Source organism: Pseudalkalibacillus hwajinpoensis (assembly GCF_015234585.1).
Lineage (GTDB): Bacteria > Bacillota > Bacilli > Bacillales > Guptibacillaceae > Guptibacillus > Guptibacillus hwajinpoensis_B.
Window position 1 is genome coordinate 115,344 of sequence record NZ_JADFCM010000008.1, and the last position, 459,218, is coordinate 574,561.

Consider the following 459,218-nt stretch of genomic DNA (forward strand, 5'->3'; position numbering starts at 1 on the left):
TATGCAAGTCCAGAACTTCTTTCCCAGTGGGACGATCTAGAGGGATATTCCTTTATCTCAACGGAACAATTGAATGATGTTTATGATAAAGACGATGTTTATGTTGTAGATATTCGAAAAGAAAATGAATGGAACGCAGGCCATATTCCTGGTGCTAATCATCACATGCTTGGCTATTTAGAAGATCAGGCGAATGACATTCCAGAAGATAAAACAATCGTCGTTCACTGTCAGTCTGGCACTCGTTCAGCAATCGGAACAAGCTTACTACAATCACTCGGTTTCAAGGACATTTTAAACTATAGCGGTGGCTTTGCTGCATGGGAAAAAGATGGAGATAAAATCGAAAAATAATCAAAAAAAAGCGTAAAGCAGACACTGCTTTACGCTTTTTTCTTATGCACTCATTTCAGTTTCTAACGTAGCCGGCTTAGGCTTCATTAGCATTAATCCGATTCCTCCAGCACTAAGGACTGCTGCAACGAGGAACGGTGCGTGAGCTGATACTCCTTGACCAATCAAACCGGAAAGAACAGGAGCAATGGCAGCACCGAGCCAGCGGAGGAAGTTGTATCCTCCTGACGTAATGCTTCTTTCATATGGAGAAACCTCCATAACGTAGCTTGTAAATAACGCGTTATTTAGTCCAGAAGCAAGACCTGAGACGATCACGACAGTAATCAGAAGAGGTGTTGATGGAACAACAAATAATAGTGCTAGTAAGATAGCAAAAATCAATAAGCTATACGGAAGAATCTTCTTAGGTAGAAACTTCTTCTCAAGCTGGTGACTTAATATGGCTGATCCATAGGCGAGCATTAATCCCCAGCCAAAGAAGACAAATCCAATTTGAATCGCATTAAGTCCGATAATTAGTGGCGTATAAGCCAGAACTACAAAAAATCCATAGTAATAAAGCATTGCTGCAAGAGCGGAAGTTAGGAATGGCTTGTATGAGAAAAGCCCTTTTAACTCACTCATTCCCACAGGTTTGCGTTTTTGTTTGCCATTTGGTTCAAACACAAAGAATAGAACAAGGCAGAATGCAGCTAGAATTAAGATGGACGTTGCAAAGAAAGGGAATCTCCATGAATAACCACCAAGAACACCACCTACAAGTGGTCCGCCCGCCATTCCAAGTCCAATAGCTGCCTCATAGTAGCCAACGGCTTTTTGCGGGTCTTTAGATAAAGCGATTAAAAGCGTCATAGCTGTCGCGAAGAACATAGAATTACCAAATCCCCAACCTGCTCTAAAAATAGATAGGCTTGCGATTCCATTTGAAAGAGCGCAAAGCAGTGCAAAGACCGTAACGATGAATAAACCAAATACCATCATGCGCTTATCACCAAATCGACTTGCAAAAATACCGGCTGGAATCATCATAATCGCCATTGTCAAAATGTAAGCAGTAAACAGCATTTCAACCTGCCAGTGGTTCGCGCCAATTTGCTCTGCGATCGTTGGAAGAATCGGATCGACAATCCCGATACCCATAAACGCAAGGAAGGTGGCGGCGATCGTTATCCATCTTGCTTTCGTGAATTTCTTTTCATTCATTAAACTTAACCTCCTATAAAAATCGTTCAAAAAGAACAACGGTTGTTATTTATACAACAAGTGTCGTAAAATATTGTAACAGAGTCATGAAATTGAGCAATAATCAAGTTTTCGAGAAACGTTGTCTAAACGACGTGTTGTTAAATTTTGTTGAGAAAAAGTTTAATTTGGAGGAGATTTCTTATGAAAGAGAAAGAAGACCCACGTGTTACCCGAACACGAAAGCTCTTACAGGATGCGTTTATCCACCTAATGGCAGTAAAAGAATATGAGAAAATTACAATTGCTGATATTACTAAAGAAGCGACTGTTAATCGCGCTACTTTTTATTTGCATTATCAGGATAAAGAAGAGTTACTACTTCAAACGGTTGATGAAATGCTGAGGCAGCTTTTTGGCGAGGCGCTGACGATCCCACCTGGTAATTTACCAATTGATGATTTGCAACGATATATTGCAGAGCACATTTTCTCAAGCATTGCCGAATATGATAAGTTTTTTCACGTCATGTTAATCAAAAAAGGAATGCCGAACTTTCTTGATCATATGCGTAGCTTTTTCTTTGATTTCTATGACAATCGAATTGCGAAAGGAAGGTTCGATCCTTTGCCGTTACCAAGTGAAGTCATCGCAAGCTATATCGCTTCTGCGTATACAGGAATGATTTCCTGGTGGCTTGAAAATGACATGCCCTACACACCAAAGGAGATGGCTGAGCAAATGATTCAGTTGAATCAGAAGGGACCAACTGGGATTTTGAAGATGCATGTGAGGAAGCGAGAGTAGGCAATAAAATCACGATGTTACGAAAATAAATGAAATGACTTGCGAAAATATAATGTACTTTCGTAGGAGGGTTCATATCTTATTAACGCTAGATTCTTTGATATAAAAGTAATTAATGGCCTTGTTTTTTAGTACTTACAGAGGAATTGTGAGCTATTGATAAAAATGATGTAGAAAGCAAAATGGGGTATAAAAATGTAATGGAAAAGGGAAGATAGGATTCCGGTGTTTTGAGAATAGCTGATAACTCGGATGTATTTGCCTCCTACGTATGGGAAAGGGACCTTCAAAGGAGGTCCCTTTCGAATGGATATCTAAAGAATGAATAAGAAACTTGCCGATAGAGCAATGGTTACGACGATCGGACCTAATTGGATTTTTAGTAAAAGTCCTGGTGTTATGGAGTGATTTTCTAGTGGATTTTTTACTGGTGTAGCTAAAAAATCAGCAAGTCGATTACTTTTTTTGTGTTTATAGGGAATAGGAGGAACATCGACAGTGTACTGGTCGAGCTGTTCACGGAGTTCTTCAGGTAGGTCGTGCTTATAGTGTGATTTCATCATTTTGCCCCTCCAATAAATCTCTTAAGTGTTTGATCGCTGTAGATAATCTTGATTTAACGGTTCCAACGGGGATATCTAGAACGTTGGCGGTTTCTTCTTGAGTCATATCGTGATAATAGATGAGAAGGATAACCGACCGATGTTTTTCCGAAAGTTCCTTAATAGCCCACTGAATTGTCATCTTCTCAACAGTATCACTAGAGAAACTTTCTTCTCCCTTGACTAGAAAGGGAAGGAGTGATTGCCACTTTTTTCTCCGTTTAATTTTATTGATCATCAGCTGATAACCGATTTTAAATAGATACGTTTTAAGCGATGCTCTTGAGACGTCATAGCGGTTCTGGTATTTATGGAATTTAACGAATGTATCCTGCACAATGTCGATACTAAACTGCTCATCCCGCGTATAGCGATAGATAAATCGATAAAGCGGATCTTTGTACATAAGATAAATAGTCTCAAATGTCATAGATACGGCTGCTTCGAAGGAATAATCGCCACTTTCCTTAAAACTCATTCGGCCAGCGCTCTTTTATCCCTTTATAGGTGTAAGCCAGTCGAAAAATAAACCAGAGAAACGTGATAAGTGGAAAAACAAACGTTTGATGTAGAAAGAACTGAACAAATGGATTTTCGATATTCTCACCTTTAATTAGAAAAACAAATAGCCCAGTAATGCATAGGAATGAGTAAATGGACGACGCAATCATGACATAATCCCAACGTGACCAGTAGAAATAAAGATTTGTTTTTTGAAAGTCGATTCTCCCATTCGTTTTGTGAACATGTTTTTGAAGCGTTGCAATTAAGACGGCAAAAATGGTCCCGAGAACTCCTGCCATCACTAACCCCATGATCCAACCGATTGCCATGTAATTCACACCTTTCATTTCTATATTTTCACATATTTATACAAATATAGGAGTGATAAAGTTCATTTTCATGATGAGATTTTTTATACTGGGTAAACTATAGGCTAAGTGAAATACGAAGGCGGGTAAAAAAATGATTAGAAAAAAATGTTGCGTGGGTCTACTTTTTGCGTTGCTTCTATTTATGAATAACGCATATTCTGTTCAAGCTGAGCAAGAAACCAATTTAAATGAGGTTACCTATCTCAAATCAGAAACGAAAAAGGACGCTGCCATTGAAAAAGTGTTTGCTAAAGAGTTCGGTCTTAAGAAGGGGACAGACTCCATTCGTTATTACTACAATAAAATAGACTTAAACGATGATCAGATACCTGAAACGTTTGTCTATTTAGTTGGTCCAATGGTATGTGGGACTGGGGGATGCAGTGGACTCTTGTTAGAAGAAAAGGATGGAGATTATATCGTGAAATCTCGTTTTTCTTTAGTCAGAATCCCAGTCCTCATTCAAAATGAAACAACGAACGGATGGAAGAACATTGTGATGTATGTGGAGGGTGGAGGAGTAGAGCCTGGCTATCACCAGCTGAAATTTGACGGAGAAAACTATCCTTCCAATCCATCTGTTCAACCGATCTTGGAAGAGGATAAGATAAAAGGGATAAGGATCATAAACGATGAAGTTGCTGAAGATACTGGCATTGTATTTTAAAGAGAAGTAGAGGACAAATAAGATAATTTGTCCTCTACTCTTTTTTTATGTGTTAAGAGGTTCAGGATGCAGCTCGTATTGCTTGTGAGCATCCTTAAGAGCAGCAGCAAGAGCATTTACCGGCTTTTCCAAGATAGCCCTCTTTTAACTGATGGAGAGGGTCTGTAATACCATCTTTTAAACTGAATCCTTTGAGTAATTGTTTAACGAACTGTTTGCTATGGTCTGTTGCGAGTTTGCAAGATGCGTCGACGATTACGCCATACTTTTTATCAACTTCAAGAGTGAGTGTTAGGGTGTCTGAAATATTGTTAGCGGCCATGCCAGTTGGGAGTTTTGAGTGGCCGGCAACGAAAAGGGTGTTCATGAATCAAATCATCTCCTTTCATTTGGTAACGTTTTCAATAGTGTAGCATAACAAGACTTGTTATCGAGTGGTAGAATAGTAGAAAATGGGATTTAGAATGGAGTGGATAGGAATGGATCTCAATCTAAAAGGAAAATCAGTCGTCGTAACAGCTGCAAGCAAAGGACTTGGAAGAGCTTCGGCCCTTGCATTTGCGAAAGAAGGTGCTCATGTCATTTTATCAAGCAGAAGTGATGATGAACTTAAAAAGGCATGCGAAGAAATCATCTTAGAGACAGGGAATGAGCACGTTACTTGGATCGTTTGCGATATGACAAAAGCGGATGATATTAATCGATTGATGAAGTTTGCTGCGGAAACGAATGGTACAGTCGATGTGTTAATTAATAATGCGGGCGGTCCTCCAGCTGGAGGATTTGAGGATTTTAGTGATGATGATTGGCAAAATGCGTTTGAACTGAATCTATTAAGTTTTGTTCGAACGTCAAGAGCAGCCATTCCATATATGAAAGAAAATAGATGGGGAAGGATTTTGAACATTGCTTCATCCTCCATTAAACAATCACTAGATAACTTGATCCTCTCGAACACATTTCGAGCAGGAATTGTGGGACTAGCTAAAAGTCTTTCCCAGGAGTACGCAGAGCATAATATTCTTGTCAATACCGTAGGCCCAGGACGTATTGCTACGGATCGTGTGGAGCAACTTGATCAAATCAAGGCACATCAGTTAGGCATTAATGCTGCTGAATTAAAGAGTCAGGCGGAGCTATCAATCCCAATGAAACGATATGGGGAGCCTGATGAATTTGCGAAAACAGTTGTTTTTCTTGCTTCAGGAGCAAATACGTATATGACAGGCCAATCGCTCGTTGTAGACGGCGGACTTGTAAAAGCACTTTAAACGGAAGAAGAACGCATCCATTTGGTGCGTTCTTTTTTCTTTGTGAATCTGCGCTAATCATTTTTCTTTTAGGAAGAAACCGATATAATAGAAGAAGATGAAGAATTACTAATTCTGGTATTGCTAAACCCTTTGGTTTTAATGTAATTGGCGGTACAGGGGAGGGTTAAATAATGGTAGAAGCAAAAGAGCGCATTCTTGAAGCGACAGATATTCATAAAGCGACTGAAATGATCAGTGTCGCAACGAATAAGCCGGTCATTATTGAAAACAAAAACTTTGAACTCATTTCATATAGCACGGCATCGGAGAGCTTTGATCAAACGCAGCAAAAGACGATTCTCTATAAGAAATGTCCAGTGTTTATTATTGATCGTTTGAAAAAAGAAGGGATCGTTCAGCAGCTTGAGAACAACGAAGCTCCGATCCGGATTGCTCCAATTGAGGAAATTGGTTTTTATCAACGTATTGTTGTGAAAGCCATTTATGAAGAGCGGACAATGGGATATCTTTGGGTGCAAGAAACGAATAGTCCTCTGACGGAAGAAGAGGTTGCTTTTCTTACTGAAATCACACCTCACATTGGAAAGCTTATTCATGATTCTTATCAAAAAGGGAAAGAACATGAAGGGAAGCAGGAGAAATTGCTTTGGAACGTACTCCTTCATGAATATGAAAGTGAAAATCAAATGAGGCGTAAAGCCCAGGTGGCGAGCTTGCCATTACCTGAGCGTTTTTCCGTACTCGTCATGTCAATTGCTGAGCCTACTCAGGAGCCTTTGTTAAATGAAGTTCTCGAGCTTTTATCCCGTTTTAAGAGGCATAAAATTCAAGTTCTGAAAACTGAGCTTCAAATCGTTGCTGTTATTTCAGGTGATAAAAATAGAAAAGGCTCAGCTTTTGAAAATAGCCGAGAGCTTATAGAGTATGTAAAAAGTGCGTTAACTCATGAAGAATTTTATTCTTTCTTGATTGGGATTGGGAAAGAATATACGGAGCTCATTGAGATGAGGAAGAGCTTCTTGGAAGCATTAGAAGTGATTGAGACAGCTGACTTCATTGGTCCAAGGCCAGATGTCATGCCACGTGAGTTCTCAAAGCTTGGCGTCTACCGATATCTTGCCGCCCTATATGAGAAAAACAATACGGAGCATTATTTTAATCAGAATTTGCTTAACTTGATGGAAAAGGATTCGGTTAGTCATTCCAGTTTGTTAAAGACGCTAGAAGTGTATTTATCGAACAACGGTAAGGGGAAAAGCACCGCGGCTGAGCTATTTATCCACCCAAACACGCTGAACTATCGCATGAAGCAGATTCAGGACTTAACGGATATTGATTTTGATGATTTTAATATGAAAAGTCACATATATATCGAGTTGTTGTTGCTAAACAACATACCGTCTTACTATAATCGGTACCTTTCTGCAGTAGAGGAACAGAAAAGTACTGCGAAGTAGCCTATTTGAGTGGGCTGGGAGCTTGTTTATTGACCAAACTGGGAAGCTGCACATTGTGCAGCTTCTTTTCTGTTGTTTGGGACTGGAAAGTGTGGCGCAATAGCTGGTTTTCGTGGGAGAGAGTGGTTTATTGGCCAAAATGGAGATATATTGTCCAAAATCAGAATATATTGGCTAAAATCCAGATATATTGTCCAAATCCGAAATATATTGGCCAAACCGGAAATTCCGATCACTAAACGGGGGCTCCGCTTTTCACGGCTCCAGTGCCTGTCGCCCCTAACCGCCCACTTTCGCTTTTCCCGAGATCCAGCTACGACTCGCAGAAACTGCGATATTTCACTCTTTCACCAGAACACAAAAAGCGTGTTCTAGTTCAAGAGTTCCAATATCTCCGTTTCTAAACGCTCGTCTCCGCTTTTCCCTAGATCCAGCTGCAGTGGGCAGGGGCTCGATCGCTTCACCCCACAAAATGAACACAAAGACCGTGTTCTTTTTGAGGGGCTCCAGCGCTTGTCGCCCATAAACGCCCACTTTCGCTTTTCCTGAGATCTAGCTGCGCGGGCCAAATCCTCCGGCTGTTTCACCCAATCGAATGAGACAAAAAGCGTCTCACTCTCATGGGCTCCAACATCCTGCGGATTTAAACGGGCCCGCTCCGCTTTTCCTATTGTGTTTAAACCACAAAATCTCAGCAAACTATTGTGTCCTGACCACGTTGCCAGATGGGGGTTAAAATCGATATAATTTTCACAAGAAAACAAAAACTTTCTTTGGAGTAAGCTTGATGAATGATTGGAGATATAGGGTGAAAAGGAGCGTGGTAGAGTTGGAAGCCATCAACAAGAGTTTTTTCCTTTTTCTCGCTAGTAGGCCCTCGCTTGATCGGCTCGCCAAACGATGGGGTAGTAAGTTTGGGGCGGATAAGATTGTTGGGGGTGAGACTTTTGAGCATGCGGTGCCTCTTATTCAGAATTTGAATAGTCAGGGGCTTCGGGTAACGGTGGATCATCTTGGGGAGTTTGTTTCTTCTGAAATAGAAGCGAAGGAGCGGACTCAGGAGTGCATCAATACCATTCGCATGATTAGTGCTCATCAACTAAATTCTCAGATGTCTTTGAAAGTCACTTCACTTGGTCTTGATATTAGCCATGATCTTGTATGGCGTAACATGATTGAGATTATGGAAGAAGCGGTGAAGCATGATGTATTCGTCACGATCGATATGGAAGATTCGACACGAACGGAGGCAACGCTTCAGCTTTATAAGGACCTGAAGAGAAAGTACGACAATATTGGAACGGTTGTTCAGTCTTATTTATACCGATCCGATCAAGATTTAGATGATTTAAATGAAGTAAAGCCGAATTTACGTCTTGTGAAAGGGGCGTATAAGGAAGCCGCGAAGGTTGCTTTTCCAGCGAAATCAGATGTGGATCATAACTTGAAGCAGCTGATAAAGAAACATTTATTGAATGGGAATTTTACAGCCATCGCTAGTCACGATGATGCCATCATTAACTTTACGAAAGAATTCGTGAAAGAGCATGATATTCCGAAAGATCAATTTGAGTTTCAAATGCTTTACGGCATGCGAAGCCAGAGTCAGCTAGATCTTCTAGCTGAAGGTTATGCGGTAAGAGTATACCTACCTTATGGGAACGATTGGTATGGGTATTTTATGCGGCGGTTGGCGGAACGACCTGCGAACATCGCCTTTGCTTTCAATGGAATCTTTAAAAAATAAACTTCTTATATTTGAAAGGGGAATTTACTCATGGTAGTACCATACAAACACGAACCGTTTACTGATTTTACTGTTAAGGAAAACAAAAAGGCTTTTGAAGAGGCTCTTAAACTAGTAAAAGAAGAACTTGGTAAAGATCATGATCTTCTCATCAATGGTGAGCGTGTTAGCACGGAAGATAAAATTGTTTCCATTAACCCTGCGAACAAGGAACAAATCGTTGGTCGCGTATCAAAGGCAACGAAAGAGCATGCGGAACGCGCGATTCAAGCTGCAGATGAAGCATTTGAAGGTTGGAGAAAATGGTCCGCTCGCTCTCGTGCTGAGCTTCTATTCCGCGCAGCTGCGATTGTCCGACGCCGCAAGCATGAATTCTCTGCTTACCTGGTGTATGAAGCAGGTAAACCGTGGAAAGAAGCGGATGCTGATACTGCAGAGGCAATCGACTTCATGGAATACTATGCTCGTCAAATGATCGAGCTAGGTGAAGGGAAAGCGATTGAAAGCCGTCCTGGAGAGCAAAACCGTTACGTTTATACGCCAAGCGGAGTTGCCCTTGTTATCCCTCCATGGAATTTTGCGTTTGCGATTATGGCAGGGACAGCAGTAGCGCCACTTGTTACAGGAAACACAGTACTTCTTAAGCCGGCAAGTGCAACACCGGTTGTTGCAGCGAAGTTTGTTGAAGTGCTTGAAGAAGCTGGGCTTCCTAAAGGTGTATTGAACTTTGTGCCAGGTAGCGGAGCTGAAGTAGGGGACTATCTCGTTGATCACCCGAAAACATCGATCATTACCTTCACTGGTTCTCGTGAAGTTGGTACGCGAATTTATGAGCGCGCGGCGAAAGTACAGCCAGGTCAACAACACTTGAAGCGAGTGATCGTTGAGATGGGTGGTAAAGATACGATCGTTGTGGATAAGGATGCTGATCTTGAACTTGCTGCACAGGCAATCGTTGTCTCAGCATTTGGCTTCTCAGGTCAGAAATGTTCTGCAGGCTCCCGTGCGGTCATTTTGAAAGAGGTATATGATCAGGTTCGTGATCGCGTTGTTGAACTAACAAATGAGCTTACACTAGGTGAAACGACAGGTCCAGATGTGTACATGGGACCAGTCATTGATCAGGCATCATTTGATAAAATCATGAGCTATATTGAAATTGGGAAGGAAGAAGGGCGCCTCGTTGCTGGTGGAGAAGGCGATGATTCGAAAGGGTTCTTCATCAAGCCAACTGTATTTGCAGACCTTGCTCCGAAATCACGCATGCAGCAGGAAGAAATTTTCGGACCGGTTGTTTGCTTAACGAAAGCAGATAACTTCGATGAAGCGATTGAAATTGCGAATAATACGGAGTACGGCTTAACTGGTGCTGTGATCACGAATAATCGTGCACACATTGAGCAAGCGAAAATGGATTTCCATGTAGGTAACCTATACTTTAACCGTAATTGTACGGGCGCGATTGTTGGGTACCACCCATTTGGAGGATTCAAAATGTCCGGTACAGATTCAAAAGCAGGTGGACCGGATTACCTTGGACTTCACATGCAGGCAAAAACTGTCTCAGAAATGTATTAATTAGTAAACACCATTAGTTTAAAAAGGCTGTTCCCCCTAGCAGAGGGGAACAGCCTTTGTTTGGTTATAGCTAGTACGTGAAACGTGGGTGAAAAAGGGAGTGTATCTATTTGAAGATTATGGCTGCCATTGTCTTCACGATCGGTATTATCCTTGTTCTATCCTTCTTGGTTAGAACTAAAAGGCAAGAGCTTAACAGCATGAGAAAAGTATGGACTAGACGCAATAGCGATTGGGATTTTACTCCTTACGTTCATCGTCGTGTTGAGCATGTGAGGAAAAAGAGAAGCTCAGTTCTCTTCTTGATGGTAAGGGAGAATGAGCCTGGCTTTTGTACCTTTTCCTATTTCTGAATCAATGGATATTTCTCCATTATGAGCTTCCATAATATCAAAGCAAATCGATAGTCCAATCCCAAGCCCGCTTCTTTTCGTACTAAAGAAAGGGGTGCCAAGCTGTTTCACTTCTTCTTCGCTCATTCCTTTGCCATCATCTTCAATGGAGATAACCGCATTTTCCTCGTTTTTTGTTAAATGAACCGAGATTTCCCCGCCTTCAGGCATAGCTTCGATCGCATTCTTGATAAAATTAATAAGCACTTGTTTGATTTGTGAGGAATCCATACAAACCGTAATATTCTCAGTGTTCGCATCGAATTCAAGTTGGACATTATGTAAGTGAGCATTGCTTTTCATTAATTCAACCGTCTCAAATACAAGTGGATTTAACTCGTTGAGCGTTCGCTTGCTGATCGTCGGTTTGCCCATCATAACAAATTGATTCACAAGATTTTTCATGCGTTCGAGTTCAGCTCTAATGATACTAATGTAATTGGCTTGTTCCTCATCTACATCTAAAAGTTGTGTGAAGCCAATGATTGATGTAAGTGGGTTGCGGATTTCATGAGCAAAGCCAGCACCTAGTTTTCCGATTGCAGAAAGCTTCTCAGATTGAATGACCTGTTCTTGTAGTTGATAATAAGAAGTCATATCTCGGAATTGAGCGAAAGCTCCGCTTAGCTGTTGGTTGTGATCGTAAAGAGGCAAAATATCGAGTAAGCATTTACGTTCATCGTTTTTAAAAAAAGTGATTTCGATATCTTCGATGCCCTTTTTTTTCGAAAGCACATGATCGAAAAACGGTTTAAGAGTAGGGATCTCGGTAATTGGATAGCCAATCATTTTGGTTTTGTTAAGTCCCGTTAGTTTTTCAGCGCTTCGATTGAATTCTTTTATTTGTCCATCTTGATCTGAAATGACAATCCCGATTGGAGTGGCACGCATAAGCATCTGATTATAGAGATGGAGCTGTTCGTTTTGCTTGTTAACCTGGATCTCCCGTTCAATCGTATCTATAGAAGATGAAAGCAAGCCTAGATGTAATTGAGACGCATATTTCTTAGTTGTCATGAGGGAGATCGTACCGATAATTTCCCCATTATGATAAGCGTATGGTGCTGAGTAGCAAGCCACATCTTCAAAGCAATAGTGATAATGATCATCCCCAATGAGATGAATCGGTTCTTGGTATTTTAAGGCAAGTGTAATGGCGTTCGTACCAGCCGTTGCTTCATCAAACTTAACGCCATTTTGAATGCCGAGTGACGCTGTCATTTGTTCGAAGGATTCATCGCCATATGAATCTAATACATAGCCCTCGTGATCAGTTGTAACCACGACGGTTGGAGTGTCAGATAAAAAGCTAAGGAGCTTTTTCATGAATTTTTGTATGATGGAGAGGGAACATGAGTAATTTTGTAAACGAAGCGCTAACTCTTCTTCTGAAAGTAAAACGTGAAGAACAGGAATTGAGTTTGGATCCAATTGATAGACATGTTCGCATGTGTTTTTAGAATATTGGATTTGAATTTCACGTTGCGTCATGAGGCATCCTCTTTTCCTGGAGTAGTGATGTTTTTATGTAAAAAATTTTTATATTACATTTAATAGAATCATTTTTTTATAGATTATCATACTTTGGTCCCTGCTGGTTAGTTTTTACCATTAGTAATACATGATTCTACTTGATTTTGTCGAAGGAAATTGTAATCGCATTCGTAGATACTTTATAATGAAGCCATTTAGATGGGAGGGTAAATCGTGCTTGATTATATAGAAGAAATCGAAGTTAGAAAAGAGAAGCATCATACGGGGAAGGGACTATTGTATTGGGTAATCCAAAAGTGATGATCGAGATGACAATAGCGCTTGATTTGTATTTTTAACATTTATTGCATTGTGAAGGAGGTTAGCGGAAATGAAAACAATTCTCTTATTTATTTTAGCTGGGCTTGCAGAGATTGGAGGAGGTTATTTAATCTGGCTTTGGCTGCGAGAAGGGTACTCGAGCGTATTTGGACTAGCTGGTGGAATCTCTTTAGCTCTTTATGGTGTGATTGCGACTATGCAAGTATATCCTGAATTCGGTCGCGTGTATGCGGCGTATGGTGGTGTGTTTATAGTGATGTCCGTCCTTTGGGGATGGGGAATTGATAAGGAAGTCCCTGATAGCTATGATTTAATTGGAGCGTTCATTTGCTTAGTGGGTGTAACGGTGATGCTCTTACCGCGGAACTAAAGGGATTTCATTTAGGAGTTTTCATCAAGATATAATAAAAAGCCCGTTTTCATGGAACGGACGAATGAGGTTGAGATATAACCAATGAGTGAATCGTTGTTGTGATTTTAAGGGAAATGAACGCATTTTACATGGTGGAAATTGATAAAAACTTGACCCTCTTTTGCCGTCATTAACGTGATCTGGTTTTCCTGAATACTTATTAATTTCCCTATTTTGTTTTGATTTTCGTATATATCGAATATGACTATTTGATTGGTTACTTTTTTTAGCTGCTCTTCTAATGTCCGGGATAAGGAGAGTCCAATCGGTACAACGGGGAATTCTGAATGCGTTAATTGATATGGTCTTTCGTTACCTTGATAAGGGATCAGCCACTTTAGATGTTTCATGGATATATACATCGTTTTGTGAATAGGACTTTGGAACACAAAGTAATCGTTCATAATACTAGTGATGTATCCATGAAGAGAGTGATGGCCAGTAACATAAATCTCTGTAAACATTCCTTTTGATTCCTGTAGTGCTTTACGAAGCGAAATCGAATTTAAAGTTTCAGGTTCTTCAAATAGCGACTCTTTTGGAAGTGAAATTTTTTCATCTTCTTTCGTACACACATCATAATGCTGAACATGATATTGGGAGACATAGATGAAGTCTTTGCCGTTATATAAGACAAGAATGTCATTTCCTGAGTCGATTAGCACACCGATAATGTCTTTTGTTCCGTTCATTTTTAATCGAATGGTTTCGTTCGTTAAATCTGATGAATTTCTCACTATTGACCTCCTTTCATATGAGAAAAACAGCTGTGGCATATTAACAAGTGATTCTGATAGAACGATCATATCTACATAAAAAAATAAGTGTGAGGAGGAAGATGACTGTGCAAATAACTATGAATTTAAAGGCGAGTCATTTCCTCATCACATGAACTAACTTGTGAAATGCGTAAGGAGAGATATAGGCGATCATGGCTCTCTTTTCCTCTCAAGAATACGAGTTAAGCCTCGACGATTTTTTCAGGAACTTCCTTAATCACCGTTTCGATAGTACTGAAGCTTTTAATATGGAAAAGTGTAATGCGAACAAGTTCAGCTTTCACTAATAGAAGAATATGGTCGCTTGCTAGATTGATGAGAATACCTTCAACATGCTCTGGACCACCACGATTAATCTTTACCCATTTATAGTGAAGCGCCCCTAATACTTCTGTGATAGAGCTTCCTTGGATTGGATCAAGAAACATACTGCCAATAATTTCCGGCACAGTGGTTGTATCTAAAGAAACCGATTTAACATGGTCAAGGTTGTAATAAATCATTTCTTTCTCTGTTTGTAGCATAAAGTGGTCCGTTGCAACATGAAAGAGAATTCCTACTTTTGCTTCAGGGCCTTTTAGATTAACTTTAACTTGCTTACCTAACAATGGCGCGATCGTATCGCTATTTAAATGTGCCATTATATATCCTAACCTTTCATAAGCATTCGCTTTTTATTTTTTTGAAACAGGCTGCCAGTAGCTAGAAAAAAGGTTTTCTCTTCGGCTTTCTCCTCGGTTTTCTTTTTGATTGTCCTCTTGATTGTTGCTAGACTCTTCTTGTTGAGTCATTTTAACGACCTTACTAACGCTTTTTACATGAAACAGTGCAATGTGTACCAATTCTGCTTCCTTACCTACGATGATGTGATCATCGTTCACTTCAAGTAAAACACCTTCTACTTTCTCTGGGCCACCGCGATTAACTTGAACAGAACTAAAGACTAATTCATCAAGAACTTCTTGAAAACTTTCTCCACTTTCAAATTCAAGAACAGGTTCTTCGATTGGTACAATAACTTCTACTTCCTCTTTCGTGTTAATCGTGACGCTTTTGATGTGAGTGCCCTGGTAATAGATAACAGTATTTTTTTGTCCAAGCAAAGTTAAGAAATCCTGTTTAAGCTCAAGAAGTTTTCCTTCCTGACTTTCAGGTCCTCCACGGTTGATTCGAACATTCTTGCCGATATAGCTCTCGAGTTGTGAAAAGTTCATTTGCACATTCATGCATCCTTTCTTCCTTTTTATATAAACGCTTGTAATGGCATAGTATGTATCTCGGAGGGACAAAGATCAGTATATTTGTCTATCATTTGGAAAATGTGTGTTTGTCCACCGTGAGATTAGCCTAATCATTGGGGAATTTAGGAGCAGGGTTTTTACTAGTTAAACAGAATAGGAGAACGAGAGTGATTTTAATTAAGTGGGGGAAAAGAATGAAAACAAATGAGTATAACAGTAAAGTTTGGGATAAAAAGGTTGAAGATCAAGTCGTTTATACAAAGCCAGTCACTCAAGAAATGATCAAAGAAAGTAAAGCAGGGAATTGGCGTATCACTGTTACGACAGAGAAAGCTGTTCCACGTCATTGGTTTCCAGCTAATCTGAAGGGCTTGCGCATTCTCTGCTTAGCATCTGGTGGGGGGCAACAAGGTCCTATTCTTGCAGCCGCAGGGGCGGAAGTGACTGTTGTTGATCTTTCTGAGAAACAGCTAGAACAGGACAGATTCGTAGCTGAAAGGGATAACTTACAGTTAACTGTTGCCAGAGGAGACATGTCGGATTTATTCTTTTTAGAAAATGAGTCATTTGATATGATTGTCCATCCTGTTTCAAATGTATTTGTTGAAAATGTATTACCGGTCTGGAAGGAGGCGTCAAGAGTATTGAAGGAAGGGGGGACACTTATTTCAGGGTTTACGAATCCGCTATTGTATCTTTTTGATGATGAGCAAGAGGATAAAGGAATTCTCGATGTAAAGAATCGCATTCCATACTCTCCCCTCGAATTGTTAACGAAAGACGAACTTCAGAAATACAAAGAGAGTAACTTGGCCCTAGAGTTCGGTCATACGCTAGAAGATCAAATTCAGGGACAAATTGATGCGGGATTTGTCATTAACGGTTTTTATGAAGATGATTTTGGAGGGAGTCGCCTAATCGATCAATATATTAAGACCTTTATAGCAACAAAGGCGATAAAAAATGCAGGTTGAACTAGTCACTTATTTATAAAGGAGATACTGAAAATGGAATATAGCGGTTCGCGGGTTTATGATGATCACGATTTTTTTGAGAACTATATGGCTAGACGACATAGGGAAGAAAGCCCGAATAAAGTCATCGAGTATCCTGCTCTTATGACATTACTAGGCGATGTTCGGGAGAAGACCATTCTTGATCTTGGTTGTGGAGATGCTTCGCTCGGAGAAGAATTACTAAAGCAGCAGTGCGAGCGATATGTCGGGATTGATGGTTCACAAAATATGTGTCACCAAGCAGAATTGAAGTTAAAGGGAACGAAAGGGAGCGTTGTCCAGTCAAATCTAGAGTCGTATGGTTATCCATCACACACTTTCGATTGTGTCGTTTCACAATTAGTTCTTCATTACATAGAAGACCTTGATCACATTGTTAAGAAAGTATACGACACGTTAAAGCCAGGTGGAGAATTTGTTTTTAGCGTATTGCATCCGGTTATGACCGCTTCTTTCAAAAGTATGACAGGTAAAAAAACCGATTGGATTGTAGATGATTATTTCCAGACGGGGAGAAGAATAGAGCCCTGGATTGGAGAGAGCGTTGTGAAATATCACCGTACGATTGAGGAGTATTTCTTACTTCTGCAGCGAGCTGGTTTTACGATTCAAGGTCTTAGAGAGGGAACGCCGCAACGAGAAAACTTTCAACATCAGGATGAGTATGAACGAAGACAGCGCATTCCGCTATTTCTTCTTCTTTCTTGCACAAAAAAGTAGTGCACAGCAAGGACGTTGTGAATGATGGGAGTGCTACCCCATCATCCATCAATCGCCATAGGATAGGAGTTTGAAAATGATACGAGTAGACGTTGTTTATTCTCTTCTTTACAATGAGCAAGAAGATAAAGTGTTAATGGTTCAGAATATAAAGCATGATAACTGGTCTTTACCTGGAGGGTCAGTTGAAGAAGGAGAAACCCTTTCACAGGCTGCCATTCGAGAGGCGAAAGAAGAGACGGGTTTGACGATAGACGTTGGCGATATTTTGAGTGTAAACGAAGGATTTATGACTAACAGCAATCACCACGCTCATTTCTTTACGTTTAGAGGCAAAATAACCGGTGGGCACTTATCCATTCAAGACACTGAAACTATCGCGGATGCGAAATGGATGAGTGTAGATGAAGCAAATGAGTATATGCCTTTTTATAAGGGCGGGATTAAGAGTTTACTTCAAGCTTCAGCTCCATACGTTTTTCAAGGTTGATCGATCAAAATACAAACAGCGGTAAGAAACTCTCTTACCGCTGTTTGTATTTTAGTCATTTATTCGACAATCCCGAAATTGATAGAATTACTTACAAGAGTTAAATAGAAAAGAAATACGTTCTTCCGTTCCTTGATCTAGTGTTTTTACGATGATTTCATTGTTTTCAACTTCCTTATCCCCAACGAGAATCACTTTTTCTATTCCTCTTTTACTTGCGCGTTCGATCGATTTACCAATCCGTTTCTCACTCATATCCACCTCGATCCGACATCCTAATTTTCTATAAGCAGAGGCGACGATCATGGCTTCGCGTTTAGCATCAATGGGGATAATGACATATTCAGGCTTTTCATTTGTCACAAGTGAAGTACCATTCTGTTTCAATGCGGTTAAAATTACATCTAGGCCGAATGAAATCCCAACGGTTGAAAAAGGCTCTTCACTACCGAGTAAACCTCCGATCGCACTATCGTAGCGACCACCGCTTCCAATGCTGGATGTAATGGATTGGTTACTTAAGAAAATCTCATAAATCGTCCCCGTATAAATATCGAGCCCTCTTGCAAGGAAAGGATTGAACTCACATTTTTGAACGAGGTTGAGTCCATCCAGGTAGGAAGTCAGTTCTTTAAGTTCATTTAACCCCTCCCGTACAGTTGAATTCGCAGATGCGAACTGTTCAAAATAATAGAGGTCTTGATTAATCCATTCTTTTGCATAGCGCTCAACGCTATTAATGGCTTCAGAGGAGATATCTTTTTGGAAGAGCTCTTGCTTAACGCCTTCCATCCCGATTTTCTCGAGCTTATCCATCGTGAGAATCACATCATCTAAGCGAGGTGTAGGAATAGAGATCGACTCTAGCATACCTGCAAGCAGTTTACGGTTGTTATACTGAATCGTCACATCAAGTTCGAGTTGATTGAAAAGATCGAGAGCCATCTCCATTAATTCTGCTTCAGCCATTTGTGAACTCACGCCGGTTATATCCACATCGCACTGAGTGAATTCTCTAAACCGCCCTGGTTTAACGGGTCCATCTCGAAACACCTTTCCGATTTCATAACGCTTGAAGGGCATTGGTAAAGCTGGATTCATCGCAACAACTTTGGCGAATGGGATGGTTAAATCGTATCGAAGTGCGAGATCTCTATCTCCACGATCAGAGAGGGAGTACATTTCTTCTAAAATTTCATCGCCACCTGCATACTTTGAAGCCATCAATTTCCGATCGTTAAGGATCGGTGTTTCAAGTGGAGAACAGTTGTATTGAATAAATGTGTCTTCTATTGTTCTTCTTACTTTGCGCCGTATGATTTCATCTTCAGGTAAATAATCCATCGTTCCTTTGACATTCTGATCTTTCAGCTTTTTCATAGTCCTCATCCTTTCGTTTTTGAATACAAAAAACCGCATGAACTGGAGAAATGTTCTTCTCAATTCATACGGTTACGAGTAATAGCCTTCCTATTCGCGATCATTTTGCAATCGGATAGCAAGGCTAGCTGTGATGATGAAGTTGTACGATGAATAATTGTCTCATATCGCTCACCTCTTATTTCAAAATATGGTAGCACATGAAAACTATTTCAGCAATCTTTCTTTTTTTCTGAAGATTTGATAGGATAATATTTCCTGTAGAAAGGTGGGGAATTGCTTGAGAAGTCTTACGGAAGAGGAAGTCATATCGCATATTCCTGAACTATCGAATGTTACGTTAAGAAAGATTACAAAGGGGTATTCTTTTGATTTAAAATATGTAACAAAGTGGAATGGAAAGAACGTATTGCTTCGATTATATGAGGTGGATTTACGTGAGCGGGTTCAAGAGAAAGTTGAGAAGATGAAGGCTTTTAAGAAGCTAGGAGTCCGCTGTCAGGAAGTTTATGCGTTCGGTGAAGTTCCTGAAGAGAACTTCTGCTATACGATTTTTTCTTTTCTTGAGGGGGAAGATGGCGAAGCTGCTTTAGCGAACTTAACAATGGAAGAACAGTATGCTGCTGGTTATGAAGCAGGATTAGATCTCGATTATATCCATCAACTTCGAATCGAAGCATCAATGCCGGAACATATGGCCTTTATTCAAGAAAAATTTGAGAAAGCGGTAGAACGGTATTCTAGACTTGATATACAAATTCCATTTGGTAGAAAGATCATTGACTATGTAAGGAACAATATCCACCTTATCGGTGAAAGCAGGCTCGTCTTTGCTCATCATGATTTTCATGCAGGGAATTCGATTATCTATAAGAATAAATATGCTGGGGTGATTGATTTTAATCGATGCGGTATAAATACCGCCTATTCCGAATTTGATAAGCTAGAATTATTCTCAAGTCGTTTAAGTATTCCTTTCTCAAAAGGGGTTATTCATGGTTACTTCAAAGGTCATGTTCCTGAAATGTTTTGGAAAATCCGATCGGTTCATATGGCTCAGCTTCTGATCTACCATATGAATTGGGCAACAGATTCCTTTCCAGAAGATCTTCCTCAAGCGAAAGAGGCCATTCAGTATGTATGGGAGATGTATGAAGGCTTCGATCGGACAATTCCGAAGTGGTATGAAGAAAGCCAGGCCTAGGGCCTGACTTTCTTCAGTTACATCGCTTCTTTTATTCCTTTCTTTACTAACCACCAGTTTGCAGGATAGCTTGTCGCAAATCCAAGAATCATCGCAATTTGCATCATAAACCAGTAGACAGCTGAGTCGGGTTTTGGTGGCTCGGTAAATAAAACAAAATGAACGATGGCCATCCAACCAAACATGCCAACTTCAAAAGCGATCAAAGAAAGCGTGTCGGCTTTCGCAGCTTCTTTAATCGCATCCCACGCACCATTCTCTTTGTTCATCGGGTAAATGGCATAGAATTGAAATAGAATACCAAACCCATATGCAAGAATGAACTCGACAAGATAATGAGTATAGAGAATGGAACCAAGCAGAGCAAAACCTGTTAAGGCAACGATCGGCACGCCTACTGCATCACCAAGTGTACAACCGGCAGAGCAGTGACTTGTGGACATAAACACCTTGGCAGACTTTCCGCGCTTGTCTTCATAATCCAAATTCTTCGCTTTCAAACGTCCCCATTTAAAATAGGCCCAGATAGCGAAAGGTCCAAGAAACCATCCGTTTATCGGCCAGACCACATTCATGATTTTCATCATTTGAGGATGACGAATGATGTCAATGAGAATGACGATGGAAGAAAGAAGTCCAATTGATAGTGCAAGAATGGATATAAGCTGTAAAGTAGTCAAATCATCTCACCTCGAAAATAAGTATGTATATATCCGTTACCCTCTGGGGGTATAGGATAAACGAATGATTCGGAAGATCCATGATTATAAAAAGAAACGCCCTCTTTGAAAGAGAGCGAGTTCAATAGGTTATTCGTGTTCGATTTCAGCTACAATTTTTCCTGTAACATGACGTTCTGAAAGCTCAACCAATGCTTGGGGGATTTCTTCAAGCGATATCGTCTTCTTGATCATTGGATCGACATAACCACCTAACAATAGGTTGATCATCTCATCACCCATCATGGCAAGATCTGCTTGCTCAGCTGTATTAGATGATTGATAGACACCACCAAGAGCGATTTGATGGAAGGAAAGTGGACGAGCAAAGGAGACGCCCTGCGCAAAGTCAGGTGCACCTGCAATATAAGCCATTTGTCCGTTAAACGTAAGTGTGTCTAGCGATTTGGTTGCATTATCACTACTTACCGTGTCTAGTACAGCGTGAACACCAATTCCATTTGTTATTTCAACCGTTTGGTCCACAAAATCCTCTTCTTTATAATCAATGGCATAATCAGCCCCAAGCTTTTTCACAAAATCATGATTGTGGCGAGAAGCTGTTGTAATCACTGTTAATCCCATGTATTTGGCCATCTGAATAGCGTAGCCTCCTACGCCGCCAGCGCCAGCGTGGATGAGTATGGTTTGACCTCGGTGAATATGAAGTTTGCGGAATAACGCCTGATAGGCTGTATAACCGGCTGTTGGGATCGCAGCCGCATGAACGAATGAGATCGACTCAGGAAGTTGAGATATGGTATGAGCTTGTGCAATCGCATATTGTGCGAACGTTCCTTTTCTCATCAGGTCACCGTGATAAACGACTCGATCGCCGGCTTTCCATTCGGTTACCTCATCACCGACTTGTTCAATAATACCAGCACCATCAAGTCCAAGAATGTGCGGGTATTCCCAGTTCGGGTTTCCGTTTGTTGCTGTCTTATAGTCAACTGGGTTCAAGCCCGCAGCGTGGATTTTTACAAGAACTTCTCCTTTTCCAGGTGAAGGGGTATCGATTTCTTCAACACTCATTGAATCCCATTGTCCTTTAGCTTTTAGTAAAAGAGCTTTCATTATGAAAATCCTCCTTAAAATAAGTTGAGAATATGAATATGTTTCACTTGGGGAACTTTTAGTAAACCTTTTCTCCCGTTTTCCCATTATAAAGTTCATGAATTTTTTTGGTAAGTAGGCACTTTTTAGTAACTATTTGAAACAATAAGGCGCCGTGAATCGTAGAATAATTAGAGAGTTTAATGGAGGAGGGGACAAATTGACGTTAATCGGTTGGATTTTCTGGGGTTTGATCGCTTCGATTCTAACGATTGGTTTTATCATCCAAAAAAAATATGGAATGAAAGCACCTGAAGAAACAAATCATCAGCTTTCTAGTTCAGAACACGTTAAAAGTCAGACGAGTCCCTAAATACATAATGGAAGCTAAAGGGTGAGTAGAATGCAGGAATGGTTTGGAGCAGCTGCTGTATGTATCAATGACCAGGGAGATTTACTAATGATTCGTAATGAATCTGACGAATGGGCGGTTCCTTCTGGTGAGATCGAGAAGGGAGAAACGCCTGAGATGTGCTGTGTTCGTGAAGTGATGGAAGAGACGGGGTATCAAGTAGCCATTGAGAAACCTTTGTTCGTTAAAGATCAGGATGTGAATGGAATGAATGTGACGACCTATTATTACGAAGTAAATGTGGTAGGTGGTATGCTTTCTCTTGACGATTCTGAAGAAGATGTGAAGGAAATTGAATGGAAAACGATTGATGAAGTAGAAGAAATTCCACATGCCTATCCTGAGGACGCAGCATATTTAACGAATTATTTATACGAAAAGACTCCTTAAGCTAAGGAGTCTTTTCTCTGTTTCATTCATTATTTGACTACAAGTACAGGACAGCTTGCCTTTTGGATGACTTGATGACTTACACTGCCGATAACCATTTCTTGAAGAACATTAAGTCCTCTTGTGCCCATGACAACAAGATCACTTCTCGTTTCATTTGCATGATCAATAAGAGTGGTGGAAGGGGATCCATGTAGAATAGTCACGTCATAAGAAACGTTAGCTTCTTCAGCAATTGCTTCTGTGGAGCTTAGTTTCTCTCTTCTCTCCATATCAAGACCGGGGGAATCGGCATGACGTAATGCATCGTGCTTAGATGTTTCACCATCAATGACATAAACGATTTCAACATGTCCACCTGTTAAGTTGGCTAATTCAAAAGCCTTTTCAGCTGCTTTTACTGAATCTGTGGATCCATCCGATGCGAGTAAAATCTGTTGATACATTATCACAAAACCTCCAGAGTAATTGACTTGTTACTAGGTTCTATAATTCCTTACCCTGTATAGAAGTGTGTCAATCAAACATAAAAGACGAATTGATTGTCAGAGAAAGCGGTCATAAAGGATAATGGTTGAAGATTAAAAAAGGATGTGGACACGGTGAAACGGATGATCACGATGGTGACCATTTTGCTTGTTATGGATCTTGTAACAAAACGATGGATTGACTCGATCTTAAACTTGAATGAACAAATTGACGTGATCAATGGATTTTTAACTCTTCAGCTTTACTACAATACAAGAGCTACAAGAGGATTGTTAGAAGGATACACAGGTTTATTAATTTTTCTACAAGCGAGTATCGTACTGCTCCTTATTTATGGATACATACGTGCCACCCCAAAACGCTTTGCTGTGCAGCTAGCTTTTGGCTTACTTATTAGTGGTGGACTTGGAAACTTGATTGATCGTATTCAATATGGTTATGTGATTGATTTTATGAAAGTGAGCGAAGGGATTTTTAATCTTGCTGATACGGAGATCAGATATGGATTTATCTTAATCCTCGTTCTTTATTTTATGAAAAAATTTACGATTCAAGGGTTTGACGATCAGGAGAAATAGCCAAATAAAAAGCGAGAGAGGATAATCCTCTCTCGCTTTTGTTTCACTTACTCTAAAGGGACAATTTATTATTTTGCTTCTTGAAGGATTTGCTCAAGTTGAAAAGCTCGAACTTTTCTAGGGAGAAAGCTTCTAATTTCGTCCTCGTGGAAGCCTACTTGAAGTCGTTTTGTATCAAGTAAAATCGGGCGTTTTAAAATGCCAGGATTTTCTTTAATCAAGCTGTATAGTTCCTGAAGTGTAAGCTCATCAACCTCTTTATCAAGCGCATCAAAGGCTTTTGAACGCTTTGAGATGATTTCTTCGGTTCCTTTTTCAGTCATACGAATTATAGCTTTAATCTCATCTTCGGTGAGCGGCTTTGCGAACATGTTGCGCTGTTCATAAGGAAGGTTATGCTCTTCCAGCCACGCTTTTGCCTTTCTGCACGAAGTACAGCTTGGTGATGTGTAAAGTGTAATCATATGTTTGACCTCCAAATGGATTTTACATGGTTCATCTCCATGTTAAGTATACTAAAAAAAGTCGCTGCCTGACTGTAAGCTATGTTACACATTTTCGACGATTATCTATGTGTTAAACTCCTCTTAGTGAAAGTTATTCGATCTAAATAACAGGAATTTCTTCTAAATGATTAATAATAATAGCCAGCTTTTACTAAGGTATACCCGCTAACGAGAGCAGGCAAACTAGGTAAGAAGTGAAGTTTTATTGGAGGATGCTCATGGATGATAAAAAGAAGTGGGATTTGATTTCACTTGCTTCAATTCCACTTGTGATGACGCTAGGGAACTCAATGCTTATTCCAGTCTTGCCTATAATTGAAAAGAAGCTCAGCATCACATCCTTTAAGGTTTCGATGATCATTACGGTTTATTCTATTGCAGCCATTTTATTAATTCCAATTGCCGGTTATTTGTCCGATCGATACGGAAGAAAAAAAGTGATCATCCCGAGTTTGTTTATCGCTGGGATTGGAGGGCTCGTCACAGGATGGGCATCATGGTCTCTAGAAAATCCATACGTTATGATTCTTATAGGAAGGGTACTTCAAGGGATCGGATCTTCTGGAGCAGCCCCGGTTGTTCTTCCTCTCGTAGGAGATTTATTCAAAAATGATAAAGATGTAAGTGCTGGATTAGGCTTAATTGAAACATCAAATACAGTCGGGAAGGTGCTGAGTCCCATTCTTGGAGCACTTCTGGCATCCTTTCTCTGGTACTTACCCTTCTTGTCCATACCTGTTTTCTCACTTATTTCAATATTACTTGTCGTATTCCTTGTTAAGTCACCAGAAAAAAAAGAGGAGCCACAAACTTTTTCCTGTTTTTTGTCATGCTTAAAAAACATTTTTCGAAAAGATGGAAAGTGGCTAACGGCGATTTTTGCAATTGGCGGCGTGATTATGTTTGTTCTGTTTGGCATTCTATTCTATCTTGCCGGGTTTTTGGAAAATGAATTTCAAATTGTAGGTGTTAAAAAAGGAGGGGTTATTGCTATTCCGCTTGTTGCTCTTTCTTTAACCTCCTATGTGACGGGAAAACGTATCGGTGAGAATAAGAAAACGATGAAATGGTGCATTTTCATTGGTTTATTTATTCTGGCAGCAGCGACACTAAGCGTCTCATTTACGGAACGACTCTGGTTGATGTTACTGATCTTATTTGTGGGTGGAGTAGGAATTGGAATGTCTCTTCCTTGTCTTGATGCCCTCATCACAGAAGGGGTAAAAAAAGAAGAACGTGGAACAATTACATCTCTTTATAGCTCGACTCGCTTCCTTGGCGTAGCGGCTGGTCCACCAATTTATGCATTACTCATGAAGCAGTCTCATGAAGTTGTTTTCTATGCTTCAGCAGGTGTAACAGTAATTGCGATCCTTCTTTGCTTTGTTTCCATTAAGCCTGAAACCAATACAGATGTTTAGAGTGGTGAAATATAGGGTAAATATATAACCCTCCCACGATAAGCAAAAAATAAGGAATAAATGGAAAAATAGAAAGAGGGAATGAATAATGTCATTAGAATTAATACTACAGTTTTTAATGTTAAGTATAGGCTTTATAGCGGTAGCGGCACTATTTCTCAACGTTGATAAAAAGCGTACACAAAAGCGTTTAGAATTAGAACTTGCTGAATATGAACAATCGCATCAAGTATCAAAATACGAGAAGAACAAATAAGATGGAGACTCTGAAACGAGTTTTCATCTTTTTTTGTATCTTGCTTAATGGAAAGATAGAAAGTTACCGGGTATTTGAATTCTTAGAAGTTTGATAATTACGGATAGTGGTATGAAAAGGTTAGATAACCAATTTAGCAACGGTACAATAGAACGCAAAGGAGATTATTCGTTATGACACATAAAACAGATCACTATTTTGCTAAAAATTATGAACAGTCACGTGAGACATTTCGCAATCATCTTGATAAAATCCAAAAGAAATGGCCTTCCGCAACCTTATCAACAAAGTCAATTGGGAAAGAAGAAGATAATACAATCGATATGATTTACTCTGAAGCCCTTACATCAAACGATCGTGTTTTATTCTTCACTTCAGGCGAGCACGGGATAGAAGGCTATGCTGGAGCAGCGGTTATCCATATGTTTGTAGAAGAATATCTTGATCAAATCGATCCTTCAACGACAGGGATTTGCCTGATTCATGCCCTTAATCCGTGGGGTATGCGGCATTTTCGACGGGTTACAGAAAATAATGTTGATCTAAACAGAAATTACTTTTATGACGAAAATTCAATTCGTAGAGACGTGAATAAAAATTATGCTAAGGAAAGCGACTTATTTCTTCCAAATGGTAAAATCACTGATTTGCAAGCAGAGAAGCACAAGCTATATGCACAGTTGATTAAAGGGCTAGCAAAGGAAGGATACGCAGGATTAAAAAAAGCAAAGGGAATGGGCCAATTTGAATTTGAGCGCGGTGTCTATTACGGAGGTTCAACAGCTGAAGAATCAGCTCTTTTCTTAAAGGATATACAAGAAAAGTTGTTAGGAACTTATCCTGGTGTTGTCCACATGGATTGGCATACAGCTCTTGGACCAACAAATGAAATAACAATGGTGATCTCAGAGAATGATGGAAGAGACGTGAAGGAGTTACAAGAAGCGTACAATCTTAACAACGTCGAAAAGTATACTCCTGAAAAAGTTAAAGGGGATTCTACGAATCATTTCTACAAATTAAAAGAAGAAGCTTACCCAGAAACATATCTTCTATCGGCTTTGTTTGAGTTCGGAACGTTTGGAACAGATAAACAGGCTGAAATTCGCGAATTTATGACGATTATTTTGGAAAATCATTTGTATTTTGAAGGGGCAGAATCAGTTGATGATATTCAATGGATTCTAGGAGAATTCGAAGCGATGTTTTACCCGGATGATTCCGAATGGAGAGAATCAGTTGTCAATGAGGCACGCCATGGAATAGAGGGAGTTTTAAAGAAAGAAGAAATTCTAAGTTAGAAATAAAAGGAGGGAGCGAATGATTCGCTCCCTCCTTTTTGTTATTACCCAATTGAACTTCGCACTTCATTCACTTGACCATCAATTGAAAGAGGCCGGTCTTCTCTTTGTTCAATCTTAATATTTGTGATAACACGATCTGTACCTTTTCCTAGAGCACTTGTATGAATGTCTCTTGCTAATTCAAAGAGTTCATCGACGTTTCCTTCAAAGACAGTAGAGGTTGGTCCAATATGGTAAGTGAATCCTTCTTTCTCAGCTAACTTTACAGCTTCTGTTACAAAATGATTCATGCTCGTTTGACTTGTTCCTACAGGTGTAACACTGATTTCTAATAGTGCCATACTTAATCCTCTCCTTCTCTTGTAGTCATAGTAGTCTATTGACGGATTTTCTCTAATCCAAACGTTAATAGAAGGATACGATGTAAAAGAATTAATGAAACTTCCTTTATTTTCAAAAAAACGAAACGAAAGAGACACCTCATTCGTATAAATAGAAAAGAGCTCGGGAGGAATGCTGCATGATGAACTTTTTTCTTATGTTGGTAGTTTTTGTTGCCTCTTTAACTGGATTCAATTGGTTAATGGGCTATCGGAAAAATTATATCCAGATTGATCTAGATGAACGCTATATTGACTACAATGAATACGTAAGGGCACTTAAGAATGAGTTGAGTGGGCAAGGAAAAGAGGTCGAGTATTTAGGGAATCGTAAATTCAAGATCGATGGAAAGAGATATGTGTTTATTGAACGCAATGTCACCATGGGGGGAGTTCCACTTCAGCGCACTATCTTAAAGCCGGTTCTTAAATCATAACAAGCACCTCAATTGCTATAATAAGTTGAAGCTACTATGCTTATCCTATTCTTAAATAAGCATTGGAGGTAGTAAACTTATGGAACAAATTGCGGTTACGGCGATTTTAAAGTCTAAAACAGGTGAAGAAGAGAATGTCTTAAGTGTCCTTCAAGAAGTTCGGAGAGATTCAAGGAATGAAGAAGGGAATATTCAATATGACGTTCATCAATCTATAGAAGATACAACGTTTGTGATCTATGAAGTGTGGGAAAATCAACAGGCGATTGAAACGCACATTAGCTCAGAGCATTATGAGAAGTATCGCAAGGATATCGGTGACCTTATTAATAGCCGAGAAGTTTATAAAATGAAGAAACTTTAAAGTATCCTCCTTTTCATTTCCGCGGAAATAACTGAGATATCGCGTATATAGTTGGTTTTTCGTAGGAATAATGACGAAAATCGCTGAATGAGCCATAATAATAGCATTAGAAAAGCACCTCGGATCCCGAATCCGAGGTGCTTTTCTAATAAATTAACGTCCTTCTTTTGCAAAACGTGCGATACGTTCTTCAATTTCATCACGTACTCGCTGGAAGAAAGCCCATTTCTCTTCTTCTGTGCCTTCTGCTTTAGCTGGGTCATCAAATCCCCAATGTTCACGCTTTACATGCGCTGGTGTTCTCGGGCATTTATCATTCGCATCACCACAAAGCGTAACTACAAGATCCGCATTGTTTAGAAGATCCATATCAATCATGTCGGATGTTTGTGATGAAATGTCGATCCCTGACTCTTTCATTGCTTTAACAGCATTAGGGTTGAGACCATGGGCTTCAATCCCCGCAGAATAAACATCGTATTCATCACCTAAGTGTTTTTTACCGAATCCTTCAGCCATTTGGCTTCTGCATGAATTACCTGTACATAAGAAATAAATTGATTTTTTGTTAGACATATATTGTTCTCCTTTTTAAATTAATATTTAGATGATTAGTAGCCAGAAATAAAGGCCTAGTAACGTAATGAGTAGAGTTGGTACTGTTAAAATAACACCAATTTTAAAGTAGTATCCCCACGATATTTTGACACCCTTTTGGGAGAGAACGTGAAGCCATAATAGTGTTGCAAGTGACCCAATTGGCGTAATCTTTGGACCTAAATCAGATCCAATAATATTCGCGTAAATAAGGGCTTCGCGCATTGTACCGGTCGTTGATGTTGCTTCAATCGCTAGTGCATCAATCATAACAGTTGGCATGTTATTCATAATTGAGGACAGGATTGCAGCGATGAAGCCCATCGAGACGGTTCCTACGAGCAAACCTTGATCTGCTACTGATTGGATGACATTTGCAAGAATATCTGTTAGTCCCTGGTTACGAAGGCCATAAACGACCACATACATTCCTATTGAGAAGAAAACAATCGCCCATGGGGCCCCTTTGATGACGTTCATCGTTTCAACCGCTTTACTGCGTCTACCCATTAGTAGAAAGAAGATCGCGACGATTCCTGCGATAATCGATACGGGAACTCCGATAAATTCACTGGCGAAATAACCGACAAGGAGAATCGCAAGGACAAACCAGGAGAGCCTAAACATTCTGCTGTCTTTAATCGCTTCATGTGGAACGCGAAGCTGGTTAACATCATAATTTCCAGGAATATCTTTTCGGAAGAACAGATAAAGGACAAGTATACTTGCGCCTAAGGAAAATAAGTTCGGAACAATCATACGTGATGCGTACTCAACAAATCCGATATCAAAGAAGTCAGCGGAAACGATATTCACAAGGTTACTCACAACAAGTGGAAGTGAGGTTGTATCGGCAATAAATCCACTTGCCATAATGAATGGGAAAATCATCTTTTCCTTAAAGTTTAAGTTACGTACCATCGCAAGAACAATTGGCGTGAGAATAAGGGCAGCTCCGTCATTTGCAAATAAAGCGGCAACGACAGCTCCGAGTAACGAGACGTAAATGAACATGCGAAGTCCGTTTCCTTTGGCGATTCGTGCCATGTGAAGCGCCGCCCATTCAAAGAATCCAATCTCATCAAGAATAAGAGAGATTAGAATGATGGCAATAAAAGCAAAGGTAGCATTCCATACAATCCCTGTTACGGTGATAACATCTTGAAAATCTACAACACCGACTAATAAAGCAAGCAATGCGCCTCCACAAGCAGACCAGCCAATACCCAGGTTCTTAGGTTGCCAAATAACGAGTACTAAAGTAAGGATGAAAATAAGAATAGCGAGTGTGACTGTCAATCTAATACCTCCATTAATCGCAACATATGCGTAGTCCTTTTTGTTCTAGCTCATACAGTTTATCCTTTTGTTCAGGAATGAAGGTTAAAATACTCTGAATCACTATAAAGGCTTCATGATCTGCATTTAATGAATAGAATACCCACTGGCCCTTTTTGCGTTCTTTCACTAAACCAGAGTCTCTCAATTTTCTTAGGTGCTGACTGATAGAAGGTTGGCTCATTTGCAATACTTCTACAAACTCACAGACGCAGCATTCACCATCTTTTAAAAGGCCAACTATCGTTAAGCGCGTTTTATCACCAAGTAATTTAAGGACAGAAGCAGCCTGATCGATTTCAATCATTGTGTTCTCCATTTCTTCACCTCCACAAATCATTATATAAGCATATACTTATATAATCAAGCGCATTTAAAAAAGTTACGAAGTTTAGAAAACGGAGGAAGAGCTTGTGGTAATCGTTGCTTCCAAATCCTTGTTCGATTAGCATTCTTTATCATAGCCAACTGTCTTGTGTTGAACGATAAGGTTAGAAAAGTCTCCATAAAACTAAACGAATGCCCATCCATTCAAAAGGAAGCTGCATAGTATGAAGTAATCCAAGATGGAAAGGAGGTCATACTCCATGGGATACGGTTACGGCAGTGGGTTTGCTCTAATTGTAGTGCTGTTTATTCTCCTTATCATCGTAGGTGCAGCTTTTGTTGGAGGAGGCTACTAATTCTCGGAACATAAGCTGTATTCAACAGGGAATTTCTGTTGAAGAAGCACGGGTTGAATAATAAATGCGCAAGAAGGCTGATTAACTTTAAATCAGCCTTTTCTTGTATAGAAAGATTGAACAAGCTCATTTAATCAGTTGTCTTTTTCGGGAGAATGGATTTTGGGTATAGCTTGTTACCTAGTGAACCGTAGGTCTCACTCGTTCTCGGATCAATTAAATTTGTCTGTTCATGATAAACACGAGGCGTATGCCAGAGAGTGATGAGGGCTCTTGTCATTGGCATCTCGTGGTATCGATCTGGCCACATTGTTTTAATCTTCTCTTTCACAAGTGGATAATATTTCGGATTCATCCCAGGAAACAGATGATGTTCTGTGTGATACGAGAAGTTGAAATGAAGAATGTCCACTATTTTTGGTACTGTAACGGTGAGACTGTTCGCAAGCGGATCATTAATAGGTGTTAATGGATTTAATCTGTGATTTGTTGAAATATATGCCATTACAATGAAGTTTGCGATAAGAAGTGGAATGAAATAAGCAAATATCCAATTTCTTATCCCGATCACGAAGATAAGGCTGATCCATGTTACCCAGGGCAAAATCATTTGTAGAAAAACGTCACGTTGCTTGTTGGGCGCAAATTCTTTTACATAAGTAAAAAACATTTTAATCGAATGGGCGGTAAATTGAACAGTTAATGAAATAAAGGCAAAGAACGAACGGATAAATAACGGGAGTCCGTAAATCCATTTGAACATTTTCATTCTCGAAATACGTTCAAGGGTCGGCCATGCATCTGGATCATTAGTATCATGCTGAGTATGTACGTGGTGATTTAGGTTGTGCCATTTTCTCCAAAGTTTTGGGCCAGTACTTAATGGCCAGAACGCAATTGCGCCTAGAATATCCCGGAGCAAGGCATTTCTTACAACGGTTCCATGTAGAATTTCATGGCCAAGAAAACCAAGTCCGGCAAAGCAAGCGCCAATAATAAATGAAAGGACAAGTGATATGAGGGTAGGTAAGGGGTTGGATGCAATGATCAAGAAACAAGTCAATGTGATGACGAGATATGTAAATCCCCCGAAGAGTCGAACTGGAACAGGCTTAAATGCTTCAGGTGGAAGGTGTTTCTTAATCCGAGCAGCATACCAGCTGAATGAGTGTAGATCGTTCATCATGATCTCCTTTCGAAAAGCGAGAATGCTTTAGAGTAAATGTTATTTAAGTGAAGAAATAAGCATATAAGTCAATCATGTACCTGATTCAGAAGAAATATTCAAATGAAAATCAGGAAATGTATTGATTTCAAATAAGGGTCACGGTAGAATAAGAAAAAATAACCAGGCAATGAAGAAGAAGAGTAGTCTCGAGCCGTACTTTAGAGAGCTGGTGGTAGGTGGAAACCAGTGTGCGCAACAGATGAATGGGCTTCTGAGCTACCGAACTGAACAGTAAAGTAGGATTCGGCGGAACGTCTTACCGATACAAGAGACACCTTATTGAAATAGGTTTCATTCTGTAAGGGTAAGCGCGTTTACGCTTGTAAACGAACAAAGGTGGCACCACGGGTCTCTCGTCCTTTTTAGAGGATGAGAGGCTTTTTGTGTTGTCTAAAATGATGGAGGGCCATATGAAAAAGACGATCTTAACAGGTATTAAGCCGACTGGAAGAGTTCATTTAGGAAATTACATTGGAGCGATTAAACCAGCTTTAAAACAAGCGAAGAATGAGGACCTTGACCCTGTTTATTTTGTCGCAGATTACCACGGATTGACGAAAATACGAAATCAGCAGCAGATGGAAGAATTATCGTATGGGATTGCAGCTACGTGGCTTGCACTCGGACTTGATCCAACAAAGGTGATTCTTTATCGTCAATCGGATGTACCAGAAATCTTTGAATTATCGTGGATTTTGGCTTGTTTTAGCCCTAAAGGATTAATGAATCGGGCGCATGCCTACAAAGCAATTGTGGAGAAAAATCGTGAGGGAAATCGAGAGGAGGATGAAGGGGTGAATATGGGGGTATTCACTTATCCCATTTTAATGGCGTCTGATATTCTTATGTTTCAAACCGATTTCGTCCCTGTAGGGAAGGACCAGATTCAGCATGTGGAAATCGCAAGGGATATAGCCGCTGCTTTTAATTTTCAATTTGGAGAAACGTTCACGTTGCCAGACTATATTGTCGATAAAAACACGTCCGTACTTCCTGGACTTGACGGAAGAAAAATGAGTAAAAGCTATCACAATACGATTCCATTGTTTGAAGAGCCGGATCAGCTTAAAAAGTTAATTAATCGCATTACAACGGATTCATCTGACCCATCAGAACCAAAGGATCCGGATACATCAACGGTATTTGCACTTTATAAAGAATTTGCTAGTGATGCCGAAACGATTGAAATGAGAAAAAAATTCAAAGAAGGGATCGGATGGGGGGAAGCGAAAAAAGAACTTTTTCATGTTATGGATGATTTCTTAGCTGAACCTCGAGAGAAGTACCATTACTATATGGTTCATAGAGATGAGCTTAATCAAATTCTTGAAGAGGGCGCTAGGAAAGCAAGAGCTAAAGCGGAGCCGTTTTTGAAAGATGTGAAAAGCAAGCTAGGCATTCGACGATAGTATGCTAAAAACCTTAACGTATTGTTCTCATATGCCGATAAAGGTCATATATAAATTTTTTATGATAACTTCGGAGGCAAAACACTATGATTGAAATGTCAGGAGAATATAATTGGTGGATCGTCTTACTATCGGTAGTGATCGCCGTCTTCGCTTCATATAGTGCGCTAGATCTCGCAGGTAGAGTTTCCTATTCGAAAGGGATTCGCAAGTGGGTATGGGTCATAGGTGGGGCAGGCGCAATGGGAATTGGAATATGGTCGATGCATTTTATCGGCATGCTTGCTTTTTCAATGTCGATGCCAATGACCTATGATGTTCCACTCGTTGCTCTGTCTATTTGCGCGTCCTTCCTTGGATCTTTTATTGCTCTTGTCGCAGTTGGAGGAAAGGAACTAACGATTAAAAGGTTAGGTGTTGGAACGGTCTTTATGTCTGGAGCTATTATTGCTATGCATTATATAGGTATGGAAGCAATGGAGAACGTCACTATCGTTTACAATCCATGGCTACTCATTCTTTCAACCCTTATCGCAATAGGTGCTTCATTTACAGCGTTAAAATTAGCTTTTACCCTTTCTAGACCAAAAAAATATCGTCACTTAATTTTACTAAAGTTAGGCAGCGCAAGTATTATGGGAATTGCCATTGCAGGGATGCATTATGTTGGACTAGAAGCCGCGACCTTCTATATGGCCATGGCGCATCATCAACCCCTTCTAGAGGGGCTAGATACATCCGCTCTTTCCATTGCTATTGCCGTAGGTACGTTGTGCGTTCAAACGATCTTAATTTTTGGTGTTGTGACTGAACGAAAATTGATTAAACAGTCAATTGAGATGAAGGGGAATGACTATCGTTTACGGTCACTGCTGACATATAGCATTGATGCGATCCTCACTTTGACAGTAGATGGGAAAATTCGTTCGCTCAATCCTGCAGGTGAAAAACTATTTCGGGTAAAAAAAGATGAATTAAGCCATGTAAATCCAATGGATTTTTTCGAAATTGAAGAATTAGAGAGAGTGAGTCACTATTTTCTTTCGGTGCATGAAACGAGGCAGGCTGTCAGTTTCAATACAAAGGTCTTTACGTTTGACGGAGAAGTTAACGATTTAAATGTGACGTTTGTTCCCATTTATTTAAATGATCGTCTTGATCGAATCTACGCCATTACAAAAGATATAACGAAGCAAAGAAAAGCAGAGCAAAAAACACATCAGATGGCATATTTTGATGCCTTAACGTCATTACCAAATCGTCGTTCATTTGTTGAATACCTAGAGAACTGCCTTAGGAAAGTAGATGGACCAGCAGATCTTGCTGTTATGATGCTGGATCTTGATCGTTTTAAAGTTATTAATGATGCTCTTGGTCATAATGCAGGTGATCTTTTTCTTTGTGCAGTATCCGAGCGTCTGCAAAAATGCGTGGACCCATATGGTTTTCTCGCGCGCCTTGGAGGGGATGAATTCGTAATTGTACTCGATGGATTTAAACATATCTATCCTGATGAGCTTGCAAATCAGATTATTGAAGCATTTGAAAAGCCGTTTCAGGTTAGCTCTCACGAACTGTCCACTTCGGCAAGTATCGGCATAGCAGCTTCACCTGGGGACGGCACAAACGTTGAATCATTGATGAAGCATGCCGATATTGCGATGTATTCCGCAAAAGGCCGGAATCGCAAGAAATACCAATTCTATTCAACATCCATGGGACAAAAAAGTGAATTGAGATTAATAGAAGAAAGTTCGCTTCGAACAGGTCTGATCAACAAGGAATTCATTTTACATTATCAACCCCAGGTGAAATGTACGGATGGTTCACTTTCAGGTGTCGAAGCTCTCGTTCGCTGGAAATCTGGAAATGGAGAACTACGATTTCCGGGCGAATTCATCTCACTGGCGGAAGAGACGGGACTTATCGTCGAACTTGGTCGTCAAGTGCTTGATATGGCTTGTGAACAGGCGAAGAAATGGTGTGAGAGCGGTTATCCGCTTCGTGTTTCAGTTAATCTTTCTGCCAAGCAATTTCAAAGTGATGAACTAATTACCACGATTAAAGAAACGCTACACAAGTATTCTCTCGATCCAGCGTTGTTAGAGCTTGAAGTAACAGAGAGTATGACAATGGAAAACTCCACGCGCTCGTCGTGGATGATCACATCCCTTCGCGACCTTGGAGTGAGTATCTCAATAGATGATTTTGGCACAGGTCATAGTTCGTTAAGCTATCTTAAAGATTTTTCGATCAATCAAGTAAAAATCGATAAGTCCTTTATTGATGAGCTAACGCAAAATGTGAAGTCTGACCAGATTACGAGTGCGATTATTGCTATGAGCAAGCAATTAAAACTGCACGTCATTGCAGAAGGTGTAGAAACGATTGAACAAGCTGATTTTCTATCCGCAAAAGGCTGTGATAGTATTCAGGGCTATTACTACAGCAAGCCGGTTCCACCTCAACTAATTGAAGATACCTATTTGAACTTGGCACCATCACCAGCTTAATCGATTTAACGAACAGGAAGTTTATCAACAAGTGGATAAACTTCTTTTTATTTTAGCTTTTACTGTGGATTCTCGATTTTTGGCTCAGGCGATTGGCATGAATACTGGAGATATGGGCTTTATAATAATGAGGAGTCATCCGAAAATGTTCAGAATGTTTACAGCATGATTTTACAATGATTGAAGAAGTTTCTTATTCAAGGAAATCAACATAAAAACAAAGACTGCCAATTGGCAGTCTTTGTTTTTATGTTTTGATTAAACTATATCCGATCCAGTGCAAAGCCTGTTGAAGATTTGATTTTACAACAATTTGGTCAAAGTCACTTGAAGCTTGAACCGCTTTTATAGCGAGATCTGGCCGAATCCCTGTTACGATCATTTGGACACCGACGAGCTTAAGAGAGTCTCCTATTTTAAGAAGATTCGTCGCACTTTGGCTGTGAATCTTAACTAGACCTGATAAATCGAAAATGAGGTAATCAAGGTTGTTCTTTGCACTCTCAGCGAGAGCGCGTTCCATTAATCGCTCTGTCCGAACTTCATTAACGTCTCCGATGATCGGAAGAATGGCTACTTCGTCGGAAATGGGAACGATGGGCACAGAAAGTGATTCGATTTCCGTATTCGCTCTTTCTAATTCAAGGACATTTCCAAGAAGGTTGGCCATCGCTTTAAATAAATCAACGTGATCTTGGGTGTAGTGAAATGGTTTAAGATCAAGACCACATAAAGTACCGTAGTTATCTCCGTTTCTATAATAAATGGGCACCCCAATTAATGAGCCACCACCGAGATCTTTGGTTACTTCCATATCTTTGGTTGAATCATGAGTTGCTAAATCATCAATAATAAGGGGTTCACGACCGCCTTTCACGATGAATTGTCAGTAGGAATCTCGATATAAGGTTTCAAAACCTGACTCCAGAATAATTTCATCACGGTTGAATGAGGAAATAATGTCAACATCAGTCTTATCGTTTTTGGCTACAAAAAATGTATTTACGCCAACGAATTTACTCATAACCTCTAAGACATCTTGAGATGCATCTTCTATTGAAGTATAGGTAGGGATATTAGAATGAATCATTTCATACACCTCTTTTCTCATTCATCTAAAAAATCTTATATATCTATACTAACTTAACATGAAGCTGATAGATAGAAAAAATACTATGAAATATGATTGTAAGTTGAAAGATTACATTCGATAGAGGTGAAAGAATAGAAGATATGAAATAAATTTTCATTCATTTCACAATTTCTGGATTAGATTTTGATGATTAGGGTATCAGTAAAATTGGGACATGGAAATTGCAGAAAAAACACGACATCTAAGTAGATGGAAACAAAATGCGTATTGTCTTATTCTCCTATTAAATGGTTTTATCAATAAAGGTAAAGCGTTTAGTTTTCTAGAAGGATAGGGACTTTTACATAGTAAATATTAGTACGAGAGGTGAGTTAATGAAAAATGCTACACTAGTTTTTTGGTATAGTCTTATTGTCTGTTTGCTCGTTGTTTTATGGGGAGCTATTTGGCCGGAGCATTTACAGGAAGTAACATCTACGGCAACCACATACATATCTAGTCGATTTGGGTGGTACTATCTGCTAATTATTGTGGCTATTCTAATCTTCTGTATTTATTTGATTTTCTCTAGATTTAAAGATATTAAGCTCGGTGGAAAAGACGACAAGCCAGAATTCAGCCTGCCAACGTGGTTTGCTATGTTGTTTAGCGCTGGAATGGGAATGGGGATGGTGTTTTGGACAACTGCAGAACCAATTTCTCACGCCTTCAAAAGCAGCCCGAGTGGTGAATTAGGAACAGAAAGAGCCATTGAGGAATCTCTACAGTTTTCTTTTTTTCACTGGGGTGTACACGCATGGGCTGTCTACGCGCTCGTTGCTCTCGTGCTAGCATATTTTAAGTTTCATAAAGGATATCCTGGATTAATTAGCGCTACGCTAACCCCTTTGTTTGGAGAAAAGAGGATGCAGGGGACGCTTGGGTACATGATCGATACTCTTGCTGTTGTCGCTACAGTGGTAGGAGTTGCAGCTACCCTAGGCTTCGGGTCTGCACAAATTAATCAGGGTCTTAAATTTTTATTTAACACACCAGCAAACTTCTCTGTACAGCTGCTGATTCTTGTTATTTCAACAGCGTTGTTTATTGCCTCCGCATGGTCAGGATTAAAAAGAGGGATTAAGTATTTAAGTAACATTAATATGCTTCTAGGATTTGCCCTTATGATTCTCCTCCTAATTGTAGGACCAACGCTTTACATTATGAACATGTTTACGGGTTCTTTAGGCGGTTATATCTCAAACTTTTTTGATATGAGTTTCCACATTGAGCCGATTAACAATGATCAACGCTTATGGGTCGATAGCTGGACGATTTTCTACTGGGCCTGGTGGATTTCTTGGTCTCCATTTGTTGGGATTTTTATTGCGAGAATTTCAAGAGGTCGAACAATAAAAGAGTTTATGCTTGGGGTTTTATTTGTTCCATCTATTGTCTGTTTCATTTTCTTTGCGGTGTTTGGTGTCTCGGCACTAGATCTTCAGCAGAGTGGAATTGCAACGATTTCGGATTATTCGATTGAGACAGCCACATTTGCGGTTTTACAAGAGTATCCTCTTGGGACCTTGATGTCCTTTATCACGATTTTCGTCATCGCTATCTTCTTCATTACATCAGCAGATTCAGCAACGTTTGTGTTAGGTATGCTGAGTACGACGGGGTCATTAAACCCATCTGCGATGATTAAGATTGTCTGGGGCTTAACGCTTTCCGGTATGGCTGCCATTATTGTGTACTTCGGTGGAACGCAAGGACTACAAAATATGCTGATTCTTGCGGCATTGCCATTTTCAATCGTTGTCCTCCTTATGGGGTATTCCTTCTTTAAAGCAGCAAGCAAGGAAGTATTATCAAAGAGAAAACGAGAAAAGATGCAGCAAAAAGCAGTGTAATTTGTTGAAGAGCTGTGTACCTGATGAATGGTACACAGCTTTTTTTGCAGGAATAAAGCTATTGGATCGGGAATTAATGATCACAGTAAGTCTTATCGTTCGTATGGAAAGGAAGAGACAACGTGAAGCAAATTATAGCCATGGGAGGCGGTGGGTTTTCGATGGAACAGGATAACCCACTCTTAGATACATACATTCTTAATCAAGCAAAGTGTACGAAACCTAAGATATGTTTTATACCAACCGCAAGCGGTGATGCGGAAGGATACATAGCGAAATTCTATGCCTTCTTTGAAAATCAGCTCTGTATTCCTTCTCATTTGTCTCTATTTAAGCCGCGTGAAAATATTGAAAAGTTTCTATTAAATCAAGACATAATATACGTTGGTGGTGGAAATACCAAGAACCTAATGGTGCTCTGGAAAGAATGGGGCTTAGATCATATATTGAAGAAAGCCTGGAAGAAAGGCATCATTTTAGCTGGAATTAGTGCAGGGGCAATCTGTTGGTTTGAAGAAGGACTCACGGATTCGTATGGAGATAAGCTCGAGTCACTGAAGTGTCTTGGGTTTCTAAAGGGGAGTTGCTGTCCCCACTTTGATGGAGAAGAAGAACGAAAACCTGCCTATCATCAAATGATTGATAATGCGCAAATGCAACCAGGAATCGCCCTTGATGATGGAGTAGCCGCTCATTTTTTTGACCAATCGCTTAAAGTAGCTATTAGTTCAAGAAAAGAAGCGAGTGCATATAAGGTTAATAAAAATGAGTCCATTGAAGAAAAGATTGAAACCCTCTACCTTGGTGCAGATCGGTCATGATGAGAAAAGGCGATTGTACTTAGAAAAGCCGCATCTCACGGATAGAGGTGCGGCTTTTCTGGATTGTTTACAGGCTGGAGGTTAACGCTCCAACATTCCTAGTGACTTTAATGCCCCTTCTAGGTTCTGCTCGATAGTCAGAGATTGCAAATCAAGTCCTAGTGATACTACACCTATAGCAACATCAGAACTTACACCTGTCACAATAATTTCAACACCCATCACTTCGAGAGAATCAACGATTTTAAAGAGATGCTGGGTCATCATCGTATCAAGTGTGGCTACGCCTGATAAATCAAGAATCAGCGAGCGGATTTTCTTCGCACTTGATTCCATTAACGTGCGTTCAAGAATGAGATTCGCGCGTTGTTCATCAATTTCACCAATGATCGGGCAAATGGCTACGTTAGAGGAGATTTTAATGATTGGGACAGTTAGTGCATCATCTTGAATATACTGTTTCTGAAGGCTACGAGTTTTTTTATCAAGGTAGCTTTCGGTAAAAAGGTTAATCGAATGATCGATCAAGGGATCTATTAATTTCGATATAGTAATAACATCAGACACTGTCAAAGAAAATGTATGTTGGTGATCTTCCATGTAAGTCAGTAAGGACTTTTTCATTGCTGTCATGCTCATTAAAATTGTATCTAAATAAGCAGGGAAGTTTTCTTCCTCTTCAAATCTTTGGAGATCTTCAGATGGATAAGAAATTTCTCCTGCTTCAATGGACTCACCTAGAGAAACTAGAATGCGTTCAGTGAAAGTATAAGAGTTGCCTGGTAGGCTCCGTAATTGAGTGTTCATATCAATTAAATGTCTAGTGTTGGCTGTGATATCATCTATGTTTTGTAATATAGATTGTCCTAAGCGATGGATAGAGTGAGAATATTGTTCGGACATAGAAACTCCCTTCTAGCAATACGGTATACTTGTGGTAAAATAAATTTATTATATGCTTATCTTACTACAATGCACTGTTTTGTGAAGAAGTATATTACTATATACCTGGAGGTGCAGGGTTAAGTTGAACAGGTCTGTAGAAGATATGAAAACGACGCTTGATGTTGTCTGTGGGAAGTGGAAAGCTGTTTTGCTGCTAGAATTAGTGGAGAAGCCTCTTCGGTTTAGCGAGATCAAAAAGGTGATTCCGCGCATACCTCATCAAACGCTTATTAAACATTTGAAAGAACTTGAAGTGGATGGGTTAGTGAATCGTGAGGAATCAGATGATATCCCACCCAAAGTTGAATACTCATTGACGTCTTATGGCTATGAACTTGAACCACTGCTTCACGAGATGGAGAAGTGGGGAAAGACCCATCGCACTCGTTCAGAAGAAACGATTGCAAACTAAAAAGGAGTGTGCAGATGCACGCTCCTTTTTTTTGTATCTTATGGCTTATCTTGATTCTCTTAATGGAATATCCGGATTTTTATCCTGGAACCATCTTAGCGCAAAGTCATTTTGGAATAGAAGAACAGGGCGTTTTAGCTGATCATAGACAAGCATATTACGAACGCTATCTACTTTATCTTCCGGGTTATCCGTTTCAATCCAACGTGCATGCTGGTGAGGCATTGTATCGAACTGAATATCAACATTGTACTCACCTTTCATGCGGTATTCAAAAATCTCAAATTGGAGACGACCGACAACGCCAATAACAATTTCATCCCAGTGAGCGGTACGATAAACTTGAATTGCACCTTCTTCAGAAAGCTGTTGCACACCTTTGTAGAAGTGTTTTTGCTTCATCGCTTTTTGGGCACGTACTTTCGCAAAGTGCTCAGGTGGGAAGGTTGGTAGAGCTCCGAACGAATAAACGTTTTTAGAGCCTACGAGCGTGTCGCCAATTTGATATGTTCCTGAATCATAAAGACCGACAATATCTCCAGGGTACGCTTTTTCAACATTACCTCGGGAGGAGGCAAAGAAAAGCTGACCTTGAGAGAGTTTCAAACTTTTACCTGTGCGCTCAAGCCATGCTTCCATCCCTTTTTCAAAAGTACCCGATACGATTCGTAAAAACGCAACGCGGTCACGGTGAGCAGGGTTCATGTTCGCCTGGATTTTAAAGATAAAGCCTGAGAACGTTTCTTCATCTGGCTTCACTTCGCCTTCAGAACTCTCACGAGGAGCTGGGGAAGGAGCAAGTTCAAGAAAGTGATTTAAGAAAGTTGGAACGCCGAAGCTTGAAATCGCACTTCCGAAAAATACTGGTGTCTGCTTCCCTGATTGCAATGCTTCTTCACTATAAGTTGCACCTGCTTCATCAAGTAGCAAGACGTCTTCTTGAAGTTGATTCACAAGATCTTCGCCAGCTTTTTCTTTAAGGACGGGATCATCTAAATCTGAGATTTGGATCGCCTGTTTATTGTCGCCTTCTGTATCGTAGAATTCAACGGCTTTCTGATGACGATCGTAAACGCCCTGGAACGATTGACCAATACCGATTGGCCAGTTCATAGGGTAAGACTCGATGCCAAGAACTTCTTCAATTTCTTCAAGTAGTTCTAAAGGTTCACGGCCCTGACGATCCATTTTGTTAATGAACGTGAAGATGGGGATACCATGCTCACTAACAACTTTAAAAAGCTTCTTTGTTTGAGACTCAACACCTTTTGCAGCATCAATAATCATTACAACGCTGTCTACGGCTAGGAGCGTACGATACGTATCTTCACTGAAATCTTCGTGTCCTGGTGTATCCAGAATGTTAATCGTATGTCCCTTATAGTTAAAGTTCATCACACTCGATGTAACAGATATACCACGCTGTTTCTCGATTTCCATCCAATCTGATGTCGCGTACTTGGATGATTTTCTTGATTTAACTGTTCCTGTTGAACGGATCTGGCCGCCAAGGAACAAAAGTTTTTCAGTCAAAGTCGTTTTACCAGCATCAGGGTGAGAGATGATCGCAAAGGTCCGTCTCTTCTTTATTTCTTCTTGTAATTCTTTATGGTTACTCATTATGTCAATTAGTCCTTTCAATATCACTTCTTATGTAATATAACATATTCTTACGGTTGTTCCTATTGCATGAAGGGTACGAAAATAGTGAGAAAGGATTCGGTGAAAATAGATCGAAATGAATAGCGAAAGGGGAATGAGCGATATGAGTGGATTTGAAGATTATTTAGATGATTTTCTATCAAGCTGGCGGAAGTCTTCGTTAGATGAAATAAAGTATAAAATAAGCGATACTTATCAGGCGAGAGAAATCTCAAGTCAATCTGAGCTATATGATTTTGGGTATGAGGAATCGATTCAAGGCTGGGATCAAGCGTTTTCGGCTTTTCAAAAAAACGGAACGAAATGGGTACTAAAGAAGCTCGCTGTTACACCGGTTCGAAGAAATGAAATGCTTGCAATTATTTTTGCTTCTATTGAGGTAGATGGCAAACAAAGTGAAACTGGGAGTGTCTTTTTTGATACTTTTCGAAAAGGGGTACAAGGGAATTGGAAGCTTGTGAGAAGTTACATTGAAGCTGGGGTTCCGATTGAACACATCACAGCGTTTCAGACGGAAGAAAAATAGTTAATACATTTGAAGCTCCTGATAAACGGATCCGTTTATCAGGATTTTTTTGTGCAGAGAGCTTGTTATGACTCATTAGGCACTTCAAGGTACCTATATTACAGTAAAGTGCGTACTTACATATCGGCTTGGAAGACTGCATAATCAGTTGTACAGCCGAGAGAGAAGACGTCTTTCTGCTTGGCACTTAAAAAATTTCAAGGAGGAATTCGCTTTATGAGTTCTCAAACACATACAATGTCACATTCGAAAGAAAAATCCAGTGGTACTCTTGCCCTTTTAGCGCTCGCGATTAGTGCATTTGGAATTGGAACAACCGAATTTGTTCCTGTTGGCCTTCTTTCTTCTATTGCAGATGACCTATCGATTTCGATTACACTTGCTGGCCTATTGATTTCAGGTTACGCCATCGGAGTAGCAATTGGTGCTCCGGTTCTAACTGCTTTAACGGGAAAAATGAATCGGAAGACGCTCCTCATGTCATTAATGGTCGTTTTTATCATTGGTAACCTTGTAGCTGGAATATCCACATCATTCGGTTTACTACTCGTTGCCCGATTTATTACAGCATTTTCACACGGGATTTTCTTCTCAATCGGATCAACGATTGCGGCAGACCTTGTTCCAGAAAATAAGCGAGCAAGTGCGATTGCCTTTATGTTTACAGGATTAACTGTCGCGACCGTAACCGGGGTTCCGCTTGGAACATTTATTGGACAAGCCTTTGGTTGGAGAGCAACGTTCCTTGGTGTCGCCCTACTTGGTGTGATTGGGATTATCGCAAGTGCGATTCTCGTGCCAAAAGATTTGAAAGAATCACCGCCAGCGAAATTTAGTGAACAGGTGAAGATCTTAACGAATGGAAAATTACTCTTAGCATTTGCGATTACAGCACTAGGTTACGGTGGTACGTTCGTTGCCTTTACGTATTTAGCCCCACTTCTTGAAGATGTTACAGGACTTAGCGTGAAATTTGTTAGTGTGATTTTGCTCGTTTATGGTGTTGCCGTAGCGATTGGAAATGTCATTGGTGGGAAAGCGTCGGATAAGAACCCATTAAAAGCACTGTTTTGGATGTTCGTAATGCAAGCAATCATTCTCTTAATTATGACGTTAGCCCTTCCATTTAAAGTGGCCGGCATCATTTCGATTTTCTTCATGGGTTTGTTTGCCTTTATGAATGTTCCTGGTTTGCAAGTACTTGTAGTGAATCTTGCTGAAAAATATATGCCATCTGCCGTTAACGTGGCATCTGCACTTAATATCGCTGCGTTTAACGTTGGAATAGCGATTGGCTCATTTGTTGGAGGCGTCATCGTTGATTCCATTGGTCTGATTCACACGCCTTGGATTGGAGCAATTATGGTTGTCGGAGCGGTTGCGCTTACAGGATGGCTACGAGCTATGGAGAGAAAAGCATAGGAGGATGATGTAGAAAGTTCTTTAGTGTTCAAACCTATCTATTTAGCGTCTAAAAAATTTAAGTCGATCTTCATCCAATTTCCGCATTTCGTATTACATTAGTTTGTTAGTGAAGGAACAATTGAATGATTGCTGAACAAAGCGATTCCTACCACGAATATAGTGGTAGGGATCGTTTATTCATTCATATTGACTTAAGCCTTTTTTAAACGCAGCAAGATGATTTTTTGAGGCATCACCAAGCCTTGTCATTACGGTTTGGACATCCTGCGGCAGGTCTGATAGATCCGCTAATTTCTCATACATGGCTATGTTGTCCACTTCTCCTTGAACGCCAGCTTCGAACGCTTCTTTTAACGTTTTGGGAGTGGTTGTATACTGGCTAGCATTATTTTCGGGCACGGTTATGTTATACCTTGTAAATAAGGGGAGAAGAGCTGTAATGTGCCTTTGCTCGGCAATTTTAATTTGAGAGAAAGGTCTTATGTCACCGAATTCTTTGATGATGGCATCATATCTTGCCTGTGCTAGGTACTCATCCTGAATCGCATACGTTAAGGCTTCCTTCAATGTAATGGAAGTGTCTTGTAGTGCTCCTTTTGCTCCGTAGTCTTCTGGAAGTGCTTCTGCTTTAGCATTAAGAAAACTTAAGTTGAAGAAAATGAAGCTAATGATCGCAATAATCGCTACTTTTTTCAATTTGCACACCTTGCCTTTTTGTTGATTAACTTTCCTATAAAGGAAGAGTTTTATGTAATTTTTAGTTGGTAAAGTCATTTTGTTTGATTTCCCTTTATGAACAGCTTATGATCATAACTGTAAAGTATGAAATTACAGTAGGAGGAACAGTCATGAGCAAACGTATATTAATGGTTGTCACAACCGCGGATACAATGAATGAAGGTCATAAAACAGGTCTCTGGTTATCAGAGTTTGGGGAAGCGTATATCGAATTTGAAAAGCTTGGCTATCAAATCACAGTAGCTAGTCCTTTAGGAGGAAAGGCACCTGTTGATGATCGCAGTCTTGAAGGTGGAGAAACGCCTCAAGAAATTCTCGATACTGCCAAATACCTTGAAGATACAGTGAAGCTAGAGAAAATCGTTGGGGCGTCTACTTTTGATGCGATCTTTATGCCGGGTGGGCACGGAACAATGTTTGACCTTCCAGAAAACGATAAGCTTCAGCACTTGATTCGTGAGTTCTATGAATCAAACAAAATTGTTGCTTCCGTCTGCCATGGTCCCGCTGGACTCGTTGGCGTAACTCTTTCAGATGGTACGCCGCTTGTTTCAGGTAAAACGATTACGGCGTTTACAGACGATGAAGAAAGAGAAACAACGCTTGATCAATTCATGCCTTTTTTACTGGAAACTCGTCTTCGCGAACTTGGTGCTAATTTTGTTACAGAAGATAACTGGTCAGATCACATGCAAGTAGACGGTAATTTAATTACTGGTCAAAATCCGCAATCAACCACTAGCGTTGCGAAAGAAGTAGTCGAGAAACTTAGCTAATGATTAAGATCCCTAGAAGATAGATAATATAAACGAAAAGGACTCCGAATTTAGGAGTCCTTTTCGTTTATATTTTTTTACTCTTTATCTTTGTCTTTTTTCTTACCGAAAACCTTTTTAGTAGCTCCTTTAAATACATTAGAGGCCGTATCAACAGATTTACCAACGACTTTGTTTCCTGTTTTACTCACATTCTTAACAAAGTCTGTTGAAGCGTCAGCAGCTTTTCCTACAAGACCGCCTTCTCCGCTAACTGACTTGACAATATCGTTCGCTGTGTCAGCGGATTTATTCACAAGATCACTTGCGGTTTTTGATGTCTTCTTCACAATATTATCTTCTTTCGTTGAATTTCTCTCAGACATCTCAATCCCCTCCTTCGCGAATTTTGATACAACACTATGCTATGAACGGAATGGTATAAATATGATTTTCAAGTAAAACGTCATTTGAATTTGAAATTTTCCCCATCTAACTGCGAAGAGAGAAGGTATTCGATAGGAAGAAGTGGAAGGATTATTGAACGACCATATCTAGAAGGAAGTGAAAGGATAGATGAATCATCAGTTGGATGTACGAGCTTTATTAAAGGGCATTGCCATATGGGAAGTAGTATTGTTTCTTCCAGCTATTTTGTTGTTTTCTTATCTGCCTGATGAACGACTGATCGACATCTTTATTAACGTATTTATTTTCTTTTGTTGTACAATTGGTCTCTTTGCGATATCAAGGTATGTTCAGCGGTTTGTGAAGAGAGGATAATAAATTACTAAAAAGAAGGATGCGCATCGTGCACATCCTTCTTTTTAGTAGTCTATTCGATTTTTATGCTTTTCCCAGCTTTGAAATGGTTCGTTCTTCTCATCCATTTCAATATGGTGAAACGGAATGGTTCTTTGTTCAGGCTTTTTCTCAATTTCGTTATAGATCACGGCATCATCAAACCCAGCGTCGGCTGCTTCATTTCTAGATGCAGCAAAATATACGCGGTCTTTGCGAGACCAGTAGATCGCTCCAAGGCACATCGGGCAGGGCTCGCAGCTTGCGTAAACGACACAGCCTTCAAGCTGATGCGTCCCGAGTTTTTGACATGCGTTTCGAATCGCAACGACTTCTGCATGGGCAGTAGGATCATGATCCGTTGTCACTTGATTGAAACCTTCGCCTATAACAACGCCATCTTTGACGACGATTGCACCAAATGGCCCACCGTCATGTTCAGTTACGCTTTTAGATGCTAGCTGGATCGCTTGTGTTAACCAATCTTTCTCTGTCATTTCATCACACTCCTGTACACTAATAATTAGACATATTCCACAGCATTCCCTATCTGATCAAATAAATTTCCTTACAGGAGATTGGAATGTTAAGGCGAAGTGTTTTCTTAACGACTAAAGAGCGAGGGGGAGGGGGTTTGGATTATTGTTATAATAAAATAAGGGGGAAATGAGAATGGAGCTATTAATCCTTGGTGGAACACGTTTTATTGGAAAATATGTAACAGAGAGAGCTTTAGAGAATGGACATACGGTTACGCTATTTAATAGAGGGACTAATAAGCAGCAATTTTCAGAGGTTGAAACGATTATCGGAGATCGTGATGGAGATTTATCCAGTCTAGCGGGAAGAAAGTGGGACGCCGTAATTGATACGTCAGGGTTTATTCCGAGAACAGTGAATAAATCGACGAAGCTATTACAGGATAGGGTTAACCATTATACATATATATCGAGTGTTTCAGCTTATCAAGATTTCGGAGAAAAGCCATGTACAGAAAGTTCGCCTCTTCAGGCAATCTCAGATACGGAAGCGGAACGTATCACGGCAGGAACAGCTGGACCGATTTACAACGAGCATTATGGTGCACTAAAAGCGAAGTGTGAAGCTGTTGCAGAAAAGAATTTGAGTGGCCGGGTTCTTCATATTCGACCTGGACTCGTCGTAGGGCCGTATGATTATTCAGATCGCTTTACTTACTGGGTTAAGCGAATTCACGAGGGTGGTGAAGTTCTAGCGCCAGGAAACTCTGAGCGTCCGGTACAATTCATAGATGTGCGAGACCTTGCTGATTGGGTATTGCGAATGACGGAACAAAGGGTCGCGGGCGCGTACAATGTGACCGGGAGAGAAAGAATGAATACAATGGGGGAAGTGCTTGCGTCATGTAAAAAGGTGAGCGGAAGTAATGTGGTTTTTCGTTGGGTAAACGAAGAGTTTCTTCTTGAAAATGAAATAGCGCCGTGGACTGAATTACCGCTCTGGCTTCCTGAATCAATGAGCGCAGCTGAGACGAATATTGATCGGGCGCTTCGTGAGGGACTGAGCCTTCGTCCTCTTGAAGAAACGATTCACGATGTTTTAAACTGGCTACCCATTCGAAATGATGAGAACCCATTCAAAGCTGGACTTACAAGAGAGAAGGAGAAAGCCCTTTTACGTATGGCAGAATCACGATGAGTTTTCCCCTCCGAAAATGAGGCGATCTTAACCGAGTGAGTGAAAAGGACAGAGCCTGGCGGCGATCCGTCAGGTTTTTGTTGTTATGCTAGAATAATCTATTGTATGTAGTTGAACGATGTGAGGGAAGAATACTCGGTTTCATCAACGAAACAGAAGGAGGTCAAGATGATATCATTTCTTCTTACTTTAAAGAGGATGTTGTCAGCATTATGGAAAGCGATAAAGGATAAAGAATTTCAAGTTCTTTTCTTTCTTACAACGATTACACTCGTCTCAGGAACAATTTTCTATCACACTGTCGAAAGTTGGTCCGTGTTAGATTCGCTTTACTTTAGTGTTGTCACGCTAACAACTGTAGGATTTGGGGATTTTAGTCCACAAACCGATTTCGGGAAGATTTTCACGATCATTTATTTGTTCACAGGAGTTGGTCTTATTCTTGGATTTATTAATAAGCTTGCTTTACATATGGGGAGAAGTAAAAGAAAACAAGATTAATATGTAGTGATGACAAAGGGAGGGCTCAACTGGAAATGAAGTTGGGCTTTTTTTATTATTCATTAGGACGCACTCAATGCGGAGTTTGATTCCTTGCGTTATAACGAATACAAGCATATAATACAAACCGTAACGTTTACGATTTATAAAAAGCACGCTGTCGGTATAGGTTGTGGATAAGTACCCTATGCACGGTGCCAAAACGAATAGCATAAATTAGAATAGATGAAGGGATGAATTAAGTTGGCTAAGAAATCGAAAATAGTAAAAGAACAAAAGCGCCAGGAGCTCGTCATGAAGTATGCTGAGCTACGAAATGAATTGAAGGCAAAAGGAGATTTTGAAGCGTTACGAAAGCTCCCACGTGATTCATCACCAACACGCTTGAATAATCGGTGTGAAGTAACTGGTCGTCCTAAAGGGTATTTAAGGAAATTTAAAATGTCTAGAATAGCGTTTCGTGAATATGCTCATAAGGGGCAGATTCCTGGGGTGAAGAAGTCAAGCTGGTAAAAGGGTAGGGGAAGATATGGAGTGCAATGAACATTTGTTGAAGATGCTCGTTCGTGATATCGTGGCGAAGCTTCCTGAGAAGGAGAAAGCCCTCTATCAGTTCATCGATGAACTGGAAGTAAGATTAATACAATCAGCGGCTACACCGGATCAATACCTTAACCTTCTGAAAAAGTATTCCCCATATCATGAAGCAGCGAATCAGTTTGGTATCTCAGCTTATAAGGCGAGAACAATGATGCATCGGATTGAATGGAAGATTGCCGCAAGATTGGATGAAAAGCTTCAGCGTATGAAATGGTTGGAGCAACCTTCGAGTGGAAAAAGAGTCATAAAAGGTTATCTCACGTTCTAAATGAAGATAGGCAGCTCGCAATCGAGCCGCCTATCTTTTTCATTAGGAACTACAGTGATTTGAAGTAGGTACAAACCGTTTCAATTCCTTTTGTGAAATTATCAATGTGAAAATGTTCATTTGGAGCATGCAAGTTTTCTGATGGTAAGCCGAAGCCCATAAGGACGACGGGTGCTTCGAGAACGCGAGCGAATACTTCTACGATTGGAATTGATCCACCTTCTTTAGGGAATAGAGCGCGTTCGCCGTATACTTTTTCATAAGCATCTGCCGCTTTTTGAATCATCGGATCATTTGAATCAAGCGAGACTGGGCGTGCTTGAATAAATTGATTAACGGTCATCGTCGTGCCTGCAGGTTGATGCTCGAGTAGGTGTTTTTCGATTAATTCATAGATGTGCTGTGGATCCTGCTTCCCAACGAGACGACAGCTAATTTTACCAGTTGCTTCTGATGGAACAATCGTCTTAATTCCATCACCCTGGTAGCCACCTGAAATGCCGTTCAATTCGAGCGTCGGACGAATGCCTGTCCGTTCCTTGAAGGAGAATCCTTTCTCACCAAATAAGGAAGTTAGTCCGAGCTCTTGCTTCATCGCTTCATCATCAGATGGAATACAAGCAATCTCTTCTCTTAATTCTTCTGTTAGTTCTGGTACCCCTTCGTAAAATCCTTCAACAGCAATGGATCCATCTTCGCTATGAAGACTATCGAGTAGCCGAACAAGGGAATGAACCGCGTTTGGAACGCCGCCACCATAAACTCCTGAATGCAAATCAGTATTCGCTGTTTTCACCTTCACCTCCATCGCAAGAGCGCCGCGTAGAGACGTACAAATGGCAGGTAATCCTTCTTTAATAAAAGAAGTATCTGAAATCACAACCGCGTCAGCAGCGAGCTTATCAGTGTTTTCTTCAATAAAAGGTCCAAGATGTGGACTTGCGATTTCTTCCTCACCTTCTATACAGAACTTCACATTGACGGGTAGCTTGCCATCTTCTTGCATCAACAGTTCCATCGCTTTGATATGAATAAACAGCTGCCCTTTGTCATCCGTTGCACCGCGGGCATAGATCTTATTATCACGAATAACGGGTTCAAATGGCGGTGTTTCCCAAAGTTCGAGTGGGTCAGCAGGCTGTACATCATAATGGCCATAGATAAGGATTGTCGGTTGATCTTCCGCATAAAGCCAGTCGGCGTAAACGATTGGATGGCCGTCTGTTTCGATGACTTCAATGTTTTCCATGCCAGCTTTTTCTAAAGAATTTGCGACCCACTTAGCCCCTTTTTGAACGTCTGACTCATGGGTGGGAACGGCTGAAATACTTTGGATTTTTAGAAATTCTTCTAGCTCGTTAAGAAACGCATTTTTATGTTGTTCGATGGTTTTTTGCATATAGGTTTTCCTCCTCTATTATGTTGTCCTTATTATAGTCGAGTGTGCCTGATTTGCACATTAGGGCGTATTATAACGGTGGATAAAAAAGGTAAAATGATAACATTGGCTTGAATATAAGATTAAGAATATTACATTCACATTAATCAGCTGTCATAATAGATGAGTCTAAATACCCCTATGTGGAATCGATTCCTGATACGAAAGAACTATTTATTTTCGGTTTGGAAGCCTTTTCAATATACGATTGCAAACCGCTTTCTTTTCTGAGGGATTAGGGTTTACGTATCAAAAGTTGTGTATGAAATGTGACTTTTCGAGCTTATTGACGGGTTCACATATTTTCCATACAGTTATGGCGAACGAAACATTTTACTAAATTTTAAGGAGTGTGGCAGATGGGGAACGTGAAAAAGTCTTCTGTTTTTAAGGGGATTGCACTATCGACAATTATGCTAGTAAGTGGATTTGCAGGTACGCCATTAACAACGAATGCAGCTGAAAATGAAGCTGAAACAGCTGTATGGTCACGTCAAGATGCGCAGGATTATGACTTATCAAAAGATAACACTGCACCTAACATTGACAATGTAGATGAAGTCGCTCCAGACTATTGGGTTTGGGATACATGGCCGCTACGTAACCGTGATGGATCAATTGCTCAGGTAAACGGTTACCAGGTTGTTTTTGCACTTACAGCATCTAGAGAATATACATGGTGTGGCCGACATGACGAAGCTCAAATTCGCTACTTCTACTCGAAGAACGGGAAAGATTGGAAAATGGGCGGACTTGCTTACGATGCAGAAGACGCACTAGGGGCTCGTCAATGGGCAGGATCTGCCATGATGGATGACGATGGGAAGGTACACCTTTTCTATACAGCAACTGGACGTAAAGGCGAAGAACAAACAACATTTGAACAGCGTCTTGCGAAAACAACGTTTGATATCGAAGCAGATAAGAAATCAAAATCTGTTGAACTAAGCAACTTTGGCGAGCACGAAATTCTTGCTGAAGCAGACGGCGAGTATTATGAAACGCAAGAACAAAAAACAGGAAATATCATTTATTCATTCCGTGACCCATGGTTCTTCCAGGACCCTAAGACAGGGAAAGAATACTTAATCTTTGAAGGTAATACTGCTGGAGACGACAAGTCACTTGATCCAGAAAACATTGGCGATGCTGATTTCCGTTCTTCTCACGATGTACCAGCCGGCGCTGAAGATTACAACGGGAACGTTGGGATTGCTGAAGCGCAGAATGAAGATCTAACAGACTTTGAATTGCTTCCACCACTACTTGAAGCAAACGGTGTTAACCAGCAGCTTGAACGTCCTCACCTTCTTGTTAAAGGCGGAGACTACTACCTCTTCACAATCACACATAAATTTACGTTTGCTCCTGGATTAACTGGTCCTGATGGTCTTTATGGCTTTACGAATGATTCTCTTCGAGGAGACTACGAGCCGCTTAACGGTAACGGTCTTGTTGTAGCAAACCCTGAAGATGATCCTTTCATGACATACTCTCATGCAGTTATGCCGAATGGTACAGTTATTAGCTTTGTTAATGAGTATCGTGATGAAAATGGTGAGCTTCAATATGGCGGTACATTTGCACCAACGCTTAAACTTTCGATCCATGGTAACGAAACAAAAGTAAACGGCGCACTTAAGCCAGGGCAAATCATGCCATCACACTAAAACTGGGGAACCAGACTAAAGGAGACTTACAAACATGAATAAGTTTTCAAAAACAGTAGCGACTTCCGTACTCGGATTCGCTACCCTGTTTTCAAGCTTTGCTCCGGCAACAGGCTTTGCGGCTGAGAGCGAAACGTCGAACTGGACAAGAGAAGATGCAGCAAAGATTGTGCAAAACAAGGATAATACAGCACCTGAAATTAATACAAAAGATCTTGAGCAAATTGCGCCAGATTATCATATCTGGGATACGTGGCCTCTTCGAAAAAAGGATGGCTCCATCGCAACTGTGAACGGATATAAAGTGATCTTCTCACTGACAGCACCAAGTGATGTATTGCCTGGTAAGCGTCATGATATCGCTGAAATCCGCTATTTCGTTTCAAAGAACGGTAAGGACTGGGAGCTTGGTGGAACTGTTTTCAATGAAGAACAGGCACTAGGTTCACGTCAATGGGCAGGATCTGCCATGATTGAAGACGGCGAAATCAATTTCTTCTATACGGCAACTGGACGTAAAGGCGAAGAGCAATTGACTTATGAACAGCGTCTTGTAAAAGCTTCTGCTGATGTGGATGCATCGAAAAAAGGAGTCGAATTTACAAACTGGTCTGATCATGAAGTTATTCTTGAGCCAGATGGTGAGTACTACCAAACAATGGAACAAAGTAAGCAGGGCGACATCGCTTATGCATTCCGTGATCCATGGTTCTTCGAAGATCCTAAAACAGGCGAAGATTACATTTTGTTTGAAGGGAATTCCGGAGGCACGCCTGCTGAACGCTCAATTGAACAAGAACACATCGGTTCTGAAGACTTCGCTACTGTAGACGAAGTACCAGAAGTATCAAAGCTCTTTAACGGTAGCATTGGGATCGCAAAAGCAGAGAACAATGACTACACTGAGTTTGAAATCATGCCTCCGTTGATGGAAGCGAACAGCCTAAATCAGGAACTTGAGCGTCCGCATATCGTGACAAAAGGGAATAAATATTACCTTTTCACTGATACGCACAAGAACAAATTCGCTCCTGGAACGAATGGTCCAGATGGTCTCTATGGCTTCGTATCAAACTCCCTAACAGCAGACTATGAACCTCTTAACGGTAGTGGTCTTGTTGTAGCGAATCCAGAGAATGAACCATATCAAACATATTCATGGATGGTTATGCCGAATGGCACAGTAGTTAGCTTTGCGAACTTCTATGACCTAAATGGTTTAACGATCGATGAACTTGGAGCGCAATCAGAGCAGTACCAATTTGACCACTTTGGTGGCACACTAGCACCATCTCTTAAACTTTCCATTCATAATGATGAAACGAAGATTGTGAAAGAAATGGATGCTGGCGTATTTAAATAATCTTTTATGGTAACTGTCGGGGGACACACTTCGGCAGTTACTTTTTTATTCAGAGATACCTTATTCGTAAACACGATGGACAGGAGAGCTTGATACGATGAGAAAATGGTTGCTAGCTGTCGGAGCTATTTTAGTAATCGGCATGATTATACTCATGATGAACTTGAATGAAAACAATGAATCTTCTAAACAAGATGAAGTAAAAGATGCGGGGATCCTAGAAGACTACAATCAATCGTATCGACCCCAATTTCACTATACGCCGATGCAAAACTGGATGAATGATCCAAATGGAATGGTCTTTTTTGAAGGGCAATACCATTTATTTTATCAACATAATCCTTCTGGAAATGAATTTGGCAACATGGGCTGGGGCCATGCGGTTAGTAGCGATTTGTATCATTGGGAAGAGAAGCCAATGGCGCTAGAGGCGGATGATCAGGGAATGATTTTCTCAGGTGGTGCTGTCTATGACGAGAATAATACGAGCGGTCTTTTTGAAGAAGGAAAAGGGGGTCTCGTAGCGTTCTATACGATCGCTGGAGAAGAACAAACCCAGGCGCTTGCTTATAGTGAAGATGGTGGCGATACATGGAAAAAGTACGGTGGTAACCCTATACTTCCAAATCCAGGAATCAAAGATTTTCGAGATCCAAAAGTGATCTGGCACGAGGAGTCTGAAAAGTGGATTATGCTTCTCGCTGCTGGAGATAAAGTTATCTTTTACGGTTCGGATAATTTGATCGATTGGCAGCAGCTTAGTGAATTTGGTGTCGATCAGGGAGCGCAGGGTGGCGTTTGGGAAACGCCAGAGCTATTTAAACTACCTGTCGATGGCGATTCGTCGAATGAAAAATGGGTGCTACAGGTGGATATGAATCCAGGCAGCATCGCCGGCGGATCCGGTGGACAGTATTTTATCGGTAATTTTGATGGAGAGACGTTCACGAGAGAAGGTGCAAAAGAAGACATTAACTGGGTCGATTATGGAACTGATTTCTATGCGGCTCAAGCCTTCAGCAATCATGAAGGCAATCCGATTTGGATGGCGTGGATGAGCAATTGGATGTATGCGTCTGATTTGCCAACGGATCCGTGGAAAGGGGCGATGTCACTCCCTCGTGAAGTTTCATTGAAAGATGTGAATGGTGAAAAGCGCCTTATTCAAGAGCCAGCGGGTGACGTTGAATCAAACCGTTCTGAGAAACTAGTGGATTTATCTAATGAGGAAATTGAAGGAAGGCTTCCTCTCGATCATTTTGAAGCAGATACGTTTGAGGTGATCGCTGAATTTGATTTAGACACGTCAGGTGAATTCGGCTTCCGCGTTCGAAAGGGAGAAGAAGAGGAAACGATTGTAGGTTACGACTCCAAGAATAATCTCGCGTTTGTTGATCGGCAAAATAGTGGCGATACAGAATTTCATGAACAGTTTCCTGGTGTGTATCGAGCTCCGCTCGAACCAACGGAAGATGGCAAAGTGAAGCTCCATCTGTTTGTCGATCGCTCCTCAGTCGAGTTGTTTGCGAATGATGGAAAGCGAGTAATGACAAATCGGATCTTCCCATCTGAGGATAGTGATGGTTTTGAGATCTATGCGATGAATGGCAAAGTGACACTTGATTCTTTAGAAGTGTATAAGCTTGATTCTTCATGGAAAACGGGCGGGAAATAGTAAAGGTTACATGTTGAGAGCGGTCATCTGTGATAAAGATGACCGCTTTTTCGTATCGGAGACTTCTTGTTGAGAGGTGAATCTCGTTATTTCCGCGAATTCTGGAATATATCCGCAATATTTTATTTTATTCCGCGAAAAACGTGATTTTTCCACGATATTCTTAATAATTCCGCGAAATGCTCGATAATCGAAAATAAATAGGTCCTTAGAAGTGGTTTCCTTTTCCTGGATTGGGGTACAAATAGCTATCTTGTAAATAATGGGGGATGTATGGAAATGGAAACATCATTTTCAAATTCAGAACAGCAAAAGTTTGTCAGTACTCTTCAGTCATTCAAGGAAAACCGTCAGAATCCCGTTGTGTTAGAAGAACTATTATCAGACGCTGCCGTTCTCATTGACCAGAATAATCTCGAATCCCTTTATCAACTCGCTAGTGACTATGATAAGGCGGGCATTTTTGAAGGTGGACCATGGGAAGAACCTCGTAAATTACAACCGCCTCTTGTAGGGGGATCTTTTAAAATAGACGGAAACTATTCGATCTTTGAAGTACTAAGTGAGCTTCGTATGCTTGCGATTGCGAAAGAGGAATATACTCATCCAGATGTTACGAGCGAACAGGCTCGCACTTTTCTAAACAAAGTCATGGCGCTAAATCTTCAAATGATTTTCCCAGCTGAGACGGAGGAAGCAAGAATCAATCAAGGTCAAGAACAAAAGAGGGGCATGATCCTTTTTCAATTTTTAGCAGAAAAGATGTCGCTCGGCTCGCTGTCGGCTACGTTTGTGGATGAAATAGATCGACTAACCGCGCAGCGCCCGATCATGGTAAAGCGCATTAAAGAAATGATCGGTTATGCTGAAAATCTCTTGTCTTCAGAGGACTTAAGCACAGAAGGACGCGCGAGCATTCAGCGCTATCTCGATAGCGTGCATGCTCCGACGGAACTGAGTCAATCCTATTCGGACTTCATGGACTATCGCGATCAATTCAATGCGTTATCTGAAATGGAGAAAGAGTTAGAGGCGGAACGGTTCGCTGATGTCATGCGTGATACAGGTCTTGTTTCTCCCGTTCACGCACAACTTGCTCGTACCCTTGCAGAGGAGGATGCTTCTCATCTACTCGTCCTTACGCTTGGACTGACTGAAAAAGGTGAAGCTAATTTAAATGAGCATTTTTCTTTAGTAAAAGAGCTCATTTTACTAGCCATCTATCCTGTCACAGCTCAGTCCCTTTATGGACTTGCTCGCATGCTTGAGCGTGGGGTTTTATCTTCTCCTCCGGTGATCCCAGGACTTGAAAGGATCATTGAAATCGATATGCTACCAGAAGTAGAAAAGGATTTAATGGCTTCACGGAATCATCCTGAGGATGTGACGCCCGTAGGGATATTACTTTCAGGGCTATTGAGTGTGCTCGGGCAACCGCTCGGCATTGGACAGGGGATGAATCCTACCTGTCAATCTGCGCGAGGAATCAGCCTTTGGTCACAGCACGACCCTGGATTCCTTCTAGAACTTGTTGCAAGAGCGTGTCGGGATGGTGAAGTTGATATTTCGTTTGAAGGGGCTGAAATTAATTCTTCTCTCATCTTAGGAGGTCTAGCTCCGGATCTTCACAAAGAGCTTGATGCCGTTTCCCTTATCCTCGTTCCGCATCTTGATCGCATTTACGATGAAATGATGAAGCGCAGTGCCCTTCGTGGGGAAGATGGTCATAAATTTGTGAATCCAGAATTTTACGGTCAGTGGATATCCAAGGAGTTTTCTTCTGTTATCAATCCAGTTACTGGTGCCGTGTCAGATTATGAGCAGTTTGCAAGGCTTTTTTACGCGACGCATCATCCAGACTACAACGCAGGCCACCAGCTCATTTATCCAAACCCGGTCGGAATTTTCGTTACGACGGCTAATGCAGACTTACTCGGATTGCATGCCATTTCGATTCAACGTATTGCTGCGGATTCATCCGGACAAATGAGAGTTTATTTCTATAATCCGAACAATGATAGCGGTCAAGATTGGGGGCAGGGCATTAAGTCAACGGTTCGGAATCACGGCGAAGAGGAAGGGGAAGCGAGCCTTCCATTTGATCAATTCCTTTCACGTGTTTATGCCTATCACTATAACCCAAACGAGATGGGCGATTTAGCGTTCGTTCCAGATGAATTGATTGATCGGGTGACAACACTCGCAAAAGAAAGCTGGGGACAGAAATACCAGTGGGCAGATTTAACGAATCCGTTTTTAATTTAAAGAGTTGATGGGTTCCCTTCGTCTACATAGAAGGTGGACCCTTTTCTTATTAAGGGGTAGAGTAGAGAGAATAGATGATTCACTAATTAGGAGGTACATAGAATGGAAGCAAAACTAGTTATTGATGCACGCGCGATACTTGGAGAAGGTCCTTGCTGGGATGATCAAAGCCAGCTTCTCTATTGGGTTGATATTGAAGGAAAGAAAGTTCACGCCTACAATCCAATGACAGCAGGTAATATTGAGACGCAACAGGAGCAAATGGTTGGCACAATTGCTCCGCGAGAATCAGGCGGACTTGTGATGGCGATGGCCGGTGGTTTTTATGCGATGAACCTTTCTACGGAGAGCGTGGAAGCAATCACCGATCCGGAAAGTCATCTACCAGATAACCGATTTAATGATGGGAAGTGTGATCCTGCTGGCCGGTTTTGGGCAGGTACGATGCACTTAGAAGGGTTAAAAGGAGAGGGAGCGCTTTATTGTCTTGATGAAAACCTTGAAGTGACGAAGAAAATTGATCATGTAAGTACATCAAATGGTTTGGCATGGTCGCCTGATACGCGCTACATGTACTTTATTGATACCCCAACGAAAAAAGTTGTCCGCTATGATTATGATTTTTCTACAGGTGATATTCGTAATCCCGTTGAGGTGATCACCATTCCAGACGGAGAAGGGATGCCGGATGGGATGACGAGCGATGAAGAAGGGAATCTATGGATTGCCCACTGGGGTGGGTCCAAGGTAACGAGATGGAATCCTGATACGGGTGAGCGACTGCTAGAAGTAAGCGTCCCTGCACTGAACGTAACATCATGTGTATTTGGTGGAAAAGAGCGGAATGAGCTCTACATTACTACCGCTAGAACAAATACGAGTGAAGAAGAGCTAAAGCAGTTTCCGTATGCAGGGGGAGTGTTTCGAGTGAAAACAAATGTGATAGGCAGTCGAACCTACTCATTTAAAGGTTAGTCCTTTTCCCTTCCTTCTTGTTTAAAAGTCTTCTATAATAGTAGGAAAATAATAGAAAATGAATAAAAAAAGAAGGGGAGGCTGAGTGTGAAACTAAAATCACTCATCGCAATGGGGCTTTTTTTATTGCTACTTGCGGGTTGTTCGGATCAACCATCGGCGGTTGATGCGTTCGATACATATGTTAAGGACTGGAATAAACAAGAATTTAGCAGCATGTATAAGAAGTTATCACCTGCTACGCAAAAGGAAATATCAGAAGAAGACTTTGTTGATCGCTACAAATCTATTTATGGCGATGTAGAAGTCGAGGATTTGAAAGTTACTTTTAAGAAACCGGAAGAAGAGCCTGAGCCAAATGATGAAGGGGAAGTGACGTTTCCTTTTTCAGTGTCGATGCAGACACTAGCTGGCGAAGTCTCGTTTGATAACGAAGCAACGCTAGTCCTGACTGAAGGAGAAGACGCTGAATCTTACGGTGTGAACTGGAGTCCTTCGTTTATTTTTAAAGAATTGAAAGAAGGCGATGAGGTTGCCATACGTTCTTCAGTTCCGGTTCGTGGTGAATTGACCGATCGGAATGGGGAAGGCTTAGCGATCAATGGTACGGTTAAGCAAATTGGCGTTGTGCCGCAAGCCATCGAATCTGATCAAGAGAAGATAGTGAATGAGCTTAGTGATGCGTTGAAGGTGAGCGTAGCGGATATTGAGAAAGAGCTTAATCAGGGCTGGGTGCAGTCTGATCCAACACAGTTCGTTCCGCTAAAAAGCGTGATGGAATCAGAGGAAGAGTTACTTGCTGACGCAAGTGAGATTACAGGCGTTCAGATAAACAATACGACTGAAAGAATCTATCCTTTTGGTGAAAGCGCCGCCCACTTAACAGGTTACATTCGACAGATGCAAAAGGAAGATCTCGAGAAGTATGCAGGAAAAGGGTATTCCAGCTATGAAAGCATTGGAAAGGCTGGCCTCGAGCAAGTTTATGAAGAACAGCTCCACGGTCAAACAGGCTGGTCAATTGAAGTGAAGGGCGCTGATCCTGAGAAAGTCATCGCCAATAAGGAAAAGGTTGATGGCGAAAACATCCAGGTAACGATCGATGCCTCTATTCAAAAGAAGTTGTTTGAAGAGCTAGGAAAAGATCCTGGTACTGCGGTGGCGCTTCATCCAACAACGGGTGAAACGCTAGCTTTAACAAGCTCCCCTTCTTATAACCCAAATGATTTTACAATTGGATTCGATGAAGGCGAGTATGCGAAGTTAGCTGATAATAAGGATCTTCCTTTTTCAGCGAAGTTTAACAAAACGTATTCACCAGGCTCGACGATTAAGCCACTTACTGCTTCAATCGCACTACGGGATGGGGATTTAGATCCGAATGCAGTTGAGAAAATTGATGGTTTGAAGTGGCAGCCAGACTCAAGCTGGGGTGGATATAAAGTGACGCGCGTGAAGCCTGCAGATCCGGAAGTAAACCTTGCAGAAGCGCTTATGCATTCGGACAATATTTATTTTGCACGTAAAGCGCTGAATCTTGGCGCAGATAAGTTCCAGAAAGGATTGGAGTCGTTCCAGGTTGGTCAGGAAGTTGAGTTTCCTTTCCCAACTGAAAACTCATCGATCTCAAACGGTGGGCTCGGTGATAATGACATTCTTTTAGCTGACTCTGCCTATGGACAGGGGGAGCTTCAGATTTCCCCTTATCAGTTAGCGATGACCTATACGACGTTTGCGAATGATGGCGTGATGCTGAAACCGACGCTTCGAACGGGAGAAGATGAGTCAGCGGAGGAGTATGAAGTGATTTCCCCTGAAATCGCCTCGATTGTGAGCGATGATCTTGAGAAGGTGGTTTCTGATCCTGAAGGTACCGCTTATGATCCAGTGGTTAAAGGCATTTCGCTCGCTGGTAAGACAGGAACGGCTGAGTTAAAAGCAGCAGGCGAAGAAGAAGGCCCAGAAAATGGACTGTTTGTCGCGTATAATACGGACAAGAAGGACTTACTTGTCGCGATGATGGTCGAAGGTGCCTCAAGTCACGATATTACAGGTAAAGTGAAGGACGTTTTCGCTGAAATGCAGTGATGTTGGGTGGACTTGGGATGGCTGATCGCCGTTTATTGGCCAAATTCCTGATATATTGGCTAAACTGAGATTTTATTGGCCAAAATGCAAATATATTGTCCAAAATCCACTTTTATTGGCCAAACACACTAAAGCCTCGATTCTCACACAGAATCGAGGCTTTTTTTCTGGAAAAGTAAGGAATCTTAAGAGGAATTCTCGGCACTCCTATGGAAAATAATAAAGATAAGCTAGATTCAATTGAAAGGAGGGTGTCGAACGGTGCAGCATAACGATCTTTGTATGATTGATCGAATAGAAGGATTCACGCCTGAGGTTAGTAGATTGGTTTCGATGATGAATTACGCCAGACATACGACGGAAGAGACGATAAAAGGATTAACTACCGAACAGCTCGATTTTCACCTTGATGAAAAGAGCAATTCAATCGGCATGCTGCTACAGCACATGGCTTCGGTTGAAAAGGCGTTTCAAATTATGACGTTTCAAGAGCGAGAGTTAAATGACGAGGAATGGGAGGAACTTGGGACAGGGATTGAACTTGGAGAAAAGGCAAGATCAGTCATTCGCGGGCGCGATCTGGATGATTATTGGAGTGAGCTCAGTTTTGTGCGTGCTAATACGCTGGATCACCTGCGGAAGAAGGACGACAAATGGCTCCAAAAAGTCACCCCGTTTGGTTGGGATGAAAAGGCCAACCATTATTTCAAATGGTTTCACGTGATGGAAGATGAAATTAGTCATCGCGGGCAAATACTCTTAATTAAAAAAAGAATAAAGAGTTAGAGGTGAAACAAAGTGCATAATGGAACACTGATGACAATACGAGACAAAGCATTATATGTAGAAGTGCATGGTTCAAAAAATAACCCGCCTCTTCTTTATCTACACGGAGGGCCAGGAGAGAGCTGCTTTGATTTCTCTTATCATCAGACGGATCGACTGAAAGAGAATTTCAGAGTGATTGCGATTGATCAGCGTGGCGTTTGCCGTTCAGAAGCGGTGAATAATGGTGAAGAATTTGGCTTGATGGACTTAATCGAAGACTGCGAAGCGATCAGGAAACAGTTTGAATTAGAATCGTGGTCAGTGCTCGGTCATTCGTTTGGTGGCTATCTTGGTGTACTCTACGCCAGTCTTTATCCTGAATCAATTGATCATTTACTGCTCGAATGTCCGACGTTTGATTTTACGTTAACATCGAGAAGCTTGTTGAAAAAAACGAGTGTGCTCTTAGACAAATATGGGGAGCATCAGAAAGCAACAGAGAGCTTAGAAATTGCCAAGGATTCTGATCTTAAGAATCGAGAGCTAGCAGAGCTTTATGGAACATACAGTGATTATCTTGAAGAGAACCGAATGGAAATATACATTTACAATACAAACGAGCCTACAGACTATAGCTATTATAGTGAGGCGAAATGGGATGAGCTTTACGATAAATCAGAAGTGCACTATAACTTGTTAAGAGAAGAAGGAAAGATCTTTCATTCACTCATTCCACATCTCTCAAAGCTTACGATGCCAACTCTCTTATTAACAGGAGAGCATGATCCTGTGACATCCGAAGAACAGATCGACGCTTTCAAGAAGTATGTCGAAAATGGGGCAATCTATCATTTTGCAAACAGCGGCCATACCCCCCATGATGAAGAAGCCGATCACTTTGCACACGTTATAACCCAATACATAGGTGATAAAAGAGGAGAATAGACACATGTTTACATATCAAATTAATGACGATCTTTACCTAAGGATGTATACGATAGACGATGCAGAAGCGCTTTATCATTTAATCGATGAATCAAGAGATTACTTGAAAGAATGGTTAGCATGGGTTGATTACAATACGGATATTGAGGCTTCCAGAGAGTTTATTCAAAGTACGTTAAAAGGCGTGAGTGAAACAGGAGGATATCCGAAAACGCTTGGCATGTTTTATAAAGGTGAGCTTGCTGGTACGGTTGGGTTTAATGAAGTGAATCGAACACATAAGTACGCGACGATTGGATACTGGCTGAGCGAAAAGTTTCAGAAGAAAGGTATCGTAACGGAGGCGTGTCGTGGAATGATTAATCTAGGATTTAACGAAATCGGGCTCAACCGGATAGAGATTCGTGCTGCCTCAGGAAATAAGAAAAGCCAGGCGGTCCCAGAACGACTAGGTTTTACGAAAGAAGCGGTGGTCCGGGAGGCGGAGCTCGTTAATGGACAGTTCTATGATCACATTGTGTACGGAATGCTAGCGAGAGAGTGGTTAACAAAAGAAAAAGAAGCATAAAAAAACTCCAGGGGAGAGAATCCTCTGGAGGAATTAAGGTAGATCAATTTTCCTCATTAAATACTCTAGTTCTTCCATTGTGCATTCATAGAGCTGTTTATCTTTTAATTTATAAATTCCACGGTCTAATAGACGTTGAATGAAGGACTGTTTTTGTTTAGGGTCTTGCTCGGATGATATGAGATGTGACATGTTTCATTCCTCCTGTTAAGTATATCCAGGTAATATGTTCCACTTTGGGTCCAAGCTCAAACCTTAAAGAGCACATTTCTAAAAAAGGATAAAGCGCTTTCGTGACGAATGCTAGATGATAACGATTAGGAGGGATACGATATGGCGAAATATGACGTACTACTAGGGGCAGAGCCTTTTTACTTTGAAGGGAATCACATCGGTGTGCTTGTTCTCCACGGTTTTACAGGTTCGACCCAAAGCATGCGTTATCTTGGAGAGCAATTGGCTTCAGAAGGGTATACGGTTTGTGGGCCGAGATTGAAAGGTCACGGTACTCACTATGAAGACATGGAGCAGAGTACATATGGAGAATGGATCCAGTCTGTTGAAGAAGGCTATCAATGGTTAAACGAACGATGTGAGGAAATCTTTATTACAGGCCTGTCGATGGGCGGCACGCTAACGCTTTATTTAGCTGAAAAACATCCTGAAGTGAAAGGGATCATGCCGATTAATGCTGCGATTGATTTACCAGGTCTTGAACAAATGAGAGGAAAAACAGAGCCGCGTTTCCTTGATGCAATTGGATCAGATATTAAAGCGGAATGTGTCGATGAGCTCGCATACGAGAAAACGCCTACGAAGTCGATTCAAGAAATTCTTGCTTTAACAGAGATTGCACGAAAAGGCCTTGAAAAAATATCGGTGCCGGCCTTAATTTTTAAATCACTAGAAGATCATGTCGTGCCGCCAGAGAATTCGACGATGATTTATAATGAAATAGCTTCATCGAATAAAGAAGTAATCGAACTAAAAGATAGCTATCACGTAGCGACGCTCGATCATGATAAAGAGCTAATTGCAGAGAAGTGTAAAGCATTTGTGAAAGCTCTTCTATAAAGGAGGTTTTAAGATGGAAGTCAGACAGCTAACAGCGGATGACGCTGAAGCTTATTGGGAACTTCGGTTAGAAGCGTTAAAGAAAAATCCAGAAGCATTTGCCTCAAGCTATGAAGAGGCGATTCAAAAAGATGATCCGATTAAAAGTACAGCGAGAAACATGGAATCAGGTGCCACTTTTGGCGCTTTTGATCAAGAAACATTAATTGGTGTCATCACTTTTGTCAGAGGCAGCGGCATCAAGGTTCGTCATAAAGCTGATTTATTTGCTGTTTACGTGACGCCAGAATATCGTGGCAAAGGGGCAGGGAGAGCTCTTTTATCCTGCGTGATGGATTATGCGAAAAGTCAGGATGCTCTCATTAAGTTAAGCGTTTCAGTTGTATCTACGAATGAACGGGCGAAGCATCTGTACAAAAGCTATGGCTTTAAAACCGTTTACATTGAAGAGAAGGCCCTTTATGTTCAGGGAAGGTTTCTAAACGAAGAACATATGGTGCAATACTTTTAAAGACTAGCAGACGTCAAGATGACGTCTGCTTTGTTGTGAAATCTTCATTATAAAGAGCAACGCTGTAAGGAAAGAGCTCAGCTGTCATAATCCCATTTCGAACAGCGGGATCACTTTTCATAAGCGCTTCAGCCTCTTTTTCAGAAGAAACCTGAATGACGACAATTCCAAAAGAAGAAGGGTCGTTGTTTAACGTTCTGCCAGCCATAATGAGCTTATTATTCTTCAGCAGCTGCTGAAGGGCATGGAAGTGCTCTGATACGATGCTGTTCTCTTTGTCAGTCCAGTTCTTTTCTTCCAATAGCTCGGGGATTAGCGTTAGCTTGTATAGAAATTGTTTCATTTGTAACCTCCATAAGTTGTTTACCAAATGCATAAAGCTCTTGTGATCTATAGGTTACTATCTATTAGCTAGATTCTCTACAAAAGACAGAAATCCTCTATTTTGCTTAAAGGAGGCACTTGTCTTTGCAAGAAATAGTAACAGATCTGATGGCGCGACTAGCTTAATTATTAGTACTGTTCTAATGTCTTTTTGAAATGAAATCAGACCTTCTTGACTGTTCTAAAGCATGTCCGAGTATTTAAACAGGATAAAGCAGGTCAGCGAGCATTTAGCCGTGTAACTAAATAGATCAAATAAGTCGTTACCAAAAAGGTAGCGGCCTTTTTGGTAGTTCGAACCCCATCATTCCTTCGTTTCTGGTGTCTCAACGTTATGTTGTATATAATGAAACCTGAAACGAATGAGCTATTTTACGATAAGGCATCCATAGATTTACGACGTTTGAAGGGAGGAGCCAAATGGATGAATTACTTTATCTAGGTGTTTTCCTCATCTACACCATTGCTATTCTTATCTTTGGGAAACACGGTTTCGATAAAACCGATGAGCTGAAGGGTTATTTTCTAGCGGGAAGAAATCTGCCTTTGTTTCCGAGTATTGCGTCCTTCTGTGCGACATGGTTTAGTGCAGCATCGCTTCTTGGTCTCCCTGGCTTGATTTATGAAGGGGGAATGGCCGTTATTTGGACAACGGCAATCGCCTGGTTACTTGGATTAATCGGATTGTTTTTTATTTCAACAAAACTCTATACATATAACGTTGTAACGGTTCCAGAGTTTTTCTTAGTACGCTATGATTCAAAGCTACTGCAAATTTGGGTTGGGATTATTCTTAGTGTTAGTTATCTCTTATACGTAGTCATCCAAATCCGAGGCTTCGGTATTGTGGTTAGTCAAATGCTTGAAGTGCCTTATACGGTAAGTGTGTTTTTGATCTATATTTTCGTTCTCTACACGACGTTTGGAGGGCTTCACTCTGTTGCACGCACGGATATTTTTCATTTCTGTTTAATCCTGTTTGGAACGATGCTAGGAGCTCTATTTATTGTGAGCGAAATAGGAGGGCTATCTGAATTTATGACGGGCCTATCAGCCATTGCGGATCGAAGCGATGATTCTTATTTGGCTCTGTTTCCTGAAGGAGGCTTATCGTTCTGGGCGTTAGTTAGTGCGTTCTTATCACTCGGAATTGGCGTTGCGGCAAATCCTCAATATGCTGTGCGGATTCTTTCGTCTCGATCGAAAGAAGTGGCGTTAAAGATGGTTATCACGAGTACGGTCTTTTTAGTTCTTATCTATTTTTCTATTTTTGTAATAGGTATAGGCTCAAGAGTATTGGATCCTAACGTTTCGTTTAGTAGCACAGATGAAATTTATCCTTTTATTATTACGTATTTACTCCAAACGCCTCTGAAGGGGATTCTGCTTATTAGCGTTGTCGCTGCTGCTATTTCTACGGCTAATTCTCAGCTCCTTATAATGGCGACGAGCTTTGTGTATGATATCACGCTTCCGATCCGCAAGAAAAAAGCGATTGATCTAAAGGTGATTTCATGGACGCGCTGGATGATTTTTATATTCGCGACGTTTTCTCTTATTATCGCCTTCACGCCGCCAGAGGGAATCGTACCATTTAGCGGACATATATGGGGGATCATTGCCGTTTCGCTGTTTTTCCCTTTATACGGGGGGCTGTACACGAAAGTGGCGAAACGAAATGCCCTTCGTTCATCTTTCGGAGGCTTAATCACCTATCTTATTGCCTTTCTTCTTATTCCGCAGGAGGTTCAGTCAACTTATCATCCCGTTCTCCCGTCCCTTGCGATAGCAGGACTTTTCTTCTTTTGGAAAGGGGGTAGATCTTCCTAATGCGTCATTCCATTGAACGGAAAATATTAGTCCCTTTCTTAATTATCGTTCTGCTACCGATCTTTATCATTGGTGCTGTATCGATGTGGTCGAGCTATCAGTCTGAGAAACAATTAAAACAGGCAACAGCTCAAGAACAGTTGATTAGTCTTAATCGCTATGCGGATAAGCTGGATGAACGTGTTCAGAACGGAAGTATGAGTGAAGAAGATGCGAAGTCATTGATCAAAATCATGATAAATGAAACGAAAGGTTTGTATATAGAAGAAGAGGATGGAACCCTATCTTCAGAGGGGGAAGTCGTTCAACCGAATGAAATAGATTGGTACAATGGAGAAGCTAACTCCAATTTATGGACAGAAAACACCGTGCTAACAGAGCAGCTAGAGCAGTGGAACTGGACACTTTATCATCCGCTGACATTCTCTTTCTATTCCGGATCACTCCCGAATATTCAAAAATATACGCTGTTAATTAGCATTTTTACAGGTGTGATTGCCGTTCAGTTTACGATTCTTCTTTCTTATCATCTTTCAAAACCAATCAAAAACCTTGCTGCTTTTTGCAAAAGGATTGCTCTTGGTGAGAGAGAGGACGATCTTCATATGAAAGAGAATCGTAAAGATGAAATTGGTGTGCTTTCCACCTCTTTAAAAGAAATGGTGCAAACACTTGATGAAAGAAATGTCCAAATTGAGAAAATAAAGAAGTTGAATGAAACGATTTTGGATAGTGTTCACGTTGGCATCGTTCTTGTAATAGAAGGAGCTAGCTCTGTTTACAATGAGGCGGCTCAGACGATGATGAAGGAAGACCCTCTTTTAAGAGAGCGGTTTGAGAAATTAACGATTCACGAAACGAAAAAAAGAAGTGAAGAAATCTGGAATCATAAACGTCATGAAGAGAAAGTGTTCTATGCGGTGAGTTATAAAGTCTTAAACACCACAGAAAAGCAGCGATCCATTATTACATTTGAAGACATTACACATAGAAGAAAATTAGAGCAGCGCGTGGAGCGAATGTCTCGTCTTGCTTCATTAGGTGAAATGGCATCCGGAATTGCTCATGAAATTCGGAATCCACTAGCTGGCATTAAAACGACGACAGAGCTATTAACACGAAGACTTAAGTTGTCAGAAGATCAGCTTGCGTTGACAGAGAACATGATGTTGGACATTGATCGTGTGAATAAAATCATCACGAATATTCTCCAATTCTCAAGGCCAATGGACACGAATCCTTCTGTCATTCATGTAGACGATACGTTTCATTCACTTGTCTTGCTTATGAAGACAGTGGCGAGTGAAAAGAATGTCACGCTAGATATTGAACGAAACGAAGATGAAATCATCGTAGACCGCGATCATCTTCGTCAAATCCTATTGAATTTAATTCTAAATGGTATCAACGCTATGCCTGATGGCGGCAAACTGACGCTTTCAAGTTACAAGAGCGGAGCGAATGTAACGATGACGGTGTCAGATAATGGCGTAGGTATGGAGGATTCTGTAATGGAGAAGATCTTTGATCCATTCTTTACAACACGTTCTGAAGGAACAGGGCTTGGTTTGTCGATCGTCCATCAGCTAGTCGTTCAGAATAACGGGGAAATGGATGTAAGAAGTACCCTTGGAAAAGGCACGACGTTCTTTATCACATTTCCAACGAGGAAGGGGGAGGTTTAGATGGCTGTGAAAGTAGGGATTATTGACGACGAAACAACGCTTCGTCTTACACTCCAGATGTTTCTTGAAGATGAAGGTTATGAAGTGCGAGTTGCCTCAACGCTTGAAGAAGGCTGGACGCTAGTGGATGAATTTAGTCCTCAAGTGCTGCTATTAGATATTCGCTTACCAGATGGGAACGGTCTTGATACTCTGCACAAGTGGAAAGATCATTACCCTGAAATGGCTGTGATGATGCTTACGGCGTATGGTGATGCAAAAACGGCCGTTCGTGCGATCAAGGAAGGGGCTTTTGATTATTTAACAAAGCCTTTTGAACTCGAAGAACTGAAAATCACCCTGGAAAAATGGATGAAGCAGCACCATCTTGAAAAAGAAGTAGAGCGATATAGAGAAGAGGAGAGAAGAACCAAACTCGTTCGAATGATCGGCGAAAGTGAACAAATGAACGAGTTGAAAGACAAAATTTCTCTTATTGCAGAGAGCAATGATACGACTGTGCTCGTAAGAGGAGAGACGGGGACAGGGAAGGAGCTTGTGGCGAGAAGCATCCATCAACAAAGCCATCGTCATGAAGGACCTTTTGTTGCGGTGAACTGTGCGAGTATACCTTCAGATCTCATTGAAATGGAACTGTTTGGTCGTGAAAAAAATAGTGCACCTAATCAATCTCAACCGAAGATCGGGTTAATGGAATGGGCAGATGGTGGAACTCTATTTCTTGATGAAATCGGTGATTTATCACTCGATATTCAGGTAAAGCTTCTGCGCTTTTTAGAAGATAAGAAGATTAAGCGAATTGGCAGTGTGCACGATATTGAAATGGACGTTCGTGTCATTGCTGCAACGAATCGTTCTCTTGAAAAGATGATACAGGAGAAGGAGTTCAGGTCCGATCTTTATTATCGATTGAACGTCGTACCGGTGAAGCTACCACCCTTACGTGAACGTGAGAATGATATTGTCATGCTAACAGATTATTTCCTAAATGAATTTTGTCAGCAAATGAGGAAAGAAACGCCAATGCTTCGAGCAGATGCGAAAAAGCGACTGTTGAACTATGATTGGCCAGGTAATGTCAGAGAGCTCAAAAATACGATCGAGCGCATTGCCATTTTACATCGAGAAGATGAGCTTGCCGCTCATCATTTTGATTTCTTAAATCCAGTTGAAGGACAAGTAGAAGGGTCGAAATCAATTGAAGAGGTTGTTTTCGATCGGGATTTTTCATTAGAAGATCATATTGAATCTATCGAAAAGAAATATATCGAGAAAGCGATTCAAGACGCGAAGTGGAATATTACGCAGGCCAGTAAGCTACTAGGCATCAGTCGATATGCCCTGCAGCGTCGAATTGATAAATACGATATAACATGAGCGAAATCGCCCGATATGGGCGGTTTTTTTGTGCGGAATCTTATAAAATTATCTGAAAATTACGTGATATCGTAGAGATAAGAGAAAAAACGCATCGATTCATGCAACGGATGAATCATATAAAAAAGGGGGAATTTGATGGCTTCGAAAAATAAAGCACCATTATCGATAGAGAATCGTCCAACGAAAAGCAAATGGGGCGTCATTCTTGGCGCTGCCTTCTTAATGGGCTCATCAGCTATTGGACCAGGTTTTCTAACCCAGACGGCTGTCTTTACCGAACAACTTCTAGCAAGCTTTGGGTTTGTTATTCTAATGTCCATTATTTTAGACATTGGTGTACAAGCTAATATTTGGCGAATCATTGCAGTATCTAAGAAAAAAGGTCAGGACATCGCCAACATGGTTGTCCCTGGACTTGGCTATTTTCTTGCGTTCGCCGTAGCGCTTGGTGGACTTGCCTTTAATATTGGGAACGTCGGTGGTGCCGGACTCGGGATGAATGTTCTCTTTGGCATTGATCCTCGTATCGGTGCAGCGATTACAGGCGTGATTACGATTGGAATTTTCCTTTCGAAGGAAGCTGGCGTGGCGATGGATAAAATCGCGCGAATTCTCGGTGGAATTATGATTTTACTTACATTGTACGTAGCGTTCCAAAGTAATCCACCAGTCGGAGATGCGATTACGCATACATTTGCGCCAGATAAAATTGATGTGTTTGCGATTATTACATTAGTCGGTGGAACAGTTGGGGGATACATTACGTTTGCAGGGGGACATCGTCTGCTTGATGCGGGGATTTCAGGTAAAGAAAACCTCCACCAGGTAACGAAAAGCTCTGTTTCAGGAATTTTAATTGCGTCGATCATGCGTGTCTTTTTATTCCTTGCGGTGTTAGGTGTTGTTTCAACAGGATTTAAATTAGATCCTGCGAATCCTCCAGCTTCTGTTTTCCAACAAGCAGCCGGGGCGATTGGTTATAAAATGTTTGGTGTTGTTCTTTGGGCAGCAGGAATTACGTCAGTCGTTGGTGCGGCGTATACATCTGTTTCGTTCCTAAGAACGCTATCGAAGAAAGTGGATCGTCATCATTCAGGAGTAACGATTGGATTTATTGCCGTATCGACGATCATTTTCACTTTCATCGGAAAGCCGGTTCTGTTACTGATCCTTGCTGGAGCATTTAACGGATTGATTTTACCGGTTGCTCTTGGGACGCTCCTTGTAGCTGCTTATAAGAAATCAATCGTAGGGGATTACAAGCATCCGCTATGGCTAACGATCTTTGGTGGGTTTGTCTTCCTTATTACCGCTTATTTAGCCATCGTTACACTTATTGATAAAGTGCCACAGCTTTTTTCTTAATTGTTAGGAGGAACATGTGTGAAACTTGATTATTATCCGCTTGGTGATACGGGCATTCAGCTTGTATTTGGTACCGAGATATCAGAAGAAACGAATCAGAAAATAAGAATGTTTGCAGACGAACTTGCAAAGCACCCTATTAATGGAGTCGAAGAATGGGTGCCAGCTTATACAACGTTAACGATTTATTATCTTCCAAGCAAAATTTCTTACAGTACACTGAAAGAAAAGCTTGAAGACATGAACGAACAACAACATGGAAGAGAAGCAGAATCTGCTTCTCTTGTTTATATCATCCCAACCTATTATGGGGATGAAGTAGGATCCGATTTGGAGTTTGTAGCGGAGCATAACGGATTAAGTAAAGAAGAAGTGATCTCAATTCACGCAGATAAAGATTACCTTATTTACATGATGGGCTTTGTTCCTGGATTCCCTTATCTAGGAGGAATGTCTGAAGAAATCGCAACGCCAAGACGTGAAAACCCACGTGCTGAAATAGAACCTGGATCTGTTGGGATTGCTGGAGCTCAAACGGGCGTTTATCCGCTAGAGTCACCTGGTGGCTGGCAGCTTATTGGACAAACGCCTGTTAAGCTATATGACCCGACAAGTGAGGATCCGATTTTATTAGAATCAGGTCATTACTTACGTTTTGTTTCTGTTAGTAAAACAGAGTTTCTAGAAATTAAAGAAGCAATTAAGCGTGGAGACTATGTCGTTGAAACCGAAGAGAAGAAGGTGGGATATCATGAAGTCAGTTGATTTAAATAGTGATTTAGGAGAAAGCTTTGGGGCGTACAAAATCGGTAATGATGAGAATGTTCTTCCTTTTATTTCATCAGCCAATATCGCGTGCGGTTATCATGCGGGGGATCATAACGTCATGATGAAAACAGTTGAGTTAGCCAAGTCTCTTGGGGTTTCTATTGGTGCACATCCGGGATTTCCTGACCTCGGAGGGTTTGGCAGGCGAGATATGAACATGTCACCTGATGAGGTATATAATCTCGTCGCATATCAAGTCGGTGCCATTCAGGGTGTTGCGAATGTCCATCAAGCCACTGTTTATCACGTGAAGCCTCACGGTGCGCTTTATAATAAAGCATCGAAAGATTCTGCTATTGCCAAAGCGATTGCAAACGCTATCTATGCTGTTAACCCTGATCTCGTTTTATACGGATTGGCAGGAAGCGAATTAGTGAAGGCAGGAAAAGCATGCGGGTTAACCGTAGCGGAAGAAGTTTTCGCTGATCGCACGTACCAGCAAGATGGTACGCTGACTCCAAGAACGGAGCCGAATGCGATGATTCATGATGCGGACGAAGCTGTGGAACGAGTCATTCGCATGATAACGGAAGGGAAAGTAACCGCCGTCAATGGCAGCGATATTAGCATTCAAGCTGATACGATTTGCGTGCACGGAGATGAGCCTGAGGCGCTGCTTTTTGTTCAAAAATTGAGAGAACGTATCGAGGAAAATGGAATAGAGATCAAGCGTGTTGGAGTGAATGCCAGTGTCTAACTCACTATTTAAAGTAAAAAAATCAGGTCTTTTATCCACCATTCAGGACGAGGGGAGAAAAGGGTATCAGCAGTATGGCATTGTTGTATCAGGAGCCATGGATTCTTTTTCAATGAATATCGCTAATTTTCTTGTTGGTAACAAAGGGAATGAAGCGGTTCTTGAAGTAACGGTTATGGGCCCTGTTTTAGAAGTGTTAAATCATGCTGTTATAGCGATCTGTGGCGGTAACCTTTCCCCAAAAGTGAACGGTGAAAAGGTTCAAATGTGGAAGAGCTTCGAAGTAAAAGAAGGGGATCGGCTAGAATTTGGGCAGCCGCTTTCAGGAGCAAGGTCATATATCAGCGTCGCAGGCGGCTACGATGTTCCATTCGTTATGGGCAGTAAATCAACTTATTTAAAAGCAGGGATTGGCGGTATTGAAGGACGAGCTCTTGAAAAAGGTGACGTGCTTTATCGTGCAGAAGAATTCAAAGGAGTTAGCGGACGTGCCCTTCACCCTGAAGAAATTCCTGACTATCATAAAGAGCTCGATATACGCGTCGTCATGGGCCCTCATGCTTTTACTGAAAAAGGGACCGATACCTTTCTATCTACTCCTTATGAAGTGACGCCGCAATCAGATCGAATGGGCTTTCGCTTGAAAGGTGAGAAAATCGAGCACGCGGGCTCGGCCGATATTATTTCTGAAGCGATTCCGCTTGGCGGGATTCAAGTGCCTGCTAGTGGCGATCCGATCATTCTTATGTCAGATCGCCAGACAACCGGCGGTTATACACGAATCGCCACTGTTATCTCAAGTGACATTCCATATCTCGCTCAAGCGATGCCAGGTAGTACGATTCGTTTTCGTGAAGTAACTGTAGAAGAAGCGCAAGAAGCTTATGAAGAGAATGATCGTTTTATCCGTACGTTAGGTAAAGTGTCTAATCCCCGTCGATAAAGGAGAATACAACATGTTAAGTTCAAAAGAAATTATTGAAATGATTAAATATGTGGATGGTTCAACTGTAGATGAGGTTCATTATGAACATGATAGCTTCGTAGTAAAAGTGAAAAACCAGAATCCTTACGGAGATGGCCAAGTTAAAAGAGAAGAGCAGGAGTCTGCTAATGTCACACCAACGGCCGTAGAGGAGCGCGGGCAGGGTAATGTTATCCCGAGTCAAGACGAGGAAGAGATCTCAGAAAGCACTCATACCGTTACGTCACCAATGGTTGGGATGTTCTACTCCTCACCTTCACCTGATGATCCCGCCTTTATCCAAGTAGGGGATGCTGTTCAGGAAGAAACCGTTGTTTGTGTACTAGAAGCGATGAAGATGTTCAATGATGTGCAAGCAGATGTGAATGGAGAAATCATCGAAATTCTTGTCGAGAATGGTGACCTTGTTGAATTTGGTCAACCGCTATTCTTAGTAAAGCCAGAATAGGAGGGATCAGATGGGTATTCATAAAGTACTAATTGCAAATCGAGGCGAGATCGCCGTTCGCATTATTCGCGCCTGCCACGAGCTAAACCTTACTGCTGTAGCGGTATATTCAGAAGCGGATCGGGACGCGCTTCATGTTCAACTAGCAGATGAGAGCTACTGTATTGGACCAACAGCTTCAAGTGAAAGCTACTTAAATGTTGGGAATATCATGACTGTTGCTATAAATAGTGGTGTAGATGCCATTCATCCGGGATACGGTTTTCTTGCAGAAAATGCAAGTTTTGCAGAGATCTGCGAAGACTGTGACATTGCGTTTATTGGTCCTAGTAAAGAGGCCATTAATCGCATGGGAACGAAGGATGTTGCGCGAGCGACGATGGAAGAAGCGGGCGTTCCAGTAGTCCCGGGTTCAGACGGCATTATTGAAACGAAAGAAGAAGCGCTTGAGCTTGCGAGTGAAATGGGATATCCCATTATTATTAAAGCAACTGCAGGCGGTGGCGGCAAAGGAATTCGAGTCGTACACGAGGAAGAAGAACTGATTAAAGCGATCAACATGACACAGCAGGAAGCAGAGAAAGCATTTGGTAATCCAGGAGTCTATATTGAAAAGTTTATAGAGGATTTTCGCCATATCGAAATCCAAATTATTGCGGATCTCTACGGAAACGTCATTCATCTAGGTGAGCGAGACTGCTCGATTCAAAGACGTATGCAGAAGCTCGTTGAAGAAACACCTTCACCTGCTTTAGATCAATCAATTCGTGAAGCAATGGGAGAAGCGGCTGTTCGGGCAGCTAAAGCTGTGAATTACGCTGGGGCAGGAACAGTCGAGTTTATTTATGACCATAATGGAAACTACTATTTCATGGAGATGAATACTAGAATCCAGGTGGAGCATCCCGTAACAGAAATGGTCACCGGGGTTGATTTGATTAAAGAACAAATCAGAGTGGCCGATGGAGAAAGACTTTCCCTCACACAGGATGAAGTGATTTTGAAGGGATGGTCAATTGAATGCCGCATCAATGCAGAAGATCCTGAGAACGGATTTATGCCATCACCTGGGAAAGTAGAAACGTATTTACCTCCAGGCGGTTTTGGCGTGAGAGTTGATTCAGCCGTTTATCCAGGCTACGTGATTCCTCCGTTTTATGACTCGATGGTAGCGAAACTTATTACATACGGCGCTACTCGTGAGGAAGCGATGCAGCGTATGAAGCGGGCACTCAGTGAATTTATGATCAAAGGTGTGAAAACAACGATTCCCTTTCATCAAAAATTACTAAGGCATGAGAAGTTCGTTGAAGGTGATTTTAATACAAAGTTTCTTGAGATCTATAAAGAGCTATAAAGGAGATGACGTGTTGGAACCCTGTACACAGCGACATCAGTATCGTGAAAATCTAGATAGTGAAACGACATCAGGTAAATGTGATGGCTACTTACAGGCAAATATGATTACGCTTCCGGCTGAGTATGCGTTCGAGTTTCTTCTATTTTGTCAGCGCAATCCAAAGCCTTGCCCTGTCGTGGATGTACTTGAAGCAGGTCAAGTTACACCTCGTATTGCTGATGCCGACATTCGAACAGATCTGCCCAAGTATCGCATTTATAAAAATGGCGAGCTAGAAAGGGAAGTACTTGATTTAAAAGACGTCTGGCAAGATAATTTCGTTACGTTTCTGCTTGGATGCAGCTTTACATTCGAGCGAGCGCTCGTTGAAAAAGGGATCAGCTTGTTGCACCAGGAAATGAACCGCGTTGTTCCGATGTATCAAACGACGATTCCTTGTGAAGACGCGGGTCGCTTTAATGGGGAGATGGTTGTAAGCATGAGAGCGATTAACAAAGAAGAGCTCGATGAAACGATACGCATCACATCGAAGTTTCCGCTGGCGCACGGAGCGCCGATTCATGTGGGCCATCCATCAGAAATAGGCATTGAAAACATAGAGAATCCTGATTACGGGGAATTTACCCCTTTTGATGAAGAAGAGCGAATCCCAGTTTTCTGGGCGTGTGGCGTTACACCTCAATATGTTGGGTTAAACGTGAAGCCTGAGATGATGATCACGCATGCGCCAGGACACATGCTGATTACGGATCAAAAAGAATAGCAGCCAGTATTTTGATGAAAGAAGTTCGATTCGTTAGCGCAGTTAGTAAGCTGTGCTAGCGATTGAACTTTTTTTGATTGTCTTCGTTATGAGAGAGTAGGTCATTTAGATCATATGATAAAATAAAAGAGATCAATTGAACGTTTCGCCAAAAGTGGGAGGGGTGTAAATCATGACAATTGTTAGCTTCTTACTTATTGGTTGGATCTTAAGCTGGTTTAAATTTGAGGAGCTGTTTATTCAAGCTTTTCAAGAGCTTTTTAATAAAACGATTACGAAAGCAAGCTACTACTTTATTTTTTTCTGTATCGGTTTGATCGGAGATATTGTGCTTCTATTGAATGGAACTTTTTTTGAAATGATGTAGCTATAAATAAAGGTGGAGAGCACGAAATGGTTAGAAGATCAATTGGGGACGTAGCTGGGTTATACAATCTATTATTAGCACTCGGAGCCATTTCGACAGGCGTTTATATGTTAGGTGGCATGGGCTTTTTTTCTAGTTATCCACCGGAATGGCAGGGGATTCTTCCTTTTTAAAATTGAGGAGTGCTCGCCCTTATTACGATCGTATTGTTTGGGTTTGGCAATGTTACGGCATTGATAACCAGCTTTACCAGGAAGCATAGTAAATCCTATCAATTCTCTCTTCTAAGAGTCATCTAAATGACATTAGGTTCTTTTGTCTTCGCTTTTCAAAAGAATAAATCTTAGTGAAAAGTCACTTCCAAAATAGGAATGGCTTTTTTATTTTATAACATTACGAATGACAAAATGACGTAAAAGTGAAAAAATGGAAAACGGAGGTGTTAACTATAATGACGAAAGCTAACCGGCTATCTGTTGCGATGTTTTGTCTCATATTGATCAGTATAGGAACAGTGATGATCTTTATTTATTGGCGAGATGGATACGCGTATTCAAGCGAAATGGTGCTCGGGTGTTTAGGTGTCTTTTTTCTCTCTATTTTGTACTTTGTAGTTTTAACTATTTGGAAAATGAGACTGCTAAACAAGTACGAATTAAAAGAGAGGACGGGCACATTTCTCAAATGGTTTGCGGGTCTAAGCGTCATGAATCTGTTGTTCTCTTATTTTACTGCATCGGATATAACCGGATATGAATTTTTCACCTCATTTGGACTAGCGGTGGGCATCGCATTTAGTGATGTGATGTTTCTCAAAAAGAAATCTTATTAGATAAACATTGAAATTCATTTGAAAAAGGAGGATACATAATGAATGTTGCACTTCGATTGGTTAATAAAGATGATCTTCCGTTGATTCAAAAATACGTCTCCTCTGAAGCCGTTTCTAGGATGACAAACGTTCCTGATCCCTACCCACCTAATGGCGCAGAAAAGTGGTTTGCGATCGTATCAGAAGAACATAAAGCAGGAAAGCACTTCCCATTCGCCATCGTCGTTGATGGTAATTTCGCTGGAAGTATTTCAGTCAGACGTGAAAGGGAGGGCGTCGGTGCGATCGATTATTGGGTAGCACCACCTTTTTGGAAGCGGAGCATTGGTACAAAAGCAGCTGAGCGTGCAATTGAGTTTGGGAAAAAGGAACTTGGCTTCACGATGTTTGAAACGGTTTGTCTTGTTGAAAACAGAGGATCCGCTCGAGTGCTTGAAAAGGTAGGGTTTCAGGAAGGGAAGGAATTTCAAATTCGAATTGGAGAAAAGCATGAGGGGAAAATGGCGAGGACGTACGATTTGAATTCATTATGGTCTAGTATATAAATAGAGACAGTCTGATAATATTATCAATTTTAGTAGGCTATGGAAGAAATCCTTAAATATAGGTCAAGGAACTCCTAGAGGAGTTCTTTTTTTTGCAATTTTCTTGGTTGTAAATAAAGATAAACAAACGAACAATCCGACTAATAACTTAATAGCAGCAATTGGTGATAAATTATATAATTATAATTTGTTACCAATTCCTAGATGTTACTAACGATCAAAGTATGAACGTTTTTAAATCACGACGTTGTACATAAACTGTCCGACAATTTGGGATGAAAGCGTAATCATTGAAAGTGTGTTGGGTGCTACAATAAATATTGAAAGGGGGGCTACAGTTGTCAAATAGTGATAGAAGCAAGCTAATATTGGAGGAATTAATTAGTAATCCGAGGATCACTAGTATGGCTTTAGAGAAGAAATATAACTTAACTCGTAGACAACTTGGTTACAGCGTTAACAAAGTGAATGAATGGCTGTTGACTAAGAACCTTCCAGTAATCGAGCGAACAAGACAGGGGCACTTCATCATTGATCAAGAGGTTTTTACGACTCTTACCGGTGATGAGAAAGAACCTTCCATAACAACCGCAGTTCTACCAGAGAAGCAACGAGTGTATCTCATTATATTGATGCTGTTAAGTTACGAGGAAGAGCTTTCACTGAATCATTTTACAAGCGAACTAGCGGTAAGTAAGAATACGGTTTTAAGTGATATGAAGCAGGTTCAATCTTTTCTAGATGACTATCATTTGATTATTCGATATTCCAGGAAAAGCGGTTACGTGTTGGAAGGGAAAGAGTTTCAAATTCGTAAGCTACTCATTAATGTTACTTATATGTTGCTTCAATATCATGGGGGAAGGGTGATTTTGAAGAACTTAGCTAAGATTGAAGAAAGTGAAGTCGATGAGTTTATGAAACGAATTGAGAAGATTGAGACTACATTGAACTTGAAATTCACGGATGAAAAGATTGGTACGATGCCATATGTTTTCATTTTGATTCTAAAACGAATTCAACATGGTCGGATACTTCAATCATTTTCAATTAAATATGAAAATTTATCTAACACAAAGGAATATCAGGCTACTGAAGAAATATTCCGTCATTCCAATGTTGAAATACCAGTGGAAGAAAGATTGTTTTGTACTCTGCACTTATTAACATCGAATGTATACTGGTCAGAATATCTAACCGAAGCTGATACGATTCCTGACTTAGTACCTGCAATCGATACGATGCTCGAGCTTTTTGAGAAGAGTACTTGCATTTATTTTCAAAACAAGGAGCAATTGCTAAATAACTTATTACAGCATATTAAACCAGCCTATTACCGCATCAAATACCACCTTACTGACACCATTGAGATTCATAACTCTTTGAGTAAAGAATTCAAGGAGTTACATCATTTGATAAAACGGTGTATTGGGCCACTCGAAAAACTAATTGGTAGTAAAGCTCCTGAGAATGAAACTGCGTATATCACAATGTTAATTGGCGGATGGATGAGAAGACAGGGCGATAGCATTGAGAAGAAAATAAAAGCAATTGTCGTATGTCCACAAGGTGTCTCAGTATCAGGACTCATGTTTAATGAGTTAAGAGAGTTATTTCCGGAATTTGTATTTCTTGATTCCTTATCAGTGCGAGGGTTTCAAGAGTACGATCTAGAGTACGATATTGTCTTCTCCCCGACATTTCTTGAAACTGAAAAAAAGTTGTTTGTTTCAAAAGCTTTTCTTGGTCGGGATGAGCAATATCGTTTACGAAAGCAAGTCATGTTAGAACTATATGGTTACATTCCAAACGATATAAACGTTAACCATCTTATCGATATTATTAGAAATCATACGGTGATAAAGAATGAAGAAGAGCTTACCCGAGATCTACAATCGTATATCAATCGTGAGGAAGAATCCTCAGTGAAACACACTGTGAAAAAGCTGGATAGTCATTTACATGAGCTCATTCTCCCCGAGTATATTACGAAGAGAAAATCAGTTGGTTCATGGGAAGAAGCGATTCGAATTAGCTCAGAGCCATTGATTCGGAAAGGTCATATTGAACCTAAATATGTAGAGGCGATGCTTCATCGGACAAGTGAGGATCCATATATCGTTATTGGCTCAAACGTTGCGATCCCCCATGCAGCTCCTGATGAAGGCGTGAACGAAGTTGGAATGAGCTTATTGAAATTAGAAAATGGAGTAGCTTTTACTTCGGAATACAAAATCAACCTAATTATTGTTATCGCAGCGGTAGATAAGCAGAAACATATTCATGCGTTGATGCAACTTATGAAGCTTGCTGGTTCTGAAGTTGATCGAAATCGAGTGATTCACTCTGATTCAGTTGAAGAGATTCATGAAATAATCAAAAGCTATTCTAAAGAACAGAACGTTGTAACTGAAAAAGTTAATGAGGTGAAAAGATGAGTGAGTTATTTTTTGATGAATCTGTCATTCTTCTGGATCTAGAATGTTCAGTAAAAGAAGAAGTACTAACCACAATGGGCCAGAATCTGGTGAACAAAAATCTCGTGAAGGAAAGCTTTATTGATGCCATTATCGCAAGAGAAATTGAATTTGCTACTGGATTACCAACAGCTGGTATATCAGTTGCGATTCCCCATACAGACGTCCATCACGTTAATCGAAAGACGATTAGTATGGGTGTGTTGAATGAAACAGTAGATTTTGGAGTGATGGGGGATGACAGTGAAACCACTCCTGTGAAATTAGTATTCATGCTTGCAATGGATGAAACTCATTCACAACTTTCATTATTGCAACAGTTAATGCAGGTATTTCAGAGTGAAGAAACGTTACAGTATCTGGTGACAGAGAAGGATAAGACAACAATTAAACAGATAATTAAAAAGAAAATAATATTTGATTCCCTTGAAGGAGATGAGAAAGAATGAAAAAGAAACAAGTATTAGTAGCATGTGGAGCAGGTATTGCGACATCAACAATCGTGAATGGAGCTATTGAAGAAATGGCCAAAGAACATCAGCTAAAAGTGGATCTTATTCAGATCAAAATCACTGAAGTGGGTAGTTACGTAGACACGGCAGATTTGCTTGTCACAACGGCTATGACGAAAAAAGAATATTCGTTCCCAGTCATCAATGCTCGTTCTTTTCTAACTGGAATCGGAACGGATGACACGAAACAGAAAATTCTTGAAGAGCTAAAAAAATAATCAGAAACAAATAGAGTTTGTTACTTAGGATCATTAATTTCTATTTGAAAGGGAGATGAGAAAGAATGAAAAAGAAACAAGTATTAGTAGCATGTGGAGCAGGTATTGCGACATCAACAATCGTGAATGGAGCTATTGAAGAAATGGCAAAAGAACATCAACTTAAATTAGACCTCGTTCAAATCAAAATCACCGAAGTGGGTGGTTACGCTGACACGGCAGATTTGCTTGTGACAACGGCCATGACGAAGAAAGAATATCCGTTTCCAGTCATTAATGCCCGTTCATTCCTAACAGGAATCGGGACGGATGATACGAAGAAGAAAATACTTGAAGAGCTGAAGAGGTAGAGTGGAAGTGCAATGAATTCACTTCATTTATTAGAAGATAAGTAGATTAATTTCATAATGTTGGGAGGCAAAGTTGATGGAAGGATTCGTCAATATCGTACAAGGCTTTTTAGATTTAGGTGCAACCGTTATCTTGCCAGTAGCTATCTTCTTACTGGGTTTATTATTCGGCCAGAAACCGGGTAAAGCGTTTCGGTCAGGCTTAACGATCGGTGTAGCTTTTGTTGGGATCTTTTTAGTAGTTGATTTGCTTGTGAATAATTTGGGACCTGCAGCGCAGGGGATGGTAGATCGATTAGGGGTCGAACTAAATGTGATTGATGTCGGTTGGCCAGCGTCCTCATCTATTGCCTGGGCATCAGGTGTTGCGGCATTCATTATCCCGCTCGGTTTACTAGTGAACGTGATTATGCTAGTGACGAAAACAACTAAGACGATGAATGTGGATATTTGGAACTTCTGGCACTATACCTTCATGGCTGCAATGGTATACGCCATCTCAGGTAGCATCATTCAAAGTCTAATCGCTGCAGTGATATTCCAGGTTATCGCACTTAAAGTTGCGGACTGGACAGCACCAATGGTAAGCGAATTCTTTGAACTACCAGGAGTGTCTATCGCCACAGGAAGTACGATTTCTTATGCACCAGGTATCTTTTTAGTAAAATTATTACAAAGAACCCCAGTCGTGAAAAATTGGAATGCAGATCCGGATACGATCCAAAAACGCTTTGGTATTTTCGGAGAGTCAATCTTTATTGGACTTTTTCTAGGTGCCGTCATTGGTATTCTAGCAGGCTATAGCGTTGGTGATGTAATTGAAATCGGTATGGCAATGGCAGCCGTTATGGTCTTGATGCCTCGTATGGTAAAGATCTTAATGGAAGGGCTAATGCCAGTCTCGGAATCTGCAAGAGAATGGTTATCGAAACGGTTTGGTGATAGAGAAATACATATCGGTCTTGATGCAGCAGTAGCGCTGGGACATCCGGCAGTTATTTCGACAGCTCTTATTCTTGTACCGGTTACCGTTGCTTTAGCAGTTATTCTCCCTGGTAATGCGCTATTACCTTTTGGTGACTTAGCTACGATTCCGTTCGTAGTGGCATTTATTGTCGGTGCTGCAAGAGGGAATATCGTTCATTCCGTTATCGTAGGTACGATTATGATCGGAATTTCGCTCTATATAGCAACAGACGTCGCTCCGATGTTTACCCAAATGGCAATCAATGCTGATTTCAATATGCCTGAAGGTTCAACCAAAATTTCTAGCATCGATCAGGGTGGTAACTTAGTCAACTGGCTTATCTATAAAGTGTTTAGCTTGTTTAATTAATTCTATGATCTCGAATTATAATGCTAGATTGACCAGGAGGAATGTATATGAAGGCTTTAGTGAAAACAGCACCTGGATTTGGGAATTTAGACATTCAAGAAAAAGAAGAACCCGCTGTAGCGAAAGATTTAGTGAAAATTGAAGTGAAATACGCTGGAATCTGTGGATCAGATATTCACACTTATGAAGGGCATTATAAGGTTCGGTTCCCTGTTACACTTGGACATGAGTTTTCTGGAGAAGTGATTGAAGTAGGACCAAATGTTACAGAATTCAACGTTGGAGATCGAGTTACTTCCGAAACTACTTTTTATATTTGTGGTGAATGTGAGTATTGTAAGTCTGGTGATTATAACTTATGCAATTATCGTAAGGGGTTGGGAACCCAGCAAGATGGTGGGTTTGCTAACTATTTAATTGCACACAAAGATAGTGTCCATATTCTCCCTGATAATGTTGATTATAGGTCAGCAGCTATGACCGAACCCCTCGCATGTACGCATCATGCTGTAACAAAAACGAATATCATAAATGGGGATATAGTCGTTGTAATGGGGCCAGGACCGATTGGTTTGTTTACGGCCCAGGTGGCAAAAAGTAGAGGAGCAATCGTATTAATTACGGGCCTTACGAACGACAAAGTCCGTTTGGAGAAAGCGAAAGAACTAGGCATCGATTATGTAGTGAATATCCAAGAAGACAACATTCGAGAACTGGTTAATAGCCTTACAGATGGGTACGGTGCAGATGTCGTATTTGAATGTTCCGGAGCTGTTCCAGCAGCCAAACAGGGGTTAGATCTTTTGAGGAAGAAGGGACAATATGCACAAGTTGGTATTTTCGCTAACCCTGAAGTTCAATTTGATCTTGAAAAAATCATTCAAAAGGAAATTCGCGTGATCGGAAGTAGAAGCCAGAATTCAGCTGACTGGGAGCCGTCTCTAGAGTTAATTAATAACGGAAGCGTCAAAGCGAACTCTTTAGTCACACACGAATTTGATATTACTCAATGGGAAGAAGCTTATAAAGTGATTAAAAGTGGAGAAGCAATTAAAGTGTTATTGACTCCAGTCGGCTAATCATACAGAGTCAATAAACTGAAATTTTAGTTTATTGAGCGCAGGCTCATCAAGAAATGAGGGATAGGAATGACGGAAGCACTATTGGACTTTATGCTCGGACCATTTAGTATTGTCGGAGATTTCTACTTTGAACATCAAGTGACTTTTAATACAGTCATTGTTTGTGTGGCTTTCTATAAATTAAGCAGGCGAAGATCAGGAAATGAATCAGCATAAACGATTGATTAATAATAAATAAAAATAGAGAGAAGGATAAAGATGAAATCTCTCAACTTGTATAAAGAGCAAGATATTCGATTTGAAAACCTGTCTGAACCGATCATCGAGAATGAAGAAGACGTTATTATTAAGGTGAAAGCAGTTGGTATATGTGGCTCGGACATTTCCAGGTATAGGAAACTAGGGCCGTATGTACCTGGTATGACTTTTGGTCATGAGTTTGCAGGAGAAGTTTCGAAGGTTGGCTCGGAGGTTAGTCACGTTCAAGTAGGTGATCGAGTTGTCGGGTGTCCGACATTCTATTGCGGAGAATGTGAAAACTGCCAAAAAGGTGATCTAGCTCGTTGTGCTAAATTAACCGTGATTGGTGCACGTCACCCTGGTGCTTATGCAGAGTTTGTAAAATTACCTAAATCGCATATTATGCCTCTACCGAATAACGTTGATTACGATACTGCTGCACTTGTCGAGCCATCTTCCGTCGTAGCTCATGGTTTCTATCGTACGAGTATCAAGCCTGGTGCTGATGTCGCTGTTATGGGATGCGGAAGTATTGGATTACTAGCTGTTCAATGGGCAAAAATCTTCGGCGCAAAAAAAGTCTATGCAATTGACATCGACATGGCTAAGCTTAAAATTGCAAAAGAATTAGGCGCAGATGTCATTATTAATTCATTGGAAAAGCCTGCTCATGAACAGCTTATGGCATACACGAATGGTATTGGTGTCGATTTAGCTATAGAATCAGCAGGTTCTCCAGTTACCTCTTCTCAGGTATTTGCATTACCAAAAAAAGGTGGAGAAGTTGTGTTCATGGGTATTCCATATGCAGATATCAAAATAGAGCGTTTTTATTTTGAAAAGATAGTTCGAAATGAATTAAGGGTGCTAGGGTCTTGGAATGCTATATCTTCCCCATTCCCAGGCGAAGAATGGCATTCTTCAATTCACTATATGAGTACGGGTGAAATTAATGTAAAACCAATGATTTCACACAGGTTAGCTCTTGAAGATGGACCAGAAACCTTTGATAACATTATTAACAGAAAAGGCTCCTATGTGAAGGTTCTCTTTTATCCTGACAAGGAAAGAAAATAATGAAGTCTATTTTCTAAAATAAAATGGATGACGATTACCTCGAATGGGTAGAGGTAATTGTCATCCATTTTTAATTTCGAACAATGCAATATGCAATGCTGAGTTATTTCAGATATTTTTAATGATTGGTATGTGGTTATCGATCATTCCATAAATCCTGGGGTACTCATGTGTTTCAATTTTCTTTTTGCACTTCAAAACTGAGCGGCTTCCTGTGAATTTTATTCTTCTCCTTCTGTAGAGTACTCTGCCAGCACTATAGCGATTTCGTCTTCGATGTCCTTGATGTCATCTTCTTCAACAAATTGATTCAGTAAAATGGAAAAGACGAGACCGTTGCCTTGTTCCACATATCCTGAAAGGGAAGAGACGCCGGTTAATGATCCGGTTTTGGCATGGACGATTTGTTCTGCAGCTGTGTCTCTCATGCGATATCGTAGCGTACCGCCCTCAGATCGGTCTGAATCGCCTGCAATTGGAAGAGAACGATAAAAGGTGTCAAACCAGCTTTCGTTTTGGATGTTGAATAGAAATTTGGAAAGTTGATTTGGTTTAACTAATGTAACGTGAGAGATACCTGAACCGTCTCGCAGACGCATATCGTCGGTGTGAAGGCCTTGCTTTTGAAGAAAGTCTGTCACTACTTCCAATCCAGCTTCCCAACTGCCTTCATCTTTCTTCACTTTCCCCATCTCTTTCACTAATATTTCAGCATGACCATTATTACTTAGCTTCATAAATGGAATAAGAAGCTCCGATAATGCCATGGATTTCTTTTCAATGAGAAGAGTCGCATCTTCAGGTGTTTTGCTTTGTTGGATGCCACCCTTGAATTTAATTCCAGCTTCTTTTAGTGATTGGTTCATTAAGCTCAGCGCATATTGCGGGGGATCCCATACCGCAATCCATTCACGCTTACGTGAGGCATCTTCAGAAATTTCACCTTCTACTAAAATTGTATTCGATCCATGTTCTCGTGAAATAGTTAATTCGGCATCCTTGTCCGCTTTGACTGTTATGGCACGGTTTTCAACTGTTAGGACATCTGAAGAAGGTGAAAGTTGAACATCGGCTTGATCGCCAGGTTGTTTTCCTGGATAAACTTCAATAATGATCGTACCCGCGTCGTAATCTTCGTTTGGTGAAGCTGTTAACGCTGAAACTTTGGCTCCATAATAGTTGTCTTCATCCGACCACACCATGTCCTGTGAGAGAGCTTCTTCGTCATACCAGCTGTTATCGCCAATGAGATCGCCCTGTATCTTATGTACACCTTTTTCTTTTAAAGAGTGTGCAAGTTCATCAAAGTCTTCTTTAAGAAGGGTAGGGTCTCCTTTTCCTTTTAGATAAATGTTTCCTTTAAGGTTATTTTTTTTGAGTTCTCCATCAGTGAGCAGTTCAGTGCTAAACCGGTAGTCTGGACCAAGTGTTTCAAGTGCAGCTCCGGCGGTGAATAATTTCATATTAGAGGCAGGAGTGAGCCGGGTTTCGCCATAGTTCTCATAGATTAACTCACCTGTACTAGCCGCTCGGACGCTTATCCCTGCGATTGCGCCATCTAGAAGTTTATTTGATAGGATCTCATTTAACTGTGTTGAGAGAGTACTGTTTGTTTTGTCTGCACTTGCATCTTGATGAGAAGTGAGAGGGGGGAAGATAAGGAGGAATAGCAGCGATATGATTAAGCAACTTTTCAGTGTTTGTTTCAATTCATCATCTCCTCGTTGTTTAGTATGATCAAATATGGTTTCAACTAAAATACATTGTAGAAGGAACTCTACTTAATTTTGTTCACCTCCGTTTAATTAACTGAATGGTCGTTTCAATTTAAACCTTTCGTGTAACGCATTCAAATCCCCTTTCACTTCAATAAAGTTGAATCTTTTTACACATGCCTATCTGAGAAAAATAGTGAAATAAGCCTATAATCATTAAGACATAAAAAAGCAGCTGCATATTAGCAGCTGCATCCACTTTATTAATATACTTTATCCCCATTAAAAATGGAGTTCTTCACTACAACATAATCTACCGTACGAATCGATTCAAGCTTGTCTCCGCCTGAATAAGAAATGGCCGATTGAAGATCCTGCTCCATCTCTGTTAGCGTGTCTTGAAGATCTCCTTTATGCTCAACGAACATTTTCTTACCTTCAACGTTTTTCTTCTCACCTTTTTGGAATTCAGAGGCAGAACCGAAGTATTCTTTGTACAGCTTACCATCTCGTTCGAACGTTTCACCAGGTGATTCTTCGTGTCCTGCAAAGAGAGAACCGATCATCACCATCGAAGCGCCAAAACGAACGGATTTAGCGATATCGCCATGCGTCCGAATACCGCCATCTGCAATAATAGGTTTACTCGCTGCCTTGGCACACCAGCGTAGAGCGGCGAGCTGCCAGCCACCAGTACCAAAGCCGGTTTTAATCTTCGTAATGCACACCTTACCAGGTCCGATGCCGACTTTCGTAGCGTCAGCGCCTGCGTGCTCTAGCTCTCTGACAGCTTCAGGCGTGCCAACATTACCAGCAATCACAAAGCTTTCTGGCAGATGTTTCTTAATATGACCGATCATTTCAATGACCGCATTTGAATGCCCGTGGGCAATATCGATCGTAATATAGTCAGGTGCTAGGCCTTGCTCTTTAAGCTGTTCAATAAACGTGTATTCTTCCTCTTTGACGCCGACGCTAATAGATGTGATGAGCTCACGAGCGTTCATGTCTCGAATAAAAGAGATACGCTTTTCCGGTTCAAAACGGTGCATCACATAGAAATATCCTTTTTCAGCCAGAGTAACGGCAATTGTTTCATCAATAATCGTCTGCATGTTTGCAGGTACGACTGGCAATTTAAATGTATGCTTGCCAAGCTTAACGGAAGTATCACATTCTGATCGACTGTTTACAACACACTTAGCGGGAATTAGTTGAATATCTTCATAATCGAATACGTTTTCCATGAGATTCACTCCTAAAAACGAATAATACGTTTTAATTTAATTTAAATGTTCGTCCATTTGATAATTTACAGGAATTCATTGTAATTGTCAAAGATTTTCTTGAAATCCTTTACATATGAGGAGGGAAAGAAAGGGATTCGAACAACGAATATGGAAAAGTAGAAGAGGAATCAAAAGAAATATGTCTAGTGGAACAGTATAGTCATAAGCGTTTGCTAGAAAGAGTGAGCATAAAAGGGAGTTGGTCTTATGATTCGAGTTGGCAGTATTTTTATACCCGTAACGGATCTTGAAAAATCAGTAAAATGGTATGAAAAGCATCTAGGTATTCATAAAATTCAAGAGTGGGGAGGAGGATTGGCTGAAGGTGTCGGCTTCTATTTTCCAAATGATTCGACTCAGCTTGCGTTAGTACAAGTGGAGAACGTTCAGCCAACTGAATTTCATGTCAAAGCAGAACGTCGGAATAGCTATTTCAATTTTCTTGTTGATGATATTGAAGCTTTTTATGAGCAGCTCAATAAGAGCGGTGTTAAAACGAATGAGCTAGAACAATTTGGAGGCATGACATGTTTTGATTTCTTTGACCTCGATGATAATCCTTTTAGCGTGGTTAGTGAAGTGGTAGATTCTCCGTTTCATGCTGATCAAGTCAAAAAAATGCAGGGTATAAAACGATGAAGGAAAATGAAAAAAGTTGCCCTGAGTGTGGCGAAAAAGAAACACGAATAGGAGAATTTACTGGCTACGGCTCATTATTTAAGAAAAAAGGATTTGCAAAAAGTTCCCCAGTTGATGCTTCTTTCTGTGTTAATTGCGGTACGATCCTTTCTCTTAAGGTGAGGAACCCAAAGAAGTTTATTTAGTAAAGCTTTTAAGGAGGAGTAAAGATGGCGACTGATTTGTGGATGAACCTTCCTGTGCAAAATGTAGAAAAGTCGAAAGCTTTTTTTACACAGATCGGATTTGCGGCTAAGACCATAGGAGACGGCGTTCAAGTAGCGATCGGTGCTCAAGGGACGAAGGTTATGCTGTTTCCTTCTTCAAAGTTTGAAACGTTTACCCATCACAGAGTAGCGGATTCTATGAAAGCGACGGAAGTGCTTTTCTCAATCGGGGCGGAAGATCGAGAAGAAGTAGATGCAATGATAAAGAATGTGGAAAAGGCAGGGGGAGCCATCTATGCCAAACCCGGCTTAACAGATGGATGGCTCTATGGAGCGGGGTTTATTGATTTAGATGGTCATCGATGGAATGTGTTGTATATGGACATGGAGAAAATGCCGTAATCAAATGTGCGGGCTTTAAAGGTAACTCTCATCACAGTAGAGTTACCTTTTTAGTTAATTATTGAAACTTCCAAGTAGTTTCCATCGTAAATAAAGTAGGATAAAAGAATAACAGTAAGGAGAATAAGATGTACTTTAAACAGACGAAATGGTTGTCGATCATACTCGTTATGCTGTTAGTGACTGGATGCTCCAGTGGAAATGCGTCGTCGGATGAACAGAGTGTGAAAACGATTGGTGGAATCGATCAGGTTGAATTGCTGAAATTTAGCGGGACATATGTTGGGGACAATTCAGCTGTTCTAGCCATTCTAGCTCAACTTCCGGGAAGCGGAACAGTTAATAAAGTTGATTTATCGGGTCAGAAGATAAGTGTTACGTATGACGAGGAGCGAGCAAGTTCTGAATTAGACTTCTATTCTACCTGGTTTGATGGAGCGAACAGCGCTCAGAGGATTTTCCATTATAACGCGATTTACTTAACGATCTTAGTGCCGAACGCCAAAGAATATGAATTTCGAGTGCAAGATGAGAGCTTCCGTATAACGAGAGATGAAATGGTAGCCACATTAACGAGCAAATTTGGTGAATTTCCAAGCGAGGAGCAGCTTATGGAGGAAACATTCGCCGAGGAATATGTGAAAAAGCATGAAGAAGAATTAGAGAAAATGGCAAATCACTATGAGGACTATTTTAATTGATTAGAGAGGTAAAAGTAGGTGTTAAATAAATGAAGAAAGTTCGTTACATCTTGGTCCTTCCGTTAGCATTTATCTTATTGATAATTGGATTGGCGTCTTATAATAACAACCGAGCTATGGATATGGCGGTTGAAGGATGTAAAGAAGTAGGAGGAAAAGTCAATTTAGAAAAAGATCTATTGGGCATAAATTGGCGTTTTTCTTGTGAGAAATAAAAGAAAGAAGGGAGAAGAGATCATGCCAACTTGTCAGACTTGTGGTTATACATGGAATTGGAAGGAAGCAATGAGATTAATCTATCGCGCAAAGGCCAGCTGTCCAAACTGTGACGCAAACCAATATCTATCTGCAAAATCGAGAAAACGATCGAGTTATACATCAATGCTAGTCGTTATTCCTCTTGCGATTACTTCAATTTATAGGCTTTCTATATGGTTCTATTTGAGTTTTTCATTTGCTCTACTAGTACTCATTCTTCTTCTTTCTCCTTTGTATTACCAGTTAAGTAACGAAGAAGAACCACTTTGGTGAATGAGAGGAAGTCAATTGGATTTTCATCAGTTGATGATGCTGCTCACGAGGATAGGTGGAATGTAGTAGGTATAGAAAGGGCATTTAAGAGAGGGTACATATATTAATCAATAGAGGATTAGTAGGTTGTTGTAGTCTTCAAGATAAGGGCAGGATTATGGAAGACTCAGTTTCGAGATGAATTTAAAAAAACACTCTATAATGAAAGCTTTCTTCCTCTCAAAGCTTGTTGGTTTACTAGGGTTTAAGACGCTTGCTCCAGTACCTTTTTAGTAAATGACATAAAGTAGTTTAGTATTAGACCACTTAAGCAGACGATTAATAAAGTTCCTACGCCAATTGGTCCTTTAAAAATCATGGCCATTATTAAAAATATTAGGTAAATGAATGATCTGGAAAAGAATATATTTGTTCTGGTTAATTCTTGTATGATTAAAGTTAACCGGTCTACCGGGATCGGTGCAAAATTTGTGTGTAGATAGATTGCAGTACCTAATCCAATAACAACTAAGCCGATTCCAAAGTAAGCAGCTTTGCTGAACCATAGTTCAGGTGTGTGCAAAATTTCTAATAAAAAGAGCCACATATCGATACTCACCCCCGTTATAAATGCTGTTAACAATCCCAAAACTTCTGGTTTTTGTCTTTTTAAAAGTGAATTACACCCTATTAATATCAAAGCAATGATTATTTCCCAAGTACCTACCGTAAAACCCAAATGGATAGACAGTCCTACCAAAAGTGCGTCAAAGGGGGAAGTCCCAAGGTCAGATTGTATTGTGAAAGAAATGCCGAGGGTTAAAAGCAAGATTCCTAATACATAAAAGAAAAATTTCACATTAATCTACCTCTTCGTTGATATTTTTTGTTGCAAATACATCAAAATTAAGTTAGGTTAAGTATATAGTGTTAAATATTGCATATGCAACAAAAAATATTTCATGAGAGGTTAAATATGAAGGAAATACTACGTGAAATTGGAATGATAGCGAGGGCGTTAGATTCAATAAGTAATATAGAATTCAAAGAATATGACCTAACGAGAGGGCAGTATTTATATCTTGTGCGAATCTGTGAAAGTCCGGGAATCATTCAAGAGAAGGTAGCTGAGCTGATAAAAGTAGATCGTACCACAGCAGCTCGTTCTATTAAGAAACTTGAAATGAATGGCTTTATCGTGAAGAAAGAAGACGAACATAACAAAAAAATAAAAAAACTCTTTCCAACAGAGAAAGGGAAAAGGGTTTTTCCTTTTATAAAAAGAGAAAATGATCATTCCAATGCAGTTGCTTTAGAAGGTTTATCCGAAGAAGAAATAGAAAACTTTTTTGATCTTCTTAAAAAAGTAAGAAGAAATATAGAAAAAGATTGGGAATTAGTAAAAAAAGGAAACAAGAGAAGTTATAGATTGTAGAGAGGAGCGAAAGGTTTTTTTATGAAAATAAATATGACAAGATGTACATTGGAAGATTCACGAAAACTTCAAGAAATTGGTTATGAAACATTTAAGGAGACGTTTGAGGATCAGAATTCTACAGAAAATATGAAGGCTTATTTGGAAGTGGCTTTTAACATAAAGCAAGTAGAAAATGAGTTATCCAACCCTTCAACGCATTTCTTTTTTGTTTCTTTTAATGATGAGGTCGCTGGATATTTAAAGGTTAATACGGGGGATGCCCAGTCTGAAGAAATGGATGATGATTCCCTGGAGATCGAACGGATTTATATTATTAATAAATTTCAAAAGCTTGGCCTTGGTAAATACTTGTTCAATAAAGCTATGGATATTGCTTTGAAACAGAATAAAAAGAAAATCTGGCTGGGCGTGTGGGAAAAAAATGAAAATGCCATTTCTTTCTATAAGAAATTGGGTTTTGTTCAAATGGGAGCGCACTCTTTTTATATGGGGGACGAAGAACAAACGGACTTAATAATGGTTAAAAAAACGCCAATAATTAAGTAAAGAGGTGAATGAGGATGTATATCCCAAAGCATTTTAAAGTGACAGACTTCGTTGAAATCATAGACTTTATTCAGAGGAACTCTTTTGGAACGATCGTAACGACAGACGAAGGAAAACCTATAGCTACTCACTTACCTTTGGAGTTGCATAAACAAGGGGATGATGACTACTATCTCACAGGACATTTCGCTTATGCGAATCCACAATGGAAAACTTTCGGGGATGATCCTGTGCTTGTTATGTATCAAGGCCCACATGCTTATATTTCATCCTCGTGGTACAAGTCTGAAAATGTGCCCACATGGAATTATCAAGCTGTCCATGTATATGGAACGGCTAGTCTGATGAGTGAACAAGAATTGCAGGAAGACCTGAAGTCTCTATTGCAAAAGTATGAACAACACCGTGAAAATGGAGCGTTATGGGAGAACTTCTCTCCAAAAACCAAAAACCAAACTAAAGGTATTGTTGGATTTAAAGTAAAAGTCCAAGAAGTTCAAGCCGCCTATAAATTGAGTCAAAATCGAAGTGAAGAAGATTATGACAATATTATTGATAAACTAAATATGGAGAAAGACTTAAACTCTCAACAATTAGCTGAAGTGATGAACGATAGAAAAACGAAGTGATCAATTCTCTAGATAGCCTTTATTAAAGATATTTATATCTTGAATTCGAGTCTTCCACAATCTCGGAGCGAAAGTTGAGGAAGGTGTCTTTGCAGCTATTTCATTATTTAAGAGCAACCCAGGAATAAAGGGAGGTTATTATTGAAAATGGAAGTTGCAAATAAGAAGAAAAACCAAAAAATAGCTGCTCTAATACTACTGGTAATAGTAATAGTTTTGTCCCCATTTTTGCATGATCATTTTAATCCGTTAACTTTATTAATAACTACAATTATTATATATGCTATTGTCATGTTCATTGTTGGACTGTTATCAAAAGAAGAACAGTCTTAACCTTAAGACAGAAGGATCGTTATTTACCATCTTTCAGTATCTCGGAGCTATTGCTGCAAAATGCTATAGCTTGTTAAACAAAAGGAGTAAGGTGGGACAACAACATGATTAAGCGCGGGGGAGAGAAAATATGAAAGAATTAGGGACGCTATACTTTTTCTGTGGAAAAATGGGCGCAGGAAAAACAACTAAATCAAAACAATTGGCGCTCGATAAACATGCGGTACTATTGTCTGAAGATGAATGGCTTTCATCTCTTTATCCCAATCAGATTGTATCGTTTGAGGACTATCTAAAATTCTCGGCATTACTCAAGCCGTTGGTGAAAAAGCATGTCCAAAACATATTAAGTGTTGGTTCAGATGTGGTGATGGATTTTCCAGCAAACACTCAGAAACAGCGGAAGTGGTTTTTAGATTTGGCGTCAGAGGTACAGGCAAGTCATCAACTAATTTTCCTTAATGTAAATAACGAACAATGCTTAAGTCAAATTGCACAAAGGCGTAACGAAGAGCCCGAAAGAGCAGCTTTTGATACAGAAGAAGGGTTTATCCATGTTACTAAATTTTTTGAAGCGCCAGAAGCAAGTGAGGGTTTGAATATCTTAGAATTTAGTGGAAAAGAATATTAAGGAATTTAACGCAGCGTTATAAGGAACAGAAAAAAATCGTTTGCAACGGGATAATGGATGCGATAGTTTAAAATCTACTCCTATCTATCTTGAAAGTAAGTCTACCGCATACTAAGGGGAATTGAGTCTATGGATTTAAGAAAGGAGAAACTTTTGTTTTTGAAGAAATTCTTGTTAGAGTAGTTCAGATTAGAATTGAATTCATCGTATTATAGGTAATAAATTCTGGATATGAAGAAGATGAAGGAGTTCTTATGGAAGTCCCAAATTGGTATTTAGAAACTAATCACGATGAGTTGAATGGATAAGCATTAAAACGGTATGGAACATTCTCGGAGTTTATCTGTAATAAGGTGGCTCCTTTTCGAGGATTGAAGATTAAGTTATATAGTTTCATTTGAAATAATGGGTATAAGAATTTTGAACAAGATAACGGAATAACAGAGTTTCGTTCAAAGACATTGAGGGGGATTTATTCTTGGAGGGAGAACAAAAACAGAAAACTGGAAAGTGGATACTTCTAACAATAAGTTGGATTTCAGCATTTTTACCTTATCTATTCAGTCCGTTAGTATTTGGTCCCTTTGCTTTTTTTCTTGGCTTGGTGCTAAAAAGAGATTACGAAGTTGGTAATCAAGGTAAGATCATTATGATTTTGGGAGTAATAAATACAATCCTAGGATTCATGTTTACCTATTGGGTAATAAATGTATTAAATAGTATCTGAGTGATCAAATTTCCTATCGTATTCAAGTATCTCGAAGGATGTTCTTAAGAAGTAGAAGGACACTTTTTTGTGAAATAAGTGTTCAAAATAAAGATTACTGCTGAAAAATAAGGTATATTATATTGTTGAATAGATTCTCTTGTAAAAGAAGAAAAGTGGTGAACAAAGTGGGAAGATATCAATTGGATCACAAAAGTAAGGTAGCTGTGACAAAGTTTCATGAGAAACAGCCGACTGCTAAATTTGATAAAAAGAAGCATCTTGAAAAAATGCGTGCGGAGTATTTAAAAAAGAAGCAAAAACAGACAGATAAATAATGTTATGGAAAACATAGGGAGATTAAATTCTTACTATGTTTTTCTTATGAAAAGTTTTCTTTCGAACTCTTTTGCAATCGAGTGCAATTCTGATATAACAAATCAACGTTACGTTGAAGAATGATCTTCACTAATCGTTGCTATTTAAAGGAATTTGGTTAAGTAAGTACGAAGGATTTTAAGGAGTACACTGGGATATTAAATAACGGGGTGAAAGAAATGGTAAGAAGAAGACGTTTAGCCTTCCTGAAATAGGTATTTGTTTTAATGATTTTAGGAAGGCTATCTTAAAAATAGGAGTGTAATCATAATGAAGCAAAATAAATATGATGATCAAAATTTCTTTAATGCGTATGAAAAAATGCCTCGTTCAGTTAAAGGACTTGAAGGGGCTGGAGAATGGCATATATTAGAAAAGCTTTTACCGGAAATGAGAAATAGTAATGTACTGGATTTGGGATGCGGTTTTGGATGGCATTGCCTTTACGCTCGTGAACAAGGAGCAAGTTCGGTTACTGGAGTGGATCTATCTGATAAAATGCTTCGAAAAGCCCGTGAAATGACGGATGATCCTTTCATTACTTATATTAAAATGCCGATAGAAGATATTCATTTCCAAGACTCGCAATTTAATGTGGTGATTAGTTCATTGGCGTTGCACTATATTAAGTCATTCAAATCAATCAGTAAAAAGGTATATGACTGTTTAAAGCCTGAAGGCTCTTTCGTTTTTTCAGTTGAACATCCTATATTCACTTCTCGTGATGAACAAGATTGGTATTACAATAAACAGGGTAAACGTCTGCATTGGCCAGTCGACAACTATCAAGTAGAAGGAGTTCGTGAAACAACATTCTTAACTGAAAATGTAACGAAATACCATCGTACGATTTCCTCATATATAAATGACTTAATTGACACTGGATTTATTATAAGAGCAGTTAATGAATCCGTTCCTTCAAATGAAATGCTGAAAAGCGTTCCTGAAATGAAAGATGAGACCCGAAGACCCATGTTTTTATTAATCTCAGCCGAAAAAACAATCAAGTAATTCGATTTCCTCATTAAGGAGAATTTATTTTTCATAATAGGGGGAATTCAACATTAATAGATTTTGTCCTCTGTTTCGTTATTTCGCAGCTTTAATTGAATGAAAAAAAGGGGAACTCCATTCTCATTGGAGTTCCCCTTTTACAATTTAACGGTTTAAGCATGCGTGCCAAGCAAAGCATCGTTTGCTGAAACATAGTCATAGCCAAGATCACTTGCCACGGCTTCGTAAGTAATCGCTCCGTTTGCTACGTTCAATCCTTTTTCTAGTGCAGGATTGTTTTGGATCGCAGCCGTTACGCCTTTATTAGCGATTTGGATCGCGTATGGAATCGTTACGTTTGTTAGTGCGATTGTTGATGTTCTTGGAACTGCGCCAGGCATGTTCGCTACGGCATAATGAACCACACCGTGCATTTCGTAAGTTGGGTTATCATGCGTTGTAATGTGATCAACTGTTTCAATGATTCCGCCCTGGTCAATCGCAACATCGACAAGAACAGATCCAGGTGCCATGCTTTTCACCATTTCTTCTGTTACAAGCTTCGGAGCTTTTGCTCCTGGAATGAGTACGGCTCCAACTACAAGATCCGCTTCTTTAACAGCTTGTGCGATGTTTAGTGGGTTAGACATTAGCGTATTAATCGCATTTCCGAAAATATCATCAAGCTGACGAAGGCGCTCAGCGCTTAAGTCAAGAATCGTCACATCTGCGCCAAGACCCATCGCGATTTTCGCTGCGTTTGTACCTACAACGCCACCGCCGATAATGGTAACCTTGCCACGCTTCACTCCTGGAACGCCGCCAAGCAAAATGCCTTTTCCGCCTTTAGGCTTTTCGAGAATTTGTGCACCGATTTGAGAAGCCATGCGCCCTGCCACTTCACTCATTGGTGTAAGAAGTGGCAATGTTCCACGATCGACAACTGTTTCGTACGCGATCGCTGTTACGCCGCTATCTTTAAGAGCTTTTGTTAGTTCAGGCTCAGCTGCTAAATGTAGATAAGTGAAGAGAATGAGTCCTTCACGGAAATAAGTATATTCAGAAGAAAGTGGTTCTTTTACTTTCATCACCATTTCTTGATTCCAAACAACGGCTACATCTGTCGCAATTGTGGCGCCTGCTTCGCGATAGTCGATATCCTCGAAACCGCTTCCAATTCCTGCCTCAGTTTCAACTGTTACGTGATGACCAGCCTTTGTTAGTGCGATGACACCTGCTGGAGTAATCGCTACGCGATTTTCATTGTTTTTAATTTCCTTTGGAATACCAATATACATCATTTCATCCCCTTAGCCTTAATTAATGATCAATTACCTACGATTATAGACGCCATATATGGATTTCACATTGTGTAAATAAAAGAAAATAAAAGGGGGTGTTTGTGTAATTACACAAACACCCTATGATTTCATTTGTTCTATTTTTAAATCGAGATAGAGCGTGACTTTTTGATTAGCGTCTTTTAAATCAAGATTTGCCACATCAGTGATGCGTTTTAACCGATAGTTTAACGTATTTGTATGAACGTGGAGAACGTGAGCCGCGGCCTTCACGTTGCTATCGTGCTGCAAATACACTTCTAACGTTTCTAGTAGCTGAGTGTGATTAATCGCATCGTACTGCTTGAGCTTCTCAATATAACTGTTTTGATAATGCTTGCGCTCTTTATAGAGAAGATCAATAAACTGATAGATCCCAAGGTTTTGATAGCTATAAATCGACATTACTTCACGCTTGAATCGTTCTTTAATGGATAACACATGAAGTGCTTCACGATAGCTGTCTTTAATGGAAAGAGGACTTTGGTAGAGCGTACCAGCCCCGCCTTTTAGTGTATCGACACCAAGGCGATTACTAATTTTCTCAACAAACACCTGTACAAATTCTGATAGCTGCTCTGCCGTGTTTTTTTGATCTGTTGGTCGAACGAGCAGAATGAGCTGATTCTGATCCAGCGTACTATAAATTAATTCGATTTGGTGAGAAGCCTGAATGTAATAGTTCATATGGCGTTCAAGCGATTGTTGAATTTCATCATTAAACTCAAAGACAACGATTGCCATTTCACCCTTTAGCTTAATTTGGTAGGTGGAGGCTTGATCCAGTATATTTGCTTCTTTTGTATAATGTCCCGTAAGCAGTTTCCAGAAAAACTCGCGATGGCCTTCCTCTGAATGTCGCTTCTTTATTTCAAGTTTGAGAATTTGATTTTTAACGACCTTAGCCGCTTTTTTTAGAAGCGCTAATTCTTCTTGCTCTACTTCCCAATTAAGCTGAGCCCAAATAAAGCCGAGAAGTTCTTCGTTTTTTCGAACCGATATCGCCACTCTTTGTCCGAGCCCAACTTCTGGGATCGCCGGAATAATAACCGGATCATCACTCTCAAATAGCTGAGGGATAATGCCTTTTTTCCATAGACTTTTGATCACATCTTCTGGAACTTTTCGTTTCATGATGGTGGCAATACGAGCAGGGTCCACATTTTCATCGTGTGAACTATACGCTAGAATGCGATGATCTGAATCTTCAATCGTGACGGGGCAGCCAAGGTTTTCTCGAATGCAGTCAGCTAAATCTTCTAACGAACGGAATGGCCCCTGAAAAGGGTTATGACGTTCTTGATCGGTATGCAATTCTACCACTCCTTTCTTATAACTCGTAAACGATGTCCTTACATTCATTACTTCTGATTAGAGTATACAAGAAAATGAACACCTTTGTGGGATTTCACAAAGAGAAGTTAAGAAATTGTTAGGATTCACAAAGGAAAGTGGAATCGTATCATAGGTGAGGTGAGAAAAAATGAGGAAAATAAGAACCTATCAACCTATAAGTTCATCATTATTAATCTTTTAAAATAAATAGTATGACATAATTAAATTAATGTGTTATTCTAATAATCGAATCTAGTAGGGAGGCGTTGGATAAATGGTGGAGCAAAGTGCGATTCGATGGTTTCATGAAATAAGAAAAGAGGATATTGCTCTTGTCGGTGGTAAGGGAGCAAATCTTGGAGAGCTTACGCAGAGCGGTGTACACGTACCGCCTGGTTTTTGTGTAACAGCTGAAGCGTATGCCACGTTTATCTCTGAACGAGAACTTGATCAGTCGATTCTTCAAAAAATGAAGACGCTTGATTATGAAAATAACGATCAGCTTAATGAGGTGAGTGCTGAGATAAGGGAATGGATTCTACAGACAGATATGCTTGAATCTCTTGAAGTAGAGATCCGAAATGCCTATGCAGCGTTTAGTGAGGATCTTAACGTCACGGATCCGTTCGTTGCCGTTCGAAGCTCGGCGACGGCTGAAGATCTTCCGGAAGCTTCTTTTGCAGGTCAGCAAGATACATATCTTGAGATTTCCGGAATCACAGAGCTTCTTTATCACATTAAGAAGTGCTGGGCGTCGCTCTGGACATCACGAGCCATTTACTATCGCGAAAAACAGCAGTTCAACCATTTCGATGTCTCTCTTTGTGCGGTCGTACAACTGATGGTGAATAGTGAAAAATCAGGCGTTATTTTTACAGCGAATCCAATTACAGGTGAACGCGAACAGATGATGATTAATGCGAGCTGGGGACTTGGTGAAGCGGTTGTATCAGGGATGGTTTCACCAGACGAATACATTGTCGATAAGAGAACGTTCAAATTAATCGAAAAGCACGTAGCCGAAAAGAAAGTGCTTGTCGTAAAGAAAGCCAACGCAATCGGAACGGATACGGTTGCGGTGAAAGAATATTTAAGTGAGGAACATGTGAACCAACAATGCTTAACGCAAGCTGAAATCGCGCAACTTTCTCGTGACGCTGTTCGAATTGAAGAACTTTATCAAACACCTCAGGATATTGAGTGGGGCCTTGATTGCCAAACAAATGAACTTTACATTCTGCAAGCTCGTCCAATAACAACACTAAAAGAGGAGGAAACAAAAGTGGTTGAAAAGGTAGAAACGCCAAAGAAGATGCTTGTTCGAGGATTAGCTGCCTCTCCTGGGTCTGCTAGTGGAAAAGTCCGCAAGATCAAAGATATTAGTGAAGTTTCTCTTGTACAAGAAGGCGATATTCTAGTGACCATTATGACAAATCCGGATATGATTCCTGCTATGAAAAAAGCGGCAGCGCTCGTTACGGATGAAGGCGGGCGTACGTGTCACGCGGCTATTGTTTCACGTGAGTTTGGGATTCCTTGTATTGTTGGATCTTCGATTGCGACAGATGTGTTAATGGATGGAATGGAAGTAACGGTTGATGCGACGCGTGGAGTAGTATATGAAGGACTTCTAAAAGAAACTGAACAAGTGAAAAAGAAAGAACCGGCCAATGAAGTGACGAACAGCACTGAAGGATTCAATGAAGCACTTCTTCATCAGCTTGCACCGATTACAGGAACAAAAGTTTATATGAATCTTGGAGAGCCAGATCTGATCAACAAATACAAACATCTGCCGTTTGACGGCATTGGCTTAATGCGAACGGAATTTATTTTTTCAAATATCGGTATTCACCCGATGCATTTGCTAAAAACCGGACAGGAAGAGATGTTTATTGAAAAAATGTCCGAAGGAATAACAAAGGTGGCCCAGGATATCTATCCAAAGCCAATGGTTGTTCGCTTGAGTGACTTCCGCTCAAATGAATTTCGTGGACTCATTGGTGGAGATGAAGTAGAGCCAGTTGAAGCGAATCCGATGATCGGCTGGCGCGGCGTCTCACGCTATATTTCCCCACAGTACGAAGAAGGCTTTCGTCTAGAATGTCGAGCGATTAAAAAAGTTCGTGATGAGTACGGCTTAATTAACGTTTGGACAATGCTTCCATTCGTTCGGACAACGTGGGAAGTTGAGAAAGTGAAGAAAATCATGGCAGAAGAAGGGTTGATTCAAAATCAGGAATTCAAAATTTGGATTATGGCGGAAGTGCCGTCTGTCATTTTTGAAGCGGAGGAATTCGCGCAGCTTGTGGATGGCTTCAGCATTGGAAGCAATGATTTAACACAGCTTATTCTAGGATCTGACCGTGATTCTGGTATTTTAAACAGCATGGGCTACTTTGATGAGCGCAACCCTTCTGTAAAACGAGCGATTAAACAGCTGATTCACGGGGCGCATAAGTATGGCAAAACCGTCTCGATTTGTGGACAGGGGCCGTCGACTTACCCTGAATTCACTGAGTTCCTCATTAAAGAAGGAATTGATAGCGTGAGCATTAATCCAGACACGGTGGCAGCGACTAGAAGGTCGGTTGCGTCTGTGGAGCAGCGAATGATTTTAAATAAAATAAGAGGCTTGTAAATAAGCATTTACAAGGTGTAGCCGTACTGGTATTATATAACAAAATCAAGTGCGATGATGAGAAGAGTAGATGATGCGACCTTACACAGAGAGCTCCGGTAGCTGAAAAGGAGTGAAGGTAACATGATTGAACCAAACCTCTGAGCTGTACATCGGAACCGAACGTGGGGATGGTGTAACGGGAGCTCCCGTTAACGAGCTATGGTATAAGCAGCTTCTGCCGTACCTGATAAGAGTCATGTGGCGACACATGACTGAACCGGGGTGGCACCGCGATAAGCAATCTCGCCCCCGGGACTATACGTCCTGGGGGTGAGGTTTTTTTATTGGTTAAAAACTTATCGCGATCGGAGCTGATGTAAATGAAGAAAGGGAAACGAAACAAAAAGAGTCAAATCATCTTCCTTGCCAGTACGGGTATGGCGAATATTGGGGAATGGGTCTATCACATTGCTATTAATTTAATGATCTTTAATCAAACTGGATCAGCTCTTGCGGTAACAGGTCTTTATTTACTAAAACCGCTCGCAACGCTTCTCACAAACGGATGGTCAGGTAGCATCGTTGACCGGGTAAATAAACGAAAGTTCATGACCTCGTTGCTCTTGTTTCAAGCGATGATTCTTTCGATACTACCTTTAGTTACTTCGCTGTGGTGGGTTTACTGTCTCGTTCTAGTTGTGAATATGGGGCATGCCCTGTACCATCCGGCATCAATTATTTACATGACAAAGCTTGTTCCTATTCATGAAAGAAAACAATTCAATTCATTTCGAAGTTTAATGGATTCAGGCGCTTTTGTCATAGGGCCTGCGATTGCTGGATTTCTTTTTATCATTAGTACACCTGTGACAGCAATTTATGTTAATGCGATTGCTTTGATGCTCGCTGGATTTCTGATTCTTTTATTACCAAACCTTGAGTCATTCAAAGCAAAAGAAACCACAACTTTTACATTCAAGCAATTAAGAGAAGACTGGCGAATTGTTTATGAGTTTAGTAAAAAGTTTCGTTCCGTCGTTATCATTTACTTTCTGTTTAGTGCCGTTATCGTGATGACCGCGGGTGTGGATTCTCTTGAAGCAGCGTTTTCGAAAGACGTGCTGAATTTATCGAACACCGAGTATGGGTTTCTCGTTAGTATTGCTGGAGGGGGCATACTGGTAGGTGCCGTTATGAATACGTTCCTTGTAAAAAGGCTTTCTACATCGATGTTGATGGGAGCAGGATCTCTTTTATTAGCTTTAGGTTATGTGGTATTTGCGACTTCTTCTGGTATGACAATGGCGGCAGTTGGCTGCTTTATTCTCTCGTTCTCACTCGCATTTGCAAATACAGGCTTTCTTACGTTTTATCAAGAGCATATTCCTGTTGAGGTGATGGGACGAATTGTGAGTTTGTTTGGGGTTGCGGAGGCCATTGTCATTATCATTGTGACGGTCGCATGTGGAGCTATGGCAGAGTTTGTTTCCATTCGCTTTAGTGTTACTGCGGGTGTTCTGGTGATGGTAGTAATTGCGATCGTAGTTTTTGTGCATTTACTCATTCCGATGAAAGCCTGGAAAACCCCCAGACTGAAAAGTGCGCGTTGAACCAAACGATGGTTCAATGCGCTACAAGGGAAACTTTCTAAATCTTAAAATGCTGATTCTCGAGTAGGAGCACTTTTTCCGTCGTTTGGAGAGCTTGTTTTTTCGTATGCACAACGAGATCATAAATGAGCGGACTGCACTTTTTAGTCCCTTTGATGAGAAGCGGTACTCCGAGAGTATCGATGCCAAGCCCTCGAGAAAGACCGCCCCCAATTGACATAACAAACGGTACGGTTGGTGACGTGTTTGAGAGGATAATCTGATCGTCTACTTGAAAATGGTCAAATAGCATTAAAGTCATATCATATAAAGCGGGCACAATCAGTTTCGACGATTTTTTACCGATTGTATAAACTTTATGGCCATCTGAATCCCGTCCGTGGAAAAGGAGACGTCCGGCGTCCTTTTTCGTTAATTTGTTAAAAAAGGGCACGGCAAGAACTTCTTCACTCGTTAAAGGAAGAGAAGAGGGCTTTAAAAGATGTAAATGAAACGCTGCAGCTATTGATGTGGTGTGTGTTCCACCGTAGTCATGATAAATGTAAATCATATGCTCATCCCTGTAATTGAATTTACTAACAAGTATTACCTGATTAACGGGAAACAATCCTGTAATCCACCTTTCAATTATAAAAACCGCTCAGTCAAATGACTGAACGGTTGAATGAAAAATGTTCGTTTAAGCATTAACAGACTTAGGCTGATTCCGGTTGTTCGTAACCGGAGCTTCATTCGATTGCTTGTATTCTTGTTGAGGCGCGTTCTTTTTCACAAAAAACGAAAGCACAAGCGCCACAATCGTGAGAGCAAGAATGACGAGAAATGCGATATTTACGCCATAAATATCTGGCCTTGAGATCGATGGCTGCTGCTGAGCCGTTTGAGCGGTCGTTGTCATGACCGTCACTAGGATCGCCGTTCCGACTGAAGCCGCAATCTGTCGCATTGTATTATTCATGGCAGCCCCGTGTGGAATAAGGTGTTTCGGCATTTGATTCAATCCAGCCGTTGTGACCGGCATCATGACCATCGATAAACCAAACATACGAATCGCATACATCACCGTTAAGAACGTAATGGTAGTCGATGTGTCGAGAAATGAGAAGCCGAGCGTTGCGCCAGTTACTATTGTTAAACCAACAATTGCAAGGAGACGCGCACCGATTTTATCAAAAATCCGTCCTGTAATCGGAGACATAAACGCTGTAATAACGGCCCCAGGAAGTAGGACAAGTCCGGACTCAAATGCGGTAAAGTCTCTCATGTTTTGCATATATAGTGGGATCAACGTTTCTGAGCCGATTAACCCAAGAAACATCATCATCCCGATGATGGTCGTAATGGTGAAAATCTTATCTTTAAACACTCGAAACTCGAGCATCGGCTGTGAAAGACGTAGCTGTCTTAATATGAAAATCGTCAGCGTGACGACACCAACGATAAGAACAACAATCGTTCTCATGCTGCCCCAGCCTATGTTCCCTGCACTCGTGAACGCATAAAGCAATCCGCCGAAGCCGATCGATGAAAGAATAATGGAGATCGGATCGACTTTTGGAAACGTGAGCTCTGTCACATTTTTCATAACGAAATAGGCAACGGCAATAATCATAATCGCGAGCGGCAGCATTGACCAAAAGAGTATGCGCCATGAATAGGCAGCTGTAATCCAACCGGATAACGCGGGACCGATGGCGGGTGCGAATGAAATCACGAGCCCGATGTAACCCATTGCAGCGCCTCGCTTGTTCACTGGAAAAATCATCAGAAAGACGGTTTGCATAAGCGGCATCATGACCCCAGCGCCGGCGGATTGAATGACACGCCCAATTAACAACACGCCAAAGTTCGGCGCGAATCCGCCAATCACCGTTCCCACTGAGAAAATACTCATCGCGGAAATAAAAAGCTGTCTCGTTGTAAATCGTTCAAGAAGAAAAGCACTGATCGGTATCATGATTCCATTCACAAGCATAAAGACTGTCGTCAGCCATTGTGCTGTATTCGCGGTAATGTTCATTTCCTCCATGATCGGTGGAATCGCCGTAATCATAAGAGTTTGGTTTAAAATTGTAATAAACGCTCCAGCTAGCAGAAGCGTCGCAATTAACACTTTATTATAAGGTTTGGTGCTCACGATAGGACTCCTCTCGCAATTTTTTATCATTTTCATTAGTAGTAGTTAAGTAGTTTTCCCCTCAATCAATTATCAAATTATACTCTCATCATCGTCTCGTTACAAACGTCTTGATTGTAAAAATTTCATTAAGGTGGAGAGGTATTTGTTCCATATAATGGTATAATTAGGTGTAATGATTCTAGTTAGCAAATAAACTTGGATTTTGGCCAATATATTTCAATTTTGGCTAATAAAACCGCAATCTGGCCAATAAATCTTGAATTTAGCCAATAAAACTCCCGTGGGCAAGCTCTCGTATATTTTTTGGAGGTTCCCCCTCTCCGATCTAGAAGTCTACAGGGGTGGCTTGTGTTTACGGAAGAGAGGTGCGGACCACTTTCCAGGATTTCGAGCCCGTTGAAATTAAGAGATCGGATCTTTCTAGCAGAACTTTTAGCGTAGAGGGTCTGTGAGTAGCGTTAATTAGAATGCGAGACTAAATTCAAACTAATTGAGGTGAGCACAATGAGGAAAGTAGAAGTTCAGGAGTTTAATGAGATATGGCGTGAGCTCTTTTTGTTAGAAGCTCAGAAGCTTGAACGCGTATATGGCGATAATATGATTGAGGTTCATCATATTGGAAGCACCGCGGTTGAAGGGTTGAAAGCGAAGCCTGTGATCGATATCATGCCAGTTGTGAAAGATCTTAGTCTAGTGGATCAAAAAAATGAGTACATGAAAGAACTTGGATATGAAGCACTTGGTGAAAATGGACTGACTGGCCGCCGTTTCTTTCGAAAGGGTGGAGATCAGCGCTCTCATCATGTTCATCTATATGAATTAGGAAATCAGGACATTGATCGTCACCTGGCATTTCGAGACTACTTAATGGAACATCGGAGTGATCGCTTGCAATACGGACAGACAAAGGCTGAGCTTGCGATGCGATATCCTGAGGATATGGAAGCTTATATCGATGGAAAGGATTCACTTGTAAAAGAAATAGAAGAGAAAGCGCTCGATTGGTATGCATCAAAATAAGATAGGTTACTGAAAGAAAGAGAGAAAGCGAGCTATAAAATTGGCTGCTATTCTCTCTTTTTTATGTTTATTTATTTCTAATGAAAAGACATAAATAGGTTGCGCGACACAGTGATAATGATTATCATTATAAATTAGATGCGTATGGTAATAGAATTTAGCCAAATCTAGTAAAGGGAAGAGTGAGATGAAGAAAAGATACTTAATTAGTTTATTTATTTTATTATCCTTTATATCCCTGTTTATTGGGGTCAAAAGCATGTCACCACTCGAGGTATTTAATTTCACGGAGGAGCAGAGTCAGGTGTTCTGGATTAGTCGAGTTCCGCGTCTCGTTAGTATTATTATTGCCGGAGCCAGTATGAGTATTTGTGGACTTATTATGCAGCAGCTTAGTCGTAATAAGTTTGTCTCTCCAACAACGGCGGGTACGATGGATGCTGCTAGACTTGGGATTCTCGTTTCCCTTATCTTATTTTCCTCCGCTAGCTTAATGCAAAAAATGATGATTTCGTTTCTGTTCGCTTTAGCGGGTACGTTCCTTTTTATGAAGGTGCTCGATCGAGTGAAATATAAGGATGCGATCTTCATTCCACTAGTAGGGTTGATGTTTGGGAATGTCCTGGGGTCAATTACTACGTTTTTCGCGTATAAGTATGATTTAATGCAGAGCATCGGTTCATGGCTGCAGGGGGATTTCTCAGTCGTATTAAAAGGACAGTATGAACTATTATACATAAGCGTTCCAGGACTTATCATCGCCTACATTTACGCCAATCGATTTACGATTGCTGGAATGGGTGAAGACTTCTCAGTTAATCTTGGCTTAAAGTATAAACAGATTGTTAACATCGGACTCGTTATCGTTGCTTTGGTGACAACCGTTGTCATGTTAACAGTAGGAGCCATTCCATTTCTCGGTTTGATTATCCCTAATATCGTCTCGATCATGATGGGGGATAATCTGAAAGCGAATCTGTTTCCAACTGCCATGATGGGCGCAGTATTTGTGTTAATCTGTGATATTCTTGGGCGATTGATTATCTATCCTTATGAAATATCGATTGGTTTGATGGTTGGCGTCATCGGAAGTATTCTATTTATTTACTTGTTGTTAAGGAGAAGAGCTTATGTCTAAACGTATGAAAAACAGTCTCCTTTTTGTGCTAAGTTTGCTGCTCATTAGCGCGTTTCTATTGATCGACCTGGGAGGAAATGTAGGCTATATTTTGCCGAGGCGTGCAATCAAGATTGTGGCTATTATTGTAACAGGAAGTGCCATTGCATTCTCTACGGTTATCTTTCAGACAATTACAAATAACCGAATTCTAACACCTAGCATTATTGGGCTTGATTCTCTCTATATGCTCATTCAAACCGTCATTGTCTTCTTGTTTGGATCAATGAACATTTTAATCTTAAATAAAAATATTAATTTTCTTTTGTCAGTTGTCTTAATGATGGTGTTCGCAAGTCTATTATTTAAGCTGCTATTTCGAAAAGAAGGTCAGAATATCTACTTCCTGCTTTTAATTGGGTTAATCTTCGGTACACTATTTGGAAGTCTCTCATCGTTCATGGAAATGTTGATCGATCCGAATGAATTTCAGGTTGTACAGGATCGAATGTTTGCGAGCTTCAATAATGTGAACACAGATGTCTTACTTGTATCGATTGCTGCTTTCGTCATTGTATTGGTTTATGCCTGGAAATACATAAAGTACTTGGATGTGCTATCACTAGGGCGTGATCACGCTGTGAATCTAGGCGTTAATTATGATCACATCGTGAAACGATTGTTAATTGTCATTTCGATTCTCGTCTCGATTTCGACCGCACTAGTTGGCCCAATTACGTTTCTCGGACTACTCGTAGTCAATGTGGCACATGAGTTTCTTAAGACGTATCGACATAGCTATCTCATATCAGGATCAATTTTTATGAGCGTGATTGCTTTAGTCGGAGGACAGCTTATCGTCGAACGCGTTTTTACGTTCTCAACATCGATCAGCGTCATTATTAATTTTATTGGCGGTGTGTACTTTATTTATCTTCTACTGAAGGAGAGGAAATCATGATTGAAATCAAAAATGTCTCAAAATCATATGGTAAGAAAAAAGTTGTTCAAAACGTCTCACTCACTGTTCAAAAAGGGACGATCACTTCCTTTATCGGTCCAAACGGAGCAGGAAAAAGTACGCTAATCTCAATGGTGAGTCGCTTGCTTTCGTGTGATGAAGGAGAAGTTTACATCGATGGGAGTGACGTTACAAAAACGAAAAGCAATGAGCTTGCAAAGAAAATCTCGATATTGAAACAATCTAATGAGCTAAACGTTCGGTTAAAAGTACGTGAATTGGTTTCATTCGGTCGTTTTCCTTATTCCCAGGGACGATTAACGAAAGAGGACTGGGCGTATGTAGATGAAGCGATTCGCTATATGGAGTTGGAAGAAATCCAAGATCAATTTATTGATCATTTAAGCGGTGGTCAGAAGCAGCGGGCTTTTATTGCCATGGTTATTGCACAGAATACGGAATACATCATTCTTGATGAACCGTTAAATAATCTTGATATGAAGCATTCTGTTCAAATTATGAAGGTATTAAGACGCCTGGCTGATGAATTGGGGAAAACCGTCTTAATCGTAATTCACGATATTAACTTCGCATCGGTTTACTCAGACCAAATCGTTGCACTTAAAAATGGATCGCTAATAAGAGAAGGGCGAACCGAAGAGATGATTACGACAGAAGTACTGCAAGAAATTTATGATATGCATATTCCTATTGAACAATATGGTGATCACCGTATTGGAATTTATTTCTCATAAAATTCAAAATTCATATTGACAAATGATACTGATAATCATTATCATTAAGTTAAATGATTCTGGTCATTCTTTTTTATTGTAAATAATTGAGAATTGATATCAATTCTATCTACACTTCAAAAAAGGGATAAGGGGAGAAGAATAATGAGGAAATGGATTTTGGTTTTAGCTCTATCAGCTCTAGCACTAATCGTATCTGCATGCGGTACGAATAATTCGGAAGCAACAGAAGTAAATGCAGAAGCGAAGGGATCATCAGAAACAGAAGAAGTAACCGTGAAGCACGACCTTGGAGAAACAACGGTTCAAAAAAATCCTGAGAATGTTGTTGTCTTTGATTTTGGTACACTAGATACTCTCGATAAACTGGGTGTAGAGGTAGCGGGTGTTCCGCAAGCTAATATTCCATCTTACCTTTCAAAATATGAAGCAGATACATACGAAAACGCTGGCGGTTTGAAGGAACCAGATTTTGAACAAATCGCAGAAATGAACCCCGGGTTAATTATCATTTCAGGCAGACAGTCGGATGCCTATGAAGAATTAAGTAAGATTGCACCAACGATTTATATGGGAGTCGATACAACAGACTATATCCCTTCATTCAAAAAGAATGTCACAACGCTTGGTGAGATTTTTGGGAAAGAAGCAGAAGCGGAAGAAGAATTAGCGAAAATTGATGAAGAAATTTCATCTGTTCAGGATCTTACATCTTCTTTAGATGAAAAAGGATTAATTACACTCGTGACTGGTGGTAAGGTAAGTGCTTACGGAGCTGGGTCAAGGTTTGGACTCATTCACGATGTGTTAGGGTTACCTGAAGCGGATGCAAATCTTGAAGCATCGACGCATGGACAAAGTATTTCATTCGAATACATTGCAGAAAAGAACCCTGGGTATCTTTTCGTTGTTGATCGTGACGCTGTTGTAGATGGTGGCGAAACGTCTGCAAAGGAAGTAATTGAAAATGAACTTGTGAAAAATACAGATGCTTATAAGAATGATCACATCGTTTATTTAGATCCGAACTACTGGTATTTATCTGGTGGCGGACTGGAGTCAGTGACAGAAATGGTTAGCGAGATTAAAAAAGGAATCGAGTAACATGAAAGCCCCCTTCGAACGTTCGAAGGGGGTTTTTTGATTAAGGCTGATACACCTTACCATCCGCATCAATGTAAACCGTATGAAGAATTGTCCGCTCAAATGAAGCTCCTTTTTTAGTATGACCGTTCACATCAAGCGTGATGTGATAAACGCCTTCACCAGCATTTTTAATAGGAAAGGACTTTTGAGCACTCAATTTTTCCTGAGACACTTTCTTTTGTTTCGTTTTTCTATTTTTACTATATTGAATCACAATATCTCCTTCGATTGAATCTTTCACTACGTTGTTTTCGTCGATATTCAGCTTCACTTCTTTTGCAGAGCTCTTCAGTTGGAGCTCTTGATTTAGTTCGCTTTCATAAGCAACTTGCATTACGTAACTTTCTTTCTTTGATTGCTTTACTTTTAGTTTCCATTTGCCTGCTTTAGGGAGATCTATTTTCAACTGATGATGAAACGCTCCTTCAAACATCTCCTCATCTTGAGAGGTGGCTGTCACCGGATACGTTTTCTGATCGGGCCCTTGAAGGGTGATCACCGAATCCTCGTTTTGACTCATCCAATCGAGTGAAATGCTTTTCGTATCTTCTTCTACATCAAACTTTTCCACTTGCGTTCCTTTAAATTCACCACCTCGAATGAGGACATTAGCTTCATCAGAAGCTGCCGTTTCATTGATAGAAGTAAGCGGGGCAAAGGCAGGGATCGACTGTGTTAAGTAAGGTTCAAATAAGTTAAACGTAGCGCCTCCAGTTCGAATGGATGAGTGATCCCAATTCCCAATGCGAATCTCATTTCCATAGGGAAGTCTCGAACTGTTCACCGTAACGGCGCCATCATTTGAGCCATATTGTCGTAAATACAAACCGCCCCAGTAGAGCGCGCCACCGAAATTCCCCCAACTAGTTCCTCCAAACGTGTAGTATGGTGTGGATGAAATGTTCGGTGTTGAATCGGTAACGGAGCGGAAATAGCTCATATAGCCTGTCTGAAGCGAATAAGTGGCGTCATTTCGATTTCCGATAATCGCAGCTAACCACCCCGCCCAGCTGCTGTGGGCAAGATCAGCTAGCTGTGAACCTTTGTGTGGGGTGGAGAGCGTAATGACTTTATCAACATATTGCTGCGCATTTGCATGAACGATGGCAGCCTGTGCATCAACCCCGCCTTTGCTGTGGGTAACAAGAATCACTTTCTTCCCAAAGTATGTGTTGATCTCTGCTAGTTTGTTAGCAAGCAGCTGTCCGTTGTCCCACATGTTTTTCGTAGGGTATAAATCAATGAAAGCCGTTTGGTAGTTCTTGTTGTATGTAAGTTCATCCATATCGTTTTGATCAATCCAGGTGTTCGACGAGCTGTTTAAGCCGTGGACAAATACGAGTGGAAGAGAGCCGGGCTTGACGGTCGTGGGTTCATCGCCAATGTACCATTCGCCGGGTGTACCAGTTGCATCACCTTTTCCGATAATGCCGGCTTGTGCGTCCTGAGCGAAAGGGGGGGCGAGCAAGAAGATCATCACCAATAGTGACACCAACCATTTCTTCATAAAACCCTCCTATTTGAAATGAGTCTTATACTTCTTCAACTATAAGAATATTCAGTTTATTAAACAAGGAGCGTTTTCACTAACTTTCTTAGTTGGATTATAGGTCAATAGTACGGCAATCGCTGTTCATTCGACGGGTTTCTAGAAAGTTCTTCTAAGCGTTTCCTCTCTCATTGAAAAGCTGTGTCAAAGGTACTATTACAACGTTCCACAAAAAACGATCCAGACTTATAAATGTCTGAACCGTCAATTCTTAGTTTCTATTCGTTTTCTTCTTCAAGACCATTCTTTTCTATAATCGCATCAGAAAGGCGGAGTTGCTCTGGTACCTTTTCGATTTGATCATCACATTTATCAAGCGATACTTTCTCTTCCGTAGAAACGTCATAGCACGTTCCATTTCCGGCATCTTCTGTTAAATCAGCTTCGTAATAATAATTACGATAGCGGAAAGACCCATCTCGAAATGCAGTGAGGTTTGGTTGATCATCCAGAAGAGAATTCCCCATCATATACGGCATTTCCATATTTAACATGTCAGCGATTGTTGGGGCGATATCGATTTGCCCGCCGTTTTCTTTGATCACCTGGCCACTACCTTCATTTGGTTTCTTAATGAAGAGGGGTACTTGACGATCGAGTTCAAAAGCATCTACGGCGCTTTCAACATTGGCTTCCTTTCTCATCTCGCTGCCTTCGTTCGTCAGTCCGCTATCATGGTCACCATAGAAGATCACGAGGGAGTCTTCCCACATCCCTTTCTGCTTTAACTCGTCAACCATTAGCCCAACGGCCTGATCGACATAATAAACAGTTTGATAGTACCGTTTTAACATCGGATCATCATATCCCGATAAATCCAGATCCCTTTCTTCTTCCGGAATTTCATATGGCGTGTGGCTCGTTAATGCCACCATGAACGCAAAGTAAGGTTCTTTTAACGTTTCCATATGTTCAATAGAGGTCGTGAGAAAGTTTTTATCATTTAAAGCCATGCCGATTTTTTTCTGATTAGGGTAATCTTTGTTGCTAAAGAAATGATTGAAGCCAATGTTCTCATACACTTTGTCGCGATTCCAAAATCCTTTGTCATACGCATGCATGGCTGCTGTGTCATAGCCATTCTCTTTCAGTAGCTCCGGTAATGATCCAAATTCATTTTCCGGAAAACGTGTATAAACGGATCCCGATTTCAAGGGGTAGAGGGACGTATTTGTTATAAATTCAGCATCAGATGTCCTTCCTTCATGTGTTTGATGATAAAACGAAGAGAAGTACAACGTTTCTTCTTTTAACTCGTTTAAGTTGGGGGTCAGTTCCTTCCCGTTGATTTTCTGCTCAATCAGAGAACCTTGAAAGGATTCTAGTTGAATCATAATGATATTCGGTTTTATAGGAGAACCATCCGCGTTTTCAGAATTATTTTCTGCAAGCTTTTTTTGTTGTTTCACGGTTAAGTTCTTTTCAGAGTCAAGGGCTCCCATCACACCTCTCCAAAGATCAACACCGTGGTAGCCCCAGAAACCAAGCTTGTAGTAGTCTCGCATATCTGAAACAGATTGGTTTGGCGACTGATCTTCTTTAACAGCGCTAAAAATTAACGGTGTCGCAAACAGAACGACTCCGATTAGAAATGTGGTACTTGCCATCGTTCTTCGTTTTTTCTTCGTTACTTCAAACGTTTTCGTTCTCGTGAAAAAGAGTATCAAAAGAAAGATCATAACATCAGCGAAAAGGAAAAAGTCTTGGAAGCGAATGAGCGCCATAAATCCACCGCCAACATCGCTCATTTGAAGCATTTGTGAAAAGAGGGAGACGGAAAGCATATCTTCAAAATAGCGGTAATACCAGAGATCTGAGATTAGAAGAAGACTATGTAAAAATAAAAGCGTGAGCCAAATCCACCGTCGTTTCTTCCATTGAATCAGAAGTGTCCAGCTAGATAAAAGCAGCATGCCGGCAAGATTCATAAGGAGAAATTCCAATGGAAAAGCTGTATTTGTAAAGTAGCTAAATAGCATAAATTTTAGAACGGCGAGAAGTAAATAGAGAGCATAACCGAAAAATATCATGGGATCCTCCTAACGTCTGTCTTCAGTGTCGACTATTCTTTACCCAAAAATGCATGAGGAGGAACGTTAGAATGTGCTATATGTGTGTTTTTTCCAATGAGTGTAAGGAGCACGCGTCTTTTAAGGAGATTAGGAATCTGTAAATAAAGAGTTGAATGGTCCGATCTTGTTTACTCTCTGGCTCATACTGGGAATACCTTTCAAAAAGGAGTGGTATCGATGGCATTTGACTATGATCTTGATTTTGACAATATTAATTTTCGAGAACAGCCTGAAAAATATCGTGTTGGTCGAGGTGAGCAGGGGGTTCTAATGGTAGAGCCTTATAAAAGTGAAATCCTCCCACACTGGCGCTTTAAAACGCCTGATATTGCGAAGGAGTCTTCTGAAAAAATCTATCAAATGTTTCGAGACTATCAGGAAAATGATGATTTCGTAGGAATGGATATGGCCCGCAAGTTCATTCAAATGGGTTATACAAGAGCTCGTCGCTATGCGAATTACAAAGGCGGTAAGAAATACGACAGTGACGGTGACGTGAACGAGCGAGATATTGATGAGGAAAAAGCCGAATCTGCGAGGATTTTTGAAGAGAAGTGGAAGATTGTCCGTACGGATGAAGCTTATTTAGAGAAGAAGAAGGAACATCAGAAGAAGTACGGGTAATTCACGCGTCTGCAGCGGTTTCGCGGAATTATTTTAAATATCGCGGACAAACCGGTGTAATTCGCGGAATTAATGTGAAAAGCGCGGAATAAAGTTGATTTTCGCGGAAATCTCCACTAATAGGGGGCTTTATTATTGTGTATCGAATTAAAACAACGAAGAACTCTTGTTGATAGGAGTTCTTTTTTTTATAATGAAGGATCAACTGTGCTTCAGTAAGTTATTCTTCACTTGCGAAAGCATCCTTGCAAGTTGCTTCGTTTCCGTTTCATTTAAATCTTCAGTGAGCTGATTTTCTAATTCATCTCTTACATGATATAGCTGTTGTTGTTTTTCTTTCCCTAGTTCTGTAAGACAGATAATTTTAGAACGAGCGTCTCCATCTAGTGATTCTCTAGTAACCAACCCTTTTTGTATTAAAATATCGATTAGCTTAGATAGAGAGGAGGCTTTTATTCCAAGGTTTTTTTGAATGTGTGACTGGTTTACTCGATCTTCTTCATAGAGAACAAACATAACATTCATATGTGAGATGCTAAGATCTTCTTTCAGTAATCGTTCGTTTTGAAGCTGCTTTACTAAATGAGATATTTGCTGGACTTGATACCCGATGTCGTCAATATGAGATTTATGCATAAGCGTTTACCTCCTAAACTAATTGTATTTTAGCATAGTGATAAGAAGAATATCGATCACAGTTTAATTAGTTTCCTAACTAATTAAACTGTGTTATGCTCTTCTTTGTAATAAAGGAGGATGAAAGATGAACAAATTATCCAGAGCGGGTGTCTTTTCATTAATGCTTGCTGCTAGCTTAACAATCATGGTAGGAAGTGCTATTACACCGGCACTTATTCAAATATCAGAGCATTATGGAGTAGAGGATATGGCGACATGGCTGACAACCTTGCCTGCACTTGGCGTTGTGTTATTCGCTCCAATTGCTGGCCGATTGATTGATCGGGTCGGATCTTATATCGCTTTATTTAGTGGCTTAATACTGTATGGAGCGATTGGAGTTTCAGCTATTTGGCTTTCAGGAACAATTCCTATTTTTGCTGATCGTATCTTGCTAGGTGGAGCGACGGCGATCGTTATGTCATCCTCGACAGGCCTATTGGCCGAATTTTTTGTGGGTGAAGAGCGGTTGAAGATGATTGCTCTTCAGGGAATGTCCATTGAAGCAGGCGGTATAATTTTTCTAAGTATTGGAGGAGTACTTGGTGGATTAGGATGGCAGTGGCCTTTTATGATTTATTTAATCGCATGGGTTGCCCTATTGTTTCTCATCATTTTCGTACCTTTTCGAAAATCGAGCAATTTGGAAGAAGAGCAAGAGTCGAATACAGCCAATGCTACATCTATTTTGTCCGTCTTACTTGCGGCATTATTAGCAATGACGATGTTTTTTATCGCTTTTATCACCTTACCATTCTATCTAGCAGAAAACTTCGGGTTGGGATCTGCCAGTACAGGTTATTTTTTAGCAATGATTTCTTTAGTAGCTGTCATTTCAGCGAGCGTTATGCCTAAAATGGTGAAACGGTTTTCTGATTACCAAACGCTTCTTGCCGGTTTTTCTTTGTTTACAATTGGCTTTATCATCTTGACTGTAGGACAAAGTTTATTTGCATTGGCAATCCTCGCCGGAATCGTGATAGGTTTTGGTTTCGGATTTACCATTCCTTTGGCGAACCATATGGTTGTTGAAAAAAGTAATGTAAGTAATCGAGGGAAGAACCTTGCTTATTTCTCTTCTTTTACGTTCTTAGGACAATTTCTTTCTTCTTTCGTTGAAGGAATTTCAAGTAATTTAGTGGTTATTTACCTGATTGCTGTGATATTTGGATTATTGATTATTATATTTTATAGTCTATGGCTTAAAAGAAACAAAAAGCGTCAAATACTGCAAGTTCAATAAACTTTCAGCAATATAAAAGCCACATCCTCAGGATGTGGCTTTTGTCGTTATCGTCTTAACTTCTGAAGCAAATGAAGAATCTCAATATATAACCATACGAGCGTAACCATGAGCCCGAATGCGCCATACCACTCAAGGTGTTTTGGTGCACCGCGGTTTGCGCCGTTTTCGATAAAGTCAAAATCAAGGACAAGGTTAAGCGCTGCGATGGCAACAATGAATAGACTAATGCCTATCCCCACGACGCCGTTCGAGTGTAAGTAAGGAACGTTGGCGTTCAAGAAGAGATTCAGCCCAAGGTCAATAATATATACAACAAAGATCGCAAGCGTTGCGGATACGATCATTAATCGGAAGTTCTTTGTTACCTTAATAATTCGAGCAGCATATAAGAAGAGCAGAACGCCCATAACGGAAAAGGTAAGAGCGGCGGCTTGAATAACGATTCCGGGATATCGGGCTTCTAGAATTGCGGATAAACCACCAATCGCAAATCCTTCAAGCGTGGCGTAGATTGGACCTGTAATCGGTGCAGCACGATGAAAGAATGCTGTAATCAGTGCAAAGATCAGTCCACCGATCGCACCAATGACCATCATCGTATACACATCTTCTCCCTGAGCATAGCGGTACCAGGTATAGATGGATGAACCGAGTAAAAAGAGGAATAAGAAGAACGTCTTTGCTACCGTTCCTCCAATTGTCATCGCTTCACCTTGATCACGTGTTTTGTTAAAGGTATTATTTTTTAAAACGGGATTTCCGCTTCGCATCATGTATACTTCATCCTTTTCGTAAGAGTAGATTCATTATAATAGATATGTTCCCAATTTTAATTCTAATCTAACTTACGATTAAAGAGCTGAGAAAGTTTCAGGTAGTATTTTCCTCATGAGAATGTGAGGGATGCCATCTTCCATAAAAACATCTGACTTTGTTTCATAACCAAGCTTATGATAAAACCCCTCTGCTTGTACCTGCCCATGTAGCTTTACATTCGTAATGCTTTTCTTTATGGCAAGCTCTTCAAGCTTATGTACGATTAAATTACCGATCCCAAGCTTGCGGTGTGACTTTAAAATACAAATTCGTTCAAATTTACCTTCCCCGTCAACAATACGCCATCTAGCCGTGCCCACTGCTTTGTCCGCATCCAAAACGAGAATATGCTCTGCTGTATCGAGAGAATCAAATTCGTCATATTCCTCGTCTTCAGGCGTGCCTTGTTCTTCGATAAAAACTTCTTTTCGTATCTTAAAGGCTTCCTTTAATGCTTCTTCTGTTTCTATTCTTACTGCAATCATTCTTTAATAGCCTCCTAATTCCAACCTATTGTATAGATTGAGTATAATCATTTTCTATAATATCTGTAAACGAAGACGTTTTGTTGATTTCTCGATTTTTTGCTCAAAACGATCGATGATTTGAACTGGGTAGATCAAACTCATAATAATAAGTATAAATCTAATCAAATTCGTGCATTCCTTATATGAGGAGTGAGCGAAAATGCTATTTAACATTGTTGCTGCGTTTGTAATTCCATGGATCGCTGGAATCTATCTTGTGAAAAAAGATTTTACGCTTTTTCTTCTGATTGCCCCTTTTGCTGCCTTTGTAGCGATTATTTTTGATGTGGTAGGAATACATTTTGATTTCTGGCGTATTGACCCTGAATATGAAATGGAAACCATCTCAGCGATGCCGATGTATTTTGGTATTTATCCGATTCTAGCAGGATTTTTGTTTATGTCTATTAAACGAACTTCATTTCATCCTTTTGTTATTATCCTATGCTTTTCTTTGATCACAACAATCATTGAAGGGATTGGGGTGTGGATTGACCTTGTACACTATTCTAATGGATGGACGATCTACTGGACATATGTTTCATACTTGCTTATCTCGTATGCTATGGATACTTTTTAGTATTAAAAAGGCACGTGCCGATATAATGAAATCAAAAGCCCTTCCTACAAAATAGGAGGGGCTTTTGATTTAAGCTAGAGGTTATAACAATTAGAGCTGAACTTTAAGTTCTTCTAGTCCGCGTAATAAGAACATATTGCGCCATTTTGCATCCTCAGGAGCTCCTGCTAATTGAATCGAAGGGAAAGCAGAAAGTAATTTTTGATAGGCAATCTTTCCTTCTAACCTTGCTAGTGGAGCACCAAGGCAGAAGTGAATGCCATAGCCAAATGCGATGTGAGGATTTGGTTTACGAGTAATATCAAACTTATTCGGATTGTCGAACTTCTTCTCATCTCGATTAGCAGATGAGATGGAGGCGAGGATCATATCTCCTTTTGTTAATTGAACACCTTTGAATTCAAAATCTTCTTCTGCCCAGCGAGCGGTCGAGAAGTCGACGGGGCTATAAAAACGAAGCGCTTCTTCGATCGCACTTTCTGTTAACGAAAAGTCACTTTGCAACAGTTCAAGCTGATCTGGATGTTCGAAGAGAGCGAGCATACCGTTGCCAATTAAGTTAACAGTCGTTTCATGCCCGGCAATAATGAGTAGAAAAACCATTGAATAGAGCTCATCCGAACTTAACTTTTCTCCATCTTCTTCATGTTTAATAAGGTTTGAAATCAAGTCATCTTGTGGATCAGCTTTTCTTTTGTTAAAGAGAGTTGTGAGGTAATCGGTAAACTCCTGTACATCTTTCATGAATTCGCCTTCCATATTGTCGGAAGCGGAGACGATGGAGTTGGACCATTTTCTGAACTTATCTCGATCTTCTGTTGGTACACCAAGCAATTCAGAGATGACGATAATTGGTAGAGGAAAAGCAAAATCATCAATTAGGTCTACGACATCATTCTTTTGCTTCATTTCTTCAATTAATTGATCAGCAATGGCTTCTATACGCGGAGCTAGTTGTTTAATCGCTTTAGGGTTAAAACCAGGCTGAACAAGTTTTCGTAACCGCGTGTGATCTGGTGGATCAACATCTAGCATCATATGATGAAAAATCTTCGTTTCCATTGGCTCGTCTTCCATACGAGCGCTTTTTGAGAAGAGTTTTGATTGGTCTTTAATAAAGGAAGGACGTTTTAGCAGCTCAAGCACATCATCATAAGAGGTGACGATCCACGTATTGTTACCATTGGAGTTTCCAATGGACGTAATCGGCTCGCTTTGGCGCAAATTTTCGTAGAAAGCATATGCACCTTTTTTAAAGTTGGATTGATAGACAGATTCAACGGATTGCATACAATGTTCCTCCTTTATTGTTTTAAACCATTAGACTGACTGGTCAGTCAATATGGCTAGTATAGATGAAAAACTAAGAATTCTCAATAAACAGTAAGAAGTGTCACACGATCCTCAGATTTCATAGAGAAGCCGTTTTCATTATGGCGAATTAGGAACAAGTAGAACCAGGAACTTGTTGAGGGATAAAACGAGTCTTACACTTTAACTATATTGTGAAATGCTGAACATTAGATTGGAGTTGAGAGATTTGGAAAAAGAAACGATTGATATGATCTGTCGCAGTGCGGTTTCTAAGCGCGATTTACAATCAGACAGAATGGCTCATTATGTCGTTCGTGCTATGTTAGCAGGAGTCTACATCGGTTTTGCTTTGGTACTAAGTTTTACGGTAGGTCAATTTTTCTATGAAGTACATTCGCCTATGACATATGTGATGACCGCTTTATTTTTTGGAATAGCCTTCATTCTCATTGTTTATGGTGGAGGTGAATTGTTTACATCGAATACGATGTATATGACAATTGGGACGATGAAAAAAGTGACGACGTGGAGAGAAACCATTCTCGTTTGGATGACGTGCTATGGAGGAAACTTTCTTGGTATTCTGCTTTTTACGACGCTTCTATACTTTAGTGGAGTATTTCAATCGATTGGTGAGGACCATCTGTTATTAACGATAGCTGAAAAGAAAATGACATTACCGACTTCCTATCTCTTCTTTAGGGCGATTTTTGCAAACTGGCTTGTTTGTCTTGCTGTATGGATTCCTATGCGTGTGAAGGAAGATATGGCCAAAATTATTCTTATGATGCTTCTTGTTTTCACATTTTTTATTTCAGGCTATGAGCACAGTATTGCGAATCTAGCTGTATTTCTCATTTCACTTACTTCTCCTCATTCTGAGGTTATTAATATGGGTGGATTTATTCATAATCTCATCCCTGTAACGATTGGGAATATCGTAGGTGGAGGATTTTTTGTAGGAATGCTCTTTTTCTTTCTAAACGAACCTATAAAAAGGAAAGAAATCCAAAGAAATCCAATAATCGTTTCGGCTACGAAAGTTTCTAATCAAAAATTGTAAAAATTCAGTTTTTCTTATTGGAACAAAGGCGTAAGAGTGATAGGTTAAAGTATAAGGGAGTGATGCTCCTCTCTTCTCTCATCCAAGAGAGGAAGTGGCCGAAGCTCGATGAGTCAACAGCTATTAAGCAAGTATACAAAGATTATGTATCAAGCAATGGTAGCCATTCAATTCATTAGGCAGCATCAGAAAAAGACATGTGACATAAGACAAATCTCCATATTAACCGGCTTTTCAGAAGAGGCCATATTGGAGGCGATGGAGTTTGGGGATTATGATCAGCAAAATCGGCACGAGGAAGCTCTTTAACAAACGATCAGGATGAGGAAGAGAATGAGCGTCCTCCTATTATGGGAATGAATGTTTTTTACATCACAGTATAAGATAAGGATAAAAAGAGTTGCAATCAGGATTTGATTGTAACTTTTTTACTGCCATAGAGGTGAGTTATATGACAGCTCAAGTTCTTTCTACGAATCGACTGATCTTAAGAAAAATGAGAGAGAAAGATGTTGATTACCTATTAGAGATTTTTTCTGATAAGGAAGCAATGAGGTACTATCCTGCATGTAAAAGTAGAGAAGACACGAAGAAATGGGTGGAATGGACGCTGCATCATTACAAAGTATATGGCTTTGGCATGTGGATCGTTGAAGAGAAAAGAAGTGGCTGTTTTCTTGGGCAATGTGGGCTTGTACTTCAAAAAATGGACGGTTGTGTTGAAGTAGAGATCGGCTATCTTTTTGCTAGAAGGTATTGGGGAAGTGGTTATGCAACGGAAGCCGCGTTGGCTTGTAAGAAATATGGTTTTGAAGAAATAGGTCTTTCGAAGCTAATTTCATTAATTGATCCTGAGAACAAAGCTTCTATTAAAGTGGCAAAACGAATTGGGATGTCCTATGAGAAAACGATTCGTAAATGGGATAAAAAGCTTGATTTGTTTTCCTGTATTCCGAAAGTGGAAGAAATGTGAGTTAGCTTTAACAAAGAAAACGCTCGATTATCAATAGAAATGAATAAGATTACTCATCTTTAAAGAGGAATTAGACGGAAAGATAAAGAATATTTACTATGACAACCTTACTATTTATTAGAAAAGTGGTGGCAATGACGATGATACTTACTGCAAAGAGCTTCCTACTCAATTTACTACTCGTTTTTGCACCGTTAAGTATTATTCAGATTCTTTATCTATTGAAGCAGACTTCCTTTTTGAAACGATCATCAGGTTGGTTACTCGCGATCTTCCCTCTTCTTTCCGTTATTCTCTGTATGATGTATCCCATTGTGATTAATGAAAATTTCATTTTAGATTTTAGAAGGATCCCGTTTATTCTTGGGGCTTTATACGGTGGGAAATGGGTATCGCTTATTTACTTGGTCGTCTTATTAAGCTATCGTTTTATGCTTGGAGGAAGTGGTTTCTACCCTACATTGCTTTCATTTTCACTCGTTGCCATTTTCACTTCTTTAGTATCAACACACTTTCTTAAACTGGACCTTAAATGGAAGTTAGCAGTTGCTGCTGGGTTAGATGCCTGTCTGGGGAGTGTATCTACAGTCCTATCACTCGTTTTCTTTGATTCGCAAATAAGCTTAGAAACATGGATTTTATTCAATTCTATTAGCTTAACGGGTGTCGTCCTAGCCACGCTCATTTATGAAGTATTTATTAACCAGTTTAAGTTGCTTCACTCAGTGATGGAGAGCCAGAAGCTAGAGGTGGCGAGTCACCTTGCTGCAAGCATCTCACACGAAGTGCGCAACCCCTTAACCGTTAGTCGCGGTTTTCTTCAATTGATCAACAGTGATTTAGAAGATAAGAAAACGAAGGGGTACATGGAGCTTGCTATTCATGAGCTTGATCGAGCAACAGAAATTATTAATGATTATTTAACCTTCGCCAAACCTTTTCCAGAAAAGGTTGAGAAAATAAATGTAAAAAGTGAACTTGAACAAAGCCTTAGCGTCATTCAGCCTCTTGCTACAATGTCGGATGTGACCATCAACTCAAACATTGATATATCCCCCACTTATATTCAATCAGAAAAGCGTAAATTTCAGCAGTGTCTGTTAAACATCTTAAAAAATGCCATTGAAGCGATGCCAGATGGAGGCGAATTAACTGTTGATGCTTTACATAAAGGTTTTGAATTAAAAGTTAGTATTTCAGACACCGGCATTGGTATGTCAGAAGAGCAGATAGTAAGAATGGGCGAGCCTTTTTTCACTACAAAAGAAAAAGGGACAGGGTTAGGTATGATGGTCTCACATAGCATTATGAAGGCCATGAATGGGGAGATCATTTATGAAAGCTCCCCTAATAAAGGGACAACCGTGATCCTTCTTTTTAAAATAGAAAATGAAGGGTCATAAGTGATGTGTATTCATTTTTTTGGTGGCAAATAGGAAGGTTTTGTTAATGAACAAGAAGGCGCTGGAATCGATGGAGCATAGTGGCTAAGATGGGCTAGGAAATAACAGCTTTCAGGAAAATGATGTTCAAGAAATCGTAATGTCGTATTGTTTAGAACTTCATCGATTTTAAAGAGAGACATCACTTCTTCGACAAGAGCGTTTAAATCTTGAATCGAATGTGCGACTTCATTTGCAAATCGTTGCTGAGCTCGAAAGCCAGATGGTGTAAATCGAAGAAAACCCCGCATGGCTCTGTTTTTTGAGATATACACACGAAATTGGTTTTGAATATTTTGGGCTTTCGTGATGAATTCGACTTCAATCGGATCGAGAATATCAATTAATAGCGAGGCGTGGCCAACTTGATCAGTTAACCATAAGTCCATTAAGTCGAGAAGAGAAAGAGGGGGCGGCACCTTTCCTTCGATGTAGAAAGTAAGCTGACGCAAATATTCTTCATTCTCATCTAGCGTTCCATTAAAGTAAGATGGACTTAGGTTGATGTTGATTTCGTTCCGAATTCTAAGGCGTTGTATCGTGCCTTCGAAATTGAAATAGGCCCTTGCCAGGTGATAAGCTTTACGTGAAAAGGAAATCATAGCGTCAGAGCTTGCGGGTTCATCACGCTTAAGAGGTGTGAGTTGCGCGCGAAGCTCGTCGAAGGCCATAGCAAACTGATTCGCTTCATTCACAAATTTATGTTCCGACGGTGATAAGTAATCACGTACAAAGATCGCGTGATCAGCAAGAATTTCAATCCAGAAATGATGTTCCTGCCATGGAGTAAGTGGTGTCTGAACCAAGTGAGGTGCCTCCTTTGGGCGCAGTCTTTTAGTTAAAAGTATGAAGCTTAGAGCAGGTTATACCAATGAAAGCTCTTTCTGATACATCCTTTAACGAATGATTTTGTTGTAATTGAAACTAATTTGCTTTGAATACGTAAAGAATAAAGAATAGTAAGAAACAAAATGAATGGAGAGTGCCTTATGAAGAAAATCTACAAATCAACGACGAATAAAAAATTAGCGGGTGTTTTAGGCGGATTAAGTGAGGTTATGAATATAGACGCAAATATATTAAGGATTGCATACATCGCACTAACGCTCTTAACATCTGGAATCTTTGTGCTCGTTTACTTTGGGGCTGCTCTTATGCTTCCTTCAGATCAGGAGGTTAAGTTTAAGGATTGAGAAGACGGTTGCATACGTTGGTATGTTATTGGAGGTTTAAATGAAGAAAAACGGTTTTTATTATATCGTGGGAATGATTAGTTCTTTCTTGATATTCTGTTCTGGACTCTTTTCCTTGTTTGGATGGATCGACTTATCCTCAAACTTCCTTTCTGCGATTTTTGCAGTGATGGGATTCCTAGGGGTTCTTACAAATAGCATGCAGCTGAAGATGGCTTTGAAAGAAAGTTATACAAATCACCACTAAGGTGAATTGGTTTTGTAACAACGATCATATTTCCTTCACTGAGTAAGATAAGAAAAAGGGCTTAGCGATTATGCTAAGCCCTTTTTTTAGTTGAAGATTGTATGCGAAATGAACATAATGAAGGGAATGAATGAAAACTAATGTTGGTTCATTTTAATCCATCACGTTACGTTGACGATTAGGAGGGAATGGAGGATGGATCATAAGTTTACAATTGGCCAGATGTCAAAACTCCATGATATTCCTGTGAAAACACTTAGGTATTACGATGAAATTGGGCTTTTCAAGCCATTTGAAGTCGATGATCAAACAGGTTATCGCTATTATTGTTTAGAACAATTTAAAAAATTGGACATGATTTGGTATTTGAAAAAGATGGGCATACCGTTAAAAGAAATAAAGAAAAAAGTAGAGCATAGCACCGTAGAGGAATTTATTGAAATTCTATCTGAATATGAACGAATTAATGATGAGAAAATCAATGAATTAGTAAAGATGCAGAAGCATTTGAAAACGAAGATATTGGATTTAAAGCAATCGAGAGATATTCTCTTCATTGGTGAACCGCAAATTCGTACACTCCCTCACCGCTATTTATTAGCCATTCAGGGTCAGTTCCATACGCTAGATGATATTGAAAGCGTGCTACGCGGTTTAAAAAAGGAGATTGATCACGTTACTCCGATCATGGTTGGGAAAGTAGGGTTTATTCTATCAGTCGAGCATATGAAAACACGAGAAACGATGGAGTATGACGGATTGTTTATTTTAATTGAAGATGATAGTGAAATTGATCATCAAAAGATTATGACACTTGAAGAGGGGGAGTATGCGAGTGTTTATATGAGAGAAGGGAGAGAGAAAGATAATGCTTATTATCAAACCCTATTGAGCTTCGTATCTGAACAGGGTTATGAGCCAGATGGACCTTTTTTCATTCGACAAATTGTTGATTCGTTTATCTCACATAAAGAGGATGAACGTTTGCGAGAGATTCAAATAAAAGTAAAAGCTGTAGGGGAGAAGAAGTCCTTCCCAAAATAGAAGACACCTTCTGTTTTTTTCTTTAGTCCACCTATCTTTAATATAAATGTTCGGAAAATATAGCTTGTATAACTAATGGTATTAGTTATATTTAAACTAATCATATTAGTTAACGGGGAGGATAAGAAATGAGAATAATAAAGGAACAAACCGTCTATCAGCTTTCGTTCATGGCCAATTGGTTTCCTGTTAATTGTTATTTTGTTGAAGAAGAGGAGAGTTTAACGTTAATCGATGCAGCCCTTTCTTTTAGTAAAAACGCTATCCTAAAGGCGGCCGCTCAAATTGGGAAGCCGATCAACCGAATCATTATTACACATGCACATACGGATCATATGGGAGCACTTGATGGGTTAAAGGCAAGTCTTCCTCATGCGGAAATTCTTCTTCCTCAAAGAGAGTTGAAATTGTTAAATGGTGATTCATCACTCGAGGCTGGCGAAGGAGATCTTCCAGTAAAGGGCGGCGTACCTAGAAACAGTAAGACGCAGCCAGATGTTCTTCTTAAAGAAGGAGATATGGTTGGCTCACTGATCGCGATTGAGGCTCCTGGACACACGCCTGGCATGATGGCTTTTATAGATAAACGAAATCAAATACTAATAGCCTCAGATGCGCTCCAAACAAAGGGCGGCGTAGCGGTAGCTGGTGATTTACGCTGGCGGTTTCCATTTCCTACTCTGGCTACGTGGGACAAGGAACGTGCGATTGCCACAGTGGAAAAGCTAGCTTCGTTTAACCCATCCGTTATTGGGGTGGGACATGGAGATTTTCTATATGAACCAGAAGCGCTGAAAAGAGCTATCCTTCAAGCAAAAAAGCGGGTGGAGGGATAAGTGAAAATCACAAAGGATATCGTGATTAAAGAAGCACTCGATATTGCAGAGCGAGAAAATGTTTCAAAGGTAACGATGGCAACCATTGCCCGTAATCTATCGATAAAACCCCCTTCTCTTTATAATCATTTCGATGGCTTAGATGACATCAAAAACGCCATGGCTGTTTCGGCGTTGAACCAGTTTTTCAATTGGTTGTCAGAGAAGACAGAAAACCAGACGGATGGGAGAGAAACAATTCTAGCCTTAACAGAGGCGTACATAACCTTTGCACTTCAGCACCCAGGTTTGTATGAAGCTACTTTAATGGCGGCGAATCCTCTTCAGTCTGATGTCCAAGAAGCCGGAGAAGCGATTGTCACCTTAACGATGAAGGCGTTTGAGCCATATCACTTGTCAGAAGTGGAAAGAATCCATATCGTCCGAGGGCTTCGTAGCTTTTTACATGGAATGGTTGATTTGTATCATAAAGGCGGCTTTCAGCTACCTATTTCTTTGGAAGAGTCTTACCGGATGATTGTTGAGACCTATTTGAGTGGAGTAGTAAATCGAAGAACATTAGAAGGAGAAACCATACTAAAAAGGAGAAGACCGTAAGACGGCTTTCTCCTTTTTAGTATGATTTAATTGTTTTAAGAAGGTGTTGCTTCAGCTGAAATAGCCTGTGCCAGGTTTGAAGTGATGCGAATTTCACCGAAATCAATGCCTAGTTGAACGGCTGTTTGAGCAATTTCTGGACGAATGCCAGATAGTGTAGCAGTAACACCAATTAATTTAAGACCTGTAATCAGCTGGAATATTTGTTGAGCTACCCGTGTATCGACGAGATACACGCCAGATAAATCAATGAAAAGATGATCGACTCGTTTACTTGTACACCCTTCAAGCGTGTTCTCGAAGATCGCCGATGCTCGATCTGAGTCAATGTCACCGACTAGCGGCAGGAGAGCTTTTCCGTTAGGGAGGTCAATCAATGGCGAGCTTAGTTCATTAATCGTTTGCTGTTGTTCTTCAATACGGGCGTTCAAATGATTTGATTTTTCTTCAACGACGCGGGTCATGAGCACATCAATGGCTTCAATCACAGCATACTTCCAGATATCAATACTTTTCTGTGAGACAAGATCTTCTGTTTCTTTTGTATACATGTCAATGAAGTCCATATATTGCTCGCGTACGCGCAGAAATTCCCTCATGATCAGGGGAGTCGGAGTGTTCAAATGTTCAGGATCACGTCCAATTTCTCGTACCCAGTCTTCGAATTCCTCAAAGAATTCGTCTTTCTTCATAATGAAGATTTTGCACAAATGTAGGTGGAATTCAAGATTCTGAGCTTTAAGTCCTTTGATGACTTCTGGATCAGTAGAAGAATAAACACCAGTTCCACTTTTATCAAGTGATGCATACCAATCTTCTGTTAATTGTTCTGCTTTATTTAATAAAAATTGATAAAGTTCTTTGTTTCTTTGCATGAATAAGTGCTCCTCTCGATCCTTGATAATTATTTAATTTATTTCAGCGATAAAATCGTTGTGCTCACTCTATCTCTAATAAAATACGATAACTCCTTCTCTGTATTTATTATACCAAGCTTTCACATAATCAACGAATAGATTTACTTAAGTTGCATTAACAAAGTTTTTAAGCGACTCACAAATAGTAGAACATAAAAGGAGGCCTTTTGTTTAAGGCTCCGTTTTTGTTTGGTAGTTGTTATGGAATTATGAGATTCTAGAGCAATGAGTATTGGTAAGCTTGAGGCAAAGTTTGGTTATGGCAATGGAAAGGTGTTTTTCTTTATGAAGGATTTGCGGTGAGGCCCAAATCTGAGTGAAAAGCTTAGTGATTATTTCTTCGTGATCAGATCGAGGAGTGTCACTGTTGGACAGGATGCGAGAGACGTGGTGAATATATGTATCATACAATTCATTCAAGGAACTTCTGTCTTTGGCAATTAGTTTTTGAATGAGTTGAGTTTGGTTCTGCATGTTTTATCTCCCTATAATAGTAGTCATAATTTTGTAATTCCACTATACCAATTATTTCAAACTCTAAATTCTTGAATTCGAGATATATAATGTGCAATTTGTGTTTAATAGAGAGTTAATTTTGCGGAATTTTCTTGAAATGACTGATAACTATTTGATATAGTGAATGCGGAGATGTATGGAAAGGGGATCATGAACATGTGTGGACAAATCCTGTAATGGTTTAGATTTATTGATAATCCTATTTAAGTAGGGATAGGTATGTCAATGGAACCTATACAGGGGACACCGCGTTCATGATTGATAAATGATCAGGACAGGGCCTTAGGCTGCTGTCCTTTTTCGAATCATCTCCTTTCACATTGGTCAGGTGTTCCTCATAAGGAGGAAATTAAATGAATAACCAAAGGAATCGCATTGCCATTGTTACAGGCGTTAGCCGTCCGAACGGGATTGGTGCTAGCATATGTCGTGAGCTTGCTAGGAAGGGCCATGATATTTTCTTTACTCATTATTTGAAGTATGACGTTAGCACAGGTTATAAGGATGCTACCGAGACGTTCCCAGTCATATTCAAAAAAGAGCTGCAGGAAATGGGTGTCATAGCTGAAGAAATGGAACTGGATTTAAGTGAGCCTAATGCATCAGAGAACCTTTTAGCACAAGTGATGAAAATGACCGGAGAGCTTGTGATTCTAGTAAACAATGCGACGCACTGTGTAGAAGTCGATCATGATGCATTATCAGCGGAAATCATTGATCAGCACTGTGCTGTTAACGTAAGAGGAACGTGCATGCTGTCTGTTACTTTTGCGAAGCAGTTAAAGAAGCAACAAGCGGAAGGCAGAATCATCAACTTTGTTTCTGGACAGGACAAAAGCCCACAGCCTGGCAATCTTGCATATATTACGACAAAAGGAGCAATCTCAGCGTTCACGGCATCACTATCAACTGAGCTTGCGCCTTACAACATTACAGTGAATGCCATTGATCCTGGACCAACTGATTCAGGGTGGATGGATGATGAACTCCAAACTTTTCTAAAGCCGAAGTTTCCGACGGGACGTATCGGCACGCCTGATGATGCGGCGAGACTTGTTGGTTTTCTAGCGAGTCATGAAGCAAGGTGGATTACAGGACAAATTATTCATTCAGATGGCGGCTTTCGAGACTAACGTTTTTGAAATCATCAAAAAGCGTGCTGACAACAAGTCAGCACGCTTTTTATTAGAACAAAACATAGGAAACAACGACATATAATAACGCCATCACGAGTGAAGGAGCAGCATAGCGCCACTGACTTCGGAGTGTTTGTGGACGTAGAAGCAAGTACATAATCACGATCGTCATTAACAAACCAAGTCCTGCAATGAAGATATGAGACAGATCAACTGCAGCTAGAATCGGTCCTTTTCGATAGAGAACATCAGTCAGGGCTAATAGCTGAATGTTAAAGAGATTGCTTCCAAGAATCGATCCAATCGCCATATTGTAGTTTGCTAGTTTGAAAGCAGCAAGCACCGTGACAAGCTCTGGTAAAGAGGTTGAAGCAGCAATGAGAAAGCTACCGACAAAGCTTGCATTCATACCCGTTGCCTCAGCTAGTCTGTCTCCCGCAATGGATAAAATACTTCCTGATACGAATACAATGAGTGCTGCGACGATAAAGCCAATGACGGCAGTGCGAAGAGAGTAATCTTTTGTAGGTACATCTTCCTGCTCCCCATCGTCGCTTGAAATGTATTTCATTGATAAGACATATAATAAAACAATGACAACCATTTCAATCCCGACACCAAATATGGAAATCGTTCCTGGAATTAACAGAGAGACGATTAAAATGACGAGGAAAAGGAGACCGACGAGGGCAGATGGGACATTTGCCTTCGTGTTTACCTTCTGAAACAATCTTCGTCGTCTATAAATTAAGTCCACTACTGCTAAAATTAAAAGGTTAAAAACGTTACTTCCAAGCATGTTACCGACTGCGATATCAGGATTATCGATATACACAGCTGTTAAACTCGTTGTTAATTCTGGAAGTGATGTGGCTCCCGCAATTAAGAATGTCCCTACAACAGCTCCACTTAATGAAGATTTCTTACTAATAACATCACCGAACTGATTCAGGTAAATAGCGGCACCGACAACTACGGCAGCTGCAAGAAGAAAGATAAGAATGATCATGTGTAACTCCTCTCCGCCAGCGCATACGAAAAAACCCTGGCACAACAAAATTGTACCAAGGTCTTGCGTACTAAAAAGCTTAGCCCGATGAACCAGGTATCGTAATACCGTATTGATGATTAATCAGCCGTTACCGGTCGCTACTCCCCTTGTTACTTTAACTATAGCTCGGTTTAAATTTAAAGTCAACGAGAAGGATTGAACATTGTGTGAGTTTAAGAGAAAAAGAAGGGAGGCAGTTTGGGATGAATCTAAATTTGTTAGTGATTGGCATTTTACTTCTAATTGTTTCTTATTTGGTAGGCGTATTGAAACAAACGTGGTTATTGGCTGGATTTAATGAAAAAGCGATTCGTGATAAAGCTAGGTTAGGAAGGGTGGTAGGCGGAGTTTTTTTACTTCCTTTAGGGATGGTATTCATTGTTCATAGTTTCATTGCTTATCCGTGTGATCAATGGGTTCTTGTCTTTACTATGATCCTTTTGTTACTGAGCGTTTCTCTGTATATCAATCAGAAATTATTTGAGGAATAGCGGTTAATAGAGGATAGAACTTCTCTCTTCTCTAATAAAATGATTGAAACTTCTTTCTCACCTCAGTCGTAAAAGAAGAAAGCGTTTTATTGAGAGAGGAGGTAGAGAGATGATCGAAGTAATCGTAACGATTATTTTCTCAATCGTCTTTTTAATAGGGATCTATATACAAGTAACGAGAAGAAAACAGATGGGTTTAACAGGCTTTAAATCAGCTATTTCCCCGATTTGTTTCTTGATCAGTGCTGCGCTCAATCCTTTAGGATACTGGTTTGGTTTCCTCGGGTTATATAGTTTACTAGGATCGATGCTTTTTCTATTAATAGGAGCTTACTTTGTAAAAGAGATGCAGGTGCCAAAAGCACATGAAAGAGGGGAGAACGTATGAAGGAAATATGCTAATGATAACGCTCTTGACGTGACTCACGATGATTAGTTTGTTATCCATATACTACATAAACAAATCACCAGCAGGTATTTCGAAGGAAGTGATCATGTCTATGGTTGTTGGAGTGATGTTCATGCTAGGAAATAGCATAAGGATAGGCCGTAATGGGGAGGAAAGAGAATGAAAATCATAAGAGTTCTCTTGTTGAGTGTTATGATTATTGCTGCTAGTAGTATCGCATGGTTAGGGTTTTCTGGTGGGAACGAAAACCTGTTTCGCTTAGTCATCAGCATCACTGTATTCGCATCACTTTGTTTCTTTTATATAGAAGAAACAAAGAAAAAGCAGCGAAGAGTGACGCTGATTTTCATTGGACTTAGCTTTTTTTCAGTAGTGGTTGGAATTGTTCAATTAATGAATAGCTAACAAGCGTATTAGGTCAGGAGCGTCGCTGTTGGACTCTTTTGTTGTCTACTTCACCATCAGATCGATAAATTGTTGCAGCGGTGGTGAAATCCATTTTCGTTCTTTGTATACAATTTGCGTGTAGAGAGTGATGTTATTCGAATGAAATGGAAGCACGGCAACATGCCCATTTTGAATTTCTCGCTCAACCGCTATTCTTGGTAGAAGCGCAATACCGAGTTGATCCGCGACACATTGCTTAATGGCTTCAAGACTACTAAAGGAAATGATCGATTTCGCTTGTACGTTGGCTTCTTTTAGCCACTTTTCTAGAAGAACTCGATAGGCGCAGCCTTCTTCGGTCAGAATGAGCGTTTCCTCCTCTAATTTCTTTAAATCCAATACACCAAGTTTCGTGAAATGATGTTGGGGAGGGGCAATCATGACCATTTCTTCCTGACGTATGGGGATCGTTGTTAGATCAGGATGATGTTGTAATTGGTCTAACAAAATAGTGATGTCGTACGTGCCATCTACTGTGCCGCCAATTAAGTTTTGACACTGACCAGATTCAAGTCGGATGCGTAATTCAGGATGCTTTTCTTTGAGCGTTTTAATATAAGGTGTAATATAATACGCTGCAAGTGTTTCGCCAGTTCCAATGCGAATGGTCCCTTTTAAATTGGCATCAGTTCGAAGGTGAGCTTTTGCTTCATCTGCAAGCTTTATAATTTCCTTCACGTAATCATAAAGCTGTTCTCCTGATGACGTTAACCTCATTTTCCTTCCAACACGCTCAAACAGTTTCACGTGATAATAGTCTTCAAGCTTCTTGATTTGAGTCGTTACACTCGACTGAGCATAACCTAGTTCTTCTGCTGTTTGTGTGTAGCTTCCTGATCGAACGACTTCATTAAAAGTATAAAAGTAATTTAAATCCATCAGACCCTCCATTAATAATTTCGATAGTTAGTATCAATTATTATAGATAACGTTGATGTTTGTTGCAATGATATACTTCTAAGGAATAGACGCTTCACTGTAAAAGGAGAGTGTAGTATGAAGATTATGGCACTATTAGGGAGTACTCGTGAAAATGGAAACTCAGAGTACCTGACAAAAAGAATGCTTGAAGGTACGGACCATACGATAGTTTCTCTTGCAGATAAACATATAAATTCGATTGTCGATGAGAGACATTCAGAAGGAGGGTTCTCACCAGTAGAGGATGACTATGACGAGTTACTTGAACTACTGTTAGCCCATGATGTTCTCGTTTTCTCAACACCTCTATATTGGTATGGAATGAGCGGTCCAATGAAGAATTTCTTTGATCGCTGGTCGCAATATTTACGTGATGAACAATTAAATTTAAAAGAAGAGCTAGCAAAGAAAAAAGCTTATGTGATCGTTACGGGCGGAAGCAGTGCGAAAATTAAAGGACTTCCTCTTATTCAGCAATTTAGCTATATCTTTGAGTTCGTGAACATGGAGTTCGTCGATTACGTCATCGGTAGCGGTGTGAAGCCGGGGGAAGTAAAGGAAGATCAGTTAGCACTGGATAAGATAGCGAAGTGGAGAAGTGAGTTTCAGATTTGATGTATTGAGAGTATGGAAAAGGACGAGATCAATGAGATCTCGTCCTTTTCAGTGCCTTCTATTGTCCGTTTTGAAACTGCTGATCGAGTTCCCTTAATTTATCGTAGGACTCTACTAGGTCATCAGGAACCAATTTCCGCCCAAAATCCCAGGCATTTCGTTCGATTTCAGCAAGAAACTTTTGCTGCTCCTCTTCTTCCTCGTACATTAAAATCCTAAGATCGTGTCTATGCTTCTTGAAATCCAAGTAGTAACCGATCTCATGGTATAGAAGAATTTTTGCGATGTTTTCTTCGGTTTCTTTCAGTTTGAAGTTTACTTTGGCTTGATAGCCGTTCAATTGTAAATAGTTAAACTTAATTGTATTCGTCGATACGTTATAGCTCATAGGAGCGTTTAATTCGTTATTAAATTCATAGTTGATTGGTAATTGGTGAAATGCCAATGTGTCTTTAACCAATTCTTCAATATCCCATATATATAGCATGTTTTTAATCACTACCTTTTTGTAAAGCTTTTCTCATTAATGACTTATTTTAAACCATCCACCGCAATACTACCACTATTTTTTTTAGTTGAAACAGTGTGGATTAAAAAAAGAGACATTTCAACTGAAATGCCCCTTTGTAACGTTATAGAAAGACAAAGTAAAGAATGAACAAAGCACCGAGTGTATACATGATCGGATGCACCTGCTTCCATTCTTTTTTAGCGATCATCGCAAATGGATAAAGAATGAAACCGAGGGCGATCCCTGTTGCCACGCTAAACGTGAGTGGCATCATAATAATCGTTACAAAAGCAGGGATCACTACTTCTAATCTGCTCCAATCAATCTGCTTCACTTCTGTTGCCATAAGCGCACCAACGATAATTAAGGCTGGGGCTGTTACTTCAGGTGTTATCACGCCAAGAATGGGTGAGAAGAAGAGAGCAATGAAGAAGCAAATGGAAATAACGACAGATGTGAATCCAGTTCGGCCACCAACGGCAACGCCAGCGGATGATTCTACGAATGAGGCAGTCGTTGATGTACCGAAGATCGCTCCAACAACTCCAGATGTAGAATCAGCAAGTAGCGCTCGGCCTGCATTCGGAATTTCATTGTTTTTCATAAGTCCGGCCTGACTTGCTACGGCAATAAGAGCACCCGCCGTGTCGAAGAAAGCAACGAATAAGAATGTGAAAATAACAGCTAGAATTTCAGGCGAGAAAATATCTCCTAAATGTTGAAAGACAACCCCAAAAGTTGGTTCAAGGCTTGGCACCTGTCCAACAATCGAGCCTGGTACTTGCACAAGACCAATGATCATTCCAATAATCGTGGTTATGACAATACCATAGAAGATGCCACCTCGAATGCCGCGTATCAACATCATTAAAGTAATAACAAAGCCAAAAGCAGCTAATGCCGTCGTTGGATTTGTAAGCTGTCCGATCGAAATAAACGTTTCTTCGTTTCCAACGACGATTCCTGCATTTTTAAGTCCAACAAAAGCGATAAAGAAACCAATTCCTGCAGCAATGGCGTGCTTTAAGTCTTTTGGTATGACGTTAATAATTTTCTCTCGTATTTTAAGTAAGCTAAGAATCATAAAGATAATACCGGCTATAAAGACGCCTGTGAGTGCAATTTCCCAATCAATTCCCATCCCAATAACAACGGAGAAGGTGAAGAAAGAGTTTAATCCCATACTTGGGGCAATGCCGACAGGGAAGTTTGCGAGTAGGCCAATAAGTAAGGACCCAACGATTGCAGATAGAGCAGTTGCTGTGAAGAGTGCGCCTTTATCAATGCCTGCTTCACTTAGGATTATGGGGTTAACAACTAATATATATGCCATGGAAAGAAACGTTGTAACCCCAGCTAACGTTTCTTTTCGGTAATTCGTTTCCCGTTCAGCGAACTGGAAGAAGTTTTTCATGATGGACCCTCCTGATCAATAAAAAAAACTCTGGCCAGCAACCAGAGTCAAATCACAAGGAATATGAATGTATTCATAATTCCTTGTAGACAAGCCATTTTCGGTAGCTGGTAGAAACGTTCAGGCCGTATTCCTGAACTTATACAAGGTTTATTTAGATGAAATTTATAACGAGAATCATAACAATGAAAAAAAGGAGGGTCAATCATTTTAACGAATGTTCCAGTATTCAATGTTTTCACACTTGTATTACAAATGTGTTAATGATTAGCAAAATGTTAAAAATTATGTAATTTGTAAGAATATGAATCAGACAAGGTTTTTTTGTGGTAATGTAATAAAAAGACAAATTATAAGGGAGAGCGCTATGTTGCTACAAAGCCTTGAAGATGAAATTCATACGCTGCGAATGGTGCTTTATGATCTAGGACAAGAAGCTGACGATTACTCAAGCGGGAAAATACTTCTCTTAAGTAAACGATTAGATGAGAAAATAGTGAAGTATCAAAAGCTGAAAAAATACACACGCAACCATTAAGCTTACATCATATAACAAAAAAACAAGCTACCTCTCGATGAGGTAGCTTGTTTTTTGTTTACTTATTACTTATTCATGTAGCGGTCCACTTCCCACTGACTTACGTTAAGGGAGTATTCGATCCACTCTTTTTGTTTCTCTTCAATATATACTTTTGAAGTATGATCTCCTAATGCTTCCATAACTACTTTATCTTCACGAAGTGACTTGATTGCTTCTTTCAAGTTAGTTGGAAGTGTTGGAACGTCATCTGTGCTTACTTCATACAGGTTACGCGTTTCTGGTGCGCCAGCATCAAGATCATGACGAATACCTTCAAGTCCAGCGTGGATAACAGCAGCTAGCGTTAGGTAAGGGTTAGCTGTTGGATCTGGGTTACGAATTTCAAAACGAGTACCCATGCCACGAGTTGTTGGTACGCGAATCATACAGCTTCGGTTAGAGTGAGACCATGCCACACTTACTGGTGCTTCATAACCAGGAACGAGACGCTTGTATGAGTTAATGTTCGGGTTAGTAATGGCAGCAAGTCCATTTGCATGTGAAAGAATACCAGCCATAAATTGCTTCATTGTTTTAGAAATGCCCTCTGGATCGTTCTCATCATAAAATGCGCTTTCGCCTTCAGTAAAGAGGGAAAGGTGACAATGCATACCAGAACCGTTCTCACCTGCGATTGGCTTAGGCATGAAAGTAGCGTGATAATCGTGACTTGTCGCAACGTCTTTTACAACGTTTTTGAAGGTCTGGATGTTATCAGCTGCTTTAATGACGCTATCGAAACGGAAGTTGATTTCATGCTGTCCCTGAGCTACTTCGTGGTGGGAAGCTTCCATTTCAAAACCGAATTTCTTAAGTGTACGAACGATGTCACGACGTACCTGGTCACCTTTATCTTTTGGTGAAGCATCGAAATAACCTGCGCGGTCATTCATCTTACGAATTGGATAACCGTCTTTATCTAGCTTGAAAAGGAAGAATTCTGGTTCAGGGCCAACGTTTACTGTATAACCCATATCTTCAGCTTCCTTCATCGCTCTTTTCAAAATGTAGCGTGGATCCCCTTCGAAAGGTTCGCCGTCTGGCGTATGAATATCACAGATAAAGCGAGCGATACAATCCTGATCAACAGCGTCCGGTAGGACTTTGAATGTTTCAAGGTCAGGGAAGAGATACATATCACTTTCCTGAATATCAGAAAAACCTGCAATGGAAGAGCTGTCAAACATTGCTTCATTATTCATAACGCTTTCCAATTCTTCAATTGGAAGTTCAACGTTTTTTGTTTCACCAAGCATGTCCGTAAATTCAAGACGAATAAATTCGACTTTCTTTTCTTTTGCTTCCTTCATGATGTCCTGTTGAATACTATTCTTTGTTAGTGTCATGGATTAAATAACCTCACCTTTAATTTTTTTGTTAGTGTCCATTCTAATGATATTTACAGATAATTGTGTTTTTATGTAAGGATTCCTAACATAAAAGTTAAAACACAACAATTTATTTGAATATGTCAGTAATAATAACCTTAGATAAGAGGGGATAAACCACTTTTTTTCTCACTAAATTTTCATAAAGAACTAGAAAGCGCATACAAAACCTTCTATGTAGCTATTTTGAAGCAATAAAATTGTTTGTTGATATCTAGACACCTGTAATGAGAAGTGTTATCATTCTAAATGATAATGAATCTCAATATCACCAAAAAGGGAGAGGTACATATAATGAAAGCTACAAAAAAGAGGGTTACTTTTATCTTGATGCTTGCGCTCGTTCTTATATTAGCAGCGTGTGGGAACGAGAATGAGAAAAGCGAATCAAGTGAAGGTGAGAAAACAAATGAGATGAAAACTTTTACTTTGCCTGACGGGCAAGAGTTCGATATTCCGGCTAATCCTGAACGAATTGTTGCAACCGATTACGTTGGCTACTTCCTGGCGCTTGGGATTACTCCAATAGGAGCTCCAGATCAATTTGTTCTTGATAATCCTTATTTTACAGAAGAACAAATTGCGGATATTGAAGATATTGGTACGCCGCCATCTGTTGAGAAAGTAACGTCGCTTGATCCGGATTTGATCGTTGTGACGGACCAAGAACAATACGATCTCCTATCTAAAATTGCCCCAACTGTCCTAGTTCCATTCGGAGCTTATGAGTCACTAGATGAAGAAGTAACGGCTATGGGAGAAATCGCTGGTAAAGAAGATGCAGCGAAAGAGTGGATTGAACAGTTTGATGAAAAGGCAGCCGCAGCGCGTGAAGAACTAGACGGGGTGATTGGGGAAGACGAGACGGTTGGCATATACGAAGTACAAACAAAAGATTTCTATGTCTTTGGAGATAACTTTGGTCGTGGTGGTCAGGTCATCTACGATGCTCTTGAGTTAAAAGCACCTGAGAAGATTCAGAAAGAAGTGATTGAAGGAGACAACTGGAAACAGATTTCGCTAGAAGTATTGCCTGAATATGCAGCCGATCACATGTTTTATACCGAGTATGCCGCTGAGGATAATCAAGATGTACTAAAGGAAACGAAGGAAAGTGCTCTCTGGCAGAACCTTGATGCTGTGAAGAATGGTCACCTTTATGAAATGAACTTTGAAGAAATGTATTACTATGATCCAATTGCAGTAGAAGGTCAGCTAGATCAAATCGTGAAAACATTCAAAGAAAACAATGAATAATGAAGAAATCCTGGTGCCTGGCACCGGGGTTCTTTACTACATAAAGCAAGGAGTTATCACATGTCAAAGAAAGTTGAGCCGACGGCAAATAAAATAGAAGATCAGCTAGCTGTTCAATCTCGACCTGTCACGGCAATGCTTATTCTAGTTGCCGGAAGTGCGGCCCTCATTCTGAGTCTTGGACTATCAATCGCGCTTGGAGCAGCAGATATAAAGTTAATGACAGTCTGGCAGGCGATTTTTCAATTTGATCCAACCTCAACAGAACATTCGATCATTCGCGAATTTCGAATGCCGCGTTCAGTTGCTGACATATTAATTGGAGCAAGTTTTGCTGTTGCTGGCGCCATCATGCAAGGGGTAACGCGAAATCCTCTTGCTGACTCAGGGTTACTAGGTTTAAATGCAGGAGCAACATTGATGATTGCGCTTAGCTTTGCCTTTTTTCCGGGTTTATCTTATAACAATTTGATGCTGTTTTCCTTTATTGGTGCTGGTATTGGGGCTGGACTAGTGTTTGGTATCGGTTCCTTATCAAGAAATGGTCTCTCGCCTGTCCGGCTTGTGCTTGCAGGGGCTGCTGTGAGTGCTCTCTTTACTGCAGTGAGTGAAGGAGTCGCTATTCATTTTCAGCTATCCCAGGATCTTGCCTTCTGGTTTGCCGGAGGAACGGCTGGTTTGAAGTGGCCACAAATTCAGATTCTATTGCCGTGGATCATTGTAGCTCTCATTGTAGCGCTATTTCTTTCCAAATCGATTTCGTTACTTAGTCTTGGAGAAGATGTTGCTGTAGGTCTTGGTCAGCGTACAAAATTAATAAAAGCTCTAGCAGCAATTGTTGTACTAGTGTTAGCAGGTGCTGCCGTGTCAGCTGTAGGTCCAATAGGGTTCGTAGGACTAGTAATACCACATATAGCAAGGTTTCTTGTTGGTGTTGATTATCGCTGGATTGTCCCATGCTCAGCCGTTCTTGGAGGACTTTTGATGATTGTTGCCGATATGGGAGCAAGAATGGTTAATGCACCATATGAAACGCCAATCGGAGCGATATTTGCTCTTATCGGTGTTCCTTTCTTCCTCTTTGTAGCGAGACGCGAAGGGAGGGAACTATAGTGGATTTAGATTCTTTATTTGACGTCCAGCGGAAACGTAATCGGCGTCGGTATTTCATTATGGCGATTTTTCTTATATTGATCGTTATCACCTTTTTAATTAGCTTGAATACTGGATTAACGAAATTAAGTCCTCTTGAAGTATTGAACACGTTAGTTGGAAATGGAACAGAGCAACAATCGTTGATTCTATTTGAATTTCGCTTACCCAGAATTGTGATTGCTGTTCTCGTCGGTGCTGGTCTTGCCATTTCAGGCTGTATCCTTCAAGGAATCTCTCGTAATGCCCTTGCAGATCCGGGGATCCTTGGAATCAATAGCGGAGCAGCCTTAATGGTCGTGATTTTCATTTCTTTCTTCCCAAAAACAACGGATGCACCCATTCTACTCATGCCGTTTCTTGCATTAATTGGTGGATGTGCAACGGCCATCATCATTTATGCCCTTTCTTATAGTAAAAGAGAAGGGTTGATGCCCCAGCGGTTAATTCTAAATGGAATTGCCATCGCCGCGGGTATTGGTGCCCTTATTACAATCTTAACGCTGCGAATGGATCCATTCGATTACCAATTCATTGCCATTTGGCTTGCCGGTAAGATCTGGGGAACGACGTGGGTTCATGTTCTGACGTTACTGCCGTGGATTATCATTTTATTTACGTTCATATTCTATAAAGCGAGGACGCTAGATGGATTAACTTTTGGTGAGAAGCTTGCGACCGGAATGGGTGTGAAAGTAGAGAAAGAGCGTTTCTTGCTCCTAGGTGCTTCTGTTGCACTTGCATCTGCTTGCGTCTCAGTTAGTGGCGGAATTGGTTTCGTTGGTCTTGTTGGCCCACATCTTGCTCGACAATTAGTCGGAAATGATCACCGATTCCTATTGCCGTTGTCGGCTCTTGCTGGTGGACTTGTTCTTTTAGTAGCTGATACGATTGGTCGAACGATTCTCGCACCATCTGAAATTCATGCCGGTATTATGGTTGCGATTATAGGAGCTCCATACTTTTTATATTTACTTGCTAGAGCAAAAGCTTAGGAGGCGAACGATGTGAAGAATGAAATATATGACGTGACGATCATTGGCGGAGGGCCTATTGGCTTATTTACAGCTTTTTATAGCGGTATGCGCGAGCTTAAGACGAAAGTCATTGAATACCTTCCGCAAGTTGGTGGGAAAGTGACCTACTTCTATCCAGAGAAAATTCTACGAGACATTGGAGCGATTCCTGGCGTCTCCGGAGCTGATTTGATTAAGCAGCTTGAAGAACAGGCGAGCACATTTGATCCAACAATGGTGTTTGGGGAACGAGTAGACGATCTTGAGCGAGAAGAGGACGGAACCTATATTTTAACGAGTCATAATGGAGAAAAGCATTACACTCGGACCGTTATTTTAGCTATTGGACATGGGACGCTTGGGGTGAAAAAGCTTCCAGTTGATGGCGCAGAGCATTTTGAAGGGAAGAACCTTTATTATGCAGTGGATCGTGTGGAAAGCTTCAGAGGTAAGCACGTTCTGATTTCTGGAGGAGGCGATTCGGCGATCGATTGGGCGAATCGGCTTGAACCAATTGCAGATAAAGTAACGATCGTTCATCGCAGAGAGGCTTTTACTGGTCATGAAAGTAGTATTACAGAGATGAATAATTCGGAAACGCACATCAAATGTTCGTGCTATGTATCTGACGTGATTGGTAAGGAGCGTATTGATAAGGTTGTTCTTACTCATGTCGACACAGGTGAAAAAGAAGTAGTTGAAATCGATGCCCTCCTTGTTAATCATGGATTTAATCTCGACTTAGGCGGCATCCAAAACTGGGGAATGACGATGAACGAAGGAAAAGTCGTTACGGATGCAAAAATGGAAACGAGTATACCAGGTGTTTTCGCAGTAGGGGATATCGTCACATATCCCCATCGTTTAACGCTCATAGCAGGTGGTCTTGCGGAAGGACCTAAAGCGTTAAATAGTGCAAAAGCCTTTCTTGATCCTGAGGCAGAAGCCATGGCGATGTATTCTACGCATCATAAGGATTTTGTAGAAGTATAAGCGAAAGGAGTGAGTGTGGTGATTCAAACAGAAGATCTTAAGATCGGTTATCAGGAAAACATCATTGTAGATCAGCTGAATTTATCCATACCTGAAGGAGAGATTACGGCTCTTGTTGGAGCGAATGGATCAGGAAAGTCGACCATTCTCAAAACGCTATCTCGATTAATGAAGCCAAAAAGTGGAACGGTTTACCTTGATGGACGTGCTATTCATGAGCAGAAAACGCGGGACCTTGCGAAGGAGTTAGCGATCCTTCCTCAAAACCCCACGGCTCCAGAAGGGCTAACAGTTCTAGAACTTGTCACATACGGGCGCTTTCCACATCAGAAAGGACTAAAAGCTCTTACGTTAGAAGATAAAGAAAAAATTGCCTGGGCGATTGAAATGACTGGAATTGGAGAGTTTGCCAACCGCCCGATTGACCAGCTTTCTGGTGGCCAGCGCCAGCGCGCCTGGATTGCGATGGCGCTCGCTCAGGATACGAAAATTCTTTTTCTAGATGAGCCAACCACTTTTCTTGATATGGCCCATCAGCTTGAAGTGCTTGAACTTCTTCAAAAGTTAAATATTCAAGAAAACCGGACGATAGTCATGGTCGTTCATGATCTAAATCATGCCAGCCGCTACGCTGGTCATATGGTGGCGATCAAAAAAGGGAAAGTGAAGAAAACGGGCACTCCGCTTGAAGTGATGAAATCTGATGTATTAGAAGATGTGTTTGGTGTTCGAAGTGATATCATTTACGATCCTCGTTCTGGCCAGCCGCTATGTTTGCCTTATGGATTATGTAACGAACTAAGTTATGCTGCTGTGAATGAATGAGCCTGTCCTATTATGGGGCAGGTTTTTTTGATGAGAGACGGAAGGTTTTTCTGATAAGAAGGATCAGTTTCTTGTCTGGCGAATGCCTATAGTCATGGAGTTGGGCTGGGGAATACTTTTGTTTCATTATCCATTATTTTTATTCACCGGAGGGATATTCTTGATTAAAGAAATGAAAACGAAGGAACAGTGGCTTGATGCCTATCAGATTATGAAGGAGCTTAGGTCGCATTTGGATGAGAAAGAGTATCTCGCTTTAGTGGAAGAAGCTCAACGTAAGGATATGTACCGACTTTTTGCTCTTTATGATGGAAATGAAATCGTCGCGGTGACGGGATTCAAGCCGATGATTACACTTTACTACGGACGATTCGTTTGGGTATGTGATCTTGTCACTAGTGAACAACACCGTTCGAAAGGGCACGGTGAAAAGCTGCTATCTTTTGTTGAAGAGTGGGCAATTGAAAATGGATATGGGGCGGTGGCTCTTTCTTCAGGCGTTGCTAAAAAGGAGGCTCATCGCTTTTATCAAGAAAAGATGGCGTATGATCAGGTAAGCTATGTGTTTAAAAAGGTATTGAAGTCGTAAAGTCAGATCTTAGTAGATTTGTTTCACCGAATGCTATACTTGGTTAGAAGACAAATGAAGGATGTGGCGAAGGCGTGAGAAGACTAGGAAAAACAAATTATGAGATTTCTCCGATCGGTCTCGGAACGTGGCAATTTAGTCAAGGGAGCGGCTTAATTGGAAGCTACTTCTCTACGATTTCAGAAGCCGATATGGACGCGATTGTGAAGATGAGCTTAGACGGCGGGATTAACTGGTTCGATACAGCGGAAGCTTACGGAAAGGGAAAGTCAGAAGAAGCCCTGGCTGGAGCGTTAAATCGTCTTGGAATAAAAGAAGAAGAAGCGCTAATTGCGACAAAGTGGTGGCCGCTCTTGCGTACAGCAGGATCGATTACAGGAACAATTCAAAAACGAAAAGACGCATTAAAGGGGCGGCGTATTGACCTTCATCAAGTGCATCAACCGTTTTCCTTTTCTTCGCCAGAAAAGGAGATGAAACAAATGGCCTCGCTCGTTAAAGAGGGTCATATTGGCGCTGTTGGTGTCAGTAACTTTAATCGCGATAAAATGGATCGTGCAATTCAAGAGTTGAACCGTCACGGGGCAAGCCTTACTTCCAACCAAATGAAGTATAGCTTACTCGATAGAAGAATTGAAACGAACGGTGTACTCGATCTTGCGAAGCAAAACGGTGTGACGATCATTGCCTATTCTCCACTTGAACAGGGAATCTTAACTGGAAAGTTCCATGATAATCCCGACTTAGCGGCAAACCTTTCAGGACCGAGAAAGCATATGTCCCAGTTTAAACCACAGGGATTAGCTAGAACGCTGCCACTTATTAATGTGTTAAAAGAGATTGGGAATGCTTATGGAATTGGAGCAGGCCAGGTGGCGTTAAACTGGCTCGTTCATTTCCATGGGGACACGGTTGTAGCGATCCCAGGCGCTTCGAAATTAAAGCATGCAGAAGATAATGTGAAAGTGCTAGGATTTAAGCTTACACAAGATGAGATGAAGAAAATTGATGAAGAGTCAAGAAAAGTTGCGAAGATGTAAAAGGAATATGTAAAAGCCGCACTCAAAGTTGGGTGCGGCTTTTAGTCGATTAAATTTTTTCGACTAATTCAAATCCGATATAATCCAGAGCGGATTCAAGATTTTGCACGGTTTTAAAACGAGGAAGCTGTTCATTCGCTACTTCTTGTTGGGCGATTGAAGGTGTAACTCCTGTAATGATTGTTTCAATTCCCATCAGTTGTATAGATTGAAAGAGATCGCCAAGAATTGTTGGGAAATACCCATCTACAATTTTTAAGCCTGATAAATCAACGATAAAATAATCAATTTGGTTACTTGCCCCATATTGAAGGACTTGTTTAATAATGTTCTCCGCTCTTCTCTCATCAATCACCCCTTGCAAGGTTAATATAGAGATTCCTTTTGTGATTGGAACAATAGGTACGCTTAAGAAATCCATATTATACTTCGTTTGATCAAGTTCAATCATGTACGAAAGAATTTCAGCCATTGATTTTAAATAAGTAATATCCTCTTCATTGAATACCTTCTCTTCTTTATCCATCACGCAAAGCGTGCCAAAAATCTTTCCGTTCGTATCTGTTAGTGAAACACCGAGAAATCCTTTTACCTTTAGTTGTGAAGTTACTTCTAGCTGTCTCGTGAATTCATCATGTGCTAAGTTAGCTGTATGCATGACGCTTTTTTCATTATTAATAATCAACCGACAGTATGTACCACTATACTCCACAGCGTATCCTTCAGGAATGATTTCTTCCTTTTCATTGTAAGAGCTTACAACGGTCATTGCATTGTTACCGCGTTTGGTTACATAAGCGGTATTTACGTTTAAACGGTCACTTATCAATTTAAATAATCGTTTGGATGCGGTTTTAAGTGAATAAAACTCTGTAGAGTCTAAATTGTATTCATTCTGCATGGAAAGTTACTCTCCTTATAACGATTATCTGAGTCGTCGAGTGTCCCTTACATTCTATAATAGAGGTGGGGAGAGGATCAAATTGTTGGAACTTTTCAGTAATCAAAACGTATGACTAGTAACGAAGGGAGAGAGTGTATATGAAAGAGCGACCTCGAATAAAAATTGAAAAGTCATTTGTTCAGAAGGGGTTTGATGTTGCAGCCATTACCTTTCTTCTTCTAAGTATTGTCTACATTTCACTCGAGTGGGGTAGCATACCGAATCAAGTTCCAATCCATTTTAATGCTTCTGGTATAGCGGATAATTGGGGACCAAAGGGTACTATTATTTTGTTGCCAACGATGGGAGCTTTTCTCTGGGGAGGTCTCACGATCCTTGAGCGCTTTCCTCATAAGTACAATTACATTGTGAAAATTACAGATGGCAATGCAGCTCTACAATACAGAAGTGCAGTTGTGCTCATGCGCTTTTTGAAAAATACGATTGCGCTATTCTTTTCCTATGTGACGGTAGAAAGTGTACAAATGGCAAAGGGGATCGAGGAAGGTTTGTCTGGATGGGTGATGCCTCTCTTTCTTACGATGATTTTTGGTGCGATTATTCTCTATATTGTGCATTCTATTAAGTGGAGATAGAGAATAAAAGGAAATACTTCGAATGATGAACAGTAAAGCGCATACAGGGGAAAATCGTGAACAATTTGATGATTTTTCATTAGAATTCCAAAAAAAATCTGCAGAAATTGAGCTTCCGTGTATGGTATAGTGGAGGAGAAGTTTAAACTAAATACATATGTAAATGTTTCATACACAGTTGTATTGTGAATGGACCATTCGTGGGATAAACGAAAGATAAAGGAGCTACGCTATGCTACGCCATGAAGAAGATGTGAAAGTGTTCGCTTTGAACTCAAATCCGGAGTTGGCTCAAGAAATTGTAGAGACACTTGGGGTTAAAGTTGGAAATTGTTCCGTCAAACGCTTTAGTGACGGTGAAATCCACATGAACGTTGAGGAAAGCATCCGTGGTTGCGATACATACCTTGTACAATCCATCGCAGGCTCAGGAAACGATTATTTGATGGAGCTCTTAATTATGATTGATGCATTAAAACGAGCATCAGCCAAAACCATTAATGTTGTGCTACCGTATTATGGATATGCAAGACAGGATCGAAAGACAGGACCTAGACAGCCGATCACAGCAAAATTGATTGCGAACATGCTAGAACGTTCGGGCGCAACGCGCGTGTTAACCATTGATTTGCATGCCAATCAAATTGAAGGATTTTTCAATATCCCAGTTGACCAAGTTTCTGGTATTCCGATCCTTGCTGAATATTTTGAGAACAAGAATTTAGAAAATGTTGTTGTTGTGGCACCAGACAATAGCAGTGCGCTTCGTGCACGTAAATTAGGGTCAATGCTAGATGCGCCAATCGCTTTGATTGATCGCCGTTCTTATGACACGGGAGAACCATCCACTGTGAATGTTATTGGTGATGTTCAAGGGAAAACAGCGATTATTATTGATGATATGATTGATACTGGTAGAAACGTTACGTTTACTTCACGTATCCTTGAAGAAAACGGTGTGAAGGACGTCTACGCGACATTTACCCACGCTGTTCTTTCTGGTCACGCAACGGAAGAAATTGCTGAATCGAACATTAAAGAAGTGGTTGTAACGAATACCATCTCTCTTCCAGATTCAGAAGATCTTGATAAAATTAAAGTCCTATCGATTGCTCCGCTACTTGCTGAAGCGATTCGAATCGTTCAGGAAAAGCTTTCGATTAGTCAAATACGCTAACATGATGAAGGGAACTGATGACTCAGTTCTCTTTTTTTATGGAAATGTTAATGAATGTTGTTGATTTTGGTCATCAGAGAGCTGAAAGGTGAGTGAAACTATAATTTCACTCGAATGAGCCAAAATCGAGGGATCAACAATATAAGCTAACATAGCTATTTTGTTGCGGCACTTCGAATTAGGGGTAACTCAGGATTGGGAGTCACTCCCGTCATCGACTTGTATTAAACTTGCCTGAATGATGTAACGATCTGGTGCGGAGCCGAGATAATCAAACGGATAGCACGTGGTGAGTGTGAGAGTGGGGGAATTCTTATCCACAATAACGCTACGATCATGCTCGTCTGTAATCCATGTTTTGCGGATTTGATATTCATATGTTGTATCGTCTAATGTGAGGTAAAGACGATCACCTTTTTTTAGTTGATCAAGGCCATCAAAAACGGTATCGCGGTGTCCTGCAAGTGCAGTGTGGCCTGCTTGACTTGGTAAAGTTGTGAAATCTGTGTTATACATACCAACTCCCTGTTTCAACGTTTGTTCATCGGTTCCCCAATAGATCGGGTAGAGATATCCTAATTGAGGGATTGTTAATTCACCGATTTTTTCCCCTGTTTTCGCATGAAATGCTTCACTTGATGGAGTAGCATCACTTGTCTGAATCACTTCTCGATTAACTGTCTTTTGATAATCAGTTTTCTCCCAATTCCTTGAAATGGCCTGGGCTTTTTCAGGTTGAAAGGTTGCGACACTCTTCTGACTCCACCATTCATATCCGCTCCAGCCGGTTACAATCATGCCGATTAAAATGAGTAGAATACTGAGCTTCTTTACCAACAGTAATCACCTTCTTTAGAAATCGAGATAGGCGTTCGCCTATCTCGATGGGATGGTATGTGTATTAAGAGTGGACGCGTCTTTTTAAAAGTAGAAGAGAGCCGAATGCTGCGATGGCAAGGCCAAGCAACATATAAACAGGATAGCTAGTCGCTGTATCGGCCATTTCAGCGCCTTCGCTGTCAGCTGCTTCTGAGCTTTCTTCGCTTGTCATCTCTTCATCGGAAGATTCGCCGCCTGATGTAGCTTCTTCATCAGATGAAGTAGAGCCGCTATAGGAATGAGTTTCACAAGCTTCACCATCATTGTCACGGTCAAGGTCGCTTGGGTCCGCATCAGGGTCGTTGCTTTCATAATAATTTTGCGCTTCTTCTTGAGAAGAGAAATCATCGCAATTCTTATCATCAGCCGCATACCCTACGTTCGTAAATCCAAATACCAATAAGAAAGTTGCTAACAAAGAAACGAGCTTTTTCATGTTCTTCCTCCCCGGATTAAGTATTTTTTTGCCATCCCTTGTTATATGGTAACAGCTTCCAGTTGTTAGGTCATGTAATATGTCAGAATAAATAGAATAAAGAGAATATTTTACTATGGTTAGAAAATGAGTTTCAGTAAAGAGGGAATACCTGGGAAATTTAATTCTTCCAGTGATTAAGTGATCTATGCTGATATTTTTTCCGTTAGCTTTGTATAAAGAGAAACTTCTCTAGGCAGGGAAGTTAGGTGGAAAAGGAGATGGATCGAGTGAAGAGACTATCACTTACTATAGGGCTTGCCAGTTTGTTAGCGCTAGGCGCATGTTCAGGAACGGGGGATGATGCCACCAATTCTGGTGAAGAGGTGAGCGATTCTAGTATGAACAGTGAAGAGACTGGTAGTATGTCGAAGAATGAGGAGGCTGAATCTTCAGAAGAAGAACAAATGAATGAGTCTTCCTTTAAGGTTATGATCTCTGAAGAGAAGACAGATGAGCACGAAGGTCATGGTGCACACGTTAGCATCTCTCTTGAGAATGATGAGATGAATCCAGGTGTTCTGAAGACAACAATTACTGAAGAGGAAGAGCTCCTTACAGAAGCTAATGTGCGTTTTGAATACTGGAAAGAAGGAGAGGAAAAGCATACCTACACAGAAACAGAAGAGAACGGTGAAGGTATGTATGAAGGAATGATAGAAATCTCCGAGCCAGGAACGTACAAGCTGAAAGTTCATGTTGAGAAGGGGGAAGAGCTTCATACACATAAACCTTATGTGCTTGAAGTCACGGAGAAATAAGCGTGAAAAGGAAAAGGCGCAGTGGAGTAAATCCACTGCGCTTTTTTCGACATTTATTGAGTTTATTCGGGCGGTGACAGGCACCATTATCCCTTCAATACTTGATCTATAGCGTAAGCAACGCCGTGCTCGGTGTAATCTTTTGTGACCCAGTTTGCGGCTTCTTTGACGCGGTCTTGAGCGTTACCCATTGCGACTCCAAAGCCAGCTTCGCGGATCATCGCAATGTCATTCATGCTATCGCCAACGGCCATGACGTTCTCCATGGAAAGGTCAAGCCAGTCGCAAACTTTCATGAGTGCTGCAGCTTTATTAACGCCAGATGGATTGATTTCAAGGTTTGTTGGGCTTGAATTCGTCACTTCAAACGCCTCATTCGCTGTTACTTCATCTGTAATGATTTTGCGAATATCATCGTCTTTAATATCAAAGCCGAATTTCAACCATGTGTAGTCATTGATTTCTCGGTCAAACGGCTTTTGCGTATTAAAGACGCCTTCTGTTGTAGATGACCAGAAATACACATCATGCTTTACTTTTAGTTCCCACAAACGTTCAACAAGTTCATAATCCAGGTGAGAGCTATCAACTAGGTTTAGTTCTTTATCAAAAATCTGTCCGCCGTTTACTGTAACTAAGTAAGCGGAGTGTCCAAGTTGTTCTGCGATATCACGGCAGAAAGGCAGTGAGCGTCCCGTGCTTAACACGACGTGAATGCCTTTCTCTTTCGCGCGCTGAACAGCCGCTTCATTTTCTTCTGACACGTCTCCGTCATGATTGACAAGAGTGCCGTCCATATCTAATGCAATTAGTTTGATTTCTTTTTCCATCTCTACCACTCCTATTTTTCGCTTCTTCTATTCTAATACAAATTCAATAGAATCTGTAGTAATCTTACTCTATCCAAAACCTTCAAGTGATTTTCAATGAAAAATTAGTCAAGAGTTTTAGGATAAGGTAGAGGTTTCAAGTATTTAACACTAACAGAGGCTATAGCTAAACTAAAACATTAACCTTATTAAAAAATCTTTGTATAAATTTCATGTGGAATTCCCTTGCATATTTTTATGGTACATCATAGTTCAATACAAAAAATACTAGTTTTCTGAACTGAAGCAACAACAATATAAGTTACTATAGCCTAAAAATATAAAATGAATTCTCCAAAACAATAAAGGAGTAACTATTAAGATTTAACTGAAGTATTCTTTTTGAATAATTTCCCAGTAGAATCACCCTCCACCAGAGTTGCAGGTAACAATGTTTCCTCGTAGGGTTCACTTTTATTCTCTGTTCTCCAAAATAATCTTTCGACCGCTTTTCGTCCAAATAGTCGAAGGTCAATATCCATAGAAGTAATTCTTGGTGTTGAAAGGCGGGAAAGCTGTCCGTTATCGAAACTACAAACGGAAGCATCTTCAGGTATGTGTACGCCATTTCTTTGTAGACCAGAGTTAACAAGGTATCCGAGGCCGTCATTCACACAAAACCACGCAGTAGGTTGGACAGGTACTTGGCTTATAAAACTGTTTATGACAGCTTCTTCTTCAAGAGCATCTTTAAACATAAATTCCTCTCGAGGTTGCACTCCGTAGTCCCTCAAAGCTAATAAATATCCCTCAAGACGTTCCTGATAACTGGGTGAAAAGCCTATGTTTCCAACGTAAGCGATATCCCTATGTCCAAGTTCTAACAAATGTTGAACCGCAGTGTAAGCTCCGAATCGATTGTTTGTCAAAATGGCATCAGCTTGTATTTTGGGATGGTGGTGGTCAATTAGTACTGTCGGAATCCCCGTGGCTAGTACTTTATTAATATAAGCACTATTTAAATGTGAAAGGATAATTATACCATCCACTGATTTTTCTTCAATAAAAGAAGGTAATTTCAATTTCTCATTAGCCTGCTTGTTTATAGATTGAAGCAAAAGGTTTTTATTCCGTTTTTGGACTTCTTCCTCTACTGAAAGAAATATATCTCCAAAAAAGCTTTTCATCGAGAAAGCAAAATCAGATGCGATCAAGCCGATATTACCGGTTCTATGGTGGTCAATTTGCCTGAATGTTGTTTTAGGAGTATATCGGTAGCCAAGTTCATCAGCTACTTTCAAAACTTGCTTTCTGGTTTCTTCACTGACTCCAGGTTTTCCGGTCAGCGCTTGCGAGACAGAGTTTTTTGTAATGGTTAATCGATCGGCAATGTCTTGCATCGTGACTCTTTTTCCCATTATCCATGCAACCTTTCCGTTATAGAATACTTATTTATTTTGTAACGTTACAAAATAAATATACATCATCTGTACAATTTAAGCAAAAAGTATAATGTTGTAAAGGTTTACAGAGTGTTTAAATAGTTTGATTTTTAAGTTGACATCCAATAGAAAGGATGTATAATAAGTTGTAACGTTAATTACAAAGTGGAATTACAATGAATTACAAAAAGTTATCCTAGCTTTGATTTCTATCTTCTCGCTTCTTTAATCATACAATAATTTGAGGTGAGGCGCTTCCTATTTAGGCTGGAAGTCATTTTTTAACAATTTATGAAAGGGTTTTCAAGGTTTAGGGATGATAACTTAATCCAAGCAAATTGAAGAAGATAATTACTCGGGGGAGACTAAAAAATATGAATGTAAAGCGCTTTAAAGAAAATCCACTGATAACACCAGAGGATGTTAAACCATTTCACGACAACCACGAAGTTATCGGGGTGTTTAATGCAGGAGTGGCAGAGTTTGATGGTGAAACACTACTGTTACTTCGCGTAGCAGAACAGCCAATCAGCGAGCATCCGGAAGTAGTAAAAGCTCCGGTCATTGATTTTACAAACGGTACAGGTAAATTAAGAATTGTTGATCTTGACAAAAGTAACCCTATTTATGATTTCTCGGATCCTAGATCCATTAATTTTATTTCTGACGGTCGTGGAGCATATCTTACGTCATTATCGTATATCCGCCTTGCTCGGAGCAAAGATGGTCGCCATTTCACAGTTGATGACACTCCATTCATATACCCTGGAACAGAGAGAGAAGCGTGGGGAGTGGAAGATCCAAGGGTGACACATATTGGTGAGACGTACTATATCCAATATAGTGCGGTTTCGCCTGAAGGGATCGGCGTAGGATTAATTTCTACTAAAAACTTTTCAACCTATGAGCGTCATGGACTGATTCTCCATCCTGAAAACAAAGATGTTGCTATTTTCCCTGAGAAAATAAATGGAAAGTACTATACATTACATCGCCCCGTACCTAAGGGGATTGGCCGTCCGGAAATTTGGATAGCAGAGTCGGACAACCTTCTTTATTGGGGCAATCACCAGTATCTTCTCGGCTTAAGTGAAGATGGTTGGGATAATGGGCGAATTGGTGGAGGGGCAGTTCCTTTTAAAACGGAGAAAGGCTGGCTTGAAATTTATCATGCTGCGGATCAAAACAATCGTTATTGTCTCGGAGCTGTCCTCCTTGATCTTGAGAATCCAGCAAGAATATTAGCGAAGACGGAAGTGCCAATTCTGGAACCTGAAGCTGAGTATGAAACAAGTGGATTTTTCGGTAACGTGGTCTTTACTTGTGGAGTAACGTTACGAGGAGATAATGTAAGAGTTTATTATGGAGCTTCCGATACATCGGTGGCTGCAGCAGACCTAAGCCTGGAAGAGATCTTATCAAAATTAACCTATCTGTGAGTTGATGAGGAAGGAGAGCTAACTTGTACACTGTAAAATCATTAGTAGATTCTTATCAAAAAAGTAAGAAGGTAGAAGGGGCAAAGAAATTAACCTTTACTGGTGTTGGCGATCGAGATGTTTATAACATAACTGCTCCTTTTGAAAATAATGGTCAAATGGTGATCGCTGGTCGAGTGGAAGCGAGGGACACTGAACATTCGGAGGTCGTCTTTTTTACTGAAGTGGAACAAGTTTGGACCCCGATTAAAGGATCAAAATCATTTGAGCTTCAAGATCCATTTATTACACATATTGATGATTTACTGGTATTCGGTGGAGTAGAAACCTTTCCTCACCCCGAAAATGAAGACGCTCTCTCATGGAGAACTGCCTTTTACAAAGGCGTTGATTTAAATAGTCTGGAACATTTTACGGTTGGTCCTGATGGAATGAAGGATATCCGGTTGCTTCAATTAGAGGATGGTAGAATTGGAGTGTTTACACGTCCTCAAGGTGATAGAGGTGGGCGTGGCAAGATTGGGTTCACCATAATTAATCATCTTGATGAGCTTCAGGCTGAACTAATTGAAGCTGCACCATTAATTCAAGATCATTTTGCTGAGGATGAGTGGGGAGGAGCAAACGAAATTCATCTTCTTACAAATGGAGACATTGGTGTCCTTGGTCACATTGCATGTTTTGATCAAGAAGGCAATCGACATTATTATCCTATGACATTTCTTTATGAACCTGAAACAAATGAGATTAAGAACATGGAAATCATAGCGACTCGCGATGATTTTCCTGAAGGTCCTGCTAAGAGACCAGATCTCCAGGATATTTTGTTTAGCGGTGGTTTACTTCGTTTTGAAAATGGACAGGCAGACCTTTATGTTGGTGTTAGTGATGCAGAAGCCCATAAGGTAATTCTTCCTGATCCATTTGCAAAATATGAGAGAACAGGTATGACCAAATAAAAGGGGGAAAATAGAATGAAGAAATACTCGATGCGTTTTATCATGATGATGATAATTGTTGCAATAGTAGCATCAGGATGTCAATCAGGTAGTAGTGGTGGAGAAGAAAGCAGCGAGGGAACGGTGTCTTTTAACTTCTGGTCAGCTCCTAACCCATCCCAACAAGCATTCTGGACTGAAATGGCCGATAAGTATATGGAAGAAAATGATGGTGTGAAGATTGAAGTAACGCCTATGCCTGAAAGTCCATCATCTGAAGCTGGTATTCAATCAGCGATTGCAGCTGGAAATGCACCGGCAATTTCTGAAAATATCTCCCGAGGTTTTGCCGCTCAATTAGCAGCAAGTAGTGCTATTGTTCCTTTAAATGAATTCGATGGATATGATGAATTAATTCAAAAACGTGAAATGAAAGAGACGATTTCCACATGGAAATTCTCAGATGATAACCAATATGTGTTACCAATCTACTCTAATGCGATGTTGTTTGGTTGGAGAATTGATGTTCTTAATGAACTCGGATTTGATGAAGCTCCAAAAACGTATAGTGAAGTTATTGAAATCGGTAAGAAACTGAAAGAACAAGATTCTGAGAAGTTTTTGTGGGCAAGAGCTGATTTAGTGAAACCAACGTGGTGGGCAAGATGGTTTGACTTCTTCATGTTATATAACGCGGCATCCGAAGGCAATAAATTTGTAGACGGAAGCGAGTTTATTGCAGATGATGAAGCAGGCGTTGAAACGCTTGGATTCTTAGATAATCTTAGTAAAAATGATTTGCTGTTAACACGTGAAGCAACTGATCCATTTGAAACAGGACAGGCTTTAATGATGGATATTGGACCTTGGACTTTCCCCTATTGGGCAGATAAGTTCCCTGAAATGAAGATGGGCGAAACATTTGAGCTATCGATGCCTCCGGTACCAGACGGTGTTGATCCAGCAAATGCAAAAACATTCGCAGATACAAAAGGAATTTCGATCTATGCATCTGCTACAAAAGAACAGCAGCAAGCTGCATTCGATTTCGTGAATTGGGTGTATAGTGATGCAGAAAATGACATGAAATGGTTTGAAGAAACAAACCTTCCACCTGCACGTGATGACTTATCAACAAATGAAACATTTACATCTTACTTTGAGGAAAATCCTCAATTGATTAAATATGCTGAAAATATCCCGAATGCAGTACCGCCTATTGATAATGAGAAGACAGTTGAAGTTCAAGAGTTAATCGGTAAAGAAGCAGTTAATCCTGTTATTAAAGGAGAGACAGACCCGAAAGAAGCATGGAATAATATGAAAGAGGCTATCAACGGGGTGTTGAAGTAACATGAATAAAAGTAATGCGAGGTTGGGGTGGCTGTTTGCGAGCCCCTACCTCATCTACTCGCTGATCTTCTTTCTGTTTCCGTTAATATGGGCGACGTATCTTGCATTCACGAACTGGAATTTGATTGCACCGGATTATGAGTTTGTTGGTATACAGAATTTCATTCAAGCATTTTTTAGTGAAAGTGTCAGAGCGGCATTCTTTGTCACATATAAATTTTTAGGAATGTTTGTTCCAATTGTTGTAGCAGGGGCGCTGTTTCTTGCGGTTATGATCCATTCTTTACCTAAATTCAAAGGGTTGTTCTCGGTTGCTTTCTTTCTGCCTTATCTTGCATCCGGGGTGGCATCAGCTATTGTCGTAAACGGTATCTTGTCTTATAACAGTCCTTTTAATATTTGGCTAAGAGGCACGTTTGGTCTTGATATAGACTGGTTGGGTTCTTCAATCCTTGCTCCACTCATTATTGCTTTAATGATGGCATGGAAATTTGCGGGTTATTACGCTCTCCTTTTCGTAGCTGGATTGGAAAGTATTCCGAAAGAAATCTATGAAGCTGCTGAAATTGATGGAGCAGTCGGATGGAAGCGTTTCTGGAAAATTACCCTACCGATGTTGTATCCATCTTTTTATACCGTTACGATTCTTGCGGTTGGATTAATGTTCGGTATTTTCACAGAACCGTATGTCTTAACAGGTGGTGGACCAGATTTAGCCACGCATACCTGGCAACTTGAAATCTATAGTCAGGCATTCGAACGTTTAAATGCAGGATTTGGTACTGCTATTGCAGTAATTAACTCAGTTGTAACGTTTGGATCGATCTTAATATTTCGAAAAATTCTAGAGAAATGGGGTGCCAAACATGGTTGGGAATAAACCGTTCAAAACGACAATGCTCTATATTCTTGCTTCGTTTGTTCTAATTGTGATGGTATCTCCTTATCTCTATATGGTGCTCGGTTCATTATCACCATGGGATCAGGTGGATCGAAGGATCATACCGACCGAATTCACTTTGAGATCGTATGAGTGGCTCTTCTTCGGTGGAGAAGGGGTACTCGCAAGACCGTGGCTCAGAGCCCTTTTTAACAGTCTCTTTGTAACGTTATCGTCAACGATTTTAATGATGACAACTGCTATTTTGGTAGGTTACTCACTAGCAAAATTAAAATTTAAAGGCAATCGCTTAATTAATAATGTTATTTTATTTCAGATGTTCTATCCAGCTGTTATTTTGTTAATTCCCCTCTTTTTAATCATAAGGTACTTAGGTTTGTATGATACTTACTGGGCAATGATTCTGCCTAAAGCAGTGAATTTGTGGGCGATATTCATGTATACGAATTTCTTTCGTAGCTTACCAGATGAACTACTTGAAGCGGCAAAAATTGACGGTGCAAGTCAGCTAAAAATCGTCTGGAAAGTCGTTCTACCAATGTCGAAGTCCATTACAACAATCATTTTCTTGTTCCTATTCATGGAAAGATGGGTTGAGTTATTATGGGACATGCTTGTGGTGAATAGCGAAAACATGCTGACGCTAAACGTCTTATTAGCTCAGATGTTCGGTCCTTATGGAGGCTATCCAGGACCTATGTATGCAGCATCTGTGTTATTAACACTTCCGATATTGATTTTATTTATTATCTTTAGTAAGAACTTTAAAGACGGTATGCAGTTTGTGTTGAAGTAAAAACTTAAGTCCCTGATTGGGGGCTTAAGTTTTTTTAGATCGCATCTAATAAATACTTGAGGTGATTGCTCTAATTCATAAAATTATTATGGAATTAAAAACTAATTTCCCAAAACAAGTTTTATCGTTTCTTTTTCGAGGAACTGAAAAAGTGGACTGTTCGTATCACCAATTTGGTGAAGCAGCTGCCTCATTAGCTGAGGAATCATAAAAAACCAAAGAGGTGAAAGAAATGAATCCGGAACAAATTGGATTCGCGTTGTTGTATATCGGTGTTTTTCTTCTAATAGGGAAGATCATTCGTTTGAAAGTAAAGGTCTTACAGAACTTATTTCTACCTTCCTCCATTATCGGTGGATTTGTCGCATTGCTTCTCGGGCCACAAGTGCTAGGGAAAATTATGCTGAACTTCGTTTCTGAAGATCATTTTCTCGCAAATGGAATTATGACAGGAACCATTATAGAAGTATGGTCAGCATTACCAGGTTTAATGATTAATGTTGTCTTTGCATCACTATTTCTTGGAGCAACAATGCCAAAGCTCCGCGATATTTGGACATTCGGTGGTCCACAGCTAGCATTCGGTTGGGCGATTGGCTGGGGGCAATATGTGATCGGTTTACTTGTCGCCATTCTAATCTTAACCCCATTCTTCGATATACCGGCAATGGCTGGGGCGCTGATTGAAGTAGCGTTCGAAGGTGGTCACGGTACGGCTGCAGGTATGGCAAGTACATTTGAAGAGCTCGGATTTGAGGAAGCATTTGACCTCGCTATCGGTCTAGCGACGGTAGGTGTGCTTTCAGGTGTTATCTTCGGTATTATACTGATTAACTGGGCCGTTCGAAGAGGTAAAACAAAAGTAATCAAAGACGTGAATGGCTTCTCTGATCTTCGTAAGCAGGGCATTATGGAATATCAAAATCGTGAACCAGCGGGTAAAATGACGACTCGTCCTGAATCAATTGAACCTCTATCGTTTCACTTATCGATTGTGATGCTTGCGATTCTGATCGGTTGGTTAATTCTTCAGGGGTTAATTGGTCTAGAAAGTATTACGATTACAAACTGGACAGGCTCAAGCTTCATGAAGTATATTCCGCTATTCCCGATCGCGATGTTCGGTGGTATTATTCTTCAAGTCTTTTTCAATAAGAAAGATAAATATAATCTTGTCGATCGCCGTATGATTAATCGTATTCAAGGTCTTGCGCTTGATGTGTTAATCATCACAGCCATCGCAACAGTTTCCCTTGATGTCATCGGAGAGTATCTCGTGCCATTCTTAATTTTGGCTGTAGCAGGAATTGCCTGGAACTTATTTGGCTTCCTTACACTTGCTCCAAAAATCATTCCAGACTACTGGTTTGAACGAGGGATCGGTGATTTTGGTCAATCAATGGGTGTTACAGCAACAGGATTGCTACTGATGCGAATTGTTGACCCTGATAATGAATCTCCAGCATTTGAAGCATTTGGTTACAAGCAACTCGTCTATGAGCCGTTCCTTGGCGGTGGACTAGTAACGGCGCTATCTGTACCATTCATCGTTCAATTTGGTGCGGTAGCTGGCCTGATTTTCTCGATCATTATGGTGATCGTAGGAATCGTTTCAGGTATTTTCTATTTTGGTAAAGGAAAGCATATTAAGAATAAATAAAAGCGCTGTTGAGAAAGACCATCTCTGTTCGAAGGAGATGGTCTTTAGTTTGTGTAAAAATGAAAAAACGAATAAAATGATAGAAAATCGGTTAGGGAGGTGGAGAATATGGAGGAGTTAACGCAGGCCGTTTGTGAAAAACGCATTTATACGGAGGAAGCCAATACACATGAGCATATGTATGGTCAATTTTTATTTCCGTTAAAAGGGTTGCTATCAATGGAAACAGATAACGGTATGTTAGAGCTTGATAGGAACCATGCATTCTATTTAGCCCCATCTCGTCGTCATACTTTTTCCTCCTCTTCCTGCAACGAATGTCTTACATTGGATATCCCGAGTCATTATTTCTCTGGTTCCCTCACAAGCTTAGAGGAACAGTATATTGATTTAAATGAACAATGGAAATCAATCCGATATTTGCTTTTAGAAGAGGCGTATCAAGATCGTTCTTCAGTGGCTTTAACTCAATTAGTACGATTCATTGGCACAAAGCTAAAGAAGAAACGGTATGCTTCTGTTCAATACATTCATGATCACTATGCTTCAAAAGTGGACCTAGAACTCTTAGCGAAAATCGAGCATTATCATCCATCGTACTATTCAGCCTGGTTTAAGAAGGTAACAGGTAAAAAAGTAAGCACTTATATCCATCATGTTCGCTTAGAAGAATCCAAACGCTTATTGCTGGAAACGAGCTGTTCGATTACCAACATTAGCCAAGAGGTCGGTTATGAATACCCTTCCTCCTTTACCCGTTTATTCGTGCAATATACGGGATGCTCTCCTCAGCACTATCGAAAGATCATGAAATTGGATAAAAAGGAGCTTCATTCTTGATAAGCATCTCTGAGAAATCTCCCTTATGATAAACATATGGACTTCAGATTCAGAGGGGGAAGAGGATGCAACATAGAAAATCTGTCGTATTGATTATTGTAGGTGCTATGTTATGGGGAACAACTGGTACGGCGCAATCTTTTGCGCCGCTTGCAAGTCCGATTGCGATTGGAGCGATTCGTCTTGCATTTGGCGGATTAACCCTATTAGTGCTTTTATTCGTTCAAAGAAAACTGTTGATAAGCAGTAAATCGATTCCGTACATTATCGCCGCATCTATCGCTATGGCCGCTTACCAACCACTTTTTTTCTCGGCTGTTTTACAGACAGGTGTGGCGATTGGAACAGTGGTAGCGATTGGGAGTGCGCCGGTTTTCTCAGGGATACTAGAATGGCTCATACAAAGGCAAATTCCGGGGAAAAAGTGGTGGCTCTCCACCGCCCTTTCTATTCTCGGCTGTGCTTTATTAGTCTCCAATGGAGATAGTATACGTGTAGATCTCATTGGGATCGTTATGGCGCTTGGTGCTGGACTATCTTTTGCTGTTTATACATTAATTAGTAAAAGGTTGGTTAGAACGTATTTACCTGATACTATTGTTGCAGTTGTTTTTACACTAAGCGCTCTCATGCTGTCGCCACTTCTCTTTTTCTATGATCTGTCGTGGCTTCTAGAGATAAACGGTCTATTAGTTGCCCTCCATTTGGGTATCTTAGCGACCGGGTTAGCTTATCTATTGTATGCAAGAGGATTAGTAGGAGTATCGTCTGCTACAGCTGTAACGCTCTCATTAACAGAGCCCTTAACCGCCTCACTACTCGGCGTTTTAATTGTAGGAGAGGTACTTTCCCTTATGTCTTGGATCGGAATCGGGTTACTATTTAGTGGGTTAACGATCTTATCGCTTCCTTCGAAAAAGCGGCATCGGGGCTCTCTATCTCTATGAGAGCGAATATAAATTTCCATTCATTTTCTCGGTGTAAAACCTTACTATTGAAAGAGCTTTAGAAAAGAAAGTTGATGTTGAAAAAAATCCAACTTGAGAGTCTCAAAAATGAGAGGCTCTTTTTTTGTGAATAATTTCTTGATCAATTAGAAATTTATACCTATTCCCTGTATAATTAACAGAATATATCGAATTCTCAACATGTCATTTAAACTCTCACAAAGGAGGCATCAATCCATATGGCCACTTCCCATAATCGCCTTCAACCAAAAACCATAACCCCGCCTTCGCTCCAAGATATTTGGATCGCCAAGAAGCGCATTGCATCATTTATTAAAACAACTCCTCTTGTTCAATCAGAAAGACTTTCAAGTGTAAGTGATACAGCGGCTTATCTTAAATTAGAAAACCTTCAGGAAACAGGTTCGTTTAAATTACGAGGAGCAGCCAATAAGATTCTGAGTTTGTCAGAGGAAGAACGGAAGAAAGGTGTTACGACGTTCTCTACCGGTAATCACGGATTAGCGGTTGCTTATGTAGCAAGGCAGCTTGGAGTGAAAGCACATATTTGCATCTCGAATCGCGTTCCTATAAATAAAGTAAAGAAGCTTAGTGAGATGGGAGCGGAAGTTAGGCAGGCTGGTCAAAATCAAGATGATGCTGAGGCGTTTAGCTATGAACTGCGTGACCGGGAAGGGATGACGGTCATTAAACCATTCGATGATCCTGAAGTCATCGCCGGGCAGGGAACGATTGCACTTGAACTACTTGAAGCGCTTCCGAACCTCGATACGTGTGTAATCCCTTTGTCAGGAGGAGGCCTTCTATCAGGAATTGCACTCGGATTGAAAGCGACTAATCCGAACATTCAGGTGATCGGGGTTTCAATGAAGCGTGCAGCTGTGATGTACGAAAGCATTCGCGCGAATCGTCCAGTTATTATGCCTGAAGAAACAACGCTAGCCGATAGTTTACTAGGCGGGATAGGAGCGGATAATCGATACACGTTCATGATGGTGAGGAATTATGTGGATGATATCGTGTTGCTTTCAGAAGAAGAGATTGCGCGTGGCATGTCCTTTTTATTCCGACACCATCAGATTGGAGTTGAAGGAGCTGCAGCAACAGCTGTTTCAGTCCTTTTACATAAAAAAACGAGAAAGATAGGGTTGAGAACAGCGGCGCTTGTAAGCGGGAGTAATGTGGATGTTGACCGTTTGCTTGAGATCATTTCCACACATAAGGGTGATGAAATTGGCTGTTAATCTTAGTGAAATTACATCGTTAGCAATGCTTGCGGATGCAAGAGTCCTTTCTGGCAAGGCTCATCTTGAACAGAAACAAGTCGAGTGGGTCTCAGTGATTGAGACACCTGTTGAAAATTTTGTGCGTCAGCATGAGTTTGTTCTTTCCACTGGCGTGGGACTTGGCAACGATTCAGATGCTTTGCTTCGTTTTGTCCAGGATGTTTATGAATCAGGCGCGTCAGCCCTTGCCCTTGCAACAGGTCGACATTTATACGATATTCCAAAGCGAGTGATTTCCTTCGCAGAACAGAGGGATTTTGTCCTTATTGAAATGACCTGGGAAATTCGGTTTTCCGATGTTATTCATTCTTGTATGGAGAAAATTAATCACTATCAGCAGGAAGAGCTGAAGCGATCAGAAGAGGTACAGCAACGTCTCTTAGAAATGGTTCTTCAAGGCGGAAGCTGCTCAGATATAGCTCGTTATGTTCATAAACATCTTGGTTCTCCTGTCCTGATCACTGACCTTTTAGGAAGAGTGAAAGGCAAAGCAGGGTGTACCACTGAACATGTTACTCATTGGCAACGCCACTGTGAGTGTCATGTGACCGTTGTTCATGATGGAAATCTTCATCCTCTTCATAAAAAAATGGAGAAAATCGTCATTGGCGATACTCCTGGGCTGTTGATGAGAATTCAGTCTGCAGGTAAGGAACAGGGTCAAATGGTGATATTTTCCGTCAATCATCCGAACAATTTGGATACGAATCTTCTTGAGCATGCCACGACTGCTGCAGCCCTTTCTTTTCTAAAAGATAGCGCGATCGAAGAGACAGAAATGCGATTAAAGGATGATTTTATTCTTAGTTTAGCAAATGGAGAATTTGTATCAAAAGAGCGTCTTCTTTCGAGAGGGAAGCTTCTCGGATATAACCTCACGCTCCCTTATGTTTGTGTTGTAGGAGAGCTGGATAATCTGGAGGAGCTGTTCAGAAAGAATAAAGAAGGATTTGCTTCGTATCAACACTGGTTTGAAAGCATGATCTATTATGTGAGCGAGGAAATTCTTGTTGCTGGAGAAACGATTCAGAAGAGAATTCTTACCACCGTTCAAGAATCGAAGCTACTTATCTTTCTAGAAACGACTCCTGGAACGAATGAACTTGTGAATCAATACCTCGACTTATTGGAGAGGAGGTTGAGTCGATTGCTTCCTGGAGTCTTGCTGACGTGGGGGATCGGGCAGCATGGTGATGGCGTAATTGTTTTCGAAGAGAGCTACAGTAAAGCATGCGTAGCACTAGAGCTTGGAAGAAAACAAAAAGGCGCGGGTAGTCGAATTGATTATGAAGATACGAAAATCAATCGGTTGTTGCAACGTCTCTCGTACGATAAGGATGTGCAGGAGGTTACGATGTCAACGATCACCCCGCTCGTTGATTACGATGAGAAGCGGAAGATGGATCTTATCGGTACGTTCACTGCCTATCATTTAAATAATGGGAACGTAAGTCAAACCGCTCGAAAGCTCAATCTTCATAGGCAGTCTCTTCTGTATCGACTACGAAAAATTGAATCGTTGACAAGGCTATCTTTAATGAATCCTGATGACGTGTTTTTACTTGATTTAAGCATCAAAATTTGGTCGGTTGGGTTAAGAGATTCCGACGTTTTAAAGGAGGGACGCTTTTGACTTCCACCGAATTAAGTCATGATCACTTGAAGCTGAATGAATTAAGCTATATCAAGATAAATGCGTTTCTGCTTCTAGCTATTATTCCGCTATCAATCATTGGCTACTTTCTAGCGGTATCGGACGAAACGTTGTTTTTTGTTTACGAGTGGTCCCTTGTTGTCCTACTTTCTTGTACTTTCCTATTGTCGATTGTTACTGCTTTCGTTTACAAGAGCTCATTAATATGGCTATCACTCTCTTTTTTAGCTTTCATTTTTCAGTTTGCAGTGTTCTGTCTGTTTCTAGGCCCTTACACATTTTATCCGCTGTTCTTTGCTTACTATGCAGTGGCTACTATTTCGATTATTGTTTCGATCATCACTTTTAAAAAAGGTCTACCTTATAGGTTTATTACGGTGATTTTCATGGTTGTAACGGTCATTATGACATTTTATATGATGCTATTGCACAGTCTATGGGGGGTGAACTGGATTTAGGAGCTGTCTTATTTGAACATACTTTAAACTTAATGGAGGCGAATGAGTGATGGCGACTGCCAAAGGCAAGTTACTTCAGGAGTTTAACGAAGCATTTATACGAGGGAATAAGGAAATTGTTTTAAATAGTGTGACTGAAGATATTAAGTGGAGTATGGTAGGCGAAGATGAAATTATTGGAAAAGATGAATTCGAGAAAGCGTTTCAGGAGATGCCTCGAGAAGGAAAGACTGAGTTGACCATTAAGACGATCATTACGCATGGCATAACTGCAGCAGTTGAAGGAACAATTCATACAACGAATGACTTAGAAGAGAAGAAAGTCTATGATTTCTGTGAAACCTATCGATTTAATAAGTTCAAGGATGGAAGAATTAAAGAAATAACAACTTATATCATTGAAGTAAAATCGTAATGTTCAGAAGGTGGTACCCGGGCGGAGGTACTGCCTTTTTTGTTTACAAGAGAACTCTCATGATTAAAATTGTCTAAACCGAAAAGGTAAACTTCATACAATTTAGCGGATGTCTTAAAAACCTCCTGTTAGGTATGATGAATGTAATTAATTAACTAAATATTCAGAAATAAAGCGGTGGGAGGGGGAATGATCTCGATGCAATCATTTGAGATGAGTGAATTTCAGGAGCGGATTCAGCGCACGAAGAGACGGATGGAAGCGGAAGGGCTTGAAGTGTTGTTGATCACTGATCCAGCAAATATGAATTATCTCTCTGGTTATGACGGTTGGTCCTTCTATGTTGATCAAATGGTCGTTGTCATCATTGATGAAGAGCATCCGCTCTGGATCGGCAGAAAAATGGATGCGAATGGTGCGAAAGCGACGACGTGGCTCTATCGTGAGAACATTATTTCCTATACGGATGACTATGTTCATTCAGACGTCAAGCATCCAATGGATTTTGTAGCAGATATCTTAAGGCAAATTGGTCAGGGTAATCGCGTCATTGGTGTGGAGATGGGGGCTTATTATTTCTCAGCTCTCGCGTTCGAACATTTAAAAAAGGGGCTGCCGAATGCGGTTTGGAAAAATGCGACGCTGCTCGTCAATCATGTGAGGATGATCAAGTCAGATCAGGAAATTGCGTACATTCGCAATGCGGCAAGACTTGTTGAAGGTGGCATGACAAAGGCGATTCAGTCCATTGCAGAAGGGGTTCGAGAATGTGATGTGGTTGGTGATATATATCAAAGTTTGATTCGTGGTACGCCTGAGTTCGGCGGTGATTATCCTGCCATTGTGCCCATGCTCCCTTCTGGTGAAAACACATGTACACCGCATCTAACTTGGACCGATAAAAAGTACCGAGATAAAGATCTCGTTATTATTGAGCTGGCAGGCTGTTATAAACGATACCACTGTCCAATGGCTCGAACGGTATCGATCGGTCCTCAGGAGGATCGAGTGAATGACATCGCAAGTGTTGTCGTTGAAGGCTTGAATGAAGCTCTTGCATTTGCGAAGCCAGGCGTCACGTGCGAGGAAGTGGAGGAAGTTTGGCGCAGAACGATTGCGAAGTACGGTGTTATCAAGGATTCTCGGATTGGTTATTCCATGGGGCTGAATTATCCTCCAGATTGGGGTGAACATACGGCGAGCATCAGGCAGGGGGATCGAACAGTATTGAAGCCGAATATGGCTTTTCATATGATTCCAGGAATCTGGTATGACGATTTTGGTATTGAAATTAGTGAGTCTTTTTACGTCACTAATTCAGGCATTGAGGTGCTGGCAAACATGCCGCGAAAACTAATTACCGCAACAAATCTTTTTGCGATGGATAATGATGCGGTGTAGGAGTGATGTGATGATTCTTTTAACAGAGGAAGAGATTCGAAAGCATGTTGTTCTGAATGCGGAGACCATTCAAGTAGTGGAGGATGCGTTCACGAGTTTTGCTACAAAGCGAGTAGAGATGCCTCCGATTATGCGGATCGATATTCCTTCTTACAACGGAGAAGTTGATGTGAAATCAGCTTATGTGGAAGGACTAGATTATTTCGCGATCAAAGTATCAACGGGTTTTTTCGATAATTACAAACGAGGATTACCTAGTGGAAATGGTCTCATGATGCTTTTTCACTCACAAACAGGAAAGCCTGAGGCGCTCCTTCTCGATAATGGTTATTTAACGGATATTCGAACTGCAGCAGCAGGGGCAGTGGCGGCGAAGCATCTTTCAAGAGAAGACGCACGAACGGCAGGAGTTATTGGATCAGGAAGTCAGGCGCGCTATCAGCTTGAGGCGATTTCGCGCGTACGTCAAATTGAAAGAGTACTAGTGTATGGGCGGAAGGAAGATAACGTTGCGCGCTATATGAAAGACATGGAGGCTGGGCTTGGGATAAAGGTTGAGGCAGCGAGCGCGGAAGACGTTGTACGGAATAGCGATATTGTTGTGACAACCACCCCTGCGACAACCCCGATTATCAAAGAGGAATGGCTGCACAGCGGCCTTCATATTACCGCGATGGGATCAGATGCCCAAGTGAAGCAGGAGCTTGAAGCGGGAGTTCTAGAAAGAGCGGACCTTCTTGTATGTGATGTGAAAAATCAATCTCGTAAACTAGGAGAAATTCACCATGCGGTTGATCAGGAACAAATGATGAAGAAGGCAGTGGAAATTGGTGAGATTACGGCGGGGCGTATGAAAGGCAGAGTGACTAACGAGCAAGTAACGGTATGCGATTTAACTGGAACGGGTGTCCAGGACACAGCGATCGCTCTGTATACGTACAACTTGCTTAAGGAAAAGAAAGCATGGGCATCCATTCACTAGTTAGAAAAAGGAGATGACGAAGATGAAGAAAACAAACAATGGAACAAAAGCGGTATGGGCAGGGGAAAAGGATTATCTTGTACATGGGGCCACTCAGGTTCCGGTCGTTCTTAGTGTAGCTTATGGGTATGACGATATGGACGAATGGTATGAAGTGGCGGTTGGAAACAAGAAGGGACATATTTACGGACGAAATACGAATCCAACTGTTCAGGCTTTTGAAGACAAAGTGAAAGCTCTTGAAGGGGCTGAGTCAGCTACTAGCTTCTCGACGGGAATGGCCGCTATCAGCAATACACTCTCGACTTTTCTTTTGCCTGGCGACCGTATTGTATCCATTAAGGATACTTATGGAGGTACGAATAAAATCTTCACCGAGTTTTTGCCAAGGTTAAACATCGAAGTGGTGTTATGTGAAACAGGAGATCACGAGATGATTGAGGAGGAAGTGGCAAAGGGATGTAAGATTCTCTATCTCGAGACACCAACAAATCCAACGGTAAAAATTACGGACATCAAGCGCATGGCGAAAGCAGGTCACGATGTTGGTGCACTTGTCGTTGTAGATAATACGTTCGCTACGCCAATTAATCAAAATCCGCTGGAGCTCGGTGTTGACCTCGTTCTTCATAGTGCAACGAAGTTTCTCGGTGGCCACGCCGATGCACTTGGGGGCGTCATTTGTGGAAGAAAAGAACTGATCGAGAAAATCTACCACTACCGAGAAATCAATGGAGCGACAATGGATCCGATGGCCGCGTATCTCCTTTTAAGAGGTATGAAAACATTGCATCTAAGGGTGAAGAAACAGTGTGAAAACGCAATGAAGGTTGCGAGATATCTCCAAACTCAGGAGCTTGTAGAAGCTGTTTTTTACCCGGGGCTTGAAACGCACCCAGGCCATGAGATTGCAAAGAAACAGATGAAGGATTTCGGAGGAATGTTCAGCTTCTCTGTGAAAGGCGGGGTTGAAACGATGCGTCAGTTACTTCCGAAACTAAAATATGCCAACCGAGCGGCGAATCTCGGGGCGGTGGAAACGACAGTAGGACCTTCTCGTACAACGAGCCATGTTGAATGTACGCCAGAAGAGCGGGCACTCATGGGTATTCCAGAAGGTCTCGTCAGATATTCAGCGGGAATTGAGGATGTTGAGGATTTGATTGCTGATCTTGAACAGGCGTTCCAATCCGTATCCAGCGAGGCGAAGGTGTAGACAGAAGGCAAAGGAGGGACGGTCATGGCGCCGAAGCATACGGAAATGGAGCGAGCGGAGGCGATGAAGGAGGAGTTAGTTAGATTCCGGCGAACGCTTCATGCGCATCCTGAACTGAGCTTTCAAGAGAGGCAAACGGCTGAATTCGTTGCTACGACTTTACGAGAAATAGGTGTGCCTCATATTCACGCGTGTGGGGGGCATGGAGTGGTTGGAACAATTAGTGGAGGAACAGGCCCAACCATTGCCATTAGAGCGGACATAGATGCCCTCCCCATTCAAGAATCAGGTACTCACAACTATCGGTCGAAGTACGATGGCGTGATGCACGCCTGTGGTCATGATGCCCACACGGCGATGCTACTTGGCGTTGCAAAGCTGCTTGTTGAGGATCTGCGTAATGGAATTCTTCAAGGTACGGTGAAGCTCATTTTCCAACCTGCTGAAGAAGCAACGGATGAGAGCGGCCTTTCAGGTGCTTCTTATATGATTTTGGATGGGGTGTTAGACGACGTGGAAGCAGCTGTTGCCCTTCATGTATGTCCATGGCAGCCGGTAGGTGTTATTCAAGTAAATGATGGAGAAAGCATGGCGAATGTCGATATATTTGAAGGAGTGATAACTGGCTCAGGAGGTCATGGGGGATATCCGCATATGGGATCGGATCCGATCTGGATATTATCTTCTGTGCTTCCAGCGCTCTATAGCATTGTGAATCGTCGCATTTCGCCCCTTGAGACAGCAGTGGCAAGCATTGGTGAGATTCACGCTGGCAGTGCTAGCAACGTTATTCCAGATGAAGTTAGGATAGTTGGAACATTTCGGTCTTATTCTTCAGAAGCGAGAGAGAAATTAACCATAGAGCTTGAAAAAGCATTTAAGATAGCGGAGGCACTTGATGGGACATATGAGTTTCATGTTGAGCATGGCGAGCCGGCTCTCAGAAATTCACCGCGCGTGAATCGCATCATTGAAAAGGTTGCGACTGAGTTAGATCCAGAAATGGAAATTGCGCGCGGACCATTTGGCCTGGGCGGTGAAGATTTTGCCTATATGGCAGAGCGAGTGCCGGCAGCGATGTTTTTCCTTGGTAGTGCAATAAGAGACGGGATTAGTAGAGAGCTTCATACACCTATATTTGATATTGATGAACGATGTCTTCCGATTGGAACAGCGATTCTAACGAAAACAGCGCACGAAATGCTTCAAACAATCTAAACGGAGGTGTCACAAGTGGCGCATCGCATCGCCTTCATAGGCTTTGGGGGAGTTGGTCAGGGACTCGCCGACATTATTCAAAATCAAGGTAATGAACTTGTTGAAAAAGAAGGGCTGGAGCTTAAAGTAGTCGCCATCTCGGATATGATGAAAGGTTCTCTTTAGCATCCAGAAGGTCTTGATCTCAAATTAGTTAAGGAAACGTTGAATTCCACAGGATTGCTTCAGTCTTATCCTAACGAACCTGGACTTATTAGAGGGCTTGATAGTATGCAAACGATCAAGCAGTCAAATGCGGATACGATTGTCGAAGTAACGTTTACGGATGTGAGGACAGGGCAGCCTGCGATTGATCACTGTAAGGCAGCATTTCAAGCAAGAAAAAATGTCGTTACAACAAATAAAGGACCTATTGCACTAGCGTATCGAGAACTGAGTCAGCTTGCGAAGAACAACGGAGTGTTTTTTGGATTTGAAGGAACCGTTATGAGTGGAACTCCAGCTCTCCGAATGCCCCTTACGACGCTCGCTGGAAATGATATTTCCGAGATAAGAGGGATATTTAACGGGACATCCAATTATATGTTAACTCGAATGGAAGAAGGTTTATCGTTTCAAGATGCATTAAAAGAAGCGCAGAATCTTGGATTCGCTGAAGCTGATCCAACGAACGATATTGAAGGATATGACGTTAGATATAAGACTGTTATTCTAGCAAATTATGTGATGGGCGCATCTTTGGCAGTGGAGGAGGTAGCCTGCAAAGGTATAAGTCATTTAACGAATCAGGATATCGTGGATGCAAAGCGAGACGGGGAACGGTGGAAGCTGTTAGGAACGCTAAAGAAAGGAAAGAATGGCGTCACTGCAACCGTAGGACCAGAACGGCTACCGCTTACTGATCCTCTTGCTACGATTAGTGGTGCAACGAACGCGATTACGTATGAATGCAGTCTTGCTGGGCCGATTACTTTATCAGGGGCAGGAGCTGGAATTAAAGAAACGGGCTTCTCGCTATTAATCGATTTAATTCACTTTCATCGGGAGAAAAAAGCGGTCACTACCTAATGGGAAGGATGGATGTGAGGATGACGACGCAAACGGCTGTTCAGGGCATGTATCTTGCAGGGAAATGGACGACGAGAGAGGCAAAGATTGAAGTGTTGGATCCGCATGATCAATCTCTTATTTGCAGTGTTCCTTCTGCATCTGCTGAAGATATGCATCATGCCATTAACGAAGCGAAAATAGGAATGAAAATCGCTGCTGAGCTTCCAGTTCATAAGCGAATGACGATCCTTCACAGAGCTGCTGAGTATGTTGATGAGAATCGAACACGTTTTGCTAGAACCATTGCAATGGAAGGTAGTAAAACGATCAGAGAAGCAAGAGGAGAGGTTCAGCGTTGTATTGAAACGTTGAGATTATCAGCTGAAGAGGCAAGGCGAATTAACGGGGAAACGATCCCATTTGATCAGCGTCCCGGCAGTGAAGATCGACTTGGTTACTATTTTCGCTTTCCCGTTGGCATTATCGGAGCCATCACGCCGTTTAATGATCCTCTAAATCTTGTGGCGCATAAGATCGGACCAGCTATTGCAGCGGGCAATGCGATCATCGTGAAACCTGCTACAGTGACTCCGCTTAGCGCGCTTCTTCTAGCGGAAGCATTCGACAATGCTGATCTTCCACACGGAGTACTCTCTGTCATTACCGGAAGAGGGAGTGAGATTGGAAACGTGCTTGTGACACATCCTGACGTTCGTATGATTTCATTTACCGGTGGCCTAGAAACAGGTGAACAGATTACACACCAAGCAGGTTTAAAGAAAATCAGCATGGAGCTAGGCTCGAATTCCCCGGTAATCGTATTGAATGATGCGGACCTCGAACATGCTGTAAAGGCAACCGTATCAGGCTCGTTTTCGGCAGCTGGGCAAAATTGCATCGGCGTTCAACGCGTGTATATTCAAGAAGGAATCTATGACGTTTTTGAAGAACTGTTTGTTAAAGAGACGGTGGCTCTGTCTGTTGGTGATAAAATGCTTGAAACGACTGACATGGGGCCGATGATTAATGAAAAAGAAGCGATAAGAGTGGAAGCGTGGGTAGGTGAGGCACTGGAGCAAGGGGCGAATCTCCTTACTGGCGGTGTGAGAGAGGGGGCTTATTATACACCAACTGTCCTTACGCACGTTCCTCAGGATTGTATGATTGCCAAGCAGGAAATTTTCGGACCTGCTGTTCTTCTTTACCCTGTCAGTGATTTGGATGAAGCCATTGATCTAGCAAATGGTGTGAACTATGGATTACACGGGGGGATTTTTACTGAAAATCTCGAAAAAGCCTTTGAAGCCATAACCCGACTGCAAGTAGGTGGGCTAATGATTAATGATAGCTCAGATTATCGAATTGATGGAATGCCCTTCGGTGGGATTAAAGGTTCAGGAATCGGGCGAGAAGGTGTGAAGAGCTCCATTCTTGAAATGACAGAGCCACGAGTCGTTAGTTTTAAGCTGAAACATCGAATGAAAGCTTAAGTAACTTCAGTCAGGGAAGGGGGGATCCTTCTCTGACGGTTTAGAAAATTTTCTGTGCTTAATGGGCAGTTCCCCACTAATTGACCGACTTCATTTCAAGTGATTTTGGAAGCGGGGTACTACCCTTTAAGGATAGAATACGAAGAATGATACAGACCACACGTCCATTTAATGAAGGGGAGAAGCATATGAGTTCGAATTACAGAAATCCAGTTTTCTGGGTATCCGCGCTCGTCATTACACTGGTTGTCGTTTGGGGAGCTGCTGCTCCAGCTGGATTTGCGAAAATTGCAGGTTCGGTTTTTAATTTTACGACGAATGCATTTGGCTGGTTGTACTTAATCGCGGTCATGTTCTTCGTCGTATTTTGTTTATACTTAGCTCTAAGTAAGTATGGGAAAGTTCGTCTTGGTAAAGAAGACGAACGTCCAAAATATGCCTATTTCACTTGGATCGGCATGCTCTTTAGCGCTGGATTTGGCGTTGGACTTGTTTTCTGGGGAGTGGCAGAACCGATGACTCATTTCGGTACCCCTCCAACTGGTCTGGGAGTTGAAGGCGGGACAGAAGAGGCTGCTCGGACAGCGATGCGCTATTCTTTCTTTCATTGGGGCATTCATCAATGGTCGGTTTTTACCGTTGTTGGTCTTGTGATGGCATACTTTCAATATAAAAAAGATCGCGGAGCACTTATAAGCTCAACGATCACTGTGAAAACGCCGAAGAAAAAGGCGAGCTGGAAAACAATCGTGAATACGCTTGCTGTTATTGCGACCGTTATGGGTGTTGCGACATCTCTTGGGATGGGAATTCTGCAAATTAACGGCGGTTTAAATTATATGTATGACCTGCCGCAGAATGCAGGTGTTCAACTGATCATAACCGGCATTCTTCTTGTGCTCTATCTCTTTTCATCGACAACAGGACTTGATAGAGGGATTAAATACTTAAGCAACCTGAACCTGGGGCTTGCTCTGGCACTCATGCTATTTGTACTTATACTTGGACCAACCGTCTTTATTTTTGAGAGCTTTACCGTTGCGATTGGTGATTACATCCAAAACTTTGTTGAGATGAGTTTCTATATGACACCTTACCAGGGTGGATCATGGGTCAAAGATTGGACCATATTCTACTGGGCATGGGTGATCGCATGGTCGCCTTTTATCGGTTCCTTTGTTGCGCGAATCTCAAGAGGTAGAACCATTCGCGAGTTAATTTTCGGAGTGCTGATCGTACCTCCATTTATCGCGATGGTTTGGATCGCTGTTTTCGGAGGAGCTGCCTTGAACATGGATCTATTCGGCGGTACGGCTATTACCGCTGCTGTTAGTAACGATGTCACGAGTGCGCTATTCGTTACGCTAGAACAGTTTCCGTTAACAACCGTTTTGTCAGGTCTTTCGATTTTCTTAATCGCTGTCTTTTTGGTTACATCTGCTGACTCGGCAACCTTCGTATTAGGGATGATGACATCGAAAGGAAGCATGAACCCGTCGATGGCGTCGAAGATCGTCTGGGGAACACTTATTGCTGCTATATCTGTCGTGCTCATTATTAGCAGTGGTCTTCAAGGGCTCCAAACCGCTTCACTCATCTCAGCTCTACCATTTACCTTTATCATGATTCTAATGTGTAGAGCGCTATTTATTTCCCTTAGAAGGGACCATAAGGAAAAGGTAAAGGAAAAGGAACGCTCTCTGATCGAAACGACTTCTGCACAAATTGCTGCTTCCAAGCAGGAAGACGATCATTAAGACTTCCTAAGCTCTAGTCTAGTAAAATAGTACAAAATTCGACCTCTTTTATTAGAATCTTCTAAACTATTGTTTAAATATCGTAAAAATCGGTTAAACTGTAATTAATCGCATAGAAAACGTTAACACGTTTCTATAAATATGAATGGAGGATTGGATGATGGAGAATCGAAACGTCTACCAAAATCAGATTTCGGAAAAGAGACAGGAAATGGTCGAACAGCTCATCGCACACATCAATGCTTCCAGTATCGAACAAAAACAAGACATTCTAAAGAAAGAAATTGACCAGGCCCTTGATTCTCGTGACCGTAAGTCATTCATGCAGCTAACCGATCGCCTTAATTCACTCACATAATGAAAAAGTTGGTATATATTCCAAACCGCTCGCTTATAATCTAGTATTCAAACACTCTGGAGGAGATGTAGATGCTAGATTTGGCAGCGGTTTTTTATGTTGTGATGGACTGGATGACCGAAAACAAAGGGTACAAACTTCAATCAGTCTTTCTCTTCGGTGGGCTTGGTCTATCTTTTGTAACTTATTTCTTATGGTACTTAAAAAAGGGATACAAAACGGTATGAAGTAGGAAGATGAAATGATCTGATAGGGAACTTAACAGCTTATTTCCGCGGAAACATCACTTAATTACGTGAAAAATAAAAAGACACCCCGCAGGGCATCTTTAAAAAGGAATCCTTATCTCCTTACTATTCGTGATCGTTTCTTTCTGGTCATCGAATACGTTGCTCGTGTGGATGGTAATCGATTCGAGATTCTCAACGTCAGTTTCGTTCAATACGAAACCGAGCTGACCGATCCGTTCTTCACCCGGAGCAAAATCTCCGTAAAGACTCTCCAAGTAAAAATCATCATCGTATCCTTTTTTCTCTCCATCACTCGTTTCAAGTAAGGAAACAGGGGCGAAGTTAACCGTTTCATCCGATGTGTTTTTCACATTGACCCGAACCTTCACATAGTTGAATTTCTCTTCATCCGTAGAATATCCGTGGAAAAAATCAATCAAGTCAGGGGAGGGCTCGTATTTCATTACTTTAACATCTGAAATGGTTAACTCAACATCACCAATTTCTGTTTTCTCGTTATAATCAGAAACAGCTTTTAACTTAATGGAACCGTCTGCATCCTGGAATGTTTGACCAACTTCTGTTAGCGAGCTGTCGTCAGGCGCCTGAGGGCTGTCGATTACACTAGTATTCTCTTCTTGTTCACTTTTCGTTTCAGGCTTTTCGGTAGTTGTAGAATTCTCTGTTTGTGATTCCGCACCCTTATCAGCATTGTTCGCTGCACACCCTCCGAGAAAAAGGGAGGCTGATAAAAGCGCAACAAGTACATAATTCACTTGAACCAAACTCCTTCATCAGTAAGAAAAGTCCCGCTGCATTTAAAGCAACGGGAGTTTCTTCCTTATTTGTCTTTCTTGTGGTGATCGTTGTCATGGTCACGATCGTCATCTTTCTCGTGATCGCCTTTCTGTTTGGCATTTAGAAGATCCATCACCAATTGCCCTGTTTCATTATTGTCGTGAAGACCTGCGAACTTTTCAGATTGTGGACCGTAAGCATAGACGTTCACGTCAACACCAGTGTGTCCGCCAGTTGTCCAGCCAGTACCTGAACGGAGATCAAAGATTTTTTCAATGGCATTGTCAATTTCCACAACGTCATTCGTTTCAGTGGCTTTTTTGACAGAAGCGATTTCTTCAGATGTTAAGTCAAGATCGATGTTTTCAGTAAGTGTTTTCTCAACATCAGAGCCATCAGCGATCTGTGCTGCCATGTAGTCAGGCGTCTTTTTCGCTGCTTTCAGTGGGGCAGGATCCCATTTGTATTCACCGTCACGTCCCATTGCGAAGCCACCAGTAGAGTGGTCAGCCGTTGTAACGACGAGCGTATGCTTGTCCTTTTTCGCAAATTCAATCGCTGCTGCGTAAGCTTTCTCGAAGTCTTCCATTTCACTCATCGCTGCCACAGCGTCGTTATCATGACCAGCCCAGTCAATTTGACTACCTTCTACCATAAGGAAGAAGCCATCCTTATCTTCACTTAAGCGGTTAAGCGCGGCATCTGTCATTTCTTCAAGAGATGGTGTATCTTCTGTACGGTCGATTGCTTTATCCATTCCTTTTGGAGCGAAAAGGCCAAGGATTTGTTTGTTCTTATCTTTCTTAAGCTCATCCTTCGATGTTACATAGCTGTAGCCATCTTCCTGGAATTCTTCTGTTAGGTTGCGATCTGAGCGCTCGAAGTAAGAGGTTCCTCCTCCAAGTAGTACATCTACTTTATGCTCACCGTTAATCATCTCATCATAGTAATCGTCAGCGATGTCGTTGTAGTTGTTGCGATCTTCATCATGCGCACCAAACGATGCTGGCGTTGCATGGTTAATTTGAGAAGTAGAGACAAGACCAGTTGCTTTCTTATTTTCCTTAGCTTCTTCTAGAACCGTCTTTACTTCATTTTTGTCCACGTCAACGGAAATCGCGCCGTTATAAGTTTTCACCCCTGCAGCCATGGCCGTTCCTGCTGCAGCAGAGTCCGTGACGCTTTCTTCAGGATCCCATGAATACGTTTCTTGAGCGCCTACTAGATACTCATCAAAAGCTGTTTTTTCCATATAAGGTGTTGTTTTATCATCCATAAATGAGCGGTAAGCCGTTGTATAGCTCGGCCCCATACCGTCACCGATTAAGAAAATGACATTCTCGATTTCATTCTTATTTTTTTTGCTGTTATCGGATTTAGCTTCTGTATCTGTAGACACACCAGCATATCCTGCAACGGCTAATGATGAAATCACAGCGAATGGAATGAGTTTCTTTTTAACATTTTTAGTAAACATGTGTAGGTTCCCCCCGAATCATTTTTTCTCACAGCCCATAGTCTACGTGATAGATTTGAAGTGAATGTTAATAGATTGTAAGGATGCTATTAAGAAAATCGGGATTAAATAACTAGTCGTAATAAGATAGTGACCTGCGAATGACCGAATAAACTTGCGGTTTCGAGACTATTTTCACAGAACTAGTTATTTGAAGAGTACTTAGGAGTTAAGCGAATAAAGTAGTCAAGGACGGTTTCAAACTGTTAGAATTATCTTAATAATGAAACAGTTGGAGGAATGCTAAATGGATTTACTTATGAACGATTCTGTTATTTATGATTTTAATAAGTCTCATAAGCCAGTAAAAGTTGTTCCATCAGGCGCGACGATAGAAATTGTGACGTATGACTGTTTTGAAAATCAGCTTCAAACCGAAGAAGATGAGATTACCGGGATTGATTGGAACCGAGTGAATCCAGCGACTGGGCCAATCTATGTGAATGAAGCAAAACCTGGAGATGTGTTAAAGGTGACGATTGAAAAGCTCGAGATTGGAGATCAGGGTGTTATGGTCGTTGGACCGGAGCTTGGTATTATGGGGCACCGTTTGAAAGAGATGGAGTCTAAGATTATTCCTATTCAAGATGGCGTAGCCCACTTCAATGGCCTTATGATTCCGCTCAATCCGATGATCGGAGTGATTGGAGTTGCGCCTGAAGGAGAAGGCATTTCTTGCGGCACCCCTGGGGCTCACGGTGGAAACATGGATAACAAGATGGTAACAGAAGGAGCCGTGCTGTATTTCCCAGTATTTGCGGAAGGAGCACTGTTTGGATTAGGTGATTTCCACGCGGCAATGGGGGACGGAGAAGTCAGTGTATCGGGCATTGAAGTGCCTGGAAGAGCGACCGTTAAGCTTGAAGTGTTAGAGGGAGAGCCACTGGTTCAACCAATGTTAGAGAACAAAGAGGTTGTTACACAGATTGCGTCTGCCGACACATTGGATGATGCCGTGAAGCTTGCGACAGAGCTAATGGTTGAGAGGGTTTCTGAAAAAACAGGCATGTCCATTGGGGAAGCGACGATGCTGATGAGTGCTGTTGGTCAGGTGGAAGTCTGTCAGGTTGTGGATCCATTAATGACAGCTAGGTTCGCTGTACCGAAATGGCTAGAGAAGCAGCTTGGCGTGCGCTTGATTTGATTCGACAGCGTTCGGGCGGATTCGGGTGGTGCCTGTCACTCGTAATGTCACGTAAAACAAAGCTTACGATCTTGTCTCTCATTGGCGCTCTTGTGCTTTTCTTCGCTATCATCACATGGTTTTACCCTTATTCTTCTCTTAGTTTGCATCGATCAATCTCCTACAGCCCGGATCCTTATCTTGTAGAAGATTATACAGAGAAAATGAATGGATTAAGCAAGAAGTATGCTGAAGGTTCAGGGGATGATCCTACAATGGATCGACTTCAATATATTTTGCAGATGTACGACCAAGAATGGCTTATGAGTGAGAAGGCGGTCATCATGACGAAAGAGGGTCTTGATAATGTAGCTTTTGATGTCAAGGAAGCGAGAAATGTATTAATCGATTTGTCTTTTGAAGAGACGTATTCCGCCGATGTTAAGAAACAATTGCGCCTTTCTATTGAGAACTGTCTTGCGATTGAAGAAAGTGTAGAAGAGCTAAAGAATGCGAATTTTTTAACTCGAGATTTAGCGCAAATTCAATACGGTAACCTTCATGGTACGTTTGATAGTAGCTTGAGGACACTGGAAACGATGTATGCTAGGTATGAAAGGGAAATAGAAGAAAGCGAATAAACAAAAGCAATGCTTATGCAGCATTGCGTTTGTTTGATTCATTTCCATTGAAACGATGCACGGACAGCGTTAAACTAAATCTAATTACATAATGTGACACATTTCGGCGTAAGGCGGGCGGTGCCTGTCACCTGCCGAACAAAATAGGAGGAATACGATGGTACGTTTTGGTGTGGTTGGGACGAATAAGATTACGGATAATTTTCTCGCGGGGGCAAATGAGCTTAGCGAATTTAAGCTAACGGCGGTTTACTCTAGAACAGAAGAGAAGGCGCAGGCGTTTGCTGAGAAGCATGGGGCAGAAGCGACGTTTACGAGTCTCGAGGAGATGGCTAACAGCGATGTGATCGACGCGGTCTATATCGCGAGTCCGAATTCGCTTCATGCAGAGCAGTCGGTTATTTTCATGAATGCTGGGAAGCACGTGCTTTGTGAGAAGCCGATGGCGTCAAATAAGCGCGAGGTTACACAGATGGTTGAGGCTGCTTCTCGGAATGGGGTTCTTCTTATGGAAGCAATGAAGTCAACTGTTATGCCAAACATGCAAATGGTGCGAGAGAACCTGCATAAGATCGGACAGGTACGTCGCTTTGTTGCAAATTACGGTCAGTATTCATCTCGCTATGATGCTTATAAAGAAGGAACGGTGTTAAATGCCTTTAACCCGAAATTCTCCAATGGTTCACTGATGGATATCGGTGTATATGGTGTGTACCCCGTTGTCTCAATGTTAGGAATGCCACAGTCGATTAAAGCAGAAGGCGTTATGCTTGAGTCTGGCGTTGATGGAGAAGGTAGTATTTTGCTTAGATATGAAGACAAAGAAGCGGTGATCATGTACTCCAAAATCACAGATTCTCATCTTCCGTCCGAAATTCAAGGAGAGAATGGTAGCATTCTAATCGATAAAATAGGTTCACCGCTTGATGTGAAAATCCACTATCGAGATGGATCAATTGAAGATCTCTCACAGACCCAGTCTCATACGATGATGTATGAAGCGAAGGAGTTCATTGAGCTCATTCAGTCTGGGCAACTGGAGTCTTCGATTAATTCACACGAAAATTCTCTTCGGTCAGTGGAAGTCATGGATGAGGCACGTAAGCAAATCGGAGTCGTCTTTCCGGCTGATCAACGTTAAAAGAATCAGATCTTTAAATTCCTAGCCTGGCATGAGCGTATTCCGCCTAATGCCAGGCTTTTTTTTATCAAGCAATGCTAGGTAGTACGGTGGTTTTTGTGATTGTGTTAAAAAAATTAGTAAGCCTTTTCATCCAGCCCGTTTGAACTAGTTTCAAAAGGGTACGATATTAATAGACTAGAAAATAATGGAGGGATGAAATTGGCTAGTAAATATGGAGAAGTTGTTCAAGAATCATTAAATGCACTACTCGAAGATGAATCGTTTTTACCAAATTTCAAGGATGAAGATCGTGAGAATGCGTTCAAGTCGCTTGAATCGATTCTCTCTACACCGAACCAAATTCAAAAATCATTTCTTCGCGTTCCTCTTGAGAACGGCAAGATTTTACGAATTCCCGCTTTCCGAGTACAGCATAATAATGCCGTCGGCCCGTATAAAGGTGGTATTCGATTCCATGAAACAGTTGAAGAGGATGAAGTGATTAACCTTGCAACGCTGATGACGCTTAAGAATGCGCTTCACGATGTGCCATTTGGTGGAGGAAAAGGCGGCGTTGTGATTAATCCTCGTGAGTTCTCGGAAAAAGAATTACATACGATTTCGAAAACGTACGTTCAAAATTTTTGCGATATATTAGGTCCGGATAAAGATATTCCTGCACCAGATGTGGGAACAGGTGAACGAGAAATGGACTGGATGATGGGCGAATACAAAAGCATACATCAAGGACGTCCTTATCGCGGAAGCTTTACAGGAAAAAGTCAGGTGAACGGTGGATCGCTTGGTCGAAGAGAAGCGACAGGAAAAGGGGTTTACTATACGCTTCGTTACATGCTTCATAATTTTGTGAAGGAGAATGAAGAGTGGTTTAAGAAAAATGATAACCGTTTTGCGAAGACGGCGCTTGAGCATTCGAAACGCCCGCTCACAATTGGGATTCAAGGGTTTGGTAACGTAGGTTCCGTAGCGGCATTGGAATCCTACAGCTGTAACTATTTAGATACTAAAGTTGTAGCGGTAAGTGATCGCAACGTTACACTTTATAATGAAGACGGACTTGATGTGAAGGCTCTTATTGAATTCACTTCGAATCATGACGGTGATTTGCCGACAACGGATGAAGCACTAAGTCAACATAATATTAAAGCAGACATTCAGGATCGCGAGGATGTGCTTTATCTTGACACAGATATTCTCATTTTGGCTGCACTTGAAGATCAGATTCACGATGACAACGTCGATAAAGTGAAAGCGCGCATGATTGTTGAAGGAGCGAATGGCCCGATTACCCTTGGCGCCGACCGAAAGCTTAGTGAAGATGGTGTGCTCGTTATTCCAGATATCCTGGCGAATGCCGGCGGTGTTATCGTATCGTATTTTGAATGGCTACAAGGAAGAGAAACACAGTTCTACAGTGAAGAAGAAGTATTCTCGCTTCTTTTTAAGAAAATGAAGGAAACGATGGACGAAATTTATCCGCAGTTTTTCAGTGACCCTTTTGCCCTTAGACAGAATTGTTATATTCACACCGTGATGAAGCTTTCGAATATTCTTTATCGTCATGGGAAGCTCTATTAATTTAGGAAGAGAGCCCTCTGTTATTTTCGACGGAGGGCTTTTTTCATTTTTTGATGCCTTCATTCGCGAGTAGATTGTGTCTTCCTTCTCACAAAAAAATACGAGATGAAAATAATCGCCATTATCCCAATGCTAATAAATAGCCCTATCCGTTCACTTTCTTGAAATGCAGCCCCAGCTATGACGATGAAGATGAGAACAACGCCGAGAATGGAGGTGAAGGGCGCTCCAATCATTTTAAAGTATCTTTTCTTCGTTGGTGTTTCAATGTAATGGCGGCGGTTTTTGATTTGGGAAGAGAGGATGACCACCCAGTTTAGAATCAACATAATCCCTGCTGCTGTTGTTAAGTATTCATACACTTTATCGGGTAACACGTAAGATACGAAAATCATGATGCCGAGTGCGATAGCATTCAAGGCCAATGCCCGTGTGGCGACGCCCTTTTTCGTGTGTTGATCAAGTAATTTAGGAGCATCTCCAGCGTGACTAAGAGAGACAAGCACCTTCGTAATGGAAAATAAGGCTCCAACCATAGTGGAAAAAGCTGCGGTGATTAAAATGATCGTAAATATCGATCCGATAAAAGGAATTTGAAACTGCGAAAGGGCGGTGACAAATGGGCTTTCCTCTTCGCTAATCACCGTCCATGAAACCATATAGAGAATAAAGAAAATCGATAACAAATAAAGAACGGTCAGAATCACAACGGTAGCGAGTCCTGCTTTGGGTGTTTCATCTTTATGTTTAAGCTCACTCGACATTAACCCTACGACCGCAATCCCTCCAAAAGAGAAGAGAACGAAGATCATCGCAGACCATGTACCCATTAAGCCGTTTGGAAAAAGGGAGATCATCTTCACTGTCTCGGTTTGAACAGAGGACGCTGGCGCAACTACATCAAATAAAAACAGTAAGCTAAAGCCAATAAATCCGATGAGTGTGGCTAACTTCACAACGGCAAACAACGATTCTAGCGTGCTGAAATTGTTCACCCCTAAGAGATTAATCCCTATGCCAAGTGCTGTATAGAGGATCATCAATAGCCAGAGCGGTGCAGACGGGAACCAATACTGGGTGAAAAGCCCTAGCGCTGTAATTTCACTCGCCATAATGAGCAAGCCTGACACCCAGTACATCCACCCGCTCATAAAACCCATTGAATGACCGAAAGCCATTTGAGCATACTTTCTAAAAGAACCCGTCTCATTGTCATGAACAGACATCTCAGCGAGTGCGCTAAAAACGAGGAAGGCGATAATCCCGGCAATTAAGTAATCGATAAGAACAGAAGGACCTGCTCGTTCAATGGATAGACCGGTACCAAGAAAAAAACCAGCTCCGATAATGGAACCTATTCCAATAAGCGTTAATTGCCACCAGTGAAGCTGGTGATCATCGCCTTTGTTCGCTTTCTTTTCCTGAGCACGCTGAACCGTTTGCTGAACAATATGTTCATTTCTCATACGGACTACCTACTTTCTCAATCAAATGAATCACCCTATTACTACTATCTTGAGAAAGAAACTGATAAAATATCCAACAAGACATAATGTGACAAATATCGGGTGGTGACAGGCACCATCTTCTACTGAATGGAGGAAATAAATTAATGAAAGCAGTTCAAGTAATGGGGTACGGTGATGTGGATCAATTAGAGGTGGTGGAGCAAGCGATACCTGAGCCAAAAGCGGATGAGGTGCTCATTAAGGTAAAAGCATGCGCCATCAATAACACGGAAATTTGGATGAGAGAAGGAGCTTATGGAACTGGTAAGAAATCTGGCTGGCGTCCAGAAGGAGTTCAGTTTCCAAGAACGCCGGGGTCTGATATTACGGGGACGGTTGTAAAAGCCGGCAATGAGCATAACGAGAAGATGATCGGAAAAGATGTTGTGCTGTTTCCATTTACCTCTAGTGGAGAAGAGGGATTGGAGCATATTTCTGAAGATATGTCATTCGTTGGTTCTGAATACGACGGTGGCTATGCCGAATACGTCGTTTGGCCAGCGGAATTATGCTTTGATATGCCCCTTCCTAACTTTACAGAAAGCGCGGTTTTCTCTGTAAGTGGAATGACGGCCTGGCACATGGTTGAACAAATTCAAGCCAAGCCAGGTGAAACGATCATGGTAACTGGGGCGAACGGTGGCGTTGGATCGCTCAATGTTCAAATCGCTTCTCGCGTATTCGGAGCTAAGGTGATTGCGATCGTTGGCGACCTTGCCCTAGAAAATCAGCTGAAAGAACTCGGTGCCACTCATGTTCTTTCTTATAAATCCGATCAGCTCGCTGAAGAAATCATCGAAGCAAACGGTGGTCCGATTGATTCGGTATTAGACGTAGTAGGAGATGCTCTATTCGCAACGTCGCTTCAAGTATTAAAGAAAGGCGGCAAGTTTTGTACATCAGGATCAGCTGGTGGCCAGAAGACAGAACTTGATTTTAGAACGATGTATTTAAAGCACATTACTCTTTACGGCTCTGTTCTTGGAACGAGAGACGAATTCAAACGCATGCTTGAAGCGATAGCGGAAGGTAAAATCAAACCCGTTATTGATCGAACTTTTCCGTTAGAAAAGGCGAGAGATGCGCAGGTATATTTTAAAAAGGCGGGTAAATTAGGGAAGATTGTTCTACTTCCAGAAGAATAGAGCGCTTGAAACACCTATTTCCTATTTGGAAATCGGTGTTTTCTTGAATTGAAGGGAAACGCTTTGTATGAGCACACCAATTTCAGGAAAATACAGGAATGTTCACCTTAGTCATCGAATAAATACAGTATAAAATCATAGAGGTGATGGTGTGAAAAAAAGGGGTTTCTTAAAACTTTACTCGATGCTTTGTCTCGTTACTGTCTTTGGGTATTCGTACTGGGCTACCTCCTGGACGGCAAGTCAATTATCGACTCTGTCAGATTGGAAAAGCCATCTCATTTTCACGCCAGGCACAGTCGTCGCTTCGAAAGATATTTATGAAATTGACATGTTTCTCTACGCTTTTAAAGTGGCTCCACTCATGACTGGGGTTTGTCTGCTGTCGTTCTGTTTGATCGTCGGCCTACTAGTTTACTTTGTGAAAAAGCAGCTTTCTTATGTGCAGAGAAAGAATATAGCGAGTTCATAACTGATGAATAGGAAAAAGCATGCCTGCGATGGGCATGCTTTTTGATTCGCTGAGTTCTCTAAACCCATCCCATTCCTCTTACTAATTGAGCAACAGCAAATGTAACGCCTAGCGCAATAACGGTTGGAATGATGAAGGCAACAAACGTCCATTTGTAGCTTTTTGTTTCTTTATAAATGTTAATCAACGTTGTGCCACATGGATAGTGAAGCAAGGAAAATAACATCATGTTAAGAGCCGTTAACCAAGTCCAGCCCTGATCAAGAAAAATGTTCTTTAAGTCAGCCAGATTATCAACCTCAAGCATCGATCCAGTCGATAAGTATCCCATTAGCAAGATCGGCAGAACGACTTCATTCGCAGGCAATCCGAGAATGAAGGCAAGCAGTATATAACCGTCTAACCCGAGTGATTGAGCGAACGGGTCGAGGAAGTTCACTCCGTACATAAAGATGCTCGTGTCCCCGATATAGATGTTCGCAAACACCCAAGTGAGCACTCCAGCAGGTGCGGCGATTTTGATTGCTCTCATAAGAACCGCGTACGATTTATTAAGAGAAGAGCGTACAACTGTATCGAAAAATTTCGGTCTCCGGTAAGGCGGGAGTTCTAATGTATAGTGCGTCGGTACGCCTTTTAGCATTGTTTTAGAAAGTACCCATGACACAACAAACGTAACGAAAATACCAAAAATGACGATACCAACAATAACGCCAGATGAGACGAGTGTTTGCATTCCTCCGGTAAATCCAGCTGCCATAAACAGCGAGGCAAGCACGATGAGGGTTCCCCAGCGACCGTTACACGGTACGAAGTTGTTCGTTAGTATTGCAAGCATCCGTTCACGCGGGGATTCGATGATGCGTGTGGATAAGACGGCAGCTGCATTACATCCGAATCCCATAGCCATTGTGAGAGACTGCTTGCCGTGCGCGCCAACCTTTTTAAACAACCGATCCATATTGAACGCGACGCGAGGTAAATACCCGTAGCTTTCCAGTAAAGCAAACGTTGGAAAAAAGATCGCCATTGGCGGCAGCATGACACTAATCACCCAGGTCGTTCCGCGATAAAGCCCGAGAACGAGTACGCCATGGAGCCAGTCTGGTGAGTTCAATGCAGTGAAGGCCATTGAAATATAATCTTCTAACCATGTAAAGAAGCTTGCAAGCATAGAAGAGGGGACGTTTGCCCCGGCGATGGTGAGATAGAAAATAAGCCCAAGCATGGCGAGCATGATGGGGAATCCCCAAATCGGCGAGGTGAATACAGCGTCCAGTCGCTCTGTTTTCTTATCTTCTTTGCTTTTCGTGAAGCGAACTGTTTTCTGACAGATTTGTTGACTCGTTTGATATAAACTTTGGACAACCTCGTCTCGTAGAGAGGAAGTTGACAGGTCGTTTGCTTGATCTAGAAGTTCTCTAAATGATTGGCGCTCGTTTTCCCCACTGTGTTCCACGTTAAGTCCTCCTCTTGCTGCATTCTCTTTTGTATTTCATCAAGTAACGATGTATCTCCATCAAGCAGTCTTAAGGTGATCCATCTTGTAGGAAACCGATCTCCGACAAGCTTTTTTACATTCGGCTCAAGCTGTGTGATTTTTGCTTCGGTTTCCTCGTTGTATTGAATCGAAAAAGGGGAGGTGCTAATTTCTCCCTGAATCATACGGTCAATCGTATCTAGGAGAGCAGGGAATCCAGTTTTATTTCGTGCGGATATCTTAAGAACTGGAACTCCAAGCTGTCTCATTAACCGCTGTTCATCTATTTCAATACCACGCTTTTTGGCTTCATCAATTAAATTGATACACACAATAACGTTTGAAGTCATCTCCATCACCTGTAGCGCAAGGTTCAGATTACGTTCTAAGGATGTCGCATCAAGCACAACTAGCGTAACGTCAGGTTTTTCGAAAACGATATAGTTACGTGCGACTTCTTCATCGGTTGAATTCGAATACAGTGAGTACGTTCCGGGTAAGTCGATCAGCCGAAACAAGCTTTTTTTGTAGTGAACGGCGCCTTCCGCCAAGCTGACTGTTTTACCGGCCCAGTTGCCAGTGTGCTGTTTCAAACCTGTCAGGGCGTTAAATAAGGTGCTTTTACCTGTGTTTGGATTACCAGCGAGCGCAATCCGATACGTATTATTCATAGTCATCTTGAATCAGCTCCCCAGTAATTTTTGTGCTTTCTTCTTTTCGGAGTGCAATAGTTGTATGGCTAACGCGAAAAGCAATTGGGTCTCCAAGTGGGCTTTTCTTTAGAACATCAACGACAGCTCCAGGAACAAAGCCTAAATCAAGAAGTCTTCTTCTCATGACCCCATCAATGGCTACCTCTTTAATTCGGATGCGATCTCCTTTTTTACCGTCATATAAGTTCATTAGTTGTCCTCCGTTTACTCTTTTAACCCTCGTCTACTATTTTTCCCTCGGGCAAACTTTGTATCCTCATCGTATGTAACAACAGGGGCATATGTCAATGGTTATTAATAAAGAAAGCGAGAATGTTTCGATATTTTTTACTTTTATGAATTTCATTGAATAGGAGATAAAAGTGATAAATAGCGTTTTACATTGAAAATTAACGGGTAACATCATTCGAGTGAATGCGGGTGGTGACAGGCACGCGCAAGTCGACTTATGTCGATTTAGATTTGCCTGGATTGGACATAGTAAAACAGACAGAAGATTTTTGAGGAGGCAAATCAGCTATGATTAGTATTCTTGTAGGGCTCGCTCTTTTGATGCTCTTAGCTTACCTCGGATGGTCGATTATTTGGATCGCCCCGTTGGTATCAGGTATTGTAGCAATTTTGAGCGGTATGAACATTCTCGAAGCCTACACTGGAACATACATGCAGGGCTTCGTTGATTTTGCAAAAGCTTATTTCCCGATTTTCTTATTTGGTGCCATTTTCGGGAAATTAATGGAGGACACAGGAGCAGCACAGTCTGTTGCTTATAAAATTTCAAACTTGATTGGTGAGAAACGTGCGATTCTCGGTATGCTTATCTCAGCAGCGATTCTTACATACGGAGGCGTAAGTCTTTTCGTTGTTGTATTCGCCGTTTACCCACTAGCCGTAGCGATGTTCCGTCAGGCAAACGTCTCACGTAAATTACTTCCATCTACATTCGTTCTTGGGGCATTTACGTTTACGATGACAGCACTGCCAGGAACGCCGCAGATTCAAAACATTATCCCAATTAATACGTTCAAAACGTCTACAATGGCCGCGCCTATTCTTGGGATTGTAGCTGGCTTAATTATGGCAGTTGGCGGTTATTTCTATCTGAAGTTCCGCGAGAAACAACTCACGAAAAATGGTGAGGAATTTACAGAGCCTAAGGGCTCGAACGAAGTGAAAAGCATTAACGAAGATGAGCTTCCAAACTGGATTCTTTCTGTTATTCCGTTAATTGCTGTAGTTGTAACATTAAACGCTTTTGAAAACTTAAGTATTCTCGTTGCGCTTGGTATCGGAATTCTACTCATCATGCTCTTTAATATTAAAAATTACAAGCAATTTATAAAAGCGATCAACGGAGGCGCATCTGGTTCCGTTATGGCGACGATTAATACAAGTGCTGCTGTTGGTTTCGGCTCTGTCGTGACAGCATCACCTGGGTTTGAAGCAGTGAAAGATCTCATTTTCGCTATCCCACTTAGTCCATATTTCTCAGAGGCCTTTGCAGTACAGCTCCTGGCCATGATTACTGGATCAGCTTCTGGTGGTATGGGTATCGCACTTGAAGCTCTCGGACCAGAATATTACGATATTGCGATTAATAACAATCTTAGCCTAGAAGCTTTCCACCGGATCACGGCAGTAGCTTCAGGAGCGTCGATTCTCCCACATAACGGCGCACTGTTAACATTGTTCACTGTTACAGGACTAACGCATAAAGACTCTTACAAAGACGTATTTGTCGTTGGGTTGATCATCCCGATGATAGCGACCATTGCGATTATCTTCCTTGCAATGATGGGTGTTAACTAATTGTCTCAAATGTAAAAAGTAAAAACCCCCGGTTCTCCTTATCAAAAAAGGAGACCGGGGGTTTTTACTTTTATTGCGCTGTATATCCGCCATCAATAACAGCTGCTTGACCTGTAATGCTCTTCGCTTTTTCACTCACTAGAAAAATCGAATAGTCGGCTACTTCTTGAACTTGAATTAACCGCTTCTGAGGGACGAGTGGATAAATAACCTGCTCAAGAGCTTTCTCTTTCTCGATATTCCGGGTTTTAGCAAGATCCTCAAGCTGATTCTGAACGAGTGGTGTATCAACGTACCCAGGACAGATCGCATTAACAGTAATCCCATAATCAGCGCCTTCAAGGGCTGCAACCTTCGTTAACCCAATCACGCCGTGCTTCGCGCTGTTGTAGCCAGCTTTACCGGCAAAACCAATTAGCCCATTAATCGAAGCCATATTTAGAATGCGGCCATATCCCTGTTCCTTCATAATAGGGAAGGCATGCTTGATACCGTAAAAAGGTCCTTTGAGCATAATGTCAAGAATTAAGCTATATTTCTCACTAGGGAATTCTTCGATAGGGGCAACATGCTGGATGCCAGCATTGTTCACGAGAATATCGATGCGACCAAACTTCTTAACTGTTTCATCAATCGCATTCTTCACATCTTCTTCCTTCGCAACGTTAGCTACGACACCTTCAACGGTAAACCCTTGGGACGTTAAACTCTCTACGGATTCTTTAAGCGTATCCTCGTTAATATCATTTAACATCACTTTCGCTCCGGCCTTCGCAAACTCTGTTGCAATCTCTAGTCCAATACCCTGACCAGAACCAGTAATTAACGCACATTTACCTTCAAGCATAGACATATCCTCCTTAAGTATCATAGCTCTTAGGATACCCAAATTCACAGAAGATATTTCGACTTTATTCGAGCTAAAGCGGGCGGTGACAGGCACCAAAAACCCAAAAAAGCGCACTATCCTAAGATAGTGCGCCTTCTCAATTCTTCTCTTATTTAATGATGTTCTGATCTCTCGCCATTTCTCTGGCTACTTTAGGAGCGAGCCAGATCATCGGCAGGAGAATGAGGGAGACCGGAACAGCTGTGACAACAATGAAGTTCTGTAGCTGCGTAATACCGCTGTCTCCAGTAATGAGTAGGATTACGGCAACAGTTCCCATTAGAATAGCCCAGAATACGCGAAGCCATCTTTGTGGATCGCCTTCGCCTGTAACGGCCATCGCAATTGTATAAGACATGGAATCACTTGTTGTTACAACGAAAAGAATCGTTAGAATCAAGAACAGTGGTGAAACAATGCTTGCGAGCGGGAATTGTTCTGTAATGGCAAACATCGCGGCTGGATTACCAGCTGCATTTAATGCTTCTGAAATGGAACCTGGGTTAGAAATTTCAAAGAAAATCCCTGATCCGCCAAGTACCGTGAACCAGAATGTTGAAATAACTGGTGCAAAAATAGAAACGGCAATAATAATATCGCGAATCGTACGTCCTCTTGAAATACGACTCACAAGAATCGCCATCATCGGACCGTATCCGATAAACCAGCCCCAGAAGAAGACTGTCCAGAATGAAAGCCAGCCTGTATCAGCACGGAATGTGCTCATTGTGACAAATTGATCGACATAAACACCAAATCCAGAGATAAAGTGGTTAAAGATAAAGCCACCAGGTCCGAAGATGACGATAAACACCATTAATCCAATAGCCAGTCGAACGTTAAAGCTACTTAAATATTGAATTCCTTTGTAAAGTCCAGTTACGGCTGAGATCGTGGAAACCACGACAACCGCTAAAATAATCGAGAACTGCGTGCTGAACTGATTTGGAATTCCGAAGATTTCTTGCAATCCATAGCTTGCTTGTAATCCCAAGAATCCAATTGGTCCAATCGTTCCTGCTGCAACTGCGATAACAGAAAACGCATCAATAAGCGTTCCAAACCAGCTGTGGCGAAGTTTTTCACCAAAAATAGGATAAAGAAGCGTACGTGGCTTCATCGGCATGCCTTTATGGTAGTGACCATACATCATAACAACAGCACTGATCGTTCCAAGGATTGCCCATGCGAGAAAGCCCCAATGCATGAAGCTTTGTGCAAGTGCTGTATCAATCGCGCCCTGTGTACCTGCTTCAATGCCTTTCCCATCTTGAGAAGGGGGAACAGTTAAGAAATGATACATCGGCTCAGCCGCTGCCCAGAACACACCGCCACCCGCAAGTAGCGTCGCCATAATAATGGATAACCATTTATAGAGGCTTAGTTCAGGCTTGTCCATACCGCCAAGTTTTATCTTTCCATATTTTGAGAAAGCCAATCCAATACCTACGAAGAACGTCGCTAGCATTAATACTTGCCAAAACCCTCCGAAAAATCTCGCAGACCAGGCAAAGCTTGAGCTAACAATGTTTTCTACCAATGAAATATCAAAAAGTGCAAGAATAACGAAGAGAATTAACACTCCACCGCTTATTCCAAAGACGGGCCAATCAATACGCCCAGTTTCTTTATTGTTCATAGAAGACTCCTTTAATCGCTTTTTAAACACAATTACTTACTCTATCACTACCGTTAGTATGGTGTAAAGAGAGAAGTTTTAATCTGATTAGTTACTTTATTAATGTAAGATTAATTTTCAGGTAATCGATTCCATTAACCCCCTTTTTTGTAAAATAAAATCGAATTCAGTCGAAATTGTGTTTTCAATTCATAAATACCCCATGGAAATAAAATAAAACCGGAAAGAAACAGCTATTTCTTCCGGTTTTACAACTCCTATTTTCAATTATTTAGACCAGTGTCCATCCTTCAATCTGTATCCGTAATTTTTCATCTTAAAATAATAGACACCGAGCACCATCACAAAGCTAAAGAAAAAGTTAATGAGCGTTATAATCAGAGCAGTGATGAGGCTATCATCATAGCGAACATAATTTCCGACGAAAAAAAGAATAAAGAGAGGAATGCCGACAAACCATGGGTGTTTCTTCATATTGAATTTGCGATCAGTTGGTGTAAGAAAGTTTTCGTCGGATTGTTTAATGAATCGCCTTGATATGTAAGCGATAAGAATCAGTAGAGCGAGAGCAATGGGGAAACCAATGTTAAAACCAAAATAATAAAAGGCAAGAAAGCCGCCACCGAAAAGAATACCAAACAGTGAGAACATAACGAGAAACTCTTTAAAAGGTGATAACACTTTTTTCTTCGTCATTTTCAGCCCTCCAAGTAGGTTATTTTATGATCGTCAGTTACGTAACCATCTCCAAAGAAATAAGCAGACGTTGAAAGTTAGAATACCGAGAAAAAGGGAGATGTTTTTTGAGGAGAAAATCGGTTCATTGTTTAAAACAGTCAAGATGGGAATGAAGAGCATCCCAATTAACAGCAATTCTAAAACTTTACGCCAAGAGGATTGCATCGTATATCATCCTTTTATATGTAAATAAATACCTTTTAAAACGAGGAAGTAAACCAATTTTGCCCATATAAAAACCGCCCCTCTATTGAGTGGCGGTTTATCGATTATTAAAAAGCGACATAAAAAGGATGCTGCGCTTCATTTAAACAGTATTCAATTCGCTGTCTAAAGTTTTTCCACGTTACCATTTCGAGCGCTGTAGGAATGGTAAAGAAGCCAACTTCAAGACTTTCGGGTGTTGTTGTGAGTTCCCCGCCAACAAACCTGGCTAAGAACATATTATTTGAGATCGAGGACTTTACATTTTGGAACACACCACAGAATTTAACGACTTCAATATCTGCGCCGGATTCTTCCTTCGCTTCACGTACAGCCGCATCGATCAAGGATTCCCCTTCTTCAACCTGACCTCCAGGCATCTCCCAACCTCTACGCGGGCCTTTGATTAAAAGCATTTCATTATCTTCATTTAAAATAACGGAAGCTGCGGACACGATGTGTTTTGGCGGGTGATACGAATAAGGTTCAGCTGTTGAAGTTAGCATTTCCTCTCGGCTATCGAGGTAAAGTTCTCCTAATTCGGCTCTTCGTTCTTGTGCTTTTGTATGTAAAGAGCTTTGTCTAATGCTACGTTCGATACCCTCATATTGCTCGATGCTATCATACTGCCATGTGGCTGTAATTTCATTTTCGCTTTCATTAACCCATCGACCAATGAGCTTTGCACCGTGCTTTAATTGATTAGGGTAGAGGTAAGTATGAAAAAACTCATTGAACTCGTTAAGCTTTTCGGGTTGTATCGCATACGTTTTTCTTCTGTAAATCAATGGAATAACCCCTCGTTTCATATAAAATAGATAATGTCATTATTTTACTGTTCACTATATTATTTCAATTAGTAGCTATTTTCGCAATATTAATAGAGGTTTCTTACTCCGCTCCGTAGTAGTAATGAAGATGTATAGCGATATCGAATGTAAGTGGAGGTTTATATATATGTATTAAGTGAAAGTTGATTCGTTTTCTTAAGAAGCCTAAAAGCTGTGAAAAAGAAACTTTCCATCATTACAATACGTACTTGTAGCTGGATAGAAGAAAGTAGTCTCTATGATCTTGAGAGGAGGGAGTTTGGCGAATGATTGATGTGATAAGCGTAAGTAAACAATACGGTCCCATTCAGGCGCTAGATGACATTAGTTTTAGCATTAAGGAAGGAACGTGTTTTGGTCTTGTTGGTCCCAATGGAGCTGGGAAATCGACGTTAATGAAAATACTTTCGGGAATTTTAATGCAGTTTGATGGAGAAATGGCGGTGAATGACCATTATGTATCGAAAGATCGGCAGGCGATCAAGAAGCAAATCGGCTACGTGCCACAGGAAATTTGTTTAGAAGAAACCCTCACAGCAAGAGAAAACCTAAGTTTGTTCGGTCATCTTTATGGGTTAAAAGGGAGAAATCTTCAGGTTCGGATCGAAGAGGTGCTTGATCAGATCGGTTTGAAAGATCGGGGAAAAGATAAGGTGCTTACTTATTCTGGTGGAATGAAGCGCCGATTGAACATTGGATGTGCTTTGCTTCATAAACCGTCCATTGTGATTATGGATGAACCGACAGTTGGTATTGATCCTCAATCGAGAAATTCGATTTTTTCGATTATCCATCATCTAAAGTTAGAAGGAAGCACGATTATCTATTCGAGTCATTATATGGAAGAGGTGGAACAGCTGTGTGATAGCATCGGCTTAATCGATAAAGGTAAGCTGATGGAGTACGGTGAAATGGGTGAATTGCTTGAGCGATATGGCAAGCCTTCGCTATACATTTCTGGAGAAGGTATATCAGAAGAACTATTATCTCCTTTCGGTAGCCCTGAAAGAAAAGGAAATGGATACTTATTAACTTCAGAGAATCCACTTGCTACGCTTGAACAAGTCATTGGGCGTTTTCGAGAAGAGGGGATGGAGCCTCGAAGATTGGAATTATATCAACCGAGATTAGAAGATCTTTTCTTTCATTTAACAGGAACTCAGCTACGTGATGCCTAAACGAAAGGAGGAATGCTCATGTGGGCTATTGTTAGAACTGAACTAAAGAAGACGGTACATGATAAAGGGTTATGGTTTTGGACGTTCATCTTGCCGATTGTGTTTATTGTGGCGTTTGTCGGGATTTTCTCTGAAATGGGGAACTATAAAGAAGTGGTTACGCAAATTATCCCAGGATATACGATCATGTTTGCTTTTTATATTATGATATCGATGGTGATCACTTTTGTAAAAGATAGGGAGAGGGGCATGGTTGCTCGAATCGCGAGTACGCCGATTTCGATCATCCATTATTTTATTGGAAAATGGATACCGTTCGTTATCATCGTTTTGATTCAGATTACGGTATTGTTCGGATTTGGAATTCTTGTGTATGATCTTTCATTAGGAGATCCGATCGCCATCATCATTTTATCTCTTGCCCTTTCCTTCATCGTCACGTGTTGGGGAATGGCGATGGCCGTTCTTGTGAAAACGGAAAACATGGGTATTGCTCTCACGCAAATCATTGCACTCGGCGGAGCTTTGCTCGGTGGACTGTGGATGCCCGTTGAAACGATGCCAGAATTTATGCAGAACATCAGTAAAGGGTTTCCCCAATACTGGGCGCTTGATGGGTATAAGGAAATTATTCTTCAGAACGGTGGCGTAAGCGATGTTTGGTTTAATCTGCTTATCCTTTTTCTAGCTGGCGCAGTAGGTGGAGCGATTGCTTTCTCGGCCTATCCACGGTTTTTGAAAAATTCTCGAAGCTAACATAAAGCTATGGCGGGCGATTTTCGTTCTGTCGTAGCTTTTTCCTTATGTCTTTGAATGAATTCTAAACATACTTCGTGTAAACTCTAGTTAAAACGCTGAAGGAGAGAGTGAAATGCCAGATTTGAACGGTGAAGTCATCTTAATTACAGGCGGTAATCGCGGGCAAGGAAAAGCCATTGCCGAGCATCTTGCTATATTAGGAGCACGTGTCGTCATTGGAGCTCGACAGTATGAAAGCGCAAAGGATGTAGCTAGTTCTATAGGAAATAGCGCCTACCCTGTGCAATTAGATGTTACGAAGCAAGCGGATTGGGAAGTAGTGATGGATGAGATTGGTGAGGAATTTGGGCGCTTAGACTCGCTCGTTAATAATGCCGGTATATTAAAAAGAAAACCATTTATTAAGTTAACGATCGACGATTATCAGGAAATGGTTAACGTAAACCAGTTCGGCGTATTCCTTGGCATGCAGTCTGTCGTTCCTTTCATGGAAAAACAGCAGAAAGGTTCAATCATAAATAACGTTTCAATATCAGCTTTTGCTCCGATTGGGCAATCTACTGCCTATGCGGCCACGAAAGCTGCTGTTGTCGCCATGTCGAAAGCAGCGGCGATTGAGTTAGGACCAAAAGGGATTCGTGTTAATATGATCCATCCCGGAGGCGTTGAGACAGAAATGGCTACGCAAGGGGAAGGGGTTCCAGATTTTTATCAGTCCATTCCACTTGGTCGGATTGGCCAGCCGGTGGAAATTGCCAGAGCCGTCGCATTTCTTGCTTCGAACGAGAGCTCCTATTGTACGGGAACCGAAATGGTAATCGATGGGGGAATGACGCTTGGTTCGGCTGATGTATAAGGTTTTGCAGAGAGGGTTCTGATCCCTCTCTTTTTTAATGAATTTCACAGGCAATTGTCTGCAAATCCGTCGTAACATCGTCATATAGAGCGATTTTTTTTGAGATTCTTTTTAAATATTTTTGTTGCAGCTTCACTTCTTCTGCAACTTTTTGCTGATGATCGTGAAGAAGCTTTCTTCTTTCTTCTATCGTTTCCTCCCCTTGATGATAGAGATTTACATACCATTTAATTTCAGCGATAGACATATTCGTTGAGCGAAGAGCTAGGATAAAGTGAATCCATTCAAGGTTTTGATCATTGTATCTTCTTACACCTTTCTGATTTCGTTCAATAAAAGGTAAGATTTTTTCTTTTTCATAGTAGCGAAGGGCTGATGCGGTAATTCCGGTTATCGATGTTATTTCCTTCATAGAGTAGTGATTATCCATTAGAACCTCCTGTCTCGAGTCAAATCATTTGTGTTAAACCGCACTTTAACCTATAGAGTGTGAAATATCAATTGAACTGATTGATGAATATAATGTATGGAGGTTCTACCAATGGCAAAAGAGAAAGTTGTTATCATTACTGGAGCATCCAGTGGAATTGGTGAAGAAACGGCGAAGCTACTATCTGGAAAAGGTGCAAAGCTTGTTCTAGCTGCTCGTCGTGAAGAACGTTTGAAAGAACTTAAGCAACAAATTGAAGCGAGCGGTGGTGAAGCCATCTATCAGGTTACAGACGTTACGTCTTCTGAAGAGATGGAGTCATTAGCCAAATATGCGTATGATACATTTGGTAAGATTGATGTTATTGTGAATAACGCTGGTTTAATGCCACTCTCTCTCCTACACAAGAAAAAGTATGATGAGTGGGACAAAATGATCGATGTAAACATCAAGGGTGTACTTTACGGTATTGGGGCAGTTCTTCCTTATATGAGAGAGAAAAAGGAAGGGCATGTTATTAACATTTCATCAGTGGCCGGTCATGAGATTTCCCCAGGTAGCTCTGTATACAGTGCAACGAAATTTGCTGTAAGAGCCATTACGGAAGGGCTTAGAATGGAAGAGTCCGTTGGAAATAACATTCGAGCAACGATTATTTCTCCAGGGGCGGTCAGCACTGAGCTAACTGAAACGATCACAGATGATGATGTGAAGTCCTCGATCGATGCAGTATATAGCGGTGCGATTAAAGCAGACAGCATTGCACGTACGATTGTGTTTGCAATTGAAGAGCCTGCTGAAGTAGCGATCAATGAAATCCTAGTTCGTCCTACTAATCAAGAGTGGTAAGGAAAAAAGGAGAAGCTGAGTGTGGCTTCTCCTTTTTCCTTGCATTTTTTTAACCTGTGCCGTTACAATGGATAATTGAGACTGAAATAAGATGTTTGGTCTTTTAAAGCACGACTTTTACAACAAACTCATAAATAACTCATAAATAACTCATAAATAACTCATCTAGGTGATGTGGTGCGCAACTTGTATGTTCATACTCATACGCAAATCACCAGGTAGAGCAATTTGTAATACTGACAACCAAACTCAAAGAGAAACAAATATATATGTAAGGTAGCAATGATCTGGACAATTAGCATCAGACATAAGCCGAAAAGGAGAGTGAATCCTTTTCGGCTTTTTTTATGCCTTAAAAGCGAAGAGAGCGTCAGTTTTATGGAAGTCATTTTTGAGCCAACATCATGTAAAAGCGTATTAGCAAGATTACTAAAATTGGCTAACATAGCCCGAAAAAAATGGAGGTTATACATGTTTACGTTAAGCGACATCCCGATGTTTTTTGTGAATTTCTTTATTATTTTGCCAATCGTTACATTGGTCCACGAAGCTGGTCACGTACTAGTAGCGAGAATCTTTGGGGGGAGAATTAAATTTTGTATCGGAACTGGTAAGAAATTATTTGATATAGGGCCTCTAGAGGTTAGGAAGAAATATTTTATGGAAGGCTGGTGTCAATACGATAAGTTAACTTACAACCAAACATGGGCACACGTGGCCATTTATCTTGGTGGTAGCCTCTTTAACGTTATACTCATACTGATGATTAATTATCTCATTCTCATAGAAGTGCTACCGAAAGCTCTCGTATTTAGACAGTTTGTTTACTTTTCTTTTTATTTTGTCTTTTTCTCTTTAATGCCTTATAAAAACGACGATGGAAAACCAAGTGATGGCATGGCGATCTACGATGTTATTCGCTACGGAAAAGCAGAAGACCCAATTGATTAATTGATGGGGTATTGACAGCGTTCGACAAGAAGCGGGAGGTGACAGGCACCCGCTCTCCGCTGCCAGCTACTTCTCTTCATAGAACGTAATCCGGTTTAAGAAAGGATCGGTGACGGTCATTTCGATTGTTTTCCAGGGAGTGTGTTTCATGCCAGGGTTGGCATAGGCGTATTCTTTCTGAGTAAGGGTGTGATGATAGTCTTCGACGTTGTTTAATTTCACCCTTATTGAACTTCCAGGAGAAGCATCTCCATGATGTTCTGTGAGATGAATAAGAGCGTCATGAAAGGAAACCTGAATGTATTCGGGCATATTATCTTCGTATCGATGCCTCCAATCAACGTTGAAGCCGAGGAAATCTCGATAAAAGTCAGTGGCCTTTTCAGTATCAAAGATTCGGAAAATCGGTGTAATCATAAGTAGAAAGAACCTGCCTTTCTTCGTAGTTTACAACATATTCCATTATCTAAATAAGATTATCCACTAAAGTAACTGAGTGGGATGTCTAACCTTATTCTTATCATATAACGAATGAGGAACTTTAAAAAGGGGATGTCAAAAAAAGGGTGAAGAAGTTATGAAAGCCTACGTGTTCGGAAATCTTGGAATTTCTAACGAAAAGATAGTGATGGGCGCATAAGTAAAGAGCCCGGCTGAGTGTATACACCGGACTCTGAAATGTCGCTATTACCCTACTGCTTCTTCTTTTTTAGATTCTTCATCTTCTTCCTCATCTTCGATCCAAGCATCTGCATCCTTGATGCCAAGCTTAGTTGGGTTGAAGACTGGGTTTTTGCCTTGCTTGCGCTGATTTTCGTAGTCTTTCAATACTTTGAATGCAATCTTACCTAGTAACCCGATTGCAATTAAGTTAATGACTGTCATCAGGGCCATGAATAAATCGGCCATTTTCCAAACGAGACTTAAGCTAGAGACGGAACCAATAAGCACAAATGCCATCGTTGCGAGACGGAAAATAAATAGCGCAGGCTTGCTTTCTTTAATAAACTCAATGTTAGTTTCACCATAGTAGTAAGAGCCGATGATTGAGCTGAAAGCAAATAGAAAGATAGCTACTGAAATAAAGATGCCTGACCAGCCGCCAACGTGGCTATTTAGTGAGTTCTGAAGCAATTCAATACCCGTTACATCACCTGTCTGGAATACAGGGGCAAGTAAGATGATAAACGCTGTTGACGAACAAACTAAGATTGTATCGACAAATACACCTAATGATTGAATCAAACCTTGTTTAGCCGGGTGTGAAGTCGTTGAAGTAGCTGCAGCGTTCGGGGCACTACCCATACCAGCTTCGTTCGAGAATAATCCACGTTTAACACCGTTCATAATTGCTGCACCAATGGCCCCACCTAATGCTTGTTCAAATCCGAATGCACTCTTAACAATTAAAGCAATAACAGACGGTAATTCAGCTACATTCATAATGAGAACTATCATCGCAATAACAATGTAAAGAATCGCCATAACAGGAACAATCACACTAGATAAATTCGCAATGCGGTGAACGCCGCCGAAGATCACAAGACCCGTAATCGCTGTAATGATTAATCCGATCACAAGACGATTTACACCAAAGGCATTCTCAAATGCTAATGAAATCGTGTTACTTTGTACTGAATTGAAGATTAATCCGAAAGTAATCGCGATTAGAACGGCAAAGATAATGCCAAGCCATCTTGCTTTAATGCCCTTTTCGATATAGTAAGCAGGTCCACCGCGAAATGCGTTTTTCCCTTTCACTTTATAAACCTGAGCGAGTGTGCTTTCAATAAAGGCAGTCGCACCACCTAGAAGTGCCACAATCCACATCCAGAAAACAGCACCAGGACCACCGAGCGTAATGGCCACTGCCACACCTGCTAAGTTACCTGTTCCAATACGCGTTGCTGCACCGACGCAAAATGACTTAAAAGGGGAGATGTTTTTGGACTCATCTTTGTAATCAGGTTTTTCACCTAATACGCGGAACATTTCTCCAAAAAATCGAAATTGAACAAATCGGGAAGCAACCGTAAAATAAATTCCGATTCCTAGTAATCCTGCAATTAATACATAACTCCATAGAATGTTATTTGAAAAATCAATAATACCGGATAGAAATTCAGCCATAGTTGTGTCGCTCCTCTAGTTGTTAGTTATTTTCTGAAAATTCAAATCTATTTTAATTATACAGTAAATCGACAAATTATCAATAAATTCCGACAAATTACAACATTTATACAATATGTAGTAATAGTTACCAGTAACTTGGCTTGAAGGCGACGTTTCATTATTAATTAAGTTTTTTAAAAGTACACAAAAAACCCGTTAAGAAGCCACCTGACTCATTTCTGGTGGTTCTTAACGGGTGATTCAATAGAATTACTCATTCATGTTCACTTCATAAGCTGCCCGCAGGCCAGATTCAATAGCGCCTTCCATCCAACCGTGAAAAGAGGAGGTGTGCTCTCCGGCAAAATGAAGCTTCCCCTCAGGCTGCTTAATAATGTCACCGAGGTTGTTTTCTTGTCCGGGTGTAAAAAGAGTAAAGCACCCAGCTGAGTAAGGATTTCGACTCCAATTAAAAGGAACGACTTTGATGAATTCTGTATACACTTCATCGCCGTATATTTTGGCTAGGTCTTTTAGCAAAATGCGCGTCAGTTCTTCATGCGGTAAACTTCCCCAGAGAACAGCATCTTCTCCCCAGGAATAGCTTGCTAATAAGACAGCAGGTCCTTTTGAACCAATCCCTTCACTCGGCACATAACTAAATCTTGTCGGTAAATCCGTTATAGCATTCCCAACGTTATTTTTCTCCCAAAAGCGATGACGAAACTCAATTCCAATTTTCACAGCAGGAACATTGATGAGTTCACGAATGGCCTGCCATTTTTTAAAGGACACGGAGTTGTAGGGAGCAATGTCAATAAATTGCAGAACAGAAAAAGGAACGGTAACAATAGCAAGGTCGCCTTTCACCTGGTACCGTTCATTTGTTTCTGGGTTGAGTGTTGTAACAGTAACGCCGCGCTTTGATTGTTTGATCTTGATTACTTTTTGATTAAGGTAGATTTGATTTTGCAACTCGTTGGCGAATGAGAGAGGGAGGCGATCATTCCCACCATCAATTTGAAAGAACTGAATTTCTTTACTGAAAATCGGATAGATGATGTCCGTTAGAATATCTGTGAAAGAAAACTCTGGAAAGCCTTCAATCCCAAGCATCACACCAATGTAACGAATGGCGTTAAGTGATAATGGCTTACCTAGTGGATTGTACTGCAGAAATTCACCCATTGAATATTCTCCGTATTCAGCTACGAGCTTCTCTTGCTCTTCAGGCGTACTTTGTTTATAAAGGTCGATGAAGGGCTTTGTTGCTTCAAGAAACAGATCTGTAGCTGTCTTTCCTTTCTCGCTTTCTTCCACAGGAAACCTGAGGATATCGGGATTCTTTTCGTATTCAGCTCGCGTCGTTAACACGTTGTTCGTGAAAATTAAATCTTCTGGTGTGGCATTTAGAAACGGATGTGTTGGGAGGTGGAAATGTCTGATGTATTCCTGTGCAAGAGCATGGTTATCTGGAATTCTCATTGCACCGGCGTCCATATACTGACCCGGTGAAAAGGGTTTTCTTAATGTATAAACTCTCCCGCCGATGCGATCATTCCCTTCTAAAATAGTCACATGATGGCCGTTCCGCTGTAGCAACGAACCTGCGACTAATCCGGACAGTCCAGCACCAATTATGATGACGTGCTTAGGACTGCTTTTTCCCGGTAGACCATGTTGAATAAGAGACAGCAAGTCTTCTGGATAGCGTAATGAAGAGAACGGTTGATCCATATTTTAGCCGAGCCTCCTCTTGAAAGCTATGAAGCCCTCTAATATTTTCCTTTCTTAATGTATGTGATAGAAAAATAGGTTATGAAAAATAGCGCATTCGTTGAAAGAATTAGGTGGATTGCGGCAAGACTGATCACTAAGAAGCACCGTTTCCTGGGCGCTTACATAGACTACGGAATAGAGCGTTAAGGGTTATTTGAAGGAGGAACGGAATTATGAGGAAAGATCATTCGAAGCCTCGCACCTCTCTTTTTACAAAACGGTGTAAAAAGCCGAATTTTCTTATATTAATGGTGGATGAGCAACGATATCCCTCAATCTATGAAAATGAGGATATAAAGAAGTGGAGCAAGGAAAATCTGTTGGTGCAAGAGTTGCTGCGAGAAAATGGATTCGAATTTAAAAATCACTACGCTGGAAGTACGGCTTGTTCACCAAGTAGAACGACATTATATACAGGACAGTATCCTTCTCTTCACGGAGTCACGCAAACGAGTGGTGCAGCAAAGACGCCGTTTGATCCAGATATGTTTTGGCTCGACCCCAATACTGTTCCTACAATGGGAGACTATTTGCGAAAAGCGGGATACCGTACGTACTGGAAAGGGAAATGGCACGCTTCTGAAGCGGATATTATTATTCCAGGGACAAACAATGCCCTACCAAGCTATACTTCTACGGGCGTGCCTGATAAAGAAAATGTTCAAGAGTACCTTAAAGCAAGTCGGTTAAATGGATTTGGCTTTAACGGATGGATTGGACCTGAACCACATGGTGCGAATCCTCGTAATTCCGGTTCATCAGCTGCCATCGGGGTCAGTGGACGAGACGTAGTGTATGCTGCTGAAGTGGTGGACTTAATTCATTGCCTTGAAAAGGAGGAGAAAGAAGAAACTCCCCCGTGGATGATCATGAGTTCGTTCATTAATCCACATGATATTGCTCTGTATGGCGTGATCGCTGAGCAACTTCCTCTTTATAATTTTGAAATCGATCCCTCTGTTCCGTTCATTCCTAAAGCTCCTACTTCTTTAGAGTCTCTTCACACAAAACCTCGTGCACAAAGTAGCTATCGCGACGTGTATCCTAAAGCCTTACAGCCTTTGATCGATACGCCTTTTTATAGAAAGCTCTATTATTCCCTACAGAAACAGGCAGATAACGAGATGATGAAAGTTTTTCAAGCGTTGAAAAAATCGATATTCTATGAAGATACGATTGTTCTTTTCCTTTCAGATCACGGCGATCTCCTTGGCGCGCACGGAGAACTTTATCAAAAATGGTATAACATGTATGAGGAATCGATTCATGTTCCACTGATTATTCACAGTCCGTCTCTTTTTTCAGGTAAAGAGAGCACAACGATGCTAACGAGTCACGTGGATGTTTTGCCAACTATGTTAGGGCTTGCTGGAATCGATGAGGAAGAGGTTCAAGAGATGTTAAGTCTTGATCATACAGAAGTTCATCCTCTTGTTGGAAGAGACCTCACCCCATTATTGTCAGGTAGAAAGCGATTTTATCGTGCTAATGAACCACTATACTTTATGACGGATGATGACGTGACGAGGGGTCCGAATCAAGTGACCGTAACGGGTGAGCCTTATGAGTCCGTTATTCAACCGAATCATATTGAAGCCGTTATTACTACGCTTCCTACTGGAAGCGATAAAAAGAAAGAAATCTGGAAATATGGACGGTATTATGATAATCCGCAGTTTTGGAGTAACCCTGGAGTCTCGGACGTTACGGTCACTCAATCCGATCCTGTTCCACCAAATGCGGATGAACAGTTTTCGGAGTGCATTACGACTACGAAAACAACCCCAGTGCCAGATGAATTCGAATTATATAACTTGACTGTCGACCCGCTAGAGGAGAAAAACCTCGCTCACCCTGACTTTGAAACACCGGAATCAAAAGAAGTACAGAAAATCTTAAATCTCGTACTAGAAGAACAATGCCGCCAAAAACGCCTCTCCCCTTCGAGTGGAGCAGTACCGGGGATGCCGCCATGTGAGTTTACGTAAGTGAGAGATTAATGATATTAATTGCTAGCGGATAGCTAAAGCTCTCCAGAAGAAAACGATCAAGAACGTCGAAAGAGGAAGCGAAAAGCGCTTCCTCTTTCGACGTTTAGTGACAAATACCGGGTGGTGACAGGCACCCTGATAGTGGGTCTAAATACCTATCTTTGTGCCTCTGGTTTTTAGTGTTTCCAGAGATTATTTAACAGATAAAGAGACTAAATAACTATTTTTATTGCATATAATGGCGTTTAAATAATGCTTAGGACACGCACCAAAAAGTTCCATAAGCACCTCTGGGTAATAATTTTATCGCTTTAAATTTCATTCCAACTGGATCTATACTGTGACAGTAAACAAAACAGCAAGAAAGGTGTGAACACAAATGAACAAGATTCTATTGATTAATGGACATGAGTATTTTCCAAAATCAAAAGGTGAGCTAAACAAAGCGATTTTTGATGAGTGGAACGAAGTGCTCTCATCAGAATACGAAGTGAAAACAACAATCGTAGATGATGAATACGATGTCGAGCAAGAAATTGAGAAATGGCAGTGGGCGGATGTGGTCATCATGCAAACGCCGATTTACTGGTTCAGTATTCCGGGAAATTTCAAGAAATACATCGACCGTGTCTATATGGATAAAATTTTCTTCATCGGCTCAGATCGCTATGGTCAGGGCGGCATGTTTACTGATAAGAAGTACATGTTCTCTCTTACATGGAACGCACCTGAAGCAGCATTCGGAAATGAACAGAGCTTCTTTGAAGGACGAGACCTTGATCAAGCGATTGATCACCTTCACAAGATGAATCAATACATTGGTATGCGTCCGCTACCTACTTACTCCATTCATAATGTGATGAAGGAAACGAATATGGCGCACTATAAAACGAAACTACACGATCATTATCGAGAAGTGTTTGGAAAGTAAACCACTCTTTCTACACCGGGATGGTTTAAAATTCATTTTTCGGGAAAACCAATAAAGGACATTTGAAAGGAGCATGTAACATGACTGTACAAACAAAAACATTAAATAACAATATTGAAATGCCTGAACTAGGTTACGGCGTATTCCGCGTTGAACAAGGCCAAGAATTAGTGGAAGCTGTGAAAACAGCGATTAAGAAAGGCTATCGTAGCATCGATACTGCAGCAATCTACGGGAACGAGGAAAGTGTTGGTCAGGGTGTCAATGAAGCGATTAAAGAAGGTCTTGTCACAAGAGAAGAGCTTTTCATTACTTCAAAAGTATGGAACGATGGCCTCACTTACGATGAAACAATTGAAGCGTATGAAACAAGCCTATCTAAGCTAGGACTTGACTACCTCGATCTTTACTTGATTCATTGGCCAGGTGATAACAAATATCAAGAGCCGTGGAAAGCACTTGAAACACTTTATAAAGAAAAGCGCGTACGTGCGATTGGTGTTAGTAACTTCCATGTGAATCATCTTGAAGATCTTCGTAAAAACTTCGAGATTACACCAGTGATTAACCAAATTGAATTCCACCCTCGTCTGACACAATTAGAAGTTAGAACGTATTGCGAAGAGCACAACATTCAAGTGGAAGCATGGTCTCCACTAATGGCTGGTGAGTTGTTAAATAATGAAACAATCTCTGGCATTGCTGAGAAGTACAATAAATCAGTAGCGCAAGTAATCCTTCGCTGGGATCTTCAACATAACGTGATTACAATTCCAAAATCAATGAACGAGAAGCGCATCGAAGCGAACATCGATCTCTTTGATTTTGAACTCACTTCAGAGGAAATGAAGCAGCTTGATGCATTGAATGACAATGCTCGTAGCGGCCCACACCCTGATGAATTTGATTTTAAAATGTAATAGCGATGATAAAAGAAGGACCGCATTTTTGATGCGGTCCTTTTGTTTGGACGTATTCACAGATTCCTAATAGCATCTTTTAACGAAGCCGGTCCCATTGTGGGGTCGGCTTTTTCTCGTTCTTGAAAATTTTATTTCCCCCCAATGTCCCTTTTTCCACTTTCCAAACGATATATAAGGTGAAAGGAGGTGATCGACATGGCAACTTCATCCCTCATGGATACGCAGCTTCGCATGGTTCTTGAAGTAGGCGTTGATGAAAACGGCAAATCCATTTTCCGCAGCAAGAACTTCAACAACGTGAAAACATCCGCTACGCCTGATGCGCTTTTTGCAGTCGCATTAGCACTAGCACCGCTTCAACAGCACAATTTGTTCGCAGTTGAGCGCAATGATTCATCTGATCTTCAATCGTAAGCAGTCACCAATAAAGGTAAGAAAGGAGGGAATCCCAAATGGCTAAAACACTAGAACTTCAATTCAACACGCGTGACAACAAACCGTTTTCCATCACTCTAAGTGATCCAGTCGAGCCCGTAAATCCTGCTGCAATCGCAGCGGCGATGGATACGCTCATTACGCAGAACTGTTTTACAACGAGCGGAGGCGATCTTGTTTCGAAAAAAGGAGCCCGCATTGTTGAACGTAACGAGAACGACATTATCATCGGTTAAGTAGTGAAGAGGAAGGGCAATTGTCCTTCCTTTTTAGTAACTCTATTAAACGAACGAGGAGGGGGAAGGAATGGAGTCCTGGATGTCTCTCATTAGCGATGTTGGCTTCCCGGTTGTGGTGACGCTTTATTTGCTGCACCGCATTGAACAGAAGCTCGATACGCTGAACGATACGATTCTGCAGCTGCCAGATCACTTAAACGCTCGAAGTTCGAATCAACATACAGGGTGATTGATTGCACAGGAGAGAAGGTGAATGCCTCTCTCCCATTTTTCCTATTACATAATGACACTATCCAACTTCATACAGAACAGCGGCTTCCCATTCTCTTTTTAAAATCCAGGGATGGTGAGGTTTCTTCAAGTGCGCCGCTGATCAGAACGTGGAACGCCTACCACACGTTTAAAAACAAAACTTGTCAGGTGAGCTGAAGCCGATGCAGAAAATTCAGCGTTCTCAAAAATACACAGTTCCCGGTTTCTGTGGTGAGAAGCTATGGCGAGAACGGCCTTTAACGGTTCGGGTAGGTAACCAGGCGTACTACGGTACGGTAGCAGCGCGCAGATGACGCACATTGGGCTGGTTTAATGTGTAGAAAGCGCGCTGTTGAAGAAATTCAAGCGTTCAAATCGGGTGATACGGTGGAAACCTCAGAAGGTCTCAGTATACTTCAGTAGAAAAGAGCGGCTACTTTTACAGCGCTGATGCTTCTTGTCGGCGCTGTAAAGGTAGTCATTCTCTGTCCAATGTTTCCTATCTGATCTAGTGCCTTCAGCGGTTGAGGAGCATAAAAGATATGAAAGATAAATAGAGAAGAAAGATGATAGGGAAGCAGGGGGAAGCGGATCAGAGTTTGACGTTAGGTTTGATAAAACGATAAGCATCACCACACTCTCAACAGTTCGACATAATAGAACAAGAATCGGGTGGTGACAGGCACTATTTAACCATCTACCAACTATCGAGACGAAATATCTATTTATTATTGAGGAAAGTCATATTATTAAAAACCGCGCCATTATAGTCTTTTACCTTAATAAGTAAACCTGTTAAATGTCTACATACAATTTATAAAGGTTGAATTGTAAATGAAAGGGATTAAATTGTTAAAGAGAAGTGAAAAAAAACCATCCATTTAGCCTAGACATATTTTGGTAGATTTCTATCATTTGACCCCCGCGAATGTAGGAACCCATGTGCTAGATTAGGAGATGTGTTAAAAATACTTCTCAGGGGGAACACGTATGAAACGTAAAGGACTTGTAGCATTGACGCTTGCATTATCAATCGCTATCGTACCAGGATTCGGGGAGACAAGTGCAAAAACAGCAGAGCTAGATTCACAGGGATCAGAGGTTACGATCGGTCATGAACTTCCCAAAGCCAAAACAAAAGGGAAAGAGAAGTTTGATCGTCCAGCTGAAGTGGAGAGTTCTTCAGTAGCGGATGTTTTGGATGAAAAAGGTAAGAAAATCGGAGAAAAGAAAATCAAGAAAAATGCGGATAAGAAAGCAGACAAACTAGCAGACAAACAAAACAAAAAGAATGCTAAAAAACAGGTTAATGAAGAAGGCGAATTGTGTATTCTATTATGCGGTAACGGAGGATCAACTGGTGGTTCAGGCGGAACGACAACGCCAACTGCAACTGATGCTAGCGTAGTGACCGTATTGATTGCTGCGGATGAAGAGTATCGTGCTGCACATAGCGACTGGCAAACGCTCACGCAAAACATTGTTGAGAACGCGGATAATGGGTTTACACGTGATCATAACATTGATTTTGAGATCAAAGCTCTTGGTGAGTGGACTTCTGAAGGGGCAAATGCATCTGAAATTCTTCAGGACATGGACAAGGACTGGAATGGAAATGGATACGACTTTGTAGTGGGCTTCACGAGAGATGCTAATTTCAACTCAGGCGGTATTGCTTATGTTTATCCGAACTCACCTTATGGTAGTGCAGTATCAGTTAACCTCGATCAGGGCGCAACGAATACATGGCACGCGGCTCAGCACGAATTCTCTCATAACTATGGACTAAGTCACGATGCTCAAGGCAGTGGGATTAAATGCATTATGAACTATGACTATTCTTATAGTGTTGATTATTGGGACGAAGATCATGATAATTTAATAGAAGCACATAAAGGTTGGTATGGAAATTAATACATATCAGTAGCAATAGGTGAGAGCGCTCAAACGATTCGTTTGAGCGCTCTTTTCATTTAAAAGGCGTAGATTAGCCGAATTATCAGGTGGTGACAGGCACTATTTAAGAAACTGATCCACCTTCTTACGTAACTCTTCTGCGATTTCTTTGTTTGTGCTGTAATAAAATGTATTCCGCTTATCCCTAATGTGAATATTCAACAATCCAGCCCCTCTTAAAATGGAAAGATGATGATGGATATTCCCTTTTGCCATGCCAAATTCCGAAACGATATTGGTGAAAGTAGAAGGTTCGTGAGATAAAAACTTCAAGATCTTTAGTCGTTTTTCATCCCCTAGCGCTTTGGTGAAACGAAGAACTTCAGTTAGTTCATCTTTCGCATCTTTAATAGGATAGGTGATGTATAGCGTATCTTTCAAATGATCGATAAACGAAATAGGTTGAAGGTGAATGGCGGGAATCAAACAAACGCTCTTCACGCTAGTCGTTTCAATGATGAAATGACTCGCTTCTAAAACAACATCCTCTTGTGATTGATTCTTAAGCTTATCGTTTTTCTCTTCTGCGTCACGATTTAATCGGCCAGAAAGATCGGGATCCATGTGTTGAAAATATTGCTCATTCCAGGCTTTTAACAACGTGAGTGATTGATCTCTTTGTGATGATAGATCAGCAGGAAGTGTTCGATCAACGTCTAATAAAGGAGCGATTCGTTCAAAAAGCTCACCGCCAGATAGATTCCCTAACCATTCAAAGAAGAGGTCGATTTTGTCTTTGTATGGTGATTGTTCAATCAATAAAACTAATAAGTCTTCGAAGTACATGTTCTCTTTTGAAGCAATCAAAGAATGTAACTCAGGGGAAATGGACAATTCAATATCCTTAGGCCACTTTGCGCCAAGATCTAAATATTTCATTAACGTTTGTCTTTTATATAACGAAATGCTTAATAAGAGTTCATAAACAGGTGAAGAAAGCGTTCTAACTTGCAGTGTCATAGGTGCCCCTCCATATTTCTCTTTTTTTCATATCTTACCATACGGTGTTCTTAATTAGAATGATCAAAATATTAATCATCTATTCATTGACTTAATATATTAGTTCAATTAGTATTGAACTAATTAAGTTATTGGGAGGTTTTTACAATGAGGTTTGCTGATCTACAAAATCGGGTGATTGAACTTGTTGAAAGTAAAGAAAATGAAGATGCTTTGCGTGTTATGCAAGAAGCGAAAGAAAAGTTTCCTCATAAAAGAGATCGGTTGGGTCATTGGAAAGCGAATATTTATGTAATGGAAGGGAAGTACGAAGAAGGTGTTGCTGAACTAAAAGAAGTTCTCAAACATGGACTGTGGTGGAACCCAGAAATTCTAACATCTGATCCAGAGTTGAGCCCCTTGCAAGCCTACCCAGAATTTAAGTCTATCGTAAGTCAATGTCATTCGATCTTTGAAAACACAAAAGCATCTGCACATGCGGAGTTAACCATTCAGGGGCATTCTGAAGCGGATACGGTCATTTTCCCTTTGCACTGGAAAGGCTCTAATGCGAAAGACTTTTCGGAGCAGTGGTCTGATGAGAAACTCGTCACCAAGTACTTGATGGGATTTCCTCAATCTTCTCAACTTTTCAGCTACCAATGTTATTCATGGGATGATGAAGCGGTTGCTTATAATGATGTAAAAAAGACGTATTATGAATTTACTAAACGGGTTGATGTGTCAGATAAAAAACGAATACTAGCCGGTGCATCTCAAGGAGGAAGTATCGCAACTCAAATGAGCTTAAGTAATGATATGGAAGAATTTAATTTATTTATTGCTGTTGCACCAGCTTTCGATCTCCATTCACTAAAAGAAATCTTGCAAAATCAGCTGAACCCTCATGCAAGAGGCTGCATCATTACAGGAGATCAAGATCCTTTCTATGAAAATGCATTGGAAGCTGCTCAACTTTTTGAAGCTTATCAGATCCCTTGCAAACTAATTGTAAATGAAGGCATCGGGCATGAATGGCCGAATGAATTTCCAAATGTGTTAGAAGAGGCGATTTGTTTTGTAACGAGGCAATAAGGACGTTGCTCAAAAATGACTTAAACAATTATTGTTTATATGGAAAATGAAACCAAATGAAAATGAGATCGTACAAGTAGTATAGAAAGTCATTGATCATCGAAAAAGGAGTGGGGGAAATGGAGTCTAGAAAACATCTATTATCGGAACCTTATTGGATGATAAATACACTGGGTCTCATGCTTTTTATACTTGTAGGTATGCTCTTAATTTTGAATGACAATCTCATTGCTTTCACGATCGTAGCAGTTTGCTATGGATTTGCTATGTTTATCGGTAACTCGTTGTATCGCTCATATCGAAAGCGAAAGCAAAATAATGCTTAAATGATTTTACGAGACTCATAGTGAAATTTCCATGAGCAGCTAGACAAGCCAGGGACAGGCATGGAATGAATTCTCTACTCTCACAAAAAGGTGTTTGTTACGTAATGAAAAAAAGCTGGATCATTTCCACTACGATCACCATCTCACTCATTTTTCTCTTAATGATTTCAACATCTGAAAATATTCTAGAAGAATTAAAGATCGGGCTAGATTTACAGGGCGGATTTGAGATCCTTTATGAAGTACAGGATCCTTACGAAGAAAAAAACATAGCAGAAGAAGAGCTTGTAAAACAAACAGCTGCTCTGATCAGTGATCGGATTGATTTGCTAGGTATTAGTGAACCGGTCATTACGATGGAAGATGAGGATCGTATTCGCATACAGGTTCCTGGCGTGAAGGATCAGGAGGAAGCGCGCGAGTTTATTTCCATTGGCGGGAATATTACGTTTCGGGATACGGATAACAATTTTGTCATTTCGTCCACTGATTTCAAATCTGTCGGAATAGAACATCCTTCTCAGGACCTTGCCCCCGTCGTCACCATCGAGTTCGGCGACTCCATTGATATGAGAAACGTGACTAAGACTTATGAAGATCAAAGTCTCGCTTTATGGCTTGATTACGTTGACGGAGATGCGTATATAAAAGAGAGAGCAAAGGAAGATTCAAAGATTCTTTTCGAAGGACATATAGATGAGACCTGGACAAAAAATTCCGGGATGGCGATTTCAGGTAAATTCACCCAAAAAGAAGCAGAACTCCTTTCCAAAGCGCTTAGCACTGGAGATCTCCCTGCTCCTTTGGAAGAGATTTCTTCCCAATCTGTTAGTGGTCAGCTTGGTGAACAGGCGTTGAAAAATACGATGATAGCGGGAATCATAGCTATGACGCTTATCTTTTTATTTATGATTTGGCGCTATCGTTGGCTAGGCTTGCTCTCGATAGTTTGTATGATCAGCTATCTTTATCTAGCTATAGGGATTTTCGTTTTTCTTGAAGGTGTTCTAACATTAACAGGACTTGCCGCTTTCATTCTTGGTCTTGGTATGGCAATAGATGCGACGATCATTACGTTTGAACGTTTAAAAGAAATAGAGGATCGTCGTTTGTCATTTGAAGAGCGAGTGATGCAAGCATCGAATCGAACGTTTCTTACGATTGCGGATGCGCATCTTACAACATTAATTGCTGCGGCAGGACTTTTTGTATTCGGCGTAGGCAGTGTGAAAGGTTTTGCGACGATGCTATTGATTAGCATAGTTGCTGGATTTCTAACATGCTATGCGCTATTGCGACTTCTGTTGTATATGATCGGGGAGACAAAGCTCGTGGAATGGAATCAGGAAAGAAAGTCTTAAATGAAGAAGTGCTGTACAATGTTGAAAAATAGTCTTATGTTGTAAAGGAAAGCTTCCTATTTTTGCACGTTACAAAGCAAGCTCACCAAGAGGTTGATGTGCTTGCCATGTGACGTGTCTTTTTGTTACTTAGCAGACTCTTCCTTCTGCTCCTTATCATCGTCCTCCTCATCATCTTCAACTTGAATAATATCGCCACTCATCCCGTCAATCTCAACTTCCTTCTCGCCGGTATCGGTTTTGATTTCGAACTCATAAACGATCTTCCCGTCCTCTTTCTCGACTTCTTTCTCAATCACGTCTCCGGAAACCTCTTCCAATGCGATCTTTTCAGCTTCAGCTTCAGAAATTTTAGCTTCCTCAATTAGTTTGCTTTCGTTATTGCCCGAGGCTAGCACATTCTCTATACCGTCTGATCCTTGATAGAGAAGAGCTCCTCCAGCTATGCCTAATGCGGTTCCGCCGATAATAAGTGTTTTTTTCATATTCATTAGTTATCCTCCTTGAACTGTTTTTTCTACAATTCTTATGATACGGATCGAATCTAATAAAAAAAGGACAGCAGCATGAGAAGTGGATGAGCTTTTTCTCATGAAATTCTCATTTTCTATTTAATGTTTCTTACGTTAAGGGTAGTTACAATAGAGGAAGATGAAATAAGGGGTGAGGAGAAATGGAGAAAGAATCAATTCTTCTTGTAGAAGATGAAATAAATGTTATTCAGTTCATGAAGTTAGAGCTTGAGCATGAAGGGTACGACGTGACAACGGCGCGTGATGGAGAGGAAGCGATGGCTCGATTTCAAGAAAAAGAATGGAGCGTCATTTTATTAGATTGGATGATTCCGAAGCTTGATGGCCTTGAAGTATGTAGGCGGATACGTAAAACGAGTTCCGTTCCGATTATTATCCTTACTGCCAGAGATTATGTTGGGGATAAAATTCTCGGTCTTGATCGTGGGGCGGATGATTACATTACAAAGCCTTTTGAAATTGAAGAATTGCTTGCGCGCATTCGTGCTGTATTACGACGCGCTCAGTCTCAAAGTAAGCAACAGGATGAAGATAAGTTAACGATTGCGAATCTTGAAGTGAATGTAAAAAGTCGGCGCGTCGTACGGGAAAACAATGAAATTGAACTCACTCAGCGAGAGTTTGATTTGCTTGTTTTTCTCATGAAACATGAAGGCGAGGCGCTCAGTCGCGAGTGGCTTCTCTCAGCGGTTTGGGGCTACGACTTTGTGGGAGAAACGAATGTGGTCGACGTCTACATTCGCTATCTTCGCAACAAGTTAGATCGAGACTACGAACCAATGCTTATTCATACGGTAAGAGGTATTGGCTACATCCTTCGCTCTTCATAAGCGTTCAATTGGAGGGAATCGCATGAAGAAACAACGAAACCAATCGCTGCTTCATCAATTTACCTCATGGTACGTGTGGCAGTTTATTATCGCCCTCATCCTAATCGGCATTGTTGTCCTTGGGGCCATCGGCTTTTTCTTGATAGATCGAACACAGGATGATGTTGGAGCGATGGAAGAAAAATTGCTGATGATTGTACGGGAAGATGATGTTCAGGAGTCACTTGATGAAGTATTGTATCCGGATCATGCCGATTATTATGTTGAAATCCGTGAAGACGCGAAAATTCTCGCGCAATCGAGAGGAGACGACGAAACACTAGATATAAGTGATGAAGTAAACCTGCCGTTGTTTGATCAGTTTATATGGAACAAAGAGGAAGGGTTATTCTATCGAAGCGATGTATCTTTTACCGATGGCAACATTCATCTGAAAGTCCATATGGAAGATGAGTTTGAATTCATTCAGCTTATTTTCTTTATTCTTCTTTTCACGGGGATAATAAGCATTATAATTGGCTCCATTTTGATTTATCAATTTACAAAAAAGAAGCTGCGCCCCCTTCTAAACATGACGGATGAAGTGAGTAAAATAGACGGTTCTTCAGATCTGCAGAAGCGGATTCTTGAACCTTCGAATCCTAAAGAGTTGAAGGAACTTGCCGGTACGTTCAATCAGCTACTTCAGGAGCTAGAAGAACAGTTTGAACGAGAGAAAAGCTTTGTTTCCAATGCTTCACATGAATTAAGAACCCCACTAACCGCATTTCGTGGTCATTTGAATTTAATTAAAAGGTGGGGGAAAGACGATCCAACTGTTTTGGAAAAGTCGATTCAAGCGTTAGATGATGAAAGTAACCGAATGAAGCATATTTTAGAACAAATGCTCACGATCGCTCGTAATGAACATTTAGAAAGTAGGATGGAGAACGTCAATCTTACTCATATCGTTGAGCGTGTGATCAGTCAATTCGAAGGAAATAAGGAAATCCCTCTTATCGGAAATCTTGAAAAGAATGTCGCTGTGTTAGGAGATGCTGAGCAGCTTCGGCAAATTGCGGTTATTTTAGTTGAAAACGCCATGAGGTATACGGAGGTAGGGACGATCACGGTTGACTTAACACATGATGATGGTGCTGTACTAAGCGTTTCCGATACTGGTATCGGCATTCCAAAAGAGGAACAGTCGAAAATCTTTTCACGATTCTATCGCGTTGACAAAAACCGCTCACGTGAAACGGGAGGAACCGGACTAGGTCTTTCCATCGCAAAGGAGTTAGTGGAGAACCATCAAGGTAAGCTCCATGTGAAAAGTGAAGTCGATGTGGGAAGTACGTTTACAGTCTTATTGCCTCTGAAAAAAGTTTCTGCTAGCATCGCGGAATGAATCCTCTTAGGAGGGTTCTTTGTTATAGATTCCCAATAAATAGAATCCCGCTAAAAATACGATGATTCCATTGAGTTTGATCGGAATTATCGCAATGATACTGTTAATCGAATTAGTGTATTCCCTTTTTTCAATTAGTGAAGTATTTCTGTATGCGATTGCGATTGTGTTTCTATTCATTGTGATAGGTGACATAAGGAAATTTTCTTCAAAAGGAAAAGGATCACAGTTTCCACTAAAGTATATTTTGATCGGCATAGCCTTTTTACTAGTAAGCTTTCTCTCTTGATCTTGAGAGGAAGCTTTATTTCTATTTTTATAGTGAAAACAAGATGAGATATTGCCCAACATGTAACTCCATAATTAGTTCAAATGTCATGTAAATTTCTATGATTTGAGAGCAAACTCACTAAAAAAGTATAGGTTTAGTTCACCGTTGAAAAGGAATAAAGAGTAGAAGATAGAAGCAATAGTTTGAGACGGTCGAGTGACGGACAGAAGTCACTTTAAGATAACAGGAGGAAATGCAATGAACGTACTAAAAGAGCAATATGATTTAGTTAAACACACGCGTAAAGTTTTGTTTCATTTCTGTGAGCAAATCGATCAGGATGATTACTTAAAAGAAGTAGATGGATACGGATGGGGTTCGATTCGTAATTTACACGTTCATAGCGCAGAGTGCTATGAAAGCTGGTTAGGTCGCTTTGCTTTGGAAATGCAAGAGCCAGTCGTAGAAGTGGGTGATGTAACGGATGTAAATGAAATGAGAACCGTGTTTGAACGTGTTGATCAGCTCGTCTATCGTTTTCTAGAAGAATATGACGAGCGGTATGATGAGAAAATAAGTCGCAAGGTATCGTGGCAAGAAGAGGAAGAAGAGTTGTCTCCGCTATGGTTAATGACGCATACGATTACGCATGAATTTCATCACAAAGGGCAGATCGTAACACTTGCGCGAGCTCTAGGTTATGAACCGACGGACACCGATCTCTTAACGCCATCCGACATCAACCGCTATTTGGACTATCCTGAACAAGGATGATTTCATAATAATAATAGGAGCGACGACTCGTAAAGGGCTACAGCCATTATGAGTCGTCGTTTTTTATTTTTCTCAATAAAAATTACCTTAATAATGGAAAACGAGGGGATCAAAATCATTGAATGAATGGTAAAATTAAGGAGGAGATCGAGGAGGGATGTTGTGAAATTCATGTTAGCCGGCTTTTTAAGTTTATTCGGAATGGTTTTACTTGGATTATCCTTTGAGAGTTTTGGAGAAGTGGGGAATACGTTATTTAAATTTCCATCATAAGTGTAGTGGCTAGTGTTCGTATTGCGATGCGTAATAAAAAGCTATTTCAAACTACTAAAGAGGCGGTTTTTATATGGGGGATATCCTATTTCAATTAGTTGCATTTCTTTTAATGTTTGGCGTTCTGGGTGGGATTGTCTTCATCGTTGTGAGTTTCAGAAAGAGAAACTCAAAGCTTGATCGATTAGAAACTAAAGTTGATCGGCTGCTTAAGAAAGAGAAATCACCGTCTGATAGATGAAAGGAGAGAAGCAAGGTTTTGGCAAAAGCGATAGAGGGTTTGTTTCTGTTTTCTATCACGTTGTTACTGATCTATGATTATTTTCCAGATATGAGTTTACAAGAAACCTTTCCTTCATCCATTCTACTCCTGCTTATGTTTGGGACTGTTGTTGCATCGTTTCTTTTCAAACGCTTGAGAGAATATACAGTAAAAGAGTTATTTCGGTCTCAGCTGTTTATGATCGTCTATTTGCTGTTCCTGCTAGCTGTTTTGAAATTAGCCGGGGGTGAATCAACTTTAGGCATTTCATTAAGTAATCTCGGGGTCCAGGTTATCGTCATCATGTCACTTCTTCAATTAGTCGTTCTGTGGAAAAAGTTGAAGAAGGAAAGAGAATTTCAGTGAGCCGAATTGCTCAATTAAAAGGATTTTCAATGCTGTTGGTGTTATATAGTGTGGTGTGTCTCATTTTATGTCCGATCCTATTCTTTAACGGCATGTTTCTAATGAATGATGGAGTGGTTTTTAGTAAAGGTGTGGAAAGTAGCCTGCTGGTAAAACTTTATCTTTTATTAATGCTACCGAACGCTTTGATTCTGTTCCTAATTCATAAAAGCTACTCGAAGTCACAGAAAATCCGAGTCATGAATCTGGTCTTCTTCGCAGTCGTAACCTTAGCGTTCGGCTATTTTTCATTAAACTTTCCGTTTGATTACATTCAGCAGTTTGATTAATAAGCGATCAGTATGAAAAAGATCAATAGGAGGACATCGATGAAAAGAGTTCAGATCATCATTGCGATTCCTTCCTGCTTTTTATTGTTATTCTCCCTTCTAACCAGCTATAAAGCGGGATTAATCATCGCGATGGCTGGTCTTTTTGTTGGGCTTATACTAAGGCAAGTTCGCCTGTGGAAATATCGAGCGATTCTCGACCATCCGAGTCGACGGTATAGTAGCGAGGAGAGCTTCGGTGATTCAGAAGAATAGAGCGTTCAGTTGGAGGTTTGAACATGAGTCAAGTGCAAGGAGTGATGTTAGGGCTTGTCATCGGCATTGCGTTAGCGATTGGGTTTGCTCTTGGACAAGAGTGGACGGATAACACGGTTATCAGTATCGTCATCGCTTTAATCGCTGGACTCCTCGCTCGAGTAGTGGGGAAGAATTTGATCAAGAAAATGAAATGAGAAGACTTGAATTGAAAGGAGATGGAAATGAAGGAAAATCACAAGGGGAAGAAACTGCGCAAGATATTAATGGGACTCATTTATGCCGCTCTTTTCATTGGAGCTATTCAATTTTTGTTTGATTCCGATCCATTTAATGATTATATAGGCTGGGGTTTTTTAATAACGTTTTGGTTTATTCGATTGCTTCTTACTGGATTAAAAAATATAGCGGATGGGCGAAAAAATCTTGCGATGTTTAATATCGGTTTGTCTATTATTGCTGGTATCGCCGTCGCTGCCACATGGGTAACTTATTTCTTCGGTATTTAGACTATAGCAACTATTGTCTAATCCATTTTTACTCTTTTTGATTTGGATTCGCTTACAAAAGTTTACACTTTTTCCTTCCGTGGTATTTCATTAAAACAGCATAAAAAACTCACTTAATGAAGAGAGAAGGAGAGAGATCACGTGAATAATCAAAACGGTCAACCAAAACAAACGCAGCCGGAACAGCCTGGTATTGAATCTGAAATGACGCCAATGCCGGATCAACCCCATGATTACATAGGCAGTCACAAATTGGACCAAAAAGTAGCGCTCATTACTGGCGGTGATAGTGGAATCGGTCGCGCGGTTGCGATTGCTTATGCGAAAGAAGGCGCGAATGTTGCGATTAACTATCTTGAGAAAGAACAGAGCGATGCCAATGAGACGAAGAAGTTTGTTGAGAAGGAAGGCGTCAAATGTCTGTTGATTCCGGGGGATGTCTCGGAAGAAAAAGAATGCAAGGATTTAATCGACAAGACGCTCGATCACTTTGGTAAGCTTGATATTCTCGTCAATAACGCGGCGATTCAGTATCCAACGGAAAGCATTGAAGACATTTCCTATGAGCAGTGGGATCAAACGTTTAAAACAAATGTCTATTCTGTGTTTAACATGACGAAGTACGCAGTGCCGCATTTACAAAAAGGAAGCTCGATTATTAACACGACTTCCATTAATCCTTATACAGGAAATAAGGTGTTAATTGACTATACGTCAACAAAAGGTGCGATCGTGGCGTTTACACGCAGTATGGCTGCTAACCTTGTAGACAAAGGCATCCGTGTGAATATGGTGGCACCAGGGCCGATCTGGACACCGCTCATTCCATCTACATTTGACGAAGATTCCGTTGCAGAATTCGGAACGGATAATCCGATGGGACGCCCAGGTCAGCCGTCTGAACTGTTCGGTCCATACGTTTTACTAGCATCTGATGACGGTTCTTACATGACAGGCCAGTGCATTCACGTAAACGGTGGGGACTATATGTCTTCCTAATGCGTTTAGACGGCCCGGCGTTAGGCCGGAAGCTCCGTTTATTGGCCAAAAATGAAATATATTGGCCAAACTGAGATTATATTGGCCAAATTCAAGATATATTGGCTAAAATCACAATTTATTGGCCAAACCGCCTTAACCAAGAAAAGCCGCACACTCATGGATCAGCATTCATGAGCGTGCGGCTTTTTTTAGGCGAAGAAAAGATTGTATTCGGTCAGTTAAAACTCTATAATTGATAATGGATCTCAATTGTGGAGAGTGTCATTGATTCGATCATGTTATAGGGAGGTTTTTCTTTGCTCAAACGCTTCTTTTCTTATTACCGGCCATACAAATGGCTATTTATCCTTGATTTCGTATCCGCCATCATCGTCGGAGTGTTGGAGCTTGCTTTTCCACTTGCGGTGAACCAGGTAATCGATCGGTTACTTCCTGAGGGGAATTGGGGCATTATTCTTCTCGCGTGTGCAGGGTTGCTCCTCATTTACTTAATAAATACAGGCCTGCATTTTATCGTCACCTATTGGGGACATAAGCTCGGGATCAACATTGAAACAGATATGCGTCAGAAGCTGTTTACGCATATGCAAAAGCTATCATTTGGTTACTATGATAATAGTAAAACCGGTCACAGCATTTCAAGACTTACAAAAGATCTCGAAGAAATTGGCGAGGTAGCGCATCATGGCCCAGAGGACGTCTTTGTGGCGGTGATGACGCTGCTTGGTTCATTTGGATTGATGCTGATGATTAACTGGAAGCTTGCCGTTCTTTCCTTTATCGTTATTCCACTTCTTATTATTCTCGCCATCTACTTTAATAAAAAGATGACGAAAACATTCAGACGCATGTTTCAGGATGTTGCTGAAATTAATTCCCGTGTAGAAGATAGCATCGGAGGGATTCGCGTCGTTCAGGCGTTTGCAAATGAACACCATGAACAGGAGAAGTTCCGTCAAAACAATGAGAGCTATCGCTCAACTAAGCTTCAATCGTATAAAATTATGGCGCAAAACGTCATGTCGAACTATTTGTTAATGAGAGTCGTTACGCTATTTACGCTGCTGTTCGGTACCTTTTTCGTTATTTCTGGAGAGCTCACGTATGGTGAGTTCGTTGCGTTTATTTTATTATCAAATATTCTCATCGGACCGATCCAGAAAATTAATGCCGTTATTGAAAGCTATCCGAAAGGGATTGCCGGATTTAAGCGTTATACCGAAATCATTGATACTGATCCTGACATACAGGATTCGGAAGATGCGATTGAAATGGCGCTTAGCGGAGAAATTCGCTATCAAGATGTCTCGTTTGGCTACGAGGGTTACGCGCCTGTATTAAATAAAATCAACTTATCTATACAGCCAGGTGAGACGGTTGCGTTTGTTGGCCCGTCTGGAGCTGGCAAAACAACGCTTTGTAGTTTGCTGCCTCGCTTTTATGAAATTCAGAGTGGTGCGATAACGATTAATGGGATCGATGTGAGAGAATTGAAGTTATCCTCTCTTAGAAGTCAAATTGGGATCGTGCAGCAGGATGTGTTCCTGTTCTCAGGAACGTTTCGCGAGAACATCGCTTATGGGAATCTTTTAGCGGGAGATGAAGAAATTCTTGAAGCAGCGCGGAAAGCAAAGCTAGATGATTTTATTTATAGTCAGCCAGACGGATTGGATACGGTGATTGGTGAAAGAGGTGTGAAGCTTTCTGGTGGTCAGAAACAGAGGCTTGCGATCGCGCGCATGTTCTTGAAAAATCCACCGATTCTTATTTTAGATGAAGCGACTTCTGCCCTCGACACCGAAACGGAAGTAGCGATTCAAAAGTCACTGGAAGAACTAACGGAAGGGCGCACGACGCTTGTGATTGCCCACCGTCTTGCAACAATTAAGAATGCTGATCGAATTATGGTTGTGACGAAGGATGGGATTGCCGAGCAAGGAAACCATGCGGAGCTTATCGAATCCAGCGGTATATACAGCCGTCTGCATAAAGCCCAGTTTGGGTGATGAATGAAACGATTCCTATGGTACGTAGGGATCGTTTTTCTTTTCCAAATCGGGGTCTTATCAATTGTAATGAAAATGCTCGTTTGCTAAAATCTATTGGACTACTAACTGATGCATTGTGCAAGAAAGGTGTTAACATTCATGCTTCATAACCCAACAGGAAAAGAACGGTTTGGTCTCGCGTTACTGCTTGGGATGCTCGGCATTATGGGTCCATTAAATATTGATATGTACCTTCCGAGTTTTCCAGGAATAGCGAGTGATTTAAATGCGAGCGCATCGCTCGTACAGCTTAGTTTAACCACCTGTCTCATTGGACTAGCAGTTGGACAAATTGTGATTGGCCCATATAGTGATGGACAGGGTAGACGTAAGCCATTATTGATATTTATTTTCTTATTTGCCTTATTTTCAATTCTTTGTGCGGTCGCACCTAACATTATTACGCTTGTGATTGCTCGTTTCCTTCAGGGCTTTACAGCTTCAGCGGGTGTTGTGCTCTCACGTGCCGTCGTTCGTGATGTTTTTAGCGGGAGAGAATTAACAAAATTCTTCGCGCTTCTTATGGTTATCAATGCGACAGCGCCAATGATCGCGCCCATTGCGGGAGGGGCGATTTTATTATTGCCGTTTGCGACTTGGAACACGATCTTCTATTTCCTTGGAATTCTTGGACTCATTATCGTGACGGTTATCGGTTTCCGACTACCAGAGACGTTACCGCCTGAGAAACGGCTGCCAAGCACGGTGAAGCAATCAGTGCGAACGATGGGAAGCCTGCTTAAGGACCGCTCCTTTATCGGATATGCGTTAACGATTGGCTTTGTCCACGGCGGTAGCTTTGCTTATGTATCTGGGACTCCATTCGTTTATCAAGGTATTTATAACGTTTCACCTCAAGCCTTCAGTATTCTGTTTGGAATTAACGGACTTGCGATTATTTCTGGTAGCTTCATGATTGGCAGGTTAAGTGCTTATTTTCATGAAAGAAGTCTTCTTCGTACGGCGGTTATTACAGCCGTCACCGCTACATCGTTTCTTCTTCTCATGACGATTATTGAAGGGCCACTCGCAACGCTAGTCATCCCGATCTTTATCTACATGACGGCTATGGGAATGGTACTTACAAGTACATTCACGCTTGCGATGGAAAAGCAGGGCCATCGCGCCGGAAGTGCAAGTGCGGTATTAGGCATGCTGCCGCTGTTATTCGGCTCAATGGTGTCGCCGCTTGTTGGAATTAATGAATCAACTGCGGTTCCAATGGGAGCGATATTGTTTACAACGTCTTCCATTGGTGCAATTCTCTTTTTTACACTTACGAAAAAAAATCAAGTTCAAGCGACTTCCTAATGGGAGTCGTTTTTTTGACATTCTATTGTAAGGATTATATAGTGTATAAAGTGGATAATTATTATCCACTTTAAAAGGGGTGTTTCTATGCAAATGAAAACAGGTGTGGAGCAGGGCGTTTATGCCATCCTCATGCTGACATTTCTACCGGAGAAAGCAGTTCTACCTGGAGAGGTGATTAGCTCTCAACTTGGTGGGTCTCCAACTTACTTTCAGAAAATATTAAGGCATCTCGTTAATGCGGACTTGATTGCATCAGTGCCAGGTAAAAAGGGTGGTTTCAAGCTTAAACAAAAAGCGAGTGATATTCGAATCTATGATGTTTACCTTGCGATCGAAGGAAAGCAATCGCTGTATTCGTCGACGGGACTTTTTCAAGACTTGCTTAACATAGAGGAAAAAGAAGTCGATCTGCTATCGAATTTAATGGATGAAGCAGAAGGCTCCTGGCAGTCTATTTTAAAAAGGGAAACGATTGGGTCGCTTCATGAGGAAATCATGAAAAAGTGTCCCCCTGAAAGTCTTGAACAATTACGAGCTTCGATTTACGAGAAAATGGTTTTATAAACAAGGAGGAGCAATAATGGAAAATCTAAATAAATACTTTGATCTTTTTGATCAATCGAGAACGAGTGACAAAGCAATGGAAGAATTAAACGGGCTTTTCTCAAACGATATGGTGTTCGTGTTAAATGGTCAAAAAAAAGAAAGGATTGAAAATTGGAAGCTCTTTATGGAGCACGTGTTTAGAAATAATCGTGATATTAAACACATGTATGAGGGATGGAAAAAGGTAGAGGGAAGCGATTTGTATGAAACTCCATGGGCTGTTTGTGGCAAGCTCTCCACAGGAAAGGTTTACACTCAGACCGGGAAAGACATCGCGAAATTAAATGAAAACGGGCAGATCACGTATTTAGAGAATGTTCCCGATCAAAAAGATATGTTTCAATCTTATAAAGAGTTATAAAAGTGGAATATACGTGTGACGTGGATTTGGTCATATCTTGTCTAGTAGTAAGTGGAAGCAACCGTCCTTACACGTTATATTTATTCCAAACGCATCGTTCACTAAAAAAGAGGTAAACCAGAGGGCTATTATCACCTCTCTGAATTTACCTCTTTTTTGTTCATTTTAGTAGGGAGAGGAGTCTCCTCTTGTTCGGAATTCGTGTCTTCATCCTTAGAAGCATTCGCTGTCTTGTATCGCTGCTGCTGTCGGTATCCGTATGTTGAGGAAAGAACCACTTCTTCATCTTCAAGGGCGGACCCAAGTGCGCCGATAATAATCGAGATGCTCGTAGCTGTCCACGTAATGTAGAAATAATTATCGTATCCAACGGAACCTGATAATTGCGATTCTAGCAGTCCCATCGGAATAAACGCTATGACCGCTACGGCGAACATAAAAAATAGTATAATATAATAGAAACTAACCGTCACAAGAAGCGTCAGGATCGTTGCTATATTATAGAGGTTTCGAAGATATTTCGCTCGATCCTGTCTTGGTTTTTCCCATAGATTATGAGCTAGGACAAGCCATCCGACCATTAAGCACGAGGAGACAATCATAAGCATAAACATTCTCCATAGACCGTAACTGTTACTTAACTGCCAGAGTGTAGGAAACACGAGAGCATAGGACCCAGTCGCAAAAGCAAAAATAATCACCTTTTTAAAAGCGGGAAAGATCGCCCACGGGCGATTTGCTCTTACCATTCCAGTTAAGATGCGAATGGCCCCACTTAACCGCGACTTTACGATATATCTTACATCAATAGATGTTTCTTCTCCAGGCCTTACCCGCTTGATAGGAGAAAAGCGTTCGAATCCCCCCTTTTTAAAGAGTCTTTTCGACCCTTTTTCCTTTAAGTAGTCGTATTCATCGTTCTCTTTCGTTTGTAATCGTCTCTGCGCTTTTTCTCGATCTTCCTCTGGGCTACCATAGTACATTTCGTTTATTAATTGAAGAATGGATTGCCTTATTCTTTTTACCATAGGGGTCGATCCAAGTCCTGGCAGACTGATGATGGCTACTTTTTTATTTGTAGAAGCTTCTGCCAAAATCGGTTTTCTATCTTGAAAGAATGGTAAGTCTGTTAAACAAACGATGTAGTCCCAATTTTCTTCTTCTTTTCTTTTATAACCTGCTTCTAGAACTTCTTCGGGTTTTTCAGTGACTCCTGTGAGAGGATCAACGGTTGAATCCACATGCCATTCACACTCATCTTCTACATAATAGCGAAGGAGATTAGGCAATTCGCTACTAAATTTTTTACTTAACTTCTCTGGATATCCAGGTGGGGTAACTAATCCAACCGACATCTTAGCTTGACTCACTTTTTCTTCCTCCCACTCCAATTTTATGTAAGTATCTAGAAGAATGAATTCCCTATTTTATCAGAGTAAAACTGTTTCTTATCTGAAGGTCGTAAGTTTAACATTCATCATTGAAATGGTTCCTTATATTTGAAATGATAGAAGGGAATAAATGGAATGAGGAGTGTGCTTGTGAGTAGTACCGTCGATTCAATTGTTACACTAAGCCTGATATACGGCTTTCCTATGATTGCGGTCATAATCAGGTATAAGAAGATGAATGCGAAAGAAAAAAGAGAAGTTCGCGAAAGCTTTGGCACACTAGAGTTTATGTGCACGGTTGGTTTTCTCATAATTGGAGCGTTTCTATTATCAGTTGGCAATGTTTTTGATTTTTTTATTGCAAAAGTAGTGGGGCTAGTCTTTATTGTCCCTGGTGCGATCTTAATGACGATTAGCGTTTGGAAAAGAAGTAAAATGCGAAGTATCATCTTCCTTCTTTTCTTTAGTGTGATGATCTTTCTAGGAACGTGGTTTTAAAGTATTTGAAGCGAGAAACAATAAATAGTGGTGCTTAATTTGGAAATTTGCTTTTACATACGTTGGGCCATCTCCTACAGCTGGAGACGGCCCTTTATTTTATTCACAAACAACCTCTACCCGGCCATACTCATCCACCCAGAGACCAATGACCCAAACTGGAAATCCCCATGATTTAATAACTTGGGTGGAAGCAGCGATATCTGTAAAGTGTTGGCGCTTGCTTACGGGATTGGCAGCACAGTCGAAATGACCAACGACCGCAATAACCTGAGAAGCATGAGCGGTGAGTGAAATGAGCGTGTTTTTTCTTATGCGCTCGATTTCACATCGTGGACCATGGGACAATACGCGATCCATACCTGGCTCTGTAATAAGATCAACGTAATCAAGACAATATTGTGCTTTTAGCCACTGTGTGACAGGAATTTGTGTTCGTCCATCTATGCAGTTTAATGCCGTTCCGAATCGTTTCTCCATATTACACCTGTCTATCATGCGCAATCATTTCATTGCCACATTGTATTTTTTAAAGGGCGGTGGAAAGTGCTCTGGCTGTGGTGAAAGCCATAACCAGGATGGTAAGTTGTTTGCCCGTGATGGTAACCATAGCCCGGATAATAAGTTCCGTGCCCGTGATGATAGCCGTAGCCGGGATTGTAACTGCCATGGCCATGATGATACCCGTAACCAGGATAGTAGCTTCCATGTCCGTGGTGATAATATGGTCGATACACGATCGTTTCCCCCTTAATTAGTTGTACGATAGTGTATGAGAACAAGGATATTATCGTATAGGCATTGGACCGTAAGTGCCTGTGACATATGCTAAAATGGAACTAGAAAACGAGTGGATAAGATGGAAGCGTCCATCACGCTATTTATTTATGAAGGATCGGGATAACATGGATATTCAACTAAACAAAAATCGAATCAAAGAAATGTGTGGGGATCTCTCTTTCAAGAAAGGGGAGGCTTATTACCGTTCAAATAAAGTATCCTTTCAATGCAATCAAAATGATCGGTGTGAGGCCACGGTTCATGGAACGGAAGATTTTTTCGTATCGGTAATCAAGGATCAAAATGGACAGCTTCAAACGGAATGCAGCTGCCCTTCCCTTGCAACTTTCCAAAAAGATTGTCAGCACATTGCGGCTGTCCTCATTGCGATCCAACAGTTTCAGCAAGCACAAGAGGAAAACAAGGCTGATAATAGAGAGCTTACAGAAGACTTCATGACGCTATTTACGAAGGACGGTTCAAAAAAGAGCGGCCATCAACGCTATTTTGAAAAAAGAACGGTGCTTGATGCGGTATTTACATGTAAACCTGTTTCGCTAAACGATCAGGCTATGCTTGGGATAGAAGTAGCGATTGAACAAACAAAAGTGCCTCGCATTCGCGACTTTCTTTCTCATGTGAAAGAGGGGAAGCCTAGTGAAATTTCCGCGAACTTTACTTATGATACAAATCTTCACTGTTTTTCAATTGAAGCAGATGCGATTCTTCATCACCTTATTCGAGTCGCTAGTGATGAGGAGGCCTTTCTAGAATCAGCGCCATACACATCCACCGATCACACGTCGAGAGACACCTTGATCATCTCGCCATCTTCGTGGCTCAGTCTGATCACTTTGTTAACAAAGGCGCCTAACGTTAAACTCCAACATAACGGTCATTCCTTTGAGCGTCTCAACGTGATCGACGGCTCACCACCGATCCGGTTTATCGTAGATGAGTCGGATGCGGACAGTTGCCAAGTCACGATTAAAGGACTCGAACGCATGACCATTTTGAATGCGTATCAATCGATGATCTATCATGGAACGGTCTTTCAATTAGAAGAGAGAGATTTTCATCGAATCGTTGAATTGAAGCAGATGCTCCCGTCACCCGGGACAAATTATATTCCCATTCCTTACACACAGATTGATCATTTTCTTGAAAAAGTTGTACCTGATTTGAAACGAATGGGAAATGTAGAACTTTCGAGAGCCTTCCGTGAAAAATTTATGAGAACACCGTTAAAGGCTAGACTTTACTTAGATCGCATTAGAAATCGTCTGCTAGCGGGGCTTGAATTTCAGTATGAAGAAGTAGTGATTCAGCCGTTAGAGAATCGCGATGTGCCGGGTTCAACCATCATTCGAGATGTTGAGAAGGAAGAAGAAATTCTTGCGATGATGGAAGAGAGCGGATTTTCCAAAACGGACGGTGGCTATTTGATGCAAAATGAAGAGCTTGAGTATGAATTTCTCTACCATACCGTTCCAAAGCTTCAATCGCTGCTTCAGTTATATGCGACGACTGCTGTTCGGAATCGTCTCGTTCGCAAAAAAACATATCCTAAAATCAACGTAAAGGTGAAGAAGCGAGAACGAACAAACTGGTTAGAATTTAAATTTGAAATGGACGGCATATCTGACAATCAAATTCGAGAAATCCTAGCTGCATTAGAAGAAAAGCGGAAATACTATCGTCTTCGAAGTGGATCGCTCTTATCGCTTGAAACGAAGGAAATGGAAGACATTCATCATTTCTTAACGACCGTTCCTCCTCAAGAACAACTGGAGCCATATTTTTCCTTGCCCGTTACGAAAGGCGCAAATTTGATGGATGCGATTGAGCAGAAGAACATTTTTCAAGCAGACCAGTCGTTTCGTGAATTTCTCGATTCCATGCGGCATCCGAGTCGAATGGAATTTGAAGTATCGCCCGAATTAGAAGGGATTTTACGTGATTATCAAATTCAAGGATATGAATGGATGAAAACACTTGCGAGCTATGGATTTGGCGGCGTACTCGCAGATGATATGGGACTCGGAAAAACGCTGCAGAGCATCACCTTTATCGTATCTGAGCTTGCAGCCATTCGTGAACAGAAAAAGCCTGTTCTTATCGTCTGTCCATCATCCCTTACGTATAACTGGTACAATGAAATGAAAAAATTTGCCCCAGAGCTTCAAACGCTGATCATTGATGGCAATCAATCAACACGTGAAAAGCTTCAGCAAACGGTCGAAGGAATGGATGTTATCATCACGTCTTATCCGTTACTTCGTCGCGATGTGAAATGGTATGAAACGAAATCCTTCCACACCGTCTTTTTTGATGAAGCACAGGCTTTCAAAAACCCTTCAACTCAAACCGCACGGGCGGTAAAGAAAATCAACGCCGATCATCGCTTTGGACTCACGGGTACGCCTGTTGAAAATGCGATTGAAGAGCTCTGGTCGATTTATCACGTTGTTTTCCCTGAGCTTTTCAAGGGGATAAAAGCTTACGGGAACTTAACGAAAAAAACGATCGCGAGAAGAGTGCGGCCGTTCTTACTTCGAAGAATGAAAGAGGATGTTTTAGCAGAGCTTCCGGATAAACTCGAATCTCTAGAGTTAACAGATTTATTACCAGAGCAAAAGAAGCTATACGCCGCTTTCCTTGCGAAGTTAAAAACCGATACGCTCAAACACCTTGATCGAGATACGATTAGTAAGAATCGCATCAAAATTTTAGCTGGGTTAACAAGACTGCGCCAAATTTGTTGTCACCCCGCATTGTTCGTTGATGGGTATAAGGGGAGCTCAGCTAAATTCGAGCAGCTGCTTCAAATTGTCGAAGAATCAAGGCGTTCTGGTCGGAGAATATTAATTTTCTCTCAGTTTACGAAAATGCTTCAAATCATTGGGAGGGAGCTAGCCGCTCGTGGACAAAACTTTTTCTATCTTGATGGGGAGACGCCATCTATGGAAAGAGTGGAGAAGTGCAATCGGTTTAACAATGGCGAACGAGATGTCTTCTTGATTTCGTTAAAAGCAGGTGGAACAGGACTGAACTTAACTGGAGCGGATACGGTTGTGCTTTACGATCTTTGGTGGAATCCAGCCGTTGAAGAGCAAGCGGCAGATCGTACACACCGTATTGGTCAAGATAAAGTTGTCAACGTAATGAAGCTAGTAGCCCGCGGCACGATAGAAGAAAAAATGAACGACCTTCAGGAGAAAAAACGCGAGCTCATCGGGGAAATCATTGATTCAGACGAAAAGGCGAACACAAACTTAACGGAAGAAGATATACGAGAAATATTGATGGAGGGATAAATGGAATAAAAACAAAATAATAAACCCCTGCGCACAGCGCGGGGATTTTTTTAGATGGGAATTTATATCTTCCAATTTAGCCTTCACTTATTTTGATTATCCAGGTTTTAGGTTGGCCGACAGAGGGAAGAAAGACGTAAATGCAAGATGGAGGTAAGGGACATGAGCGAAGTAGCGATCAAACAAAACTTACAATGTAACACTGAATATACGGATCTAAAAAAGGTGTTGGTGGTAAAGCCCTCCTTTATGAAAATAACGGAAATTATAAATGAAACACAAAAGCATTATGAAAGAAGCAACATTAACATTCCTAAGGCACTAAAGCAGCACAGTGAATTTGTTGACGTTCTTAAAGAACATTCTGTTGATGTTCATGAATTAGAGGCTAATCCCGAGCTTCCTGAGCAAGTCTTTACGCGAGACATTGGGTTTACGATTGGTCAAGAGCTATTCGTCGCTTCAATGAGTGAACAAGTTCGTCAGCAAGAAACCAATACACTAAAAACATGGCTGAAGGAAAGCTCAATTACTTATCAAGAAGGATTGCCGCTCTCAATGGAAGGGGGCGATGTCGTTATTGATGGCTCGACCGTTTACGTTGGGGAAAGTGGACGAACGTCTAACTTAGCCATTCAAGAACTACAAAAGCGCCTACCTGATTATCAAATTGAACCATTAACGTTAACCGATGATATTCTTCATCTAGATTGTGTGTTCAACATCATTAGTGAAAAGGTTGCGCTCGTCTATCCGCACGCTTTTACTAGTGAGGATTTAAAGAAGTTAAATGCTCGTTTTCATTTGATTTACGTGTCAAAAGAAGAACAGTTTTATATGGGCCCAAATGTTCTTTCGATCGGTCAAGGTAAAGTCGTTAGCCTCTCGCAAAACAAACGTTTAAATCGAGTATTGGAGTCTAAAGGCTTTACCGTACTACCTGTAGACTTCTCTGAAATCATTAAATCAGGAGGTTCGTTTCGGTGCTGTACTCTTCCACTTAAACGAGGTTAAGTCACATAACAGGCTTCGTTTTTAAAGTGAAGTTTTTATTCAAAGGAGAGAAACCTATGCTAAAGACAGAAAGTCGCTTCTTGTTAACAAAGGAAGATATTGAGAATCGTAAAGATCTTCCTGAATGGCTGTTAACTGAATACAAGACGTTCAGTGAGTTAGTCACAGATCCAACATTTCCTTGTTTTTTCGGTAGAACAGCTCAACTTAAAGGGGAGCTGCGCTATTCCTACATTGAACACGATGATTGGGCCAACTTGCCTGACGCGGTGGAAAGCTTTCTTAGCTTATTTCGTGAACCTACGAAAATAAGACATGGATTATTTATTTTTGTAGAGCCGGAAAGGGAAGAAAAGTCGATTGACTACTATCGTTCTTACTTCTGGGACATTCTACAGTATCTACATAACCAGGATCGTATTCCATGGCCAAGTGAAGCACCAAAGGATCCAGAGCACTTTTTATGGGATTTTCACTTCGCGGGAGAGCCGATCTTTACTTTTGGAAACGCACCTGCCTATAAACAACGCAAAACGCGTAACCTTGGCAACAGCCTGATCTTAGGATTTCAGCCTAGAACGATTTTTCAAGGATTGGAAGGAACCGAAAAAGGCGGCATCATGTCGCGTGACAAAGTGCGTGCGCGTGTAGAGAAATGGGATAACCTTCCGAAGCATCCGGATATTAGCCACTTCGGAGATCCTAACCATAATGAATGGAAACAGTCGTTTATCGGGGATGACATAGAGCCAATCGTCGGAAAATGCCCTTTCCTTCATAAAAATAGTTAAGTTGAATGCTAGATGAATATGAAATAAGTAACCTTAACGACACATGAGCCGGCTCATGTGTCGTTTTATTAATAACCTATCATTCTTTTGGAATCCCACGTGGAATAATATGTTAAAATGGTACAAATCAAACGGCTTTAAGAAAAGAGACGTTAGTAATGTAAGGGTTACCAAAGTAAGAACTGAATATAAAGCTCCTGGAAATGGATTGACTATTTTGCGGATTCATTTGGGAGGTACTCAGATGAAGGGTCAAAAGAAAGAGAAGAAGAGTTTCTTTAAAATTCAGAATGAGTATAGACGAAAAATAAGGAAGAAACAGGAAGAACCTTCACCGGTAGCGGAAATGAAAAGCATCATATTAATTTTATTTGCTTTGCTTTTCATGAAATTTTTATATTTATGGATGTAAGCAGAGTAACGAATCATTGCATTAAGATATGAATAGGTGTTCGATTGAATACGAAAATATGGATTTAATCAATGTTCTTTAAAAGAATGTATTCCTGAAATCATACGTACATCGTCATAGAATGGGGGGGCAATTATTGAATTCTTTAAAAATACCACAGTTAGAAACGGAACGCTTGATTCTACGAAAAATCACCGAGGGTGATCTTCAAACTATTTATCAATACGGCTCCAATCCCAATGTATCACAGCATGTAAGCTGGGAAACGCACCAGTCTATAGAGGATACGAAAGGATTCGTTCGAATGATCCTTGACGGTTATCGTCAAAAAAACAAAGCACTATGGGGCATGGAGCTAAAAATTTCTGGTCAGCTTGTCGGTACGATCGATTTTGTAAACATTGAGAGTAAACATCGAAAAGCAGAAATAGGCTATGTACTTGCTGAAGATTGCTGGGGGAAAGGGTATATGACTGAAGCGGCTAAGCAAATCATAGCATATGGATTTAATGAATTAGATTTAGAGCGAATTCAGGCAAGATGTTTTGTCGCGAACGAAGGATCGGCTAGAGTGATGGAAAAGGCGGGCATGACGTTTGAAGGCATTATGAGAAAAGCGATGTTTGCGAAGGGGAAGTTTCATGACTTAAAGATGTATTCGATTCTTTCGGATGAATGGAAAGCTACGCTATAAAAAATCAATGTGAAGGGGCTGCTTTCCATTGAATACTTTTACGATTGTATGCTTAGTTAGTTTACTAGCGGTTTATCTGTGGATTAGCGAGTATTATTTGAAAAGGAATTTAGGTATTAAAAGCAAATGGAGCTGGATGTTTGCGGAGGGTCGTTACAAGATTTCCATGATTATTGATATCGTTTTAGTCGTGGCATTTATTAGTAGTTTTTTAAGTCTTAATATCGATGCTAACAGTGAAAACAAGCCGGTTATGATGAAAATCAGTCCGGTTTTTGCATTGTTTTTCCTCCAACATTTGAATCAAGGGATCGAGGAACGACTGAGAAATTTTAATGATAAAGCTTATTATCATCAATTTCTAAGCTCTTTCATGATTGGACTTTCTTTTCTCATCTTTCTCATTGGACATTCATGATAATTTAGACAGGAGAAGTTCTCTGGAAATATTAAAATCTATCGAAAGAGTGGTCAATAGAATGAGATACTTATGGGTCGTGTTGTTAGCCATGCTGGTCGTCTCGTGTTCAAATTCATCTTCAGGGCATTTACCTGATGGGATTTTAGCCGGAACGAGCGAAAATTGGAATGTTCAATACGATTTCCGTGAGGAGAAAGGGAAAGAGTTGAGAGGAATCACGCTAGAATATATTGGCGATGGTGAAAAGCCTTCTACGAATGTTACATATGCTTTCAGTGGGGAAACAGCTTACGATATTGATTGGCAGAAAACCGGAGAAGTAGAAATGAATAACTCTACGATCGAGATTGAAGATACATTAGGCTGCGTCTACCCGTGTGATGAGCTTCAGCTCGATAAGGGAATCCATACAGTCATCGAGTGGGACGGTCAAACGGAAAAGTTCGTTTTAAAAGGGAACAAGTAACGCCATTATAGAGACATGAAAAAAGGTTGAGGATTATACTCAGCCTTTTTGTTTACGGAAAAGCGAAACGATTCTAAGGTGAACTTCGTATAGTTAGTAAGGGAATACGGAACTTCTTTGTGAGAGGGAGAGGATGATAACAATCGAACTAAGAACAGGATCGCTAAAAGGATGTGAGAGTTGAATGGGGATGGGAGGTTTGTCGATTGCGTTAGTGGCGTTTCTATTCACCGTACTTGGCGCTTTAGTCGTCTTTTCTTTAATCAAATGGATTGTGAAAAAATAGTTGGCTCCATTCATGGTCTTAGAGAATTCAGTGAAACGTATGGAGTAACGCTTAGTGAGAAGCCGATCGGAAAGAAGCATTAACTGTATTGAGGTGATCTCTTGAAACGAATCTTCATTTTTTTCTTTGAAATTGCTGTGTTTGTTTTAATCCTCTGGTCAAATATTCAAGAAGGTATTAAGTTCGATGATTTTACTGGCGTCTTTGTAAATGTAGTTGGCATTGTAGGATTATTTGTTTGTGTAGGTGGGGTTGTGAATGAGCTATGGAAAATAAGAACGAGTGAATGAAAGGATTCCTTCATTAATTTGTTAGTGCAATCATACATATCCAAACCATGTTTCAACTCTATCAAAAGGGGCGAATGGAATGATGTTTAGAACGTTAACACGCTTAGGGAAAGCCAATTTTGCAGCAGGTGTTTTCTTTATCATCGCTGGGGTTATTTTGTTAGCAATAAAGCTAATTGAAGGCAATGCGAAAGAGGATCAATCGATGATCGTAGCCTCCATATCTCTAGGACTAGCGTTGTTTTTCTTATCACTTCTTTCTAGAAAGAAGCAACAGGAATAAACCGATAAGAGAGGGCTAGAGAAAAGTTGAAAATATTTATGAGTTCTATGTTCATGTGTTGTTACTTTAAGATTTGAGGGTGATGTAGTGGAAACATTTTTCCCGAAGGTAATTATAATGATGACGGTTGCTGGATTTGCACTTTATTTCATAAATAAAGCTTTGAGAAAATGGCTTAAGGTTGAAAAGAAACCGATCTTCTCCTATAACCATGTGAATGAACTACATAAGAAATGAGATTGGGGCATTCGGATTAGTTTTATCGTTTTACTGATCCTTAGTTTTGTCGTTCATATTTATCGAGGTTTTCATGATCCTATTTGGTACCTTCAAACACATATTCTTTTGTTTGTTTTTATTATTGCGTCGGAAGCTGTTCGAGTCATTATGGAGAAGAAGTATGCAGCTAATAAAAATGATTATATTTTCACATCGATTCAATTGGCGCTCATCATTATCTTCTTAACATCAATGTTTTCAACAAACTTTTTTGGGTTGTTCACTGCTTAGTATTAGTCGTTTTTTGAAGTGAATAAAAACTAAAAATAGTAGCTGATCAAAGGACTTAGAGTTAAGTCACGAAGGGAGAACACGATGATTCAATTTGAAAAACCGGATGTTGAACAATTCTTTCGAACGTTTGGAATTCAGACATTTGCCGTTAGTCCAGACGAAGAACAGTTGGTGTTCAGTACGAATTTAAATGGAACGTACAATTTGTGGGCTTTGGATCTTCCACACACGTTTCCTTATCCTTTGTCATTTCAGAATCAAAGCTGTCAGGAACTCATTTATGACAAAAGTGGGGCGTATGTTATCGCCGTTATGGATAAAGATGGCGATGAGAATGGACAGATTTATGCTGTTTCCGCTAAAGGCGGACAGGTGAAAACGCTAAGAGAAGCAGAAGGCTTTAGTCATCACATGCCAATCCTATCAAATGATGGGAAGCAGTTATTTTATACTTCGAATAAAGAAGATCAAACGTTCATGAAAAGCTATGCTTACAACCTTGAAACAACTCTGGAGGAGACGATTCTCCATGGAGAAAAAGCGATTACGTTATTGATGGTCAAAAGTCCTGAGGAAAGCAGTTTTCTTTATGGAAGATTCTTTGGAAATACCTATTCACTTCCTTACGTGAAGGTTGGAGAGGAACAGATCTTAGTAACACCTGATCGAAGCCCAGAGCATACATTTGCTGGGGCTGTGTACACTTCGGAAACGGAAATATACCTGCTCACGAACTATCGAGAGGACTTTTCATATCTTGCGAAGTTCGATCTTACAACGAGAGAATTCCAAAAGGTCGTACAGCTTGAAAATGAAGATTTCTCGGATATCCAGTACTGTAGTAAGGATCATCGTCTTTACCTCGTTAGTCAAAAAGGTGTAGTAGATGCTTTCTATGAATATGATCTTCGTGCTGGTGAACTTGAAAAGATTGATGCCCCTGTGAGCATCATCGAAAAAGTGGTTATTGGCGGAAATGGTGGCGTTTATCTTTTAGGGTGTTCGGCAACAATTCCCTTCAATATTTATCAAAAGTCGAATCAGGGCTGGTCACGGTTAACAAACTATAGCGTTCCAGGCGTAGCTAGGGAAGAAATGGTTGAGCCTGAAACGATTACTTATCCTTCTTACGATGGTCTTCAAATAGAAGCTTTGCTTTTCCAGGCAAGGGAAGAAAACGACAATGGACATACGATACTGTGGCCGCATGGAGGTCCACAAGTTGCTGAACGGGCTTCGTTTCGTTCACTCTTTCAATTTTTGCTACATCGTGGCTATAGTATTTTTGCTCCAAACTTTAGAGGCTCATCAGGTTATGGCCTTTCTTTTAAAAGATTAGTAGAAGGCGATTGGGGGTATGGTCCACGCCTCGATAACATTCATGGACTAGAGTGGTTGATTGAGCAAGGCTATGCTGATCGAGAGAAAATCATGCTGATGGGCGGTAGCTATGGAGGGTATATGGCGCTTCTTCTTCATGGCAGGTATCCAGACTATTTTAAAGCGGTAGTGGATATCTTTGGTCCAAGTCATTTATTTAGTTTTGTCGATTCGGTGCCTGAGCATTGGAAGCCTGCGACGAAGCAACTTATTGGAGATCCAGTGAAGGACAAAGCGAAATTAACAGAGGACTCCCCGCACACCTATGTAGAGAAGATGACAAAACCAATGCTGGTGATTCAGGGCGGACAGGATCCTCGCGTGGTGAAAGAAGAATCTGATCTAATTGTAAAAGCTCTGAAAGTAAGAGGAAGAGATGTTGATTATCTTGTGTTAGAAGATGAAGGGCATGGCTTTTCCAAGAAAGAAAACGAAATGGTTGTCTATCGAAAAGTGCTCGCTTTTCTGGATCAATATAGTTGAAGGAAATGATAATGTATTGAATCTTTCACCTTAAGAACTTTCTTATAGAATGGAGTGAACTATTGAAAAGTAAAACAGCTTTTTTAGAAAGCATACAAAGAAAAATCGTTGCTGGCTCGTTCACAATCGTCCTTTTATCTTGTATGAATCTTATCATCTCGTCAGTATTTATAGACTATTCACTCAGGGGTGGGCTCGCAGAGTTTCAATATGATGCTTCGTATATTTACATTATTCTTTTCTATGGTGTAATTTTTTATGGAGTACCGGTTTCACTATTAAGTGACTCGTTGGCTAGATCGATTTCAACTACTATCGATCGAAAAGAAGGGTACATATCGACTATACTGCACATACTAGCTGGCAGCTTAGTAGGATTCGTTAGTTTAATTCCTGCTGTAACGTTTTTGGTGATTGATCGAATATTAGTGAGGAAACCAATTATTCATTTCCGTTTTGGTGCATTAATGTTCACGTCGTTATGTGTGATGACGTATTTCATCGACCTTAGCATTTTCGATGTGTTAGGAATTAGCTGAAGATCTAGAATTATAGAAAAAACTTAGTGTTTTATGAAGTAAGGGGGATGGCATATGACGAAACGTTTATTACTCTTCCTTCTGATTGCATTACTAACTGCATGCAGTGGGGAGTTGAACGGTGAGGAAGCGCCTAAACCAAAAGTGGAAGTGTGGAATCTTGATAAACAAGCGAAAACTGAAATAGCGCACAGCGCAAAAACGGTGTGCTGGAATGATTGTGTCATGGTAACAAAAGCTAATAATGAATCACAGAAAAACCCTGAAATTGTCGATATCGGCAAGCAATCCCTAGGCATCACTTTTGATGAGATGGAGCCAGCGCCATCTACGATCAATCTTATAAATGAAACGACGGGCGAACATATTAAATTGGATTCAAATAATATTACCATTAGTCCATCGACTAATGGTGAAACAGTCTATCGTCTTCATTTCTACTGGAATGGGAAAGGCGGTAAATCTTTAGGAGAATCAACTTATCGGTTTGGTGTAAAAACGAGTAATGATTACCAGGTGAAGTAAAGGTTGGCTAGTAAAAGAAATAAGGTTTTGCACCAAATAAATGCGATTAAGCAAAGGGGAAGAGAATGTCTATGGTATCAGCATGCTTAGGCTGTCAATTGGCAAACAAAATCGAACCGGTACATGTCGTATACGAAGATGATGATGTTTGTTGCTTTTTAGATATTGAGCCGTTTAATGAGGGTCATACGTTAATTGTACCTAAGAAACACGTTTTAGATGTAGAAGAGTTAGATATAAAAACAGCCAATGCGATTATGGTTGCTTCTATGAAAATTTCCCGAGCAATCAAAGCACTTTACGCGCCAGATGGAATCACTGTTTGCCAAAATGGCGGGACTTTCAACGATTTGAGTCATTACCATATGCATGTGATCCCGAGATATGATGGACAAGCTTTCTATCATGAAGAAGAGAGCGAGAATGGTAAGGAAAAAGCTAACTTAGGAGTCACGAAAGAGAAGTTAATGAAACAAATGGAAATGATGTCGTAAAGTGAAAAGTTGGTTTTTCATTAGAAGAACTTAAATGGCACTCCTGTGAGATGATTGAATTTTATTGTTTGTTTTGAAATAATTGGAATTGTATATTAATGAAAAATTTTGTTCAAACCATTGCTACGGATAGGAGGGAAATTCCTGAAAACAGAAAGATGTTATCTCTGCTTATTTTCGGAGAGGGATTATGAGTCTGTTAAAAAGCTTTATGAGAATGAGCATGTGCGAAAATACTTAGGTGGAACGGTGGAGGAAGAGGCGTTTAAGCATCACTTCACACATATGCTTCACGCAAAGAAAGGCCGCTACTGGGCGATCTTTCTAAATGAAAGTCATGCGTTTATCGGTTTTGTTTTTCTTGATTCTTATCATGATTGTGCTCGTACAGAGATTGGATATCAGTTACTACCACAGTACTGGCGGAACGGTTATGCGAGCGAGGTCGTTACTCGTGTGATCGAGCATGGATTTAGTGAATGGCAGCTACAAGAAATCGTCGCTGAGACGCAAACGCGAAATATGGCGTCATGTAAGCTTTTGCGAAAAGTGGGTATGACGTGTGAAGGTCAATTGAAGCGATTTGGTGAAGAACAATCGATGTTTAGACTCTTCAATCCCACCGCGAGCTAGATACATAGTTTGAAATCACCGCAATAGAGGAGCTTACGAAATGAAATGGAATAGAAAAATGGTTACACTGAGCGTGTTCGCTTGTCTGTTGTTGGCTGCGTGTGGAAATAATTCAGCTGGTGAGCAAGCCGAGTCGAATGGCTCGAATGAAATGACTAGTAGTTCGAGTGAAGAGTCCGACGCTTCGATGAATGAAGAAGTAAGCACCGAAACGAGCGATGAAGCTTCTGTGGATGAAGAAGGCGAAGCAACATCTGATGATCCGAGTGACGAGGGTACAGAAGAGAATACGAATGATCATACAGAAGGTGATTCTGAGGAGGAGTCTTCTGAATCGAGCGAGGTCGCTATAACGTCTGGTTCTTCGGCTGTCGATTATTTGAAGCGTGAATTAGAAGCTGATGAAACACAAAACATTGATTTTGAAGATATCGTTTTTAGAGAGATGGGACCGATTCAAACAGATGATGGTGGATCTTATTATACTGTGCAACTTACTTCCAAATCCCTTAAGGAAAAGGGTGGTTCTGGAACGGTAGGGTTGTACAAAGTGTATGAAGATGGAACGTATGAATTGAACTGATCAGTCGTTTGATTTCTAACACGATGAAATTTCTAAGGAAGAGCTTTTCCGGGACGAGGAGAAGCTCTTGTTTTATAATCACAAGCGTTTGTACGGAGGAGGATGAACAGTTAGTGAATCGAAATATTCTCATATGGGATCTCATTTGCTACGTTGTATTTCCAATTGGCATTTGGCACCTGTCTCGAGACATCATTGGTGACTACTATGCTATGCTTATATCAACCATCCCTGGGTTGATATATAGTATCATCCGCTTTATTCTACTGAAGAAAATAAACTTTTTTGGGATTTTTCTCATTGTGACGTTAGCAACGAGTACGTTAGTTGACGTTCTTTCCGGGTCTGCCATTCAAATGCTTTGGAATCGTGTCATCTATTCTTATGCGATGGCACTGATTATGGTTGGAAGTATTGTGATCAATCGGCCGATCTATTTATTGTTTACAGTCGATATTATGGAGCTCCAGGGCAGGAGCCGTCGCATTCTAAAACAGGAGTTTTACCAGAAGAAAATCTTAATGATATTTAAGCTCATCACTTTTGGTTTTGTGTGTAAGAACATCATCGTAGCGTCGATCAATGTTTGGTTGATCTTACAATATGGCGTGGATTCTTTTGATAAAGGCATTCTCTTGAAACAAATAGTCGGTTGGGGGATTACGCTTATTTCGGTCTACGGGTTTTTCCATATTGCCAAATTACTACAATACAAAAGCAACAAAGAAATGGAACAAACGTTATAGCTAAATTGTATGAGAGAAGGCTTCGTAACAGAGGGATAAGAAGAGAGAGGCGGCTAAAAAGTGTACTGGTTTATAGCACTATTTGATGAGAAGACAGAACAGCAGGTGAAAGACATATGGAATGACCTAAGCGAGAAGTCCATTTCTTTCTATGCAGATGAAGTGAAAGATGGTAGGCCACATATTACATTAGGAAGCTATGAAAGCTTAGATAAAAAGAAGTTCATAGACGAAGTGGATGCCTATTATAATGAAAAAGTAGGGATTGAGATTACATTTAATACAATCGGATCTTTCCTGGATTATGGGGCAATCTTTCTAACGCCTACGGTGACGCAAGAATTGCTTACGTTTCATTCGGATCATTATCAAAACCTTGGCGAATTCAATGAAACAGCTAACTCTTTATATTTACCTGGGAAGTGGATTCCTCACTGTACGTTAGCTAATGATCTTTCGCATGCAGATTTAGCGAAGGTCTATCACTATTGTATTGAACGGAATGATACGATCTATAGCAGAATTGAAGAAGTGGCACTGATCGAATTGGTTGAAGAAGATGAGGACGGAATGAACGCGCCGATTATTTACTCCAAAAGGTTAAAATGATGAACTTCTATGAAAATCATAAGAAAAAGCAGGTCACACTAAAAGGATGTGAACCTGCTTTTTTTTATGTGTTTTCTTGTCCGCTTATTTCATTACCTTGCTCTTTGGAAACCAGAAAAGGAACGAGCATTGGAATAATTAACACAAGCACGAGCAAGCGAATGACCTGCATGGCAGCGACGATGCTGGCATCTAAGTCAAGAGATGCTGCAACAGAAGACATTTGCGGTGCGCCAGCTGGAACGATCGCGAGTAGACTTGTGATGAAATCGAGCGGCGTCATGAGATAGAACACAAACGTTACGACAAATGTTAAGAAAAAGAATGAGAGAAGAATCCAAACGCTTGTCCACCCGATTTCTTTGATTTCCTTTAAAGCTCTGCGATCAAATCGCACTCCGATGATGACGCCTAGCATCGCCATTCCCATACCTACTAGGAGATTCGGCATGGTTGGAAGCTGTTGGATAAACGTGTGAAAGAGAAATCCAATAATAATCGCGTATAGAAAAGGGGCGATCGGAATGCGCCATTTCTTTGCGAGGAAAAGGGTGATTCCAATTAACAAAAGGTAGAAAAGAATAGCAAGTCCCATCGGCATATTCACTTGAGAAGTGGCTTTCATCGCAGCACCCTGTACTTCATCTGTTGATAGAAAGGAAGACATAAAACCAGCAACGAGCGGGATAGTTGAGACGAGCATCATGATGCGAACCGTTTGAAAGGCAGCAACCATACCTAAATTCGCATTGTATTCGCGACTCAGAGCCATCATGACCGACGCACCGGCTGGTAAACAGCAGAATAGCGCTGTTTTTGAATCAAGATTTGAATAGTTTTTTAGAATTTTTCCTAGGACCCAGCTTGCGATTAATAAGATGATCATTGAGACGGCTAGAGGGAGGAGGTAACTTGCGACCTCCTGAAACATTTTTGCTTTAATACTTAGACTGATGCTGACACCGATCACGGCTAACGAGAGGTCAAACAATAGATTCGGGTAAGCTATATCATCAATCATAAGACGATAGAAGGCTCCAACAAGCATTGCACCTAATAACCATCCGGCTGGCATGTTGAGAAGATCAAAGAGATACCCAACGGTAAAAGCTATGAAGAGTAGTAGTCCTTTTTTCATTCAAACAGCACCTTCAAAAAACAATATCGTTGTATGTCGAGAAGACCACATCGTAACAGTCTTTCTCTTGAAATGAGAACAGTGATTTTCAATAGTGTAGCATATCTCCACTATCATATTCATGCGATACGGTTCGCTTGAAATATTCACAAAATGTTCACTTACGAGCGCGAATTGAAATGACTATACTTGTCACTATGCTAGAAAGAAAGGATGAGTTGTTTGCCAGAAACGAAAAAAGAAGGTTTTTATTTTGGGTTAATGATGTGTTTTGGAATGGTATGTGTGATGACATTCTATAACTTATCTACGAATGGATTACTGGGAGAAATGACTCTTATAGAATTGCTTATGAGTCTACTGCTTGGCTATATTATCGCTTTGTTATTTGAAATTATTGTGGTAGGTCCCATTGCGAAGAAAATTACGTTTCGTTTGCCTTTTAACAAATCTCATAAATGGAAGGTTATTTTAATTCTTTCAACTTGTATGGTTATCGGTATGGTATTCTTTATGTCATTTTACGGATTAATAATGTCATATGCTAATATTGGATCTATGGATCATTCCTTCCTAAGAGAGTATGTTTCGTTATTTATTAAGAATGTCATTGTAGCCTTCCCGTTACAGATCCTTATTATGGGGCCACTCGTTCGGTGGTTGTTCGTGAAGTATGTAAAAACGAATAAACCAATGAGTGCTAAAGCACAGTAATGAAACAAGTAGCGGTGAATTTGGTTTATTGAAGAAGTGAACAGATGGTAAAGAAAAAAGGATGCCCTGCTGAAGGGCATCCTTTTTTAGTTGGTTAGTTGAATCGTTAGATGGAGAAATTTAAAATTCTTCATAAGTAGCTGGATCTTGATCATTCAATCGTCCATTTGGTTTCGTTAATTCAGCCATCATCGCCATTTCTGTTTCATTTAAAGAAAAGTCAAAAATAGAGAGGTTTTCAAGCTGACGTTCTGGAGAAGAAGATTTAGGAATCGGGATGGATCCTAATTGATAATGCCAGCGTAAAATCACCTGAGAGACTGATTTGTTATGTTGATTTGCAATTTGACTGATCGTTTCATTTTCTAAAATGTCAGTCACTCGAGCTAGCGGGCTCCAGGATTGTGTTTTGATGTTGTTTTGTTGATGAAATCTTCTCTGATCTTCCTGGTTGAAGAAGGGGTGTAGTTCGATTTGATTGATGCTTGGCTTTACGCCGGTTTCCTTCTCCAATTGCTCTAGATGCTCCGGAAGGAAATTACATACGCCGATCGAGCGAATGAGTCCCCATTTCTTAGCGTCAATTAGAGCTTGCCATGCTTCTGGATAAAGACCTTGTTTAGGGTTCGGCCAGTGAATGAGGTACAAATCATAATAATCCAGGTTAGCTCTATATAACGACTCTTGAATGGCCGTAACAGCTTTCTTATATTCTTGATAGCGACCTGGTAATTTAGAAGTGACGCGCAGTTCATTTCTAGGAACTGTACTTCGACGAATGGCTTCGCCCACGGTTCCTTCGTTTTCGTAATTGTAAGCCGTATCGATGAGACGGTAGCCAACATCAATCGCACTATTAATTGCAGTTGCGCCTTCATTTCCATTTAGCAAGTAAGTACCGAAACCGATAGCGGGTAGTGTAAGACCATCATTCAACGTTAGTTCTGGGATTGATTCCTTCAACAAAGATCATTCCTTTCAAAAATATTCAACTTTTTTATCTCACTTTAAATCTACCACTTCCTAAAAAATGCAAACATATGTAAGCGTATTAACAGTAATTTTTTTTGTGAAGGGAGATGAGATCGATTGAAAGACATCAAAATAAGCTTATTGGCCAGAAGAGACCAGATAAGCTTTTTCTATATAGCGTCATGAAAGGCGACTTTATTAAGTGAAATTGGCGATTTGTTCATAACACTCTGTACGTGTTTGGGGAGGAGTGATTCCTCTTCGCATGATTTCGCTTGTTAACATTTCAATAAAAGCTTCATCTAATTGAAGAGTATACGCATCACAAAAAGCGATTAGTAAATCCTTAGTTGATAAGAGTCGCAATCTATCCGACCTCCCAGTTCTATTTGGTTTTGTTTAAACGGTTATGGAAAAGCGCTGCTTAATTTTGACGTTTGGCGTAATCAAAATAATGAAGCAGAATCTTTTTCCCTTTTAACCGTTTTTCCAAATAAGAGATAAACAAGGAGGTGGTGGATGGCTCATAGAAGTTATTCCGATGAGCATTAATTTCATGAATGGCTGATTGTTCAGAACGTTTTGGACGATAAGCTCGATCAGACGTCATCGCAATGAAGCTATCGATGACTCGAAGGATCGAAACAGATCGAGGAATTTGCTCATCATGTAATTGGTAAGGATAGCCAGTACCATCGCTATTCTCATGATGATTTAGTATAAGAGACGGCTCAATATCAATCTCTGGAAAATCATTAAGTAGCTCTATTCCAAACTCTGGATGCTGCTCGACATACTCTTTCTCATAAAGGGTTAGTGGGCTCTTTTTTTGAAGGATTTCTGTTGGGACAAGCAGTTTACCGATATCATGTAGCAAAACAGACTCAAGAAAGGGTCGTTTCAACAATGATCGGAAATTGTAATGCAAACAGAAATCAATGAAGTAGCTCGTAGTTTGCACCGAATGGACGAAGCTATGAGGGTCGTGACGCCTTAGCAGTTCCATCATTCGTAGTGTCTGTAATGAAAATAAATTAGCGTGCCCGTACAATGTACACTTTTCCATGTTCATTCTCCTTTTTAAGGAGCCGGTTGCACTACTTGCTCCCTATCACTCAAGTGCCCAGGCTAGAATGATAGTTCATCGCATTCTCTTTTTTTGTGGTTCTCTTACTGAGGTATCTTGACATGAGGATATACTTATATAATAAATACCATAAAAAGGTGATTTTGTTAACTGTTTTCTTTGATTTTTCAGTTTTTTTATTTGAAACGCCAATGGAAGGAGATTGGAAAATGAAATCTGACGTACTAATTGTCGGCGCAGGTCCTACGGGTCTTGTATTAGCACTCCACCTGGCGAAATATGGAGTTTCATTTCGGATCATCGAGAAAAATGAGGGACCCGGAGAAGCATCGCGTGCGCTAGTTGTGCACGCTAGAACCCTAGAATTCTATGACCAAATGGGCTTCGCAGAAGAAGTCATTCACCAGGGGATCAAAGTAAAGTCTATCCAATTTCGAGAAGGAACGAAGGCAAAAGCGAACATTCATTTTCGGGATCTTGGAAAAGGATTAAGTCCTTTCCCATTTGCCCTAAGTTATCCGCAAGATGATCACGAGCAGCTGCTAATTAACAAATTAGCCGACGAAGGCGTTGAGGTAGAATGGCAGACAGAGTTGGTTTCATTTATGGATGAAGGGGATCATGTTCAAGCCGTTATTAAAAAAGATAATAAGGAAGAACGGAGTGAGTTTTCATATATATGCGGGTGTGATGGGGCACATAGTCCTGTTCGAAGAGGGCTTGCTTTTGATTTTCCGGGTGGAACGTATGAGGAACTGTTTTTTGTGGCAGATGTTAAAGCTAACACTGGACAGATATCTGAAAGTAGTCTAAATGTGTATTTAGATTCTGACACCTTTTACCTGTTCATGCCAGTTAGAAGCACGGGGATGGAACGGATTATCGGTATTGTTCCTCGCGAATTGACCGATCAAAGCTCAGTTGCGTTCAAGGATTTCGAGGCGCTTATCGAGCAGAGAACAGGCTTAACGATTCAGAATGTGAACTGGTTCCAAACGTACAAAGTCCATCATCGCGTTAGCAGTCATTTTAGAAAAGGACGTGCTTTTATTGCCGGAGATGCTGGGCACATTCATAGCCCTGCTGGCGGACAGGGCATGAATACCGGTATCGGGGATGCGGTGAACTTAGCGTGGAAGCTAGCCGCAGTGCTGTTTCGGAAAGCGGACGAAGCCATTCTTGATACATTTGAAGAGGAGCGCATTGACTTTGCGAGAAAGCTAATCGATACAACAGATCGAGCATTTACTTCTATTATAGGCGACCACATGACGAGCAAACTACTGAGGAAAATCGTCATACCGAACGTGGCTCCATTTACGCTTCGTTCCTTTTCGATCGCTCGAAAAGCAGCTTTTAGAAGGCTTTCTCAAATCAACATTCATTATCGCAACAGCCAACTTAGTGTTGGTACAGCGGGGAAAGTTCATGGTGGAGATCGGCTACCATGGATCCAAACAAAGTCATGCAATAATTATGATGCGCTTAAGTCAATGAATTGGCAGCTTCACGTATATGGTCAGGCAAATGAAGCCGTTAAGGATTTTGCTAGGGTATCTGGATATTCTCTATATGAGTTTAGCTTTGAAAAAGCAATGACGAAAAAAGGATTGCAGGAAAATGCGCTGTACTTGATCCGTCCGGATGGTTATGTTGCATTAGCTGAAGTAGAGCAGAACGTGAATAAATTGAAAGAGTATATGTCAAAGTTTAATATTTCAACATTATATTAGGAAGGAATAGAAGTTCCGATCATCTCCACCAATAGGGAAAAGAATAAGATACCTACTTAACATTGGAATGATATATTGATTGAAGCATTCTATAAGGTAATCTCCAATTGAATATCACGCGTTTCTCGTTGGTAGATCTCATGATATATTTCTTCAGCTATCACGCAGCCCATCCTCTTATAAAATTCTTGGGTTTCAACGGATGGGTGTGCGCCAATATAAAGTTTGTCTACTCCTAACTGCTTTGCAACTTCTTGCGCTTTAATGAATAGTTTGCGACCGATTCCCATTCCTCGAAATGGTAAAGAGACATGAATGTAGGAAAGTTCGCGATAGGCTGTAAGTTCTCCAAATGTCTCAGCCTCAATAACGACAAATCCAATCACGTTCATATCTTGCTCGGCTACTATGACGCTACCACCACGAGCAATGGTAGATTTGAAGTGGTTTACAATTTCGCGTTTTCTCTCTATTGACCAATCGTCTACAAATCGATCTTCCTTTTCTATGAAGTCGTTTGATTCCACCATCCATACATTAGTGGTTACCTGCCTACGTTCGAAAGAATCAAGCATATGTTCGTGAAGATCACTTAAATGTAATTTTTTCACCTTGTACATGGCCTTCCTCTCTTCTTTTAAATTCGAGTACGTAGATTACATGTTTTGTAGTTCATTAACCGTGATGAATTGGTAGCCTTTGTTAGTTAATGATTTTAAAATCCCTTCAATTGTTTTCAATTCTTCTCCCGAATCATCATACATGGGGTGTAAAAGGATGATGGAACCTGATTTTACGTGTTCATTTACATAGTTCACTTTATCCTGAGTATTCGTATAGTATGTATCTGGTTCTAAATCCCATGTAATGGTTTCTATATCATTTTGATTTAAATAATAGGGTAGTCCAATGAGCTTCTTTCCATTTGGTGGCCTGAAGTCGATTTCTTTTTTAAAACCTACTTCAAGAATGAGCTGATTCGTTCGTTCAATTTCTTCCTTCATAAAAGCCTTTTTTTTAAATACCATTGGTTTGTGAGAGTAACTGTGATTTCCTAAATCGTGTCCAGCTTCAACGATCATTTTGCCTATTTCCTTATTTTTCTTAAGTTCTTTTCCAATGACATAGAAGGTTGCTTTAGCATGATATTGATCTAGAAGAGGGAGAATATCTTCTACATTTTGGGTAGGACCATCGTCAAAAGTTAAAGCGACCACTTTTTGGTCTGTTTCTACACGATTGGTTAATCCTCCAAACAATTGATATTCTCTTGAATTCATTAGTTTATAAGACCCATATAAACCAAGGATAATCATCAATACTGCAAGAGAAATCCATTTCTTTTTCAACAACTATCCCTCCTATTTTACTGATAGTTAAGTAGAAAGCTTGACTGGATTCGGATATTTTGAACTTGTATAGATGCCAATCATTCAAATGCAATTATATGTGGTGCTAACAATAGGTTGTAAGGAAACCCTTTTCTTTAAATATGTATTATTATAACATCGTTAAGATTAGAGCCTACCCGTGCATTCCCTGCTATTACATGTTTATTTTCCATTAAGGAGCCGGTTGCACTATTGCCTCGGTAGCATTCAAATGACCAGTCTAAAAATAGGCGTTTGTGACATTCATTTGACGTTGTGAACCTAAATTTCCTTATATAATGAATACTATAAAAAGAGAGATTTGTTACCTTTTTTCGGACGTTTTTAACCAATTGTTCAAGGTGTTTCACAATAAAAAAATAGAGGGAAAGAGATAAAATCATATCATACAAAATCCCCGGTTTACATACTCATATGCAACGTTATTCTTTCGCTCGGTTGGTGATTAGGTTTGCAGGGAGTACTCCAACAGCAATCTTAGGCTCGGTCTATTTTAGCGCTTGCGTTTTTAGCTATTACTTAAAAGATGAAGCTAAATATGGTCTCTAAACACCATTTCAAAATAGCAGATCCAGAGGTTGAAGAATTATCATCTCACTCTATAATTTCGATTCGTTATTGAACTGATAATTAAGAGGACGCACGGAATACCAAATACAAAGAAATAACTTGCTATGGAATGATAGCTAGATAGTGTTTCCATTGTGTAAGGGTTATGAGGGAGAAGTGAAATACCTAGCGTAAGCAGTGTCGTTATGATAACTGGCCACATTGCTTTTTTTCGCTTTGTAAGAATTTTCATTCCTTCAGAAGAGATATACAAGTAAGATCCAAAGGATGTTAAGACAGAAACAGTCCAGATTGAAAGAAACAGTAAATCAACTCGATCGACAACAAGGAAAGAAATCCCCTTTAACATATATACCGTTGGATCATGAATCGTTTTAAGCTGATTTGGGCTGAAATAAACGTAGGTAGCAAAAGTAATAAGGCAATAGAAGGTTGTAACGGCTATATTAGATAGCGTTAGGCTTATCAAGGCAGCCTTTCCTTTGGTTTGTAGATAGGGAAAGACAAATAGTGCCATTTCAAATCCAATCATAGAAAAGAATCCCTCTGGAGTTGCTTTTATGATTGGACTTACTCCATGCTCACCAATGGGCAGGATGTAACGAATATCTGAATACCTCAATGAGATCAGTACCATGATAATAAGAGGAACAACGAGCACTGTTACGAATTGATTGAATCGACCTAGCACTTTTATCCTTCCAAGAACAAGATATGCTCCTGAAATAGACATAAGTAAAAGAACTACGAAAGAAGGTGTCCTAGGAAGAATCCACATATTGATGGTCACCTGAAATAGCTGAAGAACCAGGATAGCGGTTAAACCGGCAAAAAGAATATAACCGATTGAAATAAGCGTTCCCATCAATCGACCGACGATTTTAGGGGCATATTCATAAAGTGTTAACTCTGAAAACCTCATGCTTAAAAAGTAAAGAACGAAGATTACGCCTTGAAAACCTAATCCAGCAAGTATTATTGCAATCCATCCATCTTTTCCTGCTGTAGAATGTAGTGTAGCTGGTAAAGAAAGAATTCCTACGCCTACTTGAGTCTGGAAAATGATAAAAAATAGTTGAACTATATTAATTTGCTTACTTGTTTTCATTTCAATTCCATCTCCGTTCGTCTCAGACCTTATTGCTATCTCAACCATTAATAAATGGGAGAACCGGTGAAATTTAATATCTCACCTTAATAAGGTAAAGCGATTAAAATTATTGTGAAAAATGGATTAGATTTGTGGAGAGAGGGAGGTCAAGAAGTAGATTTTAGCTTATGAAGATTGTAACGATAGTAGCCTATTTATTTATCTAATTATCCTCTCATTTGAAGGGGACTTTTTACTCCTTGGGAAGGCGAGAGCTTGTGTAAAATCAAAAGAGAGCCTCATGTGATTTTAACAACTGAGTAATTACAATTAAATGGACTTCCAACTGAAAAAGTAAATAATAGAAGGAAACGTATTGGCGAATAAATTACGTTTAGTATCCAACGAAATTATGGTTGGTAAGTCGAAAATACTCCTCAGAATTAATATCAGGACGAGCTGTTTTCAGTACGATATTGTCATGCCACATTAAAGGGATAAACCACATCTTGATAGAGAATGATCAAATATCGTTTATAAGAAGACAGCAAAATAAATTTCTAAATAAGACTCCATTCAACACCTAATTTAGTCTTCGTTGGATGGGAGCTCTACACTTTTTGTTGACATCATGATAAAAATATTGGTGATTAGCTTTGCTACATAAGTAACGAATAAGTAAGCTGCTAATAAAACGAACCAATTCGTGTATAGTTCAAAGAGATCGAGCCAAATTAAAATCGGCTTAAAAATAAACGTAAATCCTAATGCAGAGAGCGTGCCATATAACCAGTAATTTTTCTTATGTGATAAGCACCATTGATAAAGCAAAATGAAATATACCGGGACAAGAGCTCCATCGATACTAATGCTTGCTGGTAATTGCGGAATCGCAATGTAAGGATAATCCCACCAGGATTTACGAACACCTAATGCATCCACATAAGCAGCTATGACGTGAATGGAATATCCAAAAAATCCGAGCAGAAAAATTTTGCGCCGATCGATTCGAAAATAAAGGAGAACAAGCGGTAACAAAATAAAAGCTAAAATAAGCCAGAACTGCCAGGTTGTATAGTCAGAATAACTTTGCCAGTAACTATTCGCTTTCTCTTCAAGTTCTCTTAGTAACGATACAAGTTGATCAAATTGCTGTTTTCGATCCATTATGAACACCACCTTTATGGAGTAGTATTCATCGCACTAATGGTTGTTATTACGTTTTTTAGAAATTTTTTATGGAAAGCTCTGTACGGTGAACGTGGTGATTTCTCATTCTTTTATGTGAAAAATCTTTAATGCATAAGGAGTTTGAGGTTTGATAGCGAAATGATTTAGAAGTGGAATTTCATTTTTATAAGGAGAGTGATCGAATGGCTCAAACGGCGAAGCACGTGTTTGTGAATTTACCGGTCAAGGATCTCGATAAATCCATCGCATTTTTCTCTGAAATTGGCTTTGAATTTAACCCACAGTTTACAGATGAGAACGCGACGTGCATGGTGATCAATGAAAATACTTTTGTCATGTTACTTGTGGAGGAATTCTTCAAGACATTCACGAAGAAGAACGTTACGAACGCCAGAGAATCAACGGAAGTCATTATGGCACTTTCTGCAGAAAGTAATGATGAGGTGGATGAAATGGTGAACCGTGCGCTTGCAGCTGGAGGTAAAGCTTCGAATGATCCCATCGATCATGGATTCATGTATGCCTGGAGTTTTCAAGACATTGATGGCCACTTGTGGGAAGTGATGCATATGGATGAAAGTGCAATTGAACAGGGGTAATAGCTTCATAAACCAAAACACCTCATCCGTTAGGGGATGAGGTGTTTCACTTTGCTTTCGCTTATTCAGCTACAACAAATTCAAAGTTACCTTCGAATTTCACGTCTTTACCAAGCAAGAACCCGCCTGTTTCCATCGCTGCATTATACGTCATGCCGTAAGCTTCACGGTTCACTTTACCTGAAACGTCAAAACCAGCTACAGTGCTACCATCAAGTGGACTTTTGGATTTGCCGTTGTATTCCACAGTGAACGTTTCTTCTTTTGTTACTCCCTTAATTGTAAAGTCTCCAGTAACTTCATACTCTCCATCATCTTTCTTTGCAATAGACTTACTTTGGAATACCATATTTGGGTATTGATCCGCTTCAAAGAAATCGCCAGAGCGAAGATGACCGTCACGATCTTCATTACCTGTATCGATTGATTTCACAGGGATTGTTACTTTAATGTTCGCAGAAGTAAGGTTATCAAGATCGCCATTAAAATCGACGTCAAAGTCAGTGAATTCACCCTTTGCTTTTGAAACCATCATATGTTTGATTTGAAAATCTAAACTGCTGTGAACCTTATCTAGTGTAAATGTAGCCATTGAAAAATTCCTCCTCAGGATTGGTGCTTTTTAGTATAGATTAAAGATAACGCAAATTTATCTCGAAGTCAAGATACTTTAAGTTAAGACATTGTAAATATTCTTTCAATATTTCGTGCAACTTTTTATCTATGTGAAAAAGGTAAAGCCTCCTGCGAAAGACTCGTTTTCGTCACTTACCGGTAGGGAATTGGAAGGAATTTGGATTTGTCGGGTTTACTGAATGGAAACTGGTGTCATGATGGTAAGTATAAAGGGAGAAAAGGAGCTGTTTCGATGAAAAGATGGACGATTCTTTTACTAATGATGAGTGTACTACTTGTGTTAGCTGCCTGTGGAGGAGGTAACGAAGAAGGAACGACTGAAAACGAACCGGAAACGACCACGGAAAATACTAGTGAAAGCGAGCAGGAGCAAATGGAGACGATCACCGTTACTATGAAGAATCAGGACGATGAAGAGATTGGGACAGCCGAGCTGATGGAGCATGACGGCGCAACGATGATTAGTCTTGATGTTAGTGATTTGCCAGCAGGAGAGCACGGTTTTCATATTCATGAAACTGGATCATGTGAAGCACCAGATTTCAAATCTGCTGGCGGTCATTATAATCCCGGTGACAAGGATCATGGTATGGAATCCGATAATGGACCACACGCAGGAGATATGGAGAATATCGAAGTTTCCGAAGATGGAACGCTTCAAACCGACATTATGAATGACAAAGTAACGCTCAAAACGGGAGAAGAAAACTCGCTGCTAAAAGAAGGCGGAACAGCCATCGTTATTCATGCTGGCGCAGATGATATGGAATCACAGCCGTCTGGAGATGCCGGAGATCGTATTGCTTGCGGTGTGATAGGTGAATAAGGGAGAAAAGATGAAAAGGATTCTACGGTTTAGAGCCGTGGATCCTTTTTTTATGTCCTTCAAGCTATGGAAAACAGCGGGCATGTAGGGGGAGGGCGTTTGTGAACCGCCCTTATTTTTCGTTTAGCCAATATAAATGAAATTTGGACAATAAAATCGAGTTTTAGCCAATAAATCGTGGTTTTGGACAATAAAATCATATTTTAGCCAATATCCAGCGATAAGCATCGCAAAAACCACTGATTCCATAGTGGTGGGAATGCTACTTTATTAAAATGAGAGATTTTCATACATGAAAATTAAAAATTTGCAGAAAATTCAGGGTTAGTACTTTGGAATTAGGGTATTAAGATAGAGTTAACTCGAAAATATTTTTTTACTTACTAAAAGAAAGCTGACTTGAAATTTCCCCCTACGTATAAACTAATGTTAGTCAATATGAGGGGAAGAGAGTGTTGATCAAAGAGGGGTAAGTTCGTTCGCAGTTTGGTAATTTGTACCTAATTTGATACAATGATGAAATTGAATGAAAAAGGAGGTTATCGTATTGGACAAGTGGATGAAATTTCTCGAGGTAAACGCTCCTCGTATTTTTGATTTAGCGATTGAGCACGCGATACTCGTTGGATTAGCGATCATTGTGGCGCTGATTATTGGCGTTCCTTTAGGCATTTACTTAACAACAAATGATTATCTAGCTGAGACGATTCTACAAATTGCTTCAGTTATGCTTACGATTCCGAGTATTGCTTTATTCGGTATTATGATTCCCGTCTTCTCGATCGTCAATCAGGGAATTGGTTTTGTTCCAGCTTTCGTAGCACTGGTTCTGTATTCGCAGCTCCCCATTATACGAAATACATATACCGCCATTCGTAATGTAAACCCTGAAATGCGAGATGCGGCTAAGGGATTAGGGATGAAAACGAGTCAGCGTCTTCTTCGCGTCGAAATCCCGAATGCTTTCCCAATTATAATGGCGGGTATTCGTACAGCCGTTGTGCTTAATATCGGAATCGGTGTCATCGCTGCTTATATTGGTGCAGGAGGACTCGGTGTTCTTATTACTCAGGGCATTTCACGTGGGGACAATTATTTAATTATTAGTGGCTCAATTGCCGTTGCCATCCTTGCTATGATCGCAGATGGTATCTTGTTATGGATCCAAAAACGCTATACACCCAAAAGCATTGCGAACTAAGGAGTGAGGTGAAGAAATGATTACATTTGATCAAACAACCAAAACATTTGAAGGCGGCGTAACAGCTGTGAATGGTGTAGACTTCACCGTTGAAAAAGGACAAATTGTCGTTTTATTAGGACCGTCAGGCTGTGGGAAAACAACCCTGCTTCGAATGGTGAACCGTTTGGAATCGATTTCAGATGGAAAGATCACCATTGATGGGGAAGATTCGATGTCTTTGGATCAAATTGCTCTACGAAGAAAAATTGGGTACGTCATTCAGAGCAATGGTCTATTTCCGAATATGACAATAGAAGAAAACGTGATGATTGTTCCTGACCTTTTAGGTTGGAAGAAGAAAGAGAAGCGTAATCGTTTTAATAAATTGATGGAAATGATCGGCTTAAGCGGTGAGAAATTCGGCAAGCGTTATCCGCATGAGCTTTCTGGAGGACAGCAGCAGCGTATCGGCGTTATTCGGGCATTGGCAGCCGATCCGCCCGTTATGCTAATGGATGAACCGTTTGGGGCACTCGATCCGATTATTCGTGAGAAAATCCAAGATGAGTTTCTTCAAATTCAACGTGAGGTAAAGAAAACCATTCTTTTCGTTAGTCATGACATTGACGAAGCGATTAAAATGGCAGACAAAATCGTTCTATTACGCGGTGGGGAAGTAATGCAATATGATACGCCATCTGAAATGCTTGTTCGTCCTAAGAATGAATTTGTTCGGGAATTTTTCGGAAAGGACCGTGCAATCAAGAGCTTAAGTCTTCATACCATTCAAGACATTCAAGAAATCATTGGGCTTGTTAATGAAGATGAAACGATTGAGGACACCATTACGATTAATGTGCACCACGATTTGCGTAATACGCTATCCATGCTTCTAAATCAGGAGGCGGATCAAGTCATTGTAATTGATGATGACGGTAACAAACTTGGCGCCATTACGATTGATCTCGTTCAAAAGTATCTCCATTTTGAAATTAAGGCAAAGCCTACCCTGGTGCAGAAGGGGTGATAAGATGAATAAGAAAAAAGTTATGAGCCGTATTGTAAGCTTTCTCGTCTACGGAATAGTGGCCGTGTTCTTTATTTGGGCCATCAGCAACAGCTATTTTGACTATATTTTCAGTCAATCCAGTACGTTTCTTCACTTATTGAAGCAGCATATGCAGCTTGTACTTGTTTCTTCTTTCTTAGCGGTCATCGTGGCACTGCCTGTTGGTATTCTTGTCACGCGTAAAAGCTTTCGAAGAGCAGAGTGGGTCGTTTCAAATACAGTCAACCTTGGTCAAACGATTCCAAGTCTTGCTGTTCTTGCTTTGATGATTAGTATTCTAGGTATTGGATTTAACACGGCTGTATTTGCCCTGTTTATTTACTCGCTACTACCGATGTATCGAAATACGGTTGCGGGAATTGATTCCATCGATGAGAATTTAATCGATGCAGCAAGAGGGATGGGTATGAAGCCTATCCAAATTCTTTTTCGAATTGAATTACCGAACGCATCCTATTCGATTCTTGCAGGTATTCGAACGGCCGTCGTATTAAATATCGGAACGGCTGCGCTTGCTTATGTTGTCGGAGGTGGCGGTCTAGGGGTATGGATTTTTACCGGCATTCAGCTATTTGATAACGGTTATTTAATCTCCGGCGCCATTCCAGTAACTTTATTGGCAATCTTTGTAGACTATCTACTTCGATTACTTGAACGAAAGATCGTACCAAAAGGGTCTAGACCACCACAAGAAACGTAACGATAGGAGGTGTTTGTATGAAAAGAAAACTATTTCGTATTATCGGAATCATTTCCATCCTTTCCATGCTAGCCTCGTGCTCAAGCGTAGGGATTGGTGGGAAACAGATTTCGGTTGGTGGTAAGAACTTTACAGAGCAATACCTACTTTCAGAAATGACCGCTTTTCTTCTAAAGGAGGAAGGCTTTGACGTGAAGCAAATGAACAATCTGGGGAGTACCGTTGTTCGTAAAGCGCTCGAAAACAGCCAGGTTGATATGATGTGGGAATATACAGGAACGGCACTCATTACATATATGGGCGAAGAGCCGATTGCCGATCCAGTGGAAGCATTTGAGAAGGTCAAAGAGTTAGATGCCAAAAAAAATGATATCCATTGGATGAATATGTCTAATGTCAACAACACCTATGCACTCGCCATGAAGAAAGAGCAGGCGGAAGAATTAGGGATTGAATCGATTAGTGATTTAGCGAAGTATGTGAATGAAAACCCAGGAGAGCTCACGATGGCCTCAGATGCAGAGTTTGCGAATCGACCTGATGGACTGCCTGGCGTGGAGAAAACATACGGATTTGAATTTGATTCCAGTCAAATTAAACTGATGGATCTTGGTTTAACACAAAGGTCTTTAGACAATGGGCAGGTCGATGTCTCGGTTGCATTTGAAACAGATGCCACCATTGTCGAGTATGACCTTGTTACCCTGAAGGATGATAAAACTTTCTTCCCGCCATATAGAGCGGCGGTTAGTATCAATGAGGATGTATTCGAAAAGTATCCAGAAGTGGAAGAAATCACAGCGCGTTTAGGTGAAAAACTAAACAGTGATATTATGCGTGAGTTGAATTATAAAGTCGATATTGAAGGAAACAGCGTCTCCGTTGTTGCTCATGATTGGTTAGTAGAGAATGGTTTGCTAGATGAATAATAGTAATAAAAGCTCATCCTGAAGAAAGAATCGGGATGAGCTTTTTTATGTATGATGGAGTATACGTACGATTATCGGCGAAATCGTGAGTTATATTGGAATTATTAGAATAATACGACTTTGTAGTAAAAAGTATGGAATGTGAGCGGGTTTGCATAAATTTGGTTTTAGGTAATAAAAGAGTGGGAAATTCCTCCAAACAGATCATTAAGGTTTTACTTAAGGAGGATTCAAATGCATTTATTTAATATAGGCTATGTGATCATAGCAGCCGTTTTGTGGGGGATTTCCGGAGGGTTAGCAGGAATATTAATGGATAAAGGTTGGGATCCGCTGGTGATCTCATTCTATAGAGGATCAATAGGATTTGTTGGTATTTTTGTATGGCTACTACTTCATCGAAAAGGAAATAAAATGAAGTATTCAACGAAGACGATGATGTGGTCAGTATTAGCCGGTTTAGCGGTCGCTGGGAATTTCAGTTTTTACTTTCTTAGTATTTCGGAATCTGGTGTAGCGGTAGCGTCAACTTTGATGTACACGGCACCACTGTTCGTGCTGTTTAGTTCATTTCTTTTTCGAATAGAGACCGTTACCCCATTTAAGGTTATTGCAATGGTTATTGTGATGGGGGGAATCAGCTTATTAACAAACGTTTATGAAACGGGACTTGGCAGTTTAAATATTCTTGGAATCACAAGCGGACTATTATCAGGTCTTTCCTACGCTCTGTTTATTTTTGGTTTTAAGAACGCTTCTAAAGAGGGAAGCCCCCCTTTTGTTCTTAGTATGGCTTTTGCGACATTTACCATTGTAATGTTTCTATTTATTGACCATAAGGAAGCGCTCGATGCCTTGTTTTCAGAGGATCTGATTTGGTTTATCACTCTCGGGATCATCGGCGCAGGTATTTCTTTTTACTTATATATAGAAGGTTTGAAGAAAACGTCAGCATCCGTTGCGGCGATCATCGCGATGGTCGAACCGGTCACGGCTTCTCTATTTGGATTAGTCATTTTGGGAGAGGTCTTGACTTTAACGCAAAGTATAGGACTCGTTATCATTCTCATCACGATTACACTATTAAGTCGAAAACAAAAGAATTAATAAACGATCAGTGGGAGTAATTTGGATAAACGAGATCATATTACTAAAAATGGCCGGCACATCAATCGAATGTGCCGGCCACTTTCTCTATATTATATACTTATGAAAATAGGTGTAGTGATGTGTCATCACCTTAACTACTCCTTACTTCGTATTCGTAAACCCCCCATCAATACGAATCACTTCACCATTGATATACTGTGCTTTTGAAGTTAAGAGGAACGTTACGAGCTCAGCTACTTCTTCAGGCGTACCGAGACGCTTCTGAGGAATGCCGGCTTCAGCATTTTCTTTCATTTTAGGATTAGCTTCATAGAAGTCCTTCACCATCGGAGTTGCCGTTGGTCCAGGAGCAATTGCGTTTGCACGTAATCCGTCCTTCGCATATTCAGCTACGATACTTTTTGTTAGGCCAATAATACCGTGCTTTGTGGCCGAATACGTAACGACAGAATCTTGACCAATGACACCGGCACTTGAAGCGGTGTTCACAATAGAACCTCCGCCATTCTTAATCATCACATCCGCTACGTAACGGACACCGTATAAGGCGCCCATCAAGTTAATGTCTACGATTTTTTCTATTTCTTCTACTTTCGTATTTAAGTAATATTCACCACTACCGGAGATGCCGGCGTTATTAAAGAAATAATCAATTGAACCAAAGGTTTCAACAGTTTTGTCGACGTAATTCTTTACTTCATCTGCTTTAGATACATCGGCTTTTATGAAAAGCGCATCAACACCCGCTTTTTTCGCTAGGTCGACCGTTTCATTACCGCCTTCTTCGTTAATGTCTACGGCAACGATATTAATCCCTTCATCTGCTAAACGAACAGCAGCTGCTTGTCCTAATCCACTTCCTGCACCTGTAATAACTGCGACTTTACTCATGCATAAAACCTCCTGATTAGTTGATTGAAGAAGATATCTTGTTGCTATAGTACTAGTATAGACCTTTCATTTTTGAAAATAAAAGAAAGCGACTTGAGCGAAACATATTGTCTGCTACCTCGATACGTACGGATTTCCAGTCACCCAGAATCTCCACGGATAGTCACGAGCTTCTCCTGAATTATCAATTCCGATTCGTTTTCCTTCAGAAATATGTTCCGGCGTATAGCCACTTTGAATATACAGAGGAGGACGTACTAAGGCATGACCATAATCACCTGGATCAATCCCAAGCGCTTTAGTTAATTTGCCAGGACCATCCGTCCATTCCTTTTGTTTACGTCCAGGTCTTCGCTGCTCCATTAAGTCTAATCCTTTCAGAGGTTCAACGGCGCGAACGAGAATAGCTTCAGGGACATCGGGCTCAGCACTGACCACATTGAATAAACAGTGCGTGTGCATCACGTACGTATAAGCATTCCCTGCAGGCCCGAACATCACTTCAGTACGTTTCGTTCGTTTGTTGTTGAAGCTATGAGCGGCTTGATCCTGTGCGCCCAAATATGCTTCTGTTTCCACAATATAACCGGAGGCAACTCCTTCATTCGTTTCCTTCACTAACTCGCAGCCGAGGAGAGCCTTCGCTAGTTCTAATGTCGGTTTTTGGTAGAATTCTCTAGGTAAAATAGACATGTTGGTTTCCTTTCGTAAGTCGTTATAGTTGAAAGATGTTCTTTCTCTCTTGTAAGCTCTACACATTAGTTTTCCACAAGCCTACGTTGACTAAACGAGGAGCGGGGTATGGTTCGAATTGATTCATGAAGAAGCATAGAAGCTTTTGGTTAACATACAAATTGTGAAACATTCAACATACTTATGAATTAAATGCTAGATTATAAAAGGAAGTGAAGATCATGGATTTATTTAAAAACACTGGGAAAGTATCCATCGTAACAGGTGGCGGTAGCGGAATCGGTCGCCTTATGGCAGAAACGCTAGCGGAGAGCGGATCAAAAGTCGTTTTGCTTGGACGTTCACTAGATAAGGTTGAAAAAGCAGCAGCGGAAATCGCTGATCAAACTGGCGCAGTAGTTAAAGCCTATTCATGCGATGTGACAAGTAAGCAGGACATTGAGAAAGTAACAGCAGCAATCAATGAAGAGTACGGTCAAATCGATATCCTTGTGAACAATGCAGGAACGAATGCACCTGGCACGATCGAAAATCTCGACGAAGATGGCTGGGACAAAGTGATGGATACAAATGTGAAATCTGTCTTCTTTATGAGTCAGGCAGTTGTGCCATATATGAAGAAACAGGAATATGGTCGCATCATCAATACCGCTTCCGTTGCAGGAGATGTAAGTCTCTTCTTCAGCTCCGTTTATGGGACAAGTAAAGCAGGTGTCATTCACTTAACGAAGCAATTAGCTAACGAATTAGCTGAAAACAACATTACGGTGAATGCGATCAGTCCATGGATGTTTAAGACGGATTTCATTAAAGATTCCTTAGACGATCCTGAATTTGAAGAGATGATTAATAAGAGAACGCCAATGAAACGAATTGGGGAGTTGGATGAACTGAAAACATCCGTCCTTTACTTCGCTTCTAAAGGATCAAGCTACATTACCGGCCAAAATATTTTCGTTGATGGCGGCGTCACAAATTACGGATTGTAAAAAGAAAACGGATTTCCTCATGAGTGAGGGAATCCGTTTTTTTAATGAATTCGTCCATTGTACTCCAACAGAGTTCAAATAGCTGTCGAGCGATTAATCGATCGTCGCCCACATTTCTTCTGGGTTTAGTTCGTAAATGTTATTCTCGCGGTACATAAAATGATTGATAATAAACTCTCGGCGAATGGTTGCGAAGTCGGGGTGGAACTTTTTGATATACTCATTCATTTCTTTCTCAGGGTACTTTTTCCCTCGTTCTAATCCGTTGATTAAGTGCTTAAGAATAATGATTTTTTTCTTTCGTTGAGAAGGGAGGTGCTTGAGCGTACCATCTGGTGCTAAGAAATTATTGATAACAGCTTGTGTTTTCACAGAATCGTCCTCCTTATCGTAGTTAGGCTTGTAAAGCATAGTCGGCAGGGCTTCTGAGTAAGAGCGGAATTTCTTCTCATCTATGTAGTAATAGATGGTATTTTTATCCTTACGTTGATAAACAATGCCCGTGTCCCTTAATTTCGTCATATGATGCGTGATCGTAGGAGCTTTTAACCCAAGTTTGCCAGCGATGGCTTGGCCGTGGAGAGGACCTTTAGCGAGCAACGAAAGAATGCGAATCCGAGTTGGATCCCCGAGTGTTTTATGGAAATTAACTAATCGGTTTAACTGCAATATACGACCCACCTTCCTATAAGTTAGATTAGTATCTAATTAGATACTAATCTAACTAGAGTTGTTCGTCAACCAATGAACCGTTCACATATTGCCTGAACTGGTTTCCAATTCGTTACATAGAAACCTCTATATTGTCTTATCTGAAATAATACTGAAATAATTATTATTGAAATGTATTGTGTATAATTTGTTGCGAGTTAAAAGAAAAAACCTCTTATAGAAGCTTGGAAACCAATCTTGTAGTACGAAATGAGTGCCAAATATACTCAATTATAATAAGTGATCAGACGATAGAAGGTTGGATTTTCATGTGATTTCTATAAAAAGAATATTTTTCCAATCATTAAATGTTCTAGATCAAGCTTATCACTTAAAGCTCTAGAAAGTTATTGGGAAATGTTATGGCAACATAGTGAGTATATGGGCGTATCGTCTTACGGATTTCCCAATACAACCTCCAGAAATTCTATGATAGGCTACTAGTGTATTCAAAATTCAAAACATTCCGAGAAGGGGAGGAGATTTTTTGAAAAAGGGAATCGCCGTCGCACTTGCGACAGGTCTTGCATTTGGGGGCGCATTACCAACTGCATCAGCCGCATCGCCAGAGGATTTGAATGTGGATCAGAAGCAAGCACTTGAAAAGATGGAGATTGTTAAGGAAAGCTGGGAAAAGGAACGGAAGGTGCCATCGTTCTTATCTGGTAAACTATCAGAACAAAAGGTAGCGAATGAAGGAGATGTAAAGCAATATCTACAGGAAAATGAAGCCATATTTCAGGTGAATGAGAGTGATCTTAAGCTGATCGATCAATCGAAAGATAAGCTAGGCATGACTCATTACACATATGTTCAAACGGTAAATGGTGTACCACTTGATGGAGCGACATTCATCGTACATACAGACAAGGATGGGGAAGTTGCAGCCGTGAACGGCAATTTGCATCCAGACGCTGTAAAGAAATTTGAAGGAAGTAAGAATGCGAAGGTATCTGAAGAAGAAGCGGTTAACACAGCATGGAACCATGTTGATGTACAACCTGAAACAAGTCTTCGTGATAATAAAAACATGACGGGTCAGGGAGAAAAAGTTGTTTATAAGGACGGCGATCGCTACGTTCTTGCTTATAAAGTGCAGCTGAACTTTATTGATCCTTATCCTGCGAACTGGCAAATCTATGTGGATGCTCGCGATGGTTCCGTTGTAGAAGCGTATAATGCACTAGCTGACGGCGCCGAGACAGGAACAGGAACGGGCGTATTGGGTGATCAGAAAACGCTAAATACGGTATCACAAAATGGTAGCTACCTTCTTCGTGACGTGACAAAAGGTGGCCTCATTGAGACGTATAGTGCCAATAATGGATCAAGCCTTCCTGGCGCGATCGTAACAGATGATGACAATCAGTTTAATTCTTCAGATCAAGCGGCAGCTGTTGATGCGCATTACAATGCAGGCGTGGTTTATGATTATTATGAGTCGACACATAATCGCGATAGCTTTGATGATAACGGTGCAACGATTCGTTCGACAGTTCACTATGGCTCAAACTATAACAATGCTTTCTGGGACGGAACGCAAATGGTTTATGGTGACGGCGATGGGACCACTTTTGCTCCATTATCAGCAGCGCTAGATGTGGTTGGTCATGAAATTACGCACGCAGTAACAGAACGTACGGCGGGACTACAGTATCGTAATCAATCAGGAGCACTGAACGAATCAATGTCAGATGTGTTCGGGTATTTCATCGAGCCTGAAGATTATCTTATGGGGGAAGATGTCTATACGCCTGGTACACCAGGAGATGCGCTAAGAAGTCTATCGAATCCAGAAGCATACAACCAGCCATCTCATATGGATGACTACGTTCAAACGTCTCAAGATAATGGCGGCGTTCATACGAATAGCGGTATTCCAAACAAAGCAGCTTATTTCACCATCGAAAGCATTGGGGGTAGCAAAGCAGAGCAAATTTATTACCGTGCTCTCACCACATACCTCACTCCAACGAGTGACTTTAGTGACGCAAGATCGGCTCTTCTACAATCGGCAGATGATTTATACGGCGCCGGATCTACTACGTACAATAGTGTCGCGTCAGCCTGGGATCAAGTTGGCGTTACGGAATAAAGATTAACGCAAAAAAAGGGCTCATGGCGAGCTCTTTTTTTGCGTGTAAGTGATCGTTATTTCATAATCAACTGCGTTTCAGCTTGTAGGTAACGATCAAATGAATCGGGTGTTTGATAAGGATCCCCGTTCACCAACTGATTGATATCAATGCTGAATTCATACGGAAATAAGCGTACGCTCCAGTTCTCATCGTGATGAATTTGATGACTATAACCTCCATTAACGTGTAAGGCATATGTATTTAGTTCCTCAGTTTCTTGAATCACACCACTGAGCGTTTGATAGATGCTACGAACCTTGTATTCGTCCCAATCATTTTTTAAGTTTTGACTTAGAACAACTCGTTCCGCTGGAGAAACATAAAAGGAATCTGCCTCTTCCGCCGGGGTGTTCGTATACTCGTAATCCATCGTTTGGGTCTCCCCGGTCTCAATGTTCTCCGCAACCACCAGCTGCTTTCCGATTAACGAGTTTGCTTCTATGTAATAATCACCCCCAAGCTCAGGTAAAGCGAAGCTGATCACATCATGTAATCGCTTCTTGGGCACTATCTTCCATTCCATCACAACATTTACGCGGTATTTTCCGTTTCCTAGCGCATGTACGTGTGTGGTCAATAGCTTATGTGAGGTCTCAGCGCTGTTCCATGTGCTTTTACTAGTTTGAGTGGAAAATAGAAGGGAGTTTGTTTTCTCTCTATATTCTCTAGCAATGGATTGCCGGTTGTCTTCCGGTGAATTTTTCGTTTTTTCAAGGGAGGATTCTTTGTTCACATTAGCGGCAAGCGTGTCTTCTATAGGAAAGAAGACGAATAAACATACTAAAAACAGGGATAGTAACTTCTTCAAACAATCAACCTTTCATTTATTTCTTCATTAAGCTTAAAGGAAAATAAGAGAGGGTTCCAGGTCTAATCGAAAATATTTGTGCAATAGTGCTTTTGTTAATTGCCCCGAACGAAAATCAATAAATTGGTGAAAGATGGTATTGTTTAGGTTGAGGGTTTTTATGATTAATATGGCAAACAGGAGGGGCGCATTTGAGGTGTTTTATCGTGATTCCAATGATCTTGTTAGGTAGTTTTTTGATAGGATTAAGAGTAAACGACTTAGGCAATATCGGTAATTTCCTCATGAATCTTGTAGGGTTTGGCTTCGTGGGGTTAGGAGTTTTAATAAGCAGACGTAAGGGGGAAAAGCTAGTTTATAAATGATAGAAGTACGTATGAAGAGGAGGTGGATGAGATATTAAAAAGAATTAGGATCGGTTTAGCGGTCGTAACGTTTTCTATAATTGTATATGCGAGTATAACGGAGGATTATACGGCAATACCTTATATGATGCTGTTTCTAGGCAGTATTATGTTGGTTATGGGGATAGAATATTGTAAAAAAGGGGCTACGCCCTACTTAGGTTATTTCTTTTTCGTTGCCGCACTCTTTAATTTTTATGTATCTATCAAGAGTTATCTAATAGGTTAATGGTTTTAAGCGCTTTCCGAAAGTGGAGACACGGGAGCAATTTGATCTTTCTTGCTAGTACGGTGACTTATATTAATAATAAGAAGGAGACTAAAACATGCAATATGAAGCGAAAACACCAGGGGGATATTTTGAAATGCTAGAGGATGATTGGAGAAAGGAAAAGCTCCTAGCAGTACGACAGTACATAATTGAAAATGCTCCAGAGCTCGAAGAAGGCATTCAATATAAAATGCTTAGCTATAAAGGGAAGTCGAGCGTGTTGTTTAATCTTAATGCTCAAAAATCCTATGTAAGCCTTTATGTAGGAGCTATTAAGAAAATCGATCGAGCAAGTGAATTGTTGAATGGTTTGGATTGCGGAAAGGGATGTATCCGGATTAAAAAGTCAATTGATTTACAGGAAAGCGGTGTGGAGGAATTTGTGAAAGAAGCGATTAATCAATGGCGAGCTGGTGAGGATCTTTCTTGTTAGAGGGTGGGGATAAGGGTTAGCCTGTGATAAGGTGTGAAACTTTCATTAAATCGATTCGTAAGTAGTAGTAGAACAAAAATGGATGTTGGTTAGCGAGAAAGGAGTTTATTTTGGGGAAACTACTTTTACTATTTGTTGTAGGGTTTATAGGACTATCTCTACGCTATTTGTTTCTAGGAAAATTCGAGATGGATCAGCTCTTGTTGCTAATGGGTTTTCCGGTGGCGGCTATATTGATTCTATTTGTGATGAAGTGGCAGCATAAGAAGGATCTTGCTTTTCAGCCAGAAGCGGATGACGGACGTATGGTGACACGCTTAGGAGATCGAGTCTCAGCAGCGCCGAAGCGAGTGTTTGACGGACAGGAACTTGTTGGAGAATACAAGCGATTTTATCATAAGCTGTGGAAGCGAGTTGTCGCAGATATTATGGACAGCCCAGGAAGATGGTTTCTTAATCTAGCGTTTTCGTCAGAAGATGGTCATCACATCATTCTAAAAGGTAAAAATGAAAATCGCCTTCGCGGAACAAATGAATGGCTGATCTTCTCTAATAACGATGAAGTAGGCAGCATTCAAATGGACTACTCAGTCAAAAATGTCGCCAAGTTAAAGGAAAGTCTCTATCTTAACTATTATGATCACACCTATCAATATCAGTCATTTGGGATTGGGTCTAAAACAGTGATTCGTAGAGATGACCATAAGATTGGTGAAGGGAAAAGGATTGAATTAGGAAATTCGATTTATAAATTAGAAATGAAAGATACATATGGCGAAGAAGCACATGTTTTATTTATGGGCTATATTCTATTTAACTATCATTTTAGTCAGTGAGCTAGCTTTAATATTGCTTTGGTGGTGAAGCTTGTGAACAATCATTTAGGATTGCTTTTTTATACTGCGATAGGATCTGTTGGCATGGCGTTTGTAGGATTAGGAATAATCAAGCTAGCCATCGTTTACGATGATCAACAAGGCTTCTGGATCGGTTTTTTAGGACTTTTGGGCTGTGCAATATACTTTAGACATTTAGAAAGCCAGGTTGGTATTCATAAGAAATATCGCTGGCTAGGAAACAGTTTGTTTATTATTGTTTTCGGTGTGCTATCGGTATGGTTGTATTTATAGCTGTTTGAAATGAGGAATGGGGGAATGTTGACGTGACGGAGATTGTCCTTATAGGCTTGTTAGCAGCTGTATTTTATCTCGTTTTTCGAGTAAGTACTCAAATGAGTAGTCTTAGCGGGCGAATGAAAAGTATGCACAATCAATTAAATCGAATGGCGCAGCATATGGATTTGCCTGAACATCCGATTAACGATGAATTACGAGAGCTCATGAAAGAAGGAAAAACGGTAGAAGCCGTGAAAAAGGCACGAGAAGAATTTGGGTTATCGCTGTTGGAGGCGAAGGAGTATGTGGACGGGATTTGAAATAAATTTTGGTTGTATTTTTATAGGCTAGTTTATCAAGGAATCCAGAAAAGGTGTCAAAAGTATTTGACACCTTTTCTGGATTTTATTAACATATAAGGTGTAAAAGGAATTTGACAGGATAGATAGAAGGGATAGAGCTCAAAGTTGAAGAACAGCATTAAGATTTTAAGAGAAGGTAAGGGGATTTCACAAGGGAAGTTGGCGGAATTGTGTCAAGTTAGCAGACAGACGATCAACGCTATTGAAAACAATAAGTATGATCCAAGTTTAGAATTGGCATTTGCTATTGCTTTAGCTCTAGAGACGAAAGTAGACTCACTCTTTAACTATCAAAAAACGCTAAAGAAAAGGGGATAAATACAATGGATATCATTCTTGTTCTGATTATGGGATGTATTATGTCAGTGATCATTGTTTCAACGAAAAGAGTATCAGGTGATGATACTGGCTTTTCAAAGGAAGATGAACGTCAAAAGAAAATATTAAGAGATGCCGCAATGTCGAGTTGGCAAGTTATTATGCTATATGCCTTGATTCGATTAACGAACTTGTTGCCATTTTTGGACGGTTTCACAGATCCTACGAAATTCCAATCTATTGCTTTCTTTTCGAATGGGGGAGATATCCTTCTAATTGCTGCCGTTGGATATGGTATGGGAGCGGTAACTTCGTATTTTCGTTATTCCTAAGTGATAAATCTAGATTGCTTTTAAAAGAAATAGAAAAAGGCATTCCTATATACAGTATTAAATGGAGTTGCTCACTTTTTAGAAATTAATTTTCTTTAAGATATAGTCGTTAATATTATATGAAAGCGAGAATGATTTTTTATGAGCTTATTTTTTGAAAAACGGAAGCCTTACAAAAGTGATATAGCCTTTATCTTACTAATGTTTTTGAATGTTATCGTCATGAGTCTAGATTATTTTGGGAACATTAGCTTTCCCTGGCTATACATGGTCATGATGGTATTAACCATTGCTCTGTTGATATTTGCTCTGGTTGAGAGAAAAAAGAGACGGGAATAAAGGTTCAGGTCAGAGAATTTGAAAGAATGGGTTGAAAAACCCCGTAACACGTTTATCTAGTTACGGGGTTTTATATGTTTATATCCTAAAGAAATGCAATGTTAGGAATTTAACTTACTTTAACGTCTTCAAAATCCGATCGATCAACGCCATCGTACGAATGTTATCTTTTCCATCTGAGCGGGGCGTCTCATTTGTTGTACAGCATGAGACGAAGTGCTGCATTTCACCGACAAAGCCGCGGAGATAGAGATCTCTCATAGAGCCTGACATTGTTGAGGCGGAAGGGCTGTAAACGAAATCGGATTCAGCCGGTGCTTTCCATGGAAGTTCGTTAAAGGATTGAGATTTGTGCACGGTTAAGGTGTGGACCTCATCGGCTGAGGCAAATCCGTGATCAAACGTAACCGTCAGTTTTTCGCTTTCTCTAGACCAGGCTGTCATCCCAGTGAAAGAAAGGGTTCCAACTGTTCCGCTTTCGAATTGAAGGCTAATGCTTTGATTGATGTGTGAATTCGAGCTGTTTTTAAATCCATTCACAGCTATTGTTTCTCCAAATAGATAGCGAACTAAATCAACGATGTGAATGGCAGCAAACTTTAGGAATTCTTCATCGTTCTGGCAAAATGGTGTTGTATCAACGGCGAATCGTGCTTCGAATGAACGAACAGATCCTAGTTCTTCACTTGTAATAAGCGAGTGAAGCTGCTCATAAATCGGGGCATAGCGCTTCATAAAGCCAACCATAAGCTTTACGCCAGCTTTCTCTGCAGCATCTGCCGCTAGTTCTGACTCTTCCGTTGTCATGCCGAGTGGCTTTTCGACATACACATTTTTACCGGCTTGGATACAGTCCATAACAAGGGCTGCCTGGTCTGTTGGCTGTGCGACAACGACAACGCCGTCACATGACTCCTGTTCTAGCATTTTCTTGTAATTATCATACGGTGTTCCAGTGCTTCCAAAACGAAGGAGTGTTTGCTCTGAGCGTTCTAAGTTTCGTGTAGCGACAGCCGTAATCGTTGCACCTGTTTCGACAAGAGCGGGATAAATGTTCGTCGTTGCATGAAAGCCTGCGCCAATCACGCAAATAGATGGATTCGTCATATGTAGGCTCCTTTTATGTAAGCTATTATCGGAATAAGAATACCATTTTGAGGTGGATAAATCCAAAGAGGGGGGGCAGGTCCGTACCTGACCCCTCTCTTATTTTTTGACCACTACATAAGGTCGCATCATTTCATAATCCTCATGCTCGAGAATATGACAGTGCCATACAAACAAGCCTGCATAAGGTACGAACTTCATGATGATCCGAGTGATTTCTTTTGGGTTTGCTCGCACGGTATCTTTCCATCCCTGCTCATTAGCTTCTGGTTTTATGCGTGGGCCGGTTGGTACGATTTTACCTTCTTTTTCATATAAATCTCGATCAAAGGGCTGGCGATCAAGGATTTGAAAGCGAACGAGATGCAAGTGGATGGGGTGCGTTGCATTTGATAAATTGACGAAGCTCCAGATTTCAACATCGCCTAATCTAGGCATTTCACTGATTGGATCTGACCAGAGCTGGTTGTTTAATAGGTGAATGGATCGTTTATATTGATCAGGCCTCATGTTGAGGAGAAGGTTGCGTTGATTGTTTGCTTGTTGTTCGTATATGATCTCGTACCGAGACAATGTCTGAGGAACGACGCTTTGATCTGGAAGAGAGAGCTTCTTCTTCACACGGAACTGCATGATTACGCCCGTTGTTTTGGGATTCGGACTTTTCCCCTGTGGATAAGGGGAGGCGGCATCGTTCATTAAGGTAAGGGTTTCACCTGCCGAGCGACTGAAATCAATGACGACGTCGACACGCTCAGCGGGAGCGATCAAAACGCGGGTGACAGGCACCGGCTTTCTGAGCAGCCCCTGATCTGTGCCGATTTGAACGAATGGGAGCTGGTTGGATAGGGAGAAGCGGTAGAATCTTGCGTTTGATCCATTTAGGATTCTGAATCTGTATTTCCTCGGCTCGACTTCCAGATAAGGCCATACCATCCCGTTAACAAGATTGGCTTTCCCGAAGAAATCAGGAATGACTGATGGCGTAACGCCTTCGACAGGAGGATCTGGTTCAGCTGGATAGTACAAGGAACCATCTCGATGAAAAGAACGATCCTGAAGAAGAAGTGGGATATCAAACTCACCTTCCGGTAGCCTGAGGGATCGCTCTTCTTCGTCATGAACAATATACATCCCAGCGAGACCTGCATAGATATTCAACCGTGTAATTCCCATCGCATGATCGTGATACCAGAGGGACGTAGCTGCTTGATGATTTGGATATTCATAAATGGGATCGGTGAAATAGGGCCCTCCCTGTTGAAATCCTCGAGTGAACCACGCCTCAGGATAACCATCGCTCGTAGCAGGTGTCACTCCACCGTGAAGATGCACAACCGTACGAACGTCGGGAACGTTTATACCAGCCCCATGAACGGTATGATCAATTGGGAGAAAATGCTTTTCAGGTAGCTCGTTTTTCCAAAGAACACGAATCGGGTGATTTCGGTGAACTTGAAACGTAGGTCCAGGGTATTGCCCGTTATATCCCCAAACGCGTGTAGGTGGCAAATCGTGGTGAAGCTTCTGGAAACTTTCTTTCATCGTCACTTCATAATAGGGAATCCCGTGATTTATCTTAACGGGTTGGATGATTGGCATGATAGGGAGGTGATCTACGAATTTTTCGAGCAACTGGGTCACTCCTTCCGAAACGATGCATTTGTTCATCATATGTTAATGACAGAGGATCTTTCATTTCTTTTTCTATTATGGAAGCTCAGGATCTTTTGAGATTTAAAAAAAGAAGAACCCCTACGTCTCGAAGAAACGGAGGGGTTCAAATAAGTTATAGATCTGCTCCTAGCGGAAGATCTACATAAGGTTCGTACCGCTTGCTGCTAGGCTTTAATTCATAAATTCGAATGGATTCTACTTTGAAGGTAGGATAGGGCGTGAGTTCCTGTTTTGCTAAAAGCTCCATATCCTTTAACTCAGATTTCGATATACCGTGCTGTTCTTTGCCGAGAGTTAAATGCCCAACGTAGTCATCAAATTCAAAATAGTGCTTGATGAGCTCTTCGGGTGGAGAAATCGCTTTTACAATGGCTTCATGGAGCGGAAATAATTGATCGGAAGTGACACTTAGATAGAGGATATTGTCTCCGAAGTAGTGAGGTTCTGCTACTGTTAGCGTGAACGGATGGATTTTTTTGCATACGTTCTCCACTTTCTCGATCCATTTCTTGTCAGGGGATAGTCCGCCCTGCGCTTTCAGAGTAATATGTGGTTCTACTCCTAGGAACTTGATCCATTTTCGTTGGAAATATTCAACTTTGGCAATATAGGCGGGTGGTGGTGTGATACCAATAAAGTATTGATTTGGCATGGGATTCAGTCCTTTTTGCGAATTTCCTTTTATTGTATTTTATCACGAAGCATGCTTAGGCGGGGGGTGCTTTTGTTAGATAGAGAAAAGACTTATGGCGTGTTAGGATATAGAATTTGTCCATAAACAAGCGTCTTCCTATCCGTAAAAGGGAAGACGCTTGTTTTGTTTAGTGATTTTTTATGAGTGACGCTTTTGGTTCATATTCAATCAGCTTATGCTAGTCGAAGACCCACGTAGATAAAGTAAGCGATTACAGTGATGTTGAAAAGTGTAAGCAGCAATCCGATCGTAGCCCATCCTTTTTTCTCATCACTAGTTCGATATACAACGAATGCCATTAATATGGAGAGCGCACACCCAACTAAAATAAAAATCATGATATATAGAGCGGCAGATTCGCCGGAGCTAGAAGATACCGGATCAATCAAAAACATGGCAAGCGTTGTAAGTGCGCTGATAAAGATGAAGAAAACCGTTCTCCAGGTTGTCATTTTAGAGCGATATGTCGTAAACATGTCGTACTCCTTTCTAGCCTGTTAAGTAGCTTACCCTCCATTATAGTGGAGTTAAAAGGAGATCACAAACCGCCTTTGAGTGACGATTAGGTGGAGTGGGGCAGTTCGACAATGTTCGAGCGAAAACGGGTGGTGACAGGCACCATCACTATGGTACGGTTTAGATAGGAGGTGAAACATGGAAAACTTGATTTGGTTGTTATATTACGGTCTCATCCTAATAGTTCTCATTATTATTTTTCGGAAGGCGGCTGACTCTGAACACTATTTGTTCTTAAAGCTGATCGGCTATACGTTTCTTGGAGGTTTTTCGTTGCAACTCAATGATTGGCGGCTTCCACTTGGATTCCTTATATCCTTCTTGTTTTTCACTAAAACTAAAGTAAATGTGAAGGCTAAGAAGCGGGCTGTTTATGTAGGTCTATTTATCTTCTTAACCTCATCAATTGCTCCTTGGGTTCAAACGTTCTTGTATGAACAACCTCAGGAGGTCGCTCTTCTTAATACTAATTTCTATAGTGGCAGTTTAGCGGAAGAATGGAAGAACATACATAGTAAGCTCGGAGATGAAAATGATTCTTCAAAAGTAATCGATTTTAACATGGAAATCAGTGATGAAGGAACAATGAACGATTTCATTATGGTTGTAGAAGAGAACGCTTCTCCCGAGAAGGTTCACTACAATATTGAACTTGCAGCTAATGATGAGGAATTTATAGTAGAACGAACGAAGGTTGGAAGTGAGGGAGTGCATTTTGCGGATCAAACGCTGACGAAAGCGGATTTTTTCTTGAAACAAATCGACCTTATAAAGAAGCCTATGCTTAAAGAAAAGGATGTGGATGCTTACTTTTTAAGTGCGGGCGGTCAACGAACAAATCACCCTCAGACGGATGACGAATCCTACAGAATTGATACTGCTGGTAAGGAAAAGGTAGAAAGTAGTGAATTACCAGCTGATGCGCTTGTGGTTGATGTTTGTGATGCGGATTGCGATTATCATGAGTACTTTCTTTTTGATCTCTTAGAGAAAAAGCCGCAAATCACGGAAGCCAATGTCCTGGATATCGCTCAACAAAACTCTACTGAAGTAGAAAATTGGTTAGAGAGTCATACGGGGGGTAACATTGGCTATGAGAAAGATGGAAAATACATTCTAAAGAAGAACGGCGAAGAGATGGCCGTTACTGAAGAGGAATACATAAGTGCACTTGAAGACATACCTCATACGAACATCGATCAAAATGATAATATGTGGGAAGTAACAGTGGAGAATCCATATGGAGAATCTCCCCATGAGATGAAATTTTCTTTGAATGAAAAAAGTAGAATGGTAGAGTTGTTTTGGGCTAGATAATGGCTCACAAAAGGATGGCTTAATAAACAAACAGGCACAATCCAACTAAAAGGTTGGAAGTGCCTGTTTTTTGAAAATAGCGATTTATTATCATATACTAAGCACGTTTTTTTCTTCACTTAACCTCACTATATTTCCACTATTCAACCCATATTACCACGCTGCTCATGGTAAAATCGCACGGCTTCTTTCAGCTTTTCATTTTCCTCTTTCAACTGATGGATTTCCTTTTTTTGCTCTTTAACACGTTCGCGATAGATCCTCATCCCAAAGCATAGCATGATAAATGCGAAATAGAGTACAAAATCAAATGTGCTCATACCAGTAGCATACATGCACTCACCTCTTTTCATTGTGATAGAGAGATTCGTCCTGTTAGGTCTGTTGTAGAGAGTAAAGGTATAGTATTTTGTTGAGTAAGTGTATAGGGAAAGGGGTAAATGCGCAACATTCACTTTTTTCTATTAATTATGTTAGGAAACCTCCTGATTTACAAGGAAGAACTATATGCTCTTTTTTATATGAGAGATTATCTTCCGAATCCCACTCCTTTTTTACTAACTTTCACCTGTTTTCTACCCCAAATTTCAAAAAAATGTTTACTAATATAATAAAAAGGATATTCCATCTACTACAATCATACGAGAAAAATTTTTTCTTGGGGTAGAGGAGGAGACAAAATGCAGTCACTATGGTTTACATTGCTTACGTGTATAGCATTCATGGTGCTTGTTGGATACATAGCTTATCGCAAAACAAGAGGAACAACGAATGGGTCAGAAGGTTATTTTCTGGCAGGAAGAGGATTAAGTGGTGGGTTTATAGCAGGATCGCTTTTGCTAACGAACCTTTCTGCTGAGCAGCTAGTTGGATTAAACGGCCAGGCGTTTCGGACGAATCTATCGAACATGGCCTGGGAAGTAACGGCAGGTGTAGCGGTTGTTCTCATGGGACTTTATTTGCTACCAAAATATTTGAACATGTCGATTACAACCCTTCCTGAATTTCTTAGTAAACGGTTTGATGAAGGGGTGCGTCGCTATACTGTCGTTTTATTTATGGTTGGGTACGTACTCGTCACGATTCCTTCGATGCTCTACTCTGGGGCTCTAGCCGTTCTGAAATTGTTTGATGTACCATCGATTTTAGGCATTACATACACCCAGTCGATCTGGGTTGTGATTTGGGGGATCGGCCTTATCGGTGCGGTATATGCGATCTTCGGCGGGTTAAAAGCCGTTGCCGTTTCCGATACGATCAATGGAGTCGGTCTACTCATTATCGGAGCGCTCGTTCCGATTCTCGGACTTATCGCACTCGGAGATGGCGCTTTTCTAAACGGTGTAAAAACCATCACAACGACAAATCCCGAAAAACTGAACGCGATTGGCGGAGCGGATGATTCGGTTCCATTCGGTACAATTTTCACCGGTCTGATTATCGCCAACATGTTTTACTGGGCAACAAATCAATACGTAATTCAGCGCACGCTCGGTGCACAGAGTTTAAAGGAAGGACAGAAAGGTGTTATTTTTTCCGGATTCTTTAAGCTTCTCATTCCGATTTTCATGATGATTCCAGGCGTTATCGCTTTTCATCTTTATGAAGGGAACCTTAAGTCCGTTGACCTTGCGTATCCTACGCTCGTAACGAACGTGCTACCACCTTACTTGTCTGGCTTTTTCTTAGCTGTATTGCTTGGGGCCGTCTTAAGTTCGTACAACTCCCTTTTGAATAGTGCTTCAACGATGTTTGCTCTTGATATTTATAAGCCTGCGTTTAAAAAGGATGCCTCAGACGAACAGCTGATTAAATCAAGTAAGTGGTTCGGCTCCATTATTGCACTCGTTACGTTTTTCGTGTCACCAATGTTGATGTATGCACCAAATGGATTGTGGGACTTGATTCGCAAATTCACCGGCTTTTTCAATATTCCTATTGTGGCTGTTGTATTGATCGGAATTATCTCGAAGAAGGTGCCGGCATTAGCGGCGAAGGTAGCAATCGTTTTCCATGTGGTCGCCTACTACATGATGGTGTGGGGAACAGAACAGCTCTTTGGCCTACCGCTCGACATTCACTTTATTCATATTTACGGTATTCTATTTGTCGCTGAAGTGGCGATCATGTTTGGTATTGCTTACGTTAAGCCACAGAAAAAAGCTTATGTTTTCCCGAAGGCTTCAAAGGTCAATATGACGCCGTGGAAATACAGCGTGCCGGCTGGTATTTTATTAATCGCAAGCATTTGCGAAACGTACATCCTTTTCTCACCAATTGGTGTAGCCTATGCAGATGGCATGATTTCGCCTTCATTCCTACCAGCGACCGGAGCTCTTTCGGTTGTGACGCTTATCGCATTCGCTACTGCAACGAAGAGCTGGGAGCGTAAGTACGGTCATGCTGTTCGACGAGCGAAGGAAGCTGTGAAAGAAACAGGAAAAGAAGTAGGGGGCCAAAAGCAAAGTCCTCAGATGAACTACTTTTCTGAAAAAGATTTTTAATAAATGATGTCCATTGAATGAAACAGGAGCCCGCTTCATCTTAAGTGATGAAGCAGGCTCCTTTTAATTTTCTTATATGGAAACATGACTAGAGACTGTTTTCCTTTCTTTAAACATATTCTGAAGGTTGGTGAAGAATTCTACTTTAGAAGTGCTTCTTTAACTGGTGCATGAAAAGATATGCTAATTGTAGCTGGTCTTAGAAATTTGATAGACCTGTTTTATGGTGAAATAAGGATTTGGCAAGGAGGGGATGTTCAGTTTTAGGGCAGTTTTATGGAAGACTTGAATTCGAGATAATACCAAAAATTTGTGTGAAACACTTGAATTAAAAGGTATTGCCTATAAATGTATAGAATGTGATATATTCCATTAATTTCAAAGGGGATGTCTACAATTAAAACAAAAAAAGCAATTAAAGTTGTTATTGGCGCAGGGGAACACTCGAATAATCCTGATTGGATTCAAACTCAAGAAGCAGAATTAGATTTATTAAATGAAGACCATTGGAAAAGCAGATTTAAAGTGAATTCAATAGAGGCTATTTTAGCGGAACACGTATGGGAGCATTTAACATACGAAGAAGGAAAGGCAGCCGCATTAAATTGTTTTAACTATCTAAAACCAAGTGGTTACATTCGTTGCGCCGTTCCAGATGGTTATTTTCCTGATAAAGATTACCAACAGGTAGTTCAAGTAGGAGGACCTGGTCCAAGTGATCATCCAGCAGCGACTCATAAAATTGTACATAATTATAAAACGTTAAAATCAATGTTTGAAGAGGCTGGATATAAAGTTAACTTACTAGAATATTGTAATGAAAACGGAGAGTTTATTTATAATGATTGGGATGAGAAAGAAGGGTTCATCTATCGCTCAAAGAGGTTTGATCATCGCAATGCAGAAGGAGAATTAGGTTTTGTTTCTGTCATAGTTGATGCTATCAAACCTTAATATTCTAATTTTCTTATTCAATGTAACGGAGCGTTTGTTCAATAAAGACGGTCGCTCATATTTAAAGTAGGATAAAAAGAGGCATAATTTATATTGTTGTCTCTTTTTGTTTTTACATTTTTCACCTCAGTGTTATATTAAAATAAGAACAAGTGTTTGTGTTCATTAATACATATGTTGCAAGGAGGAGAACATGGAGAAGATAAGTTATCCAAAAGTATGGAATTTAGATAACGTTTTTTATGGGGGCAGTAAATCAGGTCAATTTATAGATCATATCAAGGAATTAGAGGAGCTTATACATGAGCTAGAAGGTAATGTTGAATCTTTTACTTCTTTAATTCTTACTAATGAAATTAGTAATATTGTAGATTTAGTGGGAAACGTGGGAAAGATTCGCTTGCACATTACACAGGCTAACTCGTTTATCACGTGTCTTCTGGCACAAAATCCAAAGGATCAAGATGCTGCGAGTCTAAGAGGAAAAGTTGCTCAAAAAGAGTCGCGTTTCGAAAAAATATTATCGGAAATAAAGAAGACATTATCAAATACTGATGAAGATGTATGGAGAGATATACTAGAAAATAAAGAGTTAGAAGACTATAGATTTATCCTCAACGAATGGCGAGAAAACGCAAATTCGAATTTGTCAGAAGAGGAGTTAAGTTTAATTTCTGACTTAATGGTTGATGGATACCATGCTTGGGGCCATTTTTATAGAAATTTAGTAAGTAGTATTAGCGTAAAGATAAGGGTTGATGGAAAAGAAGAAGATCTATCAGTTGGACAAGCCCTTAACTTGCGGTCACATCCTGAGGAAGAAGTGCGTAAGGAAGCTCATAATGCACTAGAATCAATATGGAAAGAGAAAGAAGAACTTTTTGCGAAAGTCATAAATCACATTGCTGGCTTTCGTATACAAATACATAACAAATATGGAATAAACAATGTTCTGGAAAATCCTTTGAAGAAGAACAGAATGAAAGAAGAAACGCTAAATACGATGTGGTCAGTAATTAGTTCATATAAACAACCTTTCTCGAAGTACCTGGAGCGAAAAGCTGAAATGATGGGCAATTCTAGTATGAAGGCTTATAACTTTTGGGCTCCTATTACAAAGAATGATCACGAAATGAACTACGATGAAGCTACGACGTTCATTACGGAGCATTTTAGTCAGTTCGGAAATGAATTAGAAAGTTTTGTTAAAGAAGCTTTTAATGAAGGTTGGATAGAAGCTGAAAATCGTCCGAATAAGTCTGCTGTTCCGTTTTGTGCTAGTTTTCCAGTTACAGGTGAATCAAGAGTTTTTATGACATATAGCGGTACCTTTATAGATGTACTAACACTTGTTCATGAACTGGGGCATGGTTTTCATAATTATGCCATGAACGCTGTTGAGGGTATAAATAAGCAATATCCATTGAGTATTGCTGAAACAGCTTCAACCTTCTCAGAAATGATTATTTTTGATGCCTCAATGAAAAAAGCAAAAACTAAAAAAGAAAAAATATTTATACTAGATGAGAAATTGAAACGTAGTGTTATGAACTTCATGAATATACATTCGAGGTTCTTATTTGAGCAGAGATTTTATGAGGAACGTAAAAGTGGTATCGTTTCACCCAAACGTTTAAATCAATTAATGGAACAATCAATAAATGAAGCGTACGAGGGTTCTTTAGATCAACCTTCAATCTATTCCTGGGTTTGGACACCTCACTACTATATTACGCAATCCCCGTTCTACAATTTCCCTTATACTTTTGGCTATTTATTTGCTTTAGGAATTTATGCGAAGGCAAAAGAGAAGGGAAAAGGATTTGAAAAAGATTATTTGAAATTACTCCGTGATTCAGGAAGTATGAATGTGGAAGATTTAGTTATGAAACATTTAGGAGAAGACATTACTTCTAAGGAATTCTGGGAAGCAGGAATGGAAGTATGTTTGAAGGATGTGGAAGAGTTTTTAGAATTAACTTCGGGTTAAACTGAGGGAATCTTATATAATGTGAACTACCTTGATTGGAATATCTCAATATCAAGTATTCAACAATCTCGGAGCGTTTGCTTAATAAAAAGTAAGCGCTACATGTCATTTAACAGCGGGTTAGTAGAAAGGATCCTTACATATTAATAACCAATTGTTGATGAAGAGAGTAAAAAAGAAGAACAATAAAAATGAAATTCTGACCGTGTATAACCATTCAATAGTGATAAATTATACTTGTAGGGTGATTAGTCGATGATAGGAATAAGCATAGCAACGAAGTGGGAGTACGAAGCAACATTGGAATACTTCGGAATAAAAGATAACGAACGTTTCAGTTATCCATATGGGGAGTATTTCATGAGAACAAGGAATGATACCGAACTTGTTTTTTATAGTACCGGTGTAAGAAAAGTAAATGGTGTTGGTGGTAATCAGTATATGATTTCTAAATTTAATTTAACTAAAGTAATCGTTGCTGGAACATGTGCAGGAATAGATGATCAGTTTCGTCATTTAGATATTTTTGTACCCGACAAAGCCGTTCAATATGATTGCACGGTAAAAGAAATTGAGCCTTTTATTAAACAATCCTTCATCGTTCATATTGATCTATCAAAATATGGAGATGATTTTTATAAAGGAACAATTGGCACCGCTGATAAAGCAGTCGTTATGTGGAAGGACTATTTAGAACTGAAGAAAAACGAAATAACCATAGCGGATACCGAAGCGGGAGCAATTGCTTATATTTGTAAGAAGAATGATGTTGAATGCATTATTGTTAAAGGAATATCTGATTTTCCAACGGATGAAAGAAACGCTAATAAATTCGAATCGAACATTGAACAAATGAATGTTTATTTAGAAAATACCCCGAAAGTTATGAACAAAATATTTGGCGAATATTTAAATAGATTTATATAAAATATGAAGCTTAATAGAAAGGTTATGGTTGTTGATAGAACGAAATACCACCAATCCTTCCACATAGATGTTTTTTGCAATAAACATTTACTTGCTTTTGAAAAAAGCATTTATTCTCTCTTTAAGATAGAAGATTTATTTTATATGTTACATTGTTTCGATTTGTAGAAACCATATTAACACCTCATATTAGTATGTATGGGCATTTTGTAGAGTTTTAGAAAGACTATTAATTGCCCCTTTGCTGTTTAAAATCAAAACGATATTGAAATTAGAAGAGCATTTAAATGTAGAATAAGGATAAAAGTTTCTTGCAGTAAACCGGTGCTTTTGATTAATACTAAGGAAGTGTAATACTCAGGTTTTGCTATATTAGATTGTTATCAATTAAAATGATTGAATTTTCTTTCGCTAAAGGGGGAATTAGTATTTACTACCTAAAGAAGGATCTATTTCTCATTTTTTCTGCCATCTTTTTTTTTCTAGGTATAATTCTATTTTCTTTTAAATTGTTTACATGGGGATTATTAACCCTCATATTCTTACTCATTCTCTATTTTAAAAATAACAAATACCGTCTAACGATATCTTTGTTTATGTTTTTCTTAATAGGTCTATTGATGTTTCAAACTGGAAGCGCCTTTATCAATGAAATAAACATTACAGTAGAAACCAAAATCTTGATAAACAGAAGTTTACTCACTTTGATACTGATAGGTATTGTTTTTTCACTGGTCTTATTCAAAGGTGAAATTTCTATCTTTGGAAAAATGCCAGATTGGCAAAAACGTATTATACTGCCTTTCCATACGATGAAATTATCGTATTTTTTACTTTTTGGTCTAATGGGTTCCTGCATGATCCTTATACCATTATTTATCAATCAAGATATGGGCTACATAAAATCAGTTTTAGTTTTCGGATTATTGTTTGCTATAATTAACGCTACACTTGAAGAGTTAATTTGGAGAGGTATTATGTTATCAAGCCTACAAAGAGATGTTTCCACCTTTTATGCTGTCTTAATAACCAGTGTAGGGTTTGGCCTACTGCACATATCTATTGGCATTTCTCTTTTTATAAGTTTGCTTTTTTCCTTAGGTGGTCTTTTCTATGCGATCGTAGTTTTAAAGACTAGGAGTATATATCCATCTATAGCTTTTCATATCGTTATTAACTTGGGAATGGTTTTTAACGGTTGGATAATTTGAACCTTTTCCATTATCTCGGAGCTTAACCGTTACTAGGATAAGCTTCTATTTTACTAAAATTAAGATTGAGTTAGTTATCAAAATTTGAAAGTATTGGTATTAAGTTGTTAGGCAGGATAACTGAAGAAAAGAATTTTAGGAGCTGAGATACTTGCCTTTACTATTTTTATTACTAGCTATACTAGCATTGGGCTCATATGGAATTGTGATTTCTCCTATACTATTTCTATTGGCTATAGCTAGCTCTATTTATTATTCTAAGAAGGGAAAATATATTTTCGCTTCAGTCGTTACCTTTATTATTAGTGCATTCATTTTAATGACAATGTCAGTTATGGCACTCATTTTTATGTTTGATTAGTATAGTCAATATAGAATGGTTTTGTATATGAAGTTCTTCTGAAGTCATGATGAGTGAGCATGATCGGATTTGTGATAGAGGCTCTCAATACATTCGCCTCCCTTTCTGTCATTACATAGAAAAACGAAATGAAAAAGAGCCATTCGTGACTGAATGACTTCTTATATAAGACTGGATTAACTTTTGAATTCAAAACTCTCCGGTGGTATGGCATTTTTTATCGTTGAAGTATGCAGCTTCTTTTTCTTTCTTTTCAATTTGAGAGGCTTAGGAGAGGTTAAGTCATATACGATACAGTTCACTGCTAGAATGGTTAATGCAAAGGCGGTAACGGGCGCAAGAATCATCCATGGAAAAGAAGAGGCGTACTGGAAATTTTGAGCGATCAGCCCTGCCCACTCATTCGACATCGAAAATGAGTCCGTGAAGGCTTTTCCAGTTTCCATATCATACTCAATGATTCTGACGTCTGTGCCGCCTATGAATACTTTCAAAAGACCAAGATGAGCAAAGACAACAAGGACCTGTCCGACTTGTTGAACGAAAAGGAGTAGTAACTTAGGATTCAGGAAAGGTGCTAGATGGTTTTTGAAAATATGAAATTTACTTCCGCCCATTGTCCTAGCGCTTTCTATGAATTCCTTTTTAGATATGAGATCGAGTTCATTTTGAATGTAAAGGGAAAGTACTGGTACACTGATGAAAATAAGCACGAGCATAGGGAAGACGACTTTCGTTACGGTATCATAGCTCCAGCTGAAGGTTAACACAACGGGAGCGATCAATATGTAGGTAAAAATCGTAACCGGCGCATAGTGAAGCGCATCTGCAAGCCCGGCTAACAGTTTTCGAAAAGCACTCGGTAACCTAAACAAAAGATATCCGCCTATGAAAGAGAATAGCATTCGTCCGAAGGCAACGATGATGGATAGTCCAATGGTATACTTGGCCCCCTCGAGGAGCATGAGTACGAAGTTATTTCCATCGAGATCACTCCCTAATGGAAACTGTAGGGAGGGCGGGAAAGGTGCTAAGGCAATGGCATTACGATTCTCATCATACAATACTTTTTCAGGTGGAGCCGGATCTGCAAACGTGGTGTATACGAAACTTCCTATAAGGAGGAATAAGATAAAGAGAGTGCCTCCTATTAACAACGGACGTTGGATTAATTGTTTCTTCATATATTCTTCCCACCAATATTGAAGTAGTGTTCTAGCGTAACTTTTCCTGTTGTGAACATGATAAAAGAAGGGATAAATACCATAAACAGCCCCATGGTTAGTATTTCAGGATTCAGTACCCCATTCTCAAAAATAAAGGTCATAAACCCATTAATATTAAAGATAATCTCCAACATTAATAAGTTAGCGATTGCAAAAAGAAAGACGCCCTTAAAATGGTTAAATAAAGTTAATATTGAGTTCCTAAAAACGTGTAACACTAAAATTCTTGATCGCTTTAATCCCTTTCCTCGTGCTAGTTCTACGTAAAGAAGCTTCTCCTCTTCTTCAAAGGACAACAATAAATACTTATATATGTATATACCAGGCAGTAGTGATAGGACGAGGACCGGAAGAACGATCGCGTTTTCATCGAAACCGCTGGAAATGTTAAAAAGAAGAAAGTTGGTTTTTTTATAGACCCAAATAATGCCTAATTGTGCAACTAAAATCACGAAAATGTCCGGCAATGATTCAATAATAAAAAGAAAAGCCTTAGGAAGAGTTCTTTTATGAACCGGAAGTAACATTGTAAGGAATGTAAGAAGGATTCCTAAGATAAGAGCTAGGACGATAGAAATAAATAGGTAAAACATAGAAGTAAGGTAAACTTCCATGAATTCCGGGAATAAAGGTAACTCTCTCCCCCGAACGTAGTACTCAATGGTATTGCCTGTTAGGATGACGTTTAAGAGATGAAGCATGTGATGAACGTATGCATCAAAATTAAGTACGATTGTGTCATATAAAAACGAAGTATTATTTAACGAATTGTTATCAATCATTTTGAGCACGTTTAGTTGCGATTTCATATTAAAAAACAAGTAAGGAAGTGAGCCAATTAGTAGGATGCCTATTGAAGTTAATAGAAATTGGAATGCAATCTGCAAGGTAAGTGACTTCTTCATCACGGCCCTCCTTTTACAATTGAGAAATCTTTGTTTTGCTAGAAGCAACAGTTTGTTTTGGAACTATGCTTAATAAGTTCTCTAACTCATTCATATCCCCCTGTGCAGCGATATTTCCTTCATGATCGATTATGAAAATTGTAGGCACTTTTTTAATGTAATAGTTTTTAAAGAGTTCAGCCGAGCTTACATAATATGTATTCGGAATAGAAGGCACGGATCCCTTTTCTCTTCTATCATGAGTAATGACGAATATGTTTGTTTGGTAGGTGTCAGCTAGAAAGGGGACTTGACTTAATAAAGTCGAACAAGTACCACACGTCGTGCTGCTAAAGATCATAATTAAATGTCTATTATTAAAATCAGCAAGCGAAATTTGTTGATTCTCTTCATCTTTCACCCGAAACAGTGGAGCTTTCTCCCCAACTTGTAACGTCTTTTCTTCTATAGTTGCGCCAACATTTCTAAATCGATTTAAAAACTGCGTAATTTGTTTTAAAAAGTACAGTAATATCGCAAATTGCATCAAAAGAAATAACCATAAGCCAATATGTGAAAGAAGCCCCCAATTCACTTCCATTTTATATCTCTCCTCTGTGTAATAACCGATTAAAATGGTGATTTATCTTTTTAACCTCTACTAGGACAAAGAACGTCGCGATTATGCCAAAAAAACAAAATGAAGCAATTAAGTAAAGTGGTGGATAGACTTCATTCAATGATGAAGTGGATGCATAATAATCAAGAATGCCAACTTTTGTTGAACTAAAGAACAACATTACGGCCACCATGATAATGGATAGGTTTCTGAAAATAAGCTTCCATGAGATTGGCTTTTCGCCAACAATCCCTCCACAGCCACATGAAAGTGATGTGCGACCTCTCCTTAGATTGATTAGAATCGCAAGCGTATAGAGAACGATTAATCCAGTAAAGAAGATCAAACTGACCTTGTAAAAGAGGCCAACTAATAGCAAGAGACCAACCATCATTTCAGCGATAGCATCGAATTTCGCTACTGGTTTCGCGTACCGATCAGGTATAAGCTGATAGTTTTGTATGCTTTGTTCATGGTTAGTGAGATCTCGCATTTTGGTATAAGCAGAGGTTACCGGAATAATCGCTATCCCTAACCTAAGAAAAAGTAAGAGTATTTCCATAAGCATTCCTCCGAATTAGGCATACCATTGAGCTTGGCTTGTAAACATTTCATAATAATTTTTCCTACGTGCAAGTAATTCTTCATGATTCCCGACTTCAACCAATTCGCCATCTTTCATAACCAATATGCGATCAGCTAATCGAGCTGCGGCCATACGGTGCGAAATATAAATAGTCGTTTTATCTTGAGTGAGTTCTTTGAATTGATTAAAGATGTTTAGTTCTGTTAAAGGATCGAGTGAAGCAGTAGGTTCATCAAGGATAATGATATTGGCTTTACTAAACAGGGCTCTAGATAGGGCAAGCTTTTGCCACTGTCCACCAGATAAATCTTCACCATCACCTAAGAGCTTCCCTAATCGGGTATCAAATTGATTTGGAAACTGCTGGACCGTGTCGAGAAGGCCAGACTGTTTGGTTACTTTTCTCATTAAAACCGTATCTTCCATATTTTCAACATCACCAAGAGTAATATTATGCTTTATGGAAAAGGGAAGCTGCATAAAGTCTTGAAAAATTCCCGTCATACTTTTCTTTAGCGTAATAGGATCAAAATAGTTAATGTTAATGCCATCTACAAGGATTTCTCCATGACTTACAGGGTATAGTCCAAGGAGACATTTCACGAGGGTGGTTTTTCCGGATCCATTATCCCCTACAATGGCGATTTTTTCCCCGGGAGCAATTGAAAAAGAGATGTTATTTATGACCGTTTTTTTACTTTCCGGATAATGATAGCTTACATTATGAATCGTAATGCCTTTTTTAAGCTTTTCGGGAAAACTATGTATACGTTCATTGTTTTCAAAAGCAAATTCCTCATCTTTGAAATCTAAAAACTCAAACAGGTCTTCGATATAGAGGTTTTCTTCATAAATTTTAGCGAGATAAGAAGCCATCATATTTAAGGAAGCCTGCGCTCCTTTAATCGCTTGTCCAATGGAAACGAATTCACCTACTCCTAAATTCTTTTTCTTTAGTAACCAAATCACAATGGCTGCCGAAAGACTATACAAAAGGGCTGTAAAAAGATCGAGCACCATTTGTACTTTCTTTTCTTTTTTTAGAAGTGCAAGAACTTCATTGCTATTACTTAAAAATAACTTTCCCCATCTTTCCAAGAAAAAGGGCCCTAAATGAAAAAGCCTTACTTCTTTAGCTGATTGTCGATTTTGAAGAAGGAAGTTGAAGTAATTGGATTCTCTCGCTTTTTGTGTTTGATGCTTTAATAAGAAGAACTTCTCGTTGCCAAAGCGCGATTGCAATAATAATATAGGCACTGCAGAAATTGCGCTTAAGATCGCTAATCCCCAATGGAATGACAGCAAGAAGGATAAATAAGATAGTAAGCTTATGGAGAACTGTCCCAAGTCTAGAATGTTCTTTACAGGGGACATTAGCTTATTACCATAGTTTCCACTAATACGTTCCTGGTGGTTATAAAATTCAGGTATTTCATAATAGCTAAGTGGTACTGAAGCTGCTTTTTCTGACACAAGTTTTCCAACACTGTAATCTAATTTCACTTCAATTTGTTCATCAAAAATATCGGATATATGCTTGAGTGTAGAGGAGAGACCTACTAGAAATAATTCTAGGGTGAGAAATAAAAACGCACGCTGATAATTAGGTTCGTCAGCACTAATAATGAGTACAACTGCATTTACTAATTCTTTAGTTACCCACAGAGTAGCTAGGGGGAAAAGACCAGTCACCATTCTAATGAAGATAGAAGCTAAAAACCACAGTGGACTAATATTCCAAACGAATTGAAAACTCTTTCTTAAATAATGAATATTCATATCTTTACCGCCAAATTAGTTTAAGACCAGGAAGAATCCTGGTCTATGTATTTTCTTCATTAGCAAGAACAAGAATTATAGATCGTTTTACACTTTTGTCCAGTCACACTGTCATAATAAGATGTTTGCCATATGCGATTTCCGTTAGAATCACAAGTAGATCCACAAGAAGAGCGACTAACTTTAGAGTCACAAGGGTAACCCGCAGGTTTTACTCCAAATAGTTTATTCAACATTTCCTTCACCTCCCTTCAATATGAAGTTGTATTGATGAAATACCCCTCTATACCACCCATGCTCTCCTAACACCGTTCCATTTTGGTCAACTAATAGCAGAGTGGGAAAGTCATGTATTTCAAATTTGGTTATTGTCTCTTGCTTAACCTGAAGCTGTGTTACGTCATTTTGATAAAGGCTGTACTTTTCGCTGGGCGCATTCCCTTCAGCTTGGTTTTCGATTGATATGATAGTGAATATGGGAAGGTGATAAGACTGGTTTTCAAGAATAAGCTCTTCTAGCTCTGTTAAACAAAAGCTACACGTTTGATTAACAATGATGACAATTGAAAATGGGGAGGAGAGCAAATGAGCGTCAACTAATATATTTCCAACGTTTTTGCCTATGATCGGATGTTTTATAATCATTTCTTTTTGTTGGTCATCAGAAGGAAGAAAGTTAAGCTCAGTATTTAATTGCTTTTTCAGTTTTAGAAATACGAGAAACATACTGATCCAGATTGCGGGTGCTAATATATACAAATTTGTGTGCTCCTCTAAATAACATTCCTCTGTTTTGCTTTTATTTAAAATTATCACAATTTTAGAAAATATTGTATTGGGAAATATGGACAAGAATAGTGACTTTAAATCGGTTTTTTTCACTGTTGTTTCCTAATATTCATTAAATGAGTTTTTTTACTAGATCCCATTTCCAATATCAAAACGTGTTTCTATCAAAGTGGAATGTGTATTTTACCTGGCATAACGAAACAAACGATGAAATTCTCACTGATGAGTAGGAATGAGCTCCTCTTATCAAGAAAGTAGTGTAAAGAGACAAGTCCATTTCAAACACATCGCAGATTTCAGCTCTTGCTTCACACATATGGAAGTTAAGTAAAGGAGAGATATGGTGGAACAGTTTGCGGTTTTTCGTACACCTCAAACGATTCTCTATGGAAGAGATTCGTTTAAACAAATTGGCACAGAAGCAGCTCGTCACGGGCAGAAAGCCCTTATTGTTAGTGATGAGGTGATGATGAATCTCGGTTATGTCACGGATTGTCAGGATTATTTGAAGCAGGTGGGAGTGGAAAGTGAGATCTACACGGGTGTTGCGTCTGAACCAACGGACGATTATGTGTCTGAAGCGCTTGTGCTTTTTCGAAATACGAACTGTGAGATCGTTATTTCATTAGGTGGGGGAAGTTGTATCGATACGGCGAAAGCCATCGCCGTTCTTGCGACGAATGGAGGATACATAGGTGACTATCGCGCGAACAGAACGATGGCAGAGAAGGCGCCGATTCCGCATCTCGCTATTCCAACAACAGCGGGAACTGGCTCAGAAGCAACGGACGTGACCGTTATTACGAATACAACGACATATGTGAAAATGATGATCAAACAGCCCGCCTTCATGCCGGCAGCTGCGATTGTGGATCCGTATCTCTCGCGCTCATCGCCACAGCATGTCACCGCGGCAACAGGAATTGACGCCCTCAGTCATGCGGTGGGAGCGTACCTCTCAAAGCGAGCTCATCCGATGACAGACACGCTTGCTTTATCTGCGATTGGACACATTATCGGTCATATTAAAAGCGCTTACAATGATGGAGGGAATCTAGATGCACGAGAAGCGATGAGTTTAGGTGCTCTTCAGGCGGGTATGGCTTTTACAAATTCTTCCGTCTGTCTTGTACACGGCATGTCGCGTCCGATCGGTGCTCTTTTTCACGTGCCGCATGGATATTCAAACGCGATGCTGCTTCCAGCTGTACTTGAATACAGCAAGGACTTCTGCATCGAGCGACTCGCTGATCTCGGAAGACTGTTTCAGACAGAAGAAAGCGAGGCACTCTCAAATGAAGAAGCAGCAAATGTAGCGGTTTCTTCTATCAAAAGTCTTTGTGCCTCATTAAATATCCCGAACTTAAAATCCTGGGGAATTGATGAGACAGCGTTCAAGCAGGTTATTAGCAAAATGGCAGCAGACGCATTAGACAGCGGGAGCCCAGCGCATCATCCTCGCTTGCCTACACAGGCGGAATTAGAAGAACTTTATGTGATTTGCTATGACTACGAATTTATAAGTGAAGAAAAGATTCGCTAACACAAGTGGAAGGGGAATGAAAACATGGCTACGACGGCAACGAACGTGCTACAAAACTATATAAATGGTAAATGGGTCGATGCGAATACCGATCAATTTCAAGCTGTACCAAACCCGGCAACAGGGGAGGAGCTCGCTCAGGTTCCGATTTCAACGAAAGCAGATCTTGATGAAGCAGTGAAAGTAGCAAAGGCTACCTTCAAAACCTGGAGTAAAACGCCTGTTCCGAAACGCGCGCGCATTCTATTTAAATACCAGCAGCTGCTCGTCGACAATTGGGACGAGCTTGCGAGATTGCTAACAAATGAGAATGGTAAAAGTTTTAAAGAAGCACAGGGTGAAGTGCAGCGCGGGATCGAATGCGTTGAGTTTGCAGCCGGTGCGCCATCGTTAATGATGGGCAAGCACCTTCCGGATATCGCTACGAATCTTGAATCAGGCATGTATCGCTATCCTGTTGGTGTTGTTGGCGGCATCACGCCATTTAACTTCCCGATGATGGTGCCGTGCTGGATGTTTCCACTTGCAATCGCGATGGGGAATACGTTCGTCCTTAAACCATCTGAGCGAACGCCGCTACTCGCAAACCGCTTAGCAGAGCTATTTAAAGAAGCAGGCTTACCGGATGGCGTCCTGAATATTGTTCACGGAGCACATGACGTTGTGAATGGGCTTCTAGAGCACAAAGATGTGCCTGCGATTTCCTTCGTCGGTTCACAGCCAGTCGCCGAATATGTCTACAAAACAGGAGCTGCGAATGGTAAACGCGTTCAGGCACTTGCCGGTGCGAAAAACCATTCCATCGTAATGGCTGACGCTGATCTTGACGCTGCGGTTAAAGAAATCATCGCTGCTTCCTACGGTTCTGCGGGCGAACGATGCATGGCATGCTCCGTTGTTGTGGCGGTAGATGATGTTGTGGAACCACTGCTTCAAAAGTTAAACGAAAAAGCCGATGAAATAAAAATCGGAAACGGCCTTGATGAAGACGTATTCTTAGGACCGGTTATCCGTAAAGAACATAAAGAAAGAACGGAAAGCTATATCCGTAAAGGTCAGGAGGAAGGTGCTACGCTCGTTCGCGACGGCCGAAACGACGAAGCATACAACGATGAAGGCTACTTTATCGGACCAACGATTTTTGATCACGTAAACTCCTCTATGCAAATCTGGAAGGACGAGATCTTTGCGCCAGTGCTATCAATTGTGCGAGTGAAAAATCTAGAAGAAGCGATCGAGCTCACGAATGAATCTGATTTCGGAAACGGGGCTTGCCTATTTACGAAGGACGGAAGCAACGTTCGGTATTTCAGAGAAAACATCGAAGTTGGCATGCTGGGCGTAAATATCGGCGTACCAGCCCCGATGGCGTTCTTCCCGTTCTCAGGTTGGAAAAATTCCTTCTATGGCGATCTTCATGCGAACGGATCAGACGGAGTGGAATTCTATACGAGAAGAAAGATGTTAACGGCCAGGTGGTAAGGCAACAAGAATTAAACTAACACAAAAGGTGTAGAGAGGAGAACCTCTCTACACCTTTTGTATTATGGAAAGAAGGAATAATGTGGTAAAGGTGAAACATTTGATACGTTTCATTCGTATAACGAATGAAGATAACAAAAGGGATAAATGTTCAAGGAGTGCGCTATGCAAACACTATTTCATTCAGTTAAGAATTTGTTTCTAGACTTATTTGCCATGGGAAAGGGATTAGTCTATGGCTTTCTATTGGTTGGATTGCTCACTTTCATTGGTGGAGCGCTACTATACGGCTTTTTGTTCTTACGTCATTTGTTTGTTTAATTTTCTTGGATATTAACTTAATGAGAAGAAGGGGGAGATATGTGTGAAAAAGGTCATTATAAGGTCAGTGATTGCATCGCTTGTGATCGGTATACTCGTATGGGCTGCAAGTGTATTCATTTCTTTTTCATTTAGTGAATGGAGCTTCTTTATTGCTCTAGGGCTAACCATTGTGCTTTACTTCTTTAACAGTAGCGGAGGATTTTTATCAAAAGGGGCCACTGCTGAGGCAAGCGAGGCAGGGTGGAAAGTTCAAGAAGATAATGAATTGAAAGTAAATGTAGGTGCCGTTTTTTACGGTTCAGTGCTATTTACGATTTTTAGTCTTGTTTTAACCATTACGACATATTATTAAGGGGATTTTAGTTAAGAGGAGCTCTTATAGAATACAGACTTGCAGCTCCGATCGAAACAAATATATGATTGTGTAGCCTATTCAAACACTAATCACATCAGGGGGGATGAAAAATTGGGTATATTCTTTTATCTTACGATCGTCGTTGGTTTATCGCTCATCTATTATGGCTATGTTAAGAAAACAGAAAAAGATATAAAGATGAAAGAGCTAGAGCTTGAAGCTAAGAAGATTGAGTTGGAAATAAAGAAGTTAGAACATCATAAGGACAGCACGGAATGAAAAGAAAAGTAATCGCTTTAGTTTTAAGCGATTATTTTTTATGAGGAGTAATAGGATGGCAGCGGATGTGTGGTTCATTTCGTTATCTTCTATTGAAGCCAGATGAAGCTAAGTGAGACAGAAACTGCGGTAGGAAAGAGGGTTTGGATGGGAAAGTTTATGAAAAGATTGGCTATATGTATAGCCTTAATACTTATCGTTGGTTGCTCTAGTGAAAGGGATGAAACTCCTTCCCAATCTTCTATGAAAGTTGAGTTAGGTGGACAAAGTTTCAAAATCATTCCTCTATACGAAGAAGTTCTTGATTATACTAACGAGGCTATGGAGAATACCGAACTGAATACGAGCGGGGAGTATTATAGTAAAGTGACACAGCCTTTTCTAGAATCTGCTTCTCATGAAGGAGCGAGCTTAACTGGTGGACTGGATTATTCTACTTATTTCTCCCCTACGACAAGTGTTCAGACTTTAAATGAACAGACAGGTAAGCTACTAAAGAAGCAAGAAGAAGTTAATAAAGCAATCAAAGCATCACTTACTAAGTCGGGGGAAAGTCTTGAAGCCGAAAATAAAACTATTTATGTTATGCCGGTAAACCCAGACTACCAAAACATTCAAAACGAGATGAAGGGAGTTAGTGCGATTACTGTAAGTAAAGATGTTATCGTTCTCTTCTTATCACCTACATATGACAAAGAAATGCTAGAATACGCCGTTGCGCACGAATACCATCACACCGTTTTTCTAGAGAATCCAAATAGATCGGGAGGAATGAATCTGTTAAACGGGTTTGTTTTTGAGGGAAGAGCTGATTCCTTCGCATCTCAATTATACCCTGAGGCGAGCCCGCCCTGGTCAGAACCGCTATCGACTGAAGAAGAAAAGAGAGTGCTAGAGGAACTTAGAGAAAAGAGCGATTCCACAAATGTGGAGTTATATAACACATTCCAAAACGGTGACTGGAAAAAAGATATACCAAAGTGGTCCAATTATAAACTGGGTTTTAAAATAGTCGAAAGTTATCTACGTCATCATCCAGAAGCTTCTATGAAAGAATGGACGATGATGGATGAAAGGGAAATAGTGCGAGGAAGCGACTATAGTGAACTTGTTAGTGATTAAAATGATTGAAAAAGTAGCTGCTCGATCATGGAAGAGCACTCGCTTCTGAATTTAAGCTAGAGATTAGGGAGATGAAAGCCTAACTAATCGATTAGAAGAAAGATGGAGGCACAAAGATGAAACGATTTATCACTTTACTAGGAGTATTTCTGCTTCTAGCAGCATGTACAAATGAAGGCAGCAATGAAGGGAAGCAGGAGGAGAAAGGTTCTACTCAAGAGACTTCTGCAAGTTCCTTACACATTAAGCCTGCCAAACTATCAAAACGTGAGCAAAGCATCGTGAATCAAATGGGAGTCGATTTCAAAACCTTTTATACGGTGGACGGGACCGTAGGGGAAGGAGAAGCGCTCGTGACTTCGATCGTTGTATATAATGATGGAGAAGATGGAAAAGAAGAGTTTGTTACCTGGGGTGGAAATTATGAACAAGAGCGTTTCAATAAAGCTCTTCACTCATTCCAACTTCAAATGGAAGAAAAAGTAGCTTACTTTACAATGGGATCACCGGATGGATACAGCAAAGGATCGACCAATATGCCTAAAGAGCTGGGCGCATTTATCTTTGAACAGATAGAAGAAGAAGTCACGATTACTAAAGGAGAAACGGTGTATTTGGCATACTTAATTGGCTCGAGTGAGAACCAAATGTCGTCAGTGAACCATAGCGGTGTCATCACTTTACCTGAATCGGTAAAAACGGCGGAATATGCGATTGTGGCTCAATTGGAATGGAAAGACAATTTGGATAAAAAAGAGTAATTGGACCAAAAGTCGTAAAGGAGTATGACATGATTACTAGAATATAGATACGTGAAGGATACATAAGAACAGATTTCATAACCGGATGTCCTTCTCAAATCTTGCTGAAATTAGGAGGGAATTATGGGACGTGTTGTTCATTTTGAAATTCATGTAGATGACATGGAACGGGCTAAGAAGTTCTACGGGAACGTATTTGATTGGAAGTTTGAAGACTGGAGTGAATATGCCGGCATGCCTTATTTTGGCGTAGTGACTGGTGATGCAAAAGAACCAGGAATCGATGGAGCGTTAATGAAACGGCAAGGTCCACCTCCTGAAGGTAACGCTGCAATCAATGGGTATGCCTGTACAATGGGCGTGGAAGATTTGGATGCTACTGAATCGAAAGTTCTTGCTAATGGTGGCAAAACAGCGATGGCCAAATACGCTTTGCCTGGAATGGCGTGGCAGGCTTATTACTTTGACACGGAAGGAAATATCTTTGGTCTTCATCAACCGGATGAGAATGCAAGATAGTTTAATAGAGTAAAGTTGGAAGAGCCCTCATTAGAAGGGTTCTTTTTTCAATGTTTGTTGATGAAGAGTTTTGAAAGGGTGAAATAGTGAAGCTTGGACGATTTATTTTTGGACTGTTTAAAAAAGTTTTCCATATTTATCAAAATAAAAGATTGAGTTATCCAAATGAATTTGAAATAATTGGTGTTGGGTAATTGGCGGATAATTGCGAATTATTGATTTCTAGTAAACGATTAAGTAGCATTTTCGAGATGAAAGAGAGGAGGTGACGGTACTTAGTCCGTGAAAGGTCTTCAAGGTGAGATAGGTGACCAAGGTAATATGGCTTTTCCTATTAGTTAAGTGCTCTTAATACTTGAGGGTACGATTGGGTCATTATGAATAGTTTAGGTATAGGGATAATTGTTTGTGGAATAATTGGCTACTTAGTGAGAAATGACTTATTTTAGAGGGGAATGGAGACGATGTTTTTATCGTATTTATTAGTGTTTCTTTTAGCGGCGATTCCGTTATTTGAACTTGTTGCTGTTATCCCACTAGCGATCATCGGTGGGCTGTCGCCAGTACTAACAGGCATACTTGCTTTTTTAGGAAATGCTTTGACAGTGGTTTTGTTAATTGTATTTGTAGATAAATTTAAAGTATGGAGGAAGAAACGAAAACAAAAGCGTATGAAAGATGTGGTTCAGGAGGAGGGCGAGACGACAGAAGCACATGTCGAGGAAATGCAAGAGTCGAAGAAGGAGAAACGTGCACGCGTTCTTTTTGATAAGTATGGTTTGCCAGGCTTAACGATCATCGGTCCCTTTTTCGTCGGGTCGCATATTTCAGCGTTTATGGGGATGAGCTTCGGTTCGAAAAGAAAGCTGGTCACTAGCTGGATGATGACGAGTTTAGTTCTTTGGACTGTGATTATGGCAGTAGCTTCAAGCTATGGAGTTGGTTTTTTTGTATCTGACGTGGAAGATGATGGTGTTTTAGTTCGTCTATTCACTAACTAGCATGATCATGTGAAAATACCTTTAACTTTATCGTTATGTGTTGTAAAGTAAATATGAACTGGAAAATTGTAGCTAGGGTTCCGCTATCGAGATAGGCTAGTGACCGAGGGCTACATCTTTTACATAAGTAAAAGGCACCTATTGACATAAAAGGTCCGAGGGGAAAGGTTCAGCGTATTTGTACTGCGCTGAAATCTTTCTCTTCGGGCCTTTTTTATTATTTAAAGGAGGTATTCTTTATGTCGTCAATCGATGAACTAAAAGCTGGTGTTGCTGTGATTATTCTAAATGAAGAAAACGAGGTTTTATTACAGAAAAGAACCGATGTGGGGCAATGGGGGATCCCTTCTGGTCATATTGAAATAGGTGAGACAGTCTCTGAAGCAGCCATCAGAGAAGTGAAAGAAGAAACAAATTTAGATATAACGATTACCAGGATCATCGGTGTTTACTCTGATCCTACTTCACAGGTTTTTCATTATCCAAATGGGAAAGTTGTTCATTTTATTACAACATGCTTCCTTGCTGAAGTGACAGGTGGAGAACTTCGATGCAACTCTGCCGAATCACTTGATGTTCAATTTTTTGGGCAGTCACGCTTACCACAGAACTTATTAACCATGCACCCTCGATGGTTGAAGGATGCACTTGAAAAAAGAGATCTGGCCTTTATTCGTTAAATGAGGATGCTTGAGCAAGGGAAGGGGAGTCGGAGTAATATAGAAGTTACTTTGTGATGTGTGGTTACTAAAAGAACTGTTAAGAAGTTTATCAATCATAAGATAAGCTTCTTATTTATTGAATGGAACGTTGAGTTATTCTACCTATTTTGAAATAATTGGTTCTAAAGATTAGAAAAATTTAAATCAAAAAAGAAATAAGATGAAGGTTGGAAGGAAAGGAAATGCCGTTATATCTTTCTGTGCGTCGGCATTTGTCAGCTGTTCTGATTACAAGCTAAGTAGCCTTAGCTTTTGACAAAGTGGGATGGAAGGAGGGAAAAGCGTGAAAAATAAACAAGCTTTGATCTGGGTAATAATAGCGATTTTATTAGTATTGGTTTGGGTTTTCTTGAGGTAGTACATAGATGAGTGGAATGATGTAACGATAGAATATGTCTCAATTTCAACTTTTCGTAGATAAGCTGTAAGAAGAAATGAGAAAGAACAAAGGGGTTCATATGAATAAAACTATTAAAATCCTTATCATTATTTTTTCAAGTCTACTTTCTCTCCTTCTACTGCTTTTATTAGCTGGGGTCATCTTATTACATAATGTGATTGAAGAAAATTCAGGTGAACCTGTTACTTATTTTCAAGCAGTGAAATTTGGCCTTAGTTTGAACTTTGATGGGAAGCTAGAGAGAAAAGCAAAGCATTCTAAAGAAATGAAAGTCTATGAAAACATGTCTATCTATGTTGATGATCAAGATATTGAGCTATTTCCTTTAATTATAGATACGTTGCATTGGGTTAAGGGTAGAAATGCAGACATATTGGGCGATATTGATGGAAAAGACGTAGATCTTCTCTTCTTTCATAATAAAAAGGATTTCGAAAGTATTTCTGATTTAAATCACGTATCTGGTTTTTATGATCAATATGGGTTATTCATCGCTGTTAGGATCGATGATAAGAAAGGAATATTGGATGGTAAGGAAACACCACTCTATTTTTTTCAGAAAAGGATATTACACGAATATACGCATTATGCGTTAGATCAAAAAGTGGCTGATACGCCTTTGGGATTGGATAAATATCCTCTATGGTTTCAGGAAGGAATTGCTGAGTATATATCAAATGATCAAACTACTATAGAAGTAAGTGACTTTAAGCTTTTGACTTATGATCAGCTTAGAAGTCATGAACAATGGGCAGCTGCTAGAGAGCAAAAAGAGACGGATGTCTACGATCAAAGTTATTTCACGATCAAATTTCTTATAGATGAGCAAGGTGAAGAAGTGATTGAAGAAATTATCGATTCAACGAATGATTCAGGTGATTTTAAAGAAAGTTTTGCTGATGTAACTGGGCTAGATTATGATCGTTTATATGAAAAACTGGAAATAAAGTTAGGGAAGGAAAAGGATAGAATAGGAAGCTTTCAATGAAGGAGTGAAAGCATACTAAGTAAATACCTTAAGTATGTTTCTTATACCTTGATACCAATAGTCTTCTTTTGTTGATTAAATAAGCCCTACAAAAAGGTTTGATTAAAATAAATTTGATACTTGAGTTAATGAGAATAATCTGAAATAATGGATGATAGTGTGGAAATTAATTGTAAATTTAGGGAATTTTTATGGGGAGAAGATTAGCGGAGGCTTTAGTAGAGGCACTTAGATGATCGTGATGTTGATTGAATAAGATGATTTCATTTTTTATTACTAATCGTTAGACAAGATAATAAATAAAAGGAATGATCGAATGAAGAAACAGGTAAAGCTATTTTATTGTCATATGTCCTTATTATTGTTTATTCTATTACTTGCAGGATGTTCAGATAATACGAATGCTAAATTAAATGCAAATGCTGGTGAGAATGACGTAACTTTATCAACGGAAGAAACGACTGAAGTGGAAGAGGATAATCAAGTAAACGAAGCTTCATCTTCATCAACATCAGAAGACACTTCCCAGGAAGATGCTAAAGAATCCTCTTCTGAAGAATCAAAAAGCGGTGAGTCAAATCCTGCAGATGAAAGCGAAGAAAATCATGCGTTAGATGATTACTCCTCCAAGGAAATTGAATACGCTCGAGTCTGGTCACAGCTAGGACCGAATCAAGAAATAGATGAATTAAATGTTCAACTTATATCAGCTGGTTCCCCTCTTAATCCTGATGACGAGAACAGTCTCACTTATCCAGAAGATGTTGTTCAATTACGTGGTTCTCGTATCGTCGATGGCATCGTTACGTATAGTGGTAACGGAAATGGCACGATTAATGTATATAACGTTCCTATGCGCTGGTATGGTGGCTTTCCTCCTCCTGAAGATATAGATAAAGAAGAAATTCAAAAGGAAATGGAAGATATTATTACCAATACAAAGCTTGTAAACGTTGATACAGGTAATAATGAAGAAATCATAGAGATCATCAACAAAATGAATAGTCAATAATCTGAGTGTGACGTTGCTGAAGCGGATTTGCGTTAATCAGTGTTTCGTTTTAGAAGGCATAATGTGCCCACATTATGTTGGATATGAAAATAAGATTAAGACAATTATCTATCCCCAACAGGTTAAAATTTGAAGACAATTGAAGTCATGATGCCATAATCGTTATAAAGTATGGTAAGTTAGCTAGTGGAGTTAGCACAAATATTTCTTTCGCAATATTTCTTTTTTTATATTTTCTTTTTGCAAAATATAGTAAACTATTACATGAATTACTATACTATCGTACTAATTTAATAGCGTTATATACATGTTGATTAATGAACTTGTAGGAATGAAAATCTTTATATTTTATATTTTGAGCACTATTATTTGGCCCATTCCTTAGAATCCATATATAGCACGCTGTTTATATGTATTTCTGGTTCTCCAACATTAATTTAGGAAGGGAAGCGTTTAAATCGCCAATCAAATGCTATAATCGTGCAGATCTTCTTGATCTGATCGATGAAAAAAAATCTCTTTTATCCTTAAAGGTGTTAGCTCATGGCTTTACACATAAACAGACATTAATGGCTAGCCAGGAGCTTGATCGACTACTTAATCGTTACCAATTTGGAGAGTATAAAGAAAGTCAGCCAACATACTCAAATTAAATACAAACTGTTATTTTAGGAAAGCAAAAGCTAGCCGCTATGAATGTGTAATATGTAAATTTGAGATAGATTAGTTTTGTTCATGATTGTTAAGCGAACAAAGCATAATTCTATCTCATTTTTTTTAGGGAGATTATTTATAAGCGTCTACTTTAAATGGAAGAGGTGGTAACAATGTTAAACGAATGGGGTGTGTCTGTTTTAGTTGGATTTAGTCTATTTTTAATTATTGGCTGGTTTACTGGAGATAAAGAGTATGGAAGTGGTTCAAAAACCAATGATGAACGCTCTCGATTCATTAAACAAAAAGCGATTGTAGGAAGTTGGATTTTCTTACTAACCGTCTTTGTGATAAATGTGGTCTTAAGTTTTTTCGACTTAAGAACAGGACCTCTAGAAAACGCTCCATTTAATCATCCAGAGTTAGTCTATTTACTTCTTTTGGTGGGTAGCTATTTTGTATGTTATTGGATGTATAGTAAGCGAATTAGTGGGAAACGAGAGTAATAGAGATCGAGGGGGGTCACGAAAGTTGATTAACTTCTATCAAAAGGTGGAGCGAGATTGTCTATGAACAACGAAAACGAAAATCAGCCATTCAATGATGCTATAGCTCATAAACAAAACATTGAAGGTTATCCAAAAACAAGAGGTGGAAAATTGCCCTTACCTATTAAGGTAATCGGATATTTTCTGTTTGGGAGTTTGATTATTATGCTATTGATTGGATTGGTTGGGAATTTTCTATTCGATTAAAAGAGGTGTAGCATTTCTGTTATAAAAGTTCCATAAGAAGATATTAAGTGGCAGGTATAATCTTAGGGGAGGAGATTTGATTATGTGGATAGCTGAGACAATAGCACCTCTTGTCTTAATGGGCATAATAATTGTCTTTGTGATTGAAAGCCTAAAGTATAAATCTAATAAAGGCAATCTGGGGAAGAAAGATTCAAAATCTGCTCAACTTTTATTAGATAGTCTCATCCCAATCGGAATGCTTTTGGGGGCTGGTATTGGTGTAGTGGTTAGTATGTATTTCTCGTTCTCATTACTATCTTCCGTTAATTTAGGTGCGGCACTAGGTTATTTAGTTGGATATTTTGTTTATGAAATTTATAGCAAGGAAGGAAATAAATATCCATAAGGAGCTAATAATATCTTGCGGAGGTGGATTCGTAAGGGTTATTTCAAGTAGGGATAGTCTCAGATTCTCTCTCTTACCTATGTATCTTATTTCGGTTAAACTTTTCATCGCATTACATGTGAAAAAATGATATATCAACATAAAAGACCCACAAAATGAAAGATGGTTTTGTGGATCTTTTTTCAATCTATGAAAATGTGAAATGAATAAATTAGAATTTAACTTACAACTTTCCGGACAGCCGTTAATGTAGCATCCATGTCTTTCTTCGTACTCCCATTATTCGTTACAAATCGAATCACGTTCGGACCAAACGCACCCGCTAAAACGCCGTGTTCTTTTAAAAGGTGGATAAAGTCTTCTGTCGCTTTCTTCGTATTCGTAATATCAATTAAGAGTATGTTTGTATCCACTTGATTGACAAGGTTAACCCCTTCAATATTCTGAAGACCATCAGCAAGATACTTCGCGTTCTCGTGATCCATCTCAAGATGCTTCACGTTTTCTTCGAGAGCAATAATGCCCGGTGCAGCGAGAACACCTGCTTGTCTTAAACCGCCGCCAAGGCGCTTACGCCATTTTCGAGCTTTCTCGATAAATTCAGAAGTACCGGCAATCATGGAACCAACTGGTGCGCCGAGCCCTTTTGATAAGCAAAACTGAACAGAATCCGTATACTTCGCAAATTCTGTTACGGGAATTTGAGCTGCTACAGAAGCATTGAATAATCGTGCCCCATCTAAGTGAACAGGGATCTGATGTTTCCTTGATAGTTGATAGATTTGCTCCATATTCTCAAGGGGAACAATCGCGCCGCCTGCTTTGTTGTGGGTGTTTTCGATGCAGATGAGTCCTGTTTCCGGCTGATGAATATCGTCGCCTCGGATAGCCGCTTCAACATCGCCTGGATTCATCGCACCGCGGTTCCCATCGATCGTCTTAATTTGTACACCAGCAAAGGCGGATAGTGCTGCCGCTTCATATAGGAATAAGTGCGCCTGAGATTCCATGATCACTTCTTGACCAGGCTGACAGTGGACTAAGCCAGCAATTTGATTTCCTTGCGTGCCGCTCGTAACAAATAAAGCCGCTTCTTTTCCTAGCATTTCTGCAGCGATTTGTTCGAGTCGGTTAACCGTAGGATCCTCTCCATACACATCATCGCCTACTTCAGCTTCGTACATCGCTTTTCTCATTTGTTCATTTGGTTTCGTTACCGTATCACTGCGCAAATCGATCACGATTCGTCCTCCCCGTCTTCAGTAAGTAATAGTCTACTAGTATCCATCAAAAGTATACGGTTATTTCATAAGTGAATCAACTTCGTAACGGGGAGGCTTTATGATCCTGTTATCTCGACGCAAGGTGGCGATCGATGATTTCTAATGCTTCATTAGGTCCGCCACAGGCTTGAAAGCTCTCTTTGATCTTTCGGATGCCTAGCTGATAGTTCACGTTATGAACGACCTGATTCACTGCATGCTGTAGCGATTCGATTGTTACGTTCGGTGGGAAAATAGGATATCCGGCCTGTAGTTCTGCGAGGCGTGCAGCGACCAAAGGCTGGTCCTTATCATGAGGGAGCACGACCATCGGAACTTCAAAGTAAATCGCTTCATTAGTGCTGTTCATTCCTCCGTGGGTAAGGAACACGTTCGTATGCTGCAACACATCTAGCTGAGGAACATATTTTCGAATAATGAAGTGATCGGGAGCTTCTTTTAGTTTAGTGAAATCAGCACTTGATCCTGCTGAAATAACAACTTTCCCTGGAAAATCTGTAAAGGCGTCGATGCACATATTAAAGAAGCTCTCAACATGATCGAGCACTGTGCCCATGGAAATAAAAAGAACCTGCTCGTTTTCAAGCTGGTCAATTGGGAAGTCAGTCGCGTCTTTTCGTTCCGGGAAGCTAGGACCAATAAAATGATACCCTTCACCAAATTCACTTAAATGAGGTTGGAAATACTCGCTTGAATAAACCATCGTTTGCTCACCTTGATTTTGCATGAACTGCAACATGGTCTTAGGAGCGACGCCAAATTCTTGCTTCATCGTAGCTAATAAAGCTCTCCCTTTTTCATCAAGATCAAATGACACCGAAGCATCTGGATGAAGAGGGAGGTTTTTCTTGTATTCTTCGGGTATTAAAAAGGATGCAGAAGAAGAGAAGCCTGGCACTTGTAAATAGTCTTTTACTATTTCTCCCGGTCCAAAAGCATCGTAATAAACAAAATCGATCGAAATTTCTTGCGCTAACTCTTTTGTAAGCGCAAGGATATCCAAAGATGTGTCCATAAGGAAATGGGAAAAGTTATTGATACCTTCTGAACTAGCATGATTGATGTCTAAACCATCTAATCGATCCTTATGAAGAATCACATTGGCTCCGACGCCTTCTAGGCGATCTTTGAATTTTTCAGTTGAAATATAATAGACGCTGTCTCCCCGATCGGCAAAAGCTTGCGCGATGCCTAAGCTCGGGTTCACATGTCCTTCTGCTGGAATGTTAAGCATTAGAATGTTTGCCATAAGTCGTCACCTCTTAAGTCTTTTTATCGTTACATAATAAAGGATAATTGTTTTCCTGTAAGGATGAAACCAAATTCCTTTGGTTGCTCTCTTCCATATTCGAACGAATTTAAAACGTCATTCCACCCATATCCTCCCAAAGTAATAGCATCAAAAATAACCTTAGGTAATCCTACCTAAGGTTTCGTTAAGGGAACCCATTACAAAGGTCTGTCTCGTTTATCTTCGCCTGCGACGTTTGCGTGATAAAGGGGGCGGCGGTCCGATAACGACAGGACTTTTCCCTTCAATTGGATCTAGCGCTTTTTCCATTGTTTTCGGGTCTATGTGATACGCTTCTTCATAAACCTTCAGAGGGGTTTTCGTCAGCATGCTAGAGCCATTTTGCGTTTGGAAGCGGTCGTTGTTAAAAAATAGTAACAGCAAGGTCTCGTCCGAATCTGCCTTAATCCAGTGCCAGTAGCCCATTGGAATAAAGACCGTTTCGCCAGCTTTTCGTAGCTGATACGTTAATAATTGATCATTGTTCGGGTTGAGGATGCCGACGGTTGCGGATCCAGAAGCGAGGTATACCAACTCCCATGAGTTTGTATGCCAGTGCGGCTCGCGTACAGATCCTTTCGACATTCTTAATTCGGCAAGTGAGCCGCCAATCATCGCTGGCATTTGCGCTGAGGTTAAGAGATAGATAAGGTTTTCCGGATCTTTTTTAACGCAACATTATCTTTTATATCATAAAAAAGGTTCGGATTTCCTTTTCGACCTACTAAGTTTCGGTTATCCGTAATATAGCCTGATACTGGAGTTGTCATATATTCTCCTCATTTCTGTTTCAATTCTCTACTATTCTATGAAAAAGGATAAGCCCGGTGTAGGTGCCAGTCCACTGGCTATGAAATAGGGCGGAGAAGCGCCTATAAATGCACTCGACCAGGCACAACACGGCCCCTATTCGCAATAGATTAAAGCGAAGGGGGCAGATCGTTGTGAGCGATCACTATCTAGGTATTATCCTTCCCAAATCAACGTATGAGGCGATGCCTGAATTACAGGGTGGCACGCGCAGCATGTTTATGATTTGGGAGAAGTCAGCAAGAGAACTTGGCATGATCCCTTGTTATTTTCGATTCTTTGATCAAAAGCCAGGCGTCGCGACGGTGAAAGCCTATGTGTATGAACAGGAAACGTTTGTCGTGAAAGAAGTTCCAGCGCCGAAAGTCATTTATACACGCGTGCTCGATTACTTGCCAGCTTACCGTTCGCATATCAAATCTTTAATGAAGGAGGGCCGCGTCGTTTACAATGTGCCGAATTATGATGTGGAGAAGCATAAAGTTCACGAAGTCCTGATCAAGCATGACAATCTTCGAGACCACTTGCCTGAGACGGAGCTCTTTACGATCAACAACTTAAATAAAATGGCTGCACGCTACAAGCAATTCATTCTCAAGAAAAGCTATGGCGAATTCGGCATTGGCGCGATGAAAGTCGAGCGGATTAAGAAAGGATGGCTCCTCTCTTATAAAACAAAGGAAGGCGAGCTCAAACAAGTTGATTTCAAAAAGACGCTGCCTGCGGTACTCGTTAACCGACTCCGTACGCACACGTACATGATTCAGGAGATGATTCCGCTAGCTGATTTTAACGGTCATCCGTTTGATTTGCGCGTCGCTGTTCAAAAGAATCGAAATGGAGACTGGCAGGTGTCGGGCGTCATGTGCAAGGTGGCGAATGGGGGAGACTTTCTAACGAATGGAGCACAAGGGGGAACGACGTACACGTTTGAAGCTGTGGCGCCTCATTCCCATCCAAGAATTTCGTACGAAACGCTCCTACAAAGCATTGAACAGCTAGGACTTCAAACCGCCCGCGTACTCGATCACCATTTTCCGAAGCTAGCCGATCTTGGATTCGATATTGGCATCACAAAAGCGGGTAAGCCTTATTTTATTGAATGTAACTTTATCTCAGACTATGTGAGCGGATTGTTTGAGGATGGAGAGCTTCTTCATGATAAGTGGGAAGCGGTCTTCAGAACGCCGATTGAGTATGGGAGATATTTGATGGATCGGATTTGAGTCGCGCAGTAATCATAACGGGTCCTGTTATCTATCACGAATAATGAATATGTACTAGAACAGAGGGAGGAATTGTACATCGATTCTTCCCTCTTTGTTTGTAGAAGTGGAGTTTAACGAAAACGGAATGTTGAAATTAATAGGAGTGAGACGGTGTAATAAGTAAAAAAAGAACTGAAATCATATGCCTAGTTTGCTCGTTATGAATAGTTCGATTAAGAGGACATACGATATCTCTAAGACAACTTCTTTGCGAAGGTGGGATTTAAAATGAAAAAAACAATGATAGTTCTGCTTCTACTAGGGAGTGTTTTTTCCGTTTTCTATTTCTTTGCTATAGAGAATAATAATGATATGCCGGTGGGTGCCAGGAGCACTCCATCAACGGATCTTGAACTAATGGATGTCACAAAGAAAATAAAGGAAACTAATTTTACTAGTAAGGTTGTAAATGAGTTAGAGAATCAAGGTTACCAAGCAGAGGGAAAAATACATTACTCAATATACGACGCAAAGAAAAAAGATCTTATAATTGTCATTTCAAATAGTGAATATAAAGGGGAAAAGACGGAACAAGAAATAAACGCAATCATTGATAAGCTTTCAAAATCAAGTGAGCTAGGTTCATTTCATGTCATCTTTCAAAAAGAAGAAAAAGCTGTAGATTAACCTTTCAAGCATAGCCGATTCAGCCCCATTTTATGAAAGAGACGAGGAGCTTATCTGTCATAAGATAGGCTCCTTTTATAATGAAAGAAGGAAGTAGGTTATTGATGCCAATTTAAACTAATTGGTATCAATAACTTGAACAAGGTAATTAAAGAGGAGTAACATGTTATTTGCTGATAATGATTAAATGGGAAATACAATGGTACAATCACTAGGAGTTACGAATAGATTCATAGATCCAGAAACTTTATAAACCGTTAGAGACGAAAATATTGTCGTTAAGAGTGAAGTGAGAGATCAGGTGTAAAAGAATACGCCGTTTAAATTCAAAAATAGAAGATTTATAACGAAAGAAGGAGAGTCAAAATGCTAACGAACCCAAAAGCTATTTTCTTAGATATGGATGGTACGATCTTGAATCACTATAACAAGGTGAGTGAATATACGAAGCAAGTGATTGATGAGTTACGAGAGAAAGGCATATACGTTTTTATCGCAACAGGCAGAGCTGCGGATGAAATTAATGAGCTTGTCCCTGAAGGATTTCAAGTAGATGGCATCATTTCTTCAAATGGGATGGCAGGGTATGTTGAAGGTAAGGCCATATTTGAACATTCACTTCAGCTGGACTTAGTTGAAAAGATTATTGAAAAAGCGCGTGAGCAGAAAGTTTATTATGAGCTCTTTCCATACGGAGGAGATCGCATTGCTTTAGAACAAGATCGTCACTATATGGAAGCAGAAATTAAAGATCCGCAGCCAGAAGGTGTCGGACTGAATGAATGGCTTTCACGTCAAGAAGCGATCAAAGAAGCGATCAATTGGAAAGCTCAAATTGAAGGAAATAAGTTTTCCAAATTCTATTTCTTCGCTCGAACGAAAGAACATATCAATCAATGGAAAGATGAGCTAGAAAATATCAAGCAGGACATCGATTTTACAACGTCGATCTCTTCAGAGCATAATGTCGAAGTAATGGTAGCCAATGTGAACAAAGCTACTGGCATTAAAGAAATGCTCCAGCATTTTGATTTGTCAGGTGTAGAGACGCTTGCCATAGGCGATAGTAACAACGACTTACCGATGTTCCAGTTTGCAGATTATGCTGTAGCTATGAAAAATGCATCCGACCAAATTAAAGAAGTCGTCGACGATGTGACGGAATTTACGTGTGATGATGACGGTGTTTATCATTATTTGAAGTCGATTGTCGTGCGAGATTCTATTAAAAATACATGATCATTTGTAAAACAAGCCACATCTCCATCTAAAAAAATGGAGATGTGGCTTATTATTATGAGGAATTGTTAGTTTCTTTTCGATTTCACTACAAGTGATTGTAGCGTATCGCTAAACGATCTTCGCATCGATGTTTTTAAAAGAATCGACGTTTGAGGGGAGGCGAACTGATCTAAGAGCGTGAGCAGCTGCGATTGCGTTGTCACGTTATGAATGGCTGATGGATTCATGCCTAACTTAGCGGCTTCGCTACAAATCGGATAGGCGTTTTTCCCGACGGCGATTAGCACATCCACGTCTTTCTTCGCAACAAGCGCACCGACTTTGCGATGCTCCTGCTCGGCGTAGTGACCGAGCTCTTCCATTTCACCGAGGACGGCAACTGTTTTTCTTCCCTGAGCGGTTTCAATGAGAACTTCCAATGCCGCTTCGATAGAAGTTGGATTTGTATTCCACGTGTCATCAATAAGCAGGCTGCCCTTTCTTCCTTCATGAAATTGCAGATGACTTTTGACGTGGTGAAAGGACTTCAAGCGACGGATGGCGTCTGGAATCTTCACGCCAACGAGGGAGGAAGCGGCGATCGCTGCGAGCGCATTGAAGACGTTATGCGTGCCGTATCCTGGTACAAAACAAGAAAATTCACCTTCACGACAAACAAGGATAAAATCCATGCCGTTCTTCTGAAGATTGAACCGAATGCTGCGTGCTCGGAAATGAGCTGACGAATCCTGTCCATAGTAAAGAACCTTACCGGTAAATTCGCTTAGATCAAGGTTTCGGATCGTTTCGTCGTCTCCGTTTAATAGAATCGTTCCATTCTTTCCAACGGCTTTTAACATCTTCGCTTTTTCCGCGATATACGCATCCTGACTTAGAAATCCCTCGATGTGATCCGTACCAATGGCTGTGATAATACCGATCTGTGGCCGGAAATAATGGGCGGAATAAAGAAGCTGATTAGACCCAGAAACGCCCATCTCAAACACAGCACTGTCTGTTGCATCATCAATTTCTAGTAAATAATCGAGGTTTCTCGCCAGTCCATTATGACTTAACTTCGTACTAACAACGCGATCTCTTTCCTTCAAAATCCACGTGATCATTTCCTTCGTCGTTGTTTTACCGCAGGTGCCTGTCACTCCAATGACAGGCAGCTGAAATAAGCCTCTGTAAAACGAAATAAAGCGATAATACGCTTTTCTAACGTCTTCTACATAAATGACCGTTACGTCTTCTTTCACATTCTTAAGAGCTTTCGGGTTAGAGGTGACAACCATGATATTTTTCGCTTTATCTGGTAAAGGCATGGACGACTTTCGTTTAAGCATAAAAACTAACGACTGATCTGTAATAAGGTGCTCTCCATATTTCGCGGCGTTTTTCACTGTTTTTGCGGTGCTTCCAGATAGAACCGTTCCTTCTAGAACAGGAAGGAGCCGTGGCAGTGGAAGATGCTTCATATTAACCACACTTTCGCTTTAGACTTACTCCTATCTTATTCCAGACAAGGGGGAGGTGTACGGGCATATCTCTCCTGTCATTCTACCAATCTTTTAGAAGCACATTCCTATTTACTTCCAAATGCATATACTACCTTCGTAGTCAGTCGGAAGAGAATGATATGTTTTAGACAATGGAGCGGAGGGAGTAGGATGTTAGGCGTCAAACCGTACCTTCAGAAAAATGATCGGTTGATTGTATCGAAGAAATCTCACATTAGTCGCGAGGTACAATCGGAAAAGACTTATCGTATTCAATTTGGCATCAAATACTGGAACGTCACTGTATATCATTCAGATTATGCGAAAGAAGATGAACTCCATCTCTCAACGAACGTAATCGAAGAGCTCGACCTCCCATTATCGTGTCATTATGATGTTATCGTGCAAGGAGACACGATCATTATCGGTCCATTTATTGGGATTCTTTGCGAATTAACAAACAGAAAGCTAGTCGAACTAGTATCCACATACAAAAGCTTCGTCAAAGGCTACCGCGCGATCGGCGGCGCTGTGGTGGTTTTCTCTATCGAAGGGATTCAGAAAGAAAAGCGAATGATCAACGGCTTCCTTTATCACCCAGTGAAAAAAGCCTGGGAAGTTATAAAGCTCCCTTATCCTGCCGTCGTGATGTCTATTGCCGAGCCAAGCTTAACGTCCTCCTGGGAGAAGTTTCACGAGTGCATGACCGATTTTGAACTTCGTTTAGGAGGAAGAGTGTTTAACTATCCTCATTTCTCTAAATGGGAGATGTATCAAATGCTGCAACCTGAATTTGGTGAATATTTGCCAGAAACTGTGCTGTACGAGGGTGTGCAGAGCGTCCACGACATGCTGCGTAGACATGACAGCGTCTATATCAAGCCATTAAACGGCCGATTAGGGAAAAGTATATTGAATGTGAAGAAGGAGAAACATCACATTATCGTGAAATACGATGAGAACCGAAGAAGACGCGAAGAACGTTTCGAGAGTAAAGAGGAGAGCGATGTCTTTTTCCGGAAGCATCTTGAGACAAATAGCTTTCTTATTCAGCAAACGATCCCACTCAAAACATATGAACAAAGGGTTATCGACTTTCGCGTGATGACTTCAAAGAATCATAAAGGAATGTGGGAAACGATCGGGATTTATTCCCGCTATGGTGCCAAAGGGCAAATCGTTAGCAACATCACAGCCGGTGGTCATACCGAAATAGCGAGGGCAACGTTAAAAACCGTCTGGAAGCTACAGGACAAAGAAATTCAAAGGGTAGAAGAAGAAATGAAACGCGTCGTGTTAAACTCGATTCAGAAAATCGAAGAACAGGGCTACCATCTCGCCAACATCGGCGTTGATATCGGATTAGACGAAAACTGTCAGATCTCAATCATTGAAATCAATCATCAAAATCCCGATCCGTATATTGCGATGATGGCGAAGGATCGACTGGCGTTCTATACGAGTCGGTATCAGAATATGAGATATGCACGGTATTTGGGTGGGTTTTAGGTGGGGGATTTATTTATGTAAAGAAACCTTCAGCTGATGAAGGTTTTTAATTGTTGATGAGTAGAAATAAGCTAGCTATCCTTTTAAATCTTCATACGAAGAGCCAATCATAACCAGATTGAAAAGTAGATTAGCAGATACGAAAAGGATAGCTACATTACTCTAATGACTTTCTTAAAACGCTTCATTGATTGTATCTTTCAGCAAATTCAACAATCGGATCGACGCGAAAACAAAGCGGCTTCATCTCTTTAAACGAACACATCACTTGATCGGATGATTCATCAAAGAAGACGATCGCATAATCATCATCACTTTCCGATAAAACACGCTGCCCATAAGGTAGCGAATCATCATGTTGAAGTGTAACATCCTCTATATCAAACGTTGATTGAATCCATTCTTGTACTCGCTCACGAGCTTCCATGATATAACCTCCTCTAATTAGCACTACTCCTAGTGTTACCCGGATTAAATGAGGATTAAGCTATTTTTATGTTATTTTAAGAAACAGAGAACGTTTTAGATGCGTGAGAATAGCCCGAAAACATGGGGCGTGGAAACGGTTGAAATCGGGCGAAATGAGGCCTTTGATCCTGGAGGATGAGCATCTGGCGAGATCGGTATTTATGAATGTTAGAATGATTCTAGTTAGCTAATAAAAATGGAATTTGGCCAATATATTAGTATTTCGGCCAATAAAACAGCCGTTTACTGGAGGAGAGACGTGATGAAATTTCATTTTGTGCCAATCTCATTCGAAACTGCACAGGAAATTGAAGATTGGGACTATGAGGGGAAGTTTGCGGACCTTTATATGACCCCTTACTTCATATCTGGTGAGAAAAATGGTGTTTTCACAGGCCCTGGTGGCTGCGATGGCTTTGTCGCGATGCATGAAGGGACTGTTTCAGGTTTATTTGAGTTTACGATCGTCGATGGAGGATTAGAAATCGGACTTGCTTTAGCTCCTGATTTAGTGGGAAAGGGATTAGGTCCCGATTTCGTCAAGCAGGGCATTGCTTTCGGTTTAAAGCAATATGAAGGCGTGAACGATTTTATCCAGTTAGAAGTGGCTGCCGCAAACAAACCGGCCATGCGCGTGTATGAGAAGGTAGGATTTGTGAAGACAAACCAGTCCGCAGATCAGATTGAAATGAAGCTGGAAGTAAAGCGGGATCTTTAATACTGGTATCAAAAAACTACGATCTATAAGTACATAATCGCCTCACGCTGCTTCGCCCCATTCAAGCATTATCGAATGGGGCGATTCGTTGTGTTACGGAAAATGGGGAGAGGGATTGTCTCCTTGATTTGAGCGATAGAACGGAGGAGATGCGGTATGCCGATTCGTAACTAGCGTAGTTAGCTAGGCTAAGGTGGTCGGCCGTTGCTTGTATGGACCAATTCCGTAGTTCCGTTAAATGTTTTAACCTCATATAAAACGCGAGCTATAGAAACTTTTTACATAGATTAGCTTAAACAAATAAAAGCTTCTATAAAAAGGTACGCCTATTAAGTACAAAAGCCTTGAACTATTTCATGAAGTAATTATAATGGGGAATGTTGATACGCGTTACACGAACTATTTCAAGTGATGGAAATGTTATTTATGAATAAATACTAGGGGAAGCATCCTCTCGCTAGAAGCAGAGAAAGGGTGAATTTCAAGCTTATCTGTAGAGAAATTGGTGCAGTTTGTGAAACCACCTTTTGCCGGAATTTTAACACGACAGTTCGATAGATTAGAAGACGATGCAGAAGAAGGAGAATCATCATGCCGACAACTATGACCAACACAAGAACCGAATCCGATTTTTTAGGAGAAAAGGAAGTTCCGATTGATGCTTATTATGGCATTCAAACGCTACGCGCCGTGGAGAACTTTCCGATCACTGGCTATCGCATCCATGAAGAATTGATCAAAGGGTTCGCCATGGTAAAGAAAGCGGCGGCGCTCGCCAACATGGAAGTGAAGCATCTGTATGCTGGAATCGGAAACGCAATCGTTGAAGCAGCGGATGAATTGATGGAAGGAAAGATGCATGATCACATCATCGTTGACCCGATCCAGGGAGGCGCTGGTACTTCCATTAACATGAATGTAAACGAGGTCATCGCGAACCGCGCGATTGAATTGTTAGGCGAAGAAAAAGGGAACTATATTGCTTGTAGCCCGAACACCCATGTGAATATGTCACAGTCAACAAACGACTCGTTTCCAACAGCTATTCATCTATCCGTCTTAAATATGATGGAGCAGTTGCTAAGCACAATGGAAGACATGCATGCCGCTTTCGAACAAAAAGCAGAAGAGTTTAACCACATTATTAAAATGGGACGAACTCATCTTCAGGATGCCGTGCCGATTCGACTTGGTCAGGAGTTTCAAGCTTACAGTCGCGTGATTGCGCGCGATATGAAAAGGATCAAACAATCTCGTCAGCATTTATATGAGTTGAACATGGGCGCAACGGCAGTAGGAACGGGACTGAATGCCGATCCGCGCTATATTGAATTCGTCGTCAAAGAACTAGCGGAAATTAGTGGTCTACCACTCGTAGGAGCGGAAGATATGGTCGACGCCACGCAAAATACCGACGCCTACACCGAAGTTTCTGGCGTGTTAAAAGTGTGTATGATGAACATGTCAAAAATCGCAAATGACCTAAGGCTAATGGCGTCCGGACCACGAGCGGGATTAGGCGAAATCAGCTTGCCAGCAAGGCAGCCCGGATCTTCGATTATGCCTGGTAAAGTGAATCCCGTCTTACCCGAAGTTATTAACCAGGTCGCTTTCCAGGTAATCGGAAACGACAACACGATCTGCCTCGCTTCAGAAGCAGGTCAGCTCGAATTAAACGTCATGGAACCCGTGCTCGTCTTCAATTTGCTTCAATCACTCAGCATCATGAAGAACACGTTCCGCACGTTCACAGACAACTGCCTAAAAGGCATCGAAGCAAACGAAGACCGACTAAATGAGTACGTCGAAAAAAGCGTCGGCGTCCTAACCGCAGTAAACCCGCACATCGGCTATGAAGTAGCCGCAAGAATCGCCAGAGAAGCAATCCTAAGCGGCGCCTCAATCCGAGAGCTTTGCTTGAAGTACGATGTGCTCACAGAAGAAGAACTAAACTTAATCTTAGATCCGTACGAGATGACCCACCCAGGAATCGCTGGTGTGTCGTTGTTTGATCGAGAATAGGGAAAAGCCGTACTTAGCGCTCGCGCGAGGTGCGGCTTTTTTGTAGTGGTGATGGAGGGCGGGGGGATGAGAACTTGTGGGTGGGAGGGTAGTTAGGTTGGGGGGCGGTGGTTAGAATGATTCTAGTTGGCTAATAAAATGGGGTTTTGGCCAATATAGCTGGTATTGGACAATAAACTGTCCAGCCCACAGTCATGAACCAACATTTTTCTTTAAATAGCTCTCAAACAGCAAATCAATTAAGAGCATTAACGTCGATCGTGCGGTGATGTCATAACCTCCGAACTTCACTTTTCCAACCGTCATGCTGAGGTTAGTTATTACCATTCGCCCGAGCGTGGAATCAGATGAATTTGTGATCGCTGCTGTATCAACGACCATAAAGGAAAGCTTTTCAGCAGCGTGAATGAGCGTTTTTGTTTCGCCGCTTGTTGAGATAAAAAAGACAAGGTCATCGGGTTTGACCATATTCGGTAGCAAGTCGATCATATGTGATTCATATGTATAATGCGTTTGTTTGTTCGTTTGCATAAGTAATTTACTGAAGTATTCGGCCATCATTTTTGATAAACCTACACCAACAACTATAACCCTGGAAGCTCTTGCAACTTTCTCGCTTAGTCGATCGAGTTCATCTAGTTGAATGGTTTCGAAGGCCTGGATAAAACTCTCTTTATAGTTTTCTACCGGATGATCGTTTAGCATCCTTTCTTTCTCATCACTACTCTTCAAACGGTACTTCAGTTCTGAAAATCCCTCTAACCCTAGCTTGTGAGACATGCGGACGATCGTCGTTGTACTCACATTATTCACTTTTGCTATTTTAGTGAGGGAGAGGTTTTTCGCTTCGGTTAAATGCTGGTCAATGTAATAAAGTACCTGCTTCTCAGTAGGTGTTAGTTGTGCGAGGTGATTCCCAAATTGATCAATGATCTGTCCCATAATAAACTCCTCTTTTACGTGTATGCTAGGTCAAGTATAGCATGAGCTTTCATGAGTCTGTACAATTGTACAGACTATGTACATAAACAACCAATCATTCTATGGTACAACATAACTATAACAACTTGTAAGTGTTTTCAACACAAGAAAGTTAGGAGTGAATGGGATATGGAACTAAAGAATATGACAGATTCAAATTTAATTATGTTCGATGTGGAAGCAGATCACAAAGAGCAAGTCATTAAACAACTCACATCAACATTATTTAAAGAAGGCTATTTAGAATCAGAGCAGCCATTTTTGGAAGCGGTTTTACAAAGAGAGGATGTATCACCAACAGGAATGGAGAGAGGCCTTGCGATTCCTCACGGCAAATCAACTGTTGTTAAAAAAGCCGTCTTTGCCGTGGCGAGGTTAACAACCCCTCTCGACGATTGGGCAAGCATTGATCCTACGAACAAAGTGCAACTGATCTTCTTGATTGCGATTCCAGAGAGCGAAGCGGGAACCACGCATCTAAAAGTATTGTCTACGCTAAGTACGAATTTAATGCGTGAGGGATACCTTGAACGTCTGATGGCTTCGGAATCAAAGAAGGAATTTCTAGACGGTCTCGATCTGGAAGAAAAGGAAGAAACAAAAGGTGATCAGGCATATACAAAAACCGTTGTGGCGGTCACTGCTTGTGCCACAGGAATTGCTCATACGTACATGGCAGCAGAAGCACTTGAAAAGGCCGGGCGTGAACTTGGTGTGAACGTCCTAGTTGAAAAGCAAGGCGCAAACGGGATCGAGGATGCCCTAACAGCGTCTGTTATTGAAAAAGCAGACGCCGTGATTTTAGCAACGGATATAGCTCCTAAACAAAAAGAACGATTTGCTGGGAAACCGTATGTGCAAACACGTGTAGCTGAACCGCTTAGACGCGGAAAAGAAATGATTCAAAAAGCGTTAACGAATCCAGACGGCGTTGTTGAGAAAAACGAATCAGACGACGCAGCAGTCCCTTCTTCTCAGAGTGGCGGTGGATTTCTAAAAGACACTGTTCAAGCGGTTATGACAGGGATCTCTTACATGATTCCAGTCATTGTTGCAGCAGGGTTAATGATGGGGATTGCGAAGCTTGGAGCCATGCCATTTGGTCTTGTGAATGAGTTAGGCGATCCGAAATACGCGACTCATTCAAATGAACTCTTCGTCATCCTGCACCATCTCGATCTATTTGGCGGATTAATCTTTAAATTCATGTATCCGATCTTTGCTGCTTTTGTTGCGTATTCATTAGCTGACCGTGTTGGATTAGTATCCGGGTTTATTGGAGGAGCCTTTGCTGGTGGACTTCATTACACTTTTTGGGGTATTGCAGACGGCATACCTTCTGGCTTCTTAGGTGCATTAATTCTCGGTCTAGCTGCAGGGTATATTTCACGATTCTTAAATCAGAAGATTCAACTTAGTAAAAACTTCCAGGCGATGAAACCGATGTTTCTGATCCCTGCAATCAGTGTATTATCCATCTTCTTTTTAAACTTCTACATTGTTGACCCTGTGTTTGGTGGGTTGAACGTCGTCTTGCGTACTTGGATCGAATCAGCTCAAGGCACGGGCGATGTTGTTCTGGCATCGATTATTGCTGCAGCGACAGCGTTTGACCTTGGTGGCCCAATTAATAAAGCAGCCGGTGCGATCGCGATTGGTCTCGCAGCGGATGAAGTTTATCCATTAACGGCACGTGTACTAGCGATTGTTATCCCACCAATCGGACTTGGTTTAGCAACGGTTATTGATAAATATGTTGTGGGACGTCGCGTTTTTGAAGCAGATCTTCGTGTCGCTGGGAACACCGCTTTATTACTAGGTTTTATTGCCATTAGTGAAGGGGCAATTCCATTTATGCTTCGGAATCCGCTTATCACGATACCGATCAACATTATCGGCGCGATTCTTGGCGCTAGTACAGCCGTTTTATTAGGCGCAGTGCAATGGCTGCCGCTACCCGCTTTCTGGGGATGGCCGCTCGTTGAAAATCTGTGGGCTTACTTGCTAGGACTTATCGTTGGTGCAGCCTTTATCGCATTCGTGAACATATTTGTTCGCTTTACGATTTTGAAGAAAAAAGAAAGTCACGCTTAAAATAAATACAGGGGCACATCTTGCAAAGGGGTGACCCCTCTTTCTATTAACGAGGCATCCTTGGAGGGAAACCGAATGAAGCAGAAAAAAGTATACGTCGTCCCACACTCACATTGGGACCGTGAATGGTATTTCACAATAGAAGATTCGAACTTGTTGCTAGTTGAAAATATGGACCGTCTCATGGACGTCATGGAAAAGGATCCCAACTATACAGGCTATGTGTTCGATGCGCAATCGTCTATTCTTGATGAATATTTAAAAATCCGTCCTGAAGAGAAAGAGCGTCTTGCGAGCTTAATCCAGAACAAGCGGATATTTGTTGGTCCCTGGTATACTCAGGCAGATTCGCTTTTAGTTAATAAAGAGTCGCTCATCCGGAACTTACTATATGGTACGCGCATTGCCGAAAAGATGGGGCACAGCATGAACATTGGTTATCTCCCAGATATCTTCGGGCAAAACACGTACTTACCATCAATTTTTAACGAGTTCGGCATCGATTACAGCATTCTGCAGCGCGGTATTTATACCGATCAGCTAAAAGGTGATCTGAATTTCACATGGAAATCTCCTGATGGAAAAAGTGTGAAAGCCAATAACACTTACTTTGGGTATGGACCAGGAAAATTCTTGTCAGATGAACAGGATTATATGGAAGAACGACTGCTTCCCATTTTAGATAAAATTTCTGCTATGAACAAAAGCACGGATAACTTGTTACTCCCAGCGGGAGGCGATCAGGTTCTTATTCGGGAACAATTCCCTGAAACCGTAAAGGCGTTGAACGAAAAGGATGAGAAACATGAGTACATCCTTTCAGATTATGAAACGTTCATGAACGAAACGTTCCATGAAGCGGATCGCTTCACGAATGAGATTGAAGGCGAGCTCATCGCAACGCAAAAATCACGTATTCACAACACGATCCGTTCACAGCGGTATGACATTAAGAAGCTAAATGATATCGCAGAAAAGAAGTTGATTCATGAGCTAGAGCCGCTTGGAAGTATTGCCAGCACACTCGGATTACGTTATCCAAACGTGTGGCTTGATGAAATGTGGAAGATGCTCTTCGATGTGCATGCCCACGATAGCATCGGCGGCTGTAATTCGGATGATACGAATCAGGAAATCGTCAATCGATTGACGAAAGTGATTCGCATGGCGAATGGGTGCTTGAATTTATTGAAAAAGCAAATCACGGAAGCGATTAGCGGTAACCTGAATAACGATAGCATTTTGGTTCTGTTCCAGCTACTTCCTACTCCATTCGAAGGGTCACAAACGGCGATCTTGTTTACAAGAGAAAAGGCGTTTTCCGTCAAAGATTTGGAAGGGAATACCGTTGAGATGGACAACCTGAATCAGGACTATATGAGCGGTGGAAAGACGATCGTCGTAACAGCTGAAGGCGAAAAGCAAGTAGAAGCGCCGGGGTATTACCGAAATGAAGTACTGCTACAGAACCTTGAGTTGCCTGCAATGGGGTATCAAACGTATGAAGTTGTTGAAGACGTTGAAGCGAGTAGTGAAAAGCCAGGTCAGGTGGACAAAACGAAGATCGAAAATGATCATCTGGCTATTTTCGTAGAGGATGAGTCCTTGAAGCTCGCAATGAAATCAAGCGGACAAATCATTCCTGACTTCTTGACGTTCGAGAACGTAGCGGATGCAGGGGACTCGTACGATTTCTCTCCATTAAAAGGGGACGAGCCGATCTACAGTCGTGTTCAATCCGTCAATGTGAGTGCTAAAAAGGGTGTGCAAATGATGAACGTCGAGCACGAGCTTCATGTACCTGCAAACCTGAAAGAGCGCGAATCCGGCATGCGGACGAAAGAGCTCGTCATTCTTTCCACGTTCGAGTTGCGTACGGGAGAAAATTTCCTTCGGGTGACACACAATGTAAACAATGACGTAAAAGATCATCGTGTTAGAGTATTGCTCCAAACGTCGCTAGATCAACCAGAGCATTCATTCGGTGATCAGGGCTTTAGCTTCATCCAGCGCCCGACTGTTAATCCTTACATGGCGAGCTGGAAAGAGCAAAAGTTCGCGGAAGCACCAGTGCCGATTTATCCGCTTGAAAATATCGCGGGCGCAACAGATAGCAAGCTAACCGCTGCGGTTGTAACGAAGGGAATCAAAGAATATCAGCTAATTAAAGAGACAGGCGAACTTGCGTTAACATTATTTAGAAGTGTCGGGCTACTTGGTCGAGATGACCTAGAATGGCGCCCGGGGAGAGCATCAGGGATTAACAACAAAGTCGTCTACACACCTGACGCGCAGATGCAGGGTGAGATGACGTTTGATTACGCGGTTCACTTTTCGGAAAGTTATGATGAGCGCGCACTATTTAAAACAATCGATCGCTACAATGATCATGCGGTAAGCTATCAAAAACAAACGCTAAACACGTTTGAAGAAAGATTGGATCGTTTCGAAATTCCATACCCTGTTATGTCACTACCAACATCGTTCAGTTTGATGCAATCATCGAACGAGAATGTTTTCTTCAGTTCCATGAAACAAGCACATGATGATCGGACAATCATAATCAGGCTCTTTAATCCAAGAACTCAAGAACAGAAGGTCCAATTACTTGGTGAGCACGTTCAATCGATAACACAAACGACATTGGATGAGAAAAATGGCATCGAAATGAACGAAGATGTCACAGTCCCATCAAAAGGATACGTGACCTTGAAACTGACGACAAAGGTGGATGTTCAATGAGCTTTTTAAACAAGGTCGAGAATCTGTTAACGACGATTTACGGTGAAGACTACACACCATCATACAAAGAAGAGCTAATGAAAATTGTCCAAGCATGGAAACAAAAAGCTTGGAAAGAGTCGGCCCCACTTTCCGAGAAAAACGTCTACCTCATCATGTATGGCGATGCGATTCGAGAGGAAGGGCAGCCTACTTTAAAAACGTTAAACAAGTTTATTCAGGAAAATGCAAAAGAAGAAATCACAGACGTGCATCTCCTCCCGATGTTTCCTTACACGTCTGATGACGGGTTTTCTGTTGTCGATTACCGTGAAATTCATCCAGAGCTTGGGGACTGGTCGGATGTCGAAAGACTTTCGCACAATTACCGCCTCATGTTTGATTTTGTGACAAATCATATGTCGAAGTCGAGTGAATGGTTCCAGAAGTATTTAAAAGAAGATCCGGAGTATAAGCATTATTTCATTCCGAAGGACGATACGTTCGATACGTCTCAAGTTGTTCGTCCGCGAACTTTGCCCCTTTTTCATGAATACGAAGGAGGAAAAACGGCCTGGACAACGTTCAGTGAAGATCAGGTCGATGTAAACTTCAAGCATTTCCCGGCTTTACTTGAGATGTCGAATATTCTCTTAGAATACGCCTACCGTGGCGGCACAAGCATTAGGCTTGATGCGATCGGCTTTATGTGGAAGGAATCTGGCACAACGTGTATCCACTTGCCACAAACGCACGCAATCATTCAACTATGGCGAGCAATTTTAGAAGAGCTGAAGTTAAATACGCTGCTGATTACAGAAACAAATGTGCCTCACCAGGAGAACATTAGCTATTTTGGTGATGGAGAGAACGAGGCACATATGGTGTATCAATTTTCCTTACCTCCGCTCGTCTTGCATACGTTATCGACCTATAACACAAAGACGCTGACGGATTGGGCAAAAACAATCGATAAAGTCTCAGACAAAGCGACTTATTTCAACTTCCTTGCCAGTCACGATGGGATCGGCATGCGCCCAACCGAGGGTATTTTAACGGAAGCAGAACGAAATGTCCTTGCTGATAAGGTGATAGAGAATGGTGGACGGGTTTCGTACAAAAGCAACCCGGATGGCACCCAATCGCCATATGAACTCAACATCAACTACATGGACGCACTCGTCAATCCTGAAGAAACTGAGGAAGATACAAAGGTTCAAAAAATGCTTGCCGCTCACTCAATTTTGTTCTCGTTCATGGGCGTACCAGCGATTTATTATCATTCTCTACTAGGTTCAGAGAATGATCAAGAAGGTCTAGAAACTTCAGGCATCAATCGCCGAATTAATCGTGAGAAGTTCCAGTATGATGAGCTCGTTCAGCAGTTAGAATCTTCTCCAAGACGAAAGAACGTGTTTCATGGTCTGAAAAAGTTAATCCGTACGCGTCAGAAGGAGTCCGCTTTTTCTCCTTTCGCAGATCAGGAAATCTTGCCAATCAATGAACAGGTCTTTTCGTTAATTCGTAGAAATAACGAAACAAACGAATCGATTCTTTTTATCGTAAATTCATGTAACGAAGAAGTCGACCTCGACCTTCCATACGGTGGGTACGATCTCATCAGTGAAGAATTGGTGGAGGGGGATGTTACGTTAGCTCCATATCAATTTATGTGGATCAAACAATTAAAGTAGGTGAAGTCTTTGAAAATCGTCATCGCACCCGATTCATTTAAAGAAAGTTTATCAGCACTAGACGTTTGTCAGGCGGTGGAAGCGGGTTTACAGAAAGCATTTCCGCAAGCGACCTATATACACCTTCCAATCGGAGACGGCGGGGAAGGGACCGTTCAATCAGTAGTGGATGCGACAAATGGCTCAATCATTCCCATTAAGGTAAAAGGTCCGCTTGGCACTAATGTTGATGCTTTCTACGGTTTAACTGGAGAAGGAAAGACCGCGATAATCGAAATGGCCGCCGCTTCTGGACTGCATCTGGTGCCACGTGATGAACGTAACCCACTGATCACCTCAACGTACGGAACCGGTCAGCTCATAAAAAATGCGCTAGACCAAGGTGTGGAGCGTATCGTTCTCGGTCTCGGAGGATCGGCAACAAACGACGGGGGAGCAGGGATGGTGCAGGCACTAGGCGCGAAACTAGTTGATCAAAATAACGAAGAGCTCTCTCCAGGCGGACAAGCGCTCAGTGAGCTCGCATCGATTGATGTCTCTAATTTGGATCCGCGATTAAAGACCGTTCAAATCGAAGCGGCGTGCGATGTGACGAATCCTTTAACAGGATCATCAGGAGCATCAGCCATATTTGGTCCGCAAAAAGGCGCAAACCCAGCAATGGCTGACGAACTTGATCGCAGCCTTGCGCATTATGCTAAAGTCATCGAAAAGGACCTTGGAAAAGCAGTGACGCACATAAGCGGCGCCGGAGCTGCAGGAGGTCTCGGCGCGGGGATTGTGGCATTTCTAAAAGGAGAGCTCCGGAGCGGGATTAATCTTGTTCTCGATGTGATTCAGTTTGAAGACTGTATCAGTGGAGCGGACCTTCTCCTAACAGGTGAAGGCCGGATCGATTCGCAAACGGTTCACGGAAAAGCCCCGGTCGGTGTTGCAAAGCGAGGGAAAGCTTTGAACGCTGCTCTTCCGGTCATCGCGATCGCTGGCAGTTTGGGTGATGGCTATGAAACTGTTTTTGATCATGGCATTGATGCTGTCTTCAGCGTGATGAATGGTGTGATGACGTTAGAAGAGGCGTTGGAAAATGGTGCTGTGAATATGGAGAAAACGCTTGAGAATATCGGGCGTTTGGTGAAGGTTAGTCGGATGATAGAGATGTAAGAATAAGGGCCGGTGTTTGTCTTCGAAAGTGGAGACAGATGCCGGTTTTATTGTATTGAAGGAGGTTGTGGAAGGGGGAGTGGTAATTGTGGAATTAGAATGATTCTAGTTAGCCAATAAAGAGCGGTTCTCTCCTATCACGAGGGTATTCTTGCTCAGTAATCGCACGTTTCAACCAGGCACGCCTTCTTAATTTCGGGAAACCCCTCACCTAACCCGATACTTCCCACTGAAAAATCGTTTTCGATCCCAGCGGAAAATTCAGCTTCTCCACCATTAATCGTACCATCCACGTTCAATCCACCCATTTCACTTTGATAAACATTAGTGAATTCAACTGACTTGATATCCTCGTAATTGTTCATAAGGAAGCTTTCAACAGATTTTCTAGCTTTTGTTTTTGTTCCATCATCATAATCGTCACTACAGCCTGCTACAAGGAGAAGGAGTGTGCCAAGCAAAATGATTTGGTTTTTCATAGAGTCACCTCATAGCCATTCTTAGTAATCACAAACTCTTTCTTCACAACCCTTTTTCCGAGGGGGAAAATCATCGCTTCGAATGGCTAACCCGGCGACTGTAAGATCGTCTTCGAGGTTGATGGTGAAATCCTCCCCCTGATTCACCGTACCATCAATCGCCATGCCGCCCATTTCTGTTTGATAGGGGGCGCCTAATGTCATTTCTTCTATTAAAAAGTTGTTCACCATATAGCTTTCCGCTGCATCGGTTGCTTTCTGGATGGTCTCATCATCATACGTTTCTACCTGGCATCCGCTAAATAAGATTACCAAGGCGAGGAAAGCACCTCTATAGAACTTCATTACATTTCACCTCATATCTAGTCAGTGCTCATATGTACATGTGCGCTCCATACAGTCCTCTTTTCGATCCGGAAATGTCTCGCTTACCCCAACACTTCCAACCGAAAAATCATTTTCAATCCCTGCAGAAAAAGTGCCCTCACCGTTATTCACCGATCCCTCTACCGTCATGCCGCCCATTTCATTTTGGTAGACGTTTGTGATTTCAACAGATTGGATTTTTTTAAAGTTACTCTTGATGTAATTTAGTGTGGAAGACTCCGCTTTAGCGATGGTTTCTTCATCATACGTTTCTTGTGAAGATCCCCAACTACACCCACCAAGGACAAATAAAATAGGAAACACCAAAAAAAGTCGTCTTAACAAAAAATCACCTCGCGATCAGGAAAGGGAAGACGCGCTTTTTTCGTCACGTTAATAGTCACAAATGTTCTCCAGACACGCTTCTTTCTTCTCGGGAAAATTCTCACTCTGGATCGACATAACTGAAATCGTCAAATCATTATTTAACATCACTGAAAAAGCCTCTCCATTTGCTTTCCCTTCAAGCTTGAAACTTCCCATCTCTCCCTGGTAGGGATCCTTCAGCGTGATATGTTCAATGCTCTTATAATTGTTTTCAATATAGCTTGAAACGCTAGCTTTCGCTTCTTTGATCGTTTCCTCGTCATATTCCTCTCTTTGCATCAGACTACATCCCGTAAGTAAAAGAAATGTTAATGCCAAAAGAGAAAGGGGCCATTTCATAAAATCACTTCCTTAGAAAGATACAATCTATCATTTGAGACTAGATATTAACCTATTCTTCCAGCTGTCCATAGTCACACGAGTGCTCCAGGCACGCTTCTTTCCGCTCGGGAAATCCCTTGCCCTTCCCGATCCCTCCGACCGTGTAATCTTCATTTACCCCAATATTAAATGTGGCCTTTCCATTGACCGTTCCTTCTAGAACGAGGCCCCCCATTGGAGCAGAAGGGGAGTTGTTAAATTCTACGCTTTCAACGTTTTGAAAGTTAGCCTTCAGATAGCGCTCCACGCTCGCTTCCGCTTTGTCGATTTGTTCTGGATCTTGCTCCACACCACAACCGATTAGGATCGTAAACGATAGGAATAAGACAATTCTTTTCATTCACTATGCTCCTTACTAGAAATGTTAGGAAACGCTTATTCATAATCACAAACGGTATCCCGACATTCTTCTTTTACGTCAGGAAATCCTTCCGTCTCACCAACGCTTTTCACCTTGAACGTTTCCGAATCGACGCTCGCTGAAAATTCAGCGCCATTGACCGTTCCGTTTATCATTAAACCTTCCATCGGATCACTCGTATCATCGCTGAACGTCATTATTTCTACGTCTTCATAATTATGGCGCAAATAGCTTTCTACGCTCTCTCTTGCTTTTTCAATCGTTTGTTTATCAAGCGTTTCTGATGAAGATATGGCGTTACATCCTAATAAAAAGATTAAAAGGAAGATGCCAATAGTACGTTTCAAAAAAACACCTCCCTGTTAAAGAATATAATGACAACTTAGTCATCACAAACTTTCTCCTTACACGCTGGTTTCTCTACAGGGAAACCCGTTCCTTCGCTGATCGCGATCACCTTTAACGAGTTGTCCATATCCATTGAGAACACAGCCTCACCATTTACTTTTCCTCGAATCACAAGCCCACCCATAGGGCTACTATGATCGTCACTAAAAGTGACCTCATCAACGTTTTCATAATTCGCTCTTACAAAATGTTCCGCTTCCTTCTCGGCTTGTAAAATGAATTCTTCCGAATACTCATTACTACCAGTAGAGAATAGACTACACCCGCTAAGGAAAAGGGCGAGCATGATAAAAATTTGTGCTTTCCATTGCATGATGATCACCTCTCGTGAACGGCGGTTAGAAGTTGCCCCACCACTGTTAGACTCATTCTAGTTAGCTAATAAAATGAGGATTTGGCCAATATATCGCGAGTTTGGCCAATAAAGAGGATGACACTCTGTATCAGAGGGGAGACGCCTAAATTAATATGCACATATCTGCTCTTTACAAGCATCTTTCTTCTCCGGAAAATTCTTTCCTCGACTAACTCCAGCAATTTCAAACCGTTCATCCATCGCAATTGTAAATTCCGCTTCTCCATTTACTGTACCTTCAACGGTTATGCCATCCATTGGATTGTTGGGATCATCAACAAACGTGACTTCACTTACATTTTGGTAATTATTTTTCAAATAACTTTCCGCTTTCTCTTTTGCCTTTTCTAATGTTTCATCATCAGTAGAGTTCACGCTACAGCCTGATAGGAGGACTAATAATGAGATAAGACCGATGTAGACGCTTTTCAATAAAATCATATCCTCACATGTTGAATTCGCTAAAAGGTTCGGTCACTCACAAATCTGTTCTTTACACGCTTCTTTCATATTAGGGAAATCCTCTCCTGGAGCTAAATGCCCAATTGAAAAATCACTTCGAACCCCAGCTGTAAATTCAGCCTCCCCGTCATTAATCGTTCCCTCAATCGTTAAACCACCCATTTCACTTTCATAGGAACTGGTTATCTCAACGGATCCGATATCTTCATAGTTATGAGCAATAAAACGTTCAACCGATTTCTTTGCCTTATCGATTGTTTCCTTATCATAGTCGTTTCCCTGTGAGAAAAAACCGCAAGCCCCTAATAGAATGGAGAGGGTAAGGAATAAAAATAATCGTTTATAAAAGGGAACCACCTCATTTTGATTCACGTTGTAAATAGATTGATAGTGATGAAAAACGCTGAATCTAATTATACCAAATAAAGGTAGAGGATGAAGAAATCGTTTGAGACGCTTAAGGCGGAGTACACGAAACAGAGAAAAGCCCTTTTTGAGTATTTATAGTATGTTTCGCATATGGGTTAAAGTGGTAGTTAAAATAGAAAGTTACAATATTTGGATGGTGTGAGAATAGGAGATTTGAAGGGGGTATACATGTCTTTTGGTAAAAGGTTCCATATTACATGGTTGATTGTAATGGTATTAATGAGTATTGAGTATGTATTTTTGCCTGATCATGTCATTATAAAGGGTCTTGCACTAGGTTTAACAACCATGACAGTTGCTACCGTATTGAACAAACTGTATCCTGCAAAAGAAAAAACGAAATAATCGTACATCCATAACCAGGTAAGATCAATTTTCACAGCTAAACGAATCATAACCATACACAACTCGAGTTGCGTATGGTTATGAGGTGTCTTATTTACGAACCACAAATCTGTTCTTTACAAGCTTCTTTCATCTCTGGAAACCCTTCCCCTAATCCTAAACTTCTAACAGTAAAATCATTATCGATTCCAGCTGAGAACCTAGCTTCACCACCATTGACCGTTCCATCTACATTTAGTCCACCCATTTCGCTTTGATAAACTTTAGTGACCTCAACGGATTCAATCTCTTCATAATTATTCGTGATAAATTTCTCAATAGAAGCCTTTGCTTTTTCCTGTGTTTCGTCGTCATAATCCTCGCTCTGCGTATGGAAGCTACAAGCAGCTAACAGGAGAAGAACGACAAGGGGAAACGTTTTTAATGTAGAAATAGAACCATCTCCTAACCTTTAGCGCGAATATGGAGCAAGCGCATTGAATGTGAGAAACAATTAATCGTCACATAATCTCTCCAAACATTCTTCTTTCTTTTCAGGAAACTGTTCACTTTGAATCGCTGCCCCAGCTACCATCAGATCAGTGTCCAGGCTTACAGAAAAAGCTTCACCGTTTGCTTTACCATCCACGGTCATAATCCCCATTTCTGCTTCATAGGGCTCGGTTACTGTAAGGGTTTCGATGTTAGCGTAATTGTTTTCTATGTAACTCGTCACGTTTGCTTGTGCTTCTCTCACTGTTGTTTCGCTGTATTCTTTCGTACTACAACCAACTAATAAAATGAGCGATACAATGGTGTAAATACGGATGAATTTCATTTGAGCATCACCTCGAGATGAATCATTTTATGTATAAATTTCAATCGGCTAGCTTTATTCATTTTCTCGATTAACCTAAACAGTATAAAAGGGAAGAGAGTAGCCACATACTTCAAAAAGAAAGCCTGCTTACACAGAAAAATCTGTGGCAACAGGCTGAGAGAGCACTATCTTCATTACTTACTTACTTCATAGTCACAGGAGTGGTCTTTACATTCTTCTTTAGGCTCTGGAAAGCCTCCCCCCATGCCAATGCTTCCAACTGTAAAATCATCATTCACTCCGATATTAAATGTCGCTTTTTTATTAACGGTGCCTTCAAGAACAAGTCTACCCATCGGTGCAGAAGGAGAATCTTTAAACTCTACGCTTTCGACATTTTGATAATTATTTATAATGTAACTTTCTACGCTGGCTTTCGCCTTTTCGATTGTTTCTTCGCTGTAGTTTTCGCTGTTAGAGTTCACACTGCAGCTCCCTAATAGTATAATAATGGAAAGTATTAAGATGAGTCGAGAATACAAAAAATCACCTCATTAGATATTTAGAGGGGAAAAATTGAGATAATGAGGAAGTAAAGAATTTTAGGTACTTCATATATGTTGGTTCAATCTTTAAGCAATATAGAAAAAGGCCTATTGATAAATATAACATTTACATCGAAAATCTATCATAAGTAAGTTTGATAAAAAAAAACCACCCAGAACCCAAGTGGTTTGTTATATAATTTTATAGTTAATTTGTAAAATAAAACAGTAATTAATAATCACAAGTTTCTTCTCTGCACTCTTCTTTAATCTCAGGAAACCCTTCCCCTAATCCGATACTACCTATCGAAAAATCATTTTCTATTCCAGCTGAAAAGTCAGATTCTCCATTGTTAATTGTACCGTCTACATTTAGACTGCCCATTTCACTTTGATATACATTGGTGAATTCTACAGAGTTAATATTCTCATAGTTGTTAACCAAGAAACTTTCTACAGATTCTTTTGCTTTTCTCTTAGTCTCATCATCATAGTTTTCACTTTGTGAGTTCACACTGCAACCTCCTAATAGTATAATAAATATAATTGGTAAAAATAACAATTTATTGATATAAAGTCCCCCTCAGCCTCCGTATTAAAAAAGGAGAGATATGATGATTAATGACAAAACTGCAAGTAACATTTCTGTAAGAACATACGATGAAGTTAAGACTGAAATTCGAGTAAAACTAGTTGATAATAAATTTGAAATTTGGAAAAAAATCGATACTATCGAAAATAAAGAAACTGGCTTATTGGGATATGTACTAAGAAATTCTAATACTGATGAAATTGTCATCAGTTTTCGCGGTACAGAAATGCCAAAATCAGTCACTACTAAAGTCGAAACAAAGTATTTCGGTTCTCCTTCCCAAGACGCGATGTTAGCGACCGGTGAAGCAAGTATCGAAAATGGAAATCTCGTATATGAGAAAAATACGATCAGTAAAGCTGAATTTGCTGAATCAAATAAAGATATCAACGAAGACATAGAAGGCATCGTTTTAGGCAATTCCAATTATACCAAAAAGAGGTATGGGACAACAGCCTATTTAGGAACCCCTTCTCAGGATGCGAGTCTAGCAAGTGGTCGAGCTGAACTAAATTCAAAGGCTGGCACGATTTCATATGTACATAAAAATCAATTTACTGAAGCGGAAGAAAAAGTGGATCACTATGTGGAGAAGTATGGAGCAAAAAATATTACTTTTGTCGGTCATTCACTTGGTGGGGGATTAGCGCAGTATTTTGCGGTCAATCACGATTCGAATGCCGTCACATTTGCTGCTGCAGATATTTATTCACTATTAACCCCTGAGCAACAGCAAAATGCCATTAATGGGGAGTATAAAGATAATGTCATCAGCTATACCTATCCAGATGATGTAGTTGGCACTTATTATGAGAAATCTGTTGGCTCCGTTTATTATATGAATGATCCAGAACAAGCGGGTATGCCAGGGGTAGCCATGCACGGGATTAAAAATTACTTAGATTCTAGTTTGTATGGCGACGAAGGTTACTTTGTCCCACAAGTGCTCTTCGACGAAAAACTTCAAAGTCAACTCAATCTATCCCCACTCGCACTGAAAAACAGCGGTGTCTCTGACTTCCATATCCAAATCCAAGAAGCCTTAATGGAAATGTACGTGCAAGAAATGAAGCAGAGTGAGGAGCAAATTGAAGCAACGAAACAGGCGCTGCTCGAATTCCTTGATGTGTACATGAACACGATGCGCGACATGAAAAGCAAATACATCAGTTCGGTAGGAAGCGGGCAATTTGATAAGTTAAATGCATCAGACGTGGAGAGTTACTTTCATGAGTTTACGAAAGCGCCAGTTGACGGTGTACCGATGTTATTTGATATCCAGATGTTCGATAGCTTAATGGCATCACTGGGTGATACGCATCAGGATACAGCGGATATCGCTTATAACATGGAACGAATGAGTCAAGATTTGATGCGAGCCGATCAATATCTCGCACAGTGGCTCCGTTACGAATCTTAAAGAGAAGAGGTGAAGAAATGGACTTTGATTTTGACTGGTGGAACGATTACTGGGAAAGGCAGCGGCAGAAGGATGCCCTAAGAACACAGATTAAAAGTGCTCTAGAAGCGGAAGCAAATTTATTAAACACTCATTTAGAACATTGCTACGCGGTAGGTTCTTTAAGTGAACGCCACAAAGCAATTCTTAATCAGATTGAGCATAACTTCGATGGTCAGGCAAATAAGGCGTTAGTGCAGCGGTTTGAAGAAAATGAGTTGAAGTTAATTAAGATGAAGATGATGTATGAAATGTTGCATGACAGTATTAAGGTGAGGTGAGGGACGTCTCTTGATAGGGGACGTCCTATTATTTTTGAATTTCGTAAGTTAGTAGAGTAAGAAGTGTAGGGTGCACACAGTGAAAAGATAGGTTATATGGAGACAAACTTCTATAGGTGCAATTGAATGGAGAGCTGATAGCTTATTGTAATTTAACATTAACTCAGACGCTCAACTTGGTTTTGAAGTGTTGAATAAGCAAAGAGAGGAAAAGCTAACTTCTGAAAGACGGAGGTTAGCTTTTTATGTATCATTTGTGGAAAGGGTATTGATCAAGCTAAATAAATTTAAATGAACGATTTCTAAGAGGTCAGCGTCATATAGGTGCAGGTAAAGGAGAGGGTTGTATGGAACGCGAGGAGGAGATTCAATTAATTCAGCAGGCACAAGCTGGAAACGATGATGCGTTCACTCAGCTTTTTCAGTGCTATTATGCTTTCCTCTACAATATCTTTTAAAGCTAACCTTAAATGAAGAGACTAGCGTGGATCTTGCTCAGGAGACGATGATGAAGTGTTATGTGAAACTTTCTTCTTATAAAGGAGAAGGGAAGTTCTCGACGTGGATGATTTCGATCGCTTCTAGGCTGTACATTGACATGCTTCGGAAAGAAAAACGAGAAAAGAAATGGGTAGCTGAAGAAAAGCGTACCTTATCGCGAAAGCTAGCTTGGGACTCGAGTACAAAAGGAATGAATTGGAGCGATCTTTTCACAGATTTTAATACGTTAGACTCCACCTTAAGAGTTCCGATCTTGTTACGGCATTATTATGGCTACTCGTATGATGAAATTGGGAAAATGCTCGGGATACGCTCAGGAACAGTGAAATCCAGGGTGCATACTGGTTTACGGAAGTTACGAAAGGAGTTGGATACGCCGTGAATGACAAGGAAGAAGAAAAGATTGTGCAACACCTCAAGCAGGATTGGCAGTATATCGATGATCTTGGAAAAGGTTCACTTTCTCAGCTTGATATGGAGAAGCAACTAGTCCTGTTTCAACAAAAAAAGAAAAAAGCGTTTTACATCGAAAGTACGCTCTTCTTGTTAACAGCGATCGTGATTTTAACCGTGGTTATCGTAAGTCTTTTTGAAGCTCCACTTTTCTTTCTATACTTCCAGATCGTTGCAACTCTGATTGCTCCTTTTGCTGTCTATTTCACTTATAAGAAAGTGAATAAGAAAGGAATGTTTGATTATGACAAATCTTGAGCTCTACGTCTTTATTCCCATTCTTATTCTCTTATTACTCACGCAAAGCATGCTTCTCTTTGTAGATGCAAAGAAAAAAGGAAGTTACCCGTGGCTATGGGGGATCTGGGGATTGATTCAATTACCGATGCCGACGTTATTTTACTTGCTGTTCGTCGTATGGCCATATAAACGAAGGTTAAAGGGGAAGAGGTGAAAAAATGGACATCTTGAACGACATAAACTGGGCGTTAGTGGCGCCATTGCTGATCTTGCAAGCGATCTTAACCATTTCAGCGCTTGTGAGCTGCATCAAGCAAAAGGAAACAAACGGACCAAAATGGATGTGGATCCTTCTTATTCTCTTTGTGAATCTCTTTGGGGCCATTCTTTACTTTGTGATCGGACGTAAAAACAGTTAGGCGGTGAAAATCATGCTTGTTAACATCGACAATCTATTGAAACAGTTTAAAGGTAAAAAAGCTGTCTCGAATCTCTCCTTCACCATTCAAGAGGGAAGTTGCATGGCCCTATTAGGTCCTAATGGAGCGGGTAAAACAACGACGCTGCAAATGTTAGCTCGAATGCTTACACCTGACTCAGGATCCATTCAATTTAACGGATATCCGAACAAAGACTATCGGCCATTGATTGGCTTCTTACCTCAGCATCCATCCTTTTTTAATTGGATGACAGCCAAAGAATTTCTTTCTTTCGCCGGTAAGCTATCGTCGATACCAAAGGCAGAGCTTCATGATCGCGTAGTGGAGGTGCTAGCGTTCGTCAGCTTAGAAGAGGCGATGACTACAAAAATCGGTGGCTTCTCAGGTGGGATGAAACAGCGCCTCGGATTAGCGCAGGCCTTGCTTCACAAACCGAAGCTTCTCATTCTAGACGAACCGGTATCTGCGCTCGATCCAAAAGGAAGACGAGACTTTTTACAACTGATAGAAGTACTGAAACAGAACATGACGATTTTATTTTCGACTCATATCTTGCACGATGCCCAGCAAATTTGCGATGAAGTTCTTATTCTGCAAGATGGCTGCTTAAAATGGAAAGGATCATTACCTTCTTTGCGTAAAGAATTTGATTTATTGCCAATTAAATTACAAACCGAAGAACCGATGAACGGAATCATCGAACAGCTTGAAATCATCGAAGCTTATGAATACATTGATCCTAAAACTGTGAAAGTAAGACTTCATGCACATGTCCACCCAAATGAGCTGTTACAGGAGCTCATTAAGCAGAATAAAGCAGTCACTCATTTTGAAATGATGCATGATTCATTAGAAGATGCTTATATGAAGGTTGTGAGACAATGAATCGGTTTCTAACGCTATTACACAAAGAAATTCTCGAGCTAATACGGAATGGCAAATGGATTTGGCTTCCGGTCGTACTGATGATCATCGGGATCTCGCAACCTCTGACAAGTTACTATATGCCACAAATTCTCGATATGGCTGGTAACCTACCAGAAGGAGCTAGTATCACGATCCCCACACCTACGGGTGAAGAAGTATTGAGCGGCGCCCTGTCTCAATATGGCACGATCGGTACCCTACTTTTCGTTCTCGCAACCATGAATGTGATCGCTCAGGAGCGGCAAAACGGTTCCATTACGCTTGTTATGGTGCGTCCCGTTAACGAGTGGCAATACTTAGGCAGTAAGACTGTGGCTCAGCTTGCCCTCTTGCTTTTCTCACTTCTATTAAGCTACTGCCTCACATGGTATTATACGAATTTATTATTTACTTCAGTAGACTGGAAGCTCATGATGAGTAGCCTCGTCATTTACTCCTTTTGGGTTCTCTTTGTCGTCGCCGTTACCATTTTTGTCGGAACAATTCTCCAGCACAATGGCGGAATAGCCGGCGTTAGTATTCTCTTCCTCTCGTTGATCAGCCTGCTAACGTCACTACTTCCGAAATTCATGGAATGGAGTCCAGGAAACATACGAGGAGAAGCGATGAAGGTTTTAGTCGAGCAGCAGTGGACCGAGTCAGCCTGGACTGTCATCGGTAGCACGACAACCTTATCATTCTTATTGTTCGTTTCAGGCGTTATGGTGTTGAAGAGGTATAGGCATTATTAATAGCGGGTGACAGGCACCCGCGAATTCCCTACGACTAACGTATAAATGATCCAAGCGGCGTCAATAATGAAACGACTTAATCCGATTGAGGTGGCTCTATGTATTTATTATTCGTGATGGTCGTTTGGGTCTTTTTTGCTTATAAATTTATCGACTGGTCACAGTGGAGAAAGCAGTATGCTACCATTCTCTTTTTCATAGTGATCAATCTTACATATAACTTCCTCTATTTTAATCACACACTGTGGGCGTTCAGAGGAGTTACGGCAGAATGGATCAATCATTCGATCATTAACATGGCCTTCACTTTTTTTATCTGTCCCGTTGGTCTTATCATCTACCTGCAGCGCTTTCCAAAGAAAAGGATCAATCAATTCAGTTACATCGCTATATGGGCAGGATTCTACACGGTGCTTGAGACGATCTTCGCCTATAAAGGATTGTACGTCTATGATAACGGCTGGAACGGTTGGTTAAACATTCCCTTAAATATCATCTTGTTCGTGATGATTTATCTCCATTATCGCAGTCCGGTGAAAGCACTCATCATCTCCATCCCCATCGCCATCCTTTTCTATTTATTCTTCCCCGTCCCATTGGCCAGTCTAAAATAATAAAGGAGTGGAGCAGCCGTTATGATGATTCGTGATGTTCTATCTGTACCCGTCTTTTTGATATTGGCGATGATAACGTATAGTGGCATGTGGATTTATTTGCGCAGTAAGAAAGTGAATAAGGATGAAGAATGATGAGGGGAGTAAACTTTTGCAGGATGTCGAGGGAGGTTCGATGTCCTGTTTTTTGTTTTTAACTGTCTCCTAGATCTCATAATAAGAGTAGTTTATTTTTATTTTAGTACTAAACATTAGATCTTTCTGTACCGATTAAGAAAATAAGAGAAGAAATATATTATGACTATTGTATTAAATAAGGAGTGTCGTTATTAGTTAGGGAAGGACATCCTAGGGCAAGAGAAGTGGTCACCAAAGAGAAAGTTGTCGCCACAGTGAGTACTGAAATCACTGAGTTAGTTAAGCGGAATGAAGGTGAATTATCAATATTAATGATTCAAAATTCATTACTTCAAAATGAATTAGCTCAATTGAAAGTACAATTAGATATAAACATAAACCCTATGGAAGTTATTGGTTTATTAATATAGGAAAACTCCCTTACTACTTTAGGGAGTTTTCCTTTTGTCAGAGTATGACTTTTGTCATAAATAATAATATCCAATTAAGGAAAACGCTGTTATTCTATTAATAGACTTATTACATGTTTTGTAAGTTATTTATTACTATATTATTATTTTTGCAAGATTATATTTTAAAGGGTGGTTAATTTGTATCAGGTTTTTGAGAGCTTTTTTAAATTTATTCAAAATTTAGGTGTGGAAGGATTCACGGGATACTATCTCGCATTCCAGTTTATCCTTTTCCTAGGGATGATTGCTTTTACTGCAATAAAGATAGCGAAAGAAATAAGGATTATGCGACGTTTAAAACCAAAGCTCGAAGGCATTAACCCATCCACTATAGATCGAGAGAAAGCATCAAACGTTGATCAGGAACTACAGGACGCATTTACGATTTTACCTAAATCGAAGTATAAACAACAATGGGATCGTTATTTTAGGCGTTCCTCACAAAAAGGCGAGGATGAAAGAATCCGGGTAGAACCGTTCTTTAGTTTTGATGTCCTCATGCATCATCTCGGTTACCGTTCCATTTTAGAAAGTGGGGCTGGAACAAGCGTTAGTCTTGGAGTCCTTGGAACATTTATCGGTTTATCTGTTGGGTTGGCTGATTTAAATGTTGGAGATACTGATGCACTGCGTACAGGAATAGATGGCTTGTTATCAGGGATGAAAGTGGCTTTTTATACCTCTGTATTTGGTGTGCTCTTATCACTTCTATGGACGTTTTATGATAAAGGAATTAGTAGTCGTCTTGAAAGTCACATCGACTGGCATGCGGAAAAGCTAGATTTCCTTCTCAACACAGATGATGAAGAACTTTTCCTAAACCGGTTAGAGAAGATTTCACGTAACCAGGCGGATCATCTGAAAACACTTTTAACAGATGCGCTAGAAAAAGTAATGCATCCTGTAATGAATCAAATGCAATCTTCAAATGGACAGGTGACAGACGCATTTAATAATCTTTCAGAGCAATTTAGTGGTTTTCAGTCTGGTATAGAAAATCAAACAAAACTATTAGAAACACAGTTCCAATACACACAACAAAACAGTAATGATATGACTAACCATCTAGTAGACCAAATTACAGGTGGAACAGAGCAGTCGATCAATCAGTTCAGTACGCTCATAAGTGAGACACAACAGATGCAGCAGGAAATGATGGGGACCATCAATAAAGTGGTACATAACATAGCTGAATCAGAGGAAAGGCAAGCAAGCACCTCACAACAAACAGAGCGGATGCTGAGTCAATTTCATAGCATGACCGAAGAACTGGAATCAATGCGTAGTAGCTATAAAGACACTTCTTCATTTATGAATGAATTAGGAGATACGATTAGTAGTGTTCAAAAGTTATCAGAGCAACAGCTTCCAATTCAACAGGATGTGATGAGAAGTAATCAGCAGCTTGCGGAAAAGTATGAAACCATTTCAGCTGGCTTTGAATCGTTCAACGAAAATATAGAAGGGCGTCACAATGAACTTCTTAATGAAGTAGTTTCCTTCACGTCCAAAATGTCGACTACTTATCGGGATATGACCGAGAAGTTCAATGAATCACTTTCAACCCAAATTAAAACGATCAGTGAATCGGAATCTCTTCTCCAAAATGTAAGAGAAATCGTCTCTACGCTTGTTCCACTTGCTCCTGAACTTAGAGGTGTTATGACAAATCTAGATGACCTTCGTGCAAAACTGAGTGAAACACAGCAAATACAGTCGCAACTTCTACCTGAAATGATTGATTTACGGAAAGATACGAATACGACAATTACTTCAGCACTAGCAGATACAAGAATGTACATGGAAAAGATGGAAGATCAAATTAGCTCCTTGCAAACTCATTGGAGTGTAACGGAAAGTAGTTTCAAAGATACGCGCGATATCCTTGATACATCTGTAAAAGGCTTTAGTGAAAATGTCGATAATGGTTTGAGTAAAACATTCCACCATCTTGATGAAACGATGACGAAAGCAGTCAATACGGTTAGCAATATGATTAATCAGTACAGTGACCTACAACAGGAGTTAGTAGAAGGACTTGAAGATCTTAGTGAACAAATCAATCAAACGAATCGTAAAGTGACTAGCTAATGAAGTACCGCAAGCGAGAAGAAGTCAACTACTGGATGTCATATGCGGATTTGATGAGTGCGATGCTCATGATCTTTGCCCTTCTCTTAACTCTAGTGATTCTGGATTACCGTGAATTGTTAGAGGCAAAGGAAAAACAAATCGAAGAAGTTGTGAGTGTGAAGACCGAAATTATCGAAGCACTGACAGACGCCTTCGAAGAATCAAATTTAGAAATAGAAATTGATCAGCAAACTGGAGCGATTCGCTTTCCAGGTAGCATTTTATATGAATCAAACTCTGCTGATCTATCACCAAAAGGCGAGAAATTCTTAAGAGATTTTGTACCGAAGTATTTTGGGATACTACTACAAGATCAATTTAAAGACGATATCTCATCGATTATTATCGAAGGTCACACGGATAAAAAAGGCGACTATATGTATAACATGCAGCTATCTCAGAGCAGAGCGCTCTCAGTACTCGAGTATGTATACAGCGATGAAATGGGAGATTTTAAACAGAGAGAACTTGCACAGTCTATTGTAACTGGAAATGGGCGAAGCTTTAGTCAGCCTTTGAACGACAGTAAAGGGAAGTATGATCCTGATCGATCAAGAAGGGTTGAGTTCTTATTCCGACTGAAGGATGACGAGGCGATCAAAGAAATCGAAAAGCTGGTTGATAAATAATGAAATATGTCTATGAATTTCATCTCCTCAACAACTGGGCGAGGGATAACCGAGAATTTCGGATCAAGATGAATGATGATTTGTCAGGGGCAAAATATCAGAGTAAGTTGGAAGGTTTGAAGCAAGAATTTCTAAGCCTTCCCTATTTTCAAAAGTCATCAACGTGGATGAAATCGTTAAGTAAACGACAAAGGAATCTTGTTCCATACTTGTACGATCAGAACCTAGAAGCAAAACAAAAAAGCTTCTTGCTCCATGCTATCAAATCAAGCATACCTGAAGAGAGACGGATGTTTCGTACGTTGGTGGATGTGCTTTATCAAACGTGTGACGTTGATGCTCTATGGGAACTGGTTCGAAGTTCTCAAGTGGCGCATTCGGAGCGGATTGAAAGAAGGATGGAACCAGAGCAGTCCGACAAGTGGGAAAGGTTTCTTCAAGCAGATGAGCCGGTATCTTATTTAGCTGAAGAAGGATACAAGAGTGATAATGGATTTATCGAGGAGTTAAGTACTTACTATTTAACTGAGAATATGCCGCTATTTAAGTATGTTTTGCTTGATGTGCTTAAGATAGCGGATGAGGATTTCTTCATTAAAGAGAGGGTGCTATATAAAAAGTATTTTTCTGATGCAACTAATTTAGAACAGCAAGAAATGGCTGATAGCTTAATTAAGAAATGTAATCTCAATAGGGTTGAGGATCTTGGTAAGCTAATTTATGAAAAGTTAAAGATTTATCGTAGAAAACCAATGCTGTGGAAATACGTGGGTGAAGAAGAAAAAAAGCGCTTCTCTCAATGGATTATTCGACTTGAGGTAAAAGACTTCTTTGAACAGGTTGATAAAAGTCATGAACGATATCGGTACTGGGAGAAGTTTCTTTTCAAGTTAGAGGATGTAGTGGTAACTGATGAGAAAAGAACATTAATAATGTATTTCTCTGACGTAGTCGTTATGGAAGTGTTGGGAACAGGGGCCGTTTATGTTTATAACAATCGTACATTCAATAACTACTTTCAGAAAAAGGTCGATAAGTATTTAGCGGATAAGGAAAAAACGTATCCAAGAGGGCATCAACCTAAAGAACTGAAAAGACATGAGCTTATGGAGAAATCCCTCACAGTTGAAGGTGGGTGGTTGATTCATAGTGGGGATTGGCAGTATAAATTTGATTATTGGCTAAAATATAGGTTGAAGTGGGAGGTGGACAAGGATGTTCTTTCGAAAGAAAAAGCAGCACTCGATGCAGGTGAAACGCATACCTCATAATGATGGAATTGATATAGGCATTGAACTAGTATCAGGTAAAGATTCACAAGAACTATCCCTACCTCTCTCAAAAGAAGAAATTGAAAACTACTATAAACTACCTGGATTTCAAGCATATGTGTGCTGGGAAGAGCTTTACGATGCAGGATTATTAACGGACTCTAGATTAAGTTATGAAGACTACTATCAACTATTAGATGAAGAAACTGGAGTGGAGCTATTAGAGCAGCTCCAGTTACCTGTTGAAGAAATGAACGTTAATGGAGAATTAAAGTTAGATTCTCTTCCGGAACTAGCAGAGCTTAAGCTTGTGTTAAAAAATGAAAACGCTCAAACGATTGATCGAATTGGAAGACGTAATGGAGCAATAGCCGTGATTAATCAGCAGCTATTTCTTTTACCTGGGAAAGTTTACGAGCTTCAAAAAGCTATCGAAGCAGAGTATGAAACAGGCTACCAGAAGATAGGCGTCTGTCAGAAGCTTGCGAATGAAGCACACATCGATCAGGAGGATTTTCTAGAAAACGAGTCTTATCATGTTGTGGATTCTTATGACCTTGAAATGAAAGTCCATTCGCCGAATCATATCGAGTTACAACCGGTTGGAAGCACTCCGGACGAAACGACCGTGCTTGGCTCGCCTTCTCCAGTAACAACGTACAAAACGAGTAACAAACGAGATCGTTTCGTGCGAACGGAGAAAATTAGCCGTGACATCATTCAACTTTCAAAAAAGAGACACATTACTGGGGAAGAGGTACCGCTTTTCTTTGAAAACCCGCTTGCCGTGTTACCTGAACACGATTATGAATTTGATCTTGAAGCCTTTTCTGAACGAGTAAGAGGAATTATTCCAATTGAAAAAGTTCGCCCCTATTCACAGGGAGACAGCGGGATTCAATGGTTTGATCCTGAAGCAGATCAGCCAGCGACATATGATGAAGATTTTCTAAGAACGCTAATGGAGCAGCATCCTAACGAGCAGTACATTCAACACGAAAATAAGTGGATTTATCTTGATCCGCAAATGCGCAAGAATTTGCTTGAGGAAGTTGTTGAGGAAGATCAATCTCTCAAAAAGAATTTCACTTTAGATATTAAAGACAACGAAACTGATCTTGAATATCGGTTAGAAGCGAATGACACCGAACAGGTTCAAGAATACCAGATACCTCAAACACTGAAAGCTGACTTATTTGATCATCAAGTTGAAGGTTTTCAATGGCTTTGTCATCTTGAAGAGAGAAGCAGAGGTGGTTTATTAGCTGATGATATGGGATTAGGAAAAACGATGCAGGTAATCACTTTTCTACTACATCAGAAAAATCAGGGAAAGCTTTCTCCAACTCTACTCGTGTTACCTGTTGCCCTAATGGAAAACTGGATTGAGGAAATACGAAAGTTTGCTCCTGATCTACTAAGCAGTCTTTATATCCATAAAGGCTCAGGAAGAAGCAAATCATCCGCCCATATTAGTAGCTATGATCTTATCTTCACAACCTATGACACACTTAAAATCGATCAACTGCTATTCGGTAAGATTAACTTTCAATCAATCATTTGCGATGAGGCGCAGAACGTAAAGTCTCACAGTAGCCAGCGATCACGTGCACTCAGAGCAATGAAGTCAGAATTCCGACTCGCCATGACAGGAACCCCTGTTGAAAATAGTTTGGAAGAACTGTGGGCGATTATGGATTTCGTTCAACCAGGTGAATTAAATTCCTTAAAAGAATTCAAACAACAATTTATCGAAGCAGCAGATTACGAAGGACTACTCAAAGCGATACAGCCCTACTATCTCAGAAGAACGAAAGAAGGGATCTTTAGCGATCGCTTACCAAAGAAAGAAATCAAGGATCCAATCTATGTCGAAGCCTCAAAGATTCAGAAGTCCATCTCAGAATCAATGCTTCAAACGAAAGAGACTGGACAAATTGCGATCTTAAATATGCTCATGAGACTAAGACAATTGTACGGTCACCCTGGAGTCATTATTCCCGAGTATGAAACCTTACCAGCAAGCGAGGTTCCAAAAGTAAAGGAAGTGATGAGCGTTATTGATCGCATTAAAGAAAAAGATGAAAAAGTTCTCATCTTCACCGAGTTTCGTAAGCTTCACTCCATCTTTAAACGTCTCTTCATGGAAAAGTATGGAGTTTCTGTTCCGATTATTGATGGAAACACGGCCAACCGGCAAGGAGTCGTAAAAGAGTTTAATAGTCGTCTTGGGTTTGGGATCATGCTACTCTCTCCAAAAGCAGCGGGTGTTGGCCTCACGATCACAAGTGCTAATCACGTGATCCACTACACAAGATGGTGGAATCCAGCTGTTGAGAATCAGGCCACTGACCGAGCCTATCGGATTGGACAGGAGAAGGACGTATCTGTTTATCAGCTGATTACAAGAGATGCTCAGAACTTTCCTAATGGAACGGTGGAAGAGTTAATGCATGAGCTGTTGGAGAATAAGCGGGAGTTGGCGGAGAATGTGATTATTCCGTTTGATATGAGGGGGGTTCAGGAGATGGTGTCAAGCACCATAATTAGTAACTACAGTAAACAGCTAGAACAATAACTATAACTCTTTATAGTTATTGTTCGTTTTTGATAATAACTCTGAAACTCACATCCAACGAATCAAAACTCCTCTAAAACTAGTATCAAAAACCATCTCATAATCAAAGTTTCAATATATACTACAAATAACCTTTTTGATAATATAGAAGTACCACTAATCGAAAAGGGGAGACCATTATGTTATTTGGATACGCTCGAGTCAGTACAAAAGATCAAAACTTACATATGCAATTCGATGCGTTAGAGAAATACGGAGTCGAAGAGAAGAATATCTATTCAGAGAAGATCACTGGGACTAAGAAAGACCGTCCTGCTTTTACGGAAATGCTGAAGTATCTGAGAGAAGGGGACACAGTTGTCGTTTACAAACTGGATCGAATTGGTCGGAGCACAAAACATCTTGTAGACCTGATTAACGGTTTCCAAGAGAAGGGCATCAACTTCGTTTCTATTAATGAGAATATCGATACGACGACCGCAATGGGGAAACTCGTATTTACGATCTTCAGTGGCCTTGCTCAATTTGAGCGAGACATTATCTCAGAAAGAACGAAGTCAGGATTAGATGCAGCAAGAGCTCGAGGACGAAAGGGAGGACGACCAAAAAAAGACCAGTCCAAGTTAGATATGGCCTTTCGAATGTATGATAGTAAGGAGTATAGTATTCAGGAGATATTGGATGCTACAGGGATTAGCAGAGCAACATTTTATAGGTATTTGGAAAAGAGAAGTAGCTAATGAGAATACTGACAGATATACATAAAAGGGTAATAGACTATAAAGATATTATGCATCTAAAGAAAAATAGATTTTACTAGTTTCTTGTAGTGATCAAGGTGATGCATTTTTAGAAGAGTGAAGTATAAATAGATTAAAAGTTTAGTTGTAATTATCAGTTTGTGGTACAATTACTATTATTTACTAATTAGGGGGCGATGAGATGAAAGTTGAACTAAATCAGGAACAAATTGAATTAAAAGAAATCATTGAAACAAACCTATCTCTTCTTAAAAAAGATATTGCAGAAGGAACAAATATGCAAGAAAGTGAAAGACAGAGATTATACCAAGAAATGAGCGATAAAGCGCACGCTTTACATATGCAGTTAGAGCCGAAGCCTAAGCATCGAGATTATATGATTGAAAATAGTGGGATGGAACCTGAAGATCCTGAATTTTACTATCACATTCACCCTGTAGAAGATTTATTGGATTACCTTGAAGATAATACCGCAAACGATGATCCAGTTGATGCTACTATAGGCGATTCTTTTAACTTTAGAATATTTACAAATAGATGGGGACACAAAGACTCCTATATTATCATACGAAATGAAGAAGGATGGAAAGTTTCTTTTAATGCATATGATGAGCAAGGGGATAAGAGTGCTGATCCAGCAATTAATAAAGTAATGACACATGACTCAGTTAATTTCCCTCGAACAATTAATGACTATTTTTATGGGCTATGGGTTAACGCTAAGAACGAAGGCATGAACCACAGTCAAGTTCAAGATGCACTGGATGTCATTGCTGAATGGGTAAGCGAATGTGAAGAAAAGGCACCTACGCAATATTTGATCTAGAACACGTTTTAATTATAGTAGCATGTAAAAAAGACCGAGTCGGTAGTGAGACTACGGTCTTTTTTAAACCTATTTATTTTATACGTTTTAATTATTTCCAATTTTTCACTTTTGTTTCAAACTAACTTTTTCTACTTCAAGGGAAGGAGTTAAGGACTCCTTGAGCCATAGGTTATCATTTCAAACATTATTATCTGTAATTATGGGAGGATTTTGCTTTTGCTTTCTGATTAACTAATCCATATACTTAAATTCGTATCAATCCCGCATTTTTTTGTAAGATTGGCATGACCGATAGCCAATCCAACAGATGTGATTTCCATGTGTTTTAGATTGGTGCTATTCCACGTGTTTTTTATCTCCTTGAGATTAGGATGGAATTCATCTATCATTTGTGAAACTTCCTTTTCATCGAAATCAGAAAAGATATTTGGGTATTTATTTTTTAACAATTTTTCAAAAGAGATTTCTCCAATAGACAGTCTTGCTGCCCCTGTGTATACTAAATGTTCGAACAAATTGTAATCTTGAAATGGTATGTGAAATGGTGAAAAGGGGTTAATAAATTTAAGGTAAATATTAAAAATCCCATTGGCAAATTGACTGTTTTTATGCTGATAATTAAATCCTACTTTTTTACAAAAAAATGATAATGATAAAATATCAATCTGTAACTGAGTTAATTTGGGTAATATTTTTAGAGATTCGTCAAGAACAATTTTCTTTAGTGTCATATCGTTTTCTTTTGTTCTTTCTACAAGTATATTAACCAACATTTCTTCTAAATTATCATTACCAGTCCGTGCGTACTCCTTTTGTGCCTCAAATAATGCATATTGCATATCAGGATTTTTCATTTTTTCGATTCCATCAGGATATTGTTTGGACAGCTTCTCTAAGTAATCATTAACTAGTCTTTCTGCACGGGTAGTAGCTAGATCAGCAGCTTGTTGTGATAAGTCTAAGAAATTAGACTTAAATACGTCTATTGCAATGTTTCTGGCCTCGTCTGCTGATACACCAATATTCATAGTTTCAGCCTGATAATTGGTACTATTATCTCCACTTTTTTGCTTCACTAGGATTCCTCTCCTTTTTTTCTGAGTTTATTGTCATGTTCCCAGTTGCCTGATAATTAATTGAGTTTTTTCCTGACTTTTGTACCTGTTTAACTTTTTTTGATTTAGAGATTTGTTTGGTAACTAATAAGCTAAGGATGAAAACACCGATACCACTAAAAATCCATTCTACTGAATCCATAATGTAACCTCCTCAATTTTGTGATTTTTGAATTAGTCATATCCCCTTCAGAAAGGGATGTAAATTTACTTGGGGATTTATATTTAAAGTTTAACTCTTCTTGTTTTACTAAACCAGTTAGCATCATTATATATTTATATTTTATAAAATGAACAACATAAGAGTTTGGGATTGTATATGCTGTTTTGTCATATGAAAGAATTGTTTATAATTTGCTCAATACTTAGAATGCTTTCGAAAATAGGAAGTAGTTCACAAATTAACTTCGTGTATAATCTTAGTTCTACGAGAATATAAACTGCTCTGATAGTAGATTATCATAATAAGTTCTCTACTTTAATAATGTTTGATAATTTGAAAATTACCTATTTTCCCGTTAAAATACTTTTTCGGAAACATTTATTTAGATAAGCTAAATTCGACAAAAAGAACGCCTTTTTGTTAGTAATATCACCATAATTTTTTAACATAGACTAAAACTAAGTAATTTAGTAACTAGTAATAAATATCTTGTAATCACCTTATCAATTATAATTAAATATCGTATTATTAACATCCTTATAGTCTCTACAGATTGATGTAGAGGCTTTTTGTGCCTGGCATGTGCACACATCCTTTTGGGTTCAAGTTCCGCCCGGTGAAAGTTTTGTTAACCGATAGGCAATTAAACTTATATTATAGTTAAATTAAGGTATTTATAGTAAAATAATCTTACAACTATTTTAGGTATGGGGGGTAATAAGATTGATGGCTTTGTTTCTTTTAGGTTTTTTAGCATTGATAGTTTCCATAATTTATCTTGTGTTCCATCTAATTAGTAAGGTGAAAAACAAAGAAAGAACACTTTCAAAAAAAATGTTTTATTCATTATTAATTGGAGGACTTGTTTTAATGATAGTAGGGATAGGATTTTCAGATGATACAGCTGCTGGTCAACTTCAAACAGAACAAGATAAAAATGAAGAATTAACTAAACAGATCGGTTTATTAAAAGAAGAAAATAGTAAATTAAACAGTAAAGTCGAGGAATTAACTGTTAACAATAAAGAAACCAATAGCCAAATTGAAGAATTAAATAGCAAGAAAAAAGAAATAGAAAGTGAGTTAGAAAGTAAAACAAACGAATTAAATGAATTAGAAAATAATGACAAAAAAATTAATGAAGAAAAAGAAGAATTAAATAAGAAAATAGAAAACCTCAATACAGAAATCAATGATCAATCAGACACAATTAATCAACTCAAGGAAGATAAAACGTCTCTACAAACAAAAATTGAAGACTTACAAAATATCGAAGTGGCCAGTAATTCAAGTTCATCAACCTCTGAATCTAACACCTCCTCTAGTAGCAGTAATAATGCTTACTATAAAAACTGTACTGCTGCTAGAAATGCTGGTGCTGCGCCTTTATATACAGGCGATCCTGGTTATGGTTCTCATTTAGATAGAGATGGTGATGGAGTAGCGTGTGAATAACTTAAAGAAACCTTCATCAATACTAAAGAATTACATTAGAATGTAAGTCGTGAAATCTTATAACGTTTCAGTTTCACTAGGTAATAATTTCACATACTAAGCATACAAAAGGAGCTTTAATTGGCGCAAGACTTTGCCTCCAAGCTCCTTTTTTATATTTGGAATTCTCGAATATTCATGCTTATTTCCTTCCAATTAACTAATGATCTAACTTAAATGAAATTATGTGGATGGTAATGATTATTGTCAACATGAAAGGTTGATAAATTTGAACATTGGAGACTTGGAAAGAATGAAATCTAGTTATGGGTACTTATTTGAAATTGAGTATAAAACGAGGAAACAAGCGAAAACTTTATTAGAAAATTTATATGGAGCTAATTCATCAATCATCCTTAGTTCACAATATAAGAATAAATTATCAAATAAGTCATTAGAAAATATGCATTTTCATGAATTAGTAAGTTTATTGAAAATGGTACCAATACTAAAAGAGTCATTTGGAGAAAGTTATATTAGAGACTTAATGCAACTTAATCCAATTAGAAATAAGATTGCACATTGCAGTTTTATTAATGATAAGGAATTTGCCCTTTTGTCCCGCACATATTACCTATATGAAAATAATTTTAAATAAATATTGTAAAAAAAGTAATGGGTTTTTTAGATATTGAAGCGAGCGAATAATATTAATATTCCAAAGTATGTAACTTAGGAAATAAAAGCTAAGGAATGGTTCTTTTGACAATTAATTTAGGGTTATTTGAAGAAATCAAACTTGCCAATAAGAAATATCCAATAAACCAAAAACATTCACCATTACTACCAATCGAATACTCAGAATCCCTAATTCATAAAAGTGCACTCGCAATCGGACAAAAATTCGAGAGGTTACTAGAAGAGGGAAACTTAGATGAGGCAATTACCTTTACTCACCAAGTATTGCAACTTGTTGGGTATGAGAGTGGTGATTTTACTCTACCATTATCAAACATTCTTTATCGATATGACAACCAAGAGATCCCTGAGCTAGAAAACCAGCACTTATCTTCAATAGAACTGATCTCAAACGAAAAGCAGAAGATGAAGAACTTATTTAAATCATTGAAGTTTGAGATGCTAACAGCTGATTCGGTGTCCTTTATGGTGAGCTTCATTCGAATGTCTGGGTTGCAACTGCTTATTCGACCGTTAACGGAGTTGCATCAACGTGGTATTAAGGTGAGGATTCTAACATCACTTTATATGAACGTTACAGAAGCAAAGGCATTGCGTAAACTGCTTGAGTTTTCGAATGTGGAAGTCCGCATCTTTGATTCGGGAAAAGAGTCATTTCATACAAAGGCCTACTTGTTTGAACGTGCTTCAGGATTACATACGGGAATCATTGGTTCTTCGAATTTATCTCATGCTGCCTTAATTAATGGGCATGAATGGAATGTGAAGGTTCCGGACTCTAGTTATTTACCAATCTATAAACAGGCAATGGAAAAGTTTCAGAAGGCATGGGATGATGAGAGATCACACATATTAACAGAAGAATTGCTTGAACGGTATGAGCAGCATTTAGATGAAAAGGAAACGAAGCCTGTCATTCGGCCGTCGTTCCTAATTTCACAAGTGGCAGAAAGTAACGTCTATTACTCACCCGACCCTGATATTGAACCAAATGAAATGCAGAAGAAAGCTTTACAAGCTCTAAAGCAAACGCGTGAAAACGGCAATGGAAAGGGAGTTGTGATTGCGGCAACTGGAACAGGGAAAACGTATCTATCTGCTTTTGATGTTTTTGAATTGAAACCTAAGCGCATGCTTTTTCTCGCGCATCGGGAAGAGTTACTCGACAATGCGAAGGAAACGTTTAAAAAGGTATTTAACAACAATCATTTATGTGGGAAGTTAACTGGAAAAGAAAAAGACATACATAAACCGTTTTTATTTAGTACGGTTCAGTCACTTCATTCTAAACAGGTGCTACATCAGTTTCATCCGAATGAATTTGATTACATTATTGTTGATGAATTTCATCATGCTGAGGCACCAACCTATTTGAAGATCCTTCACTATTTTGAACCAACCTTTTTGCTAGGGTTAACAGCAACACCTGAACGAATGGATGGTCGGGATGTGCTTGCACTTTGTGATTACAATGTAGTGTATGAAATACGATTACGCGATGCTCTTGAAGCGGAATTACTGGCACCTTTTCATTACTTTGGGTTAGCGGATGATACGGTGGATTACAATGAAATAGGGTTGCGAAATGGATTATTAGATGAACGCCAACTTGTAAAAGCGCTAAAGACAAATGAGCGTGTCGATTATGTCCATGAGATGATCAAGCGTTATGGGTTTGATGGGGAGCAGCTTATTGGGTTAGGCTTTTGTGCAACGATTGAGCATGCGATGTTTATGAGCGAATCGTTTAACCGTTTAGGCTATGTAACGAAGGTGCTCACAGGAAATGATTCTCCTGAATATAGAAGACTGGTTGTTCAGCAGCTTGAAGATACCGAAGATCCGCTGCAAATGATTTTCTCAGTAAATATTTTTAACGAAGGAATAGATATTCCTCGACTCAACCTGATCTTATTTCTAAGACCAACTGAATCATCCACAGTTTTTATTCAGCAGCTTGGAAGAGGTTTACGAAAGGTCGAAGGGAAAGAGTTTGTCACTATACTCGACTTTATTGGAAACTATCAAAAGTCGTTTATCGTTCCTTTGGCGCTTGCTGGTGAGACCAATTCACGTGCGTTTGATAAGGATTCACTTCGTATTGCTGTTCAGCATGAGTTTGCTGATCTACCTGGCGCGTCATATGTTGACCTTGACCAAATTTCTCAAAAGCGTATTTTAGAAAAGATCGATAGTATTCGAATGGATTTGCTTGTGATCCTAACAAGTCTTTATGAGCAGTTTAAGCGAGAACTTGGAAGATCCCCAGAGCTAATTGACTTTCTTTATTCTGAGAGTGCCCCGAACTTGCATTTCCTTGTAAAGAGGTTGGGGTCTTGGGTGAAAACGAAGAAAAAAATGAAGGATCTTTCTACAGTAGATGAAGTTATTTTAGAAAATGAACAGGTAAATGAGCTGTTTGAGCGAATGGAGAATATGTATCCAATAAAGTGGCCGTATGAGTTAGCCATTTTGGAGGCTGCAAATGAGGTTCCTGTTGTTCATCAGTCAGACGTTTTTCGTATTATCCAGCGTTGTTTCGGTATTCTACCGGATGAAGAAAAACATCGTAGCTTAATTAACGATGCAATGGTGAAGCTAACTCAAGGATATAAAAAGCATAAACATGTGATTGGGATTATTGAAAATGATGGCTTTAGGATGGATAAATGCTTATCTGAAGCCTTATCAATTAAGATTGTTCGTGAAAAATTCATGGAACGGTTAGAATATGGGATTGTCGAGTTTCGTCGTACGTTTAAACCAGATCGTTTTCTGGGAGAAGGCGAGCGTGTCATTCCTTATCAAAACTATTCGCGTAATGATTTGATCTTTTTGTTTCAAGCAGGAGTCCAGGAAGGAACTTGGCGTGAAGGTGTAAGTCGAGTTGGAAACCACTATTTGCTTTTCATAAACTTAAACAAAGATGAAGCCGTATCGGATCACCTTCACTATAAGGATTATTTTATCGATCAGCGTCACTTCCATTGGCAAAGTCAGAACCAAACGTCCCACAGTTCATCTGTTGGACAAGCTTATGTTCATCATAAGGAAAAAAATATTCACATCCACTTGTTTGTAAGGAAGTTTAATAAAATGCACGGGATATCTTTGCCTTTTACCTACTTAGGTGAGATCGACTATGTTTCAAGTCATGGAGATAAGCCGATGAGCATTAAGTGGAGGCTTCATCATCCCGTGCCAGAGGATCTGTTTATAGATTTAATTCGATAAAAGCTTATCGATTGTTGGAATATCAGCGGGAGCCCATTCAAGAGAACGCAAATCATTCTTTGAAACCCACTCCAACTTAGCGTGTTCTTTTGCTTTGGGTTCACCGTTAATAATAGTTGATTCATATGTAAGTAGATTAACAATGACGTTAGGGTATTCATGAACAACTTCTTCTACTTTTTCTTGAACCGAAATTTCGCAGTCTAGTTCTTCCTCAATTTCGCGTATTAACGTTTGTTCAGGTGTTTCCCCTTCCTCAATCTTCCCCCCTGGAAACTCCCATAAATTTGGTAGAGACATCGTGGGAGAGCGAAGAGCACAAAGGAATTCATCTTGTTGGTTGCGAATTACCGCACCGACGACTTTTACTTTTTTCATGATTTGTTAGCAACTCCTTAATCATAATTACTCTATCTATATTATCATTGAATTATATCAAATTGCGAAAGGTGGATGACAATGCCAACTTACAACAAGCTAATCAGAGACCGTATCCCGGAGATCATCAAAGCGACTGGAAAAGACTTTAATATCACAACGTTAAGTGACTTCGAATATAAGGAAGAACTACAATCAAAATTAAAAGAAGAGCTTCAAGAGTACCTTGAAGCAGATGGAGATAGTCATTCCATTGAGGAACTAGCAGATATTCTTGAGTTAATTCATGCGCTTACGACGGTACATCATTCTTCCTATGAAGAACTTGAACAGGTGCGAAAAGAGAAGAAAGAGAAGCGTGGCGGATTTGAAGAAAAGATTTTTCTGATTGATGTAGAAGATGAGTAAGATACAACTTGTTACTGAAAGACTTATTGATCATTTAGTACCAGAAATCGAGTCAGCCGATTCAATTTATATCCTGACTTCATTTGTAATGAAGTCAGGGGTGGAGCTTCTTTATCATCATTTGAAATCAGCGTTAGCGAGTGGAAAGACGGTAAAGCTCTGTGTAGGTGATTATTTGTTCGTCACGCAACCGGTGGCCCTTGAAAGACTGCTGGAACTGGAAGGCATTGAGCTTCGCTTATTTCAAAGCAACGGCCGATCCTTTCATCCAAAAGCATACTTGTTCGGAAGTGAGTCGGAGACGGGTTCTTTCCTAGTTGGTTCGTCTAATCTATCACGATCGGCTCTAACGAGTGGTGTGGAATGGAACCTGTTCTTACCTGAAAGCAGCTCACCATCAACATACCAGGAAGCGGAAGATTTATTTTTACATACGTTTTATCACGACAATACTATTCCATTGAATGAAGAATCCATTCAATTATATAAAGAGCGTTATGAGAAGTATCATGAAAAGTACCCAGATCTCCTGCAAAAGTGGAGCAAGTTAGAAGAAGTGGAAATGACGGTTGGTACTCCAGATCAAACTAATACAATTCACGAAAGTAGATTGCCGTACGGAATTGAATTTGAAAGTGTTCTTGAGCCAAGACCAGCTCAACTTGAAGCTTTGGAAGCTCTCGAAGCAACCTTGGAAGAAGGTTACACCAGGGCGATGGTTGTCCTACCGACTGGAATTGGGAAAACCTATCTGGCTGGATTTTTTGCACGTTCTTTTAAACGAGTCCTTTTTGTTGCGCACCGAGAGGAAATTTTGTATCAGGCTAAGAACTCATTTCAGCATGTCCTTCCTGATCGCTCTACTGGAATTTACAATGGACGAGTGAAAGATAAGGCTGACATGCTGTTTGCTTCTGTTTTTACAATTGGTCAGAAAAAGAATCTAAAGCAATTTATCCCAGATGAATTTGACTTAATTGTTGTAGATGAGTTTCATCATGCTGCTGCCAACTCGTATCAAGGAATTATCGATTATTTCACACCAGAGTTCTTACTAGGGATTACTGCTACACCTGATCGAATGGATAGTAAAGATGTTTATGGGATATGCGGCGGTAATGTGGCGTATCAAATGCATTTTATTGAGGCTATTCAGAACGATTGGTTAACGCCATTTCGGTATTTTGGTGTTTATGATGAAACGGATTATTCAAAAGTTACTTGGCTTGGGAATAAGTACGATCAAGAAGAGCTACTAGCAGCACAGTTAAAAGATAAAGTAGCGGACAAAATCCTTCGTGCATGGGTAGAACACAAGCAGTCACGTTCACTTGGATTTTGCTCATCGATTGTACAAGCGAATTTTCTAGCAGAGTATTTTAATGACAAAGGTTACAAAGCGATAAGCTTGCATTCAAAGTCACAGAACTACTCGAGAAAAGATGCGATTGATGCATTAACAAATGGTGATGTCGATATTATCTTTACTGTCGACCTATTTAATGAGGGGGTAGATATTCCTCCGGTTGATACACTTTTATTCGCAAGACCAACTGAATCTTTAACGATATTCACGCAACAGGTTGGGAGAGGTCTTAGGCTACATAATGGAAAAGAATACTGCAATATCATCGATTTGATCGGAAACTATCGAAATGCGGATATTAAGCTTTCATTGTTTGATACTTCGCCAGAACAATCAGGTAAGAAGAAAACAATTGAACCAGTTGTACCTTCAAACTGTGAATTAAATCTTGATCTAAAAGTGGTCAATCTACTTAAGGAATTGAATAAGAAGAGGCAGCCAAGGAAAGAGAAGCTTTTTGATGGGTATCAAGATTTGAAGCTAGAGCTTGGTAGACGTCCAAGTTATTTAGAACTTCATTTGTATGGCAGAGAAAATAGTCGAGAGTATCGACAGGAATTCGGCTCTTATCCAGGATTTCTGCAATGGGCAGGTGAGTTAGCTCCTTTTGAGGAAAAAGTATACAGAGATTATGAAAACTGGGTTAAGGAAGTAGAACGAACCGGAATGGCAAAAAGCTACAAGATGATCGTTCTTCAATATATGTTAAGTAAGGGAATGGAGAATTGGTTAGCATCTGTCACTCCAAAAGAAGTCGCTCCATATTTTCATAAGTATTTGACTGAAAAAGAGTATCGAAGGAAAATCGATTTCTCGGATAAAGGGTCTCGAGCCTTGTGGGAATATGATGAGGGGAAGGTTGCTAGATTAATTGCGAGAATGCCTATGACGAAGTGGAGTGGGAGTTCTAAGGGATTGGTTGTATTTAATGATGAAACTTTTTCATTTGATTTGGAATTGGATAATAAGGAAGAGAACGAGTTGCTTTATAATTGGACGAAAGAGATTTGTGAGTATCGGTTGCATGAGCATTTTGAGAGGAAGGCGAGATGATATCTCGTCTTTTTAGTATATAGTACCCGATAGCTTAATAGCATTTGTTAAACTATGGAAGTGAATTGAAAACTTATAGGGAGATGAAAAGCATGCCAAACTGGGTCTTTCAAGGAAACCCAAAGCATTTCGATGTCGATACATACATAAGGGCAAACAAAATCGTAGAATGGAGTATTCGTCAAAAGAATTTTGTTGATGAAATAAAGCCTGCTGATAAAGTGTTCATTTGGCGCTCGGACGGTGAAGAACGAGAATCGGGAGGAGTTATTGCTTTCGGTGAAATTGTATCTGATCCATTTGAATATGATGATGACGTTAAGGTTAAAGTGAAAATAGAAGAATTCCGTCTTTATCAAGAAGAAAGAATGTTACCACGTGTACAATTAAGAGATTTACCTCAAACGATGAACATGCAAATTTTTCGGATGCGTCAGCATACAAACTATCGATTAAAGGATAATGAATTTGAAAGCTTGCTGGAATTATGGGAAGAACCAGAACGATTAACTACATACATGGAGTTACCTAAAATTGATCGGTTTTTGTACGTGTTTAAAAATGAAGCAAAACAGTGGTTTCAGGATCATGACTATTTATGGGAAAGCTATAATTTTTATGAAAGATTTAAAAAACGGGAGCATATTGATGCTCTAGAATGGAAAGATATTCAGGAACTTGGGGATCATGTGAATGCCTTTCGAATGGCATTAGCTCGAAAGCGTGCTCTTGGCTATATGAATGCATCGATTAATAAGTACAGAGCTAGTTTTTATTATCTGATCTATGGACAGGATTCAATTGAATATCGAATGAATCAGTTTTTAACTAATGATTCATACAATCTTTTCGGGTTCGGAGCTAGTGTGCTAAGTGAGCTTGTTGGTAATCTTTTTCCAGAAGAATACTGTTTCTATAATCAACGAGATAAAGTAGCGGTTGAAAATATTTTAGAATTACAACCAGACTATACGCGAGGGGATACGTTTGCAGGAAAGTTTATGAAGTTCCAGAAAAGTCTGCAGGATAATCGAGTGAAAGAGAAATACTTGGAGATCGTTGGTAAACAGACAGATTTACCTATTTATTATGAAATTGATCAATTTTTCAGTTACCTCTATGAACAGTTTGCTAGTAATGAAGAAAATGATGTGGAAGAAGGTCCACAATACTGGGTTCTTGGTGCAGGAGAACAGAGTTTTATGTGGGAAGACTTCCTAAGAAATGAGCAAATTTCAATTGGTTGGAGTGAACTTGGTGATTTAAAGCAATATAGCAGCAAACGAGAAATTGCAGAAAAACTTCGTGAGGTAAAAGGTCTCGGTCATAATCCTAACAACGATGCACTTGCAAACTATCAATTTACTTATGAAATGGAGATCGGAGACTACGTGTTTATTAAGAAAGGCAATTCAAAACTAGTCGGCTATGGCAAAATTTTATCGGATTATCAGTTTGATGAGAGTCGAGAGAAGCATGCCTCAATTCGAAAGGTCGAATGGCTTTCTACTGGAGAGTGGGAGCTAAAAGACGTAAAATTCCCGACAAAAACGCTCACTGATTTTCCTCTTGAAGGTGCTGAAAAAGTTCTTACAGTGATAGGGGATAAACGAGTGACCTATCCAGAAGCAAAAGATACTGGTTCTTTGGTAAAGGAAGCAGCTGCTTACACGTCAGAAAACATATTGGCGGAAGTTTTTATGGATGGAGATAAAGTACAAGATATACTTGAAACGCTGGATTATAAACAAAATATTATACTTCAAGGTCCTCCAGGCGTTGGAAAGACCTTTGTGGCAAAGCGTCTCGCTTATCTTCATATGGGAAAGAAGGATGAGAGTAAAATAGAAATGCTTCAGTTCCATCAATCATATTCATATGAAGAATTCATTCGTGGCTATAAGCCAGATCGAGAAGGTCGCTTTACGTTAAAGGATGGTATTTTCTATTCTTTTTGTCAGAAAGCGATTGAGTCTCCTGAAGAAAACTTCTATATGGTGATAGATGAGATCAATCGAGGCAATTTGTCTAAGATTTTTGGAGAACTCATGATGTTAATTGAGTCAGATAAACGTGGAAAAAAGTTTTCTGTAAAGCTTGCGTATAGTGATGGAGAAGAATCTTTTTATATTCCTAAGAACATTTATCTTATTGGAACGATGAATACAGCTGATCGCTCATTGGCACTTGTGGATTATGCATTAAGAAGACGCTTTTCATTTGTAGACGTAGAGACTGGGTTTGAAACAGGTGCTTTCCAGAATCACTTGAGAAAAAAGGGGGTTAGCCAGGGATTTGTGGATAAAATTGTAACAGCTATGAATGATGTGAACGAGGAAATTGTAAGAGACGAAGCAAACCTCGGGAAAGGCTATGAGATCGGCCATAGTTACTTCTGTCCAACAGGTGAAAAAGTGGAAGATGAACAGAAGTGGTATGACCGTATCATACGTTTGGAAGTTGCTCCACTTCTTAGAGAATATTGGTTCGATGAGGAGGAGAAAGTGAATGAGCTCCTTGGCCGAATCAAGTAAAATCCCAATAAAGAACTTGTACTACATGCTCTGCTATTCTTGGGACCATTTGAGTGAAATAGGGGAGGCAACTGTTGCTGGAGACGATGATAAAGATTTACCTAACCTTCTTACTAGAATACTGATTGGTAAGTTACGCTCCCTTATTAAAAGAGGTTTTTATAGAGAATATGTAGAGCTTGAAGAGGAAGCATCGACTTTAAGAGGAAAAGTACTATTCAGCGAATCAATCGCAACAACTTCGTTCAAACGCGGTAAGATGCATATTCTTTATGAAGAAATGAGCCATGATATTCTTCATAATCAATTGATTAAAGCAACACTTCTGCAATTAGTAAAGATGAAAGAGTTGGACGATGATTTACGCAAAAAAGTAAGCAAATTAACGAGTTATTTTCATGAAGTGACGCCTATTAAGCTGAACCGTGATCTTTTTAAGAATATTAAGCTACATCGAAGCAACCGGCATTATCGGTTTGTTCTTGATATTTGTCAATTTCTTATGGAATCAAGTCTATTAATTGAAGAGGGTCAAACGAGTCAATTTGCAGATTTCTATCGTGATCCAAGGGAAATGGCGATGTTATTTGAGAATTTCGTTAGAAACTTTTACCGAAATGAATTACCCTTTTATCAAGTTAGTCGTGAAACAATCTATTGGCAGGCTGAAGGAAATAATGATAAGTATCTTCCACGAATGCAAACGGATATTACGTTGAAAGATAATGAGAGAAAAATCATAATTGATACGAAATACTACCAACATACGCTGACTTCTAATTATGGTTCTCAAAAGGTTCATAGCGGTAATCTTTATCAGCTTTATGCTTATTTAAATAACCAGCAAAGTCCGCTTCCAACAATGGGTATGCTTTTATATCCAGAGGTGAATCATACCTTAGATTTGAATTATCAAATTCAGGGGCACCGAGTTCAGGTTTGTACGGTCGATTTGAATATGGGGTGGAGGAAGATTCACGAGCGATTAATAAATATAGTAACTCAATAAATTGATATTACATTATAAATAAGATTGTTAAGGTGAAATATATGTCAGGGTGCATTAACTCTTATAAACTATCAATGTTGTGAATAACTCTAAAGGGGAGAAGGTAAATGGGTCAGATACTTCATGTTAAAAAAAGTCTTGATAATTTACAAAAGATCTACTCAGAAAATCTTTTAGCACCTTTAATTTCAGAAGAAATATATACATGTTTATATCAGGATAAAGCTGAAGATGTTAAGAAGAAGATGGTGGAACTTGATTTTGATTTTATTGGTGTTGAAAAAGAGGGCATTGTAATTGGGTATATAAAAAAAGATGAATTAAGAGAGGGATATATTTCTCAATTCGTTCACAATTTCGACCTAAGTGATCTGATTTCAGAATCCACTTCTCTAATTGATTTATTAAAAATTATGAAAAATACTAATCCAATATTTGTGCTTGAAATGAACAGAGTAAAAAAAATTATAACAAAATCAGATTTGCAAAAACAACCTATACGGATGTTGGTGTTTGGGTTAATATCATTACTTGAAATGTTTTTACTAGACTTAATAAATCAAGAGTATCAAGATGAAAGATGGAAAGATCATTTAACTGATGAAAGACTTCAAAAAGCTATTGACCTATACAATATAAGGAAAGAAAGAAACGAAGGAATTGGGTTAATTGATTGCTTGCAGTTATCTGACAAAGGTCGGATTATAAAACATTCTCCAGAGTTAAGAAAGTTATTGAATTTTAATTCCAAAACTAAGTTAAATAAATTTTTTGATGGAATCGAAGAACTGCGTAATAACACAGCCCACTCACAAGAATATGTTTATCAAGACTTCAACGAGTTTTTGAATAAAATCACTAGAGTACAAGAATTATTAAGTCTATTGGATGATGAACGTAAGCATAACAGGCAACCCTAATATTATTGAAGAGATAATGAAGATTTTTACTAACGCTACCATACCAATTAGTTAAAATAATCAATAAGTCATCCTCTTACCCCTAAACTTTGCACCTATCCAAGCCGATGGAAATAAATGTAGGTTATTAATCGGTAGATAGGAGCAAACATTATGTTATTTTTATTTCTTCAATTCTTGATATTCTTTCTATTATTTTTCGTATTTCTTCCCTATCTTTTTATCAAAGCACTTTTTAAAAGCAAACATAGGGTCTCTAAGGGACAGGCGGGGGAGAATCTCGTTCGTCGGTATATTGAGAAGTTGACCGAAATTGAAAGCTATCAGATTTCCGCAATTCATGATTTATACATACCAAAGGGTGACGGCACGACAAGTCAGATTGATCATGTAATGGTGACGGATAAGGGATCTTTGTGATTGAAACAAAGAACTATGAAGGCTGGATTTTTGGAAGTGAGAAGGCGCGTTACTGGACGCAAACGATATATCAGCATAAGCAGAGGTTTCAAAATCCTCTTCATCAAAATTACGGACATATTGAGTCGCTTAAAACTTTTTTGGGAGAGAAGTATTCTGAAATTCCTTATTACTCTGTCGTGATTTTTACAAACCGTTCTGAGCTGAAGCTTAAGGGACCTTTCCAAAATAGTGATGTGATTCATCCAGAGGATTTGAAACGGATTGTTGATCAGTATCCTGGTGATGTTCTTCCTTTGTTTTCACAACAGGAAATACGTGTGAAGCTGAAGGTGCTTGAAAAGCGGGATAAGGAAAATATCAAGGAAGTGCAGCAGGCGCACATTGATGGGATCCGTAGGCAGAAAGAGATTAACCAGACGAAGGTGAATGCGAATATTTGCCCGAAGTGTGGCGGGCAGTTGGTGCAGCGGACGGGGAAGATGGGCGAGTTTCTTGGGTGTTCTAGTTTTCCGAAGTGTCGGTTTGTTGCGTGAGGGATGAATCGTGAGAAGTGGATTTTATATACTTTATCTTTGGCTATGTTAAATGACGCTGTTGATAAATGTGGTAAAATTAAACTATCAAAGTAATGGATAATAAAAGTGGTAGAAGAAATATGGATCCTGTTTTACTTTTTCTTTTGATTTTTTTAACATTACGAAATTTCCCTATTATAGGAGCGTTCTAATATGAAAACGAAAATGAACTATTTCATCTTACTTTTAACGATCATTTTTATAGTTGGTTGTACCAATTTAGAAGAGGCATCCAATAAAGATGCAGAAACAAATACACAAGAAGTAAGTACAGTTGAAACAAATGAAAATAGTGAAAAAGAAGAAACGAACACTACGGTTGTTGATGAACCAGTAGAAGAGGAAACACCAGACCCAACAGTTGATGAACAGTTCGCAGGATACGAACTTATTGAAGTTGATGGTGGAGATTTGTCTGGACATCGAGAACCTAACGTCGTCGTGGATATTGGTTACGGTGACCGTGAATATTGGGCATTTACGAATGAATACGGACAACTCGTACGTGTCGTTGCTGACGAAATCATTCTACAAGATGATCGTAACGAACCTGTATTATCGTCTGGCAGATACTATTCTGATGAGGCCAAGGTTCCGGGCGTCGAGAGTGATGTTTTAGATGAAGGACATATCATTGCTGATTCTCTTGGAGGGGTATCGAATGCTTATAACATTACCCCACAAGAGAGTACACTCAACCGACATGGTGATCAAGCTTATATGGAAGACGCGATCCGTAGCGCAGGTGAAGCTACTGATTTCGAAGCCATTATCACATATCCGGATACAGAAAAGCAGATACCTTCAAGTTATGAGTACACGTATACGTTGAACGGAAATGAGATCGTTGATACATTTGATAATGTGAACCCTGATGAAGTTAACGCATCGCTCGGCTTAACTGAGAGTGAGCCTGACGATTCAACTCCTTCAGACACAGAGGGTGATATTTCTAGTATTGATACAAACGGTAATGGACAAGTGACGATTAAAGAAGCAGAGGCAGCAGGTTATAGTATGCCGATCATGAGTGATCATTGGTTATATCCTTATATGCGTGATAATGATAACGACGGTATGGTTGGTGAATAAGAGTCTAATCGCTTCGCCGGGACGGTTCTTATGATGCGATATTTCGAAAAAAGGTAGAGGAGCATTAATTATTAGTATAATTGATGCTCCTTTTATTTTAGAGATGGATCGATAGAACCGTCCCGATAATTCCTGCTAACATAAAACGCCTTTCTTAATGATTGCTCCATTAAGAAAGGCGTTTTTGAGGCCAAAAGCTATTCTTTAACATTCTCCTCTACCATATGCCTCAGCATACTAAGCTTATTATCCCAGAATTGCTCGAAATAGGAGACCCATTCTCTTACTTCTGCTAACTGCTCGGGTTGAAGGGAGTAGATTTTGCTACGGCCGACTTTGCGATCACTGACCAAGTTTGCATCTGATAAAACATTCAAATGCTTGACGATCGCGGTCCGACTAATTGAGAAATGCTTACTAATTTCTTTAATGGAAGCGTCGTTTTTAGCAAGTAGCATCAGCATTTCTCTTCTGGAGGAGTCTGCGATTGCCTGATAAACATCATGCTTAGGCGCTGCCGACATTAGGCTTCTACAACCTTACGCAATCGATCGTTGACGATGCTTTCCCAGCCGTTGTTCATCGTATTGCGGGCGTCTTGCTGCGTCTTATCGGTTGGTTTCATGATTTCATCTGGATGACCCCAGCCATCGTGAATGAGTGTGAATTCCGTCTTGTCTTCTACTTCTTCTAATAAAAAGTGAATCACCCAGCCCTGATTTCCCCACGAGAAGGAGAGTTCTTTTGGTGGGTTCACCGTTAAGACTTTACAAGGGGATGTTTCAAAAGGGGTTTCTAGCTCAAACTCATGCCCTTCTACAGCCTTAAAGTCGTTTGGCATAAACCATTCTGCCATGCCTTCTTGAGAAGAAACAGCTTTCCAAACTTTTTCGATGGGCGCTTGAAAGGTTACTTGCTTTTTGATTTGTGGTACTTTGTTTGTTTCACTCATATGGATCCTCCTCGATATAACACCATTTGGTTTCATGTAGATTATAACACCATTTGGTTATATATCAAGTGGTTTTGTAGTGAGTATAAGGTGGGGCAGATACGATTAACCTCTTCTACCTTTGTTAGTTGATCAAAAAAGTAACAGAAAAAAATTACTTAATTTGGTCTTTTCAGTCAAGCAGTCATTTATTAGTATAGTATGTTTAGGTATCATATAAGGAGAGATACATATATTGGGTGCTAGTAGTTTCATCCTTTCTTTATTCTATAAGATTTAACAGAATCGGAGGTTTCCATTGTGAAATCGATAGTTAAGTTCGTTTTCTTATGCATGATTCTTTTTACAGGAGGTTGTCAGATGGGAAATGAACAACCTATCACGGATCCCGAAAAAGTGTCTGCGGAAGATTTACCTGACACACGAGCGATGCAGGATGAATTTACTAGAAGTTTCTTGAAATCTACGAAAGAGGTAGAGGAAGGTTATTATTTATTTCAGTCTGGTATCGATCGATTTGAGATGTATTTTCCGAACTCAGGTCTTATCGGTGAAAAAGGTTATTATGGGAAAAAGGGATCTGAACAATTTATCATTGGTATAGAAGAAACTCATTATGAAATCGGAATTACGATGGAGTATGCTCGTTTTCCACGAAAAGAAGACATCGAAACAAGTTTATCTGTTTTAGAAGGAAAAATGGATGAGAAACGAGATGTTGAAAAAGTAATGCAAGAGGGTAGAGAAGCTTATTATGCGAAGTTTACTAATGATGATCTCTTCGGATATAGCGCATATGTCCAAAATACGAATGAAACTGGCGGAATTTTTATTACCTATTCGATAAAATGTCTGGAAACAACAACAGAATGCGATGAGGAAGATGCATTTATTAAATGGTTGAAGAGTATTAAATTCAAGGAAGAAGAGCTTAGTGAAAATAGTGCATAAGTCATCATATGAGGAGTGAAACCAATGGATTTAACCCCTTCCGACCTAAAAACAAAAGATATCTACAAACTACTAACTGGCTCCGTTGTTCCAAGGCCGATTGCCTGGGTATCAACCGTGTCTGAAGACGGCGTTCATAACTTAGCACCATTTAGTTTCTTTACCGTTGCTTCCACAAAACCTGTCATTCTCGCAATATCTATCGGTCAGGGATCAGGTGAGCGTGAGGGTATGGAGAAGGATACGCTCGCAAATATCCGGACTCAAAAAGAGTTTGTCATCAATGTGGTGTCGAGCTCTCTTGGAAACGAAATGCAAAAAAGTGCAGAGAACGTACCTGCGGAAGTCGATGAATTTGAGCATGCTGGGTTAACACCGATCGATAGTAAGACGGTGCAACCGAAGCGGGTGAAAGAAGCGGCGATTCATATGGAATGCAAGCTCCATCAAATTATTCCGCTTGGATCTAATGCCCTTGTTCTTGGGGAAATGACGCACTATCATATACAAGATGATACGTATTTAGGTGACTATAAAGTCGATCTCGAAAAGCTTTCACCACTCGGACGGCTTGCTGGAAACTATAGTGAGAGTAAGGAGTTTTTTATGTTACCGAGGTGAGGTAAACAAAGGTGCTTTCATCACATGCTTTCTAATTTGCATCACTCTGGGAGTCCTTGATTAGATTATGGAATTCGGAGCGGTATGAATCATGTGAGTGGAGAACGGAATGAATAGATACAGTTGTGAAAAGCATACGAGATTCGCAGAAATAGTCCTTTTCTCTCATGAGAAAAGGACTATTTTCGTTGAATGCGTCGAAAGACATAGAAAAGGAGGGGGAAGAGAGGGTATTCTAGGTTTAGAAATTAATGGAAGATATGAGAGCGATCATTTCCTGCTCGACAATACAGCGGCTATACCTAACTAGACGTACACATAGACTTCATTTGTGGTGAAACGAGGTTTGGTCGAAAAGGAGGTTGCGGTGCTAAACGAACTAGAAGAATTTAAACGTTATTTAGAGCGTACGAAGTATCGGGCAGAAGCCGAGGCGTTGGAAGCGTATCTAGGAAAGGTAAGGGAAGCTAGATTTGATATCGATGATAGTAAACGAGTCTTTGATCACCATCATTCGGCTTACTCGTCGAATTGGGTTGGAGAGGCACGTGAAGCTTATGAATCGCTTATTGGAGAACTCGAACAAGCCTCTCAAAGTTTGTATGCGGTTCATGAGGAACTGACCTCTGCGATTAACGAAGAAATAGACCGACTTCTTCAGAAAGCGGAGGGCTTGAAGTGACGAGAATAGCAATTAAACCAGAACAATTAGACCAGCTAGCAAGCGGCATCCAGGATGCCGAGCGAAAAGCAGATGAAGCGATTAGCGATTTTAAATGGAACTATCAATCTCTTCTAATGAACATCACGGGCGCGAACACCGGTAAAATTGATGCCCTTCAAGCGGAGTTGCAATATGAAATGCGCAAATACCGGGACAAGCTCCATGACCTACAGGCGGCAGTGAAATTAACCGAGAGAAAACTGACAGAAGAAGATCACTCGCTTTCGGCAAAGTTTGGTCTTATGGCATTAAAATTTAGTGGTTTAAACAAGTTGTTTCAGAATAATGATCCTATCACGGGAGAAGCATTAAGCTGGAGTGAACGTCTTTTTGGAAAAAATCCACTGAATGCTTCATACGGTGGTGCATTTGGAGAGATGTTTCCAGACCTGCAATATGCCTTAAACCCAAAGGTGATTCAGAGTAGGATGAAGCAAACGTATGAAAGTGTCGTGCTCGATCCTTTATCAAAAACGACGACTTATCTAGACGATGTCCGCCAGGATGTGTCGCATAGTGTGGTCAGGTACTCAAACTATGTGGATCGCTGGTGGGGAGAGACGCAACAGAAGGTTGATGAAGTAAGTAATACAACGTGGGATTTTATGGGTGATGTTGTAGAAGGTGTGCTGGATGGAAGTGGGAATGCAGTAAAGGATACATTTGAAGGGATTTTTCATGAAGGGTTCCTTGAAACAATCCGTCGTTTAAATCCTGTGTATAGCGTAACGAAAGATGTGCCTAAACTGATAAGCTTATCTAAAAGCGTTTATGAAGATCCAAAAGGCAGTTTTCAAAAAGTAGTCGATGTGCCGAAATACATGTGGCAGGGTGTTAAAAAAGCCTGGGATCGAGATGTCGTAAACGGAGATGCGTCCAGTCGAACAGAATTTTTCACCTATGGGCTGACCACTATCGGTATAGGATTGTTAGGAGATAAAGGTCTCAGTAAAGTTGGAACAGCCGCGAAGACGATTGATAAAGTCAGTGATGCAGCCAAACGTGTTAAGATTGAAGGAAATGGTTCTCAGCCGGCATTAGCAGGAGTGAGTGCTGGGGCGGCTTCTAAAGGTGGCCCACCTTATAATGTGTTGAATGATCCGGTTTCGCGGATTAAGACTGAGATTGATCGGGTTTATGGTGGGAAGGGTAGTAAAAATAAAGCACTTACAGTAAATGATTATCTTGACGAAATAGTCGTATCTGGTAAGGTCGATGCTACTAAACTGAATAAGCTTAAAAATAGTATTCAAAATAATGTTTTTAGTGTAGAGGAACTTTCGGAGATTAGAGAAGAAATGACAAGATTAGGTATTGCTTCTAAGTATGATGAAGCTTTATTAAAAATAGATTTTGGTAAGTACCTTAGAGGACTAATAGGTGATCCACCTGTAAATATGGTAAATCCACATGCTCACCATATATTATTTAAAAAAGGTTTGGGTGACTCTCAGCAAAAACTCGTCCAAGAAGGACAACTAATATTAAGGAAGTATGGAATAGATCCGATAATCGGTAAAGAAAACTTAGCTTGGGCACCAAATAGGATTAGTGGACAACACAATATTGATGCATTAGAACATGTGGTAAACCAATTGAGAGCAGTAGATGAGGCTGGTGCAGATATAGATGATATTATTGAAATTTTAGAGGACTTAGGAAAACAAGCTGCAACTAGAAAGTAAAAGGAGGAGGAATTAATATGGATAAGACACAAACTGCGAAAGAAATAAGGACTGCTGTTAAGCGTGACCAATTAAATTCGGTAAAAGATTTGCTTGAGAAAGAACCAGAAATGTTAACATGGATAACTCCTTTTGGCTCATGGTTGCATATAGCTGCTGCACATGGAAATTTAGAAATAATTCGATATCTTATAGATGTTGGCATGGATATTAATATACAGGGAGGGACTTTCTCTACAAATGCCCTCGAAAGAGCTGCGGCAAAAGGGAATTTAAAGATTGCTGAATATCTTATTAACAAAAATATAGAGTTTGATATTAGCGAGCCGGATAGAAACCCTTTATTTGCTGCGATATATGGAGGTCATTTAGATGTTGTGAAGTTATTGGTTAACAATAATTTCGATATTTCTATAAAATACTCTGGTGACAACATGGAAAATATGGATGCCCATGCCTTTGCTGTGGAAAGAGGACAAATAGAAATCGCAGAATATTTAAGGAGTAAGTTGAATTAATAAGTTGAAATGTTTTTAGAAAAGGGAGTGCTATTCAATTATATAGCGCTCTTTTTGTTATGGATTATTAACTTAAACTCGATGCGAAGATATGCTTATCGGAGAACTCGAACAAGCCTCTCAAAGTGTGTATGTGGTTCATGAGGAACTGACCTCTGCGATTAACGAAGAAATCGACCGACTTCTTCAGAAAGCGGAGGGCTTGAAGTGACGAGAATAACGATAAAACCAGAACAATTAGATCAGCTTGCAAGCGGCATCCAGGATGCCGAGCGAAAAGCAGATGAAGCGATTAGCGATTTTAAATTGAACTATCAATCTCTTCTAATGAACATCACGGGCGCGAACACCGGTAAAATTGATGCCCTTCAAGCGGAGTTGCAATATGAAATGCGCAAATACCGGGACAAGCTCCATGACCTACAGGCGGCAGTGAAACTAACAGAAAGAAAACTGATGGATGAAGATCGATCGCTTTCTGCTAAGTACGGCCTTATGGCATTAAAATTCAGTGGTTTAAACAAGCTGTTTCAGAATTATGATCCTATCACGGGAGAAGCATTAAGCTGGAGTGAACGTCTTTTTGGAAAAAATCCACTGAATGCTTCATACGGTGGTGTATTTGGAGAAGTGTTTCCAGATATGCAATATGCCTTAAACCCACAGGTGATTCAGAGTAGGATGAAGCAAACGTATGAAAGTGTCGTCCTCGATCCTTTATCGAAAACGACGGCTTATCTAGACGATGTTCGCCAGGATGTGTCTCATAGTGTGGTCAGGTACTCAAGCTATGTGGATCGCTGGTGGGGTGAGACGCGGCAGAAGGTTGATGAAGCGCGGAATACGGCACGGAGCTTTTTAGGTGATGTGGTAAAAGGTGTGCAGGTTGGAAGCGGGAATGCCGTAGAGGATGCGATTGATGGGTTTAAGGAGCTTGAAGCGTTAGCTGAAAAAGCATTTGGACCGAACCTTGCTGTATATCGTGATAAAGAAGATCTCCCTGAATTACTATTTAAAAGCTTAGAAACGATAAACTTCTATAAGAACATCTTTGGTGATCCAAAAGGCAACGTTCAAAAGGTGTTGGATGTACCGAAATACATGTGGCAAGGATTTAAAGAAGCCTGGGATCGAGACTTTGTGAACGGCGACGCCGAAAGCCGAACGGCATTCATTACTTACGGTCTAACATCATTAGGAATTGGAGCAATAGGAGACAAAGGTCTCGGCAAAATTGGAACAACCGCAAAAACGATTGACGACGTTGCGGATGCCGCGAAGAATGTTAAGGTTGAAGGGAAGGGTGCTCAACCGGCGTTAGCTGGAGCAGGTGCAGGGGGAGCTTCTAGAGGTGGCGCTCCTTATAATGTGTGGAATGATCCGGTTTCTCGGATTAAGACTGAGATTGATCGGGTTTATGGAGGGAAGGGTAAGAATAGTAAAAGAGTTAATAGTGGGTATGCATTAGGTAGTCATTTTTTAAATGAATTTAAATTAAAACCTAATGTTAAATATGAAACGAATGGATATCAATATCAAACAGACGATTTGGGGAGAATTAAGAAAGCTTCAGGAGAACTAAAGTTGGAAATGGGTGTACGTGATACAAAACATCAGTTAGCTGCTGGGGGGATAGACCGAATTAAAGCTCCTAGTACTCAAGGAGATCATGGTGGACATTTAATCGGTACGCAATTTAATGGATCTCCACTTATCGATAATATAGTTTCAATGAATGGTAATGTTAATGTAGGTGCTTATAAAAAATTGGAATCTGCTTGGGCAAAAGCATTAAGAGATAAGCGGGAAGTTATAGTTGATATTAAACCCGTATATGAAGGAGATTCTATAAGGCCTGTTAGCTTTAACATAAAATATAGAATTGATGGAGAAAAATTTAATGCTAGATTAAAAAATGTATATGGAGGAAAGTAAATGAATACAGAGAACTTGCAAGAAATTTATCAAAAAGTAGCTGTGCAGTTAAATAATACTATTCCAGAGCCATGGGAAAAAGTGATGGTATATTCAGAAGTTGATGAATATAGTGATTCGACAGTATTTTTTTACTATCCAAAAAATAAGCAGGAACTGATATACAGTTTAGATATTGAAGATATGGAAGGGATTGATGAAGATGAGATTGATCATCAATTAAATCTACTTGGCAGTATCTTTAGAGAATTATGGGAAGAATTCAAAAGAAATAAGCAGGAACCTTGGACTAATTTAACATTTGAGTTATATTCTACTGGTAAGTTCGATGTTGAATTTGATTATACTTTATTAGAGGAAGAAAATAATTATAATCATTATGAGAGATTAATTATATGGAAGTATAAAAAGTTAGGAATTTCCCCTGATGCAAAGAGAGAAAGTGATGTGAAACTAATTAGAGAATATATTAGTACACAAAAATAATCTCTTTTAGAGTTATTGAGGAACATATGACAGATTCCTTGTCCCTGCAACATTACCGAGTTGGTTCCTATGTTGCAATACTTCGAAATAAAGAAGCATTCATTATTCCAATAATGAATGCTCCTTTTATTTATGAGGTGGAATCACCAGAACCGTCCCGGCGATTCCGCGAGCTTATCAAGAACAAATCCAGGATCTCCTAACCTTATTCGAATCCTATGTAACTGATACAAATGCCTACATCACGCCATTAGCAAGACAAGCGATGATGCAAGTGGATCGAAATGATATCTGGTTTAATCTGCAACAAATCGAACGTGGGATATCTGGGAATGTCGGAAAAGCATCGCGCGTCGCCAGCCGAGTCCCTTATAACACCTTCTCGCTCTTCGACGAACCAACCGAAAGTGAAATCGAAAAAAGCCGAAGCAATGAAGCCAACTTGAATCAAATTCGGCGTGAAATCAATCGGTCAGAAAGCGTCCTCCAACAAAAAATGGACGACCTTTGGGGCATTTACAATACGAAGGTAAAGCCGTTTGAGAATACGGATGACGACTATTACGGAAAAGCTCAGAACTTAAAAATGTCCTACACGGGTCTTTTTGAAGGCGTTTGGGACGGTGTGGAAGACCTTTCCTCTGACATTTATGGCTTTGGAAAAGGACTCGTTCTCGGTTTATATGAGATCGGAAAAGGCATCGTCACGGTAGCCAGTGACGCTGGGATCGTGTACACCTCCCATCAACTTCCCGATTCCGTAGAACCCGATTTTCTAAAGGAAGCAGCGGATAAACGAGTCGAAGGCTATAAAGCCGCCGCCATGCAGGCGATCAAGGATCCAATGGGTGTCGCTGAATCAATCACACAATCCTTCTCCGATACCTATGAAGATGAAGGAGTAGCTTATGTCGCAGGGAATGTCTCTACAGCCTTTATCCCATATATCGGCATGGCAGGGAAATCATCCACCCTCGCCAAAGTCGCTGGAAAGATCCCGAACGCCAACTTAAGCAAGGTAGCTGGAAGCAGCAAAGTAGACGTCGCAGCCATCGTGAAAAAGCATAACGCCTTTGAAGGTATCAAGCGTGGCATGGGAGAATTTGTTCAGGACGTTAAAGGTGGCATGCAGGTTGCTGGGAATCCGAATAGGGTGGCTGTTGGGGCGAATGGATCTGTACCGAGTAATGTCGTAAACTCTACCGTTGTACGAAGAGAAATGGATGATTCGATTAGTAGGATTGTAGGGAGTAAAGATTCAGGTATAACTTTCAAGAGTCCTGGAGAATATTTTGACCACATCAATGACATTGGTAAACGAAGTGACTTAACGAATGAAGAAAAATTAGCGAAGATTCATGAAGCGTATGATAGATTAGAAGTAAAAGGCGATGTTACAGTCGTCTCTGATACGAAGTATTTGGAACCTGACGGATTTGGTAAGAATGGTCGAATGTTGATGGATTGGCCAGAGAACATGGGATTTGAAGAAGGTTCAATTCAGACGATTACTAGAAATAACCCTTTACCCGAAAGATGGGATCGAATTGGTGGAAAAGGTGGAGTGAATTTTACTACTTTACCTGATAATGGTGGTCCGTATACTTACAATCAACGTGCTATACCATATCTAGAAAACCCTGAAGCAAGGCACGTAGGAAACTTTGATAATGAATCCTATTTTGATGCTATTGATGCAATTAAAAGTGATAATCTTGAAGATCTGAATCGTATTGTCGTAGCTAATGGGAAAAAGCCATTTTCAGAGGTTGATTTTGACTTGTTAACTTCAGTCTATAAAGAATACCAAGAGGATCTAAAGGAAGTACTTGGGAAGGTTGACACTACTTATGGATTGAAAGGAACTGCTGCTCCATGGAGGAGTCGTTTTACAGGAGAGGAATTAATGGATGGTGGAGCCGAACAAATTGTAACACCACTGAGTGGTGAAATTCTAGAAAAGATCGGAGTTATACCTGAATATTAGGAGGAGTACAATTTATGACGAAACAAGAGTTCTTAAAAAGATATAAGGATGAAAACCTAACTATTGGTGCAGAGTATATGATGGTACTTGATAGTATCACAGATGAACCACTTGTAGTGGGATGTGCATACGATCAAGGGGTGTGGAAAATTTATCAAACAAAAGAGCGAGGTGGCCACTACGTAATTAAAGAAAAAGATACTGAAGAAGAGGCGTTTAATTATTTTTATGAGCTAGTATTAACTTTAAATGACTGGCGTAAAAATTGAAATCACATGCACAATTATAAGCAACTATTGGTCGGCTAAATGCCGACTTTTTTCTTTTTCGAAATAGCCGTCTTGCTGAAGAAAGATATAAAAGAGGAGGAATTATGACAAAACAAGAATTCTTACAAAGATACAAAGATGAGAAACTAAATATAGGAGATGAATACTTGATGGTTCTGGATGCAATAACAGATGAACCACTCGTATTAGGTTGTGTATATAATCAAGGGAAATGGAAGGTTTTTGAAACAAGAGAGCGTGGTGGGCACTTCGTAATGAAAGAAATGGATAACGAAAGTGAAGCATTTGATTTCTTTTATGAAATAGTTTTAAGCCAACATAAAATACAAAGTAACTAAGCACACACTGTAGTCTTTTATCATGGGTGAACAGACATAGGGACAGGTTCCTTGTCTCTTAGCATTGCTAGGATGGTTCTCATGATGCAATATTTCGAAAAACGTTAAAAGAAGCATTCATTTTTCCAATAATGAATGCTTCTTTTATTTATGAGGTGGAATCACCAGAACCGTCCCGGCGATTCTCCTTCATTGGTATTATCAGTTTACAAAAGCAACGCCGACGATGATCAATAGAACGAACAAGACAACAATTAGGGCGAAGCTGTTATTGTATCCAGACATAGTTATCACTCCTGTGATTTTCAAGTTAAGAGGTAATGGATCACTCTCATTAATAGAATATGCAATCGTTTGAAAGGAGTGAGGACAAGTAGTGAAAATAGTCTTTAGTGGTTTAATGTATCGGGGGTCAGGTACGTGCCGGACCCCCTCTTTAGTTCCGGTTCACAAAAAGCTCATATCAGCTGATAATACAATCCGAATTTCGTATCATACCACAATAATTTGCCATGCTTGCTTTTAGGAAGACGTGCTTGTAAATTCCATTCCGGATATTGCTTCATAATTCGAACTTGATCTCCGGTTGCAAAAGCAATAAAGGAGATATAGTGATTTTTAGACATCGGATGTTTGCTAGAAATATACCATTCATTGTCAATATCCATGATGTTAAGTTGGTTTTCAGTTGTTGCTTTCTTTGCTTCTAATCGATCTAATTTTCTTCCGCAGCAAGATATGGAAATATCTCCAGTTGCTAAAGCGATATTTTGACATAATTCACATACAAAGTAATTTGATTTTTTCATATTTCCTCCTACAAAATCATTTGACGCTAAATCACCATCTAAGATACTTTCAATGTTAACTCCTAACAGTTCAGATAACTGTGGTAATAGCGAAATATCTGGATAGCCATAACCTCGCTCCCACTTTGAAACGGTTCGATCAGAAATGTTCATTAGATCGGCTAATTGCTTCTGAGTAAGGCGTTTTTCCTTCCTCAAACTATAAATTAGTTCTCCCACTTTACTATTGTTCATCGTATTCTCCTCCTACTACGCTTCTATCTTATAAGCTAATAAGCTCAGTAACAACAAACGTTCCGTAGAGTTTTTTTATAAAGAAACATGGTGACGATTCGAGATTGAAAAAAGGTCTAATTTGGTCCTAATAGTTTAGGTCATTTTATCGTGGGTGATTCGCACTGATTTTTTCATATCATCCAAAGGTCACGCTTTTTATGAAGCTTGTAAAAATTGTTGGGAACATCTACTTAAAAATAAGAGAACGCTCACTAGCTCATATGAACCAACTTTGATTATATGTCTTTGAACGGTAGAACATTGTTTGAAAATTATGCTAGATTTAAGGCGCGCTGATACATAAAAGAAACATACTGCTTGATAAAAGAGGTTACTACGCTTTGTTATGTCTCAGTTCTCTTTTTGACTTAAAAGACTATTACGTTCTCTTTCGCCTGAATGAAGGTGTTAGGACATAAATAATCAAAAAAGTAGGAGGCATTACTATGTTAAAGAAATCGATTTTAGTTGTTTTTACGTTGGTTCTGTTGTTTAGTGGATATCAATTTGGTCTTCCGTCGGCTCTTGCGATCCCTCCTGGAACACCGTCAAAGTCTGCCGCTCAATCTCAATTGGATTCCTTGACTGTACAGTCTGAAGATTCTATGTCCGGATACTCACGTGATAAATTCTCACACTGGATTGGACAGGGGAATGGCTGTGACACGCGTCAATTGGTGCTGCAGAGGGATGCTGATTATTACAGCGGTGACTGTCCTGTAACGTCTGGTAAATGGTACAGCTACTTTGATGGCGTGCAAGTGTATGACCCGTCTGATTTAGATATCGACCATATGGTTCCGTTGGCAGAGGCGTGGCGTTCAGGAGCAAGTAGTTGGAGCACACAAAAGCGAGAGGATTACGCGAATGACCTTGATGGTCCGCATCTTATTGCAGTAACGGCAAGCAGCAACCGCTCCAAGGGTGACCAGGATCCGTCTACTTGGAAGCCAACGCGTTACAGTGCTCACTGCGGGTATGCAAAGTGGTGGATCAATACGAAGTATGACTATGATTTAAGCCTTCAGTCTTCAGAGAAATCGGCTCTTCAAAGCATGCTGAATACGTGTAGTTATTAATTCGGGTTAGTTGATAGTTTGATCGTTTCGACAAGCTGAGGAGGTGCGCTCAAATGAAACAAAAGTCGTCCATTTTCACTGCAACTCACGGTGTTATGACCGAAGAAGTAGGTGTGATTAGCGGGGAGCTTGAACTGGTGACTTCCTGTGATGAGAAAGGCGGTCTCACGCTTCGCATCACGTATGTAGGAGCAGAGGAGTGGTACACGCTCCCTGGGAAAGAATACCGCTTACACGATGTGCGTGACCATGAAGTCATTCACCGTTTGCTCGTATCGGTGCTTGAGCGCTCTTAAAATTCGACAAGTGACAGGCACCATGCAACCATGCACCATGGACAAGCAACATGCGACGGCTATGGTGCCCTGCCCCTATGTCCCCAGGAACACCGAGCCCGTTGGTGCATTAAGTGTTGGGGAAAGGGATGGTTGAAATTTGATCATCATCTCGAGAAGGTTATGAAATGATGTATTGGAAAATAGAAGGGAGAGCTAATGATGGATTTTTTAGCTCTCCCTTTTGTTATATATTGATATTGTGGTTGAGAAAGTCCTTCCTGAATGCTTTTTTCTTTAGTCAATGATCCCTTAGGTATATAGTCCATGTTATCAGGTTTGTGGTTTCCTGGAAAACTCTCTGTTGTTGTTAAATAAAGCTTCTCTCTGTATGTGCGGTTCATTCATTGTTTGACACCGTAAGAGGACTAATGGCTCAATTATATGCAATGATGTAAAAACTGATTTACACATCGAAAGGTTTTGCCTATACTTTACTTTATAAATCGAAATCGTTTCGATTTATAAAGTAAAAAGTGAGGTGACTTTCTTGAAAGAAAAATATGAACTCCTTTGTTCGTTGAAAGTAATCGAAGTGGAGATTGCGGAACTCGCTCGATATGCACAGGAATTCGATGGATGCTACGATCTTTTGAAAAGCAAATTGGATGATTTATGTGCGTTCATCAATCGGAAAGAGAACATTGTGAAATGGAACCAGTGGAGCGAATTAGAGGAGGTTCAGGAGCTTTCACAGCAGCTGCGTGAAACATCGGTCAACGCTCTATGTGACGTGGAGAAATACCAGTCCATTCGAGCTCAGCAGGTTGGACTCCCAGTTGGACAATACGTGTCGTCTTTGGCGCAGTCTGTTAGGGATGAATACCACAACTTCGGCATACATAGTGAATCAAACGTGCTGTTTATTGGATCTGGAGCATTTCCAACAACAGCCTTAACGATTGCGAAAGAAACTGGTGCTAATGTGATTTGCTTGGACATCGATCATGAAGCCATTGAGTTGTCCAGGGAAGTGGCACGTGCATCGGGGCTCGAAAAACAGATTGCGTTTCTTCATGGTGATATTACCGCACAACATGAATTTGAGACTATCACTCATGTCTTTATTGCTTCTCTTGTGAAAGATAAACTTGAAGTGATCGACGTACTTAAGGAGAAGGTGTGGGAAGGGACAAAGGTAATCGTCAGATTTGGAAACGGTTTGAAATCGATTTTTAATTATCCAATCGATGAGATCATCACAGGTAATTGGCTACAGCGTACTGTCCCTCATGAGAAAAGTGACAGCATTTACGAAACACTCGTACTTGAGAAAAAGAGCAAGGTGATGACATGAGTATACAACATACATTGATTGTCGGTGCAGGTCCTGCAGCAATTCAAACAGCCGTTGCTGTTTCGAAGAGCTGGGAGGGAGAAGTGTCACTAGTAAATCATAATAGTTCTTATTCGCGGGAAGTAAAGAACCAGCTCGAGAAATCTGAAAATGTGATTACAGCCATTGCACCAAATCGACCTTCTCTTTCTGGTAAGGTCAAGATTACGCGTTTTTATGATGGGTTTGCAACCGTTGAGGATCGATTTGACGTGATAATCTTATGCGTTCCAAGCTACAGTTATCATGACGTTCTTCAGGCTCTTCGGATAGAAAAATTAATACAACTTAAGACGATTATTTTATTGTCACCCGTAGTTGGATCGAACGAACTCGTTAGTAATTTGGTTCACGACTCAGGTAGGAGTATTGAGTTGATTAGTCTTTCTACTTATTTCGCTGCTACTAAATTCGTCCCTGACGGTAACCTCGTTTCGTTCACGAAGGCGGTGAAGAAGCGAATTTACCTTGCTACAAACAAAAAAACGGGGCGTGATCTTCGCCTTGTAGAGAAGTTATTAGCGGAAGCTGGTATTGAGACAGTCGTGAAGGAAAACGCGATTGATGTGGAATGTCGGAACATCACCACGTACGTCCATCCTCCGTTCTTTATTAATCCCTTCTCATTAAACGAAATCTTTTCTGAGAAAAAATCCTTGAAATCCCTATACAAGCTTTATCCGGAAGGGCCAATCACGCAAGAAACAATCAGAATGATGGTGAAGCTGTGGAAGGAGATTTCAGCTCTCGTCGTGGAGCTAGGTGGAAATCCAATTAATTTACTTCAATTTCTTAACGACGATAACTACCCTGTGCATGATGAGTCGCTGTCACGGTCTGATTTAGATAGGTTCTGTGAAGTTGAATCTGTTAAGCAGGAGTACTTACTGTACATTCGTTACGCTTCCATCTTGATCGACCCCTTTTCAAAACCTAATAAAAACGGTGCATACTTCGACTTCTCTAAGGTACCGTATAAGCAAATTTCGAGAACAGAATCCGGAGAATGGCGCGTGCCTAGGATCCCGTTCGAAGACTATAAGAATTTAAAGCAAATGCACCGCATGGGAGTAGAGAAAGGTATCAGTATGCCGGAAATAGTCCGATTGATTCAATTATTCGAACGGAAAGCTCACGAATGGCAGTATTTGAAAGGTGAGCGGATAACAGGAATGAGAAGTGAGCAAAGGGTGAAGGTATGAGAAATGGAGTTATTCTTGCCATTCTATCTTCATTGATTTTCAGTATGATGAATGTGCTCGTCAAAAGTGTAAGTGACACCGTGCCAACTTCAGAGATCGTCTTTTTTAGAAGTTTCATAGGAACGTTACTCATCTATTTCTTCATGAAGAGAAGCAAGGTTCGTTTCTCGAGGAAAGGGATTCCATTTCTAATGTTGCGCGGCATCTTTGGAGCACTGTATTTACTAGCATACTTCTATACGATTTCAAAAATTCCACTCGCGGATGCAAGCATTCTCGCACATCTCTCTCCTTTCTTTGCTGTGTTCTTTTCCTATCTGTTCTTAAAAGAACGAGTTTCTAAGCGAGTTATACTGATACTGCCTCTCGTTCTTGTTGGAATTGTATTGTTAACGAAGCCAGGAGCGTACTCGGCGTACTCGCTTTTTGCTCTTGTTGGTGTGGCAAGTGCTCTTTTTGCAGGAGCTGCTGCTGTGAGCATTCGTTTTCTAAGCAAAGCGCATCATTCATTTGAAATCGTATTTTATTTTTTGGCCACTGGTACCCTTATTACCATTCCACTAATGTGGAACAATTTTGTGCTTCCTTCGCCTACAGAATTGTCTATTCTAGTCGGAATTGGGGTTGTATCACTGCTCGGCCAGGTGTTCTTAACGAAGGCTTTTACACATGAAAGTGTTGTTGTTGTTGAAATCGCTCGTTACATAGGGATCGTGTTTAACATACTGTGGGGTTTTCTTTTTTGGGCAGAGGTACCTGATCTACTCACTGTAACTGGAGGGATGCTTATCGTTACTTCATGCATCTTGCTCTCTCGAAAAAAACAGCCAGTCCAAAAGTCGAAAATATCTTTCGTACCGGTATGGAAAAAGTAGTTAAAGGGATAAAAAGTTATTGACGTGAGGTTATCCGATGAGTATAAGTCATCCATTGTAAATAGTAATTATTTCGATTTAATGGAACGACGTCTCGTGTTATGGATTATAGTTTTTTCGGAATTTAAATCGTAATGATTTTGTTTTGTGGGGGTGTTCAATGAATTGTGTCGATTGGTACATAAGAAACTTTTTAACAATTTAATACTAGAGGAGAGAACAATGATGAAAAATAAGAAAACCATAGCGGGACTCCTGCTGATCCTGTTATTAATCATAATCACAGGTTGCACAGATGAGGCAGGAACAGAGAAAAACCAATCAACCTCAAAAGATAAATCATTAACGATTTTATTCAGCTTTGCCTCGAAAACCATTGATCCTCACCAAGATTGGATGGGGGTGCGAGCTGGAATCGCTGAAACGCTTGTAAAACTTGATGATGATCTTGCGATTAAGCCGTGGCTTGCTGAATCCTGGGAGCAGAAGGACGAAACGACCTGGGTGTTTACTCTAAAAGAAGGAGTGAGGTTTCATGACGGTTCACCAGTGGATGGGGAAGCGGTTAAAGCCTCCTTTGAACGTGCCATTGAAGTGAATGAAGCCTTAGCTCCCGCTTTGAAGATCGACAAGATGGAAGCGGATGGCCAGCAAATCACTTTTAAAACAACAGAGGAGTATCCTGCGTTTTTATCGGAACTCGTTCACACGAATGCATCGATCATTAAAGCAGATGCGGATAATATCGGTGAAAAGCCAATTGCTACAGGGGCTTTTCAAGTGGAGAGCTTTTCCTCAGAAGAAGAAATCAAATTGAAGAAGTATCCAAAGTATTGGGATGGAGAGGCCAACGTGGATCATATCAGTATCAAGTTCAATTCCGACGCCAATGTACGGGCGCTAGCGCTTCAATCCGGAGAAGCGGATATCTCGTACCACTTGCCTCCAGAATCATTGGAACCGATTGAGAGTCATAATGAACTGCGTGTTGAATCGGTTGCTAGTTTAAGAGTACATTTCTTTCTCTATAATTCAGCCAAACCTGAACTGCAGGATGTGAAAGTCCGACAAGCCTTGGATCTGTTAGTAAACCGTCCGGTCGCTGTTGAGGAAATCATGAATGGCCACGCTACAGCAGCTAACGGACCATTTAACCCAGACTTCGAATTTGCGAGCGAGAAAGATCCTACATCTTATGATCCTTCGAAAGCTGAGAAGTTATTAAACGAGGCAGGCTATGAGAAAAATGAGGATGGAAACCTGGAGAAGGATGGAAAGCCCCTCGAATTGACTTTAGCTACTTATGAAGGTAGACCTGAACTCCCAATGATGGCTCAATACTTTCAGTCCGAGGCAGCAAATCTTGGTATTAAGGTTAACGTCGTGACAGTTGAAAATATTGACAGTTACCTGTGGGAGCAGCAACAAGAGTGGGACATTGTTACCTATTCCAACTTAACAGCGCCTCGTGGAGACGGTGGTTACTTTCTCAATGTCGCTTATCTGCCTGATGGTTCTTTGAACCCTGGTCAAATTAATATCCCTGAAGTCAATAACATCACGAAGCAGCTTAACAAGGAAGCAGATCAAGAGAAACGAATCGAGTTGCAGAAAAAAGCAGTTGAAAAGATACAAGAAGAGATTTCGCAATCTTTCATTCTTCATCCCCATATTATCGTCGGGGTAAACCAACGCGTGAAAAATTGGAAGCCGGGATCAGAAGAATATTATTTGATTACAAATGAAATGGATGTTGAATAGAAGCAGAGTGGAAGCGTCTTTTGATGCTTTCACGTTTCTTGGAAAAGCTCATCCATTAGTTAGAAGGTGAGCAATGTGAAAAAATTACTGTTGATGATCGGATCCAGAATGCTTCAATTGGTTATTATGGTTCTGTTTCTCTCTTTTATAACCTTTTTATTAATGAAGATTACCCCAGGAGACCCGATCAGAACGATGTTGAATGTGGACGATATTGCCGCAACGAAAACCGATGAAGAAAACTTAATGAAAGCATACGAATTTGATCGGCCGATTCTTGAGCAATATGGAAAATGGGTCTTGGGGGTTCTTCAACTAGACCTTGGGGAATCGTTAATTTCCAAAAGGCCCGTTCTGGACATGATCCTGGATAAGCTACCCGCAACTCTTTCTTTATCCATTGGCGGTTTGGTGGTGCTCTTTATCATAGCTGTGCCGATGGGGATACTGGGAGCTGTGTATGAAGGGCGATGGCCCGATTATCTGAGCAGGTGGACCGCTTTGACGGGAGCTTCTATCCCTAGCTTTTGGCTTGGATTAATGTTGATTTATGTCTTCTCCTTGCAATGGAATCTTCTACCTGTCATGGGAAAGGGGACGCTCGCACACTTTATTCTGCCTTCTGTCACGCTTGGGGTTGCGATGGCTCCAATGTATATTAGGCTTTTACGTGAGCGTTTAATCGCTACACTGCAAAGCCCTTATATCGAGGCTGCAAAAGCACGGGGTTTACGAAAAAAAAGAATCATTTTTTCACATGCTTTAAGGGGAAGCCTAATCCCACTCGTTACCATGTTTGGGTTAAGTATTGGCAGCCTCCTCGGAGGTGTGACAGTTATTGAGATTCTCTTCTCCTGGCCAGGGATGGGTGAATTAATCGTGAGCGCGGTTATGCAGCGGGATTACCCTGTTATTCAAGGGTATATTCTGATCATTGGCTTTCTTGTTGTCCTATCAAACCTGGTGGTGGATTTTATGTACATGATGATCAACCCTCAAATTAACAATGGGGAGGAGTCGGTGTCATGAAAACAGCCGCTATTCAAGCACCGCTGAATGTACGGAAGATCAATCTCGTCCTTGGCCTACTGCTCGCCTTATTCATCGTAGGTGTGATGCTGATTGGTGGATGGCTTGTGCCACATGATCCTTTTCTTGTCGATATGGGGAATAGGCTCCAAAGTTCCTCATCTGCGCATTGGCTCGGTACAGATCAGCTTGGTAGGGATATTCTTGCCAGAATTGTATATGGTGCCAAATTAACGATTGGATTAGGCACTGTAGCAATCGTCGCGGCTATTGTGATAGGCGTGCCGGTTGGTCTTCTTTCTGGGTATGTTGGAGGGAAAGTGGATGCCATTCTCATGAGAATAGTAGATGGGATCTTATCGTTTCCTGATTTCATCTTGGCCATTGCCATTGCCGGCATTCTTGGACCAAATCTTACAAACCTCCTCATTGCGATCGTTCTTGTTAGGTGGATTGTGTATGCGCGAGTTGTTCGTGGGCTTGTCTTAACGGAAAAAGAGAAGGAATACGTTCTTGTTTCGCAAACATCGCACTCAACTGCCTTAAAAACGATTCGTATGCACATCTTGCCTCAGGTCATTCCAGATATCATTGTCATGGCAGCCATTGATGTTGGAAAGGTGATTCTACTCGTTTCCTCCTTTTCCTATATCGGATTGGGCGCACAGCCACCTATTCCAGAATGGGGAGCCATGCTTAATGACGGCAGAGCCTATTTCCAGGTCAATCCTTTGTTGATGGTCTATCCAGGGTTAGCGATCATGCTAACAGTTCTTTGTTTCAACCTCTTAGGTGATGGGCTGAAGAATCATTTTGATATTCGTAGAGGGGGGGCAGAAATTGAGTGAAAGTCTAATCGTTATTAAAAACTTGACCGTTGAAAGCAGAGGAAATCCTTTAATCAAAGGCATCGATATGGAAGTAGATCAAGGACAAATTGCTGCACTAATCGGCGAAAGCGGCAGTGGAAAAAGTTTGACCGCTAAAGCCATATTAGGTCTTTTACCTGAGGAGATGAAAGTGACAGGACAGATTTTATATAAGGGACGGGACTTGTTGCAGATGAAGGAAAAAGAACGTCGCCAATTGCTTGGAAGAGACATCAGTCTGATCTTTCAAGACTATCGTGGAAGCTTTACTCCCTATATCAAAATCGGAAAACAAATGATCGAAACGATCCGCACTCATCAACGCATTTCCAAAAAAGCAGCGAAAGAAGCAGCTCTCCTTGTTTTGGAAGAAACCGGCCTGGACAGTGAACGGGTGTTTAAAAGCTATCCATTTCAATTGAGCGGGGGACAAGTGCAGCGTGCAGCCATCTCGATGACACTAGCCATTAAGCCGAGTCTTCTCATTTGTGATGAAATCACGACCGCATTGGATTTAATGAATGGAGAAAAAGTACTAAGTTATATCGATAAAGTACGCAGAGAAACGGACTGTGCCGTTCTGATGATTACCCATGATCTCGCAAAAGCCTATAAGTGGTCAGACAGGATTCATGTCATGTACGAGGGAGTTATTGTAGAAGAGGGATCCTCAGAACGAATCCGTTGCGACCATCAACATCCGTACACGAAAAAACTCTGCTCTTGCTTATTGTCACTCCCCGGTGAACGACAGCCATCGACCAGCGAAAGGGCGAATTCCCTATGAATACTTTGCGAGTAGAAAATCTATCAAAAGATTATTCTAAAAACCTGCAAGCACTGAACCAGCTTTCTTTTTCTGTGGATCAAGGGGGGTCTTTTGGGATCGTTGGAGAGAGCGGAAGTGGGAAAAGTACATTAGCCAGAATTTTAGTCGGCCTGGAAACCTTTAAGGAGGGGATGATTACGTTTCAAGGAAGTCCGATCGTACCTAAGAAACGTGCTCCTTTACGAGCGTACCGCAAGAATGTCCAGATGATCTTCCAGGACGCTGCCAGTGCTTTAAATCCAAAACTTCCAATCTGGAAAAGCCTACTGGAACCTCTGAAGAATTATAAAGAATTCACGCCGTCTTTTATACAAGGAGATGGCCTTTCAGATAAAGAAATCGCAGGGGAACTTTTGGGGTTGGTGGGTTTGGACAGTAGCCTGGCTGAACGATATCCCGATGAGCTAAGCGGAGGTCAGAAGCAAAGGGTGAGTATCGCAAGGGCGATCAGTCTCCAACCTTCGCTCCTCATCTGCGATGAACCAACTGCCAGCCTGGATGTAACGATGCAAGTGCAAATACTTACTCTCCTAAAAGCGTTGCAAAAACAATTGAACATCACGATCTTATTCATCTCGCACGATATAAGAGCGGTAACCTTCCTATGCGAAAGAATCATCGTCCTAAAAGAAGGGGGCATGGTGGATCAGTTCATATTAGAGGATATGTATGAGCGAGAAAGAGATCCTTATACAAAGGCACTGATTGCCGCAGCTTCCCTGGATTGATGTTGTATTTTTCACTATGATGCGGTTTGTGTGGAAGATGTACTCATTCCTTTTAATCGGGGTGAGGATGCGCCTTCCGTCGAGAATCGAAAGATCCCCCTTTTTACTAGGAAGTTATAGAAGGAGAATAGTATGTATCCAGAAGCAACATCTTTAGAAATCAAGAAAGCATGCAGCCATAAAGAGTATCTGCGTTTAGCAATCCCCCTCGTCATATCAGGGATCTCGACTCCGCTTCTTGGGGCGGTGGACACGGCTGTTGTCGGCCGAATGCCTGATCCGATTTCCATTGGGGGAGTCGCAATCGGGGCCGTTATCTTTAATACGATGTACTGGCTCCTTGGATTTTTGAGAGTTAGCACCAGCGGGTTTACGTCGCAGGCAGAAGGGCTTAAGGATGAAAGGGAGATCCTATTAACCTTTTTCAGACCCACGATCATCGCTATCCTGTTCGGTTTGCTTTTTCTCTTTTTGCAGGAGCCAATCTTGCATATCTCTTTAATGCTGATCGGTGGAAGTGAAGACGTTTCAGGAATTGCCGCGTCCTATTTTACCATCCGAATCTGGGGAGCACCTTTCATTCTATTAAGCTATGTGATGATTGGTTGGCTCATAGGAATGGGAAAAGTCCGGCTTGCACTCGCCACACAGGTGGTGATGAATGTCCTGAATATTTTTTTGGATTTCATCTTTGTGCTTGGACTTGAAATGGGCGTCACAGGGGTGGCTTACGCAACATTGATCTCTGAAGTCACAGCGGTATTGTTCGGCGCCGTAGTTATCTATCGATCAATCAAGCCAGGCCTTAAGGAAATTCGGTTGAGGATGTTGACCGAACTTGAACCACTTCAAAAAATGTTCAAAGTGAACCGAGACTTGTTCTTGCGTACAATCTGCCTCTTGGCGATGACGATCCTATTCACTTCAAAAGGAGCAAGTATGGGCGAAGTTATCTTAGCTGGCAATGCGATCCTCTTGCAAATTCATTATATGATGGCTTACTTGTTCGGAGGTTTCGCAAATGCGTCCAGCATCCTAGTCGGAAGGTCGATTGGAAGTGGAAACCGACTGCTGTACACCCGCGCTTTTCACTTATCAGCACAATGGGGATTGGGATCTGCCGCTTTTCTCTCCCTCGTTATGGTGTTATGGGGTCAGGAAACCGTTTCTCTCTTTACAACGATAGAAGCAGTGCGGGCAGCTGCCCAAGATCAACTCATCTGGATGGTCCTCTTTCCTATTCTCGGATTTTGGGGACTGCAGCTGGAAGGGATATTCTCAGGCGCCACTCAAGCAGAACCAATACGAGATTCGATCCTTCTGGCCTTGCTTCTGTTCCTGCCAGCAATCTGGCTGACTGTTCCCATCCTAGGAAACTCGGGAATTTGGTTAAGCTTCATTCTTTTCAGTTTCGGTAGGTCATTGTTTTTATCACTGTATATTCCAAAGCTAGGGAAGAAAAGCTTCAAGCACGAAGGAGCAGGTTCCATGTCTCGGTCGCTGATGTCCATGAAGACCTGATTCTGGGTTAGTTTAGAATGGGGGCATTTTTATAGATCTTGGAGTAAGCGCTCATCACTGTGAAAGGTTTTTTGAAAAGTAAAAGAGAGGGCTACTGATTCAATCAGTAGCCCTCTCTTCCGTTATGAGATGCATCAACAGTAGAGGAAAGAAGGGGTCAGACACGTACCTGACCCCTCCATCTCAACCATGCATCCCCCCAACTAACCAACTTTTAGCACGATGAAACCCCACAGGAATTTGAATAATCGTCGTTTTCTGTGCAGCTTCCAGTTCATAAATGTCATCACAACCATTGATATCAAAACCAAGCAGGGGATGACCGTTCATGCCAAGTGCGCTGGCTGATAACAATATTCGCTGAAGAAGCATCCCCGCTTCCATATGTTGTATGCGGTAGCCTCTGTAGCCAAGGTCTGCTTTGTGATACGTGCGATCTCCGACAATATGAAGGCAGATTGGAACTTGATGCAGATTAACGTTATGAAGGGACATTCCGGCTTGGAGGTCTAAACGAAAGTCACCCTCTTTAATGGTTAAAAGGGAATGTGAAGTAGGGTCATACCGATAAGCCCCGTTCGGTATGCCATCTACTTGATAAAAGCACCCGTAAAGAGAGACGCGTGACAATTGGTTTTCTTCCTTATCTAAATCGTTAGCGTACCGATAGGAATCGGTGCTTTCCTTCAAAAGGGAAGCTAGCTGAATCTGATCGATTCTTTGTCCGTTAAAATCCATTTCTGGTGAATAGCGATTCTGACAAACGTGAGCTAAATCTTTGGTTATCTCTTTTGCTTTAGGCAAAGCAATCTTTGATTTGTTTTCGAAGTTCTCTTCGCTTTTTTTAAGCCCCCGTATCAACCTGGTAGATTCAAGAAGCGTGGCATGATGAACCTGTGCGATTTCAGGAAACGGTAAGACGTTTTGAGAACGTTGGTAATGCGTTGTTTTGATTTTAGGAATTTCTTTAACCAACTCTGCTGCTGAGCATTCTCCAGGCGTCTCTTCATGCACAATATTATGCTCTGATAGCGGAATGACCGCGTAAGTACTTTCCTCCAGTTCTTCTAGCCCCAGTAAATGATTGATCGCTGAATCTAGAAATTGAAAATTGACTTCTGATGAAAAGGAGAAACATTTACTAACCTCCAATAGCTGACCAATAAGTGCCCCCGCATCCAATCCTTGAAGACGATAGGAAAAGTTGTTGTATTTAAAAAAGTTCTTCCAAAACATCGTCGTGATGATGACGGCCCCAAAACAGCTTGAAAGGTGAGAGCTACTTCCTAGTGCGCTGTTTAAGTAAGAATCAAAATAACCTTTACGTAACAAAAGAAGACGATGATGAGCAACATCATAATGGTAAATCCCGTTCGGTAGTTCATCTAGTTTAAGATATAGATACAGTTCACTTGGATATAAGCCGCCTCCTGATGGGGGGAAGCGGCGGAATGATTGCATCGTTTCCGTTGATTCGCCACCCTTATCAGATGGAAAAGCTGTCTGACTAATCTGAGACAGCCCATAAACATACCAGAGAAAATAACCGATTGTTTTCAGATCGGGCGTTGGGTAAAACGATGATTCTTGAATAGCGAATGGAACATCGTGAGCAAGAGCGTATTCCGGCAAATGACGATAAATCTTAAATGGAAGGGGAGCATCATCCCAATCCACTTCCCAGTTCGGTGGCGTCACAAGGTCATTTCGGAAATGCAGTTGATGTAAGAACAAATCAAGATCCATCACTAACCTCCTCGCCACGTTAAGGGAACGGGTGCGGATAAGGGTTGAGCTCCTCAACTGTTAGTTCGCGATCAACATATCCGAGTTCTTTTGGAACTTTCAATACTCGGCTTAAGCCGGTAACGCGCCTTAAGTGATGGCCAAATGTCATCGGCAGCATCCCTGGAATGATGACCTTTGCGCAGTGAAGTCCGTTCCGATGAATTTCAGGTGTAGTTTGATCGACGACGATGACATCCAAGTCCAAACGGCGAAAGGTTTGTAACATCGTATTTAGATCTTCCGTGAGATCGGCATGACGTTTTGACGGTTGAAAAGCTTCTTGGAATGTTTGCATAGGTCGATTCTGATTTAGTAAAAAGTGAAGGCGTTCTTCCGCTTCTGGAAGTCCGTACACCATGCCGTGATCATCCATTTTCTTCACGAGAGAAGAGTCATGATACATGGCTAGAAATTCATCTTTCTTGTTTTTGAAATCTTTATTTAATGGTGGGATCAGTCCAACACTCTCAAAGATTGCACTTTTTACAGCTCTCACAGGGTCGAGATGCGCGCCAGCCGCACACATCAGGTTTAAGCGATCGGTATGAGAAGTGCGGTTCTTCGTGATCGTTAAGATGCAGGGGATGTCGTGTTCCATCGTTGCATTGTATAAATAAAGATCATAGCCTAGTACTTCTCGCATGCGGTCGATCATCAAATGCAGTTCTTCGTCGTTTGATGAGACTGGATCAATCCGAGGAAGAGAGAGCTTTGCATACCATGTTAATAGAAAAGAGTCGCGTTCAAGCACTTCCATCATGCCGTAGAAAATGGCTTCTTCAAGACTTCCTCCGATCGCACAGCCATTAGACGTTTCAAACACAAACCCGTCGCCGCACCCCATGCTGTAATAAGCGAGCCGCTCCGGTACGAGAATCGGCTCTTTTTCAATGAGAGAGTAGCCCCACACCCAGTTCATTTTTCGATCAGGATGAAATGGGGCGAACGGATAGCCTTGCTCTGCATACTGTTCATCATCATGAACGCCGAGCTTAAGAGGGTTCAAGGCTCGATCCAGATTGCGATAGGAATCGTGAACAACGGTTCTTTTCCCTTTCGGATCAATGCCACAAGACCGCTCCAACCCTTCCAATATCGCTGTCATTTCACTCATCGCGTACGAATTTGTTCTTCCTGCAGAGCCTTCATTTCCATTAAACAGAGGAAGGTTAACGATCGCATCAGCATACGGTGTTTCAAAATCGATCATAAGACGATTTAATAGACCTGTTCGTGGATCGAGATAATCTCTTGAAAGTACGTTGCTTAAGTCGTCCATCGAACGACATCGATAGCGATCTTCACTAATTTTCAAACTTGGTTTAAGCGTAATCACCGCATCCGTTTCGGAGTCTTCGGGCAAATGACTGCAAACGGAACAATAGGCGTCTGGTAAGATACGATGGCGAGAGCTCTCAAGGGAACCTAAATTGGTGAAATGAACCGCCCTTTCTAATTGAGGAGACTTAAGATGTACCACATTGTGCACTTCATTTTTGATTAGTTGAGCCATTTGAAGAAGTCCCGTTTGAGAGAGCCATTCATCACGAATATCGCCATCGGCCTTGCTTAAAACCTGTTGAATTTTCCATAGATCTTCCCGGTCGTTCGCTGCCATCATCTTTCTTGTATCCGCACATTGTGAACAGCCTTCACTACGGGGGCGAACGAGCGGACCAACGACACCTTCACCAAATGATAAGAAGCCCCGTAGCCAATCGATACCGTGCTCCCGCGCCACTTCCTCCGCAAGTTTATGGATCGATGGATTCCAATAGTCATGGATGACGAGCAACAATGTCGTATTCTTAGGAATCGCCTTCTCTAAGTCTGGAAGGAGAGTGAGGTGATGGAAGGGAGCCAGTTCTTTCGCTACGCGTTGTTGTAACATGCCATTTCCTACTAGTGTAATATTAGCGCTCACGTCATCTCCCCCTTCCTAACAACACACCGTAGACATCTAGATATCCATCTTTTTCAAAGGTTTCGAGATTTAATTTTACAATGGAAAGCTCCTTGTTTTGTTGTTCGAAAAGGTCCACCACGGAACGAAGCATGTTAGCCTGGTCGTTCGTGTCATAGGCAGGAATATCAATGGATTGGACTGCTTTTTCTTCAAACTGAATCGTTGAAAAGGAGGGGGCTAATGAAGTTGATTTGTTTTGTACCTCTTTAACTGCCTGAAGAAGCGCGCCGCGTAAAGCCAGCGTGAGAGTAAATCCGATAGTTCCGTACCAGCGGTTATCTTCCGCTTTCCTCCATACGACAGGAAGTCCGTACACATCTTTTCCTAAGCCTAGCTCCGGCACTTTCTTCATGGTCGATAAAACTTTCAAATAGTAGTTACAGAGATTGTCTTCAACTTGATCGAAGGAAAGTTTGGATATGTTTGTAGTGCACTGATCCGCTTTCTCATTCCACTCCTCTTCAAGTGTTTTTTGCAGAGCCCGGCTAACCCCTTCAATGAACGTTTCTCCAGCTCCAATATGAAGCTCGGTTTGCGTATACGGACAACGCTCTAATTGAAAGGGGAGCGATGAGATGATCTTCCCCTTTAAAGGAAGTACGTACTGCTCAATTCCGGTCAAACCAGCTTCTCGCCTCGCTTCTTCGTGTGTTAAAGCGGCCGTTACGATACTTGGATGTCGTGAAGAAGCGTCATCTGGTTGTATGTTAACCGTTTGAATCTCACATTGAGCTAAAGGCAATTGATTCAGCTTGCCTTCTTCCCACTTATAGAAAAGACCTAACTCGCTTGTGGCTAATTGACTGAAATAGTAGAGAAGTTCGTTTTGAGCCTTTTTTCCATCATTTATCCTTATCTTTTCTAATACGTTTTCTACCCTTATAACCTCGAGCTTTGCTGATACGAGCGGATGAGGTTGATACGGATGCCATTTGCCTTCAAGTGTCTCGAGGTTAAGGAGATACATTTGGTTGTGCGACAGCAAAGGGATGCCCGTGCTCTTTTTAAACAATTCAAATACGATCACATTCGCTAGCATTGCACCTGCTGGGGAAGAGAGTGATCTCGTTTGTTCATTCCGGTTCATGCTTCGCCATGCAGACTCCCAGCAACCGGAATCGGGGCTTATAAGTGGGCCAGCCACACCTACTTTTCCAGGACAGAGTGCTGGGATAAATAGTTTTCTTTTTTCTTGGCAGGCATGAAGGATGGTTCGTAGTTCTTTGACGTTTCCTTCTTGTGATACGTATAAAATCGCATCGAATGGCTCGACCAGCGCATCCCAGGAGATCGAGTCACTATCCATTTTTAACGTGAGTTCAATAGAAACTTCAGGGTCTGTTTGTCTCGCAGCCGCCTCTAATTCCCTTATTCTTTGTTGACTGGTGTTCGTGTTTGTTAGTAACGTATGGAACCGGGGCAAGCCGGATGTAAGTAAAGATGACACTAATCCAATTAACATGGATCCTTCTCCGATAGCTAAAACGTTTTGCTCTCGGTATTGTTGAAACCGGTAAGCTCCTGAATCACAAAAACTTTCGATGTATTCAATCTGTGCAGCGAATTTCTCCACCACATGTGGTTTCAACTGATGGGAGCGGTCTTTACTAATGTCATGAAGAAACCCATTCGTAAAGAGGGAATCGGTAATCTCGTAAACCCGATTGCGATAAGACTCCGGTAATCCATCTGTTAAGCTAGCTAGCGAATATTCCCCGTTATACATCGGAATCAGCTTTTCTATCCATTGATGAATCGTGCTACCTTCCATACGAAACGAACCTGAATTGTTCCTAAAATAAACGCTCCCGTTCGGCTCTGGCATGAAGAAAGTGCCCTTCTTTAGCTTTAAACGCATAGAAGGATGAATATTCATCATCAGACACCTCCTGATTCACTGATCTGACTTCATACTAGGAGTCTATGTTCGTTGCTTTGTCTCATATGTGTGGACAAAATCGCGACACCACGGCTAACGAATTTCAAATGAGTTTACTGATACAAAGTAAGGATAGTTTAAGTAGGATAAGGGGTTGGATATTTATGTTAAAGTTGAGATGGAAAGTGAAAAAGTTGTTTCTGAAAAGGACAGCAATTTTCAACAGTTTGCTAAGAGATAATAGACAATTTGAAACGAATGTTCATGCCTATCTTATGAAGAATGAGAGGCCATACGCATGGACTATTTGAGGGGATTCTGTCTCCTATAGGCAATGGCATTCAAAACAACTCCTTCAATAATGCGATAACCGAAAATGAAACCGAAGAATGAAGGGAGTCTTTAATAATGAAGAAAAAGAAGAAACTCATCCATTCCGAATGGAGATGGAGTGTGCTGGCTTTGGCGGTTTTCATCGGAGGGAGCTTTGGAAGTCAACTCGTCTTTCTGCCTGATGTGCCTTATCTACCTCCTATATTTGGGTATTTAACCGGTTCTTTAATAATGGTCGCCGCTAATGTGATTTACGTGGTTTATAAGCGAAAGAAAATTACTAGGACGGGAGATCAGAAATAGAACCACGGGTAAGATTATACGAATATGAGGTGAAAGAGTCCGTGAAGCTTTCGATATGAAAAGACAGGGTTAAAGAGATGGTCAAGACTATGAAAAGGAGGCTTCTTATGAAAAGCGAACAGAGCAGTAAACGGAATAACATTCAGTGGACTGCATTTGGGATTGTTATGCTCACTCTCGTTATTAGAATAACGTTAATACTATCGGGAATAGCACAGGATTTAGAATACAGCACAATGAATGCGATAACTTGGACAGGATTTGCGGTAGGAATTATTTTTCTATTGGTTTCTTACTTATTTCCAAAGGGGACCTAAAGCCGTCAGTACACATCTAAACTGAATCGGGGCGTATCTATAACTATTTAAGTACAAGTGGAGTACAAACATATTAATCATCCACGTAAAGAATGATGGAAATATTGATAGGAAATAGGGGTTCTATATGAGAATTTTGCACAGGCAGTGGGTAAGAAGTTTACTCTTAGTATTTGTTTTAGCTTTTCTATTAATCTGGGACAGGGTTGTTTTATTTATTCTAGGGTTATTACTATTGGGCTTAATAGAGATGGTGGTTCATAAAAGTAAAAAGACCTCTTATTAGCGAAATTTTCACCTAGGGAAATTTTTCGTTTAAACATTATACATCGATCGTTATTGGCATTCTAGCATATAGAAGAATGTAGGTTGTAAGTAAGAAGAGGTAAACTATCTTGTTTACGAGGAAAGATATCTCTTATACAACATTGAAGTGATGTGGAGGTTCAGCAACTGTTATTGATGTATCTTTAGGGGGGGGAATGACCAGGTGTTGAAATGCAAGATGTTCTTCATTATGACTGCTCTAACTCTTACTTTGATAGGTTGTTTTCAGGTTGAAGAAGGGACGTTTATTAATGGGGAAATAACAGAAATCAACAAAGAAAGTGGGGATATGGAAATTGATATCCAAGCTTGGACAACAGTTAGCGATGCAGAATCCTCGACAGAGTCATATCAATTTGAAGACAAACCAGATTCACCTACTATACGAGTTTCCAATCCTGAAAAATATGATGAGGGGCAAAGAGTAGAGGTGAAAGTGATCAAAAATTATGAAGAAGATGTCTGGGATTTAGATCGATTAAAGTTTGAAGTGGAAGAGGTGAATTAGATATTTAACCTATTAAATGCGTTAATTAAAAATTGAGATCGAGTCTTCAGTCATCTCGGAGCTTATTCGTATATGAATAGGCTTTTTCTAATGTTAAATAAAAGATTGAGAAATGTGTATTAGTTTGAAATAATTGGTAGTAAGGTTTTTGGCAGAAAGGACGGGTTTTTATTGTATGGGATTGATCAGGGATTTTGGCTGAAGTTATTGATCTTAATTACAATCTTAGGGCTATTAATCTTTTCTTTTCATGCAATTATGAGAAGGTTGCTAAAGGTTGAAAAGAAGAAATTCTTTTCCAACCACCATCTCAATGAAACGCATAAGAAAGTGGATCGGAGTATTAGAGTCATCGTGATCGGCTTGCTGATGATTGGTTATGTTTATAATGTCACTAGACCGTCTACCGAATGGGTATGGTATTTGGAACCGTGGTTCTTAATGTGTCTCATGGTCGTTACTACTGAATCATCTACAGCATTGATGGAATGGAAATACGCAACAAATCGAAAGGATTATCTATTAACGATTAGTCAATTACTCTTTTTTATCATATTAATGGTGTCAATGTTTTCTAGCAATTTTTTTGGATTAATGTAACGCATTCTATTAGTTTTATAGCAGAAGCAAATTGCGATCAGAAAGATCTAGTTGAATACGAAAAGACTGGATTTGGTTATGGTCGCAACCATACCCATCGCTGATTTAACTTACCTTATTTTGGCTTGATACCGGACCTTGTCCTATTCGTTATGTCATTAGCTGCCTTCTTATCAGGAGTATGGGTTTTATCTAGAAACCGTAAGCGGCAAGGGATGACGTGAAACTTATTCACCTTTGTTCTACCTATTCATTTAGTAATTTTTCAAAGTAGTGTTTGCCTATCTGGGAGTTTACTAAGTTAATGAAGGTTTTCGAGTGTTGTATGCCGTCTATGAAGGATCAGTTGCTACCTTATAGGAAAGGGCAGATCCGATTCGATCCAAACCAGGGGGACAAATCATGAGAAAAACACTATTAGTGTTGATAATCATACTCTCACTATCGCTAAATGCTTGTTCAACGAACGAATTAGAAAAGGTAGAAAGCGTAAAAATAAGCTATTGGATTGGTGATGAAAAACAACCAGAAGAAGCATCGTTTTCAGATAAGAATATTAGTAAGTTGTTCGTGAACGCGACTAATCGTGCAGTGGAACTTGATGATCAAAAAGTGATTAAAACACCTCCAGTCTTGACTTACGATCTTATTACGGATGAAAACACTTACCAAACATTTCATTTATGGATGACTGAAACCGGAGAAGGATTCATTCAAAGTCTTTTGTTGGAAGATCGTTTCACTTACCGATTGGAGGAAGGAGCGGTAACCGATTTAACCACCTTTTTGAACAACGAAGGAAATGTTGATCTTAGTACTCATATTGAGTTTGAACAATAAAGAACTTAGAGACATTCCTCTCTAACAAAGCATTTCTCCGAGATGGAGAAGTGCTTTGTTTATGAAGGTAAAGGTTGAGAAGAGGGAGAGTTCGAAACATTCTTTGGTCTATAAACTAGCGAACAGGATGCTTGATGAGCTATCTACAGACCCCAATAGAAATATAAGTTTTCCCTCTTCTGAAATGTGTCCATTTACTTAAAACCTTTCTATGCGCATTGATTTTAATATAGATGTCTATTACTATAAAGATGTATTGAAAATACTTCTTTAAAAACCGGTTCATACACCTGTTCCTTTATCCGGAATCTACTATCACGATTCATTAAGTGATCGATTGATTGAAAAAGCAAGAGAGGTGTATAAGGACTAGAAACATTGCCAACATTAGATCAGAAAGGGGTTATGACATGTTAAACGAAAATACAATTAAGGTCGTCAAATCAACTGCTCCGGTATTGCAGGAGCATAGCCAGGAGATCGGGGAAAGATTCTATGAATTGTTATTCTCGCGCGTTCCAGATCTATATAATATGTTTAACCAAACGAATCAAAAATTAGGTACTCAACAAGGAGCACTTGCGTACGGCGTTTATTTAGCTGGAGCCAATATTGATAATCTAGAAGAAATCGAGTCAATGGTAGAGAGAGTGACTGAAAAACACCGGGCTCTAGGTGTTCAGCCTGAACAATACCCAATTGTAGGGGAAACGTTACTTGAAGCAGTTAAAGATGTTCTGGGCGATACGGCAACAGACGAGATTATCGATGCCTGGGGAGAAGCTTACACAGCTATTGCAGATATTTTCATTAAAACAGAAGCTAAGCTCTACGAACAAACAGATCAGAAACAGGGTGGATGGATCGGAAATCGTTCTTTCTATGTCGATCGTAAGGTGAAAGAAAGCGATGTTATTACTTCATTTTATTTAAAACCAGAGGACGGTGGTCCTATTGCGTCTTATAAACCTGGCCAGTATCTCACGTTAGAAGCCAATATAGAGGGTGAACAATATTCTCATATGAGGCATTATAGTTTGTCAGATGCTCCTAATAAAGATTATTACCGAATTAGCGTTAAACGTGAGGATGCCGTAGACGATGCACCAGCCGGAATAGTATCAAACTATCTTCATCATGATATTTCAGAAGGTGACACACTATCTATTGCAGCACCAGCAGGGGATTTCACCTACACAACTGACGACCAACCTATTGTGTTGATTAGTGGAGGAGTAGGAATTACACCGATGTTGAGCATGCTGAATAGCCTTGTTGAGAACGGTTCGAGTCGTGAAATCACGTTCATTCATGCTGCTCAAAATAGCAATGTACATGCAATAGGGGAGCACGTAGAGAAGTTAGCGAACGAAAATTCAAACGTTTCTTATTATGTGTGTTATTCCGATCCTACTGAACAGGATCGCGCTGAGCTTCGCTTTGATAAAGAAGGGTTGATTGATTTAGATTGGCTTCAATCAGTCTTATCTGATCATCAAAAAGACTTTTACTTTTGTGGTCCCCTTCCCTTCTTGAAATCTATAAATGAATCGCTTAAAGAATGGGGAGTACCAGCAGAGAGACGTCACTATGAGTTGTTCAGTCCTGTTAGTACAATTGAGGAAGAATAGCTCCCTATTAAAGGGGATAGATAAGCCGATCTAATGGGGCACATAGATACGTTGAAGGGAGAGGTATTTATGGAAACGAAAGAAAATGAAAAAGTCCTCCGTTTGCAAACGGTGCTTGAAGAAGCTTTAAAACCGATTACTACAAAATTGGAAACGTTAGAAAGAGATGTAGCATCGGTACAAAAAGCACAAGAAGAATTAAAAAAGATGGTGCAAAAAGAAAAATAAGCTATTACTCCGAACGTAGATACGATAGTTATTCTCGATATAAATAGATAAATAGTGCCTGACTCCCTATGGGTGACAGGCACTATTTATCTATTTGAATAATGGTGAAGAGAAAGAGTTTTTAACATGAAGGTGGAGAAAGGAGGACAGTTCATGAAAATCTATACGATTGGACATTCCAATCATTCCAAGGAATATTTTCTGGACATGTTGCGAGAAGCTGACATTACCTACGTGGCGGACATCCGAGCTTTCCCCGGAAGCCGGAAGCACCCGCAATATAAGAGCGAAAATATGAAGGAATGGCTTCGGGAAGCAAAGATAGAATACGCACACTTTCCTCTTCTCGGTGGGAGACGACGTCAGTCTAGCTCTGTTGGGGCTGAGTTGAATGAAGGCTGGGAAAACCCTTCATTTCACAATTATGCTGATTTTACGTTGACGAACGAATTTATTGAAGGAGTAAAGAAACTAAAGACGCAGGCGAAGAAAATGAACGTGGCCTACATGTGTTCTGAACGTCATCCCGCCAGATGCCACCGTTTGCTCATCAGTAATTGGTTACAGGCAAACAATTGGGAAGTTCTCCACATCATCGACGATTCTAAAAAAACAATAAAGCTCGTTAAGCATGAGCTTGGAAAGTGGGGGGCCATGCCAATAATTGAAAAGGATGGCACCGTTGTGTATCCAAATTTATATGAATAAAGGTTACTCCTGTAAGGTAGTAGGCTCCTTTTCTCTCAGTGAAAGGGAGCCTATCCATAAGATGACCTCTAGACAAAGAAGAAGGATAACAACCCAACTCCATAAGAATATAAAGTGGTGTTGAAACTGATCGATTAAAGCGATCGAATTTTGTCGCTCGGGCAATGCAATTGAAAAAGCGTAAAACATTCCAAACGTAAAGTTCCTCGACCACTGACTCACATCATACGTAAATAACCCCTTTCTCCAACCGTATGCCTGGACTCTCTTGACTGCTCTTATGATTTCGATCGTTTCAACGCTAAGCAAGATAAGAAGAATCGCTATCCACAAAAAGAAAGAGACCGTTGCCGACAAAGCCTGAGTGGACACCAGTGCCAATCCAGTGATCGATAATGCTCCATGAAGAATGCAGTTTGTATTCTTCCAATCGTTCTTCAACGACCAGTTTCTTCCTCGCAAATAACGTAAGCTTAGACACCAAATTCCACAAAGATAGAACAGTCCACCTAAAACCACACCGAACATTAGAACCTCAAGAGGTAAGGCAAACATCTTCGCCCATGTAACGACCAGAGCTTGAGTTGTCACAGTTGATAGCAAAATAATTCCATGTATAGAAGCGGTGGATTGTTCTTTCAAGAGAGAATAAAAATGAATAAGGCTACCGCCTAAGAACAGGAAGCTTAGAAATGTATTTAGAATGACAAGTATTTGAATGACGTAAAATGATTCAGGAAAATACTTTAACGTTACCTGACAAAGAACAAATATCCCCGCAACCCACGTTCCCATCATAAAAAAACGAACGGGATGGTGGAGGACTGTTTCCCTCCATTCTCTACGAGAAAACTGTAGCACTAATGAAGATAATAAGCTCACACTAATTAGCCAAACGCCAATGAGTAACATCCCACCAAAATTCCGTGCAATGAGAGGGAAAGCCTCGACGTCTGCATAGAGGAAAATCCCAAGTGCCATTAGTATCGCGCCCGATGCCGGATGAATTTCTCTTCTCTTTATGTTTGCTTTCATAAAATCACTCGTTTCTTATTAATCACGAGTTCCATGATATAGCTTATTGGTTTATTTAAAAAGACTTTTCTCTTAGGTTTTAATTCGGATCGAGTTGGCTTCAGAAGCTATTAAAGATAATAACAATTTGAATAAGGGTTTCTTTATATGAAAATAGAGATTGAGTAAATGGTTATGGTTTGAAATAATTGGTATTAAAGAAGCGGTAACTAAATGAAAAATTTAGACTAGCCTTTTTTAAACGCAAGGAGAGGGGAATTTGAAGACATTCGCATGGAGCTTATTGCTCATTCATCTAGCTATCTTAATACTGTGGGTGATAAATTCTGGATATCTATTTTCAGTGCTTGGGGTCGTTATTTGGCTTGTTGCTGTGGTGGCAGGGTTTATCGTTCAGAAACGAATGAAAGAACATCTATTAATGAAGCAGCTATTGTTATTATCTAGTTTCTTTATGGCCTTTTTGAGTTTAATTACTGTAGGCATTTATTTAGTGACAAGTGCAATGCCGTAACTGTAAGTAATAAGGGTGGGAATAGGGGGATGGCAGACTAGTTAAATAAATCATCAAAAAGGAATTGATCATTATCGGGTTTTCACTAGTGTTTTCAATGGTTTTAGGAACGATTGCCATTTTGACGTTTATCGTTACTCCAATTAGAGCTGCTAGAAAAAATGAAAAAGGAAAACCACCTCGAAAAATCTCTTATGTTATCGTAGGTTTGTTGGTTTTACACTGGGGTTTTTTCTTATGGAATGGTTACGCATTATTACCTGTGAATATAGCAGATGCCCTATTTATGCCTGTATGGGTAGTGCTTTGCGTCGCAGGTTTGATAATAGCGATCTATGAGTTTAAAAACAACAAAGTTTTTTCAATTCCCGTGGCTGGTTTTACAGCAATCAGCTTATTATTTAGCATCTTCATTAACGGCATATCGAATATGTAAGGAGTTCATTCCAGTGATATAGAAATTTTTATTTTTCGAGAGGTGGATCTAAATATGGATAGTATTATTTTTGATTTAGATGGAACGATTTGGGATCCGATTGATACTGTACTTGATGCGTGGAATGGTTGCATCAAGAAGCATAGTCAAATTAACAGAGAACTAACTCGAACTGATTTTGAAGGAACTATGGGGCTACAAGTGCACGACATTAGTGAAAAATTGTTTCCACATTTGGCAGAGGAAGTACGTGACCAGGTGATGCAAGAGTGTTTAAATACCGAGGAGCATTACTTAAAGAAACAAGGGGGCCGACTTTTCCATAAGGTAGAGGATGTTCTTAGTGTACTTTCAAAGAAATACAAACTCTATATCGTTAGCAACTGCCAGGATGGATACATCGAATCGTTTTATGAGTTTCATAACTTAGGCGAGTATTTTTCGGACTTTGAGAATCCAGGGAGAACCGGGCTATCTAAAGGGGAAAATATTAACTTGATTATCGAAAGGAACAACCTAACTAATCCTATATATATAGGCGATACAGAAGGTGATTTAAAGGCATCAAGATATGCTGGGATACCTTTTGTTTATGCAAAGTATGGGTTTGGAGAGGTAAGTGAATATGATGAGGTTATAGATAGGTTTGAAGAGTTGGTGGAATTATATGGATCTTAAAGGGGCCTTATGAGAAATAGCCTTGTTATTCTCGGGAGTTAAGTTTAAAGATTCTCTCCGGGACAACAAGTATAGCGATGGAGAAAATACGTAAAGTTAATAGTTCAATTAGAAAAACGTACTTTCAAAAATGCGTCTTCTTGAGGAAAGTTGCTTACATTTTAGTCTAGATCGCTCATTTTTATTAGGAAATATCGTGTTCTACAGTTTGAACGGTAGGCACTGCATTTAAGAGATTGCTAATCCTTTAGAACTCTCCAGCTATGGCGACTGGTACCCTCTAGAATCAGGTCATTTTGAACAATCTTACATTTATATATTTCATCTGTTTCCTATAAAGGAATGTCCTAATCCCCACCTTCATAGACTTAGAGAAAAGAAGGGAGGTGGTCTCAATAATTGAGTGGAGTGTTACCCTTGTAGCCATCGCGTTTGTTGTTCTTGTCGTCTATTTGGTTTTGACATTACGAAAAGTTATGACAACATTGGCAGAAACGAAGGAGACGCTGTCGGGCGTTCGGAATTCTGTAAACGGCATTTCAGATGAAGCAGAGGAACTGATTCATAAAGCCAATGAAATTTCGGTTGATGTAAAAGGGAAAATGGAAGCCGTTGACCCCTTAATCGAGTCCGCTCATGATGTGGGCGATATGATACACGATGTAACAAGCTCAATAAAAAGAACGGCACTGCAGAAGAACCGTAAGAAAATCATCCATACACAGGAAAGTAAGCCAGTGCACATTAAATTGAAATAAGGAGAAAGAGGCTGGGTAAACCGGCCTCTTTTTAAATTTATGAACTTCCGAGGCTAGGATTTATCTATATTGTATAGAGACTTTTAGGTTGTTCACTATATCATTAGTTCTGTACAACGGTCATGCAGCTTTAATGAAATGAAAAAGAGCTTGGAAGCATTGTGCTTCTAAGCTCTTTTCTGTGGGGTTTTAGCTTATGAAGTAATTCGTTTATCAAAAGCGTGAATAAAATCAATCCAATTTCATTTTATGTTAGGAATTGATCCGATCAGCGTCCGCCACAACGACCACCGCCTCCACCGCAACGACCGCCACCTCCACATCTTGCGGCACAACCGCCGCATCCAGCGCATCGAGCACAACGCGCGCAGCCGCCGCCGCATCCGGCACACCCCGCACATCCAGCACAACCCGCGCATCCAGCGCAGCCTACACAACCTGCGCATCGGAAGCAGCCATAGCAAACAAACCCGATTAAGCGAGAATCATTTGGATCAACATGTGTATGATAGTTGGCTTGCTCACATGGCACTAAATTTTGGGCATGGTATTCTCCAACATCTAAGTGTTGAAGATCATTTTGAAATTGATTCATTTATGTCACCTCCATCATTATTCTTTTCTAATGAGCTAAATGGAACTGCTTTGTCATGAGTAATTACTTCATGAAACACCTTCTTCAACAAATTATGTGAAGTGGTTGGGTAATGTTACTAGGTAAGGAGTGGAAGAAATCGGTACGAGCGGTCATTAGGATGGCGTCTGGGACGAGTGCTATTCTATCGATCGCACTCCTTTTCTTCATAAGATGGAATCCATTGAACCGGATCGGCCATTCTGAGCCATTTATAAAAGATAGGGGAGTTCCCCTCAGATGATAGGGAAGTTCCCTGATTACCTAAATTTGCTCACCTTTCTATAATAAAAGTAACAAGTAACCTGCGAGGGGGAATTTATATGGCAGAATCTGTACTTCGAAAATCATCCAAATCCATACGGTCATTCCATCATGCATTTGCTTCAAATTTTGCGAAATCTATGTTTTTTACAATAAGTGGCTTAGTTATCCTATCGTTTATTGCAACGAGAATGTTCACACACGTCGATTTAAACCTTTATGGCTACATGGTGGGGACGTTCGTATTCATTGGTGGTTTCTTCTATCGTTTCATTGCTTGGGGGGAAAGGCCTCCAACCAAAATCATTATTAAAAAGGGAATTAAGCTTCTCGGGCGCAAATCAACGTCAAAAACATCTGTTGAACATCTTGGTACATATCAGTTTATCTGGAATAGGGGAATTTACCGATGGACACAACATCTTCTGCTTGGCTGGGGCGTCATATTGTCCTGCTTTGTCACATTTCCACTCGTGTTTGGATGGATGTACTTCACGATGGAGGAAGGCGGTTATTACACTGTTGTAGGCATGGGCATCAACATAATGACAGTTAATGCCGATGGGATTCTTGCTTTCTTCTTTTACAATGCGTTGAACTTCACAGCGATTATGGTGATCGCCGGTGTATGTATGGCGCTTTATCGTCGCTTAAAAAATATGCAGGCTAGAGCGGAACAGAATTTTATGTATGACTTTCTACCACTCTATCTCTTGCTGTTTATTAGTGTAACAGGTCTTCTTTTAACATTTATGAACGTCTTTTTACATGGGCAGGGGCATTACGTTATGTCACTCATCCATCAGTATTCTGTTATCATTACGCTCATTTACTTACCGTTTGGGAAGCTCGCCCATATTCCATTTCGTCCGCTTAGTGTGTTTGCGCGCAATTATCGTGAACATTATGCTGAGCAGTCGAAGAAAGCATGCAAGGTATGTGGGGAAAGTTTTGTTTCTACTGAACAATCAAAAGATGTTATGGATGTGCTGAATACGAATGACATTACGTTCGATATGGAGGAGGGCTTTAATCTTGCTGAATTATGCCTTCCATGTCGAAGAAAATATCGCATCGCACGATTTTCAGGATTTGCAACGCATGAAGTGAAAACGAAGGAGGCTAATCAGAATGCAAAGGGATAAATTTTTTCGAGATATCGAAAATGTCACGCACCCGAATGAGAAATTAGTTAAAACCCACTGTAGCTATTGCGGTATGCAGTGTGGCATGAACTTAAGGGTGAACACGAGTAGTAACAAAATTATCGGTGTCGAACCTCGTTATGATTGGCCGGTTACGGTTGGGAAGATGTGTCCGAAAGGAGTAACCGCTTATCAACAAACGAATCATCCGGACCGAATCCTTCGACCGCTCATCCGCGATGATGCCTCATTAAAAGGAACGAAGGAAGGATTCAGAGAAGCGAGCTGGGAGGAAGCGTATCAGCTTATTGCTAAGAAATTCGGTGAGCTGCAATCGGAATATGGCAAAGACAGTTTATCCGTTTTCAGTGGTGTCTCCATGACAAATGAAAAGTGCTATTTAACTGGAAAGTTTGCAAGGGTTGCGCTTGGAACCCGCTACATTGATTACAATGGTCGGTTCTGTATGTCGAGTGCCGCTGGTGGTTTCTTACGCTCATTCGGAGTAGATCGTGGCTCGACATTACCGTGGACAGATATTCATGAAACAGATTGCTTATTCATTGCTGGAAGTAATACAGCTGAATGTCACCCCACTTCGATGTTCCGCGTATGGAATGTGCAGGAGCGTGGGGGTTACATTATCGTCGTTGATCCTAGAGAAACACCTCTCGCTAGAAGAGCGGATGTGCACCTTGATCTAAAACCAGGAACCGACCTTGCACTGGCGAATGGCATCTTGCACCTTCTTATTGAAAACGGCTATGCAGATGAATCGTTTGTGAACGATCATACGAACGGATTTGAGGAAACAAAGGAAGTTGTGAAAGAGTTCACGCCTGAATATACAAGCATTTTGACAGGTGTCTCGCCAGAAAAAATCATGAAAGCAGCAGAAATTTATGGAAAGGCACCAAATGCCATTGTTATGTTTGCGCGTGGTATCGAGCAACAGCATAAAGGGGTCGATAACGTTTCTGCCTACACAAACATGGCCCTTGTAACTGGTAAAATTGGTCGACCAAAGGCCGGTGTTGCGACGTTCACAGGACAAGGAAACGGTCAGGGCGGACGAGAGCACGGTCAGAAATCGGATCTATTACCTGGCTATCGTAAAATTACGAATCCTGAACACGTTAAAGCCGTTTCGAAAGTGTGGGGAATTAATCCTGAAGAAATGCCAAAGCCGGGAGTATCAGCTTATGAAATGTTTGAATTAATGGAGCAAAAAACGATTCGAGGACTATATCTTCTTTGTTCGAATCCGGCTGTTTCGGCACCGAATTTAAATTTTGTTCGAAAAGCGATGAAGAATCTTGATTTTATGGTTTGCGGTGACTTCTACTTGTCAGAGTCGGCCGAGTTCGCTGATGTGATTCTTCCGTCCGTGACTTGGTCAGAAGATGAAGGGACGGTTACGAACATTGAAGGGCGCATTATTAAAATTAACCAGGCGCAGGAACCAATTGGTGAATCAAAGCCAGATTGGTTAATGCAAGTGGAACTTGCTGAACATCTTGGGAAAGGCAAGTATTTCTCTCATTTGAAAACGGCTCGAGATGTGGCGGATGAGTTCAGATTAGCTACAAAGGGTGGAAACGCTGATTACTACGGTGCGACCTGGGATAAGATCGATCAACAGGATGGGGTGTTCTGGCCATGTAAGGATGAACAGGACAAAGGAACCCCGCACATGTTCCTTGACCAGAAATTCTATCATCCAGATGGAAAAGCGAAGATTTGTGCGCTGCCTTATCGCCCGCCTGCAGAAGAGCCTTGTGAAAAGTATCCGCTTCGCTTAACAACGGGCCGTGTCGTCTATCATTACTTATCTGGAAATCAAACGCGCCGCATTCAGTTCCTTAATGACATGTGTCCAGAGCCATATGTAGAAGTGCATCCAGAAACGGCCCATGAGTACGATCTAGAACATGATGAAAAGATTGTTCTATATACAAGACGAGGAAAAGCCGTTTATAAGGTGAAAGTGACAGAAGCTATTCGAACAGACACGGTATTCGTTCCTTATCACTTTGGTCATGATGAATCGATTAACCTGCTGACAATCGCAGCCCTTGATCCAATATCAAGAATGCCTGAATTCAAAGCATGTGCTGCTCAAATGCAGAAATTACCTAGTAAGAAGGTGTTGTAAATGAAGAAGCGACTGTACATCGAATTAGAAAACTGTATTGGTTGCCGCTCTTGCCTAGCTGCTTGCACGCAATGCGGTGGGCATGAGCAGCGAAATCGGAACTATGTGTATGATGTCAATCCGCATGTGAATAGGCAAACAATGCCTCTCATGTGCTTACACTGTGAAAATCCAGCTTGTGCTAGAAGCTGTCCGGCTCAAGCGATACAAATTCATGAATCAGGTGCTGTTCTTTCGGCATTAGTTGAGAAATGCATCGGATGTCAGAATTGTACAATTGCCTGTCCGTATGGAATTCCGAAGTTTGATGAAGAACAAAATCTTATGTATAAGTGTGATCTTTGTATCGATCGAACGAAAGATGGCATTCCTCCAATGTGTGCGAGCGTCTGTCCTTCCAACACACTTCAGTGGTTAACGGAAGGTGAGATTGAGAAAAAACAGGAGCAGCACAATCTCGATAACGGTAAATGGGTGACAAGCATGCCTTATTTAGAAGGTGCAACGAATGTGAAAGTGAACCTGCCTGGTATTTTACAAGGAACAGAGAAACTCTTTTAGGGAGAGGATGTAGTATGTCAGATCGAAACAATCGTGTGCCATTCGATGAAGATAATTACACACATAATATTAATCGGAACAATGAACGGATGCTCGATCGAAGAGGGTTTATGAAGACACTTGCAGGTGCTGCTGGGGTGTTCGCCATCTCCTCGCTTCCGTGGGGAGCGGTTGCGGCTAAGGAGTTATTAGGGCTAGGGGAAAAAGAGTACCCTCATCAGAAAATCGTGAACGTTAAAGACATCGCGATTGGTGATTCGGTGGATTTCAATTTTCCAAGTGAGCATGACAGTGCGATCTTAATTCGCTTGAGCGATAAACGCTATGTTGCTTATCAGAATGCTTGTACTCACTTGAGATGCCCGGTCTATTGGGTGAAGGAAGAAAAAGAAATGGTTTGCCCTTGTCATCACGGTAAGTTCGATGCAGGAACGGGGGCTCCAACTGCAGGACCGCCGAGACGGCCTCTACCTGGCATTCAAGTAGAAGTGAGTAACGGCGGAGTATATGCCGTCAAGGTGAAGCGATATGAAGCGTAGTTATGTTGGCGTTCTATTACTCTGTACTATCCTACTCTTGAACATTGTTTTCACGCAGTTAATGGTTCACCAGTTTTACTATGAACATTACGCTACTACGCTAGTATACGGCGGGTTGAACATTCTATTATTTCCAATTGCGCTCCTCATTTATCGAAAAGAAAAGCATAAAGGAGGCACTCATGGGCATGAACAATGAAACTTACTTAGATTTCTGTTTTATCCAGCAAGTCACCGGTTCTCTAGCTGATGAAGTGGATCAGATGCTGAAACAAGTTTTTAAGGAACAGTATCTTAACTGGTATCTAGATAAGAAAGTCGAAAATGAAGTAGAGATTGTGGTGGCTGAAGTAAAAGGGATGAGCGAGTGGATGTCTGAAGATGAGGTCATTCAGCATTTAGAAAGATGCGCGGATACGAAATTCTGGGAAACCTTACAAGGCTATCAATTTTTTGTCTATCCTGCCAATAGGGGGTGCAGCTCCTGTGGCACACGTTAGTATGCAAAGTTTAGAATCATATATCGGTCAACCCGTTCGCGTTTGTATTCACGGGGAACGAGGAGAAGAGATGGCCCCTTGGGTGAATAAACGTGTGAGAAAGCTAGAATGGTGTCCTGATCGCACTCATCTTCGCATCTTCTTCGATGATCATTACTTCTTTGCTGTTCCACTTACGAGCGATGTTCGTCTAACGGAAAGCGAATGGAGGGCTTATGATAAACAGGTTGGACTATATTATGTCATGAGAAACGAGGAGAATGAACATGTATAAGAAATGGCAACTTCCATTACAGACGATGAATCTTGTCACAGGTTTCATGGTCTGGGTATTGATCTCATCTTTACTCCCGTTTATAACTGAAGATATCGCTATCGCACCAGAACAAATTGCATGGGTTACAGCAGTACCTGTCATTTTGGGATCATTATTGCGTATACCGATCGGTTACCTTGCGAATCAATTTGGTGCAAGACTATTATTTATGATTAGCTTCATTTTATTGCTTTTCCCCGTTTACTTTTTAAGTGCAGCTGATTCCTTCGCTGATCTTCTAGTTGGAGGCTTATTCCTCGGAATTGGTGGAGCCATTTTTTCTGTTGGTGTCACCTCTCTCCCTAAATATTATGCAAAAGAACGCCACGGATTTGTTAATGGGATATACGGAGCGGGGAACATTGGTACAGCTATTACAGCGTTCGCTGCTCCGGTTGTTGCGGCGAATTACGGCTGGTCATTTACTGTGAAGTTATATATGGTGTTATTAGGCATCTTTATCATCGCTAACTTTTTCTTAGGAGATAAACACGAACCAAGGGTTCAGGTACCTTTAGTGAAACAAATCAAAGGGATTTATAAGAATGAGAAGCTATGGTTATTCTGTTTATTCTATTTTATTACGTTTGGATCTTTTGTAGCTTTTACAGTGTATTTACCCAACTTCTTAGTGGCTAATTTCGGACTTGAAAAAGTAGACGCTGGGGTAAGAACGGCAGGTTTTATTGTAGTGGCAACTTTCCTACGTCCTGTTGGGGGCTTTCTTGCTGACAAGTTCCATTCCCTCATTCTGCTCATGTACGTATTTGGTCTGTTCACAGTTGCGGCACTTATTCTATCATTCGCTCCTTCCATTCAGTTGTACACGGTTGGATGCATTACAATTGCGATGGCAGCCGGAATCGGAAATGGTGTTGTGTTCAAACTTGTGCCAATGTATTTTCAGAAGCAAGCAGGTATTGCCAATGGTATCATTGCAGCAATGGGTGGACTTGGCGGTTTCTTCCCGCCTCTTATTCTTGCATCGCTTTATCAGTTAACAGGACATTATGCAATTGGATTTATGGCGTTATCTCAGTTAGCGCTCGTCAGTCTTGTTCTTGTCATCTGGATGTATTATCAGGATAAACTTATCTTGTCTCATCAAGTGATGGTTACGACGCCGCTCGGGATGATGGTTACGGATAAACAGGGGAAGATCATTGCGGTCAATCCTGCTTTCACGGAACTAACAGGATTCAGTGCAAAAGAATCAATTGGAGAAAATCCGAATATGTTGAAGTCGGGAAAACAATCCGCTGCTTTCTATCATCAGATGTGGGAAACTCTGAAACAGAAAGGATCCTGGCAAGGACAAATATGGAATAAACGAAAAGACGGGAATCACTTCCTAGAATGGCTAACGATCAACGCGATTAAAGATGATTCGGGAGAGGTCATTCAGTATGCCGGTGTGTTCAGCGATATTACCGAAGATAAGCTGAAATTGACGAATGAGTAATGGGGGTTCGAGATGGCGCTAAAAGATGGAAACGAGGCGAGTACTTATATTATTCAATCACAAGAAGAAGAAATTAAACGCATTGCACTCGAGCTTCATGAAGGGATCAGCCAGAACCTGTATAGTCTCTATACAGGTTTGGGGTTTCTTCAGACAGGCATAGAAGATCCACATATGAAAAGCTATGCGAAAGAAATGGCCACGCTAATGGAGCGTACGATTCAAGAAGTGAGATTACTATCTGTCGAGCTCTATCCGAATACACTCACAACGTTAGGACTCATCTCAGCTCTTAAAAGTTATTCGAAACTTTATACATCAACGTTTGGTATTCGAGTTAACTTTGAATCAACTGGTGAGGAGAAAGTGATTTCTGAGCGGAAAAGCATGGCGGTCTTCCGTGTTTGTCAGGAAGCCCTAATCAATATCGCCAAGTATGCGGATGCAACAAATGCTAAGGTTCGGTTTACATGGGAAGATAAATCAGTGAAAATACAAATAGAAGATTATGGAAAGGGTTTCGATGTTACGGATGTTATGAAGCGAAACTATTTTACCGGAATGGCTGCGATGAAGGAAAGGATGGTTCTTGTAGGTGGTGCGTGTCAGGTCACATCTGAGCCTGCAATCGGAACGACGGTTTCGATCAGTCTACCTATTTAGAGAGAGGGGGAATTCAAGTGATAAAAGTTCTTTTAGTAGATGATCATGCAGTTGTGAGAATGGGTTTAAAAATGCTATTAAACTCGCTTAAGGATATGGAAGTTGTAGGGGAAGCGTCTGAAGGCAATGAAGGAATTGAGAAAGCAATGGAAACGAACCCTGATGTGATTTTGATGGATTTAAGTATGCCTCACGGAAAGGACGGGTTATCAGCGACATCTGAGCTGAAAAAGCAATTACCCCATACGGCTATCCTCATTCTTACGATGCACGATGATGAAGAGTATTTATTTCGAGCGATCCAGGCTGGAGCATCTGGTTGCGTTTTGAAGAGTGCGCCACATGATGAACTTGTACAAGCAATCCGATCAGTCTGCAGTGGTAATGCATACCTTCATCCTTCAGCAACAAAGAGGTTGATGGAGGAATACATAGGTAATTTAAAGCAGGATGAAATGGATACTTATCAACTGTTATCCGATCGGGAGAAAGAAGTGCTGACGCTTGTGGCGAAGGGATATTCTAATAAAGAGATCGCCGAAAAACTCGTCATTAGTGTGAAGACGGTTGAAACGCATAAAGGCAATGTCATGGGGAAACTCAAGATTAAAACAAGGCCAGAGCTCGTATCCTTCGCCTTAAAGAAAGGGTTGCTTGGGTATGGCATTCAATAAGGAGGAAAGCTGATGGAACCATTTGATAAGTGGATCTCACCTGAGGGCCAACGCTTAAAGCGAGATCTTTCTTGTGATGTCGTTGCATTAGCGCTACAAAACAGAGCTGGACTCGATATTACGTGGCCATGCGTCATAGGACATCGGAATGAAAAGTACAAATATATCACCGTTCGCTATGGAAAAGGGATCGCAGGGAAAGTTATTTCTAGCGGTCGTCAGATGGAAATAACCTCTTTTCCAAATGGAATCCTAGGCAAATCAATCGATTATCCGATCATGCTAGCTGAACAGCTAATTTCAGCTTATGCTGTGCCACTATTATGTGATGACTCTCCGAAAGGTGCCTTGTTAATTGGTTATCGTGACGTCCATGTTTTTACCGAAGAAGAGAAAAGCCAAGTGATGGAAGTAGCACGTGGTGTGCAGTCAAGCTTATCCACTCATTATGCTACGTATAGGAGGGATCGCTTTTGATTGAAAGAAATAAGAGTCAGCCTTCAGTTGAAACAACAGAAGAAGCCACAATTGTTACTGACGAGAAAGGCAACATTTATTCTCTTAACGAAGAAGCGATTGATCTGTTTGGACTTGTTCGAGATGATGATGTAACAACCGTCCGACAGCTTATACCAAATCTTAATTATTCTCTGTTGGATCAAGGGGTCGTGGTCCAACGCTTTGGTGTGGGGAAAGAAGGGAAGTATTTTCCGGTGTTTTTGCGGAAAAGTTCATTCACACTTAAAGGGGAATCTTATATCCTTCTTGTCATCCATAAAAAGAATGATCGATCGATTGCTGGTTTAGAGCCTCAAAAAGTAGTAAATGAACTCCTTGATATTAAATTTGCACTAGATGAATCGACGATTGTTGCGATCACGGATCATTCAGGAAAAATTGTGTATGTGAATGATCAATTCTGTCAGATCTCAAAGTACTCGCAGGAAGAACTGATCGGAAGAGATCACTCTATTATCAATTCTGGCTATCATTCGAAGGAATTCTTTCGAGACCTCTGGCGAACGATTGCTTCAGGGGAAGTTTGGAAAGGCGAGATTAAAAATAAAGCGAAGGATGGGACTTCCTATTGGGTGGATACTACTATTGTTCCCTTTCTAAATAAAGAAGGAAAGCCTTACCAATACTTAGCGATTCGTTCTGAGGTTACTAAACGAAAAAAGGTTGAAGAAGAATTAAAACAAATGGCAACACGCATGATTGATGTTCAGGAAGAGGAACGCAAAAGACTCTCTCGAAACTTACATGACGGAATTGGTCAGAATTTATATAGTCATCTTATTACGATCAGCCGTATCGATGCAGAATTGGATCATCCTCTTATTGATCAAATGCGTAATGAGGCCACCGCTATAATAGAAGAAGTTCGAGAGATTTCTTGGGAACTACGTCCATCTGTGTTAGATGATCTTGGCTTGATCCCGGCGATTCGCTCCTTCCTAAACAGATACTCAGAAAACTATAAGATTGATGTTTTCTTTGAATGTGTTCTTGAAAATCGTCTTGGAAACCAGTCCGAAACTACAATCTACCGCATCATCCAAGAGGCGTTAACCAACGTGCGGAAATATGCAGGGGTCAAGCGAGCTTCTGTCACAATTCGTGAGTTAAGCGAAGGAGTTAGAGTGATGGTAGAAGATAATGGAATTGGATTTGTCCAAGATCAGCTTGCGAGTGGGGTCGGGTTGTTTAGTATGGAAGAGCGGTCAAAGTCAGTAGGTGGCGAGTTACATATACATAGCGCTCCAGGAAAAGGAACGAAAGTGATTTTAGACATTCCATATTAGAAGGTGAGAATCCCTTATAGTAATGGAAATGAAATTTGATGAATGAAGGGAGGTTTTGTAGTGGGGAACATGAAGAACATATTGAAAAGAACTTCTATTTTTCTTGGATTAGATGATGAAGAAATCGAAGAAATTGAAAAAATCACAAGAAGAAAACACTTTAGTAATCGAAGTTTCGTGTTTATGGAAGGTGATGAACGTGAGGCGGTGTTTTTCATTGAATCCGGTGTCGTTAAGACTCATAAAATCGATGAGGACGGAAATGAACAAGTGTTTTCTTTACTGCAATCAGGTGATATGTTTCCACACGTCGGTTTTTTCGATCAATCTCCGTATCCGGCGAATGCTATGGTGCTACAAGGTGCGGTCCTTCTCATGATTCGAATTGAAGATTTCAATCAACTAATGATGGTGAAACCTCACCTGGCGATTAAAGTGATGGAGGTGATGGGGAAGAAGATTCTTGAGTTACAAGAACGAGTACAGTCGCTCATTTCACAAGACGTTCAGCACCGTTTCGTTCAAACCATGATCAGATTAGCTTACGAAAATGGAAACCAGCGTGATGGGGGAATTGCGATTGATTTCCCGATTACGAACCAGGATCTAGCGAATATAGTCGGCACGTCTCGGGAATCAATCAATCGGCTACTGAATCAATTAAAAAAGGATCAGATATTAAAAAGCGATCGCCATGGTTTATTTATTTATGATCTGAACCGGCTCAAGCATTTGCAATGAAAAAAGGCACATATTGTGCTTTTTTGTCTGTGATAAAGGAGGTGGCGATTACTGATGAACATTCGCTCGTTCGCGTTCGAGTCGGGGGAAAAGGATATTATTCTCGAGATGGATATGCTGAAATAGATCGGATTCGAGTTCTTCTAATTTAAGATACATTAAAGTGTAAGTTGTGCAGGCACCTTCTGGAAGAGTGTAGTCCCTCGTAACAGACCGAAGTTCTTTTAATAAATGACCGGCTTCTTCATGTTCTTCTTCAAGGGCAGCAATGGTTTCAAGAACTTTCGTTAAAGACTCTTGTGAAGGCTCTGCTTCGTACGCCTTGATCTTAGGAAAGACTTTCTCTTCTTCCTGAATCAAGTGTTCTTCTAATTCAAGTTTGAGGCGATGAAACAAACGATGAACCTGACTTAATTCTGGATGTGTACTCCCGTGAACTCGGTAGACTTTTGTTACAAAGCCGTTGAGTTCAGTAAGGACATGATCAAGATACGCGTGGTGTGTATCGAGAATATGGTCGATTAAACGTGAATACCGTTCTAGCTCCCAGTTCACTTCACGTTCCTTCATATCTTTCATTTCTACATAAAGTGTATTCAATCTGGAGAGGATTTCCTCTTCATTAAGATTCTTCTCAGCAATGGCTTCATGTATAGGACGGTTACCTCCACAACAAAAATCAAGGCGATATTCCTTTAGGATCTGGCTTGCTCTCGGAAATTGTGTCACGATCTCCCCGGTTTTGGTAGCCCCATTAAACATCTTTTCCATCGTTATAACCTCCTGAATGATTAACTATTCTTAAGTACACGTTTAATGTAAACCATTTCCCTGTACTAAACTGTGGTGTATATCACACAAGAGGCGGTAACTATGCAGAAGGAACCTTCTTACTAACTATTCATTTGAGAAAAACGAAAAAGGAGTGCTCATCTTCCATTCAGAGAGCAAGCTTACTATCAGATGGTATTAGCACAATCGTTCCGTCGATTCCTGTGTGTTCCCAATCTGCCCATCACTCACTCATTGTCACTTCTTCTAATAGAGCCAAAGCTTCTATACCATTCTTTGATTTGTATGTATGAAATCCAACATCTCGTAAAGTAACTTCTACAAGGTTTAAAATGTGGGGATCGTCATCAATCATTAAAATGGAAATCATTACTTTCACCCTTTCTATACGAACGAAATACTTCATACGTATTTTACAACGTATAGGTGAACAGGAGATGAACGAATGAGAGATACCTAAAAGAATTTTAAATTTCACGATATTCGGGGGATTAGGAATCTTTTATTCCTAGCCTCTATTTTTTGAACGACCTCATTCATTCTCTCTCAAAAATGCTTAGCTCAAGCATTCTTTTTTTAAACGTACAACTACTGTTTTTTGTTACATAAAGAAAAATAAAAACGTCTAAATGAACAATATATATTGCAAAAAGACGTTAATAATATATAATGGTAAAAGAAGGATGAGGAAGAGAATTATAAAATTAAAGGGGGTCACTAGTTGGATAAAATTATTCAATCTCATGAAATGGAATCGTATTTATCAAAAGAATAAAGCATAAATGATCGATTACTAAATAGGAGAGGAAGGGTAATAATGGGGTTTGGATTTAAGGGGAAGCAGAAAGACGAACGATTGACGACTCTTCAAAATAAGATTTACCGGGAAATGTATATTCTTATTGTGGTGATTTGTGCTCTATCAGTTTTGTATAAACAGTTTCTGGTTGAGGGCGGAATACAGCATGTATGGACGGAGATTATTATTTTTAGTGTCAGTTCTGGATATTATCTTATACGATCAGCGATGCTTGGAATCTTTTCAGATGAAGTAGAGATGCACGATCGATCGAGTAAGGTGAGCTTTAGTAAACGGAATTTCTTGATCAGTCTTCTCTTGGGAGTGGGGTTTTCTCTTTTCCTTGCGGTTAGAAACTCTTTGAAGTATGGAGAAGGTGCTGAGGAAACATTTTATTTTTTTCTCAGTATTTTATTAGGGTGCTTAATGATTTACATTCCTGTCTTATTTGTCATAATGGTGGTACCCTATGCGGTAGCGAAGTATAAAAGTGATAAGATAAATGAGCAGGAACTAGAAGAGATGGATGATGAAGATGTGCGGTGATCAATTGTGAAGAATGTGAGACTAAAAATGGCAAGAGTGGAGCACGATCTCTCCCAGCAAGAGCTTGCCAAAAAGGTTGGCGTGTCGAGACAGACGATTGGGCTCATTGAGCTCGGAAAATATAACCCGACGCTGCAGTTGTGCTTGTCCATTTGTTGGGCGTTAAATAAATCGCTTGATGAGCTGTTTTGGATGGATCCTGAATAGAAGAGAAGCTACGTTATTCTACAAGGTGTAGTGTAACGTAGCTTTTTTATTCTTATTTTGTTTTCTTACCGAAATTTTGGGCAAGCGAAATAATGCCTACAAGAAAACAAGGAAAACTGACGAGTAACGCCTCGAACCATGAATTTCCGATTGTACGGTATAAGAGAATGACGAAGATTGCAGCGATAAAGTAAGTAGGTATGAATTTTTTTGATAAAAGTAATTCACTCAGAATGAAACAACTCCTCTAAATCGGAACTATTTTTTCCGTATCCGGTTATTTTATCAGAAATGCCACCTCATAATATAGTAAAGTTAATCTATCGAAAAGGAAATCGATTGATCATGGAGGTCAAACAAATGCGACAGCGTCTTGTTGGTATTTTACTGTTTAATGAAGTAGAAGTCTTGGATTTTGCGGGTCCCTTTGAAGTCTTTTCGATTACAACTACATTAGAGTCGAACGTAAAGCCTTTTGTGGTTAAAACGATCTCAGAAAATGGGGAAATGGTTACGGCGCGTAATGGATTAAACGTGCAACCCGATTATGGTTTCGACGACCACCCTTCGTTTGATATCGTTATTATTCCTGGTGGGTATGGCGCTGAACAGATTGAAATCAACAATCCTCGGATAATTGCATGGATTCAAGATCAGAAGTCAAAAGTGGAGTTGATGACATCGGTTTGTACAGGAGCTTTGCTGCTGGCGAAAGCAGGTGTGCTTGATGGAAGAAAAGCGACAACTCATTGGATGGATCTTGATCGATTAGATGAGGAATTTCCAGAGGTCTCCGTTCAACGGCATGTCAAATTCGTTGATGAAGGTTCGATTTTAACATCAGGGGGCATTTCTGCAGGAATCAATTTGTCGTTCCATATGATCGCTCGGCTACATGGTAAGGAAGTCGCATTAAAGACAGCGAAACAAATGGAATATGATATTACGATTGAGTGATTTGTTTATCATGAAAAGCGAGCAATGTACCGGTAAAGGAGTGAATTCAGTGGAGATTAAAGTAGATGATTTAAACGGACCTGAAGTGGCTGAATTATTGAATGACCATATCCAAAGTATGCAAAAGTATTCTCCACCGGAAAGTAAGCATGCGCTGGATCTAGAGGGGTTACGGAAGCCTGAGATTACGTTTTGGAGTGCGTGGGAAGCGGGTGACTTAGTCGGATGCGTGGCGCTTCAAAGATTGAATAGTCTCCACGCCGAGATTAAGTCCATGAAAACAGCATCTGCTCATCTAAGAAAGGGTGTCGCGAAAAGACTTCTTCAACATATTATTGATGAAGCGAGAGCGCGTGGATACGAACGGTTGAGTCTTGAAACGGGTTCAATGGATGTCTTTCAGCCAGCCAGGCGCTTGTATGCAAGCTTTGGATTTCACGAGTGTCAGCCGTTTGCAGGGTATAGGGAAGACCCGAATAGTGTGTTTATGAGTTTGGAGTTGTAAGATTGTTTTCTATGATGCGTCATTTAGAGAGAAGTAAAAGGAGTGCTACTCGTTCGGTCGATTAGCACTTCTTTTCGTTATGTGGGAAATTTTGAATTGACTTCATATAGTTTTCCTCTTTAGGAAATAAGGAAAAGCGTTCATCGATAAGAGTATCGTTCAAAATAAGGCCAGCCTGTATGGAAGGCTGGAGTTTCTTTAATGTTTTTATACTCTTCATGATGGAAACAATAAAATCCAGATTAGTTTACTTATTTGCGGGGTAGTTAGTAGAAGTGTTCAAAACTCTGAAGAATAGAATGGTGATTAAATGGGGTTCTTTTACTATATAAAGAAATATTTAAAGATGTCGAGACGTCAGCGGAAAAGTGAGTTGAAATCAACCATTTGGTTTATGCCATTTTGGTATATCGTTGGCGCGGTCGGTTTATCTGCTTTTACCTATTATCTCGATTATGTCGTGGATGTTAGCTTATATCTCCCAGTAGGAATTGGCTTCAGTGGCCAGACGTTACAGGTTCTATTGAGTGCGCTCGTAGGAGGGGTGCTGACACTAAGTGCCTTTACACTAAACTCCTTGCTTGTTGCGTTGACGACGTTTAGCGGTCAATTCTCTTCCAAAATGCTTGTCAACTTCGTTAGTGACCGAGCGACCCAGCACGTACTCGGTATTTTTAACGGAAGTTTTATTTACGTGCTTTTAAACTTCTTATACGTGACGCACGGAGAAGAGGAGTATGTAGTTGCGACACCTGTTTTATCCATTCTGACAGCTATTACAGCTGCCATCACTTTTATTTATTTTATCAACCATACTGCCACATGGATGCAAGTTCATAACATCAGCTTTAATATGAATGCCAAGTCAAAATTAGTGCAGGCTTCTCTTGAAGAAGAATTAAAGCCTTACCATCTTAATAAGGAAGTACAGAAGGAAGACATTCCCTCAGATCCTGATGGGAAAGTTATCAAAACCAACCAATCTGGTTATCTTCAAGTCGCTGACTTTTCAAGATTGATTAAACAGGCGAATAGAGACGACGTTCTCCTCAGGTTCGATGTTAGAATTGGAGAATTCGTCATAGCAGGCACACCACTGCTTACTTATTGGGAACATGGACAAGTGATGAATCCGGACCGCTACTTGAAAGCCATTGAAATCGGGGTCAAACAAACAGAGATTCAAGATCTAGAGTATGGACTAATTAAGCTTGCGGAAGTAGCTATTAAAGCTTTAGGTCATAATGATCCGCTTACGGTCACGAATACCATTCATCAGATTGCTGATTTGCTGAATAGTATTGGCAAATCTAAGAATTTCTCACCCTATCTTTTTGATCAGGAAAAGAAGCTTCGGATTATCTTAAATCAAAAAGATTTTAGTTACTACCTTCACAAAGGATTTGCTTCCATTCGTGAGTATGCCAACCAAAACACAACAATTATAACGGCGCTTTTAACGATGGTAGCCCAGCTAAGTAAAACTATGAATAAGGAAGCACACAAAGATCTATGGGAATTTGCCCGCCAGACGATTTTAGGATTTGATAACTACAGCCTGTACGAAAATGATTGTCTGCACATTTTAGAGCCATTATCCGTGCTTGCTAAAAATACGGGTAATGAAAAGGATTATCTGTTCCTGCTTGAATATATGCTGGAGCGGGTTAGTTCGAAGAGTGCTTCTAAGATGTCTTCTTCAAATTAAGCTATCATGAAAAGGAACAACCAAGTTAAAGGTAGTTTATTTCCTGGTTGGCATTGAAAAAACGATAAAAGACATCCTGCCGTTTTTCTTCGCAGGTATTGTGATTGTATTGCTTGTTACCTATATTCCATCTCTAACGCTTTGGTTGCCTGAGCTGTTTGAGTAAAGGAAATTGTTGGTTACAAATGAGAAAAGGACTTATTCGTAGGAGCCGATGAGTCCTTTCTCATTTGTTTTGAAAGTACTGCCTTCCTCACTTTCTGGCCATACTGAGGCTATTCGTTAAAAAGAGGTGGGTCTTATGGATATATTCATGGATGCCTTGAAGGTTATCTTCCGAATAGCAACGATTCTTCCATTCATGCTAGCCATCGGACTTTATATGGGGAAGCGGTCTATTGGAGAGCTTCCTGTATTTGATTTTCTCGTCGTTCTAGTGTTTGGAGCTGTGGTAGGAGCGGATATCGCTGACCCAGAGATTGAACATATTCACACGGTTATTGCGATGATTGCGATCGGATTGCTACAGAAGTTGATTTCAAGGATAAAGATAAAGCATCAGAAGTTAGGAAAGCTTCTTACGTTCGAGCCTACCGTTGTCATGTACAATGGAAAATTCCTTAAAGATAACATGAAGCAGATTCAATATTCGATCGATAATGTCCTTCAGATGCTTCGAGAAAAGGACGTTTTCCATACAGAAGATGTCGAGCTTGCGATTGTAGAGGCTAATGGAAGACTTAGTGTGAAACTATATCCAAGTAAAGAGAGCGTTGTTCGTGAAGATATGGCGATCGATAAGCAGGCGAATGATGTTGAGATTCCTGTTATTTTGGATGGGCGAGTACAGAAGGATATACTGCAGCACTTAGGGCTTACTGAAGCATGGTTAATGAATCAGCTTGAAAAAAGAGGGGAGCCTTCTGCATCTTCGTTATTTTACGCCGGAGTTAATGCAAAGCATGAGTTAGTTATTTCTAGGAAGGATCAAGCGTCAAATCATGTTCCGCCTTTTCGACACTGAATAGAGGGAGCGGCGACTATTACAAGAGGTTTGGATAGAAGCTACATAAAGAAACTCAGGCGTTAGCCTGAGTTTCTTTATGATTTCCGCTTTGATTTGGTTTCTGCAGGTCGACCAGCTTGTTCATCTTGAGAAGGAGCCAGATCGGCTTCATTCGTGTACGATTTCTTACTAGCAAAAGGTTGATTAGCATATTGTTTCTTGTTAAGTTTCATTTGAATCACCCCTGGTTGTTAGAATGCCTAATAGGAGCGAAACTATACAAGTAGCTTATTCGACAAGTAATGACATGAATCGGGTGGTGACAGGCACTCGCGCACTTGCGCGAATTCGCCAAAACCCGTGCATCCTGAAATGGAAAAAGTTATGATGATAGTGGAGCGTTTGATTTCAGTGAGAACGATACAACAACATCGAGTGAATAAGATAGGAGATGGAGAAATGATCGAAGTGATCGTACAGAACAGAGAAGAAGCGATCGAGGCTGAAGATTTCGGAGCAGGTCGAGTTGAGCTTGTAACCGGTATTGAAGCTGGAGGTTTAACGCCGAGCTATGGAACGATAAAATCGGTATTAAACAGTGTTACGATTCCTGTTCAGGTGATGATTCGACCTAACGGGTATAGCCACTGCTACAGCGATAAGGAGAAAGAGGTTATTCTTGAAGATATCCGCATCTTAAGTGAACTCGGAGGCAAGAGGATTGTTATCGGAGGAATTACGAAGGAGCATACCATTGACGAAGAGTTACTTGAAACGATCATTCAGCAGCAGCCGGATATCGACATCACCTTTCATCGAGCGTTCGAAGAACTCTCTTCTCAAAAAGAAGGGTATAAAACCCTCGCTCAATACCCAAATGTGAAGCGAATTCTTACATCCGGTGCCAATCAGGAAGGGCAAGAACGGATCTCTCAGCTTCAAGAGCTTGTGCGCTACTCGGAAGAAAGTGGACCAACGATCATGCCAGGATCAGGACTTTCACTCGCTACTATTGAGAGCATCCACCAAGCGGTGCAAGCAGAAGAATATCATTTTGGTAAAGGCGTAAGAGTGGGAGAAGATTTTTCAAATCACTTTAGTGAAAAATCGATTAAATCGATTGAACAGGTGCTAAACAAAAGGAAGTAATCGTGGTTCATTAAATGCAATAAGGGGTTCTTACATATGCTTCTCAGCAAATTCAAAACGGCACTGCTGACCGCTCTAATAACGTGGTTATTCGGCATTGTTTTAACAACGGTAGGGGGTCTCATCTATCTACTGAGCGGGGGAGACGGGGATATTTCTGTCGCTATTGGTGGTGCTTTTTTAATGATTATTTATCTGCTACCGTTCCTATTAGTAGTAGGAATTGCGATTTCAATCGCCTCTGATGAGCTCACACGCGAAAGTAATCGCCGGAAGCGATATGCCTATTTTGTCCACGTCGGACTCGGAATGATGTTATTCTCGTTTATCTTTCCGATTACAAAAGTAGTAACGGACTTAGGTTATTTCATAAGTACGCTTCCCTGGCTGTTAACCGTGATTTTTACCGTTTCAGTCTTTTGGAAATTTGATGAAAAGGCAAAGGGAACGTTAGCGCATACTTCTTTCGAGGTTTCGTAAACTCAATACAACATGTCAAGGAAAGGTGATGAGCAAATGGATGACGCAAAACGGAAAGAGAAAGAACAATGGAATGTGACGGTGCTTGTGGTTTTAGTCTTCCTATCATTCCTTTTTCAAGTCTCGATCGTTTATGGCTTCTCAAGCTATGCTATCTATTTGTTCATCAGCTACTTTTTCTTTTATAAACCAATACGAATGTGGGATGTTGTTTTCTATTTGGGGATGGTTATTGCTTTATTTATTGCACTTAAATTAACCACTTAGCGCTGCCAATGTAAACAGCGACCCTCTCTCTAAAACAACTGTAGCAAAAGGATTCATCGTTCCAATCAGAATTCGACGATCGACGCTTTAAGTTTCAATTTTCTAAAAATCTTTAAGAAACCGGTTTACAAATTTTTAGAATAATGTTGCTTTTCTAACGATATACTCTTATAATCAGTTTATGAAAACGCTTTACTTTGATGTGAATCGTTCATTTTTTTATCTATTTAGGAAACCGGTTTCCAAGCGTTTTTAAAAATCGCATGAGGGGGAAGTAACGGTGAAAAACAAAAGCAAAAAGAAGTGGCTGGGGTTAGGACTGGCGTCGATGCTTGTATTTTCTTTAGCAGCTTGTAATGGAAATGACAGTACGTCTGGCGATGGCGGTGATGAAGAGGTTACGTTGAATTTCTGGGCATTTGGTGCAACGAATTATGAAGAGCTTGCGAAGGAATACGAAAAGGAACATCCGAACGTGACGATTAAAGTGAGATCTGCAGAATCAGCCGAGCATCATGATGCGCTTTTTACAGCTTTGTCTGCTGGTAGTGGGGCACCTGATATTGCGGCTTTGGAAGTGGATCAATTGGATCGATTCAAAGAAGCGCAGGGACGTTTTGAGAATTTATATGATCTTGGTGCGAAGGATGTGCAGGATCAATACTTAGATTGGAAATGGGAAGCCGGCGCGAATCAAGAAGGCGATTTCCTAATTGGTCTACCGACGGATATTGGCCCGAAGGCACTGTATTACCGCACAGATCTCTTTGAAGAAGCTGGACTTCCAACAGAGCCAGCGGAAGTAGAATCCCTTATTAATTCCCCTGAAGCGTTTAAAGAAGCGGGAATGAAGCTGAAGGAAGAAACAGGAAAACCATTCGTGGATAGTATCGAAATGGCTTATCGCGCTTATTTAGATGCTTCTGAAAAAACTTACTTAAATCCTGATGGTGAACTATTGCTAGGTGAAGAAGGAAACGACGTGAAGAAGGCATATGACTATGCTGTTGAGTTAGATGAAGCAGGCATTGTTGGCAAGCTTGAAATGTGGACACCTGAATGGGCGAACGGCGTCAACAAAGGTGAATTCGCAGCAGAGCTTGGAGCAGGATGGTTGAAGGGATGGATGGAAGGAAATGCACCTGACGCTGTAGGAAAATGGCGCGTGGCAACACTTCCAACTGAATTCGCAGCGAACTGGGGAGGCTCTTATATTTCCATTCCAAGTGAAACAGATCATCCACAGGAAGCATATGACTTTGTCGAGTGGCTTGTATCCCCTGATAATCAGCTGCAATCATTCCAGAGCAAAGGCTTATTCCCTTCGGCTACTTCTGTCTATGACATGGAAGAGTTCAAAACGAATGAAGATGAGTTCTTTGGTGGTCAAGTAACATCGACTGTTTTTGCAGAAGCGGCACAAGATATTGATGGCGCTGTCTTCAAAGGCGTGAAATACTTCCCAGTTCATCAAGAAGTATTAAATGCGCTTCATAACGTTCAAGAAGGTGGCGATCCTGAGAAAGAATGGCGTGCTGCGATTAAGCGTGCTGAAGAATTAATAGACCGATAGAAGCAATATTTGTGATGGGATATGGTGGAAACCCACCGTATCCTACTTAATCACCGGAAGTGGGGAGAAATCGTGATTTCAATGAGTGGACAGGAAAGAGGGGTTAAGAAGCGATATCGATCTGAGAAGAAAAAGGATATGATTTCAGGCTATTTGTACGTAGCCCCTTTTTTCATTATTTTTGGAGTGATTGGTCTTTATCCCGCTATATTCAGCGTTTATCTTGCGTTTCAGAAATGGAACGGATTAAGTCCAATGAGCTTTGTTGGGCTCGATAATTTTCGGATCGTTTTAGAGGATCCTCTTTTTTGGAAGTCAGTTTACAATACGATCATCATGGGATTAATGGGAACGGCGCCACAAATAGTCGTCGGCATTGTGTTGGCGTTTCTATTAAATCTTACATTCCTTCGATTTAAAAATTTCTTTCGAATTACGATTTTTATGCCGTATATCACCTCGATGGTGGCGGTTGCCCTTATATTCAGTGTGTTATTTAGTAATCACGAGTCATCACTCGCCAACTACATGCTAGGCGTCTTCGGATTTGATCCGGTGAATTGGTCCACTTCTGAATGGGGAACGAAAATCGCGATTTCCATTATGGTGTTCTGGCGCTGGGTTGGATACAATACGATCATTTACTTAGCCGGGATCCAAAGCATCTCAAATGATTTATATGAAGCCGCAACGATTGATGGCGCGAATAAGTTTCAGCAGCTTCTTTATATTACGATGCCTTTGCTGAAACCGTTTATCATCTTAACGGTGTTCTTCTCAACGGTTGGGGCACTACAGCTCTTCTCTGAGCCGACGATTTTCTTAGGCGCTGGGGCATTTACACGAGACGAAGCACTAACGGTCGTTATGTACTTGTACCGAGATGCCTTTAAGCTTCAATCCTTTGGTACGGCCTCTGCGACAGCGATTATCCTGCTTGTGATCATTCTTTTCTTTGCAACAATCAATACGCTCATCACATCAGGCAATGGCCGTAAGAAGAAGGGGGTAAGGTAATGGCGAATCGAAAGGAACGAAAAAAAGTCTCTTTCAGTAAAGTGCTCATCTATCTGTTTCTAGGAATCGCGTCACTCTTATCCTTGTTCCCGTTCTACTGGATGTTTGTGATGGCAACGCGTCCGAGTGCAGCATATAATTCAATCCCGCCTACGATCACGCCAGGCGGCATGCTAGTCGAGAACTTCCAGAAAGTCCTGAATCAAATTGATTTCTTTCAAGCGATGTGGAACTCCTTTCTTATCTGTTCCATCGTTACGCTAGTTGTGCTTTTTATTAGCTCGCTAGCAGGATTTGCGTTCGCAAAATTCAAATTCCCGGGCAAGAACGGATTGTTTATTGCGATTTTATTAACAATGATCATTCCCCCTCAATTGGGACTGATTCCACAGTATTTTCTCGTATCGAAAGCTGGCCTTCTCGATACGCTTGCTGGGGTTATGGTTGTGTTCTTCCTTAATCCGCTCGGGATCTTCCTCATGAGACAATATGTGAGCGAATCGGTACCCGATGAGCTGATTGAGGCAGCGAAGCTCGATGGCTGTTCGAACTTTAAAATTTATCGAAGCATCGTTGTCCCGATTATTCTTCCGGCATTTGCAACGCTTGGCATCATTGTTTTTACAGCGGTGTGGGGAGAATTCTTATGGCAATTTACGGTCTTAAGGGACCCGGAGAATTATACAATCCAGGTTGCATTAGCTTCCTTAAGTAACACGTTTAATATTGATTTCGGAATGATCCTCTCAGGCGTGTTCTGGGCAACGATTCCATTGCTCATTATTTTCTTATTGTTTAACCGCCTGTTTATTTCGAGTATTACAGAAGGATCTGTAAAATAGAGGCTCAGCCGATATAGAAATTGCTTCACATAGCGTTTCTTAGTAAGCTATCAGTATAAATTCTATTATGATGTCAGAAGGGATAGCGATGAGCCTAACGATTAAAGATATTGCACAAATGGCAGGAGTATCAAGAGCGACCGTTTCGAAAATTATTAACAATTACGGTGGCATTAGTGAAGGAACGAAGAAAAAGGTTCTTAAAGTGATAGAAGAAACAGGCTTTCAGCCAAGCTTTTCAGCCAAAGCGCTAGCGACAAAGAAATCGAATCTCATTGGCCTGATCTATGCTGGCCGAGTGAACGTTGATTTTACACATCCTTTCTTTATGGAAGTGGTAACAGCATTTAAGAAAACAGTCGGGTTACTAGGATATGACATCTTAATGTTCTCGAACGAACAGTTTTATCAGGATAATGGAAGCTACCTTGCAAGGTGCAGGCATTTTCATGTGGATGGCTGTTTGATCATTACAGGTGAGGAAATTGAAGATGCCATTTATGAACTAGTGGAAAGCGACATTCCTTGTATGGGCATCGATCTAGAGCTCGATGGCCCTAGCTCAAGCTATGTGATGACAGACAACATTAACTTGTCTACGAAAGTGATTCAGCATCTGTATCTTAATTCGGTAAAAGATATTGCTTTCATCGGTGGGGGATCAGACTCTGCGATTTCTAACTTGCGAGAGAAGGGATTCCTACAATCGATGAATCAATTTGGTCTAGAAGTGAGAAAAGAGTGGATTCAGTACGGTGATTTTCATGAAGAGAGCGGTTACGAAGCAATGAATCGAATCCTCCAGGGAGAAGCTAGACCTGAGGCGGTATTTGCGGCTTCCGACATGATGGCCTTTGGTGCGCTTAGAGCGATTAAAGAAGCAGGACTCTCGGTTCCTGAAGATATCCGCCTAGTCGGGTGTGATGATATCGATGCCTGTCGCTACAGTGCTCCGCAGCTCACGACTGTAAGGCAGAATAAAGAGCTGCTCGGTAAGCTTGCTGCTCATATGCTTCATGATTTAACAAATGGTAAAACAGAATTGAAACCCGTTTTTATTGATTCAGAATTGATCGTGAGAGAATCTTGTGGAAGTAAAGTATAACGAAACAGTTACTGACGTGATAATGGAGGGAAGACAATGGCAATTATACAATTTCCAAATGATATGAAGTGGGGCGCGGCAACCGCAGCCTATCAAATCGAAGGGGCCGTAGATGAAGGTGGACGAGGCCAATCGATTTGGGACACCTTTTCGCATACGCCTGGAAATGTGAAGAACGGAGATAACGGAGATGTCGCTTGTGATAGCTACCACCGTTATGAAGAAGATATTGCATTGATGAAGGAGCTCGGCATTGAAATGTATCGCTTCTCCGTCTCCTGGCCGCGTATTTTTCCGAATGGCACAGGGAAGGTCAATGAAGAAGGCCTTCAGTATTACCACCGTTTTGTTGACGCCCTACTCGATCAGGGCATTGAACCTATGTGTACACTTTATCACTGGGATTTGCCGCAGGCCCTTCAGGACAAGGGTGGATGGGCAAGTAGAGAAACGACGGATGCGTTTGCTGATTATGCCGAGCTTATGTTTAACGAATTTAATGGGAAAATAAAGCACTGGATTACGATCAATGAACCATGGTGCGTGTCTTTCTTATCAAACTTCATCGGCGTTCACGCACCAGGCAATCAGGATCTCCAGCTTGCGAGTACTATTTCACATCATCTTCTATTAGCGCACGGAAAAGCGGTTACGAGATTCAGAGAGTTAGAAATGGAAGGTAACATCGGGTATGCCCCAAACCTCGAATGGAATGAGCCATACAGCAATAAGCAGGAGGACATTGACGCCTGCAATCGTGGGATGGGCTGGTTTATCGAATGGTTCTTTGATCCAGTCTTTAAAGGACGCTATCCGGAATTTATGCTGAACTGGTTTGAGAAAAAAGGAGTTTCCCTTACGATTGAAGATGGCGACCTTGACGTTATTAGTCAGCCTATCGACTTTGTTGGGATCAATTACTACACAGGAAGCGTCGGGAGGTATAAAGAAAACGAGGAATTATTTGATTTAGAGAAAATCGATATCGGCTATAATAAAACGGATATTGGCTGGAACGTATACGGAGAAGGCTTCTATAAGGTCCTTAGCAAATTAAAGGATCAATATGGTGATGTTCCGATCTACATTACCGAAAACGGTGCCTGCTATAACGACGGCGTTGAAGATGGTCAAGTTAAAGATGAGCGCCGGATTGAGTATTTAAAGCAGCATCTTACTTCATTAAGTCGGAGTATAGAAGCAGGCGTGAACATTAAAGGCTACTTAACATGGTCTCTGCTTGATAACTTCGAGTGGGCAGAAGGCTATGATAAACGCTTCGGGCTCGTCCACGTTAATTTCCGTACGCTAGAACGAACGAAGAAGGATAGCTATTATTGGTACAAGCAGACGATTGATAATGGTTGGTTTGATATGGAGTAGGATAGTTCCCCTCACCGTGTGGCGGTGGGGGATTTTGATTTACCGTAGAGTCTCATACTCTATATTAGACGAATGATGGAGAAATAGAGGAGGACACTTAAAAGAACTCGAAATAGCAAGATGGAGGGGGATTGAATATGAACTATGCCGTATCGGTAACAGATACAACAAAAACAAACGAAATTGAAAAGAGCGGACTGCAGCTATTAGCATTTCTTGATACATATAAGAGTGCACTGCATGAAATTACGACCGTTGAGGAGCCGCCAAGAGGGATTGTTTTCCACGATTTAGAATCAGCCACAAAGCTGTATTCGACGATTCCATTGCCTGCCTACACTTCGAGAGACTTGATCCACTTAACCCCTTTACTAGACACGTGGAAAGATATTTATCTATCCACGGTAAAAGATGTGAAAGAGGCAGCGGATTATTATGAAAACCTTGAAATGGTCGATGTAGCAGAGCTTGTTGCCCATGAATTCACGCACCACGCTGACTTCTTCCATTCAGAATTTGATGATTGGGAAGAAGAGAATGCGAATGATATGTGGTTCGAAGAAGGCATCTGCTTCTACTTACCTCGAAAACTCTTAATGTCAGAAGAGCGATTTGAAAAAGTGATGAAGGTGGAGCGATTGTTAATTGACGCTCATAAAGAAAAGTATGGGGAATACACGCTAGACGCATTTGGAGAAGCGGGATATCGAGGTGGAGACGACTTCTCTTATTCGGCTGCGTTTTATGATTATTGGAGAAGTACGAATACAGTTGCTGAGCTAATTGAAGGCTACTGCGAAGGCAATGTACGTGAGCTTATTCGCTTATATCGTGAGTGGGTAGAAGGCGGAGAAAAAGGCCGCCTTCAGGATTACTTTATTAATAGGTTTGGACTTTCGGATGAAGTGGCAAGAGGGCTTTGGTTGAGGTGAGGTAGGGTAGTAGTTTGGTTCGACATATTATGACGTAAAGCGGGTGGTGCCTGGCACCATCCGCTTCCTGTTTGCAATCATCTACTAAAGTAATAGACTACATCTCCTTTTACTTTGGAACAAACTGTATTATAATTAATGTGTTGCAAAATGCAAATTGTTTGTTGGTAGATTATCTAAAGAGTTAATTTCGATGGACTTATTTTGCAACGTTTTTTTACGAATATTTGTAAGCGGTTTCATAGTTATCGAGTCGAAGTGAAGAACTCAGTGATTCAATGATGGAATACATAAGGAGTGAGGTCATCATGTTAAGCGACAAATATCAAAAGTTGCAAGAAATAGTGCAAGAGATGCAAAGTATTGTGGTCGCGTTTTCTGGAGGCGTAGACAGTACTTTATTATTAAAAGTTGCGGTTGATGTTCTTGGGAAAGAAAATGTTCTTGCGGTCACGGCTGATTCGGAAACGTACCCGAGCAGTGAATTAGAAGAAGCGAAGCAGCTCGCTTCATTAATTGGTGCGCATCATCAAGTGATTAAGACGTCTGAGCTTGCGATTCCTGGGTATACAGAGAATGATGAAAACCGCTGTTACTTTTGCAAAAATGGCTTGTTTGAAGAGGTTGTTCCGATTATGCGGGAGAAAGGATTTCAAAATGTTGTATATGGCTTAATTGCAGATGACATGAGCGAGCACAGACCGGGAGTCCGGGCTGCAATAGAGCATGATGTACGCGGACCGCTTCAAGAAGCAGAACTTTATAAAGATGAAATTCGCACGCTCTCGAAGGAGTTAAACCTTCCTACATGGGAAAAGCCTTCGTTTGCTTGTTTATCTTCGCGAATTGCGTATGGAGAGGAAATTACACAGGAGAAGTTAACGAAAGTCGATAAGTCTGAGGCTTACTTAAAGAGCCTCCGAATTCGACAGGTTCGTGTGCGAACACACGGTGATATGGCTCGGATCGAAGTCGAACCACAGGATATGCCGCTTGTAATGACGAACCATAGAAGCATTTCGAAGAAGCTGCAGTCCTTTGGGTATCAATACGTTACGATTGATTTGGATGGCTACAAGAGCGGAAGCATGAACAAAGTCTTAGCAGGAACCGATTAAGAGGGGGAAGACAGCATGGGAGCAGCAAGCTTAGAAGATGTTCTAAATCAGGTGAAAGAAGGTAGCCTGGATGTAAAGGAAGCGAAGACGTTGCTATCGTCTTTTGAAGATATCGGGTTTGCGAAAGTCGATCATCAGCGGGAAGACCGAACTGGATTTCCGGAAGTAATCTATGGCGAGGGAAAGACTGTTGAGCAAATGATCGATATTATCCAGTCTTTAAAGAAGAACACGAACCGTGTTCTCGCGACAAGGATTACGGAAGAAAAAGCGGCTAAAATCATGAACATAGTAGCTGATCTTGATTATAATGAGTCAGCTCGGACGCTATTTTGGAAGCATCCTGAAGAACCAGCTCTTCTCTATAATGGCTATATTGCGGTGTTGTGTGCAGGCACGTCGGATTTACCTGTTGCAGAGGAAGCGGCAGTAACAGCAGAAGCGTTCGGAGCTTCAGTTAAGCGAATGTATGATGTTGGAGTAGCGGGGATTCATCGTTTGTTTCATCACCTGGAGGAGATCGAAAATGCTACGGTAGCGATTACGGTAGCCGGGATGGAAGGCGCACTGACGAGTGTTGTCGGAGGTTTGATTAGTAATCCGATTGTAGCAGTGCCAACGAGTATTGGCTATGGCGCAAATTTCCAGGGGCTGTCGTCGTTACTATCCATGCTTAATGCATGCTCACCAGGCATTAGTGTGATGAATATCGACAATGGGTTTGGTGCAGGTTACTATGCAACATTGATTCATAAAAATCATCGCAAAACGATAGTCGAATAGAGGGTGGATGAGAATGAGAACATTATATCTTGATTGTTTTTCTGGCATAAGCGGGGATATGACAATTGGTGCGCTACTTGATCTTGGAGGAGATTCAGCTCTCCTTGAGAGAGAAATTGCCAAATTAGACATTGAATCGGAATACAAGCTAGAAACGTATAAAGTAGTAAAAAAAGGCGTGTCTGCTACAAAGTTTGATGTGGTCCTAACGGAGCATGAAGGGGGTCATCACCACCGTAATTATTCTGATATTGTCACGATGATCACCAAAGCGGATTTAAATGAAAACGTGACAGCGATGGCTCTTTCTATTTTCGAAAAGATTGGGAGAGCGGAAGCTAAAATACATAACATGGCGTTTGAAAAGGTTCACTTTCACGAAGTTGGGGCAGTGGACTCTATTGTAGATATTGTAGGGGCTAGTATTTTGATTGATTCATTGGATATATCAAGAATCATCTCATCCCCTGTGCCGGTTGGAAATGGGCGGATTCGCATTGCTCATGGGTTATATCCTGTACCTGCACCTGCAACGTTAGAGTTGCTGAAGGGGATCCCGATTCAACGCACGGAAATTAAAGGTGAATTAACAACGCCAACGGGTGGTGGGATCTTAGCAGCCCTTGTGAACGAATTTGGACCAATGCCTTCTTTTACAATCGAAGCAATCGGTTATGGTGCAGGAACGAAGGATTTCTCGGATCATCCAAATGTGCTTCGAGCAATACTCGGAAGAGATGAGCGGTAAGGGAGGAGAGAGGATGTCACAGCGATTTCCCCATGGTGAAGAACATATTGATCAGGAGATGATCAAGGTGGAGGTCAACCTTGATGATATGCCTGGCGAGTGGCTAGGGTATGTAATGGAAAAACTATTCGATTGTGGTGCGAATGATGTGTTTTATTCGTCCATTTACATGAAGAAAAACCGCCCAGGCGTGTTGCTTCAGCTCTTATGCGATCAAACGAAATTAGATGATATTAAGGCTGTTTTGTTCTCTGAGACGACAACGCTTGGTATTCGCTATTTCCCGATATCTGTTCACCGCTTAGCAAGAACGTTCTATCAAGTGGAAACCGTCTGGGGGAATGTCACGATTAAACAGGGAATTCATGAAGGGAAAGTCGTTGAGAACGCCCCGGAGTATGAAGACTGTCGAGTTATCGCAGAGCAAAATAGTATTCCAATAAAAGAAGTTTATAAACATGTGTGGGAAAAAATACCAGAAAACAAGTAGATATCTCCTTCTAACACAGCAACTTGGATCAGGAGGTAAACAGGAATGATAAAAGCACTAGTCATTGCTCCTTATGAAGGGTTAATTGAAATCATGAGAGAGATTTCTGAGGAAGTGGATGATTTTGAACTACATACGGAACTAGGTAACTTGTATGAAGGAGTCGAAGTTGCCCGCCGTTCTGAAACTAATGGCTTCGATTTGATCATTAGCCGGGGTGGAACTGCTTCATTAGTTAAGGAAGTCGTTTCCATACCCGTTATTGATATACAAGTGTCTGGTTATGATATTCTTCGTCTTCTAACGCTAGTTAAAGGGTTTTCGGGTAAGGCTGCGATTGTTGGGTTTCCGAACATCTCTCAAGGAGCGGCGACGATCTGTAACTTATTAGATCTCGACATTAATACGATCACTATTATGAAAGATGTAGAAGTAGAAGGTCGCTTGAAGGGATTGAGAGCTGAAGGCTATGAAGTTGTCATCGGTGATGTTTTCACGGTGGAAGCGGCTAAACAGTTAGGTATGAATGGGGTTCTGATCACTTCAGGAAAAGAAGCAGTCATGGAGTCGCTGGATGAAGCAAGGAGAGTGTATCAGCTATTCTCGAAATTGCATGAGGAAGTTTCAGTCTATCAATCCATTATTGACGTAGATGAACGAATGATTGGTGTCATGAATATGGAAGGGAAGGTTAAGTGTGCCAATCAACACTTTAACGCTGAATTCTCCAATGCAATGATTGAAAACCTTCCTGAGATGAAAGAGATCATTCAGAGCGTTTACAAAACTAGGACCAAACAACAGAACATGCTGACTCTTCATAATCAGCTATGGAATGTCTCAGCTTCTCTGAATGAACAATATGTTATTTTATATTTCGAGAAAGCTTTTTCGAATCAAACGCAAAGGCAGTCTGAAGAGGGCAAACAGTATGCGGTTGATGTGCAAACGACCGTTCCGCATGTTCTTATGACGGGTAAAAGTAAGCAAATCCAGGAAGTCATGAAACAAGTTGATCAGTATAGTCAAATGGATGAACCACTATGGATCATTGGGGAGACTGGTAACGGGAAAGACGCCGTCGCGCAATCCATCTATTTGAAAAGCAAGCGAAACAATGAACCGTTTATTACGATTCATTGTGAGTTATTGAAAGAAGGACAGTTAACGGAGTTACTGAATGAGGACTTCTTTAGGTACCATACGAATGGAATCGTTTATTTAAAAAGAATGGATCGGTTAGACACTTACTCACAAAAAGAATTGTATCAGTATATCAATACAAGCACTGGAAAAATGCCAAGGTGGATTGTTTCATCTAAAGATGAAATTGCCATTCATGAACGTGATGGTACGATCGATCACGATTTATTTACCCTCTTAGGCCGTTTGATTATTTATATCCCGCCGCTTAGAGAGCGCGTGCAGGATATTGAGGATCTCATTCCTGTGTTTATCTCAGAATTTCATTCGAAATATAGCAAACAAATTGTTGGTATTCGACAAGAGGCGATGAAAGAACTAATCGATTACGAATGGCCACGTAATGTCGATCAACTGAAACAAGTGATTGAACAGCTTGTTTTACATTCTCATTCCTATTACTTAGAGAAAGAAGAAGTATCATCGTTCATGACGTTGTTAAAACAGCGCATGGAAGTAAATGATGTTGCAAGTAATCAAATCGAAGTAAGCGGTACACTAAAGGAGATTGAGAAACAAGTGATTACTAAAGTTCTAGAAGAGGAAGAAATGAATCAATCGAAGGCAGCCAAACGACTCGGTATCAATCGTTCAACATTATGGCGCAAGCTTAAATCCTAAGCTTGCGTCTCTTTTTTTGCGAATATGATGAGCCATTTTCATGTTAAAAGAAAATTAAGTTATCAGTGTGCAACGTAGTAGACGTACGACTTGGAGAGGCGATAACGCTAGCTTATGTGGAAAGAAGGCATATCCTAAAACGATATAAGGTTTAATTTCGGAACGAACGCTTCTGAATATCTACCAGTTTATCGGAAACAAGTTAAAGTGAAAGGTAGATTCGGACATAAGGCGACTCATTGCGCTAAAAAGCGTAAAACCCCTGGCATTGCTGAAGTAGCCAAGGAAAATTGTAAACAAAGGATCTCATTACTTCACTGTTCAAAGGATTAATTTTTAGAAAAATTAGATTAATTTAATATAAGTTGTTGTAATAGTTAGAAATTTGTGATTATAATACTTGTAGGACGACCGACGTAGGAGGTTGATCCAATTCACAAAAAGTGGTGATCTTGATGAAATTGGCAACCAGATCCTTGTATCTACAGGCCAGAGATATGATTTATGAATTGATCAACGACAACTTAGAACCGATGGACAAAATTCCATCTGAACAGAAGCTATCCAAAGAGCTAGGAGTAAGTAGAAATACGATTCGTGAGGCGATTCGCACGTTAGAACAAGAGGGATTTCTATTTAGTAGGCAAGGAGTTGGAACTTTCGTCATCGGTTCGAAAAACAGCTTAAAAACAAACATTTCAACATTGGAGAGCTCGACAAACATCATTAAAGCTCACGGGTACAACCCAGGAACTGTGAATGTACACTCTTCTGTACAAGCCGTTTCATCAGAAATGAAAAAGACCCTTTCATTAGAAGAGGATGAAGATGAAATTTTCTATATCGAACGGGTTCGGACGGCAAATGATGATCCTGTCGTTTATGTAGAAGATTACGTTCCTTATCGCTTAGGAATGGAGCATGAATATCAAGAAATTTATTACGAGTCTCTACTCGATTTCCTCGAGAATTTCGACCTTAGTGTCTCATTCTCTGTCTGTTCAATCAAAGCGGTCATCAGTGATGAAAAAGTGGCCAACAAGCTTAAACTTACCGAACAATGCGCTCTTCTATTATTGAAACAGACGCACTACTCCAATACTGGAAAACCTGTCTTATATTCAGACAGTTACTATTTAAGTGATAATTTTGAGTTCAATGCCATTCGAAAAAGAGGTTAAAGGGAGGTGCACTACATAAACCGTCGGATATGCTTAGGGGGCACATTTGGGTTTAAAAAGGGGAGGAAACTTAAATGAGTAAAGTGGTACAAGCAGTTTCTAAAAGCAGAAAAATGAAAGGGCTTACAACGGTTGATATCGTGCTTATGGCAATTCTCGCGATCGTTAACGGTGTAGCGATGACGTACATTGCGATGTTAAATCAGCTGCTTACTGCACTCGGTGGACCGATCCTGACTTCGGTCACATTAGGGCTTTATAGTATCTCAGGAGTACTTGCTGCTTATATTATCCGCAAGCCTGGAGCGGCTTTCTTCACACTGACGCTAGCTGGAGTTGTGCAAATCATCTCTGGAAATCCGAACGGGTTAATCTCCATGACGGCAGCTGCTACTGATGGGCTAGGGGTCGAATTAGGATTTATGTTGTTCCGTTATAAACGTTGGGATTGGTTGAGTACAAGTGTAGCTGGACTTTTTGCTGTTCCGCTATGGTTCATCATCGCCGCCTTCTGGTTCGGTTATTACAAATGGGGCATGTCTATTCTTCTCATAGCATTCGTTGTTCGTTGCTTTAGTGGCATCCTGTTATCAGGTTGGTTAAGTAAATTAATCGGGGACCTGCTCGTACGTACTGATATTTTGAAAGGATTCAACATTCATAAGCAACATAAGAAAGGGGTGAATGTCAGTGAAACCCATCATTCAGCTTAAAAATGTCACTTACATTTATGAAGATGAAACGGAACCCGTCTTAAAAGACTGTTCTCTTGAGATCAATGAAGGTGAGTTCGTTCTTATCGTAGGGCCGAGTGGGTGTGGGAAAAGCACGCTATGTCAGACATTCAATGGGATTATCCCGAACGTAATGGAAGGGGAAATTGGTGGAGACATTATCGTTGATGATAAGAATGTTCTGGAATTAGATTTAAAAGATTTATCAACAAGTATGGGCCTTGTCTTCCAAGACCCTGATGCTCAGCTTTGTAATATTTATGTAGAAGATGAAGTTGCTTTCGCACCGGAGAACTTAAAGGTTGATCCAGTAGAGATTCGGGGGCGCATTCAGAATTGTCTCGAAAAAGTTGGGATGACGGGTTTTGAGCATAGGAAAGTATTCGAGCTCTCAGGTGGTCAAAAGCAAAAGGTCGGAATTGCATCGGTACTAGCGATGGAGCCTCAGATCCTTGTACTGGATAATGCGACAGCCAACCTTGATCCACAGGCGACGAAGGACATATTCGACCTGCTGCAAGTTCTTCATAAGGAGTTCGGTCACACGATCATCGTTGTCGAGAATAAAATCGATGACATCATGCATCTAGTTGATCGAGTGATTGTGATGGAAGATGGGACGATCATTCAATCAGGAACACCACAAGACGTATTGGAAAGCTCAATCGATACTTTGACAGAGATGGGAGTATGGGTACCGGAAATTTCTGAGCTAGCAATTCAGCTTAAGGAAAGAGGCATGAGCTTCGAGCGCTTTCCAATTTCGGTTCAGGATGCTGTTCTCGAGCTGAAGGGTAAGTGGAGGTCAGAAAGTCCGGCCAAAGTGAGTTCGGGAGCGATTCCGGAAGTTCGTCCAGAAGCGCTAAGTGTGAAAGGGCTAAACTATCACTATCCGAACGGTACGCAAGCATTGAATGATGTTAGCTTTTCTATCAAAAAAGGAGACTTCGTTACGATTCTTGGTACGAATGGGTCTGGAAAAACAACGCTGGTCAAGCATTTGATGGGCATCATCCGCCCACCAAAAGGCAAGGTGTTTCTGAAAGAAGAAGATACTTTCAAGCGGGATCTGCTTTCGATGACAGATGATATTGGATATGTGTTTCAAAATCCAGAACATCAATTTGTGTCCGACAACGTTTTTGAGGAAGCGATTTATAGCTTGAAGGTGAAGCACGGCATCGAAAGCGATGATCCACTTCCAGAAGAAATCAAAGAGCAGGGCGTGCAAGCATTGATGGAAATCAACCTCTACGACCAAAAAGATAAGCACCCATTCATGCTGAGTGGAGGTGAAAAACGTCGTTTGAGTGTCATTTCTTCTCTAATTCTTGGTCAGGATATCGTCATTCTAGATGAACCTACTACAGGTCAAGATTATGCGAGTGCAACGAAATTATTAGAGTTATGTAAGAACCTTCAGAAGCAAGGGAAGACGGTGATCATGATTACACATGATATCCGCTTAGTTTGTAAATGGGCTGATTCAGCTCTCGTGATGCACCAGGGAGAACTAATCTATGATGGTGACGTCAAGAAGCTGTTCATGAACGAAGAGGTGTTGAAGAAAGCATCCTTGATCGAACCGCCGATCTCGCAGCTAGCGAAGCAACTGGTTCCATCAATGGTAGATGAAGCAGTGATCACCATCGACGAATTCCTACAAACAGAAGAGAGGGTGAAACAAGTCCTATGAGCTTAGCCTTCCAGTTTTATGAGAAGAAATCATTTATGCATTCACTTGACCCAGTTACAAAGCTTATTTGGATGGTGTGTATCTCGATACTCGTCTTCATCTATGAGACGGCCGTTCCGCAGTTGATGCTGTTTGTTGCCATCATTACCGTCGCGCTGCTATTTGCGAAACTGAGTATTGGTTTCGTTTTTCGCGGAATATGGATCATGCTTTTGTTCAGTATCGGTTTCTTTATCTTACAAGTTGTACTTGTACCTGGAGAAACCTTGTTGTTCGATGTTGGACCGTTCCATATCTATTCTGAATCGGTCGATTTCGCACTAGCAATCACGATAAGGATCCTGACGATCTTTACAACATCGCTCATCTTCGTTGCAACGAGTGATCCTCGGGATATTGTTATCTCATTAACACAAAAAATGAAGGTTCCTTATCGCTATGCTTATTCTATCTTCGTCGCTCTAAGGTTTGTTCCAACGCTTGAACAAGAAGCAAAAATCATTGAAGCGGCACAAACGATTAGAGGTGTAGGAAAGCAGAAAGGATTGAAGAACAAAGCTGAGAACCTGAAGCGATTCACGCTACCTCTACTAATGGGAGCGATTCGCCGGGTGAGAACGACCGCGAACACGATGGAAGCGAAAGGATACGGTGCTTACCACGACCGTACCTACATTAGGACCATCAATTACAATGCAAAAGGAATTGTATTCGGATCTGCATGGTGCGCTCTTACCGTTTTCTTATTATTCACTAAACTAATTTGAAGGGGGAGATATATGGATGGAAGAACTGAAGTTTGAAGTCGCTTACATGCCGAAGGAAGTGAAGAAAGATCTTCCGCAGGTGTGTGTGCTAGTGGATGTATTAAGAGCTACAACCGCCATGATTACGATGCTTGATAAAGGATGCTCTGAAATCATTTTGACGGATGACGAACAAAAGACGTTAGAGGAAGTAGAAAACACAGTTGACCAGGAAACGCTCGTGTGTGCAGAAGATGCATATGGGAATGTGTCTGAACATGCTCAGTTCAGCCCTTCATTGATTTCGATCAATAATATGGATCTAAAGGACAAGCGAATCGTCCTAAAAACGACGAATGGGACACTTGCCGGATTCACATTGTGGAACTCTGGTAAAGATCATGTCCTCGTCGGATCCTTACGCAATGCAAAGGCGGTCATGGACAAAGCGGTTAGGATGGCGGATGAGCTCGGAATGGGCGTGGTTATCGTCTGCGCCGGCCGTGAAAACGGTGAGATCGCTGCCTTAGATGACGCTTATACAGCCGGAATCTTACTAGATTATGGTAAGGAAGCGGCGGCGGCATTGAACAGAGTGCCTCTTTTTAAGGATTCAGCGAAGATCAGTACCCATCTATTAGAAAGTTACCCAGACACTGTTCAAGCATTCGAAGATTCAGGTAGTGGTGAAACGATGAGAAGGATCGGGTGTAAGGAAGATATTAAGCTTTGTTCAGTAGAAAATCTATCAGACTTAGCGCCTGACCTTCAATTCACAGCAAATGGCAGTATCGTAGTAAAAAATATGAAAAAGGTGGTCTACAAATGACAAATTGGAAATCAAACGCATCGAAACCGGTAATGGACGAAGGATTACAATATCACATCCGTTGTAAAGAGGGCGACGTTGAGAAATATGTTTTGCTTCCAGGAGATCCGGATCGAGTAGATATGATTGGTGGAGAGTGGACGGAATCTAGAAAAATCTCAAACTATCGCGAGCATCGTACGTACAGTGGAAAAGTAGGAGAAGTTGGGATCACAGCATGTTCCACAGGTGCTGGTGGCGGTTCGACGGCAAGTGCTTTTGAGGAGTTGGCTGCACTAGGTGGCGATACATTCTTACGAGTGGGAACGACAGCAGCGATTCAAGAACATATCGATCCAGGTGATGTCATCATTTCATCCGGAGCTGTCCGCCATGATGGGACAAGTCAGTTCTACGTTGATGATCGATACCCAGCAAGCGCACATTACGAAGTGACTTCAGCACTTGTAGAAGCAGCAGAGCGCCTTGGTTATACATACCATGTCGGTGTTTCATGCTCGACGGCATCCTGGTATTGCGGACAAGGACGAACAGGCTTCCAGGGATATGAGCAATCGTTCTTTAAAGATAAACTACAAGATTTAAATAAAGCAGGCGTTATGAATTTCGAAATGGAAGCGGCAACAATCTTCACGCTTGCTGGATTATATGGTTTAAGAGCTGGATCTGTGTGTACAGTTGTTGCTAACCGAATCCGTGACGAATTCTCATATGGCGGTGTAGAAAAAAGTATCCGCGTAGCGAATCTAGCAGTTCAGATTCTAGCTGAATGGGATCAACTGAAAAAGGAACGTAAGAAAGACTACTGGTTCCCTTCAATGACTGAAAACACAACTGTAAAAGGATAAGGAGGAATGATTCGATGATAAATGTGGATACAACGAAAGGGATGTTCATCAACGGAGAATGGATTCAGTCAGAATCAGGTTCTGTGGTGGAAGTATTCAATCCTGCGACAAGAGATAAAATTACTGAAATTCCTTCTGGAGGCACTAAGGAAGCGAAATTAGCGATCGAATCGGCAGAAAAAGCATTCGAGCCCTGGGCTGAATTGACGGCAAGAGAAAGATCGACTTATTTGTATAAAGCGTATCACCTTATGATCGAACGAAAGGAAAAACTAGCTGCTCTTTTGACAGAAGAGCAGGGAAAACCGTTGAAGGAAGCGCGGGGAGAAATTGAATTCGCCGCAAGTTTCTTGCTCTGGTATGCAGAAGAAGCGAACCGCGTCTATGGTGAGATGATTCCTTCAACGAAAAAGAACAAGCGTCTATGGGTCGTTCCTAAACCGATCGGCGTTGTGGCTGCGATCACGCCGTGGAATTTCCCGGCTGGTATGATCACAAGAAAAGTCGGTCCAGCTCTAGCCGCTGGATGTACGGTCGTCTTAAAACCAGCTGAACAAACGCCACTCACAGCGATCGAAATCGTGAAGATTTTTGAAGAGGTCGGCCTTCCGAAAGGCGTGCTGAATATCGTTGTTGGTAATGCAGCAGAGATTGGTAAAGAAATCATGGATAGCTCAGCTGTTAAGCTGGTTACCTTTACTGGATCGACAGAAGTTGGAAAGCTATTGATGGAAGGAAGCGCCCAAACGGTTAAAAAGCTTGCGCTTGAACTCGGTGGTCATGCACCGCTGATCGTATTCGAGGATGCGGACCTCGATCTTGCAGTTGATCAAGCAATCGCAAGTAAATATCGGAACTGTGGACAAACGTGTATCTGTACGAATCGCCTCTATGTTCATTCAAACGTTAGAGATGAATTCGTAACGAAGCTAGAAGCGAAAGTGAGAGAGCTTCGTGTCGGGAACGGCTCAGATGAATCAGTAGATGTTGGTCCGCTTATCGACGATGGTGGATTGAATAAAGTGAAGGATCAAGTGGAAGATGCGCTTTCTAAAGGAGCGGTGCTCTTGACTGGCGGGAAGCAGTGGGAAGGACCAGGCGGGTATTTCTTTGAACCGACCATCCTTTCGAATGTGACTGACGACATGAAGATTATGACAGAAGAAACGTTCGGACCGGTCGTTCCGATCCAGACGTTTGATAGAGATGAAGACGCAGTTGCAGCAGCTAATAACACGGAATATGGCTTAGCATCCTTCCTCTTTACGAACAACCTTAGCCGAGCGATTAAGGTTATGGAGAAACTTGAATACGGAATCATCGGCATTAATGATGTGTTCCCTGGCACAGCTGAAGCGCCATTCGGCGGGATCAAGGAGTCAGGTCTCGGCAAAGAAGGTGGGCATGAAGGAATCAAGGAATACTTGGAGATGAAATACGTTTCTGTGGCGCTTTCAGATACGCTGTAATAAGGAGGATATCGAATGAAATATCCTGAGGTTGTGAAAGTGAAACAACGCTTTCCTTCTGGAAAAATCGAGAACATTGAGAAACATCTGACAGAGGAGCTGAAGCATCAGCTCCCTGCTGTTCAGAAAGGAGCTTCGATCGCAATTACGGTAGGAAGTCGTGGCATCTCTAATCGAGTCAGTATCGTCAAAACGGTTGTCGATTACTTAAAGGGACAAGGTGCAGCGCCTTTTATCATCGGTGCGATGGGTAGTCACGGTGGTGGTACACCGGAAGGACAGATGGATGTGCTCGAGAGTCTTGGATTTACGGAGGAAGCGATCGGTTGTCCCGTTCGGACGTCGGCAACAGTCGTCGAAGTGGGAACGACAGATATTGGCTTCACTCTCTATTGTGACAAAATGGCATGGGAATCAGATGGCATTATCGTCATGAATCGAGTGAAGTTACATACTTCATTCCGAGGACCGAATGAGAGTGGATTGTTAAAGATGATTACAGTGGGGCTTGGAAAAGCAAAAGGTGCGAATCAATTGCACCGGCAGGGACCACCGAATATGTCGAAGACAGTTCAAGAAGTTGGTCGGGGAATGATCAATACTGGAAAGATTTTAGCTGGAATCGGTATCGTGGAAAACAGCTTTGATGAAACGGCACATCTCGAAGTGATCCACCCCCAATCTATTTTGGAAAGGGAACGAGAATTATTACTGCTTTCGAAAGAATACTTCCCAAGGATTCCGATCGAACAATTGGACTTGTTGATCGTCAAAAAAATGGGGAAAAATTATAGCGGCACCGGAATGGATACGAACGTTCTAGGAAGGACTAAGATCTTTGGCGTACCAGAGCCTCAAACCCCTTCTTTTAAACGGATAGGAGTACTCGATTTAGATGATTCCTCGCACGGAAATGCGACTGGAATTGGATTAGCAGATCTGACAACAGAGCGACTATTTCAAAAGATTGATCGTCAAAAGACGTATTTGAACTGTTTGACGAGTACCTACGTTCAGCGCGCTATGATACCGATGGTACTAGATACTGAACAGGAACTTGTAAATAAAGCGATTGATAGTTTAGCAGTCGAAGATCCAACAGCATTACGAGTCGCAATCATCGAAAACACACTGGATCTGGAAACCCTCTATCTTTCACATAACCTGATTGAAGAAGCAGGTGAACAGATCGATGTTATGTCGGATTCAGAACCGATCGCATTTACTGAAGACGGAGAGTTGAACTATTTCTTAGGAAGCGCAGGTGGGCACTAATGACAAAGTCACAAACATCATACGGAGATGCAGGATTCAGCGAATTTATTAGAATGGCATTCAGCCGTCATCTAGGTCATGACAAGGAAGACTATAACAAACCGGTTATTGGCATTTGTAATACGTTCAGCGAAATCAATCGGTGTCACAGTCATGTGAAGCCGATGGTCGAAGCGATCAAACGAGGGGTTATTATGGAAGGCGGAACACCTCTTGAGTTCCCGACGATATCGGTCGGTGAAATGTTTACGAGTCCAACGACTATGTTATACCGAAATCTCGTTGCGATGGATACGGAAGAAATGATCACAGCGCAGCCGATCGATGGCACCGTTATGATTGGGGGCTGTGACAAAATGGCGCCAGCTCAGCTGATGGGTTCAGCGAGTGCAGACAAACCAGCGATTCTTTTTACAGGTGGACCGATGAACAATGGCCATTACAAAGGCAAGACGCTAGGGGCATGCTCGGACTGTCGTTTCTTCTGGCAGGAATATAAAGCGGGAACTGTTGATGAAGAAGAAATTGCTGAGATTAATGAGCGACTTGCACCAACTGCCGGTCACTGTATGGTGATGGGCTCAGCAAGCACGATTGCGGCTTGTGCAGAAGCGATGGGGATGATGCTTCCAGGTGGGGCAGCAACACCGGCTACTGAAAATGAGCGGATGCGCCTCGCGCAAGAAACGGGACGCGCGATCGTTCGCCTCGTGAAAGCAGGGATCAAGCCTTCCGATATTATGACGAGGGAATCTTTCGATAATGCGATCAAAACGCTGATGGCCGTTGGAGGTTCGACGAATGCTGTTATCCATCTGATCGCGATCGCGAGAAGACTCGGCATTGAATTAACTCTCGCTGATTTTGAAGAGCACAGCAGAACGACGCCGTTTCTTGCGAACATGCGACCTGCTGGAAAATATCAGATGCAGGACCTTTACTATGCGGGTGGAATCTCTGCTGTTCTGAAGGAACTGTCACCACTTCTTCATACGGAAGAACTTACGGTAACTGGAAAGACGCTAGGAGAGAATTTAGCGGATGTTGAAATCGAAAGCGTTTACCGCGATATTATTCGACCGCTCGATGATCCTTTACATAAAGAAGGCGGCATCGCGGTTTTGAAAGGGAATTTAGCGCCAAATGGTGCGATCATCAAGCCGAAAGCGGCAACGAAGGAACTGTTGAAGCATAAAGGACAGGCCGTCGTTTTCACTTCTTTAACAGACATGGCGGAACGTGTGAACGATCCAGATCTAGAAGTGACTCCTGATAGTGTACTCGTTCTTCAAAATGCCGGACCTGTTGGAGCGCCAGGCATGCCGGAAGCTGGGATGATTCCGATCCCGGATAAGCTATTGAAACAAGGTGTCCGCGATATGGTGCGCTTATCTGACTGTCGGATGAGTGGAACGGCTTTTGGTACCGTGCTTTTACACGTAGCGCCTGAAGCAGCTATCGGAGGTCCAATCGGTTTGATCAAGGATGGAGATTGGATCGAGCTAGACGTGGATGAGCGTAAGCTGGAACTATTGGTTTCTGAAGAAGAGCTTTCGGTTCGAAAGAGCCATTGGTCACCGCCAGTTTTCGAAAATTACAACAGGGGTTATCCTCTTTTATATCGTCAACACGTTTTGCAGGCTGATGAGGGATGTGATTTTGATTTCATGCTACCGGTTCCAGATCAAGAAAAGCAGAAAAAGAAACACGAGCCTGTAAATGGAGCGCCCACGACATGAAAGAAATTCTATTAGCACTTTTGAGCGGCGTCCTTATCGGTCTCGTCTTCAAGATGGTCCGTCTCCCGATACCAGCGCCACCTGTACTTGCAGGTGTCGTCGGTATATTTGGGGTATGGCTTGGAGCTTACGGGCTAACGTTTCTGATGGATAAATTGACGAACTGAAGGAGGAAGTTGATGTGAAAGTCGGATTAATCGGTGGTACAGGATTTTACGATTTGTTCGGTGCTTTGGAAGAGAAAGTGATCAAGACGCCATTTGGTACCGTGACTCTGTTCCAGGGCGTTCATGAAGATAAAGAAGTTTACTTTCTGCCAAGACATGGAACGACACACGGCGTTTTAGCACCAGATGTGAATTACAAAGCGAACATGAGTGCTTTGAAAATAAGCGGAGTTGAACGTGTTCTGGCAGTGTCGGCGGTTGGCTCGATCAACCCTGATATTCCAGTTGGAAGTGTTTCCCTACTCGATCAATTCGTCGATATGACGAGACGAAGGGACCAAACCTTTGGTGCGTTTTCGGCTGATATGACGGAACCCTTTTGCCAAGAAATAAAATCGTCCATCCTTAGTGCTTCTAAGACGCTTGGGTTATCGATCTATGAGGATGTCACATTAGTAGGTGTTGACGGTCCGATCTATGAAACGCGTCAAGAACTCCAGTTGTTTCGGACGTGGGGAATGGACGTTGTCGGTATGACGAACACGACTGAAGCAGCGTTGGCTCGTGAACTCGGTCTTTGTTTTTCTGTGATCACGTTATCAACTGATATGGCGACAGGGTTCGCAGAAACGCCACCGAATCTTGAAGCACATCGGAAAGTAGCAGAAGAGAATAAAGGGAAGATGAAAAACCTTGTCTTACAAACGCTGAGCAATCTGGAATCAAATACTGATTGTTCTTGTACTGTTCCATACCAAAACGCGCAGAATGCTGCGATTTAATTCAAAGGGGGCTAATCATTTATGAAGATCGGGATCATCGGTGGGACTGGATTTTATAATTTGCTGGACGATATGCAAGAAAAAACAGTTTATACGGAATATGGAGAAGTGACGGTTTTTCAAGCGTACTACGAAGGAAAGGAAGTAACGTTCCTACCCCGACACGGGAAGTATCATGACACACTCGCTCCGTTTGTTAATTACCGGGCGAACATGATGGCATTGAAAGAATTAGGCATCCAGCGAATTCTAGCATTCTCAGCAGTCGGTGCGATCAATCCTGATATCCAGGTAGGGAGTCTATCACTACTGGATCAATTCGTCGATTTCACGACTAGAGAGAAAACGTATGGTAAATTCTCAGTCGATATTACTGAGCCGTTCTGTCCAGAACTTCAGGAAACTTATCGGAATTCTGCTGAATTGATTGATGAACCTCTTCGCGTTGGAACAAAACTAATCTGTGTAGACGGTCCTCGTTATGAGACGAAAGCAGAAGTTCAGCTATTCGGGAAATGGGGGATGGACGTTGTTGGGATGACGAATGCAACAGAAGCTTCGCTCGCTCGAGAGCTCGGAATCTGTTATGCGGTAGTGACTCTTGCGACGAATATGGCACCAGGCGTCACGGAAACGAAACCTTCGCTGAAGGCTCATAAAGCGGTAAGTGAGAGTAAGAAAGAAAAAGTGAAAGAATTGATGCTTGAAGCGATTAAACAAGCAGGCGAAAGACAGAAATGTTCATGTCCAGAAGCTTATGAGCGTGCTGTGTTAGCAAATTCTTAATTGATGCTAGAGAAAATACTCATCGAAAACCCGTTCATTGTTTCCAATGATGCGTCGTTCGGGAATCAAAAAGGCTCTGTTTTCATTGAAGGTGAAACGATTACGCGGGTCATAATGGAATGCGAGACGAATGTACTAGAAGAACTTAGGATAGAAGCAGATGAAGTGATCGATGCTGAAAACTATATATTAATGCCGGGTATGATCAATAGTCATTATCATTCTTATACCAATTTATTTAAAGGGACCGTAAACGATCTTCCGCTAGAATTATGGACGCTATATACGGTTGCTTACGGGCATGCCCTCGAAGACGAAGATGTGTATTATGCCGTATTACTTGGCTGCATCGAAATGATGAAGGCCGGCGTGACGAGCTGCTTAGATCACTTTCCTCATATAGGAAGGTCAGCTGCTGCGCTTTCAGCATATGAGAAATCCGGCATGAGGGTCGCGTTTGCACCGATGATGCATGATGTACCAGATGAAGTCTTTTTTGGATTGAATTTGCCTGAATCACTTCGTACTGAGAGCAAAGCGAAATCGCCAGATGAAATGAGAAGCTTCTATCAAACACTCTTATCGAACTGGCACAATAGAGAGGGAAGAATCGAGATTCAACTCGGGCCGAATGCCCCTCAGCGTTGTTCGCCAGGGATGCTTAAAGTATGCAAAGAACTTAGTGTAACAGAGAATCTACGTGTCCATACCCATCTGTTAGAAACGAATGCTCAACGTCTTCAAGGTGAGAAGCAATTCGAAGGCGGGCTCATCGCCTACCTTGATCAAGTGGGGTTATTGAATGAGAAGTTATCTGTTGCACATGCGATCTGGTTGAACTGCGAGGAAATCGATCGATTAATAGAACAGAATGTCTCGATCGTCCATAATCCAGCTAGTAATCTATTACTCGGAAGTGGGGTCGCCTCCATCCCTTCCTTTATAAAAAAAGACGCATGCGTAGCAATAGGAACCGATGGATCGAACTGTGGGACGAATCAGAACTTATTCGAAGCGATGCGGTTGACCACGCTGATCCATCGAGTGAATGAACCCGATTATCAAAACTGGATGAAAGCAGAAGATGTGCTTCGAATGACGACGCATTCAGGTGCAAACGTGTTAGGAAAAGAAGGGGAATTAGGGGAAATAGCGACGGACCATAAAGCAGACTTAGTGTTATTGGATGCAAATACGAGTCTCATGTCACCACTTAACGATCCGGTCTCACAGCTCGTACATCAAGAGAACGGGCAGTCGGTTCATTCCGTAATGGTGAACGGAAAATGGACTGTAAGAGAAGGTCAGCTCGTGACTATCAACGAAGAACAAGTTTTGGCAGAAGTGAGAAAGCGCCAAGCGAGTATGCTAGAGAAATGTAGAGAACCGTTAGGTCGAGCAGATAAATTAAGACCATATTTCGAACAGATCATTTCCAAATAAGAATTTCGTTGAGAGGGGATCACATATGAATGAGATGTTGTTGAAAAAGGAACTGGCTTACATTTCTCACAAAGTTTATGAACGAGGTTTGACTCAAGCGACGGGCGGTAATGTTAGCGTTCGCTTACCGAACCGTGATGCGATTTTGATCAAACGATCCGGCGTCAGTCTTGGGGAAGTGACGGCAGAAGATGCCCTAATCGTATCGATGGATGGAGAAGTGATTGAAGGTTCTGGAACGCCTTCAAAAGAATTTCGCTTCCACCTAGGTATCTATCGAACTCGCCCTGATGTAAATGCCGTTGTTCACTGTCATCCGAATTATGCTATTGGCTATGCGTGCCTCGGTAAAGAATTGCCGCTTCCAACGGTAACAGCACGGAAGATTCTCGAGCATGTACCTGTTGCGGCCTCCGCACCATCCGGTTCGCTTGATTTAGCTCAAAATGTGACCCGTGTATTTGAGACGTACCCAGTTATCAAAGCATGTTTGATGGCCGAGCATGGTGTCTGCGCCGTTGGAGATTCACTTGAAAAAGCCTATAACATTGCAACGCTTGTAGAAGATACCGCTAAACAATCCTTCATCGTCCAACAGCTGAAAGCCACTATGCCACAAGTCGTCACAAATTCCTAATAAAGGGTGAGCGATATGAAACGTATCCATGAATTAGTTCGATCCTTTCAAGAGCAGGAACTATTACTACCAATCTGGTTTGAAGAAGATAAACTCCATTTCATCGATCAGAAGAAGCTGCCGTTCGAATCTCGCATCGAAGCGATCACAGAGGTAGATGAGCTTGCGACGGCTATTAAAGATATGACGATCCGTGGTTCAGGAGCGATCGGAACATGTGGGGCATGGGGACTATATCTAGCTGCGCTTAGGTCACATGGGAATCCGGAAGCGATCATTCAAGCGGGGGCGCTTCTGAAGCAAACGCGTCCAACAGCTGTGAATTTGATGAAAACGGTCGATGAAATTATTGGGATCGTGCAAGGTAAAGGATCTGACCTCATTGAAAGAATCGAGCAGAAGACGATTGAAATCCTTGAACGTCAGTTAGCGTTCGAGCATCAACTCGGAAGTCATGGTGCAGAGATGATCGATGAAGGTGATGCCATCTTAACGCACTGCCATTCTGGTGCCCTAGCAGGGTCTGGCTATGGAGGACGAGCGCTATCTGTTATTCGAAAAGCTCACGAACAAGGGAAAAACATCCACGTGTATACGTGTGAAACAAGACCGTACTTGCAAGGAGCGAGGATTACAGCATATGAACTAAAGAAATTTGGCATCCCACATACACTTCTGACAGATAACATGTCCGGATACTGTATGAGTCAGGGAATGGTACAAAAAGTTGTCGTGGGCTCTGACAGAGTTGCGTCGAATGGGGACTTAGCGAATAAAATCGGAACTTATATGCATGCGCTGGCTGCGAAAGCGAATGGCGTTCCATTTTATACGGCGACTTCTAGCCATACGATTGATCTTGCTGTTGCTGCTGGTCGTGACATCGAAGTTGAGTTCCGAGATGCGTCAGAGGTTACCTCGTTTCAAAAAAGAGCGATCGCACCAGAAGGCACGAACGCGCTTTATCCATCCTTCGATATCACACCGAACGAATTGATTTCAGGAATCATTACAGAAAAAGGTGTTATGCAGGCTCCTTATCCATCATCTTTACGAAGCTTGCAATCAACCGTTGAATCTGGAGTCTAACTAACAGAGAAACTCAATCACTATCTAACTGGTGAATTAGGCAAGCGCGTTTCCGTATTCTTCACCATCAGTGGCTCCAAAAAGGTTCAGCTCCTACCGAAATGAGGTAGGAGCTGAACCTTTTTGGAGTCTATTTAATTCGCCAAGCTTTGATCTGTCACGATTTCCTCTTGTTTCCTCTGTCGCTTCGATTTCTTGAAATGAAGCAACTCATAGAAAACTGGAACGATCACAAGGGTTAGAACGGTGGCCCCAGATAGACCGCCGATCACAACGACTGCGAGAGATTGCGAGACAAGACTACCATCTTCTGAATGTCCAAATAGAAGAGGAAGCATCGCACAAATTGTCGCGATCGCTGTCATCACAACAGGGCGAAGACGAGTACCGCACGCCTCGATAATGGCATCTCTGATGATCATCGTTTCTTCGTTTTGCTTGACGCGATCAATGAGGACAATCGCATTCGTTACGACGATTCCGATTAACATGAGGGCACCAATTAATGCCGTTGCATCAGCTGGTACGCCTGCGATTAGTAGACCGAGGACAGCTCCTATTGAGGCGAGCGGAAGCGTCATAAGTATCGCAAGTGGCGCACGTAACGTCTTAAATGTTAGTACCATAATTAGGTAAACGATGAGAATCGAAGCTAACATAGTGATGCCAAGATCTTTAAAATCATTTGCCTGTTGTTCTGAGGCACCGCCTGAATCGAGTGAAATACCACCTGGTAAATCAACGTTGTTCACTTTCTTATCAATGTTCTGGGCAATGACCGAGAGTTCTTCCGGTGTTACTTCAGCAGTAATGCGCGCATACAAATCACCATCTTTATGAAGGACGGTACTTGGCTTTTCTTCTTGTGTAATCGATGCTACTTCTGAAAGCGGGACGACACCTGTGTTTGTCGCAAGTGTTAAGTCGTTCAGATCAGCCAGGGAATCAGGATCTATTCCGGCATTAAGGAAAACCGGCGTTTGCTGATCATCGAGACTCATTGCACCGATTGGCTGCGGATTCAACAGGCTGCGGATTTGCATGGCAGCTTGCTGTGCGTTCGCTTTTTTAGTGTTCACTTTGACAGTATAGATAGGAGACGTTTTATCAAGGTTACTAGATACCTTCTGTACACCGTCAACCTCTTTCATCTCATCGATGAGCTTGTTGGACGTTGTAATGATTTCGTTCGTATTATTTCCAACTACGTCATACGTGATGGTTGAATTCGCTGAACCACCAAAGAGAGAGGAAGGATAGGCTTCAATCACGACGCCTTTTTCGTTCTCTTTCGCTTTATTTACTTCATCAATAAATGCTTCAGCATCCGCGTCTTCAGTCATGATCATTGTATACATAACCGTATCTGGATCGCTTACTTGCCCATACTGAGCATCTGCTTCACTTGAGCCATATTGTGTAATCATATAATCATATCCATCAAACCTAGATAGCGTCTTCTCAAAATCAACCATACGTTCTTTCTTTTTGTCTTCTGGTGTTGCGCTCGGAAACTCCATATTAATGGAAACAATCGAAGCGTCGTTTGCACCTGTGGCTGCTTTAGGCATTGTCATGTAAAGAGCAATAGAGCCTCCGAATACAAGTACGGCTAATAAAATCGGAACGAACTTATGATTAAGCGACCAGCGTAACACTTTTAAATAACTTTTCGGGGGATGATGAGCAGGCAAAGTTGTATTCTTCAACATAGCTCGGCTTAAGATTGGTACAACCGTTAAGGCAACTAGAAGAGAAGCAAGCAGGGAATACGTAACCGTCAAGCCGAATGGCAATAGGAACGCTTTAAGCGACCCATTCACAAGGCCCATCGGAAGGAATACGGCAACCGTAATGAGTGTGGATGACGTAATGGCCCGTGATACTTCCTTCGTTGCTTCAAGTACAGTTTGTTTGGACAACTTTTCATTCTGACTACGTCTGAAGATGTTCTCAACAACAACGATACTATCATCGACGAGACGACCAACAGCGACGGCCACTCCTCCAAGGGTCAAGATATTAAGTGTCACTCCGGACACCCAGAGAAGAAGAAGCGTAATCGCGAGTGACAGTGGAATCGAGATGGCTGTAATTATTGTTGGCTTTAATTTCTTAAGGAATAACAAAATGACTAGCGTTGCGAAAAGAGCCCCAAGTCCGACTTCTTGAATCATGCTCGTAACAGAATTCTTTACCATGTCACCAGTAGTGAATAGAGTGGTTGCTTCAACACCCGCATATTCATCATTAATTTTCTGCACGATGTCTTCGACTTCGTTCCCAGCTGTTACCGCGCTAGCATCACCTTCTTTAAAAAGAACGACAGCTGCGGCTTCTTTCCCGTTAACGCGTGCAATAATATCTGCTGACTTAACCTGTTCAACCATTGCTATGTCCTTAAGGTAAACAGGAGGCGCATCTGGAACTTGAATGGGAATTGGTAGGTTTTCAAGGGCATCGATTGACGTTAGGTTATCCGTCACGTTAATCGTGCTCTTCTGACCGTCAATTGTGCTATTCCCAGCCGTCACAGACACGTTTTGCCCTTGTAGAACACCCATAATCGCATTCACAGGGATTTGTAGCTTTTCAAGCTTCTCACGGTCCAAATTAATCTGGACACGATTGCCACCTCCGCCTACAATACTCGCTTGTGACAGAGCTTTCTGGTTCTCAAAAAGAGGTTTGAATTTCTCATTCATTTGCTCGATGTTATCTTTTGTCAAACCATCATCGAACGTAATGGAAACCTGTCCGACAGGAATCATTGATGTATTCAGCTGTGATACTTGCGGCTTCCCGATGCCTTCAGGGAGAGCGATCGAACTAATCGCATCTTCCACGTTGTTCTTCGCTTCCTTCATATCGGTCTTTGAATCAAAATTAATCGAAATCTGTGAAAAGCCTTCCCCTGTAGTAGAAAGTACGGATGTTTTTCCAGTGACCGAAGACACTGCTTGTTCGACAGGTTCTGTTACGGAAGAGGTCATGGATCCTGCATCATAACCATGACCAAGCGTGACGACGGTTACCTGCGGATTATCCGCTTCCGGTAAAAATTCCATAGGTAAAAGAAAATAACTAACAATACCGACTAACATTGTGATGATAATAAATAATGTCATTGCTGCCTTGTTACGAAAAGCCCAATTTGTTAATGATTGCATACAATTCCCCCGGTTTCTTTTGAATTGTTGTCGTGCTGTGAAGCTCTGTTTCACCTCTCTTTAAAGCTACTGCAATTCCTTCAGGTCAACAGCGGTCTACAGTCCAAATTCTCTATAGGTCTCTAGACGTAGATCACGAACGTCATGCTCCAAATGACATTGCAAGACTGAGAACACTAACCTATTCTTATGAGATCGTGAAGGGTGTAAATATCGTGGTGGGTCATTCCGTGTGTCATCTTCAAATAGGTCATGTTTGAAAATTAAGTAAATAATCATTAAGAGTATATACCATTTCATACCAGTCGAATAGACTACGAAAATAGTTACAGTTCAGTGGAAAGTTGAATTGAAATGTTTGGATTCGAATATCTTTATACGGCAGGTGAAGGAGGTTCAGTCTTGAAGTAAAACGTGTCAGGGAAATTGAAAAGTTGATTTCCATTTAAAGTACCGATAACAAATAGTAAAGCATTTCAAACAGAAGGGGGAAATGAAGTGAAATGGATAATGGGGGTTTTAGTGAGTTTGATTGTCATCGGATGTGGAGGCTTTTTCTTCCTTCAAAGCGATCAGTCTAAGGAAGCAGTGACCGAACAGATAGAAGGCGTGGAAGAGAGTGGAGAACACAAAAACTTAGTTGACGAGCAGGCTTTGGTACAGAAAAGTGATCATGCTGAGATAGAATGGATCGGTGAATGGGCACGTAACCTACTCAACTATACGGGACAATTAGAAATCACAAATGTCACTCAAAGTTCCTTTTACTTTACACTTGGAGTCAATGCTGGAGCCAATGTGGGAATGATCGAGGGAGAAACTGATCGAGATGGTGAGCAAGCAGTATGGACTGATTTGGAATCAGGTTGTGAGCTAAGCTTTCAATTATCCGAAAACCAGATTGAAATCGAACAAAATGATGCCTGTCAGCACTGGGGTGGAGCAGGAACCTTTTTTGATGGAGAATATGAAAAAGGTGAAGTTGCAATTGAAACCGATTTAGTAGAGCAGGGAGTGTTAGAAGAACCAGAAGATGCTTTATTTAGAACAGTTGTTGGGAAGCACTACGATCTCTATTTACAGAACATTAGTTCATACTCAGATCAACAAGATCAAGACGGACTAGAGACAAGGGTGGTTTCTGGTTTTATAAGGGGCATTGCTCCTTCGAATGGAGGAATAATTATGGTAAATCAGAAGTATGTGTACGCAGCCGTAACCGATTCCGGAAACAGTGTCATTCTCTATCATACGAACGATCCAAACGATCATCAGAAGCTTCCAAAAACGATTGAAGATTGGAAAGAAGGAATGTTGTTTGATGAAGTGGTGTTTGAGTGATGAACTTTAATGAAAATAATGTGAGGGTCGTGTGTACTCTTCTTTCAGCTGGTTCACGGTATGACTGAATTTAGTAGGAAGCCTCATATGCGTTGTGCCTCATTTAAAATTCGAATTTATGCTTTCTTATTAGATTATCTCATCATTATTGCATACGGCATTTTTGTGGTTGGTACTATATCTATTGTTTTTCGATCGTACATGAATTCTTTCTTTTCCGTTTCCCCAATTACAGCCGAACTGACGGGTTTTTTTATGATGACCCTGCCTGTTTCTTTATACTTTATATTAAGTGAATCTTCTAAATGGCAAGGGACATGGGGCAAAAGAAGAATGAACATCCGTGTTGTTGACAATGAAGGGGACCGTATTAGAATTGGACGGTCTTTTATTCGAACGGCTGTTAAATTTATCCCCTGGGAAGTTGCTCACTTCGGTATCTGGCGATTAATGCTTCCTACTGAGTTTCCTGAAATAACAATCTACATCATGTTATGTGCTGTTAATCTTACAATTCTTCTTTATCTCATCATTCCATTCACAAATAAAAGAAAGAAAAGTATATATGATTGGGCAGCAGGAACAGTCGTTGTGAACTGAAGTTTGGCACATACGAATGTGCCAGCGAGGTATCAACAATATAAGCTAATACCGATTTAGAGTTAAAAGGAGTGGATATGAAATGTTTCAAACGATAACTTGGGTGCTAGCTATCATGATTCTGTTCACATATGTAGCTCGTTCTAAGTACAAACAATTACAAAAGTTAAGAAGAGAATCGGAGGATAGTAGTTCTATAGAACGTTCCAGATCAACTGAAAAGCAACGCCAAAATGAAAATAAATATCGGAATACGAACGGGAGATCTGGATGGATGTAGGGTGTGTAGTATTCATTTAAAGAAACATAGATATCGGAGCATATATGGAGAGGGAGGGTTCAGGGAGGGACCTGACCCCTTCTTTTTATTTTTGAAAATAAATTTCATCATAATTCAGAAAAAAAGGGACTGTCACGAGTATTAAAACATGTTTTTCATGATTTTATGAAGGTTAAGGTGACTTTGCTACAATCAAATGCGGCTGTTTTCCCTTGTTATACAATAATTCTTTCTGATTTGAAGGTCATTTGAACGTGGTGAGAATAATATTTCTAATGAAATCCCTTTTGAATAAATATTTTTTCTTAAAACTGTTGTATTAAAAATATATTCATGTATAATCAGATTTACAGAATAAATATTTCAGTAAAGAGTCCTTACAGGGGGGATTGAAAGGGCGTCTGGTTCAGCAAAGCGTTAAAATCGCTGTTTTTTTTACTAAGTGTATGAAAGCGGTTACTGAGATTTGCTGGATTAATTGGAATTTGTCACTTGTCGCAGGGGTCTTATGAAAATGAGGGATGGAAGACGAATGCTCTCGCTGTTCTAATTCGGTCGACATTAAAGTAGGTCGCCGGGGAACTTTAAAATCACACTACATAAAGGGGATTGAGTATTTTGAAAAAATTAGCAATGGTACTATCTACTATTCTATTAATTGCAATGCTTGCAGCTTGTGGAAATAGTGGGGAAAAAGCAAGTAGTAATGGCGGAGATGAAAGCGCTTCAAATGGTGGAGAGTCGAAAGTAATTAAAGCAGGTATTGGACTAAACGATCAGCATCCACAGTACAAAGGGTTGTTGAAGTTTAAGGAAATCGTTGAAGAAAAAACAGACGGCGCGATTACAGTTGAAACTTACCACAGTGGTCAGCTAGGCGATGACCGTTCGATGACAGAAGCACTTCAGCTTGGTACTCAGGAAGTAACTGTTCCATCAACAGCACCACTTGCAAACTTTGTTCCAGAATTTAGCGTATTCGATATTCCGTTCCTTTTCCCGAATGAAGAAGTAGCAGATACAGTACTTGATGGGGAAGTTGGTCAGGAACTACTTCAAAAGCTAGAAAGCCAGAATCTTGTTGGATTATCTTACTGGGAGAATGGTTTCCGTGACCTAACAAACAGTAAGCGTGCAGTTGCTACAATGGAAGATTTCGACGGTCTTAAGATCCGTACGATGGAAAATGATCTTCACCTTGACGCTTTTAAAGCACTTGGAGCAAACCCGACACCGATGGCATTTACTGAGCTTTTCACTGCATTGCAACAAGGTACAGTTGATGGCCAGGAAAATCCTTACGCTACAATCTATCTTCAAAAGTTCTATGAAGTACAAAACCATGTTTCAAACACGCACCACATTTACAGCCCGTTCGTATTCTTGATGAGCAAGTCATTTTACGATGGATTGACAGAAGATCAGCAGAAAATCATGAAAGAAGCTGCGGTTGAAGCTGGTAAGTATGAGCGTAAATTGAACCGTGAAGCAAATGATAAATATCTTCAATCTCTTCAAGATGAAGGCATGGAATACACTGAAATTACACCTGAAGCACGTGAAGAAATGGTGAAAGCTGTAGCACCAGTTATTGATGAATATAAAGGGCAAATTGGTGAAGAAACAGTTGATAAAGTTTACAAAGCAATCGAAGAAGCACAAAAGTAAGTCAATATTGTCAGAGTATACGTTGTCGAGTAACGACGACGTATACTCTTTCTATCTAATTCATTCGTTAAATTGAGAATCTGTTGAGGTGAAAGTATGAATATCATTCGAGCTATAGATCGTAGACTGGAAGAATTCCTGCTCGTAGTCTTTTCAACGTTGATGGTGAGTGTTATTTTCCTGCAAGTTGTGATGCGGGTCACTGGGAACTCCCTATCATGGTCAGAAGAGCTCGGGCGATACAGCTTTATTTGGTTAGTGTACATAGGAATTAGCTACGGTGTGAAGAAGCAGCGACATATTAAAGTGGAAGTCATGCTTCTTTTACTGAAGGAAAAAGGAAAGTTAATCGTCGCAATGATTGCGAATATTTTATTCTTCGTTTTTTGTCTTTACGTTGTTTTCTATGGCTACGATATCGCAAACCAATTGTTAAGCTTTGGCCAGAAGTCGCCAGCCTTACATATTCCGATGGGGGCCGTGTATATGGCAACGCCGATTGGTTTTGGGTTATCTGCCATTCGGTTATTACAAAATCTCTATGTTCAGTTCAAAATGCTAACAGGTAAGCAGGAAGTTCAAGTTGAAGACGAGCGTGATCGCATGATGAAACAGGAAGGAGACGATGAGTCATGACAACATTGATACTATTTGGTTCATTTGCCCTTCTCCTGTTCCTAAGTGTACCGATCGGAATTGCGCTTGGCCTTTCAACACTCGTTACAATTTTGTATACAGGAGCCATCCCGATTCCTTTCTTAATGAAGGAACTCGTTACTTCCGTTGATTCATTCCCATTAATGGCTGTGCCATTCTTCATCTTAGCAGGTGAAATTATGGGGAAAGGCGGAATCTCGGAGCGACTCTTTAACTTCGCGAATGCGCTTGTAGGAAACAAAACGGGTGGTTTTGCCATGGCGACGATCGTAACGTGTATGTTCTTCGCTGCCATTTCTGGTTCAGGTCCCGCAACGGTTGCGGCGATCGGTGGAATTATGATTCCAGCGATGGTGAAGCAGGGATATGATAAGAAATTTGCGACTGCAACAGTTGCAGCTGCTGGTTCGATTGGGGTTATTATTCCTCCAAGTATTCCGATGGTTATCTATGGTGTCGTAGGTGGCGCTTCTATTGGTGACATGTTTATTGCTGGAATTATTCCAGGACTACTAGTGGGACTTTCGCTAATGATATGGGCCTATGTGTATTCGAAGAAACATAATTATCGTGGCTCTGATCAAAAGACAACACTTGCTAACATTTGGAAAACGTTCTGGGAAGCGAAATGGGCTCTTGTGATTCCAGTCATTATTCTTGGTGGGATCTACGGTGGTATCTTTACTCCGACAGAAGCTGCTGTTATTGCAGTTGTGTACGGCATTATCGCAGGGTTGTTCTTATACCGCGAGTTAGCATTTAAAGACTTGCCGAAGTTATTAGCAGACGCTTCCTTAACAACGGCAACAGTTCTTATTATCGTAGGATCTGCAACAGCTTTCGGACGTTTGCTAACGATTGAGCAAATTCCAACGCAAGTGGCAAACTTCTTACTATCAATCTCTGATAGCGAGATCGTTATTATTCTATTAATTACTGTTCTCCTTCTATTAGTAGGTTGTTTCATGGATACGTTAGCAGCAATCATTATTTTAACGCCGATTCTACTCCCAATTGCCGTTAATATTGGGTTCGATCCGATTCACTTCGGTATCATCATGGTTGTTAACTTAGCAATTGGATTTATCACGCCTCCTCTAGGAGTGAACCTTTTCGTTGGTTCAGGTATTTCCGGGCTATCCATTGAACAGTTATCAAAGGCCATTATTCCATATTTCTTCGCGATGGTATTCTCGCTCTTAATGATTACGTTTATACCGGAATTGTCTCTATGGCTGATTAGTTTTGGAGAGTAGCGAGGCATAGTTCTCATTTATTTCATAAATCCCTTGCTTTCGTGCAAGGGGTTTTTGTTACATAGTAAAGTCGAAAATCGGAAAAGAGTGGTGATTCCCTTGAAGTCACTGGATGTTGTGACGTTAGGTGAAACAATGGTGTTATTTAGTACGACAGATCAGGTATCTCTTGAGTATGCTCATCACGTGACGAAGCAAATCGCTGGGGCAGAATCCAATGTCGCAATCGGTTTGTCACGTTTAGGTGTGCAAACGGGATGGATTAGTAAGCTTGGAGAAGACCCTTTTGGTCGCTATGTTCATAAAATCATTCGTGGTGAAGGAGTGGACACAAGTGAGGTTCTGTTTACAGATGAAGCGAATACCTCCGTCTTTTTTAAAGAAAAGGTGTCTGCAGAGAATGTGAATGTGTATTACTATCGGAAAGATTCGGCGGCAAGTCTGCTCAAGAAATCTGATCTGAATGAAGACTACCTGTCATCCGCACGATTTTTACATGTGACAGGCATTACTCCAGCTCTCAGTGAGTCGTGTAAAGAAGCTGTTCTACATGCAATCTGTCTCGCGAGATCAAATGGGTTAACGGTTGTGTTTGATCCGAATATCCGCTACAAGCTTTGGAAAGATCAAGAGGAAGCTCGTCGCGTTCTCCTCGAGATTGCGTCTCTCTCAGACTATATCCTGCCAGGGGTTGATGAGGCACTTTTTCTAACTGGTGAGCATGACTACAAAAAGGCCGCAAATGCTCTATTAACGCGAGATGATCAAACGGTCATTATGAAACTTGGAGCAGAGGGCGCTTATTATTCTTCCAAACACGAATCGGGTGAAGTGTCAGGTTATCCGGTTAAGCGTGTTGTAGATCCTGTTGGAGCTGGTGATGGCTTCGCTGCAGGTGTGATTAGTAGTTTAGTAGAAGGGTGCACAATTCCAGAAGCTGTGGAACGCGGCAATGCGGTTGGCTCATTCGTCGTTCAAATGAACGGTGATGTGGAAGGGCTTCCAACTATGAAGCAACTTGAACAATTTATGACTTCGGGAAAACGTCATGCAGACGTTGAACGGTAGAAAAGGTGGCGTGTAAATTGCAAAAAGCGAAGAAGCTGATGCAAATTCAATCTTCAGGGGTCGTTGCGGTAATTAGAAGGCAGCGTCCGGAAGATGTTGTACCTCTGGCTGAAGCCCTCGTTAAGGGTGGAGTAACAACACTTGAGATCACAGTGGATAGTGAACAGTCTTACCAATTAATTGAAGAGGTTAAAAAACGTCTAGGTTCAACAGCGCTCGTAGGATCCGGGACCGTGCTTGATGCAGAAACAGCCCGTACCGCTATTCAAGCGGGAGCTGATTTTATTTTCTCTCCAACATATAACGCTAGTCTAATTGAAATGGCAAAACGATACGGAGTCATCTCCATTCCTGGTGTTCTAACGCCGAGTGAAATGGTGGAAGCTTATCAAGCAGGAGCTGATATTGTCAAAGTATTTCCGGCTTCCGCTTTTGGTCCATCTTATATTAAGGATCTACAAGGGCCACTTGGACACATCCCGATGATTCCGACGGGCGGGGTCAATGTTGAAAATATCGGAACTTATATAGCGAATGGAGCAATAGCGACAGGCGTTGGTGGATCACTAGTGAATCAATCGTTCATCGACAATCAGGATTTTGGAAGCATTACAACTCTTGCTGAACAATTTGCGGAAGCTGTTAAAGAAGCTAGAACGGAGAGTGAATCATGAAAATCATGAGTATCGAAACATATGTCGTGCCGCCAAGATGGCTGTTTCTAAAGATCACGACAGACGAAGGCATTGTTGGATGGGGAGAACCTGTGATTGAGGGACGCGCGGCAACGGTTGAAGCTGCCGTTCATGAGCTGAAGGATTATCTGATTGGAAAAGACCCGCTTCCTATCGAAGATCATTGGAATGTGATGTATCGTTCTGGTTTTTACCGAGGTGGACCGATTCATATGAGTGCGATCGCTGGGATAGATCAAGCGCTCTGGGACATTAAGGGGAAATTCTACAATGCGCCGATTTCGGAGCTAATGGGCGGCAAGTGTCGCGATTCGATCGACGTGTATTCTTGGATAGGAGGAGACCGTCCTTCAGACGTAGGCCGTGCAGCGCAAGAAGCTGCAGAGAAAGGGTTTCGCGCGATTAAGATGAACGGTACCGAAGAATTGCAGTACATTGATTCTTATAAAAAGGTTGATGAAACGCTTGAGAGAGTGGATGCGGTACGTAAAGCTGTTGGAAAAGATGTAGGAATCGGCATTGATTTCCACGGTCGTGTACATAAGCCGATGGCGAAGATTCTCGCGAAGGAGCTTGAAGCGTACCGCCCGATGTTTATCGAGGAACCCGTTTTACCAGAAAATAATGAAGCTCTGAAGGAAATTGCTTCCCACACGTCCATTCCGATTGCGACGGGAGAGCGGATGTATTCACGCTGGGATTTCAAGAAGGTACTTGCTGACGGGTATGTCGATATTATTCAGCCTGATTTATCTCATGCTGGCGGAATTACGGAGTGTAAGAAGATCGCAACGATGGCGGAGGCTTATGATGTAGGACTCGCACCACACTGTCCGCTTGGACCGATTGCATTAGCAGCTTGCCTGCAAGTTGATGCCACGTGTCACAATGCGTTTATTCAGGAGCAAAGCCTTGGTATTCATTACAACCAGGGAAGCGATCTGCTCGATTATATTACTGATTCGTCTGTTTTTTCTTACGAGAATGGCAAGGTTTCGATGCTGACTGGACCTGGTCTTGGCATTGAAATTAATGAAGAGAAAGTCGTTGAGATGGCTCGAGTTGGTCATCGCTGGCGCAATCCTGTCTGGAGGCATTCAGATGGTAGCGTTGCCGAGTGGTAAGCAGAGATGACGGTATTTATTCAGGTTGTATTGCCAGTCCTACTTGTGTTTGGTGCAGGTTATTTACTTCAAAAATTAGCTAAATTAGATCTTAAATCTGTTTCGACAGTAGCGCTCTACATCATGCTTCCGTGTCTTGTGTTTAAGACGTTCTATAACGCAGACTTAAACGGTGAATACGTCATGATGCTCGTATTTTCTGCCCTTCTTCTTGTGAGTATTTTAGTCATTAATAAAGTGGTGGCCAAAGTAAAAGGCTATGATGCATCAATGGAGAGCGGCTTAATTTTATCAACGGCATTTATGAACTCGGGTAATTACGGCGCACCGATTATTCTTTTTGCTTTCGGTGAAGCAGGGTTTGTCTATTCCGTATCCTTTCTCGTTCTGCAAGCGATCATTATGAATTTCTTTGGCGTGTATTATGCTGCGAGAGGAAAATCAGGGCTCAGGATGGCGATTGTTTCTGTTTTGAAGATGCCACCGACCTATGCGGTGATTGTGGCACTAATTATGAACCTTGGTTCTATAAAAATGCCTGGGAATCTTATGTCGAGCGTAGATCTACTTGCAAATGCCTCCATTCCAATGGTTATGGTCGTTCTTGGTATGCAGCTTGCGGGTATTTCTATCAAGAATATGGATTGGTCGAAAGCTTCCTATGCTTCCGTCGTGCGATTGATTGCATCACCAGCCATCGCGTTTGTGTTAACACTCCTTTTACCAATGAGTGATTTAATGGCGAGCGTGCTCATTGTCTCTGCTGCTATGCCATCTGCTGCAACGACAACTATTTATGCTGTGCAGTTTGATTCAAAACCAGAGCTAGTATCAAGTATTACCTTAATGACAACGTTGCTTAGTGTGATCACGATTCCGCTTCTATTGATGATGTACATCTAGCGAAGCGATCTGTTATTTGAAAAGAAGATGCAGCATGTTTTGCTGACATCATAAATGAAAGGGTGAAGAAATAATGGAGAATAAAGTAGAAAAGAAAATTCCTGTTTATATGACAGAATCTCAAACGATCATCGAATTGAGCCAAATTATTCAGCAATACGACGCAGAAATTATTCTTAAGAAGAATGTGAATGGCAGCATAATTGAAGCGAACTTAAAGAGCTTTCTAGGATTAATTAATCTTCGTTTACATGACGGCGATGAAATCGTCGTGGAATGTGTGGGGAAAGATGCTACGGAAGCGCTTAGTGAAGTGGAATTGTTTTTGAGTAAGGGATGATGAGGACGGATGGGGGACAGGTGCGTACCTGTCCCCCATCCCGTTTATGCATTACCCCGCTATTACATTAAATACAAAAAGGAGCGATCGGATCATGGGAATGAATTTATTTGACTTAAGTGGCAAGGTGGCAGCTATTTCAGGTGCTACAAGAGGAATCGGTAAATCAATGGCGATTGCATTAGCGGAGGCAGGAGCGGATATTGCTCTCCTTCAGCGGAATACAGAACAAACGGATGTAAAAGAAGAGATTGAGAAACTGGGAAGAACTTGCGCAATCATTCCGTGTGATTTAGAAAAAACAGACGAAGTGAAGGCAGCTATACCAGCGGTAGTCTCTCGCTTCGGAACGATTGATATTCTCGTGAATAATGCAGGGATACAGCGAAGATCACCTTCAGTTGATTTCTCTGAAACTGATTGGGACGATGTTATGGATATTAACTTAAAAACGGTATGGTTATTATGCCAAGAAGCTGGCCGTCACATGGTTCCGAGAGGACAGGGGAAAATTATTAATGTTGCTTCGTTGCTTTCTTTCCAAGGTGGCATTAATGTTCCAGCTTATGCCGCTGCAAAGGGTGGAGTAGCGCAATTAACAAAAGCACTATCGAATGAATGGGCTAAGCATCATGTAAATGTGAATGCCATCGTCCCAGGATATATTGCAACAGATATGAATACAGCCATACTTGAAGACGAGAAGCGGAACGCTCAAATACTTGACCGTATTCCAGCGGATCGTTGGGGGAACCCTGATGATTTCAAGGGAACTGCTGTGTATTTATCCTCAGCTGCCTCTAACTATGTTCACGGACATCTTGTAGCAGTTGATGGTGGATGGCTTGGACGATAATCGAATAGTGAATTGAGAGGGAGAGGCATACGATCTTATCTCACATGAATAAGAAAGCGGCTGACAAATTATTTGTCAGCCGCTTTTCATTTAAACGACAAATAGTGACATAAACCGGGTGGTGACAGGCACTCTCGACTAGCGTATCCTTAAAAAGGATGAAAATAGGAATTGGGGGAGTACGATGAGTTGGTTCAATCGAAATAAGAATGACATTAAATGGACAGAGCTTGATGAAGAAACACGTGAAGAGATGCTGGCATTTACGGGTAAAAGAGATAAGTTTTATAAAAAGAAGTGGGAAAAGTTATCGACTAAGAAGTCACCTATTTCGTGGAACTGGGCAGTATTTTTCTTAAGCTTGTTTTGGTTTACATACCGTAAAATGAACGTATTTGCATACTTGTTCCTCGGTATTATTGTCGTAGTGGACGTTTTATCGATTGTGTTTTTTAAGAAAGCACTACCCGGTTCAACGATTGCGCCTGCTTATATTGTTTTGGCTCTGTTTGGAAATAAGCTCTATTTTGATTTTGCGTTAAATAAAGTAAAGAAGCTGAAGGACATTTATCCTGATCGTGACGAGCTTCTTGCCGTGATTAAAAAGCGTGGAGGCGTAAGTTGGTTATATGCGCTTCTATTTGTAGTCGTCATGATGATCTACGGTTTGGGAAGTGCGGCTCTAGAAGAGGAAGTTTACTATTCCTACATGGAACCTAAATTTACAGAAGCTGCCGAATTACAGGATTCAGGTAAATTAGATGAAGCGATGGGCATTTACAATGATATCGAAAATGACAACATACCTGTACCATCCATTCACTTTAACAAGGCGCTTATTTATGAAGAGCAAGGGGAGTTCGAAAAAGCGTTAAGTGAGATGAATACATACATTGGGTTAGAGCCTGAGGATGAAGAAGCAATGGAGATTAAAGAAGAGATTACGGCTAAAATGGAATAGAGGAAAGGAGAGAGGGGGTCAGGTGCGTACCTGACCCCCTTCGCGTACATTTGTCTTTTTCATTTACATACTTCTCCTCTTTTAATCAATAATAAGAAAAAAACCGGATGATTAAAGGAGTGGGTATTATGGATGAAATAAACCAGCAAGTGTTACGAGAAGCCCATCAGGCATGCGGAGATATTGAAACCATTCGTCAGCAGTTGATAGATGCGAGGCAACGAGGAGAACTGGCGTTAGCGCAACGATTTGAAGAAGAATTAATTCGAGCAGAGCAAGTCGCCAGAGAGTGCCAGAGGAAGCTTCAACAAACTACAGCAGGAAGTTTTGAGGGTGAGCAAATTCTCCAGCAGATCACTCATGACTTAACGACGTGTGGTCAAACATTGCGTCAACAATAAGAATGAATAATCCATAGAAAAAGGGGCTGACATGAGAATGTCAGTCCCTTTTTGAGATTTTGCTACGGACGCTGCTCTAAATCTTTCGCCGTCTGACTCATTTGTACATCCTTTTCATTTTTTAATGTGCCAAACAGCACATCGACAAACGGAGTAGAAACACCGTACCAATAATTTTCGTTTTTATAATGATGTAAAATGTGCGTTTTCTTGATCCACTGCCCAAACCTTGTTTTAGGCTTAAATGGTCGATGCGCAATGTAATGTTTCCATTCGTAGACGAAGAACATAGCGAGCAATCCTGTGCTAAAGGAAAGTGTGAAAAGTAGAGATCCAGACAGGACATAGAAGATCAAACAAAGGAGCAGCAAATTCGGAAAGCTATACCAAATCGGTAGGAATAATAATTTGAGATCATTCGGTATTTTGTGATGGTCGTAGTGCAACCGTTTAATAAGCTTAAGAAGTAATGGATTGTTAGGTGTTTTAATGTGAAACAAAAAGCGGTGTGTGAGGTATTCACTAAACATGTAGGTGACAATCCCAATGATGATAAACACAGGGACAAGAGGAGAGAGGGTCATTGTCAGTAAGAAGCCAAGAACGATGAGAAACAGGATAAACATGATCAAGATATCAAAGTGGAAGAAAAAATCACGATACAATCCTTTTGCTTTCAAGTTATATGCCCCCGTTCATTTTCGTTTTCCAGAGTTCCAGGCTCGTAGACATCATCTCTTTCGTCAGAAACTCTGCGTGATCAAGATCTCCTTTTAACGTAGCTTCGAGAAACTGCTCATAATAGTGCTTTGATGCTTGACGATGAGAAGATTCTAGAAAGTATTTCTCAGCCATTTTGCCATAGATGTCTTGAAAACTATTAAGAATCAGAAGAAAGATGGGATTATGTGAGAGCTCAGCAATGTTTTTCTGTAGATTCCAATCAAAATTAGCGTATGATTTCGGATCGTCTGTTAGCTCTTCAAGTGGGATGAAAAGCGAAATGATTTGGAGTCTGTGATGAAGAAGAGCATCCCGAACATAAGCTGGTGTTAACGTAATACGTAGCTCGAGCATGTAAACGATAAACTCATCAGGTATATCTTCGTGGTGCTGGAGGATGTTCACGATCGTCATTAAATTGCCATGCTTCCAGTAATCATTTACAATCGCTGGCGCACCTTTACGAATCGTTATCCATCCATCACGCTCTAGTCTCTGTAAGGCTTCACGAATGGTAGGGCGACCTACTTGATAGTGAGAGGCAAGTTCTCGTTCAGGAGGGAGCGGATCATTTGCCGCCCATTCTTGTTCTAAAATAGAGTGTATGAGCTGTTTAGTGATTTTTTCGGACGATCGTTCTTTCATTGAGTGTGATCACCTCGATTCTGGTAAGACCAGAGTTTTTGTTGGTAATACCATTATAGTATAAAGAGTGGAAGATGGGTGGTATTTGTTTGAAGATTCTTTCTTTTGAAGAGGTGGGAGCGGGAAGGAATTAAAAGTTAGCAATAAAAACACTCTGCAGATGAGGCTTTTGCAGAGTGTTTATGTTCTGGGATATAAAGAATAGAGATCTCCTACGGAAAAAATAATTTAATATAAACAAAAAATTAAACAAC

Annotated in this window: 492 protein-coding genes, 6 pseudogenes, 2 riboswitches and 2 other annotated features (1 of these 502 only partly in view); of the genes and pseudogenes, 364 read left to right on the forward strand and 134 right to left on the reverse strand. The window is 40.8% G+C overall.

Features of this window, described 5'->3' with window-relative positions; translation table 11 throughout:
- Nucleotides 1-354, forward strand: the 3' end of a protein-coding gene (locus IQ283_RS12170) for an MBL fold metallo-hydrolase (protein WP_194220422.1). The gene continues 1,056 nt to the left of window position 1, outside the view; the window shows 354 of its 1,410 coding nt (coding positions 1,057-1,410); its start codon lies beyond the left edge, outside the window; its stop codon occupies nucleotides 352-354.
- Nucleotides 355-396: 42 nt separating this feature from the next.
- On the opposite strand, the gene IQ283_RS12175 is transcribed toward IQ283_RS12170, so the two are convergent.
- Complete coding sequence (locus IQ283_RS12175) at nucleotides 397-1,560, reverse strand: MFS transporter (protein WP_194220423.1); 1,164 nt, start codon at nucleotides 1,558-1,560, stop codon at nucleotides 397-399.
- Between the two features lie 183 nt (nucleotides 1,561-1,743).
- Between IQ283_RS12175 and IQ283_RS12180 the strand changes: the two genes are divergently transcribed.
- Nucleotides 1,744-2,346: a TetR/AcrR family transcriptional regulator gene (locus IQ283_RS12180; RefSeq protein ID WP_194220424.1), complete on the forward strand. Its 603-nt coding sequence runs from the start codon at nucleotides 1,744-1,746 to the stop codon at nucleotides 2,344-2,346.
- A 314-nt stretch (nucleotides 2,347-2,660) separates the two neighbouring features.
- On the opposite strand, the gene IQ283_RS12185 is transcribed toward IQ283_RS12180, so the two are convergent.
- Genes IQ283_RS12185 through IQ283_RS12195 form a run of 3 tightly spaced genes read right to left on the reverse strand, consistent with a single transcriptional unit; the run spans nucleotide 2,661 to nucleotide 3,781 of the window.
- Nucleotides 2,661-2,906 carry a hypothetical protein gene (locus IQ283_RS12185; RefSeq protein ID WP_194220425.1) on the reverse strand — a complete coding sequence of 82 codons (246 nt, stop codon included), beginning with the start codon at nucleotides 2,904-2,906 and terminating at the stop codon, nucleotides 2,661-2,663.
- The gene (locus IQ283_RS12190) at nucleotides 2,890-3,426 is read right to left on the reverse strand and encodes an RNA polymerase sigma factor (RefSeq protein ID WP_242057332.1); all 537 of its coding nucleotides are present in this window, start codon (nucleotides 3,424-3,426) and stop codon (nucleotides 2,890-2,892) included. Before IQ283_RS12190 ends, IQ283_RS12185 begins: the two co-directional genes overlap by 17 nt.
- Complete coding sequence (locus IQ283_RS12195) at nucleotides 3,416-3,781, reverse strand: hypothetical protein (protein ID WP_194220426.1); 366 nt, start codon at nucleotides 3,779-3,781, stop codon at nucleotides 3,416-3,418. Before IQ283_RS12195 ends, IQ283_RS12190 begins: the two co-directional genes overlap by 11 nt.
- 133 nt (nucleotides 3,782-3,914) lie before the next feature.
- Here IQ283_RS12195 and IQ283_RS12200 point away from each other — a divergent pair, with 133 nt between their 5' ends.
- On the forward strand, nucleotides 3,915-4,490 hold the full coding sequence (locus IQ283_RS12200) for a hypothetical protein (RefSeq protein WP_194220427.1): 576 nt from the start codon (nucleotides 3,915-3,917) through the stop codon (nucleotides 4,488-4,490).
- 45 nt (nucleotides 4,491-4,535) lie between these two features.
- On the opposite strand, the pseudogene IQ283_RS12205 reads toward IQ283_RS12200, so the two are convergent.
- Nucleotides 4,536-4,857 (reverse strand): annotated as a pseudogene (locus IQ283_RS12205) (DUF3870 domain-containing protein).
- A 112-nt stretch (nucleotides 4,858-4,969) separates the two neighbouring features.
- On the opposite strand from IQ283_RS12205, the gene IQ283_RS12210 reads away from it, so the two are divergent.
- From IQ283_RS12210 to pruA, 4 genes are all read left to right on the forward strand, one after another.
- Nucleotides 4,970-5,761 (forward strand): SDR family oxidoreductase, encoded by a 792-nt coding sequence (locus IQ283_RS12210; RefSeq protein WP_194220428.1) that lies wholly within the window; start codon nucleotides 4,970-4,972, stop codon nucleotides 5,759-5,761.
- A 173-nt stretch (nucleotides 5,762-5,934) separates the two neighbouring features.
- The gene (locus tag IQ283_RS12215; protein ID WP_194220429.1) at nucleotides 5,935-7,221 is read left to right on the forward strand and encodes a PucR family transcriptional regulator; all 1,287 of its coding nucleotides are present in this window, start codon (nucleotides 5,935-5,937) and stop codon (nucleotides 7,219-7,221) included.
- Between the two features lie 829 nt (nucleotides 7,222-8,050).
- Nucleotides 8,051-8,968, forward strand: coding sequence for a proline dehydrogenase family protein (locus IQ283_RS12220; RefSeq protein ID WP_194222206.1), 918 nt, complete (start codon nucleotides 8,051-8,053; stop codon nucleotides 8,966-8,968).
- Nucleotides 8,969-8,998: 30 nt separating this feature from the next.
- Nucleotides 8,999-10,546: an L-glutamate gamma-semialdehyde dehydrogenase gene (gene pruA, locus IQ283_RS12225; RefSeq protein ID WP_194220430.1), complete on the forward strand. Its 1,548-nt coding sequence runs from the start codon at nucleotides 8,999-9,001 to the stop codon at nucleotides 10,544-10,546.
- A 290-nt stretch (nucleotides 10,547-10,836) separates the two neighbouring features.
- Here the strand turns inward: pruA and IQ283_RS12230 are convergent, their stop codons facing one another.
- Complete coding sequence (locus tag IQ283_RS12230; RefSeq protein WP_194220431.1) at nucleotides 10,837-12,429, reverse strand: ATP-binding protein; 1,593 nt, start codon at nucleotides 12,427-12,429, stop codon at nucleotides 10,837-10,839.
- Between the two features lie 373 nt (nucleotides 12,430-12,802).
- On the opposite strand from IQ283_RS12230, the gene IQ283_RS12235 reads away from it, so the two are divergent.
- Nucleotides 12,803-13,123, forward strand: a complete 321-nt coding sequence (locus IQ283_RS12235) for a YnfA family protein (RefSeq protein ID WP_194220432.1) — start codon at nucleotides 12,803-12,805, stop codon at nucleotides 13,121-13,123.
- Nucleotides 13,124-13,230: 107 nt separating this feature from the next.
- Here IQ283_RS12235 and IQ283_RS12240 read toward each other — a convergent pair whose 3' ends face one another.
- The 3 genes from IQ283_RS12240 to IQ283_RS12250 form a co-directional block, all read right to left on the reverse strand.
- On the reverse strand, nucleotides 13,231-13,857 hold the full coding sequence (locus IQ283_RS12240; protein ID WP_194222207.1) for a DUF2642 domain-containing protein: 627 nt from the start codon (nucleotides 13,855-13,857) through the stop codon (nucleotides 13,231-13,233).
- A 269-nt stretch (nucleotides 13,858-14,126) separates the two neighbouring features.
- Nucleotides 14,127-14,585: a spore coat protein gene (locus IQ283_RS12245; RefSeq protein ID WP_194220433.1), complete on the reverse strand. Its 459-nt coding sequence runs from the start codon at nucleotides 14,583-14,585 to the stop codon at nucleotides 14,127-14,129.
- Between the two features lie 33 nt (nucleotides 14,586-14,618).
- Complete coding sequence (locus IQ283_RS12250) at nucleotides 14,619-15,170, reverse strand: spore coat protein (protein WP_194220434.1); 552 nt, start codon at nucleotides 15,168-15,170, stop codon at nucleotides 14,619-14,621.
- Nucleotides 15,171-15,379: 209 nt separating this feature from the next.
- Between IQ283_RS12250 and IQ283_RS12255 the strand changes: the two genes are divergently transcribed.
- From IQ283_RS12255 to IQ283_RS12265, 3 genes are all read left to right on the forward strand, one after another.
- Nucleotides 15,380-16,159: a class I SAM-dependent methyltransferase gene (locus IQ283_RS12255; protein WP_194222208.1), complete on the forward strand. Its 780-nt coding sequence runs from the start codon at nucleotides 15,380-15,382 to the stop codon at nucleotides 16,157-16,159.
- Between the two features lie 33 nt (nucleotides 16,160-16,192).
- Complete coding sequence (locus IQ283_RS12260) at nucleotides 16,193-16,921, forward strand: class I SAM-dependent DNA methyltransferase (RefSeq protein ID WP_194220435.1); 729 nt, start codon at nucleotides 16,193-16,195, stop codon at nucleotides 16,919-16,921.
- Nucleotides 16,922-16,997: 76 nt separating this feature from the next.
- Nucleotides 16,998-17,411 (forward strand): NUDIX hydrolase, encoded by a 414-nt coding sequence (locus IQ283_RS12265; protein ID WP_194220436.1) that lies wholly within the window; start codon nucleotides 16,998-17,000, stop codon nucleotides 17,409-17,411.
- Between the two features lie 87 nt (nucleotides 17,412-17,498).
- On the opposite strand, the gene IQ283_RS12270 is transcribed toward IQ283_RS12265, so the two are convergent.
- Nucleotides 17,499-18,791: a histidine--tRNA ligase gene (locus IQ283_RS12270; RefSeq protein WP_276511835.1), complete on the reverse strand. Its 1,293-nt coding sequence runs from the start codon at nucleotides 18,789-18,791 to the stop codon at nucleotides 17,499-17,501.
- A 280-nt stretch (nucleotides 18,792-19,071) separates the two neighbouring features.
- On the opposite strand from IQ283_RS12270, the gene IQ283_RS12275 reads away from it, so the two are divergent.
- The gene (locus IQ283_RS12275; protein WP_194220437.1) at nucleotides 19,072-19,995 is read left to right on the forward strand and encodes an aminoglycoside phosphotransferase family protein; all 924 of its coding nucleotides are present in this window, start codon (nucleotides 19,072-19,074) and stop codon (nucleotides 19,993-19,995) included.
- Nucleotides 19,996-20,012: 17 nt separating this feature from the next.
- On the opposite strand, the gene IQ283_RS12280 is transcribed toward IQ283_RS12275, so the two are convergent.
- Together IQ283_RS12280 and IQ283_RS12285 are read right to left on the reverse strand one after the other, a co-directional pair.
- A complete protein-coding gene (locus IQ283_RS12280) occupies nucleotides 20,013-20,675 on the reverse strand; it encodes a DUF4396 domain-containing protein (protein WP_242057333.1) in 663 nt (220 codons plus the stop codon).
- 129 nt (nucleotides 20,676-20,804) lie between these two features.
- On the reverse strand, nucleotides 20,805-21,791 hold the full coding sequence (locus tag IQ283_RS12285) for a zinc-binding dehydrogenase (protein WP_194220438.1): 987 nt from the start codon (nucleotides 21,789-21,791) through the stop codon (nucleotides 20,805-20,807).
- Between the two features lie 199 nt (nucleotides 21,792-21,990).
- Between IQ283_RS12285 and IQ283_RS12290 the strand changes: the two genes are divergently transcribed.
- Nucleotides 21,991-22,143 carry a hypothetical protein gene (locus tag IQ283_RS12290; RefSeq protein ID WP_194220439.1) on the forward strand — a complete coding sequence of 51 codons (153 nt, stop codon included), beginning with the start codon at nucleotides 21,991-21,993 and terminating at the stop codon, nucleotides 22,141-22,143.
- 30 nt (nucleotides 22,144-22,173) lie between these two features.
- Nucleotides 22,174-22,572 carry an NUDIX hydrolase gene (locus tag IQ283_RS12295; RefSeq protein WP_194220440.1) on the forward strand — a complete coding sequence of 133 codons (399 nt, stop codon included), beginning with the start codon at nucleotides 22,174-22,176 and terminating at the stop codon, nucleotides 22,570-22,572.
- A gap of 29 nt (nucleotides 22,573-22,601) precedes the next feature.
- On the opposite strand, the gene IQ283_RS12300 is transcribed toward IQ283_RS12295, so the two are convergent.
- Nucleotides 22,602-23,018, reverse strand: coding sequence for a universal stress protein (locus IQ283_RS12300; RefSeq protein WP_194220441.1), 417 nt, complete (start codon nucleotides 23,016-23,018; stop codon nucleotides 22,602-22,604).
- Between the two features lie 165 nt (nucleotides 23,019-23,183).
- Here IQ283_RS12300 and lspA point away from each other — a divergent pair, with 165 nt between their 5' ends.
- Nucleotides 23,184-23,639, forward strand: a complete 456-nt coding sequence (lspA, locus tag IQ283_RS12305) for a signal peptidase II (RefSeq protein ID WP_242057414.1) — start codon at nucleotides 23,184-23,186, stop codon at nucleotides 23,637-23,639.
- 68 nt (nucleotides 23,640-23,707) lie between these two features.
- Here the strand turns inward: lspA and spxA are convergent, their stop codons facing one another.
- On the reverse strand, nucleotides 23,708-24,103 hold the full coding sequence (spxA, locus tag IQ283_RS12310; RefSeq protein ID WP_194220443.1) for a transcriptional regulator SpxA: 396 nt from the start codon (nucleotides 24,101-24,103) through the stop codon (nucleotides 23,708-23,710).
- 260 nt (nucleotides 24,104-24,363) lie between these two features.
- Here spxA and IQ283_RS12315 point away from each other — a divergent pair, with 260 nt between their 5' ends.
- The 3 genes from IQ283_RS12315 (at nucleotide 24,364) to IQ283_RS12325 (ending at nucleotide 27,123) form a co-directional block, all read left to right on the forward strand.
- Nucleotides 24,364-25,566, forward strand: coding sequence for an MFS transporter (locus IQ283_RS12315; RefSeq protein ID WP_194220444.1), 1,203 nt, complete (start codon nucleotides 24,364-24,366; stop codon nucleotides 25,564-25,566).
- Between the two features lie 88 nt (nucleotides 25,567-25,654).
- Nucleotides 25,655-25,822: a hypothetical protein gene (locus IQ283_RS12320; protein WP_194220445.1), complete on the forward strand. Its 168-nt coding sequence runs from the start codon at nucleotides 25,655-25,657 to the stop codon at nucleotides 25,820-25,822.
- Nucleotides 25,823-25,995: 173 nt separating this feature from the next.
- Nucleotides 25,996-27,123, forward strand: coding sequence for a M14 family metallopeptidase (locus tag IQ283_RS12325; RefSeq protein ID WP_194220446.1), 1,128 nt, complete (start codon nucleotides 25,996-25,998; stop codon nucleotides 27,121-27,123).
- Nucleotides 27,124-27,167: 44 nt separating this feature from the next.
- On the opposite strand, the gene IQ283_RS12330 is transcribed toward IQ283_RS12325, so the two are convergent.
- Nucleotides 27,168-27,467 (reverse strand): MTH1187 family thiamine-binding protein, encoded by a 300-nt coding sequence (locus IQ283_RS12330; protein ID WP_194220447.1) that lies wholly within the window; start codon nucleotides 27,465-27,467, stop codon nucleotides 27,168-27,170.
- A 179-nt stretch (nucleotides 27,468-27,646) separates the two neighbouring features.
- Between IQ283_RS12330 and IQ283_RS12335 the strand changes: the two genes are divergently transcribed.
- The gene (locus IQ283_RS12335; RefSeq protein ID WP_306558322.1) at nucleotides 27,647-27,943 is read left to right on the forward strand and encodes a hypothetical protein; all 297 of its coding nucleotides are present in this window, start codon (nucleotides 27,647-27,649) and stop codon (nucleotides 27,941-27,943) included.
- A 79-nt stretch (nucleotides 27,944-28,022) separates the two neighbouring features.
- Complete coding sequence (locus IQ283_RS12340) at nucleotides 28,023-28,307, forward strand: putative quinol monooxygenase (protein ID WP_194220448.1); 285 nt, start codon at nucleotides 28,023-28,025, stop codon at nucleotides 28,305-28,307.
- A 153-nt stretch (nucleotides 28,308-28,460) separates the two neighbouring features.
- Here the strand turns inward: IQ283_RS12340 and arsC are convergent, their stop codons facing one another.
- Genes arsC through IQ283_RS12355 form a run of 3 tightly spaced genes read right to left on the reverse strand, consistent with a single transcriptional unit; the run spans nucleotide 28,461 to nucleotide 30,561 of the window.
- A complete protein-coding gene (arsC, locus tag IQ283_RS12345; protein WP_194220449.1) occupies nucleotides 28,461-28,883 on the reverse strand; it encodes an arsenate reductase (thioredoxin) in 423 nt (140 codons plus the stop codon).
- Between the two features lie 27 nt (nucleotides 28,884-28,910).
- On the reverse strand, nucleotides 28,911-30,203 hold the full coding sequence (locus IQ283_RS12350) for an arsenic transporter (RefSeq protein WP_242057334.1): 1,293 nt from the start codon (nucleotides 30,201-30,203) through the stop codon (nucleotides 28,911-28,913).
- 13 nt (nucleotides 30,204-30,216) lie between these two features.
- Nucleotides 30,217-30,561: an ArsR/SmtB family transcription factor gene (locus IQ283_RS12355; protein WP_194220450.1), complete on the reverse strand. Its 345-nt coding sequence runs from the start codon at nucleotides 30,559-30,561 to the stop codon at nucleotides 30,217-30,219.
- Between the two features lie 268 nt (nucleotides 30,562-30,829).
- Between IQ283_RS12355 and IQ283_RS12360 the strand changes: the two genes are divergently transcribed.
- Nucleotides 30,830-30,925: a YjcZ family sporulation protein gene (locus IQ283_RS12360; RefSeq protein ID WP_142329528.1), complete on the forward strand. Its 96-nt coding sequence runs from the start codon at nucleotides 30,830-30,832 to the stop codon at nucleotides 30,923-30,925.
- 130 nt (nucleotides 30,926-31,055) lie between these two features.
- On the opposite strand, the gene IQ283_RS12365 is transcribed toward IQ283_RS12360, so the two are convergent.
- Nucleotides 31,056-32,108 (reverse strand): fatty acid desaturase family protein, encoded by a 1,053-nt coding sequence (locus tag IQ283_RS12365; protein WP_194220451.1) that lies wholly within the window; start codon nucleotides 32,106-32,108, stop codon nucleotides 31,056-31,058.
- Between the two features lie 163 nt (nucleotides 32,109-32,271).
- Nucleotides 32,272-32,517, forward strand: a binding site (T-box leader).
- 46 nt (nucleotides 32,518-32,563) lie between these two features.
- On the opposite strand from IQ283_RS12365, the gene IQ283_RS12370 reads away from it, so the two are divergent.
- Together IQ283_RS12370 and IQ283_RS12375 are read left to right on the forward strand one after the other, a co-directional pair.
- Nucleotides 32,564-33,562, forward strand: a complete 999-nt coding sequence (locus IQ283_RS12370; RefSeq protein ID WP_194220452.1) for a tryptophan--tRNA ligase — start codon at nucleotides 32,564-32,566, stop codon at nucleotides 33,560-33,562.
- 86 nt (nucleotides 33,563-33,648) lie between these two features.
- On the forward strand, nucleotides 33,649-36,075 hold the full coding sequence (locus IQ283_RS12375) for an EAL domain-containing protein (protein ID WP_194220453.1): 2,427 nt from the start codon (nucleotides 33,649-33,651) through the stop codon (nucleotides 36,073-36,075).
- Nucleotides 36,076-36,322: 247 nt separating this feature from the next.
- Here IQ283_RS12375 and IQ283_RS12380 read toward each other — a convergent pair whose 3' ends face one another.
- Entirely contained in the window at nucleotides 36,323-36,952 is a 630-nt protein-coding gene (locus IQ283_RS12380) for an STAS domain-containing protein (protein WP_242057335.1), read from the reverse strand.
- Nucleotides 36,953-36,961: 9 nt separating this feature from the next.
- Complete coding sequence (locus IQ283_RS12385; protein WP_194220454.1) at nucleotides 36,962-37,165, reverse strand: hypothetical protein; 204 nt, start codon at nucleotides 37,163-37,165, stop codon at nucleotides 36,962-36,964.
- A gap of 377 nt (nucleotides 37,166-37,542) precedes the next feature.
- Here IQ283_RS12385 and IQ283_RS12390 point away from each other — a divergent pair, with 377 nt between their 5' ends.
- Nucleotides 37,543-39,060, forward strand: coding sequence for a BCCT family transporter (locus IQ283_RS12390; protein WP_194220455.1), 1,518 nt, complete (start codon nucleotides 37,543-37,545; stop codon nucleotides 39,058-39,060).
- Between the two features lie 122 nt (nucleotides 39,061-39,182).
- Nucleotides 39,183-39,881: a peptidase E gene (locus tag IQ283_RS12395; protein ID WP_194220456.1), complete on the forward strand. Its 699-nt coding sequence runs from the start codon at nucleotides 39,183-39,185 to the stop codon at nucleotides 39,879-39,881.
- 81 nt (nucleotides 39,882-39,962) lie between these two features.
- Here the strand turns inward: IQ283_RS12395 and IQ283_RS12400 are convergent, their stop codons facing one another.
- On the reverse strand, nucleotides 39,963-40,784 hold the full coding sequence (locus IQ283_RS12400) for an STAS domain-containing protein (RefSeq protein ID WP_194220457.1): 822 nt from the start codon (nucleotides 40,782-40,784) through the stop codon (nucleotides 39,963-39,965).
- A 124-nt stretch (nucleotides 40,785-40,908) separates the two neighbouring features.
- Here IQ283_RS12400 and IQ283_RS12405 point away from each other — a divergent pair, with 124 nt between their 5' ends.
- Nucleotides 40,909-41,238, forward strand: a complete 330-nt coding sequence (locus tag IQ283_RS12405) for a winged helix-turn-helix transcriptional regulator (protein ID WP_242057336.1) — start codon at nucleotides 40,909-40,911, stop codon at nucleotides 41,236-41,238.
- Between the two features lie 45 nt (nucleotides 41,239-41,283).
- On the opposite strand, the gene IQ283_RS12410 is transcribed toward IQ283_RS12405, so the two are convergent.
- On the reverse strand, nucleotides 41,284-42,858 hold the full coding sequence (locus IQ283_RS12410; RefSeq protein WP_194220458.1) for a peptide chain release factor 3: 1,575 nt from the start codon (nucleotides 42,856-42,858) through the stop codon (nucleotides 41,284-41,286).
- A gap of 145 nt (nucleotides 42,859-43,003) precedes the next feature.
- On the opposite strand from IQ283_RS12410, the gene IQ283_RS12415 reads away from it, so the two are divergent.
- The gene (locus tag IQ283_RS12415) at nucleotides 43,004-43,426 is read left to right on the forward strand and encodes a flavoprotein (protein WP_194220459.1); all 423 of its coding nucleotides are present in this window, start codon (nucleotides 43,004-43,006) and stop codon (nucleotides 43,424-43,426) included.
- Nucleotides 43,427-43,642: 216 nt separating this feature from the next.
- Nucleotides 43,643-44,848, forward strand: coding sequence for an MFS transporter (locus IQ283_RS12420; RefSeq protein ID WP_194220460.1), 1,206 nt, complete (start codon nucleotides 43,643-43,645; stop codon nucleotides 44,846-44,848).
- 180 nt (nucleotides 44,849-45,028) lie between these two features.
- Here the strand turns inward: IQ283_RS12420 and IQ283_RS12425 are convergent, their stop codons facing one another.
- Nucleotides 45,029-45,547 carry a ferritin-like domain-containing protein gene (locus tag IQ283_RS12425; RefSeq protein WP_242057337.1) on the reverse strand — a complete coding sequence of 173 codons (519 nt, stop codon included), beginning with the start codon at nucleotides 45,545-45,547 and terminating at the stop codon, nucleotides 45,029-45,031.
- Nucleotides 45,548-45,699: 152 nt separating this feature from the next.
- Between IQ283_RS12425 and IQ283_RS12430 the strand changes: the two genes are divergently transcribed.
- On the forward strand, nucleotides 45,700-46,365 hold the full coding sequence (locus tag IQ283_RS12430) for a type 1 glutamine amidotransferase domain-containing protein (protein ID WP_194220462.1): 666 nt from the start codon (nucleotides 45,700-45,702) through the stop codon (nucleotides 46,363-46,365).
- 77 nt (nucleotides 46,366-46,442) lie between these two features.
- Here the strand turns inward: IQ283_RS12430 and IQ283_RS12435 are convergent, their stop codons facing one another.
- Nucleotides 46,443-46,730 (reverse strand): hypothetical protein, encoded by a 288-nt coding sequence (locus IQ283_RS12435; protein ID WP_194220463.1) that lies wholly within the window; start codon nucleotides 46,728-46,730, stop codon nucleotides 46,443-46,445.
- A gap of 190 nt (nucleotides 46,731-46,920) precedes the next feature.
- On the opposite strand from IQ283_RS12435, the gene IQ283_RS12440 reads away from it, so the two are divergent.
- Nucleotides 46,921-47,127, forward strand: a complete 207-nt coding sequence (locus IQ283_RS12440) for a DUF6007 family protein (RefSeq protein WP_194220464.1) — start codon at nucleotides 46,921-46,923, stop codon at nucleotides 47,125-47,127.
- 44 nt (nucleotides 47,128-47,171) lie between these two features.
- Here IQ283_RS12440 and IQ283_RS12445 read toward each other — a convergent pair whose 3' ends face one another.
- The gene (locus tag IQ283_RS12445; RefSeq protein ID WP_194220465.1) at nucleotides 47,172-47,642 is read right to left on the reverse strand and encodes a nucleoside deaminase; all 471 of its coding nucleotides are present in this window, start codon (nucleotides 47,640-47,642) and stop codon (nucleotides 47,172-47,174) included.
- Between the two features lie 175 nt (nucleotides 47,643-47,817).
- Here IQ283_RS12445 and IQ283_RS12450 point away from each other — a divergent pair, with 175 nt between their 5' ends.
- The 4 genes from IQ283_RS12450 (at nucleotide 47,818) to IQ283_RS12465 (ending at nucleotide 50,191) form a co-directional block, all read left to right on the forward strand.
- Nucleotides 47,818-48,822 carry an SDR family oxidoreductase gene (locus IQ283_RS12450; protein ID WP_194220466.1) on the forward strand — a complete coding sequence of 335 codons (1,005 nt, stop codon included), beginning with the start codon at nucleotides 47,818-47,820 and terminating at the stop codon, nucleotides 48,820-48,822.
- A 168-nt stretch (nucleotides 48,823-48,990) separates the two neighbouring features.
- Entirely contained in the window at nucleotides 48,991-49,323 is a 333-nt protein-coding gene (locus tag IQ283_RS12455) for a potassium channel family protein (RefSeq protein WP_194220467.1), read from the forward strand.
- 243 nt (nucleotides 49,324-49,566) lie between these two features.
- The gene (rpsN, locus tag IQ283_RS12460) at nucleotides 49,567-49,836 is read left to right on the forward strand and encodes a 30S ribosomal protein S14 (protein ID WP_194220468.1); all 270 of its coding nucleotides are present in this window, start codon (nucleotides 49,567-49,569) and stop codon (nucleotides 49,834-49,836) included.
- A gap of 16 nt (nucleotides 49,837-49,852) precedes the next feature.
- Nucleotides 49,853-50,191 (forward strand): hypothetical protein, encoded by a 339-nt coding sequence (locus tag IQ283_RS12465; protein WP_206759459.1) that lies wholly within the window; start codon nucleotides 49,853-49,855, stop codon nucleotides 50,189-50,191.
- 49 nt (nucleotides 50,192-50,240) lie between these two features.
- Here IQ283_RS12465 and IQ283_RS12470 read toward each other — a convergent pair whose 3' ends face one another.
- Nucleotides 50,241-51,590: a dipeptidase gene (locus IQ283_RS12470; RefSeq protein ID WP_194220470.1), complete on the reverse strand. Its 1,350-nt coding sequence runs from the start codon at nucleotides 51,588-51,590 to the stop codon at nucleotides 50,241-50,243.
- Between the two features lie 398 nt (nucleotides 51,591-51,988).
- Here IQ283_RS12470 and IQ283_RS12475 point away from each other — a divergent pair, with 398 nt between their 5' ends.
- The 9 genes from IQ283_RS12475 to IQ283_RS12515 all read left to right on the forward strand — a co-directional run bounded on the left by IQ283_RS12475 (nucleotide 51,989) and on the right by IQ283_RS12515 (nucleotide 63,946).
- Nucleotides 51,989-53,299: a glycoside hydrolase family 68 protein gene (locus IQ283_RS12475; RefSeq protein ID WP_194220471.1), complete on the forward strand. Its 1,311-nt coding sequence runs from the start codon at nucleotides 51,989-51,991 to the stop codon at nucleotides 53,297-53,299.
- Between the two features lie 34 nt (nucleotides 53,300-53,333).
- Entirely contained in the window at nucleotides 53,334-54,662 is a 1,329-nt protein-coding gene (locus tag IQ283_RS12480) for a glycoside hydrolase family 68 protein (protein ID WP_194220472.1), read from the forward strand.
- Nucleotides 54,663-54,759: 97 nt separating this feature from the next.
- Nucleotides 54,760-56,337 (forward strand): glycoside hydrolase family 32 protein, encoded by a 1,578-nt coding sequence (locus IQ283_RS12485; RefSeq protein WP_194220473.1) that lies wholly within the window; start codon nucleotides 54,760-54,762, stop codon nucleotides 56,335-56,337.
- Between the two features lie 279 nt (nucleotides 56,338-56,616).
- Nucleotides 56,617-58,602, forward strand: coding sequence for a hypothetical protein (locus tag IQ283_RS12490; protein ID WP_242057338.1), 1,986 nt, complete (start codon nucleotides 56,617-56,619; stop codon nucleotides 58,600-58,602).
- 102 nt (nucleotides 58,603-58,704) lie between these two features.
- Entirely contained in the window at nucleotides 58,705-59,577 is an 873-nt protein-coding gene (locus tag IQ283_RS12495; protein WP_194220475.1) for an SMP-30/gluconolactonase/LRE family protein, read from the forward strand.
- Nucleotides 59,578-59,664: 87 nt separating this feature from the next.
- Complete coding sequence (locus IQ283_RS12500) at nucleotides 59,665-61,665, forward strand: penicillin-binding transpeptidase domain-containing protein (protein ID WP_194220476.1); 2,001 nt, start codon at nucleotides 59,665-59,667, stop codon at nucleotides 61,663-61,665.
- A 282-nt stretch (nucleotides 61,666-61,947) separates the two neighbouring features.
- The gene (locus IQ283_RS12505) at nucleotides 61,948-62,451 is read left to right on the forward strand and encodes a DinB family protein (RefSeq protein WP_194222214.1); all 504 of its coding nucleotides are present in this window, start codon (nucleotides 61,948-61,950) and stop codon (nucleotides 62,449-62,451) included.
- Between the two features lie 12 nt (nucleotides 62,452-62,463).
- The gene (locus IQ283_RS12510) at nucleotides 62,464-63,378 is read left to right on the forward strand and encodes an alpha/beta hydrolase (RefSeq protein WP_322098356.1); all 915 of its coding nucleotides are present in this window, start codon (nucleotides 62,464-62,466) and stop codon (nucleotides 63,376-63,378) included.
- A 4-nt stretch (nucleotides 63,379-63,382) separates the two neighbouring features.
- Nucleotides 63,383-63,946 (forward strand): GNAT family N-acetyltransferase, encoded by a 564-nt coding sequence (locus IQ283_RS12515; protein WP_194220478.1) that lies wholly within the window; start codon nucleotides 63,383-63,385, stop codon nucleotides 63,944-63,946.
- A 33-nt stretch (nucleotides 63,947-63,979) separates the two neighbouring features.
- On the opposite strand, the gene IQ283_RS12520 is transcribed toward IQ283_RS12515, so the two are convergent.
- Complete coding sequence (locus IQ283_RS12520) at nucleotides 63,980-64,138, reverse strand: Fur-regulated basic protein FbpA (protein ID WP_194220479.1); 159 nt, start codon at nucleotides 64,136-64,138, stop codon at nucleotides 63,980-63,982.
- A 141-nt stretch (nucleotides 64,139-64,279) separates the two neighbouring features.
- Between IQ283_RS12520 and IQ283_RS12525 the strand changes: the two genes are divergently transcribed.
- Both IQ283_RS12525 and IQ283_RS12530 read left to right on the forward strand, forming a co-directional pair.
- Entirely contained in the window at nucleotides 64,280-65,020 is a 741-nt protein-coding gene (locus IQ283_RS12525; RefSeq protein ID WP_194220480.1) for an alpha/beta hydrolase, read from the forward strand.
- A 13-nt stretch (nucleotides 65,021-65,033) separates the two neighbouring features.
- Nucleotides 65,034-65,531 (forward strand): GNAT family N-acetyltransferase, encoded by a 498-nt coding sequence (locus tag IQ283_RS12530; protein ID WP_194220481.1) that lies wholly within the window; start codon nucleotides 65,034-65,036, stop codon nucleotides 65,529-65,531.
- A gap of 13 nt (nucleotides 65,532-65,544) precedes the next feature.
- Here IQ283_RS12530 and IQ283_RS12535 read toward each other — a convergent pair whose 3' ends face one another.
- The gene (locus IQ283_RS12535) at nucleotides 65,545-65,874 is read right to left on the reverse strand and encodes a YciI family protein (RefSeq protein WP_226616215.1); all 330 of its coding nucleotides are present in this window, start codon (nucleotides 65,872-65,874) and stop codon (nucleotides 65,545-65,547) included.
- A 461-nt stretch (nucleotides 65,875-66,335) separates the two neighbouring features.
- Between IQ283_RS12535 and IQ283_RS12540 the strand changes: the two genes are divergently transcribed.
- The 22 genes from IQ283_RS12540 (at nucleotide 66,336) to IQ283_RS12645 (ending at nucleotide 86,292) form a co-directional block, all read left to right on the forward strand.
- A complete protein-coding gene (locus IQ283_RS12540) occupies nucleotides 66,336-67,745 on the forward strand; it encodes a sodium:solute symporter family protein (RefSeq protein WP_194220483.1) in 1,410 nt (469 codons plus the stop codon).
- Nucleotides 67,745-69,430: a sensor histidine kinase gene (locus IQ283_RS12545; RefSeq protein WP_194220484.1), complete on the forward strand. Its 1,686-nt coding sequence runs from the start codon at nucleotides 67,745-67,747 to the stop codon at nucleotides 69,428-69,430. Before IQ283_RS12540 ends, IQ283_RS12545 begins: the two co-directional genes overlap by 1 nt.
- Nucleotides 69,431-70,807: a sigma-54-dependent transcriptional regulator gene (locus IQ283_RS12550; protein ID WP_194220485.1), complete on the forward strand. Its 1,377-nt coding sequence runs from the start codon at nucleotides 69,431-69,433 to the stop codon at nucleotides 70,805-70,807.
- Nucleotides 70,808-70,945: 138 nt separating this feature from the next.
- On the forward strand, nucleotides 70,946-72,175 hold the full coding sequence (locus IQ283_RS12555) for an NRAMP family divalent metal transporter (protein WP_194220486.1): 1,230 nt from the start codon (nucleotides 70,946-70,948) through the stop codon (nucleotides 72,173-72,175).
- Nucleotides 72,176-72,193: 18 nt separating this feature from the next.
- The gene (pxpB, locus tag IQ283_RS12560; protein ID WP_194220487.1) at nucleotides 72,194-72,940 is read left to right on the forward strand and encodes a 5-oxoprolinase subunit PxpB; all 747 of its coding nucleotides are present in this window, start codon (nucleotides 72,194-72,196) and stop codon (nucleotides 72,938-72,940) included.
- Entirely contained in the window at nucleotides 72,927-73,700 is a 774-nt protein-coding gene (locus IQ283_RS12565) for a LamB/YcsF family protein (RefSeq protein WP_194220488.1), read from the forward strand. Before pxpB ends, IQ283_RS12565 begins: the two co-directional genes overlap by 14 nt.
- Nucleotides 73,693-74,643 carry a biotin-dependent carboxyltransferase family protein gene (locus IQ283_RS12570; protein WP_242057339.1) on the forward strand — a complete coding sequence of 317 codons (951 nt, stop codon included), beginning with the start codon at nucleotides 73,693-73,695 and terminating at the stop codon, nucleotides 74,641-74,643. The genes IQ283_RS12565 and IQ283_RS12570 overlap by 8 nt, the downstream gene beginning before the upstream one ends.
- Before the next feature lie 13 nt (nucleotides 74,644-74,656).
- On the forward strand, nucleotides 74,657-75,133 hold the full coding sequence (gene accB / locus IQ283_RS12575) for an acetyl-CoA carboxylase biotin carboxyl carrier protein (RefSeq protein ID WP_194220490.1): 477 nt from the start codon (nucleotides 74,657-74,659) through the stop codon (nucleotides 75,131-75,133).
- Nucleotides 75,134-75,143: 10 nt separating this feature from the next.
- Nucleotides 75,144-76,490 (forward strand): acetyl-CoA carboxylase biotin carboxylase subunit, encoded by a 1,347-nt coding sequence (gene accC, locus IQ283_RS12580; protein WP_194220491.1) that lies wholly within the window; start codon nucleotides 75,144-75,146, stop codon nucleotides 76,488-76,490.
- Between the two features lie 13 nt (nucleotides 76,491-76,503).
- Nucleotides 76,504-77,256 (forward strand): putative hydro-lyase, encoded by a 753-nt coding sequence (locus tag IQ283_RS12585; protein ID WP_242057340.1) that lies wholly within the window; start codon nucleotides 76,504-76,506, stop codon nucleotides 77,254-77,256.
- 172 nt (nucleotides 77,257-77,428) lie between these two features.
- Complete coding sequence (locus tag IQ283_RS12590; RefSeq protein WP_194220493.1) at nucleotides 77,429-77,623, forward strand: hypothetical protein; 195 nt, start codon at nucleotides 77,429-77,431, stop codon at nucleotides 77,621-77,623.
- 26 nt (nucleotides 77,624-77,649) lie between these two features.
- A complete protein-coding gene (locus IQ283_RS12595; RefSeq protein WP_194220494.1) occupies nucleotides 77,650-77,796 on the forward strand; it encodes a hypothetical protein in 147 nt (48 codons plus the stop codon).
- Nucleotides 77,797-78,074: 278 nt separating this feature from the next.
- Nucleotides 78,075-78,455, forward strand: a complete 381-nt coding sequence (locus IQ283_RS12600) for a hypothetical protein (RefSeq protein ID WP_194220495.1) — start codon at nucleotides 78,075-78,077, stop codon at nucleotides 78,453-78,455.
- A gap of 38 nt (nucleotides 78,456-78,493) precedes the next feature.
- The gene (locus IQ283_RS12605) at nucleotides 78,494-79,000 is read left to right on the forward strand and encodes a GNAT family N-acetyltransferase (RefSeq protein ID WP_194220496.1); all 507 of its coding nucleotides are present in this window, start codon (nucleotides 78,494-78,496) and stop codon (nucleotides 78,998-79,000) included.
- Between the two features lie 338 nt (nucleotides 79,001-79,338).
- Nucleotides 79,339-81,438 (forward strand): BglG family transcription antiterminator, encoded by a 2,100-nt coding sequence (locus IQ283_RS12610; RefSeq protein ID WP_194220497.1) that lies wholly within the window; start codon nucleotides 79,339-79,341, stop codon nucleotides 81,436-81,438.
- Entirely contained in the window at nucleotides 81,435-81,926 is a 492-nt protein-coding gene (locus tag IQ283_RS12615; RefSeq protein WP_194220498.1) for a PTS sugar transporter subunit IIA, read from the forward strand. Before IQ283_RS12610 ends, IQ283_RS12615 begins: the two co-directional genes overlap by 4 nt.
- Nucleotides 81,923-82,207 carry a PTS sugar transporter subunit IIB gene (locus IQ283_RS12620; protein WP_194220499.1) on the forward strand — a complete coding sequence of 95 codons (285 nt, stop codon included), beginning with the start codon at nucleotides 81,923-81,925 and terminating at the stop codon, nucleotides 82,205-82,207. Before IQ283_RS12615 ends, IQ283_RS12620 begins: the two co-directional genes overlap by 4 nt.
- A gap of 65 nt (nucleotides 82,208-82,272) precedes the next feature.
- Nucleotides 82,273-82,557, forward strand: a complete 285-nt coding sequence (locus IQ283_RS12625) for a PTS sugar transporter subunit IIB (RefSeq protein ID WP_194220500.1) — start codon at nucleotides 82,273-82,275, stop codon at nucleotides 82,555-82,557.
- A 76-nt stretch (nucleotides 82,558-82,633) separates the two neighbouring features.
- Nucleotides 82,634-83,893: a galactitol-specific PTS transporter subunit IIC gene (locus IQ283_RS12630; protein WP_194220501.1), complete on the forward strand. Its 1,260-nt coding sequence runs from the start codon at nucleotides 82,634-82,636 to the stop codon at nucleotides 83,891-83,893.
- 47 nt (nucleotides 83,894-83,940) lie between these two features.
- Nucleotides 83,941-84,972: a zinc-binding dehydrogenase gene (locus tag IQ283_RS12635; protein ID WP_194220502.1), complete on the forward strand. Its 1,032-nt coding sequence runs from the start codon at nucleotides 83,941-83,943 to the stop codon at nucleotides 84,970-84,972.
- Between the two features lie 69 nt (nucleotides 84,973-85,041).
- Nucleotides 85,042-85,191, forward strand: a complete 150-nt coding sequence (locus tag IQ283_RS12640; RefSeq protein WP_194220503.1) for a hypothetical protein — start codon at nucleotides 85,042-85,044, stop codon at nucleotides 85,189-85,191.
- A gap of 42 nt (nucleotides 85,192-85,233) precedes the next feature.
- On the forward strand, nucleotides 85,234-86,292 hold the full coding sequence (locus IQ283_RS12645; protein WP_194220504.1) for a galactitol-1-phosphate 5-dehydrogenase: 1,059 nt from the start codon (nucleotides 85,234-85,236) through the stop codon (nucleotides 86,290-86,292).
- A gap of 221 nt (nucleotides 86,293-86,513) precedes the next feature.
- Here the strand turns inward: IQ283_RS12645 and dacB are convergent, their stop codons facing one another.
- Nucleotides 86,514-88,001 carry a D-alanyl-D-alanine carboxypeptidase/D-alanyl-D-alanine endopeptidase gene (gene dacB / locus IQ283_RS12650; protein ID WP_194220505.1) on the reverse strand — a complete coding sequence of 496 codons (1,488 nt, stop codon included), beginning with the start codon at nucleotides 87,999-88,001 and terminating at the stop codon, nucleotides 86,514-86,516.
- Between the two features lie 269 nt (nucleotides 88,002-88,270).
- Nucleotides 88,271-89,254 carry a GMP reductase gene (gene guaC, locus IQ283_RS12655; RefSeq protein ID WP_194220506.1) on the reverse strand — a complete coding sequence of 328 codons (984 nt, stop codon included), beginning with the start codon at nucleotides 89,252-89,254 and terminating at the stop codon, nucleotides 88,271-88,273.
- Nucleotides 89,255-89,503: 249 nt separating this feature from the next.
- Here guaC and IQ283_RS12660 point away from each other — a divergent pair, with 249 nt between their 5' ends.
- The 5 genes from IQ283_RS12660 (at nucleotide 89,504) to IQ283_RS12680 (ending at nucleotide 91,775) form a co-directional block, all read left to right on the forward strand.
- A complete protein-coding gene (locus tag IQ283_RS12660; RefSeq protein WP_194220507.1) occupies nucleotides 89,504-89,935 on the forward strand; it encodes a VOC family protein in 432 nt (143 codons plus the stop codon).
- A 209-nt stretch (nucleotides 89,936-90,144) separates the two neighbouring features.
- Nucleotides 90,145-90,543 (forward strand): VOC family protein, encoded by a 399-nt coding sequence (locus IQ283_RS12665; RefSeq protein WP_194220508.1) that lies wholly within the window; start codon nucleotides 90,145-90,147, stop codon nucleotides 90,541-90,543.
- Nucleotides 90,544-90,671: 128 nt separating this feature from the next.
- On the forward strand, nucleotides 90,672-91,244 hold the full coding sequence (locus IQ283_RS12670; RefSeq protein WP_194220509.1) for a DUF4825 domain-containing protein: 573 nt from the start codon (nucleotides 90,672-90,674) through the stop codon (nucleotides 91,242-91,244).
- A gap of 29 nt (nucleotides 91,245-91,273) precedes the next feature.
- Entirely contained in the window at nucleotides 91,274-91,459 is a 186-nt protein-coding gene (locus tag IQ283_RS12675) for a hypothetical protein (RefSeq protein ID WP_194220510.1), read from the forward strand.
- A 22-nt stretch (nucleotides 91,460-91,481) separates the two neighbouring features.
- Nucleotides 91,482-91,775, forward strand: coding sequence for a TIGR04104 family putative zinc finger protein (locus tag IQ283_RS12680; RefSeq protein WP_194220511.1), 294 nt, complete (start codon nucleotides 91,482-91,484; stop codon nucleotides 91,773-91,775).
- A 244-nt stretch (nucleotides 91,776-92,019) separates the two neighbouring features.
- On the opposite strand, the gene IQ283_RS12685 is transcribed toward IQ283_RS12680, so the two are convergent.
- The gene (locus IQ283_RS12685) at nucleotides 92,020-92,613 is read right to left on the reverse strand and encodes a YczE/YyaS/YitT family protein (protein ID WP_194220512.1); all 594 of its coding nucleotides are present in this window, start codon (nucleotides 92,611-92,613) and stop codon (nucleotides 92,020-92,022) included.
- A gap of 117 nt (nucleotides 92,614-92,730) precedes the next feature.
- On the opposite strand from IQ283_RS12685, the gene IQ283_RS12690 reads away from it, so the two are divergent.
- From IQ283_RS12690 to IQ283_RS12720, 8 genes are all read left to right on the forward strand, one after another.
- Nucleotides 92,731-93,189, forward strand: a complete 459-nt coding sequence (locus IQ283_RS12690; protein WP_194220513.1) for a MarR family winged helix-turn-helix transcriptional regulator — start codon at nucleotides 92,731-92,733, stop codon at nucleotides 93,187-93,189.
- A 21-nt stretch (nucleotides 93,190-93,210) separates the two neighbouring features.
- A complete protein-coding gene (locus IQ283_RS12695) occupies nucleotides 93,211-93,738 on the forward strand; it encodes a GNAT family N-acetyltransferase (protein ID WP_194220514.1) in 528 nt (175 codons plus the stop codon).
- A 14-nt stretch (nucleotides 93,739-93,752) separates the two neighbouring features.
- The gene (locus tag IQ283_RS12700; protein ID WP_194222215.1) at nucleotides 93,753-94,367 is read left to right on the forward strand and encodes an FMN-binding negative transcriptional regulator; all 615 of its coding nucleotides are present in this window, start codon (nucleotides 93,753-93,755) and stop codon (nucleotides 94,365-94,367) included.
- 141 nt (nucleotides 94,368-94,508) lie between these two features.
- Nucleotides 94,509-94,700: a hypothetical protein gene (locus IQ283_RS12705; RefSeq protein ID WP_194220515.1), complete on the forward strand. Its 192-nt coding sequence runs from the start codon at nucleotides 94,509-94,511 to the stop codon at nucleotides 94,698-94,700.
- A gap of 130 nt (nucleotides 94,701-94,830) precedes the next feature.
- Nucleotides 94,831-95,331, forward strand: a complete 501-nt coding sequence (locus IQ283_RS12710; RefSeq protein WP_194220516.1) for an AAA family ATPase — start codon at nucleotides 94,831-94,833, stop codon at nucleotides 95,329-95,331.
- A 478-nt stretch (nucleotides 95,332-95,809) separates the two neighbouring features.
- Nucleotides 95,810-96,058 (forward strand): hypothetical protein, encoded by a 249-nt coding sequence (locus tag IQ283_RS12715; RefSeq protein WP_194220517.1) that lies wholly within the window; start codon nucleotides 95,810-95,812, stop codon nucleotides 96,056-96,058.
- A 182-nt stretch (nucleotides 96,059-96,240) separates the two neighbouring features.
- Nucleotides 96,241-96,375, forward strand: coding sequence for a hypothetical protein (locus IQ283_RS24295; RefSeq protein ID WP_276511854.1), 135 nt, complete (start codon nucleotides 96,241-96,243; stop codon nucleotides 96,373-96,375).
- Nucleotides 96,376-96,685: 310 nt separating this feature from the next.
- Nucleotides 96,686-97,426 (forward strand): class I SAM-dependent methyltransferase, encoded by a 741-nt coding sequence (locus tag IQ283_RS12720; RefSeq protein ID WP_194220518.1) that lies wholly within the window; start codon nucleotides 96,686-96,688, stop codon nucleotides 97,424-97,426.
- A 155-nt stretch (nucleotides 97,427-97,581) separates the two neighbouring features.
- Here IQ283_RS12720 and ald read toward each other — a convergent pair whose 3' ends face one another.
- The gene (ald, locus tag IQ283_RS12725; RefSeq protein ID WP_194220519.1) at nucleotides 97,582-98,706 is read right to left on the reverse strand and encodes an alanine dehydrogenase; all 1,125 of its coding nucleotides are present in this window, start codon (nucleotides 98,704-98,706) and stop codon (nucleotides 97,582-97,584) included.
- Nucleotides 98,707-98,829: 123 nt separating this feature from the next.
- A complete protein-coding gene (locus IQ283_RS12730; RefSeq protein WP_242057341.1) occupies nucleotides 98,830-100,062 on the reverse strand; it encodes a PucR family transcriptional regulator in 1,233 nt (410 codons plus the stop codon).
- A gap of 295 nt (nucleotides 100,063-100,357) precedes the next feature.
- On the opposite strand from IQ283_RS12730, the gene ppsA reads away from it, so the two are divergent.
- Both ppsA and IQ283_RS12740 read left to right on the forward strand, forming a co-directional pair.
- Complete coding sequence (gene ppsA / locus IQ283_RS12735) at nucleotides 100,358-102,724, forward strand: phosphoenolpyruvate synthase (RefSeq protein WP_194220521.1); 2,367 nt, start codon at nucleotides 100,358-100,360, stop codon at nucleotides 102,722-102,724.
- A 45-nt stretch (nucleotides 102,725-102,769) separates the two neighbouring features.
- Nucleotides 102,770-103,020, forward strand: a binding site (T-box leader).
- Between the two features lie 66 nt (nucleotides 103,021-103,086).
- Nucleotides 103,087-104,316 carry an MFS transporter gene (locus IQ283_RS12740; RefSeq protein WP_194220522.1) on the forward strand — a complete coding sequence of 410 codons (1,230 nt, stop codon included), beginning with the start codon at nucleotides 103,087-103,089 and terminating at the stop codon, nucleotides 104,314-104,316.
- A 37-nt stretch (nucleotides 104,317-104,353) separates the two neighbouring features.
- Here IQ283_RS12740 and IQ283_RS12745 read toward each other — a convergent pair whose 3' ends face one another.
- Nucleotides 104,354-104,923, reverse strand: coding sequence for a DUF3189 family protein (locus IQ283_RS12745; protein ID WP_322098362.1), 570 nt, complete (start codon nucleotides 104,921-104,923; stop codon nucleotides 104,354-104,356).
- Nucleotides 104,924-104,995: 72 nt separating this feature from the next.
- Nucleotides 104,996-106,453, reverse strand: coding sequence for an MDR family MFS transporter (locus IQ283_RS12750; protein WP_276511836.1), 1,458 nt, complete (start codon nucleotides 106,451-106,453; stop codon nucleotides 104,996-104,998).
- A 507-nt stretch (nucleotides 106,454-106,960) separates the two neighbouring features.
- Between IQ283_RS12750 and IQ283_RS12755 the strand changes: the two genes are divergently transcribed.
- From IQ283_RS12755 to IQ283_RS12775, 5 genes are all read left to right on the forward strand, one after another.
- Entirely contained in the window at nucleotides 106,961-107,476 is a 516-nt protein-coding gene (locus tag IQ283_RS12755; RefSeq protein WP_194220523.1) for a GrpB family protein, read from the forward strand.
- 187 nt (nucleotides 107,477-107,663) lie between these two features.
- Nucleotides 107,664-108,614 (forward strand): ABC transporter permease, encoded by a 951-nt coding sequence (locus tag IQ283_RS12760; protein ID WP_194220524.1) that lies wholly within the window; start codon nucleotides 107,664-107,666, stop codon nucleotides 108,612-108,614.
- A complete protein-coding gene (locus IQ283_RS12765) occupies nucleotides 108,607-109,554 on the forward strand; it encodes an iron chelate uptake ABC transporter family permease subunit (protein WP_194220525.1) in 948 nt (315 codons plus the stop codon). The genes IQ283_RS12760 and IQ283_RS12765 overlap by 8 nt, the downstream gene beginning before the upstream one ends.
- Nucleotides 109,551-110,309, forward strand: a complete 759-nt coding sequence (locus IQ283_RS12770; protein WP_194220526.1) for an ABC transporter ATP-binding protein — start codon at nucleotides 109,551-109,553, stop codon at nucleotides 110,307-110,309. Before IQ283_RS12765 ends, IQ283_RS12770 begins: the two co-directional genes overlap by 4 nt.
- 144 nt (nucleotides 110,310-110,453) lie before the next feature.
- Complete coding sequence (locus IQ283_RS12775; RefSeq protein WP_194220527.1) at nucleotides 110,454-111,413, forward strand: siderophore ABC transporter substrate-binding protein; 960 nt, start codon at nucleotides 110,454-110,456, stop codon at nucleotides 111,411-111,413.
- A 40-nt stretch (nucleotides 111,414-111,453) separates the two neighbouring features.
- Here IQ283_RS12775 and IQ283_RS12780 read toward each other — a convergent pair whose 3' ends face one another.
- Together IQ283_RS12780 and IQ283_RS12785 are read right to left on the reverse strand one after the other, a co-directional pair.
- Nucleotides 111,454-112,962: an esterase/lipase family protein gene (locus IQ283_RS12780; protein ID WP_194220528.1), complete on the reverse strand. Its 1,509-nt coding sequence runs from the start codon at nucleotides 112,960-112,962 to the stop codon at nucleotides 111,454-111,456.
- A gap of 260 nt (nucleotides 112,963-113,222) precedes the next feature.
- The gene (locus IQ283_RS12785) at nucleotides 113,223-115,034 is read right to left on the reverse strand and encodes an LTA synthase family protein (RefSeq protein ID WP_194220529.1); all 1,812 of its coding nucleotides are present in this window, start codon (nucleotides 115,032-115,034) and stop codon (nucleotides 113,223-113,225) included.
- Between the two features lie 219 nt (nucleotides 115,035-115,253).
- Here IQ283_RS12785 and IQ283_RS12790 point away from each other — a divergent pair, with 219 nt between their 5' ends.
- Nucleotides 115,254-115,700 carry a DUF4385 domain-containing protein gene (locus tag IQ283_RS12790; protein WP_194220530.1) on the forward strand — a complete coding sequence of 149 codons (447 nt, stop codon included), beginning with the start codon at nucleotides 115,254-115,256 and terminating at the stop codon, nucleotides 115,698-115,700.
- Nucleotides 115,701-115,901: 201 nt separating this feature from the next.
- Here the strand turns inward: IQ283_RS12790 and IQ283_RS12795 are convergent, their stop codons facing one another.
- On the reverse strand, nucleotides 115,902-116,336 hold the full coding sequence (locus tag IQ283_RS12795) for a MarR family winged helix-turn-helix transcriptional regulator (protein ID WP_194220531.1): 435 nt from the start codon (nucleotides 116,334-116,336) through the stop codon (nucleotides 115,902-115,904).
- Between the two features lie 127 nt (nucleotides 116,337-116,463).
- Here IQ283_RS12795 and IQ283_RS12800 point away from each other — a divergent pair, with 127 nt between their 5' ends.
- Nucleotides 116,464-117,621 carry an MFS transporter gene (locus IQ283_RS12800; RefSeq protein WP_194220532.1) on the forward strand — a complete coding sequence of 386 codons (1,158 nt, stop codon included), beginning with the start codon at nucleotides 116,464-116,466 and terminating at the stop codon, nucleotides 117,619-117,621.
- A gap of 47 nt (nucleotides 117,622-117,668) precedes the next feature.
- On the opposite strand, the gene IQ283_RS12805 is transcribed toward IQ283_RS12800, so the two are convergent.
- Both IQ283_RS12805 and IQ283_RS12810 read right to left on the reverse strand, forming a co-directional pair.
- The gene (locus IQ283_RS12805; RefSeq protein ID WP_194222218.1) at nucleotides 117,669-118,394 is read right to left on the reverse strand and encodes a Bax inhibitor-1/YccA family protein; all 726 of its coding nucleotides are present in this window, start codon (nucleotides 118,392-118,394) and stop codon (nucleotides 117,669-117,671) included.
- A gap of 81 nt (nucleotides 118,395-118,475) precedes the next feature.
- A complete protein-coding gene (locus IQ283_RS12810; RefSeq protein WP_194222219.1) occupies nucleotides 118,476-118,922 on the reverse strand; it encodes a GNAT family N-acetyltransferase in 447 nt (148 codons plus the stop codon).
- A 205-nt stretch (nucleotides 118,923-119,127) separates the two neighbouring features.
- Here IQ283_RS12810 and IQ283_RS12815 point away from each other — a divergent pair, with 205 nt between their 5' ends.
- The gene (locus IQ283_RS12815; protein ID WP_194220533.1) at nucleotides 119,128-119,547 is read left to right on the forward strand and encodes a CBO0543 family protein; all 420 of its coding nucleotides are present in this window, start codon (nucleotides 119,128-119,130) and stop codon (nucleotides 119,545-119,547) included.
- Nucleotides 119,548-119,637: 90 nt separating this feature from the next.
- On the opposite strand, the gene IQ283_RS12820 is transcribed toward IQ283_RS12815, so the two are convergent.
- On the reverse strand, nucleotides 119,638-120,837 hold the full coding sequence (locus tag IQ283_RS12820; protein ID WP_194220534.1) for a cytochrome P450 family protein: 1,200 nt from the start codon (nucleotides 120,835-120,837) through the stop codon (nucleotides 119,638-119,640).
- Nucleotides 120,838-121,087: 250 nt separating this feature from the next.
- Between IQ283_RS12820 and IQ283_RS12825 the strand changes: the two genes are divergently transcribed.
- The 4 genes from IQ283_RS12825 to IQ283_RS12840 all read left to right on the forward strand — a co-directional run bounded on the left by IQ283_RS12825 (nucleotide 121,088) and on the right by IQ283_RS12840 (nucleotide 124,300).
- A complete protein-coding gene (locus tag IQ283_RS12825; RefSeq protein ID WP_194220535.1) occupies nucleotides 121,088-121,924 on the forward strand; it encodes a formate/nitrite transporter family protein in 837 nt (278 codons plus the stop codon).
- Nucleotides 121,925-122,032: 108 nt separating this feature from the next.
- A complete protein-coding gene (locus tag IQ283_RS12830; RefSeq protein WP_194220536.1) occupies nucleotides 122,033-122,233 on the forward strand; it encodes a hypothetical protein in 201 nt (66 codons plus the stop codon).
- A gap of 142 nt (nucleotides 122,234-122,375) precedes the next feature.
- Nucleotides 122,376-122,897 (forward strand): GNAT family N-acetyltransferase, encoded by a 522-nt coding sequence (locus tag IQ283_RS12835; RefSeq protein WP_194220537.1) that lies wholly within the window; start codon nucleotides 122,376-122,378, stop codon nucleotides 122,895-122,897.
- A gap of 140 nt (nucleotides 122,898-123,037) precedes the next feature.
- Nucleotides 123,038-124,300, forward strand: coding sequence for an ATP-binding protein (locus IQ283_RS12840; RefSeq protein WP_206759460.1), 1,263 nt, complete (start codon nucleotides 123,038-123,040; stop codon nucleotides 124,298-124,300).
- 11 nt (nucleotides 124,301-124,311) lie between these two features.
- On the opposite strand, the gene IQ283_RS12845 is transcribed toward IQ283_RS12840, so the two are convergent.
- Nucleotides 124,312-125,145, reverse strand: coding sequence for a DUF2935 domain-containing protein (locus tag IQ283_RS12845; RefSeq protein ID WP_194220539.1), 834 nt, complete (start codon nucleotides 125,143-125,145; stop codon nucleotides 124,312-124,314).
- Between the two features lie 183 nt (nucleotides 125,146-125,328).
- Between IQ283_RS12845 and IQ283_RS12850 the strand changes: the two genes are divergently transcribed.
- The 5 genes from IQ283_RS12850 (at nucleotide 125,329) to IQ283_RS12870 (ending at nucleotide 128,256) form a co-directional block, all read left to right on the forward strand.
- Entirely contained in the window at nucleotides 125,329-125,532 is a 204-nt protein-coding gene (locus tag IQ283_RS12850; protein ID WP_194220540.1) for a PspC domain-containing protein, read from the forward strand.
- Between the two features lie 40 nt (nucleotides 125,533-125,572).
- On the forward strand, nucleotides 125,573-125,779 hold the full coding sequence (locus IQ283_RS12855; protein WP_194220541.1) for a hypothetical protein: 207 nt from the start codon (nucleotides 125,573-125,575) through the stop codon (nucleotides 125,777-125,779).
- Between the two features lie 195 nt (nucleotides 125,780-125,974).
- Nucleotides 125,975-126,823 carry a MerR family transcriptional regulator gene (locus IQ283_RS12860; protein ID WP_194220542.1) on the forward strand — a complete coding sequence of 283 codons (849 nt, stop codon included), beginning with the start codon at nucleotides 125,975-125,977 and terminating at the stop codon, nucleotides 126,821-126,823.
- A 128-nt stretch (nucleotides 126,824-126,951) separates the two neighbouring features.
- On the forward strand, nucleotides 126,952-127,659 hold the full coding sequence (locus IQ283_RS12865; protein WP_194220543.1) for an MBL fold metallo-hydrolase: 708 nt from the start codon (nucleotides 126,952-126,954) through the stop codon (nucleotides 127,657-127,659).
- Nucleotides 127,660-128,256, forward strand: coding sequence for a TetR/AcrR family transcriptional regulator (locus IQ283_RS12870; protein WP_194220544.1), 597 nt, complete (start codon nucleotides 127,660-127,662; stop codon nucleotides 128,254-128,256).
- A 35-nt stretch (nucleotides 128,257-128,291) separates the two neighbouring features.
- Here the strand turns inward: IQ283_RS12870 and IQ283_RS12875 are convergent, their stop codons facing one another.
- Nucleotides 128,292-129,131: an STAS domain-containing protein gene (locus tag IQ283_RS12875; protein ID WP_194220545.1), complete on the reverse strand. Its 840-nt coding sequence runs from the start codon at nucleotides 129,129-129,131 to the stop codon at nucleotides 128,292-128,294.
- A gap of 911 nt (nucleotides 129,132-130,042) precedes the next feature.
- Between IQ283_RS12875 and IQ283_RS12880 the strand changes: the two genes are divergently transcribed.
- Nucleotides 130,043-130,822: an SDR family oxidoreductase gene (locus IQ283_RS12880; RefSeq protein WP_194220546.1), complete on the forward strand. Its 780-nt coding sequence runs from the start codon at nucleotides 130,043-130,045 to the stop codon at nucleotides 130,820-130,822.
- Between the two features lie 52 nt (nucleotides 130,823-130,874).
- On the opposite strand, the gene IQ283_RS12885 is transcribed toward IQ283_RS12880, so the two are convergent.
- Nucleotides 130,875-131,834 (reverse strand): sodium:calcium antiporter, encoded by a 960-nt coding sequence (locus IQ283_RS12885; RefSeq protein WP_194220547.1) that lies wholly within the window; start codon nucleotides 131,832-131,834, stop codon nucleotides 130,875-130,877.
- 245 nt (nucleotides 131,835-132,079) lie between these two features.
- Between IQ283_RS12885 and IQ283_RS12890 the strand changes: the two genes are divergently transcribed.
- The 3 genes from IQ283_RS12890 to IQ283_RS12900 all read left to right on the forward strand — a co-directional run bounded on the left by IQ283_RS12890 (nucleotide 132,080) and on the right by IQ283_RS12900 (nucleotide 133,181).
- Nucleotides 132,080-132,367 (forward strand): DUF3784 domain-containing protein, encoded by a 288-nt coding sequence (locus IQ283_RS12890; RefSeq protein ID WP_194220548.1) that lies wholly within the window; start codon nucleotides 132,080-132,082, stop codon nucleotides 132,365-132,367.
- Nucleotides 132,368-132,476: 109 nt separating this feature from the next.
- On the forward strand, nucleotides 132,477-132,755 hold the full coding sequence (locus IQ283_RS12895; RefSeq protein WP_194220549.1) for a hypothetical protein: 279 nt from the start codon (nucleotides 132,477-132,479) through the stop codon (nucleotides 132,753-132,755).
- Between the two features lie 180 nt (nucleotides 132,756-132,935).
- A complete protein-coding gene (locus IQ283_RS12900) occupies nucleotides 132,936-133,181 on the forward strand; it encodes a hypothetical protein (protein WP_194220550.1) in 246 nt (81 codons plus the stop codon).
- 45 nt (nucleotides 133,182-133,226) lie between these two features.
- Here the strand turns inward: IQ283_RS12900 and IQ283_RS12905 are convergent, their stop codons facing one another.
- Nucleotides 133,227-134,102, reverse strand: coding sequence for a LysR family transcriptional regulator (locus IQ283_RS12905; RefSeq protein ID WP_194220551.1), 876 nt, complete (start codon nucleotides 134,100-134,102; stop codon nucleotides 133,227-133,229).
- A gap of 117 nt (nucleotides 134,103-134,219) precedes the next feature.
- On the opposite strand from IQ283_RS12905, the gene IQ283_RS12910 reads away from it, so the two are divergent.
- Entirely contained in the window at nucleotides 134,220-134,759 is a 540-nt protein-coding gene (locus tag IQ283_RS12910; protein ID WP_194220552.1) for a flavodoxin family protein, read from the forward strand.
- Between the two features lie 58 nt (nucleotides 134,760-134,817).
- Here the strand turns inward: IQ283_RS12910 and IQ283_RS12915 are convergent, their stop codons facing one another.
- Nucleotides 134,818-135,246: a hypothetical protein gene (locus IQ283_RS12915; protein ID WP_194220553.1), complete on the reverse strand. Its 429-nt coding sequence runs from the start codon at nucleotides 135,244-135,246 to the stop codon at nucleotides 134,818-134,820.
- A 145-nt stretch (nucleotides 135,247-135,391) separates the two neighbouring features.
- Nucleotides 135,392-136,684, reverse strand: a complete 1,293-nt coding sequence (locus IQ283_RS12920) for an NCS2 family permease (protein WP_194220554.1) — start codon at nucleotides 136,682-136,684, stop codon at nucleotides 135,392-135,394.
- Nucleotides 136,685-136,750: 66 nt separating this feature from the next.
- A riboswitch (purine riboswitch) is annotated at nucleotides 136,751-136,851 on the reverse strand.
- A gap of 200 nt (nucleotides 136,852-137,051) precedes the next feature.
- Between IQ283_RS12920 and IQ283_RS12925 the strand changes: the two genes are divergently transcribed.
- Nucleotides 137,052-137,222: an aspartyl-phosphate phosphatase Spo0E family protein gene (locus IQ283_RS12925; RefSeq protein ID WP_194220555.1), complete on the forward strand. Its 171-nt coding sequence runs from the start codon at nucleotides 137,052-137,054 to the stop codon at nucleotides 137,220-137,222.
- 65 nt (nucleotides 137,223-137,287) lie between these two features.
- Here IQ283_RS12925 and glnA read toward each other — a convergent pair whose 3' ends face one another.
- Complete coding sequence (glnA, locus tag IQ283_RS12930; protein ID WP_194220556.1) at nucleotides 137,288-138,610, reverse strand: type I glutamate--ammonia ligase; 1,323 nt, start codon at nucleotides 138,608-138,610, stop codon at nucleotides 137,288-137,290.
- A 336-nt stretch (nucleotides 138,611-138,946) separates the two neighbouring features.
- Here glnA and IQ283_RS12935 point away from each other — a divergent pair, with 336 nt between their 5' ends.
- The 7 genes from IQ283_RS12935 (at nucleotide 138,947) to IQ283_RS12965 (ending at nucleotide 145,524) form a co-directional block, all read left to right on the forward strand.
- The gene (locus tag IQ283_RS12935) at nucleotides 138,947-139,909 is read left to right on the forward strand and encodes an iron-hydroxamate ABC transporter substrate-binding protein (protein ID WP_194220557.1); all 963 of its coding nucleotides are present in this window, start codon (nucleotides 138,947-138,949) and stop codon (nucleotides 139,907-139,909) included.
- A gap of 60 nt (nucleotides 139,910-139,969) precedes the next feature.
- Nucleotides 139,970-141,022, forward strand: a complete 1,053-nt coding sequence (locus tag IQ283_RS12940; protein ID WP_194220558.1) for a FecCD family ABC transporter permease — start codon at nucleotides 139,970-139,972, stop codon at nucleotides 141,020-141,022.
- Between the two features lie 59 nt (nucleotides 141,023-141,081).
- On the forward strand, nucleotides 141,082-142,056 hold the full coding sequence (locus IQ283_RS12945; protein WP_194222220.1) for a FecCD family ABC transporter permease: 975 nt from the start codon (nucleotides 141,082-141,084) through the stop codon (nucleotides 142,054-142,056).
- Nucleotides 142,057-142,068: 12 nt separating this feature from the next.
- Nucleotides 142,069-143,070 carry an NAD(P)/FAD-dependent oxidoreductase gene (locus IQ283_RS12950; protein ID WP_194220559.1) on the forward strand — a complete coding sequence of 334 codons (1,002 nt, stop codon included), beginning with the start codon at nucleotides 142,069-142,071 and terminating at the stop codon, nucleotides 143,068-143,070.
- Nucleotides 143,071-143,085: 15 nt separating this feature from the next.
- Nucleotides 143,086-143,895, forward strand: a complete 810-nt coding sequence (locus tag IQ283_RS12955) for an ABC transporter ATP-binding protein (protein ID WP_194220560.1) — start codon at nucleotides 143,086-143,088, stop codon at nucleotides 143,893-143,895.
- 172 nt (nucleotides 143,896-144,067) lie between these two features.
- Nucleotides 144,068-144,484: a GNAT family N-acetyltransferase gene (locus IQ283_RS12960; RefSeq protein WP_242057415.1), complete on the forward strand. Its 417-nt coding sequence runs from the start codon at nucleotides 144,068-144,070 to the stop codon at nucleotides 144,482-144,484.
- 74 nt (nucleotides 144,485-144,558) lie between these two features.
- Nucleotides 144,559-145,524 carry an aldo/keto reductase gene (locus IQ283_RS12965; RefSeq protein ID WP_194220561.1) on the forward strand — a complete coding sequence of 322 codons (966 nt, stop codon included), beginning with the start codon at nucleotides 144,559-144,561 and terminating at the stop codon, nucleotides 145,522-145,524.
- Between the two features lie 49 nt (nucleotides 145,525-145,573).
- Here IQ283_RS12965 and IQ283_RS12970 read toward each other — a convergent pair whose 3' ends face one another.
- Nucleotides 145,574-146,425: an STAS domain-containing protein gene (locus IQ283_RS12970; protein WP_194220562.1), complete on the reverse strand. Its 852-nt coding sequence runs from the start codon at nucleotides 146,423-146,425 to the stop codon at nucleotides 145,574-145,576.
- A 140-nt stretch (nucleotides 146,426-146,565) separates the two neighbouring features.
- Between IQ283_RS12970 and IQ283_RS12975 the strand changes: the two genes are divergently transcribed.
- Together IQ283_RS12975 and IQ283_RS12980 are read left to right on the forward strand one after the other, a co-directional pair.
- Nucleotides 146,566-147,063: a DUF1648 domain-containing protein gene (locus IQ283_RS12975; protein ID WP_194220563.1), complete on the forward strand. Its 498-nt coding sequence runs from the start codon at nucleotides 146,566-146,568 to the stop codon at nucleotides 147,061-147,063.
- Nucleotides 147,064-147,295: 232 nt separating this feature from the next.
- The gene (locus tag IQ283_RS12980) at nucleotides 147,296-148,240 is read left to right on the forward strand and encodes a ribose-phosphate diphosphokinase (RefSeq protein ID WP_194220564.1); all 945 of its coding nucleotides are present in this window, start codon (nucleotides 147,296-147,298) and stop codon (nucleotides 148,238-148,240) included.
- 189 nt (nucleotides 148,241-148,429) lie between these two features.
- Here IQ283_RS12980 and IQ283_RS12985 read toward each other — a convergent pair whose 3' ends face one another.
- Nucleotides 148,430-149,077, reverse strand: coding sequence for a class D sortase (locus IQ283_RS12985; RefSeq protein ID WP_194220565.1), 648 nt, complete (start codon nucleotides 149,075-149,077; stop codon nucleotides 148,430-148,432).
- A gap of 64 nt (nucleotides 149,078-149,141) precedes the next feature.
- Nucleotides 149,142-149,555, reverse strand: a complete 414-nt coding sequence (locus tag IQ283_RS12990; RefSeq protein ID WP_194220566.1) for an excalibur calcium-binding domain-containing protein — start codon at nucleotides 149,553-149,555, stop codon at nucleotides 149,142-149,144.
- A gap of 260 nt (nucleotides 149,556-149,815) precedes the next feature.
- On the opposite strand from IQ283_RS12990, the gene IQ283_RS12995 reads away from it, so the two are divergent.
- On the forward strand, nucleotides 149,816-150,355 hold the full coding sequence (locus IQ283_RS12995; RefSeq protein WP_194220567.1) for a FixH family protein: 540 nt from the start codon (nucleotides 149,816-149,818) through the stop codon (nucleotides 150,353-150,355).
- An 86-nt stretch (nucleotides 150,356-150,441) separates the two neighbouring features.
- Here IQ283_RS12995 and IQ283_RS13000 read toward each other — a convergent pair whose 3' ends face one another.
- Together IQ283_RS13000 and IQ283_RS13005 are read right to left on the reverse strand one after the other, a co-directional pair.
- Nucleotides 150,442-151,200 (reverse strand): Cof-type HAD-IIB family hydrolase, encoded by a 759-nt coding sequence (locus tag IQ283_RS13000; protein ID WP_371018191.1) that lies wholly within the window; start codon nucleotides 151,198-151,200, stop codon nucleotides 150,442-150,444.
- Between the two features lie 341 nt (nucleotides 151,201-151,541).
- A complete protein-coding gene (locus IQ283_RS13005) occupies nucleotides 151,542-152,582 on the reverse strand; it encodes a substrate-binding domain-containing protein (RefSeq protein ID WP_194220569.1) in 1,041 nt (346 codons plus the stop codon).
- 398 nt (nucleotides 152,583-152,980) lie between these two features.
- Here IQ283_RS13005 and IQ283_RS13010 point away from each other — a divergent pair, with 398 nt between their 5' ends.
- From IQ283_RS13010 to IQ283_RS13110, 21 genes and pseudogenes are all read left to right on the forward strand, one after another.
- Nucleotides 152,981-154,045: a BtaManbiosPhlase gene (locus IQ283_RS13010; RefSeq protein WP_194220570.1), complete on the forward strand. Its 1,065-nt coding sequence runs from the start codon at nucleotides 152,981-152,983 to the stop codon at nucleotides 154,043-154,045.
- A gap of 23 nt (nucleotides 154,046-154,068) precedes the next feature.
- Nucleotides 154,069-155,004, forward strand: coding sequence for an MTP-1 family protein (locus IQ283_RS13015; protein WP_194220571.1), 936 nt, complete (start codon nucleotides 154,069-154,071; stop codon nucleotides 155,002-155,004).
- 15 nt (nucleotides 155,005-155,019) lie between these two features.
- Nucleotides 155,020-156,336: an extracellular solute-binding protein gene (locus IQ283_RS13020; protein ID WP_194220572.1), complete on the forward strand. Its 1,317-nt coding sequence runs from the start codon at nucleotides 155,020-155,022 to the stop codon at nucleotides 156,334-156,336.
- A 1-nt stretch (nucleotide 156,337) separates the two neighbouring features.
- The gene (locus IQ283_RS13025) at nucleotides 156,338-157,216 is read left to right on the forward strand and encodes a carbohydrate ABC transporter permease (RefSeq protein WP_194220573.1); all 879 of its coding nucleotides are present in this window, start codon (nucleotides 156,338-156,340) and stop codon (nucleotides 157,214-157,216) included.
- Nucleotides 157,203-158,033, forward strand: coding sequence for a carbohydrate ABC transporter permease (locus IQ283_RS13030; protein ID WP_194220574.1), 831 nt, complete (start codon nucleotides 157,203-157,205; stop codon nucleotides 158,031-158,033). The genes IQ283_RS13025 and IQ283_RS13030 overlap by 14 nt, the downstream gene beginning before the upstream one ends.
- Nucleotides 158,034-158,265: 232 nt before the next feature.
- On the forward strand, nucleotides 158,266-159,693 hold the full coding sequence (locus tag IQ283_RS13035; RefSeq protein ID WP_194220575.1) for a sodium/glutamate symporter: 1,428 nt from the start codon (nucleotides 158,266-158,268) through the stop codon (nucleotides 159,691-159,693).
- 108 nt (nucleotides 159,694-159,801) lie between these two features.
- Nucleotides 159,802-160,533, forward strand: coding sequence for an AraC family transcriptional regulator (locus IQ283_RS13040; protein ID WP_194220576.1), 732 nt, complete (start codon nucleotides 159,802-159,804; stop codon nucleotides 160,531-160,533).
- 65 nt (nucleotides 160,534-160,598) lie between these two features.
- Complete coding sequence (locus tag IQ283_RS13045; protein WP_194220577.1) at nucleotides 160,599-161,480, forward strand: EamA family transporter; 882 nt, start codon at nucleotides 160,599-160,601, stop codon at nucleotides 161,478-161,480.
- 239 nt (nucleotides 161,481-161,719) lie between these two features.
- Nucleotides 161,720-162,745 carry a threonine/serine dehydratase gene (locus IQ283_RS13050; RefSeq protein ID WP_194220578.1) on the forward strand — a complete coding sequence of 342 codons (1,026 nt, stop codon included), beginning with the start codon at nucleotides 161,720-161,722 and terminating at the stop codon, nucleotides 162,743-162,745.
- On the forward strand, nucleotides 162,735-164,420 hold the full coding sequence (locus IQ283_RS13055) for a PucR family transcriptional regulator (RefSeq protein WP_194220579.1): 1,686 nt from the start codon (nucleotides 162,735-162,737) through the stop codon (nucleotides 164,418-164,420). The genes IQ283_RS13050 and IQ283_RS13055 overlap by 11 nt, the downstream gene beginning before the upstream one ends.
- Complete coding sequence (locus IQ283_RS13060) at nucleotides 164,417-164,899, forward strand: hypothetical protein (RefSeq protein WP_242057343.1); 483 nt, start codon at nucleotides 164,417-164,419, stop codon at nucleotides 164,897-164,899. Before IQ283_RS13055 ends, IQ283_RS13060 begins: the two co-directional genes overlap by 4 nt.
- A gap of 49 nt (nucleotides 164,900-164,948) precedes the next feature.
- Complete coding sequence (locus IQ283_RS13065; RefSeq protein WP_194220580.1) at nucleotides 164,949-165,314, forward strand: nuclear transport factor 2 family protein; 366 nt, start codon at nucleotides 164,949-164,951, stop codon at nucleotides 165,312-165,314.
- Nucleotides 165,315-165,512: 198 nt separating this feature from the next.
- Complete coding sequence (locus IQ283_RS13070) at nucleotides 165,513-166,715, forward strand: M24 family metallopeptidase (RefSeq protein ID WP_194220581.1); 1,203 nt, start codon at nucleotides 165,513-165,515, stop codon at nucleotides 166,713-166,715.
- A gap of 10 nt (nucleotides 166,716-166,725) precedes the next feature.
- Nucleotides 166,726-167,697, forward strand: coding sequence for a cyclodeaminase (locus IQ283_RS13075; RefSeq protein WP_194220582.1), 972 nt, complete (start codon nucleotides 166,726-166,728; stop codon nucleotides 167,695-167,697).
- A gap of 13 nt (nucleotides 167,698-167,710) precedes the next feature.
- Nucleotides 167,711-168,913, forward strand: coding sequence for a cystathionine gamma-synthase family protein (locus IQ283_RS13080; protein WP_322098377.1), 1,203 nt, complete (start codon nucleotides 167,711-167,713; stop codon nucleotides 168,911-168,913).
- Between the two features lie 24 nt (nucleotides 168,914-168,937).
- Nucleotides 168,938-170,131, forward strand: a complete 1,194-nt coding sequence (locus IQ283_RS13085) for a M20 metallopeptidase family protein (protein WP_194220584.1) — start codon at nucleotides 168,938-168,940, stop codon at nucleotides 170,129-170,131.
- Nucleotides 170,132-170,146: 15 nt separating this feature from the next.
- A pseudogene (locus IQ283_RS13090) lies at nucleotides 170,147-171,199 on the forward strand (homoserine dehydrogenase).
- A gap of 20 nt (nucleotides 171,200-171,219) precedes the next feature.
- Entirely contained in the window at nucleotides 171,220-172,671 is a 1,452-nt protein-coding gene (locus IQ283_RS13095) for an aldehyde dehydrogenase family protein (protein WP_194220585.1), read from the forward strand.
- 188 nt (nucleotides 172,672-172,859) lie between these two features.
- Entirely contained in the window at nucleotides 172,860-174,428 is a 1,569-nt protein-coding gene (locus IQ283_RS13100) for a BCCT family transporter (RefSeq protein ID WP_194222223.1), read from the forward strand.
- A 160-nt stretch (nucleotides 174,429-174,588) separates the two neighbouring features.
- Entirely contained in the window at nucleotides 174,589-174,786 is a 198-nt protein-coding gene (locus IQ283_RS13105; protein WP_194220586.1) for an IDEAL domain-containing protein, read from the forward strand.
- Nucleotides 174,787-174,857: 71 nt separating this feature from the next.
- On the forward strand, nucleotides 174,858-175,013 hold the full coding sequence (locus IQ283_RS13110) for a hypothetical protein (RefSeq protein ID WP_194220587.1): 156 nt from the start codon (nucleotides 174,858-174,860) through the stop codon (nucleotides 175,011-175,013).
- A gap of 101 nt (nucleotides 175,014-175,114) precedes the next feature.
- Here the strand turns inward: IQ283_RS13110 and IQ283_RS13115 are convergent, their stop codons facing one another.
- Both IQ283_RS13115 and IQ283_RS13120 read right to left on the reverse strand, forming a co-directional pair.
- Entirely contained in the window at nucleotides 175,115-175,792 is a 678-nt protein-coding gene (locus IQ283_RS13115) for a DUF4352 domain-containing protein (RefSeq protein WP_194220588.1), read from the reverse strand.
- A gap of 65 nt (nucleotides 175,793-175,857) precedes the next feature.
- Nucleotides 175,858-177,291, reverse strand: coding sequence for an alkaline phosphatase (locus tag IQ283_RS13120; RefSeq protein WP_194220589.1), 1,434 nt, complete (start codon nucleotides 177,289-177,291; stop codon nucleotides 175,858-175,860).
- Between the two features lie 286 nt (nucleotides 177,292-177,577).
- Between IQ283_RS13120 and IQ283_RS13125 the strand changes: the two genes are divergently transcribed.
- The 4 genes from IQ283_RS13125 (at nucleotide 177,578) to IQ283_RS13140 (ending at nucleotide 181,816) form a co-directional block, all read left to right on the forward strand.
- Entirely contained in the window at nucleotides 177,578-178,474 is an 897-nt protein-coding gene (locus IQ283_RS13125; RefSeq protein WP_194220590.1) for an acetamidase/formamidase family protein, read from the forward strand.
- Entirely contained in the window at nucleotides 178,438-179,094 is a 657-nt protein-coding gene (locus IQ283_RS13130; RefSeq protein ID WP_206759461.1) for a hypothetical protein, read from the forward strand. The genes IQ283_RS13125 and IQ283_RS13130 overlap by 37 nt, the downstream gene beginning before the upstream one ends.
- Nucleotides 179,095-179,251: 157 nt before the next feature.
- Complete coding sequence (locus tag IQ283_RS13135; protein ID WP_194220592.1) at nucleotides 179,252-180,235, forward strand: Gfo/Idh/MocA family protein; 984 nt, start codon at nucleotides 179,252-179,254, stop codon at nucleotides 180,233-180,235.
- 201 nt (nucleotides 180,236-180,436) lie between these two features.
- Nucleotides 180,437-181,816: a Glu/Leu/Phe/Val family dehydrogenase gene (locus IQ283_RS13140; RefSeq protein WP_408962596.1), complete on the forward strand. Its 1,380-nt coding sequence runs from the start codon at nucleotides 180,437-180,439 to the stop codon at nucleotides 181,814-181,816.
- Between the two features lie 59 nt (nucleotides 181,817-181,875).
- On the opposite strand, the gene IQ283_RS13145 is transcribed toward IQ283_RS13140, so the two are convergent.
- The gene (locus IQ283_RS13145) at nucleotides 181,876-183,282 is read right to left on the reverse strand and encodes an amino acid permease (RefSeq protein ID WP_194220594.1); all 1,407 of its coding nucleotides are present in this window, start codon (nucleotides 183,280-183,282) and stop codon (nucleotides 181,876-181,878) included.
- Nucleotides 183,283-183,428: 146 nt separating this feature from the next.
- Between IQ283_RS13145 and IQ283_RS13150 the strand changes: the two genes are divergently transcribed.
- Entirely contained in the window at nucleotides 183,429-184,469 is a 1,041-nt protein-coding gene (locus IQ283_RS13150; RefSeq protein ID WP_194220595.1) for a zinc-binding dehydrogenase, read from the forward strand.
- Nucleotides 184,470-184,620: 151 nt separating this feature from the next.
- On the forward strand, nucleotides 184,621-184,941 hold the full coding sequence (locus IQ283_RS13155; RefSeq protein WP_206759462.1) for a DUF4306 domain-containing protein: 321 nt from the start codon (nucleotides 184,621-184,623) through the stop codon (nucleotides 184,939-184,941).
- Between the two features lie 58 nt (nucleotides 184,942-184,999).
- Here the strand turns inward: IQ283_RS13155 and IQ283_RS13160 are convergent, their stop codons facing one another.
- Genes IQ283_RS13160 through IQ283_RS13170 form a run of 3 tightly spaced genes read right to left on the reverse strand, consistent with a single transcriptional unit; the run spans nucleotide 185,000 to nucleotide 187,324 of the window.
- Nucleotides 185,000-186,400 (reverse strand): ferrous iron transporter B, encoded by a 1,401-nt coding sequence (locus IQ283_RS13160; RefSeq protein ID WP_194220597.1) that lies wholly within the window; start codon nucleotides 186,398-186,400, stop codon nucleotides 185,000-185,002.
- Nucleotides 186,352-187,092: a FeoB small GTPase domain-containing protein gene (locus tag IQ283_RS13165; RefSeq protein ID WP_194222224.1), complete on the reverse strand. Its 741-nt coding sequence runs from the start codon at nucleotides 187,090-187,092 to the stop codon at nucleotides 186,352-186,354. The genes IQ283_RS13160 and IQ283_RS13165 overlap by 49 nt, the downstream gene beginning before the upstream one ends.
- Nucleotides 187,085-187,324: a FeoA family protein gene (locus IQ283_RS13170; protein ID WP_194220598.1), complete on the reverse strand. Its 240-nt coding sequence runs from the start codon at nucleotides 187,322-187,324 to the stop codon at nucleotides 187,085-187,087. The genes IQ283_RS13165 and IQ283_RS13170 overlap by 8 nt, the downstream gene beginning before the upstream one ends.
- A 329-nt stretch (nucleotides 187,325-187,653) precedes the next feature.
- On the opposite strand from IQ283_RS13170, the gene IQ283_RS13175 reads away from it, so the two are divergent.
- A complete protein-coding gene (locus IQ283_RS13175; RefSeq protein WP_194220599.1) occupies nucleotides 187,654-188,943 on the forward strand; it encodes a GntP family permease in 1,290 nt (429 codons plus the stop codon).
- 70 nt (nucleotides 188,944-189,013) lie between these two features.
- Here IQ283_RS13175 and IQ283_RS13180 read toward each other — a convergent pair whose 3' ends face one another.
- The 5 genes and pseudogenes from IQ283_RS13180 to IQ283_RS24160 all read right to left on the reverse strand — a co-directional run.
- On the reverse strand, nucleotides 189,014-189,790 hold the full coding sequence (locus IQ283_RS13180) for a 3-hydroxybutyrate dehydrogenase (RefSeq protein ID WP_194220600.1): 777 nt from the start codon (nucleotides 189,788-189,790) through the stop codon (nucleotides 189,014-189,016).
- Between the two features lie 151 nt (nucleotides 189,791-189,941).
- A complete protein-coding gene (locus IQ283_RS13185; RefSeq protein ID WP_194220601.1) occupies nucleotides 189,942-191,471 on the reverse strand; it encodes a BCCT family transporter in 1,530 nt (509 codons plus the stop codon).
- Nucleotides 191,472-191,738: 267 nt separating this feature from the next.
- On the reverse strand, nucleotides 191,739-192,167 hold the full coding sequence (locus tag IQ283_RS13190; protein ID WP_194220602.1) for a hypothetical protein: 429 nt from the start codon (nucleotides 192,165-192,167) through the stop codon (nucleotides 191,739-191,741).
- A gap of 314 nt (nucleotides 192,168-192,481) precedes the next feature.
- Nucleotides 192,482-192,919 (reverse strand): NUDIX hydrolase, encoded by a 438-nt coding sequence (locus IQ283_RS24155; protein WP_242057417.1) that lies wholly within the window; start codon nucleotides 192,917-192,919, stop codon nucleotides 192,482-192,484.
- A 72-nt stretch (nucleotides 192,920-192,991) separates the two neighbouring features.
- Nucleotides 192,992-193,222 (reverse strand): annotated as a pseudogene (locus tag IQ283_RS24160) (NIPSNAP family protein); the annotation flags it as partial.
- A gap of 287 nt (nucleotides 193,223-193,509) precedes the next feature.
- On the opposite strand from IQ283_RS24160, the gene IQ283_RS13200 reads away from it, so the two are divergent.
- From IQ283_RS13200 to IQ283_RS13210, 3 genes are all read left to right on the forward strand, one after another.
- Entirely contained in the window at nucleotides 193,510-194,421 is a 912-nt protein-coding gene (locus tag IQ283_RS13200; RefSeq protein WP_194220604.1) for an ABC transporter ATP-binding protein, read from the forward strand.
- Nucleotides 194,422-194,439: 18 nt separating this feature from the next.
- Nucleotides 194,440-195,177, forward strand: a complete 738-nt coding sequence (locus tag IQ283_RS13205; protein WP_194220605.1) for an ABC transporter permease — start codon at nucleotides 194,440-194,442, stop codon at nucleotides 195,175-195,177.
- A 115-nt stretch (nucleotides 195,178-195,292) separates the two neighbouring features.
- On the forward strand, nucleotides 195,293-196,036 hold the full coding sequence (locus IQ283_RS13210) for an SDR family NAD(P)-dependent oxidoreductase (protein WP_194220606.1): 744 nt from the start codon (nucleotides 195,293-195,295) through the stop codon (nucleotides 196,034-196,036).
- Between the two features lie 34 nt (nucleotides 196,037-196,070).
- On the opposite strand, the gene IQ283_RS13215 is transcribed toward IQ283_RS13210, so the two are convergent.
- On the reverse strand, nucleotides 196,071-196,466 hold the full coding sequence (locus IQ283_RS13215; protein WP_194220607.1) for a MerR family transcriptional regulator: 396 nt from the start codon (nucleotides 196,464-196,466) through the stop codon (nucleotides 196,071-196,073).
- A 111-nt stretch (nucleotides 196,467-196,577) separates the two neighbouring features.
- Between IQ283_RS13215 and IQ283_RS13220 the strand changes: the two genes are divergently transcribed.
- Nucleotides 196,578-197,315 carry an SDR family oxidoreductase gene (locus tag IQ283_RS13220; RefSeq protein ID WP_194220608.1) on the forward strand — a complete coding sequence of 246 codons (738 nt, stop codon included), beginning with the start codon at nucleotides 196,578-196,580 and terminating at the stop codon, nucleotides 197,313-197,315.
- A 471-nt stretch (nucleotides 197,316-197,786) separates the two neighbouring features.
- The gene (locus IQ283_RS13225) at nucleotides 197,787-198,266 is read left to right on the forward strand and encodes a site-2 protease family protein (RefSeq protein WP_242057344.1); all 480 of its coding nucleotides are present in this window, start codon (nucleotides 197,787-197,789) and stop codon (nucleotides 198,264-198,266) included.
- A 66-nt stretch (nucleotides 198,267-198,332) separates the two neighbouring features.
- On the opposite strand, the gene IQ283_RS13230 is transcribed toward IQ283_RS13225, so the two are convergent.
- The 3 genes from IQ283_RS13230 to IQ283_RS13240 all read right to left on the reverse strand — a co-directional run bounded on the left by IQ283_RS13230 (nucleotide 198,333) and on the right by IQ283_RS13240 (nucleotide 202,115).
- Nucleotides 198,333-198,683 carry a glyoxalase superfamily protein gene (locus IQ283_RS13230; RefSeq protein WP_194220609.1) on the reverse strand — a complete coding sequence of 117 codons (351 nt, stop codon included), beginning with the start codon at nucleotides 198,681-198,683 and terminating at the stop codon, nucleotides 198,333-198,335.
- A 270-nt stretch (nucleotides 198,684-198,953) separates the two neighbouring features.
- Nucleotides 198,954-200,396 carry an alanine/glycine:cation symporter family protein gene (locus tag IQ283_RS13235; protein WP_194220610.1) on the reverse strand — a complete coding sequence of 481 codons (1,443 nt, stop codon included), beginning with the start codon at nucleotides 200,394-200,396 and terminating at the stop codon, nucleotides 198,954-198,956.
- 252 nt (nucleotides 200,397-200,648) lie between these two features.
- Complete coding sequence (locus IQ283_RS13240) at nucleotides 200,649-202,115, reverse strand: flavin monoamine oxidase family protein (RefSeq protein ID WP_194220611.1); 1,467 nt, start codon at nucleotides 202,113-202,115, stop codon at nucleotides 200,649-200,651.
- A gap of 215 nt (nucleotides 202,116-202,330) precedes the next feature.
- Between IQ283_RS13240 and IQ283_RS13245 the strand changes: the two genes are divergently transcribed.
- From IQ283_RS13245 to IQ283_RS13275, 7 genes are all read left to right on the forward strand, one after another.
- Nucleotides 202,331-204,145: a sulfatase-like hydrolase/transferase gene (locus tag IQ283_RS13245; RefSeq protein ID WP_194220612.1), complete on the forward strand. Its 1,815-nt coding sequence runs from the start codon at nucleotides 202,331-202,333 to the stop codon at nucleotides 204,143-204,145.
- 382 nt (nucleotides 204,146-204,527) lie between these two features.
- Nucleotides 204,528-205,079: an NAD(P)H-dependent oxidoreductase gene (locus IQ283_RS13250; protein WP_194220613.1), complete on the forward strand. Its 552-nt coding sequence runs from the start codon at nucleotides 204,528-204,530 to the stop codon at nucleotides 205,077-205,079.
- A gap of 80 nt (nucleotides 205,080-205,159) precedes the next feature.
- A complete protein-coding gene (locus IQ283_RS13255; protein WP_194220614.1) occupies nucleotides 205,160-205,999 on the forward strand; it encodes an aldo/keto reductase in 840 nt (279 codons plus the stop codon).
- 198 nt (nucleotides 206,000-206,197) lie between these two features.
- Nucleotides 206,198-206,416 carry a DUF1659 domain-containing protein gene (locus IQ283_RS13260; protein WP_194220615.1) on the forward strand — a complete coding sequence of 73 codons (219 nt, stop codon included), beginning with the start codon at nucleotides 206,198-206,200 and terminating at the stop codon, nucleotides 206,414-206,416.
- A gap of 38 nt (nucleotides 206,417-206,454) precedes the next feature.
- Nucleotides 206,455-206,673, forward strand: a complete 219-nt coding sequence (locus IQ283_RS13265) for a DUF2922 domain-containing protein (protein WP_194220616.1) — start codon at nucleotides 206,455-206,457, stop codon at nucleotides 206,671-206,673.
- 70 nt (nucleotides 206,674-206,743) lie between these two features.
- Entirely contained in the window at nucleotides 206,744-206,905 is a 162-nt protein-coding gene (locus IQ283_RS13270) for a YvrJ family protein (protein WP_194220617.1), read from the forward strand.
- 1,013 nt (nucleotides 206,906-207,918) lie between these two features.
- Nucleotides 207,919-208,842: a zinc-dependent metalloprotease gene (locus IQ283_RS13275; RefSeq protein WP_194220618.1), complete on the forward strand. Its 924-nt coding sequence runs from the start codon at nucleotides 207,919-207,921 to the stop codon at nucleotides 208,840-208,842.
- Between the two features lie 102 nt (nucleotides 208,843-208,944).
- Here IQ283_RS13275 and IQ283_RS13280 read toward each other — a convergent pair whose 3' ends face one another.
- On the reverse strand, nucleotides 208,945-209,844 hold the full coding sequence (locus tag IQ283_RS13280) for an ArsR/SmtB family transcription factor (protein WP_194220619.1): 900 nt from the start codon (nucleotides 209,842-209,844) through the stop codon (nucleotides 208,945-208,947).
- 147 nt (nucleotides 209,845-209,991) lie between these two features.
- Between IQ283_RS13280 and IQ283_RS13285 the strand changes: the two genes are divergently transcribed.
- From IQ283_RS13285 to secD, 3 genes are all read left to right on the forward strand, one after another.
- A complete protein-coding gene (locus IQ283_RS13285; protein WP_194220620.1) occupies nucleotides 209,992-210,918 on the forward strand; it encodes a DUF3089 domain-containing protein in 927 nt (308 codons plus the stop codon).
- Nucleotides 210,919-211,037: 119 nt separating this feature from the next.
- Complete coding sequence (locus tag IQ283_RS13290) at nucleotides 211,038-211,244, forward strand: hypothetical protein (RefSeq protein WP_194220621.1); 207 nt, start codon at nucleotides 211,038-211,040, stop codon at nucleotides 211,242-211,244.
- 104 nt (nucleotides 211,245-211,348) lie between these two features.
- Nucleotides 211,349-212,605: a protein translocase subunit SecD gene (gene secD / locus IQ283_RS13295; protein ID WP_194220622.1), complete on the forward strand. Its 1,257-nt coding sequence runs from the start codon at nucleotides 211,349-211,351 to the stop codon at nucleotides 212,603-212,605.
- Nucleotides 212,606-212,730: 125 nt separating this feature from the next.
- On the opposite strand, the gene IQ283_RS13300 is transcribed toward secD, so the two are convergent.
- On the reverse strand, nucleotides 212,731-213,096 hold the full coding sequence (locus IQ283_RS13300; RefSeq protein WP_194220623.1) for a PepSY domain-containing protein: 366 nt from the start codon (nucleotides 213,094-213,096) through the stop codon (nucleotides 212,731-212,733).
- A gap of 182 nt (nucleotides 213,097-213,278) precedes the next feature.
- On the opposite strand from IQ283_RS13300, the gene IQ283_RS13305 reads away from it, so the two are divergent.
- From IQ283_RS13305 to IQ283_RS13370, 14 genes are all read left to right on the forward strand, one after another.
- Nucleotides 213,279-213,968, forward strand: a complete 690-nt coding sequence (locus IQ283_RS13305) for a response regulator transcription factor (RefSeq protein WP_194220624.1) — start codon at nucleotides 213,279-213,281, stop codon at nucleotides 213,966-213,968.
- 22 nt (nucleotides 213,969-213,990) lie between these two features.
- Nucleotides 213,991-215,355: a sensor histidine kinase gene (locus tag IQ283_RS13310; protein ID WP_194220625.1), complete on the forward strand. Its 1,365-nt coding sequence runs from the start codon at nucleotides 213,991-213,993 to the stop codon at nucleotides 215,353-215,355.
- 529 nt (nucleotides 215,356-215,884) lie between these two features.
- Complete coding sequence (locus IQ283_RS13315; RefSeq protein WP_194220626.1) at nucleotides 215,885-216,400, forward strand: DinB family protein; 516 nt, start codon at nucleotides 215,885-215,887, stop codon at nucleotides 216,398-216,400.
- 346 nt (nucleotides 216,401-216,746) lie between these two features.
- Nucleotides 216,747-216,914: a hypothetical protein gene (locus tag IQ283_RS13320; protein ID WP_194220627.1), complete on the forward strand. Its 168-nt coding sequence runs from the start codon at nucleotides 216,747-216,749 to the stop codon at nucleotides 216,912-216,914.
- Nucleotides 216,915-216,932: 18 nt separating this feature from the next.
- A complete protein-coding gene (locus IQ283_RS13325; RefSeq protein ID WP_194220628.1) occupies nucleotides 216,933-217,301 on the forward strand; it encodes a hypothetical protein in 369 nt (122 codons plus the stop codon).
- Entirely contained in the window at nucleotides 217,298-217,630 is a 333-nt protein-coding gene (locus IQ283_RS13330; RefSeq protein ID WP_194220629.1) for a hypothetical protein, read from the forward strand. Before IQ283_RS13325 ends, IQ283_RS13330 begins: the two co-directional genes overlap by 4 nt.
- Before the next feature lie 39 nt (nucleotides 217,631-217,669).
- Nucleotides 217,670-217,885 carry a hypothetical protein gene (locus IQ283_RS13335; protein WP_194220630.1) on the forward strand — a complete coding sequence of 72 codons (216 nt, stop codon included), beginning with the start codon at nucleotides 217,670-217,672 and terminating at the stop codon, nucleotides 217,883-217,885.
- 23 nt (nucleotides 217,886-217,908) lie between these two features.
- On the forward strand, nucleotides 217,909-218,082 hold the full coding sequence (locus IQ283_RS13340; RefSeq protein WP_194220631.1) for a hypothetical protein: 174 nt from the start codon (nucleotides 217,909-217,911) through the stop codon (nucleotides 218,080-218,082).
- A 27-nt stretch (nucleotides 218,083-218,109) separates the two neighbouring features.
- Nucleotides 218,110-218,394: a hypothetical protein gene (locus tag IQ283_RS13345; protein ID WP_194220632.1), complete on the forward strand. Its 285-nt coding sequence runs from the start codon at nucleotides 218,110-218,112 to the stop codon at nucleotides 218,392-218,394.
- Between the two features lie 141 nt (nucleotides 218,395-218,535).
- Complete coding sequence (locus IQ283_RS13350; protein ID WP_194220633.1) at nucleotides 218,536-219,393, forward strand: SDR family oxidoreductase; 858 nt, start codon at nucleotides 218,536-218,538, stop codon at nucleotides 219,391-219,393.
- Nucleotides 219,394-219,692: 299 nt separating this feature from the next.
- On the forward strand, nucleotides 219,693-221,402 hold the full coding sequence (locus tag IQ283_RS13355; protein WP_194220634.1) for an ABC transporter ATP-binding protein: 1,710 nt from the start codon (nucleotides 219,693-219,695) through the stop codon (nucleotides 221,400-221,402).
- A 141-nt stretch (nucleotides 221,403-221,543) separates the two neighbouring features.
- Entirely contained in the window at nucleotides 221,544-222,755 is a 1,212-nt protein-coding gene (locus tag IQ283_RS13360) for a Bcr/CflA family efflux MFS transporter (RefSeq protein ID WP_194220635.1), read from the forward strand.
- An 87-nt stretch (nucleotides 222,756-222,842) separates the two neighbouring features.
- Nucleotides 222,843-223,322, forward strand: a complete 480-nt coding sequence (locus IQ283_RS13365) for an RrF2 family transcriptional regulator (RefSeq protein ID WP_194220636.1) — start codon at nucleotides 222,843-222,845, stop codon at nucleotides 223,320-223,322.
- Between the two features lie 16 nt (nucleotides 223,323-223,338).
- On the forward strand, nucleotides 223,339-223,725 hold the full coding sequence (locus IQ283_RS13370; RefSeq protein ID WP_194220637.1) for a nuclear transport factor 2 family protein: 387 nt from the start codon (nucleotides 223,339-223,341) through the stop codon (nucleotides 223,723-223,725).
- Nucleotides 223,726-223,856: 131 nt separating this feature from the next.
- Here IQ283_RS13370 and IQ283_RS13375 read toward each other — a convergent pair whose 3' ends face one another.
- The gene (locus IQ283_RS13375; protein ID WP_194220638.1) at nucleotides 223,857-225,095 is read right to left on the reverse strand and encodes a hypothetical protein; all 1,239 of its coding nucleotides are present in this window, start codon (nucleotides 225,093-225,095) and stop codon (nucleotides 223,857-223,859) included.
- A gap of 171 nt (nucleotides 225,096-225,266) precedes the next feature.
- Between IQ283_RS13375 and IQ283_RS13380 the strand changes: the two genes are divergently transcribed.
- A complete protein-coding gene (locus IQ283_RS13380) occupies nucleotides 225,267-225,614 on the forward strand; it encodes a hypothetical protein (protein WP_194220639.1) in 348 nt (115 codons plus the stop codon).
- 99 nt (nucleotides 225,615-225,713) lie between these two features.
- Here the strand turns inward: IQ283_RS13380 and IQ283_RS13385 are convergent, their stop codons facing one another.
- Nucleotides 225,714-226,094 carry a carbonic anhydrase gene (locus IQ283_RS13385; protein ID WP_194220640.1) on the reverse strand — a complete coding sequence of 127 codons (381 nt, stop codon included), beginning with the start codon at nucleotides 226,092-226,094 and terminating at the stop codon, nucleotides 225,714-225,716.
- Between the two features lie 425 nt (nucleotides 226,095-226,519).
- Here IQ283_RS13385 and IQ283_RS13390 point away from each other — a divergent pair, with 425 nt between their 5' ends.
- The 19 genes and pseudogenes from IQ283_RS13390 (at nucleotide 226,520) to IQ283_RS13485 (ending at nucleotide 240,873) form a co-directional block, all read left to right on the forward strand.
- Nucleotides 226,520-229,711, forward strand: coding sequence for a DEAD/DEAH box helicase (locus IQ283_RS13390; RefSeq protein ID WP_194222226.1), 3,192 nt, complete (start codon nucleotides 226,520-226,522; stop codon nucleotides 229,709-229,711).
- Between the two features lie 162 nt (nucleotides 229,712-229,873).
- A complete protein-coding gene (locus tag IQ283_RS13395; RefSeq protein ID WP_194220641.1) occupies nucleotides 229,874-230,725 on the forward strand; it encodes a dimethylarginine dimethylaminohydrolase family protein in 852 nt (283 codons plus the stop codon).
- A gap of 56 nt (nucleotides 230,726-230,781) precedes the next feature.
- Entirely contained in the window at nucleotides 230,782-231,516 is a 735-nt protein-coding gene (locus IQ283_RS13400; RefSeq protein WP_194220642.1) for a YqcI/YcgG family protein, read from the forward strand.
- Nucleotides 231,517-231,760: 244 nt separating this feature from the next.
- Nucleotides 231,761-231,928, forward strand: a complete 168-nt coding sequence (locus IQ283_RS13405; RefSeq protein ID WP_194220643.1) for a hypothetical protein — start codon at nucleotides 231,761-231,763, stop codon at nucleotides 231,926-231,928.
- Between the two features lie 136 nt (nucleotides 231,929-232,064).
- Nucleotides 232,065-232,622: a GNAT family protein gene (locus tag IQ283_RS13410; RefSeq protein WP_322098387.1), complete on the forward strand. Its 558-nt coding sequence runs from the start codon at nucleotides 232,065-232,067 to the stop codon at nucleotides 232,620-232,622.
- 28 nt (nucleotides 232,623-232,650) lie between these two features.
- On the forward strand, nucleotides 232,651-233,040 hold the full coding sequence (locus IQ283_RS13415) for a DUF4181 domain-containing protein (RefSeq protein ID WP_194220645.1): 390 nt from the start codon (nucleotides 232,651-232,653) through the stop codon (nucleotides 233,038-233,040).
- A gap of 61 nt (nucleotides 233,041-233,101) precedes the next feature.
- Nucleotides 233,102-233,509, forward strand: coding sequence for a hypothetical protein (locus IQ283_RS13420; RefSeq protein ID WP_194220646.1), 408 nt, complete (start codon nucleotides 233,102-233,104; stop codon nucleotides 233,507-233,509).
- Between the two features lie 180 nt (nucleotides 233,510-233,689).
- A complete protein-coding gene (locus IQ283_RS13425; protein WP_194220647.1) occupies nucleotides 233,690-233,878 on the forward strand; it encodes a hypothetical protein in 189 nt (62 codons plus the stop codon).
- Between the two features lie 18 nt (nucleotides 233,879-233,896).
- A complete protein-coding gene (locus tag IQ283_RS13430; RefSeq protein ID WP_194220648.1) occupies nucleotides 233,897-234,085 on the forward strand; it encodes a hypothetical protein in 189 nt (62 codons plus the stop codon).
- 79 nt (nucleotides 234,086-234,164) lie between these two features.
- Nucleotides 234,165-234,368 (forward strand): hypothetical protein, encoded by a 204-nt coding sequence (locus IQ283_RS13435; RefSeq protein WP_194220649.1) that lies wholly within the window; start codon nucleotides 234,165-234,167, stop codon nucleotides 234,366-234,368.
- Between the two features lie 120 nt (nucleotides 234,369-234,488).
- Nucleotides 234,489-234,878, forward strand: a pseudogene (locus tag IQ283_RS13445) (DUF4181 domain-containing protein).
- An 84-nt stretch (nucleotides 234,879-234,962) separates the two neighbouring features.
- Nucleotides 234,963-236,744 carry a S9 family peptidase gene (locus tag IQ283_RS13450; protein WP_194220651.1) on the forward strand — a complete coding sequence of 594 codons (1,782 nt, stop codon included), beginning with the start codon at nucleotides 234,963-234,965 and terminating at the stop codon, nucleotides 236,742-236,744.
- A gap of 62 nt (nucleotides 236,745-236,806) precedes the next feature.
- A complete protein-coding gene (locus IQ283_RS13455; RefSeq protein WP_194220652.1) occupies nucleotides 236,807-237,283 on the forward strand; it encodes a hypothetical protein in 477 nt (158 codons plus the stop codon).
- Between the two features lie 54 nt (nucleotides 237,284-237,337).
- Nucleotides 237,338-237,808: a hypothetical protein gene (locus tag IQ283_RS13460; protein WP_194220653.1), complete on the forward strand. Its 471-nt coding sequence runs from the start codon at nucleotides 237,338-237,340 to the stop codon at nucleotides 237,806-237,808.
- A gap of 65 nt (nucleotides 237,809-237,873) precedes the next feature.
- Complete coding sequence (locus tag IQ283_RS13465) at nucleotides 237,874-238,302, forward strand: HIT family protein (RefSeq protein WP_194220654.1); 429 nt, start codon at nucleotides 237,874-237,876, stop codon at nucleotides 238,300-238,302.
- 120 nt (nucleotides 238,303-238,422) lie between these two features.
- Nucleotides 238,423-238,935 carry a GNAT family N-acetyltransferase gene (locus IQ283_RS13470; RefSeq protein ID WP_242057345.1) on the forward strand — a complete coding sequence of 171 codons (513 nt, stop codon included), beginning with the start codon at nucleotides 238,423-238,425 and terminating at the stop codon, nucleotides 238,933-238,935.
- Between the two features lie 40 nt (nucleotides 238,936-238,975).
- Nucleotides 238,976-239,518, forward strand: coding sequence for a hypothetical protein (locus IQ283_RS13475; protein ID WP_194220655.1), 543 nt, complete (start codon nucleotides 238,976-238,978; stop codon nucleotides 239,516-239,518).
- A gap of 113 nt (nucleotides 239,519-239,631) precedes the next feature.
- Nucleotides 239,632-240,264, forward strand: coding sequence for a VC0807 family protein (locus IQ283_RS13480; RefSeq protein ID WP_194220656.1), 633 nt, complete (start codon nucleotides 239,632-239,634; stop codon nucleotides 240,262-240,264).
- Nucleotides 240,265-240,324: 60 nt separating this feature from the next.
- Nucleotides 240,325-240,873, forward strand: coding sequence for a 2'-5' RNA ligase family protein (locus IQ283_RS13485; RefSeq protein WP_194220657.1), 549 nt, complete (start codon nucleotides 240,325-240,327; stop codon nucleotides 240,871-240,873).
- Nucleotides 240,874-240,937: 64 nt separating this feature from the next.
- On the opposite strand, the gene IQ283_RS13490 is transcribed toward IQ283_RS13485, so the two are convergent.
- Nucleotides 240,938-242,011, reverse strand: a complete 1,074-nt coding sequence (locus tag IQ283_RS13490) for an AbrB family transcriptional regulator (protein WP_194220658.1) — start codon at nucleotides 242,009-242,011, stop codon at nucleotides 240,938-240,940.
- A gap of 222 nt (nucleotides 242,012-242,233) precedes the next feature.
- On the opposite strand from IQ283_RS13490, the gene IQ283_RS13495 reads away from it, so the two are divergent.
- Nucleotides 242,234-242,725 (forward strand): DUF2798 domain-containing protein, encoded by a 492-nt coding sequence (locus IQ283_RS13495; RefSeq protein WP_194220659.1) that lies wholly within the window; start codon nucleotides 242,234-242,236, stop codon nucleotides 242,723-242,725.
- A 120-nt stretch (nucleotides 242,726-242,845) separates the two neighbouring features.
- Here the strand turns inward: IQ283_RS13495 and IQ283_RS13500 are convergent, their stop codons facing one another.
- From IQ283_RS13500 to IQ283_RS13510, 3 genes are all read right to left on the reverse strand, one after another.
- Nucleotides 242,846-243,688 carry an aldo/keto reductase gene (locus IQ283_RS13500; protein ID WP_194220660.1) on the reverse strand — a complete coding sequence of 281 codons (843 nt, stop codon included), beginning with the start codon at nucleotides 243,686-243,688 and terminating at the stop codon, nucleotides 242,846-242,848.
- Nucleotides 243,689-243,895: 207 nt separating this feature from the next.
- Nucleotides 243,896-244,063, reverse strand: a complete 168-nt coding sequence (sda, locus tag IQ283_RS13505; protein ID WP_194220661.1) for a sporulation histidine kinase inhibitor Sda — start codon at nucleotides 244,061-244,063, stop codon at nucleotides 243,896-243,898.
- 58 nt (nucleotides 244,064-244,121) lie between these two features.
- Nucleotides 244,122-244,763, reverse strand: a complete 642-nt coding sequence (locus IQ283_RS13510) for an HD-GYP domain-containing protein (RefSeq protein WP_194220662.1) — start codon at nucleotides 244,761-244,763, stop codon at nucleotides 244,122-244,124.
- An 11-nt stretch (nucleotides 244,764-244,774) separates the two neighbouring features.
- A riboswitch (cyclic di-GMP riboswitch) is annotated at nucleotides 244,775-244,858 on the reverse strand.
- A 135-nt stretch (nucleotides 244,859-244,993) separates the two neighbouring features.
- On the opposite strand from IQ283_RS13510, the gene IQ283_RS13515 reads away from it, so the two are divergent.
- Entirely contained in the window at nucleotides 244,994-246,517 is a 1,524-nt protein-coding gene (locus tag IQ283_RS13515) for an FAD-dependent oxidoreductase (protein ID WP_194220663.1), read from the forward strand.
- An 89-nt stretch (nucleotides 246,518-246,606) separates the two neighbouring features.
- Here IQ283_RS13515 and IQ283_RS13520 read toward each other — a convergent pair whose 3' ends face one another.
- From IQ283_RS13520 to IQ283_RS13535, 4 genes are all read right to left on the reverse strand, one after another.
- Nucleotides 246,607-247,137, reverse strand: a complete 531-nt coding sequence (locus tag IQ283_RS13520; protein ID WP_206759463.1) for a GNAT family N-acetyltransferase — start codon at nucleotides 247,135-247,137, stop codon at nucleotides 246,607-246,609.
- Between the two features lie 36 nt (nucleotides 247,138-247,173).
- Nucleotides 247,174-247,869 (reverse strand): polysaccharide deacetylase family protein, encoded by a 696-nt coding sequence (locus IQ283_RS13525; protein ID WP_194220665.1) that lies wholly within the window; start codon nucleotides 247,867-247,869, stop codon nucleotides 247,174-247,176.
- Nucleotides 247,870-248,497: 628 nt separating this feature from the next.
- A complete protein-coding gene (locus IQ283_RS13530; RefSeq protein ID WP_206759464.1) occupies nucleotides 248,498-249,586 on the reverse strand; it encodes a GerAB/ArcD/ProY family transporter in 1,089 nt (362 codons plus the stop codon).
- Nucleotides 249,587-250,156: 570 nt separating this feature from the next.
- Nucleotides 250,157-250,735, reverse strand: coding sequence for a CBO0543 family protein (locus IQ283_RS13535; protein ID WP_194220667.1), 579 nt, complete (start codon nucleotides 250,733-250,735; stop codon nucleotides 250,157-250,159).
- A 206-nt stretch (nucleotides 250,736-250,941) separates the two neighbouring features.
- Between IQ283_RS13535 and IQ283_RS13540 the strand changes: the two genes are divergently transcribed.
- Nucleotides 250,942-251,358: a VOC family protein gene (locus IQ283_RS13540; RefSeq protein WP_194220668.1), complete on the forward strand. Its 417-nt coding sequence runs from the start codon at nucleotides 250,942-250,944 to the stop codon at nucleotides 251,356-251,358.
- Between the two features lie 61 nt (nucleotides 251,359-251,419).
- Here IQ283_RS13540 and IQ283_RS13545 read toward each other — a convergent pair whose 3' ends face one another.
- Complete coding sequence (locus tag IQ283_RS13545) at nucleotides 251,420-251,950, reverse strand: YceI family protein (protein WP_194220669.1); 531 nt, start codon at nucleotides 251,948-251,950, stop codon at nucleotides 251,420-251,422.
- A 276-nt stretch (nucleotides 251,951-252,226) separates the two neighbouring features.
- Between IQ283_RS13545 and IQ283_RS13550 the strand changes: the two genes are divergently transcribed.
- From IQ283_RS13550 to IQ283_RS13575, 6 genes are all read left to right on the forward strand, one after another.
- Complete coding sequence (locus IQ283_RS13550) at nucleotides 252,227-252,820, forward strand: superoxide dismutase family protein (protein ID WP_194220670.1); 594 nt, start codon at nucleotides 252,227-252,229, stop codon at nucleotides 252,818-252,820.
- Between the two features lie 547 nt (nucleotides 252,821-253,367).
- The gene (locus IQ283_RS13555) at nucleotides 253,368-254,021 is read left to right on the forward strand and encodes an ABC transporter permease (RefSeq protein WP_276511837.1); all 654 of its coding nucleotides are present in this window, start codon (nucleotides 253,368-253,370) and stop codon (nucleotides 254,019-254,021) included.
- Nucleotides 254,022-254,037: 16 nt separating this feature from the next.
- Nucleotides 254,038-255,030 (forward strand): ABC transporter ATP-binding protein, encoded by a 993-nt coding sequence (locus IQ283_RS13560; RefSeq protein ID WP_194220671.1) that lies wholly within the window; start codon nucleotides 254,038-254,040, stop codon nucleotides 255,028-255,030.
- 4 nt (nucleotides 255,031-255,034) lie between these two features.
- On the forward strand, nucleotides 255,035-255,772 hold the full coding sequence (locus IQ283_RS13565) for an ABC transporter permease (protein WP_194220672.1): 738 nt from the start codon (nucleotides 255,035-255,037) through the stop codon (nucleotides 255,770-255,772).
- 17 nt (nucleotides 255,773-255,789) lie between these two features.
- Nucleotides 255,790-256,701 carry a glycine betaine ABC transporter substrate-binding protein gene (locus IQ283_RS13570; protein WP_194220673.1) on the forward strand — a complete coding sequence of 304 codons (912 nt, stop codon included), beginning with the start codon at nucleotides 255,790-255,792 and terminating at the stop codon, nucleotides 256,699-256,701.
- A 234-nt stretch (nucleotides 256,702-256,935) separates the two neighbouring features.
- Nucleotides 256,936-257,808 carry a DMT family transporter gene (locus IQ283_RS13575; RefSeq protein ID WP_194220674.1) on the forward strand — a complete coding sequence of 291 codons (873 nt, stop codon included), beginning with the start codon at nucleotides 256,936-256,938 and terminating at the stop codon, nucleotides 257,806-257,808.
- Nucleotides 257,809-257,952: 144 nt separating this feature from the next.
- Here the strand turns inward: IQ283_RS13575 and IQ283_RS13580 are convergent, their stop codons facing one another.
- Together IQ283_RS13580 and IQ283_RS13585 are read right to left on the reverse strand one after the other, a co-directional pair.
- Nucleotides 257,953-258,702: an SDR family NAD(P)-dependent oxidoreductase gene (locus IQ283_RS13580; RefSeq protein WP_194220675.1), complete on the reverse strand. Its 750-nt coding sequence runs from the start codon at nucleotides 258,700-258,702 to the stop codon at nucleotides 257,953-257,955.
- Nucleotides 258,703-258,816: 114 nt separating this feature from the next.
- Nucleotides 258,817-259,395, reverse strand: a complete 579-nt coding sequence (locus tag IQ283_RS13585; protein ID WP_194220676.1) for a DNA-3-methyladenine glycosylase — start codon at nucleotides 259,393-259,395, stop codon at nucleotides 258,817-258,819.
- A 221-nt stretch (nucleotides 259,396-259,616) separates the two neighbouring features.
- On the opposite strand from IQ283_RS13585, the gene IQ283_RS13590 reads away from it, so the two are divergent.
- Nucleotides 259,617-260,384, forward strand: a complete 768-nt coding sequence (locus IQ283_RS13590) for an SDR family NAD(P)-dependent oxidoreductase (RefSeq protein ID WP_194220677.1) — start codon at nucleotides 259,617-259,619, stop codon at nucleotides 260,382-260,384.
- Nucleotides 260,385-260,477: 93 nt separating this feature from the next.
- On the opposite strand, the gene IQ283_RS13595 is transcribed toward IQ283_RS13590, so the two are convergent.
- A complete protein-coding gene (locus IQ283_RS13595) occupies nucleotides 260,478-261,053 on the reverse strand; it encodes a metalloregulator ArsR/SmtB family transcription factor (protein WP_194220678.1) in 576 nt (191 codons plus the stop codon).
- 529 nt (nucleotides 261,054-261,582) lie between these two features.
- On the opposite strand from IQ283_RS13595, the gene IQ283_RS13600 reads away from it, so the two are divergent.
- The gene (locus IQ283_RS13600; protein ID WP_194220679.1) at nucleotides 261,583-263,190 is read left to right on the forward strand and encodes a M4 family metallopeptidase; all 1,608 of its coding nucleotides are present in this window, start codon (nucleotides 261,583-261,585) and stop codon (nucleotides 263,188-263,190) included.
- A gap of 56 nt (nucleotides 263,191-263,246) precedes the next feature.
- Here IQ283_RS13600 and IQ283_RS13605 read toward each other — a convergent pair whose 3' ends face one another.
- The gene (locus IQ283_RS13605) at nucleotides 263,247-264,041 is read right to left on the reverse strand and encodes a hypothetical protein (RefSeq protein ID WP_194220680.1); all 795 of its coding nucleotides are present in this window, start codon (nucleotides 264,039-264,041) and stop codon (nucleotides 263,247-263,249) included.
- 492 nt (nucleotides 264,042-264,533) lie between these two features.
- On the opposite strand from IQ283_RS13605, the gene IQ283_RS24420 reads away from it, so the two are divergent.
- From IQ283_RS24420 to IQ283_RS13640, 7 genes are all read left to right on the forward strand, one after another.
- The gene (locus IQ283_RS24420; protein ID WP_408962617.1) at nucleotides 264,534-264,674 is read left to right on the forward strand and encodes a DUF3953 domain-containing protein; all 141 of its coding nucleotides are present in this window, start codon (nucleotides 264,534-264,536) and stop codon (nucleotides 264,672-264,674) included.
- Nucleotides 264,675-264,771: 97 nt separating this feature from the next.
- Nucleotides 264,772-265,149: an iron chaperone gene (locus tag IQ283_RS13615; RefSeq protein WP_194220682.1), complete on the forward strand. Its 378-nt coding sequence runs from the start codon at nucleotides 264,772-264,774 to the stop codon at nucleotides 265,147-265,149.
- 110 nt (nucleotides 265,150-265,259) lie between these two features.
- The gene (locus tag IQ283_RS13620; protein ID WP_194220683.1) at nucleotides 265,260-265,985 is read left to right on the forward strand and encodes a tubby C-terminal domain-like protein; all 726 of its coding nucleotides are present in this window, start codon (nucleotides 265,260-265,262) and stop codon (nucleotides 265,983-265,985) included.
- Between the two features lie 33 nt (nucleotides 265,986-266,018).
- A complete protein-coding gene (locus IQ283_RS13625) occupies nucleotides 266,019-266,279 on the forward strand; it encodes a hypothetical protein (RefSeq protein ID WP_194220684.1) in 261 nt (86 codons plus the stop codon).
- Nucleotides 266,280-266,311: 32 nt separating this feature from the next.
- Nucleotides 266,312-266,584: a hypothetical protein gene (locus IQ283_RS13630; protein ID WP_194220685.1), complete on the forward strand. Its 273-nt coding sequence runs from the start codon at nucleotides 266,312-266,314 to the stop codon at nucleotides 266,582-266,584.
- 147 nt (nucleotides 266,585-266,731) lie between these two features.
- A complete protein-coding gene (locus IQ283_RS13635) occupies nucleotides 266,732-266,944 on the forward strand; it encodes a helix-turn-helix transcriptional regulator (RefSeq protein ID WP_194220686.1) in 213 nt (70 codons plus the stop codon).
- Between the two features lie 5 nt (nucleotides 266,945-266,949).
- Entirely contained in the window at nucleotides 266,950-267,276 is a 327-nt protein-coding gene (locus IQ283_RS13640; protein WP_194220687.1) for a hypothetical protein, read from the forward strand.
- A gap of 453 nt (nucleotides 267,277-267,729) precedes the next feature.
- On the opposite strand, the gene IQ283_RS13645 is transcribed toward IQ283_RS13640, so the two are convergent.
- From IQ283_RS13645 to IQ283_RS13660, 4 genes are all read right to left on the reverse strand, one after another.
- Nucleotides 267,730-268,722, reverse strand: coding sequence for a Gfo/Idh/MocA family protein (locus IQ283_RS13645; protein WP_194220688.1), 993 nt, complete (start codon nucleotides 268,720-268,722; stop codon nucleotides 267,730-267,732).
- 99 nt (nucleotides 268,723-268,821) lie between these two features.
- On the reverse strand, nucleotides 268,822-270,366 hold the full coding sequence (locus IQ283_RS13650) for a multicopper oxidase (protein WP_322098401.1): 1,545 nt from the start codon (nucleotides 270,364-270,366) through the stop codon (nucleotides 268,822-268,824).
- A 145-nt stretch (nucleotides 270,367-270,511) separates the two neighbouring features.
- Nucleotides 270,512-271,051: a 2'-5' RNA ligase family protein gene (locus IQ283_RS13655; protein ID WP_194220690.1), complete on the reverse strand. Its 540-nt coding sequence runs from the start codon at nucleotides 271,049-271,051 to the stop codon at nucleotides 270,512-270,514.
- A gap of 215 nt (nucleotides 271,052-271,266) precedes the next feature.
- Complete coding sequence (locus tag IQ283_RS13660; protein ID WP_194220691.1) at nucleotides 271,267-271,569, reverse strand: hypothetical protein; 303 nt, start codon at nucleotides 271,567-271,569, stop codon at nucleotides 271,267-271,269.
- A gap of 178 nt (nucleotides 271,570-271,747) precedes the next feature.
- On the opposite strand from IQ283_RS13660, the gene IQ283_RS13665 reads away from it, so the two are divergent.
- Nucleotides 271,748-272,926: a hypothetical protein gene (locus IQ283_RS13665; RefSeq protein WP_194220692.1), complete on the forward strand. Its 1,179-nt coding sequence runs from the start codon at nucleotides 271,748-271,750 to the stop codon at nucleotides 272,924-272,926.
- Between the two features lie 143 nt (nucleotides 272,927-273,069).
- On the opposite strand, the gene IQ283_RS13670 is transcribed toward IQ283_RS13665, so the two are convergent.
- Nucleotides 273,070-273,261 carry a hypothetical protein gene (locus tag IQ283_RS13670; protein ID WP_206759465.1) on the reverse strand — a complete coding sequence of 64 codons (192 nt, stop codon included), beginning with the start codon at nucleotides 273,259-273,261 and terminating at the stop codon, nucleotides 273,070-273,072.
- Between the two features lie 345 nt (nucleotides 273,262-273,606).
- On the opposite strand from IQ283_RS13670, the gene IQ283_RS13675 reads away from it, so the two are divergent.
- From IQ283_RS13675 to IQ283_RS13695, 5 genes are all read left to right on the forward strand, one after another.
- Complete coding sequence (locus tag IQ283_RS13675) at nucleotides 273,607-275,430, forward strand: solute:sodium symporter family transporter (protein WP_194220694.1); 1,824 nt, start codon at nucleotides 273,607-273,609, stop codon at nucleotides 275,428-275,430.
- A gap of 387 nt (nucleotides 275,431-275,817) precedes the next feature.
- Nucleotides 275,818-276,384: a class I SAM-dependent methyltransferase gene (locus tag IQ283_RS13680; RefSeq protein WP_194220695.1), complete on the forward strand. Its 567-nt coding sequence runs from the start codon at nucleotides 275,818-275,820 to the stop codon at nucleotides 276,382-276,384.
- Nucleotides 276,385-276,577: 193 nt separating this feature from the next.
- On the forward strand, nucleotides 276,578-278,374 hold the full coding sequence (locus IQ283_RS13685; protein ID WP_194220696.1) for a M3 family oligoendopeptidase: 1,797 nt from the start codon (nucleotides 276,578-276,580) through the stop codon (nucleotides 278,372-278,374).
- A 255-nt stretch (nucleotides 278,375-278,629) separates the two neighbouring features.
- Nucleotides 278,630-279,301, forward strand: a complete 672-nt coding sequence (locus tag IQ283_RS13690; RefSeq protein WP_194220697.1) for a permease — start codon at nucleotides 278,630-278,632, stop codon at nucleotides 279,299-279,301.
- Nucleotides 279,302-279,921: 620 nt separating this feature from the next.
- The gene (locus tag IQ283_RS13695; protein ID WP_194222230.1) at nucleotides 279,922-280,512 is read left to right on the forward strand and encodes a CPBP family intramembrane glutamic endopeptidase; all 591 of its coding nucleotides are present in this window, start codon (nucleotides 279,922-279,924) and stop codon (nucleotides 280,510-280,512) included.
- Nucleotides 280,513-281,049: 537 nt separating this feature from the next.
- Here the strand turns inward: IQ283_RS13695 and IQ283_RS13700 are convergent.
- From IQ283_RS13700 to IQ283_RS13725, 6 genes are all read right to left on the reverse strand, one after another.
- Nucleotides 281,050-282,057 (reverse strand): hypothetical protein, encoded by a 1,008-nt coding sequence (locus IQ283_RS13700; RefSeq protein ID WP_194220698.1) that lies wholly within the window; start codon nucleotides 282,055-282,057, stop codon nucleotides 281,050-281,052.
- Entirely contained in the window at nucleotides 282,054-283,004 is a 951-nt protein-coding gene (locus tag IQ283_RS13705; protein ID WP_194220699.1) for an ABC transporter permease subunit, read from the reverse strand. The genes IQ283_RS13700 and IQ283_RS13705 overlap by 4 nt, the downstream gene beginning before the upstream one ends.
- A 13-nt stretch (nucleotides 283,005-283,017) precedes the next feature.
- Entirely contained in the window at nucleotides 283,018-283,584 is a 567-nt protein-coding gene (locus tag IQ283_RS13710) for a TlpA family protein disulfide reductase (protein WP_194220700.1), read from the reverse strand.
- Nucleotide 283,585: 1 nt separating this feature from the next.
- Nucleotides 283,586-284,164: a MauE/DoxX family redox-associated membrane protein gene (locus tag IQ283_RS13715; RefSeq protein ID WP_194220701.1), complete on the reverse strand. Its 579-nt coding sequence runs from the start codon at nucleotides 284,162-284,164 to the stop codon at nucleotides 283,586-283,588.
- Between the two features lie 15 nt (nucleotides 284,165-284,179).
- Nucleotides 284,180-285,967: an ABC transporter ATP-binding protein gene (locus tag IQ283_RS13720; protein ID WP_194220702.1), complete on the reverse strand. Its 1,788-nt coding sequence runs from the start codon at nucleotides 285,965-285,967 to the stop codon at nucleotides 284,180-284,182.
- Nucleotides 285,968-286,192: 225 nt separating this feature from the next.
- Nucleotides 286,193-286,726 (reverse strand): hypothetical protein, encoded by a 534-nt coding sequence (locus IQ283_RS13725; RefSeq protein WP_194220703.1) that lies wholly within the window; start codon nucleotides 286,724-286,726, stop codon nucleotides 286,193-286,195.
- Nucleotides 286,727-287,099: 373 nt separating this feature from the next.
- Here IQ283_RS13725 and IQ283_RS13730 point away from each other — a divergent pair, with 373 nt between their 5' ends.
- From IQ283_RS13730 to IQ283_RS13805, 16 genes are all read left to right on the forward strand, one after another.
- Complete coding sequence (locus tag IQ283_RS13730) at nucleotides 287,100-288,299, forward strand: iron-containing alcohol dehydrogenase (protein ID WP_194220704.1); 1,200 nt, start codon at nucleotides 287,100-287,102, stop codon at nucleotides 288,297-288,299.
- A 24-nt stretch (nucleotides 288,300-288,323) separates the two neighbouring features.
- Nucleotides 288,324-289,781, forward strand: coding sequence for a CoA-acylating methylmalonate-semialdehyde dehydrogenase (locus IQ283_RS13735; protein ID WP_194220705.1), 1,458 nt, complete (start codon nucleotides 288,324-288,326; stop codon nucleotides 289,779-289,781).
- A gap of 165 nt (nucleotides 289,782-289,946) precedes the next feature.
- Nucleotides 289,947-290,102 carry a hypothetical protein gene (locus IQ283_RS13740; RefSeq protein ID WP_194220706.1) on the forward strand — a complete coding sequence of 52 codons (156 nt, stop codon included), beginning with the start codon at nucleotides 289,947-289,949 and terminating at the stop codon, nucleotides 290,100-290,102.
- A gap of 43 nt (nucleotides 290,103-290,145) precedes the next feature.
- Nucleotides 290,146-290,457, forward strand: coding sequence for a hypothetical protein (locus tag IQ283_RS13745; protein ID WP_242057346.1), 312 nt, complete (start codon nucleotides 290,146-290,148; stop codon nucleotides 290,455-290,457).
- Between the two features lie 114 nt (nucleotides 290,458-290,571).
- Nucleotides 290,572-290,739, forward strand: a complete 168-nt coding sequence (locus IQ283_RS13750) for a hypothetical protein (protein ID WP_194220707.1) — start codon at nucleotides 290,572-290,574, stop codon at nucleotides 290,737-290,739.
- Nucleotides 290,740-290,886: 147 nt separating this feature from the next.
- Nucleotides 290,887-291,861 (forward strand): DUF2268 domain-containing protein, encoded by a 975-nt coding sequence (locus IQ283_RS13755; RefSeq protein WP_206759466.1) that lies wholly within the window; start codon nucleotides 290,887-290,889, stop codon nucleotides 291,859-291,861.
- A gap of 116 nt (nucleotides 291,862-291,977) precedes the next feature.
- On the forward strand, nucleotides 291,978-292,622 hold the full coding sequence (locus tag IQ283_RS13760; RefSeq protein WP_194220709.1) for a hypothetical protein: 645 nt from the start codon (nucleotides 291,978-291,980) through the stop codon (nucleotides 292,620-292,622).
- A gap of 123 nt (nucleotides 292,623-292,745) precedes the next feature.
- A complete protein-coding gene (locus IQ283_RS13765) occupies nucleotides 292,746-293,141 on the forward strand; it encodes a VOC family protein (protein WP_194220710.1) in 396 nt (131 codons plus the stop codon).
- A gap of 464 nt (nucleotides 293,142-293,605) precedes the next feature.
- A complete protein-coding gene (locus IQ283_RS13770; RefSeq protein WP_242057347.1) occupies nucleotides 293,606-294,142 on the forward strand; it encodes a small multi-drug export protein in 537 nt (178 codons plus the stop codon).
- A 239-nt stretch (nucleotides 294,143-294,381) separates the two neighbouring features.
- Nucleotides 294,382-294,822 (forward strand): NUDIX domain-containing protein, encoded by a 441-nt coding sequence (locus IQ283_RS13775; protein WP_194220712.1) that lies wholly within the window; start codon nucleotides 294,382-294,384, stop codon nucleotides 294,820-294,822.
- A 500-nt stretch (nucleotides 294,823-295,322) separates the two neighbouring features.
- On the forward strand, nucleotides 295,323-296,252 hold the full coding sequence (locus IQ283_RS13780; protein ID WP_194220713.1) for a collagenase: 930 nt from the start codon (nucleotides 295,323-295,325) through the stop codon (nucleotides 296,250-296,252).
- A gap of 316 nt (nucleotides 296,253-296,568) precedes the next feature.
- A complete protein-coding gene (locus IQ283_RS13785) occupies nucleotides 296,569-297,264 on the forward strand; it encodes a hypothetical protein (RefSeq protein WP_194220714.1) in 696 nt (231 codons plus the stop codon).
- Between the two features lie 410 nt (nucleotides 297,265-297,674).
- On the forward strand, nucleotides 297,675-297,917 hold the full coding sequence (locus IQ283_RS13790) for an aspartyl-phosphate phosphatase Spo0E family protein (RefSeq protein ID WP_194220715.1): 243 nt from the start codon (nucleotides 297,675-297,677) through the stop codon (nucleotides 297,915-297,917).
- Between the two features lie 174 nt (nucleotides 297,918-298,091).
- Complete coding sequence (locus IQ283_RS13795; protein ID WP_194220716.1) at nucleotides 298,092-298,424, forward strand: hypothetical protein; 333 nt, start codon at nucleotides 298,092-298,094, stop codon at nucleotides 298,422-298,424.
- Nucleotides 298,425-298,487: 63 nt separating this feature from the next.
- Nucleotides 298,488-298,673: a hypothetical protein gene (locus IQ283_RS13800; protein WP_194222232.1), complete on the forward strand. Its 186-nt coding sequence runs from the start codon at nucleotides 298,488-298,490 to the stop codon at nucleotides 298,671-298,673.
- 82 nt (nucleotides 298,674-298,755) lie between these two features.
- Nucleotides 298,756-299,061 carry a hypothetical protein gene (locus tag IQ283_RS13805; protein ID WP_194220717.1) on the forward strand — a complete coding sequence of 102 codons (306 nt, stop codon included), beginning with the start codon at nucleotides 298,756-298,758 and terminating at the stop codon, nucleotides 299,059-299,061.
- A gap of 218 nt (nucleotides 299,062-299,279) precedes the next feature.
- On the opposite strand, the gene ltaE is transcribed toward IQ283_RS13805, so the two are convergent.
- The 3 genes from ltaE to IQ283_RS13820 form a co-directional block, all read right to left on the reverse strand.
- On the reverse strand, nucleotides 299,280-300,302 hold the full coding sequence (ltaE, locus tag IQ283_RS13810; RefSeq protein WP_194220718.1) for a low-specificity L-threonine aldolase: 1,023 nt from the start codon (nucleotides 300,300-300,302) through the stop codon (nucleotides 299,280-299,282).
- Between the two features lie 109 nt (nucleotides 300,303-300,411).
- Entirely contained in the window at nucleotides 300,412-301,593 is a 1,182-nt protein-coding gene (locus tag IQ283_RS13815; protein WP_194220719.1) for a macrolide family glycosyltransferase, read from the reverse strand.
- 219 nt (nucleotides 301,594-301,812) lie between these two features.
- Entirely contained in the window at nucleotides 301,813-302,259 is a 447-nt protein-coding gene (locus IQ283_RS13820; protein ID WP_408962598.1) for a cupin domain-containing protein, read from the reverse strand.
- 320 nt (nucleotides 302,260-302,579) lie between these two features.
- On the opposite strand from IQ283_RS13820, the gene IQ283_RS13825 reads away from it, so the two are divergent.
- The 3 genes from IQ283_RS13825 (at nucleotide 302,580) to IQ283_RS13835 (ending at nucleotide 305,579) form a co-directional block, all read left to right on the forward strand.
- Entirely contained in the window at nucleotides 302,580-303,671 is a 1,092-nt protein-coding gene (locus IQ283_RS13825; RefSeq protein ID WP_194220720.1) for a YheC/YheD family protein, read from the forward strand.
- A gap of 270 nt (nucleotides 303,672-303,941) precedes the next feature.
- Nucleotides 303,942-304,340 carry a hypothetical protein gene (locus IQ283_RS13830; protein WP_194220721.1) on the forward strand — a complete coding sequence of 133 codons (399 nt, stop codon included), beginning with the start codon at nucleotides 303,942-303,944 and terminating at the stop codon, nucleotides 304,338-304,340.
- 366 nt (nucleotides 304,341-304,706) lie between these two features.
- Nucleotides 304,707-305,579 carry an HAD family hydrolase gene (locus IQ283_RS13835; RefSeq protein WP_194220722.1) on the forward strand — a complete coding sequence of 291 codons (873 nt, stop codon included), beginning with the start codon at nucleotides 304,707-304,709 and terminating at the stop codon, nucleotides 305,577-305,579.
- Nucleotides 305,580-305,647: 68 nt separating this feature from the next.
- Here IQ283_RS13835 and IQ283_RS13840 read toward each other — a convergent pair whose 3' ends face one another.
- Complete coding sequence (locus tag IQ283_RS13840; RefSeq protein WP_194220723.1) at nucleotides 305,648-307,042, reverse strand: Mur ligase family protein; 1,395 nt, start codon at nucleotides 307,040-307,042, stop codon at nucleotides 305,648-305,650.
- 192 nt (nucleotides 307,043-307,234) lie between these two features.
- On the opposite strand from IQ283_RS13840, the gene IQ283_RS13845 reads away from it, so the two are divergent.
- Nucleotides 307,235-308,572, forward strand: coding sequence for a YheC/YheD family protein (locus IQ283_RS13845; protein WP_194220724.1), 1,338 nt, complete (start codon nucleotides 307,235-307,237; stop codon nucleotides 308,570-308,572).
- 184 nt (nucleotides 308,573-308,756) lie between these two features.
- On the opposite strand, the gene IQ283_RS13850 is transcribed toward IQ283_RS13845, so the two are convergent.
- Entirely contained in the window at nucleotides 308,757-308,999 is a 243-nt protein-coding gene (locus tag IQ283_RS13850) for a hypothetical protein (RefSeq protein WP_194220725.1), read from the reverse strand.
- Between the two features lie 303 nt (nucleotides 309,000-309,302).
- Here IQ283_RS13850 and IQ283_RS13855 point away from each other — a divergent pair, with 303 nt between their 5' ends.
- Nucleotides 309,303-309,758 (forward strand): GNAT family N-acetyltransferase, encoded by a 456-nt coding sequence (locus IQ283_RS13855; RefSeq protein WP_194220726.1) that lies wholly within the window; start codon nucleotides 309,303-309,305, stop codon nucleotides 309,756-309,758.
- Nucleotides 309,759-310,349: 591 nt separating this feature from the next.
- Nucleotides 310,350-311,780 carry an aspartate ammonia-lyase gene (gene aspA, locus IQ283_RS13860; RefSeq protein ID WP_194220727.1) on the forward strand — a complete coding sequence of 477 codons (1,431 nt, stop codon included), beginning with the start codon at nucleotides 310,350-310,352 and terminating at the stop codon, nucleotides 311,778-311,780.
- A 192-nt stretch (nucleotides 311,781-311,972) separates the two neighbouring features.
- Here the strand turns inward: aspA and IQ283_RS13865 are convergent, their stop codons facing one another.
- Entirely contained in the window at nucleotides 311,973-312,722 is a 750-nt protein-coding gene (locus tag IQ283_RS13865; protein WP_194220728.1) for a MurR/RpiR family transcriptional regulator, read from the reverse strand.
- Between the two features lie 168 nt (nucleotides 312,723-312,890).
- On the opposite strand from IQ283_RS13865, the gene IQ283_RS13870 reads away from it, so the two are divergent.
- The 4 genes from IQ283_RS13870 (at nucleotide 312,891) to IQ283_RS13885 (ending at nucleotide 320,431) form a co-directional block, all read left to right on the forward strand.
- Entirely contained in the window at nucleotides 312,891-314,855 is a 1,965-nt protein-coding gene (locus IQ283_RS13870) for a fructose-specific PTS transporter subunit EIIC (protein WP_194220729.1), read from the forward strand.
- A 75-nt stretch (nucleotides 314,856-314,930) separates the two neighbouring features.
- The gene (locus IQ283_RS13875) at nucleotides 314,931-317,597 is read left to right on the forward strand and encodes a glycoside hydrolase family 38 C-terminal domain-containing protein (RefSeq protein WP_194220730.1); all 2,667 of its coding nucleotides are present in this window, start codon (nucleotides 314,931-314,933) and stop codon (nucleotides 317,595-317,597) included.
- Complete coding sequence (locus tag IQ283_RS13880; protein WP_194220731.1) at nucleotides 317,594-319,270, forward strand: alpha-amylase family glycosyl hydrolase; 1,677 nt, start codon at nucleotides 317,594-317,596, stop codon at nucleotides 319,268-319,270. Before IQ283_RS13875 ends, IQ283_RS13880 begins: the two co-directional genes overlap by 4 nt.
- Before the next feature lie 9 nt (nucleotides 319,271-319,279).
- Nucleotides 319,280-320,431: a glycerate kinase gene (locus IQ283_RS13885; RefSeq protein WP_194220732.1), complete on the forward strand. Its 1,152-nt coding sequence runs from the start codon at nucleotides 319,280-319,282 to the stop codon at nucleotides 320,429-320,431.
- Nucleotides 320,432-320,586: 155 nt separating this feature from the next.
- Here IQ283_RS13885 and IQ283_RS13890 read toward each other — a convergent pair whose 3' ends face one another.
- From IQ283_RS13890 to IQ283_RS13930, 9 genes are all read right to left on the reverse strand, one after another.
- Nucleotides 320,587-320,910: a DUF1433 domain-containing protein gene (locus IQ283_RS13890; RefSeq protein ID WP_194220733.1), complete on the reverse strand. Its 324-nt coding sequence runs from the start codon at nucleotides 320,908-320,910 to the stop codon at nucleotides 320,587-320,589.
- A gap of 21 nt (nucleotides 320,911-320,931) precedes the next feature.
- Nucleotides 320,932-321,255, reverse strand: a complete 324-nt coding sequence (locus IQ283_RS13895; protein ID WP_194220734.1) for a hypothetical protein — start codon at nucleotides 321,253-321,255, stop codon at nucleotides 320,932-320,934.
- 21 nt (nucleotides 321,256-321,276) lie between these two features.
- On the reverse strand, nucleotides 321,277-321,621 hold the full coding sequence (locus IQ283_RS13900; protein WP_194220735.1) for a DUF1433 domain-containing protein: 345 nt from the start codon (nucleotides 321,619-321,621) through the stop codon (nucleotides 321,277-321,279).
- A 48-nt stretch (nucleotides 321,622-321,669) separates the two neighbouring features.
- Nucleotides 321,670-321,942, reverse strand: a complete 273-nt coding sequence (locus tag IQ283_RS13905; RefSeq protein ID WP_194220736.1) for a hypothetical protein — start codon at nucleotides 321,940-321,942, stop codon at nucleotides 321,670-321,672.
- A gap of 112 nt (nucleotides 321,943-322,054) precedes the next feature.
- On the reverse strand, nucleotides 322,055-322,384 hold the full coding sequence (locus tag IQ283_RS13910; protein WP_194220737.1) for a DUF1433 domain-containing protein: 330 nt from the start codon (nucleotides 322,382-322,384) through the stop codon (nucleotides 322,055-322,057).
- Nucleotides 322,385-322,419: 35 nt separating this feature from the next.
- A complete protein-coding gene (locus tag IQ283_RS13915) occupies nucleotides 322,420-322,752 on the reverse strand; it encodes a DUF1433 domain-containing protein (RefSeq protein ID WP_194220738.1) in 333 nt (110 codons plus the stop codon).
- 35 nt (nucleotides 322,753-322,787) lie between these two features.
- Nucleotides 322,788-323,126: a hypothetical protein gene (locus tag IQ283_RS13920; RefSeq protein WP_194220739.1), complete on the reverse strand. Its 339-nt coding sequence runs from the start codon at nucleotides 323,124-323,126 to the stop codon at nucleotides 322,788-322,790.
- 150 nt (nucleotides 323,127-323,276) lie between these two features.
- Entirely contained in the window at nucleotides 323,277-323,600 is a 324-nt protein-coding gene (locus IQ283_RS13925) for a DUF1433 domain-containing protein (protein WP_194220740.1), read from the reverse strand.
- A 42-nt stretch (nucleotides 323,601-323,642) separates the two neighbouring features.
- Nucleotides 323,643-323,987 (reverse strand): DUF1433 domain-containing protein, encoded by a 345-nt coding sequence (locus tag IQ283_RS13930; protein ID WP_206759467.1) that lies wholly within the window; start codon nucleotides 323,985-323,987, stop codon nucleotides 323,643-323,645.
- 240 nt (nucleotides 323,988-324,227) lie between these two features.
- Here IQ283_RS13930 and IQ283_RS13935 point away from each other — a divergent pair, with 240 nt between their 5' ends.
- On the forward strand, nucleotides 324,228-324,404 hold the full coding sequence (locus tag IQ283_RS13935) for a hypothetical protein (RefSeq protein ID WP_194220742.1): 177 nt from the start codon (nucleotides 324,228-324,230) through the stop codon (nucleotides 324,402-324,404).
- Between the two features lie 94 nt (nucleotides 324,405-324,498).
- Here IQ283_RS13935 and IQ283_RS13940 read toward each other — a convergent pair whose 3' ends face one another.
- The 4 genes from IQ283_RS13940 to IQ283_RS13955 all read right to left on the reverse strand — a co-directional run bounded on the left by IQ283_RS13940 (nucleotide 324,499) and on the right by IQ283_RS13955 (nucleotide 326,262).
- On the reverse strand, nucleotides 324,499-324,651 hold the full coding sequence (locus tag IQ283_RS13940; RefSeq protein ID WP_194220743.1) for a hypothetical protein: 153 nt from the start codon (nucleotides 324,649-324,651) through the stop codon (nucleotides 324,499-324,501).
- 246 nt (nucleotides 324,652-324,897) lie between these two features.
- A complete protein-coding gene (locus IQ283_RS13945; RefSeq protein ID WP_194220744.1) occupies nucleotides 324,898-325,221 on the reverse strand; it encodes a hypothetical protein in 324 nt (107 codons plus the stop codon).
- 176 nt (nucleotides 325,222-325,397) lie between these two features.
- Complete coding sequence (locus tag IQ283_RS13950; RefSeq protein ID WP_194220745.1) at nucleotides 325,398-325,688, reverse strand: hypothetical protein; 291 nt, start codon at nucleotides 325,686-325,688, stop codon at nucleotides 325,398-325,400.
- A gap of 292 nt (nucleotides 325,689-325,980) precedes the next feature.
- Complete coding sequence (locus tag IQ283_RS13955) at nucleotides 325,981-326,262, reverse strand: DUF1433 domain-containing protein (RefSeq protein WP_194220746.1); 282 nt, start codon at nucleotides 326,260-326,262, stop codon at nucleotides 325,981-325,983.
- Between the two features lie 100 nt (nucleotides 326,263-326,362).
- Here IQ283_RS13955 and IQ283_RS13960 point away from each other — a divergent pair, with 100 nt between their 5' ends.
- From IQ283_RS13960 to IQ283_RS14035, 15 genes and pseudogenes are all read left to right on the forward strand, one after another.
- On the forward strand, nucleotides 326,363-327,760 hold the full coding sequence (locus tag IQ283_RS13960) for a YqiA/YcfP family alpha/beta fold hydrolase (RefSeq protein WP_194220747.1): 1,398 nt from the start codon (nucleotides 326,363-326,365) through the stop codon (nucleotides 327,758-327,760).
- A 17-nt stretch (nucleotides 327,761-327,777) separates the two neighbouring features.
- A complete protein-coding gene (locus IQ283_RS13965) occupies nucleotides 327,778-328,080 on the forward strand; it encodes a hypothetical protein (RefSeq protein WP_194220748.1) in 303 nt (100 codons plus the stop codon).
- A 347-nt stretch (nucleotides 328,081-328,427) separates the two neighbouring features.
- Nucleotides 328,428-328,963 (forward strand): annotated as a pseudogene (gene sigY, locus IQ283_RS13970) (RNA polymerase sigma factor SigY).
- The gene (locus IQ283_RS13975; protein ID WP_194220749.1) at nucleotides 328,960-329,292 is read left to right on the forward strand and encodes a YxlC family protein; all 333 of its coding nucleotides are present in this window, start codon (nucleotides 328,960-328,962) and stop codon (nucleotides 329,290-329,292) included. The pseudogene sigY and the gene IQ283_RS13975 overlap by 4 nt, the downstream one beginning before the upstream one ends.
- Nucleotides 329,279-329,488: a transcriptional regulator gene (locus IQ283_RS13980; RefSeq protein WP_194220750.1), complete on the forward strand. Its 210-nt coding sequence runs from the start codon at nucleotides 329,279-329,281 to the stop codon at nucleotides 329,486-329,488. Before IQ283_RS13975 ends, IQ283_RS13980 begins: the two co-directional genes overlap by 14 nt.
- A gap of 4 nt (nucleotides 329,489-329,492) precedes the next feature.
- Nucleotides 329,493-329,693 carry a PLD nuclease N-terminal domain-containing protein gene (locus IQ283_RS13985; RefSeq protein WP_194220751.1) on the forward strand — a complete coding sequence of 67 codons (201 nt, stop codon included), beginning with the start codon at nucleotides 329,493-329,495 and terminating at the stop codon, nucleotides 329,691-329,693.
- Between the two features lie 12 nt (nucleotides 329,694-329,705).
- A complete protein-coding gene (locus tag IQ283_RS13990; RefSeq protein ID WP_194220752.1) occupies nucleotides 329,706-330,599 on the forward strand; it encodes an ABC transporter ATP-binding protein in 894 nt (297 codons plus the stop codon).
- Complete coding sequence (locus IQ283_RS13995) at nucleotides 330,596-331,372, forward strand: ABC transporter permease (protein ID WP_194220753.1); 777 nt, start codon at nucleotides 330,596-330,598, stop codon at nucleotides 331,370-331,372. The genes IQ283_RS13990 and IQ283_RS13995 overlap by 4 nt, the downstream gene beginning before the upstream one ends.
- Before the next feature lie 98 nt (nucleotides 331,373-331,470).
- Complete coding sequence (locus tag IQ283_RS14000) at nucleotides 331,471-331,986, forward strand: CBO0543 family protein (RefSeq protein WP_194220754.1); 516 nt, start codon at nucleotides 331,471-331,473, stop codon at nucleotides 331,984-331,986.
- A gap of 728 nt (nucleotides 331,987-332,714) precedes the next feature.
- On the forward strand, nucleotides 332,715-334,667 hold the full coding sequence (locus IQ283_RS14010; RefSeq protein WP_194220756.1) for a MotA/TolQ/ExbB proton channel family protein: 1,953 nt from the start codon (nucleotides 332,715-332,717) through the stop codon (nucleotides 334,665-334,667).
- Nucleotides 334,667-335,338 carry an OmpA/MotB family protein gene (locus IQ283_RS14015; protein ID WP_194220757.1) on the forward strand — a complete coding sequence of 224 codons (672 nt, stop codon included), beginning with the start codon at nucleotides 334,667-334,669 and terminating at the stop codon, nucleotides 335,336-335,338. The genes IQ283_RS14010 and IQ283_RS14015 overlap by 1 nt, the downstream gene beginning before the upstream one ends.
- Nucleotides 335,338-336,609 (forward strand): hypothetical protein, encoded by a 1,272-nt coding sequence (locus tag IQ283_RS14020; RefSeq protein WP_194220758.1) that lies wholly within the window; start codon nucleotides 335,338-335,340, stop codon nucleotides 336,607-336,609. Before IQ283_RS14015 ends, IQ283_RS14020 begins: the two co-directional genes overlap by 1 nt.
- Nucleotides 336,554-339,187, forward strand: coding sequence for a DEAD/DEAH box helicase (locus IQ283_RS14025; RefSeq protein ID WP_194220759.1), 2,634 nt, complete (start codon nucleotides 336,554-336,556; stop codon nucleotides 339,185-339,187). The genes IQ283_RS14020 and IQ283_RS14025 overlap by 56 nt, the downstream gene beginning before the upstream one ends.
- Before the next feature lie 179 nt (nucleotides 339,188-339,366).
- Nucleotides 339,367-339,927, forward strand: a complete 561-nt coding sequence (locus IQ283_RS14030) for a recombinase family protein (RefSeq protein WP_194220760.1) — start codon at nucleotides 339,367-339,369, stop codon at nucleotides 339,925-339,927.
- Between the two features lie 202 nt (nucleotides 339,928-340,129).
- The gene (locus IQ283_RS14035; RefSeq protein WP_194220761.1) at nucleotides 340,130-340,774 is read left to right on the forward strand and encodes a hypothetical protein; all 645 of its coding nucleotides are present in this window, start codon (nucleotides 340,130-340,132) and stop codon (nucleotides 340,772-340,774) included.
- 230 nt (nucleotides 340,775-341,004) lie between these two features.
- On the opposite strand, the gene IQ283_RS14040 is transcribed toward IQ283_RS14035, so the two are convergent.
- Both IQ283_RS14040 and IQ283_RS14045 read right to left on the reverse strand, forming a co-directional pair.
- Nucleotides 341,005-341,853, reverse strand: a complete 849-nt coding sequence (locus IQ283_RS14040; RefSeq protein ID WP_194220762.1) for an LPO_1073/Vpar_1526 family protein — start codon at nucleotides 341,851-341,853, stop codon at nucleotides 341,005-341,007.
- Nucleotides 341,831-342,034: a hypothetical protein gene (locus IQ283_RS14045; RefSeq protein ID WP_194220763.1), complete on the reverse strand. Its 204-nt coding sequence runs from the start codon at nucleotides 342,032-342,034 to the stop codon at nucleotides 341,831-341,833. The genes IQ283_RS14040 and IQ283_RS14045 overlap by 23 nt, the downstream gene beginning before the upstream one ends.
- A 747-nt stretch (nucleotides 342,035-342,781) precedes the next feature.
- Between IQ283_RS14045 and IQ283_RS14050 the strand changes: the two genes are divergently transcribed.
- The 3 genes from IQ283_RS14050 (at nucleotide 342,782) to IQ283_RS14060 (ending at nucleotide 347,422) form a co-directional block, all read left to right on the forward strand.
- Nucleotides 342,782-343,510, forward strand: a complete 729-nt coding sequence (locus IQ283_RS14050) for an excalibur calcium-binding domain-containing protein (protein WP_194220764.1) — start codon at nucleotides 342,782-342,784, stop codon at nucleotides 343,508-343,510.
- 292 nt (nucleotides 343,511-343,802) lie between these two features.
- Nucleotides 343,803-344,147: a hypothetical protein gene (locus tag IQ283_RS14055; RefSeq protein ID WP_206759468.1), complete on the forward strand. Its 345-nt coding sequence runs from the start codon at nucleotides 343,803-343,805 to the stop codon at nucleotides 344,145-344,147.
- A 104-nt stretch (nucleotides 344,148-344,251) separates the two neighbouring features.
- Nucleotides 344,252-347,422: a DUF3427 domain-containing protein gene (locus tag IQ283_RS14060; protein WP_408962599.1), complete on the forward strand. Its 3,171-nt coding sequence runs from the start codon at nucleotides 344,252-344,254 to the stop codon at nucleotides 347,420-347,422.
- Here the strand turns inward: IQ283_RS14060 and mutT are convergent.
- Nucleotides 347,411-347,803 (reverse strand): 8-oxo-dGTP diphosphatase MutT, encoded by a 393-nt coding sequence (mutT, locus tag IQ283_RS14065; RefSeq protein WP_194222233.1) that lies wholly within the window; start codon nucleotides 347,801-347,803, stop codon nucleotides 347,411-347,413. The two genes, IQ283_RS14060 and mutT, sit on opposite strands and share 12 nt — an antisense overlap.
- A gap of 78 nt (nucleotides 347,804-347,881) precedes the next feature.
- Here mutT and IQ283_RS14070 point away from each other — a divergent pair, with 78 nt between their 5' ends.
- From IQ283_RS14070 to IQ283_RS14105, 8 genes and pseudogenes are all read left to right on the forward strand, one after another.
- Nucleotides 347,882-348,208, forward strand: a complete 327-nt coding sequence (locus tag IQ283_RS14070; RefSeq protein ID WP_194220767.1) for a nucleoside triphosphate pyrophosphohydrolase — start codon at nucleotides 347,882-347,884, stop codon at nucleotides 348,206-348,208.
- Entirely contained in the window at nucleotides 348,201-350,627 is a 2,427-nt protein-coding gene (locus tag IQ283_RS14075; protein ID WP_194220768.1) for a DEAD/DEAH box helicase family protein, read from the forward strand. Before IQ283_RS14070 ends, IQ283_RS14075 begins: the two co-directional genes overlap by 8 nt.
- A 92-nt stretch (nucleotides 350,628-350,719) precedes the next feature.
- The gene (locus tag IQ283_RS14080; protein WP_194220769.1) at nucleotides 350,720-353,161 is read left to right on the forward strand and encodes an AAA family ATPase; all 2,442 of its coding nucleotides are present in this window, start codon (nucleotides 350,720-350,722) and stop codon (nucleotides 353,159-353,161) included.
- Nucleotides 353,136-354,170 carry a 5-methylcytosine-specific restriction endonuclease system specificity protein McrC gene (gene mcrC, locus IQ283_RS14085; protein WP_194220770.1) on the forward strand — a complete coding sequence of 345 codons (1,035 nt, stop codon included), beginning with the start codon at nucleotides 353,136-353,138 and terminating at the stop codon, nucleotides 354,168-354,170. The genes IQ283_RS14080 and mcrC overlap by 26 nt, the downstream gene beginning before the upstream one ends.
- Nucleotides 354,171-354,277: 107 nt before the next feature.
- The gene (locus IQ283_RS14090) at nucleotides 354,278-355,090 is read left to right on the forward strand and encodes a hypothetical protein (protein ID WP_194220771.1); all 813 of its coding nucleotides are present in this window, start codon (nucleotides 354,278-354,280) and stop codon (nucleotides 355,088-355,090) included.
- A gap of 153 nt (nucleotides 355,091-355,243) precedes the next feature.
- Nucleotides 355,244-355,641: pseudogene (locus IQ283_RS14095) on the forward strand (nuclease-related domain-containing protein); the annotation flags it as partial.
- Between the two features lie 294 nt (nucleotides 355,642-355,935).
- Complete coding sequence (locus IQ283_RS24300) at nucleotides 355,936-356,046, forward strand: topoisomerase DNA-binding C4 zinc finger domain-containing protein (protein WP_276511850.1); 111 nt, start codon at nucleotides 355,936-355,938, stop codon at nucleotides 356,044-356,046.
- A 195-nt stretch (nucleotides 356,047-356,241) separates the two neighbouring features.
- The gene (locus IQ283_RS14105; RefSeq protein ID WP_194220774.1) at nucleotides 356,242-357,180 is read left to right on the forward strand and encodes a DNA/RNA non-specific endonuclease; all 939 of its coding nucleotides are present in this window, start codon (nucleotides 356,242-356,244) and stop codon (nucleotides 357,178-357,180) included.
- Between the two features lie 197 nt (nucleotides 357,181-357,377).
- Here the strand turns inward: IQ283_RS14105 and IQ283_RS14110 are convergent, their stop codons facing one another.
- Complete coding sequence (locus IQ283_RS14110) at nucleotides 357,378-357,704, reverse strand: ArsR/SmtB family transcription factor (protein WP_194220775.1); 327 nt, start codon at nucleotides 357,702-357,704, stop codon at nucleotides 357,378-357,380.
- Nucleotides 357,704-358,132 (reverse strand): SRPBCC family protein, encoded by a 429-nt coding sequence (locus tag IQ283_RS14115; RefSeq protein WP_194220776.1) that lies wholly within the window; start codon nucleotides 358,130-358,132, stop codon nucleotides 357,704-357,706. Before IQ283_RS14115 ends, IQ283_RS14110 begins: the two co-directional genes overlap by 1 nt.
- Before the next feature lie 360 nt (nucleotides 358,133-358,492).
- On the opposite strand from IQ283_RS14115, the gene IQ283_RS14120 reads away from it, so the two are divergent.
- From IQ283_RS14120 to IQ283_RS14165, 10 genes are all read left to right on the forward strand, one after another.
- Complete coding sequence (locus IQ283_RS14120; RefSeq protein WP_194220777.1) at nucleotides 358,493-359,083, forward strand: hypothetical protein; 591 nt, start codon at nucleotides 358,493-358,495, stop codon at nucleotides 359,081-359,083.
- A 24-nt stretch (nucleotides 359,084-359,107) separates the two neighbouring features.
- Nucleotides 359,108-359,704, forward strand: a complete 597-nt coding sequence (locus IQ283_RS14125; protein ID WP_194220778.1) for a flavin reductase family protein — start codon at nucleotides 359,108-359,110, stop codon at nucleotides 359,702-359,704.
- 367 nt (nucleotides 359,705-360,071) lie between these two features.
- Complete coding sequence (locus tag IQ283_RS14130; protein ID WP_194220779.1) at nucleotides 360,072-360,386, forward strand: hypothetical protein; 315 nt, start codon at nucleotides 360,072-360,074, stop codon at nucleotides 360,384-360,386.
- The gene (locus tag IQ283_RS24170; RefSeq protein WP_242057348.1) at nucleotides 360,383-362,113 is read left to right on the forward strand and encodes an AHH domain-containing protein; all 1,731 of its coding nucleotides are present in this window, start codon (nucleotides 360,383-360,385) and stop codon (nucleotides 362,111-362,113) included. Before IQ283_RS14130 ends, IQ283_RS24170 begins: the two co-directional genes overlap by 4 nt.
- A gap of 17 nt (nucleotides 362,114-362,130) precedes the next feature.
- Entirely contained in the window at nucleotides 362,131-362,631 is a 501-nt protein-coding gene (locus IQ283_RS14140) for an ankyrin repeat domain-containing protein (protein ID WP_194220780.1), read from the forward strand.
- Nucleotides 362,632-362,838: 207 nt separating this feature from the next.
- Nucleotides 362,839-364,566, forward strand: coding sequence for a DNA/RNA non-specific endonuclease (locus IQ283_RS24175; protein WP_242057349.1), 1,728 nt, complete (start codon nucleotides 362,839-362,841; stop codon nucleotides 364,564-364,566).
- Nucleotides 364,567-365,052 (forward strand): immunity protein YezG family protein, encoded by a 486-nt coding sequence (locus IQ283_RS14150; protein WP_194220781.1) that lies wholly within the window; start codon nucleotides 364,567-364,569, stop codon nucleotides 365,050-365,052.
- 265 nt (nucleotides 365,053-365,317) lie between these two features.
- The gene (locus IQ283_RS14155; RefSeq protein WP_206759469.1) at nucleotides 365,318-367,039 is read left to right on the forward strand and encodes a hypothetical protein; all 1,722 of its coding nucleotides are present in this window, start codon (nucleotides 365,318-365,320) and stop codon (nucleotides 367,037-367,039) included.
- Between the two features lie 14 nt (nucleotides 367,040-367,053).
- Nucleotides 367,054-367,308 (forward strand): hypothetical protein, encoded by a 255-nt coding sequence (locus tag IQ283_RS14160; protein WP_194220783.1) that lies wholly within the window; start codon nucleotides 367,054-367,056, stop codon nucleotides 367,306-367,308.
- A gap of 104 nt (nucleotides 367,309-367,412) precedes the next feature.
- Nucleotides 367,413-367,667, forward strand: a complete 255-nt coding sequence (locus tag IQ283_RS14165) for a hypothetical protein (RefSeq protein WP_194220784.1) — start codon at nucleotides 367,413-367,415, stop codon at nucleotides 367,665-367,667.
- A gap of 201 nt (nucleotides 367,668-367,868) precedes the next feature.
- Here IQ283_RS14165 and IQ283_RS14170 read toward each other — a convergent pair whose 3' ends face one another.
- Nucleotides 367,869-367,952: a YjcZ family sporulation protein gene (locus IQ283_RS14170; RefSeq protein WP_194222236.1), complete on the reverse strand. Its 84-nt coding sequence runs from the start codon at nucleotides 367,950-367,952 to the stop codon at nucleotides 367,869-367,871.
- 173 nt (nucleotides 367,953-368,125) lie between these two features.
- A complete protein-coding gene (locus tag IQ283_RS14175) occupies nucleotides 368,126-368,710 on the reverse strand; it encodes a helix-turn-helix domain-containing protein (protein ID WP_194220785.1) in 585 nt (194 codons plus the stop codon).
- Between the two features lie 488 nt (nucleotides 368,711-369,198).
- Here IQ283_RS14175 and IQ283_RS14180 point away from each other — a divergent pair, with 488 nt between their 5' ends.
- The 11 genes from IQ283_RS14180 (at nucleotide 369,199) to IQ283_RS14230 (ending at nucleotide 380,316) form a co-directional block, all read left to right on the forward strand.
- The gene (locus tag IQ283_RS14180; protein WP_194220786.1) at nucleotides 369,199-369,831 is read left to right on the forward strand and encodes an HNH endonuclease family protein; all 633 of its coding nucleotides are present in this window, start codon (nucleotides 369,199-369,201) and stop codon (nucleotides 369,829-369,831) included.
- A gap of 53 nt (nucleotides 369,832-369,884) precedes the next feature.
- Nucleotides 369,885-370,127: a hypothetical protein gene (locus tag IQ283_RS14185; RefSeq protein WP_194220787.1), complete on the forward strand. Its 243-nt coding sequence runs from the start codon at nucleotides 369,885-369,887 to the stop codon at nucleotides 370,125-370,127.
- A gap of 529 nt (nucleotides 370,128-370,656) precedes the next feature.
- A complete protein-coding gene (locus IQ283_RS14190; RefSeq protein ID WP_194220788.1) occupies nucleotides 370,657-371,463 on the forward strand; it encodes a nicotianamine synthase family protein in 807 nt (268 codons plus the stop codon).
- Nucleotides 371,460-372,704 carry an opine metallophore biosynthesis dehydrogenase gene (locus IQ283_RS14195; protein WP_194220789.1) on the forward strand — a complete coding sequence of 415 codons (1,245 nt, stop codon included), beginning with the start codon at nucleotides 371,460-371,462 and terminating at the stop codon, nucleotides 372,702-372,704. Before IQ283_RS14190 ends, IQ283_RS14195 begins: the two co-directional genes overlap by 4 nt.
- A complete protein-coding gene (locus IQ283_RS14200; protein ID WP_194220790.1) occupies nucleotides 372,701-373,579 on the forward strand; it encodes a DMT family transporter in 879 nt (292 codons plus the stop codon). Before IQ283_RS14195 ends, IQ283_RS14200 begins: the two co-directional genes overlap by 4 nt.
- Nucleotides 373,580-373,804: 225 nt before the next feature.
- The gene (gene nikA / locus IQ283_RS14205) at nucleotides 373,805-375,340 is read left to right on the forward strand and encodes a nickel ABC transporter substrate-binding protein (protein WP_194220791.1); all 1,536 of its coding nucleotides are present in this window, start codon (nucleotides 373,805-373,807) and stop codon (nucleotides 375,338-375,340) included.
- A 75-nt stretch (nucleotides 375,341-375,415) separates the two neighbouring features.
- Nucleotides 375,416-376,369: a nickel ABC transporter permease gene (gene nikB / locus IQ283_RS14210; RefSeq protein ID WP_242057350.1), complete on the forward strand. Its 954-nt coding sequence runs from the start codon at nucleotides 375,416-375,418 to the stop codon at nucleotides 376,367-376,369.
- A complete protein-coding gene (gene nikC, locus IQ283_RS14215; RefSeq protein ID WP_194220792.1) occupies nucleotides 376,366-377,217 on the forward strand; it encodes a nickel transporter permease in 852 nt (283 codons plus the stop codon). Before nikB ends, nikC begins: the two co-directional genes overlap by 4 nt.
- The gene (locus IQ283_RS14220; RefSeq protein WP_194220793.1) at nucleotides 377,210-378,025 is read left to right on the forward strand and encodes an ABC transporter ATP-binding protein; all 816 of its coding nucleotides are present in this window, start codon (nucleotides 377,210-377,212) and stop codon (nucleotides 378,023-378,025) included. The genes nikC and IQ283_RS14220 overlap by 8 nt, the downstream gene beginning before the upstream one ends.
- Entirely contained in the window at nucleotides 378,022-378,795 is a 774-nt protein-coding gene (locus IQ283_RS14225; protein WP_194220794.1) for an ABC transporter ATP-binding protein, read from the forward strand. The genes IQ283_RS14220 and IQ283_RS14225 overlap by 4 nt, the downstream gene beginning before the upstream one ends.
- Nucleotides 378,796-378,927: 132 nt before the next feature.
- Nucleotides 378,928-380,316, forward strand: a complete 1,389-nt coding sequence (locus IQ283_RS14230) for an MATE family efflux transporter (protein WP_194220795.1) — start codon at nucleotides 378,928-378,930, stop codon at nucleotides 380,314-380,316.
- A 183-nt stretch (nucleotides 380,317-380,499) separates the two neighbouring features.
- Here IQ283_RS14230 and IQ283_RS14235 read toward each other — a convergent pair whose 3' ends face one another.
- From IQ283_RS14235 to IQ283_RS14245, 3 genes are read right to left on the reverse strand one after another with little or no spacing between them, the layout of a single operon-like run.
- Nucleotides 380,500-382,062 (reverse strand): SagB family peptide dehydrogenase, encoded by a 1,563-nt coding sequence (locus IQ283_RS14235; RefSeq protein WP_194220796.1) that lies wholly within the window; start codon nucleotides 382,060-382,062, stop codon nucleotides 380,500-380,502.
- Nucleotides 382,063-382,081: 19 nt separating this feature from the next.
- The gene (locus tag IQ283_RS14240) at nucleotides 382,082-384,028 is read right to left on the reverse strand and encodes a TOMM precursor leader peptide-binding protein (RefSeq protein ID WP_194220797.1); all 1,947 of its coding nucleotides are present in this window, start codon (nucleotides 384,026-384,028) and stop codon (nucleotides 382,082-382,084) included.
- A 1-nt stretch (nucleotide 384,029) separates the two neighbouring features.
- Nucleotides 384,030-385,949 (reverse strand): putative thiazole-containing bacteriocin maturation protein, encoded by a 1,920-nt coding sequence (locus tag IQ283_RS14245; protein WP_194220798.1) that lies wholly within the window; start codon nucleotides 385,947-385,949, stop codon nucleotides 384,030-384,032.
- A gap of 408 nt (nucleotides 385,950-386,357) precedes the next feature.
- Here IQ283_RS14245 and IQ283_RS14250 point away from each other — a divergent pair, with 408 nt between their 5' ends.
- From IQ283_RS14250 to IQ283_RS14285, 8 genes are all read left to right on the forward strand, one after another.
- Complete coding sequence (locus tag IQ283_RS14250) at nucleotides 386,358-386,585, forward strand: hypothetical protein (protein WP_194220799.1); 228 nt, start codon at nucleotides 386,358-386,360, stop codon at nucleotides 386,583-386,585.
- A 107-nt stretch (nucleotides 386,586-386,692) separates the two neighbouring features.
- Nucleotides 386,693-386,902: a hypothetical protein gene (locus tag IQ283_RS14255; RefSeq protein WP_194220800.1), complete on the forward strand. Its 210-nt coding sequence runs from the start codon at nucleotides 386,693-386,695 to the stop codon at nucleotides 386,900-386,902.
- Nucleotides 386,903-387,392: 490 nt separating this feature from the next.
- Complete coding sequence (locus IQ283_RS14260) at nucleotides 387,393-387,737, forward strand: hypothetical protein (protein WP_194220801.1); 345 nt, start codon at nucleotides 387,393-387,395, stop codon at nucleotides 387,735-387,737.
- 171 nt (nucleotides 387,738-387,908) lie between these two features.
- The gene (locus IQ283_RS14265; protein ID WP_194220802.1) at nucleotides 387,909-388,337 is read left to right on the forward strand and encodes a DUF4181 domain-containing protein; all 429 of its coding nucleotides are present in this window, start codon (nucleotides 387,909-387,911) and stop codon (nucleotides 388,335-388,337) included.
- Nucleotides 388,338-388,739: 402 nt separating this feature from the next.
- Nucleotides 388,740-389,177: a hypothetical protein gene (locus tag IQ283_RS14270; protein ID WP_194220803.1), complete on the forward strand. Its 438-nt coding sequence runs from the start codon at nucleotides 388,740-388,742 to the stop codon at nucleotides 389,175-389,177.
- A gap of 410 nt (nucleotides 389,178-389,587) precedes the next feature.
- A complete protein-coding gene (hmpA, locus tag IQ283_RS14275) occupies nucleotides 389,588-390,808 on the forward strand; it encodes an NO-inducible flavohemoprotein (RefSeq protein WP_194220804.1) in 1,221 nt (406 codons plus the stop codon).
- Between the two features lie 69 nt (nucleotides 390,809-390,877).
- Nucleotides 390,878-391,036 (forward strand): hypothetical protein, encoded by a 159-nt coding sequence (locus IQ283_RS14280; protein ID WP_194220805.1) that lies wholly within the window; start codon nucleotides 390,878-390,880, stop codon nucleotides 391,034-391,036.
- Nucleotides 391,037-391,189: 153 nt separating this feature from the next.
- Nucleotides 391,190-391,744 (forward strand): DUF488 family protein, encoded by a 555-nt coding sequence (locus IQ283_RS14285; protein ID WP_194220806.1) that lies wholly within the window; start codon nucleotides 391,190-391,192, stop codon nucleotides 391,742-391,744.
- A gap of 3 nt (nucleotides 391,745-391,747) precedes the next feature.
- Here the strand turns inward: IQ283_RS14285 and IQ283_RS14290 are convergent, their stop codons facing one another.
- Complete coding sequence (locus tag IQ283_RS14290) at nucleotides 391,748-392,779, reverse strand: hypothetical protein (RefSeq protein WP_194220807.1); 1,032 nt, start codon at nucleotides 392,777-392,779, stop codon at nucleotides 391,748-391,750.
- Between the two features lie 259 nt (nucleotides 392,780-393,038).
- Between IQ283_RS14290 and IQ283_RS14295 the strand changes: the two genes are divergently transcribed.
- The 4 genes from IQ283_RS14295 to IQ283_RS14310 all read left to right on the forward strand — a co-directional run bounded on the left by IQ283_RS14295 (nucleotide 393,039) and on the right by IQ283_RS14310 (nucleotide 395,165).
- Complete coding sequence (locus tag IQ283_RS14295; RefSeq protein ID WP_194220808.1) at nucleotides 393,039-393,293, forward strand: hypothetical protein; 255 nt, start codon at nucleotides 393,039-393,041, stop codon at nucleotides 393,291-393,293.
- 88 nt (nucleotides 393,294-393,381) lie between these two features.
- The gene (locus IQ283_RS14300; RefSeq protein ID WP_194220809.1) at nucleotides 393,382-393,729 is read left to right on the forward strand and encodes a hypothetical protein; all 348 of its coding nucleotides are present in this window, start codon (nucleotides 393,382-393,384) and stop codon (nucleotides 393,727-393,729) included.
- A gap of 54 nt (nucleotides 393,730-393,783) precedes the next feature.
- Nucleotides 393,784-394,407 (forward strand): HAD family hydrolase, encoded by a 624-nt coding sequence (locus IQ283_RS14305; protein WP_194220810.1) that lies wholly within the window; start codon nucleotides 393,784-393,786, stop codon nucleotides 394,405-394,407.
- A 386-nt stretch (nucleotides 394,408-394,793) separates the two neighbouring features.
- The gene (locus tag IQ283_RS14310; RefSeq protein ID WP_194220811.1) at nucleotides 394,794-395,165 is read left to right on the forward strand and encodes a DUF948 domain-containing protein; all 372 of its coding nucleotides are present in this window, start codon (nucleotides 394,794-394,796) and stop codon (nucleotides 395,163-395,165) included.
- A gap of 268 nt (nucleotides 395,166-395,433) precedes the next feature.
- Here the strand turns inward: IQ283_RS14310 and IQ283_RS14315 are convergent, their stop codons facing one another.
- On the reverse strand, nucleotides 395,434-395,760 hold the full coding sequence (locus IQ283_RS14315; protein ID WP_194220812.1) for a heterocycloanthracin/sonorensin family bacteriocin: 327 nt from the start codon (nucleotides 395,758-395,760) through the stop codon (nucleotides 395,434-395,436).
- Nucleotides 395,761-396,122: 362 nt separating this feature from the next.
- Here IQ283_RS14315 and IQ283_RS14320 point away from each other — a divergent pair, with 362 nt between their 5' ends.
- The 13 genes from IQ283_RS14320 (at nucleotide 396,123) to IQ283_RS14380 (ending at nucleotide 406,624) form a co-directional block, all read left to right on the forward strand.
- Complete coding sequence (locus IQ283_RS14320; protein ID WP_194220813.1) at nucleotides 396,123-397,208, forward strand: hypothetical protein; 1,086 nt, start codon at nucleotides 396,123-396,125, stop codon at nucleotides 397,206-397,208.
- Nucleotides 397,195-399,363 carry a molybdopterin oxidoreductase family protein gene (locus tag IQ283_RS14325; protein ID WP_194220814.1) on the forward strand — a complete coding sequence of 723 codons (2,169 nt, stop codon included), beginning with the start codon at nucleotides 397,195-397,197 and terminating at the stop codon, nucleotides 399,361-399,363. The genes IQ283_RS14320 and IQ283_RS14325 overlap by 14 nt, the downstream gene beginning before the upstream one ends.
- Nucleotides 399,364-399,924: a 4Fe-4S dicluster domain-containing protein gene (locus IQ283_RS14330; protein ID WP_194220815.1), complete on the forward strand. Its 561-nt coding sequence runs from the start codon at nucleotides 399,364-399,366 to the stop codon at nucleotides 399,922-399,924.
- A gap of 14 nt (nucleotides 399,925-399,938) precedes the next feature.
- Entirely contained in the window at nucleotides 399,939-400,463 is a 525-nt protein-coding gene (locus tag IQ283_RS14335) for a ubiquinol-cytochrome c reductase iron-sulfur subunit (RefSeq protein WP_194220816.1), read from the forward strand.
- Nucleotides 400,453-400,662 carry a hypothetical protein gene (locus IQ283_RS14340; RefSeq protein ID WP_194220817.1) on the forward strand — a complete coding sequence of 70 codons (210 nt, stop codon included), beginning with the start codon at nucleotides 400,453-400,455 and terminating at the stop codon, nucleotides 400,660-400,662. The genes IQ283_RS14335 and IQ283_RS14340 overlap by 11 nt, the downstream gene beginning before the upstream one ends.
- Nucleotides 400,646-400,963: a hypothetical protein gene (locus IQ283_RS14345; protein WP_306558307.1), complete on the forward strand. Its 318-nt coding sequence runs from the start codon at nucleotides 400,646-400,648 to the stop codon at nucleotides 400,961-400,963. The genes IQ283_RS14340 and IQ283_RS14345 overlap by 17 nt, the downstream gene beginning before the upstream one ends.
- Nucleotides 400,950-401,237 carry a hypothetical protein gene (locus IQ283_RS14350; protein WP_242057351.1) on the forward strand — a complete coding sequence of 96 codons (288 nt, stop codon included), beginning with the start codon at nucleotides 400,950-400,952 and terminating at the stop codon, nucleotides 401,235-401,237. The genes IQ283_RS14345 and IQ283_RS14350 overlap by 14 nt, the downstream gene beginning before the upstream one ends.
- Nucleotides 401,230-402,741: a nitrate/nitrite transporter gene (locus IQ283_RS14355; RefSeq protein WP_194220819.1), complete on the forward strand. Its 1,512-nt coding sequence runs from the start codon at nucleotides 401,230-401,232 to the stop codon at nucleotides 402,739-402,741. The genes IQ283_RS14350 and IQ283_RS14355 overlap by 8 nt, the downstream gene beginning before the upstream one ends.
- A gap of 12 nt (nucleotides 402,742-402,753) precedes the next feature.
- Entirely contained in the window at nucleotides 402,754-403,404 is a 651-nt protein-coding gene (locus tag IQ283_RS14360) for a sensor histidine kinase (protein ID WP_194220820.1), read from the forward strand.
- Between the two features lie 17 nt (nucleotides 403,405-403,421).
- Nucleotides 403,422-404,078: a response regulator gene (locus IQ283_RS14365; protein ID WP_194220821.1), complete on the forward strand. Its 657-nt coding sequence runs from the start codon at nucleotides 403,422-403,424 to the stop codon at nucleotides 404,076-404,078.
- A 12-nt stretch (nucleotides 404,079-404,090) separates the two neighbouring features.
- Nucleotides 404,091-404,555 (forward strand): GAF domain-containing protein, encoded by a 465-nt coding sequence (locus IQ283_RS14370; RefSeq protein WP_194220822.1) that lies wholly within the window; start codon nucleotides 404,091-404,093, stop codon nucleotides 404,553-404,555.
- Nucleotides 404,552-405,883, forward strand: coding sequence for a PAS domain-containing sensor histidine kinase (locus IQ283_RS14375; protein WP_194220823.1), 1,332 nt, complete (start codon nucleotides 404,552-404,554; stop codon nucleotides 405,881-405,883). The genes IQ283_RS14370 and IQ283_RS14375 overlap by 4 nt, the downstream gene beginning before the upstream one ends.
- A 69-nt stretch (nucleotides 405,884-405,952) precedes the next feature.
- Complete coding sequence (locus IQ283_RS14380) at nucleotides 405,953-406,624, forward strand: Crp/Fnr family transcriptional regulator (RefSeq protein ID WP_194220824.1); 672 nt, start codon at nucleotides 405,953-405,955, stop codon at nucleotides 406,622-406,624.
- A gap of 48 nt (nucleotides 406,625-406,672) precedes the next feature.
- On the opposite strand, the gene ric is transcribed toward IQ283_RS14380, so the two are convergent.
- Complete coding sequence (ric, locus tag IQ283_RS14385; RefSeq protein ID WP_194220825.1) at nucleotides 406,673-407,395, reverse strand: iron-sulfur cluster repair di-iron protein; 723 nt, start codon at nucleotides 407,393-407,395, stop codon at nucleotides 406,673-406,675.
- 244 nt (nucleotides 407,396-407,639) lie between these two features.
- Entirely contained in the window at nucleotides 407,640-407,786 is a 147-nt protein-coding gene (locus tag IQ283_RS14390) for a hypothetical protein (protein WP_194220826.1), read from the reverse strand.
- A 447-nt stretch (nucleotides 407,787-408,233) separates the two neighbouring features.
- Here IQ283_RS14390 and IQ283_RS14395 point away from each other — a divergent pair, with 447 nt between their 5' ends.
- From IQ283_RS14395 to IQ283_RS14420, 6 genes are all read left to right on the forward strand, one after another.
- The gene (locus IQ283_RS14395; RefSeq protein WP_194220827.1) at nucleotides 408,234-408,761 is read left to right on the forward strand and encodes a DUF6773 family protein; all 528 of its coding nucleotides are present in this window, start codon (nucleotides 408,234-408,236) and stop codon (nucleotides 408,759-408,761) included.
- 6 nt (nucleotides 408,762-408,767) lie between these two features.
- Nucleotides 408,768-408,968, forward strand: a complete 201-nt coding sequence (locus tag IQ283_RS14400) for a helix-turn-helix transcriptional regulator (RefSeq protein ID WP_194220828.1) — start codon at nucleotides 408,768-408,770, stop codon at nucleotides 408,966-408,968.
- A 360-nt stretch (nucleotides 408,969-409,328) separates the two neighbouring features.
- On the forward strand, nucleotides 409,329-409,925 hold the full coding sequence (locus tag IQ283_RS14405) for a DJ-1/PfpI family protein (RefSeq protein WP_194220829.1): 597 nt from the start codon (nucleotides 409,329-409,331) through the stop codon (nucleotides 409,923-409,925).
- 49 nt (nucleotides 409,926-409,974) lie between these two features.
- The gene (locus tag IQ283_RS14410) at nucleotides 409,975-410,430 is read left to right on the forward strand and encodes a GNAT family N-acetyltransferase (RefSeq protein WP_194220830.1); all 456 of its coding nucleotides are present in this window, start codon (nucleotides 409,975-409,977) and stop codon (nucleotides 410,428-410,430) included.
- Nucleotides 410,431-410,740: 310 nt separating this feature from the next.
- Nucleotides 410,741-412,138 (forward strand): DUF2254 domain-containing protein, encoded by a 1,398-nt coding sequence (locus IQ283_RS14415; protein WP_206759470.1) that lies wholly within the window; start codon nucleotides 410,741-410,743, stop codon nucleotides 412,136-412,138.
- 301 nt (nucleotides 412,139-412,439) lie between these two features.
- Nucleotides 412,440-413,162 carry a DUF421 domain-containing protein gene (locus IQ283_RS14420; RefSeq protein ID WP_242057352.1) on the forward strand — a complete coding sequence of 241 codons (723 nt, stop codon included), beginning with the start codon at nucleotides 412,440-412,442 and terminating at the stop codon, nucleotides 413,160-413,162.
- A 77-nt stretch (nucleotides 413,163-413,239) separates the two neighbouring features.
- Here IQ283_RS14420 and IQ283_RS14425 read toward each other — a convergent pair whose 3' ends face one another.
- Entirely contained in the window at nucleotides 413,240-413,377 is a 138-nt protein-coding gene (locus IQ283_RS14425) for a hypothetical protein (protein WP_194220832.1), read from the reverse strand.
- Between the two features lie 226 nt (nucleotides 413,378-413,603).
- Between IQ283_RS14425 and IQ283_RS14430 the strand changes: the two genes are divergently transcribed.
- The 29 genes from IQ283_RS14430 to mtnA all read left to right on the forward strand — a co-directional run bounded on the left by IQ283_RS14430 (nucleotide 413,604) and on the right by mtnA (nucleotide 442,276).
- Nucleotides 413,604-414,293: a copper homeostasis protein CutC gene (locus IQ283_RS14430; protein ID WP_194222240.1), complete on the forward strand. Its 690-nt coding sequence runs from the start codon at nucleotides 413,604-413,606 to the stop codon at nucleotides 414,291-414,293.
- A 36-nt stretch (nucleotides 414,294-414,329) separates the two neighbouring features.
- The gene (locus tag IQ283_RS14435; protein WP_194220833.1) at nucleotides 414,330-414,773 is read left to right on the forward strand and encodes a hypothetical protein; all 444 of its coding nucleotides are present in this window, start codon (nucleotides 414,330-414,332) and stop codon (nucleotides 414,771-414,773) included.
- Nucleotides 414,774-414,809: 36 nt separating this feature from the next.
- The gene (locus IQ283_RS14440) at nucleotides 414,810-415,040 is read left to right on the forward strand and encodes a hypothetical protein (RefSeq protein ID WP_194220834.1); all 231 of its coding nucleotides are present in this window, start codon (nucleotides 414,810-414,812) and stop codon (nucleotides 415,038-415,040) included.
- A 328-nt stretch (nucleotides 415,041-415,368) separates the two neighbouring features.
- Nucleotides 415,369-416,613: an ABC transporter substrate-binding protein gene (locus IQ283_RS14445; RefSeq protein ID WP_194222241.1), complete on the forward strand. Its 1,245-nt coding sequence runs from the start codon at nucleotides 415,369-415,371 to the stop codon at nucleotides 416,611-416,613.
- An 81-nt stretch (nucleotides 416,614-416,694) separates the two neighbouring features.
- Nucleotides 416,695-417,630: a carbohydrate ABC transporter permease gene (locus tag IQ283_RS14450; RefSeq protein ID WP_194220835.1), complete on the forward strand. Its 936-nt coding sequence runs from the start codon at nucleotides 416,695-416,697 to the stop codon at nucleotides 417,628-417,630.
- The gene (locus IQ283_RS14455) at nucleotides 417,630-418,472 is read left to right on the forward strand and encodes a carbohydrate ABC transporter permease (RefSeq protein WP_194220836.1); all 843 of its coding nucleotides are present in this window, start codon (nucleotides 417,630-417,632) and stop codon (nucleotides 418,470-418,472) included. The genes IQ283_RS14450 and IQ283_RS14455 overlap by 1 nt, the downstream gene beginning before the upstream one ends.
- An 88-nt stretch (nucleotides 418,473-418,560) precedes the next feature.
- Nucleotides 418,561-419,577 carry a LacI family DNA-binding transcriptional regulator gene (locus tag IQ283_RS14460; RefSeq protein ID WP_194220837.1) on the forward strand — a complete coding sequence of 339 codons (1,017 nt, stop codon included), beginning with the start codon at nucleotides 418,561-418,563 and terminating at the stop codon, nucleotides 419,575-419,577.
- A gap of 36 nt (nucleotides 419,578-419,613) precedes the next feature.
- Nucleotides 419,614-420,960: a GH1 family beta-glucosidase gene (locus IQ283_RS14465; protein ID WP_194220838.1), complete on the forward strand. Its 1,347-nt coding sequence runs from the start codon at nucleotides 419,614-419,616 to the stop codon at nucleotides 420,958-420,960.
- A 137-nt stretch (nucleotides 420,961-421,097) separates the two neighbouring features.
- Nucleotides 421,098-421,892 carry a hypothetical protein gene (locus IQ283_RS14470; protein ID WP_194220839.1) on the forward strand — a complete coding sequence of 265 codons (795 nt, stop codon included), beginning with the start codon at nucleotides 421,098-421,100 and terminating at the stop codon, nucleotides 421,890-421,892.
- Between the two features lie 308 nt (nucleotides 421,893-422,200).
- Nucleotides 422,201-423,010 carry an ATP-dependent sacrificial sulfur transferase LarE gene (gene larE, locus IQ283_RS14475; RefSeq protein WP_194220840.1) on the forward strand — a complete coding sequence of 270 codons (810 nt, stop codon included), beginning with the start codon at nucleotides 422,201-422,203 and terminating at the stop codon, nucleotides 423,008-423,010.
- A gap of 15 nt (nucleotides 423,011-423,025) precedes the next feature.
- Entirely contained in the window at nucleotides 423,026-423,793 is a 768-nt protein-coding gene (larB, locus tag IQ283_RS14480) for a nickel pincer cofactor biosynthesis protein LarB (RefSeq protein WP_194220841.1), read from the forward strand.
- A gap of 13 nt (nucleotides 423,794-423,806) precedes the next feature.
- Complete coding sequence (gene larC / locus IQ283_RS24305) at nucleotides 423,807-424,541, forward strand: nickel pincer cofactor biosynthesis protein LarC (protein WP_194220842.1); 735 nt, start codon at nucleotides 423,807-423,809, stop codon at nucleotides 424,539-424,541.
- 13 nt (nucleotides 424,542-424,554) lie between these two features.
- Nucleotides 424,555-425,031 (forward strand): nickel insertion protein, encoded by a 477-nt coding sequence (gene larC, locus IQ283_RS24310; protein ID WP_194220843.1) that lies wholly within the window; start codon nucleotides 424,555-424,557, stop codon nucleotides 425,029-425,031.
- Between the two features lie 45 nt (nucleotides 425,032-425,076).
- On the forward strand, nucleotides 425,077-426,855 hold the full coding sequence (locus IQ283_RS14495; RefSeq protein ID WP_194220844.1) for a sigma-54-dependent Fis family transcriptional regulator: 1,779 nt from the start codon (nucleotides 425,077-425,079) through the stop codon (nucleotides 426,853-426,855).
- Between the two features lie 455 nt (nucleotides 426,856-427,310).
- Entirely contained in the window at nucleotides 427,311-428,036 is a 726-nt protein-coding gene (locus IQ283_RS14500; protein ID WP_194220845.1) for a GntR family transcriptional regulator, read from the forward strand.
- Nucleotides 428,037-428,110: 74 nt separating this feature from the next.
- Complete coding sequence (locus IQ283_RS14505) at nucleotides 428,111-428,749, forward strand: ECF transporter S component (protein WP_242057353.1); 639 nt, start codon at nucleotides 428,111-428,113, stop codon at nucleotides 428,747-428,749.
- Nucleotides 428,727-430,466 (forward strand): ABC transporter ATP-binding protein, encoded by a 1,740-nt coding sequence (locus tag IQ283_RS14510; protein WP_206759471.1) that lies wholly within the window; start codon nucleotides 428,727-428,729, stop codon nucleotides 430,464-430,466. Before IQ283_RS14505 ends, IQ283_RS14510 begins: the two co-directional genes overlap by 23 nt.
- Entirely contained in the window at nucleotides 430,463-431,233 is a 771-nt protein-coding gene (locus IQ283_RS14515) for an energy-coupling factor transporter transmembrane component T family protein (RefSeq protein WP_194220847.1), read from the forward strand. The genes IQ283_RS14510 and IQ283_RS14515 overlap by 4 nt, the downstream gene beginning before the upstream one ends.
- Nucleotides 431,234-431,249: 16 nt before the next feature.
- Entirely contained in the window at nucleotides 431,250-432,041 is a 792-nt protein-coding gene (locus IQ283_RS14520; RefSeq protein WP_194220848.1) for a 2-phosphosulfolactate phosphatase, read from the forward strand.
- Nucleotides 432,038-432,889: a nucleoside phosphorylase gene (locus IQ283_RS14525; RefSeq protein WP_194220849.1), complete on the forward strand. Its 852-nt coding sequence runs from the start codon at nucleotides 432,038-432,040 to the stop codon at nucleotides 432,887-432,889. The genes IQ283_RS14520 and IQ283_RS14525 overlap by 4 nt, the downstream gene beginning before the upstream one ends.
- 14 nt (nucleotides 432,890-432,903) lie before the next feature.
- On the forward strand, nucleotides 432,904-434,358 hold the full coding sequence (locus IQ283_RS14530) for an NAD-dependent succinate-semialdehyde dehydrogenase (protein ID WP_276511838.1): 1,455 nt from the start codon (nucleotides 432,904-432,906) through the stop codon (nucleotides 434,356-434,358).
- A 15-nt stretch (nucleotides 434,359-434,373) separates the two neighbouring features.
- Nucleotides 434,374-435,633 (forward strand): DUF362 domain-containing protein, encoded by a 1,260-nt coding sequence (locus IQ283_RS14535; RefSeq protein WP_194220850.1) that lies wholly within the window; start codon nucleotides 434,374-434,376, stop codon nucleotides 435,631-435,633.
- Nucleotides 435,633-437,372, forward strand: coding sequence for a dihydroxy-acid dehydratase (locus IQ283_RS14540; protein ID WP_194220851.1), 1,740 nt, complete (start codon nucleotides 435,633-435,635; stop codon nucleotides 437,370-437,372). Before IQ283_RS14535 ends, IQ283_RS14540 begins: the two co-directional genes overlap by 1 nt.
- Nucleotides 437,369-437,539 carry a XapX domain-containing protein gene (locus IQ283_RS14545; RefSeq protein ID WP_194220852.1) on the forward strand — a complete coding sequence of 57 codons (171 nt, stop codon included), beginning with the start codon at nucleotides 437,369-437,371 and terminating at the stop codon, nucleotides 437,537-437,539. Before IQ283_RS14540 ends, IQ283_RS14545 begins: the two co-directional genes overlap by 4 nt.
- Nucleotides 437,540-437,553: 14 nt before the next feature.
- Nucleotides 437,554-438,321 (forward strand): MTAP family purine nucleoside phosphorylase, encoded by a 768-nt coding sequence (locus IQ283_RS14550; protein ID WP_194220853.1) that lies wholly within the window; start codon nucleotides 437,554-437,556, stop codon nucleotides 438,319-438,321.
- A gap of 21 nt (nucleotides 438,322-438,342) precedes the next feature.
- On the forward strand, nucleotides 438,343-439,107 hold the full coding sequence (locus tag IQ283_RS14555) for an MTAP family purine nucleoside phosphorylase (protein WP_194220854.1): 765 nt from the start codon (nucleotides 438,343-438,345) through the stop codon (nucleotides 439,105-439,107).
- A gap of 3 nt (nucleotides 439,108-439,110) precedes the next feature.
- On the forward strand, nucleotides 439,111-440,550 hold the full coding sequence (locus IQ283_RS14560) for an amidohydrolase family protein (RefSeq protein WP_194220855.1): 1,440 nt from the start codon (nucleotides 439,111-439,113) through the stop codon (nucleotides 440,548-440,550).
- 25 nt (nucleotides 440,551-440,575) lie between these two features.
- On the forward strand, nucleotides 440,576-441,187 hold the full coding sequence (locus IQ283_RS14565; RefSeq protein ID WP_194220856.1) for a class II aldolase/adducin family protein: 612 nt from the start codon (nucleotides 440,576-440,578) through the stop codon (nucleotides 441,185-441,187).
- Nucleotides 441,188-441,202: 15 nt separating this feature from the next.
- On the forward strand, nucleotides 441,203-442,276 hold the full coding sequence (gene mtnA, locus IQ283_RS14570; protein WP_194220857.1) for an S-methyl-5-thioribose-1-phosphate isomerase: 1,074 nt from the start codon (nucleotides 441,203-441,205) through the stop codon (nucleotides 442,274-442,276).
- A 134-nt stretch (nucleotides 442,277-442,410) separates the two neighbouring features.
- Here mtnA and IQ283_RS14575 read toward each other — a convergent pair whose 3' ends face one another.
- On the reverse strand, nucleotides 442,411-445,446 hold the full coding sequence (locus tag IQ283_RS14575) for an efflux RND transporter permease subunit (RefSeq protein ID WP_194220858.1): 3,036 nt from the start codon (nucleotides 445,444-445,446) through the stop codon (nucleotides 442,411-442,413).
- Nucleotides 445,447-445,944: 498 nt separating this feature from the next.
- Between IQ283_RS14575 and IQ283_RS14580 the strand changes: the two genes are divergently transcribed.
- From IQ283_RS14580 to IQ283_RS14645, 14 genes are all read left to right on the forward strand, one after another.
- Nucleotides 445,945-446,787: a hypothetical protein gene (locus IQ283_RS14580; RefSeq protein ID WP_194220859.1), complete on the forward strand. Its 843-nt coding sequence runs from the start codon at nucleotides 445,945-445,947 to the stop codon at nucleotides 446,785-446,787.
- Nucleotides 446,788-446,874: 87 nt separating this feature from the next.
- Nucleotides 446,875-447,387: an RDD family protein gene (locus IQ283_RS14585; protein ID WP_194220860.1), complete on the forward strand. Its 513-nt coding sequence runs from the start codon at nucleotides 446,875-446,877 to the stop codon at nucleotides 447,385-447,387.
- Nucleotides 447,388-447,469: 82 nt separating this feature from the next.
- Nucleotides 447,470-447,667 carry a hypothetical protein gene (locus tag IQ283_RS14590; protein ID WP_194220861.1) on the forward strand — a complete coding sequence of 66 codons (198 nt, stop codon included), beginning with the start codon at nucleotides 447,470-447,472 and terminating at the stop codon, nucleotides 447,665-447,667.
- Nucleotides 447,668-448,285: 618 nt separating this feature from the next.
- Nucleotides 448,286-449,335 carry a TRAP transporter substrate-binding protein gene (locus IQ283_RS14595; RefSeq protein ID WP_322098425.1) on the forward strand — a complete coding sequence of 350 codons (1,050 nt, stop codon included), beginning with the start codon at nucleotides 448,286-448,288 and terminating at the stop codon, nucleotides 449,333-449,335.
- Between the two features lie 96 nt (nucleotides 449,336-449,431).
- Complete coding sequence (locus IQ283_RS14600; RefSeq protein WP_194220862.1) at nucleotides 449,432-449,971, forward strand: TRAP transporter small permease; 540 nt, start codon at nucleotides 449,432-449,434, stop codon at nucleotides 449,969-449,971.
- Complete coding sequence (locus IQ283_RS14605) at nucleotides 449,968-451,248, forward strand: TRAP transporter large permease (RefSeq protein WP_194220863.1); 1,281 nt, start codon at nucleotides 449,968-449,970, stop codon at nucleotides 451,246-451,248. Before IQ283_RS14600 ends, IQ283_RS14605 begins: the two co-directional genes overlap by 4 nt.
- Before the next feature lie 99 nt (nucleotides 451,249-451,347).
- The gene (locus tag IQ283_RS14610; protein WP_194220864.1) at nucleotides 451,348-452,316 is read left to right on the forward strand and encodes a sugar kinase; all 969 of its coding nucleotides are present in this window, start codon (nucleotides 451,348-451,350) and stop codon (nucleotides 452,314-452,316) included.
- Between the two features lie 17 nt (nucleotides 452,317-452,333).
- Complete coding sequence (locus tag IQ283_RS14615; RefSeq protein WP_242057354.1) at nucleotides 452,334-452,990, forward strand: bifunctional 4-hydroxy-2-oxoglutarate aldolase/2-dehydro-3-deoxy-phosphogluconate aldolase; 657 nt, start codon at nucleotides 452,334-452,336, stop codon at nucleotides 452,988-452,990.
- Nucleotides 452,987-454,135, forward strand: a complete 1,149-nt coding sequence (gene dgoD, locus IQ283_RS14620) for a galactonate dehydratase (protein ID WP_194220865.1) — start codon at nucleotides 452,987-452,989, stop codon at nucleotides 454,133-454,135. The genes IQ283_RS14615 and dgoD overlap by 4 nt, the downstream gene beginning before the upstream one ends.
- Before the next feature lie 6 nt (nucleotides 454,136-454,141).
- A complete protein-coding gene (locus IQ283_RS14625) occupies nucleotides 454,142-455,038 on the forward strand; it encodes an AEC family transporter (RefSeq protein WP_194220866.1) in 897 nt (298 codons plus the stop codon).
- Nucleotides 455,039-455,111: 73 nt separating this feature from the next.
- Nucleotides 455,112-455,378, forward strand: a complete 267-nt coding sequence (locus tag IQ283_RS14630; protein WP_194220867.1) for an HPr family phosphocarrier protein — start codon at nucleotides 455,112-455,114, stop codon at nucleotides 455,376-455,378.
- Nucleotides 455,379-455,472: 94 nt separating this feature from the next.
- The gene (gene kduD, locus IQ283_RS14635) at nucleotides 455,473-456,234 is read left to right on the forward strand and encodes a 2-dehydro-3-deoxy-D-gluconate 5-dehydrogenase KduD (protein WP_194220868.1); all 762 of its coding nucleotides are present in this window, start codon (nucleotides 455,473-455,475) and stop codon (nucleotides 456,232-456,234) included.
- 184 nt (nucleotides 456,235-456,418) lie between these two features.
- On the forward strand, nucleotides 456,419-457,195 hold the full coding sequence (locus tag IQ283_RS14640; RefSeq protein WP_194220869.1) for a DUF2628 domain-containing protein: 777 nt from the start codon (nucleotides 456,419-456,421) through the stop codon (nucleotides 457,193-457,195).
- A 107-nt stretch (nucleotides 457,196-457,302) separates the two neighbouring features.
- A complete protein-coding gene (locus tag IQ283_RS14645; protein ID WP_194220870.1) occupies nucleotides 457,303-457,596 on the forward strand; it encodes a hypothetical protein in 294 nt (97 codons plus the stop codon).
- 62 nt (nucleotides 457,597-457,658) lie between these two features.
- On the opposite strand, the gene IQ283_RS14650 is transcribed toward IQ283_RS14645, so the two are convergent.
- Both IQ283_RS14650 and IQ283_RS14655 read right to left on the reverse strand, forming a co-directional pair.
- Nucleotides 457,659-458,276 carry a sterol desaturase family protein gene (locus IQ283_RS14650; RefSeq protein ID WP_408962600.1) on the reverse strand — a complete coding sequence of 206 codons (618 nt, stop codon included), beginning with the start codon at nucleotides 458,274-458,276 and terminating at the stop codon, nucleotides 457,659-457,661.
- Nucleotide 458,277: 1 nt separating this feature from the next.
- The gene (locus IQ283_RS14655) at nucleotides 458,278-458,964 is read right to left on the reverse strand and encodes a GntR family transcriptional regulator (RefSeq protein WP_194220871.1); all 687 of its coding nucleotides are present in this window, start codon (nucleotides 458,962-458,964) and stop codon (nucleotides 458,278-458,280) included.
- Nucleotides 458,965-459,218 lie beyond the last annotated feature (254 nt).

Excerpts from the sequence above, each read along its gene's own strand:
- IQ283_RS12370 (WP_194220452.1), top strand. The coding sequence starts at position 32,564 with ATGAAAAAGACGATCTTAACAGGTATTAAGCCGACTGGAAGAGTTCAT.
- IQ283_RS12300 (WP_194220441.1), bottom strand. The coding sequence starts at position 23,018 with ATGTATCAACAGATTTTACTCGCATCGGATGGATCCACAGATTCAGTA.
- aspA (WP_194220727.1), top strand. The coding sequence starts at position 310,350 with ATGCCGACAACTATGACCAACACAAGAACCGAATCCGATTTTTTAGGA.
- IQ283_RS13335 (WP_194220630.1), top strand. The coding sequence starts at position 217,670 with ATGAAAAGAGTTCAGATCATCATTGCGATTCCTTCCTGCTTTTTATTG.
- IQ283_RS12550 (WP_194220485.1), top strand. The coding sequence starts at position 69,431 with ATGGCTGTGAAAGTAGGGATTATTGACGACGAAACAACGCTTCGTCTT.
- IQ283_RS13840 (WP_194220723.1), bottom strand. The coding sequence starts at position 307,042 with ATGAAGCATCTTCCACTGCCACGGCTCCTTCCTGTTCTAGAAGGAACG.
- IQ283_RS12540 (WP_194220483.1), top strand. The coding sequence starts at position 66,336 with ATGGATGAATTACTTTATCTAGGTGTTTTCCTCATCTACACCATTGCT.
- IQ283_RS12250 (WP_194220434.1), bottom strand. The coding sequence starts at position 15,170 with ATGAATGTGCAAATGAACTTTTCACAACTCGAGAGCTATATCGGCAAG.
- IQ283_RS13700 (WP_194220698.1), bottom strand. The coding sequence starts at position 282,057 with ATGAAGAAACAATTAATCCAACGTCCGTTGTTAATAGGAGGCACTCTC.
- IQ283_RS14280 (WP_194220805.1), top strand. The coding sequence starts at position 390,878 with ATGGAAACGAAAGAAAATGAAAAAGTCCTCCGTTTGCAAACGGTGCTT.
- IQ283_RS12285 (WP_194220438.1), bottom strand. The coding sequence starts at position 21,791 with ATGAAAGCTCTTTTACTAAAAGCTAAAGGACAATGGGATTCAATGAGT.
- IQ283_RS12260 (WP_194220435.1), top strand. The coding sequence starts at position 16,193 with ATGGAATATAGCGGTTCGCGGGTTTATGATGATCACGATTTTTTTGAG.
- IQ283_RS12470 (WP_194220470.1), bottom strand. The coding sequence starts at position 51,590 with ATGCAAAAAACCATCGAACAACATAAAAATGCGTTTCTTAACGAGCTA.
- IQ283_RS13545 (WP_194220669.1), bottom strand. The coding sequence starts at position 251,950 with ATGGCTACATTTACACTAGATAAGGTTCACAGCAGTTTAGATTTTCAA.
- IQ283_RS12230 (WP_194220431.1), bottom strand. The coding sequence starts at position 12,429 with ATGACGCAACGTGAAATTCAAATCCAATATTCTAAAAACACATGCGAA.
- IQ283_RS13795 (WP_194220716.1), top strand. The coding sequence starts at position 298,092 with ATGTTAAACGAATGGGGTGTGTCTGTTTTAGTTGGATTTAGTCTATTT.
- IQ283_RS12885 (WP_194220547.1), bottom strand. The coding sequence starts at position 131,834 with ATGATCATTCTTATCTTTCTTCTTGCAGCTGCCGTAGTTGTCGGTGCC.
- IQ283_RS13850 (WP_194220725.1), bottom strand. The coding sequence starts at position 308,999 with ATGGAAGCTCGTGAGCGAGTACAAGAATGGATTCAATCAACGTTTGAT.
- IQ283_RS12365 (WP_194220451.1), bottom strand. The coding sequence starts at position 32,108 with ATGAACGATCTACACTCATTCAGCTGGTATGCTGCTCGGATTAAGAAA.
- IQ283_RS14575 (WP_194220858.1), bottom strand. The coding sequence starts at position 445,446 with ATGCAATCATTAACAAATTGGGCTTTTCGTAACAAGGCAGCAATGACA.
- IQ283_RS13285 (WP_194220620.1), top strand. The coding sequence starts at position 209,992 with ATGAGGTTTGCTGATCTACAAAATCGGGTGATTGAACTTGTTGAAAGT.
- IQ283_RS12900 (WP_194220550.1), top strand. The coding sequence starts at position 132,936 with ATGAAAATCATAAGAGTTCTCTTGTTGAGTGTTATGATTATTGCTGCT.
- IQ283_RS12615 (WP_194220498.1), top strand. The coding sequence starts at position 81,435 with ATGAGTGAGTTATTTTTTGATGAATCTGTCATTCTTCTGGATCTAGAA.
- IQ283_RS14355 (WP_194220819.1), top strand. The coding sequence starts at position 401,230 with ATGTATAAGAAATGGCAACTTCCATTACAGACGATGAATCTTGTCACA.
- IQ283_RS14460 (WP_194220837.1), top strand. The coding sequence starts at position 418,561 with ATGAGCCTAACGATTAAAGATATTGCACAAATGGCAGGAGTATCAAGA.
- IQ283_RS14360 (WP_194220820.1), top strand. The coding sequence starts at position 402,754 with ATGGCGCTAAAAGATGGAAACGAGGCGAGTACTTATATTATTCAATCA.
- IQ283_RS13490 (WP_194220658.1), bottom strand. The coding sequence starts at position 242,011 with ATGAAAAAAGGACTACTACTCTTCATAGCTTTTACCGTTGGGTATCTC.
- IQ283_RS12315 (WP_194220444.1), top strand. The coding sequence starts at position 24,364 with ATGGATGATAAAAAGAAGTGGGATTTGATTTCACTTGCTTCAATTCCA.
- IQ283_RS13110 (WP_194220587.1), top strand. The coding sequence starts at position 174,858 with ATGCTAGATTTGGCAGCGGTTTTTTATGTTGTGATGGACTGGATGACC.
- IQ283_RS13260 (WP_194220615.1), top strand. The coding sequence starts at position 206,198 with ATGGCAACTTCATCCCTCATGGATACGCAGCTTCGCATGGTTCTTGAA.
- IQ283_RS13670 (WP_206759465.1), bottom strand. The coding sequence starts at position 273,261 with ATGTATGCTACTGGTATGAGCACATTTGATTTTGTACTCTATTTCGCA.
- IQ283_RS13965 (WP_194220748.1), top strand. The coding sequence starts at position 327,778 with ATGGACTTTGATTTTGACTGGTGGAACGATTACTGGGAAAGGCAGCGG.
- IQ283_RS13520 (WP_206759463.1), bottom strand. The coding sequence starts at position 247,137 with ATGTACAAGGTGAAAAAATTACATTTAAGTGATCTTCACGAACATATG.
- IQ283_RS12385 (WP_194220454.1), bottom strand. The coding sequence starts at position 37,165 with ATGATTCATTCTAATATCCCTACCTATACTTCAATAGAAGATGCATCT.
- IQ283_RS13435 (WP_194220649.1), top strand. The coding sequence starts at position 234,165 with ATGATGTTTAGAACGTTAACACGCTTAGGGAAAGCCAATTTTGCAGCA.
- IQ283_RS14525 (WP_194220849.1), top strand. The coding sequence starts at position 432,038 with ATGACAAATTGGAAATCAAACGCATCGAAACCGGTAATGGACGAAGGA.
- IQ283_RS13875 (WP_194220730.1), top strand. The coding sequence starts at position 314,931 with ATGAAGCAGAAAAAAGTATACGTCGTCCCACACTCACATTGGGACCGT.
- IQ283_RS14380 (WP_194220824.1), top strand. The coding sequence starts at position 405,953 with ATGAAGAACATATTGAAAAGAACTTCTATTTTTCTTGGATTAGATGAT.
- IQ283_RS14430 (WP_194222240.1), top strand. The coding sequence starts at position 413,604 with ATGATCGAAGTGATCGTACAGAACAGAGAAGAAGCGATCGAGGCTGAA.
- IQ283_RS13560 (WP_194220671.1), top strand. The coding sequence starts at position 254,038 with ATGATTACATTTGATCAAACAACCAAAACATTTGAAGGCGGCGTAACA.
- IQ283_RS12190 (WP_242057332.1), bottom strand. The coding sequence starts at position 3,426 with ATGAGTTTTAAGGAAAGTGGCGATTATTCCTTCGAAGCAGCCGTATCT.
- IQ283_RS13020 (WP_194220572.1), top strand. The coding sequence starts at position 155,020 with ATGAAGAAATACTCGATGCGTTTTATCATGATGATGATAATTGTTGCA.
- IQ283_RS14335 (WP_194220816.1), top strand. The coding sequence starts at position 399,939 with ATGTCAGATCGAAACAATCGTGTGCCATTCGATGAAGATAATTACACA.
- IQ283_RS12565 (WP_194220488.1), top strand. The coding sequence starts at position 72,927 with ATGAAGTCAGTTGATTTAAATAGTGATTTAGGAGAAAGCTTTGGGGCG.
- IQ283_RS13755 (WP_206759466.1), top strand. The coding sequence starts at position 290,887 with ATGGGAAAGTTTATGAAAAGATTGGCTATATGTATAGCCTTAATACTT.
- IQ283_RS12905 (WP_194220551.1), bottom strand. The coding sequence starts at position 134,102 with ATGGATTTAAATTACTTTTATACTTTTAATGAAGTCGTTCGATCAGGA.
- IQ283_RS13240 (WP_194220611.1), bottom strand. The coding sequence starts at position 202,115 with ATGGATCAACCGTTCTCTTCATTACGCTATCCAGAAGACTTGCTGTCT.
- IQ283_RS13030 (WP_194220574.1), top strand. The coding sequence starts at position 157,203 with ATGGTTGGGAATAAACCGTTCAAAACGACAATGCTCTATATTCTTGCT.
- IQ283_RS14050 (WP_194220764.1), top strand. The coding sequence starts at position 342,782 with ATGGCTTTGTTTCTTTTAGGTTTTTTAGCATTGATAGTTTCCATAATT.
- IQ283_RS12780 (WP_194220528.1), bottom strand. The coding sequence starts at position 112,962 with ATGAAGAAATGGTTGGTGTCACTATTGGTGATGATCTTCTTGCTCGCC.
- IQ283_RS13120 (WP_194220589.1), bottom strand. The coding sequence starts at position 177,291 with ATGTTTACTAAAAATGTTAAAAAGAAACTCATTCCATTCGCTGTGATT.
- nikA (WP_194220791.1), top strand. The coding sequence starts at position 373,805 with ATGAAAAATAAGAAAACCATAGCGGGACTCCTGCTGATCCTGTTATTA.
- IQ283_RS13250 (WP_194220613.1), top strand. The coding sequence starts at position 204,528 with ATGAACAAGATTCTATTGATTAATGGACATGAGTATTTTCCAAAATCA.
- ric (WP_194220825.1), bottom strand. The coding sequence starts at position 407,395 with ATGGAAAAGATGTTTAATGGGGCTACCAAAACCGGGGAGATCGTGACA.
- IQ283_RS14535 (WP_194220850.1), top strand. The coding sequence starts at position 434,374 with ATGAAATATCCTGAGGTTGTGAAAGTGAAACAACGCTTTCCTTCTGGA.
- IQ283_RS14165 (WP_194220784.1), top strand. The coding sequence starts at position 367,413 with ATGACAAAACAAGAATTCTTACAAAGATACAAAGATGAGAAACTAAAT.
- IQ283_RS12805 (WP_194222218.1), bottom strand. The coding sequence starts at position 118,394 with ATGCGAAGCGGAAATCCCGTTTTAAAAAATAATACCTTTAACAAAACA.
- IQ283_RS13575 (WP_194220674.1), top strand. The coding sequence starts at position 256,936 with ATGCATTTATTTAATATAGGCTATGTGATCATAGCAGCCGTTTTGTGG.
- IQ283_RS14605 (WP_194220863.1), top strand. The coding sequence starts at position 449,968 with ATGACAACATTGATACTATTTGGTTCATTTGCCCTTCTCCTGTTCCTA.
- IQ283_RS12765 (WP_194220525.1), top strand. The coding sequence starts at position 108,607 with ATGTCTAAACGTATGAAAAACAGTCTCCTTTTTGTGCTAAGTTTGCTG.
- IQ283_RS12895 (WP_194220549.1), top strand. The coding sequence starts at position 132,477 with ATGATCGAAGTAATCGTAACGATTATTTTCTCAATCGTCTTTTTAATA.
- IQ283_RS13025 (WP_194220573.1), top strand. The coding sequence starts at position 156,338 with ATGAATAAAAGTAATGCGAGGTTGGGGTGGCTGTTTGCGAGCCCCTAC.
- IQ283_RS13820 (WP_408962598.1), bottom strand. The coding sequence starts at position 302,259 with ATGCCAGCGATGATTGGCGGCTCACTTGCCGAATTAAGAATGTCGAAA.
- IQ283_RS13655 (WP_194220690.1), bottom strand. The coding sequence starts at position 271,051 with ATGCCAAATCAATACTTTATTGGTATCACACCACCACCCGCCTATATT.
- IQ283_RS12515 (WP_194220478.1), top strand. The coding sequence starts at position 63,383 with ATGTTTACATATCAAATTAATGACGATCTTTACCTAAGGATGTATACG.
- IQ283_RS13205 (WP_194220605.1), top strand. The coding sequence starts at position 194,440 with ATGTGGGCTATTGTTAGAACTGAACTAAAGAAGACGGTACATGATAAA.
- IQ283_RS13690 (WP_194220697.1), top strand. The coding sequence starts at position 278,630 with ATGATAGGAATAAGCATAGCAACGAAGTGGGAGTACGAAGCAACATTG.
- IQ283_RS13845 (WP_194220724.1), top strand. The coding sequence starts at position 307,235 with ATGTTAGGCGTCAAACCGTACCTTCAGAAAAATGATCGGTTGATTGTA.
- IQ283_RS12660 (WP_194220507.1), top strand. The coding sequence starts at position 89,504 with ATGATTCGAGTTGGCAGTATTTTTATACCCGTAACGGATCTTGAAAAA.
- IQ283_RS12465 (WP_206759459.1), top strand. The coding sequence starts at position 49,853 with ATGGAGTGCAATGAACATTTGTTGAAGATGCTCGTTCGTGATATCGTG.
- arsC (WP_194220449.1), bottom strand. The coding sequence starts at position 28,883 with ATGTCTAACAAAAAATCAATTTATTTCTTATGTACAGGTAATTCATGC.
- IQ283_RS12975 (WP_194220563.1), top strand. The coding sequence starts at position 146,566 with ATGAAAGAGCGACCTCGAATAAAAATTGAAAAGTCATTTGTTCAGAAG.
- IQ283_RS14200 (WP_194220790.1), top strand. The coding sequence starts at position 372,701 with ATGAGAAATGGAGTTATTCTTGCCATTCTATCTTCATTGATTTTCAGT.
- IQ283_RS12875 (WP_194220545.1), bottom strand. The coding sequence starts at position 129,131 with ATGCAAAGAAACAAAGAACTTTATCAATTTTTATTAAATAAAGCAGAA.
- IQ283_RS13130 (WP_206759461.1), top strand. The coding sequence starts at position 178,438 with ATGGCTAGAGAAGCAGCTTGGCGTGCGCTTGATTTGATTCGACAGCGT.
- IQ283_RS13095 (WP_194220585.1), top strand. The coding sequence starts at position 171,220 with ATGACGACGCAAACGGCTGTTCAGGGCATGTATCTTGCAGGGAAATGG.
- IQ283_RS12555 (WP_194220486.1), top strand. The coding sequence starts at position 70,946 with ATGGCTTCGAAAAATAAAGCACCATTATCGATAGAGAATCGTCCAACG.
- IQ283_RS13475 (WP_194220655.1), top strand. The coding sequence starts at position 238,976 with ATGAAATGGAATAGAAAAATGGTTACACTGAGCGTGTTCGCTTGTCTG.
- IQ283_RS12320 (WP_194220445.1), top strand. The coding sequence starts at position 25,655 with ATGTCATTAGAATTAATACTACAGTTTTTAATGTTAAGTATAGGCTTT.
- IQ283_RS13170 (WP_194220598.1), bottom strand. The coding sequence starts at position 187,324 with ATGAACTTATATGACGGTAAAAAAGGAGATCGCATCCGAATTAAAGAG.
- IQ283_RS13125 (WP_194220590.1), top strand. The coding sequence starts at position 177,578 with ATGGATTTACTTATGAACGATTCTGTTATTTATGATTTTAATAAGTCT.
- IQ283_RS12525 (WP_194220480.1), top strand. The coding sequence starts at position 64,280 with ATGGCGAAATATGACGTACTACTAGGGGCAGAGCCTTTTTACTTTGAA.
- IQ283_RS14255 (WP_194220800.1), top strand. The coding sequence starts at position 386,693 with ATGAAAAGCGAACAGAGCAGTAAACGGAATAACATTCAGTGGACTGCA.
- IQ283_RS12910 (WP_194220552.1), top strand. The coding sequence starts at position 134,220 with ATGAAGATTATGGCACTATTAGGGAGTACTCGTGAAAATGGAAACTCA.
- IQ283_RS13785 (WP_194220714.1), top strand. The coding sequence starts at position 296,569 with ATGAAGAAACAGGTAAAGCTATTTTATTGTCATATGTCCTTATTATTG.
- IQ283_RS13765 (WP_194220710.1), top strand. The coding sequence starts at position 292,746 with ATGGGACGTGTTGTTCATTTTGAAATTCATGTAGATGACATGGAACGG.
- IQ283_RS14115 (WP_194220776.1), bottom strand. The coding sequence starts at position 358,132 with ATGAGTGAAACAAACAAAGTACCACAAATCAAAAAGCAAGTAACCTTT.
- IQ283_RS13245 (WP_194220612.1), top strand. The coding sequence starts at position 202,331 with ATGAGGAAAGATCATTCGAAGCCTCGCACCTCTCTTTTTACAAAACGG.
- IQ283_RS14540 (WP_194220851.1), top strand. The coding sequence starts at position 435,633 with ATGACAAAGTCACAAACATCATACGGAGATGCAGGATTCAGCGAATTT.
- IQ283_RS12490 (WP_242057338.1), top strand. The coding sequence starts at position 56,617 with ATGGAAACATCATTTTCAAATTCAGAACAGCAAAAGTTTGTCAGTACT.
- IQ283_RS14425 (WP_194220832.1), bottom strand. The coding sequence starts at position 413,377 with ATGAAACTTAACAAGAAACAATATGCTAATCAACCTTTTGCTAGTAAG.
- IQ283_RS14140 (WP_194220780.1), top strand. The coding sequence starts at position 362,131 with ATGGATAAGACACAAACTGCGAAAGAAATAAGGACTGCTGTTAAGCGT.
- IQ283_RS14250 (WP_194220799.1), top strand. The coding sequence starts at position 386,358 with ATGAAGAAAAAGAAGAAACTCATCCATTCCGAATGGAGATGGAGTGTG.
- IQ283_RS12295 (WP_194220440.1), top strand. The coding sequence starts at position 22,174 with ATGCAGGAATGGTTTGGAGCAGCTGCTGTATGTATCAATGACCAGGGA.
- IQ283_RS14305 (WP_194220810.1), top strand. The coding sequence starts at position 393,784 with ATGGATAGTATTATTTTTGATTTAGATGGAACGATTTGGGATCCGATT.
- IQ283_RS12980 (WP_194220564.1), top strand. The coding sequence starts at position 147,296 with ATGCTACGCCATGAAGAAGATGTGAAAGTGTTCGCTTTGAACTCAAAT.
- IQ283_RS14000 (WP_194220754.1), top strand. The coding sequence starts at position 331,471 with ATGTATTTATTATTCGTGATGGTCGTTTGGGTCTTTTTTGCTTATAAA.
- IQ283_RS14180 (WP_194220786.1), top strand. The coding sequence starts at position 369,199 with ATGTTAAAGAAATCGATTTTAGTTGTTTTTACGTTGGTTCTGTTGTTT.
- IQ283_RS13345 (WP_194220632.1), top strand. The coding sequence starts at position 218,110 with ATGAAGGAAAATCACAAGGGGAAGAAACTGCGCAAGATATTAATGGGA.
- IQ283_RS12775 (WP_194220527.1), top strand. The coding sequence starts at position 110,454 with ATGAGGAAATGGATTTTGGTTTTAGCTCTATCAGCTCTAGCACTAATC.
- IQ283_RS13310 (WP_194220625.1), top strand. The coding sequence starts at position 213,991 with ATGAAGAAACAACGAAACCAATCGCTGCTTCATCAATTTACCTCATGG.
- IQ283_RS13535 (WP_194220667.1), bottom strand. The coding sequence starts at position 250,735 with ATGGATCGAAAACAGCAATTTGATCAACTTGTATCGTTACTAAGAGAA.
- ppsA (WP_194220521.1), top strand. The coding sequence starts at position 100,358 with ATGGTGGAGCAAAGTGCGATTCGATGGTTTCATGAAATAAGAAAAGAG.
- IQ283_RS14600 (WP_194220862.1), top strand. The coding sequence starts at position 449,432 with ATGAATATCATTCGAGCTATAGATCGTAGACTGGAAGAATTCCTGCTC.
- IQ283_RS13980 (WP_194220750.1), top strand. The coding sequence starts at position 329,279 with ATGACAAATCTTGAGCTCTACGTCTTTATTCCCATTCTTATTCTCTTA.
- IQ283_RS13320 (WP_194220627.1), top strand. The coding sequence starts at position 216,747 with ATGGGGGATATCCTATTTCAATTAGTTGCATTTCTTTTAATGTTTGGC.
- IQ283_RS12455 (WP_194220467.1), top strand. The coding sequence starts at position 48,991 with ATGATATCATTTCTTCTTACTTTAAAGAGGATGTTGTCAGCATTATGG.
- IQ283_RS12915 (WP_194220553.1), bottom strand. The coding sequence starts at position 135,246 with ATGCTATATATATGGGATATTGAAGAATTGGTTAAAGACACATTGGCA.
- IQ283_RS12505 (WP_194222214.1), top strand. The coding sequence starts at position 61,948 with ATGATTGATCGAATAGAAGGATTCACGCCTGAGGTTAGTAGATTGGTT.
- IQ283_RS12740 (WP_194220522.1), top strand. The coding sequence starts at position 103,087 with ATGAAGAAAGGGAAACGAAACAAAAAGAGTCAAATCATCTTCCTTGCC.
- IQ283_RS13385 (WP_194220640.1), bottom strand. The coding sequence starts at position 226,094 with ATGGAGAAACGATTCGGAACGGCATTAAACTGCATAGATGGACGAACA.
- IQ283_RS13145 (WP_194220594.1), bottom strand. The coding sequence starts at position 183,282 with ATGAGAAATGAACATATTGTTCAGCAAACGGTTCAGCGTGCTCAGGAA.
- IQ283_RS13855 (WP_194220726.1), top strand. The coding sequence starts at position 309,303 with ATGAAATTTCATTTTGTGCCAATCTCATTCGAAACTGCACAGGAAATT.
- IQ283_RS12375 (WP_194220453.1), top strand. The coding sequence starts at position 33,649 with ATGATTGAAATGTCAGGAGAATATAATTGGTGGATCGTCTTACTATCG.
- IQ283_RS13995 (WP_194220753.1), top strand. The coding sequence starts at position 330,596 with ATGAATCGGTTTCTAACGCTATTACACAAAGAAATTCTCGAGCTAATA.
- IQ283_RS14035 (WP_194220761.1), top strand. The coding sequence starts at position 340,130 with ATGAAAGTTGAACTAAATCAGGAACAAATTGAATTAAAAGAAATCATT.
- mtnA (WP_194220857.1), top strand. The coding sequence starts at position 441,203 with ATGAAACGTATCCATGAATTAGTTCGATCCTTTCAAGAGCAGGAACTA.
- larE (WP_194220840.1), top strand. The coding sequence starts at position 422,201 with ATGTTAAGCGACAAATATCAAAAGTTGCAAGAAATAGTGCAAGAGATG.
- IQ283_RS13395 (WP_194220641.1), top strand. The coding sequence starts at position 229,874 with ATGAGCGAAGTAGCGATCAAACAAAACTTACAATGTAACACTGAATAT.
- IQ283_RS13615 (WP_194220682.1), top strand. The coding sequence starts at position 264,772 with ATGCAATATGAAGCGAAAACACCAGGGGGATATTTTGAAATGCTAGAG.
- IQ283_RS12720 (WP_194220518.1), top strand. The coding sequence starts at position 96,686 with ATGAAGCAAAATAAATATGATGATCAAAATTTCTTTAATGCGTATGAA.
- IQ283_RS13225 (WP_242057344.1), top strand. The coding sequence starts at position 197,787 with ATGTTTACGTTAAGCGACATCCCGATGTTTTTTGTGAATTTCTTTATT.
- IQ283_RS12340 (WP_194220448.1), top strand. The coding sequence starts at position 28,023 with ATGGAACAAATTGCGGTTACGGCGATTTTAAAGTCTAAAACAGGTGAA.
- IQ283_RS12840 (WP_206759460.1), top strand. The coding sequence starts at position 123,038 with ATGATACTTACTGCAAAGAGCTTCCTACTCAATTTACTACTCGTTTTT.
- IQ283_RS12940 (WP_194220558.1), top strand. The coding sequence starts at position 139,970 with ATGTCAAAGAAAGTTGAGCCGACGGCAAATAAAATAGAAGATCAGCTA.
- IQ283_RS14565 (WP_194220856.1), top strand. The coding sequence starts at position 440,576 with ATGAATGAGATGTTGTTGAAAAAGGAACTGGCTTACATTTCTCACAAA.
- IQ283_RS13265 (WP_194220616.1), top strand. The coding sequence starts at position 206,455 with ATGGCTAAAACACTAGAACTTCAATTCAACACGCGTGACAACAAACCG.
- IQ283_RS12925 (WP_194220555.1), top strand. The coding sequence starts at position 137,052 with ATGTTGCTACAAAGCCTTGAAGATGAAATTCATACGCTGCGAATGGTG.
- IQ283_RS14340 (WP_194220817.1), top strand. The coding sequence starts at position 400,453 with ATGAAGCGTAGTTATGTTGGCGTTCTATTACTCTGTACTATCCTACTC.
- IQ283_RS13565 (WP_194220672.1), top strand. The coding sequence starts at position 255,035 with ATGAATAAGAAAAAAGTTATGAGCCGTATTGTAAGCTTTCTCGTCTAC.
- IQ283_RS13075 (WP_194220582.1), top strand. The coding sequence starts at position 166,726 with ATGATTCTTTTAACAGAGGAAGAGATTCGAAAGCATGTTGTTCTGAAT.
- IQ283_RS13370 (WP_194220637.1), top strand. The coding sequence starts at position 223,339 with ATGGAAAATCTAAATAAATACTTTGATCTTTTTGATCAATCGAGAACG.
- IQ283_RS13590 (WP_194220677.1), top strand. The coding sequence starts at position 259,617 with ATGGATTTATTTAAAAACACTGGGAAAGTATCCATCGTAACAGGTGGC.
- IQ283_RS13045 (WP_194220577.1), top strand. The coding sequence starts at position 160,599 with ATGCAACATAGAAAATCTGTCGTATTGATTATTGTAGGTGCTATGTTA.
- IQ283_RS12995 (WP_194220567.1), top strand. The coding sequence starts at position 149,816 with ATGGATCGAGTGAAGAGACTATCACTTACTATAGGGCTTGCCAGTTTG.
- IQ283_RS13805 (WP_194220717.1), top strand. The coding sequence starts at position 298,756 with ATGTGGATAGCTGAGACAATAGCACCTCTTGTCTTAATGGGCATAATA.
- IQ283_RS14150 (WP_194220781.1), top strand. The coding sequence starts at position 364,567 with ATGAATACAGAGAACTTGCAAGAAATTTATCAAAAAGTAGCTGTGCAG.
- IQ283_RS14390 (WP_194220826.1), bottom strand. The coding sequence starts at position 407,786 with ATGATTTCCATTTTAATGATTGATGACGATCCCCACATTTTAAACCTT.
- IQ283_RS14105 (WP_194220774.1), top strand. The coding sequence starts at position 356,242 with ATGAAAACGAAAATGAACTATTTCATCTTACTTTTAACGATCATTTTT.
- IQ283_RS12680 (WP_194220511.1), top strand. The coding sequence starts at position 91,482 with ATGCCAACTTGTCAGACTTGTGGTTATACATGGAATTGGAAGGAAGCA.
- IQ283_RS12820 (WP_194220534.1), bottom strand. The coding sequence starts at position 120,837 with ATGCAATCCGTTGAATCTGTCTATCAATCCAACTTTAAAAAAGGTGCA.
- IQ283_RS12590 (WP_194220493.1), top strand. The coding sequence starts at position 77,429 with ATGACAATTGTTAGCTTCTTACTTATTGGTTGGATCTTAAGCTGGTTT.
- IQ283_RS14630 (WP_194220867.1), top strand. The coding sequence starts at position 455,112 with ATGGAGAATAAAGTAGAAAAGAAAATTCCTGTTTATATGACAGAATCT.
- IQ283_RS24155 (WP_242057417.1), bottom strand. The coding sequence starts at position 192,919 with ATGCTAACTTCAACAGCTGAACCTTATTCGTATCACCCGCCAAAACAC.
- IQ283_RS12865 (WP_194220543.1), top strand. The coding sequence starts at position 126,952 with ATGAGAATAATAAAGGAACAAACCGTCTATCAGCTTTCGTTCATGGCC.
- IQ283_RS12485 (WP_194220473.1), top strand. The coding sequence starts at position 54,760 with ATGAGAAAATGGTTGCTAGCTGTCGGAGCTATTTTAGTAATCGGCATG.
- IQ283_RS14020 (WP_194220758.1), top strand. The coding sequence starts at position 335,338 with ATGAAATATGTCTATGAATTTCATCTCCTCAACAACTGGGCGAGGGAT.
- IQ283_RS12760 (WP_194220524.1), top strand. The coding sequence starts at position 107,664 with ATGAAGAAAAGATACTTAATTAGTTTATTTATTTTATTATCCTTTATA.
- IQ283_RS13570 (WP_194220673.1), top strand. The coding sequence starts at position 255,790 with ATGAAAAGAAAACTATTTCGTATTATCGGAATCATTTCCATCCTTTCC.
- IQ283_RS13790 (WP_194220715.1), top strand. The coding sequence starts at position 297,675 with ATGTATTTCTGGTTCTCCAACATTAATTTAGGAAGGGAAGCGTTTAAA.
- IQ283_RS12480 (WP_194220472.1), top strand. The coding sequence starts at position 53,334 with ATGAATAAGTTTTCAAAAACAGTAGCGACTTCCGTACTCGGATTCGCT.
- IQ283_RS13895 (WP_194220734.1), bottom strand. The coding sequence starts at position 321,255 with ATGAAGTTCTATAGAGGTGCTTTCCTCGCCTTGGTAATCTTATTTAGC.
- IQ283_RS14125 (WP_194220778.1), top strand. The coding sequence starts at position 359,108 with ATGGATTTAACCCCTTCCGACCTAAAAACAAAAGATATCTACAAACTA.
- IQ283_RS14225 (WP_194220794.1), top strand. The coding sequence starts at position 378,022 with ATGAATACTTTGCGAGTAGAAAATCTATCAAAAGATTATTCTAAAAAC.
- IQ283_RS14175 (WP_194220785.1), bottom strand. The coding sequence starts at position 368,710 with ATGAACAATAGTAAAGTGGGAGAACTAATTTATAGTTTGAGGAAGGAA.
- IQ283_RS13070 (WP_194220581.1), top strand. The coding sequence starts at position 165,513 with ATGCAATCATTTGAGATGAGTGAATTTCAGGAGCGGATTCAGCGCACG.
- IQ283_RS13270 (WP_194220617.1), top strand. The coding sequence starts at position 206,744 with ATGGAGTCCTGGATGTCTCTCATTAGCGATGTTGGCTTCCCGGTTGTG.
- IQ283_RS13990 (WP_194220752.1), top strand. The coding sequence starts at position 329,706 with ATGCTTGTTAACATCGACAATCTATTGAAACAGTTTAAAGGTAAAAAA.
- IQ283_RS14195 (WP_194220789.1), top strand. The coding sequence starts at position 371,460 with ATGAGTATACAACATACATTGATTGTCGGTGCAGGTCCTGCAGCAATT.
- IQ283_RS13880 (WP_194220731.1), top strand. The coding sequence starts at position 317,594 with ATGAGCTTTTTAAACAAGGTCGAGAATCTGTTAACGACGATTTACGGT.
- IQ283_RS13460 (WP_194220653.1), top strand. The coding sequence starts at position 237,338 with ATGACGAAACGTTTATTACTCTTCCTTCTGATTGCATTACTAACTGCA.
- IQ283_RS12860 (WP_194220542.1), top strand. The coding sequence starts at position 125,975 with ATGGATCATAAGTTTACAATTGGCCAGATGTCAAAACTCCATGATATT.
- IQ283_RS13300 (WP_194220623.1), bottom strand. The coding sequence starts at position 213,096 with ATGAATATGAAAAAAACACTTATTATCGGCGGAACCGCATTAGGCATA.
- IQ283_RS14470 (WP_194220839.1), top strand. The coding sequence starts at position 421,098 with ATGAACTATGCCGTATCGGTAACAGATACAACAAAAACAAACGAAATT.
- IQ283_RS13890 (WP_194220733.1), bottom strand. The coding sequence starts at position 320,910 with ATGAAAAACCAAATCATTTTGCTTGGCACACTCCTTCTCCTTGTAGCA.
- IQ283_RS13585 (WP_194220676.1), bottom strand. The coding sequence starts at position 259,395 with ATGTCTATTTTACCTAGAGAATTCTACCAAAAACCGACATTAGAACTA.
- IQ283_RS12640 (WP_194220503.1), top strand. The coding sequence starts at position 85,042 with ATGACGGAAGCACTATTGGACTTTATGCTCGGACCATTTAGTATTGTC.
- IQ283_RS14320 (WP_194220813.1), top strand. The coding sequence starts at position 396,123 with ATGGCAGAATCTGTACTTCGAAAATCATCCAAATCCATACGGTCATTC.
- IQ283_RS12435 (WP_194220463.1), bottom strand. The coding sequence starts at position 46,730 with ATGTCTGAGAGAAATTCAACGAAAGAAGATAATATTGTGAAGAAGACA.
- IQ283_RS12265 (WP_194220436.1), top strand. The coding sequence starts at position 16,998 with ATGATACGAGTAGACGTTGTTTATTCTCTTCTTTACAATGAGCAAGAA.
- IQ283_RS12595 (WP_194220494.1), top strand. The coding sequence starts at position 77,650 with ATGGTTAGAAGATCAATTGGGGACGTAGCTGGGTTATACAATCTATTA.
- IQ283_RS12410 (WP_194220458.1), bottom strand. The coding sequence starts at position 42,858 with ATGAGTAACCATAAAGAATTACAAGAAGAAATAAAGAAGAGACGGACC.
- IQ283_RS12545 (WP_194220484.1), top strand. The coding sequence starts at position 67,745 with ATGCGTCATTCCATTGAACGGAAAATATTAGTCCCTTTCTTAATTATC.
- larC (WP_194220842.1), top strand. The coding sequence starts at position 423,807 with ATGAGAACATTATATCTTGATTGTTTTTCTGGCATAAGCGGGGATATG.
- IQ283_RS14545 (WP_194220852.1), top strand. The coding sequence starts at position 437,369 with ATGAAAGAAATTCTATTAGCACTTTTGAGCGGCGTCCTTATCGGTCTC.
- IQ283_RS12960 (WP_242057415.1), top strand. The coding sequence starts at position 144,068 with ATGAAAACGAAGGAACAGTGGCTTGATGCCTATCAGATTATGAAGGAG.
- hmpA (WP_194220804.1), top strand. The coding sequence starts at position 389,588 with ATGTTAAACGAAAATACAATTAAGGTCGTCAAATCAACTGCTCCGGTA.
- IQ283_RS12690 (WP_194220513.1), top strand. The coding sequence starts at position 92,731 with ATGAAGGAAATACTACGTGAAATTGGAATGATAGCGAGGGCGTTAGAT.
- IQ283_RS14455 (WP_194220836.1), top strand. The coding sequence starts at position 417,630 with ATGGCGAATCGAAAGGAACGAAAAAAAGTCTCTTTCAGTAAAGTGCTC.
- IQ283_RS13185 (WP_194220601.1), bottom strand. The coding sequence starts at position 191,471 with ATGAACAATAAAGAAACTGGGCGTATTGATTGGCCCGTCTTTGGAATA.
- IQ283_RS12175 (WP_194220423.1), bottom strand. The coding sequence starts at position 1,560 with ATGAATGAAAAGAAATTCACGAAAGCAAGATGGATAACGATCGCCGCC.
- IQ283_RS13010 (WP_194220570.1), top strand. The coding sequence starts at position 152,981 with ATGAATGTAAAGCGCTTTAAAGAAAATCCACTGATAACACCAGAGGAT.
- IQ283_RS14325 (WP_194220814.1), top strand. The coding sequence starts at position 397,195 with ATGCAAAGGGATAAATTTTTTCGAGATATCGAAAATGTCACGCACCCG.
- IQ283_RS12990 (WP_194220566.1), bottom strand. The coding sequence starts at position 149,555 with ATGAAAAAGCTCGTTTCTTTGTTAGCAACTTTCTTATTGGTATTTGGA.
- IQ283_RS12195 (WP_194220426.1), bottom strand. The coding sequence starts at position 3,781 with ATGGCAATCGGTTGGATCATGGGGTTAGTGATGGCAGGAGTTCTCGGG.
- IQ283_RS14270 (WP_194220803.1), top strand. The coding sequence starts at position 388,740 with ATGAGAAAAACACTATTAGTGTTGATAATCATACTCTCACTATCGCTA.
- IQ283_RS14285 (WP_194220806.1), top strand. The coding sequence starts at position 391,190 with ATGAAAATCTATACGATTGGACATTCCAATCATTCCAAGGAATATTTT.
- larB (WP_194220841.1), top strand. The coding sequence starts at position 423,026 with ATGGGAGCAGCAAGCTTAGAAGATGTTCTAAATCAGGTGAAAGAAGGT.
- lspA (WP_242057414.1), top strand. The coding sequence starts at position 23,184 with ATGATCACGATGGTGACCATTTTGCTTGTTATGGATCTTGTAACAAAA.
- IQ283_RS13715 (WP_194220701.1), bottom strand. The coding sequence starts at position 284,164 with ATGGAAATACTCTTACTTTTTCTTAGGTTAGGGATAGCGATTATTCCG.
- IQ283_RS14625 (WP_194220866.1), top strand. The coding sequence starts at position 454,142 with ATGACGGTATTTATTCAGGTTGTATTGCCAGTCCTACTTGTGTTTGGT.
- IQ283_RS13050 (WP_194220578.1), top strand. The coding sequence starts at position 161,720 with ATGGCCACTTCCCATAATCGCCTTCAACCAAAAACCATAACCCCGCCT.
- IQ283_RS13305 (WP_194220624.1), top strand. The coding sequence starts at position 213,279 with ATGGAGAAAGAATCAATTCTTCTTGTAGAAGATGAAATAAATGTTATT.
- IQ283_RS12625 (WP_194220500.1), top strand. The coding sequence starts at position 82,273 with ATGAAAAAGAAACAAGTATTAGTAGCATGTGGAGCAGGTATTGCGACA.
- IQ283_RS12795 (WP_194220531.1), bottom strand. The coding sequence starts at position 116,336 with ATGCATAAATCTCATATTGACGACATCGGGTATCAAGTCCAGCAAATA.
- IQ283_RS13550 (WP_194220670.1), top strand. The coding sequence starts at position 252,227 with ATGAAAAGATGGACGATTCTTTTACTAATGATGAGTGTACTACTTGTG.
- IQ283_RS13675 (WP_194220694.1), top strand. The coding sequence starts at position 273,607 with ATGCAGTCACTATGGTTTACATTGCTTACGTGTATAGCATTCATGGTG.
- IQ283_RS14420 (WP_242057352.1), top strand. The coding sequence starts at position 412,440 with ATGGATATATTCATGGATGCCTTGAAGGTTATCTTCCGAATAGCAACG.
- IQ283_RS12475 (WP_194220471.1), top strand. The coding sequence starts at position 51,989 with ATGGGGAACGTGAAAAAGTCTTCTGTTTTTAAGGGGATTGCACTATCG.
- IQ283_RS12355 (WP_194220450.1), bottom strand. The coding sequence starts at position 30,561 with ATGGAGAACACAATGATTGAAATCGATCAGGCTGCTTCTGTCCTTAAA.
- IQ283_RS14440 (WP_194220834.1), top strand. The coding sequence starts at position 414,810 with ATGGATGACGCAAAACGGAAAGAGAAAGAACAATGGAATGTGACGGTG.
- IQ283_RS13720 (WP_194220702.1), bottom strand. The coding sequence starts at position 285,967 with ATGAATATTCATTATTTAAGAAAGAGTTTTCAATTCGTTTGGAATATT.
- IQ283_RS13405 (WP_194220643.1), top strand. The coding sequence starts at position 231,761 with ATGAAGGGTCAAAAGAAAGAGAAGAAGAGTTTCTTTAAAATTCAGAAT.
- IQ283_RS12200 (WP_194220427.1), top strand. The coding sequence starts at position 3,915 with ATGATTAGAAAAAAATGTTGCGTGGGTCTACTTTTTGCGTTGCTTCTA.
- IQ283_RS13905 (WP_194220736.1), bottom strand. The coding sequence starts at position 321,942 with ATGCAAAGAGAGGAATATGACGAGGAAACGATCAAAGAAGCGAAAGCT.
- IQ283_RS12605 (WP_194220496.1), top strand. The coding sequence starts at position 78,494 with ATGAATGTTGCACTTCGATTGGTTAATAAAGATGATCTTCCGTTGATT.
- IQ283_RS12700 (WP_194222215.1), top strand. The coding sequence starts at position 93,753 with ATGTATATCCCAAAGCATTTTAAAGTGACAGACTTCGTTGAAATCATA.
- glnA (WP_194220556.1), bottom strand. The coding sequence starts at position 138,610 with ATGACACTAACAAAGAATAGTATTCAACAGGACATCATGAAGGAAGCA.
- IQ283_RS14090 (WP_194220771.1), top strand. The coding sequence starts at position 354,278 with ATGGGTCAGATACTTCATGTTAAAAAAAGTCTTGATAATTTACAAAAG.
- IQ283_RS14055 (WP_206759468.1), top strand. The coding sequence starts at position 343,803 with ATGAAATCTAGTTATGGGTACTTATTTGAAATTGAGTATAAAACGAGG.
- IQ283_RS14450 (WP_194220835.1), top strand. The coding sequence starts at position 416,695 with ATGAGTGGACAGGAAAGAGGGGTTAAGAAGCGATATCGATCTGAGAAG.
- IQ283_RS13040 (WP_194220576.1), top strand. The coding sequence starts at position 159,802 with ATGGAGGAGTTAACGCAGGCCGTTTGTGAAAAACGCATTTATACGGAG.
- IQ283_RS13360 (WP_194220635.1), top strand. The coding sequence starts at position 221,544 with ATGCTTCATAACCCAACAGGAAAAGAACGGTTTGGTCTCGCGTTACTG.
- IQ283_RS13035 (WP_194220575.1), top strand. The coding sequence starts at position 158,266 with ATGAATCCGGAACAAATTGGATTCGCGTTGTTGTATATCGGTGTTTTT.
- IQ283_RS13340 (WP_194220631.1), top strand. The coding sequence starts at position 217,909 with ATGAGTCAAGTGCAAGGAGTGATGTTAGGGCTTGTCATCGGCATTGCG.
- IQ283_RS12835 (WP_194220537.1), top strand. The coding sequence starts at position 122,376 with ATGACAGCTCAAGTTCTTTCTACGAATCGACTGATCTTAAGAAAAATG.
- IQ283_RS12235 (WP_194220432.1), top strand. The coding sequence starts at position 12,803 with ATGAAAACAATTCTCTTATTTATTTTAGCTGGGCTTGCAGAGATTGGA.
- IQ283_RS12430 (WP_194220462.1), top strand. The coding sequence starts at position 45,700 with ATGAGCAAACGTATATTAATGGTTGTCACAACCGCGGATACAATGAAT.
- IQ283_RS13645 (WP_194220688.1), bottom strand. The coding sequence starts at position 268,722 with ATGACGAATCCATCTATTTGCGTGATTGGCGCAGGCTTTCATGCAACG.
- IQ283_RS12530 (WP_194220481.1), top strand. The coding sequence starts at position 65,034 with ATGGAAGTCAGACAGCTAACAGCGGATGACGCTGAAGCTTATTGGGAA.
- IQ283_RS13660 (WP_194220691.1), bottom strand. The coding sequence starts at position 271,569 with ATGTTTACGACATATCGCTCTAAAATGACAACCTGGAGAACGGTTTTC.
- IQ283_RS14110 (WP_194220775.1), bottom strand. The coding sequence starts at position 357,704 with ATGTCGGCAGCGCCTAAGCATGATGTTTATCAGGCAATCGCAGACTCC.
- IQ283_RS12330 (WP_194220447.1), bottom strand. The coding sequence starts at position 27,467 with ATGGCACTATTAGAAATCAGTGTTACACCTGTAGGAACAAGTCAAACG.
- IQ283_RS13175 (WP_194220599.1), top strand. The coding sequence starts at position 187,654 with ATGATTAGTATTCTTGTAGGGCTCGCTCTTTTGATGCTCTTAGCTTAC.
- IQ283_RS13210 (WP_194220606.1), top strand. The coding sequence starts at position 195,293 with ATGCCAGATTTGAACGGTGAAGTCATCTTAATTACAGGCGGTAATCGC.
- IQ283_RS12630 (WP_194220501.1), top strand. The coding sequence starts at position 82,634 with ATGGAAGGATTCGTCAATATCGTACAAGGCTTTTTAGATTTAGGTGCA.
- IQ283_RS13515 (WP_194220663.1), top strand. The coding sequence starts at position 244,994 with ATGAAATCTGACGTACTAATTGTCGGCGCAGGTCCTACGGGTCTTGTA.
- IQ283_RS12855 (WP_194220541.1), top strand. The coding sequence starts at position 125,573 with ATGAAGAAAAACGGTTTTTATTATATCGTGGGAATGATTAGTTCTTTC.
- IQ283_RS13280 (WP_194220619.1), bottom strand. The coding sequence starts at position 209,844 with ATGACACTGCAAGTTAGAACGCTTTCTTCACCTGTTTATGAACTCTTA.
- IQ283_RS13945 (WP_194220744.1), bottom strand. The coding sequence starts at position 325,221 with ATGAAATTCATCCGTATTTACACCATTGTATCGCTCATTTTATTAGTT.
- IQ283_RS13315 (WP_194220626.1), top strand. The coding sequence starts at position 215,885 with ATGAACGTACTAAAAGAGCAATATGATTTAGTTAAACACACGCGTAAA.
- nikC (WP_194220792.1), top strand. The coding sequence starts at position 376,366 with ATGAAAACAGCCGCTATTCAAGCACCGCTGAATGTACGGAAGATCAAT.
- guaC (WP_194220506.1), bottom strand. The coding sequence starts at position 89,254 with ATGGAAAACGTATTCGATTATGAAGATATTCAACTAATTCCCGCTAAG.
- IQ283_RS13985 (WP_194220751.1), top strand. The coding sequence starts at position 329,493 with ATGGACATCTTGAACGACATAAACTGGGCGTTAGTGGCGCCATTGCTG.
- IQ283_RS13190 (WP_194220602.1), bottom strand. The coding sequence starts at position 192,167 with ATGACGAAGAAAAAAGTGTTATCACCTTTTAAAGAGTTTCTCGTTATG.
- IQ283_RS12850 (WP_194220540.1), top strand. The coding sequence starts at position 125,329 with ATGAAGAAAATCTACAAATCAACGACGAATAAAAAATTAGCGGGTGTT.
- IQ283_RS14160 (WP_194220783.1), top strand. The coding sequence starts at position 367,054 with ATGACGAAACAAGAGTTCTTAAAAAGATATAAGGATGAAAACCTAACT.
- IQ283_RS14495 (WP_194220844.1), top strand. The coding sequence starts at position 425,077 with ATGATAAAAGCACTAGTCATTGCTCCTTATGAAGGGTTAATTGAAATC.
- IQ283_RS13685 (WP_194220696.1), top strand. The coding sequence starts at position 276,578 with ATGGAGAAGATAAGTTATCCAAAAGTATGGAATTTAGATAACGTTTTT.
- IQ283_RS12790 (WP_194220530.1), top strand. The coding sequence starts at position 115,254 with ATGGCATTTGACTATGATCTTGATTTTGACAATATTAATTTTCGAGAA.
- IQ283_RS12215 (WP_194220429.1), top strand. The coding sequence starts at position 5,935 with ATGGTAGAAGCAAAAGAGCGCATTCTTGAAGCGACAGATATTCATAAA.
- pruA (WP_194220430.1), top strand. The coding sequence starts at position 8,999 with ATGGTAGTACCATACAAACACGAACCGTTTACTGATTTTACTGTTAAG.
- IQ283_RS14345 (WP_306558307.1), top strand. The coding sequence starts at position 400,646 with ATGGGCATGAACAATGAAACTTACTTAGATTTCTGTTTTATCCAGCAA.
- secD (WP_194220622.1), top strand. The coding sequence starts at position 211,349 with ATGAAAAAAAGCTGGATCATTTCCACTACGATCACCATCTCACTCATT.
- IQ283_RS14315 (WP_194220812.1), bottom strand. The coding sequence starts at position 395,760 with ATGAATCAATTTCAAAATGATCTTCAACACTTAGATGTTGGAGAATAC.
- IQ283_RS14080 (WP_194220769.1), top strand. The coding sequence starts at position 350,720 with ATGCCAAACTGGGTCTTTCAAGGAAACCCAAAGCATTTCGATGTCGAT.
- IQ283_RS13680 (WP_194220695.1), top strand. The coding sequence starts at position 275,818 with ATGTCTACAATTAAAACAAAAAAAGCAATTAAAGTTGTTATTGGCGCA.
- IQ283_RS13705 (WP_194220699.1), bottom strand. The coding sequence starts at position 283,004 with ATGAAGAAGTCACTTACCTTGCAGATTGCATTCCAATTTCTATTAACT.
- IQ283_RS12710 (WP_194220516.1), top strand. The coding sequence starts at position 94,831 with ATGAAAGAATTAGGGACGCTATACTTTTTCTGTGGAAAAATGGGCGCA.
- IQ283_RS12445 (WP_194220465.1), bottom strand. The coding sequence starts at position 47,642 with ATGACAGAGAAAGATTGGTTAACACAAGCGATCCAGCTAGCATCTAAA.
- IQ283_RS14560 (WP_194220855.1), top strand. The coding sequence starts at position 439,111 with ATGCTAGAGAAAATACTCATCGAAAACCCGTTCATTGTTTCCAATGAT.
- IQ283_RS13100 (WP_194222223.1), top strand. The coding sequence starts at position 172,860 with ATGAGTTCGAATTACAGAAATCCAGTTTTCTGGGTATCCGCGCTCGTC.
- IQ283_RS14555 (WP_194220854.1), top strand. The coding sequence starts at position 438,343 with ATGAAGATCGGGATCATCGGTGGGACTGGATTTTATAATTTGCTGGAC.
- IQ283_RS14395 (WP_194220827.1), top strand. The coding sequence starts at position 408,234 with ATGGGGTTTGGATTTAAGGGGAAGCAGAAAGACGAACGATTGACGACT.
- IQ283_RS13800 (WP_194222232.1), top strand. The coding sequence starts at position 298,488 with ATGAACAACGAAAACGAAAATCAGCCATTCAATGATGCTATAGCTCAT.
- IQ283_RS14030 (WP_194220760.1), top strand. The coding sequence starts at position 339,367 with ATGTTATTTGGATACGCTCGAGTCAGTACAAAAGATCAAAACTTACAT.
- IQ283_RS12240 (WP_194222207.1), bottom strand. The coding sequence starts at position 13,857 with ATGAACGGAACAAAAGACATTATCGGTGTGCTAATCGACTCAGGAAAT.
- IQ283_RS13450 (WP_194220651.1), top strand. The coding sequence starts at position 234,963 with ATGATTCAATTTGAAAAACCGGATGTTGAACAATTCTTTCGAACGTTT.
- IQ283_RS14520 (WP_194220848.1), top strand. The coding sequence starts at position 431,250 with ATGGAAGAACTGAAGTTTGAAGTCGCTTACATGCCGAAGGAAGTGAAG.
- IQ283_RS12600 (WP_194220495.1), top strand. The coding sequence starts at position 78,075 with ATGACGAAAGCTAACCGGCTATCTGTTGCGATGTTTTGTCTCATATTG.
- IQ283_RS12920 (WP_194220554.1), bottom strand. The coding sequence starts at position 136,684 with ATGAAAAACTTCTTCCAGTTCGCTGAACGGGAAACGAATTACCGAAAA.
- IQ283_RS13580 (WP_194220675.1), bottom strand. The coding sequence starts at position 258,702 with ATGAGTAAAGTCGCAGTTATTACAGGTGCAGGAAGTGGATTAGGACAA.
- IQ283_RS14645 (WP_194220870.1), top strand. The coding sequence starts at position 457,303 with ATGATTAAAGGAGTGGGTATTATGGATGAAATAAACCAGCAAGTGTTA.
- IQ283_RS13220 (WP_194220608.1), top strand. The coding sequence starts at position 196,578 with ATGGCAAAAGAGAAAGTTGTTATCATTACTGGAGCATCCAGTGGAATT.
- IQ283_RS14235 (WP_194220796.1), bottom strand. The coding sequence starts at position 382,062 with ATGGATCTTGATTTGTTCTTACATCAACTGCATTTCCGAAATGACCTT.
- IQ283_RS12815 (WP_194220533.1), top strand. The coding sequence starts at position 119,128 with ATGCTATTTAACATTGTTGCTGCGTTTGTAATTCCATGGATCGCTGGA.
- IQ283_RS12770 (WP_194220526.1), top strand. The coding sequence starts at position 109,551 with ATGATTGAAATCAAAAATGTCTCAAAATCATATGGTAAGAAAAAAGTT.
- IQ283_RS14070 (WP_194220767.1), top strand. The coding sequence starts at position 347,882 with ATGCCAACTTACAACAAGCTAATCAGAGACCGTATCCCGGAGATCATC.
- IQ283_RS13775 (WP_194220712.1), top strand. The coding sequence starts at position 294,382 with ATGTCGTCAATCGATGAACTAAAAGCTGGTGTTGCTGTGATTATTCTA.
- IQ283_RS13005 (WP_194220569.1), bottom strand. The coding sequence starts at position 152,582 with ATGGGAAAAAGAGTCACGATGCAAGACATTGCCGATCGATTAACCATT.
- IQ283_RS13215 (WP_194220607.1), bottom strand. The coding sequence starts at position 196,466 with ATGGATAATCACTACTCTATGAAGGAAATAACATCGATAACCGGAATT.
- IQ283_RS13770 (WP_242057347.1), top strand. The coding sequence starts at position 293,606 with ATGTTTTTATCGTATTTATTAGTGTTTCTTTTAGCGGCGATTCCGTTA.
- IQ283_RS13065 (WP_194220580.1), top strand. The coding sequence starts at position 164,949 with ATGGCGACTGCCAAAGGCAAGTTACTTCAGGAGTTTAACGAAGCATTT.
- IQ283_RS12635 (WP_194220502.1), top strand. The coding sequence starts at position 83,941 with ATGAAGGCTTTAGTGAAAACAGCACCTGGATTTGGGAATTTAGACATT.
- IQ283_RS12495 (WP_194220475.1), top strand. The coding sequence starts at position 58,705 with ATGGAAGCAAAACTAGTTATTGATGCACGCGCGATACTTGGAGAAGGT.
- IQ283_RS12945 (WP_194222220.1), top strand. The coding sequence starts at position 141,082 with ATGGCGATTTTTCTTATATTGATCGTTATCACCTTTTTAATTAGCTTG.
- IQ283_RS14370 (WP_194220822.1), top strand. The coding sequence starts at position 404,091 with ATGGAACCATTTGATAAGTGGATCTCACCTGAGGGCCAACGCTTAAAG.
- IQ283_RS13835 (WP_194220722.1), top strand. The coding sequence starts at position 304,707 with ATGCTAACGAACCCAAAAGCTATTTTCTTAGATATGGATGGTACGATC.
- IQ283_RS12880 (WP_194220546.1), top strand. The coding sequence starts at position 130,043 with ATGAATAACCAAAGGAATCGCATTGCCATTGTTACAGGCGTTAGCCGT.
- IQ283_RS13230 (WP_194220609.1), bottom strand. The coding sequence starts at position 198,683 with ATGATTACACCGATTTTCCGAATCTTTGATACTGAAAAGGCCACTGAC.
- IQ283_RS12400 (WP_194220457.1), bottom strand. The coding sequence starts at position 40,784 with ATGTCCGAACAATATTCTCACTCTATCCATCGCTTAGGACAATCTATA.
- IQ283_RS14330 (WP_194220815.1), top strand. The coding sequence starts at position 399,364 with ATGAAGAAGCGACTGTACATCGAATTAGAAAACTGTATTGGTTGCCGC.
- IQ283_RS12535 (WP_226616215.1), bottom strand. The coding sequence starts at position 65,874 with ATGAAACAATTTCTATACAAGCTAACGCTAATCCCCGAGCTATTGGAA.
- IQ283_RS13695 (WP_194222230.1), top strand. The coding sequence starts at position 279,922 with ATGTTTCAAACTGGAAGCGCCTTTATCAATGAAATAAACATTACAGTA.
- IQ283_RS12665 (WP_194220508.1), top strand. The coding sequence starts at position 90,145 with ATGGCGACTGATTTGTGGATGAACCTTCCTGTGCAAAATGTAGAAAAG.
- ald (WP_194220519.1), bottom strand. The coding sequence starts at position 98,706 with ATGTATATTGGTATTCCAAAGGAAATTAAAAACAATGAAAATCGCGTA.
- IQ283_RS13940 (WP_194220743.1), bottom strand. The coding sequence starts at position 324,651 with ATGGGTGGACTAAATGTAGATGGAACGGTCAATGGTGGTGAAGCTAGG.
- IQ283_RS13710 (WP_194220700.1), bottom strand. The coding sequence starts at position 283,584 with ATGGAAGTGAATTGGGGGCTTCTTTCACATATTGGCTTATGGTTATTT.
- IQ283_RS12675 (WP_194220510.1), top strand. The coding sequence starts at position 91,274 with ATGAAGAAAGTTCGTTACATCTTGGTCCTTCCGTTAGCATTTATCTTA.
- IQ283_RS14155 (WP_206759469.1), top strand. The coding sequence starts at position 365,318 with ATGATGCAAGTGGATCGAAATGATATCTGGTTTAATCTGCAACAAATC.
- IQ283_RS14075 (WP_194220768.1), top strand. The coding sequence starts at position 348,201 with ATGAGTAAGATACAACTTGTTACTGAAAGACTTATTGATCATTTAGTA.
- IQ283_RS13530 (WP_206759464.1), bottom strand. The coding sequence starts at position 249,586 with ATGAAAACAAGTAAGCAAATTAATATAGTTCAACTATTTTTTATCATT.
- IQ283_RS13510 (WP_194220662.1), bottom strand. The coding sequence starts at position 244,763 with ATGGAAAAGTGTACATTGTACGGGCACGCTAATTTATTTTCATTACAG.
- IQ283_RS13255 (WP_194220614.1), top strand. The coding sequence starts at position 205,160 with ATGACTGTACAAACAAAAACATTAAATAACAATATTGAAATGCCTGAA.
- IQ283_RS13935 (WP_194220742.1), top strand. The coding sequence starts at position 324,228 with ATGTCTTTTGGTAAAAGGTTCCATATTACATGGTTGATTGTAATGGTA.
- IQ283_RS12185 (WP_194220425.1), bottom strand. The coding sequence starts at position 2,906 with ATGAAATCACACTATAAGCACGACCTACCTGAAGAACTCCGTGAACAG.
- kduD (WP_194220868.1), top strand. The coding sequence starts at position 455,473 with ATGGGAATGAATTTATTTGACTTAAGTGGCAAGGTGGCAGCTATTTCA.
- IQ283_RS12420 (WP_194220460.1), top strand. The coding sequence starts at position 43,643 with ATGAGTTCTCAAACACATACAATGTCACATTCGAAAGAAAAATCCAGT.
- mcrC (WP_194220770.1), top strand. The coding sequence starts at position 353,136 with ATGAGCTCCTTGGCCGAATCAAGTAAAATCCCAATAAAGAACTTGTAC.
- IQ283_RS13740 (WP_194220706.1), top strand. The coding sequence starts at position 289,947 with ATGCAAACACTATTTCATTCAGTTAAGAATTTGTTTCTAGACTTATTT.
- IQ283_RS14025 (WP_194220759.1), top strand. The coding sequence starts at position 336,554 with ATGTTCTTTCGAAAGAAAAAGCAGCACTCGATGCAGGTGAAACGCATA.
- IQ283_RS14170 (WP_194222236.1), bottom strand. The coding sequence starts at position 367,952 with ATGTCTGGATACAATAACAGCTTCGCCCTAATTGTTGTCTTGTTCGTT.
- IQ283_RS24420 (WP_408962617.1), top strand. The coding sequence starts at position 264,534 with ATGCTGTTTCTAGGCAGTATTATGTTGGTTATGGGGATAGAATATTGT.
- IQ283_RS14435 (WP_194220833.1), top strand. The coding sequence starts at position 414,330 with ATGCTTCTCAGCAAATTCAAAACGGCACTGCTGACCGCTCTAATAACG.
- IQ283_RS14015 (WP_194220757.1), top strand. The coding sequence starts at position 334,667 with ATGAAGTACCGCAAGCGAGAAGAAGTCAACTACTGGATGTCATATGCG.
- IQ283_RS13105 (WP_194220586.1), top strand. The coding sequence starts at position 174,589 with ATGGAGAATCGAAACGTCTACCAAAATCAGATTTCGGAAAAGAGACAG.
- IQ283_RS14185 (WP_194220787.1), top strand. The coding sequence starts at position 369,885 with ATGAAACAAAAGTCGTCCATTTTCACTGCAACTCACGGTGTTATGACC.
- larC (WP_194220843.1), top strand. The coding sequence starts at position 424,555 with ATGTCACAGCGATTTCCCCATGGTGAAGAACATATTGATCAGGAGATG.
- accB (WP_194220490.1), top strand. The coding sequence starts at position 74,657 with ATGTTAAGTTCAAAAGAAATTATTGAAATGATTAAATATGTGGATGGT.
- IQ283_RS13080 (WP_322098377.1), top strand. The coding sequence starts at position 167,711 with ATGACGAAGATGAAGAAAACAAACAATGGAACAAAAGCGGTATGGGCA.
- spxA (WP_194220443.1), bottom strand. The coding sequence starts at position 24,103 with ATGATTACACTTTACACATCACCAAGCTGTACTTCGTGCAGAAAGGCA.
- IQ283_RS13540 (WP_194220668.1), top strand. The coding sequence starts at position 250,942 with ATGGCTCAAACGGCGAAGCACGTGTTTGTGAATTTACCGGTCAAGGAT.
- IQ283_RS13235 (WP_194220610.1), bottom strand. The coding sequence starts at position 200,396 with ATGGCTGAATTTCTATCCGGTATTATTGATTTTTCAAATAACATTCTA.
- IQ283_RS13870 (WP_194220729.1), top strand. The coding sequence starts at position 312,891 with ATGGAACTAAAGAATATGACAGATTCAAATTTAATTATGTTCGATGTG.
- IQ283_RS13275 (WP_194220618.1), top strand. The coding sequence starts at position 207,919 with ATGAAACGTAAAGGACTTGTAGCATTGACGCTTGCATTATCAATCGCT.
- IQ283_RS12335 (WP_306558322.1), top strand. The coding sequence starts at position 27,647 with ATGATGAACTTTTTTCTTATGTTGGTAGTTTTTGTTGCCTCTTTAACT.
- IQ283_RS14245 (WP_194220798.1), bottom strand. The coding sequence starts at position 385,949 with ATGATGAATATTCATCCTTCTATGCGTTTAAAGCTAAAGAAGGGCACT.
- IQ283_RS12450 (WP_194220466.1), top strand. The coding sequence starts at position 47,818 with ATGGAGCTATTAATCCTTGGTGGAACACGTTTTATTGGAAAATATGTA.
- IQ283_RS12830 (WP_194220536.1), top strand. The coding sequence starts at position 122,033 with ATGAGTCAACAGCTATTAAGCAAGTATACAAAGATTATGTATCAAGCA.
- IQ283_RS12440 (WP_194220464.1), top strand. The coding sequence starts at position 46,921 with ATGAATCATCAGTTGGATGTACGAGCTTTATTAAAGGGCATTGCCATA.
- IQ283_RS14655 (WP_194220871.1), bottom strand. The coding sequence starts at position 458,964 with ATGAAAGAACGATCGTCCGAAAAAATCACTAAACAGCTCATACACTCT.
- IQ283_RS12695 (WP_194220514.1), top strand. The coding sequence starts at position 93,211 with ATGAAAATAAATATGACAAGATGTACATTGGAAGATTCACGAAAACTT.
- IQ283_RS13390 (WP_194222226.1), top strand. The coding sequence starts at position 226,520 with ATGGATATTCAACTAAACAAAAATCGAATCAAAGAAATGTGTGGGGAT.
- IQ283_RS13290 (WP_194220621.1), top strand. The coding sequence starts at position 211,038 with ATGGAGTCTAGAAAACATCTATTATCGGAACCTTATTGGATGATAAAT.
- IQ283_RS13150 (WP_194220595.1), top strand. The coding sequence starts at position 183,429 with ATGAAAGCAGTTCAAGTAATGGGGTACGGTGATGTGGATCAATTAGAG.
- IQ283_RS12270 (WP_276511835.1), bottom strand. The coding sequence starts at position 18,791 with ATGAAAAAGCTGAAAGATCAGAATGTCAAAGGAACGATGGATTATTTA.
- IQ283_RS13830 (WP_194220721.1), top strand. The coding sequence starts at position 303,942 with ATGAAAAAAACAATGATAGTTCTGCTTCTACTAGGGAGTGTTTTTTCC.
- IQ283_RS12390 (WP_194220455.1), top strand. The coding sequence starts at position 37,543 with ATGAAAAATGCTACACTAGTTTTTTGGTATAGTCTTATTGTCTGTTTG.
- IQ283_RS13465 (WP_194220654.1), top strand. The coding sequence starts at position 237,874 with ATGTCTATGGTATCAGCATGCTTAGGCTGTCAATTGGCAAACAAAATC.
- IQ283_RS14445 (WP_194222241.1), top strand. The coding sequence starts at position 415,369 with ATGCTTGTATTTTCTTTAGCAGCTTGTAATGGAAATGACAGTACGTCT.
- IQ283_RS14585 (WP_194220860.1), top strand. The coding sequence starts at position 446,875 with ATGCGTTGTGCCTCATTTAAAATTCGAATTTATGCTTTCTTATTAGAT.
- IQ283_RS13920 (WP_194220739.1), bottom strand. The coding sequence starts at position 323,126 with ATGCAATGGAAAGCACAAATTTTTATCATGCTCGCCCTTTTCCTTAGC.
- IQ283_RS13735 (WP_194220705.1), top strand. The coding sequence starts at position 288,324 with ATGGCTACGACGGCAACGAACGTGCTACAAAACTATATAAATGGTAAA.
- IQ283_RS12415 (WP_194220459.1), top strand. The coding sequence starts at position 43,004 with ATGAGTGGATTTGAAGATTATTTAGATGATTTTCTATCAAGCTGGCGG.
- IQ283_RS13760 (WP_194220709.1), top strand. The coding sequence starts at position 291,978 with ATGAAACGATTTATCACTTTACTAGGAGTATTTCTGCTTCTAGCAGCA.
- IQ283_RS14640 (WP_194220869.1), top strand. The coding sequence starts at position 456,419 with ATGAGTTGGTTCAATCGAAATAAGAATGACATTAAATGGACAGAGCTT.
- IQ283_RS13815 (WP_194220719.1), bottom strand. The coding sequence starts at position 301,593 with ATGGCAAACATTCTAATGCTTAACATTCCAGCAGAAGGACATGTGAAC.
- IQ283_RS13085 (WP_194220584.1), top strand. The coding sequence starts at position 168,938 with ATGGCGCCGAAGCATACGGAAATGGAGCGAGCGGAGGCGATGAAGGAG.
- IQ283_RS12210 (WP_194220428.1), top strand. The coding sequence starts at position 4,970 with ATGGATCTCAATCTAAAAGGAAAATCAGTCGTCGTAACAGCTGCAAGC.
- IQ283_RS14515 (WP_194220847.1), top strand. The coding sequence starts at position 430,463 with ATGAGCTTAGCCTTCCAGTTTTATGAGAAGAAATCATTTATGCATTCA.
- IQ283_RS14415 (WP_206759470.1), top strand. The coding sequence starts at position 410,741 with ATGGGGTTCTTTTACTATATAAAGAAATATTTAAAGATGTCGAGACGT.
- IQ283_RS13365 (WP_194220636.1), top strand. The coding sequence starts at position 222,843 with ATGCAAATGAAAACAGGTGTGGAGCAGGGCGTTTATGCCATCCTCATG.
- IQ283_RS13665 (WP_194220692.1), top strand. The coding sequence starts at position 271,748 with ATGGAAAACTTGATTTGGTTGTTATATTACGGTCTCATCCTAATAGTT.
- IQ283_RS13200 (WP_194220604.1), top strand. The coding sequence starts at position 193,510 with ATGATTGATGTGATAAGCGTAAGTAAACAATACGGTCCCATTCAGGCG.
- dgoD (WP_194220865.1), top strand. The coding sequence starts at position 452,987 with ATGAAAATCATGAGTATCGAAACATATGTCGTGCCGCCAAGATGGCTG.
- IQ283_RS12620 (WP_194220499.1), top strand. The coding sequence starts at position 81,923 with ATGAAAAAGAAACAAGTATTAGTAGCATGTGGAGCAGGTATTGCGACA.
- IQ283_RS14120 (WP_194220777.1), top strand. The coding sequence starts at position 358,493 with ATGGGAAATGAACAACCTATCACGGATCCCGAAAAAGTGTCTGCGGAA.
- IQ283_RS12520 (WP_194220479.1), bottom strand. The coding sequence starts at position 64,138 with ATGTCACATCTCATATCATCCGAGCAAGACCCTAAACAAAAACAGTCC.
- IQ283_RS12935 (WP_194220557.1), top strand. The coding sequence starts at position 138,947 with ATGAAAGCTACAAAAAAGAGGGTTACTTTTATCTTGATGCTTGCGCTC.
- IQ283_RS13640 (WP_194220687.1), top strand. The coding sequence starts at position 266,950 with ATGGATATCATTCTTGTTCTGATTATGGGATGTATTATGTCAGTGATC.
- IQ283_RS13165 (WP_194222224.1), bottom strand. The coding sequence starts at position 187,092 with ATGAATAATACGTATCGGATTGCGCTCGCTGGTAATCCAAACACAGGT.
- IQ283_RS13400 (WP_194220642.1), top strand. The coding sequence starts at position 230,782 with ATGCTAAAGACAGAAAGTCGCTTCTTGTTAACAAAGGAAGATATTGAG.
- IQ283_RS12325 (WP_194220446.1), top strand. The coding sequence starts at position 25,996 with ATGACACATAAAACAGATCACTATTTTGCTAAAAATTATGAACAGTCA.
- IQ283_RS12645 (WP_194220504.1), top strand. The coding sequence starts at position 85,234 with ATGAAATCTCTCAACTTGTATAAAGAGCAAGATATTCGATTTGAAAAC.
- IQ283_RS13960 (WP_194220747.1), top strand. The coding sequence starts at position 326,363 with ATGATTAATGACAAAACTGCAAGTAACATTTCTGTAAGAACATACGAT.
- IQ283_RS14230 (WP_194220795.1), top strand. The coding sequence starts at position 378,928 with ATGTATCCAGAAGCAACATCTTTAGAAATCAAGAAAGCATGCAGCCAT.
- IQ283_RS12255 (WP_194222208.1), top strand. The coding sequence starts at position 15,380 with ATGAAAACAAATGAGTATAACAGTAAAGTTTGGGATAAAAAGGTTGAA.
- IQ283_RS13865 (WP_194220728.1), bottom strand. The coding sequence starts at position 312,722 with ATGGGACAGATCATTGATCAATTTGGGAATCACCTCGCACAACTAACA.
- IQ283_RS14590 (WP_194220861.1), top strand. The coding sequence starts at position 447,470 with ATGTTTCAAACGATAACTTGGGTGCTAGCTATCATGATTCTGTTCACA.
- IQ283_RS12245 (WP_194220433.1), bottom strand. The coding sequence starts at position 14,585 with ATGGCACATTTAAATAGCGATACGATCGCGCCATTGTTAGGTAAGCAA.
- IQ283_RS14505 (WP_242057353.1), top strand. The coding sequence starts at position 428,111 with ATGAGTAAAGTGGTACAAGCAGTTTCTAAAAGCAGAAAAATGAAAGGG.
- IQ283_RS12785 (WP_194220529.1), bottom strand. The coding sequence starts at position 115,034 with ATGATATTTTTCGGTTATGCTCTCTATTTACTTCTCGCCGTTCTAAAA.
- IQ283_RS14465 (WP_194220838.1), top strand. The coding sequence starts at position 419,614 with ATGGCAATTATACAATTTCCAAATGATATGAAGTGGGGCGCGGCAACC.
- IQ283_RS13135 (WP_194220592.1), top strand. The coding sequence starts at position 179,252 with ATGGTACGTTTTGGTGTGGTTGGGACGAATAAGATTACGGATAATTTT.
- IQ283_RS12180 (WP_194220424.1), top strand. The coding sequence starts at position 1,744 with ATGAAAGAGAAAGAAGACCCACGTGTTACCCGAACACGAAAGCTCTTA.
- IQ283_RS12890 (WP_194220548.1), top strand. The coding sequence starts at position 132,080 with ATGAATCTAAATTTGTTAGTGATTGGCATTTTACTTCTAATTGTTTCT.
- IQ283_RS14530 (WP_276511838.1), top strand. The coding sequence starts at position 432,904 with ATGATAAATGTGGATACAACGAAAGGGATGTTCATCAACGGAGAATGG.
- IQ283_RS14405 (WP_194220829.1), top strand. The coding sequence starts at position 409,329 with ATGCGACAGCGTCTTGTTGGTATTTTACTGTTTAATGAAGTAGAAGTC.
- IQ283_RS12755 (WP_194220523.1), top strand. The coding sequence starts at position 106,961 with ATGAGGAAAGTAGAAGTTCAGGAGTTTAATGAGATATGGCGTGAGCTC.
- IQ283_RS13180 (WP_194220600.1), bottom strand. The coding sequence starts at position 189,790 with ATGCTTGAAGGTAAATGTGCGTTAATTACTGGTTCTGGTCAGGGTATT.
- IQ283_RS13910 (WP_194220737.1), bottom strand. The coding sequence starts at position 322,384 with ATGAAAAGAATTGTCTTATTCCTATCGTTTACGATCCTAATCGGTTGT.
- IQ283_RS12670 (WP_194220509.1), top strand. The coding sequence starts at position 90,672 with ATGTACTTTAAACAGACGAAATGGTTGTCGATCATACTCGTTATGCTG.
- IQ283_RS13420 (WP_194220646.1), top strand. The coding sequence starts at position 233,102 with ATGAGATACTTATGGGTCGTGTTGTTAGCCATGCTGGTCGTCTCGTGT.
- IQ283_RS14500 (WP_194220845.1), top strand. The coding sequence starts at position 427,311 with ATGAAATTGGCAACCAGATCCTTGTATCTACAGGCCAGAGATATGATT.
- IQ283_RS12800 (WP_194220532.1), top strand. The coding sequence starts at position 116,464 with ATGAACAAATTATCCAGAGCGGGTGTCTTTTCATTAATGCTTGCTGCT.
- IQ283_RS14045 (WP_194220763.1), bottom strand. The coding sequence starts at position 342,034 with ATGGATTCAGTAGAATGGATTTTTAGTGGTATCGGTGTTTTCATCCTT.
- IQ283_RS12360 (WP_142329528.1), top strand. The coding sequence starts at position 30,830 with ATGGGATACGGTTACGGCAGTGGGTTTGCTCTAATTGTAGTGCTGTTT.
- IQ283_RS12970 (WP_194220562.1), bottom strand. The coding sequence starts at position 146,425 with ATGCAGAATGAATACAATTTAGACTCTACAGAGTTTTATTCACTTAAA.
- IQ283_RS14290 (WP_194220807.1), bottom strand. The coding sequence starts at position 392,779 with ATGAAAGCAAACATAAAGAGAAGAGAAATTCATCCGGCATCGGGCGCG.
- IQ283_RS13780 (WP_194220713.1), top strand. The coding sequence starts at position 295,323 with ATGAATAAAACTATTAAAATCCTTATCATTATTTTTTCAAGTCTACTT.
- accC (WP_194220491.1), top strand. The coding sequence starts at position 75,144 with ATGGGTATTCATAAAGTACTAATTGCAAATCGAGGCGAGATCGCCGTT.